The organism is Corynebacterium guangdongense (genome assembly GCF_030408915.1).
Classification (GTDB): domain Bacteria; phylum Actinomycetota; class Actinomycetes; order Mycobacteriales; family Mycobacteriaceae; genus Corynebacterium; species Corynebacterium guangdongense.
Map to the genome: position 1 here is coordinate 507,922 of NZ_CP047654.1, position 451,962 is coordinate 959,883.

Genomic DNA, 451,962 nt, shown 5'->3' on the forward strand with positions numbered 1-451,962 from the left:
CACGGCCGCCAGGAGGAAGGCCAGCCCGAGGGCCACCGCCGCCGCGCCGGCCGCCCCGACCCAGCGGGGGTCCGGCGCCCGGAACACGCCGACGGCGCGCCCGAGCCAGGGCTGCCACCCCTCGGGTCGGAGATAGTGGACGGTCAGCTCCCGGGCGGCGATCAGGGCCACGGTGATCAGCGCCAGCGCCAGGAGCACCGCGAACCACCGGGCCCGGGGAGAGGCGGCTGGGGCGCGCCCGCGGCGCCGCTGCTCAGCGGACACGTCGCCCTCCCTGCCGCGCGGTCGGGGTGAACCGCACGCCGCGCACGTAGACGGGCGTCAGCGGGCGGGGCCGACGCAGGACGATCGGGGGTGCGGGGACGTCGGGAATCGTTACCGGGCGTAGCGGGGCGACGGGCGGCAGCTGCACAGGCCGCAGCGGCGCCGCCAGGGGCGTGCGCACCGGGCGCAGCCGGGGCGTCGGCGGGCGAGCCACCTCCCGCAGCGGGGCGGGGCGGGGCGCAGGGACGGGCGTCAGCGGGCGCGGGGGGCGGGTCTCCGGGACGCGGACCCGGAGGGGGCGCGCCGTGACGGGTGAGACCACCGGGCCGGCCCGCCGGACCTGAACGGGGCGCAGGGCGGGGGAGTCGGGCGCCCGGGCCACCTCCGTGGCGTGGACGCGGCGGCCGGCGTCGACGGCCTGCTCCACGGTGACGTTGACCTGGGTACAGCGCAGGCCGGTGAGGGCGGTGACCCACGAGCTGATGCTGCGCTGCACCCGGGCGGCGACGTCGGTGGCCGGCGAGGGCCAGGCCACCGCGATGAAACTGGAGACCTGGACGACGCCGGCCAGCTGGTCGCTGCGGACCTCGCAGCGCGGGTAGCTGCGGGTGCCGATGTCCGCCCAGGAGCTGGTGACCGTGACCACTCCCGGCACCGAGGAGGCCGCGGCGTTGACCACCTTGGTCAGGGCCTTGTCCGAGAAACGAGTCCGGCCCGTCACCCGCGACCACCGCGCCCGGCCGTGAGGTTCTGGAGCAGGGCGCGCAGGTCAATCAGACCCTCCAACTGCGCGCCGGTCACGCCGCCGATCAGGGTGAAGAAGAGCGCCCACGCGAATCCGGCCAGCCCGCCGAGAATCACGGCGAAGGCGAAAGCCAGGCCGACGGCGACGCCGATGACGGTCATGTTCTTCATGGGGTGCTCCTGGTGGCGGTCACGGCGTCGGCGAGGACGAGCGTGACCGGAAGATTGGTGTGGGCCGCGGCGAGGGCGCGCAGGCGGCGGGAGAACGCGTGCAGGTCGGCGCCCAGCCCCAGCGCCTGCAGATCGAGGACGACGTGGACCTCCAGGCCCAGGGCGTCGTCACGCCCGCGCGCCAGGCGCAGGCCCGGCACCCGCTCGCCCGGGTAGAGCAACGCGACCTGTCCGTGGGCGCCGGCGGCGAGCCCGTCGACGCCGGGGACGGCCGAGACCGCCGCGGCCAGGGCACGCGCCTGCTCGAGGGGGATCGGCTCGGGAAGGGACATGGAAACCCGGCCCTACTGGACCCGGGCGGCCGGGGTCTCCGGCTGATCGTCCGGAAGCGGCGCCTGCTGGCGGGCGAGCGCGTCGTCCTGCTCCTGGTGGAGGTGGATGTCGGTGACGGTGACGTTGACCTCGGTGACCTCCAGGCCCGTCATCCGCTCGATGGAGCGGATGATGTTGGCCCGGATGGCCTCGGCCAGTTCGTGGATGGCGACGCCGTACTCCGCCACGATGGACAGGTCGACGGCGGCCTGCTTCTCGCCGACCTCGACGTTGACGCCCTGCTGCACGTTCTCGGAGCCGACGAAGGTGCCGCGCAGGGACCCCATGACGCGGGCCGCACCGCCGCCGAGGGCGTAGACGCCGGAGACTTCGCGGGCGGCCAGGCCGGCGATCTTGCCGACGACGATGTCCTCAATGACGGTGCGGCCGGCGCCGGTGTCCCGGGTGCCGGAGGGGGTGTCGTTGGGGACTGGGGTCTCGGTGTTCTCGACCACGGCAGGGTTCCTTTCGTCGGCGGTGCTGATGTTTCCAGGTTAATCAAGAAACGGGATGGTGCAGCGGGCGCCCGGAGAAGCTCCTGGCCAGGTGTCCGGAAATCCCCACGCAAATCACATGAATGTGAACATGAATGTGAGCGCACTAGCGCACACCGGGCCAGAAAAAAATTTGCAGTTGGGCGGCGGGGCGTGGTTTAATACGTGGGTTGCTTCAACACAACGTGATCGTCCGCGCGCGGTTAACCCGCAACCAGTCGAGAGCGGTGCTGGTGGAGTAAACATGACACCTTCGCGTGGCTTTAGACGCCCTGCCCTCCAGGTAGGTCGAAAGCTACAGAAGGCTTCGTTGAGATAACGGAGTCTTGGGCGTAAGGCGCATGGCAAATAAACAGCGGCAGTACGGATAAAGACTTCAGTCCGGGATCGTGTCTACACGCCCGCGGACTCTTCCTTCCGAGCTTTGGCACACACGGGTCTTGTACCCCGTCAAGGAGCAATCAGTGCGCGGTTTATCGGCCGTCGCCGGAACTCCCGGATTCGTGTCATGGCAGTCAGTCAACTAAGACACTGGCGTTGTGCACATGGGCTATCGCCTGGACAACGTTATAAGTAATCGAAAAGCGAACCCCACCGCTGACATCAACGTCACGTGGGGAAGCGAGGAAGAGGATAAGCGTGGCGGGACAAAAGATCCGCATTCGGCTGAAGGCCTACGACCACGAGGCAATCGACGCTTCTGCAAAGAAGATCGTTGAGACTGTCACCCGCACGGGTGCTCGTGTTGTCGGCCCGGTGCCGCTGCCCACCGAGAAGAACGTGTACGCCGTTATTCGTTCTCCCCACAAGTACAAGGATTCTCGCGAGCACTTCGAGATGCGCACTCACAAGCGCCTCATCGACATTCTCGACCCGACCCCGAAGACCGTTGACGCCCTCATGCGCATCGATCTGCCGGCCAGCGTCGACGTGAACATCCAGTAATCACGAGCTACTTGCGGAGAACTAATAATGACTAACGAGATCAAGGGCATTCTGGGCACCAAGCTCGGCATGACCCAGGTCTTCGACGAGGACAACCGGGTCATCCCGGTCACCGTCGTCGAGGCTGGGCCGTGCGTGGTCACCCAGATTCGTACCACTGAGACCGATGGCTACAACGCCATCCAGATCGCATTCGGCGAGATTGACCCGCGTAAGGTCAACAAGCCGCAGTCCGGCCACTTCAAGAAGGCCGGCGTCACCCCCCGCCGTCACGTTACCGAGATTCGTATGGACGATGTCTCCGGCTACGAGATCGGCCAGGAACTGACCGTCGACATCTTCGAGGGCGAGTCCTTCGTCGACGTCACCGGCACCACCAAGGGCCACGGCTACGCCGGCGCGATGAAGCGTCACGGCTTCGCCGGCCAGGGCGCCGCCCACGGTAACCAGGCGTCCCACCGACGCGTCGGTTCCATCGGCATGTCCGCCACCCCGGGTCGCGTCTTCAAGGGCACCCGTATGGCGGGCCGCATGGGTGGCACCAAGGTGACCACCCAGAACCTGAAGATTCAGAAGATCGACGCCGACTCCAACATCCTCCTGGTCAAGGGCGCAATCCCGGGTGCCAAGGGTGGAGTCGTCACCGTCAAGACCGCAGTGAAGGGCGGTGCACACGCATGAGCAACCTTAAGCTCGATGTCCTGACCGCCGAGGGCAAGACCAACGGTTCCGTTGATCTGCCGGCGGAAATCTTTGACCGCGAGGCATCTGTCGCACTGATGCACCAGGTTGTCACCGCACAGCTGGCCGGAGCGCGTCAGGGTACCCACAAGACCAAGACCCGTGCAGAGGTCTCCGGCGGCGGCCGCAAGCCGTTCAAGCAGAAGGGCACCGGTCGCGCCCGCCAGGGTTCGATCCGCGCGCCGCACTACACCGGCGGCGGCATCGTCCACGGTCCGCAGCCGCGTGACTACTCGCAGCGCACCCCGAAGAAGATGATCAAGGCCGCCCTGTTCGGCGCCCTGACCGATCGTGCCCGCAACGAGCGCATCCACGTCGTGGAGGAGCTCGTCCCGGGTCAGAACCCGTCCACCAAGTCGGCTCGCAAGTTCATCGAGACCATCACTGACCGCAAGTCCGTGCTGCTCGTCGTTGAGCGCGAGGACCTGAACGCACGTCGCAGCGCCAACAACCTGCCGAACGTTCACATCCTCGAGCCGTCCCAGCTGAACACTTACGACGTCCTCAACTCGGACGACGTCGTGTTCTCCGTGGCGGCCCTGCACACCTTCGTCGGCCGCGCCGGCAACGCTGCACAGGAGAAGGAGGAGAACTAATGGCTCAGAACGCTAACCCGCGCGACATCATCCTCGCACCGGTCGTTTCCGAGAAGTCCTACGGACTCATGGAGCAGGACGTCTACACGTTCCTGGTCTCCCCGGACTCCAACAAGACCCAGATCAAGATCGCCATCGAAGAGATCTTCGGCGTCAAGGTCGCGTCCGTCAACACTGCCAACCGCCAGGGCAAGCGCAAGCGCTCCCGCACCGGTTTCGGCAAGCGTAAGGACACCAAGCGCGCCTACGTCACTCTTCGCGAGGGCAGCGACTCCATCGACATCTTCGGCGGCTCCGCCGTCTAAGGGTCAGTAAGGAACAACTATGGCTATTCGTAAGTACAAGCCGACAACTCCGGGTCGCCGCGCCAGCTCTGTCTCCGAGTTCAGCGAGATCACTCGCTCCACTCCGGAGAAGAGCCTGCTGCGCCCGCTCCCGAAGACCGGTGGTCGCAACACCCACGGTCACATCACCACCCGTCACCGCGGTGGTGGACACAAGCGCCGTTACCGCGTCATCGACTTCCGTCGCAACGACAAGGACGGCATCCTGGCCAAGGTCGCTCACATCGAGTACGACCCGAACCGCACCGCCAACATTGCGCTGCTGCACTACTTCGACGGCGAGAAGCGCTACATCGTGGCGCCGAAGGGCCTGAAGCAGGGCCAGATCCTCGAGTCCGGCGCCGGCGCCGACATCAAGGTCGGCAACAACCTGCCGCTGCGCAACATCCCGACCGGTACCACGATTCACAACGTGGAGCTCAAGCCGGGTGCAGGCGCCAAGCTGGCTCGTTCCGCCGGCGCCTCCATCCAGCTGCTGGGCAAGGAGCACGGTTACGCTGTCCTGCGTATGCCGTCCTCCGAGATCCGTCGCGTCGACATCAACTGCCGCGCCACCGTTGGCGAGGTCGGCAACGCCGACCAGATCAACATCCGCTGGGGCAAGGCCGGCCGTATGCGCTGGAAGGGCTGGCGTCCGACCGTCCGCGGTGTCGTCATGAACCCGGTCGACCACCCGCACGGTGGTGGCGAGGGCAAGACCTCGGGTGGTCGCCACCCGGTGTCGCCGTGGGGCCAGAAGGAAGGCCGCACCCGCAACCCGAACCGCTACTCGAACAAGATGATCGTGCGACGTCGTCGCCCGAACAAGAAGCGCTAAGAGGAGGTAACCCGCTATGCCACGTAGCCTGAAGAAGGGCCCGTTCGTCGATGAGCACCTCCTCAACAAGGTTGATGCTCAGAACGAGGCCGGCACCAAGCAGGTAATCAAGACCTGGTCTCGCCGTTCCACCATTCTCCCCGATTTCATCGGCCACACCTTCGCCGTCCACGACGGTCGCAAGCATGTCCCGGTGTTCATCGACGAGTCCATGGTCGGCCATAAGCTCGGTGAGTTCGCACCCACCAAGACCTTCAAGGGTCACATCAAGGACCAGAAGGGACGTCGATAAGCGATGAGTGAAGCAATCACTTCCGCCCGCGCGACGGCCCGTTTCGTCCGCATCTCCCCGATGAAGGCCCGCCGCGTCATCGACCTCGTCCGCGGCAAGTCCGTCGCCGAGGCCCTGGCCATCCTGAAGTACGCCCCGCAGGGCGCGTCCGAGCAGGTCGCCAAGATCGTCGCGTCCGCAGCCGCCAACGCGGAGAACAACTTCGGCCTGGATCCGCGCACCCTGGTCATCTCCGAGGCTTACGCCAACGAGGGCCCGACCATGCGTCGCTTCCAGCCGCGCGCTCAGGGTCGTGCATTCCAGATCCGCAAGCGTACGAGCCACATCACCGTGGTCGTCGAGAGCCAGCAGGAAGGGGCCAAGTAATGGGCCAGAAGATTCATCCTCACGGCCTCCGTCTGGGCATCACTTCCGACTGGAAGTCCCACTGGTTCGCCGAGAAGAACTACGCAGAGTACGTCGCCGAGGACATCAAGATCCGCGACTTCCTCTCCAAGGGCCTCGACCGCGCCGGCATCGCCGACGTCGTCATCGAGCGCACCCGTGACCGCGTCCGCGTCGACATCCACACCGCCCGCCCGGGCATCGTGATCGGTCGTCGCGGTGCTGAGGCCGACCGCATCCGCCGCGAGCTCGAGAAGCTCACCGGCAAGATGGTCGCCCTCAACATCCTCGAGGTCAAGAACATCGACGCCAACGCGACCCTGGTCGCGCAGTCCGTCGCCGAGCAGCTGGTCAACCGTGTCGCGTTCCGTCGCGCCATGCGTAAGGCCATCCAGTCCGCCATGCGTCAGCCGCAGGTCAAGGGCATCAAGATCGTCACCTCCGGTCGTCTGGGCGGTGCCGACATGGGCCGCGTCGAGCGCTACCACGAGGGTCGCGTTCCCCTGCACACCCTGCGCGCCGAGATCGACTACGGCACCGCTGAGGCTGCCACCACCTTCGGTCGCATCGGCGTCAAGGTCTGGATCTACAAGGGCGACGTCGTCGGCGGCGTCCGCGAGTCCGAGCTGAACGCTCCGTCCGATCGTCGTGGTCGTGGTGACCGCGACCGTCGTCCGCGTCGTGGCGGCCAGCGTCGCCCGCGCGCCGAGAAGAAGGAGGGCTAAGAACTCATGCTTATCCCTAAGCGCGTCAAGTACCGTCGCCAGCACCGTCCGACCCGTTCGGGCATGTCCAAGGGCGGCAACACCATTCAGTACGGTGACTTCGCCATCCAGGCTCTCGAGCCGGCGTACATCACCAACCGTCAGATCGAGGCGTCCCGTATCGCCATCAACCGCCACGTCAAGCGTGGTGGCAAGGTCTGGATCAACATCTTCCCGGATCGTCCGCTGACCCAGAAGCCGCTCGGCGTGCGTATGGGTTCCGGTAAGGGCCCGGTCGAGAAGTGGGTCGCTAACGTCAAGCCGGGCCGCATCCTCTTCGAGATGTCCTACCCGGATGAGGCAACCGCCGTTGAGGCTCTGCGTCGCGCAGCTCAGAAGCTGCCGTGCAAGGTCCGCATCATCAAGAAGGAGGACCAGTACTAATGGCTGCCGGTACCCCCGCATCCGAGTTCCGTGAACTCTCCAACGAGGACCTGAACGCCCGCCTGGCTGACGCCAAGGAAGAGCTGTTCAACCTCCGCTTCCAGCTGGCCACTGGTCAGCTGACCAACAACCGCCGCATCGGCACCGTCAAGCGCGACATCGCCCGTCTGCTCACCGTTCTGCGTGAGCGCGAGCTGGGTCTGTCCGCAGTTCCGGGAGCTGATCAGTAATGAGCGAGGCTAACGTGACTGAGACCAACGCTGACGAGCGTGGCGCACGTAAGGTGCGCACCGGCATCGTCGTGTCCGACAAGATGGACAAGACCATCGTCGTTGAGATCGAGGACCGCAAGCGTCACACGCTGTACGGCAAGATCATGCGCCAGACCACCAAGGTCAAGGCACACGATGAGGAAGGCATCGCCGGCATCGGCGACCGCGTCCGCATCCAGGAGACCCGTCCGCTGTCCAAGGACAAGCACCACGAGCTCGTCGAGATCGTGGAGAAGGCCAAGTAAGCACTAGCTTGCCGCCTCAGGACTTCACCTGAAGAAGCGACCCCACCGGATTAATTCCGGTGGGGTCGCTCCAGTTTCCGATACTTCCTGCCCGAGCTGCTGCTCAACAGCACCGGAACCAAACGCAGCGAGGAGGTGGAGCACTCCCTGGCGGATACGCTGGACCAGATGACCATCGCGGTGGAGGCCGGCCTCGGCTTCGACGCCGCGATGGCGCGCGCGGCCCACAACGGGAAGGGCGCGCTGGCGCAGGAGCTCGCCCGCACCCTGCAGGACATCCAGATCGGCCGCTCGCGTCGACAAGCCTTCGAGGGCCTGGCGCAACGCACGACGGTGGTGGACCTGCGGCGCTTCGTCCGGGCGGTCATTCAGGCGGACCAGTACGGCATCTCCGTCGCGCAGGTGCTGCGCACGCAGGCCAACGAGATGCGGCTCAAGCGCCGGCAGCGGGCCGAGGCCAAGGCACAGCAGCTGCCCGTCAAGGTGCTGGCGCCGGTCATGCTGTGCATCCTGCCGGTGCTGTTCATCGTCATCATGGGGCCGGCCGTGATGAGCATGGTGGAGGTGTTTTCCGAGCTGTGAGCGTCCTCGTCACTGTCCTCGCGGCGGGGCTGGCCGCAGTCGCCGCCGAACTGCTCTCCGGCCAGCTCCGCACGTACATTCCGCAGCCGGCGGGGTGGGTGCGGTCGCGGCCCCACGTGCTGCTCGCGGCCCTGGCGGGCGCCGGCGCCGCCGTACTGGCCGAGGGCTGGGGCGAGCTGATCGCCTTCACCGCGGCCGCGGTGGGTGGTGCGCTGCTGGTCGTCATCGACCTGGCGGTGCACCGGCTGCCGGACCGCATCGTCGGGGCGACCCTGCTGGCGCTCTTGGGTGGACTGCTGGTCGCGGCCGCCGGGGGAGAAACCGGGTGGGAGCAGTGGGGCCGGGCCCTGCTGGCCGGAGCGGCCCTGTTCGGCGGGTACTTCCTGCTCGCCTGGATAGCGCCTGCGGGACTGGGCCTGGGCGACGTGAAATTCGCCGCGGTGATCGGCGTCTTCCTCGGCTGGTTCGGCTGGCAGCAGGTGGCGGCGGGGACGCTGCTCGCCTTCGCCTTCAACGCCGTCGTCGCCGTCGGGGTGCTGGTGAGCAGGCGCGGCGGACGCGGCACGGACATCCCCTTCGGCCCCTGGATGGTCGCCGGGGCCGTGGCCGCGGTCATTCTCCTCGGCAGCTGAGCCACCCGCGGGGGCCCCGGAAAACCCGAGGAGCCCTGGGCGCCATGGCTCCTCGGGGTGGTCCTACGCCCGGCGGCGACGCAGTGCGAGCACCGCGGCGCCGAGGACGGACATCAGGGCCAGGGCCGCCAGGGCGCGCGGGAGGGTGTTGCTGCCGGTCTCGGCGGCCATGCCGCGCTGGGCGACGGCGACGTTCGGCGAGTTCTCCGGGGTGCTCCCGGGAATGGACTCCGTGTCTGCCTGGACCTCAGCGCCTGCCGGTACAACCCCGGCGTCCGCCCCGGCCCCGGCTCCGGCGGACTGCGCCGCGATGGCCTGCTCGGTGACCTCGGCGGCGTTGTTGTTCAGCATCTGCTCGGAGGCGGCCTTCTCCTCCTCGGAGGGGACGGCGCCGGCGCGGGACTGCTCGGTGACGTAGGTCTGGCCGTCCTGGTTGAGGTACCAGGCGGTGCCGCCGATGACCAGGGCCGCGGGCAGCAGGATGCCGGCCACGTCGGAGATGTTCGAGGAACCCGAGCTGCCGTCGGCTCCCTCGGAGCTGCGCAGCCGGTCACTCCGGAGCGAGTCACCCCCGAGCCCCTCGCCGCCGTTGGCCCGGTCCTCCTCGATGATCGCCGCGTTCGAGGCGATCTCCTCCTCGAGCTCGGGGGTGAGCTCGGCCTCGGCGTCGGCCTGCTCGGAGACCCAGCCGCCGGACTGGTGCCGGTAGTAGGTGGTGTCGTCGAGGGTGATGTAGACGTCGGCCGTGGTGCCGGAGGAACCCTCGGCGCCGCTGCTGCGCCCCTGATCCGCGCCGGACTGCTGGACGTTGAGGTTGGTTGGTGCGGCGAGGGCGGCCGGGGCGGTGCCGAGGGCCAGGGCGCCGGAGACGGTCAGGGCGGTGAGGGTCAGGCGGTAACGCGTCATGATGTTCTCCTCGACTCGAAATGTTCGGGGCGTGGCATCTCGTGGGTGTCACGGAGGCAATATTCAACACTCTAATCACTTGAGTAACACTCCACCTGGGAAAACAGGGCGCCTGCGCCGCTTGCCCGCAACGCTTCCTCCTCCCCGGCGCGCCGGCTGCCCACGTTTGTCCAGTACCCCGCGCCGGCGGGTGCAACCAGGGCCCGACCGGGCGCCGCCGGGCCCTCACCCCTGATCGGGGGAGGGCTTAAGCGCCGGGCTCGAAACCCGGATACGGGGGCGGGTAAGCGGGTTCGCCGTCCGCGCCAGCCTCAGCCCCGGCGGGGGATTCCTCGACCACGCCCAGGTACTGCCAGCCGACGACGGCGTTGCGCGCCGCGACGGCCAGGGGGTTGGCGGGCTGGATGCAGCTGATGGTCAGCAGCCGCCCCGGGGTCGCGGAGTCGCCCCACACCTCGGGGTCCTGGGCGAGCCCCTCCTTGGCGGGATCGTGCAGGTCGGTGGCCTCGTAGACCAGCCACCGCGCCCCGGAGGCCTCGGTGCGCAGGTAGAGCCGCTCGCCCAGGCTGACGGTGTGCCGGTCGTTGGCGCCGTCGTAGAGCTCGTCGAAGACGGCGCTGAGGCCGGCCCCGGTGTGCCCGGCGACGACGACGAGATCCGCCGCGTCGGAGGCGGGCAGGGAATAGGGGCGGTCCGCGGCGGTGTAGGTGCAGGCCCGGCTCAGCGAGGCCGGATCGATCGCCCCGTCCCGCACCCGGCAGGGGCCCTCCTCGAAGGCGGCGACCAGCTCGATCGAGGGAATCCACATCTCCACCGCCGGACTGGCGGCGACCTGCGCGGCCGCGTCGACGGCGCTCCGCTCGGGGCGGAGATTCTCCGGCGGGGCGGGGGCGGGCTGCATGCCGAGCAGAATCAGGGCGGTGAGGACGACGCCGATGAGCGCCCGCAGCGGGAGGCTCGTCCAGAGCAGCCGCCCCGCGCGCCCGAACACGGAGGACGCAGGGGGCGACCCGCTGCGCCGCCCCCTGCGCTCTCGCGCCGTGCGTGTGTCCACGAGTGCACTCCCCGGGCCGATGAATCACAGGACTGTCCTCCCAGTATAAGACCCGCTTATCGACGCCCGTAGGCCAGCGAGGCCGCCTCGCGGAACTGTGCGTGGCGCTCGCGGACCTCGAGCAGCGGCCGCTCGACGTGCCGGGCGGACTCCTCGGCGACGTGTCGGCGGACCCCGCGGCGGGTGCGCCGCTTCACGCTGGCCCCGATGAGGCCGCCGAAGACCCCGGTGACCATGCCCAGGACGAGGCCCAGCAGGAGCCCGCCGAGGATGAGCAGCGTCGGGATCGGCCAGCCGTGGGTCTCGGGGATGATGTCGTCGCCGAGCAGGGGGGCGAGCGCGCCCGGCAGGAAGGCGGCGACCAGGTACCAGCCCACGCCGACCAGCGCCCCGAGCAGCGCCAGCCACTGGATCACGGTGACCACGGACCAGGCCCGGGAGGGCTCGGCGGGCAGGGTCGTGCGGGCGACGGCGCGGTCGAGCAGCTCCGGGACCTCGACGGCGACGGCCTCGGCCCGCTCGCTGAGCACCTCGCCCCACGCGGGCGGCAGGTCGGAGCCGAGGCGTTCGGCGTAGGTGCGCACGGCCTTGTTGGCCACGGCGGTGGCCGAGGCGCTGATCGCCGGGCGGGAGGAGTGGTGCACCCCGGTCTCGTCGGCGGCCTCGGTCAGGCCGAGGCGGCGCAGGGGATCGGCGCGGAGCCGGCCGATCCAGGAGGTCAGCAGCCACCCGGTGCGCCGGCCCAGGCGGCGTCGATAGGCGGCGGCGGTGACCTCGGCGACGCCCTCGGCGCCGGCGGCCCGGGCCAGCGCCTCGTCGAGCTGCTTCTTCGCGTCCCTCGGGGCGTCCCGCGTGGCCGGCGCGTCGAGGAGATCCGCGGTGACCGCCTCGATGTCGGCCTCGATGCGGGCCTGCGCGGCCTGTCGGCCGGCGGCGACCTTCGAGATCGCGCCCCGCAGCGCCTCGATCCCGGCGCCGGTGGCAGCTGAGGTCGCCACGACCTTGACCCCGCTCAGCCCGTCGTCGTGGAGCAGCTGGCCGAGGTGATGGGTGACGTCTACGACCTCCTCCGGGGCGAGCCGGTCGGACTTGTTGAGTACGGCCAGCGTGACCGCGGCATGGCGCGCGTGCGGGCGGATGAACTCGTCGTGGATGACGGCGTCAGCGTACTTCTCCGGGTCGGTGACCCACACCAGGACGTCGACCTGGCCGGCGAGCTTTTCCGCGATGACGCGGTTGGCGGCCTCGACGGAGTCGAAGTCGGGCAGGTCGAGCAGGATGAGCGGGCCGGCCTTGGGGGAGAAGTCGCCCTCGCGGGGGCGGCGATCCTCGACGCCGAGCCAGTCCAGCAGGGCGGCGGAACCGTCCGGGTGCCAGACCGCGGCCAGGGGAGAGGAGGTCGTCGGACGCCGGGCGGCGGCCAGACCCAGGTCCTCGCCGACGACGGCGTTGAACAGGGAGGTCTTGCCGGAGCCGGTGGCGCCGAAGAAGCCGACGACGGTGTGGGTGTCGGAGAGCTCGCGGCGCTCGGTGGCGGAGGCGGCTACGCGGCGCAGCTCGGCGAGCCGGTGCCCGGGCAGGATCCCCTCGGCCAGATCGGCGGCGGCGGCCAGGGCCTCGAGGCGTTCGGGGAGGGTGGCTTTGCGCAGTCGCATCACTGGCCCGCCTTCCGGTTGGCATGCTCGAGGGCGGCGGTGGTGGCGTCGCGCAGCTCGACGGAACCGGCGCCGGCGAGGAGCCCGCCGGTGATCTGCTCGTAGCGCTCCGCCTCCCCGGCGAGGAAGGCGTCGAGGCGGACGGACAGGTCTTCGCGGGCGCGGGCGGCCATGCGACGGACGTTGTCCTCGCCGAAGACCGTCTCGAGCAGGCGCTGGGCGATGACCGCCGAGCCGCCGGCGATGGCCAGTTCGCCGCCGGTCAGCCCCGCGGTGGAGGCGAAGACGACGAGCATGAGCGCCACCGTCAGGACGTTGAGGCCCAGGGACATGAGGCGGGCGCGCTGGCGTTTGTCGCCGGCGGTCTCCTGGATGGTGCTCACCAGGTTCGCCTGCCAGGCGCGGATGAGCGCGGCGGCCTCCTCGGAGGCGTGGGCGCCGGCGCGGGCCAGTGAGGGATCAGCGGCCCCGCGCAGGGTGGGGGCCAGGGAGCCGAGGGACTGCCAGGAGCGGGCGGCGGCCGTGTCGGCGGCGTCGACGATGACGGCGTGGAGGCCGGATTCGATCTCCTCCTTGACCTCCTCGGCCGGTTCCGGCCGGCCGCGCAGGGCGTTGCCGATCCGGTCGAGCGTCCGGGAGAACCAACTCTCGATGCTGCGCATGACGTCCGAGGTGCCGACGACGTCCTGCCAGCGCTGCAGGACTTCCGTGCGCAGGAGGTTGCCGTCGCTGGTGGCGTCGATGACGGCCTCGTGGGCGGCGGCGTAGTGCTCGTCCACGGCGGCCTGGATCTGGCCGGCCAGCTCCTCGTCCCGGGCGCGGGCCAACGCCAGGGCGTCGATGCGCGACGTCAGCGTGGTCAGCGCCCCGACCAGGGTGCGCCCAGCCACCTGGCGGCGGGCGGCCGTGTCCCGGGCCAGGTGCTGCAGATGATCGCGCAGCCCGGCGACCATCGCCGGGGGAAGTTCCCCGTCGATGTGTCCGGCGTCGGGGACGAGGAAGAGTTCGGCGTCGGCAAGCCCCTGCTCCGCCATCATGCGGCGCAGGTCCTCGGGGACGGTCGCGGCGGCGTCGTCGTCGACGCGGTTGAGGACGACGACCACGGCCAGGTCGCGGGCGGCGGCGTCCCCGAGGAAATTCCACACCACCTGGTCCGCGTAGCGCGAGGGCGTGGTCACGAACATCCACAGGTCGGCGGCGGCGAGCAGCTGGCTGGAGAGTTCGCGGTTGGCCTCGGCGACGGAATCGAAGTCGGGGGCGTCGAGAAGCGCCAGGCCCGGGGTGAGGTTTTCCGAGGTCGCCAGGCGCAGGGAGCTTGTCGACGTCGGATCCCCGGCCGGGCCCCGCTCCCGGGACAACTCCGGCAGGATGCGGGTGGAGGCGAACCAGGGCAGGTCGTCCGGGTGGGCGACGAGGACCGGCTGGCGGGTGGTCGGGCGGATGACGCCGGGCGTGGTGATCGCCTCGCCGATCAGCGCGTTGACCAGCGTGGACTTACCCGAGCCGGTGGAGCCGCCGGTCACCGCCAGCAGGGGCGCATCGAGGTTGGCGAGCCGGGGGAGGATGTAGTCGTCGAGCTGGCGCACGACGGCGACGCGTTCCCTGGCGGCGACGGCGTCGGTCGGGAACGACAGGTCTGCGACGGTGGTGCGCAGGGTGTCGAGGGGATCGGGAATCGCGACGGTCACCCTCCCCATTGTGGCAGAAGGGCCATGGGCCTGACGACGGTTGGCGTTGAGGTGTCTGTGCGTGAGTTCACAATTGGTTGTGCGGTGGCGGCCCGGCCACTCATTTAGTATGGTAATACCAGAGGTTATTCGGGCGCCGGTCCGTGAACGCGGTAGCGCCTGACGCTGTTCATCGCGATCCCCCGAGAGAAGGAATCTCACCATGACTGACCAGGCGATTCACGCCGGCACCCTCGTCATCGGCTTCGGCATGGTCGGCCACCGCTTCGCACAGGAATACTCCCAGCTGCGCCCGGACACGCCGATCACCGTCATCAACCGGGAAACCGGGGACTACGCCTACGACCGCGTCCAGCTCTCCAGCTACGTCGGCACCTGGAACCGCGCGGATCTCCACCTCGACCGCCTGCCCGCCAACGTCACGGTCGTGCCCGGCCGTGCCGTCTCCGTCAAACCGGAGACGAGGGAGGTCGTCCTCGAGGACGGCCGGGTCTTCTCCTACGACGAACTGGTCATGGCGACCGGCTCGCGCCCCTTCATCCCGCGCCTGCCCGGCAACAAGCTCCCGCAGGTGCACGTCTACCGCACCCTCGACGACATGGACGGCATCCGCTCGGCGATTGAGGGCGTCGTCGCCCGCCACGGCGACGTCACCGCCACCGTCATCGGCGGCGGCCTGCTGGGCCTAGAAGCCGCCAACGCCGTCCAGCACATGGGCGCCAAGACCCACGTCGTCGAGATGGCCCCGCGCCTGATGCCGCTGCAGGTCGACGACGCCGGCGGCGAAGTCCTCTCCGCGGCCATCCGCGAACTCGGCGTCGAGGTCCACGTCGGGGCGGCCTCCCGGGAGATCCGAGAGTCCGACGACCGCGTCGGCGGCGTGGTCCTCGACCTCGGCGAGCAGGGTGAGATCGAGACCGACCTGGTCATCTTCTCCGCCGGTATCCGCCCCCGCGACTCCCTCGGCCCAGACACCGGCCTGGAACTCGGCCCCCGCGGCGGCTTCGCCGTGGATCGCCAGTGCCGCACCTCCATCGACGGCATCTCCGCCATCGGCGAGTGCGCCGCCGTCGACGGCGCCACCTACGGACTGGTCGCGCCGGGCAACACGATGGCCGAGATCGTCGCCCGGCGCCTCGCCGGCGAACCGGGACCGGACTTCGAGGACCCGGATCTGTCCACCAAGCTCAAGCTGATGGGGGTCGACGTCGCCTCCTTCGGCGACGCATTCTCCCAGGAGGAGGGCCGCAAAGAACTGCACATCCAGGACCCGATCTCCGGCGTCTACAAGAAGCTCATCCTCGACGCCGAAGGCAAGCGCCTGCTCGGCGGCATCCTCGTCGGCGAGGCCGGCAACTACTCGATGCTGCGGCCCATGGTCGGCTCCGAACTACCCGGCGACCCGGTCAGCCTCATCGCCCCGGAGTCCGGCGCCGGCGCCTCGGCCATCGGCGTGGACGCCCTGCCGGACCAGGCGCAGATCTGCTCCTGCAACAACGTCTCCAAGGGCGACGTCCGTGCCGCCATCGGCCAGGGCTGCCACTCCGTCGAGACCCTGATGGGCGCCACCCGGGCCGGCACCTCCTGCGGTTCCTGCATCCCGCTGCTCAAGTCCATCCTCGAGGGCGAGGGAATCGAGCAGTCCACGGCCGTCTGCGCCCACTTCTCCCAGTCCCGCGCCGAACTCTTCGAGATCGCCCAGGCCACGGGCATCAACGACTTCCCGGCCTTCATCGGGCGATTCGGCCGCGGCGGAGGTTGCGAGGTGTGCAAGCCGACGCTGGCCTCCATCTTCGCCTCCCTGCACACCGAGGACCACGTCCTCGAGGGCGAGCGCGCCGGGCTCCAGGACACCAACGACCGCATGCTCGGCAACATGCAGAAGAACGGCACCTACTCCGTCATCCCGCGCATGCCCGCCGGCAACGTCACCGGCGAGCAGCTCATCGAGATCGGCCGGATCGCCGAGGACTACGACCTCTACACCAAGGTCACCGGCGCCCAGCGCCTCGCCCTCTTCGGCGCCCGCGTCGAGGACCTGCCCGACATCTGGCGCCGCCTCATCGACGTCGGCATGGAGTCCGGCCAGGCCTACGGCAAGTCCCTGCGCGCGGTGAAGTCCTGCGTCGGCACCGACTGGTGCCGCTACGGCCAGCAGGACTCCGTCGCCATGGCCGTGCGCCTGGAAACGCGCTACCGCGGCCTGCGCTCCCCGCACAAGTTCAAGATGGGCGTGTCCGGCTGCGCCCGCGAATGCGCGGAGGCCCGCGGCAAGGACGTCGGCGTCATCGCCACCGAGAACGGCTGGAACCTCTACGTCGGCGGCAACGGCGGCGCCACCCCGCGCCACGCCGAACTGCTGGTCGGCGACCTCGACGACGAGACCCTCATCCGCTACATCGACCGCTACCTGGGCTTCTACATCCGCACCGCCGACCGCCTCCAGCGCACCGCCGCCTGGCAGGAGTCCGTCGACGGCGGCCTCGACCACATCCGCGACGTCGTCGTCGAGGACTCTCTCGGCATCGGCCGGGACCTCGAGGAGTTCATGGCCCGGCACGTCACCCACTACAGCGACGAGTGGAAGGCCACCCTCGAGGACCCGGAGAAGGTCTCCCGCTTCGTCTCCTTCATCAACGCCCCGGACACCCCGGACCCCACGGTGCAGTTCGAGAAGCACCCGCAGGGCGGGCGACGGGTGCCGCTGATGATGCCGACCGTCAACGCCGCGAAATAGGGAGTCACAAAATGTCTGAGACCACCGTCTGCCGCCTCGACCAGCTCACCCTCAACCTCGGGGTGGCGGCACTGCTGCCCGGCGGCCGCCAGGTCGCGCTCTTCCGCGTCCCCGCCGTGGACGGGGAGACCCTCCACGCCGTGGACAACATCGACCCGTACACCGGCGCCAGCGTCATTTCCCGCGGCATCGTCGGCGAGGTCGACGGCCGCCCCACCATCGCGTCACCGCTGCTCAAGCAGAAGTTCTACCTCGACGACGGCCAATCCCTGCAGGGGGACGAGAAGTCGATCACCGTCTACGACACCCGCGTCGTCGACGGCGAGGTCATCGTGTCGAGCTAGCTTCTCGACGCCGGCGGCGGGATGGCGCCAGGTCTTCTGTATCCCATCCCGCCGGCGACGACCAGTAGCCCGATCGTGCTGATGACCACGAGCAGGCCGGTGACATTGATGACCGGCTCATCGACGCCGTACTGGACGCCCGTCAGCAGCCAGGAGCCCCAGCCGAGGATCCCGATCACGGAGAAGATGACGCCCAGGATGCGCGCACTTGTTCGTACTCCGGCCACGCCGATCAGTGAAAGGACCGCCCCCACCGTCCCGATCCCGCCGATGACTATCCAGGGATTGAAGCTTTCCGGAACGACCGGCGGCAGGACGCCCCACAGGACCCAGAGCACAAACGGCACCAGCTGCAGGATGAGGCCGACCAGGAAGGTTCTCATTGTTGGATCCTAACGTGCCCCGCCCCGGAACCGGCGGAGCGTGATGACCCCGAAGCTGATCACTGACAGCAGCAGGCCCGGGCCAAGGAGGTTGAAGAAGGAGAAGGGATCGATGCGCGCCAGGAGGTCGCTGGCGCCGGAGGCGATCTGCAGCCCCGCCAACGCGCCCACCAACTGAAGCAGTGCGCCCGGCAGCAGCACCCAGCCCCGGGGCAGCAGCAGGCCCGAATAGACCTGCACTGCGGCGGCGACCGCCCACACCAGTAGCAGTAGCGGCGTCAGGACCGGCCACAGGTTCGCCAGCGCCATGACCGCCCCCACCCCGACTGCGAGGGCGACCAGCGCCAGCAGCGCCGCGTCCGCGTCGCGCCGGACGGCCAGCGTGGGGGGCACCGCCTCCACCCCGTCGACGACGGACACCTCGCCGGAACGGGTGCACCGCACCCACTCGGTGGCACTGACGCCACTCAATCGGCCCAGGTCTGCTGCCGCTGACATGGCTCCACCCTCTGGATAAGGTGGGCGGCATGTACAACATTGACAAGGGACAGGAATTCGAGAAGGCCACCTCCACCCCGGAGGGCACCGCCACCTGGAAGAACCAGCTGGACAAGTTCGCCGCCGGCAACCCCTCCGAGTGGGTGACCGGCGCGGTCTTCGGCGGCACCTACGAGCGCGAGGGGCTTGAGCTGCGCGACCGCCAGATGCTCACGATGTCGGCACTGGCCGCGATGGGTGGCGTGGAACCGCAGTTGACCGGACACATCGCCACCGCCTACAAGCACGCCGGCATGTCCAAGGAGGAGATCGCCGAATGCTTCGTCCACCTCATGCCCTACATCGGCGTGCCGAAGACCCTGGCCGCGATGCGCTGCATGGAGGCCGCGCTCGGTGACCTGGACTAGGCTCCGGGACTCCTGAGCCGGGACGGGCTCGCGGGATCCTCGCGGGATTGCCGCACCCCGGCCATTGCCATAAAGGAGTCCACTGAATTCACCCCGGATCGGCGTTCTGTTTTCCTGAAAGGGCGCGCCCTTTCAGGCGACTCCTTTCCAGGATTCTCCCTGGGCGGGTGGTGTGCACCGCCGCCGGCGACGGGGGCGCGGAAATTTGTTCCTGACCTGCCGGCTGTGGTTGAATATTCCCGTCGCTTGTGCTCGGTCGGATCCTTCGGGTGCGTTTCCGAATCCGGAGTCCGAGACCCTTCGACTACGTCGTAGTTCGTCGAGAAGCCCAGGCGAAACAAGCAACTGACCACGTGCGTTCAGGCCGGAAATCTGGCGCACATCAATTCCAGGTCAAGGAGACCAAGAGTGATTCAGCAGGAATCGCGTCTGAAGGTCGCCGACAACACCGGTGCACGAGAGATCCTGTGCATCCGCGTTCTCGGTGGCTCTGTTCGACGCTTCGCTGGCATCGGTGACACCATCGTCGCCTCCGTCAAGGAAGCCGCTCCGGGCGGCAACGTCAAGGAGGGTGAGATCGTCAAGGCGGTCATCGTCCGCACCAAGAAGGAGAACCGTCGTCCGGACGGCTCCTACATCAGCTTCGACGAGAACGCCGCCGTTCTCATCAAGCCGGACGGGGAGCCGCGCGGCACCCGTATTTTCGGCCCGGTCGCTCGTGAGCTTCGCGACAAGAAGTTCATGAAGATCGTTTCTCTCGCACCGGAGGTGATCTAGTCCATGAAGATCCACAAGGGCGATATGGTCCAGGTTATTTCTGGTCCGGACAAGGGCGCACAGGGCAAGGTCATCGAGGCCTACCCGAAGGCCGGCAAGGTCCTCGTTGAGGGCGTCAACCGCATCAAGAAGCACGTCGCCAACTCGGCTGACGAGCGCGGCGCATCCACCGGTGGCATCGTCACCCAGGAGGCTCCGATCCAGGTTTCCAATGTGATGGTCCTGGATTCCGACGGAAACCCGACCCGCATTGGCTACCGTTTCGACGAAAACGGCAAGAAGGTTCGTGTCTCCAAGCGCAACGGGAAGGACATCTAACCATGGCTGAGAACTACACCCCGCGCCTGAAGACTCGCTACCGCGAGGAAATCAAGAAGGCCCTGAACGAAGAGTTCGGCTACGACAACGTCATGCAGATCCCGGGCGTCGAGAAGATCGTCGTCAACATGGGCGTCGGCGAGGCTGCCCGTGACTCCAAGGTCATCAACGGCGCCCTCGAGGACCTGACCCTCATCACCGGTCAGAAGCCGCAGCTGCGTCGTGCAACCAAGTCCATCGCGAACTTCAAGCTCCGCGAGGGCATGCCGATCGGCGCCAAGGTCACCCTCCGCGGCGACCGTATGTGGGAGTTCCTCGACCGTCTGCTGACCGTCGCCCTCCCGCGTATCCGTGACTTCCGCGGTCTGTCCGACCAGCAGTTCGACGGCCACGGCAACTACACCTTCGGCCTCACCGAGCAGACCATGTTCTACGAGATCGACGTCGACAAGATCGACCGTCCGCGTGGTATGGACATCACCGTCGTCACCACCGCGACCAACAACGACGAAGGCCGCGCGCTGCTGCGTGAGCTGGGCTTCCCGTTCAAGAAGTAGTCTCTGCTTCTCGCGTTACGCCGCCCCTGCCGACTCCGGCAGCGGGCGGTGTCGTGTTTTCCGTCGTTTCTGTGTATTGCTTAAGCCGGAGTGGTGCTGCATGGCAGTTTCTTAGGAAGTAGGATCTCACCCAAAGGTTGCCCCCGTTCGAGGTGTGAACGAAGGTGACCGGTCCCCGCTGGTTGGCCATCTGATAATACCTAGGTGTTTAATGGACGCGTCAACAAGCAAGCCTCCTGTGAAAGTGACGGATCCCATGTCCCTGAATGAACTCGCCCACGGGGCGGTCAACAAGAAGGTCCTGCTCATGGACCACGACCACGGACGCTATGTCGTGCGTTCGATTCTGGCCGGCGTCTACCTCACGTTGGGCACCGCCTTCGCGGCCATCGCCGGCAACGTCATGGAGAAGGTCTCCCCCGGAAATGGTCTGGGGGCGTTGACCTTCGGCGTGCTCTTCGGCCTGGGCCTGTTCGCCATCGTCATCCTCAACACGGAGCTGGCCACCGGCACCATGATGTTCGCCTCCTACGGCGCGACGACGGGCCAGATCAGCTGGGGCAAGGCCCTCCAGCTGATGATCGTCTCCACGGTGTGGAACCTGGTCGGCGCGATCCTGATCGCCGCGATCCTGGGCATGTCCGCCAAGTTCAGCGATTTCGACACCAGCCACCTGGTGGCGACGTTGACCACCGGTAAGCTGGAAAAGCCCTGGTACAACTGGTTGTTTGAGGGAATCGCCGCGAACTTCATCGTCAACATGGCGATCATCGGCGCCCTCTTCGCCAAGGACCTCGTGTCGAAGTTCTTCGTCATCCTGCCCATCATCGGCATCTTCGTCAGCCTCGGTCTCGAGCACATCATCGCCAACTTCTCCCTGATGACCATCGCCGGTTTCTCCGGGCTGTTCAACGGCGGCGTGTACCCGGAGGGCTGGAGCCTCGGCATGGTCCTGGCCAACTGGGCCGTCGTCTGGCTCGGCAACGCCATCGGCGGCGGCCTCATCATGGGCGGCGTCTACGCCTGGCTCAACCAGTCCAAGGACGAGGTCTACCGCGACTAGTTCTGCCGTGGAAATAGGCGGTGCCCTCCCGGTTCAACCGGGAGGGCACCGCTTGTATCGGGGCCTGCGGCCGACGGCGGGGCGTCGACAAGCGGCCGGGGGAGGAGCTACGCCGAGGTGTCCACCTTCTTCTTGCTGTCGTTCGGGATGAGGAAGATGATGGAGGCGAGGGCGATCAGAGCCATGATCAGGACCGCGGCCAGACCGAACATGCCGGCCTCACGCACCGCGAGGTTGTCCTGGCGACCGCTCCAGCGCATGACCTCGCCGACGACCTGGGAGCCGGAGACGCTCATGGCGTTGAAGATGGCGGCCGGGATGGCCACGCCGAAGGCGGAGCCGATGGAGGAGGCCATCTTGTAGATGCCGGAACCGGAGCCGGCCTTCTCCTCCGGCAGGGCGGACAGCGCCATGTCGGTGGACGGGGTGGCGTAGAAGGCCAGGCCCAGGCCGAAGAGGGAGTAGGCGATGATGGCCAGGACGACGTAGGTCTCGACGAGGGTGTTGGTGCCCATGAGCAGCAGGACGGCAACGATGACGATGAGGGTGCCCCAGATCATCGGCTTCTTGGCGCCGAAGCGCTGCAGCAGCTTCTCACCGACGCGGATGAACGCGATGATGAACACGGCGTAACCGAGGGTGAGGTAGCCCGAGGTCTGGGCGGACATGCCGCCGGCGCCCTGCAGGACCCAGAGGGAGACCGGGATGAGACCCGCGGTCGCGTTGAGCAGCAGGTTGGAGATGGTGGCGCCGGTGAACTGCGGGATGGCGAACAGGGAGAAGTCGACCAGCGGATCGTCGACCCGGCGCTCGACGACGATGAAGGCCGCCAGGGCGATGAAGAAGACGGCGAGGATTGCCCAGGTGATCGGGTTGGTCCAGCCGATGTTGGAACCCTGGGTGATGAATACCAGCAGGGAGAGCACGGTGACGGCCAGGGAGATGATGCCGCCCCAGTCGGTGCGGCTGGCCCTGCCCGCGGACGGGGCGGACTCCGGGATGCCGCGCATCAGCAGGATGGACAGCAGGGAGACCACGGCGGAGATGATGAAGATGGAGCGCCAGCCCAGGGCGGTTCCGGCCATGAGCCCGCCGAAGATGGCTGCCAGGCCGGAGCCGCCCCAGGAGCCGATCGACCACATGGAGACGGCGCGCTGACGGTCGGCGCCGTGCCAGTAGGTCTTCAGCAGGGCCATCGTGGACGGCATGATGAAGGCGGCGGACAGGCCCTGGAGGGCGCGGCCGACGAGCAGCATCGCGGTGGCGGTGCCGGCGCCACCGAAGGCGAGGGCGATCAGCAGCGAGCCGACGATGCCGAGGACGTTGCCGATCGTGGCGATGCGCACGCGGCCGATCTTGTCGGCCAGGCCGCCGGCGACGACGATGAACATGCCGGAAAAGAGCGCCGACAGGGAGATTGCGATGGTGGTGACGGAGATGTCGACGCCGAGGTCGGCGCCCATCACCGGGCCGATGTTGAGGGTGGTCTGGGCAAAGAGCCAGAAGGTTACGACACCGAGGACGATGCCGAGGAGAGCTTTGTTATCACCTACATAGTTGGTCGCTCGTTCGTTGCCGGGAGCGACGGATGATTTGGTAGCCATAGCGGCGGACCTGCGATTCTTTGTGATCGAGGGTGGATTTAGTTCTTGGGGAACAGCCACGCGCCGGCGGCGACGACGATTGCTTCGACGCCGCGGTCGAGGGTGGGCTGCATGTCCGGAGCGAACGCCGGGTTGTGGTTGCCGATGGCCTCGGACAGGTCGTTGAAACCGCCGAGAGTCCAGAAGACGTAGGGCACGTCCAGGTGGTTCGGGATGATCGAGAAGTCTTCGGAGGCGGGAAGAGGCGGGGAGTCGATGACTTCACCGGCGAAGTTCTCGTCGAAGGCGGCTCGCACGATACCGGTGGCGGTCTCGTCGTTGTCGGTCAGCGGGAAGACGTCGTAGTACTCGAACTCCGGCTCCTTCGGGGAGCGGGAGGCCTGGCACTCGGCGCGGACGATGCGTTCGATCGCCTCGTGGAGCTGCTTCTCGACGTCCGTGTCGTAGGCGCGGGTGTTGAGCAGCAGCTCCGCGCTGTCGCCGATAATGTTGGACTTGGACCCCGCGTGGAAGGCTCCGACGGTCACGACGGCCGGATCCATCGAGGAAATCTCGCGGGAGACGATCGTCTGCAGGCGCATGACGATGGCCGAGCCGAGGACGATCGGGTCCACGCCGAGGTTCGGCATGGAACCGTGGCTGCCGGTGCCGTGGACGGTGACCTTGATGGACTTCGCCGCGGTGAGGATGCCGCCGGGCCGGGTGCCCAGGTGCCCTCCGGGAAGGGTGGCCATGACGTGTTGTCCGAGATAGACGTCAGGTTTCGGCATGACGTCGGCGATGCCGTTGTCCACCATGTCCTGGGCGCCTGCGGCGGTCTCCTCGGCCGGCTGGAACACGCCGATGAAGGTGCCCGACCAGGCGTCGCGGTGGGTGTGGAAAGCCTCCAATGCGCCGAGCAGGCCCATGATGTGGACGTCGTGGCCGCAGGAGTGGGCCACCGGGGTGTCGACGCCGGTGGCCTCGTTGACCTGGGTGGCGGTGGAGGCGTACTCCTTGCCGGAGACCTCCTTCATCGGCAGTCCGTCGATGTCGGCGCGCATGGCGACGATCGGACCCTCGCCGTTGGCGATGGTGGCGACCAGGCCGGTCTTGCCGACCGTCTGCACGTCGATGCCCCGCTTTTCCAGTTCCTCCCGGATGCGCGCCGAGGTCTCGTACTCCTGGAGGGAGAGCTCGGGGTGCTGGTGGAAGTGGATGTAGAGGGCTTCGCGGGCCTCACGGGTGGCGTCGAGATCAGCAAGAACTGTAGCTGCGCTGGAGGAAAGAGACATGGTGACCGGCTCCTGAACTAGTGCGAGTGCACCAGGAATCACCCCGGGGCACGTCCGCGTCTCGGACTGACCTCAAGTTTTCCCCACTCATTGGTCACACGCAAGGTCCGGCCACGTATTCGTTCTCACCGTGGAAACGACCTGCAACCGCTTGGCCAGCAGGCTTGGCTGTTGCATGTGCGGCACGGCTGCCGCCGCGTCACGCCTCGGCCAGCTGCCCTGAATAGAGGTTGAAGCGGTCGTCCCGGGTGAAGCCCACCAGGGAGAGTCCGGCCTCGCGCGCCAGATCCACCGCCAGCGAGGACGGCGCGGAGACGGCGACCAGGGCCGGGAAGCCCGCCATGATCGCCTTCTGCACCAGTTCGTAGGAGGCCCGGGAACTCATCACCAGGATCAGGTCCTTCGCCGGCAGCAGGTCGTTCATGAGCAGATGGCCGATGACCTTGTCGGCGGCGTTGTGCCGGCCGACGTCCTCCCGGATGACGACCGGCTCGCCGGAGAGTGTGAACGCCCCGGCGGCGTGGATGCCGCCGGTGCGGCGGAACTGTTTTTGCTCGGCACGCAGTTTCTCCGGCAGGCCGACGATCATCCGGGGGTCCAGCGTGACCGGTTCGATGGGGTGGTGCGTCCTGCCCATGACTTCGTCGATGGAGGTGGAGCCGCAGACGCCGCAGGCGGAACTGGTCGTCGTCAGCCGGATCGCCTCCAGTCCGGGCGGCGTCACGCCCACCGCGAGGTCGGTCTCGATGAGGTTGTAGGTGTTTTCCCCGTTGGGGCCGGTGGCGCCGGCGCAGTACCGGGCCTCGGCGACCTGGCTGGCCGAGGTGATGTGTCCCTCCCCGTGGAGGAAGCCGTGCACCAGCTCGACGTCGTTGCCGGGGGTGCGCATGGTGGTGGTGATGGTGGTGCCGTTGACGCGCAGCTCCAGCGGCTCCTCGACGGTCACGGTGTCACCGCGGGTGTCCGTCGTCCAGCGGCCGTCCGGCCCTCCGTCGAAGGTCACCTTCGTCACCCGGTAGCTCTGTCCGATGCGCCCCATGAAAATCCTGCTCCCTGAAAAATCCTAGTTGTCCCTGCGTGAATAGCGCTCCAGCAGGTGCTCCACAGCCTCGATCCGCGCCCTGGCGGCCGCGACCTCCTGCTCGGTGGACTCGGTCCCCTCAAGCTGCTTGCCGACGCTCACTCCGACGAGGAACGCAGTCAGCGGGGCGGCCGGGCGGGACGGTCCGTGGGCCACGTGCTTGGTCAGGTCCAACAGGTCCTTGACCAGCGCGCGGATCGTCTCCTGGTTCAGGTCGAACTCGTCGACGACTGCGGCGAGCCAGGCTCGGGCGGAGGCGATCTCCTCCGGGGAACCCTTCGCGGGCTGCTGTGGTGCGATGCTCTCGCTCATCCATGGGCCTTTCTGTCGTGTCGGGGGAATGGCGTACCGCCTGTCCAATTCCTTCCCTTCAGCGTAGTCCAGTGCACCGTGGGCGAACTGTGGCCTACCAGTCATAACCGTGCACGTGGGGGTGCTATTCCACCGGGGGAGCGGACCCGAACGTGGCGCCGGAGGGGATTTTGAATTATAGGGCGAAGGCGGTAGTGTCGTCGGCTGGACTTTGATCCGTTCGAGGTCCACCCAAATTCATATCCCCAACTTTGTTGTAGGCCCCCCGCCAGGCGGTGTGCGAGCGCGCGTGACGCGCTCACACGCCAGACGGACCGGGTGTTGTCAGAGGCGGCGAGCGCGCCGGGTTATTACACCCGGCGAAAGCGTTGAGTAGCCCCGCGTCAGTCACCCGGAAAACGTCGAGGTGGGACGGGAACCGCAACGAGAAAGGCTACGGTCACTCACCATGACCATGACTGATCCTATCGCCGACATGCTGTCGCGTATTCGCAATGCGAACCACGCGCACCACGATGTCGTGACGATGCCCTCCTCCAAGCTGAAGTCTCACATCGCTGAGATTCTCAAGCAGGAGGGCTACATCGCCAACTATTCCGTCGAGGATGCCCGCGTCGGCAAGACGCTCACCCTCGAGCTCAAGTACGGCCCGCAGCGTCAGACCTCGATCGCCGGTCTGAAGCGCATCTCCAAGCCGGGTCTGCGCGTCTACACCAAGTCCACCGAGCTCCCTGAGGTTCTCGGCGGTCTGGGTATCGCGATCATTTCCACGTCCCAGGGTCTCCTGACTGATCGTCAGGCCCGCGAGAAGGGTGTAGGCGGAGAAGTCCTCGCCTACGTCTGGTAAAGGGGGAAGTGAACCATGTCTCGTATTGGTAAGGAACCCATCGTCCTCCCGAAGGGCGTTGACGTCACCATCGACGGCCAGCACGTCTCCGTCAAGGGCCCGAAGGGCACCCTGACTCTCGACGTCCCGGCACCGATCACCGTTGCCCAGGAAGACGACCAGATCGTCGTCTCCCGTCCGGATGACAACCGCGAGAACCGCGGTCTTCACGGTCTGTCCCGCTCGCTCATCAACAACCTGGTTGTCGGTGTCACCGAGGGGTACAAGATCAAGATGGAGATCTTCGGCGTCGGTTACCGTGTCCAGCAGAAGGGCAAGGACCTCGAGTTCTCGCTCGGCTACTCCCACCCGGTCCTGATCGAAGCTCCGGAGAACATCACCTTCGCGGTTGATGGCAACACCAAGCTCTCGATCGAGGGTATTGACAAGCAGCAGGTCGGGCAGATCGCCGCTAACATCCGTCGTCTGCGTAAGGATGACCCGTACAAGGGTAAGGGCATCCGCTACGAGGGTGAGCAGGTCCGCCGCAAGGTCGGAAAGACGGGTAAGTAAGCATGAGCAACACTGCAGAAAACAAGCGCAAGCCGATTGGCAAGGACATCGCGACTCGTCGTCGCGAGGCCCGTGCACGTCGCCAGTTCAGCATCCGCAAGAACCTGCGTGGCACCTCCGAGGTCCCGCGTCTGGTTGTCCACCGCTCTTCTCGTCACATGACCGCTCAGGTCATCGACGATCTCGCGGGCCACACCCTGGCCTCCGCCTCCACCATGGAGGCAGACGTCCGTGGCTTCGAGGGCGACAAGAAGGCCAAGGGCGCGATGGTCGGCGAGCTGATCGCCGAGCGCGCCAAGGCTGCCGGCATCGAGAAGGTCGTCTTCGACCGCGCCGGTTACAAGTACCACGGTCGCGTCGCCGCTCTGGCTGACGCCGCCCGCGAAGGTGGACTGAAGTTCTAATGACCACCATCACCATGAACATCAACGGAAGGAATGCGTAATGCCGGGACGTGAACGGCGTGACGGCGGACGCTCCGCCGAAGACCAGAACAAGAACAACGAGCGCGGCCAGCGCAACGACCGTCGCGACAACCGTCGTGACAACCGTCGCAACGACCGTGACCAGGATCGCGACAAGTACATCGAGAAGGTTGTCGCCATCAACCGTGTCGCCAAGACCGTCAAGGGCGGCCGCAACATGAGCTTCACCGCTCTGGTGGTCGTCGGTGACGGCGAGGGCATGGTCGGCATCGGCTACGGCAAGGCCCGCGAGGTCCCGGCCGCCATCCAGAAGGGCTCCGAAGAGGCTCGTAAGAACTTCTTCCGCGTTCCGATGATCAACGGCACCATCCCGCACCCGGTCCAGGGTGAGGCGGCCGCAGGCGTCGTCCTGCTCAAGCCGGCAGCCCCGGGTACCGGCGTCATCGCCGGCGGCGCTGTCCGTCCGGTCCTGGAGTGCGCGGGCATCGAAGACATCCTTTCCAAGTCCCTCGGCTCGGCCAACCACATCAACGTCGTCCACGCAACCGTGGCCGGCCTGAAGCAGCTGGTTCGTCCTGAGGAGGTCGCTGCCCGTCGCGGTAAGACCGTCGAGGAGATCGCACCGGCTCGTCTGCTGCGCGCACGCGCAGGACAGGAGGCGTAGACCCATGGCACTGAAGATCACACTCAAGCGTGGCTACATCGGTGAGAAGCCGAAGACCCGCGCAAACCTCAAGGCCCTGGGCCTGCGCAAGATCCACCAGACCGTCACCAAGCCGGACAACGACGCCGTTCGCGGCCAGATCCTCGTTGTTCGTCACCTGGTCGAGGTCGAAGAAGTGGCAGGGGAGTAAAAACAATGAGCGAACCCATCAAGCTCCACGACCTGCGTCCCTCCAAGGGCGCGAACAAGCCGAAGCACCGTGTTGGTCGCGGTGAGGCAGGCAAGGGCGGCAAGACCGCCGGCCGCGGCACCAAGGGCACCAAGGCACGCAACAAGGTGCCTGCGTACTTCGAGGGTGGCCAGATGCCGCTCCAGATGCGTCTGCCGAAGCTCAAGGGCTTCAAGAACCCGAACAAGGTTGTCTTCCAGGTCGTCAACGTGGAAGACCTCCAGGAGTTCTTCCCGAACGGTGGCGACGTCACCGTGGCCGACCTCGTCGGCAAGGGCCTGGTCCGCGCCAACGAGCCGGTCAAGGTTCTGGGCAACGGCGACATTGACGTCAAGGTCAACGTCACCGCAACCAAGTTCTCCAAGTCTGCCGTCGACAAGATCGAGGCAGCCGGAGGCTCCGTCACCGAGGCTTAAGCCTCTCCGGTGACATGCTGGAGGCCGTCCTCCCCGCACTGCGGGGAGGACGGCCTTCCGCTTTTCCCGCCCGGGGGCCGGATCGGGCGCCGGATTAGGCCGGGGTCTTTGGCGAGCGCCGCCGGATTGGGCTGGTAGGGTAGGAACGTCAATCGTGTCCACAGCCCCCGCCACGGGGGCAGGAAACTTCAGGAAGCTTTCGGACGGCTTGTTCGCCCGTGAGCCAGGAGGCTTGTGTGTCCGCCATTTTTCAGGCATTCAGGGACGCTGATCTGCGAAAGAAGATTCTGATCACCATCGCGTTGATCATCCTCTATCGTGTCGGCGCCCAGATTCCTTCGCCGGGCGTCGATTACGCCGCAATCAACAGTCGACTGCAGAGTCTCGACCAGGAGGGCGGCGGTGTCTTCACCGTCATCAACCTCTTCTCCGGCGGTGCGCTGCTGCAGCTGTCGATCTTCGCCATCGGCATCATGCCGTACATCACGGCGTCGATCATCGTGCAGCTGCTGACCGTCGTCATCCCCAAGTTCGAGGAGCTGAAGAAGGAGGGGCAGTCCGGCCAGTCCAAGATGACCCAGTACACCAGGTACCTGACCCTGGCTCTGGCGCTGCTGCAGTCCGCGGGCATCGTCGCCCTGGCGGACCGGGAGCAGCTGCTGGGGCAGGGGGTGCCGGTGCTCGTCGAGGACCGCAACCTCTTCGACCTCATCATGATCGTCCTGGTGATGACCTCGGGCGCGCTTCTGGTGATGTGGCTCGGTGAGATCATCACCGAGAAGGGCGTCGGCAACGGCATGTCCCTCCTCATCTTCGCCGGTATCGCCACGCGCATCCCGACCGACGGGGCGACGATTCTCCAGTCCTCCGGCGGCGTCGTCTTCGCGGTCGTCCTCACCGCCGTCATCCTCCTGGTCATCGGCGTGGTCTTCATTGAGCAGGGCCAGCGCCGGATCCCGGTGCAGTACGCCAAGCGCAAGGTGGGCCGGCGCCAGTACGGCGGCTCCTCCACCTACCTGCCGCTGAAGGTCAACCAGGCCGGCGTCATTCCGGTCATCTTCGCCTCCTCCCTGATGTACGTGCCGGTCCTGATCACCCAGATCGTGTACTCCAACCAGCTCACGCCGCCGGACAACTGGTGGCAGCGCACCGTCATGGCCTGGCTGCAGGACCCCTCCTCGTGGCAGTACATCCTGGCCTACTTCATCCTGATCATCTTCTTCAGCTACTTCTATGTATCGGTCCAGTACGACCCGTACGACCAGGCTGAGAACATGAAGAAGTACGGTGGATTCATCCCGGGCATCCGGCCGGGACGTCCGACCGCGCAGTACCTCGGTTACGTCATGAACCGTCTTCTGGCGGTGGGCGCGCTGTACCTCGGTCTGATTGCGGTGCTGCCGAACCTGGCGGTTGATCTCGGCGTCGGCTCCCAGACGGCGATGTCGTCGTTCGGTGGCACGGCCATCCTGATTATGGTTTCGGTAGCCTTGACCACCATCAAGCAGATTGAATCCCAACTTCTGCAAAGCAACTACGAAGGACTCCTGAAGTAATGAAGAAGCGACTCGTTCTCCTCGGCCCTCCGGGCGCCGGCAAGGGCACCCAGGCAGAGCTCCTCGCGGAGAAGCTCGGCGTCCCGCACATCTCCACCGGTGACCTGTTCCGCGCGAACATCGGTCAGGGCACCCCGCTGGGCGTCGAGGCCAAGGGCTACATCGACGCCGGCAACCTGGTCCCGACCGACGTGACCGCCCGCATGGTCAAGTCCCGTCTGGCTGAGGCGGACGCGGCCGAGGGTTTCCTGCTCGACGGGTTCCCGCGCACCACCGAGCAGGCCGAGCTGCTGCAGGAGATGCTGGATGAGGCAGGCGTCGCCCTCGACGGCGTCCTGAACTTCGTCATCGACGAGGACATCGTCGTTGAGCGCATGCTGGCCCGCGGCCGCGAGGACGACAAGGAAGACGTCATCCGCAACCGCCTGGCCGTCTACCACTCGGAGACCAAGCCGCTGATCGACCACTACGGCGCCGAGATCATCAACGTCGACGCCGAGGGCGAGGTCGAGGAGATCAGCCAGCGCGTCCTGGACGCCATCAAGTAGACGCACACGCGCTTGACCCCTGCGGGCCGTCCCTTCCGAATGCCGGAAGGGGCGGCCCGTCGGCGTAGCATGGCCGGCATGGCATTCCGTAAGAAGACGAAAAAAATTCACGCGAAGACCCCGGGTGAACTCGACGCGATGGAGGCGTCCGGCCGCATCGTCGCCCGCGCCCTCCAGACCGTCCGCGCCGAGGCGAAGGAGGGGATGACCACCCTCGACCTGGACAAGATCGCGGAGGAGGTCATCCGCGATGCCGGCGCGATCCCCAGCTTCCTCGGTTACGGGGGATTCCCGGGCTCCATCTGCGCCTCGGTCAACGAGGTCGTCGTCCACGGCATCCCGAGCGAGGATGTCGTACTCCGGCCGGGCGACCTGGTCTCCATCGACTGCGGCGCCACCCTCGACGGCTGGGTCGGCGACTCCGCCTGGTCCTTCGGCATCGGGGAGCTCTCCGAGGACGCCGATAAGCTCAACCGGGCCACCGAGTGGGTGCTCCTGGAGGGCCTCAAGGCCATGGTCCCGGGCAACCGGCTCACCGACGTCTCCCACGCGCTAGAGGTGGCCACCAACGAGGCCGAGCTGAAGTTCGACGTCGACCTGCACATCATCGACGGCTACGGCGGGCACGGCATCGGCCGCGAGATGCACGAGCCGCCCTACCTGGCCAACGAGGGACGTGGCGGGCGCGGCCCGGAGATCCAGGAGGGCTCCGTCCTGGCGATCGAGCCGATGCTGGCGCTGGGGACCGAGGACACCGTCGTCCTCGAGGACGAGTGGACAGTGCTGACCGTGGACGGCTCCTGGGCCGCCCACTGGGAGCACACCGTGGCCGCCACCGCCGCCGGTCCGCGCATCCTCACCCCCAGAACCGCATGAAAATTGCCGTAAAATCAGCTTTTCGGCAGGAAACGCTTATACTTCCAGTATGACTACGTTCCGCCGCCGTGTCGTTGCCGTCCTGACCTCCGCCGCCGTCGTTCTGGGTGTCGCCGTGCCAGCCGGCGCCCAGGAAGTGGGTTCCTCCGCCAATTCCCTGGGAAGCAGCGTCGACGCCGCAGTCGGCGACCTCAACTCCCAGTTCTCCGACCTGAGTTCGCAGATCCAGTCCGACGCCCTCAACTCCCGTGGGCAGGTCGCCGAAACCGTCGAGAACAGCTTCGACGCGGCCGTCGCCGCGCAGATGATCACCGCCTACGACCAGGTCTTCGACCTGGTCTTCCCGGGCCTCATCGCCCGTGACGCCGCCGAAGCCACCCGCGTGGCGCAGCAGCGCGCGGCCGAGGAACGCGCCGCCCGCGAGGCCGTGGCCGCCGCGGAACGTCAGCGCCAGGCCGAGGCCGACCGCCGCAACCCGGCGAACAGCCCGTGCCCGCCGCAGGCCGCCGCCTGCGTCGACGTCGACGGTCGTCGTTCCTGGCTGCAGGACAACGGCCAGGTCACCTACGGGCCGGTGCAGGTCGGTCCGGGCATGCCGGGCTACGACACCCCGCGCGGCACCTTCTACGTCAACCGCAAGGTCAAGGACGAGATCTCCTGGGAGTTCAACAACGCTCCCATGCCCTACGCGACCTACTTCACCTACAACGGCATCGCCTTCCACCAGGGCGACCCGAACATCCTGTCCCACGGCTGCGTCCGCATGTGGCGCGCCGACGCCCAGAAGTACTTCGCTGAACTGCAGATCGGCGACATGGTCTACGTCTACTAGGCCCCGCTGATCCGAACCGCCGACCACGAGTCGGCGGTTCCCGTCTTTTCCCGGCAATTGCCACGAGACTGTCAGACTCCGGGCCTACGGTGGAGGCCACCACACCCCGCCGACGTTCAAGGAAGTGACCCCATGGCCCGCACCTTTGCCCAGCAGCTCGTCCAGTACCTCGAAGATCAGGGTGTCCAGCGCATCTACGGGCTGGTCGGAGACAGCCTCAACCCCATCTCGGACGCCGTCAGCGAGTCCCGCATTGAGTGGGTCCACGTCCGCAACGAGGAGGCCGCCGCCTTCGCCGCCGGGGCGGAGTCGCTGGTCACCGGGGAACTCGCCGTGTGCGCGGGCTCTTGCGGCCCCGGTAACACCCACTTCGTGCAGGGCCTTTTCGACGCCCACCGCAACGGCGCCCGCGTCCTCGCCCTCGCCTCGCACATCCCCTCGCTCCAGATCGGCTCGAGCTTCTTCCAGGAGACGCATCCCGAACTGCTCTTCCGGGAGTGTTCGGGATACCTGGAGATGGTCAATTCCCCGGAGCAGGGCGCCCGCATCCTGCACAATGCGGTGCAGTCCACCATGGCGGGCAAGGGGGTCTCCGTGCTGGTTCTGCCCGGCGACATCTCCGGGAGGGAGGCGGGGGAGGACCGCTTCCTCAACTCCACCATCGCGCGCGGGCGCCCCGTCGCGTACCCGGACGCCCGGGAGGCCGCCGCCCTCGTCGACGCCGTCAACAAGGCCGAGAAGGTGACGCTCTTCTGCGGTGCGGGCGTGAAGGACTCCCGGGAGCAGGTGCTCGCGCTGGCGGAGAAGATCAAAGCCCCGATCGGCCACGCCTTCGGCGGCAAGATGCACATCCAGTACGACAATCCCTTCGACGTCGGCATGTCGGGGCTGCTCGGCTACGGAGCCGCCACCCGGGCGATGGAGGAGGCGGACCTGCTCATCCTCCTGGGCACGGACTTCCCCTACCAGGACTGGCTGCCCAGCGAGAACGTGGCGCAGGTCGACCTCGACGCCTCCCACATCGGGCGACGCACGACGGTGAAGTACCCCGTGGTCGGGGACGTCGGAGCCACCCTCGACAACGTGCTCCCGCACATCGAGGAGAAGAGCGACCGCTCCTTCCTCGATCAGATGCTCACCGAGCACGCCCGACTGCTGGACGGGGTGGTGGGCAGCTACTCCGGCACGGCCGGCAAGCGCACACCCATCCACCCCGAGTACGTCGCCGCGCTCATCGACGAGCTCGCCGACGACGACGCCCTGTTCACCATCGACACCGGCATGTGCAATGTGTGGGCCGCCCGCTACCTCACCCCGAACGGCGCGCGCGGGGACATCGGCTCCTACAAGCACGGAACCATGGCCAACGCGATTCCCCAGGCCATCGGCGCCCAGTTCGCCGACCGCGGGCGTCAGGTGGTCACCTTCTCCGGCGACGGCGGCACCGCCATGCTGCTCTCCGAGCTGCTGACCGTGAAGCTGCACCGGCTGCCGATCAAGATGGTCGTCTTCAACAACTCATCGCTGGGCATGGTGAAGCTGGAGATGATGGTGGCCGGCATGCAGGAGTTCGGGACCGACCACGAGCGGGTCAACTACGCCGACATCGCCGCCGCCATCGGCATCCGCTCCATCCGGGTCGAGGAGCCGAAGAAGCTGGAGAAGGCGCTCGCCGAGGCCTTCGCCCACGACGGGCCCGTGCTCGTCGACGTCGTCACCGATCCGGACGCGCTGTCCATTCCGCCGAACGTCACCTGGGACATGATGATGGGCTTCTCCAAGACCGCCGCCAAGACCGTGCTGGACGGGGGAGTGGGGCGCATGGTCGACCTGGCCCGCAGCAACCTGCGCAACATCGGCGCCGCCGCGTCGGTGAAGAAGGGCCGTCGCACCTAAAAGGGGTGGGTCGTGTTGGACGTCGGAAAGTGTGCGTAGTATACACGGCGTTTTGTTTTGCGCTGGTCAGGGTGTAAAGTGCGTGATTGGTGTGTGTGCCCGATGCATGCATGCTGTTTGACGTAGTGATACTGACAACGAGGGTGTTCAACACTGCCCGTCTGGGCAGCACCAGGAATGTAAAGGGATATGGCTAAAGAAGGCGCAATCGAAGTTGAGGGCAAGGTCATCGAGCCCCTGCCGAACGCATATTTCCGTGTCGAGCTCGACAACGGTCACAAGGTTCTGGCCCACATCAGTGGCAAGATGCGTCAGCACTACATCCGTATCCTGCCCGAGGACCGCGTCGTCGTGGAGCTTTCTCCGTACGACCTGACGCGCGGCCGCATCGTCTACCGCTACAAGTAAATACGGTAAGCCTCCCCTCCTAGGGTGAACCCGCGGGCTCGTTCACGATGAACGGGCTTCGCGCTGACACTATCTGCCTCCGGCTACAGTGGCTGGAGCCCTGTGTAACCACGGCCCATCGTCCGGTCTTCGGCCCGGGCAAAGCGTCGTCTGGCAGGGACGGGTTGGGAGAAAACCACTGCAACAACCCGAAAGGTACCTGCCTTATGGCACGTCTAGCAGGTGTCGATCTGCCGCGTAACAAGCGCATGGAGATCGCACTCACGTACATCTACGGCATCGGTCCGGCCCGCGCAGCTGAGCTGCTCGAGCGCACCGAAATCTCTCCTGACCTTCGCACCGACGACCTGTCTGACGACCAGGTCGCAGCGCTGCGTGACGTTATCGAAGCCACCTGGAAGGTTGAGGGCGACCTCCGCCGCGAGGTCGCCGCCGACATCCGCCGCAAGATCGAGATCGGCTCCTACCAGGGCCTCCGCCACCGTCGCGGTCTCCCGGTCCACGGCCAGCGCACCAAGACCAACGCTCGTACGCGTAAGGGTCCGAAGAAGACGATCGCAGGAAAGAAGAAGTAAGCAATGCCACCGAAGAGTCGTTCCGGCGCGCGCCGTCGCGTCGTCAAGAAGAACGTGGCCCAGGGCCACGCATACATCAAGTCCACCTTCAACAACACCATCGTGTCCATCACGGACCCGTCCGGTGCTGTCATCTCCTGGGCCTCCTCCGGTCACGTGGGTTTCAAGGGCTCCCGTAAGTCCACCCCGTTCGCCGCTCAGATGGCCGCCGAGAACGCTGCCCGCAAGGCAATGGATCACGGCATGAAGAAGGTCGACGTCTTCGTCAAGGGTCCGGGCTCCGGCCGCGAGACCGCAATCCGTTCCCTCCAGGCCGCCGGCCTCGAGGTCAACTCCATCTCTGACGTCACGCCGCAGCCGCACAACGGCTGCCGCCCGCCGAAGCGTCGTCGCGTCTAACCAAGGGAAAGGAAAGGTTTAAAGCACCATGGCTCGTTATACCGGCCCAGCAACCCGTAAGTCCCGCCGTCTGCGCGTCGACCTCGTCGGAGGTGACAAGAACTTCGAGAAGCGTCCGTACCCGCCGGGGCAGGCAGGCCGCGCCCGCATCAAGGAGTCCGAGTACCTCCTCCAGCTGCAGGAGAAGCAGAAGGCCCGCTTCGCCTACGGCATCATGGAGCGTCAGTTCCGTCACTACTACAACGAGGCCAACCGTCTCCCGGGCAAGACCGGCGACAACCTGGTCATCCTGCTCGAGTCCCGTCTCGACAACGTTGTCTACCGTGCCGGCCTGGCCAACACCCGTCGTCAGGCGCGTCAGCTTGTCTCCCACGGTCACTTCACCGTCAACGGCAAGAAGATCAACGTCCCGTCGTTCCAGGTGTCCCAGTACGACATCATCGACGTCCGCGACCGTTCCAAGAAGATGAACTGGTTCGAGGAGGCTCAGACCAACCTGGTCGACGCCGTCGTCCCGGCCTGGCTGCAGGTCGTTCCGTCCACCCTGCGCATCCTCGTGCACCAGCTGCCCGAGCGCGCTCAGATCGACGTTCCGCTGCAGGAGCAGCTCATCGTCGAGTTCTACTCGAAGTAAGCTCCACCCTGACGCTTCTGCCGGGCAACCCCCGGCAGGAACCGTCTCTCGTACCTCACCATCAGGCAGTTTGCTGAATTTCTATGGCGTCAAATAGTGGTCGCCAAAGGAGAAGATCATGCTCATTTCACAGCGCCCCACGCTCACCGAAGAGTTCGTGGACTCCGCCCGTTCCCGCTTCGTCATCGAACCGCTGGAGCCGGGCTTCGGCTACACCCTCGGCAACTCTCTGCGCCGCACCCTGCTGTCGTCCATCCCGGGCGCGGCGGTCACCAGCGTGAAGATCGAGGGCGTGCTGCACGAGTTCACCACCATCTCCGGCGTGAAGGAGGATGTCTCCGAGATCATCCTCAACATCAAGGGTCTGGTCCTGTCGTCGGACTCCGACGATCCGGTCACCATGTACCTGAGCAAGGAGGGCCCGGGAGCCGTCACCGCCGGTGACATCCAGCCCCCGGCCGGCGTGGAGATCCACAACCCGGATCTGCACATCGCGACCTTGAACGAGCAGGCCAAGCTGGACATCGAGCTCGTCGTCGAGCGTGGACGTGGTTACGTCCCGGCCGCCCCGGCCAACGCCTCCGGCGACATCGGCCGTATCCCGGTTGACCAGATCTACTCCCCGGTGCTGAAGGTCAGCTACAAGGTCGAGGCCACCCGTGTCGCCCAGCGCACGGACTTCGACAAGCTGGTCATCGACGTGGAGACCAAGAACTCCATCACCGCCCGCGACGCCATGGCATCCGCCGGTAAGACCCTGGTCGAGCTCTTCGGGCTCGCCCAGGAGCTCAACCTCGCCGCGGAAGGCATCGAGATCGGCCCCTCCCCGCAGGAGTCCGAGTACATCGCCGCCTACGCCACCCCGATCGAGGACCTCAACTTCTCGGTCCGTTCGTACAACTGCCTGAAGCGCCAGGAGATCCACACCGTCGGTGAGCTCGCAGAGTGCACCGAGTCGGACCTGCTGGACATCCGCAACTTCGGTTCCAAGTCCATCAACGAGGTCAAGGTCAAGCTGGCTCAGCTGGGCCTGACCCTCAAGGACGCCCCGGAGGACTTCGACCCGTCGCAGCTCGAGGGCTACGACGCCGAAACCGGTGAGTTCATCGACGTCATCGATGACGAGGACGATTCCGAGTAAAACGCACGCGCGCACCCCAGCGCTCACGCCATCCGTACACGAGGAGATAACTAATGCCCACCCCGAAGAAGGGTGCCCGTTTCGGCAGCTCCGCCCAGCACCAGCGACACATCCTGTCCAACCTGGCTGCGCAGCTGATCCAGCACGGCGCCATCAAGACGACCGACGCAAAGGCCAAGCTGCTGCGTCCTTACGTCGAGAAGCTCATCACCCGCGCCAAGTCGGGCTCCGTCCACGACCGTCGCCAGGTCCTTCGCCACGTCCCCCAGAAGGACGTCGTGAACTACCTGTTCGACGAGCTGGCCCCGAAGTTCGAGAACCGCGCCGGTGGCTACACCCGCATCATCAAGCTGGAGAACCGTCCGGGCGACAACGCCCCGGTGTCCCAGATCTCCCTGGTTCTCGAGGAGACCGTCTCCGCCGAGGCGACCCGCGCCACCCGCGCCGCCGCCTCCAAGCAGGCTGAGGAGACCAAGGCTGAGGAAGCTCAGACCGAGGCTCCCGAGGTCGAGGCTGACGAGGCCACCGACGCCGAGGCTCAGGCCGAGTCCGAGGCCGTCGAGGCTGAGGAGTCCGCCGAGGCTGAGAAGAAGGAGGACGAGGAGAAGTAATTCTCTTCGTGTTCCCGCCGCCCTGCACCCCGGTGCCGGGCGGTTCTTTTCGTTTCCGGGGTCGCCCTGGGCTTCGAAAGGCCTCGTCCCGAAAGGCCTCGTCCCGAAAGGGCGAGCGCTTTCGGGACGAGGGCCGGATCTGCGAGGCCTCTGAGGGGGAGCCCTTTCGAAACGAACACCTGGCGGATCAGCCCCGGCCCCCGGCGCACTAGCCTGGAGGTCATCATGACCGACACCATCCGCCTGCGCCTCGACATCGCCTATGACGGCACCGCCTTCCACGGCTGGGCAGCCCAGAAGGACCCGGACCTGCGTACCGTCCAGGGCACTCTGGAGAACGCGTTGTCCCTCATCCTGCGCACCGACGCCGTGCTCACCGTGGCCGGGCGCACCGACGCCGGCGTCCACGCCTCGGGGCAGGTCGCCCATCTGGACGTCCCGGCGCACTCGCTGCAGCAGCGCTCCATCGACGGCGACCCGCACCGCCTGGTCCGCCGCCTCGGGCGCTTCCTGCCCGACGACGTCCGCGTGTCCGAGATCCGGCGGGTGAGCAGGGATTTCGACGCCCGCTTCTCCGCCCTGCGACGTCACTACGTCTACCGTCTCACCACCCACCAGTCCGGCGCCCTGCCGACCCGCGCGGCCGACACGGCGACCTGGGTACGCCCGGTCGACGTCCGCCTCATGCAGGAGGCCGCCACCGCGCTGATCGGGCTCCACGACTTCGCGGCGTTCTGCAAGGCCCGCCCCAACGCCACCACCATCCGTGACCTCCAGGTCTTCTCCTGGGCGGACGTGAGCACCGTCGCCGAGCCGAACCTCTACGAGGCCACGGTCGTCGCCGACGCCTTCTGCTGGTCCATGGTGCGTTCGCTGGTGGGCGCCTGCCTCGTCATCGGGGAGGGGCGCCGCGACGTCTCACTGATCGACGCGCTGCTGGCCCAGGACTCCCGGTCCTCCCTCATCCCGGTGGCACCGGCGAAGGGGCTCAGCCTGACCGGGGTGGATTACCCGGCCGAGGAGGAGCTTGCGGCCCGCGCCCTGCTGACGCGTGCCACACGGGAACCCGGGCAGTCGAGGGGATAGACTGTCATAGTTTTCTCCCCCGGATCCGGACCGGGGGCCGGCGCGGCAGTTGAAGGAGCATGTGTGGACGCGGTAGACCTCAGCGTTGTCTGGTGGGCGATCGCCGTCAGTACCCTGCCGGGATTCCTGCTCGGCTGGGTCTCTGGGCTGCGCCTGCCCTGGGCGGTGGCCGCCTCCGTGCCGCTGAGCTACAGCGTCTACGGGCTGTCCGGCTGGCTGCTGGGACTCTCCCCGTGGGAGTTCACGCCGCTGTCGGTCGCGCTGTGCTGGCTGATCGCCCTCGCCCTCGCCGCGGCGTGGCGGGCGGTGGTGTTCGCCGTGGGGAGGCGTCGGCGTCGTCAAGCGGGCGAGGCGGCCCCGACCCGGGCCGGACCCCGCCAGTGGCTGCGGGACCTGGGCCCGGGCGTGCTCCCCTTCCTCGGCGTGGCCGGGGCGGCGAGCTGGCTGATCTGGCGGTCGATGACCTGGCTGGCGGCGACCCCCGGCGGGGCGCGCAACATCTTCCAGGGCTGGGACGTGCAGTGGCACGCCAGCGTCGTTCGCTGGATTCTCGAGACCGGCGTGGCCTCGCCGACCCGGGCGGGCGAGCTCCAGCACATCGAGCTTCACGATCCGCTGTACTATCCGGTGGCCTTCCACGCCGGGGCGGCGCTGGTCGCCGAGCTCGGTGACGCGCACCCGATCGCCGCGCTCAACGCGATCAGCATCGTCCTGCCGTCGTTGGGGCTGCCGTTGTCGGTGGCGCTGCTGGCGTGGGTGATGGTCGGCGGCCGGGGATTCGTCGCCCAGATCGGCGCGGGGCTGGCGGCCATCATCGCCGCCGGCGTTCCGGCGCTGTACTGGATCGGCCAGTACGTGGGCGCGTGGCCGTACCTGGCGGCGATCGCCGTCTCCGGCATCGTGGCGGCGGTCTTTCTCCGGGTGCCGGGCCGCCCAGTCTCGGCCTTCGCCGCCGCGTTCGCGCTGACGGGTCTGACCCAGCTGCACCCCTCTGCGGTCACCATCGTCGTCCTCGTCGTGGCGTTGTGGTGGCTGCTGGCGCTGGTGTGGCGACCGGCCCGTCCTGACCTGAACCCGGTGTGGGCACGGGTGCGCGACATCCTCCTCCTCGCCGTCACCGGCGCCGCCGGGCTGCTCCTGCTGCTGCCGCAGGTGCTGGCGGGCCGTGACCAGGCCGAGGAGGTGTCCGACTGGACGACCTCGGACTCCGCGGAGCTGGGGGAGGCCTGGGCCCGGGCCTTCCTGCTGGACACGCGCCACGTCTCCGACTTCTTCCCGGGCTGGGATCCGGTGGTGCTGCTGGTGCTGGCCGGCGTCGGCGCGCTCGTGCTCATGATCTGGCGCCGCAACTTCTGGGCCCCGGTGTTCTACCTGTTGAGCGTCGTGATGACCGCCAACGCCCTGCACGCGCTGGAGTTTCCGGGCGTCGACCTGCTCACGGTGGTCGCCGGGCTGCACTACAACACCGCGCACCGCCTGGTCATGCCGGTGGCGATGATGACGGCGGCCGCGGCGGGCGTCGGTCTGGCCGCGGCGATCCGGCTGCTCACCGGCGGCCCCGTCGCCGCGCTGGTCGACCGCAGGCGCGGCGCCTGGCGCACGGGCAGCGGGATCGCCGCCGTCCTGGCGGCGGTGCTGGCGGGGGCGGCGACACTCTACGTCGTCGACGCGAACACCACCCCGGGCGCCCGTCAGGCGTACCAGACCTCGCGCACCACCACCCGGATGGTCGACGACCACGACCTGCAAGCATGGGACTGGCTCGCGCAGCAGCCGCTGGCCTACGACGGCCTCATCGCCGGCGAACCCGCCGACGGCATGGGCTGGATGTACGCCTACAACGGGCTGCCGTCGCTGCACCGCCACTACCAGTGGCCGGGCACGCCACGGGACTCCGCCACCGACCTGACCTACTGGAACGCCGACCTGCTCGGCGCCGGGCTCGGCGACGACCCGGACGCCCCGAACCCGGTGGACGAGGCCGCCGCGGAGCTGGGCCTGACCTACTACTACCTCTCCCCGGGCAGCTTCTGGTGGTTCCAGAAGCCGCGCTGGGAGCTGCTGCACGGACTGTGGACCTCGGACGCGGTCACCCCGGTCTACCTGGACGGTTCGGTGGTGATCTTCGCCGTCAACGACGCGTTCACCGACGCCGAACTTGAGCGGGTCATCGACTCCGGGCGCCGTCACTCGCCGGACCCCGTCCCAGCGGTTGCCGTTCCCGAGCCCTCGCCCTAGGCTCCCAGCCGGAGCGCGATCGGGGGATTGCGCCCGGCGAGGACTCGGGGGAGATCATGGCGTTGGCGGACAGGGAGAACCGGGACGGCCAGGCCATTCGGCCGACGACGAAGGCGCAGGTGTCCGGGCACCGGTTCCTGCGCAGACGGGTCGAGCACGGGCTTGTCTTCGGCGACATCCGGATGATCCACGACCCGCTGGGCGCGCGTCGGCGGGCCATGCTCTTCGGGGCGGTGGCCACGGCGCTGACCGGCCTGGGCGCCGGGCTCCTGGCCTGGCTGAGCCCGAACCCCGATCCCGGCGACGCGGTCATCCTGCAGGATTCGCGCGGGCAGCTCTACGTTCAGCTGGCGGAGACGGTCCATCCGGTCGGCAACCTCACCTCGGCGCAGCTGATAGCGGGCGGCCCCGATCAGCCGGCGGCCATCGGGGACAAGCAGCTCGGGGAGCGCACCCTTGGCGCCCCCGTCGGGATCCCGGGTGCGCCGAGCCTGGTGGTGGAGCCGGGGCCGCTGGCCTGGATCGTGTGCACCGACCAGGCCGACGGGAGCGTCACGGTGGTGGCGGGGCCGCGGCCCCCTGCCTCCGCCGCGGCCCTGGCCTCGCTGTCGGGCACCGACTGGCTCATCACCGGCGAGGGGCGGCGGGCGCTGCCCGACGAGCACTCCGAGCTGGGCCGGGTGCTGCGCCGCCGGTTGGGCGTGGAGGCCGCGACACCGAGGCTGCAGCTGGCCCCGGAGGTGCTCGGCGTCGTGCCGGAGCTGCCCGGATGGCGCGCGCCGAAGGGCCCGGTCGAGCTGCTGAAGGCGGGGGAGCGCCACCACCTGCTCGTCGACGCCGCGGTCGCGCCTCTGAGCACCCTGCAGGCGGAAATCCTGCTCGACCTCGGGGCAGGCGTCACCGACATCGAGCGCGCGGACCTGGCGGAGTACCCCGACGCCCGCGTGCCCGAGCCGTGGCTGCCGGCGGAGCCGGTGGACCTCGGCGGGGACTCCTGCCTCAGCCCGGCCGGGGTGCACGCCGCCCCGGACACCCCGCCCGTGCCCCTGTCCGGGGCGGGGGTGGCCGACCGTTTCGCCACCACCGCGGGTGGGGCGGTGGCCGTGGACACCGGTGGCGGCCACTTCCTCATCGGCGCCTCCGGCACCCGACACGCGCTCACCCCCGACAGCCTCGCCGCGCTCGGCGTCACGCAGCCGGAGCACGCTGACTGGTCGGTGATCCGACTGCTTCCGGAGGGCCCGCCGCTGGACCGGGAGCAGGCGCTGACCGGGACTTATTGACCAAGGGCATCAGTGCATTCCGGGCGAAAAGCGCGCGGCGCCGTTAGAGTGGCCTTTCATGAGTGTTCGAGACAGCATCGTCAATTCACTGGGCACGCTCTCTGACGGCCTGGGGGCCAGGATGCCCGGGCGCGGCCTTGACTACCGTCCGGTGCAGCCGGTCGGCTGGTACGCGCACGAGCAGGCGGTGACCCGGCTCGTCGAGAGTTTCGCGGCCGTGCCGGCCGGGGAACGCGTGCGGCTGGCGAAGAAGACCTCGAATCTTTTCCGCGGCCGCGGCAAGACCGACGTGCCCGGTCTCGACGTCGCCGGGCTCGGCGGCGTCATCGAGATCGACCCCGTCGCCCGGACCGCCGAGGTGCAGGGCATGTGCACCTATGAGGAGCTTGTCGACGCCACCCTCGCCCACGGGCTGGCGCCGCTGGTCGTCCCGCAGCTCAAGACCATCACCCTCGGCGGGGCGGTGAGCGGCATGGGCGTGGAGGCCACGTCCTTCCGCAACGGGCTGCCCCACGAATCCGTCCTGGAGATGGACGTGCTCACCGGCACCGGCGAGATCATCACCTGCTCCCCGGAGCGCAACGTCGATCTCTTCCGCGGCTTCCCCAACTCCTACGGCTCACTGGGCTACGCCGTGCGCCTGAAGATCGAGCTGGAGGAGGTGTCACGTTACGTCGCCCTGCGTCACGTCCGCTTCCACGACCCCGTCTCCTACGCCGAGGCCATGGGCCGGGTCGCCGAGACCCGCGAGTGGGAGGGCGTCGAGGTGCACGGCCTCGACGGCGTCGCCTTCGGCCCCGGGGAGCTCTACCTCATCCTCGCCACCAAGACCGACGAGGAGGGTCCGGTCAGCGACTACACCCGCGAGCACGTCTACTACCGCTCCATCCAGCATCCCGAGGGCACCATCCACGACCGGCTCACCACCCGCGACTACATCTGGCGCTGGGACGTCGACTGGTTCTGGTGCTCCCGGGCCTTCGGCGCGCAGGACCCGACGATCCGCAAGCTCTGGCCCCGGGACCTGCTGCGATCCTCCTTCTACTGGAAGCTCATCGGCCTCGACCGCAAGTACGACGTCGAGCACAACCTGATCAACAAACCCCGGGGGCTGCCGCACCGCGAGCGGGTGGTGCAGGACATCGAGGTCACCGTCGACAAGCTCCCGGAGTGGCTGGACTGGTTCTTCTCCGCCAGCGACATCCAGCCGATGTGGCTGTGCCCGATCCGCCTGCGCGAGGGCGTCGAGCGTCTGAGCAACACCGGCGAAGTGCTTGCCGACGAGTCCAACCCGTGGCCGCTCTACCCCCTCAAGCCGGGCACGACGTGGATCAACGCCGGCTTCTGGTCGGCGGTGCCGGGCGACCACGTCTCCGCCGACGCCGAACCGGGCGCCTTCAACAAGGTCATCGAGGCCAGGGTCCACGACCTGGGCGGGCACAAGTCGCTCTACTCCGAGGCCTTCTACACACGCGAGCAGTTCGAGTCGCTCTACGGCGGCGACCTGCCCGAGGAACTGAAGAAGATCTACGACCCGCAGGGCCGATTCCCCGGCCTCTACGACAAGACGGTTTCCGGGGCGTGACCCGCCCGTCGCCCTTACAATTGGATTTTCGTCATGCACATCACGATGAACGTCGCCCATGACGCTGAGCCCAGCAGAACAGGATGCACCCACCCATGGCCTTTCAACCGTTGACCGTCGCCGAGATCATCGACACGATGGTCACCCCGCCGAACCCCTACCGCTGGGAAGCCTTCGACGGTTCAGCCACCGGCCCCGAGGACGCGAAGTACACGGTGAAGATCACCAGCCCGGAGGGGCTGTCCTACATGGCGACCTCCCCGGGCGACCTCGGCCTGGCGCGCGCCTGGATGACCGGCGGCATCGTCGTCGAGGGCGAGCACCTGGCCTACCCCTACGGCATCTTCGACTCTCTGCGTGACCTCTACTCCCAGTTCCGCAAGCCGGGCCCCGGCGAGCTGGTCGAGATCTACCGTTCCCTGCGCACCATGGGCGCGCTCAAGGTGCAGCCGGTGCCGGAGATCGAGCGCCAGGGCTGGCTCGAGCGCACGCTTCGCGACGGCCTGACCCGCCACTCCAAACAGCGCGACGCCGACGTCATCTCCTCGCACTACGACGTCGGCAACGACTTCTACGAACTCTTCCTGGGCAAGGAAATGACCTACACCTGCGCCTACTACCCGCACGAGGACGCCTCCCTGGACGAGGCGCAGGACAACAAGTTCCGCCTCGTCTTCGAGAAGCTGCGGCTCAAGGCCGGCGACCGTCACCTCGACCTCGGCTGTGGCTGGGGCGGCATGGTCCGCTACGCCGCCCGGCGCGGCGTGAAGTCCCTCGGCGTGACGCTGTCCAAGCAGCAGGCGGAGTGGGCGCAGGCCAAGATCAAGGAGGAGGGCCTCGAGGACCTGGCGGAGGTGCGGCACTGCGACGTCCGCGACGTCACCGAATCCGGTTTCGACGGGATCTCCGCCATCGGCCTGCTCGAGCACATCGGCGTCGACAACTACGCCGAGTTCTTCACCACCTTCTCCGGCAAGCTGCGCGACGGCGGCCTGCTGCTCAACCACTGCATCACCAACTTCGACAACCACCGGTCGATGAAGGGCGGGTTCGTCGACCGCTACATCTTCCCGGACGGCGAACTCACCGGCTCCGGCACCGTCATCCGCGAGATGCAGGACAACGGCCTGGAGGTCCTCCACGAGGAGAACCTGCGCTTCGACTACGCCCGCACCCTGCGCGACTGGTGCCTCAACCTCCGGGAGAACTGGGAGGAGGCCGTCGAGCTGGTCGGCGAGGACACCGCCAAACTGTGGGGCATGTACATGGCCGGCTCCCAGTGGGGCTTCGAGAACAACGTGGTCCAGCTGCACCAGGTCCTCGGCATGAAGCTCGATGACCGGGGCGGCCGCGCCGGGGTGCCGGAGCGGCGCTGGTGGAACGACTCCCCGTGGGACGAGATCGAGAAGTACCACGCATAGACGTCGTTTCCTCGCCGTTTTCCTCGCCGCCGGGGAACCTTCCGGGCGCCCCGGCCGTTTAGCCTGGTGTGGCACCAACGATGAGACAGATGGTCGCGGAACGCATCGAGCGTTTTGAGCACCGCTGGGAGGAACGCAAGAAGACGACCCGCCTCGGCTTCCTCATCCGCCCGGTCACCATCGTCGTCGGCGTCCTGGTGCTGGCCATCGGTATCATCACCATTCCGCTGCCTGGCCAGGGCTGGCTGACGACCTTCCTCGGCGTCGGCATCCTCTCCCTGGAGGTGGCGTGGGCCCGGGGCCTGCTGTCGTGGGGGGTGGGGGTCTACGACGACTTCTTCGCCTGGTACCGCCGCCAGTCCAGGGTGGTCCGCTGGTCGCTGGTGGTGGCAATGCTCCTCGTCATCTGGCTCATGTTCCTTGTGATGGGCTGGCTGTTCTGGGCGATGGGCGGCCTGACCTGGATCGACTTCTTCTACGGCGACTGGCTGGGGCTGGAGAAATTTAATTAGTTTGATGAATATAAAAATGTTGGAAGACTAAGGCGCGCCTATACGTGGGAGCTGGTCAGTCGCTCAGGCGGAAATGTTGTCCACTGAGTTGGGGCTCTCGGATTAACATTCTGCGAACGAATTGCATATTCTCGAACGTGCGTTTCAAGTGGGATCTTCTCATTTGATTTGAACCTTAATGCAAATTTTAAGCATCTGCCGTCGAAATCTGCGGAAAGGATGCGCTTCGAGCTGAAGCTGATTGAAGGGTGGAATTAGTTCCCAATGGAATCCCATGAAAGCACGGTTGAGGAATTGACTGCTTCAATGTACGAGGTGAGGGATATTAAGCCCTATACCCAAGTATCGTCGATGAGGGATTCATACCGCTTAGCCGAAGTGCATTCTGGAATACTTTTTGACTTGGCAGAAGTCGCTCCGTTGGTCGGAATGTCAACGAGTTTTATAAAAAGGGTTGTTGGTTCCCGCAGGCAGATCGGGTTAAAGGACGTACTCGAACTCTTGGAGCAAGATGCGTTCTCTGAGACGTTTCTTCCTCGCAGTAGGGTTCTTCCGTATCTTGTTGAGCAGAAGAATGTACTGTCAGCGCGATCCGACTTGAATGGTCTCCATGTAGGCGACGCTCTTTTGATGCTGGACAAACTGTCGTTTAACACAGTTCAGACCGTCGTAACTTCTCCTCCGTACTGGGCAATGCGTATTTACGAAGACATGGTTCCGACGAAATGGGCTGATGGGGAGATTTGTCCGTTTGGTTTTGAACAAACCCCTGAAGGCTATCTTCGGCACACCGCCGAAATTCTTTACAAGCTGTTGCCGGTGTTGAAGCCTGAAGCTTCAGTCTGGTGGAACCTCGGAGATACCTATTCTACGAGGACTCAGATTCGCGGTAATGCTGCAGAAGCGCTTCGTGCTATGCAAGGACGTGATGAAAAGAAGTGGCACGATCATAAAGCCCGAAGATACTCTGCTGGACATGCATACTTAAAGGATGGGGAGCAGAGTTTGATTCCGTCGCGCATCGCTGAACGAGCATCGCGACTCGGCTATTTCGTGAAATCAATGATTACTTGGGTTAAGACTGCTTCGATGCCGGAGCCTCAACAGTCTCGGGTGAGTCGGAACATTGAAACTGTGATCCATTTGTCTGTTCAACGCACTCCCAAGTTTCATAAGAATGCGTACCATGATCTGCCTGTCGAACTAGGGGGCAAGACTGCTTCTGAACCTGGGAAGGTTTCTGATTCATGGTTGCTCCCTACCAGTTCTGGACGGGGAGGCCATGGTGCCCAGTTCTCGCTGGCGCTACCAGGACGTTGTATCGGGTTATCAAGTGATGAGGGCGACCTGGTTTTAGATCCCTTCATGGGTTCTGGAACAACAGCAGTCTCTGCCGATAGGCTGAACAGGAGATGGCTGGGGTTTGAAACTTCAGAAACGTACGCCAAGATCGTGGCTAGTCGTTTAAGTGAGAGTCCTATCCCGTTGAGATTTGCCTAAAATCAACGAATTGATCGAGGTTCTCCAAGCGTTGTTCAACCACGTCTAGGTCTGACAATGGAAGCTCAATGACGGTTACCGAAACGGGCCGTCCTCGAGTCGTAAGTGTGGTCTCAGGTTGAGGTGAGAGTGCATCGACTGCCGACAATATGAATGTTTGCTTCATGTTGAATTGTTCTGCATAAACAATTACTTGGTAAAAATCCTCAGCGGTGGGAGATTTATGCTTTATATCTCCCAGGCCTGTCAGTTGATTTCCTTTCGCTACTAGCAGATCGGGTTCTAAAAAAATCTGATTGTTGGTGAACAGACTGGTGGTACCAGGCCTTGCTTTACTGAAGATAAAACCCTGCTTAACAAAAGATTCGGCAAGAATGTTTCGGGCATATGTCTCGAACAAAATGTCGCTATTTACGAGGAAGCCGTCTCCTGTAATGACACTCGCCCCAAGAGTCGTAAGACCGCTCTTGCTGAGGATGAGGATGGCGCTTTCAAGAGCGGATCGGTAGTAGCCTCGAGCTCCATAGTACTTTGCAGATCGTAGCTTTGATTCCACGGCGTGTAGATCCGCAAATGTCTGGGTTCTTCTAAAGAGAGGCAAAGCTGCTGACCATGATCTGAGAAGTGCGAGGTCCTCTTTCTCGAAGTTGTCGAGTGTTATCTGCTCGAGCGCGGCTCGGGAAGCCGCAACCAAAACTCGGTTCTCCGCATTGTTGTAGGAACGATATTGATTAGTTCCGTGGAACGGCATCGGATCTAGAATGGCTGCGCGCATAGCTGCGTCGAACAGCCTGCTAGTTTGCGGACGAAACCGTGAGACGAGATTTCGATCTTGCCATGCGAATTTTCTACCAGTGGTGCTAACTTGGCGCAGACGTTGTATAAACCCACGTACTAACAGCTGGTGGGGCGGAGTAGAGTCTCCAAGGCCAAAGTCGACAAGGTCCTCGACTGAGTAGTCCTGGATTCCGTTCGCGCGCAGGAACATTCGCAGAAAATTCACGTCGCCATACTTAGAGCCGATATTGAGTTGATCTCCGTTAGTCAACTCAACTGTGCCAATCCATCCGTCCACTTGGAGATGAAGCGCGCCGTTGTAGGAAAGCACTCGAATAATCCCGCTAGTGGAGTGAGGTAGCCATTTCGATGAGAACCCGTCTACTCGTGTAGTTGCGCGTTCTTGAATTTCCCACTTTCTACCCATGGATCAGGATTTCGTCAAAGAGGGTGTCGATCTGAGCGAGGGTGTCTGGGGCGAAAGCTTCAAAGTGATTGGCGAGAACTGGACGAATCGCGCTTCGGTAGAAGCTGGCGGGGGCTTCCTCAGGTAGAAGGTCTGCGAAGTAGCCGTGGCCCAGCGGATAATGCTCTTGGACTGCAACGAAGAACTGCTTCCATTTGTTGGCTTGGGCGCTAGAGAATTCGGCTGCGTAGAGAATTTCTGAGAGGTCTTCGATCCTTGGGGGGAAGTAGACACTCCGGACCCGTCCGAACAATGCATCGTCGACATCTTCAGTAGATGCATCCAGAGTGTTCATAGTCAAAAAGATTCTTGTTTCAGGTGAAATGCTCAAAGTCGTGCCGTCCGCAAGTCGAACAGCATGTTCTGTGCCGCGATATTTGTCTTCAAGAAGGGAAAAAACCTCACCGAGCGCTTGAGAAATGCGCGTGCGATTAATCTCCTCGAGAATGATGAATTCATCATTCGAACGCAATGCGTCCAGAAGGGGGCCTGACGTCCACGTGATCTGACCGTTTTCGAGAGTCTGTCCAAGAATTAGGTTCGCGTAGGCCCAGCCATCGTGAATCTGAATCGTTTTAGCCAGATTGCCAGTTGCGTTCTTAATCGCACGAGTTTTTCCCGTCCGAGGCGGGCCGGTGAGAAGCAACGCGCCACGACCAGCCTCTAGAAGGTCATTTAACTGGCTTTCCGGGGGGACATTCAACCAGGAAGGGGCGTTGGAAACTGTCTGATTCATGGCTACTCTCTGTTTGTTTGCCTCAAGTGAGTCACTTATCTCAATTCGTGAGGGCGTTATATTCCAGACTTGTTTTGCGATGAGCTGGAGAGTCTCGTCACTCACCGGACCCGAGGTATCAGTTTCGATAGGTGGAGAGTCTTCGATGAAGACGTTTTCGCTCTCTGCCCGGGTCAAGTTCAATTCCGAAATCATCTGGTCGACTAAGTACTTTCCGGGATCTGCGCGGTCGGGGATTGCACTTTTCCTTCCGTACCAAATGGCCCAAGCCGTAATAGGAATTGCTACTCGAATGCCATCCTTGTTGGCAAAGCCATTCTCGTTGGTGCCCAACCCTTCGGGGTACGAGTGACGCAAACTAACGATGAGCTTCTTGCTTCCAGCGTCTTCTCGTACGTCAAGCAAGTGAGAGAAGTCTTTGGTGCCTGTTCCTTCTTTCCATTGCCTGACATTCGTTTGAATCACAGATCTGGAAGCGTCCGCGGCACGTTCTGAATACCGAGAAGTGTGTGCGATCGGAATGAAGAATTTCTCCGCCCCAATCGAGAACAGTCGCTCGAGATTCGGTGTGCTATTTGAAGTGTCAATTGCGACCGGACTGCCCTGGGAAAGACCCATGTGTTTGAGGGTCAGCCAGATAGGAAGAAAAGGACCAGCTCCGGTCATCACTAAAGATTTGACTGCGTTCCTAATTGTATTGTCGTTTAAATACGTAACCATCTATTTCCTTAAGTTCTCGCTGGACTTTGCGATTCTTCGCTCATCGTTCTGGACGAATATGTGCACAAACTCTTAAGTCGCTTCACCGAAGATGCGCGCTGCTTCAAACATTACTCGTTAGGAGACAGCGGTTTTGTTCTGCGCTGGACAGGGCCTAAACTTGTACCCCTGTGTGTTGGGTCCTGCGACAAGCATGCCCACCAGTCTCCCCGCCGGGTCTCCACCGGCCGCCGTCGGGGCAGCGCACGGCGCAATCTTTCTGGCCGGCATCACCTCTAGACAGACCCTTAAGGAGTCATGCATGTCTACTTACCACCCGAAGAGCGGTGACATTACCCGCAAGTGGTACGTCATCGACGCTACCGACGTGGTGCTCGGCAAGCTGGCTGCCGCTGCAGCCGACCTGCTGCGTGGCAAGCACAAGCCGCAGTTCGCACCGAACGTCGACACCGGTGACCACGTCATCGTCATCAACGCCGACAAGATCCACGTGTCCTCCAACAAGCGCGACCGCGAGATGCGCTACCGTCACTCCGGTTACCCGGGTGGTCTGAGCTCCATGACCCTGGGTCAGGCTCTTGACGCTCGTCCGGAGCGCGTCATCGAGGAAGCTATCACCGGCATGATGCCGCACAACAAGCTCTCCCGTCAGTCCGTCAAGAAGCTGCACGTCTTCGCCGGTGCCGAGCACCCGTACGCAGGCCAGCAGCCGGAGTCCTACGAGATCAAGCAGGTGACCCAGTAATGACTGAGCCGATCAACAACGAGAACCTCGAAGCCACCCAGGCCGAGGAGTCCACCGAGGCCACCGCCGAGGACATCGCTGCTGCTCAGGCTGCGACCGGCGATTTCGGCTACACCATCGGTGACGCCCTGGCCACCGAGTCCGACGAGGAGTTCGAGGAGGCTGCTCCGGTCCACGAGGGCCCGATCCAGACCGTCGGCCGTCGTAAGCGCGCCATCGCCCGCATCGTCCTGAAGCCGGGCTCCGGTGAGATCACCGTCAACGGCCGCTCCCTGGAGGACTATTTCCCGAACAGGCTGCACCAGCAGGACATCAAGCTCCCGCTGACCCTGCTTGAGCGCGACGGCCAGTTCGACATCCAGGCCAACATCGGTGGCGGCGGCCCGACCGGCCAGTCCGGCGCCCTGCGTCTGGCTATCGCCCGCGCCCTGAACATCTACAACCCGGCTGACCGTGCCGCCCTCAAGAAGGCCGGTTACCTCACCCGTGACGCTCGTGCAGTCGAGCGCAAGAAGGCCGGTCTGCACAAGGCACGTCGTGCCCCGCAGTACTCCAAGCGTTAATCACTTTTCGCTTCGCCAGCGCCGTCTGTTCCCCGGAACAGGCGGCGTTCGCCGTTTTCCGGCAAAAATTCTCCGCCCCCAACGTTCAACACGCGCCGGCGTTCGAGACTCGCTGCAGGCGCTGACGGTCTTGATGTGCATAATCGAATGCATGACTCGTCTTTTCGGAACTGACGGTGTCCGAGGCCTCGCCAACGACACCCTGACCGCACCTCTGGCCATGAAGCTCGGCGCCGCCGCCGCGGACGTGCTCACCCGGGACCGCCCGTCCAGCGGCCGACGCCCCACCGCCGTCATCGGCCGCGATCCGCGCGTCTCCGGTGAGATGCTCGCCGCCGCCCTCGCCGCCGGCCTGGCCTCCCGCGGCGTCGACGTCCTGCGCGTCGGTGTGCTTCCGACCCCGGGCGTCGCCTTCATCACCGACGACTACGGCGCCGACATCGGCGTCATGGTCTCCGCCTCCCACAACCCGATGCCCGACAACGGCATCAAGTTCTTCTCCAAGGGCGGCCACAAGCTGCCGGACTCCGTCGAAGACGAGATCGAGAAGGCCATGGACTCTGTCGAATGCCAGGGCCCGACGGGCACCGGCATCGGCCGCATCATCGAGGAGGCCACCGACGCCAAGGATCGTTACCTCAAGCACCTGGCTGAGTCGAACATCCTCGATCTGCGCGGCCTCAAGGTCGTCGTGGACTGCGCGAACGGCGCCGCCCACGAAGTCGCTCCGGAGGCCTATGCCGCCGCCGGCGCCGAGGTCGTCGCGATCTACGACAAGCCGAACGCCTACAACATCAATGATGACTGCGGCTCCACCCACCCGCAGCACCTCCAGAAGGCCGTCGTCGAGCACGGCGCCGACCTGGGGCTGGCCCACGACGGTGACGCGGACCGATGCCTGGCAGTCGACGCGGAGGGCAACATGATCGACGGCGACCAGATCATGGCCGTCCTGGCCATCGCCATGAAGTCCTCGAACACCCTGCGTCTGAACACTCTGGTGGCCACCGTGATGAGCAACCTGGGCCTGAAGATCGCCATGAAGCGCGAGGGCATCGACATCGTCGAGACCGCGGTCGGCGACCGCTACGTGCTTGAGGAGCTCAACGCCTCCGGCTACTCTCTCGGCGGCGAACAGTCCGGCCACATTGTGCTGCCGAAGCACGCCACCACCGGTGACGGCACCCTGACGGGCCTGAAGATCATGAGCGAGATGGCCCGTACCGGCAAGTCCCTGAAGGAGCTGGCCGGCGTCATGACGGTCCTGCCGCAGGTCCTCATCAACGTTCCGGTCGCGGACAAGTCCAGGATCATGCTGGCTCCCGAGGTCGTCGAGGCCCAGGCCACGGCCAAGGAGGAGCTGGGTGATTCGGGTCGGGTTCTGCTGCGTCCCTCCGGCACGGAGCAGCTCTTCCGCGTCATGGTCGAGGCCGCCGACCAGGAGCATGCCCGCAAGGTGGCCGGGCGGATCGCTGCGGTGGTGGCCTCCGCCTGATGTGATGACGACCGGGAACCTTCGCCCCCTCAGAACAGTCCAATGTAGGTGACGGGCCACGCAGGACGGCGGGGCCCTCTGACTGAGGGGGAGAGATGACCGGGAGTTTTCACTTTGACGCCGATGAGGCCGAGGCAGGACTGACCAACGTCATGGGCCGGGCAGCGTCCGAACGGGAGGCCCGGGCCGCCCAGCGTCCTGCCTACGCAGCCGGGGCCGCCGGGCGGGATTTCACGGACGTCGGTCAGCGTATCGCCGATGCCCTGGCACGCGTCCACCGTGAGGGGGACGCGCACCTGACCCGGGTCCACGACGTGGCGGAGCAGGCCCGCCGTCAGGTGAGGGCCACCGTGGAGGGTGACGCCGGCTTCGCCGCGGTTCTGGATCGGGTGCTGCGATGACTGCGGCCGCGATCGACACGTTCTACTCAGCCATCGACGAGTTCGCCCGCAGCTGTCTCAGCGCCGGTGAGGGCTTCGAGGGAGCGTCAATATCCCGCGAAGACATGAGCGCGGCCTGCGAGTCTTTGTCAGGTCTCAACACGGATCTGCTTCTCGACGCCACCATCCAGGCCACCGGTTACGGCTGCGCCAGCGAACTCGGCGACACGCCCTTTCGGGGCGTTGACGTGACGCCCGCGGTCTCCTCCGTGGAGAACGGCTACCGGGAGGAGAGGGTCCGGGCCGCCGCACTGGTGGAGGGGGCCGCGCGCTGCGGCAGCGCCGTGGACGACGTGGTGCGTACCTCGTCGACAAGCATCTCCTCCTGTCTGGACACCGGCAGCGAGCTCTTGACCATGCTCAGCGCGATGATGAGCTCGACGATCGACCGCGCCTTCTCCTCCGCCCTAGTGGAGGCGGGCAGCGAGCTCATTGAGCTGTGCCTCGGCTACTCCGAGACCGAGATCGGGGAGCGGGACGAGTGCGTGTCGGGGGCGTTCGAGCAGTTCGTCAGTGACTGCGAGTGCCACTGCACGACAGATGCCGCACCGGAGCCGGCACCTGCACCTGTACCAGAGCCTGTATCCGTACCGGAGCCGGTACCCGAACCCGTACCGGAGCCCGCCCCGGCACCGGCACCGGAACCGACCCCGCCACCTCCGCCACCGGTGGAACCCGTGGCCATCAAGCCGCCTCCGCCGGAGTTGGCTGAGGTGCCGGAGCCGACGCCTCCGCCGAAGAAAATGCAGGCCCAGGCTGGACCGGACCATGAGGCAGGGCAGTGGTAATGGAGTTTGAGGAGTTCGCGGCGAAATTCCGGGAGCGCACCGCGGCCCGGATGCTGGAGTTCGAGGCGACGTTGGAGCGGATACAGCAGGACGTCGAGAAGAAGGCTGCGTTGGACGAGGAGCGGGAAACGCAGAACGCGGCCCGGGCCGGGCAGAACCAGACCGGGACCGCGCCAGCGAGTCCGCGTGAGGGGGTTACCTCTTCTTCAGCAGCTCAGCGCGTGCATCGCCCAGTGCGTTCAGTCCTTCGGAGAGATTAGCGTCGCCGCCCAGGCCCGCCTTCTTCGCCAGGTTGTCCCGGTCGATGCTGCTCAGTCCCGGCCCGTCAGCCAGAGGATCGGAGAAGTCGGCGTATTTCTTCTCGTCGGCGAGCTGGTGCAGCAGGAATCCGACGAGGAGGCCACGGGCGAGCTCCTGCTGGGCGAACTGGGGCTTGCCGAAGCCCAGGCTCAGCTTGAACAGGGTGTCCTCGGAGAAGCCCTGCTGGTTGCCGAACCGAATCTCCCGGTAGGCGACGTCGCCGCCCCACTCGACGGCGAGACGGGCGGGGTTGCCCGCACCGAAGATTTCCGCGGTGCCGGAACCGATGACCAGGCCCGGTGCGGTGACGCTGTGGGCGGCCGCGGTGGCGGAGGGAGTGGTCTGTGCCGGGTACAGGGCGCCGACGGCCTTGACCTTCGGATTGTTGGCCGCAGTCAGGACGGCTACGCCGGCTCCCATGCCATGGCCGGCGACGCCGAGGCGGCCCGGGTTGACGGTGACGTTGCCCTCCCCGAGCTTGACGCCGGCCAGGATCTGCAGGGCGGTCTCGAGGTCGGCGGCGAAGCCTCGGTGGTTCGGGGCGAATCCGGTCTCCGTGTTCGGCGCGGCCACGGCGATTCCCCAGCTGGCGAGGTGCCGCAGGGTGACGTGGTACTTGTCGACCGACTTGGTCCAGTCGTGACCGAAGGCGACGCCGGGCACGCCGTTGCCCTCTGCCGGGGTGTAGACCTTGCCGTGGATTCCGGCGTACCCGAGATCGCCCACGAGGACGCGGTGCGGGCCACGCTTGGACAGGGTGGACAGGTGCTTCTTCAGATTCGCAGACACGTTCCTCAGGATAGTGGAAAGCCACAGGCGGTTGGCGGAGGAGGGGAAGAACCCGGGAATCACCCCCACGGCCCAGTCGGCGCGTGCCACTGGCAACGGACCCCTGGGGGGTGTATTTTTTCCGCCATGTGCGGAATCGTTGGATATGTAGGAAGTCGTCAGGCCGCGGGCCTGGCAATCGAGGCGCTGCGGCGCATGGAGTACCGGGGGTACGACTCCGCCGGCATCGCCGTGAACACCGGTGATTCCCTCACCATGGTCAAGCGGGCGGGCAAGCTGGCCAACCTGGAGGAAAGGATCGCGCAGGTCGGGGCCCCCGAAGGAAAGGCGGGCATCGGCCACACTCGCTGGGCCACCCATGGTCGTCCGACGGATGAGAACGCCCACCCCCACCTGTCCTTCGACGAGTCGGTCGCGGTCGTCCACAACGGCATCATCGAGAACTTCGCCCCGCTGCGTCAGCAGATGGAGCGTGAGGGCGTGGAGTTCGCCTCCGACACCGACACCGAGGTGGCGGCGCACCTGCTGGCCAGGTACTACAACGAGGGCGAGACCGCGGGTGATTTCCGCGAGTCCGCCCTGCGGGTGCTCAACCGTCTGGAGGGCGCCTTCACCATCCTGTTCATGCACGCCAACCATCCGGACCAGATCATCGCGGCCCGTCGGTCGACCCCGTTGATCATCGGCGTTGGCGAGGGCGAGATGTTCCTCGGTTCGGACGTGGCGGCCTTCATCGAGTTCACCAAGGACGCCGTTGAGCTGGGGCAGGACAACGTCGTGGTCATCACCGCCGACGACTACGAGGTCCTCAACTTTGACGGCACCCCCTCGCAGGGTCGCCCCTTCACCATCGACTGGGATCTCGAGGCCGCCGAGAAAGGCGGCTTCGATTCCTTCATGATGAAGGAGATCTACGAGCAGCCCGCCGCCGTGCGCGACACCCTGGCCGGCCACTGGTCGGAGGGCCGCGTCGTCCTGGACGAGAACAACATCTCCGAGGAGGAGTTGAAGTCCTTCAACCAGGTCTTCGTCGTGGCCTGCGGCTCGGCCTACCACTCCGGCCTGCTGGCCAAGTACGCCATCGAGCACTGGGTCCGCATCCCGGTGCAGATCGAGGTCGCCTCGGAGTTCCGCTACCGCGATCCGGTCCTCGACGAGCGCACCCTGGTGCTGGCGATCTCCCAGTCGGGCGAGACCGCCGACACCCTGGAGGCTGTCCGCCACGCGAAGACCCAGGGCGCGAAGGTCCTGGCCGTGTGCAACACCAACGGCTCCCAGATTCCGCGCGAATCCGATGCGGTGCTCTACACCCACGCGGGCCCGGAGATCGGCGTGGCGTCCACCAAGGCCTTCCTGGCGCAGGTGGCGGCGAACTACATCGTCGGTCTGGCCCTGGCGCAGGCCAAGGGCACGAAGTACCCCGATGAGATCAAGGAAATCTGGGACACCCTCGACCTCATCCCGGGCAAGATCGAGCAGGTCCTGGCCGCCCGCGACACCGTCACGGAGATCTCGGACGAACTCGGCGCGGTGGCGACGATGCTCTTCCTCGGCCGCGGCGTCGGTTTCCCGGTGGCGCTGGAGGGTGCGCTCAAGCTCAAGGAGCTGGCCTACATCCACGCCGAGGGCTTCCCGGCGGGTGAACTCAAGCACGGCCCGATCGCGCTCATCGAGGATGATCTCCCGGTCGTCGTCGTGGTGCCCTCGCCGCGCGGGCTGAAGGTGCTGCATTCGAAGATCGTCTCCAACATCCAGGAAATCCGGGCCCGGGGCGCGAAGACCATCGTCATCGCCGAGGAGGGTGACGAGGCCGTCGAGCCCTACGCCAACTGGTTGATCCGCATCCCGCAGACCTCGACGATCATGCAGCCGCTGCTGGCGACCATTCCGCTGCAGTTCCTGGCCGCCGACATCGCGGTCAACGTGGGCAACGAGGACATCGACAAGCCCCGCAACCTGGCCAAGTCCGTCACCGTGGAGTAGCCCGCTTCTCGACGCGTCCAGCTCGTGCCCTGCCTCGGGGGCTTCCCCGGGGCAGGGCACGAGTCCTATCATCGTGACCACCATGAATACCAACGACAACGGCCCGGGCCGGCAGGCCTCGCGGCTAGTGAACTTCTCGACCGGGAATCTTCCCGTCAGTGACCGCGTCGAGCTCTGGGAGCGACACAACGGACAGGCCCTCATACCGCTGGACATCAGGACGCTGGAGGAGGCGCCGATGATGGCCGCGCAATCAAACCTGATTCTGCCGTCGATGCGGATGGCCAACGTCAACGGCACTTCGCAGATCGTCGAGCGTAACGAGGCCTTCATCCGGGAGCATCCCACCGGGGTGATCGCGATCTTCTTCGCTCTCGGCGGCGAGGCGTTTTTCATGCACCGGGGCGGAATGCTCACGATCAAGCCCGGCCAGGCGGTCATCTACCCCGGGGATCGCCCGTTCACCCGCGGGTTCCCGGGCGGCCTGCGGGAGCTGGTGATGACCATCCCGGAGGCGGATTTTGCCGAGGCCTTCGGGTTCGCCGTCGACAAGCTGCCCTTCGTCTTTGACTTCGGCCCCTCCACCGGCGCCACGGAGCAGGCGCTGCCACGGCTGGTGTCGAACACGCTGCGCTCCGGTCTCGCTGATGCGCCGGCGCTGGCCAAGGCGGAGGAGAACCTGCACGGGCTGCTGCACCGCGCGCTCAACGCGTCAAATTCCTCGTCGGCGGGACTCGTCGCCACGGCCAAGGACGTCATTGAGCGCTCCTTCGCGGATCCCACGCTCACGGTCACCGACATCGCCGCCGCCGTCGGCATCAGTGAACGGCAGTTGAGCCGGGCCTTTGCCGAGCAGGACAGCAGCCTCGCCGGTTACCTGCGGGCCCGCCGGGTTGCCCTGGCGCAGTCCCTGCTTGTCGACGCCCGCCACCGGGACACCTCCATCGCGGAGGTCGCCGCCAGGTGCGGATTCTCCTCCCAGTCGGCTTTCACCCGGGTGTTCAAAGAACTCACCGGCCAGCCGCCGCTGCAGTGGCGTAAGACGCGTCCGGTCCCGTCGTTCTGAGAGGGGGCTACGCCTCGTCGGCGCGGGCCAGCGCGTCCTCCCGGCGGCAGGCGCCGGTGAACAGGCAGGCGACGACGAGTACGTAGGCGGCGATGAAGAGGGCCCAGATCATGGTGTCGCTCCTTGGTGAGGGGGTACTGCCGACACATCCTAGGGCAGGCGCGGGCGCGTGGCTTTCTCTGTATTCATGCGCCGGCGCCGCGCCGGTCTAGGAGGCGGGCACCGTGGCCCCGCCTCGGGCGATCGTGTGGAGCTTCGGAATCGGCGTGCGCATGTTGTAGGCGGCGGCGGCGTTCTCCTCCGGCCAGTACGCGACGAAAGACCGGTCGGTCAGGGAGCCCTTGACGATCTCCGGCTCCAGCCCCCGCGGGATGGGACCGGAGATCTTGACGTTGACGCCCCACTGGTCGGTCCAGAAGTAGTTCTGGAAGTCGAGCTCGGGCGCCTCGTCGCCCCGGAGCAGGGCGGTGGCGGCGGCCTTTCCCTGCTCGACGGCGGCAGTCCAGATGGGGGTGCGCCTGGGTCCGCCGGCGCCACCGATCCAGGCGACGTCACCGCAGGCGACGATGTTCTCGTGGACGCGGCAACGGGTGTCGGTGACCAGGCGCCCGTCGACGAGCAGGCCGGAATCGGCGAGCCAGGAGTCGTTGGGGATGTCACCGGCGGCGGTGATGATGATCTCGGAGGTGAAGGTGCGGCCGTCGGCGAGCGTGGCGAGCATGCCGGCGGCGGTCTCCTCGACGCCGGAGACGAAGCCGTCGACGATAATCAGGCCGGCTTCGCGGGCGGCCTCGGAGAGCCGCGCGGATAAGAACGGGCCGATGTGGGCGGACATTGGGACGCCGGCGTGGATGAGAGTGGTCTCGCAGCCGAGGTTGAGGGCGCCGGAGGCGACTTCCATGCCGAGCGGGCCGCCGCCGATGACGGTGACTTTCGAGGTTTCGGTCAGCCGGCCCTTGAGCCGGACAGCGTCGTCGAGTGAACGCAGGGTGAGTTCATTCGGTGAATCGGTGAAGCGGCGCGCCTGGGCGCCGGTGGCGATGACCAGGCCGTCATAGAGGATGACCGCGCCGTCTGAGGTGGTGAGGGTGGAGTTTGCCACGTCGAGGCCGGTGGCGGTGTGGCCGAGGAGGGCGTCGGCGCCGTGGGTGGGCTCGGGCAGGAAGTTGACGTCCATTTCCGCGCCGGGGGCGAGGGCGGCCTTGGACAGGGCGGGGCGGGAGTAGGTCGTGTGGGTTTCCTCGCCGATGACGGTGAGGCGGCCCTGGTAGCCGAGGCGACGCAGGGTGTCGCCGGCGGTCAGGCCCGCGACGCCGTGGCCGGCGATCACGATGTTGTCGTAGGCCATGGCTAGACCAGCTTCAGCGCGGCAACGGGGCAGACGCGGACGGCGTCACGGGCGGCGTCGAGGTCCTCGTCGCCGACGTCGGGCTGATCGATGACCAGCTCGCCCTCGTCGTCGAGGTGCATGAGCTGCGGGGCGGCTTCCTCGCACAGGCCGTGGCCCTCGCAGCGCGGTCGGTCGAGTTCGATGCGGGTCATGGGGGGTCTCCTTCAATCGGGAGTGAGGTCTGGGAGAATCTGCTGAGCCCAGCGTCGCAGGCCACACGATGATTTGTCTAATGAATAAACAATATGGGTTATATTCTTCTCATGAATGTCCCTCCCGATCGTGACTCGGTCAACCTCGCCGCCACCGACCTCAACCTGCTGGTCAGTCTGCTCGCCCTGTTGGAGGAGCAGTCTGTGACCAGGGCCGCGGATCGGATGGGGCTGTCGCAGCCGGCGATGTCGCACGCCCTGCGCCGTATCCGTCGGCTGCTGGGTGACGACGTTCTGGTCCGGGATGGCAATCGCAGCGTCCTCACCCCGAAAGCGCGGTCGCTGCTCGGGCCGTTGCGAGCGATTCTTTCCCGGACGGCGACGCTGCTGGGCGGGGAGGCGTTCGATCCCGCGACGAGTTCGCGCACGGTGACGGTCGCGGCCTCGGCCTCGATCATCTACGGCATGGGGCCGCTCATCTCCGACGTCCTGGAGCGGCAGGCGCCGCACATGAGACTGCGGATGATCGCGACCAATGACCATTCCGACGCGATTTTCACCGAGGAGCGTGCCGACGTGCTCCTCCTGGCCCAGGGCTACGACACTCCCCATGAACGCGAGCGGGTCTTCGGTGACGACTGGGTCGTCATCGGTGGCACGCCCGAGCTGGGTGATGACACCGTGATCGAGCTGCTCGGGCGCTGGCCGCACGTCGTGCTCGATGGTCCGCAGGTGCCGCGCCCCTATCAGGAGCTGCGCAGCCGGGGCATCGACGTTGACGTCCAGATCCGCCTGAGCGACTACCTGCTCATCCCGCAGTTCGTCTCCGGTCGGGAGCGCCTGGCCCTGCACCGGCGCAGTGTGATGAAGAAGATGGTCATCGGACGTGAGCTGGTGGTGGTGGACTTCCCGTTCCCCATCATTGACCTGGCGGTGGACATGGTGCGCAACCCCTGGCTGGATGACCCGGAGTACTGGGGGTGGCTGCGTGATGTGCTGGTGGAGGCCGGACACATGAATTAGATGAATGGGGGACATTGTCAATATTCATTTGTCTGATGATTCCTGGCCGTGTTCACTGGGGGACAGTTCAGCCATTGTGATTCACCCCACTGAGAGGCATGTGTCATGTCCGCCCCCACCTCAACGCGCGTCGAGTCCGACGTCAACCTCTTCTCCGACCAGACCCTCAACGTCCACGACGACTCCGTCTTTGGTCCGCTGCGCGAGTCGGGCGCCGTCGTCTACCTCACCGAGCACGACGCCTACGCCATCACCCGCTACGACGAGGTCAAGGAAGCCGCCGGCAACCCCGAGGTCTTCTCCTCCGCGCAGGTCGCGTTCAACCCGAAGATGAACGAGATGCTCAAGGGCACCTCGCTGGTCGCGGACCCGCCGAATCACGGCCCGCTGCGTGCCGTGCTCTCGGAGCATCTCTCGCCCCGCTCCCTTCGTAAGCTCAAGGTCACCATCGACGAGAAGGGCGACGCGCTGGTCAAAGAGCTCTTCTCCCGCGAATCCTTCGACGGCATGAAGGACCTGGCCGTCGCCTTCCCCGTCTCCATCGTGCTTGACCTCATTGGCGTCCAGGGAGACATCCGCGACAAGATCCTCGGCTGGGGCGACGCCGCCTTCAACCTGCTCGGCTCCGAGAACGAGCGCATGAAGGCCGCCTTCCCGGCCGCCGGTGAGATGTTCCACTGGACCCACGAGGTCATGAGCGGAGAGCATCTCGCCGAGGGCTCCATCGGCAAGGCCGTCTGGGCAGCCGCCGAGCGCGGCGAGATCGCCCACGAGTCCTTCAACGCCCTGGTCCATCAGATCCTGGCCGCCGGCATGGACACCACCGTCACCACTCTCGGCAACGTCCTCGTCCTCTTCGGCCAGCACCCGGACCAGTGGGAAAAGCTCAAGGCCGACCCGTCACTGGCCTCCTCCGCGCTCACCGAGGTCCTGCGCCTGCGCACCCCTGCTCCGGTCTTCGGCCGCCTCGCCAGGGAGGACATCGAGATCGGCGGCACGGTGATCCCGGCCGGCTCCCAGGTCGCCCTGTGCTACGGCTCCGCCAACATGGACCCGCGCCACTACGAGAACCCGGAGACCTTCGACATCACCCGCAACGCGGCCGACCATGTCAGCTTCGGCTACGGCATCCACGGTTGCGCAGGCCAGGGCCTGGCCCGGCTGGAGATCAACGCCATCATCAACGCGATGCTCAAGTACGTCGACGTCTACTCCATCGGCGAGGTGAAGAACCGCCTCAACAACTTCACCCGCCCCTACGAGTCCGTCGAGGTCAAGGACATCACGCTGGTCTAGCCGGCTTGTCGACGCGCGACGCCCCGCCCTCCATGCCGGAGGGCGGGGCGTCGTTGTGCTCGGCCCAGGTTCCGTCGGCGAAGGGGCCGAGGTTCTCGTCCTCGCTGACGTGGAGCTCCGTCAGGGGAAGCTCGGCGACGCCCAGGGCCTCTGCGGGGTCGAGGCCGACCCGACGGAGGCGATCCCCGTCGAGACCCGCGCGATCCTGGAAAAGCTCGGCGCGAACATCGTCCACCTGGGACACTCGTGGTCGGGCGCCCGCTTCACCGACGACGACGTCTTCGCCCGCTGGTTCGGCACCCATGGCCACACCTACGCGATCATCCGCCCGGACTTCTTCACCGCGGCCACCGCCACCGGCGCTGAGCAACTGTCCGGACACCTGGACTCCCTGCTCGGTTCGCTGAACCTCACCCCGGCGTCCGCCTGAAAGGACCACACATGAGTCTCAAATTCACCCACACCACCCTGGGCCAGCGAGTCCTCTTCGGCAACGGACAGGCCACCGAGAACCTCGCCGCCGAGGTCGCCCGACTGGAGGCGAAGACCGTCATGGTCATCGCCGGCGAGCGGGGGATGGAGCTTGCGACGGCGGTGGCGAAAGACATCGACGTCGCCGTCTGGCACGACGAGGTCGTCATGCACGTGCCCGTCGATGTCGCCGAGCGTGCCCGCACCGTCTCCGCAGACAACGGCGTCGACCTGCTGGTCTCCGTCGGTGGCGGGTCCACCACCGGCCTGGCCAAGGCGATCTCCCTGACCACCGGCATCCCCTCCATCGCCGTGGCCACCACCTACGCCGGCTCCGAGGCCACCGACGTGTGGGGCCTGACCGAAAACGACGTCAAGACCACCGGATCGGACGTCAAGGTCCTGCCGGTCGCTGTCATCTACGACTCCGAGCTGACGCTGTCCCTGCCGGTCGAGCTGTCCATCGCCTCGGGGCTCAACGGGCTGGCGCACTGCGTCGACTCGCTCTGGGCGCCCAACGCCGACCCCATCAATGCCGCGATGGCGGCCGAGGGCATCCGTGCGCTCAACGAGGGGCTGCCGCTGATCGTCGAGGATTCGCAGGACATCCACGGCCGCGACCTCGCCCTGTACGGCGCCTACCTCGCCGCGGTGTCCTTCGCGTCGGCGGGCTCGGGCATGCACCACAAGCTCTGCCACATCCTCGGCGGCACCTTCAACCTCCCGCACGCCCAGACCCACGCGACCGTCCTGCCGTACGTGCTGGCCTTCAACGTCGACCACGCGCCGGAGGCCGCCGCCCGCATGGCCGCCGCCTTCGGCGTAGACGACGCCGTCGGGGGACTCAACCAGCTGCGCGCCCGGGTCAACGCGCCGAAAGCCCTCAAGGACTACGGCTTCACCGCCGAGGGCATTCCCGCCGTCGTCGAGCAGGCCCTGGCCACGATCCCGGACTCCAACCCCCGCCCGGTCACGGAGGAGAACCTCACCCAGCTACTCACCGCCGCCCTCAACGGCGACGACCCCGCCACCCTCCGACGATAGGACACCGACAATGACCACTTCCGACACCCAGCGCCAGGTCGAGGAGACTCTGACCGACGAGGTCCTCGCCTCCTTCGACGGCACCGAGAACCCCCGGCTCAAGGAGATCATGCGCTCCCTGACCACCCATCTCCACGAATTCGTCCGTGAGGTCCGCCTGACCGAGGAGGAGTGGAGCTACGGCATCGACTTCCTCACGAAGGTCGGCCACATCACCGACGAGAACCGCCAGGAGTTCGTGCTGCTCTCCGACACTCTCGGCGTGTCCATGCAGACCATCGCCGTCAACAACGAGGCCTACGAGGACGCGACCGAGGCCACGGTCTTCGGCCCCTTCTTCGTCGAGGACGCCCCGAAGATCGAGAACGGCGGGGACATGGCCTTCGGTGCCAAGGGCCAGCCGGCGTGGATCGAGGGCACCGTCACCGACGCCGAGGGCAACCCGGTCCCGAACGCCCGCATCGAGGTCTGGGAGTGCGACGAGGACGGCCTCTACGACGTCCAGTACGACGACGGCCGCCGTGCCAGCCGCGCCCACCTCTTCAGTGACGGGAACGGCAACTACTCCTTCTGGGGACTGACCCCGGTGCCGTACCCGATCCCGGACGACGGCCCCGTCGGCCAGATGCTGAACGCCGTGGGTCGGAGCCCGCTGCGCGCCGCCCACCTGCACTTCATGGTCTCGGCGGAGAACCTGCGCACGCTGGTCACGCACATCTTCGTCCAGGGGGATCCGCAGATCGAGAAGGGCGACTCCGTCTTCGGCGTCAAGGAATCGCTCATCAAGGAGTTTGAGCAGCAGGCCCCGGGCACCCCGACCCCGAACGGCCGGGAGATCGACGGCTCCTGGGCGAAGTGCCGCTTCGACATCGTCCTGGCCCCCGAGACGGCCTAACCGCGTCCGCGGCGGTCGGGGTGGCAGAATAAGCGGCATGAGCCTGCTTCGCACCCGTATCGACCTCGACGCCATCGCGGACAACGCGCGCCTGCTGAAGGAGCGCGTCGGGTCGGCCCGGCTGATGGCCGTGGTCAAGGCCGACGCCTACAACCACGGCGTCGAGCGCGTGGTCAAGGTTCTCGAGCCGATCGTCGACGCGTTCGGCGTCGCCACCGCCGCGGAGGCCTGCGCGGTGGAGTCGGCGAGCACCCGCCCCGTCCTGTTCTGGATGTGGGTACCGGAACAGGACGCGATCGACGCGCTGGCCGTCGGCGCCCACATCGGCGTTCCCGGCCTGTTCCACGCCCGCGAGCTCGTCGACGCCGAGATCCCCGCCTCGGTCTACGTCATGGTCGAGACGGGGATGCACCGTTCCGGCGTCGATCCGCAGGACTGGGACGAGGTCTTCGTCCTCCTCCGGGACGCCGAGCACATCACGGTGCTCGGCGTGTGCTCGCACCTGGCCAGCGCGGACGACCCGGCCAGTCCGGTGACCGACCGGCAGAAGGCGGAGTTCGAGCGCGCGATCGCCCGCGGCCGGGAACTCGGCCTCGAGCTGCCGGTCAACCACCTGGCCAACAGCCCGGCGACGCTGCTGCGTGAGGACCTCTTCTACGACCAGGTCCGACCGGGCCTGGCCCTGTACGGTGCCAGCCCGGAGAGTTCGGAGCTCAAGCCGGCGATGACCTGGGAGGCGACGATCAGCGTCGTCAAGCCGATCCGGGCGGGCGAGTGCGTCAGCTACGGGCACACCTGGACGGCCGAGCGTGACGGCTGGATCGCCGTCGTCCCCTGCGGCTACGCGGACGGCCTCCCGCGCTCGGCGCAGGGCAGGTTCGAGCTCGGCGTCAACGGCGGGCGTTACCCCCAGGTCGGACGCGTGTGCATGGACCAGATCATCATCGATCTCGGTGACAACACCGCGGGCGTCGCGCCGGGTGACACGGCGGTCATCTTCGGCGAGGGCGGCATGTCCGCGGGTGAATTCGCCGACGCCCTGGGCACGATTCCTTATGAAGTGCTGACCCTGCCGAAGGGCCGTACCGTGCGTGTGTACGAGGAGGAGTAGAACATGAAGGACACTTTCCCGGAGACCGGTTCGGTCCGGCTGGAGACCGCGGAGGAGACCCGGGGCTTCGGCCGTACGCTGGGCGAGGCTTTGGAGGCCGGTGACGTGGTCATCCTGGACGGGCCGCTGGGCGCCGGCAAGACCACCATGACCCAGGGCATCGCCGCCGGGATGGGGGTCCGGGGCCGGGTGACCTCGCCGACCTTCGTCATCGCCCGCGAGCATCGGGGCGGCTCCGGGGGGCCGACGCTGGTGCACGTCGACGCCTACCGGCTTCTCGACGGCGCCGACCCCGAGGGTGCGCTGGACTCCCTGGATCTGGAGACCGAGCTGGGGGACGCCGTCGTCATCGCCGAGTGGGGTGGGGGACTGGTGGAGCAGATCGCCGATCGCTACCTGCTGATCACGCTGGATCGCACCACCGCCGTCGAGGAGGACCCGGACTCGGAGGCGCGCTACGTGTCCTGGGAATCACACGGCGGATAAAGATCACACCTTAATCTTGTCCGGGGTCGCCGGAATGCGGAACAATGGGGGCGAAAGGAGTCTCTCGCGATGCTCGCATTCCTGGCTGACAACAGCCTCTTCACCCTCGTCCTGATTCTGGCCGTGGGACTGGCGCTCGGAAAGGTCAGGATCTTCGGCGTCTCCCTCGGCGCCGCCATGGTGCTTTTCGTGGCGCTGGGCCTGGCCACCGCCAACCCCGAGATCCAGATCCCGCCCCTGCTCTACCAGCTTGGACTGGCGATGTTCGTCTACGCCATCGGCCTGAGCGCCGGCCCCGCCTTCTTCCGGGAGTTCCGCACCCGCGGCTGGAAGGTCACCGTGCTCGGTCTGGCGGCCCTGCTCCTGCTCACCGCCCTGGCGTGGGTGCTGGTGCGGGCCGTCGGCCTGGATCCGGTCACCGGCGCCGGCATGTTCGCCGGCGCGCTGAGCTCGACCCCAGGCATGGCCGCCGTCGTCTCGATGGTCGACCCGGCCGACGCCCAGGCACCCGTCGTCGGCTACTCCCTGGCGTACCCGGGAGCGGTCATCGGCACCATCCTCGTCGCCGCAGTCGGCTCCGCGGTGCTCAAAGTCGACCACGCCCGGGCCGCCCGCGACGCCGGCATGGTCACCGAACCGCTGGTCTGGCGCGGCGTCATCGTGGGCCCGGGCATCCACGGCCGCATCGGCGACCTGCCGGGCATCACCGGCCAGGCCGTCATCGCCACCCGCATCGCCGACGACCCCGGCCACCACCTCCTGGCCGATCCCACCGCGCTGCTGGCGGAGGGGATGCGGCTGGTCATCAACGGCACCGAGGAGGCCGTGGGCACGGCCATCGCCCGCCTCGGCCGGCCCTACGACGCCAAGATCGAGGACTCCGAACTCGTCTACACCCGCATCACCGTCTCCAGCCCGGAGGTCGCGGGCCGCCGCATCCGCGAGCTCGACACCGTCGGCAAGGGTTTCCTCATCGCGCGCCTGCGCTCCGGCGATTCGGAGGTCGTGCCGGGGCCGCACACCGTGCTCAACTATTCGGATCGGGTGCGCGTGGTCGCGTCGCCGAGCAGGCTGCCGGCAATCCGGAGGTTCTTCGGCGACTCCGAGCGCGCGCTCGGCGACGTCGACCTGCTGCCCTTCGCGCTCGGCCTGGCGCTGGGGTTGGCCATCGGCCTCATCCCGATTCCCCTGCCCGGCGGAACCGTGCTCACCCTCGGCTTCGGCGGCGGCCCCATCGTCGCCGGGCTGGTGCTCGGGGCGCTCAACCGTACCGGCCCGGTCACCTGGCAGTTGCCCTTCCACGCCAACCGCACCATGCAGACCCTCGGCCTGGCGGTCTTCCTGGCCGGCGTGGGCACCTCAGCGGGCGCGGGTTTCCGCGGCGCGCTGAGGGATCCTTCCTCGCTGCTCTACATCGGCCTCGGGCTGGTGCTCACCCTCGCCAGCGCCCTGCTCATCGGTCTGTTCGCCTGCCAGGTGCTGCGCATGAGCTGGGACGAGGCGATGGGCATGGCCGCCGGCATGACGACGAATCCGGCGGTGATCAGCTACCTCAACGGCCAGACCGGCACGGAACTGCCCAACCGCGGTTACGCGACGATCTACCCGACGGCGATGATCGGAAAGATCGTCGCCGCCCAGATACTGCTGCTGCTTCTGGTGTAGCCTCACACGAATGAAGTTGAACAGCACCGCCAAGTACGTCATCGCCGTCATCGCCGTCGTCTGGGTCATCCTGCTCGCCGTCATGGTCGCCCTGTCCGCGCAGCGCCCGGGTGAGACGGTCAGCGGGGGCCTGGAAAAGGCCACCGCCGCCTTCGACGACGCGAACCTCTCGGCCTCCATGGTCCGGGCCGGTGACGTCTACGGCGACGACTTCGGCGCGGGCCTCATCGTGTGCCCCGGGGTCACCGAGGCCGAGGTCGGCCAGGGCCTCGGCGTCGACGCCTCCTCCATGGGGCTGGACGGCGGCGCGGTCCCGGAAGGCACCAACTACGTGCTGCTGGTCAGCCAGGACGGCAGCACCCAGGCCGACGCCATCTCCCAGGACAGCGTCAACCTGTGCACCGTGCCGACCAACGCGATCTATCCGGACATGTTCATTCCGCTGACCAAGACCGCTGATGGTGGCTGGGAGCTGCCCGCAGCCTAAAGTGGCGGGTGTGATTGTTCTCGCGATAGACACCGCCACCGCCGACCTGGTGACCGGCCTGGTCAACACTGACACAGGCGAGTCCACCGACAACATCCTGCCGGGCTCGCGCGGGCACAACGAAAACCTCGTGCCCGCGATCCAGGGCCTGCTCGCCGCTGCCGACCTCACCTTCGCCGACCTCGACGCCGTCGTCGTCGGCGTCGGCCCCGGCCCCTTCACCTCCCTGCGCATCGGCATGGCCACCGCCGCCGCCATCGCGCAGGCCCGGGGCATCCCGGTGCACGGGGTGACCACCCACGACGCCATCGCCGCGCGGATCTCCGCCGAGCGCGTCCTCGTCGCCACCGACGCCCGCCGGAAGGAGATCTACTGGGCCACCTACTCCGGCGGCCGCCGCACCGCCGGCCCCGACGTGGTCAAACCGGCCGACCTCACGCTCCCGCACGAGGTCGACGTCGTCAGCGTGCCCGCCCACATCGACCTTGACGTGGCAGGGGAGCGCGTCGACCTCACCCCGCGCGCCACCGAGCTTGTGGCCGCGGCCGACCTGAGCGTCGACCCGGCCCCGCTGACCCCGCTCTACCTGCGCCGCCCCGACGCGAAGGTGCCCGAGCCCGCGCCGAAGTCGCCCGCCATTCCTGATGTGGACCTGACATGAAGATCCGTGAGCTCAGGGCCGCCGACGCGACTCGCTGCGCCGAACTCGAGAGCCAGCTCTTCGCCGGGGACAACCCCTGGCCCCGCGACGTCTTCCTCGTCGAGTTCAACCACCCCTGGACCTTCTACTGGGGGGTCTTCGACGAGGAGCTGCTCGTCGGATACGCGGGCGTGGCCATGCTCGGCCCGCGCGAGGATCCCGAGTTCGAGGTCCACACCATCGGCGTCGACCCGGCCTACCAGGGCCGCGGTCTGGGCCGGGCGCTGATGGATCAGATGGTGCACGCCGCGGACGCCGTCGACGCCCAGATGTTCCTCGAGGTCCGCACCGACAACGGGCCGGCGATCGGGCTCTACGAGAAGTACGGCTTCACCGTGCTGGCCACGCGTAAGAACTACTACCAACCCTCCGGGGCCGACGCCTACACCATGGCGAGAAAATCCCTGAGCGAATCCAGGAGTGAGAAATGATCATCTGCGGAATTGAGTCCTCGTGTGATGAGACCGGCGTGGGCGTCGTCGAGCTCGCCGAGGACGGCACCATGACCGTGCTGGCCAACGAGGTCGCCAGCTCCATGAGCGAGCACGCCCGGTTCGGCGGCGTCGTGCCGGAGGTCGCCTCCCGGGCGCACCTGGAGGCCATGCCCAACGTGATGGCGGCCGCGCTGGCGAAGGCTGGCGTCGACAAGCCCGACGCGGTGGCCGCCACCGTCGGCCCGGGCCTGGCGGGCGCGCTCATGGTCGGCGCCTCCGCGGGCAAGGCCTACGCCGCCGCCTGGGGGGTGCCTTTCTACGGCGTCAACCACCTCGGCGGCCACGTCGCCGTCGCCAACCTCGACGGCGAGGCGCTGCCGCATTCGGTCGCGCTGCTCGTCTCCGGCGGGCATACGCAGATCCTCGAGGTCGACGCCGTCGGCCGGCCCATGCGCGAGCTGGGCACCACGCTCGACGACGCCGCCGGCGAAGCCTACGACAAGGTCGCCCGCCTCCTCGGCCTCGGCTACCCGGGCGGGCCGGTGATCGACAAGGTCGCCCGACGCGGCACCGACTCCATTAAATTCCCGCGCGCCCTGATGAAGGGCGGCGACAACAGGTACAACTTCTCCTTCTCCGGCCTCAAGACCGCCGTCGCACGCTACGTGGAGGCGGCTGAGCGTTCCGGTGAACAGATCGTCGTCGAGGACGTCTGCGCCTCTTTCCAGGAGGCCGTTGCGGACGTGCTGACCCGGAAGGCGGTCCAGGCCTGCCTCGACACCGGGGCCCGGGTGCTGCTGCTGGGCGGGGGAGTGGCGGCCAACTCGCGCCTGCGTGAGCTGGCGCTGGAGCGTTGTGAGGCTGCGGGCATCGAGCTGCGGGTCCCGGCGTTCAACCTCTGCACCGACAACGGGGTGATGGTCGCGGCCCTCGGGGCCCAGCTCATCCACGAGGGCAGTGCGGCGTCGCCGTGGTCGACGGGAACGGATCCGTCGCTGGACGTGGAGATTCCGGTGGTCAACTAGTTCCCCCGGAGAACGGGTGGGGCAGGCCCTCGCGGGCGTAAGCGGCAGTACGGGAGGACAATGGGACGCGACGATGACGGAGACCGCGTTCATACTTCCCCCGAGCCAGCACGGTGACGCCTGCGCTGCTGGGGTAGCGTAAAGATGATCTGTTTCTGGCCCCAAAACTCTGGAGTGTTTTCATGCCCAACGGCCTAGTCGTCAACCCGGACGGGACTCAGCGTCTTATTGACTTTGAACTGCCGAACGCTCGTGAGTTCATCGGTGGCCTGATCAGCACCCACGTGGACGTCTCTTTCAATGAGGCGGGCCGGGACTTCACCCTCATCTACAACCCGGACGCCCGTGACGACGGCGCCGCCCCCAGCCCCGTCGGTTCGCTCGCGCGCATGCACGGGGAGACCGGCAACTCCACGTTCTTCCTCGATCCGGTGCGTGCGGTGTTCGGGCCGGTCATCTTCGTCGGCGCCGACGGGGGGCCGATCGGGGACAAGGACGTGGCGGAGATTCACGGGGCCGTCGAGGCCGCCCGCAACTACTCCCAGGACTACCCGGACGAGTACCGGCTGTGGAACGCGGCGGCGCGCAACATGGGCAATTAACCCGAGGGGGACGTTGGCACTCTCTGAGGTTGAATGCTGGCACTCGTATGGTTAGAGTGCTAGTCAGGTCGTTTCACCCACAGTTGTTCACCCGCGACGACGGCTGTGCTGGAAAACTACCGGCACAACAGATTCAACGAACATTCCCTGAAAGGAATTTTACAGTGGCTAACGTCAACATTCGCCCGCTCGAGGACAAGGTTCTGGTTCAGATCGTCGAAGCTGAGACCACCACCGCTTCCGGCCTGGTCATCCCGGACTCCGCTCAGGAGAAGCCGCAGGAGGCCACCGTCATCGCCGTGGGTCCGGGCCGTCTGGACGACAAGGGTGAGCGCCTGCCGATCGACGTCAAGGAGGGCGATACCGTCGTGTTCTCCAAGTACGGCGGCACCGAGCTGAAGTACGGCGGCGAGGAGTTCCTCCTGCTCTCCGCGCGCGACCTGCTCGCCGTCGTCGAGAAGTAGGGCGATAGTTAATGGCAAAGCTCATTGCATTTGACCAGGAGGCCCGCGAGGGCATCCAGCGAGGTGTGGACACGCTTGCCGACGCCGTGAAGGTCACCCTCGGCCCGAAGGGCCGCAACGTCGTTCTCGACAAGGCATTCGGTGGCCCGCAGGTTACCAACGACGGCGTGACCATCGCCCGCGAGATCGAGCTCGAGGATCCTTTCGAGGATCTCGGTGCTCAGCTGGTGAAGTCCGTCGCCGTCAAGACCAACGACATCGCCGGTGACGGCACCACCACCGCCACCCTGCTGGCCCAGGCGCTCATCCGTGAGGGGCTGCGCAACGTGGCGGCCGGCGCCAACCCGGTCGAGCTGAACCGGGGTATCCTGGCCGGCTCGGAGAAGGCCGCCGAACTGCTCAAGTCCCGTGCGACCCCGGTCAACTCCTCCGCCGACGTCGCCAACGTGGCCACCGTCTCCTCCCGTGACGCGGAGGTGGGCGAGGTCATCGCCGGCGCGATGGACAAGGTCGGTCAGGACGGCGTCCTGACCGTCGAGGAATCCCAGACGATCGACTCCTACGTCGACGTCACCGAGGGCCTGTCCTTCGAAAAGGGCTTCCTGTCCCCGTACTTCATCACCGACCAGGACTCCCAGCAGGCCGTGCTGGAGAACCCGGTGGTGCTGCTGGTGCGCAACAAGATCTCCTCGCTGCCGGACTTCCTGCCGCTGCTGGAGAAGATGGTCTCCGCGTCGAACCCGATCCTCATCATCGCCGAGGACATCGAGGGCGAGCCGCTGCAGACGCTGGTCGTCAACACCATCCGCGGCACCCTCAAGGTCGTCGCCGTGAAGTCCCCGTACTTCGGTGAGCGCCGCAAGGCGTTCATGGACGACCTGGCTGTGGTCACCGCCGCAACCGTCGTGGACCCGGAGGTCGGCATCGACCTGAAGACCGCCGGCCTTGAGGTGCTGGGCTCCGCGCGCCGCGTGACCGTCACCAAGGATGACACCGTCATCGTCGACGGCGCCGGCACCGCCGAGGAGGTGGAGGCGCGTCGCGAGGAAATCCGTCGCGAGATCGCCTCCACCGACTCTACCTGGGACAAGGAGAAGGCCGAGGAGCGTCTGGCCAAGCTGTCCGGCGGCGTCGCCGTCATCAAGGTCGGAGCCGCCACCGAGACCGAGGTCAACGAGCGCAAGCTCCGTGTCGAGGACGCCATCAACGCGGCCCGCGCGGCCGTGGAGGAGGGCATCATCGCCGGCGGTGGTTCCGCACTGGTGCAGATCTCCAAGGAGCTCGAGGCCTACGCCGAGGACTTCACCGGTGACGCGCAGACCGGCATCCTGGCCCTGTCCCGGGCACTGACCAAGCCGGCCTTCTGGATTGCGGAGAACGCGGGCGTCGACGGTTCCGTCGTCGTCGCCAAGGTCCGCGATCTGCCGAACGCCGAGGGCTTCAACGCCGCCACCGGCGAGTACGGCAACCTCATCGAGGCCGGCGTCATCGACCCGGTCAAGGTGACGCTGTCCGCCGTCGTCAACGCCACCTCCGTCGCCCGCATGGTGCTGACGACCGAGGCGTCCGTCGTCGAAAAGCCGGCTGACCCCAATGAGGCCGCCCACGGTGTCCACGGACACCACCACTAGTTAGCTGGGCACGAAAAATCCGCCGGTATCTGCTGATACCGGCGGATTCCTCTTTTTCCGCGTGCCGGCCCGGAGGTCAGGCCTTGACGCGGACTCGCTTGGTGCGGTTGCGCAGGACGGTGGCGCGCTCGGACTCCGACAAGCCGCCCCAGATGCCGTAGGGCTCGGCGACGTTGAGCGCATGGGTACGGCACTGCTCGATCACCGGGCAGGTGTGGCAGATGGCCTTGGCGCGGTTCTCGCGCTGGGCGCGCGCACGGCCGCGCTCGCCGTCCGGGTGGTAGAAGACGTCGGACTCTTCGCCGCGGCACGTGCCGTGCAGCTGCCAGTCCCAGAAATCAGCGTTCGGTCCCGGGAGCAGGTGCGGTTGAGACATTCTCTTATTTCTCCTTCTGAAAGTTTGCGCGCGACCGAATCTGGTGAATCCGTGGCAGGGAGTGCCTTCTCGCCGAGCGCCGCAGGAGGGAGTGTGGTAGATGACAATGAATTTCAGGTGTACGAAAAATGTCCGCATGGTGGCATCTTGAGGTTTCCGGGGAGATGGATGGGCATGAGCTGGCTTTTCGCCGAAGGTTAAAGGTGAGTGAACTTTTATCCACGGCGACGTTGGCCCCTCGTGGAGATGGCCGCCAGCCAAAGAGGGTAAGATCGGGGGTCGGCTTGAGCGCGGTCGTCCATGTCACCCTGTGGGCGGCCTTTATTTTGACGGGTCGCCATCACCAACCGCGGCCGGCAGCGCAGAAACCAGGGATGAGAGGACGGGCGGCACGTGAGCGACTCGATCGACGATGAGCTGGCCGTGCTCGTCCCCGACGCGAAGCGGGGTGACCGCAGGGCGCTCCAGGGAATCATCCGCGTGATCTACCCGCCGGTCCTGCGCTATGCGCGTGCCCGCATCGGCGGGGGCAAGTCCCCGACGCCGGAGGACGTGGCCCAGGAGGTGTGCCTGGCGGTCTCCCAGTCGATCGACAAGTACGTCGACAAGGGCAAGCCCTTCATGGCGTACGTCTACGGAATCGCCTTCAACAAGGTGGCGGACGCCCACCGCGCCATGGCGCGGGATCAGTCGGCGCCCACGGAGGAGGTTCCGGACTCGGTGGACGAGCAGAACACCCCCGAGGAATCCGTGCTGGTCATGGATGGAAGTAACAGAGCGCGCGCACTTCTCGATTCACTCAGTGAGAAGGCCCGCGAAATTCTGATTCTCCGAATCTACGTTGGCCTGTCGGCAGAGGAAACCGCCCGGATGGTCTCGAGCACGCCTGGGGCGGTTCGGGTGGCCCAGCACCGGGCCCTGGCGTCCCTGCGTAAAACCCTGGAGCAACAAGGAGTCGAACAGTGACGGAGCGTAACGCACGCCCAGACAACGACGTGACGCGTCAGCTGGCGCCGCTGGTTGATGATGACGCGTTCATCACCGACCTTTCCCGCGGCATCGATCCGACCGACGGCGAGGACGACCTCGCCGCGCTTCTGCTGGAGCTCCGCGACGACGTCCACGCGAACGTGCCGCCGACCCCGGTGGTGGAGGGCGCGGACGATTCGGAGGCGACCGTCATTCCGATGCGGACGGGCCGTGCACCCCGCCCCTGGCTGCACGGTCTGATCGGCGCGGCGGCGGCGACCGTCGTCATCGCCGGCGCTGGCGCGGTGCTGCTGCCGCCCCTCAACGACGACAGCGACCCCACCGTCGTCGAGCTGGCGAGCACCCTCGACGAGCTGGAGCATCGGGCCGCCGAGGGCGACATGGACGCGACCCGCAACCTCGTCAGCGAGGCCCGTGGCCTGGTCCGTCAGCTGGGGAGCCAGAACGTCGCCCCGGTCCCCGAGAATGCCGCCGCGCCGGCGACGGAAACCGTCACTGTCACGGAGACCACGACCGCGTCCAGCGCGCCGGCGGCCTCTGAGGCGCCGACCGCGACCACCGTCGTCAGCACGTCGGCGGCGCCCGTCACGGTGACCGAGACCCAGACCCAGACCCGGTCCAGCGTCGTCACCCAGACGGCCGTGGTCACCGTGACTGAACCCGCCCCCATCCGCCAGAACCCGCTGACGGACGTTACCTCGGAGGTGCCGAGCGTCGTCGACCAGGCACCCACCGTCGGCGACCTGACGCCGCCGCAGGTCCAGCAGTAGGAAAACGAACGACTCCGCGCAGATCCGGAATCTGCGCGGAGTCTTTCATTTTCCTAGCGGGCCTCCATGCCGTCGAGGTACCCGAGCGCGTAATCCCAGGGAACATAGGCGTGGACGTCGGGCTCGGCGCTGGGCTCATGCACGGCGGCGAGTTTGCCGTCGAGGGTGGCCTGCATGTTGGCGGCCATGATCTCCCAGTCGTAGTAGTGCCACTCGTCGCAGTCCTCGCAGAGGAAGAGGATTCCGCGCATGCCGCGCGGGGTCAGCTTGGCCTGGCATTCGCGGACCAGGCGCAGGTCCTCCACGATGGCGGCGCGCTCGTCGTTCTCGAGCGGGGGAGCCGGCTCCTCCGGATCGAGGAAGGACGCGGGGTCGTTCGGATCGTCCGCGAACGGGTCTCGGGGCATCATCGCGTCGTAGTTCACACTGGTCACCCTATTGTGGAGTGCTGTCCCAGGCAATTCACCCGACGGGGGTGGAAGGACTATGGTAGATGAATCATTGACGTCCCAGGACAGCTCGAGCCACAGCGTTACCCCAGGAGGAAAGACATGACCGCAACCCACAACTTTGGTGGAGACGATCCGAGCAAGGTGGCCCTGCGCGGTCTGACCTTCGACGACGTGCTTCTCCTGCCCGCCGAGTCTCATATCGTCCCGTCCGAGGTGGACACCTCCGGACAGTTCACCCGCAACATCCGCCTGGGCATGCCGATCGCCTCCGCCGCGATGGACACGGTGACCGAGGCCCGCATGGCCGTCGCCATGGCCCGCCTGGGCGGCATCGGCGTTCTCCACCGCAACCTCTCCGCCGAGGAGCAGGCCGGTCAGGTGGAGATCGTCAAGCGCTCCGAGTCCGGCATGGTGGACAACCCGGTCACCGCGACCGCAGACATGACGATCGGCGAGGTCGACGAGCTCTGCGGTCGCTTCCGTATTTCCGGTCTGCCGGTCGTCGACGCCGACGACAAGCTCATCGGCATCATCACCAACCGCGACATGCGCTTCGAGTCCGATCCGACCCGCCTGGTCTCCGACGTCATGACCCCGATGCCGCTGGTCGTCGCGCAGGAGGGCGTCTCCAAGGAGGAGGCCCTCGGTCTGCTGGGCAAGCACAAGATCGAGAAACTGCCGATCGTGGACAACGCCGGCACGCTCAAGGGCCTGATCACCGTCAAGGACTTCGTCAAGACCGAGCAGTACCCGAACTCCTCCAAGGACTCTCACGGTCGTCTGCTCTCCGCCGCCGGCGTCGGCACCGGCGAGGACGCCTACGACCGCGCGGGCCAGCTGGTCGACGCCGGCGTCGACGTCCTGGTCGTCGACTCCGCCCACGCCCACAACAACCGTGTGCTGGAGATGGTCGCCCGCATCAAGAAGGACTTCGGCGACCGCGTCGACGTCATCGGCGGCAACCTGGCCACCCGCGAGGCGGCGGCCGCAATGGTCGAGGCGGGCGCCGACGGCATCAAGGTCGGCATCGGACCGGGCTCCATCTGCACCACGCGCGTCGTGGCCGGCGTCGGCTCCCCGCAGATCACCTCCATCCTCGAGGCCGCTGTCCCGGCCAAGGCCGCCGGCGTCCCGATCATCGCCGATGGCGGCATGCAGCACTCCGGTGACGTCGCCAAGGCCCTGGCCGCCGGCGCCGGCACCGTCATGCTCGGCTCCATGCTCGCCGGCACCGACGCCACCCCGGGTGAGATCGTCGTCGTCGGCGGGCAGCGCTACAAGCGCTACCGCGGCATGGGCTCCATGGGCGCCATGCAGGGCCGTGGCCTGAGCGGCGAGAAGCGCTCCTTCTCCAAGGACCGCTACTTCCAGGCCGACGTCCGCAGCGAGGACAAGCTGGTGCCGGAGGGCATCGAGGGGCGTGTTCCTTACCGCGGTGAGCTGGACAAGCTCACCCACCAGATCATCGGCGGCCTGCGCGCGGCCATGGGCTACACCGGTTCAGCCACCGTCGAGGAGCTGCAGACCAAGCAGTTCGTCGAGATCACCGGTGCGGGCCTGCGCGAGTCCCACCCGCACGACATCACCCAGACCGTCGAGGCACCGAACTACGGCAAGAAGTAGGCGCCGGTCTGCACGTCAGGACCGCTCCCTCGGGGGCGGTCCTTTTGTGATCCTGAAGGTATGGACAATCCGCTGTGCAACGGAGGAAACTGGGAACTACAGGGAGGTGTCCGGTATGACCGCTCGCATGATCTGGGTGAACGTGCTGCTCGCCGTAGGCACCCTCGGTCTCGTGATCGGAACGATTGATCCGCTGGAGGGCTCGGTGCTCATCGTGGCCGGGCTGATCCTCAATACGCTCGCCGCCTGGATCGCCTCCAGTCGGCAGCGGGGCCTGTTCACTTGGGCGCTCGGCGTGGCGGTGCTGAGCGTCGGCGCGCTTTTCGGCGTCAGCTTTCTCGGTGGCGTCGGGGGCGACACCGGCCGTTCCCTGTGGTGGTTGCTGCCCATCGTCGTCCCCTATGTCCTCGGCTGGGGGTTGGGCGTCATCGCCACCGTGCGCCTCTACCGGGAACTGGCTGAAGGCGCGAGGCCGAGCGGGCGTTCCCGCTGGGTCTGGCCCCTGCTGGTGCTCGGCACCGCCGGGCTGGTGCTCGGAGTCCTCGGGCCGCGGCTCGGCCCCTGGGGAGTGGCGTTAGCCGCCCTGGCCGCGTTTCTCTACCGCAGTCGCCACCGGCGGGTGCTGGCGTGGGCCTTGGGTCTCTCCGTGGTGGGGACCCTGCTGGTGCTGATCATCTTCTGGTGGGCGGTGTCCCAGGGCCGTGCCCCCGGCCCGGGGATGGAACCGGTCTTCTGGCGGATCGCCCCGGCGGCGATTCCGTACTACCTGGGCTGGGTCCTGGGGATTATCGGCGCCGTGGGGCTGTACCGGGAGTTGCTCGGCGCCAGGCGTGCGCCGAGCGAGCAGGCGGGGCAGACGGTATGAGCACCCACTCGCTGTTGATCGTCGGCGTCACCCTCCTCGCGCTGGGGGCCGTGGCGCCTGTCACCTGGCCGGCGCTCGCCGTCGTCGGGCTGCTGATCCTCACCGTCGCGGCCTACCGCGTCCGAAGCCGGACCCGGGGGATGTTCGCCGGTTCGCTGGTTCTGGTCGCGACCGGCTCGGCGACGATCGTCGGGCTGAGCCTCCTCGGCGGTGTTCCTGCCGGTCCGTCGTGGTGGCTGCTGCCCGTGGTCGTCCTCCACCTCGTCGGCGGGGTACTGGGAGCTCTCGCGCTCGTGCGCCTCTACCGGGAGCTCGCGCGGACGCAGGACCGTCTGCGGCTGGCCAGACCACTGATGATCGTCGGTACTGTGGGCCTCGTCATCGGCCTGTTCCCGCAGATGCTGCCCTGGGGCGTCGCGTTGATGGCGCTTGCCGCCCACGTTCTCGGTGGTCGGCGTCGGGTCCTGCTGACGTGGGCGCTGGGCGTCTCAGCGGTGGGCGGGATGATGATCATGGTCAACTACTGGCTGGCGATGGCCGGGGTCGGGCGCTTCGGGAGCGAACCGGGGGCGGGGCTCCTGGTGGCGGCACCGTACTACCTGGGCTGGGTGCTGGGCATCGTCGGCACGGTCCTGCTCTACCGGGACGCGGCGGCTGCCGGGCGTGTCCGGACGGTGCGGTAATGTGAAGCACCGACATCACTTGTGAGGATAGGGAGCATCACACCACATGCGCGACTACGTTGAAATCGGGATGGGCCGCGAGGCCCGCAGGACCTGGCAGCTGGACGACGTCTCCATCGTCCCGTCTCGCCGTACCCGCTCCTCCAAGGACGTGGACACCACCTGGAACATCGACGCCTACAGTTTCGATATTCCGGTGGCCAACCATCCGACCGACGCCCTGGCCGGCGTCGAGTTCGTCAAGGAGATGCACGCGCAGGGTGGCCTCGGCGTGATCAACGCCGAGGGCCTCATCGGTCGTCACGAGGACCTGGACGCGGCCGTGCGCAAGGTCATCGAGGCCAAGACCGCCGGCGGCAACGCCACCAAGGTGCTGCAGGAGCTGCACGCGGCGCCGATCGACCTGGGCCTGCTGACCGAGCGTATCCAGGAGATCCGGGACTCCGGCGCCACCGTCGCCGTCCGGGTCTCCCCGCAGCGTGCCCGCGAGCTGGCTCCGGACGTCGTCAAGGCGGGTACCGAGCTGCTGTTCATCCAGGGCACCATCATCTCCGCCGAGCACGTCGCCAGCGACGGCGATCCGATCAACCTCAAGGAGTTCATCGGCTCGCTCGAGGTTCCGGTCATCGCCGGCGGCGTCTCCGACGCCTCCACCGCGATGCACCTGATGCGCACCGGGGCGGCGGGCATCATCATCGGCGGCGGATTCAACTCATCCGGCCCGGCGCTGGGCATCGAGACCCCGATGGCGACCGCCATCGCCGACGCCGCCGCCGTGCGTCGCGAGTACATGGACGAGACGGGCGGCCGCTACGTTCACGTGATCGCCGACGGTGACATCTACACCTCCGGTCACGTCGCCAAGGCCATCGCCTGCGGCGCCGACGCCGTCATGCTCGGCTACCCGCTCGCGGCCGCCGAGGAAGCCGCGGCCGCCGGCTACTACTGGCAGTCCTCCGCCGCCCACCCGCGCTTCCCTCGCGGCGAGGTCGAGCAGCTCTTCGAGGAGAAGGTCAGCCTGGAGGTCCTCCTCAAGGGCCCGGCCACCGACCCCTGGGGCGGCCACAACATCATCGGCGGCCTGAGCCGGGCGATGGCCAAGTGCGGATACACCGACCTGAAGTCCTTCCAGAAGGTCGATCTCACAGTCAACTAATCCACGCCGGTCGATGCCCGCCGGTCCTGGTGGGCCTCTCGGGTAGGGTGGGCCACCGTCCCTGCACCAGACGTTATGGATTCCTTATGGCCCAGTCAGAGATTTCGACCATCATCGAGCGGATGCGTTCCGCCACTGCGCAGCTCGACCACGAGGCCTCGGTGGCCGCCGACGTCGACGCCGAGATGAGCGCCCTCGATGTCGAGGGTCCGGCCCGGACCCTGCTGCTTGCGCCACTGCAGGCCTGGGTTTCCATGCACGGGATCGTCGAGGAGCATATTGATCAGCTGGCGGACCTGCTCGCCGAGCTTGACGACGCCACGCAGCAGGTCGCCGCAGCCACCCCGGAGGAGAAGGACCGGCGCGTCGACAAGCAGCAGTCCCTGTCGCGCCGGGTGGCGCAGAAGGTGACGAGTGTGTCGGCGATCATGGAGGTGCCCCGGCAGCTCATCGACGACTGGCTCACCGAGACCAGCACGGGGCAGATCGGTCCTCTGGTGGACAGGGTCCGTGAGGCGCACGTCTCCGCGACCCGGGCGCTGGCCGAGCTGTCCTCCCTTTCGGGGGCACTGCAGCGCTAGGCCTCCTCGCTCGCTGACCAGCGGAGCAAGGTTATTGGCCGGGGTACTTGATAGGATCACCCTCGTGAGTATTCAACCAGTTCTTGTCGTCGATTTCGGCGCTCAGTACGCCCAGCTCATCGCGCGTCGTGTGCGTGAGGCCAACCTGTATTCGGAAGTCATTCCGCACACCGCGAGCGCTGAAGAGATCAAGGCCAAGAACCCGGCCGCCCTGGTGCTCTCCGGCGGCCCCTCCTCGGTCTACGCCGAGGACGCCCCGAAGCTCGACCCGGCCGTGTTCGAGCTCGGTGTTCCGGTGTTCGGAATCTGCTACGGCTTCCAGACCATGGCCAACGCCCTGGGCGGCACCGTCGAGCCGACCGGCGTCCGTGAGTACGGCCGCACCGAAATGTCGGTGGAAGGTGGCCAGCTGCACGAGGGTGAGACCAACACCGTCTGGATGTCGCACTCCGATTCGGTCACCAAGGCGCCGGAGGGCTTCACCGTCACCGCCTCCAGCCCGGGCGCCCCGGTCGCCGCGTTCGAGAACGTCGGGAAGAAGATGGCCGGCGTGCAGTACCACCCCGAGGTCGGCCATTCCCCGGAGGGGCAGGCCGTCCTGGAGCGCTTCCTGCACGGCGTCGCGGGCCTGCAGCCGACCTGGACCGCCGAGAACATCGCCGAGAAGCTCATCAATGACGTCAAGGAGCAGGTCGGCGACGGCCACGCCATCTGCGGCCTCTCCGGCGGCGTCGATTCTGCGGTGGCCGCGGCCATCGTGCAGCGTGCCATCGGCGACCGTCTGACCTGTGTCTTCGTCGACCATGGTCTGCTGCGCAAGTACGAGCGCGAGCAGGTGGAGAAGGACTTCGTCGAGGCCACCGGCGCCAAGCTCATCACCGTCCACGAGGCCGACGCCTTCCTGTCCAAGCTTGCCGGCGTGACCGAGCCGGAGGCCAAGCGCAAGGCCATCGGCGCCGAGTTCATCCGCTCCTTCGAACGGGCCGTGGCCCAGGCCATGGAGGGCCACGACGTGGAGTTCCTGGTCCAGGGCACCCTGTATCCGGACGTCGTCGAGTCCGGGGAGGGCTCCGGCACCGCCAACATCAAGAGTCACCACAACGTCGGCGGCCTGCCGGACGACGTCGAGTTCAAGCTGGTTGAGCCGCTGCGCCTGCTGTTCAAGGACGAGGTCCGCGCCGTCGGCCGCGAGCTGGGCCTGCCGGAGGTCATCGTCGGCCGCCAGCCGTTCCCGGGCCCCGGTCTGGGCATCCGCATCATCGGCGAGGTCACCGAGGAGCGTCTCGACATCCTGCGCGACGCCGACTACATCGCCCGCGAGGAGCTGACCAGGGCCGGTCTCGACGATGAGATCTGGCAGTGCCCGGTCGTGCTGCTGGCCGACGTCCGCTCCGTCGGCGTCCAGGGCGACGGCCGCACCTACGGCCACCCGATCGTGCTGCGCCCGGTGAGTTCCGAGGACGCGATGACCGCCGACTGGTCCCGCATCCCCTACGACGTGCTGGAGAAGATCTCCACCCGCATCACCAACGAGGTCAAGGAGGTCAACCGAGTCGTCCTCGATGTGACCTCCAAGCCGCCGGGAACTATCGAGTGGGAGTAAGCACCTCGACGTCGCCGATCGAATTCTCAATGTGAAGTGTGAGGGTTCGGCCGGCGGCGTCGTCGTTGTAGGACCCTGGCGTGCAGTTGCTGGTGCCGAGGGCGGTGTCGCACGTCAGCTCCACCGGAACGTCCTCCGGCAGGGTGACGTCGATGTCGCCCAGTGAGGTGGCGACCTTCACGCGGTGGTCCTCCTCGAGCCGGGGAAGATCAGAAAGGTCGAGGTCGATGTTGCCGATGCTGGCCTCGTAGGCGTCGGCGAGCTGGGACTCGTCCTGCACCGTCCTGGTGACGTCACCCATGGCTGCGTCATCGACGTAGACGAGCCCGTTTCTGCCGTCAACCCAGGCGAGGACCGTCGCGCCCAGCATGAGGACCACGGCGAAGCCGCCGATGAGCCAGGGCCAGATGCGCGGCTTCCTTTTCTTCGGGGTTTCGCGCGCCGGCGGATCCGGCAGATCCCAGGCGAAGGGGGCCGTCCCCAGCGGGTCCCAGGACGGCGGAGTCTGCTTCTGCTCGTAGCCCTCCGGGAAAGAGTAGGCGCTCAGATCCACCGGACCCGAGGCCGCGGTCGCGGGCACGTTCTGCGCCACGACGCCCTCCGGTGGGACGGGCAGACGGTGGTGGAGAGCGAACCAGGCCGCCGCGAGCAGCAGGAGCGCGATCAGGGTGGTGGAACCGACGCTGCCCATGGAGAACAGGAAGCCGGAGAAGAAGATGAAGCCGATCATCAGCCACCAGCCGGTGGGGCGTTCCTTCTTTTCCACGGGGTCAAGGTCTTCGGAACGTCTGAAGCAGGCTTCGATGGGGGAGGTCTTCATGCCGTAGCGGGGCATGAACCCCCAGGCGAGCAGGTAGGCCGCGATGCCGCCGCCGACGGACAGGGTGGCGACGACGAAGGCGATACGGACGATGGTCGGGTCGATTTGATAACGAACGCCGATGCCTTCACAGACGCCGGCCACTTTGGCGTTGCCGCCCTGGTTTTCGGGGATGCGGGGAGGGCGGGTGGCCCACATGTCGTTGAGGGTGCTCATGTCTTCATTGTGCGCACTACCTGCGGGAAGAAGTATCGGGATTCCCCCTGATTTCAAAGATCAGGGTCTGCCCGGATGGCGCCTGGGCTTTTCCCTGGGAGACTGACAGGCATGAAGGCTTATCCGGTTTACGCGCGCCCGAAGGACCGTGTCGTGGTCGCGGGCGTGGCGTCTGGTCTCGCCAGTCACCTCCGCGTCGACGTCCTCTACGTGCGCCTCGCGTTCGTTCTGCTCAGCGCCTTGTCCGGGATGGGTTTGCTGGCCTACGCCGCGCTCTGGGTGTTTTCCCGCCCCGGGGAGGTGGACCCGCCCCCGGAGAGGCGGTCGTTGTCGAGGTCGATGAATTATCTCCTGGTCGCTCTGGCGGTGGTCGTCGCCGGCCTGGCGTCGCTCACGCTCTCCGGCGCGCCGGTGGGGCTGTTCATCGCGCTCATCGTCGCCGGCGTCGGCGCCTACCTGGTCTGGCGGGGCTTCGACGCCGGCACCCGCGCCCGTACGTACTCCATCATCGGGGGTGCGGTGCTGGTGATCGTCGGCCTGCTCTCCGGTCTGGCGATCGGTTCCCCGCAGGACTTCTTCGGGTCACTGCTGGCGGTGGGGTTCACCCTGGCCGGCGTGGCGGTGTTCGCGGTGCCGGTGATGGTCCGGGTCCGGGACTCCCTGGCGGAGAAGGCCGCGACGGAGGAACGGGAGCAGATCGCCTCGCGCCTGCATGATTCCGTGCTGCAGACCCTGGCGCTCATCCAGAAGCGTTCCGAGCAGCCGGAGGAGGTCGTCCGTCTGGCCCGTTCCCAGGAGCGGGAGCTGCGCACCTGGTTGTTCGAGCCGAGTGATTCCCTGGATCTGACGGTCTTCGCCGCCATTGAGAAGGCCAGCGGGGAAGTGGAGGACATGTACGGCGTCCGCATTGCGCCGGTGACCGTGGGGACGGATGCCCCGTTGACGGAGGGCACCCAATCGTTGATTTTCGCTGCCCGGGAGGCGATGGTGAATGCGGCGAAACACGCGGGCGTCGACAAGCTGGATGTGTATGCGGAGGCTTTCGACGGCCTGGAGATTTTTGTGCGCGACCGGGGCCGCGGTTTTGACCCGGAGGACATTCCGGAGGATCGGCACGGGATCAGGGACTCGATCGTCGCGCGCGTGGAGAAGGCAGGCGGGACGGTCGCGATCAATTCCACGCCGGGGGAGGGGACAGAGGTTATTCTGAGGACATGGTGACGGTGTTCCTGGTTGACGACCACTCTGTGTTCCGTGCGGGCGTACGCTCCGAGCTCGACGGCCGGGTGAAGGTCGTCGGCGAGGCGGGGAGCGTGGACATGGCCGTGCGCGGCATCGCCGAGACGAACCCCGACGTCGTGCTCCTTGACGTCCACATGCCCGAGGGGGGCGGCCTGGCCGTGATCAAAGCGGTGCCGGAGCAGACCTACCTTGCCCTGAGCGTGTCGGATGCGGCCGAGGACGTCATCGCGATCATCCGGGCCGGCGCCCGCGGTTATGTCACGAAGTCGATCGAGGCAGGGGAGCTGGCGGAGGCCGTCTCACGGGTCAACGACGGCGACGCCTACTTCTCTCCCCGCCTGGCGGGCTTCGTCCTCGACGCCTTCGCCGGTGCGGTGGTGGAGGAGGAGGAAGCCGAGCGGGACCCGGCGGTCGACGCCCTGACCCGGCGTGAGCTGGAGGTGCTGCGGCTGCTGGCGCGCGGCTACACCTACCGGGAGATCGGCGCCCAGCTGTTCATCTCCATCAAGACGGTCGAGACGCACGCCTCGAACATTCTGCGCAAGACGCAGCAGTCCAACCGGCATCAGCTGACCCGTTGGGCGCACCAGCAGGGGTTAGGCGAAGGCTAGTTTCCTCGTCCCGTCCGCGTGCGGGAAAATCCAGTAGGCCACGGCCATGGTGAGCAGGCCCGCGAGCGCGGCGCCCCACCACGGCAGATGGATGACGGGCGTGAGCATGGCCAGCGCCCACCAGATCATCAGCGGAATCAGCTGGGCGACGCCCGGCGTCGTCTCCGCGTACGCCTTCATTTTCCGGCGGTAGGGGTGGGCGAAGACCAGCAGGACGGCGGCCAGCGCCGCGAGAACGCCAAGGCCGAGAGCGGTGAAGAGGCCCAGCGCGGACCAGAAGAACGCGAGGGACAGACCCGCCAGAGCCGACGCGCCGAATCGGACTCCGGGCGGGGTCGGGATGGGGGTGTGGTTCATGCGCATGTTCGCGTAGGCATCCATGCTGGTTAACGCTATCAGTTGACGGGATCTTTCCCGGCGGCCATACTGGAAGACATGGATAGAACGCGTGTTCGAATCACGGCGGGGGTCTCGCGCTCTGAGCACATCGCCGCTCTGCGTGCGCGCATGGAGCAGCTCGAGGGGGCCGCCCCGGCGCTCGAGCACGAGGTTCTCTCCGTCGGTGACCTGGATCGCGTCCTCCCGGCTGGTGGACTGGCGCGGCAGGCGGTCACCGAGGTGTCCGACTGTCCCGCCCTCGTCGTCGAGATCATCCGGGAGGTTAGCGGACGGGGCGGACACGTCGGCGTCGTCGGCTGGCCGGACCTCTCGCTGGCTGACGTCGAGCGTCTCGAGCAGGTCATCGTCGTCCCCGATCCGGGTGGAGATCCGCTCGGCGTCACCTCCGTCCTGGTGGAGGGGCTGGACCTGGTGGTCTGGCATTCACATGTCCCGCTCACCCTCTCCCCGGTGCGGGCGCGTCCGCTGCTCGGCAGGCTCCGGCAGGGGCGGGCCGCGCTGCTCATCGTCAACCTGGCCGTCCAGTCGCCCGCCGCGCGCGTTGACGCCCGTGTCACCACCTACCGCGGCATCGGCCGGGGTACCGGGCGGATCCGGGGCTACGACATCGCCGTGAAGGAGACCACCCGGCGGGCGTCGATGACGCTGAACGTGGGTGAGGCGCCGCGTCTGAGGGCCGTGTGATGCGGGTGGCCGCCCTGTGGTTCCCGGACTGGCCGATCCAGGCCGCGCGCCGGGAGCTCGGTATCGAGGGTCCCCTCGCCATCGTGAGGAACCACCGCATCCGCGTGCATTCGGGAGGCCTCCGGCGCGGGATGAAGGTGCGTCAGGCGCAGGCGCTCATTCCTGCGCTGACCCTGCTCGACGACGCCCCCGACCGCGACGGACGCGTCTTCGCCGAGATTGCCGCCGGCCTCGATGACGTCGCCTCCTCCATCGAGGTGCTGCGCCCCGGGCTGGTCCTCGTCGACGCCTCGGCCGCCGCCCGCTTCCACGGCGGGGAGAACGTCGCCGTCGAGATGCTTCTCGACGCCGCCACCCGCATCAACCTCGACGTCCAGGTGGGCGTGGCCGATGAGATAGCCACCGCAGTGCTGGCCGCGCGCCACAACCGGATCGTCACGGATTCCAGCGATTTCCTGTCCGGCCTGCCCCTCCGGTCCCTGGAGGCGGTGGATTGTGACCGGAGCATCCTGTCCTCGCTGAACATTCTCGGGGTGCGCACCCTGGGCGAACTGGCGGCCCTCCCGGCCGAGTCCGTGGCGACGCGCTTCGGTTCCGCGGGCATGCTTTGTCACCGCATCGCCCGGGCGGAACCTGACCGCCGCGTCGCCCCCGAACCGCAGGCGCCCCCGCTGGCGGTGACGGTGGCGCCGGAGGAACCCATCGAGCGCGTCGATGAGGCGGCCTTCGCCGGCCGCGCCCTGGCCGCGCGGTTGCACGGGAAACTGCGTGACGCCGGGCAGGTGTGCCTGCGTCTGCAGGTCACTGCGGAGGTGGAACAGGGCGTGGTGGAGCGGGTCTGGCGGACGCGGGAGCCCCTCACGGAATCCGCCACCGCTGATCGGGTGCGCTGGCAACTCGACGGCTGGCTCACCGGCGGCAACTCCGGCCGCATTCTCTCCCTGACCCTGACCGCCCTGGACGTCGCCGTCCCCGTCGCCGGTGAGCTCTGGCGGGACGGCGCCTCCGCGGCGGCGGCGCGGCGCGTCGTTGAGCGCGTGCAGTCGACGCTCGGCGTCGACCGCGTGCTGCAACCCCGGCATGCCGGTGGGCGGGGAGTGGCGGAAAGGATTGACTTCATCCCCTTCGGTGAGCGGCCCATCCCCGGGCTGGACGGGTCCTGGCCTGGTCGGATTCCTTCACCGCTGCCCGCGCGGCTCGGCTCCGGCCCGCAGCACCCCGCCGCACGGGTCCGGCTTGTCGACGCGCGCGCCGCCGACGTCTACGTCACCGCGGAAGCGCTGCTCAGCTCCGATCCCTACGCTCTCGGGTGGGGCCGGGCCCGCTACCTGGTCGTCGCCTGGTCCGGGCCGTGGCCGGTGGATCTGGGGTGGTGGCATGGCCGGCGGCGGGTGGCCCGCCTGCAGGTGGTGGGCGTGGACGGCGCGGAGGAACAGAGGGCCTGGCTGCTCATCTGGGTGAAGGGGTGGCGGGTGGAGGCCACCTACGGTTAGTTCTGGACGATGTCCACGACGAGGCGCTTGGGCTCCTCGAGAACCTGCACGGAGTAGGCGGCTTGGCGCTGCAGGCCGATGACGAACTGGGATCGGCCCTCGAAGGTGCCGACACTGATGACCTCGTTCACGTTGCCGGAGCCCGGGATGCGACCCAGCCGGGGATCCTCCATGCCCAGTTCAAACGGGTAGGCCGTGCCGTCAATGTTGACGTTGAGTGCGATGGCGCCTTCGTGGGCCACCGGGGTGCCGGAGCCCTGCTGGGACGGCTTGTTCGTGTAGTCGATGAACCAGCCGGGCTCACCGCTGCCCACGAGGTCGAAGACGACGCGGTCGAAGCCTTCGTGGCTGCCGACGCGGACGTTGACGACCATGAGTTGGGCGGGGGCTTCCGGGCGCTGCGTCTTCACCGTGGTGTTCGCGTTGCCGAGCGGGGTCAGTCCGACGCCGGTTCCGGCGGTGCTGGCGGCGAGGGTGGTGCCGCCTTGGGCAGGGCTGCAGGCGACGAGGCCGACGGCCATGGAGGTCACGAGCAGAGCGAGGCGGGCTGTCGTGCGAAGGTCTGCGCTCATGCCTGCCACCGTAACTAGGGGGTCACAAGGATGAAAATTAAAACGGGGGTCCCCCAGTGATTGTATCCGCATCGTTATAGAGGCCATGCATTCGCCTGTATAAAATGCGGGAAGGTGGCGAACTGGCCCCGAAAGGGGGTGGCGTGTCTGCGGTCTCGGATAGCTTCAATTTCGAACGTATGAGCTAACATATTTTTCGGGGGAAGAGCAGCTGTGACTGACGGAGATGACGGTCCCTACTACGCGCTATGTTCACCACACGATCCGATCGCGCAGGCGGCCCTGGTGGCGCGCCGCGCGGACTACGCCGCCTGGCGGGTCTGCCACTCGCAGGTCGGACCACTGACCGAAGGCAACCGGGACTGGGACGAGCACGCCGCCGAGCTCAGGGCCTCGCCCGGCGGCACCCCACGCTTTATTGAGTCCCACCTGGTTGCGCTCGACGTCCTGGACCGGCTGCCGTCGCTCAGGCGTCTCGTCGAGGACATGATGCATCTCGACATGTACACGCTGGTCCGCATCGCGGAGGTCATCTTCAAGCTCGATCCCGATCTCGACGGGGACGCCGGGGCATGGGCGTTCCTCGATGAGCAGCTCACCGCCTACCTCACTCCGAAGAGGGCCGCGCAGGTGCTGCCGACTCCCGCGGCGATCACCCGGAAGCTCAGGCAGCTGCTTTCGCTGCTCCAGGCCGAGATACCGGACGGGAAGAAGAAGGAGAGGGAACAGAAGAGGGAGCTCGACGACGGGTACCTGCAGTATCCGGATGGTCCCGGCACCGTCGGCACCGCGATCAGCCATGATCAGGCCACCGCCGCCATCATTGACCGGGCACTGCGTGAGCATGCGGCGCAGAAAGGCCTCACCATCGCGGAGGCGCACGCCGACATCGTCCTCAACCAGGTCACCGTCAGTGTGACGATGAACGTCTACAAGGCCAACGACATCCCGGGCGCCCCGACGTTCCTCCCCGACCGGACCCTGCTGACGGAGGAAGCCGAGGAGAAGCTGGATGAGCACGTCGGCCGGGTGCGGGACATGGACGAGGCCGCGCACTCTGAGGTGGAGGGGTACTCGCCCTCCGGAGCGCAGCGCGCCTACCTGGAAGGGCGGGACGGGACCTGCCGATGGCCCGGGTGCGACGCCCCCGCGGAGGGGACGGACAAGGACCATCGCGTCAACCATGCCGACGGCGGGGCGACTTCACCCAGGAACATGGTCTGCCTCTGCCGCCGCCACCACAACCGAAAGACGGAGAAGCTGATCCACTACCTCTTCGACGACGTCACCGGCGACGTCTACTGGCTCTTCGCCAACGGGAAGTGGGTGGTCGATGAAGCGGCCGGGCCACTGGCCCCGGCCAATCGCCGCTGGCTCTCGACCCTGGGTGAGCGTCTGAAGAAACGCCGGGCCCGGCTGTGGGGAACCGCCTGAGCAGGCTCGGGAAATGGGGGAGGAAAATGGAACAACCGCCCGAGAAGCGCGATCCTCGGACGGTCGTCTGACGCCTAGCGTCGCATGATCTTCTTCGACAGCCAGTTGCCGAAGACCTGCGCCAGCTGAACGATGACCACGATGACCAGGACGGCTGCCCAGGTCGCCTCCTGGTCGAAGGCGCGGTAGCCGTAGACGATGGCGAAATCGCCCAGGCCACCGGCGCCGACGTAGCCGGCCATCGCGGACATGTCGACGATGGCGATGAACAGGAAGGTGTAACCGAGGATCAGGGGGCCGAGTGCCTCGGGAATGATCACCGTGCGGATGATGCGCCACGGCGAGGCGCCCATCGCCCGGGCGGCCTCAATCTTGCCCGGGTGGATGGCGACGAGGTTCTGCTCGACGATACGGGCCACCGAGAACGTCGCGGCAATGACCATGACGAATACCGCCGCGTTCCTGCCGATGGTCGTGCCCACCACCTCAATGGTCACCGGCGCCATCATCGCGATGAGGATGATGAACGGGATCGGACGGATGAAGTTCACCAGAAAATTCAGCACCCAGTAGACGGCCTTGTTCTGCAGGATCCCGCCCTGTCGGGTGGTGAACAGGAGGATGCCGACGAGCAGTCCCAGGACACCGGCGGCCACCAGCGTGATGATGACCATGTAGAGGGTGTCCCAGACGGCCTCGGCGAAAGTCGGGCCCAGGCGCTCCCAGTCGGCCGCGAGAAGCGTTGTCGTCATCGGCGAATCTCCTCAATCTCGGTGGTCAGGTTAAGGGAGCGATAAAACTCCTCAATTGCCGCATCCGGTCCGGTGAGACGGACCGTGACCTTGCCGAAGGACTTCTTCTGCAGGGTCGTCACGCCACCGTGGACGACGTCGAGGGAACCGCCGGCGTCGATGAACCTGGCCGACGCGGAGAAGAACCCGCTCTCCTCGGTCAGGGCGATGGTGAACAGTCGCCCGGCGTGGGCCAGCAGATCCTCGGCCTCGACCTCGTCCGGGGTGTTGCGCAGCGAGGTGGCGACAAAGCGTTTCGCCACCGCAGTCTCCGGGTTGGAGAAGACGTCGTAGACCGTCCCGTACTCGACGACGCGCCCCCGCTCCATGACCGCGACCTTGTCGGCGATCGAACGGACCACGTCCATTTCGTGGGTGATCACGACGATGGTGATGCCGAACTCCCGGTTGACCTTGCGCAGGAGATCGAGGACCTCATGCGTGGTCTCCGGATCGAGGGCGGAGGTGGCTTCGTCGGCGAGCAGCAGGCGCGGGTTGGTGGCGAGCGCACGGGCGATGCCGACGCGCTGCTTCTGCCCGCCGGAAAGCTGTTCCGGAAAGCTCTTCGCACGATCGCCCAGGCCCACGAACTCGAGCAGTTCCCGGACCCGGGCCTTGCGGTCCTTGGCACCGATGATCTCCAGCGGATATTCGACGTTGCGGGCCGCGGTGCGGGAGTCCAGCAGGTTGAACTGCTGGAAGATCATGCCGATGTCCTGGCGGATGGTGCGCAGCTGCTTCTCGGACTTGCCGACGACGTCGACGCCGTCGAGGAGAATGCTGCCGCCGGTTGCCGTGTCCAGGCCGTTGATCAGCCGAACCAGGGTGGATTTGCCGGCCCCGGAATAGCCGATGACACCGAGTATCTCGCCGGGCTCGACCGTGAAGCTCACGTTGTCGACGGCGACGATATCGGTGTCGAAGACTTTGGACACGCCTTGAAACTCAATGCGTGTACCTGCCATGTTTAGGAGTTCTCCTCTTCCAGGCGCTGCAGGATCTGCTCGAGGTCCTCGCGCGGACGGTCCACGGCGACGGCGGTGCCGCCGGAGGATTCCTGGACGGCCTCGGCGACGGCCGGGTCCTTCCAGAGCTCGGCGAGCTCGTTGATGCGCTCGTCGTCGGCCTTCTCCGGGGTGGTGGCCCAGATGTTGATGTACGGCTCGGCGCCCTCGGAGTTCGGATCGTCCTCGAGGATGGCGTCGTCCGGGTTCAGGCCTGCACGAAGGACGAAGCTGTTGTTGACGACGGCAGGCTCGCCGGAGTTGTAGGCGATGGTGGTCTGCGCGGCGTCGACCGGGGTGACCTCGACCTTGGAGGCTGCCTGGTCGACGTCTGCCGGGGTCGGGCTCAGCAGGCCCTCCTCCTTGAGGGTGACCAGGCCGTTGGCGGCCAGCAGGTTGATGGCGCGGCCCTGGTTGGTCGGATCGTTCGGGACGGCGACGCGCTGGCCCTCGATGCCGTCCAGGGAGTCGTGGCCGTCCCAGAACAGTGCCAGCGGGTAGATCTCGGTGGAGGAGATCGGGACCAGGTCGGCGCCGGCGCCGACGTTGTACTCCGCGAGGAACGCTAGGTGCTGGAACTTGTTGACGTCGATCTGATCCTGGACCAGGGCGTCGTTCGGGGTGTTGTAGTCCGAGAACGGAACGATCTCCATCTCGATGCCCTTCTCCTCGGCGAGGTCCGCGAAGACCTCCCACTCCGGAAGGTTGTCGTCGGTGGTGCCGACGCGGATGGGCTCATTGCTCTCGGCGGCGGTGTCGGTGCTCTCGGATTCGGAGGAGCACGCCACCAGGCTGGTAGCGGCGAGGGTGGCTGCAGTCAGCGTTGCAATGCGACGGATGTTCATGGTCCGGTCCTTGTCTTGGGGGTACGGAAGTGACTTCCGTAAACTTAGCAAATGCTGTACCGCTTGGTCTATTTAGGGACAATGAGTGGTCCGGAGGCTAGCGGTCGAACCAGCGCTCCTCCTGTTCCAGAATGCGCTGGAGCTCGGCCCGGCCCTTGTCGACCGGCACGGCGGTGCCGCGGGAGGATTCAATGACGGCCTCGTCGACGGCCGGGTCGTGCCAGAGGTCGACGAGTTCATTGAGCCGTTCGTCGTCGACCTTGTCCGGCGTGGTCGCCCACACGTAGGTGTACGGCTCGGAGGCGACGTCGGCGGGGTCGTCGGAGGCGAGCGCGCTGCTGGCGTCGACCCCGGCCAGCGCCAGCCCGGAGCTGGGGATGACGGCGGCGGAACCCTCCTCGAAGGCGGCGACGACCTCCGCCGGGGCGACCGGACGCACGGTGACCTCAGAGTCCGCCGCCAGGATGTCCGCCGGCGTCGGATGTGCGGGGGCGCCTTCGCGCAGCGTGACCAGGCCCGCGTCCCGGAGCAGGTTGATGGCGCGGCCCTGATTGGCGGCGTCCTGGGGGATGGTGACCTCCTCGCCCCTCACCTCCGCGAGGCCGCCCTCGAAGTACAGGCCCAGCGGGTAGACGGCCGTCGAGGCGATCGGGACGAGGTCCTCCTCCGCGCGGACGTTGTAGCCGCCGAGGTAGCTCAGGTGCTGGAAGTTGTTGAGGTCGATCTGGCCGCTGGCGAGTGCGTCGTTGGGCGTCGTGTAATCGCCGTAGGTGACGATCTCGACCTCAAATCCGTGCTCCCGCGCCAGTTCCTGGAACACGTGCCATTCGCGCTGGTTCGCGTCGATGGCGCCGATGCGGATGGTGTCGGAGGGCGCGTCCGTGCAGGCCACTAAAGTGACTGCACTGAACGCGACAAGGGCGAGGCTGCGAAGGCGCACGGGGATCCTTTCAGGATTTCTGGACGGGGTTCAATCTAGCATCCGAACTATTAGAACCTATGTTCGACTGGGGGGGTAGGCTTCGGATCATGAGGTTCAACGCGAAGCCACTGAACTGGTCCCGGATGGAGGCCATCCTGTCCGGGCGCAGTGAGCCGACCCCGGTGCCCGCCTCGGCGGGCGTCGACAAGCCTGTCCCGGGAAAGGATGCGACCCCTTTCGCCGAGCTGCACGCCACCAGCTCCTACGCGTTCCTGGCCGGGGCCGCCGACCCGGACGCCATGGTCGCCCGGGCCGTCGAACTCGGGCTGACGCACCTGGCGCTGCTCGACCGGGACGGCTTCTACGGGGCCGTGCGTTTCGCGGAGGCCGCCCGGGAGGTGGGCCTGGCCACGGTGCACGGCGCCGAAATCTCCCTCGAGCGGCCCCTGACCCTGCTGTGCCGCGGGCCCGAGGGCTACCGTCGCCTCTCCCACCTGATGTCGGACGCGCACATGCGCACGCGGGCGAAGAATGAGGTCGCCTACCTGCAGATCGAGCAGATCGCCGAGGAACTGGGCGGGCACTGCGTCGTGCTCGTCGACCACCCCTGGACGCCGCAGATGGGCAGGCTTGTCGACGCCTTCGGGGAGGACAACCTCGTCCTCGAGTACGCGGTGACCATGAGGCCGGAGGACGCGGACCACCACCGTCTGCTCGACAGGTTCAACAATCTGCGCGGCATCGTCTCCGCCCGGCCAGCGGCGGCGACCCGGCAGGACGGCCGCCTGGCCGCGGCAAAATACTCCCTGGGCATGCGCCGCTCGCTGGCGGGCGCGGAGCGGGATCTGCACCCCATGGGCGCACCGTGGCTGCGCTCGGGGGAGCAGATGCTGCGCATGAGCCGGCGTCCGGACCTGGTGGCGAACGCGGTGACGCTGGCCGAGGAGCTGTCGTTCCCGCTGGCGCTGGTGGCCCCGGAGCTGCCGGACTTCGAGACGCCGGCGGGGCACACGGAAATGAGCTGGCTGGCGGAGCTGACGAGGGAGCGGGCGCGGCTGCGTTACCGCTCGCGGCCCCCGGAGATACAGGCCCGGGCGATGACGCAGATCGATCATGAACTCGGCGTCATCGGGTCCCTGAACTTCCCGGGCTACTTTCTCATCGTCAACGACCTGGTGGACTTCTGCCGGGACAACGACATCCTGTGCCAGGGACGCGGCTCCGCGGCGAACTCCGCGGTGTGTTTCGCGCTGGGCATCACCAACGCGGAGCCGATCTCGGCGGGGCTGCTGTTCGAACGTTTCCTGTCCCCGGAACGCGACGGACCGCCGGACATCGACATCGACATCGAATCCGGCCGACGCGAGGAGGTGATCCAGTACGTCTACGGCAGGTACGGGCGCGACAACGCGGCCCAGGTGGCCAACGTCATCACCTACCGGCGCAAGGGCGCGGTGCGCGACGCGGCGCGGGCGTTGGGTTACCCGCAGGGCGCGGCCGACGGCTGGGTCAAGGGCACGGCCGAGGTGCCGGGCGACGTCGCCGAGCTCGCCGCCGCCTTCCTGGGCCAACCCCGGCACCTGGGCATCCACTCCGGGGGCATGGTCATCTGCGACCGGCCCATCGCCGACGTCGTGCCCGTCGAGTGGGCGCGCATGGAGAACCGCTCCGTGGTCCAGTGGGACAAGGACGACTGTGCCGTGGCAGGGCTGGTCAAGTTCGACCTGCTCGGCCTGGGCATGCTCGAGGCGCTGCACCACATGATCGACCTGGTGCGCCAGCAGTACGGCCGCACCGTCAACCTGTGGGAGCTGGACCTGGCGGACCCGGAGGTCTACGACATGCTCTGCCGGGCCGATGCGGTCGGGGTGTTCCAGGTGGAGTCGCGCGCACAGCTGGCGACGCTGCCCCGGCTCAAGCCCCGGACCTTCTTTGACCTGGTGGTGGAGGTGGCGCTGGTCCGTCCCGGCCCCATTCAGGGAGGTTCGGTGCACCCCTACCTGCGCCGGCGTGACGGGAGGGAGAAAATCGAGTACGACCACCCCGTGCTGGAGAAGTCGCTGGGCAAGACGCTCGGGGTGCCGTTGTTCCAGGAGCAGCTCATGCAGATCGCCGTCGACGCGGCGGGCTTCTCCGGCGGCGAGGCCGACCAGTTGCGCCGGGCGATGGGGTCGAAGAGATCGCCCGAGCGGATGGAGGCGCTACGCGTGCGTTTCCATGAGGGGTTGGAGCGGACCAACGGGATTGTCGGGGAGACCGCGGAGAAGCTGTGGAACAAGATCGTCGCCTTCGCGGCCTACGGCTTCCCGGAATCGCACTCGCAGTCCTTCGCCTCGCTCGTCTACTTCTCGGCCTGGTTCAAACACCACTACCCGGCGGAGTTCTGCGTCGGCCTGCTGCGGGCGCAGCCGATGGGGTTCTATTCGCCGCAGTCGCTGATCCAGGACGCGCGTCGGCACGGCATCGAGATCCTGCCGGTCGACGTCAACGAGTCCGGCGCCCAGGCGAAGGTTACGGACGGCCGCATTCGAGTGGGTCTCAATCTCATTGCCGGGCTGGGGGAGAAGGCGGCGGAGCGCGTCGAGCAGCATGCCCCCTACACCTCCATCGCGGATCTCTCGCGCCGGGCGGACCTCACGGTGGTGCAGACCGAGGCGCTGGCGAAGGCCGGCGCGCTGTCGACGTTCGGGGACCGGCGGCGGACGCTGTGGGAGGCGGGCGTCGCGGCGACGGAACGTGAGGGCATGCTGCCGGGACTCTCGGCGATCACCGCGCCGACCCTGCCGGGGATGAACGCCTTCGAGCTGATGGTCGCGGACATCGTGACCACCGGCGTCACCGCGGACCGACAGCCGATGGCCATGGTGCGGGCGGGGTTGGCGGAGGCGGGGGTGTTGACGGCCGCCGCGCTCCGGACCGCGCGGGACAACTCGCGAGTCCGGGTGGCGGGGATCGTCACGCACCGCCAGCGCCCGCAGACGGCCTCCGGCCTGACGTTTCTGGGCTTGGAGGACGAGACCGGGCTGATCAACGTCATGGTCTCGCCGGGCCTGTGGAAGCGGCAGCGCGTCCTCGCCCGCACGGCCAGGGCGCTGGTCATCCGGGGTATCGTCCAGAACGCCAGCGGCGCGGTCAGCGTCGTCGCCGACCGGCTGGAACCGCTGGAACTGGGGGAGTGGCTGAGTAGGGGGTCGCGGGACTTCCGCTGAGCGCACCAGCCCGGATATACGATGGCCCCATGCAGGAACAGCCCATGAACAGCGTCTCTCCCGCACTCACGCTGGTCCGGTACCTCGGGGAGTTGCCCTGGTGGGTGATTTTCGCGGTGGTGGGCGCCGTCCTGGCGGTCAGGGTCAGCCCCTGGTGGTGGTTCGGCGCGGCGTTCTTCCTCGTCCTCTTCCTGTGGCGGCTCTGGCTCATCCCGGCCCAGGTGCGGCTGCTCGGCTGGCGGGAAACCGAGGACGAACTGCTGCTCACCCGGGGCAGGCTGTGGCACCGCTTCACCGTCGTGCCTTATGGCCGCATCCAGTTCGTCGACGTCACCGCCGGGCCAGTCGAGCGGGCCTTCGGGCTCAAGAAACTCAAGCTGCACACTGCCTCGGCGACGACCGACACCACACTGCCGGGACTGACGGCCGCCGAGGCCGACGCGCTGAGGGAAAGGCTGACGGTCATGGCCCGCGAGAGGATGAGCGGACTGTGAGGCGGGTCCACCGGCTCACCCCGCTGCTGCGCTTCTGGACGGTCATCCTCGCGCTGCTCGCGGTCGTGGTGCTCAACTTTGCCGAGATGATCGCCGAACCCGCGCTGGAGTTCTTCCGCGGCGGCGACGTCGCGCCGCTGGCGGTGGGCCTGGGCGTGTTCGTCCTGGCGTGCGTCTGCGTGTGGGCGGTGTCCTGGTTCTGGTGGAAGGCCACCGGCTACGAGCTGCGCGAGGAGGAACTGGCCCTCCAGCGTGGCGTGCTCTCGCGCCAGCTGCGCACCGCCCGCTACGACCGCATCCAGGCCGTGGACGTGGTCGAGTCGGTGATCGCGCGGATCTTCCGGGTGGCCACGGTGCGGGTGGAGATCGCCGGCGGCGCCTCCTCGGCCATCGAGATCGCCTACCTGGACCGCGGCGTCGCCGAGGAGCTCCGTCGCGAACTGCTCGGCCGGGTCCAGTCGCGGCCGGAGGAGCCGGCGGGGGCGGCGGGGGCGGTCGACCGCGCCGATGAGGGGCTGCGGGTCCCGTTGGCCCGGGCGCTGGCGGGGGCGGGGCTGCAGTGGTCCTTCCTGCTCGGCCTGGCGTTCACGCTCTTCTTCCTCACCTCACCGCTGCCGACAGCCACGGCGCTGGCGGCCGTGGTCGGCATCCTGCCCGGCCTGTGGGCGCAGATCGACGCCAGCTGGAAATTCACGGCCACCCACGACACGGAGCAGGACCTCCTCAACCTCTCCTACGGGCTGGCCGACCGGCGTCGGCAAGCGATTCCCCTGGCGAGGATCCACGGCGTCCGCGCGTACCAGCCGATGCTGTGGCGCCCCTTCGGCTGGTGGCGCGTGACGGTGACGGTGGCCGGGTACGGCGCCGAATCCAACAAAAAGTCGGGCACCTCGCGGATCCTGCCAGTCGGGACGCGGGAGCAGGCCATGGACGTGCTCACGGTGGTCACGGACCTGAGCCGGGAGGAGCTCGAGACCCGCGCCCGCCCAGAAGGCCACGCACGCCCCGACTTCACATCGCCGACACGGGCACGCCTGGTCTCCCCGGTGGATCTGTCCCAGCAGGCCGTGACCATGCTCGGCGACGTCGCGATCACCCACACCGGGAGGCTGTCGCGTTCCGTCGCCATCATCCACACCTCCCACATCCAGGAACTCACGCTCCGCCGCGGCCCGCTCCAGCAGCTGCTGCGGTTGTGCTCGGTGCGCTTCGACCTGGTGGCGGGGCCGGTGCGGATGGCGGGACACGACCTCGACGTCGACGAGGGACACGCGCTGTTGCAACGCCTGCGCACCCGCGAACTGCCGTCGTACCATGGGCCACTATGAGGCGCGTGAAATCCACCAACATCGCCGTCCCGCACGACTGGAACGGGCGGGTGACGGGCATCGACAAGCGTCCGGCGCCGGTGCTGTCGATCAGCGCGCCGGGACCGAACTACGGCGACGGCTCGGGGGTGGCCGGGGACGTCATCGGCGACGAAGAGCACCACGGCGGGGCGCACAAGGCGGTCTACGCCTTCGCCCGCGAGGAGCTCGACTGGTGGGAGGCGGAGCTGGGCCGCGAGCTTGCCGACGGCACCTTCGGCGAGAATCTCACCACCGAGGGAATCGTCCTCACCGATCTGCTCATCAACCAGCGGGTGCGTATCGGCACCGCGCTGCTGGAGGTGTCGGTGGCGCGGACCCCGTGCCGCGCCTTCGCCGAGTGGATGGACGAGGAGGGCTGGCTCGGGCGCTTCATCGCCCGCGGCGACTCCGGCGCCTATTTCCGGGTCATCGAACCCGGCGAGATCCGCGCCGGGGACGGCATTGAGCTCGTCGACGAGCCGGCTCACGGGATCACCATGGGCATGGCCTACCGCGCCAAGCTGGGGGACCCGGAGGTCGGGCCCGTCGTCACGCGCGCCAGGGTCCTGCCGCCGATTCACCAGGAGCCGCTGGAGCGGCGCTTCACACCCCGCCCGTGAAGCCGAGCTGACGCCACGCCTCGAACACGGCGATGGCGGCGGAGTTCGCCAGGTTGAGGGAACGCCGCGCCGGCACCATCGGGATGCGCACCTCCTGCGTGACGCGCGGGTGCGCCAGGTGCTCGGCGGGCAGCCCGGTCGGCTCGGTGCCGAAGAGCAGGGCGTCGCCGGGCCGGAACTCGACGTCGGTGAACCATGTGTCGGCCCGCGTTGTGAAGGCGAAGATGCGCCCCGGCAGCTGCTCGAAGCAGGCGTCGACGTCCGGGTGGATCCGCAGGTCCGCCAGGTCGTGGTAGTCCAGGCCGGCGCGTTTGAGGTTCTTGTCCTCGAAGTTGAACCCGAGCGGTTCGATCAGGTGCAGCGAGGAACCCGTGCACGCGGACAGGCGGATCGCGTTGCCCGTGTTGGAGGGGATCACCGGGTTGTCGAAGACGACGTGTAAGTCACTCACGGTCCATCAGTCTAGGATGGGGTCCGTGACTGCGATCAAACTGGACGGAAACCTGTACCGCGACGAGATCTTCGAGGACCTCAAGGCCCGCGTCGACAAGCTGGAGAAGAAGCCGGGCCTGGCCACGGTTCTCGTCGGCGACGACCCGGCGTCCCACTCCTACGTGAAGATGAAGCACCGCGACTGCGAACAGCTGGGCATCACCTCCATCCGCAAGGACCTGCCCGCGGACATCACCCAGGAGGACCTGCTCGCCGTCATCGACGAGCTCAACGCCGATGACGACGTCACCGGCTACATCGTCCAGCTGCCGCTGCCGAAGCACCTCAACGAGAACGAGGTGCTCGAGCGCATCGACCCGGCCAAGGACGCCGACGGCCTGCACCCGGTCAACCTGGGCAAGCTGGTCCTCAACGAGCCGGCCCCGCTGCCGTGCACCCCCAACGGCGCGATCCACCTGCTGCGCCGCTTCGGCGTCGAGATCAACGGCGCGAAGGTCGTCGTCATCGGCCGCGGCGTCACCGTCGGCCGTCCGATCGGCCTCATGCTCACCCGCCGCTCCGAGAACGCCACCGTCGTCCTGTGCCACACCGGCACGAAGGACCTGGCCAAGGAGACCCTCGACGCCGACATCATCGTCGCCGCCGCGGGCAGGCCGCACATGCTCACCGCCGACATGGTCAAGCCGGGCGCGGCCATCCTCGACGTGGGCGTCTCCCGCCTCGACGGAAAGCTCGCCGGCGACGTGCACCCGGACGTCTGGGAGGTCGCCGGCGCGATCTCTCCGAACCCGGGCGGCGTCGGCCCGCTGACTCGAGCATTCCTGGTGCGCAACGTTGTCGAACGCGCTGAACAGGTCTAACCTCTCGCTCGACAACCCCCATGACCTGGGCAACCGGCCCTCGGCGCTGCCGACGTGGCTGCAGTGGGCCATGGTGGCCGTGTTCCTCGGGATCATGGCGTTGTCGGGGGTGTGGGCGATCACCGAGCACTGGCGCCGCGCGACTTTCGCCCTCGGCGTCGGCGTGATCTGGCTCGGCGCCGTGCGGGCGGTGTGCGATTCGACCATCGTCGGCGTCCTGGCCGTCAGGTCGAAGCGCTTCGACGTCGGCTTCAGCCTCGTCCTCGGCGGGCTGATGGCGTGGCTGTCGGCCTCCGTCGACGCGCTGGGGAGCTGAGCCGCCAAAGGTGACCACCGGCTGAGGATCCGGGTGAAACCCTGACCCCACCCTGCCCAAGAAATTGGGTGGGGTGGATCACTTTCTGCTGCGCGTCGATATTTTCTGGAATTAAGGTTACCCTGCCCTCACTAAGGAGGGCCTAACCTCAATTCGGGAAGGGTTCGCGCCCGTGTTCTTCGCCTCGCTCCTCATCGGCATCCGGGAAGGCCTGGAAGCTGCACTGATCATCAGTATCCTGCTGGCCTACGTACAGAAACAGCAGCGGCCGGACCTGCGCGCACCGATCGGGCGCGGCGTGACCCTGGCTCTGGCCCTGTTAGCCGCCCTCGGTGCCCTCTTCACCTTCGGTCGCTCCTCGCTGACCTTCCGTGCCCAGGAGATCGTCGGCGGCGTCATGTCCCTGCTGGCCGTGGTCATGATCACCGGCATGATCTTCTGGATGTTCAAGCTCGGCGCCACCATGAAGAAGGACCTCGAGGCCAGCGCCAGCACCGCGATCGCCGCCGGCGGCGCCGCCCTCTTCTGGGTCGCCTTCCTCGCCGTGGCCCGCGAAGGCCTCGAAACCACCCTCATGCTCTGGGGCTGGATGACCAGCCCCGCGGCGCTGATCGGCGCACTGGTCGGCCTGGCCGTCGCCGCCGCCCTGGGGTACCTGCTCTACCGGGGCATCCTCAAGATCCGGCTCTCCTCGTTCTTCACCTGGTCCGGGGCCCTGCTCATCGTCGTCGCCGCGGGCATCCTCGCCTACGGCGTTCATGACCTCCAGGAGGCGGCGCTCCTGCCCGGCCCCTTCTCCGGCGCGCCGATCGCCCCCACGCACCCGCGCACCGGGGAAGTGCTCACCGGCTTCGCCACCTACCCGTTCTGGCTGGCGTCCTTCCCCTTCGGCTGGGCCTTCAACATCGAGAACGTCATGGACCCCGCCGGCGTGCTGGCCGCCTTCCTCAAGGGCACCGTCGGCTTTGAGCCGCAGATGTCGTGGCTGCAGATCATCGCCTGGGCCTGCTACCTGCTCGTCGTGGTCCCGGCGTTCGTGCGGAAAGTCCGCGCCACCCGGCGTCCGAAGCCCCGTAGTCCCGGCACCCCCACCACCCAGATCCTCACCGAACGCGTCAAGGAAACCACCGCATGAAGCACCCCGCACTCATCCTCACCCTCTCGGCCGCGACGTTCGCCCTGGCCGCCTGCACCGGGAGCTCCCCCACCGGTGCCGTCGAGGTGGCCTCCACCGCCGAGGCATGCACAGTCTCCACCGATTCCGTGGAGAGCGGAAGCCACACCTTCGCCATCACCAATGAGGGCGAGCAGGTCACCGAGTTCTACATCCTGGGAGCGGACGGACTGCAGATCGTGACCGAACGCGAGAACATCGCCCCGGGCGACACCGTGGAGCTGGCCGTCTCCCTGGCTCCGGGTGACTACTACACCGCCTGTAAGCCGGGGTTGCGAGGGGCAAACGTGGGACAGGCCGCGTTCACCGTCACCGGCGATCCGATTCCCGTCGACACCTCCGAGCAGGAACGTTATGGCCAGGTCGTGACCTCCTACGTCGACTTCGTCCGGGCCGAGGTCGACGCGCTCGTCCCCGAGGTCAACGAGTTCGCCGACGCCTACGCCGCGGGCGACGACGAGGCCGCCCGCGCCCGGTACGCCACCGCAAGAGTGCACTACGAGCGCATCGAACCGCTGGCCGAGGCGCTCGGACCCCTCGATCCGCGCATCGACTTCCGCGAGGTCGACTACCTCGCCGAGGCCGAGCTGCTCAAGCAGGACGATCCCACCTTCGACCAGTGGCTCGGCTTCCACCGCATGGAAAAGGACCTCTGGCCGCCGACTGAGGACGAGCGCAACGCCGACGGCGCTCCCGCCCGCGAGGGCTGGACGGAGTCGACCCCGCAGCAGCGCCAGGTCGTCGCGGAGACGCTCAAGGCGGACGTCGCGGCACTGCGCGAGACCGTCAACGACGAGAAGTTCATCGCCGACCAGGGCATCAACGTCAGCACGGTCTCCAACGGTGCGATCGGCCTGCTCGAGGAGGTCGCCAAATCGAAGGTCACCGGTGAGGAAGACTGGTGGTCGCACACCGACCTCTGGGACTTCCAGGCCAACGTCCAGGGCGCCCGCGCGGCGTTCGATCTGGTGGCGCCTATCGCGCAGGATAAGGGAGCCGAAGGGCAGGAACTCGTCGAGGGCATCACCACCCAGTTCGAGGAGATGCAGACCCTGCTCGACGAGTACGGCAGCCTGGAGGAGGGCTTCGTCCTCTACGACCAGGTCGACGCCGGTCAGCAGGCTGAACTGACCCGACAGCTCGACGCGCTGCGCGAGCCCCTGGCGCGCCTGACCGGCACCGTGCTGGGAATCGAGGCCTAGATGAAGCTCAACCGTCGTCAGTTCTTCGGCGGGGCGGCCGCGGTGGGCGGCGCGGGTCTGATCGGCGGCTGCGCCCGGCCGACGCCGACTCCGGCCGAGCCCGGCGACCTCATGTACCCCTTCGAGGGCGAGCACCAGGCGGGCATCGTCACTCCGGCCCAGGACACCCTCCACTTCGCGGCCTTCGACCTCGACGAGTCCGCCACCGGTGAAGATCTCGCGAAGCTCATGCAACGCTGGAGCGACGCCGCCCGGCGCCTCGTCGTGGGTGGGGAAATGTCTGCCAGGGGCGCCTTCGGCGGCGGACCCAACTTCCCCCCGGACGACTCCGGCGACGCCTTCGATCTCGGCCCCCACGGGCTGACGGTCACCTTCGGCTTCGGACGCTCCCTGTTCGTTGGCGGCGACGGTCGGACCGATCGTTTCGGACTGGCCGGGCGCATGCCCCGGGACTTCGAGGACATGTCCGTCATGGTCAACGACTTCATCGTCCCGGAACGCTCCCACGGGGATCTGTGCATCCAGGCCTGCGCCAACGATCCGCTGGTCAGCACACACGCCATCCGGAACCTCACGCGTCTGGCGGTGCCGGATGCGGTGCTGCGCTGGTCACAACGCGGATTCGGCCGCTCGTCCTCGACGTCGACGAGCCAGCAGACCCCGCGCAACCTCTTCGGGCAGAAGGACGGGACCAACAACCTCAAGGCGGAACAGCCGCAGCTGCTCGACGACCACGTCTGGATCCCCGCCACCGGCAATCCCGCGAGCGACTGGGCCGTCGGCGGCAGCTACCTCACCGCCCGACGCATCGCCATGTCCGTGGAGATCTGGGATTCGCTCCAGCTGAGCGAACAAGAGCGGGTCACCGGCCGTGCGAAGGCGAGCGGCGCCCCGCTGTCCGGCGGGGGTGAGTTCGACGCGCCGGACTTCACGGCCGTCAACGAGCGGGGCCGCCCGCTCATCGACGCTGAATCCCATGTCGCTCGCGTCCACCCCGACCACAACGGCGGCATCCGGATGCTGCGCCGCGGTTACGACTACATCGACGGCAACGATGACCAGGGCCGACTCGACGCCGGGCTGTTCTTCATGGCGTACACGAAGTCGCCGGGCCGGGTGGCGGCGGTGCACCGGAACATGGCGCGCGACGCCATGTTCACCGAATACCTGAAGACGACCAACACTGGCGTCTACCTCATCCCGCCCGGGGTGGGCGGCGAGGGTTTCATCGGGGAGGGTCTGCTCCGGGCCTAGATAATCCAGGCGCCCTCGGGGTCGTGCCCGAAGCCGTCGGTGGGCTCGCGGCCGTCGTTGACCAGGGAGATGAACCGGCGCAGTAAGCGGTCCATCTGGCGGTCCTCGGTGAGGAACGCGTCGTGGCCGACGGGGGAGACCAGCTTGTGCATGCTCAGCACGTTGCCGAGGTTGCGGGAGAGGTGCTCCTGCTGGTGGAAGGGGTAGAGGATGTCGGTGTCGACGCCGATGACCATCGTCGGCACCTTGATCGAGTAGAGCGCCTGGTTCAGGGTGGCCCGGCCGCGGGAGACGTCGTGGCGGTTGAGCGCCTCGGTCAGGGCCACGTAGCTGCCGGCGTCGAAGCGCTCGACGAGCTTGCGGCCCTGGTAATCGAGGTAGGAGTCCACGGCGAAGCGCTGGCTCGGATCGCGGAACTCGCCGAGCGGGTTTTCGCCCTGCTGCGCGGTGGTGCCGAATCTTTCATCGATCTCCATCTCGCCGCGGTAGGTCAGGTGCGCGATGCGCCGTGCCGCGGCCAGCCCGGTGACCGGGCCCTCGCACACGCCGTAGTAGTCGCCGCCGTGCCAGTCCGGGTCGCGGGTGATCGCCGAGATCTGCGCGGACTGGATGCCGATCTGCCAGGCCGAGGCCCGGGCGGAGACCGCGATGACGCACGCCGCGTCCAGGGCATCCGGGTACATCGCGGCCCACTCGAGTGTCCGGGCGCCGCCCATGGATCCGCCGATGACGGCGTGCACGCGGTTGATGCCGATGGCGTCAAGGAACTGCTTCTCGACGCCGACCTGGTCCCGGATGGAGGTGGCCGGGAAGCGGGATCCCCACTTGCCGCCGTCGGGGTGCTCGCTGGCGGGGCCGGTGGTGCCGGAGCAGCCGCCGATGACGTTGGTGCAGATGACGCACCAGCGCTCGGTGTCGAGCGCCTTGCCCGGGCCGATGAGCCCGCCCCACCACTCGGCGGCGTCGGTGTCACCGGTCAGGGCGTGCTCGATGAGGATGACGTTGTTGGTGTCCGCGTCTCCCTGGAACGTGCCCCACCGCTGGTAGGCGATGGTGATGTCGAGGATCGTGCCGCCGGCTTCGGTCTCGTAGTCGCCGATGGGTTGGTAGGCGAGGAGGCCGGGGGTGGCGAGGTCAGGCATGAAGGTCCCCTCCGGGGGCGAGACGCGACGGCCCGGAACCGCCGGGCCGCCGTGTCTGTCGAAAAATGGGTGCTGGTGCTTAGAGCGCGTTGAACGCGCCCTCGAGGTCGGCGATGATGTCGTCGACGTTCTCGATGCCGACGGACAGGCGGATGGTCGCCTGCGAGATGCCGGCGCGGGCCAGGCCGTTCTCGTCGGACTGGGAGTGGGTGGTCGAAGCCGGGTGGACGACCAGGGAGCGCACGTCACCGATGTTGGCGACGTTGGAGTGCAGCTTCAGGGCGTCGATGAACTTCCAGGCCGCGGTGCGGTCGTTCTGGTCGCCCGTGAGGGTGAAGGCCAGGACGGAGCCGGTGTAGTCCAGGCCCAGCTTCTCCTTCGTGGCGTACCACGGGGAGTCCTTGAGGCCGGCGAAGTTGACGGCTTCGACCTTCGGATGGGCGGCCAGGTACTCGGCGACCTTGACGGCGTTCTCGTTGTGGCGCTCCACGCGCAGGGAGAGGGTGTCCAGGCCCTGCAGGACGACCCAGGCGTTGAAGGGGGACAGGGCCGCGCCGGTGTCGCGCAGCCAGCCGACGCGGGCTTTCAGGGCGTAGGCCGGCGCGCCCAGGTCGGCGTACTTGAGGCCGTGGTAGGCCGGGTCCGGGGTCACGAACTGCTCGAAGACGGGTGCGCCGTCGCGCTCGACGGTCCAGTCGAACGTGCCGCCGTCGACGAGCACGCCGCCGATGGAGGAGCCGTTGCCGGTGTAGAACTTGGTCAGCGAGTTGACCACGATGTCGGCGCCGAGCTCGAGCGGGCGGACCAGGGCGGCGGTGGCCATGGTGTTGTCGACGATCAACGGCACCTGGTTGGCGTGCGCGACCTCGGCGATGGTCGGGATGTCGAGGACGTCGGCCTGCGGGTTGCCGAAGGTCTCACCGTAGAAGGCGCGGGTGTTGGGCCGCACCGCGGCCTGCCAGGACGCCGGGTCGTCCGGGTTCTCGACGAAGGTGAAGTCGATGCCCAGTCGCTTGAGGGTGACCTGGAAGAGCGTCTCCGTGCCGCCGTAGAGGCGCGGAGAGGTGACGATGTGGTCGCCGGCGCCGGCCAGGTTGAGGATGGCGGCGGTCTCGGCGGCCTGGCCGGAGGCGAAGGCCAGCGCGGCGACGCCACCCTCCAATGAGGCGATGCGCTCCTCGAGCGCGCCGACGGTCGGGTTGTTCAGGCGGGTGTAGATGAAGCCGCCCTCGGAGAGGTTGAAGCGGTTCGCGGCGTTCTCGGCCGAGTCGAACACGTACGACGTGGTCATGTGGATGGGCTCATTGCGGGAGCCGTGGGCGCCGTCCAGGCCGCTGCCGGCGTGGATGGATCGGGTCTCGAAAGCCCAGTTGGCGGCGTTGGAGTTGTCGTACTTGGCCATGGCTTCAACCTTTCGTGGGGAGCAGACTGCCTCCAGAGTAGAAATAGCGTTCACGTTGCGCAAACAGCTCTGTCTAGTTCACCCAAAACCCCAGGCACCGCGATTGAATAAAAATAGACAGAGCTGTTTCCGGGCAGTGGCAAAGGCCCCGGGAACACCCTGGTCGGCCGGGGCACCCCCCGAAGCTCCGGCCGACGCCCGTGTTCCCGGGGCCTTCACCTACTTAGACCGCCCTCGCCCGCGGAAGGTTCCGGGGAAAAGGGGACGGCCCCGGAGAGTCTCCGGGGCCGGGCCTGTCGCGCCTACTTCAGCGCGGCGAGGATGTCGTTGAACTTCTCGACCGGGCGCATGACTGCGGCGGTCTTCTCGTCGTTGGGTGCGTAGTAGCCGCCCAGGTCGACCTCCGTGCCCTGGACGTCGAGCAGCGCCTGGTTGATCTCCTCGGCGTTGTCGGCCAGTTCCTTGGCGATCTCGGTGAACTTGCCGGCCAGCTCGCTGTCCTCGGTCTGGGCCGCGAGCGCCTCGGCCCAGTAGGTGGCCAGGAAGAAGTGGGAGCCACGGTTGTCGTTCTCGCCGACCTTGCGCGACGGGGACTTGCCCTCGTCGAGCAGCTTCTCGGTGGCGGCGTCGAGGGCGTCGGCGAGCACGCCGGCCTTCTCGTTGCCGTTGGTGTTCTTCTCGTGGCGGAAGGACTCGGCCAGGGCCAGGAACTCACCCAGGGAGTCCCAACGCAGGTGGTTCTCCTCGACGAGCTGCTGGACGTGCTTCGGGGCGGAGCCACCGGCGCCGGTCTCGAACAGGCCGCCGCCGGCCATCAGCGGGACGACGGAGAGCATCTTGGCGGAGGTGCCCAGCTCGAGGATCGGGAAGAGGTCGGTGTTGTAGTCACGCAGGACGTTGCCGGTGACGCCGATGGTGTCCTCGCCGGCGCGCATGCGCTCGACGGTGATCTTGGTGGCCTCGACGGGGGAGAGGATGGAGATGTCCAGGCCCTCGGTGTCGTGGTCCTTGAGGTACTTCTCGACCAGGGTGATCAGCTGGGCGTCGTGGCCGCGCTCCGGGTCCAGCCAGAAGATGGTCTTCATGCCGGACAGGCGGGCGCGGTTGACGGCCAGCTTGACCCAGTCCTGGATCGGGGCGTCCTTGGTCTGGCAGGCGCGCCAGATGTCGCCGGCCTCGACGTCGTGCTCGATGAGCACGTCGCCGGCGGCGTTGCGGACCTGGACCTTGCCGTCGGCGGCGATCTTGAAGGTCTTGTCGTGGGAGCCGTACTCCTCAGCCTTCTGGGCCATCAGGCCGACGTTCGGGACGGTGCCCATGGTGGTCGGGTCGAAGGCGCCGTTGGCGCGGCAGTCGTCGATGACGACCTGGAAGACGCCGGCGTAGGAGGAGTCCGGGATGACGGCCAGGGTGTCCTGGGTCTGGTCGTCCTTGTTCCACATCTTGCCGCCCGCGCGGATCATGGCCGGCATGGAGGCGTCGATGATGACGTCGGAGGGGACGTGCAGGTTGGTGATGCCCTTGGCGGAGTTGACCTGGGCCAGTGCCGGGCCCTCGGCCATGGCCTTGTCGAAGGCGGCGCGGATCTCGGCGCCGTTGTCGAGGGAGTCGAGGCCCTCGTAGATGGCGCCCAGGCCGTTCTCACCGTTGAGGCCGGCGGCCTGGAGCTGCTCGCCGTACTCGGCGAAGACGTCGGCGAAGAAGGCGCGGACGATGTGGCCGAAGATGATCGGGTCGGAGACCTTCATCATGGTGGCCTTCATGTGTGCGGAGAAGAGGATGCCCTCCTCCTTGGCGCGCTTGACCTGGGCCAGGAGGAACTCGTCGAGTGCCTTGGCGGAGATGAAGGTGCCGTCGATGACCTCGCCCTCGAGGACCTTGAGGTCGGACTTCAGGACGTCCTCGGAGCCGTCGGCCTTGACCAGCACGATGGAGAGGTTGTCGGCGGCCGGCAGGACGACGGACTTCTCGTTGTGGCGGAAGTCGTTGGCGTCCATGGTGGCGACGTTGGTCTTGGAGTCGGCGGACCACTCGCCCATGGAGTGCGGGTTCTTCTTGGCGAAGTTCTTAACCGCCTGCGGGGCGCGGCGGTCGGAGTTGCCCTCGCGCAGGACCGGGTTGACGTTGGAGCCGATGCAGGCGGCGTACTTGTCCTTCGCGTCCTCGTACTCCGGCAGGTCGTAGCCCTTGGCCTGGAGTTCCTTGATGGCGGCCTTCAGCTGGACCTGCGATGCCGAGATGTTCGGCAGCTTGATGATGTTGGCCTGCGGGGTCTTGGCCAGCTCACCGAGCTCGGCGAGGGCGTCATCGTGGTGGCCGAACTGGGCGAGGATGCGGGCGGCCAGCGAAATGTCGCGGGTCTCGACGTTGATTCCTGCGACGGAGGCGAAGGCCTCGACGACCGGCTTGAACGAGTAGGTCGCCAGCAGCGGTGCTTCGTCGGTTCGGGTCCAGATGATGGTGCTCATTGTGCTCCCTAATGGGTTATCGGTACTTTCGCCCCCACAATACCCCCAAGGAACAGAACGTACGTACTGTTAAATCTGTGACGTCGGTCTGGTACCCCCGGGAGAGCCGGCCATCGTCGTAGTCCGATTCACCGCCTGCCTGCTTGTCGGCCTTGTCGATGCGGGGTGGTCGGAAAAACCGGACCGGCCCCATCCTCCGAGGAGGCTGGGGCCGGTCAGGCGCTGCGCGTGACTACTTTGCGCGGCAGTAGTTCACGGCGTTGGCGAAGATGTTCTGCTCCTCAATGCCGGGGATGTTGCGCATCAGGCCGTCGCGGAAGCGCTCGGGGTGGCCCATCTTGCCCAGGATGCGGCCGTCCGGCGAGACGACGCCCTCGATGGCGTAGTTGGAGCCGTTCGGGTTGGCCGGGGCGTCCATGGTCGGGGCACCGTCGGCGTCGACGTACTGGAAGGCGACCTGGCCGGCGTCGAAAAGCGTGCGGGCCTCGTCCTCGGTGACCACGAAGCGCCCCTCGCCGTGGGAGACCGGCATGAGGTGCTGCTGGCCGGGCGTGAAGCTGCTCAGCCACGGCGATCCGTTGGCGGTCACGCGGGTCGTCGCGATGCGCGAGACGTGGCGCAGCTGGCGGTTGTGGGCGAGCGTCGGGGAGGTGGCCGTCATCTTGGCGGGGTCGCCGTAGGGCAGGAAGCCGCTCTTGACCAGGGCCTGGAAGCCGTTGCAGATGCCCAGGACCAGTCCGTCGCGGGCGACGAAACCCTTGACGGCCTCGGCCACGTCCGTCGAGCCCAGGAATGCCGCCATGAACTTCGCGGAGCCGTCGGGCTCGTCGCCGAGGGAGAACCCGCCGGAGAAGGCGAGGATGTCGGCCGAATCCAGCTTGGTGATGAACTCTTCCGTGTCGGCGGCCAGCATCTCCGGGGTGAGGTTGCGGATGAGGTGGAACTCGGTGGTGGCGCCGGCGGCCTGGAAAGCCTCGGCCATGTCGTACTCGGAGTTCGTGCCCGGGAAGACCGGCAGCAGCACGTGGACCGCGCCGTCACCGGCGGCCGGCGTCGTCGGCGCCGTCGTCGGCAGTTCCAGGGCGAAGTCCGGGAGCGCCTCGCCCTCGGCGGTGTTGAGAGGGTAGACCTCGCGGTAGTCGCGCTCGAGCACGTCGAGGGCGTCGGTGACGGTGAAGGACTCGTCGCCGAAGGCGATCTCCCCGGTGTCGTTGGTCGTGCCGACGAGTTCGGCGCCCGCCACGGAAACCTCCGTGCCGGTCGGGACCGCGAAGACGAGGCCACCAAGCGCGGCCTCGGCCGGCGTGCCGCCGGCAAAGCCGAGCTCGTTGCCCAGCAGCATGTTGACGATCGTCGCCCCGAGCCCGCCCGCGATGATCGGGGAAGCGGCGGCGAAGGACCCGGCGGCGGCGTGGAAGGCGTCGAAGTTCGCGCGCAGCTGGCCGTAGTCGGCTTCACCGGTCTCCAGCGGGGTGTGCGCCAGGTGGTAGACGTCGTGTCCGCCGGCGGGGATGGCGGCGCTGAGGGCGTTGCGGGCGTCCATGGTGGCGACCGCGAAGGTCACCAGCGTCGGCGGAACGTGCAGGTCGTCGCCGTAGGTTCCGCTCATGGAGTCCTTGCCGCCGATGGCCGCGACCTCGAAAGCGTCCTGCGCCTCCAGCATGCCGAGCAGGGACTGGGTGACCTCGCCCCAGCGTTCCGGCACCTTGTCGAGCCGCTGGAAGTACTCCTGGGCCGACAGCCACGCGCCACGGGCGTCGGCGCCGGTGGCGACGAGACGGCTCAGCGCCTCGACGACGGAGTAGGAGCCCATGAGGAAGGGGTGGTCGTCGGCCAGCTCGGGGCTGTAGCCCCAGGTCATCACCGACGCGGTGTTCGAGCCGCCGGGCACGGGCAGGGTCTGCACCGAGGCGAGCTCGTCGGTCTTCTGGGTGCGGCCGCCGTAGGGCATGAGCACGGTGGAGCGGCCGACGGTCGAGTCGAACTGCTCGACCATGCCCTCCTGGGAGCCGTGGCGGGTCAGCGACTCCAGGACGGTGGCGGGCTGAGCGGGCTTGTCGACGCCTGCCTCATCCTTCATCACCACATCCTGGAAACGATCTGCCCCCTCGGTGTCGAGGAATTCCCGCGACAGGTCAAGCACGAGCTCCTCGCCCAGGTACATGCGCAGGCGACCGGAGTCGGTGACGTCGGCCAGCGCCACGGCCTCGATGTTCTCGGCGGCAGCGGCCTCGATAAAGGCGTCCGCGTCCTCGGGGCGGACGACGACGGCCATGCGCTCCTGGGACTCGGAGAGCGCGATCTCGCGGGCGTTGAGGCCGGCGTACTTCAGCGGCACCCGGTCGAGGTGGATATCGATGCTGTCGGTGAGCTCACCGACGGCCACGGACACGCCGCCGGCGCCGAAGTCGTTGCAGCGCACGATCATCTGCGCGACCTCGGGGCGGCGGAAGAGCCGCTGGATCTTGCGCTCGTTGACGGGGTTGCCCTTCTGGACCTCCGCGCCGGAGCGGGTCAGGGATTCCTCGTCGTGGGCCTTGGACGAGCCGGTGGCGCCACCGACGCCGTCACGGCCGGTGCGGCCGCCGAGGATGATGATGACGTCGCCGGTCTCCGGTTCGAGGCGCTTGACGTTCTCCTGCGGCGCCGCCGCCACGACCGCGCCCAGCTCCATGCGCTTGGCGACGTAGCCCGGGTGGATCAGCTCACGGACACCGGTGGTGGCCAGGCCGATCTGGTTGCCGTAGCTGGAGTAGCCCTGCGCCGCGCGGGTGCTGATGTCAGCCTGGGGCAGCTTGCCCGGCATGGTTTCGCTGCGCGGGGTGTTGATGTCGCCGGCACCGGAGATGCGCATGGCCTGGTAGACCCAGGAACGCCCCGAGAGAGGGTCGCGGATCGCGCCACCGAGACACGTCGAGGCGCCGCCGAAGGGCTCGATCTCGGTGGGGTGGTTGTGGGTCTCGTTCTTGAACATCAGCAGCCACGGCTTGTCGCCCTCCGAGGTGTCGACGTCGACGTAGACCGAGCAGGCGTTGATCTCCTCGCTGACCTCCTGGTCGGTCATCGTGCCGTTGCGGCGCAGCTCACGGCCCATGATGGTGCCCAGGTCCATCAGGGTGCGCGGCTTGTGCGTGCGGCCGTTGAGCTCGCGGATTTCGTCGTAGCGCCCCAGTGCGCGGTCCAGCTGCTCACGGAAGCGATCACTGCTGTTGGTGATCTCGGTCAGCTCGGTGTTGAAGGTGGTGTGGCGGCAGTGGTCGGACCAGTAGGTGTCCAGCACCGCCAGTTCCACCTCGGTGGGGGTGCGCTCTTCCTGGCGGAAGTACTGCTGGATCAGTTCCAGGTCCGCGAGGCTCATGGCCATGCCTTCGTCGGCGAGCAGCGCCTGCAGGCCGTCGGAGTCGAGTTCCAGGAAATCTGGGTGCGCGGTCAGCGGTTCGACCTCGCCCATCGACGGGGCGCGGAGCACGTCGAGGTTCTTCTCGCCGGCCTCGACGGGGTTGATCAGGTAGGAGCGGATCGCGTCGAAGGCCTGGTCAGAGACTTCGCTGAAGACGTACACGACGCCGGTGGTGATGCGTGCGACAGTGTCGGGGTTGAGCAGGCGCAGAGCCTGCTCGGCGGCGTCGGCACGCTGATCGTACTGGCCCGGCAGCGGCTCGACGCCCAGGTGGGCGGGAGCGGTGGCCAGTGCGGAGGCAAACTCGTCGGTGCCGAGCAGGGCGTCGACCTTGGCGTCGCTCACGATCGAGGAGGTCAGGGCCGCGATGTCTTCGTCCGTCGCGTCGAAGACGTCGTAGACGTTGATAATCTGGGCATCGGTGAGCTCAACTCCCTCCAGATTGTTGAGGGAACGCAGCAGCGCGCGCTCCTCGTCACGGAAGTTGGGCAAGCGGCGAACAGCAAGACGCGCATCCATATCAGGGTGTACCTTCTACTCGGGGATCTGCGATGGAAAGTCTATGCGAGCTGAGAAGTAAACACGGCATTGTCTGTTCAGGCGGGCGGCGCTGAGACGGGGCAAGCACAGGTGGGTGGTGTGCCGGGCGGCGGCGGAAAAGTCTCTCACCTTGAGCGCGAGAACTCTCCGGGGCGGGAACGTCTGCCCGGGGTTCCAGGGCGGATGCTTGGGCAGATGGGGTGTGGAGAGCGTGTTCCCGAACGTGGGGAAGTCCCGGGTAGTTTCTCCGGGCTCCCTGACACGGCTTTTACCCTTCTGTGCTGGGGATGCGCTGCTCCGCGTGCCGCCTCTGCGGCGAGGAGCCCTGCCCAGCTGTCCCAAGGACATCCTCGCCACCCGCTGGGGACTGCTTGTCGACGCCACCATCTTCGGCGTTCGCCTCTTGCGTTGGGTACGCTGCGCAATCGTGACTGATCGGATCAATTCTCAGCCCCGCGTGCCCCGACAGACCGAGATCAGCCCGGCACGGCGCAACATTGTCCTCGCCGCGCTCATGCTCGGTTCCTTTGCCATCGGCACCACCGAATTCGTGTCGATGGGTCTGCTGCCGCTGATCTCCGCCGATCTCGGCGTCAGCGAGGACCGCGCCTCAGTCATCATCGCCACCTACGCCCTCGGCGTCGTCGTCGGCGCCCCCGCCATCACCGCGGTGACCGGGCGCATGCCCCGCCGGCGCCTGCTCGTCCTGCTCATGGCGCTGCTGGTGGTGGGCCACGTGCTCTCCGCGTTCGCCTGGAACTTCGAGGTGCTGCTCGTCGCCCGCTTCATCGCGGGCCTGCCGCACGGCGCGTACTTCTCGGTGGCCGGCCTCTCGGCCGCCTCGATGGCCCCGCCGGGCAAGCGGGGCACGGCGATCGCCCTGGTGGGCATGGGCCTGTCGGTGGCCACGATCATCGGCGTGCCGGCCGCCCAGGCGCTGGGGCAGTGGCTCGGCTGGCAGGCGGCCTACGCCCTGGTCGTCGTCATCGGTCTGGCGGCGCTGAGCCTGCTGGTGCTGCTCATGCCGCACATGGTCAACATGAAGCCCACCGACGTCCGCACCGAACTCGGCGCGGTGCGACTGCCCCAGGTGTGGCTGACGATCGCCCTGGCCACCATCGGTTTCACCGGAATGTTCTCCGTGTACACCTACATCACCTGGACGATGACGGAGATGGCCGGGCTCGACGTGCGGTGGATGTGGCTGGTGCTCATGGCCTACGGGGTCGGCAACACCCTCGGCAGCTACGCCGGCGGCCGCCTGGCGGACCGCAACGTCGACCGCGCCATCCTCGTCTCCCTGGTGTCGGTGACCGTGATGCTGGTGGCCTTCTATCTCGCCGCCTCCCACGCGGTGCCGGCCACGCTCATCTTCGGCGCCATCGGTTTCGCGGGGGCGTCGCTGACGGCGCCGGTGCAGCTGCGGCTGATGGACGTAGCCGGGGAGGCCAAGACGCTGGCCGCGGCGATGAGCCAGTCGGCGTTTAACCTCGGCAACGCCGCGGGCGCGGCCATCGGCGGTCTCGTGGTCGGGGCGGGATTCTCCTTTGCGGCGCCGTCGCTGGTGGGGGCGGGCATGACGGTCATCGCCATCCTGCTGTGGTTCCCGATGGTGGGGACGCGGCGCTAACCGCGCATGGCGACGCCGATCTTCCAGTAGCCCATGAACGCGACCCGGGACTTGTCGACGCCCACCGTCGCGACGAGGTGCCTGCGCAGCGTGGTGACCATGCTCGCCTCACCGGCGATCCAGTAGAAGTTGTCCGCGTTCCCGTCCCGGCGCTCCTCGGCACGGATCCACGGCAGCTCAGGGGAGTCGTCGCGGGTGACGGTGACGTTGGCCCCGGCGCTGCCGGCCAGCAGGCTCCCGTGCTCCGCGCCGTCCCGGACCAGCCAGGTCACGCCCACCCCGGCCGGGGCGTCGACGGGCAGGCGGTCGGCCTCGGTCGGCACCTCGAGGAACGCGGACCCGGTGGCGTCGGCGGGCAGGTCCTCGAGGATGCGGCAGGCGGCCGGCACGGCGGTCTCGTCTGCGAAGAGGGCGACGGCCTCCCCGGGGCGGGGCTGGAATTCGATGCCGGCCTCGCTGTCATCCGTGCGGTCGGGCCCGATCACGGTCAGCCCGTCCCCGGGCCGGGCCGACGCCGCAAAACGGCTGGCCGGGCCCGACGCCCCCTCGTCGAGGTGGCGGACCACGTCGACGACCAGACGGGTGCCGTCGGGGTCGCGGCGCAGCTCGCGGACGGAGAAGGTGCGCATGTAGCCGCGTTCCTCCTCCGGCATCGCCCGCCAGTCCTCGTACCAGGAGTCGGTGTCGGCGATGACGGGGCGGTGGCCGTCGTCGGTGGGCAGCATGAGTTTGATGCGCAGATCCCTGACGGGGACGCCCGGCGCGGGGCCGAAGTCGGCCAGGTCGCCGCCGAGGGTGAGACGGATGAAGTTTGGGCTGATGCGGGCGACGTCCTCGACGAGGGCGGAGAAGGGGCGGAAGGTCATTGCGGCTCTGCTTTCGTGGTCGTGGGTTTCGTGGTCGTGGGGGTTCGGCGCCCGATGGGGGCGACCAGGGGGCGGCGGGTCAGGGGATCGGTGAGGATCTGGGCGTCCAGGTCGAAGACCTCGGCCAGGGTGTCGGCGGTGACCACCTCCTCCGGCGTGCCCTCGGCGAGGATCGCGCCCGCGCGCATCGCGACGAGGTGGTCGCTGTAGCGCGCGGCCAGGTTCATGTCGTGGAGCACCATGACGACGGTGGTGCCCAGGCGCCGGTTGAGGTCTCCGAGCAGCTCGAGGATCTCCAGCTGGGTGGTGACGTCCAGGTAGGTGGTGGGTTCGTCGAGCAGGAGCACGTCGGTCTGCTGGGCGAGCACCATCGCGATCCAGGCGCGCTGCCGCTGGCCACCGGAGAGCTCGTTCACCGGCCGCTGGGCCAGCTCCGTCAGCCCGGTCATTTCCAGGGCGTCAGCGACCGCTGCGTAGTCCCCGGCCCGCCAGCGCCCGAAGCGGCCCTGGTGCGGGGACCGTCCCCGCCCGACGAGGTCGGCGACCAGGATCCCCTCGGGGGCGACGGGGGATTGGGGCAGCAGCCCGACGCGGCGGGCGAACTCGCGGGGTCGGAAGGAGGCGGCGTCGGTGGCGTCGACAAGCACCCGCCCGGAGGTCGTGGGCAGCAGCCGGGCCAGGGTCCGGAGCAGGGTGGATTTTCCGCAGCCGTTGGCGCCGATGACGGCGGTGACCCGGCCGTCCGGAAGGTGCAGCGAGAGTTCCTCGATGACGGCCCGGCCCTCGTAGGCCACGCTGATGCGTTCGGCGGTGAGAGTGGTCATGATCGTCCCTTCTGGTGGAGCAGGTAGAGCAGATAGGGGGCGCCGACGGCGCCGGTGAGCACGCCCACCGGATAGGCCACGGGCAGGAGGTGCTGGCCCACGGCGTCCGCACCGGCGACGAGGACGGCACCCACCAGCGCCGACTGCAGCACCGGCGGGGTGGAGACGCCGGCCAGCCGGGCGGCGATGGGGCCCGAGAGGAAGGCGACGAAGGCGATCGGCCCGCCGGCGGCGGTGGCCACCGCGATCAGGCCCACCGCCGTCAGCAGCAGCACCACCCGGGAGAAGCCGACGGGGACGCCCAGACCCCGGGCGAGGTCCTCGCCGAAGCGCAGCACGTCCAGGTGGTGGGTGAAGGCCAGGGCCACGGGCAGCAGCAGGACGACGGCGAGCACGACCGGGGTGACGGTGGTCGGGGAGGCGTCGTTGAGCGAACCGGTCAGCCAGCGGGTGGCGGCGGGCAGGTCGTAGGCGGAGGCGATCGAGATGGTCCAGGTGATGACGGACTGCCCGAAGGCGGCCACCCCGAGCCCCACCAGAATCAGCCGGGTCGCAGAGAAGCCTGAGCGGTGGGCGAGGGCGAACATGCCCGCCGCGGTGACCAGGCTCAGGGCCAGTGCCAGCAACGAGGTCTGCCACTGGCTCAGGCCCAGGACGACGATGCCGACCACGCCCGCGACCGCGGCCGAGGTGCTCACCCCGATGATGTCCGGGGAGGCCAACTGGTTGCGCAGCAGGGTCTGGAAGACACAGCCGGCCGCGCCGAAGGCCAGCCCGGTCGCGGTGGCCAGGGCGACGCGGGGCAGGCGCAGCTGGGCGATGATGAAGTCGCCCTCCCGCAGGCCCGCAAGGATCTCGGCGGGGGAGTAGACGACCCGGCCCAGGGAGAGGTGCAGCCCCCACAGCGCGGCCAGGGCAAGCAGCAGTGCGAGCGTGACGACCGCGCGGTGGCGGCGGCGCCCGGCCCGGGCCTCGGCGAGTTCACCGGCCAGCGTCACAGCGACCTCGTTTTCATCGTGCGCACGACCCAGAGAAAGACGGGGGCGCCGATCAGCGGGGTGACGACGCCGACCGCGATCTCGGCCGGGGGAGCGACCACCCGGCCCAGGGTGTCGGCGAGGACCAGGAAAATGGCCCCGCCCACGGCGGACAGCGGCAGCAGCCAGCGCTGGTCCGGGCCGCTGACCAGCCGGACGGCGTGGGGGACGACCAGTCCGATGAAGGCGATGGGGCCGCACAGGGCGGTGGCGACGCCGGCCAGCGTGGCGGCCACGCCCCAGCCGACGAGACGGGTGCGGGTGACGGCGTAGCCCAGGCCGGCGGCGACGTCGTCGCCGAGGGCCAGGGCGTTGAGGCCGCCGCCGTGACCGAGGACGACGAGGACGCCGACGGCGATGACCGGGGCGGCCAGGGACAGTTCGGACCAGTCCGTGCCGCCGGTGCCGCCGACCATCCACTGCCGGTAGGAGTCCAGGCTCTGGGAGCGGGGCAGGATCAGCGCGGTGGTCAGCGAGGTCAGCGCGGCCGAGGTGGCCGCGCCCGCCAGGGCGAGGGTCAGCGGGGTGGCTCCGGCCCTGCCCGCCGAGCCGATCGCGTAGACGAAGGCGCTGGCCCCGGCCGCCCCGAGCACGGCCGCCGCCGAGATCAGCGCCGGGGACGGGGAACCGGCCACCGTGAGCAGGACGACGACGGCCAGCGCGGATCCGGACAGCACCCCGAACACGCCCGGATCGGCCAGCGGGTTGCGGGTGATCGCCTGCATGGTCGCGCCCGCGACGGCGAGGGCGGCGCCGACGACGACGGCCGCCAGGGTGCGGGGGATGCGCTGGTAGGCGGCGGCCTGGGAGGCGGTGTCGGTGGCCCCGCCCAGCGCCGCGAGGACGTCCGCCGCCGTGATGTCGCGGACCCCGAACGCCACGGAGGCGAGGCAGGCGATCACCAGGAGAACACCCAGGGTCCCGAGGGCAAGGGGCCGGGTGACGCGGCGGACGGGGCTGGCGGGCTTAAGCATCGGAGGTCAGGGCCGTCTCCAGGACGTTGAAGTAGTCGTTGATGCCCCACCCGACCGAAAGCGGGGAGGGGTTGGAGGAGGCGGCCAACGGATCGGAGCCGAGGAAGGCGACGTGTCCGTCACGGATGGCCGGGATCTTGCCCAGCAGCGGATCCGCCTGCATGTCGGTCAGCGTCTTCTCGTTCTCGGCGGGGTCGTCGGAGCCGTAGGAGATGATGAGTTCGACGTCGGCGAAGTCCTCCGGGCGTTCGGCGGAGTGCTCCAGCCAGAACTCGCTGGTGTTCTCGGAGGCGTCACGCACGACCTGCGGCACCCCCATTCCGGCCTCGGCCAGGAAACCGGCGCGGGGATCCTCGAGGGTGTAGAACCCGATCTTCGAAGAGTCGCTGGTGCTGCCGAAGGCGGTGAACAGGACGGTGGTGCCCTCGAGCGCGGGGTGCTCGGCGACGGCGGCGTCGATGTCGGTGTGGACGGCGTCGGCCAGCTCACGGCCCTGATCGCCGAGTCCGAGCGCCTCGGAGTTCAGGGTGATGATCTCGTCGAGCGTGGTGCCCCACGGCACGTCCGGGTACGCGACCACGGGGGCGATCTTGCTCAGGGTGTCGTAGTCCTGCTGGGTCAGTCCCGAGTAGGCGGCGAGGATGACGTCCGGCTGGGTGGCGGCGACGTCCTCGAAGGGGATGCCGTCGGTCTCGTCGAAAAGGACCGGCGTGGTCATGTTCTGCTCGGCCAGCGCGTCCTCCACCCAGGGGAGGACCCCGTCGCCGTCGTCGTCGCCGAAGGCCGCGGCGGACATGCCCACCGGTTCCACGCCCAGGGCGATCGGGACCTCGTTGTTGGCCCAGCCCACCGCCGCGACCCGCGCCGGCTTATCGTCGATGGTGGTTTCCCCGAAGGCGTGGGACATGGTCACGGGGAAGTCGGCGTCGCCCTCGGCGGGCTTGTCGACGCCGGCTGGGTCCTGGCCCTGGCCCTGCTCCTGGTCCGGCGTCGCCGGAGAGCAGGACGCCAGTGCGGCGGTGACCAGGCCGACGGACAGGGCGGCGGAGAGTCGGCGGGAGAGTGCGGTAGTCAAGGGGAACCTTTCCGTGGGCAGGCCGGGATCGATGTTACTAAGGTCTGCCTAACCTAAGTTAGGGGGAGATTACTTGCTCTCTGTTGCTAGGTGAAGGGGCGGGGCCAATATGTGGCCTAGATCACTATTTTGTCGGGGAATCTGCGCGGGCGGGGACCGGGTTCGACAATGGGCCCATGGACCTCGCCACCGCCGTCAGCCTGGCCACCGCCGCCGGGCTCAACGCCTATGTCCCGCTCCTGGTTTTCGGGCTGCTCGCCCGTTTCAGCGACGTCGTTCACCTGCCCGCCGGCTGGGAATGGCTCGCTCACCCGATCCTGCTGGGCGTCGTCGCGGCGCTGCTCGTCATCGAGTTCGTCGCCGACAAGATTCCGGCGGTGGACTCGATCAACGACATCGTCCAGACGCTCATCCGCCCCACCTCCGGCGGCATCGTCTTCGGCTCCGCCACCGCCGTCGACGGCTCCGCCGCGATCAACTGGTGGGCGGTCGCCGCCGGCGTGTTCATTGCGCTGGCGATTCACGTGGGGAGAGCCACGACCCGGCCGGTCATCGACGCGGCCACGGTGGGGACCGGCACCATCGCCGCGTCGGCCGCGGGCGACGCGGCCGCGCTCTCGCTGACCCTGGCGGGAATTTTCGCTCCGCTGCTGGCCATCGCTTTGCTGGTCGGTCTCGCCGGTGTCGTATGGTGGCTCACGTCCAGGATTCGGTCGCGATTAGCATAGGAACCCATGAGTATCACCATTGCGAGTGTCAACGTCAACGGCATCCGCGCCGCCACGAAGCAGCGCCATGAGGACAACCCGGGCATGCTGGCCTGGCTGCGGGAGACCCCCGCCGAAGTGGTGATGCTGCAGGAGGTCCGCGCCACCGTCGAGCAGTCGGTCGAGTCGCTCCAGCCCGCCCTCGACGCCGGCTGGCACTACGTCGGCGCCCCGGCGGCCGCCAAGGGCCGCGCCGGCGTCGGCATCCTCTCCCGGGAGCCGCTCGAGGACGTCGCCGTCGGTTTCGGCTCCTTCGCCGACTCCGGCCGCTGGCTCGAGGGCACCTACCGGGGCATCCGGCTGGCTTCGCTCTACCTGCCCTCCGGCTCCGTCGACTCGGAGAAGCTCGACGAGAAGTACCACTTCCTCGACGAGTTCAGCGACGTCCTGGACGAGCTGGCCGACGCCCACGAGCACGCCCTCATCTGCGGCGACTGGAACATCTGCCACCGCGAGCAGGACCTGAAGAACTCCAGGACCAACCGCAAGAAGTCCGGCCACCTCCCGGACGAGCGGGCCTGGATGGACTCCGTCTTCGGGTCCTTCCCGGACGAGCACGCCCAGGAGAAGGCGGGTCTCGGCGAGTTCTTCGGGGTCGTCGACTACGAGCCGCGCCCGATCCGCACCGCCGCCCCGGACCCGAAGTGGTTCGACGTCGCCCGCCGCCTCCGCCCGGAGGACGCCCCGTACACGTGGTGGACCTACCGCGGCCAGGCCTTCAACAACGACGCGGGCTGGCGCATCGACTATCACGCCGCCACCGAGGCCCTGCTGCAGAGGGCGACCCGCACCTGGGTCGACCGTGCCGAGTCCGTCGAGACCCGCTGGTCCGACCATTCCCCGGTGCTCGTCGAGTACGACGTCTAGGCCACGGGAATGGACACTGCCGCACTGCTGACGACCCTGTGGGTCATCGGCATCTCCGCCGAGTCGGTGACCGCCGCACTGTCGGCCGGACGCCTCAAGTTCGACTGGTTCGGAGTTTCCTCCCTCGCCGCCCTCACCGCCCTGGGCGGCGGCACCATCCGTGACATCATCCTCGACAATTACCCGCTGACCTGGGTCGAGCAGCCGATATACCTGCTGCTGTGCATCGTCGTCGCCCTGGTGACCACGCAGCTGTCATTCCTGCTGCGCTACTTCAACCGGCTGTTTCTCGTCGGCGACGCCATCGGCCTGGCGGCCTTCGCCGTACTCGGCACCCAGGTCGCCCTGTCCCTGGGCCACGGCTTCATCATCGCGGCGGTGGCGGCGGTGCTCACCGGCGTCTCCGGCGGCATCATGCGCGACATCCTTTCCGACCGCATCCCCCTGGTGTTCACCCAGGACCTCTACGCCTCCATCGCGGTGCTGACCACGGCCGTCTACATGGCCGGTCTGTGGCTGGGCATTCCCGAGGACTGGGTCATCATCATCTCCGTGCTGGTCGCCTTCATCACCCGCGTCACGACGATGGACTCCAAGAAGGGCCTGCCCGTCTTCGAGTTCAAGGACGACGCCCCCATGGACCCGCGCCTCAGGTTCTCCGCCCGCTTCGTCCGCCGCTCGGTCAGCGCCGCGCGCCGACGTGCCGCGCGCCTGCGGCAGGAGGCCACCCGGTACTCGTTGCTCAACCGGACCAAACGAAAGATGGACCCCGAACCGGAGCAGCAGTGGCCCCCGAAGGCTCCCGATCCCGATCGCTAACTGTTAACCTTTCTGCTTGAACAGTGAGTTGAACTAGGAAAAGGAACCTCATGCGCGCCCTCATCTACCTCATCCTCGGTGCCATCCTCCTCGCGGTGGGCATCTGGTGGATCCTCTCCGCCGGCTTCTCCGTCATGGCCATCGTCGCCATGCTGCTGACCGCCACGGGCGGCGCCGTCTTCGTCGCGGGCATCGCCGTCGCCCTCGACATGTTCGCTCCCACGAGCAAGAAGATCTAGAACCAGCTTCCGCTGACGCGAGGGGCACCCGACACGGGTGCCCCTCGCGTCGTGTTTTCCGGGGAACCCCGCCCGTGCGCTGGGGCGTGACCGGAGGCTCGTCTCCGCCGACCGCCGTCTAGACTGATCCAGCATGACTGACAAGCAGCGCGTACTCTCCGGCATCCAGCCCACGGCGGACTCCTACCACCTCGGCAACTACCTTGGCGCGATCAAGCAGTGGATTGACCTGCAGAACGACTACGAGGCGTTCTACTTCATTCCGGACATGCACGCGATCACCGTCGACCAGGATCCGGCGGAGCTGCGCGAACGCACCATCGCCGGCGCGGCGCAGCTCATCGCCCTGGGCATCGACCCGGACAAGTCGACCCTGTTCGTCCAGTCCCACGTCCACGAGCACGCCGAGCTGACCTGGGTGTTCAACTGCCTCACCGGCTTCGGCGAGGCCTCGCGCATGACACAGTTCAAGGACAAGTCCGCGAAGCAGGGCTCGGACCGAACCTCCGTGGGCCTGTTCACCTATCCCATCCTCATGGCCACGGACATCCTGCTGTACTCCCCGCAGCTCGTCCCGGTCGGCGAGGATCAGCGCCAGCACCTGGAGCTGACCCGCACCCTGGCCGAGCGCTTCAACTCCCGCTACGGCGAGACCTTCGTCGTGCCCGAGGCGTTCATTCCGGAGGGCTCGGCCAAGATCTACGACCTGCAGGAGCCGACCGCGAAGATGTCGAAATCCGGCGCCAATCCGAAGGGCCTGGTCAACCTCCTCGACGATCCGAAGGTCTCCGCCAAGCGCATCCGCTCCGCCGTCACCGACGACGAGGGCGTCATCCGTTTCGACCGCGCGGAGAAGCCGGGCGTGTCCAACCTCCTGGCCATCCAGTCGGCGCTGACCGGTACCCCGGTCGACGCCCTGGTGGCCGGTTATGAGGGCGCCGGCTACGGCCAGCTCAAGGTCGATACGGCCGAGGCGCTGGAGACCTTCACCACCCCGCTCAAGGCGCGCTACGACGAGCTGATGGCCGACCGGGCCCAGCTGGAGGATCTCCTGGCCCAGGGCGCGGACAAGGCCGCCTCGCTCGCGGCCCCCCTGCTGGCCGACGTCTACGACAAGATCGGCTTCCTGGCCCCCAAGAAGCGCCGCTAGGGGCGTCGTTTAGCGGGTAACGATCCGGTGTCGTCCACCGGACGGTCCTGCGCAATCTTCAGCTTTTGTTTATGTTGGAGTCAGTTGCGAGGACCGTTCGAGGGAGGACCGACATGACAACCCGCACACAACCGAACGAAAAGTACACGGACCAGTACGGAATCGAACGCGCCCACGCGGACGAGCCGGGGGTCGTCGACAAGGTCCGCGACAAGCAGCCGTGGCTGGACCACCTCATGCGGATGCAGGAGCGTTTCGGCTCCCAGGGCGGCAACCAGTACTCGGCGGGGATCACCTATTTTTCGGTGATGTCCATCTTCCCGCTCGCGATGCTGACCTTCGCGGTGCTGGCGATGGTGGTCGCCAACCGCCCCGAGCTGCTCCAGCAGATTCAGGACCAGATCTCGAGCGGTCTGCCGGGTGACGTCGGAGACCTAGTCAACCAGGTCATCGAGATGGCCATCGCCCAGCGCGGCGCCGTCTTCGGTATCGGCGCGCTGACCGCCCTGTGGTCGGGGCTCGGCTGGATGAACAACCTCCGCGCCGGCATCGGCGCGATGTGGGGCCTGGACCCGACCGAGGGCGGCAACTTCATAATGAAGAAGGTCTACGACCTCATCGCCCTGATCGGGCTGCTCGTGGCGCTGATCATCGCCTTCGGCGTGACCGCCATCGGCTCCTCGGGCATCACCCAGTCCGTCCTGGAACGGCTCGGCGTGGCCGGGTTTCCCGGCATGGACTTCCTCATCTTCCTGGCCGGCCTGGTCATCGGCCTGCTGGCCAACTTCCTGGTCATGTACTGGATGATGGCCGCCCTGCCGCGCACCAAGGTCCCGCGCTCCGCGGCGTTCAAGGGAGCCCTCCTCGGCGCGGTCGCCTTCGAGGTGATCAAGCAGCTGTCGACCGTGATCTTCTCCTCCGCCGTGAGCAACCCGGCCGGCGCCATCTTCGGCCCGATCATCGGCCTGATGATCGTCATGTACCTGGTCTGGCGCGTGGTGATGTACGTGGCCGCCTGGACCGCGACCACCGAGGAGGCACTGATGCAGACCCGGACGAAGACGCCGGACCCGGCCGTCATCCACGTGCGCAATGAGGTCCACCGCGGCCCGGACTCCGGCGCCGTGCTGGGCGCCGGCGCCGCCCTGGGCGCGGCCGGTGCGGGTCTGCTGGCGCTGCTGACGCGGCGCCGCCGCTAGCGCCGGTGCCGCCCGGCGCGGTCGCGGCGCCGGGCCATCGAGGCGACCACGGACATCAGCGCGACCAGCGCCACGATCGCAGGAAGCAGGATGCTGAGCATCTGCGCATCCTGCGATCGTTCCGTTTCCGGGTCCGCCGGGGTCGTCGACGGGGTCTGGCCCGGCGTGAGCGTCGCGGTGGTGGGGGCCGCCACCGGCGTCAGGGCGCCGATCGGCTCGCGGGCGTCGGCGTCGTAGGCGGCGTGCAGCAGGCGCTGCGCCTGCTCCCACGCGCGCCCGCCCTCGAGGGTGGTGTCGAGCAGGATGACCATCAGTCGCTCCCCGCCCCGGTCCATCGCCCCGACGAAGGTGTGGTTGGCGTCGTCGGTGTAACCGGTCTTGCCGCCGATGCCGTCCGGGTCATTCATGAACAGGCCGTTGTCGTTGCCGAGTTCGTAGCCCGGGACGTCCCCGTACCCGGGAAAGGGAACCGTCTCAGTGTTCATGATGCGCGCCAGGGCGGGGTCCCGGTAGGCGGCGCGGTAGATCAGGCCGAGGTCATGGGCGGAGGAGGACATCCCCGGCGCGTCCAGTCCGGAGTAGGTGGCCGCGTAGGTGTCCGTGGTGCCGAGGTCCGCGGCCAGCTCGTTGATTTTGCGCAGCGTCGCCTCGTCGCCGCCGAGCTCCTGGGCCAGGGCGTGCGCGGCGTCATTGCCGCTGCCCATGAGCAGGCCCTGGAGCAGCTGCTCGACCGTGTATTCCCCGCCCTCACCGATCCCGACCGACGAGCCCTGCTGGGCGGCGCTCCCGTGGGAGGCCACGATGACCCGGTCCAGGGGCAGCTCCCTGGACGCCACCAGCGCCAGCAGCGCCTTGATGATCGACGCCGGCCGGTAGCGCCCGTGCGGATCCTTCTGCGCGATGATCTCGCCGGTGTCGATGTCGGCCACCAGGAAGGAGGCGGCCATGATCTTCTCCGGCATCACGAAGCCACGTACCGTGGCGACGCCGCAGTTGCCCTCCACCACCACGGGCGGGGGAGTGGGCCCGACCTGCCCGGGCGCCAGCATTTCCGAGGTCGTCGTCGGCTCCGGCGGGGTTAACGCGTTGGGGCAGGAGTCCGTGTCGGGCCACTCGCTTCGCCGCGCGGGCTCGGACTTCGGGGTTTCGGCGTCCTGGGCGAACGCCGAGGCGGTCTCCGGTGCGGGCGTCAGCTCGGGCGGGACGGGGGCGGGGGCCGCCAGGGTGAGGGCTGAGCCCAGGAGAAGCTGTGCGGCGATCGTAGTCATGGCGGGATTCATCATAAGGTCGGGCCTACGATGGTGGGCATGAACGACTCACCGCAGATCAGCCCCGAGCACAAGCACGTCACCCGCCAGACCCTGGCCCAGCTGCCCAAGGTCATCCTCCACGAGCACCTCGGCGCGGCCGGCACCGCCGCCGACGTCGAGGCCCTGGTGCGCACCAACGTCGAGGAGCTCGCCGCGGACGGCGTGGTCTACGCGGAGCTGCGCTTCCACCCCGAGCTCGCCGAGATGGATTTCGGCGAGGCCGTCGACGCCGCGGTGCGCGCCTGTGGCGCGGTCTCCGGAATCGACGCCCGCCTGATCATCACCGCCATGCGCCAGCTGGACAACGTCGACGAGCTCGCCCGCCTCACCGTCGAGAAGAGGGAGGCCACCGACCGCATCGTCGGCTTCGACCTGGCCGGCGACGACACCCGCCTCGACGCCCACGTCGACGCCCTGCGCCACCTGCGCGAAAACTACGTGCCGGTGACACTGCACTGCTCCGGAGACCTGGCCCAGATCACCGAGGCCGTCAACCTCGGTGCGCAGCGCATCGGCCACGGCCTCAGCATCATCGACGACTTCGAGGTCTCCCTCGACGGCATCCGGACGGGACCGGTGTCCACGTGGGTTCGCGACCGCGGCCTCGCCCTCGAGCTCAGCCCCGCGCTGGAGGAGAAGATGGGCCTGATCGAGGACTACGCCGACCACCCGCTGACGCTGCTGCAGCAGATGGGTTTCGCCGTCGTCGTCAGCCCCGGCCAGACCGAGGTCACCTCCACCACCGATGAGTTCCTCCGCCTGGTGGAGACCTTCGACTACGGACTCGACGAGCTCTTCGACCTCACTCGCGCCGCGATCGAGCATTCCTTCGCCCCGGTCGAGCGCCGCCAGGAGCTGCTCCAGCAGGTCCTCGGCCACTACGAGTCACTGGCCGACGAGCAGGATCTCGACGCCGCGGCCCACGAGCACTAGACCGTGCTGCGCGGCATGGTGGCCGCGGCGACGGCCAGCGTCGCCAGCGTGACGCCGGCCAGCAGGGCGAGGTGGAGCCAGGAGTCCGCCGACAGGTCAGGGGAGGTCTGCACCTCGCGGACGACGTCGACCGCCCACGTCATCGGCAGCACCTCGGAGACCCAGCGCAGCACGGCGGGCATGTGCTCCTTCGGGGCGAGCAGCCCGCAGAGGAAGATCTGCGGGCCGATGAACAGCGGCATGAACTGGACCGCCTGGAATTCCGTGCGCGCGAAGGCGCTGGCGAAAAGGCCGAAGGCGACGCCGAAGATGGCGTCGAGAAGCGCGACGAGCAGCAGCGACCAGACCGACCCGGTGATACCCACCCCCATCGGGCCGAGGATGAGGAAGGCGAGCACCCCGGCCTGGATCATCGCGAGGAGGCCGAAGACCAGCGCGTAGGAGGCGATGAAGTTCCACCGCGAGATCGGCGTCGTCATGAGACGCTCGAGCGTGCCGGAGGTGCGTTCGCGCAGCATGACCACCGAGGTCACCACAAACATGAGCATCATCGGCAGGACCGCGAGCATGATCGGCCCGATCCGGTCGAAGGTCGCCTGCCCGCCCGGCGGGACCGGGGCGTCGACGTAGACGAAGTAGAGCAGCGTCAGCAGGATGGAGGGCACGACGACGACCAGCCCGACGGTGCGGGGATCGCTGCGCAGCTGCTGGGCGACGCGCCGGGTGGTGGCGAAGGCCCTCATGCCGGGCTCCCTCCCTCGATGAGCGCGAGGAAAGCGTCCTCGGCGGTGGTCGTGCCCGTCGACCGCTCGATCTCGGCGATGGGGGCGTGGGCGAGCAGCCGGCCGTCGCGCAGCAGCATGACCGCGTCGCAGCGGGCGGCCTCGTCCATGACGTGACTGGAGATCAGCAGCGTGGCGCCGCCCGCGGCGATGGCGTGGAAGGTCTCCCACAGGGCGCGCCGGGTCACCGGGTCCAGGCCCACGGTCGGCTCATCGAGGATGAGGAACTCCGGCGCGCCGACGAGTGCGCACGCCAGCGAGACGCGGCTGGCCTGCCCGCCGGAGAGCGAGTCCACCCGTCGCTGCGCGTACTCCGCCATCTCCACCCGCGCCAGCGCCTGTCGCGCGTCCGCCGCGGATGCCCCGGCGAGAGCGGCGAAGTACTCGACGTTGGCGCGCACCGAGATGTCACGGTAGATCGAGAGGGACTGGCTGGTGTAGGCCACCCGCCGGCGCAGCTCCGGGTGCCCGGCGGGCCGCCCCAGCAGTTCGATGGAGCCCGAGGAGAACTTCTGGACACCGATGATGGCGCGCAGGACGGTGGTCTTGCCCGAGCCGGAGGGACCGAGCAGGCCGGTGATGGATCCGGCGGGGAGGGAGAAGGAGAGGTCGGGGATGATGTGGTTGCCCTGGCGGATGACGTTGAGCCCTTCGACACGCAGCGCGGCGTCTGTCTTCATGGGGAAAGTCTAGGCCCGGGCGGGCGCGAAAAAGCGGCGGGACGGAAATAATTCTCCGCCCCACCGCGTCCGGGATGCGCCGCCTAAAACTTGGAGAAGCGCTTGACGAGCATTTCCTCCAGCTCCCGCCAGCTCTCGGCCTTGTCGGTGTACGGCCGCGACGGCACGTAGCCGGCGGACTCGGAGGAGCCGAGCATGTAACTGAGGTAGTCCTGAAAACGCGGGTTGGCCAGCAGGTACTCGTTGAGAGAGTCGTCACCGGCCCAGTCGGCGGCGTCGGCCATGAGCTCGTAGGCGCGGCTCATCTGATGGGTATCGACCGCCTCCGGGCCCTTCTCGATGTCCTCGGCCAGGCCGGTCAGGGAGTAGGAGTTGTCACGGTGGACGCCGACGATCAGCTCGCCGGAGTTGGCGGCGGTGACCAGGTCCTCCCAGGTGGAGACACGCGCCAGGTCGTGCTCGTCGTTGTCGAGCAGCCAGCGCAGCAGCTGCTTGGTGGTCGGGAAAGTGAAGATCTCGCCGTAGCGGCCCAGGAACACCGGGTCCTTGCCCAGGTAGGTGCGCAGCGTGTAGACGCTCTTGCCCTGCACGGAAATCCGGACCGGGTCGATGCCGGCCGCGGCCCAGGGCGAGGTGTCGTAGGGGTCGGCGGCTTCGACCTCGGCCTGCCGGGCCTTCTCCGCCTCCCGCCGGGCCTCGGCTGCCACGGCGGTGGAGGTCGCGATCCGCACGGAGGCGTCCTCGACGGTGGCCTTGTCCTGCGACTCGACGAGTCGGACGTGGGCGCCGAGGTCCTCGACGACCGTCCTCCAGTTGTTCAGCACCGAGCGGCCGATGGCGGACCACTCCTCCAGGCCCTGGTCGCCGGCGAAGGCGTCGGCGCCGCGGTCGACGTTGCGCAGCACCGAGTGCGACGCGAAGAAGATGACCGCGTCCTCGGCGCCGCCGACGCGGGCCAGCGACTCGGCGACGTCGAGGACGCCGGCCAGCTTCTTGACGTTCTCGTAGGAGGGGCGCTCCGCCAACAGCGCCGGCGCGCCGATGATGTCGTACTCGTCGTCCTTGCCGGGCACGACGCGGTCGGCCACCCCGGCGTCGAAGCGCTTCCACTCCGGATGGTTGAGGAGGTCGTGCGGGCGACCGGATTCGAGGTAGGTCAGCACCTCTGCCGGGGAGTGGAAGACCAGCACGTCCTCGTCGTCGCCGAGGAACGCCTGCCACTCGGCGCCGTGCTCAATCCAGGTCGGGGCCCACAGGGTGTAGAAGTCGCCCTCGGCCAGCGACAGTTTGACGGGAACGATCGCGCGCTTAGTCATGGTGGGAAAGTCTAGCCGAGGTGGCCGTTCCCTCACCCGGTCGGTCGCCAGAAACCCAGAAAGCCCATGCCGATGTTCGACGTCCGGACCGGATTCGTCTGCACCGGGTCCCCGGCCTCCACCATCATTCCGTCCCCGGTGTACATGGCGACGTGCCCGTCCCACACGGCCAGATCACCGGGCCGCAGGTCCTCGTAGTTGACCTGCTGGCCCATGGCCATCTCGGCGGCCGTGCGCGGCAGCTCAATCCCGGCCTGGGCGTAGGACCACTGCACCAGTCCGCTGCAGTCGAAGCCCGCCGGAGTGGTGCCGCCCCAGACATAGGGGGTGCCGACCTGCCCGAGGGCGGCGGCCACCGCCGCCTGCCCGCCCGCCCCGGCCTGCCCGTCCACCGTCGCCTGTCCGCTTGCCGACGCCTGCTGCATCACCGGCATCTCCTGTTCAGCCTGTGCCGCCGGGGACGGGGCGTGGGGCTGGGCCTCCACCGGGGCGGGCAACGGTGGATCCGGTTCGGGGTGGTTCTCGAGCGCGATCCGGTCCAGCCGCGCCGCCAGCGGGGCCAGCTCGTGGGCCAGGGTCACCAGGCGCTGGCCCGCCAGGGTCAGGGTCTCCGTGGCCATCACCCCCAGCTGCGCGGTGGCGGCCGGGCGCAGCAGCGGGAGGGGCAGCTGGGCGGCGACGGGGATCGACCTGCGCAGCAGATCCAGTCCCAGGGCGGTGATGTCGTCGACCGCGAGATCGATCAGCGGCCGGGCCTGCTGCGCGGTGGAGCGCAGCGCGTCGGTGTCGACACCGTGGCGCTCCAGCTGCTCGATGACCGGGCCGGGGTCGACCCCCAGGTTCTGGGCCAGCGGCCCCAGGGCGCTGACCTCCGGGAAGTCCGGAATCTGCGGCGCGAGCAGGCGCGGCGGCAGCTCACCGGCGAGGCGGTGGAGGGTCTCGACGATCACAACGTCACTCCCAGTGTGCGGGCCAGGGCGTCATCGGTGGCGCGGGCCGAGGTCACCGTGGCGTCCGCGTCCGCGGCGATGGCGGCGAGGCGGCGGCGCAGGATTCCGGTGTTGTCGTTGAGGCGCGCCGTGGCGTCGACAAGCGCCCGGAGAAACTCGGCGGTCGAGGGCGCGGTGCCCTGGTCGGCCACGCTGGCCGGCAGGAGGTGGTCGGCGGAGCCGCGGACGTCGGCGGCGAGGGCGAGGGTGTGATCGGGATCGAAATCAAGAGTCATATCTAATTGGACTGCCGAGGCGGGCCCGAGGTTCCCGCGCGGTAGATTGAAGGGCATGGAGATTCACGTCGTAGACCACCCGCTGGCCATCTCGCGGCTGTCGATCATGCGCGATGCGCGCAGCGACAACGCCGCCTTCCGTTCCGCACTGTCCGATCTGGGCGGCATGCTCATCTATGAGGCCGCCCGCGACCTGCCGGTGGAGAAGTACCCGCTGACGACCCCGGTCACCGAGACCGAGGGCACCCGGCTCAAGCAGCCGCCGATCATCGTCCCGGTCATCCGTGCCGGGCTCGGCATGATCGACCCGGCGCTGTCGATGATCAATGATGCGCAGGTCGGCTTCATCGGCCTGGCCCGTGACGAGCAGACCCACGAGCCGGTCCCGTACCTCGAGGCCCTGCCGCAGGACCTCTCCGGCATCCCGGTCTTCATCGTCGACCCGATGCTGGCCACCGGCGGTTCGCTGCTGCACGCGCTGCGTCTGCTCGTCGACCGCGGCGCCACCGACATCACCGCCGTCTGCGTGGTCTCCGCGCAGCCCGGCGTCGACGCGCTGGCCGACTCCGGCTACCCGGTGCGCCTGGTCACCGCGGCCATCGACCCGGAGCTCAACGAGGACGCCTACATCGTGCCGGGCCTCGGCGACGCCGGCGACCGCCTCTACGGCCCGCGCAACATTGATCTGTGAGGTAGGTTGAGGCTCATACCGGCGGTCGTGGGGGTCGCCGGATTCTCGGGGGACGGGGATGGCGTCATGATGCCGATCAGTGCACAGCAATTTCAGAACGAATGGCCCAGGTACGGCTACACCCTTGCGGTCAATCTCCGCGCATTGCGCCTGGCACGGGGGTTGACGCAGGAGAAGCTCGCGCACCTGGCGGGGATGTCGCGCAGCGCGATCTCCAACCTGGAGCGCAACGAATCCAACCAGGCGCGCAGCGCGGATCCGACGATGTCGACGATTTACCGGCTCTCGGCCGCGCTGCAGGTCACCCCGGCGGAGCTGCTGCCGGAGGTCGACGAGGTGGTGCTGGAGTACCGGGCCAGTTGGCCGCTGGCCCGGTCCTAGGTGGGGCCGGTGCTTATTTCCGAACCGCTTGGTCTAGTTGTAGACTCGGGCAATAAACCCGAATGCAGCACCGAGCGAGAGGATGTGCCATGCCCGTCTCCGGACATGTCGACCGTTGGTTGCGTGAACACCGCGAAGACGTCATCGGGTGGCGACGTCACATCCACGCCCACCCGGAGCTGTCCAATGCCGAGGTCGAGACCACCGAGTTCCTGGCGGGGATCCTGCGCGAGCACGGTCTGAGTCCGCAGCTCTTCCCGGGCACCGGCCTCATGGTGGACATCGGGCCCGGGGACGGGCGCATCGCCTTCCGGGCGGATCTCGACGCACTGCCGTTGAGCGAGGCCACCGGCCTCGAGTACAGCTCCACCGTCCCGGGCGTGGCCCACGCCTGCGGCCACGACGTGCACACCACCGTCGTGCTGGCGCTGGCCTGCGCCCTGTCCGAGATCCGCGAGGAACTCGAGCACGGCGTGCGGATGATCTTCCAGCCGGCCGAAGAAGTCATGGTGGGCGGTGCCGCTGACGTCATTTCCTGGGGCGCGCTGACCGACGTGGCGGCGATCTTCGCCCTCCACGTCGAGCCGAAGCTGCGGGTCGGGCGCATCGGCGTCCGCGCCGGGGCGATCACCTCGGCCACCGACGTCGTGGAGATACAGGTCCACGGCCCGGGCGGCCACACCTCCCGCCCCCACCTCTCGGCGGACGTCGTCTACGCCCTCGGCGCGCTGATCACCCAGCTGCCGGGTCTGCTCAGCCGCCGCGTCGATCCGCGCACCGGCACCGTCCTCGTCTTCGGTCAGGTCGGCTCCGGCTACGCCCCGAACGCCATCCCGGAGTCGGGCGTCCTCTCCGGCACGCTGCGCACCGCCGACATCAACGTGTGGCGCCACATCGAACCGCTCGTCGACGAGCTGGTGGGCCAGGTCCTCGCCCCGACCGGTTGCTCCCACACCCTCAACTATAACCGGGGCGTGCCCCCGGTGATGAACGACGACGTCGCCACCGCGCTGCTGGCCAAGGCCGGCCGTCGCAACGACCCGCAGGGCGTGGTGGAGGCGCCGCAGTCCTCCGGCGGCGAGGACTTCTCCTGGTACCTCGAGCACGTGCCGGGTGCGATGGCGCGCCTGGGCAGCTGGTCGGGGGAGGGCGACCGGCAGGATCTCCACCAGGGCGACCTGCTTGTCGACGAGCGCGCGATCGGCGTCGGCGTGCGGCTCTTCGCGGCGACGATCGACGAGTATCTGGCCTCCCCGGCCTCGCCGGAAATCTAGGTTCTGGCGCGTCGCCCCGGATGAACCATGCCGGAAACCCCGGACCCGCTAGGATGGGCGGACGGTACAGCCAGCATCGTTTTCGGAGGAGACACCTTGACTGCACGAATCGTCATCATCGGCGGCGGTCCCGCAGGCTATGAAGCCGCACTGTCGGGACAGAAGTTCGACGCCGAGATCACGCTCATCGAGGACAACGGTGCCGGTGGCTCCTCGGTCCTGCTCGACTGCGTCCCCTCCAAGTCCTTCATCGCCGGCGCGAACATCAAGACCGACCTGCGCCGCGCCGACGCCATGGGCCTGAACGAGGGCATCGGCAAGACCCACCTGTCACTGACGGCCCTCAACGAGCGCGTCCTCGACCTGGCGGCCCGCCAGTCCGGCGACATCCGCCAGCAGCTGGTCGACAGCGGCGTCCGCGTCATCGAGGGGCGCGGCTACTTCGCCGAGGAGCAGTCCGCCACCACCGTGCACAAGGTGCAGGTGGACAAGGCCGACGGCACCACCGAGGTCATCGAGTGCGACATGGTGCTCATCGGCACGGGCGCCACCCCGCGCGTGCTGCCCGCGGCCGCCCCGGACGGGGACCGCATCCTGGACTGGCGCCAGGTCTACGGCCTCAAGGAACTGCCGGAGCATCTCATCGTCGTCGGTTCCGGCGTGACCGGCGCCGAGTTCGTCTCCGCCTTCGCCGAGCTCGGTGTGCAGGTGACGATGGTCGCCTCCCGCGACCGCATCCTTCCGCACGACGACTCGGACGCGGCCGACACCCTCGAGACCGTCCTGGCCGAGCGCGGCGTGAACCTGGTCAAGCACGCGCGCGTCGAGGAGGTCATCAACACCGGCTCGGGCGTCATCGTCCGCACCCAGGACGGTCGCGAGATCGAGGGCTCCCACGCGCTGATGTCGATTGGTTCCGTCCCCAACACGAAGGACCTGGGCCTGGACTGCGTGGGCGTCGAGACCGAGCCCTCCGGACACATCAAGGTCGACCGCGTCTCGCGGACCAACGTCCCCGGCATCTACGCCGCCGGCGACTGCTCGGCGCTCATGCCGCTGGCCTCGGTCGCCGCGATGCAGGGCCGCATCGCCATGTACCACTACCTCGGTGAGGGCGTGTCCCCGCTGCGCCTGAAGACGGTCGCCACCGCGGTGTTCACCCGTCCGGAGATCGCGGCGGTGGGCATCACCGAGAAGCAGATCCTCGACGGCGAGGCCTCCGCCCGCATGATCACGCTGCCGCTGACGTCGAACCCGCGCGCCAAGATGCGCTCGCTCAAGCACGGTTTCGTCAAACTCTTCTGCCGCCAGCACTCCGGCATCATCATCGGCGGCGTGGTGGTCGCCCCGACCGCCTCGGAGCTGATTCTGCCGATCGCGGTGGCGGTGACCAACAACCTCACCGTCGACAACCTGGCCGACACCTTCGCCGTCTACCCCTCGCTGTCGGGTTCGATCACCGAGGCGGCGCGCCGCCTGGTCGCCCACGACGACCTGGAGTAGTCGCGCGGGCGTCGGCAGGCGTCCTACGCCAGGCCGTGACGGGCCTTGAACTCGCGTCGGCGCGCGTGCAGGATCGGCTCGGTGTAGCCCGAGGGCTGCGTCGTGCCCTGCAGGATGAGATCCTTGGCCGCCTGGAAGCCGATGGAGTTGTCGAAGTCGGCGGCCATCGGCAGGTAGTTCGGGTCGTCGGCGTTCTGCTGGTCGACGAGCACGGCCATGCGCTCCAGGGAATCGACGACCTCCTCGGCGGTGACGACGTTGTGGCGAATCCAGTTCGCCAGGATCTGGGAGGAGATGCGCAGTGTCGCCCGGTCCTCCATCAGCTGGGTGTCGTGGATGTCGGGGACGCGGGAGCAGCCGACGCCCTGCTCGATCCAGCGCACGACGTAGCCGAGGATGGACTGACAGTTGTTGTCCATCTCCTCACGCTTGTCCTCCGCGGTGTAGTCGTCCTGCCGGACCGGGACGGTGAGCAGGTCGTGGAAGCGCTCGCGGCGCCCGCGGCTGCGCAGCTCGTCCTGGACGCTGGCGACGTCGACCAGGTGGTAGTGGGTCGCGTGCAGGGTGGCGGCGGTGGGGGAGGGGACCCAGGCGGTGTTGGCGCCCTCGCGCAGCTGACCGATCTTGGTGTCGACCATGCCCCGCATGAGGTCGGTCATCGCCCACATGCCCTTGCCGATCTGCGCCCTGCCCGGCAGCGCGTGCGCGATGCCGGCGTCGACGTTGTTGTCCTCGTAGGCCTGCTTCCAGGCGGCGGTCTGCATGGCGGCCTTGCGCTCCATCGGGCCGGCCTCCATGGAGGAGTGGATCTCGTCGCCGGTGCGGTCGAGGAAGCCGGTGTTGATGAAGGCCAGACGGTCGGCGACGGCCATGATGCAGGCGTCGAGGTTGACGGAGGTGCGGCGCTCCTCGTCCATGACCCCGACCTTCAGGGTGAAGCGCTCGAGGCCGAGCAGATCTTCGACGGCGGCGAAGAGGTCGTTGGTGAAGGCGACCTCCTCCGGGCCGTGCTGCTTCGGCTTGACGATGTAGATCGAGCCGGTGCGGGAGTTGCGCAGCGGGTTGTCGGCCTCCAGCGAGGGCAGCGCCGCCAGGGTGGTGAAGACGGCGTCCATGAGGCCCTCGTAGATCTCCTCCCCGTCAACCATGATCGCCGGGTTGGTCATGAGGTGGCCGACGTTGCGGCACAGCAGCAGGGAACGGCCGTGCAGACGGATGGGGGAGCCGTCGGCGCCGGTGAACTCGAGGTCCTCGTTGAGGCGGCGGGTGAAGGTTGTGCCGCCCTTGCTCATCTCCGCGGTGAGCTCGCCGGTGCACAGGCCGTGCCAGTTGGCGTAGCCGAGGGTCTTGTCGGTGGCGTCGACGGCGGCGACCGAATCCTCGAAGTCGATGATGGTTGAGGTGGCGGACTCCAGTCTGACGTCGTTGACGCCGGCGGCGTCGTCCTTGCCGATCGGGCCGGTGCGGTCGATGTCGATGATCGCGTGCAGGTCGTTGTTGCGCAGCAGGAGGGCGCTCGGGTTGGCGCGATCACCCTGGTAGCCGCGGTAGCGCTCCGGGTTGGCCAGGGTGATCATCGAGCCGTTGACGATGGCGGACAGGCCGCCGCCGGTGATGACGTATTCGGTGACGTCGGCGTGGGAGCCCTGGGACAGCGGGGCGATCTCGTCGAGCAGGGTGCGCGCCCAGGCGATGACCCGTCCGCCGCGGACCGGGTTGTAGCCCCGGCCGACCTCGCCGCCGTGGGCGTCGGAGATGACGTCGGATCCGTAGAGGGCGTCGTAGAGCGAACCCCAGCGGGCGTTGGCGGCGTTGAGCGCGTAACGGCTGTTGAGGACGGGGACGACCAGCTGGGGGCCGGCGATGCGGCCGATTTCCTCGTCGACGTTGGCGGTCCGGATCGGCTCATCGGCCGGGCGCTCGACGAGGTAGCCGATGGAGCGCAGGAACTGCTCGAGCTCGGCCGGATCTGGCTGGCCCGGGTGGGTGCGGTGGTAGTCGTCGAGCTGGCTCTGGAGCTCATCGCGGCGGGCGAGCAGGGCGCGGTTGCGCGGGGTGAACTCGGCGACGATGTCGGCCAGGCCCTGCCACAGGTGCTCCGGGTCGACGCCGGCGCGGGGGCAGAGGACGTCGGTGGCGTAAGCGTGCAGCGAGTCGGCGACGTCGAGGCCGGCGACATTGACGTAGGTGGTGGTCGAGGCGGTCATGGGATCCTCCTGGGTGTCACGGGTAGGTGGTGTGGTGTGGGCAACACTATGGGAGGTGAGTGGCTTGGGAAACGGTCCGGCCGATTTTGCAGCTTCCGCCACCCCCAACAAAGATCATCCCATCTGAGGTTTCGCGTGCTCCGGCGCAAATAAGTGGGTTGGCCTGCACAGAAGCGGGAATCCCCGGAAAGGTGTCTACGTGCGGAAACGGGGAATTGGTGTTCACAAACCGGAGGTGGCCCTTTACACAAGTTTCGCAAATAAGCGGGAATCCCCCCACACCAAACTTCACAGAGAAGATCGTTGACTCGGACGACTGTGGACCGCAGGATGTGAACCACGCCACGAGGAGCCAGCCGCTCCCACCGAACGCGTCCCCCACACTTCCTCACCGCCACACAGAACGAGAGGCCACGCCATGAGCACCACTGGAACCCCCCGCACCGCAGCCGAGATCCAGCAGGACTGGGACACCAACCCCCGCTGGGAGGGCATCACCCGCGACTACACCGCCGAGCAGGTCGCCGAGCTGCAGGGCAACGTCCTGGAGGCCAACACCCTCGCCCGCCGCGGCTCCGAGATCCTCTTCGAGGAGATCACCAGGGGCGACGGCCACTACATCAACTCCCTGGGCGCCCTGACCGGCAACCAGGCCGTCCAGCAGGTCCGCGCCGGCCTCAAGGCCGTCTACCTCTCCGGTTGGCAGGTCGCCGGCGACGCCAACCTCTCCGGCCACACCTACCCGGACCAGTCCCTCTACCCGGCGAACTCCGTCCCCAACGTCGTGCGCCGCATCAACAACGCCCTGCTGCGCGCCGACGAGATCTCCCGCGTCGAGGGCGATGACTCCGTCGACAACTGGCTCGTCCCGATCGTCGCCGACGGCGAGGCCGGCTTCGGTGGCGCCCTCAACGTCTACGAGCTGCAGAAGGCCATGATCACCGCCGGCGCCGCAGGCACCCACTGGGAGGACCAGCTCGCCTCCGAGAAGAAGTGTGGCCACCTGGGCGGCAAGGTCCTCATCCCCACCCAGCAGCACATCCGCACCCTCTCCTCCGCCCGCCTGGCCGCGGACGTCATGGACACCCCGACCGTCATCATCGCCCGCACCGACGCCGAGGCCGCCACCCTCATCACCTCCGACGTCGACGAGCGCGACAAGCCCTTCATCACCGGCGACCGCACCGCCGAGGGCTACTACCAGGTCAAGAACGGCCTCGAGCCGTGCATCGCGCGCGCCAAGTCCTACGCCCCCTACGCCGACATGATCTGGATGGAGACCGGCACCCCGGACCTGGAGCTCGCCAAGAAGTTCGCCGAGGGCGTCAAGGAGGAGTTCCCCGACCAGCTCCTGGCCTACAACTGCTCCCCGTCCTTCAACTGGTCCGCCCACCTCGAGGCCGACGAGATCGCCAAGTTCCAGAAGGAGCTCGGCGCCATGGGCTTCACCTTCCAGTTCATCACCCTGGCCGGCTTCCACTCCCTCAACTACGGCATGTTCGACCTGGCCCACGGTTACGCCCGTGAGGGCATGACCGCCTTCGTCGACCTGCAGAACCGCGAGTTCAAGGCCGCCGAGGAGCGTGGCTTCACCGCCGTCAAGCACCAGCGCGAGGTCGGCGCCGGATACTTCGACCAGATCGCCACCACCGTCGACCCGAACTCCTCCACCACCGCCCTCAAGGGCTCCACCGAGGAAGGTCAGTTCCACGTCGGGACTCCGGCCTCCGCCTCCGCCACCATGTAAAGGAAAGACCCCCATGTGCACCTTCATCCCCACCGCCGACATCGCCGACATCTACGGCAACGACGTCGTCAGCTGCGACACGCAGATGCGCGACTTCGGAGGCAAGACCGACTTCGCGGGCCGCATCGTGACCATCCGTTGTTTTCAGGACAACCAGCTGGTCAAGGAGACGCTGAACAGTCCCGGCGAAGGTAAGGTCCTCGTCGTCGACGCCGGGGGTAACACGCAGACCGCCATGGTCGGCGACAAGATCGCCCAGGCGGCGGTGGACAACGGATGGAGGGGCATCGTGGTCAACGGGGCAATCCGTGACTCGGCGGGCATTGCGCAACTGCCCATCGCGGTCAAGGCCATCGGCACCAACCCCCGCAAATCGGCCAAGGACGGACTCGGGGTGATGGAGGTCCCGCTCACCTTCGGCGGAGTCACCTTCATTCCCGGGCACACGCTCTATGCGGACAGCGACGGCATCATCCTCATGCCGGAGCCGCTGATGAACTGATGCGCCCCGGGTGACCCCCGCCGGCGCCGCTGAACCGGATGGTTCCCGAAGGGGAGGGCATGATTCCGATACGTTATCGGGGTCATGCCCGCTCGTCGTTTCCGGAGCTTCCCGACGCTGACCGTGTCCGTCGACCGGCCCGGGCCTCCTTGCGGGCCGGCGTCCGTGGGTGGGGCTAAACTCCTGACCCGTGCCGCCCGCCCGGTCATTCCGTACTCCGTCCGAGGGTGGAAATGGGCGCGGGAAAAGTTATACTATCTTCTTAGGCATACTTTCCTATCGGATAATTTATCGGCAGGCGCAGAACGAGGGGTGGGCATCAGGTCATGGCGGATCAGCACTCGACTGCGGGGCAGGGCAGCGTCTCCCGCAGCCTCTATGACGTCAATTCCAGCGACCCGCGCAGCGAACTGGTCGACCGCTCCCAGCTGGACCCGGAGGACGTAGGGCAGATCACCCGGCTGATGAACGCGCTGTCGGGCCTGCGTGAGAAGGAAAAGGCGCTTGCCGACGCCTCCGAGAAATACATGAAGTTGAGCTCGCAGGACATGCGTGCCCTTCATTTCCTCATCGTGGCCAATCACCGGAAGGAAGTGGTCACCCCGGGGATGCTCGGCACTCACCTGGGCATGTCGCCGGCCTCCATTACCAAGCTGCTCAATCGGCTGGAGAAGGGCGGCCACATCAGCCGCCGGGTTCATCCGACTGATCGCCGGGCCTTCTCCATCGAGGTGACGGACGAGACCCGGGCCTCCGCGATGCGGACCGTCGGGAAGCAGCATGCGAAGAGGTTTCACGCCGCGGCCCGTCTGACCAGGGAGCAGCGGGACGTGGTCATCAACTTCCTCGAGGACACGGCGCGCGAGATGTCCCTGGACGACGCCGACTGGGCTCAGGAGCGGTGAGGAAATGAGAAACGGCCGCCTGAGGGCGGGCCGTTCTTTGTCTCTAGAGCACGCAGAGCGGAACGACGTCCTTGCGCCCCTCTGCCATGGGCACGGTGAGGAAGGAGCAGGACCACCAGCCGCGGGACTCCACCACGGAGCGGACCTGCGACCATTGTCCGGCGCTCAGGTCCGGGGTGCGCGAGAGGATGAAGCCCGAGTTCCGGTCGGGATCCCCGACGACGGCCAGGGAGTAGTCCTCGTCCAGGTAGGTGATCCGATAGTTGGTGGGGCCCGCCTCGTCCTGGAAGGGCACGCCCGGGAAGTTCACCCGCAGCGAAGCGTCGGAGCGCCGCTGCGCAGTGCCTTCGATGACGGAGGGGCCGAAGAAGGTTCCGCAGGAGTTGCGGACGGAGATCGTCTCCTCGTCGAGCACCGCGTACTCGGCGGTGGTGTCGCTGGCGCACTGCAGAGAGTAGGGCTGGGGCAGGGCGGCGACCTGGTACCACGTGCCGGCGTACTTGTCGAGGTCGACCGGGAATCCCACCTCGCTCAGCTCATTCCCGGGGGCCGAGGAGCTGGTGGGGAGCAGCTGGGATGAACCACCCCCGATTCGTCCACCGTCGAAGATGTCCTGGGCCTGGGCGGCCGGGGTGGCCAGGGTGGCGAGCATGGCCGCCGCCCCAAGGCCGGCGATGAATTTCCTCACGATTTACTCCTTAGGTCAGTTATTTTAAACCAAAGTGTAATACATGGGGGCGGCTCGTGCTGCATTTGTCGTGACGGGTGAGGGCGGGGCCGGGCCGGCAACGGACCGATAAATTTTCGGGAAATCCATTGCGTCCGCCAAAGTATTAACTTAGGGTAAACATTATCCAAAGTTGAACTTCTGAAAGGTTTGATCATGAAGCGAGTACTTGCCGCCACCGGCGCCCTGGGCCTGGCCCTCGCCCTCAGCGCCTGCGCCTCCGAGGACAGCGAGACCACGACCTCAATGACCGAGACCGACACCACTACCGAGGTCACCACCTCCGAGACCACCACCTCCGAGACCACGACAGAAGAGACGGCCACCGAAACGACGACCACCATGGCCGGCGAGGGTGAGGACATCGTCGACACCGCAGTCGCGGCGGGTCAGTTCACCACCCTGACCACCGCTCTTCAGGAGGCTGGCCTGGTGGAGACCCTCAAGGGCGACGGGCCGTTCACGGTCTTCGCGCCCACCGACGAGGCCTTCGCCGCGCTGCCGGAGGGCACCCTGGACACCCTCCTCGCCGACCCCTCCGGCGATCTGACCGAGATTCTCACCTACCACGTCATCCCGGACGAGGTTTTCGCCGCCGACGTCGTGGAACTTGACGGCCAGACCGTCGACACCGTCCAGGGCGGCAGCCTGACCGTCAACGTCGATGGCGAGAATGTCTCGCTGACGGACGAGGCCGGCAACACCGTCAACGTGATCGACACCGACATCGAGGCCTCGAACGGCGTCATCCACGTCATCGACGGTGTCCTCATGCCGACCCTTTAAGCGGCCGGTGCCCGCGCGCTTCTCTGAACCGGGAGGGACGACGGAAGGGCGTGGCTCCGACGCGAGGTCGGGGCCACGCCCTTCCGTCGTTTCCGGGCTATCTGACACCCGGAGAGTTTCACCAGCGTGCGTCGGCGCCCGAAGTCCCGGTTCAGGGGCGGGGAAGGGGACGTCTGCGCGTCACTTCGTCCGGTACGGCTCCTCGTCACCGATGTTGACGTCGACGGTGACGATGCCGCCCTCGAAGGGGAAGGCGCGCTGCGGGCAGTGTTCGCGGGGGCAGGTGATGCAGCCGGGCCCGATCGGGGTGCCGGTCCCGGCCGTCAGATCCAAGCCGTCGGAGTAGACGAGGCGGTGCGCCTGCTCCAGGTCGCAGCCGACGCCGACGGCGAACTCCTTGCGGGTCTTGCTGAAACCCTTGTTCGCCCCGGCGATCTGGCGGGCGACCCAGAGGTAGGTGCGCCCGTCCGGCATCGTCGCGATCTGACGGGTCACCCTGTTCGGCGTCTCGAAGGCGCGATGAATGACCCACAGCGGGCAGGAGCCGCCGGTGCGGGCGAAGTGGAAGGCCGTCGCCGAGGCGCGCTTGGAAATGTTGCCCGCACGATCCGTGCGGACGAAGAAGAAGGGGATGCCACGCGCGCCGGGACGCTGAAGCGTCGACATGCGGTGGGCGGTCGACTCGAAACTGGTGCTGAAACGACTGGCCAGTAGGTCGATGTCGTAGCGGGTGGCCTCGGCGTGCTCGAGGAACTCGGTGTAGGGCATGGTCACCGCGGCGGCGAAGGACTGGGCCAGCCCGCGCCGGGCGATCTCGCGGGCCTGCTTGGTCGACAGGGGAGCGGCCATCATCTCAATTTCCTCGCCGTGGACGAGCAGGGCGTACTGCATGGACAGCTCGAAGGCGAGCTGGGCGTCGGACAGTCCCGTGCGCAGCACCAGCCGTCGTTCAGCGGGCAGGTAGTGGCGGCGAGGGCCGTCGATCTGGCCGCGGAAATCGACGGTGACGCCGGCGTCGGACTCCAGGCGCGCGACCAGGCGCGGCACGCGCAGGCGCATCGGCCCGAGCGCCAGGGAGAGCTCCTCGCCGGTGGTGTCGAGCTTGTGGAAGTAGTTGTTGGTCGCGTAGTAGAAGTCGCGGACCTCCTCGAAGGGGCTGGTGGTCGGTGACTGGTCCTTGACCATCCGCGGCACCAGTTCCGGGTAGCGCGCGACCAGGTCGGCCAGCTGATCCTCGGGCGTGCCGGGAAAGACCTCCTTGAGCTGGGCGATGGCACGCGCGTCCTGGTCGGTGGAGAAGAAGCCCGCCGGGGTGTCGAACGCCTGCGAGAGGCTCATCAGGACCGTGACCGTCAACGGTCGCTGGTCGTTCTCCAGCTGGTTGAGGTAGCTGGTGGAGATGCCGAGACGCTTGGCCATCTCCACCTGCGTCAGCCCCGCCGTGCGGCGCAGCGTATGGATCCGTGCCCCGGCGAAGTGTTTGGTCACGAGTGTTCAACCTCCAAAACCCGGTGGTGCCAGCGATTTCTTCAGGCGCTGGTGTTGTCTGCCTTAACTTAGTCACTGCACAGTGGTCCACGCCACCAGCTTGGGGGTGGCTAGTCCATCACCAGTCCGCCGCCGACGACGAGGTTCTGGCCGGCGACGGAGCGAGACCAGGGGGAGGCGAAGAACAGGACGGCGTCGGCAAGCTCCTCCGGCGTGGTCGCCGAACCCAGCGGGGTGCCCGTGGCGATGGCGTCGAGCACGGCCTGCGGGGTGGCGGCGCTGGCGTCGGTGGTACGCAGCAGGCCGCCGCTGACCATGTTGACGGTGACTCCGCGCGGGCCGAGGTCTTTGGCCAGGCTGCGGGTCAGCGACAGTAGCGCCGCCTTGGCGGCGGTGTAGTCGTGGTAGGGGACGACCGGGTTCTGGAAGAGGTTGGTGCCGATGTTGACGACGCGGCCGTACCCGGCCCGCTCGAAGTCGCCCAGCGCCGCCTGGACGGTGTTGAGCGCGCCCCCGACGGAACCCTCGAACTGCTCCGCGAAGCGCCGGTAGGTGATCTCCCCGGCGGCGGGGCGGGCGTCGCCGTCAAAGGAGAAGTTCACCAGCGCGTTGTTGACGACCGTGGTCACCGGTGCGCCGAAGGCCTCCGCCGCGTCGGCGACGACGCGCTCCATGTCCGCCCGGGAGCGGACGTCGCCCTGCAGGGCCACCGCCCGGCCCGCATGGGCGGCGACCAGTTCCCCGGCGGCGGCCCGGCTGGCGAGGTAGTTGACGGCCACGCGCGCCCCCTCGCGGAGGAAAGCCTGGGAGATGCGTCGGCCCAGGCCGCGCGCGCCCCCGGTGACGAGGACGACCTGGTCGGAAATGCTGTGCTGGTTCATGTGTTCCTTGCGTGGAAAAGGCGCAAGGAAGACAACGGACATTCCCTACGCCAGCGTTGACTGGATCAGGTTCGACGGGTGTGTTCTCAGCCGTGTCCGGCACCCCGTGTCACTGGGATCGAGACTAACAGCGCGTACGTCCGCGTCCCCCCGCGCCGGGTGTGGGCGGCGGGGGAACGTCCGCCTAATGGGCGATGAGCTGGCCGTTCCACGAATGTTGCAGATTCACGGGAAAAGTTCAGCGGAAATCCGCCCCATTCGCCGTGACCTGGGACACGAAACTTGCCCTAGGTTGATGGGCAGCACATCAGAATCCGTTTCACCCGCTGGAGGAAACCCCATGATCGATCACGTCGTCCGCACCCGCCGCTCGGCCGAGGACTTCCCCTACGAAGAGCACCTGGCCTACAAGATCGCCCGCGTCGCCGCGGATCCGGTGGAGGTTCCGGAGGAGACCACCGAGATGATCATCAACCGCATCATCGACAACGCCGCGGTCTCCGCCGCCTCGGTGACCCGCCGCCCGGTGACGGTCGCGCGTCGACAGGCGCAGGCCCACGCGGTCGCTGACGCGACCGCGGGAAGTCGAGGAGCGACCGTCTTCGGCCTGGAGGGCACCTACTCCGCGGAGTGGGCCGCCTGGGCCAACGGCACCGCCGTGCGCGAACTCGATTTCCACGACACCTTCCTGGCGGAGGAGTACTCCCACCCGGGCGACAACATCCCGCCGATCCTGGCCGCCGCCCAGACCGCCGGCAAGACCGGCCGCGACCTCATCCGCGGCCTGGCCACCGGCTACGAGATCCAGGTCGACCTGGTGCGCGGCATGAGCCTGCACAAGCACAAGATCGACCACGTCGCCCACCTCGGCCCCTCGGCGGCCGCCGGCATCGGCACCCTGCTCGGTCTCGACGTCGACACCATCTACCAGGCGATCGGCCAGGCCCTGCACACCACCACCGCCACGCGGCAGTCCCGCAAGGGCGAGATCTCCTCGTGGAAGGCCTTCGCCCCGGCCTTCGCCGGCAAGATGGCCATCGAGGCGATCGACCGCACCATGCGCGGCGAGGGCGCCCCGGCCCCGATCTGGGAGGGCGAGGACGGCGTCATCGCCTGGCTGCTGGGCGGCCCGAACCACGAGTACACCATCCCGCTGCCGGCCGAGGGCGAGGAGAAGCGCGGCATTCTCGACACCTTCACCAAGGAGCACTCCGCCGAGTACCAGGCCCAGGCCCTGATTGACCTGGCCCGCCGCATGAAGTCGACGCTCGCCGAGAAGGGCGTGTCCGCCGCGGACATTGCCTCCATCGTGCTGCACACCTCGCACCACACCCACTACGTCATCGGCACCGGCGCGAACGACCCGCAGAAGATGGACCCGAACTCCTCCCGCGAGACCCTGGACCACTCCATCATGTACATTTTCGCGGTCGCCCTCGAGGACGGGAAGTGGCACCACGAGCACTCCTACGCCCCGGAGCGCGCCAACCGCCCGGAGACCGTCGAGCTGTGGCACAAGATCTCCACCCTTGAGGACCCGGAGTGGACCCGCCGCTACCTGTCCACCGACCCGGTCGAGAAGGCCTTCGGCGCCCGCGCCGTCATCACCCTCAACGACGGCACCGAGATCGTCGACGAGCTCGCGCTTGCCGACGCCCACCCGCTCGGCGCCCGCCCCTTCGCCCGCGCCCAGTACATCCAGAAGTTCCGTGAACTCGCCGAGGGCGTCGTCTCCCCGCAGGAGCAGGATCGCTTCCTCGCCGCCGTCGAGAACCTGGAGAACCTCACCGACCTGAACGAGCTCAACATCGTCCTCGCCGCCGAGGTCCTCGCCAGGGCGCCGCAGACCCCGGAAGGACTGCTCTAAAGATGTCCCTGTACGCACCGTCCACGACGCCCACGCAGCGTCGGCAAGCTCTGCGTGACTCGCTCAACGCCCCGGCCATCACCAAGCTGCCGGGAGCCTTCAACCCCCTGACCGCCCGCCTCATCGAGGACCTCGGACTTTTCGAGGGCGTCTACGTCTCCGGCGCCGTGCTCGCCAACGACCTGGGCCTGCCCGACATCGGGCTGACCACGCTCACCGAGGTCGCCGGGCGCGGGCGCCAGATCGCCCGGGCCACCGACCTGCCCGTGCTCATCGACGCCGACACCGGCTTCGGCGAACCGATGTCCGCCGCCCGCACCGTCTCCGAATTCGAGGACGCCGGCCTGGCCGGCTGCCACTTCGAGGACCAGGTCAACCCGAAGCGCTGCGGCCACCTGGACGGCAAGGAGGTCGTGCCCACCGACGTCATGGTCCGGCGCATCTCCGCGGCCGCCAACGAGCGTCGCGACGACAGCTTCGTCATCTGCGCGCGCACCGACGCCGCCGGCATCGAATCCGTCGACGCCGCCATCGAGCGGGCCAAGGCCTACGCCGCCGCCGGCGCCGACCTCATCTTCACCGAGGCGCTCTACACCGTCGACGACTTCAAGAAATTCCGCGACGCCGTCGACACTCCGCTGCTGGCCAACATGACCGAGTTCGGCAAAACCGAGCTGCTTCCGGCCGGCACCCTGGAGGAGATCGGCTACAACGCCGTCATCTACCCGGTCACCACCCTGCGCATCGCCATGGGCGCCGTGGAGGAGGCGCTGCGCGAGATCGGCGAGACCGGCACCCAGGCCGGCTGGCTCGACCGCATGCAGCACCGCTCCCGCCTCTACGAACTGGTCAAGTACGAGGAGTACAACGCCTTCGACCAGTCCGTCTTCACCTACTCCCGCGACAGCTACTCGACCACCTTCTGACCCGCCTCACAGCACGTCCATCGCACGTCCATCGAAGGAGAAGCATCATGACCACCACCGAAACCCAGCCGGACATCCGTAAGGGCCTGGCAGGCGTCTACGCCGACTACACGGCCATCTCCAAGGTCAATCCGGAGACCAACTCCCTGCTCTACCGCGGCTACCCGGTCCAGGAGCTCGCCGAGAACTGCACCTTTGAGGAGGTCGCCTACCTGCTGCTGCGCGGCGAACTGCCCGACGAGGAGGAGCTCGCCGACTTCAAGCGCGAGTGCTGGAACGGCCGCTCCCTGGACCAGAAGACGATCGACATGGTCATGTCGATGCCCACCGACTGCCACCCGATGGACGTGCTGCGCAGCGCCGTCGCCTTCCTCGGCAGCTACGACGCCGACCACTTCACCCGCAGCGCCAACCACATCCGCTGGGTCGGACGCCAGCTGCTGTCCAAGCTGCCGACCATCGTGGCCCTGGACATCCGCCGCCGCCGCGGCGAGGGTTACATCGAGCCCCGCAAGGACCTCGGCTTCACCGAAAACTTCCTGTGGATGGTCTTCGGCGACGGCCCGGATTCCCCGCTGAACAAGCCGGGCGACGTGGAGTGCTTCGAGAAGTCCATGATTCTCTACGCCGAGCACTCCTTCAACGCCTCGACCTTCACCGCCCGCGTCATCACCTCCACCATGTCCGACCCGTGGTCGGCCATCGCCGGTGCGATCGGCGCCCTCAAGGGGCCGCTGCACGGCGGCGCCAACGAGGCGGTCATGCACAACATGATCGAGATCGGCGACCCGGCCACCGCCGAGCAGTGGTGCAAGGACAAGCTGGCCAACAAGGAGCTCGTCATGGGCTTCGGCCACCGGGTCTACAAGAAGGGCGACTCGCGCGTCCCGACCATGGAGGCGGCGTTCCGGAAGCTGGCCCAGGAGCACGACGGCGAGGAGAGCCGCAAGTGGGTCGAGATGTACGACATCATGGCCGAGACCATGTACGAGAACACCTCGATCAAAATCCGGCCGAACCTGGACTTCCCGGCCGGCCCGGCGTACTACATCATGGGCTTCGACATCCCCTTCTTCACGCCGCTGTTCGTGATGTCGCGCATCACCGGCTGGTCCGCCCACATCCTGGAGCAGTACGAGAACAACTCCCTGATCCGCCCGCTCTCCGCCTACAACGGCCCCGAAGAGCGCCACCTCGGCCGCTAGGTTAGTTTTCACATCAGCAGTCCCATTCCGCTGTGCCCGACTGCCGGGTCAGTAGAATGGGACTGCTCTCACTGGTGGAGATATGTCGAATGATGATACGTTAGGCTATCTTCGTTACCTGATTCACATTTTATATTTCTCGGGAAGGGGATAATCGCGTGACCACCTCCACACTGCCGTCCTTCAACAAGGTGCTCGTCGCCAACCGCGGCGAGATCGCCGTGCGCGCGTTCCGCGCCGCGTACGAGATCGGCGCCAAGACCGTCGCGGTCTACCCGAGGGAGGACCGCAACTCCTTCCACCGCCCGTTCGCCGACGAGGCCGTCCGCATCGGCGAGGAGGGCGCGCCGGTCAAGGCGTACCTCAACATCGATGAGGTCATCCGGGCCGCCAAGGAAACCGGCGCCGACGCCATCTACCCGGGCTACGGCTTCATGTCCGAGAGCGCCGCCTTCGCCCGCGCCTGCGCCGACAACGGCCTCACCTTCATCGGCCCCACCGCCGAGACCCTGGACCTGACCGGCGACAAGTCCGCCGCGGTCACCGCCGCCCAGGAGGCCGGCCTGCCCATCCTCGACGACTCCAAGCCGTCCACCGACATCGACGAGCTCGTCAGCTACGCACAGGACTTCCAGTTCCCGATCTTCGTCAAGGCCGTCGCCGGCGGCGGCGGACGCGGCATGCGCTTCGTGGAGAAGCCCGAGGACCTGCGCGCCCTGGCCGAGGAGGCCTCCCGCGAGGCCGAGGCCGCCTTCGGCGACGCCCACGTCTACCTCGAGACCGCCGTCATCAACCCGCAGCACATCGAGGTCCAGATCCTCGGTGACGACGAGGGCAACATCATCCACCTCTACGAGCGCGACTGCTCCCTGCAGCGTCGTCACCAGAAGGTCGTGGAGATCGCCCCCGCCCAGCACATCGACTCCGACCTGCGCGACCGGATCTGCGCCGACGCCGTGAAGTTCGCCGAGCACATCAACTACCGCGCGGCCGGCACCGTCGAATTCCTCGTCGACGAACGCGGCAACCACTACTTCATCGAGATGAACCCGCGCATCCAGGTCGAGCACACCGTCACCGAGGAGATCACCGGCGTCGACCTGGTCAAGGCCCAGATGCACCTGGCTGCCGGCGCCACCCTCGAGCAGCTCGGCCTCAGCCAGGAATCCATCACCATCACCGGCGCGGCGCTGCAGACCCGCATCACCACCGAGGACCCCCACAACGGCTTCCGGCCCGACTCCGGCACCATCACCTCCTACCGCTCCCCGGGCGGCGCCGGCGTCCGCCTCGACGGCTCCGTGGCCGTCGGCACGGAAATCACCCCGAACTTCGACTCCCTGCTGGTCAAGATGACCTGCCGCGGCGCCGACTTCGAGCAGGTCGTCGCCCGCGCGATGCGCGCCCTCAACGAATTCAAGGTCGGCGGTGTCTCCACCAACATCGGTTTCCTGCGCGCCGTGCTGCGCGAGTCCGATTTCCAGACCAAGCGCATCTCCACCAGCTTCATCGCCGACCACATCCACCTGCTCGAGGCCCCGCCGGCCATCGACGTCAACGACCGGCTCCTGGACTTCGTGGCCAACGTGACCGTCAACCGCCCCAACGGCCCCGCACCCACCCGCCAGCAGCCGTGGCGCAAGCTCATGCACATCCAGCTCGACGAGACCCCGCCACGCGGCTCCCGCAACGACCTCCTCGAACTCGGCCCCAAGGGCTTCGCGGAGAAGATCCGCAACCAGAAGGCGCTCGGCGTCACCGACACCACCTTCCGCGACGCGCACCAGTCACTGCTCGCCACCCGGGTACGCACCGACACCCTCATCCACGCCGCCGTCGCCACCGGCCAGATGACCCCGGAGCTCTTCTCCGTCGAGGCCTGGGGCGGCGCCACCTACGACGTCGCGATGCGCTTCCTCTTCGAGGACCCGTGGGCCCGCCTGGACCAGCTGCGCAAGGCCTTGCCCCACGTCAACATCCAGATGCTGCTGCGCGGCCGCAACACCGTCGGCTACACCCCGTACCCGGAGTCCGTCACCCGCGCCTTCGTGCAGGAGGCGGCCGACTCGGGCATCGACGTCTTCCGCATCTTCGACGCCCTCAACGACGTCTCCCAGATGCGCCCGGCCATCGACGCCGTCCTCGAGACGGGCACCACCGTCGCCGAGGTCGCGATGGCCTACTCCGGCAACCTCGCCGACCCGCGCGAGAACCTCTACACGCTGGACTACTACCTGAAGCTGGCGGAGCAGATCGTCGAGTCCGGCGCCCACGTCCTGGCCATCAAGGACATGGCCGGCCTGCTGCGCCCGGAGGCCGCCCGCAAGCTGGTCACCGCCCTGCGCGCCAACTTCGACCTGCCGATCCACATCCACACCCACGACACCGCCGGCGGCCAGCTGGCGACCTACCTGGCCGCCGCCGAGGCCGGCGCCGACGTCGTCGACGGGGCCTCCGCGCCGCTGGGCGGCACCACCTCCCAGCCCTCGCTGTCCGCCATCATCGCCGCCTTCGCCGACACCGAGCGCGACACCGGCATCTCGCTGCAGGCCGTCTCCGAGCTGGAGCCCTACTGGGAGAGCGTGCGCCAGGTCTACGCACCCTTCGAGTCCGGCATCCCGGGCCCGACCGGCCGCGTCTACCGCCACGAGATCCCGGGCGGTCAGCTGTCCAACCTGCGAACCCAGGCCGTCGCCCTGGGCCTGGGCGACCGCTTCGAGCTCATCGAAGACGCCTACGCCGGGGTCAACGAACTCCTGGGCCGCCCGACCAAGGTGACCCCCTCCTCCAAGGTCGTCGGCGACCTCGCCCTCTCGCTGGTCGGCGCCGGCGTGACCCCGGCGGAATTCGCCCAGAACCCGACCAAGTACGACATTCCGGATTCGGTGATCTCCTTCCTGCGTGGGGAGCTCGGCACCCCTCCGGGGGGCTGGCCGGAGATCACCGCGAAGATCCTCGAGGGCCGCGGCCAGGGTCAGCGCAGCCTGGTCGAGGTACCCGCCGAGGAACTCGACAACCTCGCCTCCGAGGACCACAAGGTCCGCCGCGGTGCGCTCGACCGCCTGCTCTTCCCGAAGCAGGCCGCGGAGCTGGCCGAGCACCGGCGTCTCTACGGCGACACCTCCAGGCTTGAGGACCACGTCTTCTTCTACGGACTGCCGGAGGGCCAGGAAGTCGTCCTGCGCGCCAGCCACGCCGACGACTCGAAGAACCCGCCGATGGTCGCCCGCCTGGATGCCGTGAGCGAACCGGACGAGAAGGGCCTGCGCCGCGTCGTCATCAACGTCAACGGCCAGATCCGTCCGCTGACCGTCCGCGACAACAACGCCGAGTCCACCGTCGCCGAGGTCGAGAAGGCCGACGCCTCGAACAAGGGCCATGTCCCGGCGCCGTTCGCCGGCGTCGTCAAGCCGTCCGTCGCCGCAGGTGACCAGGTCAAGGCCGGCGAGCCGGTGGCAACGATCGAGGCGATGAAGATGGAGGCGACCATCTCCGCCACCATCGACGGCGTCGTCGAGCGCGTCGCCCTGTCCCAGCCCACGAAGGTGGAGGGCGGCGACCTGATCGTCGTGATCAAGCCGGCCCAGTAGGCGGTGGCGTCCGCGCATCCCGTCGACGCTACTACGCGTCCTCGCGCCGGCGGGAGCGCGGCGAGAATCGGTTTTAACAGCTCCGGTTATCCACAGGTTGCCGGCCGGGTTGGTCCGGTGCCCGGCGCCTCCGGCTGGCGGGCCCTAGCGTCGCGGGCATGAACCTATTCGACTCGGTCCTGCGCGCCAGTGCGCTCGACTTCATCGCGGGATTCTCTGAACGGGTCGCCACCGAGGCCGGCGCCGCCCCCGCGCAGATCCGCGCCTGGAAGAACCTCCACCGCGTCTACGTCGCCGCGACCCATTCCCGGCAGAAGCAGCGCCTCGCCGTCGACAAGGCCCGCAGAAACGGCTTCTCCGTCGACCAGCTGGCGATGATCGAGAGACGCCTGAAGCCACTCAAATCCCGCCGCGAGCAATCCCGCCTCCGCCTCCTGCTTCTCGACGCCCCCAGCAGCTACCGCACCCTCGAGCGCCTCGCGAAAAGACTCGTCCCGCCCCGCCCGGCCCCGTCCCCGCGGGCGACCTTCGGCCGTTCCCGTGACGGCCTGCGCACCATGACGCTGACCGCCCCGGAACGCGACCTCGCCGACCTGGAACACGCCGCCGCCCAGGGCCTGGATCCGACGCGGCCGCGGGCTCCGCAGCTGGTGGGGCCCCTGCTCGAACTCATGCGGGGCGGGGGAGTGCCCCGGGCCGTCCCACGCCCGCTCATCCTGGTCCCGCTGGCCGAACTGACAAAAATCCTCCGGCAGCAGGGCGACGAGACGATCCTGGGCCTCAGCGACGGAACCACGACCACCGGGGCGCAGCTGCTCAACGATGTCTTGCCCCACCACGGACTGGAGGCCGCGCTCTTCCACCCGCAGGAAGGCCCGGTCAACCTCTACCGGGCGGAACGTTTGGCCAACCGGAAGCAGCGCGATCTGGCCCGCGCCACCGCGCCCGTCTGTCCGGTGCCCGACTGCACATGCCCGTCCGATGACTGCGAAATCCACCACGTCGAGGCGTGGCGCAGCGGCGGGCAGACGAACATAGACAATCTCGTGGTCCTGTGCCGCTACCACAACCGCATGAACGAGGTCCCCGGCCGTGGGCGCATCATCCTGCGCGGCGGCGCACCGGTGTGGCGCTCGCCCCGGGGTGCGCAGGTGCCCAACGAGCACCACCGCTACGGGGCGATGACGACCCTGTTCAGCGGCCCCGACCCCGGGAACCGGTCACCGGTCGGATCCTGAGGCGCGCCCGGTCACACCGGCTCCGGGCCCTCAGTCGAGCGCCAGCCACGGGCTGACGGCGGCGACGACGGCTTCGGCGCCGGCCTCCAGCGTCGGGTGCAGTTGCGGGAGGAACTGCGGGGAATGGTTGCCCGGCGCCGTCGCTGGATCCGGGAAGCCGCCCAGGACCCAGAAGCAGTAGGGCGTGCCGAAGGCGTTCGGGATGTCGGGGAAATCCTCGGACCCGAGGAACGGGTCAAACTCGCCGACCCGGTCCTCGCCGAGCAGCGCGGTGAAGGACTCGGTGACCCGCTCGGTGACTCGCTCGTCGTTGTTCAGGAGCGGGAATCGGTCCGAGTAGTCGAAGGAGGGCTCCCTGGCCCCGACCGCGAGTGACTGACTGGTGACGATGCGTTCGATGGAGGAGTGAATCCTGTCCTCGACCTCCTGCGAGTAACACCGGGTGTTGAGCTCGAAGACGACCTCCTCCGGGATGACGTTCGACTTGGTGCCGCCGTGAATGGTGCCGACGGAAACGACCGCGGGTTCCAACGCGGAGATTTCGCGGGAGACGATGGTCTGCAGCTGCATGATGATGGACGCGGTCAGCACGATGGGGTCCACGCCCTTCTCCGGCATGGAACCGTGCGAACCGACGCCGCGGACGGTGACCTTGACCGTCGAGGCCTGCGAGAAGCTCGGCCCCGTGCGGGTGGCGACGTGCGCCAGCGGCACCACACCCATGACGTGCTGGCCGAGCATCACGTCGGGGACGGGGACCTTCCCGGTGATGCCGGCGGCGACCATGTCCTTGCCGCCTTCGGCGGTTTCCTCGGCGGGCTGGAAGACGGCCTCGAAGGTGCCCGACCACAGTTCGCGGTGGGTGGCGAGGTACTTCACGACGCTCAGCAGCCAGGTGGTGTGCATGTCGTGGCCGCACATGTGCGCGACCGGGACGTCCTGGCCCGTGCGGTCGGAGACCTGGGTGGCGGTGGAGGCGTAGTCGACACCGGTGTCCTCCCGGACCGGGAGGGCGTCGAAGTCGGCGCGCATCGCCACCGTGGTGCCCTCGCCGTTGCGCAGGAGCGCGACGACGCCCGCGCCGACGTCGACCACGTCCACGTCGGCCACCGCGCTCAGCTCCTCCATGATCCGCGCCTTGGTGCGGGCTTCCTGCATGGATAGCTCGGGGTGCTGGTGAAACCACTTGTACAGCGTCACGCGCTCCTCCCGGGTGGCCTCCAGGTAGGGAGCGAGGGAATCGAACAGCGTCGGCAAGGTAATCACGCTTTCTGGGGGGTCTTGTTCGGGAGCAGGAGGAGGATGGTGGCCAGGGCGACGCCCATGAAGATCGTGTTGACCCACAGTCCGAACTGTCCGCCCGACAGGGCGGTGTCGGGGTCGACACCGTCGTAGATGGCGTTGAACACCGACCCTGACACCGCAACACCGATGGCGCCGCCGAGTGAAGAGGCCATTTTATAGATGCCGGCGCCGGCGCCGGCGATGTCCTCGGGCAGTTCGGACAGCGCCATGTTGATCGAGGGGGTGGCGTACAGGGCCAGGCCGGCGCCGAAGACGCCGAAGGCGATCACCACGGCGACGGTGTAGGTGTTCAGCGGCAGGTGGGTCAGGGAGAGCAGGAGCAGCGCGAAGACCAGGGAGGCGGGGCCCAGCGCCATGGTCCATTTCGGGCCGATCTTGTTGAGGATCTTGACGGAGGCGCCCAGCATGAAGATCAGGACGACCGGGTAGGCCAGGGTGAGGTAGCCGGCGGTGGAGGCGGCCATGCCGTGGCCCTTGTTGAGGGTCCACATGGTCAGGGGAATCATGCCCACGGAGAGGTTGACCAGGAAATTGGAGAGGGTCGCGGCCGAGAAGCGCATGTTCTTGAACACGGCCAGGCGGACGAGGGGCCGGTGCTGCCGGGTCTCCGCCCAGATGAAGGCGATGAAGAAGACGAGGGTGACGGCGACCAGGCTGAGGATGGCCAGGGAAGTCCAGCCCCAGATTGCCCCCTTGGAGATCACCAGCTGTAGGGCCAGCAGCGTGACGGCCAGGGTGATCATGCCGACGTAGTCGAGGTGGAGTTTGGCGTCGTCGCGGGGGGCGCGGGATTCCGGGATGTGGCGGGTGAGGAGGATCGCGCCGACGGCGAAGAGGGCGGAGAGGATGAAGATGGAGCGCCAGCCGAAGATCGAGTTGGCGATGACGCCGCCGACGATGGAGGCCAGTCCGGAGCCGCCGAAGGTGCCGAAGGCCCACATGGAGGAGGCTTTCTGCCGGTCCTCGCCCTCCCAGTAGGCGCCGACGAGAGCCATGGAGGCGGGCATGATCGCGCCGATGGACAGGCCCTGAATCACGCGTCCGGCCAGGAAGAGCGGGCTGGCGAGGGGGCCGGCGGCGGCCACCAGCAGGAGGGAGCCGATGACGGCGAGGACGGCGCCAATGGTGAAGATTCGCAGGCGGCCGAAGTTGTCGGCGAGGCCGCCCCAGGTGACGATGAGCATGCCCGAGAACAGCGCGGAGAGGGAGATGGCCAGCGTCATGGTGGAGGCCGACATTCCGATGTCCTCGGCGACGTCCGGTCCGACGTTGAGCAGGGTTTGGGCGAACAGCCAGAACGTCAGGAGTCCCAGGATGAAGCCGGCGAGGGCCTTGTTGTCGCCTCTGTAGGAGGTGTTCTGGGGTGCGGAGTGCGATATAGCCATGGCGGTGACCTTCGGGTGGGAGGGGATGGCCACAAACTGCCTGCTCGCTTGACGACGCCGGGCGGGCAGTCGTGATCATCAGCTTCTCACCCGAGTATAGGTGCCTGTGGGGCACCTAACACGGGAAGGCATGCGTGACGAAAGTCGCCCCCCGGCCACGAGGTGTGACCGGGGGGCGACGAAAGGGGTGCGTTACTTGATCTCGAAGAGCACGGCGTTCTTGTTGACCCGGGCGCCGGCCTCGATGGACAGGCCGGTGACAGTGCCGGCCTTGTGGGCCTTGACCGGGTTCTCCATCTTCATGGCCTCGAGGACGACCACGACGTCGCCTTCGGCGACCTCCTGACCCTCCTCGACGTTGACCTTGATGACGGTGCCCTGCATCGGAGCCGCCACGGCATCGCCGGAGGCGCCGGCAGCGGCGCCGCCCTTCGCGCGGCGCTTGCGGGCCTTCTTCTTCGGGCCGAAGCCGCCGAAGGTGAGGTTGCCCGGGAGGGCGACCTCGACGCGTCGGCCGGCGACCTCGACGACGAACTTCTGCGCCGGGGTGGACTCGTCCTCCGGGGCGTCGTCTGGGTCGACAAACGGGGTCAGGCCGGCGCCGTCCCACTCCTCCTCGATCCAGCGGGTGTAGATGTCGAAGCCGTTCTCGTCGCCGACGAAGGCCGGGTCCTTGACGATCGCGCGGTCGAAGTTGAGGACGGTCGGCATGCCTTCGACGACGAACTCATCGAGCGCACGCGCGGCGCGCTGCAGGGCCTGCTCGCGGGACTCACCGGTGACGATGAGCTTGGCCAGCATCGAGTCGAACTGGCCGCCGATGGTGGAGCCCTCGACGACGCCGGAGTCGACGCGCACACCCGGTCCGGCCGGCTCGACGTACTTGGTGATGGTGCCCGGGGCCGGCATGAAGTTGTTGCCTGCGTCCTCGCCGTTGATGCGGAACTCGAAGGAGTGGCCGCGCGGGGCCGGATCCTCGGTGAAGCGCAGGACCTCGCCCTCGGCGATGCGGAACTGCTCGCGGACCAGGTCGATACCGGTGGTCTCCTCGGTGATCGGATGCTCGACCTGGAGGCGGGTGTTGACCTCGAGGAAGGAGACCAGGCCGTCGGAACCGACGAGGTACTCGACGGTGCCGGCGCCGTAGTAACCGGCCTCGGTGCAGATGCGCTTGGCGGACTCGTGGATGGAGCTGCGCTGCTCGTCGGTGAGGAACGGGGCCGGGGCCTCCTCAACCAGCTTCTGGAAGCGGCGCTGCAGAGAGCAGTCACGGGTGCCGGCGACGATGACGTTGCCGTGCTGGTCGGCCAGGACCTGGGCCTCGACGTGGCGGGCCTTGTCCAGGTAGCGCTCGACGAAGCATTCGCCGCGGCCGAAGGCGGCGACGGCCTCACGGGTGGCGGACTCGAAGAGTTCCTCGACCTCGTCCATCGTGTAGGCGACCTTCATGCCGCGGCCGCCGCCGCCGAAGGCGGCCTTGATGGCGATGGGCAGGCCGTAGTTCTCGGCGAAGGCCTTGACCTCGGCGGCGTCGGCGACCGGGTCCTTGGTGCCCGGCACCATCGGGGCCTCAGCGCGCTCGGCGATATGGCGGGCGGTGACCTTGTCGCCGAGGTCGGCGATCGCGTGCGGCGGGGGGCCGATCCAGATGAGGCCGGCGTCCATGACGGCCTGCGCGAAGTCGGCGTTCTCGGCGAGGAAGCCGTAGCCCGGGTGGACGGCGTCCGCGCCGGACTTCTTCGCGGCGTCGATGATCTTCTCGATCACCAGGTAGGACTCGGCGGAGGTGGTTCCGCCCAGCGCGAAGGCCTCGTCGGCCATGCGGACGAACGGCGCGTCGGCGTCCGGTTCCGCGTACACGGCCACTGAGGCGATGCCGGCGTCCCTTGCCGCGCGGACGATGCGGACGGCGATTTCGCCGCGGTTTGCCACCAGTACCTTGGTGATCTTCTTGGTCTCGACTGCCACTTGTTAACCCTCCATGGATCGTGGGTGCAGGTAGTGCTCGTGCCTGTATTTCCACGCACAGCGGGGGCGCTGCGGTGGCGGTAGCACTCTAACTTACTACCCCGTACCTAACTATTGTCGTATCGGGGCACCCCCGTGTTACGTCTCCGTAGGTTATTTTCCGGGATGCTGGTCAACGCCCTGCGCAATCGGCATGCGGACCATGTTTCCCCACTCGGCCCAGGAGCCGTCGTAGTTGCGGACGTTGCCGTAGCCGAGGATGTACTTGAGCATGAACCAGGTGTGGGCGGACTGGTCGCCGAGGAGGCAGTAGAGCACCGTGGGGACGGCCGGGTCGAGGCCCTCGTAGACGGCGGCGATCTCCTCGCGGGTGCGGAAGCGGGCGTTGGCGTGGAGGGCGTCGCCCCAGGGGATGTTGACGGCGCCGGGGATGTGGCCGTTGCGCATCGTGGTCGGGGCGTCCTCGATGCTCTCGTAGCCCTCGCCGACGGTGTCGCCCGCGTAGTCGGTCTCGGCGCGGACGTCGATGAGCTGGGGGGCGTCGGCGGTGAGGGCGGCGCGGATTTCGTCGACGAAGACCCGCAGGTCGGCGTCGTTGCGTTCGACGACGGGGTAGTTGGTGGCCGGGTAGTCCGGGACGGCGAAGGAGGTGTCGCGCTCCTCGCCCATCCAGGCGTCGCGGCCGCCGTCGAGGAGTCTGACGTCGGGGTGGCCGAAGAGTTCGAAGACCCACAGGGTGTAGGCGGCCCAGCGGTTGGACTTGTCGCCGTAGATGACGACGGTGTCCTCGCGGGAGATGCCCTTTTCGCGCATGAGGTCGGCGAAGGCCTGGCCGTCGATGAAGTCGCGGGTGACCTGGTCGTTGAGGTCGGAGTGCCAGTCGATGCGCACGGCGCCGGGGATGTGGCCGATGTTGTAGAGCAGCAGGTCTTCGTCGGATTCGACGACCTTCAGGCCCGGGGTGCCCAGGCGGGAGGACAGCCAGGCGGCGGAGACGAATCGCTGCGGGTGGGCGAAGCTCTTGAAGTCTGGGTGCGGATCGAAGTCGATGGCCACAGTCGGTACGCCTTTCGTGGGGCTGAGGGGAGTGGTTCACTTAGGTATAACGATAACCTGTTGGGTTCCAGTTCGTCACTCGCCCGGGGCCCTGTGTTGTTGGTAACAGCCGGCCTGTCTGATAGAGCCGAAGTGTCTGGGCTGCATTATTTTCGTCTCGCGGGCCTGCGATGTGACGCCCGTTTCCTGCTTATGAAAGGGCGAGCATTCATGCATCAGGCCATAGTAATCTTCGAGGTTGAGGGCGGATCCGACAAGGGGCCGGACGGTCACCGGAGGGACACCATGCCCATCGTCGACGCCGTCCGCGCCGCTGGCTGGCACGCCGAGGTCATCTACTACCACCCGGATCGCGCCGCTGAGATCTTCGACACAGTCGTCGGGGGCTTCGACGCGTACATCTCGCGGGTCAACCCGGGGCACATCCCGGGCGGCGAGAAGGGCTACTTCACGCTGCTGACCCAGCTTGCCGACGCCGGCGTCATCGGCATGTCCACCCCAGCGGACATGATGGCCTACGGGGCGAAGGACGCACTGGTGAAGCTGAACCGGACTCCGCTGGTGCCGGCCGACACCGCCGCCTACTACGACGTCGCCGATTTCCACCAGACCTTCCCGACCTCCCTGTCCTACGGCGAGCGTGTGCTCAAGCAGAACCGCGGCTCCACCGGCGAGGGCATCTGGCGCGTGCGCCTGGCGGACCGGGACCTGGCCGCGTCGGTCACCCCGGGCACGGCCCTGCCGCTGGACACGGAGCTCAAGTGCACGGAGGCGGTGGACAACCGCTCGCGCCACACCACGCTCGGCGAGTTCATGGACTTCTGCGACCAGTACATCATCGGCGACAACGGCATGCTCGTGGACATGCGTTTCATGCCCCGCATCGTCGAGGGCGAGATCCGCATCCTGCTGGTGGGCGCGGAGCCGGTGTTCATCGTTCACAAGAAGCCGGCCGAGGGGGAGGACTCCTTCTCCGCGACCCTGTTCTCCGGGGCGAAGTACACCTACAACCGACCGGAGGAGTGGCCGGAGCTGCTGGCCATGTTCGAGCAGGCGCGTCCGGTGATCGCGGCGAAGCTGGGCCAGAACCAGAACGTTCCGCTGATCTGGACGGCGGACTTCATGCTGGACACCGCCGCGGACGGTTCGGACACCTACGTGCTCGGCGAGATCAACAACTCCTGCGTGGGCTTCACCTCGGAGCTGAGCATGGGCATCCAGGAAAAGATCGCGGCGGAGGCCATCCGCCGCGTCGAGACCGCCAACCTGGCGGTCCCGGCCTAGTCCAGCAGCGTCGCGACGCAGTCGGGGTCGGCGTCGGAAAGCATCTGGCGGCAGCGGTCGTACTCGGCGTTCTCGCCGATGGCCTGGGCGGCCAGGGCGAGGGCGGCGATGGCGCGCAGGACCGGCTGGTTCGACTCGTGCGCGTAGGGGACCGGGCCCCAGCCTTTCCACCCGTTGGCGCGGAGGCGGTCCAGGGAGCGGTGGTAGCCCGTGCGCGCGAAGGCGTAGGTGACGAGCCTGTCCTCGTCGCTCGCCGCGTTTTCGTAGGCCTGCTCGGCCTTGGTGGCCCAGACGTTGGGGCTGTCCGGGTGCGCGAGAGCGGTGGCGGGGTCGAGGGGGTCCCTGCCCTGGGCCGGGTCGGCGGGCAAGCGGATCGGGTCGGGGGCGAGCATGTCGTTGAGTTCCATGACCGCCAGCCTAACCAGTCGGCGACCAGCGGGCGTAGAGCCGGGCGTAGCGACCACCCTGCGCGATGAGTTCCGCGTGCGTGCCGTCCTCGACGATGCGCCCGTGGTCCATGACTATGATGCGGTCCGCCGCCACGGCCTGGTCGAGCCGGTGCGCCACCACGAGGCTCGTGCGCCCGCGGGTGACCTGGCCGGCGGCGCGCTCCAGCGCCCGGGCGTCGTCGGAGCCGGCTTCGGCGGTGGCCTCGTCGAGGATCAGGACCGGCGGGTCGCGCAGCCACACCCGGGCCAGGCTGATCTGCTGGGCGATCTCCGGGCCCAGCGCCTCCCCTCCCGCGCCGATCCGGGTGTCGAGCCCCTCGGGGAAGGAGCGCTGCCAGGCGGCGGTGCCGGGGATGAGGCCGACGGTGCGCAGGGCGTCGAGAAGCGTGGTGTCGGAGGCGCCGTTCGCCGCGATCCGGAGGTCCTCGCGCAGGCTGCCGGAGAAGAGGTGAACTTCCTGCGTCATGAGCGTGACGTGGCGGGCCCACCAGAGGTCGGGGGCGGTGCTGGCGGGGACGTCGTCGAGGTAGACCTCCCCGGCGGTGGGCCGCTGCAGGCCGGCGAGGACCGCCGCCAGGGTCGACTTGCCCGCGCCGGTGGTTCCCACCAGCGCGGTGGTCGTGCCGGCGGCGAGCGTGAGGGACAGGTCCGTGATGACGGCGGCGCCGTTGGGGTAGGCGAAGGACAGCTTCTCGACGCGCACCTCCGGAGCCGCCGCCAGGTCCGCCGGCTCCGCGCGGTTCTCCTCGGGGGCGAGTGTCGCCAGGGAGACGGCCCGCCCGAGCTGCACCATCGCAGTCTGCATTTCCCCGGTGAAGGACAGCACGTTGAAGAGGTGGATTTCCAGGCGGCTGGCCAGCACCATCGCGGTGGTTGCGGCACCGAGGGTGACCGCGCCCTGCCCGAGCAGCACCGTCGACCACAGCAGCGCGCCGATGACCAGCAGCGCATAGGCGAAGGAGGCGTAGGCCATTAGCACGTTGAACAGGGGCAGCAGGTTCGCCTGGGTGGTGATGGTGTGCCAGGAGTGGGTACGCATACGTTCCTGCGCCCAGCGTTCCAGGCCGAACGCGCGGATGGTGGGCAGACCCGAGATGGTGTCGAGCAGGACGTTGTTGCGGTAGGCCTCGGCGGCGGCGACGCGGTTGGAGACGTCGGGGAGCTCGCGCAGCACCATACGCACCCCGGGAACGACGGGCAGCAGGGCGAGCAGGAACACGCCCGCGTAGGACCAGTGCACCGCGACCAGCGCGATGAGCGTCGAGGGCAGCATCAGCGCGGTGACGATGACGCGGGTGCCGGAGTGCTGGATGAACGTCACCACCGCGTCGATGTCCTTGGTCAGGCGGGTGATGACGTTGCCGCTGCCCAGTTCCATGACGTCGGGGATCGGCGCCCGCAGCACCGACGCCAGGCCCGCGCGGCGAAGGTCGACCGAGAGGATGCGGGCCCGGGCGGTGACCAGGTAGTTCGCCAGCGCCCGGCCGACGACCTCGAGCAGCATCGCCGCGGCGACGAGCCCGATGAGCGTGCCGAAGAGGGTGGCGTCACCGCCGCCGTCGATGGCGTCGACGAGCGTGCCGACCAGCTGGGACGCCCCGATGATGCCGACCAGCGTCATGGCGAATGTCAGCGTCGCGGCCAGCCACCAGCCCGCGCGCGGGCGCCCGGGCAGCGTGCCGAGGTGGCGGAATGATTCCCGGACTGGGGCGGGCGGGAGCGCGTCGGGCGTCATGACAGCTCCTCCACCCGCTCGGCGGCCGAACGCCACGGCCGCGACGTCGAGACGACCACGGTCGTGCGCCCCGCCCGCAGCGCCGCGACGCGACGGGCCACCTCATCGGCGGTGACCGCGTCCAGCCCGGTGGTCGGTTCATCGAGGATCAGCACCTCCGGGTCGGCGGCCAGCGCGCGGGCAAGGGCCACGCGCTGGCGCTGCCCGCCGGAGAGGTTGAGCCCGGATTCCCCGATGGCGGTGGTGGGCAGGCCCCAGTCGTCGGCGCCCCCGTCGCGCAGGCGAACGAGGATGTCCTCACAGGCGGCTGCGTCCAGGGAGGCGTGCAGGTGCGCGCGGGAGCGGGGGGCACGCGCGGCGACGTTGTCGGCCAGGGTGCCCTCGAAGACGTTGACCCGGTGGGGCGGGGCGAGGACGTCGTCGCCGGCGGCCAGCGCCGCGATCCGTCGTTCGGCCTCGCGCAGTCCGGCGGCGGTGGTGGCGGACCACACGGTGAGGCCGGGCCGCAGCGTCGGCGGGTCACCGGTGGCGGCCTCCGGCGCGATGATGGAGTCGCTGAGGGCCCGGATGCGCCCGGCGGCGGTGAGCCCGCGGGCCCAGAAGTCGGTGACCATGCCCAGCGACTGCCCGAAGGAGATCAGCGCGGGCGGGACGACGACCGTGACGGTGAGAAACTGACCGACGCTGACCCGCCCGGTCATGGCCAGCCAGCCGGCCAGCGCGATGATCGTGGCGGTGGCCAGCGCGGGGACGGTCTGGCGGACGGCGTTGAGCAGGGCGGAGACGCGGGCGTCGCGAAGCATGACGGCGAGCGCGGCGCCCGCGGCGTCGTCGAAGCGGGCGCGGGTGACGTCGGTGGCGCCCAGGCCCTTGATCACGCGCGAGCCCTGGGCGGCGTCGGTGGCGATGGCGATGGAGGCGGACTCGGCCTCGCGGCGCCGGCGCGCGACACGGGCGATGGGCCGGGCGGTGGCGAAGGCGGAGGAGACGGTCAGCAGCGTCGCGGCCAGCACCGACAGTGAGAGCCACGGGGATATCGGCCAGACGACGATGAGCGAGCCGAGGAGGTAGCCGACCATGTACAGCGGCCAGTCCAGCAGATAACGGATCATGCCCAGCTGGGTGGAGTCGGCGTCGACGGTGTTGAGGATTTCCCCGGAGCTGCGCGGGGTGACCCCCGAGACCAGCCGGCCGAGCAGGGTCAGGCGCAGCACGTGGATCGTGCGGCCGGCGGCGACGTCGACGAGTGTCTCGGTGGTCTGCGCGGCGAGCCAGCTGAGGCCGTAGATGAGGGCGAGGGCGACCGCGGGCACGACGGCGTCGCGGAGTGAGCCGTCGGCGAAGACCCAGTCCGCGGACTTGCCGATCGCCCAGCCGGCGAGCACCCCGGTCCCGGCGTCGACGGCCAGGCCGAGCAGGGTGACGAGGAACGCGGCCCGGTAGCCCGTCAGGGCGCGCCAGAGCACCCCCGAATCGGTCCGGGGCAGGTCACGGCCCTTCGTCCCGCGGCGGGTCCTCGGGGACGAACCAGGACCAGGTCGGTAGACGGCGCCGACGTGTTGTCATAGCCCCTCAGAGTACCGAGTGGCCGCCACGGATCTCCAGGGCGGTTCCCGGCCGGGTCACCCCGCCGCCGGGGGATTACGCCCAGAAGTCGGAGACGTTGAGCCCGAAGGAGTAGAGCGCCCGGCGCACGAGCGGCATGGACAGGCCGATGACGCTGGAGGGGTCGCCCTCGATGCGGTCGATGAACCAGCCGCCGAGCGCCTCCAGGGTGAATGCTCCGGCGCACTCGAGCGGTTCCCCGGAGCGCGCGTAGGCCTCGATGTCCGCGTCCGGGACGTCGGCGAAGGTCACGGCGGTGCTGGCGGTGTCCTGCACGGCCCGGTCGCCGAAGATGATGCAGTGCCCGGTCAGCAGGTGCGCCGTCTTACCGGCCTGCGCCTTCCACCGGGCGACGGTGGCGTCGACGGTGTGGGGTTTGCCCTGGAGTTCGCCGTCGAGCAGGAGCATGGAGTCGGCGCCGATGACGACGTCGTCGGGGTGGTCGGCGGCGACTGCCCGGGCCTTGGCGGCGGCGAGGGTGGCGACGGCGGTCGCGGGGGCGTCGGCGAGCCCGGCCAGCAGCGCGTCCTCGTCGACGTGGGCGGGGTGGACGTGGGGCTCGATGCCCCCGGAACGCAGAATTCCCAGCCGCGAGGGCGACTGGGAGGCGAGCACGATGCGCATCAGTAGAAGGTCACCGAGCGGAAGGCGGAGGGGTTGTAGACCGTGTGTCGCTGCAGGCGGTCCGCCGGGCGGCCCCACAGGTTGCGCTCCTTGTCCTCGGCCGGGGCGGCCGCGGCGATGAGCTGGGTGAACACGGCGGTGAGGGCCGCGACCTCGTCGTCGGTCGGGTTGCCCTTGACGACGGTGAACAGCGGGGCCTCAGTGCTGACAGTCATGATGTTCTCCTTGGTTAGAGGGCGATGTTGCCATGCTTGCGGGGGCGGCGGGCGACGACCTTGCGTTCGGTCAGGCCGAGCCCGTCGATGATGAAGGTGCGGGTGTCGGCCGGCTCGATGACGGCGTCGACCAGGCCGCGCTCGGCGGCGCGGTAGGGGTTGAGATGCTCGGCGGCGTACTTCTCCGCGTCGGTGCCCAGGGCGGCGGCGACGTTCTCCGCGGAGTCGACGGCGACCTCGGCGGTCGGCCACGCCCACACGAGGTCGGCGCCGGTGTCCTTGGCGCCGAAGAGGACGTAGCCGGAGCCGTAGGCCCTCCGGGTGATGAGCGTGAGCTTGCCGACGCTGGCCTCGGCGTTGGCGTATGCCAGCTGGGCAGCGGCGCGCAGGCTCTCCTCGTCCCCGGCGGGGAAGCCGTCGGTGTCGACGACCTGGAGGATGGGCAGGTTGAAGGAGTCGGCGGTGCGGATGAAGCGGGCCGCCTTGGTGGCCGACTCCGCGTCCAGCTGCGCGGCCGGGTCGGTGGCGACCACACCCACGGCACGGCCGCCGATGCGGGCGAAGCCGGTGATGACGCCGGCGCCGGCCTGGGCCCGGACCTCGAGGAGCCCGCCGTCGACGAGCTCGCCGAGCAGGGCGCGGACGTCGTAGTCGCCCTCGTCCGGGATGATGGTGTTCAGGTCGATGCCGGCCGGCTTCTCCGGGGTCTCCGTGCGCGGGGCCTCGGCCATGTTGTTGAGCGGGAGGTGGCCGAGGACGGCGCGGGTGACGACCGGGAAGTCGGCCGGCTCGGCGACCAGGTGGGCCCGGGCGTCGGAGGCGATGACGAGGTCGGCGAGGTTGGCCAGCACCGCGTGGAGGCCGGAGGTTTCCCCGTTGATGACGGAGATCTGCGGGACGAGGCCGGAGGCGTCGGCGGCGGCGTTGACGATCTTGGCGAACATCGACAGGGTGACCACGCCCTCCTTCAGGCGCGGGCCGGTGCCGGCGAGGAAGGCCACGATCGGCACACCGCTCTTGGCCGCCAGGTCGTAGAGCTTGAGGATCTTCTCGGCGTAGACCTCGCCCAGGGCGGCCTCGAAGACCGTCTCGTCGATCGCGTAGGCGACGACGCGGCGGCCCTCGACGGTGCCGTAACCGGTGACGACGCCGTCGGTGGCCGGCCGGGTGCGCTCCATCTTGAAGTCGGTGGCGCGGTGGCGGGCCAGGGCGTCGGTTTCAACGAAGGAACCCTCGTCCAGCAGTGCGAGCAGGGTCTCCCGGGCAGTCAGACGTCCCGCGGCGTGGGTGGCCTCAATCGCCTCGGCGCCCATGGGCTGCGCGGCTTCGGTGAGGCGGTTGCGCAGATCCTGCAGCTTGCCGACGGTGGTCTTCAGATCGGGTTTGGCCTGTGTCATGTCTGCTTAGTCTAAGTCCTTGTTGGTGGGTCCGGGAATCCGGGCTGGATCATCTGATCCCTTATCGGATGATCGTCCGGATTCGTTTCATGCGCCCGGAAACCCGCGACTGGCCGGGGCGGCGGTGCCCCGGCCAGCGTCGAGAAGCATCTTAGAGCGGAATGTTGCCGTGCTTGCGGGCCGGGCGGGTGACGTTCTTGTCCTTGTACAGGCGCAGGTTGCGGGCGATCAGGCCGCGGGTCTCCGAGGGGAGGATGACCGCGTCGATGAGCCCGCGCTCGGCGGCGGCGTAGGGGTTGAGCATGTGGTCCTCGTACTCGCGCTCGAAGGAGGCCTGCAGCTCGGCGACGTCGAGGCCCTTCTCCTTGGCCTGGGCCAGGTCCTTGCGGTAGATGAAGCCGACGGCGCCGGAGGCGCCCATGACGGCGATCTGGGCGGTCGGCCACGCCAGGTTGACGTCGGCGCCCAGGCCCTTGGAGCCCATCACGCAGTAGGCGCCGCCGTAGGCCTTGCGCATGGTGACGGTGATCTTCGGGACGGTGGCCTCACCGTAGGCGTAGAGGAGCTTGGCGCCGCGGCGCAGGATGCCGCCGTACTCCTGGGACGCGCCCGGCAGGAAGCCCGGGACGTCGACGAGCATGACGATCGGGACGTTGAAGGCGTCGCAGGTGCGGATGAAGCGGGCGGCCTTCTCGGAGGAGTCGATGTCCAGGCAGCCGGCGAAGACCATCGGCTGGTTGGCGATGAAGCCGACGGACTGGCCCTCGATGCGGCCGAAGGCGATGACGACGTTCTCGGCGCGCTGGGCCTGGATCTCCATGTACTCGCCGTCGTCGGTGAGCGACTCGATGACCTCGCGAACGTCGTAGGGCTGGGTCGGGGAGTCCGGGATGATCTCGTCGAGCTTGAGGTCGTCGGCGGTGAGGTTGTCGCCGACGGAGCCTTCCTCGGCGTCGAAGGGCTCGGCCGGGGCGTAGGTGCGGTTGTTGGAGGGCAGGTAGGCGACCAGGTCGGTGACCCAGTCGAGGGCCTCCTCGTCGGTCTCGGCGACGTAGTGGGCGTTGCCGGCGGTGACCATGTGGGTCATCGCGCCGCCCAGCTCTTCCTGGGTGATCTCCTCGCCGGTGACGGTCTTGATCACGTCGGGGCCGGTGACGAACATCTTGGAGGTCTTGTCGACCATGACGACGAAGTCGGTCAGGGCCGGGGAGTAGGCGTTGCCGCCGGCGGAGGCGCCCATGATCACGGAGATCTGCGGGACGACGCCGGAGGCGTTGATGTTGTGCCAGAAGGTGCGGGCGATCATGTCCAGGGAGACGGCGCCGTCCTGGATGCGGGCGCCGGCGCCCTCGTAGAGGCCGATGAGGGGGCGGCCGGTGGTCACGGCCAGCTCCATGATCTTGATCATCTTCTCGCCGTAGACCTCGCCGAGGGCGCCACCGAAGACGGTGCCGTCCTGGGAGAAGATGCAGACCTCACGGCCGTCGATGGTGCCCCAGCCGGTGACGACGCCGTCGGTGGCCGGACGCTTGGCGCCCATGTTGAAGTCGGTGGTGCGGTGGCGGGCGAGCATGTCGGTCTCGACGAAGGAGCCTTCGTCGAGGAGGTAGTCCAGACGCTCGCGTGCGGTGAGGCGGTTCTGGGAGTGGACCTTCTCCACCGCCTTCTCGCCCATCGGGTAGGTCGCTTCGGCGCGACGCTTCTTGAGGTCGGCGATCTTGTCGGCCGTGGTCGCGGTGTCGGACATGCCGACAGAGGCGGCGTCGGTCAGGTGCGAGGAGTCAGATGAAACCGTCATGGCTGCGTAGCGTAGAGCAAAGTGCGTTTGTTTCCACCACAAAACCTTCGTGTCGTCCATCACAAGTTACGTTTCCGCAGGTTACGGTACCGTAGGTTAGCTACTTTGTGAATATAAATGGGCATCGCAGGCGCGGTTGTACTGTGGTCCGCATGAGCTTCGAGGAACTGTACAGCCGCGTAGTCCGGGTCGACGACACCGGCTCCACCAACGCCGACCTGCTCGCCGACGACTCCGCCCCGCACGGCGCCCTCCTCATCGCCGACCACCAGACCGCCGGCCGCGGCCGCCTCGGCCGCACGTGGACCGCGCCGGCCGGCACCCAGCTGATCTTCTCCACCCTCCTCGTCGTGCCTCAGCACGACCTCGAGCGGCTCGGCACCCTCACCCTGGCCGCCGGCCTCGCCCTGACCGACGTCATCGACACCGCCACCCTCAAATGGCCCAACGACGTCCTCATCGACGGCAGGAAGCTCTGCGGCATCCTAGCCGAGGCCGCCCCCGCCGCCGACGGCTCCTACCGGGTGGTCATCGGCGTCGGCCTCAACCACCTGCTCACCCGCGAGCAGCTGCCCGTCGCCCACGCGACCTCACTCGCCCTGGAGGGCGTCGACCTGGCGCGCGCCGAACTGGAGGAGCAGCTCTTCAGCGCACTGGCCCGGCGCCTGCGCCAGTGGCGGGACAACGACCCGGCCCTGATGGCGGACTACCGCGCGGTGTGCTCCTCCATCGGCCAGCGTGTGCGCCTGCAGGCGCCGACGGGCGACGTCCTCGGTGTCGTCGACACCGTCGCCGACGACGGGCGCATCCTCATCGACGGCGCGGCGTATTCGGCGGGCGACGTCACCCACCTCCGTCTGGCTTGATCTGCCTGGCCTGACGTATCCTCTGTGCCCATGGGAATGATGAGCATGAGCAGGGGAGAGGTCGTCCGCGCGGACTTCAGCGCCCCCGCGCACACCCTGTTCTTCCCGTTCCTGGAACTGCTCCTCATCACCGCCCTGTGCTGGATGGCCGTCGGCTTCATGGACCAGCCCGGCTCCGCGTGGGACGTCAACCTGCGCAACGGCCTCGTCGGCCTGTGGGTGGCGCTGTCCTTCTGGCGCTTCGGGCTGCCGGTGATCCGCGCGCGCCGACGCCGCTTCATCGTCACCAACCAGCGCGTCATCGCCCGCGCCGGCACCCTGCGCCCCCGGGTGGACTCCATCCCCTTCCACCAGATTCACTCGGTGCGCCGCCGACGCGGGGGCATCTCCATCGCCGTGTACGGCTACGACCGGCCGATCTTCTTCGGGAACGTGCCCAAGGCCAGGCGCGTCGAGCAGATGATCGGGAAATCGCTGCACCGGGTGCCCGTGCGCCAGTAAACCGGATGTAACCGTCACCCCCGTGTGCGACGATGAAGGGGTACAGGGGACCCCCGCCTGCCGTCGCGGCAGCCATCCGGCCACAGGAGAATCCAGTCTTGACGACGACCGCCACCAGGAACCGCACCGAAGAACGTCGCGTCCTCGGAGCCACATTGATAGGCACGACGGTGGAGTGGTATGACTTCCTCATCTACGCCAACGCCGCCGCCATCATCTTCGCCGCGCAGTACTTCGGCCCGCTGGGGGAGAACAGCCCCCAGCTGGCGCAGATCCTCTCCTACGCCTCCATCGGCATCTCCTTCTTCTTCCGCCCGCTCGGCGCGATCCTCGCCGGCTGGGTCGGCGACCGCTACGGCCGCCGCATGGTCCTCATGCTCACCCTCGGGCTGATGGGCGTGGCCACCACGCTAATGGGCCTGCTGCCGACCTACAGCTCGATCGGCATCGCCGCCCCCCTCCTCCTGGTGCTGCTGCGGATCCTGCAGGGGCTCTCGGCCGGCGGGGAATGGGGTGGCGCCGCGCTCATGGCCGTCGAACACGCTCCGGCGCATCGCCGCGGACTCTTCGGCTCCTACCCCCAGCTCGGCGTCCCGCTGGGCATGCTGCTGGCCACCGGCGTCCTGCTGGGCGTCTCCTCGGCGCTCAGCGAGGAACAGTTCACCGCCTGGGGCTGGCGCGTTCCCTTCCTGGTCAGCTTCCTGCTCATCTTCATCGGCTTCTACATCCGGCGTCGGGTCGCGGAGTCCCCGGTCTTCACGCAGCTGGAGCAGACCAAGGTCCGTGCCAGCGCCCCGGTCAGCCGGCTGCTGCGGGAGCATCCCGGCGCGGTGGTGCGTGCCGCGGCGCTCTTCGTGGGCAACAACGGCGCCGGCTACATGATCGTCGGCGGCTTCATCCTCGGCTACGGCACCTCGACGCTGGGCCTGGACCGCAGCTTCATGCTGCTGATCGTCTCCGTCGGCGCCCTGTGCTACCTCTTCACCACCCTGCTCGGGGGTTGGCTCTCGGACGTCCTCGGCCGCCGGGCCACCTACCTCATCGGTTACGCCGCGTTGTTCGTCTGGCTGATGCCGACGTTCCTGCTGCTCCAGACCGCCCAGCCGTGGCTCATGGTGCTCTCCGTCGCGGGCCTGTCCGTCGGGCTCGGCCTGACCTACGGTCCGCAGTCCGCGGCCTACTCCGAGATGTTCCCCTCCCACGTCCGCCTGTCGGGCGTGTCCATCGCCTACGCCATCGGCGCGATCCTCGGCGGGGCCTTCGCCCCGATGATCGCCCAGCTGCTGGTCGGCCGGACCGGCTGGATCGGTTCCGTCGGCGTCTACCTCATGGTCCTGGCCGCCATCTCCTTCGTCGCCGCGGTGGGGATGCGCGAGTCCCGCGGCGTGCCGCTGACCCCGGTTGAGGAGGAGGCCGCGCGGCAGGCGACGACCGTGCCGGCGTAGCTGGGCCTGCTCCGCTTGACGACGCTGCGTGTCACCACCGGGAAGAACGCGCCCGCTCAGGTTCACGACCTCGGCGGCATCGCGCGGGCGGTGAATTCCGGAAGACGGTGTGCCCGGGGCAGCCCGATCTCGTCGTGGGGGAGCCATGGCTTCCCTTGTCCCAGCGTCGCCCCGCTATAGTTTGGCCTGTGAATACAGCAGCAGCCCACCCCGCCCACGCGCCCGGCATGGACGTCGTCACCGTCATCGGTGACGGTCAGCTGGCCCGCATGATGCAGACCGCCGCCATCGAACTCGGTCAGTCCATCCGCCTCCTGGCCGGCGCCGAGGACTCCTCCGCCGCGCAGGTCTGCGCGGACGTCCTGATCGGCGACTACACCGACTACGACGATCTCCTCCGCGCCGTCGAGGGCGCCTCCGCCGTCACCTTCGACCACGAGCACGTGCCCAACGAGCACCTGCAGGCGCTCATCGACGCCGGCGTCAACGTCCAGCCCGTGCCCTCCGCCCTGGTGCACGCGCAGGACAAGCTCATCATGCGCACCAGGCTCAAGGAGATCGGCGCCCCGGTCCCGGAGTTCGCGGAAATCACCTCCGTCGACGACGCCGCACGCTTCTACGAGCTCGTCGACGGCGCCGTCTGCCTCAAGGCCCGCCGCGGCGGCTACGACGGCCACGGCGTCTGGTTCCCCAAGTCCGCCGAGGAACTCCAGGAGACCGTCACCGACCTGCTGGCCAAGGACGTCCCGCTGATGGCCGAGCGCAAGCTCGCCTTCGACCGCGAACTCTCCGCCATGGTCGCGCGCACCCCCTCCGGCGAGGTCGCCCCCTGGCCGGTCGTGGAGTCCGTCCAGTCCGACGGGATCTGCGTTGAGACCATCGCCCCCGCGCCGGGCCTGAGCCCGCGCCTGGCCGGCCAGGCCGCCGAGGTCGCCGGACAGATCGCCACCGAACTGGGCGTCACCGGCGACCTCGCCGTCGAGCTCTTCCAGGTCGGCGAGGAGATCTTCGTCAACGAGCTGGCCATGCGCCCGCACAACACCGGCCACTGGACCCAGGACGGCTCGACCACCAGCCAGTTCGAGCAGCACCTGCGCGCCGTCCTCGACTACCCGCTCGGCGCCACCGACATGACCGCCCCGGTCACCGTCATGGCCAACACCCTCGGCGCCGCCACCAACCCGGAGATGCCGGTCATGGACCGCGTCCGGGGTGTGCTGCGCCGCTTCCCGCACGCCAAGATCCACCTCTACGGCAAGGAGTACCGCGCCGGACGCAAGCTCGGCCACGTCAACGTCTCGGGCCGCGACGTGGAGGCGACGCGTCGGGAAGCGCAGTTGGCGGCCCACTACATCACCGACGCCGTCTGGGCCGACGGTTTCATCGAGAGCTAAGGAAGACACATCATGGCAGCACCACTTGTCGGGCTCATCATGGGTTCGGACTCCGACTGGGACACCGTCGAGCCGGCCGCGGAGGTCCTCGCCGAGTTCGAGATTCCCTTCGAGGTGGGCGTGGTCAGCGCGCACCGCACCCCGGAGAAGATGCTCAACTACGCCACCAGCGCCCGTGAGCGCGGCCTCAAGGTGATCATCGCCTGCGCCGGCGGCGCCGCGCACCTGCCGGGCATGGTCGCCGCGGCCACCCCGCTGCCGGTCATCGGCGTCCCGCGCGCCCTGAAGGACCTGGACGGGATGGACTCCCTGCTGTCGATCGTGCAGATGCCGGCCGGCGTGCCCGTCGCGACCGTCTCCATCGGCGGCGCGAAGAACGCGGGCCTGCTGGCCGCGCAGATCCTCGGCACCGGCGACGACGCCCTGATGCAGAAGATGGCCGACTACCAGGCCGACCTGGCGGCGCAGGTGGAGAAGAAGGACCGCGCGCTGCGCCAGCGGCTGCTGGGGGAGTAGGTCCGGAGAGCAGAAGGAAGTCGCTGAACGATTCAATGGGATTGCTCAGCGACTTTCGTGTTTCTATCGGGGGCCTGCCGTCGTCGGGGTGACGGCCACGGCCGTCCGCATGTGCTCCAGCAGCTCTACTGCTCTGTCTCTGCGCAATTCCTCATGGAAGCGCTGGTTATTGAAGGAGCGGAGGCAGGCGTAGCACGACGTGTCCTCTCCGCACTCACAGTCGGAGACGCGTGCCAACGCGGCCTCAAGGACCTCGGGGAAGCGCTCCCACACCTTTCGGCTGATACCCGCGCCACCGGGAACGGTGTCGAAGAGAACCATGGTCGGCTGTCCGTTGTAAGTCGCCATGGTGCCGTTGAGATCGTCCCGGTTGATCTCGAGGATCTCCGACGCCGCCTCAATCAGCGCGTAGAGGGCGGGACGCCAATGAGCGAAGTGCTTCTGCGGATAGGTGGGCGCCGTGATGGTCGAGATGTCCGTCTGATAATTGTGACCGAGAGAGTGTCGTTCCAGCCAGCCCGGGCAGTCCCGCTGGGTGCGGGGAGGGCTGGTCGGACTCGGCCTCGTCGTCCTTCCACTCCTTGACGCGCTGGGTGACGCGTTTGCCGTAGGACTCGCCTTTCGTCTCGTCGGTGGTCAGGTAGTGGTCGCTGATCCACTCCTCGACGTTGATGATCGAATCGTAGGTGGCCATGACGTACTAAACCTCCGGCGTGTGGTGGGCGGGCTGGATGATGGCGAGCGGTCGCAGCAGTTCGCGGTCGGGTTCCAGCGAGTAGGTGAGGTTGCGCTGCTCGTCGAGAAGCCTCGCGGTGTGCTTGACCCCGGCGGTGGCGGTGACGCCGGTGCGCCCGGCCTCCCAGTCCTCGGCGCGCTCGCGCCAGCCGGCGATGCGCTCCTGAGCGTGGTTACCGGCGGCGATCATCATCGGGCGAATCGCTCCGTCGGCCGCCGCGAGGGTGTCGTTGATCAGCTCCTCGCTGTCCGCGGGGGCCTCGGCGTCACCGGGGTTGACGGCCTTCTCGCCCAGGCCGATCTCGTGCAGCCAGCGCACCGGATCCTCGAGCACCTGGGCGTCGAAGCGGTTGGTGGCGGTGACGAAGGTGCGGGAGACCACCTGGCCGCGGCGGTTGGACAGGGTCGCGAGGATCAGCACGGTCGGTGCTGGGACGTCGCCGGTGGCAGCCGGGATCTCGCGCCTGCTCATGGTTGACAGCGCGCGGTCGGCGGCCCACTCGGTGACCGGGTGCAGCGGGCCGAGGAAGTGGGCGGTGGGCCAGGTGGAGCCGTCTCCGCCGGTGCGGGCGGCGTCGAGGCGCTCCTGCCCGCGGGCGAACGAGGTGGCCAGGGTGACCTTCTCCAGCACCTTGCGGTCGGCGAGGTAGTCCTGGGGCAGGAACTTCAGCCGGGCCTGGAGATCCTTCGGCGGCTCGAGCTCGGCGATGTCATTGTCGTGCTTCGTGAATCCCACTCCGCCGCGCTTGGGTGAGGACTCAGCGACCGAGTGGAACCCCTCCGAGAGCGCGTCGGTGAGGTAGTCGATCTCCTTCTCATACAGGCCGCCGGAGGCCGCGGCGACGGCGTCAGGCTGCTGAGTGTCCTCGTCAGTCTCGGCCTTGGCGGCGCTGATCATCGCCAGCAGGCTGTCGATCTCGTCGAGGCCGTCGGCGGAGCCGTCGACCAGATCCTGCGGGTCGGCGACGGTGTCCTCGAAGTCGCGGGCGCCGCGCAGGACGTCGCGGATGGCGTCCTCCTCCAGGGCCGCGGAGTGCTTGCCCATGAGAGAAGAGGCGTCGCCGAGCAGTTTGTTGGCCTCGTGTTCGCGCTCCATGAGGCGGGTGAGCACCTTGATCTCGCCGATTCCCTCGGAGTCGGAGGGTTCCAGCAGCAGGGTGGTGATCTGCGGGTTGTGGCGCTGCCCGTATCGGTCGATGCGCCCGTTGCGCTGCTGGATGCGGATCAGCGACCAGGGGATGTCGTAGTGGACCATGTGGTGGCACAGCGTGTGCAGGTTGACGCCCTCGGAGGCGACGTCGCCGGTGACCAGGATGCGCAGGGGCGAGTCGGTGCGTTTGAAGTCGTCGACGAGCTGCATCTGCTTCTCGTCCGGCAGGCCTCCGTGCATGACCTCGACCGCACCGGCGGGCAGCTTGAGGTTCTTGCTGAGGTTCTCCTTGAGCCAGTGCAGGGTGGCGACGCGCTCGGAGAAGATGACCACGCGGGTGGGCGAGCCCTTCTTCACCCCGATCTCGGTGAGGTAGTTGACCAGCGCGTTGTACTTGTTGGAGTCGTACGGGGTGATCTCGTCGTTGAGTTTGGCGAGGTGTTCCAGGGTACGGCGTTCGGGGGTGTCTGCGCCGCCGATGAGCTTGAGGCGGTTGGCCACCGACTCGCCGAGGGCGGCGGGGGAGGAGAGGAACGCCTTGATCAGCGTCCACGGGAAGAGCGGATTGCCGGACGGGTTCGCTTTGCCCTGGGCGAGCCAGGTGTCGTTGAGTTCGCGTGCGACGGCGTCCTCCTCGTCGGAGGCGTCCACGGGGATGTTGCGCGGTTCGGCGCGCGGGGCCCACTTCTCGCCGACGAAGGAGGCCACCTCCTCGCTGTTGCGGTGTCGGCGGATGATCAGCCGCTGGGCGGCGTCATCATCAATGGTGCCGTCCGGGCGCACCGACGTCGGATCCAGCAGGCGGAGGATCTCCTTGAAGGATTCCGAGTTGCCGTTGTGTGGGGTGGCCGAGGCCAGGATCAGCGCCTCCGTGGTCGGCGCGAGCGTGCGGGCCAGTTCGTTGTTCTGGGTGCCCACGTTGGTGGCGTTGTGGACCTCGTCGATAACCACCGCGTCCCAGCGCACCTTCTCCAGCTGGGCCCGGTACTTCGGCGACTTCAGGGTGTCCATGGACACGATCACGCGCGGGAAGTACGTGAAGGGGTTGCGGCTAGCCGGCAGCTTCTGGCGCACTTGCTGGATCCCGGCGGAGTCCAGGCGCACCAGCGGGATGGCGAAACGGCTCCACATTTCCTGCTGGAACTGCTCCATGATGTGCCGCGGGGTGACCACCAGGATGCGCTCGCCGCGCCCTCGGCGGATCAGCTCCGCCAGGATCATGCCCATCTCCAGGGTCTTGCCCAGGCCCACCGCGTCCGCGATGAGGACGCGTGGGCGCAGGTTCTCCGGGGACAGCGCCTTCCTGACCGCGCTGAGCTGGTAATTGAGCGGGTCCGCCAGCATCTGCGTGGCCACCGACAACTCCTCCTGGTACAGCGGGACCGGTGTCTGGCGCATGGCGGACTCCAGCCACAGGCGGGTGCGCCGGTAGTTGGGCGAGTCGTCCGCCACCACGTCGACGTCCGCCGGGTCGAGCACCGTGATCTCGTCCAGCGCCGTGAAGAACGTGGCCGGCTGATCGCGCACGTAGTCTGACCGCCCACGGACCTTGAGCCGGTACCCGTCCGTCGAGCGGGTCACGTGGGTGATCAGCCACGCCTCGTCGCGGACTTCCAAAGTCAGGCCGGGGGCGAAGTTGTCGAGTGTTTCGGTGGACATGTAACAACACATTAGGCAGCGGCAGGGCACTGCGGGGGCATGCCCCGCTGACGCGTTCTACTCAGACACACGGCCGGGGGACCCTTCGCCCACCCGTGCGAAGGCGAAAGAGGAAACGATGTCGCGGTGATGTCCTAGAGTCAGTGGACATGAGCACCCCAACCCCTGGGCAGGAAGCTGAAACCGCCGCTGTCGCCGCCCCCGTCCCGGATCCGGCGTGGCTGCGCGCCAAACGGAAAGCCATCCACACGGAGGCGGACCTGCGGGAATTCGACGAGGAACTTGGCCGCCTGGTCGACGACCTGCAGGCCAGGCCCGGCACCGGCGTCGGCCTTGCCCTGGCATGGACGGCGGGCGGGATCCTGGTCGCCGTGCTGGTGATGCTCGCCGGGTGGGGGCTGCTGGAACTGGGCTCGTCGATGTGGGGGTGGCTCAATGAGCAGTAACAGGTCCGGCGGCTCCGGTTGCGCCATGATCCTGGTGGGCGTGCTCGTCGTGGGCGCCATCCTCTGGGGCGTCGCCATCGTGCTCAACGTGCTCGGCGTCCTGCTGCTCGTCGCCGCCCCTGTCGCCGGTCTCGTCCTCATCGGCTACGGCTGGAACGGGGTGCGCCGCAGCACGAAGGTGCAGCGGCGGACCGGGGAGCTGCAGGCCCTGGCCGCCGACGCGCGACGCGACCTCAGCGACGTGCAGATCGAGCTGGACTACCTGGTGATGACCAAGGGCATCGGCACCCCGCTGACGGACGCGGAACAGGCCGATCTCCTGCGCCTGCGGGCCAGGGTCCAAGCCACGAAGGAGCTGCTGAATGCGGCCACGACGCCCCACCACGTGCGTGACTCGGTGACGGACGCGGAACGCCTCCGCCTGCAGGCCCGGCGCTTCCTCTCGTGATGGCGGAGAACATTCTCGTCCTCGGCGCCCGCGTGATCGACGGCCGGCCGGAGCCCATTCTCCAGCACCGGCTCCGGCGTGCGCTGACACTGGCCGAGGACCTGGACCGGGCCGGGCGGCGCCCCACGGTGGTGGTCTCCGGACACGGGGAGGCGGAGGCCATGTTCGACTGGCTGGTGCGCCACGGGCTGGACGCCGGCCGAATCCTCATCGAGCCGGACGCCACCAGCACCAACGAAAACCTGGAGAAGGCGCACGCGCTGGTGCCGGGGGCGGGGCGCTGGCTGGTGGTCACCAGCGATTTCCACGCCTGGCGGACCCGGCTGTGGGCGTGGCACCTGGGCATCCCCGTCACCCTCGTCACGGCGCACACGCCCCTGCGGGAGGGGCTGGGTCACTGGGGCCGGGAGCTTCTCGCGACGTCACACTCCCTGCTGCGAGTCGGGTGGCGGAAAATTCTCGGCTGACGGATAATCTGGGCGCACCATGAGTATTCCCGCTGATCAGACCACTCCGCCCCGCACCGACTGGGAGGGGAAGGTCGCCCGCATCCGCCGGCTGCGCGCCAGGCGGGGCGAGGACCCGCAGACCATCGAGCAGCTGACCCGCCTCCACGAGGAGGTCGAGGGACTGCACCCGCACATGCTGCCGACCCGGGGCCAGGCGATCACCGTCTACGTGGTGCTCCTCGTCCTGCTGCTCGTGCCACTGGTGGTGGCGCTGACGCTCGTGGACGGATTGACGGTCTGGATCGTCGCCCTCGCCCTGGGACTACTGGTGATCGTCACGATGTGGTTCGTCAGCAGGCGGGCGAAGGAGTCCGCGCACTACCTCGAGTACCGGGCACAGCTGGCGAGCATGCTCGACGACGCCCTTGCGGAGCTGCCGGTGGAGGGGGAGGGAGGGGCGATCGTCGGCAAGCGGGCGCAGGCGCGTACCGCGGCGAGCCAGGTCGCCCTACTGGCGGAGGCCGAGAGATTCAGGCGCGGGCGCTGACCTTCTCACTGGCCGCGATCTCCTCGAGGCGCTCGGCTGAGGCGACGCCGGCGACGACGACGGCGGACCCGCCCGCGGCCAGCGGCGCGAGGACCGTTGCCTCGAAACTGGCCCGGTCGGACCAGCCGGTGGACAGGAGCCGGTGCTTCTCGCCGGCGTCGACGAGTTCGGGCAGCGCGTGGGACTCTCCGAAGAACTGGTCGCCGTAGAAGCGCACGACCGGGCCGAAATCCAGGGCGCCGACCGGCAGGGTGCCGCCGGACTCCTCGATGCCGCGGCCGAAGGGGTCGGCGGAGACGAGCAGGACGTCGACGCCGCGGTTGGCCCAGGCCTCGAAACGATCGGGGACGGTGAACACCGCCTGCTGCTCGCCCGGCTCCGAAGTGAACTCCACCTCGATCCCGATGGCCAGGGCACCGAAGACGGTGACGGCGGCCTGCCAGCTCACGGGCATGTCGACGGCGATGGTGGAGCCCTCGGTGAGGTCGAGCTCCTGCTCCAGCATGTTGGCGATCTTTGACGTCCAGTTGTCCAGGGTCTGGGCGGAGAAATCCATGCGGGCCCCGGTGGATTCGTCGTAGACGGTCAGGCGCGGGGACGCGGGATCGGCGGAGAGCAGGTGGGCGAAGAATCTCATGACACCCCACTCTAAAGAAAACGCGGAAACTCAGCGGTCCTCGAGCAGCTTCGAGGTGTTCTCCGAGGTCCGGACGGTGGCGATGACGAACTCCAGCAGGATGCGCACGACGATCAGCTGGAAGAGTCCGACGACCGCGACGGGGATCCAGCCCAGCAGCAGGACCGCGAAACCGACCATGATGCCCTCGCTGAATGCGGTCACCGCCGGGATCAGCCACAGGAAGACCAGCGCCAGTCCGATGAGCAGGAGCAGGAGCGTGTAGATGAACTTCGCGTACTTCACCGAGACGAACTGCTCGAAGTTGAGGTCGAGGAGCGCGGAGAAGAACCCCTCCCCGGGCTGGCGCCCGCGCCTGCTCTCCCGGGCGTCCTCCGCGGTCAGGGTGACGGCGGGGTAGGGGCCCTGCAGCGCGGCGCCGCGGGTGTAGGCGTAGCTCGCCCCGGTCGGGGCGGGCCGGGAGGCGGGGGCCTTGGCGTCCGGGGAGTGCCAGCTGGTGCCGTAGGGCGAGTCGGGGGAATTCTGCGGGGCGCCCAGCGAGGGCCCGGAGGCGTAGGGGTTGTCGGCGTCGTTGGTGTCGGTGCCGTAGGGCGGGGTCGTCATGGGGGATCGGGGCCTTTCGCTACGAAGTCGCGGGCGCGGCGGGTTCACCGTCGCCCCCGAGACTAATCACCGGAGCGCTTCCCGGCGACTAGTTGATGCAGCGGGGCCCGGTCCCGCCGGCGTTGATCTTCGGACCGGGGTCGGCGGCGCCGAAGTCCGAGCCCGGGGTGCCGACCGGCTCCTCGGGGGCGGCTTCGGAGGAAGTCTCCAGCGGGACGGTGGACATCGGACCGGCGTAGTCGTCAGCGGTGACGACAATGATCGTGTCGGCGTCGAGACCGGCGTTGGCGGTGACTTCGAGGCCGCCGAGCAGCTCCGCCAGGGCCTGCGCCGCCGCGGAGGACGGATCGGCAGCGACGACCTGGCTGACGTAGTAGACGCCCGGCTGGGCGTTGTTGACCTCCTCGACGGTGACGCCCTCCTCCTCGAGCCACTGGCCGACGTTGCCGGCCAGCCCGCTGGTGGAGGTGGCGTTGAGGACGTGGACGTTGACGCCGTCGAGCGCGGTCGGGGCGTCCGGGGCGGGGGCGCTCTCGGACTCGGTGGTCTCCGCGGCGGCCGCCTCCTCCTCGGTGACGACCATGTCCTCCATGAACTTGTGGACCTGCGCGACGTCGACGGTGACGATGGACTCGCCGTAGTCGCCGACGCCGTCGATGGAGGTCACCGGGATGGTGGTGAACACGACGTTGCCGCCGGCCAGGTTGGCCAGCTGGGTGGCGAAGGACATGACGTCCCAGTCCTCGTCGATGACCACCGACTTCTCGACGGCCTTGGCCATGTCGTTGAGCTTGCCCGGGCTGGTCAGGGTGTCCGAGGAGAGGATCTTGTTGACCAGCGAGGCCATGTACGCCTGCTGGCGCACGATGCGGTCGATGTCGCCGCGGGGCAGGCCGTGACGCTGGCGCACGAACGCCAGGGACTCGAGGCCGTTGAGGGTCTGCTCGCCGGCGGGGAAATTCGCGCCGGAGAAGGGATCGTCGACCGCTTCGTTGAGGCAGACGTCGACGCCGCCGATGGCGTCGGTGAGCAGGACGAAGCCGTGCAGGCCGATCTCGGCGAAGTGGTCGATGTCCACGCCGGTGAGCCGGGCGACTGAGTCCAGCAGACCCTGGCGCCCGGCCTCGGTCGCTTGCTCCTCCAGCTTGCGGATCTCGGCGTCGCTCATCGACTCCTCGGCCTCGTCGGCGTCGGCAAGCAGCTCCGCGCGCCGCTCGGCCTTGTAGGCGGCGAAGACGCCGTTGAGCTTCATGTTGCCGAAGTTCTCGTCGTGGACGTAGGTGTCGCGCGGCAGGGAGACGGCGGTGGCGCGGGAGCCGTCGTTGGGCACGCGCACGACCATCATCGTGTCGGTGTTCTCCTCGCCGTCGGCCTCGCCGGCGTTGAGGCGGGCGAGCTCCTCCTCGGGCAGCGGGTTGCCCTGGGCGTCGGTGCGCGAGTCGGAGCCGACCAGCAGGATGTCGGTGGCCCCGTCGACCGCATCCTCCTCGTCCCGGCCGAGGTTGAGGTTGGACGCGGAGGCGAGCTCGTTGCCGAGCGAACCCACGGTCGCGTAACCGGCGCCGGTGATCAGCAGGATGATCACGGACAGGGTCGCGAGGAAGCCCTTGAGCCAGGCCGGGCCGATCTGGCGGGTGGTCTGACGGGCCACGTGCGGGGCCGGGGCAGCCTGAATGTCGCGCGGGGCGCGGGGACTATCGTTCACGGTTGCTCAGGCTCTCCGGGACTGGTCGGGACAAAAACGGCCGGACTTTCACGCGCCCGGCCGAGATATGGGTGTCTAAAGTGTAGTCCCTCGCATATCCGATGTCCGATCGTCGCCGGCCCGCCGGTGTGGCCGACCGGAACTTCCCAGGCCGGGCGGTAGTGTGTACGACATTGTGAATGCCCAGAATCCTCCCCTCGCGATCGTCACCGTGACGTATTCCCCCGGTGAGCACCTCGCCCATTTCCTCGACTCCATCGGGGCGGCGACCGTCGGGGACACCCGCGTGGTGCTCGCCGACAACGGCTCCACCGACGGCGTCCCGCAGGCCGCGGCGGCGGCCCGCGACGGCGTCGAGTTCCTCGACACCGGCGGCAACGTCGGCTACGGCAGCGGCATGAACGCCGCCGTCCGCCACCTCGCCCCGGCCCGTGCCCGCGGCGAGATCGACCCCGAGCACTTCCTCATCACCAACCCGGACGTGGTCTTCCTGCCCGGCTCCATCGACGCCCTGCTGCGGCGGGCGCGGCAGCTGCCCGGCGCCGCGGCCGTCGGCCCGCGCATCCTGGAACCGGACGGTTCGACCTACCCCTCGGCGCGGGCGGTGCCGACGCTGGCCAACGGCATCGGTCACGCCCTCTTCGGCGCCGTCTGGCCCTCGAACCCGTGGACGGCCCATTACCGACATGGCGCGGCCATGGACGTCGAGCACACCGCGGGCTGGCTGTCCGGATCGTGCCTGCTGGTGCGGTGGGACGCCTTCGAGGCCGTCGGGGGTTTCGACGAGCGCTACTTCATGTACATGGAGGACGTCGATCTCGGCGACCGCTTCACCCGCGCCGGCTACGACAATGTCTACTGCCCGGAGGCCGTGATCACTCACGCCCAGGGCCACTCGACGGAGAGCCACCCCGGGACCATGCTGCCCGCGCACCACGACTCCGCCTACCGTTTCCAGGCCGACCGGCTGACGCGGCCGTGGCAGATCCCGGTGCGGTGGGCGCTGTGGTGGGGGCTTAAACTCCGGGCGCTCGTCGCCGTCGCCGCCGCCCGCGCGCGTTCCGGCGACTAGCCACCACCAACAGCCCACAGCAAAGACAACAGGAAGAAGAAAGGCCGCCACCCATGGTCAATCCCGCACAGACTGATGCCGTCATCCTCGTCGGTGGACGGGGCACCCGCCTGCGCCCGCTGACGAACAACACCCCCAAGCCGATGCTGCCGACGGCGAACTACCCCTTCCTGCAGCACCTGCTGGCCCGTATCAAGGCCGCGGGCATCACCCACGTGGTGCTGGGCACCTCCTTCAAGGCCGAGGTGTTCGAGGAATACTTCGGCGACGGCTCCGAGATGGGTCTCGAAATCGAGTACGTGGTGGAGGAGGAGGCCCTCGGCACGGGCGGCGCCATCCGCAACGTCTACGAGAAGCTGCGTAACGAGACGGTCATGGTCTTCAACGGCGACGTCCTCGGCGACACGGACCTGCTCGCTGTGCTGGGCACCCATCAGGACAAGAACGCGGATCTGACGATGCACCTGGTGCGTGTCCAGGACCCCCGCGCCTTCGGCTGCGTGCCGACCGACGCGGACGGCAAGGTCCTCGATTTCCTGGAGAAGACCGAAGATCCGCCGACCGACCAGATCAACGCGGGCATCTACGTCTTCCGCCGCGAACTCATCGCCGAGATTCCGGCCGGGCGCGTCGTCTCCGTCGAGCGGGAGGTCTTTCCGAGGTTCCTCGAGGACGGCCGCCGTTTCTACGGCCACGTCGACTCCTCCTACTGGCGGGACATGGGGAGGCCGGACGACTTCGTCCACGGTTCCTCGGACCTGGTGCGCGGCATCGCATCCTCACCGCTTCTCGACGGCCGGACCGGCGAAGCGCTCGTCGACGATTCCGCCGGCGTCGCCGCCGGCGTGCTGCTGCTGGGCGGCACTGCGGTCGGCCGCGGCTCGGAGGTGGGCGCCGGCGCGCGCATCGACGGCTCCGTCATCTTTGACGGCGTGACCATCGAACCGGGAGCCCGGGTGAAGGACTCCATCATCGCCTCCGGCGTGCGAATCGGCGCCAACGCGCGCATCGAGAACTGTGTGATCGGTGAGGGCGCGCAGATCGGCGCCCGCTGTGAGCTCATGGGCGGTATGCGTGTCTGGTCGGGCGTATCTATTCCCGATAACGGGGTCCGTTTTTCCTCCGACGCCTGAAGACATGCCGTTTACCTGCGTATTTGTGGTTAATCCCCCTTGCGGGCACTACATGTAGTACCCCCTCGGGCCACCCCTGAACCTGTGGACTTGGGACTGATGTGATTCATGTGACTCATGTGAAAGTCATTCTGGGAAAAGGCTGAATTAGCGCACCTTAGCGCCGACTGAGGTTGACGATTTTCGGGGGCCCCCTGTTTAATCACATTGGTATCAAGAAGCGATCTACGGGGAAGGGAAGGCGTGGGAAATCATGGCTGACAACGTCATTCTCCGTGGCGGGGCTGCGGTAAAAATGTCACTGGACGATCTGTTTACTGCCGTCGAACAGGACTGGCAGGACCAGGCGCTGTGCGCTCAGACGGATCCGGAGGCGTTCTTCCCCGAGAAGGGCGGCTCCACCCGGGAGGCCAAGCGCATCTGCCAGGCCTGCCCGGTACGGGATGAGTGCCTCGAGTTCGCGCTCGAGCATGATGAGCGCTTCGGCATCTGGGGTGGCCTGTCGGATCGCGAGCGACGCCGCCTCAAGCGCCAGATCGGCTGACACGCCCCCCCTCCTCGGACATCACCATCATTGTGACGACCCTGCCCCGGTTCATGGCCCGGCGGTGGGGCTGAGCGTTTTTCCGGGGTGTCCGGCTAGAGGTCGAACTCCGGGTCGATGTCGCGCGGGGAGAGGTTGAGGTAGTTCGCCACCAGCGCGGTGAGGACCGCGGTGAGCACATCCTGCCGATCCTGCGGATCCTCCGCGCGCGTCTCGATCGGCATCCGGAACAGGACCAGCCGGGCGCGGGTCGGCCGGCCCTCCTGATCGGTGCCGGCCGGCAGCACCCGGCCCAGGGGGACGGGGCCGTCGGCGACGATATCGTCGGGCAGCACCGTCATGTCGGTGCGCATCCGCATGCGCGGGACCGTGTCGACCGCGATGTCGAGGCCGATCAACTGCTCGCGGTAGGCCTGTTGGATCGGCGCGTAGGCCTCCAGCACCGCCATGTCGAAGGACTGGCTGCGCGTGCGGAAGCGGGGCGTCTGCGTGGGGAGAAGCGGGCCACGCAGGCCGCGGCCGTGGACATTGCGGAAAGGACGGGTGTGCACGTGTATGACTCTAGGCCGATTCCCCGGCTTTTCCGACGCTCCACGCCGGGCCTACTGTGCAAATCTCAAGTAAGGGTTTAGACTTGGGCTTCGTGAGTAGCCTTCGTCGTTGTTCCCGCCCAGGCTGCGGCAAGAATGCCGTGGCGACCCTGACCTACGCCTACGCGGATTCCACCGCGGTCGTCGGTCCGCTGGCGACGGTTGCCGAACCCCACAGCTGGGACCTCTGCGCGGATCATGCAGAACGCATCACCGTGCCCATCGGCTGGGAGATGCTTCGAGTCGACCAGATCGCCATCGAGGATCTCGATGATCCCGATTCCGCGGCCGCCATCGCGCTGGCCGCGAACGGCATTCAGCTGGAAGGCCTGGACGAGATGGAGGAGCTGACCGCGCTCGCCGAGGCCGTGAGCGAGGCCGGCCGGATCACCAGCGGACTCGTCGACGACGGCGAGCGATCGGGCGATCCCATCGAGTTCCCGCCGTACCGTACCGATCCCTCCAATCCCGTCACCTCCCGCCACCCGATCTACGGGGCGAAGCGACGCGCCGTCGAGAAGCAGTCGCGCCGCTCGCACCTGTCCGTCGTGCCGGATCCCTCCGAGCGGCAGGCCGGGCCGGAGGCCGGGCCCGAGGAACACTACGGCGGCCGTCACCGCCGCGACTAGAGGCTCGGACTCCGCCCCGCGGGGGTGGGGCGTTAGACTCTGACGGGTTCACTGTCCCTCCAGAGATAAGGCCCGAAGCAGATGAGTCGAACTCGCGAGTCCGTTGCAGCCGTCATCAAGGCATATGACATCCGAGGAGTCGTGGGGGAATCCATCGACGCCTCCTTCATGTTCGAGGCGGGCGCAGCCTACGCCGCCATCCTGCGCGGAGAGGGCGAGACCACCCTGGCCATCGGCCACGACATGCGCCCCTCCTCGCCGGAACTCGCCGGGGCCTTCGCCCGGGGCGCCGTCTCCCAGGGCCTCGACGTCGTTGCCCTGGGCCTGACCTCCACCGATGAGCTCTACTTCGCCTCCGGCGAACTCGACGTCGCCGGCGCGATGTTCACCGCCTCCCACAACCCGGCCCAGTACAACGGCATCAAACTCTGCCGCTCCGGCGCCCGCCCGGTCAGCCAGGAGTCCGGCCTCGCCGAGATCACCACGATGCTCGTCGACGGCGTCCCCGACTACGACGGCGCACCGGGGGTGGTCACCGAGCGCGACGTGCTCGGCGACTACGGCGCTCACCTGCGCGGGCTGGTTGATCTCTCCGGCATTCGCCCGCTGGTCGTCGCCGTCGACGCCGCCAACGGGATGGGCGGGCTGACCGTCCCGGCCGTCTTCGAGGGCCTGCCGCTGGACATCCGTCCGCTCTACTTCGAGCTGGACGGCACCTTCCCCAACCACGAGGCCAATCCGCTGGACCCGAAGAACCTCGTGGACCTGCAGAAATTTGTCGTGGAAGAGGGCGCCGACCTCGGCCTGGCCTTCGACGGCGACGCCGACCGCTGCTTTGTCATCGACGAGGCGGGTGAGCCGGTCAGCCCCTCGGCAGTCACTGCCATCGTCGCCGAGCGTTACCTGGCACAGCAGCCCGGTGCGACCGTCATCCACAATCTCATCACCTCCCGGGCGGTCCCGGAGATCATCGAGGAGAACGGCGGCACGCCGGTGCGCACCCGTGTGGGCCACTCCTTCATCAAGGCACGGATGGCCGAGACCGGCGCGGTCTTCGGCGGCGAGCACTCCGCCCACTACTACTTCACCGAATTCTTCAACGCCGACTCCGGCATCCTCGCCGCGATGCACGTCCTGGCGGCGCTGGGCAACCAGGACGCCCCGCTGTCGGCCATGATGGCCGATTACGAACGCTACGTCGCCAGCGGTGAGATCAACTCCACCGTCGAGGACCAGTCCGCGGCCACCGAGGCCGTCCTCCAGGCCTTCGCCGGGCGCACCGAGTCCATCGACCGTCTCGACGGCGTCACGGTCGAGCTCGCCGGCACCAAGGCGTGGTTCAACGTCCGGGCCTCCAACACGGAACCGCTGCTCCGGCTCAACGTCGAGGCGGAGACCGCGGCCGAGGTCGACGCCCTCGTCGCGGAGATTCTGGGTATCATCCGCTCCTGACGGCGCGCTCACCTGCGCCGACGATGGCGCTGCAGGTAATCGCCAGACCTCTCCCAGAGCGCGGGATTATGCTGTCGGGCATGGACGACTACTACGACGGTTCCGGATACGACCGCGAAACGGTCCGTTTCTTCGATGTGGCGCATGAGGGGGCGCAGGTGCGGGCGGTGGCCGGATCGATCGACAGGCTCGTCGGCGTCCGCGAACTCCAGCCGCGCAGCCTGGTCATTCTCGCCAGGGACATGCTTGCGGAGGCATCGGCCAGATTCGTCACCGCCGTGCGTACCCCGCTGCGCCTGCCGGTCGTGGTGACCACGTCGCTGCCCACCTACGTCGGGGCGCTGGACCTGGTCGTCGGCATCGGCGACCGGGGGGACGACCCTGAGCTCGCCCGCGACCTTCTCAGCGCGAACCGTCGCGGCGCGGTGACCGTGCTGATCGGCCCCGCCCAGGGTCCGATCACCGAGGACATCTCGCCCGACACCATCCGCGTCACGCCCCTGCCGACGTCCGTGGGCTCCTCGCCGGCCCGCGCCATCTGCGCCGTGTCCACCGTGCTCGACCTCCTCGAGGAAGACGAGCAGCTCGTCGCCCAGCGCCTGGCGGTCATCGCCGACGAACTCGACGAGGACGCCACCCAGCTGTCTCCGGAACGCGACATCCTGGTCAACCCCGCCCGTCGGCTGCGCACCTTCATCGACGGCTCCCGGCTCCTGCACACCGGCGTCGGCCCCGTCGCGGAGGCCGCCGCCGAGCTCATCGCCGCCATCTTCACCGCCAAGGGACTGTCCTCGGGCTGGGCCTCCGCCGCAGAACTGGGCGACGCGCTGGGCGATCCGGCTCCCGTCGACGACCTCTTCCACGACCCGTTCCTGGATGGGCCGAGCTCCCTGGTAGCCTTGAAAACCATTGTCTGGGGAACATATGCCACGGATATCGCCCATGCGCAGGCCGTCGAATGCCCACCCTCAGCTGCTGGCCCCACCGGCCAGGCGCTACGAATGATCACCCGGGCTTTCGCGGTCACCGCGCTCGACGCGGACGCCGACGGGGGACTATAAGTGGGCCCCGAAGGCCTCTTTGCCTGAGAATTGCATGAACATGAACGAAGATTATTGGAGACAAACCATCACTGACGCAAGGGGAACGGGGGCCGTGCAGAAACTGACCCCCGCGCTGCGCCACTACCCGTGGGGGTCACGAACCCTGCTCGGGGAGCTGCGTGGCCTGCCCACGCCGACCCAGTCGCCCGAGGCCGAGCTCTGGTACGGCGCCCACCCCGCCGCCTCCTCGACCGTCGACGGTCGGGCGCTGACGACGATCATCGCCGAGGACCCGCTCGCCGCGCTGGGCGCCCGGGTGAGCGAAGCCTACGCCGGAAAACTGCCCTTCCTGGTGAAACTGCTGGCCGCGGACGAACCGCTGAGCCTGCAGGCGCACCCCTCCGCGGAGCAGGCCCAGGCCGGCTACGACCGGGAGAACGAGGCCGGCATCGCCCTCGACGCGGGCAACCGGAACTACAAGGACCCGAGCCACAAACCGGAGATCATCGTCGCGCTGACGGACTTCGCCGCCCTCGCAGGCTTCCGCCCCTTCGAACGGACCCGCGAGCTTCTCGACGCCCTCGACTGTTCGGCGCTGGAGCACTACCTCTCGATGCTCTCCGACGACCCGGCCGAGGAGGACAGCAATCTCCGGGTCCTGTTCACCACCTGGATCACCATCCCCGCCTCGGCGAGGGTGGCGCTGGTGCGCGACGTCGTCGAGGCGGCGCAGGCGTGGCTCGACGCGCACCCGGAACCGGGCTGGATGCATGACGCGCTGGCGGCCGTCGTCGATCTCGATGACCGCTACCCGGGTGACGTGGGCGTGCTGGGCGCACTCCTGCTCAACCACATCCGCCTCCAGCCCGGGGACGCCCTGTACCTGTCCGCGGGCCAACTGCACGCCTATCTTTACGGCATGGGAGTGGAAGTCATGGCCAACTCCGACAACGTGCTCCGCGGCGGCCTGACCAGCAAGCACGTCGACGTGCCCGAGCTGGTCCGGGTCCTGCGCTTCGAGTCGCTGGCCGATCCCGGCGTCCGCCGCGACGGCCGGGAGTACGACCTGCCGATCGACGAGTTCCGGCTGGCCGAGTACAGCCCGGTCGTCGACGTCGTGCACCGGCACGACGGACCCGCCATCGCCCTGTGTACGGCGGGCCGGATCCAGGTCGACGGCGACACCATGCTCACCCCGGGAGACTCCCTCTGGTTGCCGGCGTGCGGGGAACCGGTCCACTTCCGGGATGCGGACGAGGAGGGCGCCACCCCGGCGCAGCTGTTCATCGCCCGCACCTAGCGCGGAAACGATCGACGCCCACATGGCTCTGAGCCATGCGGGCGTCGATCGTTTCCCTGGCTCAGGTCACCAGGGGAGCCAGCCGCGGACGGTGCTCCAGGACCAGCCGGATCCGGAACCCTGGTCCGGGGTGGCGCCCTGAAGGTTCTGCTCGGCGGGGGCCGGCGCGGACGCCTCCGGCGTCAGGGACGGCGCCGGCGAGGGGGCCGGGGACGGTGCGACCTGTTCGGAGGGTCCGGTCTGGGCCGTCGTCGGCGCCTGGGTGAGCGAATCCGTGGCGTCCTCGACCGGGTCGACGAACTCCGGCAGTTCCGTCTCGGTGGCCGGGGTCGAGTCGGTCTGGGTCGAGTCGGTCTGGCTGGACTCGGTCGGGGCGGTCGGCTCCGGGGACTCGGTTGAGGTCTCCGGCAGGGCCGACTCGCCCTCGGCCGGGGGAGTGTCGTCGGCGGGCTCGGACGTTGACGGCTGGGGACTCGTGGCGGGCGGGGTGGCTGACCCGGTGATGGCCGGGGCGGCCAGAGTGCTCGGACTGGTGGCGGCGGTGAGCTCCTCGCCGATGTTGTCCGGGCGATAGACGGTGGTCGGTGACACCCGCTCCGGTGCGACGACCACGGCGTGCGGGGCCAGGAAGGGGTCGTCGGCCGCGGGCATCGAGATGTCGGCGCCGGCGGGCGCGGGCGGGAGGTCCTCCGTGTCCGGGGCGCTGACACCGGGGGTGGTGGGGAGCGCGGCGGGGGAGGCGAGGGCGTTCACCGGGTCCGGTGTGCTCGAAAGCTGTGAGGTCGTGGCAGTATCGGTGACGGAAGGATTCGTCGGACTCCCGCTGCGCCAGACGAGCGTCCCGATGACGCCCGCCACCAGTATGCCTACGACGATGAAAACCGCGACCTTGCTTTTGTCTGAGTTCACCTGCCACCAATCCCCTCGAAAACAGGCCGTTTCCGGTCCTGCCGCTGTGTCTTTGTAACTCAAGGTCACATCTTGGTAACAAAACTACCAGACAATGGCGATTCGCGATACGACAAGCCACGGTTACTGACAAGAACTACCCAAAGGAGACCATCATGAGCGCCTGGGATCAGGTGATCTTTTCCGAAGACGTCAACGTTGATTTTCTCGATGAACTCAACGACCTGGATGACGACGACATCGTAGAGGCCGTCCGCGACGCGTGCCTCCTGGCCGTTCGTCAGGCGGACAGCGCCAGCGAGGATGAACGCCGCAACGGACTGGCCGCCGCCACCATCGCGGCCATCTGGGCGGGCGCCCCCTTCACCGCCGGCGACGTGGCCTCCGCCTACCCCTTCATCCGCGGCCTCGCCGGCTCCGGCGACGAGGAACTTAACGCCACCGCTGCGGAGCTGCTCGAGGCCGAGGAGACCGACGAGGACGTCGACCAGTTCATCGAGGCCCTCTCCTAGGCCGCGTCGGGGTGGTACCCGCCCGCTCCGAGGAGCACCGCGTCGGGGTGGCGCGCTACAGTTGTGGGCCGTGGGCCCCCGTCTCCGCATCCGCCGGGGACGGACCCGGATATTCACGAAAAGTCCCTGCCCCGAGCGGTGTCGACACGGCCCGGGCAGTCGCGCTATCGCCACAACTGATCCAAGGAGCACCCTGCACATGTCGCAGACCATCGACTACAAGGTCGCGGACCTTTCCCTCCATGAGGCCGGCCGTCACCAGATCCGTCTCGCCGAGCACGAGATGCCCGGCCTGATGTCCCTGCGCGAGGAGTACGGCGAGGAGCAGCCGCTCAAGGGCGCGCGCATTGCCGGCTCCATCCACATGACCACCCAGACCGCCGTGCTCATCGAGACGCTGGTCGCGCTCGGCGCCGAGGTGCGTTGGGCGTCCTGCAACATTTTCTCCACCGAGGATCCGGCCGCCGCGGCCGTCGTCGTCGGCAAGGAGGGCACCCCGGAGAACCCGCAGGGTGTCCCGGTCTTCGCCTGGAAGGGCGAGACGCTGGACGAGTACTGGTGGTGCCTGAACCAGATCTTCTCCTGGGGCGAGGGCATCCTGCCGAACATGATCCTCGACGACGGCGGCGACGCCACCATGGCGGTCATCAAGGGCCGCGAGTTCGAGCAGGCCGGCGCCGTGCCGGAGCTCGGCGCGGAGGAGTCCGACGAGCAGATCGCCTTCTACAACATGCTGCGTGAGGTCATGGCCTCCGAGCAGGGCAAGTGGGGCGAGATCGCCGAGTCGATCAAGGGCGTCACCGAGGAGACCACCACCGGCGTGCACCGTCTGTACCACTTCGCCAACGAGGGCCAGCTGCCCTTCCCGGCGATGAACGTCAACGACGCGGTCACCAAGTCCAAGTTCGACAACAAGTACGGCACCCGCCACTCGGTCCTCGACGGCATCAACCGTGGCACCGACATGCTCATCGGCGGTAAGAAGGCCCTGGTCTGCGGCTACGGTGACGTGGGCAAGGGCGTCGCGGAGGCGCTCGACGGCCAGGGCGCGATCGTCGCGGTCACCGAGGCCGACCCGATCAACGCGCTGCAGGCCATGATGGACGGCTTCGACGTCGTCCTCACCGAGGACTTCATCGGCCAGGCTGACATCGTCATCACCGCCACCGGCAACAAGGACATCATCACCTTCGAACACATGGAGATGATGAAGGACTACGCCGTCCTGGGCAACATCGGGCACTTCGACAACGAGATCGACATGCACTCGCTGCTGCATCGCGACGACGTCACCCGCACCAACATCAAGCCGCAGGTCGACGAGTTCACCCTCCCCAACGGCAACTCCATCATCGTGCTGTCCGAGGGGCGCCTGCTCAACCTGGGCAACGCCACCGGCCACCCGTCCTTCGTCATGTCCAACTCCTTCGCGGACCAGACCATCGCGCAGATCGAGCTGTTCACCAACGCCGATCAGTACGACAACCAGGTTTACCGTCTGCCGAAGATCCTCGACGAAAAGGTCGCTCGCGTCCACGTCGAGGCCCTCGGCGGCAGGCTCACCGAGCTGACCAAGGAGCAGGCGGAGTACATCGGCGTCGACGTCGCCGGCCCGTACAAGCCGGAGCACTACCGCTACTAAATGATTATCGCGATCGAGGGCATCGACGGTGCCGGCAAGAACACGCTGGTCACCGCGATCAGGAAGGAAATCGGCGCTGACGTCCTGGCGTTTCCGCGTTATGAGACGTCGATTCACGCGCAGCTGGCGCAGGCCGCCCTGCACGGGGAGATGGGTGACCTGACCGAATCCCCCTACGCGATGGCCACGCTCTTCGCCCTTGACCGCCACGGCGCCCGCGAGGACCTCCTGGCGTACGCGGGCGCCGGGGATCGGGTCATCCTGCTGGACCGCTACGTCGCGTCCAACGCCGCCTACTCCCTGGCGCGCACCGGGGACCCGGCCATCGTCGGGTGGGTCCGCGACCTGGAGTTCGGCCGACTCGGCCTGCCGACGCCGGATCTGCAGGTGCTGCTCGACACCCCGCCCGAGGTCGCCGAGGGGCGGGCGAAGCGTCGCGCCCAGCTCGACGCCACCCGCGCCCGGGACGCCTACGAGCGCGACGGCTCGCTCCAGGAGCGCACGTGGCAGGCCTACAATCAGCTCGCTTCCGCCGATTGGGCCGGTGAATGGATGGTAACGTCGGAGGCCGAGGAGATTATCGCGCGCCTGACCCGGTGACCGATGTTCTCCACCTTTCATCCATCGGACAGAAGGGGCCTGACATGTCAGCCACCATCCTCGTCGTCGACGACGACCCAGCGATCTCGGAAATGCTCACCATCGTGCTCGAGGCCGAAGGCTTCAATCCGGTGGCGGTCACCGACGGCAACGAGGCCGTCCCTGCCTTCCAGGAGAGTGAGCCTGACCTGATCCTGCTGGATCTGATGCTTCCGGGGATGAACGGCGTCGACATCTGCAAGGCCATCCGGGCGGAGTCCTCGGTGCCGATCGTCATGCTGACCGCGAAGACCGACACCGTCGACGTGGTCCTGGGCCTGGAATCCGGTGCCGACGACTACATCACCAAGCCCTTCAAGCCGAAGGAACTGGTCGCCCGCATTCGCGCCCGGCTGCGTCGCACCGATGACCGGCCGAACGAGATCCTCGAGGTCGGTGACCTGGTCATCGACGTCCCGGAGCACACCGTCAAGCGTGGCGCCGATCAGATCAACCTCACCCCGCTGGAGTTCGACCTCCTGCTGAAGATGGCGGAGAAACCGGGCCAGGTCTTCTCCCGGGAGGAACTGCTGGAGAGCGTCTGGGGCTACCGGCACGCCTCCGACACCCGTCTGGTCAACGTGCACGTCCAGCGTCTGCGCGCCAAGATAGAGAAGGACCCGGAGGAGCCGCAGATCGTCCTGACGGTCCGTGGCGTGGGCTACAAGACCGTTAAGCCCGGCGAGTTCAGCAACGGGTAAGTTGCGAGGTTTCGTCATCACTAACCAATTGTCCCGGCTGCAGGACCGAGTGTCCGAACAGTGGCGCACCTCCCTCCAGGTCCGCGTCATCGGTTCCATCCTGATCGCTTCCACGGTGGTCATGATGATCCTCGGCTTCGCGCTCGCTTCCCTGGTGACCTCCCGCCTGACCGACGGCAAGATCGAGCAGGCCAGCAACGAGATCGACCGCGCCCGCATCGCCGTCGAGCAGCAGATCACCGCCACCGGTTCGGCCAGTTCGGTGCAGGTACGGCTCCAGTCCGCCCGCGCGGCGCTGTCCCAGCTGTCGTACCAGAGCGGCGAGAGCAGCTCGGTGTATGAACCGGTGCTGGTGGTCAGCAGCCCGGACGGCTCGGTGACGACAGCGCCGGAGAACTACCGGGTGCCCGAGGGGTTGCAGGACTTCGTCTCGGAGGGGCAGGTCTCCTACCAGTTCGCCACCACCACGCGGACCGACGGGCAGACCTACAACGCCCTGTTCATCGGCACCCCGACGAACACGGACATCCCGGGCCTGCAGCTCTACCTCGTTTACCCGATGGACGCGGAGGAGTCCACGGTCGCGCTCATGCAGGGCATCCTCGCCATGGCCGGGGTCGTGGTCGTGGTGCTCCTGGTGGCCATCGCCTGGTTGGCGACGCAGCAGGTGACCGCGCCGGTGCGCAGCGCGTCGAGGATCGCGCAGCGGCTGGCGGCCGGCCACCTGCGCGAGCGGATGGTCGTCGAGGGTGAGGACGAGATGGCCCGGCTGGCCCTGTCCTTCAACGACATGGCCGAGAAACTCTTGCAGCAGATCAAGCAGCTGGAGGAGTACGGCGACCTGCAGCGCCAGTTCACCTCGGACGTCTCCCATGAGCTGCGCACCCCGCTGACCACGGTGCGGATGGCCGCGGACATGATCGCCGACGACGCGGAGGACTTCGAGCCGCACACCAAGCGCGCCACGGAACTGATGATGCGCGAGCTCGATCGCTTCGAGATGCTGCTCAACGACCTGCTGGAGATCTCCCGACACGACGCGGGCGTCGCCGATCTCTCCTCCACGCGCCTGGACGTGCGTTCGCCGGTCCACGCCGCCTGGGAGGCGACGCAGCATCTGGCGGAGAAGCTCAACGTCGAGGTCTCCTTCGACCTGCCCGCCAAACCGGTGTGGATCGTCGGCGACTCGCGGCGCATCGAACGAATCATGCGCAATCTCATCGCCAACGCCATCGACCACAGCGAGGGCAACCCCGTTGAGGTCGCTATGGCCGCCGACGACGACGCCGTGGCCATCACGGTCACTGACAGCGGGATCGGGCTGAAGCCGGGCCAGGAGGAGCTCGTTTTCAACCGCTTCTGGCGCGCCGACGCCTCCCGCAAGCGGCACTCGGGAGGCACCGGCCTCGGCCTGGCGATCGCCCGCGAGGACGCCGAGCTGCACGGCGGAATCCTCGACGCCACCGGCACCGAGGGAGTGGGCTCGCAGTTCCGTCTCGTGCTCCCCCGCGACCAGGAAGGCGATGAGATTGTCGCGGCGGACGCCCCGCTGGCCCTGGAGACCCCGGTCGACGAGCACGAGGTCGCCGGGGCTACCGCCGCCGACGCCGATACCGCCGACCCCGGCCCCGGCGCCGGGACGGGGTTCGGCACCGTCACCGACACCGTTCCCGACGCGCTCGGGGAGAAGCGGTCAGATAAGGGGGAGAGGCGATGAGCCTGGGAAAGTACACCCGCCGCGGCTTTCTCGCGGCCTCGGCCGCGACCACGCTCGGACTGGCCGGCTGCGCCACCCTGCCCAACAACACCGCACCGCAGGCCCTGCGCCGCTTCGAGGACGACGCGGAGGAGTCGGCGGTCACGGGCCCGGAGCCGGGGCGTGAACCTGACCTGCTGCTCCGGGACTTCTACTCGGCCTCGGCAATCCCCGTGAGCGATCACGCCGCCGCCCGCGCCTACCTGGCGCCGGAGACCGCCGAGCAGTGGGACCCCTCGGAGTCCATGCTCATCGTCGACCGCCTGGACGTGACCACCCAGGCCGGCTCCACGGACGAGCAGCGCACCTTCCGCATCGTCGGTTCGGTGATCGGCTCCCTGCTCGAGGGCGGTTCTTACACGCCGGAGAACAGCGTGTACGAGGCGAGCGTTCGAATGGAGCTGGTCCGGGGGGAGTGGCGCATCAGTTCCGTGCCCAACGGCGTGGTCATGGAGCGCATGGAGTTGCGCAACCAGTACGAACCGCACAACCTCTACTTCTTCGACACGACCCACCGCGTCCTGGTCCCGGATCGCCGGTGGCTGTTCGCGGGGGAGGAGCAGCTCGACAGCGTCCTGCTGTCGCTGCTGCTGGCCGGCCCCGCGGAGTACCTGCGCCCCGGGGTGGATCCGGCCCTGACCCCGGATGCGAGCTTCGCCGGGAAGTCGGAGGGAGTCTACCGGTTCAGCGGGGTCTCGGGCCTGGACGAGAAGGAACGCAACCTGCTCGGGGCGCAGTTGACCTGGACCCTGGCGGAGGCGAACATCCCCGCGCCCTATCGCTTCGTCGCCGACGGCGCGCCGTTGGTGGCCTCCCTGGGTGAGGTCGTGCCGGACGACTTCGCCGAGTACAACCCGCGCAGCACCCTGTCGGCGGGGGCGCCGCTGTACGCGTTGACCGACGGACGACTCTTCGAGGTGACCTCCAGCCAGACGAAGGCGCTCGCCAACGGTCTGGGCCAGCTGGACAACCTGGAGTCCGCCGCGCTCACCGTGGCCGGGACCGGCGCCGCGGTGCAGCGGGCCGGCGAGGAATCGGTGCTCCACATCACCACGGCCGAGGGAGGGTCGACGGACATCCTGCGGGCCCGGACCATCTCGCGGCCGACCTTCGAATACGACGCCAACGCCGCCTGGATCGTCGTCGACGGCCGCGACGTCGTTCGCGTGGTGCGTTCCGCGGCCTCCGCCGAGGTCACCCAGTCGGACGTGAACTCCGCCCAGCTGGATGCGCTGGGCGGTGACATCTCGATGCTGCGTCTGTCCCGCACGGGTGTGCGGGTGGCGATGATCATCGACGGCAGGGTCGTTCTCGGCGTGGTCTCCCGTCCGCCGAATGGGCCGAAGGAGATCGTCAGCGTCATCGAGATCGCTCGAGACCTCGGGGGTTCGGCGCTGTCGGTGGAGTGGCAGCCCGACGGCTCGCTCCTGGTGGGCACCGCGACCCCGGAAACTCCGGTCTGGCGGGTGGAACAGGACGGCTCCTCGGTGTTCGCGCTCCCGGCGGCCAACATCACGGCGCCGGTGGTCTCGGTGGCGGCGAACTCGACGACCATGTACGCCACCGACGCCCGGGCGGCCCTGCAGTTGCCCTCCGGCGGCGGGGACAACGCCATCTGGCGTGAGGTGCCGGGCCTGCAGGGCGTGCGAGCCGCCGTGATCGTGGCGTCCTAGCGGCCCGGGTACCCCGATGGAGCTGATTCTGCCGCGGCACTGCGCGGGGTGCGGGCGGGGCGGAGAGCTCCTGTGCGCGGCCTGCCGCGCCGAACTGGCGCGGCCGCCGCAACTGGTAACGACCAGATCGAGCCCGCATGTGCCGGTCTACGCTCTCGCGCCCTACGCCGGTGCGCACCGTTCGCTCATCCTGGCGATGAAGGAAAGACGCAATACCGCGGTGCGTCGGCACGTCGGCGCGGTGCTGGGCGCCGCATTGACCCATCTCGGCGCCCGGGGAGAGCTGCCGCCCACCTTCGTCCTGGTGCCCGCGCCCACGAGGCGGCGCTCGGCGCGGCTGCGCGGGGGAGACCCCGTCGAGCAGATCTGCCGGGCCAGCGGCGTCGCAACGGTGGCGGCCCTCCGACTTGCCCCGCGCGTCGCTGACCAGTCGGAACTGGGTGCGGAGGAGAGACTGCGGAATCTGGCGGGGGCGGTGCGGCTCGTCGACGCCGGCGTCGACGAGCTCCGTTCCCGGCCGGCAGCCCCCGCCGTCCTGGTCGACGACGTGGTCACCACCGGGGCGACGTTGACGACCTCCGCGCAGCGGCTCATCGCCGCGGGTGTGACCGTCGCGGCCGCGGTGGTCATCTGTTCGGCCTGATCACAGCCCTGCCGGGGGTGTGAAGTCGGTCGCCCGGACAAAAGTCCGACCCGGTGTACCCCATTGGTTATGACCAGAGGTAGGGTGGAGGTACAACAGTCCACCGGATTGGAAAGGGAAGAAGCAGATGACCACTGCAGATATCAAGCGTCCTGAGAGCCAGGTGACCATCACTGGCCGCAACGTCGAGGTGCCGGAGCACTTCGCAGACCGCGTCAATTCCAAGCTGGCGAAGATCGAGAAGCTCGATCCCACCCTGACTTTCTTCCACGTGGAACTTCAGCACGAGAACAACCCGGCTCGTGGTGACCGCACCGACCGCATCCAGATCACCGCCACCGGCAAGGGGCACATCGCCCGCGCCGAGGCCAAGGAGGACAGCTTCTACGCCGCGCTCGAGGTCGCGCTGGGCAAGATGGAGCGCTCGCTGCGCAAGGTGAAGGTCCGTCGCGAAAAGGCCAAGTCCGGCCACCGCGCCCCGCTGGGCGTCGGCAAGCTGGCCGCGGAGATTCAGCAGGTCGAGAAGGATCGCGCGGCAGCCGAGGCAGCCAACGAGGAATTCGACGTGGACCCCTACGAGAAGGAGGTCGATGACGCCGTCCCGGGCCAGATCGTGCGCACCAAGGAGCACACCGCCACCCCGATGAGCGTCGATGACGCACTCTCGGAGATGGAGCTCGTCGGACATGACTTCTTCCTTTTCATGGACGAGGAGACCGGGCGCCCGTCCGTCGTCTACCGTCGTCACGCCTTCGACTACGGCCTGATCACGCTGGTCGACGAGGACTAGGGGAGCGCCCGGGGGCGGGCGGACCTGCCCCGGGGATTCCGCGACACCGGGACACCGTGACCCCATGGGTTACGGTGTCCCGTCGTCTGCGGGTGCGTACAATGACGGATTAGCATTCATCCCCATTGTCAATCGCAAAAGGATTCCTCCCTGTGTTTGGACTCTCCAGGCTTCTCCGCGTCGGCGAAGGCCGTACGGTCAACAGGTTCGCCAAGATGGCGGACCAGGTCATCGCGCTCGAGGATGAGTACGAGGCACTGACCGACGACGAGCTCAAGGCCAAGACCCACGAGTTCGTCGCCCGCCTCGCCGAGGGGGAGACGCTCGAGGACATCCTGCTGGAAGCCTTCGCCACCGCCCGCGAGGCCTCCTGGCGCGTGCTCGGGCAGAAGCACTACAAGGTCCAGATCATGGGTGGCGCGGCGCTGCACTTCGGCAACGTGGCCGAGATGAAGACCGGTGAGGGCAAGACCCTGACCTCGGTTCTGCCGGCCTATCTCAACGGACTGTCCGGAAAGGGCGTCCACGTGGTCACGGTCAACGACTACCTGGCCAAGCGTGACGCCGAGATGATGGGCCGCGTGCACCGATGGCTCGGTCTGGAGGTGGGGGTCATCCTCTCCAGCATGCGTCCGGCCCAGCGCAAGAAGGCCTACGACGCGCACGTCACCTACGGCACCAACAACGAGCTGGGCTTCGACTACCTGCGCGACAACATGACCCGCAACCTCGCCGACATCGTGCAGCGCGGCCATAACTTCGCCATCGTCGACGAGGTCGACTCCATCCTCATCGACGAGGCGCGTACCCCGCTGATCATCTCCGGCCCGGTCGACGGGTCCAGCCAGTTCTACTCGGTCTTCGCGCAGCTGGCGCCGCGGATGCGGGAGGGCGTCCACTACGAGGTCGATCACCGCAAGCGCACCGTCGGCGTCACCGAGGAGGGCGTGGACTTCGTCGAGGATCAGCTCGGCATCGACAACCTCTACGCGCCGGAGAATTCCCAGCTCGTCATCTTCCTCAACAACGCGCTCAAGGCCAAGGAGCTCTTCGAGCGGGACAAGGACTACATCGTCCGCGACGGTGAGGTGCAGATCGTCGACGGGTTCACCGGCCGCATCCTGGCCGGGCGCCGCTACAACGAGGGCATGCATCAGGCGATCGAGGCGAAGGAAAACGTCGAGATCAAGAACGAGAACCAGACCCTGGCGACCGTGACCCTGCAGAACTTCTTCCGTCTCTACGACAAGATCTCGGGCATGACCGGCACCGCCGAAACCGAGGCCGCCGAGCTCAACTCCATCTATGGCCTGGACGTCGTGCCGATTCCGACGAACAGGCCGAACCAGCGCATCGACCACCCGGACGTGATCTACAAGACGCAGGAGGCGAAGTTCGCCGCCGTCGTCGACGACATCGCCGAGCACGTCGAGAACGGCCAGCCGGTGCTGGTCGGCACGGTGTCTGTCGAACGCTCCGAGTACCTCTCCGAGATGCTCAAGCGCCGCGGCATCGACCACAAGGTGCTCAATGCGAAGGCCCACGAGCAGGAGGGCAACATCGTCGCGGCGGCCGGCCTGCCGGGCAACGTCACCGTCGCCACCAACATGGCCGGTCGCGGCACCGACATCGTGCTGGGCGGCAACCCGGAGGTGCTTCTCGACGCCCGCCTCAAGGAGCAGGGCCTCGATCCTTTCGACGACGAGGAGCGCTACCAGGCCGCCTGGGACGAGCAGCTGCCGAAGGCGAAGGCCCGCTCGAAGGCGCTGGGCGACCAGGTCCGCGAGGCCGGCGGCCTCTACGTCCTGGGCACCGAGCGCCACGAGTCGCGCCGCATCGACAACCAGCTGCGCGGCCGATCCGGCCGACAGGGCGATCCCGGTGAGACCCGCTTCTACCTCTCCATGCGCGACGATCTCATGGTCCGTTTCGTCGGCCAGTCGATGGAGAACATGATGAACCGCCTCGACATCCCGGACGACGTCCCGATCGAGTCGAAGATGGTCTCCAACTCCATCAAGGGCGCGCAGGCGCAGGTGGAGAACCAGAACTTCGAAATGCGCAAGAACGTCCTCAAGTACGACGAGGTCCTCAACGAGCAGCGCAAGGTCGTCTACGGCGAGCGCCGCGAGATTCTCGAGAACGCCGACCTCAAGACCCATGTGCGCAACATGATCGACCAGACGATCAGCGCCTACGTCGACGGCGCCACCGCCGAGGGCTATGTCGAGGACTGGGACCTGGATGAGCTGTGGAAGGCCCTGGACACCCTCTACGAGCCGAAGGTCCAGTGGAAGGAGCTCGTCGAAGGTTCCGAGTACGGCCGCCCGGGCGAGTTGACCGCCGCCCAGCTCAAGGAGGCCCTGACCGCCGACGCCAACGCCGCCTACGACGAGCTGGAGACCGCAGTCAGCGGCATCGGCGGCGAGGCGCAGATGCGGAACGTCGAGCGCCAGGTCATCCTCCCGATCATCGACGCCAAGTGGCGCGAGCACCTCTACGAGATGGACTACCTCAAGGAGGGCATCGGCCTGCGCGCGATGGCCCAGCGTGACCCGCTGGTCGAGTACCAGAAGGAGGGCGGCGAGATGTTCAACGCCATGAACGACGCCGTCAAGGAGGAGACCGTCCGCCAGCTGCTGCAGCTGCGCAAGCAGTTCGTCCGCAACGATGACGGGCCCACCACGGCCACCGTCTAGGGCTCCGCTTGCCGACGCCGACGCCCCACCCGGGGGTCGGCGTCGTTTTCATGTGAGGTGATGCGGGAACGGTGCGTGGACTAGTTCCTGAAGGCGCCCCGGTGTCCCTTGGCGGTGTAGGAACTGAAGCCGTTGAGCGTGATGAACGCGTCCCAGGTGTGGGGTGACGGTCATCGGCGCGAGAGCAGGCCGGGAGGCAACGGGGCGTCGAGGAGTCTCGGGCGGTAGTCCAGCAGGACGATGCGCCGATCGAAGATGCGGGTTTCCGCCAGGTCCAGTGCGACGTCCGGGTAACCGTCGTAGATGCGGTCGCGGCCGGTTGTCCCGGTGATCACGGGGAAGACGACGACCCGGAAGCGGTCGACGAGACCCGCCGACAGGAGCGCCCGGCACAGGGTGAGGCTGCCGAGCGTGACCAGGGGTCGCTGGCTGGTGGCCTTCAGCTCGCGGACGACCTCGACCGCCTCGGCGTTGATGAGTCGGGTGTTGGCCCAGCTCAGCGGCTCCCGCAGGGTGCTGGAAAAGACGATCTTCGGGGCCGCGTCGAGGGCGGCGGCGCCCTCGATGTCGGATCCGGCCATGGTGGACATGAGCCGGTAGGTGTTCGCCCCCATGAGAATGGTGCGGTCGGCGGCGGTGTCCTGCGCCAGCCAGGCGAGGTACTCGGGGCCCTCGAGTCCCCAGAGCCCGGGCCAGCCCTCGGCCGCTCCGTAGCCGTCGAGTGAGGAGACGAAATCGACCATCAGTTCCATGGCTGCTCCTGCCCCGCCTCCGTCACTGTGACTTTCATCACCATTGTGGCCGTGTCCGTCGGGAAGGTCAAGGCTACAACACCCGGAAGGAGGTGATTCTACGGCCGTCGCTGACCGCGGTGAAGGCCACCAGACGCCGGGCGCCGACGGCGGTGCCGAAGATCTCGCCGCGTTCCCGGGCGTGAACCCTGAGCAGGCGCACCGGGCCCCGGTCGGGGCTGCTGCGCAGGCGGGCGGTGATCTGGGAGCGCACCACCGGTGCGAAGCGGGTCGGCGCCAGGGCCGAGACCTCCCTCATCCCGAACGCCGCCTGGAGCGCCTGGAGAAGAACGGGGCCGAAGGCGGCGGGGTCTTCCCCGGCGGCGGCCGGGAGCGGCGCGGGTTTCGGGGGTGGGGACCAGATCTTGACCTGGCTGAGGCCCGGGACGGGTGAAAGCATGACGAACTCCTCGCGAACTCGAATGACGGAAACTGCCTGAGATTCGGGGGAGTGGGACGGTGTCCGCGTGCGCCGGGAGGCGCGCGGCACGGTCTGGGTATCATTATGGCAGTCTGGTCGGTGGCACGCCTCCCATGTCCACTACGGTGGACAGGCTTGGACCCCGACGGAGTAATCGACACTAGAGCTAATGAAAGAGGCCAGCGAGACATGTTGCGAGGACTGATCATCGACTACGCCGGGGTGCTCGACGGCCCGGAAGAGGAGCTGGAGCGCTGGCGCGCCCTGTTCGCCGCCATCAAGGCCGCGGACGTCTCCATCGCCATCCTGTCCAATGAGCCGGGCGGCCCGGAGGCGGAGCGGATCCGGGAGTGGGAGTACCGCGGCATCGTGGACGCGGTACTGATGTCGGGCGAGATCGGCGTCGAGAAGCCGGAGTTCGGCGCGTTCCAGGCTGCGGCCGATGCCCTCGACCTGGACCTCAACGAGTGCGTCTTCGTCGACGACAACATCCACTACATCCGCGCCGGCGTCGACATCGGGCTGGTCTGCTTCCTGCACACCGCCTTCGACCGCACCGCCGTGCAGCTGAGCAGCGTCTACGACCTGGAGGGGGAGTTCTAGGTGCGCGTCTACCTGCCGGCGACCTTCGCGCTCCTGAACGAGCTCGCGAACGAGGGCGTCATTTCCGCGCGCAACGGCTGGGGCTTCACGGTGACCCCCGCGCTGCGGGAGTTCTACACCAGCGGCGACGAGGAGGAGCTGGAGGCCATCGCCTTCGACGACGCCGCCGAGGCGTCCCTGCGCCTGCTGGCCATCGGCGACGAGGAGAAGTTCCCGCACCGTCGCGTGGTCATTTCCGTCGACGTCGACGACGCGGCCGTGACGCTGGCGGACGACATGGGTGACACGGTCGTCAAGCTCGCGCCGGCGCAGGTCACCGTCGACCAGGTCGCGGCGCTGCACGTCGACGTCGCCGAGGCCGAGCCGGCCACCGCCAAAGCCATCCAGGTCATCGACGCCTCCGACCTGGGGGACGAGGACGCCGAGCTGATCGTGGGCGACGCCCAGGACAACTACATGGCGTTCTACGACGTCTCCGAGCTGGGCGTGCTCATCGACCTGCTCTAGGCGCGGATCCCGGGATCTACATCTCCCATTCGTTGTTGCTGCGCAGCGCCCCGAGTAGTTTGCGCACGGCGACCACCCGGCGGCCCGTCGCGGTCCCGGGGTCGAGCTCGTCCCAGGCGCACTCCGGATCCGCAGGCGGGCCCATGTGGGAGCAGCCGCGCGGGCAGCGTTCGGTCGCCTCGGCCAGATCCTCGAACACGCGGATGACGGCCTCCGGCTCGACGTGGGCCAGACCGAAGGAACGGATGCCCGGGGTGTCGATGATCCAGCCGCCGCCCTCGCCCGGCAGCGGCAGGGCCACCGACTGGGTGGAGGTGTGCCGGCCCTTGCCGACCCCGGAGACGATGCCGGTGGCGCGGTTGGCGTCCGGGACCAGTCGGTTGACCAGCGTCGATTTCCCCACGCCGGAGTGCCCGATCAGGGCGGTGACCTTGCCCTCGATGAGTGCCTCGACCTCATCGAGGGAGTCGTCGATGCCGGCGATGACGACGGTGACGTCGAGGGCCGCGAACTCCTCGGCGAAGGGGGTGGGGTCGGTGAGATCGGACTTCGTCAGGCAGAGGATCGGGTGGATGTTGCCGACGAAGGCGGCCACCAGCGCGCGCTCGACGAAACCGGAGCGCGGCGGCGGGTCGGCCACAGCCGAGACGATGAGCAGCTGGTCCGCGTTTGCGACGACGATGCGCTCGTAGGGGTCGGTGTCGTCGGCGGTGCGGCGCAGCACGCTGGTGCGCTCCGCGAGCTTGACGATGCGCGCCAGGGTGTCCTTCTGACCTGTGGTGTCGCCGACGACGCCGACGCGATCGCCGACCTCGATGGCGGTGCGGCCCAGTTCGCGGGCGCGCATGCACACGATCGGCTTGTCGACGGTGTCGGGGCGGTCGTCGAGGACCACACCCCAGCGGCCGCGGTCCTTGGTGACGACCATGCCGAATTCGGCGTCCGCGTGCGCCGGGCGGTCCTTGGTCCGCGGCCGGGACCCCTTGCCCGGGCGGACGCGGACGTCCGACTCGTCCCAGCGCCGGCCTCCGAAGGTCCCTCTAGCCATGGATCATCCCCGACCACATGCCCGGGAAGTCCGGCATGGTCTTCGAGGTGGAGGCGATGTCGTCGACCTCGACGCCCTCGACCACCAGGCCGATGATGGCGCCGGCGGTGGCCATCCGGTGGTCGGCGTAGGCGTGCCAGAGACCGCCGTGCAGCTCGGCCGGTTGGATCAGCAGGCCGTCCTCGAGCTCGGTGCAGTCGCCGCCGAGGCCGGTGATCTCGGCGGTCAGGGCCGCCAGCCGGTCGGTTTCGTGGCCGCGCAGGTGGGCGACGCCCGTTAGTCGGGAGGGGGTGCTGGCGCAGGCGGCCAGCGCGGCGACGGTCGGGGTGAGCTCACCGACGTCGCCCATGTCCATGTCGACGCCGGTGAGCCTGCCGTCGGCCGGACCGCTGACCTGGAGGTCACCCCCGACGCGCTCGACGGTGCAGCCCATCCGGGTGAGGATGTCGCGGATGGCGTCGCCGGGCTGGGTGGTGGTCTCCGGCCAGTCCTTGACGGTGACTCGACCGCCGGTGACGGCGGCCGCGGCCAGGAACGGGGTGGCGTTGGACAGGTCCGGCTCGATGGCCCAGTCGCGGGCCCTGATCACGCCCGGTTCGACTGTCCAGGACCTGCCGTCCTCGGACCGGGAGCCGGTGACGCCGGCGTCGCGAAGCATCTCGATGGTCATGTCGATGTGCGGGGTCGACGGCAGCGAGTCGCCGGTGTGGCGCACGGTCAGGCCCTTGTCGAAGCGGGCCCCGGCGAGCAGCAGACCGGAGACGAACTGGGAGGAGCCGGAGGCGTCGATCTCCACGGTGCCGCCCTCGATGGCGCCGGCGCCGTGGACGGTGAAGGGCAGGGTGTCGCCGTCGATGTCGGCGCCCAAGTCGCGCAGCGCGTCGAGGATGGTGCTCATCGGGCGCTCGCGGGCGTACTCATCACCGTCGAAGAGAACGTCGCCCTCGGCGAGCACGGCCACGGCCGGGACGAAGCGCATGACGGTGCCGGCCAGACCGCAGTCGACCTCGCCGCCGCGGAAGGCGCCGGGGGTCACCGTGGTGGTGCCGTCGGCCTCGTCGGTGATCTCGACGCCGATGGACTGCAGGGCCCGGCTCATCAGGTCGGTGTCGCGCGAGCGCAGGGTGCCGGTGAGCACGGAGGTGCCGTCGGCGAGCGCTGCCAGGATGTAGGCGCGGTTGGTGATCGACTTCGAACCGGGAATCCGGATCTCGTGGTCAATCGGTGCGGACACATACGGGGCGAGCCAATTCGAGGACATGTGACCATAATAGGGCTTATGTGCGGACGATTCGTATTGTTCACCACCGGCGACGCGCTCCTCGAGCGGGTCGGCTCCCTGCCGGGCGTAACGGAGGTGCTGGCCCCGGAGGGAACGCCGGGCCCGCGCTACAACGTCGCGCCCACCCAGACCGTCCCGATCGTGCGGGTCAAGGAGTCGCTGGCGCAGGTTGATCCCGCCAGGTGGGGGCTCATCCCGCACTGGAAGAAGGACGACAGCGGCCCGCCCCTGTTCAACGCCCGCGGCGAGACCGTGGCGGAGAAGCCCTCCTTCCGCGACGCCTTCAAGCGCCAGCGCAGCCTCATGGTGCTCGACGGCTACTACGAGTGGTTCGTGCCGGAGGAGGAGCGGGGCAAGTCCCGCCCGAAGAAGCAGCCCTACTATGTGCGGCGCACGGACGGCGGGGTGCTCTGGGCCGCCGGGCTATGGTCGACGGGACTCGACCAGCTTTCGACGACCATGGTCACCACGGAGTCCGCCGGGAGGATCGCATGGCTGCACGACCGCCTGCCGCGCTTCCTCGCCGAGGAGGAGATCGAGCAGTGGCTGCACGGCACGCCCGAGGAGGCCGCGGAACTGCTCCACCCGGCGCCGTCCTCGCTGATCGACGCCTTCGAGTGGTCGCCGGCGGATCCGGCGGTCGGCAGCGTCCGCAACGACCACGCCGGGCTGATCGAGAACCCCGGTCTGTTCTAGGCCGGATTGTGTCCGGCGCGTGATCGCGGAATCCCGTCCCGGCGTCGACGGGTGGGCGGCGGTCGACGGCTTTCTGGCCCCGGCACCCGTTGACCTACAATGGGGCAGAGAATTTTCCCCGAACCAGGAGGCACACGGCCAGCATGGTGGACAGAGACGACGCCGCCGACGAGGTGGAGGACACCACCCGCGTCGACGACACCGATCCGGAGGTCCTGGCTGCCCGTTTCGAGGAGGAAGCGCTGCCGCTGCTCGACCAGCTCTACGGCGGTGCGCTGCGGATGACGCGCAACCCGCAGGACGCCGAGGATCTGGTGCAGGAGGCCTACCTCAAGGCCTACCGCTCCTTCCACTCCTTCCGTCCGGGCACCAACCTCAAGGCGTGGTTGTACCGGATCATGACCAACACCTACATCAATTCCTACCGCAAGAAGCAGCGCCAGCCGGTGGAGGCAGCGACGGAGGAGATCACGGACTACCAGCTCTACACGACGTCCTCGCACGACTCGACGGGCCTGGAATCCGCCGAGGTGCTGGCCCTGGGCAACATGCCCGACAGGAACATCACCGACGCGCTCAACCAGCTTTCCGAGGACTACCGCATGGTCGTCTACCTCGCCGACGTCGAGGGGCTGGCCTACAAGGAGATCGCGGAGGTCATGGACACGCCCATCGGCACGGTGATGAGCCGCCTGCACCGGGGAAGAAAACAGCTGCGCACGTTGTTGAAGGATGTAGCCCGGGAGCAAGGCATCGGCCTCGACCACCCGGATATGGCTGAAACCACTGATACCGAGACCCCTGCCACGGCGCGAAAGAGCGACCGCGACACTGCTAAGGAAGGGTGAGAACCGACATGGCTCTGCAGGACCACGACTCCGCCACCGAACCGTGCGGCTGCGAACGAGACAGCATTCACGCCGCGCTCTGTGATCTCTTCGACGGAAGGATCGACGCCGCGCGCGCCGAGGAAATCCGCCGGCAGATCGCGCGGTGCCCGAGCTGTTCGGAGCGGCTGGATTCCGAGGAGACCATCCGCATTCTCATGCGCCGGTGCGCGGAGTCCGACAGCGCGCCGATGACCCTGCGCCAAAGGATCACGACGCAGTTGCGGATCACCCGATTCTGACCGGATGACGCTCAATCGCCTCACGGCCTGGTTGGACACCCACCAGGTCGCTTTGTATCTGGTGGCCATGCTCCTCGGCGCGGGGATCGGCCTGGGCGTCCCCGCCGTCGCCGGGCCCGCCCAAACCCTCATCAACCCCTCGTTGGGGCTGCTGCTCTACGCCACCTTCCTCGGGATCCCCTTCACCCGACTGGTGTCGGCGTTCCGGGACGCCAGATTTCTGCTCGCGGTGCTGGCGGGAAACTTTATGGTCGTGCCCGTGGTGGTCTGGGCGTTGACCCGTCCTCTCGCTGACGACCTCGTGCTGCTGGTCGGTGCCTGCCTGGTGCTGCTGGCGCCGTGCATCGACTACGTCCTCGTCTTCACCGGGCTCGCCGGCGGCGCGAAGGATCGGCTGTTGGCGGCGACGCCGCTGCTCATGTTCGCCCAGATGGCGCTGCTGCCGCTGTACCTCCGCGTGCTTGTCGACGCCTCCCTGCTCGCCACCTTCGACCCGGCGCCGTTCCTGACCGCCCTGGTCGGGCTCATCATTGTGCCGCTGCTGGCGGCGGTGGTCACGCAGGCCCTCTCCGCGCGCCTCGCCGTTGCCCGACGGCTGGGGCGCCTCATGGAGGCGGCGATGGTTCCGCTGATGATGCTGACCCTGGCCGTCGTCATCGCCTCCCAGATCAGCGGGGTGGGACAGGAATGGGCCACCCTGGCCCGGGTGGTGCCCGCCTTTGCAGCCTTTGCCCTCATCATGGCGGGGCTGGGGTGGGTGCTCGCGCGGGCCTTCCGGCTGGACGTGCCCGGTCAGCGGGCGGTCGTTTTTTCCACGGTGACGCGCAATTCGCTGGTCGTCCTGCCCATCGGTCTGGCGATGCCGGCCGGGTTCGCCCTGGTGCCGCTGGTGCTGGTGACGCAGACGCTGGTGGAGCTGATCGTGATGGTGGCGGGCGTTCGCCTCGTGCCCCGACTCATCCGCTAGGCGCCCGCCGGGCAAACGAACGGCCCCCGGCCCGACAGCTGCTGCTGTCTGGCCGGGGGCCGCACCGAGTCACGGTGTGATCAGTGCTTAAGAGTTCGGACGCTTGCCGTGGTTGGCGCCCTTCTTGCGACGGTCCTTACGCTTACGGCCACGCTTGCTCATGGTTACTCCTTGAGTGGATGGAAATGGTGATTGATTCTCCAACCCTAGCGGGCGGGTGCGCCGGGGAGAAAATTGTCCCCCGGCTTCTGACCACCGTGTTAGCGGTGGCCGCTTAAGCGCTGATGCGGGTGCGGCCGCGGCCGCGCTTGTTCGCGCGCTTGAGGGCGCGACGCTCCTCCTCGGAGAGGCCGCCCCAGACGCCGGCGTCCTGACCGGTCTCGAGGGACCAGACGAGGCACTCGGAGGATACCGGGCAGCGGTGGCAGACCATCTTGGCCTGGGCGATCTGGGTGAGTGCGGGACCGGAGTTGCCGACCGGGAAGAAGAGCTCCGGGTCCTCGTCGCGGCAAATTGCTTCGTGGCGCCAATCCATGATTGATGATCTCCTAGAAAAAATAAGACGTGTGGAACGTGCGGTGAATTACGTGCTGTGGCAAGGGTTTCGGACAAATGCACACCAGACGACGGAAACCGGGGTCCTGGTTTCCCAGGCGAGGATCCGCGCAAAGTAGAACTGACACATGGACGGGCGGGGCCGGACTGCCTGCAGCGGTCTCAGCGACTCCGCCTCGGTTCACGTGCTGTTAACCCTGTGGTGGCTCAGAGTTCGGGGCCGATTCATTGGCCATTTGTTTTGCTACCCAGGAATAATGGCATGTAAACAAAACCTTCGCTAGAGGTAAACGCGATAATGTGACGAGATTCACTTCTGTGCCCCGAATTGAATCACCTCTCATTGAGGTCCCGGTTCGCCATTCCCTTGTCCAAAAACCCTTCCGGCCTGGACTTACGCCATTTGTGACGTGGGGCATATTGGGGCCCAAAGGGCAAATCGGGTACGCCCGAGGGCCCCGTGTTCATGGCCATGACCTGGGTGGAAGCCGGCGGGCTAGACTTGCTGCTCGTGACTGTCTCTTCATCCTCCTCTGCCCATCACCCCGTCGTCCCGATTCCCGCCGTGCTGAAGTTCGGCGCCGGAGTCACCATTGTCCAGGCGGTCGTGGCCTTCGTCATCGGCGTGCTCTTCATCCTCGAGGACTTCCGCACCATGGGGGAGGAGGACAGTCTCCTCTCGGACACCGGCGCCACCGACTGGGTCGGCACCGGCACCGCGATCTTCATCTTCATCGTCTTCGGCGCGGCCCTCGCCGGGGCCGTCAGCATGTTGCGCGGCCACACCTGGGGCCGGGGGCCGATCGTCCTGCTGCAGATCCTGCTGCTGTTCGTCGCCTTCTACATGTTCTCCGGCGGCCAGCCCGCGGCCGGCGCGGCGGTGGCGCTCTCGGCGCTCCTCATCCTGGTGGGGGTGCTGCACCCCAAGACGAACGAGTGGTACTCCTCGGTCTACGGGGGCTGAGGCGCTAGGACACGGCCAGCCCGACGAGCGCGTCCGTCCGCTTCTCGACGACGGTCGTCCCGAGCGCGCTCAGCGAGACCGGCCCGGCGTATGCGCCGCGGTCCACCGGGATGACCCGCTCGACTGCGCCGGACTCCCAGTCGGCGACGGCCACGCCTGCCTCGGTGGGGTAGAGCAGGCGCTCGCCGACGGCCACGCCCGTGCCGATGGCGTCCTCGAAGATGTGCTGCACGCCCAGCAGGGTCGGGGCGAACAAGTAGAGCCGCTCGCCGTCGAACCACGTCATGTGGTGCGGCAGGTCGGCGACGGCCGCGGCGTGGACGTCCTCCCCCAGGGGCCGGGCGCTCGCCGCCGCCACCGGCCGCCGGGAGGTCTCGGTGCCGTCCTCGGTGAAGGACAGCATCGTCGGCGCCGGGCCCGGCACGTACACCGCCGCGGCCTCCTGGGCGATGGCCACCAGCCGGGCGTCCGGATCCGGGATGCTCACCTGGCCGGTGATCTCCGGCGCCCGCGAATCCTCCGGGGTCGCCTTCTGGAAACGCAGCCAGGTCACCGAGGGCTCCTCCGGGCACACCTCGGTGACGGCCACCAGCTCGGTCCGCGTCAGCGCTGAGGTAATGCGACACTCCTCGTGCGGCTGCAGATCCGGCTCCTGTTTGGCCTCCACCGCCCCGTATTCGACGGTGCGCACCATGTCCGAGCGCCACAGCTCCAGGCGCTGCGCGCCCACGGTGCCGACGCGATCGTTAGAGCTGATCGCCACCGGATCCGCGGGGGCGTTGGCGCTGCGGGTGCCGGCGTACTCGCCCGTCGAGGCGTCGAGGGCGACGACGTCACCGCAGCCGACGTTGGACCGATAGGTGGCGACCACCTTGTCCCAGGCCGCCCCGAGCGAGCACAGCGGGGCGTCGCCACGCGTGTAGGACCAGACCGCCTCGCCCGCGGGGGAGTGGGCGGTGACGGTGTCGCCGGAACTGGCGATGAGCAGTCCGCCGCTGACGACCGGCGCCGTCACGCCCGGCAGCGCGGCGTCGGGCAGGGAGAAGATCTCCGTGAGATTGTTCGGCGGGGCGAGGGGCAGGCCGGATTCGACGAACTCCGCCTCCGCCCGGTGAAGTTCGACGGAGCGGACGGGGGCGCTGAACCACGCGACGGCCACGAGGAGGGCGACGACCCCGGCGATCGCGGCGGTCGCGATCAGGTCGCTCCGCTCGCGCCGCAACGGTCCGGCATCGGTGGCTTGCTCGGGCCGACTCATCTGGGGCGGCTCCTTCCCCCGAGCACCTTCCGGGCTGGGCCGACGCTGTCCGTCGCGGACTCCGGGATGTCGAGCGCCTCATTCAGTTCGGGCGAGGAGGAGAACCATTGCGGCGGTTCGGGCAGGTCGAGACCGAGTTCGTCGTTGATCAGGCGCCACTTCATCACTTCGTCGTAGCCGACCAGGGTCACCGCGGTGCCGGAATGCCCGGCGCGGCCCGTGCGGCCGATGCGGTGCACGTAGGACATCGGGTCGTCGGGAGTCTGGTAGTTGATCACGTGCGTGACGTCGTCGACGTCGATGCCGCGGGCGGCGACGTCGGTGGCGACGAGAATCTCGATCTCGCCGCGTCGAAAAGCGTCGAGCGAGCGCTGGCGCTCCGGCTGACGCATGTCGCCGTGGACGGCACCGACCGGGAAGCCGAGCTGGCCCAGATCCTCGGCCAGCTCCGCGGCGGTGCGTTTGGTGCGGGTGAAGATGATCGTCCGGCCCCGGTCCCGCGCCTGGAGGATCCGGGTGACCACGGCTTTCTTGTCCATCCGGTGGGACTGGAAGATGACCTGGTCGGTGCTCTCGTGGGTCGCGTTCTCACCCGGGTCCTCGGCGCGGATGTGCACCGGACGGTCCATGAAACTACGGGCAAGGGTGAGGATGGGGCCGGGCATGGTCGCCGAGAAGAGCATCGTCTGGTGCGGGGCGGTCAGGGCCCGGATCAGCGCCTCAATGTCGGGGAGGAACCCGAGGTCGAGCATTTCGTCGGCCTCGTCGAGGACGAGCACCGCCACCTTGTCCAACAGCAGGCTGCCCCGGTTGTGGAGGTCGAGCAGTCGGCCCGGCGTCCCGACCACCACGTCGACGCCCGACTCGAGGGCGTGGATCTGCTCCTCGTAGGGGCGGCCGCCGTAGATGGTGGTCACGGTGATGGGGGTGTTGCGGGCGGCCGCGGCGAGGTCGTCGCCGACCTGGACGGCGAGCTCACGCGTGGGCACCACGACGAGGGCGCGCGGGGTGCCGTCCAGCTCGGGGACGGCGGCGTCGTCGAAGACGCGGTCCAGCAACGGGACGCCGAACCCGTAGGTCTTGCCCATGCCGGTCCGGGCCTGGCCGATGAGGTCGGTGCCGTCCAGCGCCAACGGGAGCGTCAGCTCCTGGATGGCGAAGGTGTGGGTGATGCCCAGCTCGGTGAGGGCGTCGACAATCTCCGCGGCGACACCGAGGTCGGCGAAGGTAGGGGGCGACTGGTTGGTCACGCGATTGACGCCGCGGGTCGCAGAACTGGTGGACGGCCGGGTGTTCGCCGGTAGAGAACTCGGAGCAGACACGTGTTCATCCTATCCGCATCATCCCTATGATGGGAAAGACCTCCAAACAGATGTAAGAAGTAAGGACCACACAATGGACATCAAGATCGGTTTCACCGAGTCCCCCCGCGAACTCGTCATCGGCACCTCCGAGGGTCGCGAGGACCTCGTCGCCCGTATCCGTGAGGCTGTCACCACCAGCTCCGGCATCCTCGAGTTCGATGACGCGAAGGGCCGCACCTACCTCGTCAACGCCGAGGAGATCGCCTACGTCGAGGTCGGCAGCCCCGAGCAGCGTTCGGTGGGCTTCGCGGGCATGTAGCCGCCCTGGTTCGCCCGCCCCGGCTCCGGCCGTGACTTTCCGTCCCGGGCAGGTAACCTAACCAACTATGTCGAGCACGTCATCCACCGGCGATCCGCGCCCAGCTGGGGCACACGATTCCGGACCCCGGGACGGGGAGCAGCCAGATCAGCCTCCCGCCCAGGAGTCTGCGCTGGTCCGCTTCGCCCGGGAGTGGGGGTGGCGTGCTTATGCGATCCCGGTGCTGACCGTGATCACCATCTGGCTGCTCGCCGACGTGATGTTCTTCCCCGCAGCGGAGGACACCGCCGCCGGTGCCCCCGACACGACCGTGACGGCGGCCGGCACCGGGTCCGGGAGAACGGTCGAGGAGCCCACCGCCACCCGGGGCCCGGGTCCGGATCCCGCCACCCACGGCGGCGTCGCCGTCCCGCCCACCGAGCTACCGGCCGGCGGGGCCTTCACCGGGCAGGGCGCCCGAACCTTCCACACCGTCGGCGTGCCCGGCATGGTGGCGGGGGAGGGAACGGAGACCGTGGTCCGCTACGTCCTCGAGGTCGAGGACGGCGTCGACACGTCCCGCTACGGGGGCGGTGACGGCTTCGCCCGGATGGTCGACGCCACGCTCGCCGATCCCCGCGGCTGGACAAACGATCCCCGCTTCCGTTTCGAGCACGTCGCCCCGGATCAGGATCCGAACCTGCGGATCCGGTTGACCAGCGTCGGCACCACCCATGAGCTGTGCGGCAACGACCTCGAGATGGAGACCAGCTGCCGAACGACCATCACTGGCGAGTCGCTGGTCGTGATCAACGAGTCACGCTGGGTCCGGGGCGCGGTCCCCTTCGAGGGCGACCTCGGCTCCTACCGCCAGTACCTCGTCAACCACGAGGTCGGCCACGCGCTCGGTTATCAGGATCACGTCGCCTGCGGGGAGAACGGGGCGCTGGCGCCGATCATGATGCAGCAGACCCTCAGCCTCAACAACGGCGAGCTCAACTCCCACGCGCCGACGGAGATCTACCCGGACAACGACGCGACCTGCCGGTACAACGCGTGGCCCTACCCGGTGCCGGGCACCTCGCCGGAGGACGACAACAACCCGGGCGCCCCCGCCCGCCACCCCGACGACATGGGCCGGTGATTCCATCATGACCTCACCGCTCAACCGCATTCCCGGGCATGTGCTGACGGCCTTCCAGATCGATGCCGCCGCCAGCCCGGTCACCGGCAACCTCAGCCTCGCCTGGGGCCATGGGGTCCGCGTCGGGCAGTACGCGCTGGTGCCCGCCGGCGACCACACACATTTCTCGGTCACCACCAGAGAGTCCGTCACCGTGGACGGCGTCCGCTTCGCCCGGCCGCTGCGCTCCACCGACGGGCGCTCCAACGTCGGTGGCTGGGCGGTCAACGTCCATGACGCCGGCGAGCTGGCCCGACGCGTCGACGAGACCACCGCCGCGGCACTCCGGCTCGCCGACGCCCTCGCCGACCTGCCCATGCCCGACATCGAGGCGGACCCGGGCACTCTGTCCGCGCTCTACCAGCGGGCGGAACGCGAGGCCTGGTCCGAATGCGAGGACCGCCACGGCCCGCTCGAGACCCCTGGCCCGCTCCAGGTCGGCCACATCGACATGCTCGGGACCACCATCTTCCGGGGCGCCGCCGCGCCCATGGTCACCGACCTGGTGCCCACCGCGGCGCCCCGCCCGCACGCCTACACCGCCGCCCTCACCATCGTCGACGGACTGATCTACCAGGCCGTCGGCGCCCCCATCCTCGAGCGTTTCGCCTATCTGCCGGACCTGCTGGGGCTGGCCGCCCGGGCTGTCGCTTTCCGACGCGTGCTCACCGACCTACACCCCGAGGCGACGTCGATCTCGCGTTCGAGGATCGCGGTCGTCGAGGAACTGGTCGTGTCGCGGCTGTCTGCCACAATGGGGGCATGATCCACCCGGCCGATGCTGACCAGCGAAGAACCCGACCCGTCCTGCCCCCGAATCCCGGCGTCAGACTCGTCGAACGCACCTCCCGCAGTGTGGTACGCGAGTGGCCGGGGCCGCTGCCCGGCTCCGGCCGGTGGCGGGTCACCGGTGCCGCCGGTTCGGGCGTGTCCGGTTTTCTGGTGGACACGGTCCTGGCGAAGATCCGGTCCGGGGCCGACCCGGACGGCATTCTCGTCGTCGCCACCTCCAAGGAGGCGGGGGCGCGCCTGCGCCGTGCGCTGGTCGACGGGCTGACCTCGGAGGAACGCGCCTACGTGGCCAAGGCCCCGCTGGTGCGCTCGGTCCACTCACTCGCCTTCGCCCTGCTGCGTACGGCCCACGACGAGCCCATCCGCATGATCACCGGCGCCGACCAGGACTCGGTGATCCAGGAGCTGCTGGCCGGCCACGCGGAGGACGGCCGGGGCGACTGGCCGGAGGACATGCGCCCGGCGCTGACCTACGTGGGCTTCGCCCGTCAGCTGCGCGACCTGCTGCTGCGTTCGGCCGAGCGTGGGCTGACCGGCCCCCGTCTGACGGAGTTGGGCAGGGCGCACCGGCGCCCGTTGTGGGAGGCCGCCGGGCGCTTCCAGACGGAGTACGACCAGATCCTCTCGCTGGCGGATTCTCGCCAGTACTCGGCGTCCGAGCTGGTTGCGGCGGTGCTGGACACGGACGCCCCCGAACGGCACCACTGGCACACCGTCGTCGTGGACGACGCCCAGCACCTGGATCCCAAGTCCGGTGAGCTGATCACCCGCATCATGGGCGCCGGCCCCGGGGACCTCACCGTCGTCGGCGGCGACCCGATGCAGTCGGTGTTCCGCTTCCGCGGTGCGAGCACGGCCTTCCTGGAGGATTTTGAGCCGGACGAGGGCAACGACGTCGACCTGGGGCAGTCCCGGCGGAACCCGCGCCGCCGCGCCGTCGTCGTCGACTCCGATTCCACGCAGCGTGACCTCATCGCCGACGCGGTCCGCCGGGCCCATCTCGAGGAGGGGATCCCGTGGTCGGACGTCGCCGTGATCGTGCGCTCCGCCGGCCAGCTCGGGCCCGTGCGCCGGGCGCTGCTGGCCGCCGGCGTCCCTGTGCACGTGGACCCGACGGACGTGGTCCTCGCCGAACAGCACATCGTCTCCGCCCTGTTGCTGGGGGTCCGAGCCCTGACGGAGCGGGTCAGCCACAGTGAGCTGGAGTCGCTCATCCTCGGACCGGTCGGTGGCGCCGACCCGGTGACGCTGCGACGCCTGCTGCGTGGACTGCGCCGCCACAATCCGGGGCTGCGGGGCATGGAGACCCTCTCCGACCTGCTGGCTCCGGACGTGCCGTTGCCCGACTTCGAGGGCTTCCTCACCGACCGGGAACTTTCCATCCTGCATCGCCTGCGGGAAGTGCTCGACGCCGGCCGCGCCGCCCTCAAGGGCGGGGGTAGCGTGGAGGAAATTCTCTGGGCCCTGTGGGAGGCCACCGACCTGTCTGACCGGCTCATGGCCGCCGCCCTGCGCGGCGGTGCGACGGGTTCCCAGGCCGACCGCGATCTGGACGCGATGATGTCGCTCTTCGACGCCGCGGGCGACTACGCCGAGCGCAACCCCACCGCCACCATCGCGTCCTTCGTCCGTCACATTGAGGACCAGGAGCTGCCGACGGGCGTGCGGGACCGCCGATCGGCGGTGCCGGAGGCGGTGTCCCTGCTGACGGCCCACGGCGCCGTGGGGCAGGAGTACGCCTGCGTCATCGTCACCGGCGTGGAGGAGGGGGTGTGGCCCAGCCTGGGCGAGACCGGCTCGCTCTTCGCGCAGGAGGATCTCATCGACCTGCTCGACGAGGGCATCGCCCCGGACACCCCGGTCTCCCACACGCCGGGCCGCCTCGCCGAGGAGCGGCGCCTCTTCCACGTCGCCGTCACCCGGGCGACCGACCGGCTGTTGGTCACCGCCATCAACAACCTCGGCGGCAACGAGCCGGTCGAGGCATCCCGCTTCGTGAGGGAGTTCGCCGACGCGCACGAGCTGGAGATCGCCGACCATGCCCCGAAGGACGCCGGGGACACCGACTACGAGGAGTTCTCCGTCCGTATCCTCACCCCCTCCTCGCTGATCGCGGAGCTGCGCCGCAGCGTGACCAGCCCGGCGGCCGCCGAGGCCGAGCGCGTCCAGGCCGCCCGCCAGCTGGCGCGCCTGGCGGCGGAGGGGGTCGCCGGGGCGGATCCGGAGGAGTGGTGGTCGACCACGGAGCCCTCGACCAGCGAGCGGCTGCCCGAGGTGAGAGCTCTGTCGCCTTCCCGCATCGAGGGGTTGATGAAGTGCTCGCTGCGGGAGGTCCTGGCGCGCCTCGACGAAGAAGCCGAGACCCCGATCGCCATGTCCCGGGGCACCCTCGCCCACGCGCACTTCGAGGCGCTCGGCCGGGGGGTGGACCCGGAGCTCTCGCGCCGGCTGACGATGGCGGCCTACGCCGACATCCTTGATGAACCCGAGTGGCGGACCGGCCGTGCGAAAGAGGAGTTCGAGCGGATCCTCGTCCGCATCGAGGAATGGCTGGCCGGGTCGGAGCAGGTCAAGCGGCTCATCGGCGTGGAGGTTCCGGTCAACGTCCAGGTCACCGACGCCGTCGGCATCCGCGGGCGCATCGACCGCCTGGAGGAGGACGCCGAGGGCGGGGTCTACATCATCGACCTCAAGACCGGCAAGACCCCGGTGTCCAAGGAGCAGGCGAGCCAGCACCCGCAGCTGGCGGCCTACCAGCTGGCGCTGAGCCGCGGCACCTACCGCGACGGGGCGGTCGTCGACCCGGATCCGGGCGACGAGCTCATCGACGTCGCCCTGGCCAGCCTGGTGTACCCGGCCAACACCAACAAGGCGGTGCCCACCCGTGAGCAGGTCACCCGTTCCCCGCAGGAGCATGAGGAGCTGGCCGCCCGGCTGCCGGAGCTGGCCGAGGAACTGCGCGGCCCGACTCTGACCGCCCGGGTCAACGACACCTGCACCAACTGCCCCGTGCGCGCCATCTGCCCGCTCCAGCCCGAAGGGAAGACGTTGTTCAATGCCTAAGCCACACGCCATCTCCGCCGTTCTGCTCTCCCAGGTCCTCCACGGCGCCGACCGGCTGCCGACCGAGCAGCAGGCCGCCGTGACCTCGGCCGAGCCGGGGCCGATGCTCGTCGTCGCCGGCGCCGGCGCGGGAAAGACGGAGACCATGGCCTCGCGGGTGGTGTGGCTCGTCGCCAACGGCTACGCCACCCCGGACCAGATCCTCGGCCTGACGTTCACCCGGAAGGCCGCCCAGGAGCTGGGGCAGCGCATCCGCCGCCAATTCCGCACCCTGGCGGGCAGCCCCAAGGTCCGCGACCTCGACCCGAGCGGCGAGCTCGCCGAGATGCTCACGGCGCAGGCGCCGACGGTCTCGACCTACGACTCCTACGCCGGTCAGCTCATCCGCGAGTACGGCCTGCTCGTCCCAGTCGAGCCGGACGCCCGCCTCATCACCCAGGCGGAGCTCTACTCCATCGCCCACCGGGTCGTCACCGACTACCGCGGACGGCTCTCCGCCACGCAGACGGTCGGCACCGTCACCGAGAAGCTGCTCAGACTCGTCACCGAGCTGGACAATGGACTCGCCGACGTCGCCGACGTGGCCGCCGACTCTGAGGCGCTGGCCGACGCCATCTTCGACCTGCCCAAGGTGGGACGCCAGGGCAAGGAACCCAACGCGGCGATGAAGAACTGGGCGGACACCCAGCGCCAGCGCGTCGACTACCTGCCCCTGGTGGCGGAGCTCAAGAAGGAACTCAGCCGCCTCGGCGTGGTCACCTTCAACGAGCAGATGTCCGTCGCCGCCCGCCTGGCCCGCGACCACGGCCACGTGCGCGCCGGGCAGCGCGGCCGCTTCCGCGTCGTCATGCTCGACGAGTACCAGGACACCTCCCACTCCCAGCGAGTCCTGCTCTCGAGCCTCTTCGGCACCCCGGACTACCCGGAGACGCCGGAGCCCCAGCCGGACCCGACGCTGACGGTGACCGCCGTCGGCGACCCGATGCAGGCGATCTACGGCTGGCGCGGCGCCACCGTCGAGAACCTCGAGGAGTTCGTCAACGATTTCCCCACCGCCCTGACGCCCGCGCCGAAGAAGGAGTTGACCACCTCCTGGCGCAACCCGGGCACCGTCCTGCAGCTGGCCAACGCCGTCTCCGAGCGCGTCTTCGGCGGCGGGCCGCGTCCCGTCGCCGAGCTCGAACCCCGCGCGGGCGCCGGCCCCGGCGAGGTGGCCCTCGGACTCTTCGCCGAGGCAGAGGACGAGATCGCCTTCGTCGCCGACCGCATGGCCGCTGAGTTCCAGCAGGCCCAGGCCGAGGGGCGGGCCTTCAAGGGCGCGGTCCTGGTGCGCAAGAACCGGCATTCGCAGCCGATCGCCCAGGCCCTGGCCGAGCGCGACATCCCCTACGAGATCGTCGGACTCGGCGGGCTCCTGCTGGTCCCGGAGGTGGCGGACATGGTGGCGCTGGCGACGATGCTCATCCGCCCCGGTGACAACCGGGCGGCGTTGCGCATCCTCTCCGGCCCCATCGTCGGCCTGGGACTCGCGGACCTCATGGCCCTGCAGGCCCGCGCCCGCAATCTCACCGGTACGCAGGAGCGCCCCCGCTACCCCGAGGATCCGGTGGAGCGGCTCAAAGCACAGCTGGCGGAGGTGACCGCCTCGCCGCCGGACCAGGTCGCCGGTCTCACCGACGCCATCGCGGATCTCGGCGAGCGCTCCCGCTACAGCGAGGAGGCCGTCGAACGCCTCGAACTGCTCTCCGCCCGCCTTCGCCACCTGCGCAGCTACTCCTTGAGCAAGACCCTGGCCGACCTCTTCGTTGACATCGACGCCACCTTCGGGATCCGCACCGAGGTGCTCGCGCACAACGGGCCGGGCGGGGCGGTGCACCTCGACCAGTTCCTCGCCACCGTCGGCGCCTATCACGGCGACAGCCTCACCGCGCTGCTGGACTACTTCGACCTGGCCGTCGAGATGGAGGACGGCCTCGAGGCCGGCGAGGTGGTCGTGCGCTCTGACCGCGTCCAGATCCTCACCGGGCACAAGGCCAAGGGCCTGGAATGGGACGTCGTCAGCGTCCTGCACGCCGACGCCGGCACCTACAAGGCGCAGGCGTCGACCTTTCTCACCAACGTCGACAAGCTCCCCGACGCCAGCGAGGCCACCGGCGTCGACACCGAGGGCGCGGGCGACCGCAAGGAACTCGAGGACAACGGCAAGGCCTTCATCGCCAAGGACAGGGCCAACGTCGCGGAGGAGAACGCGCGCCTCTTCTACGTGGCCGTCACCCGTACCGAGCGGGTCCTGACGGTCACCGCCAGCGGGGAACCCTACGAGTATCTGCAGCTGCTGGCGGACACCTCCCCGGCCAGCGTCGTCGTGTGGGAAGGCGGGGAAGAGGAGGAAGACGCTGACCCGGACGCCGGGGGCGTCGACACACTCGCCGCGCAGGTCGAGTCCGCCCAGTTCCCGGCGCTCGAACTCCGGCCCGAGGTGAAGGCCGGCGCCGAGCTGGTGCGCGCGGCCATGACCGGGCTGCCGGCCCAGACCGCCGGCGAGACCTTTGATTTCTGGGAACGTGAGGTCGACGCCCTCATCGAGGAGCAGCGCGCCCTGGCCGCCCCGGAGATTGAGGTGGAACTGCCCGCCGAGCTGACGGCCACCGATCTGGTGATGATCAAGTCCGATCCGGTGCAGTTCGCCCGTCGGCAGCGCCGGCCGGTCCCTTTCAAGCCGAACACCTACGCCAAGCGCGGCACCGCCTTCCACCAGTGGCTGGAGGACAGCTTCGGTCAGCGGGGGCTCCTGGACGAGGAACAGCTGCCCGGGCTGGACGAGGAGGTCGTCGACGCGGCGGACCTGGAGGAGCTGAAGGAGGCGTTCCAGTCCAGTGAGTGGGCGGAGCGCACCCCGGTGCACGTCGAGCAGCCCTTCGAGGTCCGCATCGGAGACACCATCGTCCGGGGCCGGATGGACGCGATCTTCCGCTCCCCGGAGGGCCGGTGGATCGTCGTGGACTGGAAGACCGGCCAGCGTCCCCAGGGCGCACAGCTGCGCGCCGCCGAGATCCAGCTGGCCGTGTACCGCGAGGCCTGGCGACGCATCGTCGGGGTCGACGAGGACGTCGCGGCCGCGTTCTTCTACGTCCGGCAGGGGGACACCTTTGCGCCGAGGACACTTCCGGACGGGGCGGAACTGGCCGCTCTGCTGAACGTGTCCACGGGCAGGAGCGCCGGGGACCGATGATGGCGGCGGCGGGCACTATGCTTGTCGGCGTTCCACATCGCAGCACCGACGCAGAAGAGGAGGGGTCGTATGGCGCCCAGGTTCCGTGAGCGTTTCCGCGGGGACATCGAACTCAGCGACCTGCCCGACCACGCGCTGGTCGACGTCATCGGGATCCCGAACGCCGGCGCGACCAGCCCGTGGGCGCTGATCGCCCGACGCTTCTTCTACGCCGCGGTCATCGTCCTGTTCGTCGCCCTGATCGCCTACTTCGACCAGGAGGGCTACTCCGAGGAGCTGACCTTCCTCGACGCGCTTTATTACGCCTCGGTGTCGGTCTCGACGACCGGCTACGGTGACATCACCCCGGTCACCCAGCAGGCCCGGCTGATCAACATTCTGCTGATCACCCCGGCCCGCCTCGCCTTCGTCATCCTCCTGGTCGGTACGACGCTGAGCGTGCTGACCGAGAACTCCCGAAAGTCCCTGCAAATCCAGCGCTGGAGGAAGACCGTGCGCAACCACACCATCGTCATCGGCTACGGCACCAAGGGCCGCTCGGCGGTCACCGCCCTGCTCGCCGACGGTCTCTCGCCCGCCCAGATCGTCGTCATCGACCCCGACCGCACCGCCCTCAAGCGGGCGGAGCAGCAGGGGCTGGTCACCGTCCACGGCTCGGGAACCAAGGCGGACGTGCTCAAGATCGCCGGCGTTTCCCGGGCCCGCGCCGTGGTCATCGCGCCCTCCAGCGACGACACCGCGGTGCTGCAGACGCTGTCGGTCCGCGAACTCGCCCCCAGCGCGATGATCGTCGCCAGCGTGCGCGAATCCGAGAACCAGCATCTGCTGGAGCAGTCGGGCGCCGATTCGGTGGTCATCTCCTCGGAGACGGCCGGACGGTTGCTCGGCCTGGCCACGGTCACTCCGACCGTCGTGGAGATGATGGAGGATCTGCTCAGCCCGGACGAGGGCTTCTCCATCTCGGAGCGCGCCATCGGCGAAGACGAGGTCGGGGCCAACCCCCGCCACCTGGCGGACATCGCCCTCGGCCTGGTGCGGTCCGGGGAGCTCTACCGCATCGATTCCCCCGAGGCCGAGGCCGTCGAGCCCGGCGACCGGCTGCTCTACATCCGGCGCACCCCGGGTGAGAAGGGGCGGGACTGATCCCGGTGCCGGCCAACCCCACCCGATATTTCCCGGTCGCGCCCGACGGTTTCGTGCTCGTCGACGCCGACGGCCGTCCCGCCTCCGTCGCGCGGGACCAGCTGACCGCCGTCCTGGAGGGACGCCGGCCCGTGAGCGTCGCCCCGGACACCAGCCAAGATCTGGCCGGTGCCCGGGTCAGCCGAGATGAACTGGATCAGCTGGCCGCCGCGGCGGGCCTGCGCGCCGTCGACGGGCGCATCTTCGGCTCGGACCGGGCGGTGTCCCGGCTCATCGCGCTGCTGCGCCACCGCGACCTCTTCGTCCACGACCCGGCGGACGGCAGCCCCCTGACCTTCGACGAACGCGGGGTCGTCGCCAGCGGGGTCGCCACCCGGCAACTCTTCCCGCGCATCGACCCGGCGGTCATCGGGCTGGTGCGCCTGGCCGGCACCGACCGGGTCCTGCTGGCCCGCAACCGGCGGGCACGCTTCTACTCCCTCATCGCCGGCTACGTCGATCCGGGGGAGACCCTCGAGGCCGCCTTCGTCCGCGAGGTGATGGAGGAGACCGGCCGCCGCGCCCAGGACGTCACCTACTGGGGCAGCCAGCCCTGGGCGGTGACCGGCTCACTGATGATCGGCTTCACCGCGGTCACCGAAGACGAGGACGCCGTCGGCCAGCTCGACGGGGAGCTCGCCGACATCCGCTGGGTCACCCGGGAGGACGTCCACCGGTTGTCCCTGCCCGGCCCCGGCTCCATCGCCCACCAGATGCTCACCGAGTGGAGGAACGCTTAAACCCGTGATCGATCTCAACGACCTTGACCCGGACCAGCTCCAGGCCGCCACCGCGCCCCGCGGCCCCGTCTGCATCCTGGCCGGCGCCGGCACCGGCAAGACCCGCACCATCACCTACCGCATCGCGCATCTGATCGAGTCAGGTTTCGTCGCGCCGCAGCGGGTGCTGGCGGTGACCTTCACCCGCCGCGCCGCCGGGGAGATGCGTGACCGCCTGGCCTCGATGGGGGTCGGCGGGGTGCAGGCGCTGACCTTCCACTCCGCCGCGATGCGCCAGCTGCGCTATTTCTGGCCGCAGTACGCCGGGGACCTCCCGTGGCGGATGGTGGACAACCACTTTTCTCTCGTCGGCCGCGCCGTACGCGGGTCCGGACTGGATTCGGGCAAGGAAACCGTGCGCGACCTGCTCGCCGAGATCGACTGGGCGAAATCCTCCCTCGTCAGCCCCGACGGCTATGAGGCGCAGGTCGCCCGCATCAAGCGCACCCCGCCGGTCGACGCCGCCAAGGTCGCCGAAGTGTACCAGCGCTACGAGAGCCTCAAGACCACCCCGGACGGGATGCTGCTGGACTTCTCCGACCTGCTGCTCAACGTCGCCGGGGCGCTGGAGAACTCCACCGCCATCTCGGAGGAGTTCCGCGAGCAGTACCGCAGCTTCGTCGTCGACGAGTACCAGGACGTCAGCCCGCTGCAGCAACGGGTGCTCGAGGCCTGGCTCGGCCAGCGCGACGACCTCACCGTCGTCGGCGACGCGAACCAGACCATCTACTCCTTCAACGGCGCGACCCCTCAGTTCCTGCTGAACTTCTCCCGCACCTACGAGAACGCCGTCACCGTCAAACTGCAGCGCGACTACCGGTCGACCCCGCAGATCACGGAGTTGGCCAACGAGGTCATCGGCAAGGCCACCGGGCGCATCGCCGGCACCCGCCTCAAGCTCGAGGGCATGCGCCCGGACGGGCCGGAGCCGGAATTCCGCGGTTTCGACGACGAACCCGCCGAGGCCCGCGCCGTCGCCGCCCGGATCCGCGAGCTCCTGGACCAGGGGGTGCGCGCCTCCGAGATCGCCGTGCTCTACCGCATCAACGCCCAGTCCCAGGTCTTCGAGCAGGAGCTGGCCGAGGCCGGCATCGTCTACCAGGTCCGCGGCGGCGAGGGCTTCTTCCAGCGCGCCGAGATCCGCCAGGCCATCGGCGAGCTGACGCGTGCGTCGCGCCGCGCCGACCTGCCCGCCGACCCCGTGGCCATCGCCCGGGCGGCCTTCGCCCCGCTGGGCCTGACCGACCGGGAGCCGGACGGAGCCCAGGCACGGGAGCGCTGGCAGTCGCTGCAGGCCCTGGTCGACCTCATCGAGGAGATCGTCTCCCACGAGCAGGGCACCGACCTGGGCGGCGTGCTCGCCTCGCTGCGCCGACGCGCCGACGCCAAACAGCCACCGGTGATGGAGGGCGTCACCCTGGCCACCATCCACGCCGCCAAGGGACTGGAGTGGGACGCGGTGTTCGTGGTGGGCGTCTACGACGGCATGCTCCCGTACAACCAGTCCATCAAGGCCGGCGACCACGCGATCGAGGAGGAGCGCCGCCTCTTTTACGTCGCTGTGACCCGCGCGCGTGAGCACCTCCACGTCTCGTGGGCGGCCGCCCGCCAGGAGGGCGGCCAGGCCCGCCGCAAGCGCACGCGCTTCCTCGACGGCGTCGTCCCCGAGGCGGAGCCTGTCGCCGCGGCCCAGCGAGGGACCCGCGCGACCCGGTGCACCCGCTGCGGGCACCCGCTGGCCACCCCGGCGGAGAAGATCCTCGGCCGCCACGAGACCTGCCCCTCCGACGCCGACGAGGAGGTGTTCGCGGCGCTGCGCGCCTGGCGGGCGGAGGCCTCACGGGTGGAGAACGTGCCCGCCTACATCGTCTTCACCGACGCCGTGCTCATGGCCCTCGCCGAGGCCATGCCGGCCGATCAGCGGGAACTGCTCAACGTGCCCGGCATCGGCCCGGCCAAGCAGGCGAAGTACGGCGACGACCTGCTCGCCATCCTCAACCAGTTCCGTTAGGGGCGGGGGCCGAGGTAGAAGCACACCGGACACCGGGGATGCGGCTCGAGCCGGTAGCTGCGCACCACACCGGTGGCGTCGAGTTCGGTGACCGCGCCAGGTACCGGATCCGCCCGCCGCGCGCCGGGCGGTGCGGGCAGGCCCGCGAGCTGGGCCGTCAGCGTCGCCAGGCAGGCGGCGGTGGCGGCGACGACCGCCGGATCGGGGATCGGGGCCCGGCCGTCGAGCTGGGCGAGCACCGGCCCCCAGGCGGGGTCGGCGTCGGCCCGGTGCAGATCGACGCACATCGGGCAGGGGCCGGCCCCCTTGAGCCGGACGGGCCCGACCATCCCGTGGGAGTCGAGCACCGCCCCCGACAGCCACACCGTCCGCGTCCGGGAGAGCACGGGAGCCAGGCGCCGGGAGGCCGGCAGCCGGTCGACGAGCAGCACCGGCGCGGACCTGTGGGCGGCGGCGATGAAGTGGGCCTCGGATTCGTCGATGACCGGGTGCCGCACCGTCGCCCCGCTGGCCCGCAGGATGTCGGCGGTGGCCCGGGCCAGGGCGGAATCGCCCACCAGGTAGACGGGCGCCTCCGCGACCCGTTGAAGAACGCGGAAGGCGAGCAGGTCGTCGATGAGGTCGCCGGCGACCGTGAACTCCAGGCCCACCGCGTGCAGGGAGACGAGCGTCTCGGTGGCGGGGGTGGGGGTGAGCAGCCGCATGAGCACAGCGGCGACGCGGTCGACGTCGACGGCCGGCTGGGAGGGCAGCTCGAAGACCCCGGTTCGGGTGGCGTCGAGACCGAACTGGATGGCGCCGGCGTCGCGGATGAACACCTGGATGCCGGGGGCGAGGCGGAGGGTGGCGGAGGCGTCGGTGGCGATGCTGGCGGTCATGGCTCGTCTCTTCTCGTGGGAGGCCGTGTCGGGGCCCTTGGCTACTATGACTGCCATGACTGACCCCTCGGTTCCCGGCGAGACCGAAAAGATAGAGATCATCCGCTCCGCCCGGCGCAAGCGCACCACCCAGGCGCGCCTGGAGGGGGACCGGATCGTCGTCCGCGTCCCCGCCGGCCTGAGCCCGAAGGAAGAGTCGGAGGCGGTGGCGTCGGTGGTCACCAGGCTGCGCAGGAAGACCCGTCCGGCGTCCGTCTCCGACGCGGACCTTCAGGAGCGGGCGCATCGCCTGAATCGGGAGGTCCTGGAGGGGAGGGCGACCCCGGGCTCAATCCGGTGGGTCAGCAACCAGAACAAGCGTTGGGGCTCGTGCACGATCTCGACGGGTGACATCCGCATCAGCGACCGGCTGCAGCACGTGCCGGGATACGTCCTGGATTCGGTGATCGTGCACGAGCTGGTGCATACCTTCGTCCCCGACCACAGTCCGCGCTTCCACGCCTGGGCGGATCGAGCGCCGCAGGTGGAGCGGGCCGCCGGCTACCTGGAGGCGTACCAGCGCTGGGGAGGGTTCGGAAACGACGCGACCCCGGCCGGGGAGCCGGGGTCGGTGGACTGAGCGGGGCCTAGAGTTCGGTGCCGTCCTCGGAGCCGTCGTCCACGCCGCGGTCCTTCTTCTCACCGTTGCCGTCCCCGCCACCGTTCTGGCCGTCGGACGTGCCCTCGTTGCGCAGCATCTCCTCGAGCTTGGCGAACTCCTGGTCGAAGGTCGAGTCGTCGGCATCGTCGAGCAGGCCGTCGATGAAGTCGGCCGGGGCGTCCAGGTGCTCGGCGGTGGGCAGGAAATCGGGGTGGTCCCAGACCTGGTCGCGACGCTCGACGCCCACGGCGACGGTGGCGCGGCGCCACAGCTCGACGGCCTCGGCGACCTTGGGGGTCGAGAACTCGATGTTGACCACGCGGGAGAAGGCCTTCTCCGCGGAACCGCCGGTGGCGCGGCGCCGGCGCCAGGCCTCGGTGAGCGCGGCCGTGGAAGGGATCCGCTCGCCAAGGGCCTCGGAGACGACGAACTCCGTCCAGCCCTCGACCAGCGCCAGCAGCGTCTCCAGGCGGGCGGTGGCGGCGGCGTTGCGCGAGGAAATCCGGGGGGAGAGGTCCATGCCCTGCAGGCGCTGCAGCGCGTCCTGGATGGCCTGCGGATCACCGGACTCGAGGTTGAGCTCGCGGGTGGCCTCCTCCAGGTGGGAGGTGTCGATGACCAGGCCCAGCGCGTACTCCTCGACGGAGGAGACCAGACGCTCCACCAGCCAGGGGACGTGCTTGAACAGGCGCTGGCGGGCGGCCTCGCGGGCGGCGATGTAGACCAGCACCTCCTGGCCCGGCATGTCCAGTTCCGCGGCGGCGCCGGTGCAGTTGGCCGGGAGGATGGCGATGGTGCCCTCCGGCGCGACGGGCAGGCCGAAGTCGGAGCCGGTCAGGGACTGCTTCGCCAGATCGCCCAGGGCGTTGCCGACCTGCATGCCGAAGTTCATGCTGGCCATCTGCTGCATCATGCCGGCCATCGGGCCGAGCATCTCGCGGGCCTCCTCCGGCAGGGACTCCAGCTGCGCCCGGTTCATCTGTTCCGCGACGGGGGAGACGAGGCGCTTCCACATCGGCATCGTCTTGTTCACCCAGTGCTCGGGGTTCCACGCCTCGACCCGACCGTTGGAGGCGGGCAGCGCTGAAGCGCCGTCGAGCCACAGCTCCGCCAGACGGACGGATTCCTCGACGGCCTGGGTGTCATTGGTGCGGACGGCCGGGGTGCTGCCGATCTGCTGGCGCGCGATGCGCTCGGCGACGTCGAAGTTGACGGGGCTGTCACCCTCGGCGGAGTTCATGGAACTGCCCATGCCGGAGATCATCTGGCCGAACTGGTTAAGCATGTCGCCGAGGCCACCGCCCGCGCCAGCGGAACCGAAGCCGAAAGCGCCGAACGGGTTCTGGCCGGACTGGTCGCGGTTGCGGTCGTTCTCGTCGTCGCCGTCACCGTTGTCGTTGGGGAAGGAAAAGCCGAATCCGTTGCTCATGGCCACAAACTTACCTGCCGACCATGGCCCGGGCCATGCCCGGCTGCAACGCTGACAGCGAACACCGGTAATCTCTGGGGGCGTGACTCCTGACAGCTCCCATACCCCTCGCCCCGCCGCCGCTGGCCGGCTGCGCACCGTGGCGCTCGGCGCCGTCCCCGTTGTGCTGCTAGGCCTGGCTGTCAGCACCCCGACCATCCCGGGCACCGACATTTCGCTGGCGGTGCCGTACGCGGCCGAGGGACCGGGCCCGACCTTCAACACCCTTGGGGAGGTCGACGGCGAGCAGGTCATCGAGATCACCGGCGCCCGGACGGACGAGACCGAGGGCAACCTCGACATGACCACCGTCAGCGTGCGCACCAACATGACGATGGCGCAGGCGCTGGGCCGCTGGCTGTTCACCGAGGACACGATGGTGCCGATCGACCACATCTTCCCGGCGGACATGGACCCGGAACAGATCAAACAGTCCAACGAGGCCGCCTTCACCGAGAGTGAGTCCGCCGCGACGATTGCCGCGATGAACCACCTCGACCGCCCGACCGAAGTGGTGGTCGCCCGAGTGCTCGACGGAACGGCCGCGACGGGAGTCTTCGCGGAGGAGGACACCATTCTCGCGGTCGACGGGGTGGAGGTGCAGCGTCCGACCGAGGTGGCCGAGCGCGCCCAGGCGAAGAAGCCGGGGGAGGAGATCACCTTCACCGTCGAGCGCGACGGGCGGGAGCAGGAGCTTGACCTGACGCTCGGTGAGCTGGAGCAGAACCCCGGGGTCGGGGCCGTCGGCATCCTCATGACCAGCCAGCCGGGTGACGGCGTCGAGGTCGACTACAACCTCCAGGACGTCGGCGGTCCGAGCGCGGGCATGATGTTCAGCCTCGCGGTGATCGACAAACTCTCCCCGGGGCCGCTCAACGGCGGAAAATTCGTGGCCGGCACCGGCACCATCACCCCGGACGGCGCGGTCGGCCCGATCGGCGGCATCGTGCACAAGGTCGACGCCGCCGAGGCACAGGGCGCGGAGCTCTTCCTCGCCCCGGCGGAGAACTGCGCGGAGGCCGTCAGCCGCGACCACGGCGACATGGTGGTCGCCTCGGTCGCCAACCTGGATGAGGCGATCGCGGCGATGGACACGTTCGCCGCCGGCGGCGAGGTCACGACCTGCCAGCCGCGCTGACTACGCTTGCCGACGCTCGTCGGCGGTGCTGAAGGAGGCCTCGCGGTCCTTCGACGCCGGGGCGGTCGAGCTCGCCGTGGCGGGCGGATCGGCGAGGCCGAGCTCGTAGATCCGCTGCTCCGGGTCCTCCAGGTCCGAGGAGACCAGCTGCTGCGCAACCAGGCCGAGCTCATTGTCCACCACCGTGATCACTGCGGTGGTGCCCAGCGTCGACCAGCCGACGACCTTGCGCCCGGTGTCCTCCACCACCCGGGAGGAGCGCAGCTCGGTCAGCAGCTGGGTCGTCGACGCGGCCTTGGACTGTGAGTCGAAGAACTGGAACTGGCCGACCTTCGGACCCGAGCACTCGAAGGATCCCTCGAGGCCGGTCGCATTGCAGGAGTCGAACTCCGCGAAGAAGCTGCGCGGCGCCAGCGTCGAAAAGCGCTCGGCGACGTCCGCGACCTCCTCGTTTACCTCCTCGCTGGGCGTGGAGGAGGCGTTGCGTGAGGTGCGGGGGCTCTCCTCGGCGGCGTCGCTGCTCGTCGCGGCGGAGGAAGCCGTCGTGCCGGTACCAGGTGCGCCCGTGCTCGTGGTGCTCGGGGTGCTCGTCGCGGACGGGGTGGCCGGCACCGGCGCCTCCGTCTCTTCCTCGGCTCCGGGGCCGGAGCAGGCCGTCAGCGTCAGGGCCGTCAACGCCGCGCCGGCGGCGAGGAGAAGACGGTGGGGGCGTGGCGTCGACATGGCGGCTCCTGATACGGCGGGGGTGTATACCGGGTCAGTCTAGACCAGCTCCTCCGGATCCTGGTCGAGGCCGTAGCGCAGGGCCGCCAGGATGCCCGGAGCGACGTCCGGGCCGCCCCGCAGCTCGATCTGGTCCTCGGCGAAGGCGCCGCCGGCCGCCAGCTCCTCCTCGGTCGGGCGCAGCTGCAGCAGCGTCAGGTCGACGCCCTCAGGACGCAGCACGCCCGAGAACAGGCGCGCCGGGCGGGCCGCGGCGTCGGGACCCTCGCCGGCGTCGCGGAAGCGGATCTCCTGGGCGAGGATGGCGCCGGCGACGCCCTCGGGCCAGGCGATGCGGGAGACGTAGTCGGCCAGGGCCTCGGAACCCGCCGACAGATTGTCCGGGAGGTTGTCCTGGACGATGAGGGTCAGCGGGGCGGCGGTGTCCTCGTCAAGGGCGTCGAGCTCGTCGACCAGCAGACGCGTGGGGACGACGGCGAAGAGCGTCGGCGGGGCGTCCCATCCTTCGGAATGGACGAAGTCGACCGCCTCCAGCATGGCCCGGTTCAGAGCCTGGGGAGAAAATTCGGGGTCTCGGGCGTTAGACATAGTGAATCCTTGTGAGCTCGCTGGTTTTCTGTGGTCAGACTTGGGGTTGAGTCCGTACTTCCTTAGGGTGGAAGACTATAGCGACCGCGTGCTCGCTGGCTGACATTTGTTCCCCCAACCACTTTAAGGAGTAGGTCTTGACGACCGGATTCTCCCAGCAACCCGCGCCCGCGCGGCGACAGTCAAAGGCGGTGGGATGGACGATCGGCGTCATCGGCGCGATCCTCATCCTCCTTCCGATCATCGTCGGTCTCTACACGGACTGGCTGTGGTTCGGTGACCTCGGCTATCGCGGCGTGTTCGTCAACGAATTCATCGCCCGTATCGCACTTTTCCTCATTTACGCCGTCGTCGCCGGACTCATCGTCTGGGCGGCGAGCTACTTCACCTGGCGGGGGCGCCCCCGCGACGACATCAGCGTCGACCTCAACTCGCCGGTCTACCAGTACCGCCAGCAGATCGAGCGCTCCGTCCGCGGACTGCTCATCGCGCTGCCCGTCATCGTCGGCCTGCTGGCCGGCATGATGGGGCAGGGCCAGTGGCGCAACGCCCTGATGATGGTCAACGCGACCGACTTCGGAGCCACGGACCCGCAGTTCGGCCGTGACTACTCCTTCTACGCCTTCAACCTGCCGATGATCTCGGCGATCGTGTCCGCGCTGTCGGTGCTGACCGTCCTGGCCTTCGTCATCGCACTGGCCGGGCACTACATGCTCGGCAGCATTCGCATCGGCAACCAGGTCGCCGGCGCCAAGGGACACATCTCCCGACCGGCCCGCGTCCAGCTGGCAGTGACCGCGGGCGTGTGGATGCTGCTGCAGGCCCTCAGCTACTGGCTCGAGCGCTACGGCCTGCTCTACACCCAACGCCAGGACGGCCTGTTCACCGGCGGCGGCTACACCGACATCAACGCCGCCCTCCCGGCGAAGATCATCCTCATGGTCATCGCCGTGGTCGTCGCGGCCGCCTTCTTCCTCTCGGTGGTCTACAAGGACCTGCGCGTCCCGGCCCTCGCCGTCGTGCTCATGGTCGGTTCCGCCCTCGTCGTCGGCGGCGCCTATCCGCTGATGATCGAGCAGTTCTCCGTCCAGCCCAACCGCCAGGCCAAGGAAAGCGAGTACATCGCCCGCAACATCGAGGCCACCCGCTACGCCTACGGCATCACCGACGACAAGGTGACCTACCTGGAGAACTGGGGCGCCGACTCGGCCAGCGACGAGGACGTCGCCGCCGACGACAACACCATCTCCAACATCCGTCTGCTGGACCCGGACGTGCTGTCCCCGACGTTCACCCAGATGCGGCAGCTGAAGAACTTCTACGGCTTCCCCGACACACTGGCCATGGACCGTTACGAGGTCGACGGGGAACTGCGCGACTTCGTCGTTTCCGTCCGCGAGCTGGACCCGAACTCCCTGCAGGAGAACCAGCGCGACTGGATCAACCGCCACACCGTGTACACCCACGGCAACGGTTTCGTCGCCGCCCAGGCCAACACCGTCGACGAAGCGCCGCAGGAGGCCGGCTCCACCCGCGGCGGCTTCCCGGTCTTCACTGTCTCCGACCTGCAGACCCTCGCCCTCAATGACTCCGACGAGGCCAAGGAGGAGGCGGAGCAGCTCGGCATCGTCGTCGACCAGCCCCGCGTCTACTTCGGCCCGGTCATCGCCTCCGCCACCGACGGCGCGGACTACGCGATCGTCGGCAACGACAACGGCACCGACTTCGAATACGACACCGACACCACCCAGTTCACCTATGACGGTGAGGGCGGCGTCAACATCGGCAACCCGATCAACCGGGCGATGTACGCGTTGAAGTACCAGGAAATCAACCTCGTCCTGTCCGACCGGGTCAACTCCGAGTCGAAGATCCTCTACGATCGTGATCCGCGCGAGCGCGTCGAGGAGGTCGCCCCGTGGCTGACCACCGACTCCACCACCTACCCGGCCGTCATCGACGGCAGCATCAAGTGGATCGTCGACGGCTACACCACCCTGCAGTCCCTGCCGTACTCCCAGCGCACCTCGCTGACCGAGACCACGGCCGACACCCTCAACCCGGACGGCACCAGCCAGCGACTCATCTCCGATGAGGTCGGCTACATCCGCAACTCCGTCAAGGCCGTCGTCGACGCCTACGACGGCACCGTCGATCTCTACGAGTTCGACCAGGAGGACCCGGTCCTCCAGACCTGGATGAAGGCCTTCCCGGGCTCCGTGAAGCCGAACGAGGAGATTTCCGACGAGCTGATGTCCCACATCCGCTACCCGCAGGACCTGTTCAAGGTCCAGCGCGAGATGCTGGCGCGCTACCACGTCGACAACCCGAACGTCTTCTTCAACAACGACGCCTTCTGGTCCGTGCCGGCGGACCCGACCGCCGCCGACGCCGCCAACCCGCAGGCCCGTCCGCTGGCCCAGCCGCCGTACTACATCATGGCCGCCGACCCGGCTAAGCCCGAGGAGTCCAGCTTCCAGCTGATCACCCCGTACCGCGGCCTCAACCGTGAGTTCCTCGCGGCGCACATGACCGTGACCTCGGATCCGGACAACTACGGCCAGATGACCGTCCGGGTGCTGCCGACCAACACCCAGACCCAGGGCCCGCGCCAGGCGCAGGACGCGATGATGTCCTCCGACCAGGTCGCCCGTGACCGCACGCTGTGGGAGGGCACCAACACCCTCTTCAACGGCAACCTGCTGACCCTGCCGGTCGGCGGGGGCGAGATCCTCTACGCCGAGCCGATCTACTCGCAGCGCGCCGGCCAGGAATCCGCGTTCCCGAAGCTGCTGCGCGTGCTGGTCTCCTACAAGGGGCGCGTCGGCTACGCGCCGACCGTCTCTCAGGCGTTGGCTCAGGTCGGCATCGACCCGAAGGCCGCCCAGGAGGTCGCGGGTGAGCCCACCGACGCCGCCCCGGCCGAGGAGGACACCACCGAGGAGGCAGCCGCCGGTGGCGACGCGGCGGAGGAGACCACCCCGCCGGCCCAGCCCGCCACCGCACCGGGTGACGAGGGCGAGGCCATCCAGCGCATCAATGACGCCCTGACCAACCTCGAAAGCGCCCGCGACGGCAGCTTCGAGGACTACGGCAAGGCCCTCGACGAGCTGGACGCCGCGGTCAGCGAGTACCAGTCCCTGACCGGTGAGCCGGCTCCGGCGAACTAGGCGAGACGAATCGGCGGAACCGCTGAAACGTGAAGAGACCAGCTCTCAGGCGAATATGCCTGGGAGCTGGTCTTTTCCCCTCCCAGAACTCTGAGTTGGCGGGCGATTTGGTGTTCTCGGGGCTACTGCGTATAGTTACTCATCGTTGCAAGGAACACGGAATGAACATCCGGTGAACGGCAACGGTGAATTGAAGAAGATCACCCGACGCGGGGTGGAGCAGCTCGGTAGCTCGCTGGGCTCATAACCCAGAGGTCGTAGGTTCGAATCCTGCCCCCGCTACCAACTTCTTCCCCCCACCAGCAGAAATGCTGGTGGGGGTTTTTTCTTTCTCTGGGCAAAATTGCCAAGTGGACGCAAGAGTGGACTTAAGCGCCTTATGCTCGAGGAAGTCGGAGCAGGGAAGCGGCGCCGGGGGCATGTGCGGCAATCCGAATCTTGGAGATTGTCGGTGTGCGTCTTCAGCTGATGCAGCGAGCCGCCCGCCCTCGCCTGCGGGCCGCATTGCCTAATCGCGGCCAACCATCCCCACTCAGGGCGGCGAACGGCCGGCGGGACGTCCCCTACAGGCTGTGAGGGACACTCTCGCCACTCATGCCGCCTCCAGTGGCACCATTGACCGCTTGTGCGGCTTCTCCTGGGGCGAGGATCTCTGATCGCGGCCCTTCTGGCAGATTCTGCGATCCACGTGTGCGCGTACGCGATTGAGGGCAGCGAGCATGCTGTCTGTGGGCTTGAGCCATATCCGGGCTTGGACCACGTAAGCGAGGTCAGCGCGTGACGATGAGTGTTTACGCTAATCTCGGTGCGGGGTCGTACGGCTGCCCCCTGCGGAACAGGCGTCAGGCGGCGTGCTGGGCCATGGTTTCCATTTGTTCAATGACCAATTTGATGGCTTCAGGCTGCTTGTCTGGCGGATAGCCGTTGAGAATAAGTAGTCGCTTGACGGAGGAACGCAGCTTGGCTCGGACGTCCTCACGAACCGTCCAGTCGGTGCGCACATCACGGCGCATCACGCCGACCAGCTGGCGAGCGATCTCAGCGAGCATCCCCGGTCCCTGCTCCTGGACCGCGGATTCATTGAGTGCCACAGCATCGTAGAAGGCGAGCTCGTCGTCGTTGAGCGGGGGGCTGAACTGCTGACCACGGTTGGCCTCGAGGGCGACTTCTCTGGCCAGGGCCACCAGTTCGGCGATGACCTCCGCCGAGGTCAGCTGCTGGTTGGTGTACTTGTTCATCAGCTCGGTGATCCGTTCGGAAAACGCCCGCTGGCGGATGACGTTGTTGCGAGTGGTGCGCTGGGTTTCCTCCGAGATCAACGCCCGCAGTGCCTCGATCGCCAGCTGAGGGTTGCGTGCCTTCTGAGTCTTGGCGATGAACGCCGGGGTCAGGTCATCCAGGGAGGGTTTGGGCATACCGGCAGCATCGTAGATATCCAGTACCTCACCGGTGGCATCAGTGGCGGTGGCTATCAGCTGTCCGAGCATGCGTTGGACGTCCTCGGGGACGGGTTCGCCGCGGCTGGCGCGGTCCTGGGCGTCGTATTTGCCCATCCACACCCGGATCTCCTCGTACATCTGGATCTCCGGGCGCAGCTCCTCCAACTGCCCCGACCCGGTACACAACGCCCACGCACGAGCCAGCTGGCCAGCGGTGGATCGGTAGCGGGCAGCGAGAGTCTCCGAGTCGTCCTCCGCGGTGGCATTGCCCGGGGTGGCGGGATCACGCAGGTAATTCACTGCCCCGGTCACCGCGTTGAGGAAGGCCTTCGGCCCGGACCGGCTGAGCACACTCCGCCAGTCGTAACCCTCGAGCAATTCCCGGATCCGGCCGACAAGGACGGTGACCAGTGCCGCAGCTTCCTCGATGTTCTTGCCGACGGGCTTGTTCTTCTGGTCCGTATGCGAGTATTCAGCCAGAGCGGTGGCGAGGTTATCGGCCAGGGGAGCGTAGGCGACGAGCAGACCATCGGTTTTGCCGCGGAAGGTGCGGTTGACTCGGGCCAGGGTCTGCATTAACAGCGCACCCTTGAGCGGGCGGTCAAGGTACAGGGTGTGCAGGGGAGGGGAATCAAAACCGGTGAGCATCATGTCCTTGACAATGACCAGCTCAAGTTCATCGTCCGGGTTTTTGAGGCGTTCCTTGATGGTGTTGTTCGCTGACGGGCGGCGCACGTGGTCGGACACCGGGGGAGTGTCCGATGCGGAGCCGGAGTAGACGACCTTGATCTTGCCCTTGTCGATCTCCTCAGAGTGCCAGTCCGGGCGCAGGTCAGTGATCGCGTCGTAGAGGTTGGCACAGATCTCCCGGGTCGCACCGACAATCAGTGCTTTGCCGAAGGTAGGGGCACCGTCAGGATCGGCGATAAACGGGGCGACGGCCGCACGGCGCTGCTCCCAGTGGGCGACCAGGTCCTTGGCGAGGGTTGCCAGGCGATCAGGTGCCCCGTAGACGGCGTTGACCACCGCAACGGACTGCTCGATCCTGGCCCGGTCCTCACCCTCGAGGCCCGTGGTGGCTTCATCGGCGGCGGTATCGAGATCATTCTCGGTGACTCCGTCGGCCAGCTGTACCTTGATCAGACGAGGTTCGAAGTACACGGGCACGGTCGCCCCGTCGTCGACGGCCCGGGAGAGGTCGTAGATGTCGATGTAGTCGCCGAACACATCGCGGGTGTTGCGGTCCTCAAAGGAAATCGGCGTGCCGGTAAACGCGATGAGGGTGGCGTTGGGCAGGGCGTCGCGTAGGTGGCGGGCGTAGCCGTCGAGGTCGTCGTAGTGGCTGCGGTGGGCTTCATCGACGATGACGATGATGTTCTTGCGGTCACTGAGCAGTGGGTGCTCGGTGCCGGAGTCCTTCTCGTCTTTGGTGAGACCGAATTTCTGCAGGGTGGTGAAGTAGATCCCCCCGGTACCCCGACCGGTGAGCTCCTCGCGCAGCTGCGTGCGGGTGCTGATCTGCTGCGGGGTATCCGGTAGCAGCTGGGAGCGGGCGAAACCGGAGTAGAGCTGGCCGTCGAGTTCAGTGCGGTCGGTGACCAGCACAACGGTGGGGTTTTTCAACACCGGGTGGCGCATGACTGCGGCGGTGTAGAGCTCCATTTCCATGGATTTTCCCGAGCCTTGGGTGTGCCAGACGACGCCAGCTTTGCCGTTCGTGCGTACCGCATCGATCGTCGAACCCACGGCCTTGGTGACCGCGAAGTACTGGTGGGGTTTGGCGATGCGTTTGACCAGGCCCTCGGCCCCGGCGTCGAACGCGGTGTAGGAGCGCAGGAGCTGCAAGAATCGGGTGGGGTTGTACAGCCCAGCAATCGCGGTCTCGATCGGCAAAACGGCCTGGCCGCCGATGGTGTGGCCGGGCGAGACGGGGGCGCCGTCGTCGTCGACGTTCCAGGGGGAGAAGTGGTTGAGCGGGGTAAACGGGGTGCCGTACTTCGCGTCCAACCCGTCGGAGGCAAAGGTGAACACGCAGAACCGGAATGCCAGGGGGAATTCGCGGAGGTAGGTTTGCAGCTGGGCATGTGCTGCGGCGACATCAGCCGTGGGGGAGCCGGCTTTTTTCAACTCCATGATGCTCACCGGCATGCCGTTGCAGTAGAGCACGATATCGAAGCGGCGTCGGTAGTCCCCGTGGACGACGGTGACCTGGTTGACGGCGAGGAAGTCGTTGTCGAACTCTTCTGTCCCGATGATCCGCAGGGTGGGGTTGTGTTCGGTGCCGTCAACATCGAGGTAGGTCAGGCGGTAGCCGTCGACGAACATTGTGTGGATGCGGTGGTTCTCGGTGATCGCATCCTGCGACGACGGTGCGATGATCTCAGCGCAGGCCTGCTGCAGGTACTGAGCCGGCACACCCGGGTTGAGCCGGCGCAGGGCAGCAAGCAGGCGGGGGCGGATGAGCAGCTCATCCCAGGAGTCGCGCTCACCGGTCCCAGGAGCGATGGCATCCCCATGGACAGGTAGCCAGCTGTTCTCCCCGAGCTGGTCAAGGACCAGAGCTTCCCAGTCGGCCTCGGAGAAACTGGTCTGTATACCCATCACACGCTCCTGTTTTGTCTATTTATGTTCTATGACCTCAATCTAACCAGCGCCAACTGCAGCTCAGGTCATAGGACAGCCATGCTCTGGGCCACGAGGTGGGTCAGTCAGAGAGCACTCTCGAGAACCTTCTCTGCCTCCTTGACGCGCAGCTTGCCTGACATCAGCTGGGGCAAAAGGGCATCACGAGTGGCAGCGAGAGTCTGATTTTCAGCCATCAATCCTACGACGTACCCGCGAATATCCTGGATGCTCTCACTAAAAGCGGTGGCTACTAAATCACCTGGCCACGGGATAGTCACCTGAGACAGGTCTTTCCAGTTAGTGCGAGGCATTCTGGTTCCAGCGCTTAAAGCAGTAACAGCCTGGATGACGTCGTCATGGGTCAGCGACGCCAAAACATACCCGGAAAAGATCTCTTCTTTTGAAGCCAGTACGAGGATGTCAGTTGAGCAAATTCCTGAGGTAGGGGCCGTGACCACCTTGTGGAAGTAAGGACGTAGCTTTCCGAAGAGGATGTCGCCGGTATGAAAGTAACTCTTGTTGCTGGTCACTTCCTCGGAAGAACCGTGATTGTCTAGCCACATTAACCGTCGCGGTATGTGCTCGAGACCCACATAGGGGGTAGGGGTTTCAAGTGAGACTGGGTCTATTGCTTGTCGTCGATGAGACACAAGGTCTCCGATGATCCGCTCTTCGCTGCTTTGGCGATTTATCAGGTCATATTCTGCCCGTACCCATTGATCGGCAGTAGATGCCAGTTTGGTGTTGGCGGCGATCTTGTCGTCAAGAGCCCCAAGAACCTCCACGATTGCTTTCTGTTCATGCAATTCCGGGATCATCAATTGGATTGAATCCATTGCTGCCCGAGTCAATTTAGGCTGTGTGGATCCAGTTAGATACCCAGATACATCAGTAATAGCAAGGATATAGGACAGGAAACGCGTATCAGAAAGGTGGTTTCCTTTTACTACATGCGCATGATTGTTCACCCAGAATTTTCCAGTAGCCATGAACGCAATAGGAGTGGACCGGGATCTAAGATTTTCCCCGTCTTCAGCGATTAGTAGGTAGTCGCCATTAAAAATGAAGTTATCGACATAGTCGACAATTCCAGAAGCTCCGTAATAGGGAAACTCGCCCGCTACGCGTTCCGTTCCCTTTACGGGACGCCTTAAGGAATCGTAATTATCGGTAACTTCTCCCAGTCGGACCCGTCGAAGATACATCAGTTGATTCTCCTCAATTGCCCCTGGACAACCGCGGCCAGTCGTTCCGATTCTTCAAACTGTGCGAAGAGTTCCTTCTTCAGGCGGGTGATCTTCTCCTCGATCGGCTCGCCGTCATCTTCAATTTCAGCTGTACCGACGTAGCGGCCGGGTGTCAGGGCGTAGTCGGCGTCCTTGATTTCGTTGAGGGTGGCGGAGTAGCAGAAACCGGCTTCATCCTCGTAGGTCTTGCCCTGGGCAGAGGGGGTGCCGCGCCATGCGTGGAAGGTGTCGGCGATCTTGGCGATGTCCTCATCGCTCAGGGCGCGTTCGGCGCGGTCGATCATGTGGCCGAGGTTGCGGGCGTCGATGAACAGCACCTGACCCGTGCGGTCGATGGACCCCTGCCTGCCAGCGGTTTTATCTTTGGCGAAAAACCACACGCATACCGGGATGCCGGTGGACCTGAACAACTGGGTGGGAAGTGCCACCATGCAGGAGACGAGATCGGCTTCGATCAGCTCGGCACGGATCTTTCCTTCGCCGCCAGTATTTGAGGACATGGAGCCGTTGGCCATGACCACACCAGCAGACCCGCCGGGAGCGAGCTTGGAGATGATGTGCTGGATCCAGGCGTAGTTGGCGTTGTTCTTCGGGGGCACGCCGTAGCGCCAGCGGGGGTCTTCTTCGTTGCGGGCCCAGTCCTTGATGTTGAACGGGGGGTTGGCCATGATGTAGTCGGCCTGCATGTCCGGGTGCTGGTCGCGGGCGAAGGTATCTCCCCAGCGAGGGGCGAGGTTGGCGTTAAGGCCATGGATAGCCAAGTTCATCTTGGCCATCCGCCAGGTACGTTCGTTGAGTTCCTGACCGTAGACGGAGATCGCGGTGCGGTCTTCATTGTGGGCGTCGAGGAACTTTTCGGTCTGGACGAACATGCCACCCGAGCCGCAGCAGGGGTCGTAGACCCGTCCGCTGATTGGCTCGAGGACTTCCACGAGGACACGGACGACGCCGGCCGGGGTGTAGAACTCGCCGCCACGCTTGCCTTCTGCCCGGGCGAATTTCTCCAGGAAGTACTCGTAGACCTCGCCGAGGAGATCTCGGGCTCGGCCCTGTCCTTGGCCGGTGAACTGGGTGGTGTTGAACAGGTCAATCAGCTCACCAAGGCGGCGCTGATCGATGTTGTCGCGGTTGAAGATACGTGGCAGCGTGCCCGCCAGCGTGGGATTGGCAGCCATGACCTCGTCCATGGCGTCGTCGATGAGCTCACCGATACTCTTCGGGGCTCCACCACCCATGGCGGGCAGACCCTTGGCGTTGGTGGCCAGGTACTCCCAGCGGGCGTTCTCCGGAACCCAGAAGACGCCGTGGCCGGTGTACTCGTCGACGTCGTCAATGAGCATGCCGATCTGTTCCTCGGTCATGCCGCCAGCGGTGAGTTCCTCGTGGATCTGGGTGCGGCGTTCGGTGAAGGCATCGGAGACATACTTGAGGAACACCAGTCCGAGGATGACGTCCTTGTATTGGGAGGCGTCCATGGAGCCGCGGAGTTTGTCGGCGGCCTTCCAGAGTGTGTCCTTCAGTTCCTTCATGGTCGAGGGCGTGGCCTCGACCTTGGTTTTCGTTGTCACAGTGTTTTCCTTTATCAAGATGGTCCTTTTAGCTTAGGGGTGACGGTCGACATGGGCATCGTCGCCTCCATGGCATTATCGAATGCCCGTGCGTAGGGGCAGCGTCGCGAGGTTCCGTGGATTTGGGTAGGTAATGCCCCCGCCGTGGCGGACAACGTCCATTGCTGCGTTGGAGACTGCTTCCGCTTGCCGATGCAGCTCGTTGGCCTGGTCAGCCAGCTCTTGGAGGCGACCAAGGGTGTCAATCTGGAGGTGCAGCGAGTGCCAATTTCCCGAGTTAAAGAAAATTGTCGGTTTAGTGGATAAAGATTCTTCGCCATGGTGGGAACCTTCCGCTTGAGGCCGCAGTCTAAGTAGGTGGGCGCCTCTTCCTCCCCCCGGAGAGACGCCTGGCCGCCCGCACCCCCACGGGCGCACACCCTGGTGGCCGCCACAATGGTGGCCACCAGGGCGATAGTCGGCTCATCAAGGGCTCTTCTCCAGGGCCGGTCTTGCGTGGAACGGCTGGCACCCGGATCTTCGCCGCTGTTGCTCGGGCATCATTCGGTCTGAATCCCAGCAGACGCGGGGGCATTTCCTGACAGACGCCGCCCGGAGAGGGCAGCACCCGTCCTAGCCACCCGCCATATGAAGGGGTGGGAGCGGGGCCTACAAGGCTAAAAGAGCGCCGTAGTCACGTGCGCCGGGTACACGGCGGGGTAATATTTGAGCTCTATCGAGACGGAGTGGGGCAGTATGAAGAAGATCCTTACCGCACTGACCAGCGTGGCTCTAGTGCTGGGACTGTCCGGATGCGGCGCGAATGACACCTCGGCGCCTCCAGCTAGTAGCAGTGAGCGCATTACCACCACTACTACTACGACAACCTTGGAGGAGACCACGACTCCCACCAGTAGCGCGACTTCGACTGCCAGCAGTGAAGGCACCACGCAGCCCGCTGCGGAGGAACCGGTCCTCGAGCAGGCCTACACGGCCCCGGCTCCTGTCGTCGAGGAGACCTATGTTGCGCCACCCATCCCGCCCTTTATGGACCCTGAAGACTACGACCCCTACGGGCCTCCCACGTTCGTTCAGTGCTGGGAGCCGAATGCGGCGGTCATGTCGGATGGCTCGATTGTCACCGACACCGTTAACTGTCCCAATACTGACCCTGCCTGGGGCATTCCCCCAGTCTCGGCCGAGGACTACGGAGAGCCGCCACGCGCAGACGGGTGCGTTGGTCCTGCTGCCGTGTGTGGCTACTACGACGAGTACGGCAACCCGATCTGGTTCGACAAGATGACAGGTGAAACCTCCCCGCGCTACTACGACGAGTACGGCAACCCCACTATGGAGGCCTACTAGGTCATATCGCGTTCTGCTGTTGGTGTGGCGGAACGGGTTGGGAGGGCGATCACCGCCGGTGGGCATCCCCTGGACGTCTATCTTTCATCAAAGCGCACTTCCGCTGCGGCCACATGTTTCCTCGCCGAGACGCTGCGGTCACGAAAGTCAACCGGGGTCCCGCAGGCAGTCAGCGCCGACAGGGCGCCTTCCCCGGCGAGGGCGATCCGTTTCCCTACCAGGGGTAGGTTTTCTGCGCCTGAGCTTCCCAGTCAAGGGGGGCGAGCAAACCGCCGCTGTCAGCGGCGATGGCTGTTCGGAGTCGTTGCTGGTAGTCCCGGTACTGGTCACGCTCCAGCTGTGACCACGGGACTTTTCCGGATGGGCCGGATGGGCGGGAAACGCCGATGAACGCGGCCAAGTGTGAGCGTTCGGTGTAGGCCGCCGCGACGTGGAGGTACCGATGGACACCGACTACGGCGGGGTGGCCGAGAGTATCAAGGCCCTTCAGCGTCATGTTGATCCACATCTGTGCGTGCCCATAGGTCAAGGCGAAACCCGAAGAGCTTCTGAATGCCGAAATCCTGTTCAGGCACCACGTGTCGTGACGGGTGTCGAAATTGGCCTGGGCGATACCGGCATCTTGGATGACAAGGGGATCGGTCTTGAGGTCGGTGACGAAATCATAGAGGGAATTCGCAGTGTCCTTCACAAGCAGGGACTTGTTTCCTTTGGGACCGAAGCCGTGCATCGTTCTGCCGACGAACTTGCCGTAGACTTTATTCGCCACGTCTGTGATCGCCTCTCGGGAGGTGGGGGCAGTGGCGGCTGGGGCACCGAATTCCTGCACCATGAGGCTGGAAAGCCGTGTTCTCTCGTCCATCCTCACTACGATAATATTCCAGCTTTAAGAAGTATGATTCGCCCTTCCTACCAGGGAGTGGGCGGGCTGAGCTCTTCGTGAGGATTAACGCTGGGGGCGTGAGGCACAACCGGGCTGACTTCATCCTCACAATCATGAACATGTGCTGGAAGGCGTCTGCTCAGCTCTGTTCGGAGAGGGCTCGGTAGACGGTGGCGCGGCTGACCCCCAGGTCCCGGGCGATGGCGACCTTGGACTCACCGGCCTCGGCCCGATGGCGGGCCTGCTCCACCTTCTCCGGGGTCAGAGCACGTTTACGCCCCTTGTACTTGCCGGCCTTCTTCGCCAGGGCAATGCCCTCGGCCTGGCGCTCGCGGATGATGGCCCGCTCAAACTCCGCGAACGAGCCGAGGATCCCGAGCATGAGCGTGGCCCGCGGATCGGTGGAGTCCTTGGAGAAGGCCAGGTTCTCCTTGACGAAATGCACGGAAGCCCCCTTGGCGGTGATCTTGTCGATGATCGAGCGCAGGTCCACCAGCGACCGGGCGAGCCGGTCAATGGACGCCACGATCAGCTCATCATGATCGCGCAGGTAATCGAGGCAGCGCTCCAGGCCCGGGCGCTCAGCGCGGGAGCGGGCGGACAGTTTGTCGAGGAACTCCTTGTCCACGGGGCCGATCATCTCGCGTTGACGGGCCAGATTCTGGTCTGCACTCGAGACGCGGATATAGGAGAAGCGCTGGCCCACGGGATGTGCGGCCGAGGGCATGGGGGTGGCCGGGTCCGCGGTTGAAGGCGCGGGAGCAGAAGCTGCTTCTCGTGTCTCGGGGTCCTGCTGCTGGTTGTGCTCGCTGTCGGCAGGGGAAGATTTATGCCAGGTAGGGAGCATCCAGCCGGCGCTGGCGCCGCCGTCGAAGAGGATGGAGGTGGTCGCCACGTCCTGTACCGGTGTCCACTTGTTGTCCCCGATATAGACCTTCGCCTTGGTGACCCTCGCATAGACCCGCTGGATGCGCAGCCGGGCGGCCGGCTCGCCGAAGATGTTGACGTGGGTGGCGTGTGCGGGGTTGGCGGAGTGCTGGTCAAAGCGCTGGCCGTCATCGGCGAGAACCCGGTCGCTGGGTACCTGCTCGCTCTCGCTGGCCCACGATCGCCCGTAGTCGGTGGAGCGGGCGATCCGGGTGTTGCTCTTGCCCCGGCGAACGATCTGGACTTTGTCCTCGGGACGGCCGAGCTCATCGATCAGTGTGCCGACTTTGACCATGACCGCCCCTACTGTCTCAGTGAACTCATTAGCTTCAAGGAGAAGTGTATCAGAAATTGGGATTAGGGCTTAGTAATACAGCGGGAACGCTCCGGGTCGTGATGTCCCATTAGGGTTACCCTGGGTTGCCAAAAGTTCGAATCGGTAAACCCCGCGTCACCCCTGTTCCTAAACTGCATGCAGGCATTCGCCGCGAGAGGCGCCCGAGCAGATCAAGCAAGAAGGAGGGGCAACGAACATGGTCCCAGATACTGTCTGGCATTACACGAGGTACTCCGCATTTCAGAGCATTCTGACGTCACAACGCCTATGGGCGACCTCGGTATTCAAAATGGAGGATAAGACTGAAATTCACTATGGCGCTTCTCTAGTCAAAGAAGCTTTGTCGGAACTAGACGCCACTGGGGAGTTACCCAAATCGAAGTCCCTATGGTTTAGAAACACTAAATTCGTTACGTCACATATCGACAATACTTTCGCACTTTCGACAAGCCCGCGAGTGGATTCCGATCATCAGTGGAAAAACTATGCAGACAGGGGACAAGGGGTTGCGTTCTCTCTGTCTACCCGCTCCCGGCTGCACGACGCCTCGCCCGAGAATGGAGTACGTTTCCATCGTTCAGGCCCAATGGCACCGGGCTGGTACCCCATTGAATACGGCTGGCGTAACCAGGTGAACATGGTTAAGCGCGCCATCCTAGATGGCCCTTCGTTCGCTGCCCAAGGTGGAAAATCGGCTCGAGCCATCAACATCCTACTTCCGTTAAGGACTACCCTGGCCCTGCTTAAGCACCCTTACTACAGCTCGGAGGAGGAAGTCCGCTTCCTCTATTCGATGGACCCCTCGGTGGCGGACGTGCTTAAACGTTCGGATACGGGGGCCCCCTTTGTTCCCCTGGTGTCAGTAAAAAATGAGTTTCCCTGGTCTCCTCAGCCACTGGCAATCTCAGAGGTGCGGCTGGGGGAGGATTTTAGAGGCTCAAAAGATGAGGTGCGCGCTCTCTTGAAGAAAGCCGGACTCGACAACTGCACAATTTCCCGTGCGGGTTGACCCGGGGGGGTACCCGCTGGTCCCAGTGGCCGGACGTGAATGCGGTTACCCGTTCCTGTACGGGTTTTGAAGTTGACCAAACCTGCGGGCATCGGCAAAAAGCTCGGACGCAGGGGGTTCTCGTCGCTACATGGATGTTCCGAATCGAAACGGATCTTGAGTTTGGCGGCATTCGGATTTAGGATTACGCCCGTAGCCCCGCCCCCGTTGAGGGGAACACCAGAACCAGCGACAACTGGCATTGGCACTAACCTCGGGTGCTACGGAGTCAGATTGTTGACCCTCCCCATTAACTTAAAAGGTCTTCAATCCACTTTGCTATACGGATTAGGCTCGCAACCGTCCGTATCAATTCGCAAGCCCGTCCGAAGGTTGTATTCGGGCGGGTTTTCTTACTTTGGTGTCTGCTGGCCGAGGTTGTCAGCTCCACGCACCCCCTCCTGGTTGATGTGGTGTGACTCCGGTTGCAGCCACAGGTGAAACCCTATAAGGAGGAGGTGGAAATTGGATTGTCGCAAAGTGAACCTTACGACCGATGGGAACGTGGCAGGAGGAGGTACCCCCTGTCTTCCCTAGCCCCCATAATGACTCGTCGTTGACCAAGTTTCTTGAACGTGTGAGTGTCATGGCGCCGCTCTGTCCAAAAATGATGACCCTCTGGATACGATTAGTTCTTAGACCGAACTAAAGGAGTAGCCGTGAGCCAAACAACTGTCCCGATCACCCATACTTAATAAGAGCATCAAGGCGTCGGGTTATCTTTAATGTCCTGCTCGTCAAGCAATATTGCTCCCGCGAAGAAGTCTTGAGGCTCAGAGTCGTCAGTGAGGGTAGGGCATGTGGGGAACTGCGTTCCTTTAAATTTGGGCAGCTGGGTGAACTGTGATGGCCCGTCAAAGGACGGGCTCTTCTCGAACTTCGCTCCCTTGCTCTTGGTATTCGTTGTTTGACGACCTTCATGAGTTTGTCGAGCGCGGAATTGATCTTCCGTCTCCCCGAAGACGACATAGTCAGAGAATCTTGCCCCCGTGAAGTCGGCTCTGTCGCCGAAGGTCACTCCCGTGAAGTCGGCTCTGTCGCCGAAGGTCACTCCCTGGAAGTCGGTTCTGCCGCCGAAGGTCGCGCCCCAGAAGTCGGTGTCGCCGGTGAAACTCACCCGTCGGAAGTCGGTGGTACCGGTGAACCTCGCGTCCCAGAAGTAGGTTTTACCTGCGAACTTCGCGCCCCGGAAGTCGGTATCGCCCCCGGTGAACTTCGCGCCCCGGAAATCGATGAAGCTATCGAAAGTCGTGTTCTGGAAGTAGGTGCCCCTGGTGAACTCTACGCCCTGAAAGTTAACGGCGTAAGTGAACTTTGCGTCCTGGAAATCGGCGAAGCTAGTGAACTTCGCTCTCTCAAAGGTGGCCCAGCCGATGGGTTGCGTCCTTTAGCGTGGTGTATCTGTAACTGCCGGTGACGACCCTCATGAATGCATGAGGCGACCACCGCAGTACCTTTCGACTCAACTCTCACGGGGGTGTCCCCCGGGCTCTCTCGCGATTGCCATTACCTCCCGCTCGGGGTAAGGACTCTGCCCGATTGCATGGACGCTTGGGTTAGTCGGGTTGGAAAGGGCGCATTGTCATTGGCATAGACTGAAAACTGAAGCAAACATATCCCGCATTGTTTTAGCTTTTACCAGGTCTGGAAGGGGCTTGTGAAATGCTCGGTAAGAATATCCCGATCATCGAGGTCCGAGGGGTTAGATCGTGGACCGATCCCCCTGTGTGGCTTCATCTTTTTGTTGACAAACGCTCTGTGCCGCTCCACGCCGTCCTCCTTGATCGGCGAGCGAACGCTACAACAACCGTGCTCAGTGAGGAAAACTGGCGGAACCAGTTTGAGACTGTCGAAGTATGGTCTTTTGGGAATAGGGAGACCGCGGCCGATTTTGCTGTTCGGTATGAGGAAGTAGCAACAGGAATTTCTGATATCTGGCACGCGCGCGAAGATCATAAGCGAAGGGAAGAGGACTGGAAAACCATCCTGAAGAGCAAATACGGTGAGCCTGACAGAGACGAGCAGAAAATCCTCAGATATCTACTTCCTGCTGCATACGAGTCCGCGGAAGCAATGGGCGAGGTGGCTGAACTTGCAGCTTCACTTTCCGAACTCGTCCGCCAGTTCGAGGTCTTGACGGGGCATCCAACCGAATGGATCAATAAAAGACTTGGAAGAGACCTACCTCCTTTGAAAACTGGATCTGAGTCCAGTTCATCTGACGGCACTGAAGACTGGGAGATGATTGACCGTGGTCACTTTGGGACGGGCTATGGTCCAAAGTTCTACGATTATCACTTCAGTACCGCCCGGGAAAAAGTAGAAGATCTACATTATTTCATCAGTCAGGCCAAGGAAGCGTTTGGACGGTTGAGCTTGCAAACGTCCTCTGAGATTAAATCTTGGGCGATAAAAGAGAAAGAGTCGCACGAAGGCTCGGATGTGGAGTGGCTTCGGTACGAAGACCATCCCTTACTCGCACTGGAATACGCGAAAGAACTGCTTCACGAAATCGAGGAAAACACGCCGACGTTTTTCGTGCACTTTGAAGCGGCCGTAGAGCGTGAACATCAGATTGACCTCATAACTAAATATCATTTGCCAAAACCGCCCCACAATTTCATAATCCCCAGCCGTTTCGGCTCCTCGCCGTCGTGGGTTTATCGAGCATACGGCCCTAAACACGACCTCTTATACGTCGGATTGACCGATAATCCCAACGATCGATTTCGTACGCACGCGGGAATTAGCAGAGTACCTCCCACCCAACCGAGAACCGAGGCGGAGCGCGCAAGCCGTCGTATGTACTTCCAATCGGTATGGTTTAACGAGTTGGCCACGGTCACGTTCACGCCGTACCGGACACGGAAAGAAGCAACGAAGGCAGAAATCAGGGCGATTAAGGATGAAGGCCCGAAGTATAACCACATGCATGGGACATACAGGCACTGAATTTCTTGGACAACTAGTAGTGCTTTGTTGGGTTTGGGAGCTGCCCGTCTTGCGGCCGCGCCCCAACCCAATTAAGCACTACTGGATGCCTGAAGAGCATCCAGTAGTGCTGTTGCAAATAGCGAATTTCGGCTACACACATGCGGAAAACCGCAGTGCACAGCAGTCGGAAGATTCGCGAAATGGGCTCAAAACGCGAGTTTGCAACAGCACCCCGTAGCGGCAGTACCACCGCACCGCCCACAGAATGACCTCGCGGGAAAATGACGACCCGAGAAGATGCCCATGGCCCTGATTATTTCACGCCGGTCTTCCTACTGCCCCAACTTTGCAACAGCACCAGCCGACGTGGCCACGTCCGCACTATCCCAGCCAAACTGGCCTAGCATGTGCGGTGCGTGGCTCGGTGGGGCCGCCTCTCGGATGGGGTGCTTCACCGCCGATCGGGCGATAGTCTGAAGTGAACATTCATCGTCATGAACGGAGGCCGTCGCCACTATGCACATCAACGACTCGGCGGCCCGGCGAGCGCGACGCCGGGGAGTCGACACCATGGAGATCACCCCGCGACGCCTGGCCACGGCACGGCGACTGGGCAACACTCCAGCCAAGGTCATCCGGGAGAGCTGGGAGACGGTGTTGCAGGCGATCGACGACTCCGCCCAAACGCTGCGCAGGTAGCCGCGCTCAAAGAGTCACAGCCCTGCAACCGGGCCATGAGGGTGACCGGATACAGGGCATTCTGTATGCCTGGCGAGCAGGTTCGTGTAATTCGACCGAAAGCTCACGTTTCACCCACCGTGCAAGACACGACGAAGCCCCGGGAATGCGCGACCTCAGTGTCGGAGATATGGTCACTGACGTATCCCCGCCCTCGTAGCAATCCCCCCGAACGCTGCGCCTGTGGCGGGGATGCGTGTATTCCCACCCCGCCACACCGCCGTGGGGCCTCCTGCTGCTTACCCGCCGAACTGGGGTCCCGTGCCCTTCCCCTTGCTCAGGCCGTGGCTGGGACCGCGCCCAGTGGCAGGGCTGGTTGTCATGAGCCGGCGCACCTGCTCGGGATCGGTGACCGGGGCATCGGCTGTCTGCCGGGTTTTCGCCTCAATCCGCTGCTGGGTGGGGCGTACCGGCGTACCGATCGTCAGGGTGGCCTCTGCCTGACGGCGCAGCTTGCTCATCACCTGCGTGCGGGCCTGGTCGATGCGGTCCTGACTCCCACCCGACAGGGCCCTGATCAGTTCCACGGTGATGCGCTTCTCGCCGCCATCACGGGTGAGCAGATCGGCCACGGACTCGTTGAACTTGCCCTGGCCCTGCCGGAATCCCTGTGTGAAACCGTCGGTGTGGGCAGTTGCCTTGTCCCTCTCGGCCTCCTGGCGCATGATTGCCGCCTCCTCGGCCGCGGCGGTGAGCTTCTGCTCGGCCTCCGCCAGGGCGTCCTGGGCCCGGGCTCGGTAGGCGGCGGCGTCAGCCACCGCCTGGTCGGCCTGTGCGCGTTTCTCCGCGGCCGCGGCCTCAGCGTCGTGGCGAACCCGCTGGGCGGCCTCAGCGGCCTGCTGCGCCACCCGCTGGGCGTCGGTGGCCGCCTGGGCCTTGATCTTGGCCGCGGCCTCTTGGACGGCCTCCTGGGCGGCCTGCAGGCCTTCAGACTTGCCGGCGGCATGTCCTTCCTCACGGGCTTTACGCTTCAGCTCCGGCAGTGAGGCTTCTTTGGCCTCCACGGCCCTCTCCCGGGTCTCCACGGTCTCTTCACGAGCGGTTACAGCGTTTTGGCGGTCGTCGAGCTCTTCCTTCACCTCATCCAACTTGTCGGAGAAGGCGAGAACGTTGGTCATGTCGACGTCCACCTCCTCCCTGGCGACCCGGAGTTTCTCAATGTCAGCCTTGAACAGGGCGACATCGCTGTCGAAGTTCCGCTGTGCCATACCCAACACCGTGGCATCAGCCGTGTACTTCTCACGGTCGGCCGCCAGTGCCTGCTGGTCGGCTTCCAACGCCCGTCGGGCGTTGTCCTCGGCGGCGTAGCGGTCCTTGTCCAGGCTCTCGTGGGCACGCTCCGAGACCTCAAGCTCCACCTCGTAGCCCAGCGAGCGCATGTACTCGCGCAGCCCCTGCTGGTACATCCGCATCTTCTGGGGGCCACCCATCTGCTGGCCGGCCTGGGGATGGTCCTCGGGGTAGCGCACGTCCCGGTGCGACCCCCAGGCCTGCGACGCCTCGACCCGCAGCACCCCCGGCTTCTCGGGATGCTCGGCGAAGGTGTCGGCCATGATCTGCACGTGCGGGGTGGATTCGTCGTGCTGCACGTTGAACCCGTGGACGGCCTCACGCCCGCCGGGCAGCACGTTGTCGGCGAGCCACTCCGTGGCGGCGATCAGATAGCGGGTCGCCTCGGCCCGGTCACGGGCCACCCACCGCGACCGGCGCAGCTCGTTGCCGTCCTTGTCGAGTTTGATCTGACCGTCCTCGTCGTGGACGGGGTAGTAGCCCGGCACCTCCGTGCAGAGGGTCCGCGGCAGGTGCACCACCAGTGTCGTGGTTTCGAACGATGTGGCGCCGATCTTGCGACCCACCTGTGCCGCCCGGTCATCGCCGTAGGCGACGACCTCGTCGACGGACTCCGGAGTCCTCCAGCCGCCGGTGTCCGGATCGAACATGAAGCTCTCGTTGAGGTGGGTCTCGTCCAAGACGATGTTCGGGTTCTTCGTTGCGTGGTGTTTCGCCCACTTCTCTTCAAGCTCGCGCATCATCTCCTCCAGCAACCGCTGTCGGTCGCCGGTGGTGCCGGACGTGCCTTTGGCGTGTCCGGTCCCGTGGCGGAGGTGGCGCGCGTTGAATGCTGCCCGGCCTTTGTCTGTCATGTCTCGTTCCTTCCGCCGGCTGTCCGGGGCGGTGGCGTCGTGATCGTCAGACACGGCTCCGGTTCGTGCCTCACCTTCGCACGGTCTGAGCGATCAGCTCTTCCCCCGCCCCGGAGACAATCACGGTCCCGGGTCCCCTCGGATGTGTGTGGAGCCTCTGCTTCGCCCCTCCTCACACATCCTACCCCGGAATCGTGATTGTCTTTAGCGCCCTAAAGACAAATCCTCGTTCCTCGGTTTGTCGGGCGCCCTGCCGGGGGCTGGCCCGGACCGGCACAAGCCCTCGCTCGCTCGGTTTGTGCCGGTCCGGGCAGATGGTGACCCCGTCGTTGCTGCGGCTCTCGCACCGCCGGGGTCACCCTCATCGCCACCGTCCCGGTGGCATGTCCGCGGCCATGACAACGGCCCCCTGCAGATGATCTGCAGAGGGCCGTCACCGCGTGGCCGCGGGGGCCGCGCTGACTGGTTTACTGGGTCAGTTCCGACCCGGTTTCCGGTCCAGAACTAACCCAGTTCCGACCTGGATTCTCGGCCTCAGACACCATCGTCGCGAGCTTCCTCGCGGCCTTAATGTCAGCCTTGAGGCGGGTCACATCGTGGCGGATCTGGGCCAGTTCCAAGGCCTCGACCTCGTCGGCGGGCAGGGTGCCTGCGTGGGCGGTGATCAACTCGGTCAACTCGTCGTGTTCAGCGCCGAGCTTCTTCTGTTCCAGCTCGGCCAGACGACGGGCGTGGGCCTGCTTCTCGGCGTCGATCTGGGCCTGAATTTCGGTGGGGGTGGTCATGGTGGTTGGTGTCCTTCCGGGGTTGTTGCGGGTTGTATTCCTGGGCAGGTGGCGTGCAGTCCACCGGTGGGGAGCGGGGCCACGAAAGCGGAGGGACAGGGGTCATGTCAGCCACACCGACTGCCACGAATCACCTCGGCCAGGGCGTCGTCGTCGGGCCTTCCACCGCTCCCCAACAGACGTAATGCAAGATCCCGCTTCGACGGTTCCCGCAATAACGACGGAGGGAGAGATGTACTCGGCGGCGGAGGACTAGCCTGGCCGCTCTCGGCAACGGCGGCAAGGTAGGGGGCCAGGCCAATGACCAAGGGATTCCAGTTGTTTGCAGCGATGCGGATGTCCTTGAGTGCCATGTCGGTACGTTTGATTGGCGATGCCTGAACTGCCTCCCAGGTGATGCGTCGAATCAACCCTGGAGCCCGTTGCGGGCGGGTGTAGTGTCGGCCAGAAACCTGACCCTGCCCGTATCGCCACGCGACCAGAACCTCAGGGCCGTAGTACATGGTTCGTCGGTTGTCGTCGGAGCCGATTACCTCCTTGGAGACGTATGTCTCGAGCAACCGGGCATCCCCAGGGTCCGAGCCGTGAACGTCCAGAAACCACGCGTCGACCACGTACCTCTTACGCTCCCGCTTGCGGTCGTCCTGCCGGAGATCAAGCCATTCCTCCCCGGCAAGGGAAGCCAGCTTGTCCTTCCATTCTGACGTGAGGTTCTCTGGGCGACTGGACTGTCGATGGGCCTTCAGCCACGCCTTGTACAGCTCATGGGCGACCTCGAAGGGGATGAAGTCCCCCCGGAATTCTTCACCCGTTTCCGCCCACCACGCGACGGTGTTGTCGGTAGCTTCACGCAAGTCTTCAGAGGCCGCGGTAATGCTCTCCGTGACCGGCAACCGGTAGTAGGTCGGCATCTTCACCGTGACGTAGTAGGCAATCCATTCCAGCACCTCAGGGCGCTGGAGATAGTCGTCCTTGATCTCTGGCATCTTCATGCCGTCGTCGGTGAAACGCTGGTTAAACGGTACCCGGTAGAGCCGGTCGTAAAGAGCCGTTGACTTGTCCTTGAACACCGGGAACTTGTTCAGTGAGAAGACCAGGAAAATCCTCGGCTTGTACATGATGGGGGACTGATACTTCCGCTCGATCTGTACGGGATCCAGCGAGGTGACCTGCTTGAAATTCGCCGAACGCTTCAAGAACTCCCCGGTATCGGACTCGTCCGAGAGATTGACCTGCTTTCCGACCAGATCTTCCAGCCCGAAGCGCGACCCGAAGGCACCCATGTCAACGCTGGACGCGTTCGCCACGCCCACCAGGTTCCGGATCAGATCGATGACCGTACCCTTGCCGTTTTGTCCTTCGCCTTCCATGATCACAGCTTTGCGCCAGAGCACACCAGGACGAAGAGCGGCACCAATCACGTGCCACATGACGGTCGCGAGTTCCTCGGACCCCATCGTCTCGTGCATCCACGAGACCGGGTCCCACACGCAGCAACCGTAAGTCTCACAGGTCTCGGGGGACGTGCAGCCGAGACGCTGCCGGCCATGTCGGATAACCGGCAACGCCGGCTCGGACTCCGGCAATGCCGTCGCCATACGCGATAGAAAAACCGTGTCGGGGGAGTACTCACCGCGCTGACCGGTCTCGTAGTCGTAGATGCAGTTGGCGAAGTACATCTCATCGCAGTTTGACTCAGGCCGCTGCAGCGGCACGATGTCGCGAACCACGGCCACGGTCTCCTTGATCCACTTTTCGCTGGCCAGATAGTGGAGGTCACGCAACCACCGGGTGAGTCGGGAGGAGGTGCCCGATACTGACAGCCACCGGCGATCGTCCTCGTCGTACATCACCATCAGGGCGGTATCGCGGCCGGAGCGCTCCGCACCCTCCACCAGGACCAGATGGTGATAGACGCACGCCAGCTCGGCGCCTTGGCGTGGCGTGATTTCGGACAGTTTATTGAAGGTTGCGTGTTGAGAGGACCTCCGCGCCTCCTTGATGGACGCATTGAAGCGGACGAGTAGCTCAGTAGCGGCCTGAGCGGGCGCCGGCCGATCCGCGGGGGCTAGCGCGCGCAGTTTGTCGAGGTAAGCCGTCGTGATCGAGCGCACCAACTCGCCCTGGGTGAGCTCGGATTTTGCGCCACAACCCACGGCAGGCGGCTCGTCGTCGGTTATCCAGTCCGGCAGGCCCTCATCAACGAAACTTCCCCCATTGGGGTAGTCAATCCGCCAGTCATCGTCACCATCCAGCCAGTCAGCATCGTCGATTGCTTCTGCTACGATGGAAGCCGAAGCAGCTTCATCTTCAGCCCCGTCGTGGTCCATCACGGCGGGGTTTACCTTTTCCGTCATGTTTACCGGCCACCGCCGATGACCTGGGCGTCCACGTAGGCCTCGAGGTCCTTCACGCGGTAGCGGGGTGATGAACCCTCCAGGAGGGCGACACGGGGACCACGGCCCTGAGACTTCCAGTTTCGCAAAGTCTTCGGACTGAGTCCGAGATATTCTGCGGCGGCGATGGTGTCGAGTACGTACGGGTGGGCAGGTGGAAAATTGGCAGGCATGGCCTGCTCCTTTCAAGGAGCTAAGTCACCTGCACTTTTCGCGTGGTCCCTGCCGGGGGTCGCCCACCTGCTATCCCCGTCTTGTTTCCTCACAGGTCATGGCGGCGGGGACACGCTACCTGTGAGTTCAGACATCTCGGCTCAACCGGGACGGGTGTCTACTCCGCGATTCCGGTCGGGTGATCTGAACATCGTCATTCAGATGTCCCTAGTGTACCAAGAATGTCTCGCTGTCGCCTTTCAAATTCCGCCGGGCTAACTAGGCGTCCTTGTCACCGGGTCGCAGGCGTGTCCCGGGAACGCGCGACCGCACACAGTGCTTCACCCGCGGTGGGAGACGGAGGGCGGCCGGCGGACGCGCCGATGAGAACTGCCGACTTGCCGATAGCACGCAGGGTTGTCGGCCGATCAGTCGGCGAGATTATTGACGCAGGTAGAGGTGGGTTTCCGGCCTTGATTCCACTCGACCTGCCGACATGTCGGTATGGGCCAGAAAGTTTTCATAGAAGGGTTACCCTCCACGTCGGGGATGAGGTGGGGTGGAAGCGTCCGCGTGTTATTTTCTTCTTTTTATATCGACATATCGACAGGACAACACACTTACCTGCTTTGACCTGTGGAAATGGATCTGCCGACAACCTGCCGACGACTGTGATCGTGTCGGCGGGACAGCGGCAGGGGGAGTGAAAGGCGTCTCTGACCTGAGTGAACAGACGTGTCGATAGGGTCTGTCGCCTCCCCTCGTGGGCCTATGATTGAACCAAGCCCCGCGCGCGCTGCAGTGGGGCCCTCCGCTGCCGACCGCGGCGCCGCATGGCCTCGCGCCATTGCGGCAATCCATGACCTTTTAAGATCGTACCTTTCCGGCCGGTGTCGACGGTCCGCCGGTGGGCCAGCTCCTTCCTGGTGTGGGGTGATCCCCCAACGCATTTCACCTGCACTACTGCGTGGGGCGGCTATATTTGTACCTATACGCAAAGTGGACTTAAGGAGATCGCCATGACCCGAGCGGCTGCGGCCCGAACGCGCCTCGAGCCCGGTGAATCATCCATTCAGCGTGTCAGTGACACGATGGAGCGGGGCGACGACGGCCGCTACCGTGCCGCCTTCCGTGTGCGTTTGTGGGACGGAAGAATCAAGAAGGCGACGATCACAGCAGCCACCAAGGGGGAGTGGCGGGCTAAGGCGCAGCGACGTGTTGATGAGCTCTTGGCGTCCGGTCAGACCGCGTGGCGACGTGGAGATGACATCACGGCCTATATCGACGGGGTGAGTGCCCCGGCTATTGCTGCCGCTAATCTCCGTGACAATTCGCGTACGCGCTACACCGACGTGCTGGCTCACCTTAGGTCGCGGTTGGTCGGCTACACCATTGCTGACGGGATACGCTTCCGGGTGCTCGAAGCCACGCTGAAGTCCGTGGCCGCGGACCATGGCAGGGAGACCGGACACCAGGCACGCACGGTTCTCAGCAAGTACGTGATCGATCAGTTGATCCGGGATGAGCTTGTCGACCACAACCCCCTCCGCGGGGTCCATATCGACCTGGGGTCGGTAAAGAAGACGACGAAGCCGTCTGGTGCTGTTGCCCTCAGTCGCGGTAATTACGACAGCATTGTCGATCATCTACTGGAGCGTGATCTTGAGCAGCCTTTGCCGCCGGGTAAGGATCTGCGGGCGGCATCCATTGCCAAGCATGAGCGCGTAGTCGCGCTCACTCTGCTCCAGGCGGGCACTGGTTTGCGTATTTCCGAGGCGCTCTCGGCCACGTGGGGAGATGTCGCTCTTACCGATGGCGAGGTGAGCCTGCATGTTTCCCCGGATCGGTCGAAGACCGGCCGCGCCAGGACGGTGCCTGTCCTTGATCCCCGTGTGGAGGCGTGGCTGCGGGGCCGTCATGCCGCTTTCGGCGCTCCTTCTCGTTATGTGATCGGTGGGCCCACCGGTATGGAGAAGCTTTGGCGGACGGACAATGCCGTGAAGGCCGTGGCTGACTTATACAAGGACATGGCCGTGAAGGTCCATATCCCTGAGCTGAAGACCGTGCGCTCGCATGTGTGGCGTACGACCCTGAACAACTTGACGGCAGGTCGTGTGCCCGAAGTGGTTAGAGCTGCCTTTTTCGGTCATGACGCCCAGGTCAACAGGTCGTCCTACACTGATCTGACGGACGTTTCCCTTATGCGCGGTGCTCTCGGCGCGATGGACTAAGTGGACTTAAGAATGGACTCAAGGGGCGGGATAGCGGGTTATCTGGCGGGAAGTTAGGGGTACAGTTATCGCCCTAAACTGCCACTTTAGCTGGGGTAACGGCAGGTAGCGACTGATAGTGCGCCAGACCCCAGAGGTCGTAGGTTCGAATCCTGCCCCCGCTACCAACTTCTTCAGTGAAGGCCCCTCTCCGGAGGGGCCTTCATTCGTTTCCTGCTCCGCTCGGGACGGCGCCGGGTGGCGCCAGCGTGTCCGCCGGGACCGGGCGGGGGATTCTTCCTGGCCCGCTACTTCAGGCGCCGCTGCAAAATGTAAGGAATTTCACTAAGATGATGGGCAAGACATCAGAATGGGCTGGGAACTTCTGGTAGCTCGCGGCCCCGACATTCGAGGGCCGCCCGATTTTCGGGTCGGCCTCGGGAAGGAAGCAATCATGTCCGGTTCACGCAGAGTCCTTGTCGCCCTTGCCGCCATCGCTGTTCTGCTCGGCATCTTCGCCGCCGCCAACAACTTCATCGAGGATCAGGTCGGCTGGAACACCACCTTCACTGTTCTGCAGACCATCCTCGTCGCCGCTCTGATGGTCATCGTCGCGCGCGACGGTACCGAGGAGCCGGACGCCGTCAAGGTGAGGGGCGAAGAGGTCAGGGTCTAGGCGAGAGGTTCCGCGGCGGGGCAGGATAGCCGGTGCACTGGCCGGCCATGGTCGGCGATGCCCCATCCTCACGCGGAACCGCCTCGGAAGAAGGGAAACACGGGCCCGTCGACGCATTGTCGGCGGGCCCGTCTTTGCCCCTCCGTACGGGTCCCTGGAGGGGATTGGTGGCCGAGGCACCCCCCCAACAAGCGTCAATCTCGTCGCTTTCGGCACGTTGCGTCACACAAACACTGGGGCAGTGGCATGATTCTAGGGTTGGCGGCGCGTGTTCATTGCGGGGTCCGCCTCAGTGTTTGATGACATTCGACGACGATGTGAAAGCGATGTGCCACGTCTGATGGTTTCTCTTCGACGGCTCCGGAAGTATCTGGTGGGCGGTGTCTTCCTCGCGGCGGTTTCCCTGGGCGGCGCCGCCACCGCCAACGCTCAGGAAGCGACGGGGGAGAGCGCGGAAGCGTCCTCGACCGGGATCGACGCCGCCACCGAGATCCATGAGCAGGCCCGGCACCAGGCCGACCAGCTGCTCGACGGTGTCCTGTCGACGGCGCCGGCTCTCCCCGAAATCGATTCCGCCGCCTTCATCGACGATGCGCGTTCCCAGCTGGCGGTGGCGGGGGTGCAGGTCCCGGGGGTCGATGAGTCGCTGACCGACTCGATCGACCGGGCGCTCGTCGACGCCGTGCCGGTGCTGACGACCCCGGAGCAGGCCGTCCCCGAGGCGCCGGCGGCCGAGCTGCCGGCCCCGGCGCCGGAGACCGAGCGTGCCCTCGCCTCGGACCCGAACTACCGCTGGCGCGACGACCTCGCGTCCAAGGCGCTGGCGGGCAAGCCGACCGCGGATCACGTCCTGCACCGGGTACCGGGATCGCAGTTCGACGCGCCGCGCATCCCGGACGAGTCCAACTTCGCGGCCTCCCGCGGAAACTCCCTGTACGGGCCGGGCACGCCCCTCTACGTCGGTGAGGACACCATGTGCACGCTGGCCGTCGCAGGCACCGACGCCGCCGGCCGCAAGGTCGGCATCACGGCCGGGCACTGCGGGGTGCCCGGCGAGCCCGTCTACTCCGCCGATTCCTGGCAGGTCGGCCCCTCGGGCACGGTCGTGGAGACCAACGGCTACTACGACTATGCGCTCATCGAACTCGGCTCCAACGCTGAGCTGACCCGCTCCTACAACGGGGTCACCGTCGACGAGCTCGGTGGGGGAGTGCGCCAGGGTGAGACCGTGTGCAAGCAGGGCGTGGCCACCGGCGCCGACTGTGCGGTGACCTGGGCCAGCAACCCGGAGGTGCAGATCACCCAGCTGTGCGCCATGAACGGCGACTCGGGCGCCCCGGTGTTCACGGGCACCCGGCTCGTCGGCTTCGTCTCCGGCGGCGCCATCCCGATCCCGGGGGCGCAGTTCCTCTCCTGCCGCACCCCGCTGCAGGGCCCGGTCCACGCGCCGACGACGTCCATCGACATCGGCGCAGTGCTCGCGGACCTCGATGCCCGCGGCGGCGTCGGGGCGGGCTTCACCCTCCCGCCGGCCCGTCCCGTCGATGACAACTCCGGCCGCTAGGAAAACGACGAACGTCCCGCAGGAGCACCTGCGGGACGTTCGTGGTTTCCGGGGACTACTTCAGGGCGGCCAGGACGGCGTCGTGAAGCTTGCCGTTGGTGGCGATCGCATCGCCGCCGGCGGGGCCGGGCTCACCGGCCAGGGAGGTGAAGGTGCCGCCGGCCTCGGTGACCAGGCAGGCCACGGCGGCCAGATCCCACAGGGAGACCTCCGGCTCGGCGGCGACGTCGACCGCGCCCTCGGCGACGAGGCAGTAGGAGAAGAAGTCGCCGAAGCCGCGCTGGCGCCAGGCGGATTCGAGCAGGCCGGTGAACTTCTCTCCCAGGCCGCGCTCAATCCACCCGGTGAGGGAGGAGAAGGAGATGGAGGAGTCGGCGACCTCGGAGACCTCGGAGACGCTCAGGCGCTTCGGGGAGCCGCCCGCGACGGTGCGCCAGGCGCCGGACTCCTTGGCGGCGTACCAGCGGCGGCCGAGCGCCGGGGCGGAGACGACGCCGACGACGGGCTCGCCGTCATCGAGCAGGGCGATGAGCGTGGCCCACACCGGCACGCCGCGGACGAAGTTCTTGGTGCCGTCGATCGGGTCGACGATCCACTGGCGGCCCTGGGTGACGGCGGTGCCGCCGAACTCCTCGCCGAGGATGGAATCACCCGGCCGGGCCTTGTCGAGGTGCTCACGCACGAGTTGCTCGGCCGCGGTGTCGGCGTCGGAGACGGGGGTCATGTCCGGCTTGGATTCGACGGACAGGTCGGTTGCCTCGAAGCGGTCCAGGGTGATCTGGTCGGCGGCCTCGGCGATCTCGAGGGCCAGAGCTAGGTCATCGGCGTAATTACTCATGTGGCTCATCCTATTGTGTTTGTCCGGCGTATCACCGCTGACCCATGAACCCGGCGATTTCCTCGACGACGGCGGCGTTGCCGGCCACGCACCAGACCACGCCGCCGGACTCGACCTTGCGGGTGACGCCGCCGACGCCCTCGACGAGCGCCTTGCCCGGCAGCCAGTCCCAGTCGGCCACGGAGTGCTGGGTCCAGGCACCCAGCTGACCGGCGGCCACGCCGGCCAGATCGACCGAGCCGGCGCCGAACATCCGCACCGCGGCGAAGCGGCTGGCGGTGTTGTGCCAGGCGGTGCGCACGGCCTCGTCGAGCATCCACTGCGGGTGCAGGTAGGTGCCGATCGAGACCTCGGCGGCGGTCGCCTCATCCAGACGCGGCAACGGCCGACCGTTGACCGTGGACGCGATCTCGGGGCCGCCGAACCAGGTGTGGCCGGGCACCGGGCGGTGGACGGCACCGAAAACCAGCCGCGTCGGGTCCTGCGGCTCGCCCTCGACCAGGGCGAGCGCGGAGCACCAGTAGTCCGAACCCGCGGTGAAGTTGTAGGTGCCGTCGACCGGGTCGATGACCCAGGTCTGGCCGCTTGTCGACGCCCGCTGCGCCCCCTCCTCGCCCAGCACACCGTCGGTGGGGCGCAGGGCCTGGAGAACGTCTGCGACGAAGGCCTCCGCGGCCCGGTCGGCGTCGGTGACGACGTCGGAGACGGAGGTCTTGAAGTCGGTGGCCACACCCGCGGCGCGCATCCGGGCCGCCAGGCCGCCGGCCTCGGTGACGAGCGCCTGCCCCAGGGTGGCGTCGTCGGAGTGGGCGTGGGCGCGGGTGAAATCCTCGACAAGGTGGGTCACATCAGTCATGGGCACCATTGTGCCCCACCGGTGCGGGTCCCACGTGGCGGGGCGGGTAGCATCGGGTGCCATGCGACCGGAAATCACTGCTGACATTGAGAGCCTGGACACCACCCTCACGACCGTGGAGAAGGTCCTGGATCTCGACGAGCTCGACTCCCGCGCCCGGGAACTCGAGCAGCAGGCGGCGGACCCGGGACTGTGGGACAATCCGGATCACGCCCAGCAGGTCACCACGGCCTTGTCGACCGTTCAGGCGAAGCTGCGCAAGGTCCGCGACCTGCGCACCCGCCTCGACGATCTGCCGGTGATGTACGAGCTGGCCGAGGAGGAGGGCGACGCCTCCATCGCCGACGATGAGCTGGCCCAGCTGCGCACCGCCATCGAATCCCTCGAGGTCACCACCATGCTCTCGGGTCCCTACGACGAGCGCGAGGCCGTCATCAACGTCCGTTCCGGCGCCGGCGGCGTCGACGCCGCGGACTGGGCCGAGATGCTCGTGCGAATGTACACCCGCTGGGCGGAGAAGCACGGCCACCGGGTCGACATGTTCGACACCTCCTACGCCGAGGAGGCGGGCATCAAGTCCGCCACCTTCGCCATCCGTGGCGAGTACATGTACGGCACCCTCTCGGTCGAGCAGGGCGCGCACCGCCTCGTGCGTATCTCTCCCTTCGACAACCAGAACCGTCGCCAGACCTCCTTCGCCGAGGTCGAGGTGCTGCCCGTCGTCGAGACCACCGACCACATCGACGTGCCTGACAGCGACATCCGCGTCGACGTCTACCGATCCTCAGGGCCCGGCGGCCAGTCCGTCAACACCACCGACTCCGCGGTGCGCATCACGCACCTGCCGACCGGCATCGTCGTGACCTGCCAGAACGAGAAGTCCCAGATCCAGAACAAGGCATCGGCCATGGCCGTGCTCCAGTCGAAGCTGCTGGAGAAGAAGCACCAGGAGGAGCGCGCCGAGATGGACGCCCTGGGCGCCGGCGGCAACGCCTCCTGGGGCAACCAGATGCGCAACTACGTCCTGCACCCGTACCAGATGGTCAAGGACCTGCGCACCGGTTATGAAGTCAACGACCCGAGCAAGGTCCTCGACGGCGACATCGACGCCTTCCTCGAGGCCGGTATCCGCTGGCGCATGAGCCAGGAGGGCGCCGAGGGGTAGTGGGCTCCTGCCAAGTGGGCTGGGCGCGTCGTAAAGCTTGCTGAACTCCCGTCACGTGGTTCACGGCTGTCCCAGGGAGGCGCTATTGTGTCAGCGGTGATCACCTTTGAGAACGTCACCAAGCTGTATAAGACCTCGACGAGGCCCGCGCTGGACGACGTCACCCTGACGATCGGCAAGGGGGAATTCGTCTTCCTCATCGGCCAGTCCGGCTCCGGCAAGTCGACCTTTCTGGAACTGCTGATCAGGGAGGAGAACGTCACCAACGGCGACATCCACTTCGACCAGTTCCACGTCAACGCGCTCAAGGGCGGGCAGGTGGCGAAGATGCGCCAGCGCATCGGCTACGTCTTCCAGGACTTCCGCCTCCTGCCCAAGCTCAATGTCTACGACAACGTCGCCTTCGCACTCCGGGTCATCGGCAAGAACAAACAGCAGATCGACAAGCTCGTGCCCGACGCCCTCGACATGGTCGGCCTGGACGCCAAGGCCAACCGCATGCCCGGTGAACTCTCCGGCGGCGAGCAGCAGCGCGTCGCCATCGCGCGGGCCTTCGTCAACCGCCCCCTGCTCCTGCTCGCCGACGAGCCGACCGGCAACCTCGATCCCGAGACGTCGGAGGACATCATGAACCTGCTCGGGCGCATCAACCGCATCGGCACCACCGTGGTCATGTCCACCCACAACTCCGCGGTGGTCGACGCCATGCGTACCCGCGTCATCGAACTACAGCTCGGCAAGGTCGTGCGCGACGACGCCCACGGCGTCTACGGCTCGGTCACCCGCTAAGGACAAGGAGGAGAAGACATGAACAACATCAGCTACGTCCTCCGCGAGGGATTCGCCGGGCTCGGACGCAACATCACCATGACCGTCGCCCTGATCATCACCACGGCGATCTCGCTCGCGCTGCTCGGCACGGGTGTGCTGGTGAGCAAGATGACCGCGGACACCAAGGACATCTACCTCGACCGTGTCGAGGTCATGGTCCAGCTCAACGAGGAGATCTCCGCCGGCGACGCGGACTGCTCGCAACCGGCCTGCCTCGAGGTCCGCGACACCCTGCAGGCGCAGGAGGGCGTGGAGTCGGTGACCTTCCGCTCCCGGGAGCAGTCCTACCAGCGTTTCGTCGAGGTCTTCGGGGAGACCGACCCGCTGCTGGTCCAGGAGACCAGCCCGGACGCCCTGCCGGCCGCCCTCCATGTTCGCCTCGAGGACCCGACGGATCCCTCCCCGCTGCAGGCGGTCGCCGACCTGCCGCAGGTCGACCGAATCATCGACCAGACCGAGGACGTGCGCGGCGCGACCAGCAACCTGGACGCCATTCGCAACGCCACGTTCATCCTCGCCGTCATCCAGGCGGTCGCGGCGATCTTCCTCATCGTCAACATGGTTCAGATCTCTGCCTTCCAACGCCGCGACCAGGTCTCGCTCATGCGTCTGGTCGGCGCCTCACGCTGGTTCACCCAGGCCCCCTTCGTCATCGAGGCGACGGTGGCCACACTCATCGGCGCGGTCGTCGCCGTGGGCGGGATGCTGCTGGGCAAGAACTACGTCATCGACCCGGCCCTGGCGGGGCTGGTCCGTTCGCAGCTGATCGCGCCGATCACCGGCGCTGACATCTGGGCGGTGATGCCGCGGATCGGCCTCGGCGGAGTGCTGTTCGCCGGACTCGCCGCCTATGTCACGCTGCGTGCGTACGTGCGCAAGTAGTCGCCCCGGCCCGCTTCCCCTCCGCTCCCGGCCTGCCCGTGCAGGCAGGGAGCGACTTTTCCTGCTCCCGGGTGTGACGTGCCCCTCGCCAGTGGCGGTGGAGAAAGCCCGGCCACTTCGGGCATAATTGAGATGATCATTTGAGTCGGTTGTCAGAGAGGACCCTTCCCCATGCTGCTCGAGAACAAGGTCGCGATCATCACCGGCGCCGGGTCCGGTTTCGGCCGCGCCACCGCCGAACTCTTCGCCAGGGAGGGCGCCCGGGTCGTGGTGGTCGACATCGACGGTGACGCCGCGCAGGCGACCGTCGCCGCCGTCGAGGCAGCCGGCGGGCAGGCCACGGCCGTGACCGCCGACGTCGCGGACGAAGACGCCGTGAAGGGCTTCGTCGACACCGCGGTCGATACGTACGGCAAGCTCGACGTCCTGTTCAACAACGCCGGCACCTACGCGCCGGGCAACGTCGAAGAGACCGACCTGGACAGCTGGAACCGCTCCGTCGCCGTCAACCTCACCTCCGCCTTCCTCGGCATGAAGTACGCGATGCCCCACCTGAAGGAGACGAAGGGTTCGGTAATCTCCACCGCCTCGGCCGGCGGCCTCATCGGCTTCCCGGGTGCGATCGGCTACGCCGCGACCAAGGGCGGGGTGATCTCCCTGACCCGCGGCGCCGCCGTGGACTACGCCAGGGACGGTGTCCGCGTCAACGCCATCTGCCCGGGCACCGGCATGACCGAGGGACTGCTGGAGAACCCCGACATCGAGGCCGGTTTCCTGGCCCCGATCCCGATGGGACGTCTGGGCCGGCCGAATGACGTCGCCAGCGCGGCGGTCTACCTCGCCTCCGACCTGTCCAGCTACATCACCGGCCACGCACTACCGGTCGACGGTGGCTGGACCATGAGTTAGCGGGCGGAGCGGGCGGCCGCGGCCTAGTGCAGGGAGCTGGTGACGGGGGAGAGATACCTGTTCACCAGCTTCTTTCGTCGGTCCGGGGTCAGCCGCTTGACCTTGAAGTAGGCGTGCAGGCCGCCCTCGTTGTACGCGGTGCCGGTCGGCGCCCAGGCGGTCAGGGCGTCATCGACGTTGCGCACCAGGGCGAAGCCGCCCGCGCCGAGCTCCCGGAGGATGATCGTCTGGAGGACTTCCAGGCTGAGGGGGTCGACGTCGGACTCTGCGGGGGACAGGGGATCGATGAACATCGTGATGCCCGCGCCGAAACTCTCCACCCGGGTGACCTCGGTGCAGCCGCCCGGGGTCAGCTGAGCACGGACCACGTCGCCCGGCATGAGCGGCAGGACCCGGCCGACGCCGTGAATCTGGAAGCGGGAACTGTCTTTGTCCGGCAGCAGCTCGGCGGAGGTGAGTTTCTCGGCGGACAGGCCCGCCCGCGGGTGGTCGAAGGGGACGCAGAGCAGGGTGTGGTCGTCGGCGAAGGAGATCTCGTCAGGAGCTGAGTTCAATGTCATGCCCCGGACGATAGGAAGGACGACGTCGGGGCGTCGGCAAGCGGGCGGGCGGTTGTGGATGGCGGCGACAATTCACAGGGCGGGGCACGTCGCCGGAACTCGGCGCGCGTGAGGGTGCCTGGTGTGCTAGTTGACCAGCCGGGTAGCATGATTGCCACTATGGGCAAGAAAAAGAAGAAGCTGACGTCCAACGTCATCGCGACGAATCGCAAAGCCCGCCACGACTACAAGATTCTTGACACGTACGAGGCGGGCGTCGTTCTCGTCGGCACGGAGATCAAGTCGCTGCGCGAGGGCAAGGCCAGCCTGGTCGAGGCCTTCGCCACCATCGACAACGGTGAAGTCTGGCTGCGTAACCTGCACATCCCGGAGTACTCGATGGGATCGTGGACGAACCACTCGCCCCGCCGCACCCGCAAGCTGTTGATGCACCGCCGCGAGATCGACTCCCTCGAGGGCAAGGTCCGCGACGGCAACCGCACGCTCGTCCCACTGAGCCTCTATCTCAAGGACGGGCGCGTCAAGGTCGAGCTGGCGCTCGCCCAGGGCAAGCAGGACTGGGACAAGCGCGAATCCATCAAGCGCCGCACCCAGGACAAGGAGATCGTCCGCGAGATCGGCCGCAAGATCAAGGGCATCAACGCCTGACCTCGCCTCCGGTTAGCCTGGGGCCATGAGCATCTACCTCGCGAACGTCCATGACCTTCTCGACGGCGACGCCACCGCCCAGGGCACGACCGTGCTGATCGACCGCCTCTGGCCCCGCGGCGTGAAGAAGGACGACCTCGGCCACGACGAGTGGCTCAAGGAGGCCGCCCCGAGCGACGAACTCCGGAAATGGTTCGGCCACGATCCGGACAAGTTCGACGAGTTCGCCTCGCGCTACCGTGGGGAGTTGGCGGAGGGCGCCGAGGACATCGACAAGCTCAGGAAGCTCGCCGACGCCGGCGACGTCACCCTCCTCTACAACGCCCACGACCGCGACCACAACCAGGCCGTCGTGCTCAAGGCCTGGCTGGAAGGAAAATAGATGACCAGGACAGCTCTCATCACCGGCGCCTCCCGCGGCATCGGCCGCGCCATCGCCGAGGAACTCTCCCGCGACCACCGCATCCTGGTGGGTGCGACCACGCTCGACAACGCCCGGGCGGCGGCGGACTCCCTGCCCGACGCCGAGCCTTTCGTCGCCGACCTCGCCGAGCCGGACGCGCTGGCCGCGGCCGTCGACAAGGCGGGACTGTCGACGCTCGACGTCCTCGTCCATTCCGCCGGCATGCTGAAAAACCCGCGCGTCGAGGACGCCCGCTGGTCAGACTGGGAAGACAGCTTCCGGCTCAACGTGTTCGCCCCGGCGGAACTGACCCGGCTGCTGCTGCCGGCCCTGCGCGCCGCCCGCGGCAACGTCATCGCCATCAACTCCGGCTCCGGCCTGCATTCGGGCGCCACCAACTCGATCTACTCCGGCACCAAATACGCGCTGCGCGCCTTCGCCGATGCGCTGCGGGCGGAGGAGCTCGGCAACATTCGCGTGACCAGCGTGTACCCGGGACGCGTCGACACCGACATGCAGCGCCAGCTGCGCGCTTCGGAAGGCGTCGCCGACTATGACGGTCAGCGCTGGGTGCGCCCGGCCAACGTCGCCAAGGCGGTGCGTACCGCCATAGAGGTCTCGCCGGAGACCGCCATCGACGATGTGTCGGTCCGTCCCTCAGGTTTGAACGGTTAGGGGTCTTGACCGGGGGTGCTTTTCCGGGTTAAGATGAGCCACTCCCTGGGAGATGCAGCAACGCACCCGCCCGGGGCAGTGAACGAGGGGCTGATTTTGGTTTCGACTTCGGACACTGAGCCAGGGGAAGCGTGCCGGTGCAGGCTGGAGACCACCGTGAGCGTCGCAGCAACATGATAAGCGCCGAGAAGAACTCTCAGCGTGACTACGCCCTCGCTGCCTAAGTAGCGACCTGCGTGTCCGTCAGACCTGGTATGTCACTGATCAGGATCCTGGCGTCGACTTAAGTGACTTGCTTGCCGGCCGCGTCAGCGGGACCGGCAGGGACTTCCACCGCTGACTGGGCCCATCATCCGGAACGTGTTCGTCCGAGCCGGAGGGTCGAGTAGAGATCGTGTGCGGACTGCGCACGGAGAAGCCCTGGCAAGGTGCCGGAGGACCCGGGTTCAATCCCCGGCAGCTCCACCGAGGGAAATCCCCCTCATCTGTTATCGCAGGTGAGGGGGATTTCTCGTCGCTACAGGTACTTCATGGACGTCATCATGCCCGCCTCCATGTGATAGGCGTTGTGGCAGTGGAACGCCCATTCGCCGGGGTTGTTTGCGATGAGGTCGGCGACGACGGTCTCGTGCGGGCGCAGCAGGATGGTGTCCTTGCGCAGCCCGCCGCTTCGGGGCAGCGCCCAGGTGTGGCCGTGGATATGCATGGGGTGGACCATCATGCTGCGGTTGCGCATCACCATCCGCAGGGTCTCGCCCTGCTCGACGGTCGCGGGGGAGGAGCCTCCATCGGTGAGGATGGTCCACTGGTAGGGCATCATCTGCCCGCCCAGGTCGACGCTGGTCTGGCGGTCCGGCTCGCCGGTGTCCAGGATCGCGCGCTCGGCGGCGGTCAAGGACGACAGGAACAGTCCCGTGCCAGATAATTCAGGAAAGGACACGTCGGGTGCCGGGGCTTCGCCTCCACCGGTGCGGATGACCGCGAATGCGCGGTCGTCTTTTCCAGCGGCCAGCGCCACCAGCGGGAAGGCCCCGTTGCCGAGCGTGACCTCCACATCGACGCGTTCACCCATGGAGATGTAGAAGGATCCGGTCGCCGTCGGCTCGACGGGGAATCCGTCGGTGTGGGTGACGGTCATGCGGTGCCCGCCCATCGCCACCTTGAAGACGGTGTCGCCGCCCGCGTTGATGAAGCGAAGCCGGGCCTTGTCGCCCGGCTTCGCCTCGAAGGTCCGGGCGGCTCCGGGGATGCGGCCGTTGATCAGGTAATGGGGGTAGAGCACGTCGCCGACGTCGCCGCCGAGGGCCGGGTCCGTGGCCCCGCGCATCATTCCGCCGGAGCCGTGCATCCCCATCATGCCGCCCCCGCCCCCGGTGCCGGCGAGCTTCCGGAACTCGTTCTCCGGGGTGCCGGTGACGCCGTCGAGCCAGTCGTCGAGCACGACCGTCCATTCGACGTCGTGGTTCTCGGGGTCCTCCGGATCGCGGATGATCAGGGGAGCGTGCAGGCCCCGCTCGAGCTGCAGGCCGGTGTGGGGGTGGTAGAAGTATGTGCCGCCGTGGGGCACCTCGAAGGTGTATGTGTAGGTCTCGCCGGGCGCGATCGGATCCTGCGTCATGCCGGGGACGCCGTCGGCCTCATTGTGCAGGGCGATGCCGTGCCAGTGGACCGAGGTGTCCTCCGGCAGCTCGTTGACGACGTCGATCTGCAGCACGTCACCGACGGTGGCCTCGATGGTAGGGTCACCGCCGTCGATGAGGTAGCCCCACGTCTTCGCCTCAATCCCGCCGATGTCCATGGACACTGGCTTGGCGGTCAGCGTCCTGCGGAGGGTCGGCGCGCCCCTCGGGGCGGAGGGGAAGGAGCTCGCTCCGGTAGCGCGGGGGGAAGAGGTCGCGCCGGGCTCGCGTCCGCATGCGGCCAGCGCACCGGCGCCGGCCAGCAGTAGTCCGCCGAGGAGAAACTGGCGACGGGGCAGCCCACGGGTCATGGCAGTGTCCTTGGTCGAGAAAGTATGAATCTGAAGTGGGGAAAGTGGGGCATCACTCAAGGCAGCGCTTGACGACGCCTCCACTTCCGTCCCCTCCACTCGAGCCTAAGCCTCCGGGCGTGGAAAAAGGGGTCGAGTAGTGTGAATATTCCATGAAGATTTTGCAGGTCGCGCCAATTTTATTAATGGTCGGCGACAGCGGTGGCCGGGGGCCGTGAGGCGGACCAGGCGGTGATCGGGAGGGCGAAGGGCTGGCGCAGCCCCGGGTGGCGGGGTCTCCCGGGAGACGTCGGCCGGACGGAAACGTCTCCGACATGAGACCCGCGAACTATTGATTGAGCAGGGTATTACCTGTCACACTGTTGTCAATACAACTTGGTGCTCGACTTGATTGTTGCCGGTGTCCTTATCACCCTTTCATTCTGTCGCGCACCTCAAGCGTATTCACCGGTGAGCGACCCACCCCACAGGAGTTCCCACCATGAAAACCACCTACCGAGTCCTCGCCTGGGTCATCGCGGCCCTCGTCGTAGCTCAGGCCGCCTCCGAAGCATGGTTCGCCTCGGGAGTCGGCAAGTTCCTCCGCGAAGGCGGCACGCTCAACCTTGAGGACACCTCAGGGCCAGTCCCGTTCGTCGAGATCTACGGAGTCATCTGGCACGGGATGGCGGGCATGTACCTCATCCCCGTTGTCTCGCTGGTCTTCCTCATCGTCGGTTTCCTCTCCAGGAATCGGCGCGCCCGGACGTTCTCCCTCGTCGTGGCGGTGCTTGTCTTCCTGCAGGTGACGATGGGCATCCTCGCCTCGGACATGACCATTCTCGCCCTCTTCCATGGCATGAACGCGCTCCTGATCTTCGGAACGGCCCTGGCCGCGGCCCTCCTGGTGCCACGGACGACCGTGGACGAAGCGGGACGCACCCGGAGCGAGACCAGGCGCCACTTCCGGCGCAGCACACCCTTTGAGGAGCCCCGTCCCACCGTAGGAAGCAGTGGTGTCTAACACGCATCTTCTCGCCGAAGGTGTCCCCACCCGCCGCAGCTGGACGGTGATCGCCCGAAGGGTGGTCGCCGTCCTCGCCGTCGCACTGGTCGCCTGGGTGGCCTGGCTGTGGTGGGACAGTCGATTTCCGGCGATCTACTCGACCGTCCCGGAGTCGGCCGCCGTCCTCGGGCACGGCGGCCACTCCCGTTCCAGCGATGAACTCACCGGGGATCATCCCACCCGCTCCATCGCTGACCTGGGCGTCGACCCTGCGCTGCCGCCCGACGTCCGGGTCACGCTCGAGGCGCGCTCGGCCGATCTGAGCAATGCAACGGGCGGCGTGTTTTCGGGGTACACGTTGAACGGCTCCACCCCGGGACCGGAAATCCGGGCGCGCCAGGGGGACCTGGTGGAGGTGGAGCTCATCAACGTCAACATTGCCGACGGAACCACCTTGCACTGGCACGGGGTCGATGTGCCTGGAGCGATGGACGGCGTCGCCGGGGTAACCCAGGACGCGGTGATGCCCGGGGAGAGCTTCACCTACCGATTTCTGGCTGAGGATTCGGGAACGTACTGGTACCACGCTCATCAGGTGTCCCACCAACAGGTGATGGGTGGGCTGCTCGGACCCCTGGTGGTGGAACCGACGGGGGAGGACACCGCCGACATCGTCATGCTCCTGCACACCTACCCGGGAGGCTCGCGGACCCTCGCCGGGGTACCCGGGCAAACCCGGCAGGAGTTCGCGCCGGGTTCGATCGTCCGGGTGCGGGTGATCAACACGGACAACGGCACGTCCTTCGTCTGGGTGCCGGGCGCGCCCGTCCGGGTGCTGGCGATCGACGGCACCGACCTGCACGGGCCGGGACCGGTCCAGCAGACGAAGATCCGGCTGGCCGCCGGTGGCCGGGCGGATCTGGAGGTCACGGTGCCGCCAGACGGGGGAGTCCGTGTTCAGACAGCGGGCGCCTCGCTGATTCTCGGGCCGGGGGAGGCGGGGGCGCCCGAAACGCCGGCGCCGGCCGCGGAGCTCGACCTGCTGGCCTACGGCACCCCGGCGGCAACGCCGCTCGCCCATGCTGAGGTCGACAAAAGCTACGAGTACATCGTCGGCCAGCGCCCCGGCTTCCTCGACGGCCGGCCGGGTTACTGGTGGACGATCAACGGCAAAATGGGAAAGCACGTGCCGTCCTTCAGCGTGCGCGAGGGGGATGTGGTGGCCATGACCGTCACGAACAAGTCGTCGGAGGTGCACCCCATGCACCTGCACGGGCACCATCTGCTGGTGCTGGCGCGGGATGGGGTGACGTCGTCAAGCGCGCCCTGGTGGACGGATTCCCTGGACGTGGCTCCCGGCGAGTCCTATGACGTCGTCTTCCTCGCCGACAACCCGGGCGTGTGGATGGATCACTGCCACAACCTGCCGCACGCGGTGGAGGGGCTGATGACCCACGTCGTCTACGAGGGGGTGACGACGCCCTACCTGCTGGGGCGGGACTCGGGGAACGAACCGGAGTAGCCGCCGACCTACAATCGCAGCCATGCCTGAACACCTCATCCGTCGAACCACCACGTCCTGCGGGGACGTCGCCACGCTGAAGTCGGTCGCTGAACGCGCATTCGTCGGCGCCTTTGCGGGGCATATCCCCGACGCGGACATGAGGCGCTACTTCGACACGGCCTACTCGCCGGAGACGCTGACCCGGGAGGTGGCGGACCCGGACGCCGACGTCTTCTTCCTGGAAGCCGGGGGAGAGACGCTCGGTTACATCAAGGTCAACGTCGGCGACGCCCAGACCGAACCGATGGGGGACGAGTGTGCGGAACTCCAGCGCATCTACCTCCTCCCGGAGGCGGTCGGCGGCGGCTACGGTTCGGCGCTCATGGCCAAAGCGGTGGACGTCGCACGGGCATGGGGTAGGTCGAGGATGTGGCTGGGGGTGTGGGATCGCAACGAGACCGCGCTGAGGTTCTACCGGGCGAAGGGCTTCGAAAGGGTCGGGGAGCACTGGTTCAGCACCGGTTTCTCGCGACAACTGGACTGGATTCTCGCGCGCGACATCTGACGCGTGGGCTCGGGCTGACCGGTCCTCTGGGGTGCAGGGACGACAATTTAACTTGTCCGGATCTGTGGGAAATATGGCGCTGATTACCCCGGCACTTAAACGTGTTGTGTAGCACATTGGGGGCTGTCGTCCTATTTCCGATTCCCAGCAGGAGAACACCATGAATGAGCGCATCAGCCACGTCGGGCTTCGTGACAAGGTTCGGACCGCCGAGGAGGCGGCGGAACTGATCCACCACGGTGACGTCGTCGGATTCTCCGGTTTCACCGGTGCCGCCTACCCGAAGGCGCTGCCCACCGCGATCGCGGAGCGGGCCAAGGCGGCCCACGCCCGCGGCGATGACTTCGCCATCGACCTGTACACCGGCGCCTCGACGGCGCCGGACTGTGACGGGGTCCTCGCCGAGGCCGACGCGATTCGCTTCCGTATGCCGTACCAGTCGGACCCGACGATGCGCAGCAAGATCAACGGCGGCTCCCTGCTGTACGCGGACGTTCATCTGTCCCACTCCGCCCGTCAGATCGCCACCGGCGTCTACGGCGACATTGACGTCGCCGTCGTCGAGGTCACGCGCATCACCGAGGACGGCCACCTCATCCCGTCCTCCGGCGTCGGCAACAACGTCGAGATCCTCGACAAGGCCAAGAAGATCATCGTCGAGGTCAACGCCTGGCAGTCGCTGGAGCTGGAGGGCATGGCCGACATCTACCGCGTGCGCTCGAAGGTCCCGATCCCGATCACCGACACCGGTGACCGCATCGGCGCCACCTACATCGACATCGACGTCAATAAGGTCGTGGCCGTCGTCGAGACCGACGCGCCCGACCGCAACTCGCCCTTCACCCCGATTGACGAGTGCTCCCAGCAGATCGCCTCGAACTTCCTCGGCTTCCTCGAGGGTGAGGTGGAGGCGGGCCGGCTGGCCTACGACCAGTTCTGCATGCAGTCCGGCGTCGGCAACGTCCCCAACGCCGTCATGGCCGGCCTGCTGGACTCAAAATTCGAGAACATCAAGGCCTACACCGAGGTCATCCAGGACGGCATGCTCGACCTGATCGACGCCGGCAAGATGACGGTCGCATCGGCGACCTCCTTCTCCCTTTCCCCGGACGCGGCCGAGGTGATGAACGAGAAGGCAGCGCACTACCGCAAGTACATCATCACCCGCCCGCTGCACGTCTCGAACCACCCCGAGGTCATCCGCCGCATGGACCTCATCTCCTCCAACGGCATGATCGAGGCCGACATCTACGGAAACATCAACTCCACCAACGTGACCGGTACGCGGGTCATGAACGGCATCGGTGGCTCGGGCGATTTCACCCGGAACGCGATCGCCTCCACCTTCATCTCCCCGTCGACGGCCAAGGGCGGCGCCATTTCGGCCATCGTCCCCTTCGCCTCCCACATCGACCACACCGAGCATGACGCGATGGTCATCATCACCGAGTACGGCATCGCCGACCTGCGTGGCCTCGCGCCGGCGGAACGTGCCAAGCGGGTGATCAAGGTCGCTCACCCGGAGTACCGTCCGCTGCTGGAGGAGTACGTCGAGCGCGCGCTCAAGGGCAAGAACGTCCACACCCCGCACGACCTGTCCACCGCGCTGTCCTTCCACCAGCGCTTCGAGGAGACCGGCTCGATGAAGCCCTAGGCCGTCGGGTCAGGAGCCGCGGCGCTGTTCGCGGTACTCCGTCGGCGTGAGATCGAGGTGCTTCCGGAACACCCGGCGCATGGTCTCGTCACTGCCGAAGCCACTGAGCTCGGCGGCGTCGGCGACGCCGTAGTTCGCCGACAGCAGCCGGCAGGCGGCGTCGAGACGCACCTGCTCAATCCAGCGCGCCGGGGTGGTTCCCGTCTCCGCCTGGATGAGCCTGGTGAGATGGCGGGTACTCAGGTGCGCGGCCCTGGCCAGGCTCTGCAGCGTGTGTTTGCCCGCCGGCCGGTCGATCACCTCGGCCATCGCCCGCCGCAGCGATTCGTGGTGGACGGACGACAGGTTCAGCGCGTCGGAGAACTGGGACTGGTCGCCGGCCCGCTGCATGAAGACGATCATGTCCCGGGCGACGTTCCGGGACCGTTCTGCGCCGTGATCGTCCTCCACCAGCGCCAGTGACAGGTCGATGCCCGTGGTGATTCCCCCTGACGTGAAGAAGCGGCCGTCGCGGACGAAGACAACGTCCTCCTCGACCTCCACCCGCGGATACCGTCGCGCCAGGGTGGCGGTCTCGCGCCAGTGGGTGGTGGCCTTCCGGCCGTCGAGAAGCCCCAGCGCCGCCAGGATGAAGGAGCCGGTGCACACGCTGGCCACCCGCCGCGCGGTTCCGACCAGCCGGAGCAGGTCCGCGCGGTGGCGCTCGACGTCGAAGAGATGCTCCAGGTCGTTGGCGCCCGCGACGATGAGCGTGTCCACCGGACCCGCCGCGCGCAGCGGGAGGGTGTCCGCGATCGCGATGCCCGCGGAGCTGCGGACCGTGCCCCCCGCGGGGGAGAGGTAGTGCAGCCCGTAGCCGCCCGCGCGGGAGAAGACCTCGGCGGGACCGGCGACGTCGAGCATGGTCACTCCGGGGAAGGCGAGGATACCGACGTCCTTTTCTGTGGGGGACCCGTCAGTGGAGCGCATGGGAAAAGTCTACGTCAGCCGATCAGACTGGGCAGTGACCATAGTGACAGAACAAGGACAAGGAGAGAGTCATGACGCTCAACGGCATCACCATCCCGGACTCGGGCATCGCTAAGGAGGCGACCGAACTGGTCCGCGACGTCGCCACCGAATTCGTCTTCGATCACAGTTCCCGCGTCTATTTCTTCGCGGCGCTACGCGGCGACAAGGAGGGACTCAGCTACGACCCGGAGATTCTCTACGTCTCGGCGATGTTCCACGACCTCGGGCTGACGGACAAATACATGAGCGACGACCAGCGCTTCGAGGTCGACGCCGCCGACGTCGCCCACGAATTCCTCACCTCCCACGGACTCCCGGAGGCAAAGGCCAGGACCGCCTGGCTCGCCATTGCGCTGCACACCACCCCGGGAATCCCGCTGCACATGGAGCCGGAGGTCGCGTTGACCACCCGGGGCGTCGAGATGGACGTCATGGGCCTCGACTTCGACGCCTACAGCCCGGCTGAACGCGACGCCGTCACCGCCCTGCATCCCCGGGTGAACTTCAAGGAGGCAGTCATCGACTCCTTCTACCAGGGGCTCAAGCACCGCCCGGCCACCGTCTTCGGCAACATCAAGTCCGACGTGCTCGCCGACAGGGACCCCAGCTTCGAGCGCGAGAACTTTGTGGACAAGATCCGGAACTCGGCCTGGCCGGAGTAGCTCGGTATTGTCGTCGGGAGCACCGCCCGTCTACGCCTGAAGGACTCCACCATGACCCAGACTCCGCCCGCCAACGACGTGGCGATGGGAACCATCCTGCTCTCGAGCCACCGCGACGCGGAGTCCCTGCTGGAGCTCGTGCGCCGGTTCGCGCCCGGGGCGTGCGTCGGCGCCGAGGGCGAAACCGGCTCGGCGATCATCCAGTACAGCGACGGCGGCGTCGAACTTTTCCTCACCCCGATCGACGCCTCCCACGCCGGTCAGGAAGTCGTGGACTACATCCACCCCATCCTCACCGAGGAGGAGGAGATCCCGCACATCATCAACCACAGCGCCCAACTTCTGGTCGTCGCCGCCCGACTGGGCGGGGGCAATCCCGGGCGCGCCCGCGAAGAAAGGCGGGAGGTGCGCCAGGCCCACGCACGGGCGATCCGCGGCCTGATCGACATGGAGGAGGCCGTCGGCTACGTCCGCCCCGGCACGACGATGGGGCTGCGGGCGCTGCGCGGCCAGCTTGCCGACGCCACCCAGCCGCCGGTCTATCTCCACGCGCCGGTCTGGCTGTGGGCCGGCGACGACGGACTGACCGCCTACACGTTCGGGCTGGCGGACCTCGGCCACCCCGAACTGCAGGTCGTGGCCTCGGCGGCGGAGCCCGCGGAGATCTTCACCCTCCTGTGCGACCTGGTGGCCTACGTGGCGGAGAAGGGGGCGACGCTGAGCGACGGCGACACCTTCGGCCGCACCGGGGGCGAGCGCATCCCGCTGACCGGTGCCCGGTGGCTGGTAGACGCGGAGCAGGACGCCCTCCGTCTGGAGATCTGACTGCAGGGTTGCTGTGAGACTGCCCCGGTTCGTTGCGCGGGTCCCGGTTCGGGCCTATCCTGAAAAGGAGACACGACAACAATCGACTTACCGCAAGGGGACACACCATGTCTGTAATCGCCACCGCTGCTCTGCGCATTATCCCGGGCCTGTTCATCGCAAACTCCGGCATCGGCAAGATCGGAATGCCGGCCGAGATGTCCACGGGCATCCAGGAGGCGGCCGCGTCCGGCATTCCGGCGCTGAAGAACCTGCCGGCCGAGAAGTTCGGCACCTACCTGGGTTACGCGGAGACCGCTCTGGGTGCGGCGCTGCTGGCGCCGGTCGTCCCCAACTGGGTCGCCGGCGCCGGCCTGACCGCCTTCGGTTCCGGTCTGCTGACGATGTATTTCAGCAACCCGGAGAACACCGAGGAGGACGGCATCCGTCCGTCCTATGAGGGAATCTCCCTGGCCAAGGACTCCTGGCTCGTGGCCATGGGCGTGGCGCTGCTGGCCGACGGCCTGGCCGACAAGTCCGCCAAGGAAGCGAAGAAGGAAGCCAAGCAGGCCCAGAAGGAAGCCAAGAAGCTGATTCGCCAGAACAGCTAGTCCGGAACGAGCATTGCCGGGCGGCCGCCACCTCCGAATTGGGGGTGGCGGCCGCCACCCTTTTCCGGTCGCGGCCGGCGTGGGATGTGAACTGGCCCACATAAGCCGGTGGCGGGATGCGGGGTCACTGGCCCCCAGCTGGGAAAACGTTCGAGGGGCGATGGGGGCGACGGAAAAAGTATTTAGGAAACACTTGCGTTCGCTAATCCCTGGGCCGTAGGGTTCCAGGTCGAAGGTAACCCTTACCTAACTAAGGCTTGTTAAGACCCGAAAGAGGAAAATCATGTCCCGTTTCCGTCGCTCCGCGATCGCACTCGTCGCCTCCGCCGGCCTCATCCTGACCGGCTGCTCGGCCACCGAGGGCTCCTCCTCCGCCGAGTCCTCCCCGGCCGCTGGTTCGGAAGCCGCGGAGTCCGCCGACACCGTCACCGTCGAGGACAACTATGGCACCCAGGAAGTGCCGGTGGATCCGGAGACCGTCGTCGCGCTGGACAACCGCACCTTCGAGGTCCTCCACGACTGGGACGTCGACCTCGCCGCCGCCCCGCTCGACCTGCTGCCCAAGGGGGCCGACTGGTACTCCGAGGAGGACGGCACCCTCAACATCGGCAACCACCGCGAGCCGAACCTCGAGATCATCACCGCGACCCAGCCGGATCTCATCGTCTCCGGTCAGCGCTTCGCCACCCACGACGAGGACATCAAGAAGCTGAACCCGGACACCCCGCTGGTGGACTTCGAGCCCCGAGAGGGCCAGGCCTGGGACCAGGAGCTCATCCGCCAGGTCACCGAGCTGGGCAAGATCTTCGACAAGGAGGAGGAGTCCCAGGAGCTGGTCGACGAGTTCAACGCCGCGCTTGAGCGTGCCCGCGAGGCCTACGACCCGGCAAAGAAGGTCATGGCCGTCAACGTCTCCGGCGGCGAGATCGGCTACATCGCCCCGGGCGTCGGCCGCACCTACGGCTTCCTCTTCGACCTGGTCGGCATGACCCCGGCCCTCGAGGTGGCGGGCTCCTCCTCCAACCACGAGGGCGACGACATCTCCGTCGAGGCCATCGCCCAGTCCAACCCGGACATTCTCCTGGTCCTCGACCGTGACGCGGCCGTCCAGTCGACCGACCCGGCCACCTACACCGCGGCCGAGAACGTCATCCGTGACAACCCGGCCCTGCAGAACGTGACCGCCGTCCAGGACGACGCCATCTACCTGGCGCCGGGCGACACCTACACGAACGAGTCGATCATCACCTACACCGAAATCCTCAACGGCATGGCGGACCTCTTCGAGTCGCAGAAGTAGGCCCGACCTATCCCGAAGGCAGTGTGGACCTGATCAGCGTGGCTGAATTAGGCCACACTTTTCTTCGCTAAAGGGTGCCCCCACTCTTGTTCGTCGAGAGATGCTGTGAGTAAGGTGGACCTAAGTTGCTGGGCCGTCGCCGGTTCAGCGCTTAACTATGTACGGACCTGAGAGACAGAAAAGCCTTCATGACACAGACAACGCAGCGGCCCACCGGGCGGGTGGCGCGTACCCGTCAGCGGTTGGTGGACTGGAAACTCCTCGTCGCCACCCTCGCGGTCGTCGCACTGCTGGTCGTCTCGCTGATGGTGGGGGAGTACGGGGTCTTCAGCCAGGCCGACGGCCGGCAGATGTTCTTCACCACGCGAGTGCCACGCACCGTCGCCCTGGTTCTGTCCGGCGCCGCCATGGCGATGTGCGGGCTGGTCATGCAGCTGCTGACGCAGAACCGCTTCGTCGAACCGACCACCACCGGCACTACCGAGTGGGCCGGTCTCGGCCTGCTGGTGACCATTTATCTGGTGCCGACCGCCTCCGTCCTCGACCGCATGATCGTCTCCGTGATCTTCGCGTTCATCGGAACGATGGTCTTCTTCCTGTTCCTGCGCCGGGTCTCGCTGAAGTCTTCGCTGGTCGTCCCGATCATCGGCATCATGCTCGGCGCCGTGGTCAGCGCGATCTCCACCTTCTTCGCGCTGAAGACGGACATGCTGCAGCAGTTGGGAATCTGGTTCGCCGGCTCCTTCACCTCCGTGTACTCCGGCCAGTACGAGGTGCTCTGGATCGTCGTCTTCGTGGTCCTCGCCGTGTTCGCTTTCGCCGACCGGCTCACCGTGGCAGGCCTGGGCAAGGACGTCGCGACCAACGTCGGCATCAACTACAACATGATGATCCTGCTCGGCACCTCGCTCGTGGCGGTCGCCACCGGCGTGGTCACCGTCGTCGTCGGCGCGCTGCCGTTCCTCGGGCTCATCGTGCCCAACGTCGTGTCCATGATGCGCGGCGACGACCTCCGCTCGAACCTGCCGTGGGTGTGCCTGGCCGGCGTCGCCGTGGTCACCGTCTGTGACCTCATCGGCCGAACCATCATTTCGCCGTTCGAGATGCCGGTCTCCGTCATCCTCGGCATCGTGGGCGCCGTCGTCTTCGTCGTCCTGATTCTTCGCACGACGAGGAAGGCATAGGAGGCAGAGCCATGACAACCACCATCGCCGCGCAGGACCGCCACGTCGGCGCTTTCACCACCGCCCGCGGCCGCCGGAAGTACTGGGTGCTGCTGCTGTCCATGCTCGCGCTGGCGAGCCTGTCGGCCCTCGGCCTCCTCGCCTACAACAACCCCATGGAGTTCGGGACCCCTGGATTCTGGCTGATCGCCCAGCGTCGCCTGGACTCGGTGATCGCCATGGCGGTCGTCGCGATCTGCCAGGGCATGGCGACGGTCGCCTTCCACACCGTCACCAACAACCGCATCGTCACCCCGTCGATCATGGGCTTCGAGTCGCTGTACCGCGTGATCCACACGGGCACCGTGTTCTTCTTCGGCGCCGTCGGCCTGGTCAACGCGAACAACCTGGGCATGTTCGTCGTCCAGATCCTGCTCATGGTCGGACTCTCGCTGGTGCTCTACTCCTGGCTGCTGACCTCAAGCACGACCAACATCCACGCGATGCTGCTGATCGGCGTCGTCATCGGCGGCGGCCTCGGCTCGATCGCCACCTTCATGCAGCGGCTGCTGACCCCGAGTGAGTTCGACGTGCTCACCGCGCGCCTGTTCGGCTCGGTCAACAACGCGGACTCCTCCTACTATCCGATCGCCATTCCGCTGTGCCTGATCGGTGCGGGACTGCTCTACGTCAACTCCCGTCGGCTCAACGTCATCGCCCTCGGCCGGGACACCGCCATGAACCTGGGCGTGAACTTCAAGACCAACGCCGTCTACACGCTGGTCCTCGTCGCCGTCCTCATGGCCGTCTCCACCGCTCTGGTGGGGCCGATGACCTTCCTCGGCTTCCTCGTCGCGACCCTGGCCTATCAGTTCTCCGACACCTACGACCACCGCTTCATCTTCCCGATGGCCACCGTCATCGGCTTCGTCGTCCTGACGACCGCCTACTTCGTGATGAACCACATCTTCTACGCCCAGGGCGTGGTCTCCATCCTCATCGAGATCGTCGGTGGCACGGTCTTCCTCCTCGTCATCATGAGAAAGGGACGCCTGTGATTACCCTCAGCAATGTCCAGAAGGCGTATAACTCCGACGTCGCCATCGGCCCGGTCAACCTCGAGATCCCGGCCGGCGGCATCACCGCGTTGGTCGGGCCCAACGGCGCCGGCAAGTCGACGCTGCTGACCATGATCGGCCGCCTGCTGACCATGGACGCCGGCGACATCACCGTCGCCCAGCACGACATCTCCAAGACGAAGTCGAAGGACCTGGCGAAGATCATCTCGATCCTGCGCCAGGAGAACCATTTCGTCACCAAGCTGACCGTCCGTCAGCTCGTCGGTTTCGGCCGCTTCCCCTACTCGGGTGGCCGGCTCACCGAGGAGGACGAGAAGATCGTCTCGCGCTACATCGACTTCCTCAACCTCACCGATCTGGAGGGTCGCTACCTTGATCAGCTCTCCGGTGGCCAGCGTCAGCGCGCCTACGTCGCCATGGTGCTGTGCCAGGAAACCGATTACGTGCTCCTCGACGAGCCCCTCAACAACCTGGACATCGCCCACTCGGTGCAGATGATGCGGCATCTGCAGGACGCGGCCCGCGAATTCGGCCGGACGATCATCGTCGTCCTCCACGACATCAATTTCGCCGCCCGCTACGGCGACTACATCTGCGCGGTCAAGGACGGGCAGATCGTCGCTTTCGGTTCGCCGGCCGCGATCATGCAGGATGAGCTGCTAACCGACATCTTCAACACCCCGATCAAGGTCATCGACGGACCCGACGGGTTGTTGGCCTGCTACCACTGAGCACGCTTGTCGACGCTCGGCTGTAGACGCGGCATTGCCCGGACACGGTGGTGCCGCGTCGCCTTTTTCCCGCAAGGGCGGCGGAGGAGGGGCGGCGCCCCTAACATGACGGGCGGGCGGAAATCTCCGGTTTCCAGCGAAAACAGGAAGAAAAACCGGGAAATTTGGGTTTGGCGGGACACTCTGGCTACTATCAAACGAGTCGCCAACGAAACGGGGCCGAGAGGTTCCCTGCGGATGACGACAAAGAGATTTAATCCCGAGTTTGACTCAGTTCAAACGAGAGAATAACATCGAACAAGTTGCTTAAAGCCGGAGCGAGCTTCGGTAGAGAGTATACGGTTGTTGTGTGAGAACTCAATAGTGTGCCAATGTACTTTTGTTTATACATGATCGTGTGATCGTGTGTGGCGTGGGTGTTCTGGCTGGTCTGGTCCCGGTTTGTGGGTCGGTCCGGTCGGGTGGCGTACCTGGGGTGGTGTCCTTCCATATGGGCCCGCCTGAGATGCACGGGATCCGGGTCTTGATGGCCTGTGGTTCCTAGTGTGGTGCGGCATTGCTCATGGTATGCGCGGTCGTGTCCCCTGTTGGGGGGCACGGTTGTGGTTGCGTCGGCCCCGTTCCACCTCGTCGGTGGGGGTCGGCGGTATGAGTTTTATGTTGTGGTTTTTGGACGATGGCAAACATCAGTGATTTTTGTCAGTTGTTCTTTTTTGCCTGGTGTCAGGCTTTTCGCCTGCATTTTTGCAGTTTTTGTGGAGAGTTTGATCCTGGCTCAGGATGAACGCTGGCGGCGTGCTTAACACATGCAAGTCGAACGGAAAGGCCCCCAGCTTGCTGGGGGTGCTCGAGTGGCGAACGGGTGAGTAACACGTGGGTGATCTGCCCCGCACTTCGGGATAAGCCTGGGAAACTGGGTCTAATACCGGATAGGACCATCCTTCGGTGGGTGGTGGAAAGATTTATCGGTGTGGGATGAGCCTGCGGCCTATCAGCTTGTTGGTGGGGTAATGGCCTACCAAGGCGTCGACGGGTATCCGGCCTGAGAGGGTGTACGGACACATTGGGACTGAGATACGGCCCAGACTCCTACGGGAGGCAGCAGTGGGGAATATTGCACAATGGGCGCAAGCCTGATGCAGCGACGCCGCGTGGGGGATGACGGCCTTCGGGTTGTAAACTCCTTTCGACAGGGACGAAGAGGAATTGACGGTACCTGTAGAAGAAGCACCGGCTAACTACGTGCCAGCAGCCGCGGTAATACGTAGGGTGCGAGCGTTGTCCGGAATTACTGGGCGTAAAGAGCTCGTAGGTGGTTTGTCACGTCACTTGTGGAAAACCGGGGCTTAACTCCGGTCGGGCAGGTGATACGGGCTTACTTGAGTGCTGTAGGGGAGACTGGAATTCCTGGTGTAGCGGTGAAATGCGCAGATATCAGGAGGAACACCAATGGCGAAGGCAGGTCTCTGGGCAGTTACTGACGCTGAGGAGCGAAAGCATGGGTATCGAACAGGATTAGATACCCTGGTAGTCCATGCTGTAAACGGTGGGCGCTAGGTGTAGGGACCTTCCACGGTTTCTGTGCCGTAGCTAACGCATTAAGCGCCCCGCCTGGGGAGTACGGCCGCAAGGCTAAAACTCAAAGGAATTGACGGGGGCCCGCACAAGCGGCGGAGCATGTGGATTAATTCGATGCAACGCGAAGAACCTTACCTGGGCTTGACATACACCGGACCGGGCCAGAGATGGTCCTTCCCTTTGTGGCTGGTGTACAGGTGGTGCATGGTTGTCGTCAGCTCGTGTCGTGAGATGTTGGGTTAAGTCCCGCAACGAGCGCAACCCTTGTCTTATGTTGCCAGCACGTGATGGTGGGGACTCATGAGAGACTGCCGGGGTTAACTCGGAGGAAGGTGGGGATGACGTCAAATCATCATGCCCCTTATGTCCAGGGCTTCACACATGCTACAATGGTCGGTACAACGGGTCGCGATACTGTGAAGTGGAGCTAATCCCCTAAAGCCGGCCTTAGTTCGGATTGGGGTCTGCAACTCGACCCCATGAAGTCGGAGTCGCTAGTAATCGTAGATCAGCAACGCTGCGGTGAATACGTTCCGGGGCCTTGTACACACCGCCCGTCACGTCATGAAAGTTGGTAACACCCGAAGCCAGCGGCCCAACCCTTGTGGAGGGAGCTGTCGAAGGTGGGATCGGCGATTGGGACGAAGTCGTAACAAGGTAGCCGTACCGGAAGGTGCGGCTGGATCACCTCCTTTCTAAGGAGATTTTTTGTCAGTCACGCCGGAGGCAGGAATGCCCGGTGTGCGTGCCCGCAGTTGCGGGTGTTGTGGTTGAGTCACCGGTTGTGTGGCTGCCACGTATCTGTTGGGGTGGATGCGCCAGTGCCCCCGGACGTCGATGTCCGGTGGATGCGCGCGCCGCGGCATGGTCGCATGGTGTATGAACGGTTTGGTATGTTGGCGCACTGTTGGGTGTCTGGGGCAACACTGGTTGTTCTGTGACCTTCCCGTGCATGACTGTCTGGATGCTGAAGTCCCGGTGGTTGTGGTGGGTGGGTGTGTTGTGTGAGAACTGTATAGTGGACGCGAGCATCTTTATTTGAAATGGGCGCAGGTCACCTTCGGGTGGTGTGTGTCCGTGTGTGTTTTGTTTGTTCGCCGGCCCGTCACTGTGGTGGTGGGTTGGTGATCGTTCTTAGTGTTGTTTTGTTAAGGGCGTATGGTGGATGCCTTGGCATGCTGAGCCGATGAAGGACGTGTGAGTCTGCGTTAAGCCTCGGGGAGTTGACAACTGAGCGTTGATCCGAGGATGTCCGAATGGGGAAACCCGGCCGTCGTTATGGGCGGTCACCATCATGTGAATTCATAGTGTGGTGGGGGTGACGCGGGGAAGTGAAACATCTCAGTACCCGCAGGAAGAGAAAATAATAATGATTCCGCTAGTAGTGGCGAGCGAACGTGGATCAGGCTAAACCGTGTGTGTGTGATACCTGGCAGGGGTTGTGCATGCGGTGTTGTGGGATGCGATGTGACCAGGCTGCCGGCTGGTCGCGTGCGGCGTGTGGTTAGTGGAACTGGTTTGGGATGACCGACCGTAGTGGGTGAGAGTCCCGTACATGAAGACCAGGCGTCGGGCGTTGTCGTATTCCCGAGTAGCAACGGGCTCGTGGAATCTGTTGTGAATCTGCCGGGACCACCCGGTAAGCCTAAATACTCAGTGTGACCGATAGCGGATAGTACCGTGAGGGAATGGTGAAAAGTACCCCGGGAGGGGAGTGAAATAGTTCCTGAAACCATGCGCTTACAATCCGTCAGAGCACCTCTTGTGTGTGATGGCGTGCCTTTTGAAGAATGAGCCTGCGAGTCAGCGGCATGTCGCGAGGTTAACCCGTGTGGGGTAGCCGTAGCGAAAGCGAATACTAACTAGTGTGTTTAGTGGCATGTTCTGGACCCGAAGCGGGGTGATCTACCCATGGCCAGTGTGAAGCAGCTGTAAGAGGTTGTGGAGGCGCGAACCCACTTAGGTTGAAAACTGAGGGGATGAGTTGTGGGTAGGGGTGAAAGGCCAATCAAACTCCGTGATAGCTGGTTCTCCCCGAAATGCATTTAGGTGCAGCGCCGCGTGTTTCTTGCCGGAGGTAGAGCTACTGGTTGGTTGAGCGGGACTACAATCTTAGTGACGTCAGCCAAACTCCGAATGCCGGTCAAGTTTAGCGTGGTAGTGAGACTGTGGGGGATAAGCTTCATAGTCGAGAGGGAAACAGCCCAGATCGCCGGTTAAGGCCCCTAAGTGTGTACTAAGTGGAAAAGGATGTGCGATCGCGAAGACAGCCAGGAGGTTGGCTTAGAAGCAGCCACCCTTGAAAGAGTGCGTAATAGCTCACTGGTCGAGTGGTTGTGCGCCGACAATGTAGTGGGGCTCAAGTACACCGCCGAAGCCGCGGCATGAGATTTTGTCTCATGGGTAGGGGAGCGTCGTGCATGGGGTGAAGCAGTACCGTGAGGGGCTGTGGACTGTGTGCGAGTGAGAATGCAGGCATGAGTAACGAGAGTAAGGTGAGAATCCTTACCGCTGGATGACTAAGGGTTCCTGGGTCAAGTTCGTCTTCCCAGGGTGAGTCGGGGCCTAAGGCGAGGCCGACAGGCGTAGTCGATGGATAACGGGTTGATATTCCCGTACCCGTGTATGTGCGCCCATGGTGAATCAGTGATACTAACCACCCACAATCGCCGACGTCCGCCTTCGGGTGGTGTTGGTGTGCGTGCGTGGGGCCTGAACTGGTAGTAGCTAAGTGATGGGGTGACGCAGTGGGGTAGCCGTGCCACTTATTGGATTGTGGTGTAAGCGTGTAGGCCGGGGCATAGGTAAATCCGTGTCCCGTGATGGCTGAGACGTGATGCGTAGGACGTGGTCCGATGTCGGTGATCCCGTGCTGTCGAGAAAAGCCTCTAGCGAGTGCATACATGGCCCGTACCCTAAACCGACACAGGTAGTCAGGTAGAGAATACTAAGGCGGTCGGGTGAACTGTGGTTAAGGAACTCGGCAAAATGCCCCCGTAACTTCGGGAGAAGGGGGGCCCGTGCTGGTGACCGGATTTTCTCCGTGAGCTGGTGTGGGTCGCAGAGAATAGAGGGAAGCGACTGTTTATCAAAAACACAGGTCCGTGCGAAAACGTGAAGTTGATGTATACGGACTGACGCCTGCCCGGTGCTGGAAGGTTAAGAGGACCGGTTAGCGACGTTTACGTCGCGAAGCTGAGAATTTAAGCCCCAGTAAACGGCGGTGGTAACTATAACCATCCTAAGGTAGCGAAATTCCTTGTCGGGTAAGTTCCGACCTGCACGAATGGCGTAACGACTTCCCTGCTGTCTCAACCACAGACCCGGTGAAATTGCAGTACGAGTAAAGATGCTCGTTTCGCGCGGCAGGACGAAAAGACCCCGGGACCTTCACTATAGCTTGGTATTGGTGTTCGGTTCGGTTTGTGTAGGATAGGTGGGAGACTGTGAGGCCGTCACGCCAGTGGCGGTGGAGTCGTTGTTGAAATACCACTCTGACCGGATTGGATACCTGAACCTTGGCCCATGATCTGGGTTGGGGACAGTGCCTGGTGGGTAGTTTAACTGGGGCGGTTGCCTCCTAAAATGTAACGGAGGCGCCCAAAGGTTCCCTCAGCCTGGTTGGTAATCAGGTGGTGAGTGTAAGTGCACAAGGGAGCTTGACTGTGAGAGTGACAGCTCGAGCAGGGACGAAAGTCGGGACTAGTGATCCGGCACCTACTTGTGGATGTGGTGTCGCTCAACGGATAAAAGGTACCCCGGGGATAACAGGCTGATCTTCCCCAAGAGTCCATATCGACGGGATGGTTTGGCACCTCGATGTCGGCTCGTCGCATCCTGGGGCTGGAGTAGGTCCCAAGGGTTGGGCTGTTCGCCCATTAAAGCGGCACGCGAGCTGGGTTCAGAACGTCGTGAGACAGTTCGGTCTCTATCCGCCGCGCGCGTTGAAACTTGAAGAAGGCTGACCCTAGTACGAGAGGACCGGGTTGGACGTACCTCTGGTGTGCCAGTTGTTCCGCCAGGAGCAGGGCTGGTTGGCTACGTACGGGAGGGATAACCGCTGAAAGCATCTAAGCGGGAAGCCTGTTTTGAGATGAGGTTTCTGTTGAGGTCCCCCAGAGACGATGGGGTTGATAGGCCAGATCTGGAAGGTGGGTAACCATCGGAGGTGACTGGTACTAATGCACCGACTAAACAACACTATTGTTGTTAACGCAAGCGAAACACAGAGCAGATGAAGTTTGCTCGCGTCCACTATGCAGTGTTTGACACAGCACACCCGTGTCACAGGTCCCCGCCGTAGCCGGCTGGGGTGCCTCTGTGGGTGTGTCGGTGGTTGATAGCGGTAGGGAAACGCCCGGTCCCATTCCGAACCCGGAAGCTAAGCCTACCCGCGCTGATGGTACTGCACCTGGGAGGGTGTGGGAGAGTAAGACACCGCCGACATTCAACATAAACACAACTGAATACCAGCGACGGCCCCGGTCACCACCTGATGGTGGTGACCGGGGCCGCTCGCCGTTTCCCACCCCAGGCCGCACGGATAAGATTGGCATGCTGGTGTGCTGACAATGGTGGGGTCATGCCCGTAGCTCCGGATTCCGACGCCGACCAGGACGGTCCAGTCGGGAACGACAGGTGAGCCACCGCCAGGAGCGCCGACGAAGCGCCTCGTCGATGTCCGCCACCGCCGTAGTGGGCGCAAGCTGGCCCAGAGCCCCCGAGGGAGGGCAAAGGCCCCGATGCACAGCTGGCTTGGTGGCTGTGGGTGGTTTCCGGCGGCACTTGGCTGAGACGAGCATGATGTCGGTCCCGGTTCACCAACGAAACAAGTTTGGGGGAGTCGTCGCGATTCTGTCCGAGTGTCCGGGGCCAGTCATCCAGCGCCGAGGCCCCGAGCTGTTAAGTTGACCGCTCCCGCCGATCCGCGAGCTGTGTCTCCGCCGGCTCCTGCGCACCCTGGTCAAGACGCAACGGCGGGTACTCGTCACGCAGCAGAAGTGCATAGGTGTTGACCCGGTACACCCACCGGTTGATGCCCAACGCAAAGTCGGCCATTCCCCGGTGATGGCGGCCGGTGACCAGCAGAACGACGGCGATGAACAGCACCAGCAGACCCAGGACCGAGACGGAGGCGGACATCCTGCCCATGCCTGCGGGGGCGGCGTAGCTCCAGGCGACCATCGTCCCGCCGGTGAACAGTCCGACGATGAGGTAATGGGGAATAGCCAGCAGCCACCATTTGACCAGGACAAGGCCGCGGGAAAGCCGCTCCGGATAATCGACGCGGAAATCCGCCGGGTAGTCCGTCGACGCCAGCGTGAACGGGGGATAGCGATCGGTGGCCAGCGCTGAGTAGGAGTAGAACCCCACCCGCCAGGACCAGCGCAGCACGCCGACGGTGAAGAAGAACCAGGACTTCGGGTACCGCCCGGTGAAGAGAATTCCGACGCCGGCCGCGATGGTGGTGAAGAGGACGCTTACGCCGAGTAACGCGAGCACGAAAAAGTGGGGGATGGCCAGCAGCCACTTCACCAGCCACAGCCATCGTGAGGGCGCCTGCGACAGGTCAGCGTCGAGACGGGCGGGGTAGGGGCCGCGCCTGACCGGAGGTGCGGTGGCGGCGGCGAGGTTGCGGCCCAGGCCGGTCGCCCCGATCAGCAGCAGCAGGACTCCCAGCGCGAGCGAGACCAGGCCGGCGAGGAGCAGGCCGGTTCCGAGGGGGCCGAGGTCGCGGGCGGCCAGGTCGGAGCGGACGCCGACGCTGCCCTCCACCCAGACGGGCCGGGTGGCGTCGGCATTCATGATCACCAGCAGCCAGTCACCCGACGCCAGATCCCACGAAATTTCCTGGGTGCCGCTGCCGGAGGCGGAAACCTCCCAGAAGTCCTGGTCAGCGGGAGTGGCCGGAGTGGCGTGTCCGTCAGGGAAGCGGTCGACCGCGTCGACGTTCCAGGCGCGGGACCCCGGCCACTGGCGGGCCCCGCCGTAGGCGACGTCCCGGACCTCGGAATGGGGGACGCCCGCCAGGTACTCGGAGACCCGGGAGCTCTCGCCGATGCCGATGAACACCTCCTGGTCCGGGAGCATGGACGTCGCTTCAATCCGGAAGCTGGCCAGGTCGGCGACGGCCGGAACTCCGGGGCCGGACATGCCGGAGAGATTGACGTTGAAGGGAGGCCCGACGATGGCGTGACCGGTGCTTTGCACCGTGCTCAGGTCGGTGCTGGCGTACTCGCCGTCGCGTTGGTAGTTCTGGAAGGCGAGCGCGGAGGCGCCGAAAGCGACCAGGGACAGTCCCAGCACGGCGAGGATGACGCCGATGATCAGGGCCACCCAGTAGCCGGGTCGGGAAGGGGGGAACGGGGAGTGGGGGGCGGTAACGGGGGAATCGGAGGGGGACATTCGAGTGGACACGCTCTGTTCCTCTCGGGGCGTGGCAGGAAATTCGCCGTCCCCGCGCAGACTGACTGGCGGACCTGCAGTGTCGCGGAGCTGGCGTCGGGGTGAGACCTACAGCCGTGCCACCATCCTCGGGTGCTTCGCCGTGGACTCGCTGATCGAGGGCATCAGGCGGGTGGGTCCACCCGTCTGCACTCCAGCAGGGCTGGACATCCCGGCGGCCTGCGTGCCGGGGTTGACGTCCCTGGGCATCCGGGCAGGTCCCCGGACCCTGGTACCCCACAGCCTAACAAGGTGGGTGGCGCACGTCCGGGTAATTCCCGTCAGCCCACGGAAGTCACGAGCGACCCTGCCCTCTAGACTTCCCGGAGCCGACGCCCCGCCTCCCGGATGTTCTCCTCCGACTTGCAGAACGTGAAGCGAACCTTCGAACGCCACGGACCTCTGTCGTCCGTGAAGACCTCCACCGGGATGGCGGCGACGCCCTTGTCGGTGATGAGGTCCGTGCACCACTGCTCGCCGTCCTCGGCGCCGGTGTCGGCGAGGAGGAAATAGGTGCCGAAGCTGGGGTGGGCGGTCAGTCCGGCGTCGGCAAGCAGGGCGCTGAGCAGATCCCGGCGCTCCTGCAGCGAGGCGACCATCCCGCGCACCCACTCGCGTTCGTGGAGCAGGCCATGGGCGACGGCCGGCTGCACGGGGGTGACGCCCACGTAGCTGAGGTACTGCTTGGCGGCGGTGACGGCGTCGATGAGAGGGGCGGGAGCCATCGCCCACCCGGTCTTCCAGCCGGTGACGTTGAAGGACTTCGCCGCCGAGGCCACGGTGACGGTGCGCTCGCGCATGCTCTCGAAGGAGGCGACGGGCAGGTGGGTGCGGCCGTCGTAGACGAGGTACTCGTAGGCCTCGTCGGAAAGGACGAGCAGGTCGTGCTTGACGCAGACGCGGGCGAACTCGCCCAGGTCGAGGACGGAGCCGGTGGGGTTGTGCGGGTTGTTGATGATGACCAGCGCGGTGCGCTCGGTGATGGCGGCCTCGAAGGCGTCGGCGTCGATGGTCCAGGTGTCTCCGTCGGCGGCGAGCGGCACGGCGACACGTCGCGCCCCGGCGAGGGCGATGGCGGCTGCGTAGGCGTCGTAATAGGGCTCGAAGACGATGACCTCCTCTCCGGGCTCCACCAACCCGAGGACGGTGGCGGCGATTCCCTCGGTGGCGCCCACGGTGACGAGAATCTCGGTGTCCGGGTCGAAGGTGAGGCCGTAGTCGCGGTCGCGCTGGACGCTGACGGCGTCACGCAGGACGGCCATGCCCCGGCCGGGGGCATACTGGTTGTTGCCGGCGGCGATCTCCTCCCGGGCGATCTCGAGCATCCGGGGCGGGCCGGAGGCGTCGGGGAACCCCTGGCCGAGGTTGACTGCGCCATGCTCGGTGGCGAGCCTGGACACGGTGGCAAAAATGGTGTCGCCGAATGCGGAGAGTCGGGCGACACCGGGGTCGTCGAGGCGGCGGTTCATACCGCCAGAGTCTAGAGCAGCAGCAGGTTGTCGGGGGTGGCCTTGACCTGGTCGAGCTTCTTCCGGCCGCGCTCCAGCTTGGCCCACTGATCCTGGGGGATCGCCTTGCGGGCCATGGTGATCAGGTCCTCGTCCGGGGTACCCCAGGCGATGGGCATGACGTCGACGGACTGCCAGTGGTCCTTGTCCCGGGTGGTGCGCCCGCCGAAGACGGCGACGGCCGGGAGCTGATTGCCGACCTTGGCCGGATCCAGGTTCGGAATCCTCTTGACCTGGGTGTACGTCCAGGCGTAGCGCGGGGGCACGTCCGGGTTGACGTTGGTGTTGACCAGCGCCAGCAGCCCCAGGTGGCGGCCGTCATTCTCGGCGACGACGGCGGGGATGAGCGGGTAGCGGTCATACATGTCCTGGGCGCTGCCGGTCTTGCGCCCCGCGGTGACGCCGGCGGCCGCGAAGGCGCCACCGAGGGCGATGAGCACGAGCATCAGGATCAGCGCCCACACCGCCCGGCCACCGGGTCCGAGATAGACGAAAACCCCCACGACGGCGGTGAGGACGCCAAGGAGGATGCCGCTGGCGCGGAAGTAGCGGGAGTTGGTGAGAAACTCGTTGTGCTCGCGTGCGTGCTTCTCATCGACCTGGAATTTAAAGACCTTCATGATGCCCCAACTGTACTAAAACTGCAGCGAATCGATGTCGGCGGCGTCGAGGATCCGGTACGCGTAGCCCTGCTCCGCGAGGAAGCGCTGGCGGTGCGCGGCGTACTCGGAATCCAGTGAGTCGCGGGCGACGATCGTGTAGAAGTGGGCCTCACCGCCGTCCGCCTTCGGACGCAGCAGTCGGCCCAGGCGCTGCGCCTCCTCCTGGCGGGAGCCGAAGGTCCCGGAGACCTGGACCGCGACCGCCGCTTCCGGCAGGTCGATGGAGAAGTTGGCGACCTTGGACACGACCAGCGTGGACAGTTCGCCGGCGCGGAAGGCGTCGAAAAGCTCTTCGCGCTTCCTGGTGCTGGTCTTGCCGTCGATGAGCGGGGCGCCGATGCGGGCGGCGATCTCCTCGAGCTGGTCGATGTAGGCGCCGATGATGAGCGCCGGCTGCCCGGCGTGCTTGTCCAGCAGCTTTTCGACGACCCGCTGCTTGCCGACGCTGCCCGCCGCCAGCCGGTAGCGGTCCCGGGTCTCGGCGGTGGCGTAGACCATGCGCTCGGCGTCGGTCATGGTGGTGCGGACCTCGACGCACTCGGCGGTGGCGATGTAGCCGGCCATCTCGAGCTCCTTCCAGGGCGCGTCGTAGCGTTTGGGGCCGATGAGGCTGAAGACGTCGTCCTCGCGGCCGTCCTCACGCACCAGCGTCGCGGTCAGGCCAAGGCGGCGGCGCGACTGCAGGTCGCTGGTCATCCGGAAGACCGGGGCGGGCAGGAGGTGCACCTCGTCGTAGATGATCAGCCCCCAGTCCCGCTGGTCGAAGAGCTCGAGGGCCCTGTATTCGCCCTTGGTCTTGCGGGTGACGACCTGGTAGGTGGCGATGGTGACCGGACGGATCTCCTTGCGTTCGCCGGAGTACTCGCCGATCTCCTCCGGGGTGAGCGTGGTGCGCTTGAGCAGCTCGTCGCGCCACTGGCGCCCGGCGACGGTGTTGGTGACCAGGATGAGCGTCGTCGTTTGTGCCTTGGCCATCGAGGCCGCGCCGACGATGGTCTTGCCGGCGCCGCAGGGCAGCACGACCACGCCCGAGCCGCCCTCCCAGAAGGAGTCGGTGGCGTAGCGCTGGTAGTCGCGCAGATTCCAGTCGGTGTTCTGCGTCGACAGGGCGATCGGGTGCGCCTCCCCGTCGACGTAGCCCGCGAGGTCCTCGACCGGCCAGGACACCTTCGTCAGCTCCTGCTTGAGCCGGCCACGCTCGGAGGGGTGGACGATGACGCTTTCCTGGTCGATGCGCGTGCCCAGCAGCGGTCTGATCTTCTTGTGGCGCAGGAGCTCCTCGAGGATTGCCGGTTCCTTCGTCTCCAGGATGAGACCGTGGGCCGGGTGCTTGTGCAGACGCAGGCGACCGTAGCGTGACATGGTCTCGGCGACGTCGACGAGCAGCGGTTGCGGCACGGGGAAGCGCGAGAACTTCTCGAGCGCGTCGACCACCTGCTCGGCGTCGTGCCCGGCGGCGCGGGCGTTCCACAGCGCCAGCGGCGTGATGCGGTAGGTGTGGACGTGTTCCGGGGCGCGCTCGAGTTCGGCGAAGGGGGCGAGCGCCGCACGCGCCTCGCCCGCCCGGGGGTGCTCGATCTCCAGCAGGACGGTCTTGTCCGACTGCACGATCAACGGTCCGTCACCGAATGCCACAGAGAAGCTCCTAGGGGGGTTAAGAGGTGGAGGTACAACCCCTCAAGTATGGCACCAGCGTCAAGCCCGCCTAGTGCAGCGGAATCACCAGGCCATGCTCATCGTCCCCGCGGACGCCGAAGATGCGGCGCTCGGATTCGTTGATCGCCACGTCGTTGATGCTCGCTTCGCGACGGGCCATCAGACCGTTGTCGGCGAACTCCCAGTTCTCGTTGCCGTAGGAGCGGTACCACTGCCCGTGATCGTCGTGCCATTCATACTGGAAGCGCACCGCGATCCGGTTGCCGCTGACCGCCCACAGGCTCTTGCGCAGGGCGTAGTCGAGTTCACGCTCCCACTTGGCCTCAAGGAAGCTCTCGATCTCCGCGCGACCGGTGATGAACTGGTCGCGGTTGCGCCACACGGAATCCTCCGTGTAAGCCTGCGCGACCTTCCGCGGATCGCGGGTGTTCCAGGCGTCCTCGGCGGCCTGGACCTTCTGCGCGGCGGTGTCGGCGGTGAACGGGGGAAGCGGGGGTTTGGATACCTGGGCGTCAGTCATGTGGCCCAGGTTACAGACATCGCGTCAGTCGAGGATGACCTGCGTGATCCGGTGCAGCGGGAAGCGCTGGACGCGCCCGGTGGCGGGGTCGACGGCGTCGACCTGGCCGCCGGTCACGGTCATCGGCCGGACACTGACCTGGGTGGATTGCCCGTGCTTGTCGACCACGCCGATGCGCACGGTGCGTCCGCCCCGGGCTGCGGCCTGCAGGACGCTGAGGGACTCGGAACCGGTGAACACCTCCTGGCCGGCGGTCCCGGCGCCGGCGCGCTCGGATTCCCCGCGTCGGATGGCCTTGACGGCGGCGTCGATGCGGGCCGGATCGGTGAGCTGGGGCTCGGGCAGCCGGATTTTCTCGGCCGGCAGGACCGGCGGTTCCGGACGGATGTCCACGGCGGCCCCGTGCTCGTCCTCCGCGGCGGCATGGATCCCGGCCTCCCGGAGCAGCTCGAGCACCTCCGCGAGACGCCGGGTGGAGACCGCGACGGTGGGGGCGAGGCGGCGCAGGCCGGCCGTCTCGGCGGCGGGGGCGGCGAAGACGGCATCGAGGAGCGCGGGTTCCTCGCTGCGCAGGTAGCTCAGGGCGGCGCCGCCGCGCAGGTGGCCGTGGCGGCGGCCGAGGTCCTCGAGCAGGTAGCTCAGGGACTGCGGGATTTCCCCGAGAGCGTGCCCTGCCAACCAGGAGCCAATCTCCCCGGCACTGCGCCCGGCGTCCAGGGCCCGGCGCAGGGTCGTCTCCGAGACGCGGTACACGCTGGCCAGGCCGGCCGATTCGAGGTCGGCGAGCAGCTCCATCTCGCTCTGCATCGCCGCTGGCAGGGGCCCGGGGGCCAGCACCGTCAGATCCGCCTGGATGATGATACGGTCCACCTCGGCCGGGGTGATCTCCGCCGCGTCGGATTCGAGCTCCGTCAGCAGCGTCGAGGTCTCGGTGGCCGCGTGGAGGGTGCGCAGCCAGGTCGTCGCGACGCCGCCGGCGGTGACACCCATCCACTCCGCCTCGGCCAGGAGCCGGTCGGCCTCGCCCGCCGGGGCCGTGGACGCCGCCAACGGGGAAGTGAAGCGGAAGTCGCTCATTGCTTCCGCCCGTGTGAGCGCGATGCCCTCGGCGGGACGGACGTACGGTTGGGTCACCAACCGGCGACGGTGAGGCAGATGGTCATTGCGGGAAGCGTCATCGAACATCCGGATCGTCGCGCCGTTGTCGTCCTTCTCACCGACGCGCCAGTATTGCCAGGGGCTCGCCCACCAGCCGGCGATGACACGGGCGAACTGCGTGGACAGCGGCGCCTCGAGCCACTCGACGGCGTAACGGGTGGGGGCGAGGTGGCTCGACTCCTCATGCCCCGGCAGTTCACCGCGGCCGATGAGCCGGGCGGCGGTGGCTACGGCGATGAGACGATGCACCTCGGGGCGTTCGACGTCGAGCGCCCTGGCGATCTGGCCGGTGGCGCGCACCCCCAGCGTCGAGTCCTTGTTCAGGGCGAGCGGGTGGTCGCCGACGTATTCGACGAGACGCCGCACCGTGCGCGTGGCTTCCAGCCCCTGGGCGGCACCGGATTCGTCCGCCCGGCGCTGGGCGTCGGGGTCGGGTCCGCCGCCGCCGGTGACCCGTTCTGAGGGGACGAGCGGGTAGTCGCCGGTCTCGGTGCCGCGCAGGACCTGGGATACGTGCCGGGGCAGGCGAACATGGTTGGCGTCGACCCGGGTGAGCAGGCCCGCCTCGATGAGCTGGGGGATTGGTCGGGAGGGATCGGCATCGATGGCGGCGTCCCGGGTGGTCCCCAGACCGCCCCCGGCAACCAGGGTGTCGAGGACCTTGCGCTGGCCGGGCTCGAGGCCGGCGATCCGCTCTGCGGTGTCCGGCCCGCCTCCCGGCGACTCCTCGCCGAGCAGCCGCCAGGACGCGGGGAGCATGCTCATCGTCTCCCGGACGAGGAGAAGCCGATCCGCTTCGCCGAAGAGAAGCGCGTGGGTGACCAGGGTGTCGACCGCGCCTTCGGCCAGGGCCGGATCCACCGGGGTCGGCGCCCGAGAGACGAGGGCTTCGGCGACGTCAGCCCGGGACACGGGGGAGAACTCGGCGCCGAGGTCGGCGGCGGCCTCCAGGGCGGCCAGCTCCAGCGTCGACAGGCCCCGCAACGCCCGGGCGACCGAGGCGCGCAGCTGGAGTCTGCCCGCTAAGGGGGTGATCGAAGGGGGGATGGGGTGAATCACATCCGGGCGGGCCCGCAGCAGTGCGGTGAGTTCGACGTCCCCCAGGTTCGCCAGCCACGTGCGGAAATCCGGCGTGTCGGGGGAGGGGGCGGTGGTCGGGGGAAAATCGCTGGCCATGGTCCGTCCCAGTGTAATCCCGGCGCCGGTTACTTTTTGCTCCGACGTTTGACAGAATGATCGGTATGGCAAACGTAGAGAAGAAGAAGTTCGTTGATCCGGGCTGGCCGGAGAACACCCCTGACGGTCACCACGCCGTCACCGAAATGATCTCTCCGCTGGCTGGTGGTTTCAGCCCGTACGGTGACGAGCTCGTCCTCCCGCTCCCCTCGGAGCACATCGGCTACGTTCACCCGTACACCCGCGTCAACCGCTAGGGCGTCGGGGACCCCGTCCCGCGCCGGTGCCCCGGACATTGTCCGGGGCACCGGCGTTCTTTCTGCTTTTCCTTGTCCTGGTGCGGATCGGCCGGAAATCGAGGGAGCCCGGGGCCACCGCGATTGGTGACCACCGGGCTCGCCGGACTGTCCGGGCGTGTTAGCGGACGGTGTTGAGGAAGGACTGCAGGTTCGGGTCGATGGTGCCGGCCCCTGCCAGCGCCGGTGCGGCGAAGGTGGCGGTGCCGGCGTAGAAGGCGTTGAAATCGTGGCGGTTGGCGTTGTAGTACTCGGTGACCGGGGCCGGGACGGTGGCGCCGTAGGAGGCCAGCGTGTCGGCGATCAGGTTGTACAGGGCATCGACGGCCAGTTCCTCGGAGGACGTCTCGGCGGAGGTGGCGGCCGAGGTCTGGGCGGAGGCGTCGGCGGACGTGTTCGCGGAGGCCGCGGACGTGGCCGAGGCGGTCGAGGCCCCCGGGTACGCGCGGTCCAGGTTCGGCGCGGAGGTCAGGCCAAGCTTGGCGGAGCAGGCCGGCCAGGCGCCCCAGCCCTGGGCGGCGAGGGTCTTCTCGGCAATGAAGATCTGCTGCTCGCGGGTGGCCTGGTTGGCGGTCGAGGCGAACTCTCCGCCGCCGAAGGCCTGCCAGGTGGAGGCCGAGAACTGCAGGCCGCCGTAGTAGCCGTTGCCGGTGTTGATGGCCCAGTTGCCACCGGACTCGCACTGTGCGAGGCGGTCCCAGTCGGAATTCGGGGCGGCGGAGGCGGCCGGCGCGAAGAGGGCGGCGGAGGCGGCGACGGCGGCGGTGGACGCGGCGAACTTGGTCAGTGCGGAGCGGGTCATGCTTGTGTTCCTCTCGTATGCGCCTGCGAGGTGAGCTGTCGGGTTCGGGAGGGAGGTACGTCGTGTGCCCGGCCGGTGGCATCCGTGGCCCGGATGTCACCGGCTTCACCCCGAGGACTCGCGATGTGCGAATCCGGTGCGCGGCTGCGCGGTGGGTTCCCCGCCCCTGTCCTGGTCATGTGAAGTTGAAGTAGGTTCCTGTCGTCATCTGTCACCGTCCCGGACAGGGTTTGGCGAAGGACGATTGCGACGACCGGCGGTTGAGCCTGGGGAGAAGAGTAACTTTTTGTAACGAATGAGTCACGCCCTGAGCACGGATTGATGTCGGTTTTCTCTCGGAAGGGAAATGGCGCCGTACTGACCTGCGTGAACGAGTCCAAAACGTTATTGTGACATTAATCACTCATCTGCTGCCAGGCTGAATGATTGGGGCCTCTGTGGTTAGTGGGAACCCTGTCCCCGAGGTATAGTTGGACATTTATTACGAGGGGCGACGGCGAAATGGCAGTGTCGTCCGCTGTCAACCCTGCCGAAAACCCCGTCCCCCGAGAAGGAAAGAGGTGATTGTTCGTGCCCGTAGGAAAAGTCAGGTGGTACGACGCGTCAAAGGGCTACGGCTTCGTCTCCAACCCGGGCGGCGAAGACGTTTTCGTCGGTAAGAACGTGCTTCCGGACGGCGTCGAGGAACTCGTCGCCGGTCAGCGTCTCGAGTTCGACTTCGCCGCCGGTCGGCGTGGCCCGCAGGCCCTGCGCGTCAAGGTGCTGGACGCTCCGCGTCGCCGCACCGTCAACCGGCGCAAGCCCGAGGAGCTGGGCAGCCTGCTCTCCGACGTCATGACCGTCATCGAGACGCAGATTCAGCCGGCGCTGAGCGCCGGCCGCTACCCGGATCGCAAGGAAGGCCGACAGGTCGCGGAGATTCTCCGGGCCGTCGCCAAGGAGCTCGACTCCTAGCACCCCGCGCAGCACTCAGCTCCGGACGCCCCGAGGGTGTCCGGAGCTGAGTGCTTTCCGCCGGGGCTACCGGCCGGTCGGGGACTGGGTGGCCACCGACCACACCGTCGCGTAGACGGTCTCGTTGCCCTCGTCGTCGGTGCCCAGCATCGCTGAGTTGACCTCGACGACCACCAACTGCGGTTCCTCCTCGGAGCCTGCGGGCGGCGCCGCGCTCACCGGGACCTCGGCGGAGGTGGCGTCGTGCGGGCCGTGCAGCTGCTGGTCGTTGGCGCCCGGGTTGTCGTAGATCGACAGCAGCGACCAGTCGTGGTCGTAGATCGACTCGTCCAGCTCGATGGTCAGGGTGTCGCCCGGGGCGGCGTCGATGACGGGAATCTCCCCGCCCTCGCCGCACTCGGTGCCCAGCTCGCACACCTGATACGGGAAGATCTCGATGGACTCCTCGCCGTTGGAGACCGTGATCGCCACCTCGGAGGGATGCGGTGCCGGCCGGTTGTTGAACCAGGTCACCCCCAGCACGATGACGGCGACGATGATCGTCGTGACGACGGCGAGAGCGGAAACCTGGAGAACGGCGCGGTGACGTGCCTCTTTGCGGGTGGCCATGGCGCCTCATTCTAGCGCCGTGACACCGGCGTCAGGACACCGGGACGAAGCGCACCTCGTAGAGGTCCGGCCAGCGCTTCCCGGAGAGGTAGAAGTGGTCCGACCCCGGAATCGCCGCGATGCCGTTGAGGACGTTGTCCGGGTCCGGGGCGGCGTTGTTGGGGATGGTCGAGCCGTCGATCACCCCGGTGGTCCGGCCGGTGGCCGCGTCGATGCGCAGGATGTCGGTGTCGGTGAAGACGTTGGCGTACACCTCCGGGCCCTCGGGCCCGTTCACGCACTCCAGTTCGTTGAGGCCGGTCACGGGCGCACCGTCCAGCGTCACGCTGACCCGTTCCACCTCCCGGAAGGTCGCGGGCTCGAGGCGGCGCAGCTGGGAGGTGCCGTCGGACATGAGCAACTCATCCTGGAAGGAACACAATCCCCAGCCCTCGCCCGGGTAGCGGACCCGACCGACTTCCTCGAGAGTGTCCGCGTCGCGCCGGTAGGCCACCCCGGACTGCCAGGTCAGCTGCCAGACTGTGTCACGGTGGCGCGTGACCCCCTCTCCGAAGTGCTCCCCGTCGATGTCGCGGGAGAGCACCTCCCGGCCGTCGAGGGTGCGCCGGTACACTCGTGATTCGCCCCACTGGCCCGTGCCGACCAGGAGAGTGCCCTCCGGCTCAACCTCCAGGCCCTGGGTGAAGCTGGATTCGTCGAAGGGGTGGGTGTCCACGATCTCGACGCCTAGGCGCTCCACGTCTGTCGTCTCCGGGCCGGGGTCCGAGGAGAGCGCGGCGGACGAGCTGCCCGCACAGGCGGCCAGCGCGGACGCCGCGAGTGGAACCATGAGCAGGACGGGGATTCGGGATGCCATGCCACTATCTTGCACCACATGGCCCATAATGGCTGGTGTGTCATCCTCACGCCGAAACTCCACGCCATCCTCCCGGGGCTCCGGGGCCAAGAACAATCCACTGCTGAGCTCGCGGGCCGTCGGCATCGCCCGCGCGGCCCTGGAGGAGCTGGGGGAGGGCGAGGTCGGTGAGCACATCGGCGTCGCCGGCATGAGCCGAAACGTCGCGACCCACCGTTTCGCCGCCGACCTCCCCGGGTACCCGGGCTGGGAGTGGAACGCAGTCCTCGCCTGCGCCTCCGGCTCCACCTGGATCACGGTCAATGAAGTGGCGCTCGTGCCGGCGCCCAACGGCGAAGCGCTGCAAGCGCCGGAGTGGGTCCCCTACGCGGACCGGGTCCGCCCCGGTGACCTCGGCCCGGGCGATCTCATGCCCCCGGCCCCCGATGACGTTCGCCTCACCGACGATCCCTCCGATCCCCGCGCTGTCGAGCTGGTCGCGGGCGCGGATCTGAGCAAGCGGACCAACTACCTGACCACGACGGGGCTGCGCGAGGCCGTCGACCGCTGGCGCACCGGCGACTACGGACCGACCTCCGAATTCGCGGAGAAGGCCCGGCTGCACTGCCGAACCTGTGCATTCTTCCTGCCCGTCGACAAGCCCATCGGCCCGACCTTCGGCGTATGCGCCAACGAGTTTTCCGCGGACGGCATCCTTGTTCACGCCACCTACGGGTGCGGGGCCCATTCACAGACACAGGTCCAGGAGACCGATGACACCGGCGCGGCTCAGGTCGCCGACGTCGTCTACGACGACGAGCGGCCCATCTTCTAGATTTCCTCGGCCCGTGCCCACCGGGCGGCCTCGGCGGCTTCAGCGGTGGGAATGAGGCCGCGTTCGCCGTCGACGAGCAGCGTCGCCGGGCGTTTGGTGCGGTACTCCATCCAGTGGTCGATGCGGCGGATGCCGAACACTGAGTTCAATGTCCAGGTTTCGCCGCTGAAGATCTCCTTGAGGCTGAACCCCTCGTCTTTGCGGCGGGCGGTGATCCCGAGGCCGCGGAGCCAGTCGAGCGTCGCCTCCAGCGTCACTGAGGGGGTCGTCTTCGGGTGCCCGGAATACAGGACCGTGTTGGGCTCCTCCCGGGGGAAGACGAGCAACGCCGAACGCAGGGAGGAGACGATCGCCCCGTCGTCGGTCTGCAGCAGACTGTCGTGGGCGCCGGCGCTCCGGGCCAGGAGCACCTGCTGGTTCTGCCATCCCATGTCCGGTCCTTTCACCAGCGGGCGGCGCCGCTCGTCGCGGACCGGGATGGCCGCGACGATGTTGCCCTGGTGTGCGTTCAACGGACGACGGATGACGGTCGCCTGTCCCTCGGAACCGGTGATGACGGCGCGGTAGTCGTCGCCGCCCAGTCGGCCCAGCTCCTCCCGGATCTGCGCCATGCGGTGTGGAGAGACGGAGGCGCCGTCGCTGATGCGGGCGAGGTGCGCGCCCAGGTTCGGGGTGCGGCCCCCCTCAACGGCGAAGGTGGTGACGTGCTCGGACATCGTGCTCCATTTCTGCAGGACTGCGGGCGCCTCCCGGAGGCCTCAGGGCTGCGTTGCCCCGGCGACGCGCGGCGGTCAACTTACCTTCACCATATTGCCTGACGCTGGCATTACACGAACGCTTGGGGATCTTTTGTGGAAACTGTTCCGGAGTGGCACCCTGTTTTCGTACAATTTCATTAATGTCACCTTGAGGGAAGCCCTGGCCTTGTGCCTGAGCTCCTCAGTGGCCAGGCGACTACGATTCAGGAGCCCACCCCCATGACCGAAAAACAGAACGGCACCACCGCATCCGCGGGGGCCGCGGACACTTCGGAGACGCCCTCCGGCGCCACCGCGACGCACCCGCGCACCCCGAGGAACGGACTCGACCGTTTCTTCCACATCACGGAGCGGGGGTCCACCGTCGGCACGGAAGTGCGCGCCGGCGTGGTCACGTTCTTCGCGATGGCCTACATCATCATCCTCAACCCGCTGATCCTGGGCACCGGGGCCGACGCCGACGGTACCGTCCTCGGCGTCAACCGTGTCGCCGCGGCGACCGCCCTGGTGGCCGGTGTGATGACCATCCTCTTCGGCGTCATCGCCAAGTACCCCTTCGGCATCGCCGCCGGCCTGGGTCTGAACACCCTGGTCGCGGTCACCCTCGTCGGTGGCCACGGACTGACCTGGCCGGAGGCCATGGGACTGGTGGTCATCGAGGGCGTCATCATCGTCCTGCTGGCCATCTCCGGCTTCCGCCAGGCGGTCTTCACCGCCATCCCGCAGTCCATGAAGGCCGCGATGAGCGTCGGCATCGGTGCCTTCATCGCCATGATCGGCATGGTCAACGGCGGCCTGGTCACCCGTGTGCCGGACGCCGCCATGACCACCGTCCCTGTCGGGCTCGGCGTCAACGGCTCCATCTCCACCTGGCCGACCGTCGTTTTCATCCTCGGCCTGATCCTCTGTGCCGTCGCCGTCATCCGTAACATTCCGGGCGGACTTTTCCTGGCGATCGTCGTCACCACCGTGATCGCCGTCATCGTCGAGGCCGTCGTCGGGCTCGGCTCCTCCGCCGAGAACCCGGGCGGCTGGGGCCTGGCGGTCCCGGGCATGCCGGACTCGCTGGGCGGCGCCCCCGACCTGTCGATCGTCGGCCAGGTCGACCTCATCGGCGCCTTCACGCGCATCGGTGTGCTGGCCACTTCGCTGCTGGTCTTCACCCTGCTGCTGGCCAACTTCTTCGACGCCATGGGCACCATGACCGGCTTGGGCAAGCAGGCCGGCCTCAGCGACAAGGACGGCAACCTGCCGGGCATGCGTAACGCCCTGGTCATCGAGGGCCTCGGCGCCGCCGCCGGCGGCCTCGGCTCCGCCTCCTCGGCCACCGTCTACGCGGACTCCTCCGCCGGCATCGCCGACGGCGCCCGTACCGGCCTGGCCAACGTCGTCACCGGCGTCCTGTTCCTCCTGGCCATGTTCTTCACCCCGCTCTACGAGATCGTCCCGATCGAGGCGGCAGCCCCGGTCCTGGTCATCGTCGGTGCGATGATGATGGCCGGCGTCGTCGACGTCGACTGGACGAAGTTCTACATCGCGCTGCCGGCGTTCCTGACCATCGTCGCCATGCCGTTCACCTACTCCATCGCCAACGGCATCGGCATCGGCTTCATCGCCTTCACCGTCTGCTACGTCATCGCCGGCAAGGCCAAGGACGTGCACTGGATCATGTGGCTGGTCTCCCTGCTGTTCGTGGTCTTCTTCGCCATCGACCCGATCACCACGGCGCTGGGCCTCTAGCCCCGACTGCGCACCACGCCCCGTCGACAAGCGGTCTTGTCGGCGGGGCGTTTCGCGTCCGCGATAAACTTGCGCGCATGCAGCGCACCCAGATCACCGACCCCGCGGATCCCCGGCTGGACGACGTCCGCGACCTCAACCACTCCGACAACCGCCCCGACCTTCCCGGCGGCAGGGGACTGGTCGTCGCGGAGGGGCCGCTGGTGGTCTCCCGCCTGTTGGAGTCGCGTTTCCCGGCCCGCGCGCTGGTCGGCTTCCCGGCCAAGCTGGACTCCTTCCTCGCCGAGCACGGTGATCTCGTGCCCGGGGACCTGCCGGTCTACGAGGTCTCGCGCGAACTGCTTGCCGAGGTCGCCGGCTTCGACATGCACCGCGGCCTCCTCGCCACCGCCGACCGCGTCCCCGAACTCGGCGTCGCTGAGGCCATCGCCGGAGCCCGTACGGTCTGCGTGCTCGAGGGGGTGGGCGACCATGAGAACATCGGCGCGATCTTCCGCAACGCCGCCGGCCTGAGCGTCGACGCCATCCTCTTCGGCAGCGGCGCCGCCGACCCGTTGTACCGGCGCAGCGTCCGGGTCTCCATGGGCCATGTGCTGCGCACGCCCTTCGCCCACCTCGAGGGCACGTACACCACCTGGCAGCGCTCCCTGCAGGAGCTTCGCGACGCGGGCTTCCGCCTCGTGTCCATGACCCCCTCCGGGGATCAGAGCCTGGCGCAGGCGCTTGTCGACGCCGAGGGCCGTCCCTGGGACAAGGTCGCGCTCCTGGTAGGGGCGGAGGGCCCGGGTCTTACCGAGCATGCGATGAGGGCCACGGACGCCCGCGCGGTCATCCCCATGGCGCCGGGCACCGATTCACTCAACGTCGCCACCAGCGCCGCCATCGGCTTCTACGAAAGGCTGCGGGCGCTCAACTAATCGTCCAGCTCCCGCGGCCGGCGGGGCTGACGGTCCGTGTAGCGCAGCTTCCTCGCCGCCCGGCCCAGTCCCTGGCCGGACGAGCGCAGCCGTCTGCGCAGGGCTCGGCCGACCCGCTTGAGTGCGGCGCCGGTGGCCTGCGCCCATTCCCGGAATTCCTCGCCCTCGTCCGCCACCCCCTCGGCGTAGTCATCGTAGTCGCCGCGGGCCACGCCCAGCCCTAGTTTGGCCGCGGCATGCTCGCTCAGCTCCGGCACCGGCCCGGACCGGCGGCCGCCCCGCTCGAGCACCTTCGGCTCCGGGCGCCCGTCCACCGCGAAACCAACGACCTCGATGTCGGGGCCCTCCGGACTGACGTCCACGCCGAGCCAGGCGCGCTCGGCGCCCCGGACGATGTCCGCCGGGATGAAGGGCAGGTAGAGACCGCCCCGCTGCACGCTCTTCTCGCCGGCCCAGTAGTCGGCCTCGAAATACTCCGGCAGACCGACGTCCTCGATGATCCACTGCGACACCGCGCAGAGGGAACGCTTGAGCACGCCGTCCTCCCAGCGGGCGAAACCGCCGAATTCGTGCTTCTCGTTGCGGGCGAAGGCGAAGAGCCGATCCCAGGGCAGCGAGGACAGTAGTTCTTCGCTGAGGTCCGTCAGACGATCCACCCCATCGACCCAGGTCTGGACCACGGCGACGCCGGGAAAGCCGCCGATGTAGAACTCGGCGACGTCGGCGGGCTCAGAACGGTTGAGGGGGAAGGTGCCGATCGGGGTGACCGGCCACGTGGGATTGAGCTGGGCCAGATACTTACGCCCGAAGCCGCGGTCCGCGTGCGGCTCGGCCGCCAGGACCGGGGCGGGGTCGTCGACCGTGACAAACCACAGGGTGACGTTCATGCCGTCCACGGGGGACTGGTCAATGGAAGACATCGCTGCGGATCCTCTCTGAGCTCTGCGTGGGCCTAGCTGCGCGGGCGCTTGGTGTTGGAGCGCACGCCCAGCAGAACGTCCTCCCAATGGGGGGTGACGGACTTGCGGCGGCGCTTGGCCGGCTGGGTCTGACCCGCTGGTTCCTCCCTCGGCTCGCCGTCCCCCGTGACCTCGGTTGCAGAGTCGGCTGCCGCGGAGTCGGGCACCGCTTCCAGCTCACCGGCCCCCTGCCCGTCGGCGTCGTTGTTGCCCGTCCGCGGGGCCTCGTCCTCGTCGTTGAAGCTGGCGGCATCGCCGACCACCACCTCGAGGTCGTGGTCCTCCCCGCTGTCGTAGCGCTCACCTCTGCTGATCGGGGAGAGGGCTCGCACCGGTTGCATGAAGTTCGGATCGGTCAGATCGGCGGCCACCGCGTCGCGTGCCTCCGCGGTGGGGGAGGATGAGTGGTGGTTGCGCAGTACCCACTCGGCGTAATTGTCGCTGAGCCCGGCCCGCCAGCTGATCCGCACGACCCAGGCATTGCCGGGCTCCTTGTAGGAATCCCACGTCGCGTCAGCCAGGCTGTGCCCGCGGGTGCCGAACGCGGCGGCGAGGACTTCCCAGAGGGTGAGCTTTGCCGGACCGTCTTCGCGCACCGGATGCGCCTGCTTGGCGATCGTCGCCATCCGCTCACGTTCCAGCATCACCGGATGCGCATAGGGCTCGACGCGGGAGAAGGCCACCTGCATCTCGTCGGCCAGTTCCTGGGTGCTGGCGCCGGCGCGGATGCGCTCCTGGATGTCGCGAGGTCGCATGGTCAACGGGTTGGAAAACAACGGATCCGGCTTCGGTAGTCCGCGCTCGCGCTCCTGGCCACCGCTCGCCGCCCCCCACCGTGGTCGGGTGGGGGAGGAGCCCCCGGACGCTCCCTCGGCCTCGGCGCCCGAATCCGCCGCGGCCGGGGCGGCCTGTTCCGGCTCGCCGGACTCCTCGGACGGCCCCGGTGTCTCGGGAGTCTCAGGCACGTCCGGGACGGGCGTGAGCACGCTGACCGGGGTGAGCGAGACCGTCTCGTCGACGGTGCGGTCAGTGAACGGAGCATCGTCGGCGGCGGGGGCCACCGCGGCGGACTCAACGGGATCGGCGCCAGCGGAGTCGACGCCACGAGCGATCAGCGCGCGGAGCCCGTCGGTGACCGGCAGCCGGTACTCGTGACCGTCCTGGTCACGCAGAAACAGCGACTCTGCGGTCGAGCTCTCGACATCGACACTCAGCTCGCGCATCCAGACGTCCTTTCTTGATGGGGCGGTTGACACCTGCCGCCGTTCCCGTTCTCGGCGGAGCGGGGGTCCGCCTCGCCAGTCACGGCAGTGATGGATGCCAGCCTATCGCAGAAAGACCGAGGACCCGGTGAGCAGGAGCACAGCGTGTGATCCTGATGACCGGGTCTTCAACGGAAAAGGCGGGGGCTACTTGCGGCCGACGCCCTCAGCGAGCAGGTGATCGATGGCCCTGGTCAGCTTTTCGACGTCCGCAGTCTCGATGGCCGGGAACATGCCGATGCGCAACTGGTTGCGGCCCAGCTTGCGGTACGGCTCGGTGTCCAGGATTCCATTGGCGCGCAGGGCCTTGGCCAGCTCCGCGGCGTCGACGGACTCGTCGAAGTCGATGGTGCCGACGACCAAGGAGCGGGCGTCCTTGTCGGTGACGAAGGGGGAGGTGACCTCGTTGGCCTCGGCCCAGTTGTAGAGGGCGTCGGAGTTGGCGGTGGTCCGCTCGACCATGCCGGCCAGGCCACCGTTGCCGTTCATCCACTTGACCTGGTCCGCCAGCATCAGCAGGGTCGCGACGGCCGGGGTGTTGTAGGTCTGGTTCTTGCGGGAGTTGTCGACCGCGGTCTGCAGATCCAGGAAGGCCGGGATGAAGCGGCCGGACTCCTTGATCTTGGCGATGCGCTCGATGGCCGCCGGGCTCATCGCGGCCAGCCACAGGCCACCGTCGGATGCGAAGGACTTCTGCGGGGAGAAGTAGTACACGTCGGACTCGGCGATATCGACCGGAAGGCCGCCGGCGCCGGAAGTGGCGTCGATGACGACCAGGGCGTCGGTGTTCGGGCGGGTGACCGGGACCATGGCGCCGGTGGAGGTCTCGTTGTGGGCCCAGCCGACAACATCGGCGTCGACGCCGTCGAGCTGGCTCGGGGCCGGCGCGGTGCCGACTTCGCCCTCGACGACGGTCGGCTCATCCAGCCACGGAGCCATCTTGGCGGCCTTGGCGAACTTGGAGGAGAACTCACCGTAGGAGAGGTGGGCGGACTTCTTCTCGATCAGGCCGAAGGTCGCCGCATCCCAGAACGCGGTCGCGCCACCGAGGGAAAGGACGATCTCGTACCCCTCCGGGAGGGAGAACAGCTCGGACAGGCCCTCGCGAACCTCGCCGACAACGTTCTTGACCGCCGGCTGACGGTGGGACGTGCCGATGACGGACTGGGCGCCGTCGACCACTGCCTGAACCTGCTCCGGGCGGACCTTGGACGGGCCGCAGCCGAAACGTCCGTCAGACGGAAGCAGCTCAGCCGGGAGGGTGGGGTAGGTCGATTCGCTCATCAGGGGATGCACCTTTCGGGCCGATTAGAAAAATACAGAGACCGATCCGGCCACCCGCCGTCAAGTTCTCGACGTGATATTGGCCACGTGACCGGGCAGAAGGTGGTCGATCGTTCATAAAGGCTACTCGGTGCACCCGCCACCCGCGTAGGCGACGGAGAACGGGTAACCCACAACGGGGTAATACCAAGGAAGCGCTACGAAACGGTCGTCCGATCGGGGGTAGGTGGGGTGGAGTCCCGCGTGTCGTCAGCGTCACACGGTTGCTAGGCTGACTGGTGCTCCGCCCGGCCAAGGCGAACCCTTGTTCGGGCCGGTGGAAAACTACACACACCTGCTGAAACCTGTCGGGTGGAGTGGGTTCACGCTCGCGTGGGCCCCCCCATCTGGAGGGGGAGGGTCAGGGACGCAAACGGATTCGCCGTCAGGGTGGCCGTAGCGAAACCGGACACCTCCACGTTAGCGTTGAGGTGCATTAAAGGACCGGTGGCCAAGGGTCACCGCGAGGTCACGTCGCCTGGCGCTCCTGCGCACCCAGGCGGACGGGCGATGACAACCGAGATCGAAAGGTTAACTGTGGCAACTGACAACAAGGACAAGGCAGTACTCCACTACCCCGGTGGCGAGTACGAGATGGACATCATGCGCGCTACCGAGGGCAACGATGGTGTTGTCCTGGGCAAGATGCTGGGTGAGACCGGCCTGATCACCTTCGACCCGGGTTATGTCTCCACCGGCTCCACCGAGTCGAAGATCACCTACATCGACGGTGACGCCGGCATCCTGCGCTACCGCGGCTACGACATCGCCGAGCTGGCCGAGAACGCAACCTTCAACGAGGTCGCCTACCTGCTCATTCGTGGCGAGCTGCCGACTGTTGATGAGCTGCACACCTTCAACAACGAGATTCGTCACCACACCCTGCTGGACGAGGACTTCAAGTCCCAGTTCAACGTGTTCCCGCGCGATGCCCACCCGATGACCGTCCTGGCCTCCTCGGTCAACATCCTCTCCACCTACTACCAGGACCAGCTCAACCCGCTGGACGAGGAGATGCTGGACAAGGCGACCGTTCGCCTCATGGCCAAGGTGCCGATGCTTGCGGCCTACGCCTACCGCGCCTCCAAGGGCTCCCCGTACATGTACCCGGACAACTCGCTCAACGCCCGCGAGAACTTCCTGCGCATGATGTTCGGCTACCCGACCGAGCCGTACGAGATCGATCCGGTCCTGGTCAAGGCCCTGGACAAGCTGCTCATCCTGCACGCCGACCACGAGCAGAACTGCTCCACCTCCACGGTCCGCATGATCGGCTCCGCCCAGGCCAACATGTTCGTCTCCATCGCCGGCGGCATCAACGCCCTGTCCGGCCCGCTGCATGGCGGCGCCAACCAGGCTGTTCTGGAGATGCTCGAGGACATCCAGAACAACCACGGCGGCGACGCCACCGAGTTCATGGACAAGGTGAAGAACAAGGTGGACGGCGTCCGCCTCATGGGCTTCGGTCACCGGGTCTACAAGAACTACGACCCGCGCGCCGCCCTGGTCAAGGAGCTCGCACACGAGGTCCTCGAGCACCTGGGCGTCAACGACGAGCTGCTCGAGCTGGCCATGAAGCTCGAGGAGATCGCACTCCAGGACGATTACTTCGTCTCCCGCAAGCTCTACCCGAACGTCGACTTCTACACCGGCCTGATCTACCGCGCCATGGGCTTCCCGACGGACTTCTTCACCGTCCTGTTCGCCATCGGCCGTCTGCCGGGCTGGATCGCCCACTACCGTGAGCAGCTCGAGATGAACACCAAGATCAACCGCCCGCGTCAGATCTACACCGGCGAAACCCTGCGCACCTTCGTGCCGCGCGAGGAGCGCTAGGCGCGACCGCGCCGTGCCCGGATAAAACCAGGCGCACCGTGCCCAGCCTCCACGGCCGGACCCGCTGTCGACCTATACTTGGTCGAAACGGGTCCGGCCGTCGGGTTTTCCTCAGAGCGTGCACCTTATTCGATGCACGTTGGCGACCATGCTGGCCGGACCCACCGTGCACCCCATGCGCTAGGAGAACCACATGGAAAAGCCCCAGATCGATCAGATTGACGGTCCCGCCCCGTCCGAGCTCGTGTCCACCGACCTCGTCGTCGGCGACGGCAACGAGGCCGTCGCCGGCGGAATGGTCGAGGTCCATTATGTGGGCGTCGACTTCGAGACCGGCCAGGAATTCGACTCCTCGTGGGATCGGGGACAGTCGATGGAGTTCCCGCTCAACGGCCTGATCGCCGGCTGGCAGGAAGGCATCCCCGGGATGCGGGTCGGCGGCCGCCGACAGCTGGTCATCCCGCCGGAGAAGGCCTATGGCCCCGCCGGGGGCGGACACCCCCTGTCCGGCCGCACCCTCGTGTTCGTTATCGACCTGATCAACGCGAACTAGACCAGCTGCGAACCGCCTGAGAAAGGGTCTGCCATGACCGCACGAGAAGTTCCCTCCGTCACGCTCAACGACGGCAGGGAGATGCCGCTGATCGGGTTCGGCACCTACAAGATCGTCGGCGCGGACGCGGAGAGGGCCGTCCGCGAGGCGATCGACGCAGGGTACCGCCACTTCGACACGGCCTCCCTCTACCAGAACGAGGAGGAGCTGGGCAAGGCGCTGCGCGCCGCAATCTCGGCGGGGGACGTCACCCGCGAGGAACTTTTCGTGACCACCAAGGTCTGGCAGGACGGGCAGGGCGCCGTGCGGCTTCCGCAGGCGTTCCACGCCTCGCTGAGGCGGCTGGGGCTGGACTTCGTGGACTGCTACCTCATCCACTGGCCGTGGCCGCAGGGGGGCCTGTACAACGAGACCTTCGAGGCGATGGCGCGGATTCAGGGGTTCGGCCACATCCAGAACATCGGCGTCGCAAACTTCAACGAACGGCTGCTGACGGACCTGATCGAGACCACGGGGATCGTCCCGGTCCTCAACCAGGTCGAATGCCACGTCGGTTTCACCCAGCAGCCGCTGCGGGAGCTGCACAAGAAGCACGGCGTCGTCACCGAGGCGTGGGCGCCGCTGGGGCGGGGTCGGCCGTTGACGGATCCCGACCTCAAGGCGATCGCCGCGCGCCGGGAGAAAAGCGAGGCCCAGGTCGCGCTGCGCTTCCTCCACCAGCTCGGGATCTCCGTCGTGCCCAAGACCTCCTCCGCCGCCCGCATGGAGGAGAACATGGGCATGCTGGATTTCCGTCTCAACCGCGACGACATGGAGGTTCTCCTGTCGAAGGACGGCGCCGACGGCTATGGGCGTTATTCCAACGACCCGGAGGAATTCCCGGGTGAAATAGGTTACTAATACCTGGTGGCCGACTGATCGTCGGCTGTTATTAACCACGGCCCATCTGCGGATTTACTGCAGATGGGCCGTGAATATATATCCGGGGTCACTACGTAACGGTCTTTCTGCAGGTAACCGGATTCATGGGGGTGAAACTTTCGGATAATGCAGTCGCGCATATCGACAGAAGTGTCCGGATCGCGTTGAATCCGTCACATGCTTCGATGTGACCTGAACTACTGATTTGGTCATCCTCGAGGCCGCGCCACCGACGTGGCGTGACCAGACACACCGCCTGGTGTGGCATTTCCGTACCACTGTTCTATAGAAAGGTAGGGGGACAGATGACCGATCATTCCTCCCACTCCGTACACGCAGCGGATGCTGCGGGTCCGGGGGGCGCTCCGGTTGCGCCGTACGTGCGCCGTGAGCCCACCGCAGAAGAATTCTCTGCGATGCAGCGCAGCCCTGAGTTCCGGGACCTCAAGAAGACCTACCGTCAGTTCACCTTCCCGATGTCTGTGGCCTTCTTCATCTGGTACGTCCTCTACGTGCTCGTGGCGACCTACGCCTCCGAGTGGATGGCGACCCCGATGTGGGGGATGAACATCGGTATTTGGTTCGGTCTGGCCCAGTTCCTCACGACCTTCCTCATCACCGCCCTCTACGTCGTCTACGCGAACCGAAACATCGGTCCGAAGGCCGCCGCCATCCGTGAAGCAATGGAGGATTAAGAACAATGAACACGATCATCCTTGCTCAGGAGGCGACCCCGGAGGGGACCGGTAACCCGATCCTGAACATCGCCGTCTTCGTCGCCTTCATCGTGGTGACCCTGACCATCGTCTCCCGCGTGGCCAACAAGCCCTCCAAGAACGCGGGCGACTTCTACACCGGCGGCGCCAGCTTCTCCGGCACCCAGAACGGTCTGGCCATCGCCGGCGACTACCTGTCCGCGGCTTCCTTCCTCGGCATCGTCGGCTCCATCGCCATCTACGGCTACGACGGCTTCCTCTACTCGGTCGGCTTCTTCGTCGCCTGGCTGGTGGCCCTGCTGCTCGTCGCGGAGCCGCTGCGTAACGTCGGCAAGTTCACCATGGCCGACGTGCTCTCCTTCCGCCTGAAGCAGAAGCCGGTCCGCGTGGCCGCCGCCCTGGGCACCCTCTTCGTGTCCCTGTTCTACCTGATCGCCCAGATGGCCGGCGCCGGCTCCCTGGTTTCGGTCCTGCTGAACATCCACTCCTTCTGGGCTCAGGCCGCCGTCGTCGCGGTCGTGGGCATCATCATGATCGCCTACGTCCTCATCGGCGGCATGAAGGGAACCACCTACGTCCAGATGATCAAGGCCGTCCTGCTCGTCGGCGGCGTCGGCATCATGACCGTCCTGGTCTTCGTGGCCATCAGGGGCGGCATGGGCGAGCTGCTCGACCGTGCGATGGAAATGCACGCCAGCTCCGACCGCATCGTCGAGGAGGGTTACCAGCCGGAGGATCTCCTGGCTCCGGGCCTGCAGTACGGCGCCACCTGGGCCAAGCAGCTCTCCTTCGTCTCCCTGGGCCTGTCGCTGGTCCTGGGCACCGCCGGTCTGCCGCACGTCCTCATGCGCTTCTACACGGTTCCGACCGCCAAGGAAGCCCGCAAGTCCGTCGTCTGGGCCATCATCCTCATCGGTGCCTTCTACCTGATGACGCTGGTCCTCGGCTACGCCGCCGGCGCCCTGGTCGGTCCGGACCGCATTCTCGCCGCCCCGGGTGGCGCCAACGCCGCGGCCCCGCTGCTCGCCTTCGAGCTCGGCGGCTCCCTGTTTATGGCGCTGATCTCTGCCGTCGCCTTCGCCACGGTCCTGGCCGTCGTCGCCGGCCTGGCGATCACCGCCTCCGCGTCCCTGGCGCACGACATCTACAACGCCGTCCTGCGCAACGGCCAGGCCACCGAGGAGGAGCAGGTTCGCGTCTCCCGCGCCACCGTCGTGGTCATCGGCATCCTGTCCATCATCCTGGGCATCCTGGCAATGCAGCAGAACGTCGCCTTCCTGGTCTCCCTGGCCTTCGCCATCGCGGCGTCCGCCAACCTGCCGACCATCCTGTTCTCCCTGTACTGGCGTCGTTTCAACACCGCGGGCGCCCTGGCGTCGATGTACACCGGCCTGATTCTCTCCCTGGTGCTCATCTTCTTCTCCCCGTCGGTCTCCGGCACCCCGACCTCCATGGTTCCGGGCGCTGACTGGGCGTTCTTCCCGCTCACCAGCCCGGGTCTGGTCGCCATCCCGCTGGCCTTCCTGGCCGGCATCGTCGGCACCTTCCTGGGCAAGCCGGACAACCTCGACCACCTCGCGGACGAGATGGAGGTCCGCTCGCTGACCGGCGTCGGCGTCGAGGCTCCGGTCGACCACTAGTCGCTCGCACTGCGCCTCTGGCGCTAGCATTAACTCCCGTGTCACATGTTGAACGCGGGAGTCGGCGAGGCTCCACCAAGGCCATCGTCGCGATACTGCTTCTCATCGCAGTCGCGGCGGTGGCCCTTGTCGTGGCCGTCGACAAGGGCCAGCGCACGCCTTCCGTGGTGCTGGCGGACGCCGCCCCGGCTCAGGCGGGCAGGCCCGCCACGGGCGGCTTCTCGACGCCCACCACCACCGTCAGGGCCACACCGACGTCGACGGCTCCCGACCGGCCCGTGATCGCCTCCCAGGCGACCTTCTACGACCTGACGCGGGACCGCGTCACCGGCACCGCCAACCAGCACGAGCCCTGGCCGGCGCTGAGTCTGGTCAAGCTCTACATCGCCGATCACGTCCTCGCCCACGGCAGCATCGAGGACGGCTACCTGGCGTTGGAGATGGTCGCCACCTCCGACGACGGTATCGCCGAGAGGCTGTACCGGAAGTACCCGGATTCGGTGCGCAAGGTGGCCACGTACTACGGCCTCGAGGACACCGTCGACGCTGGGTACTGGGGGCAGTCCTGGACCTCGATGTACGACGTGGTCAGCTTCCTCGGCCAGTTGCAGGAGCGGGATCCGCACAACCCGATCTTCACCGCCATGAGCTTGTCGACGCCCGCGGCCGCCGACGGCTACGCCCAGGACTTCGGCACGGCCACCCTGCCCGGGGCCTACGGCACGAAGTGGGGATGGTCCAACGACCGTTCGCTGCATTCCTCCGTCACCGTCGGACAGGGGTGGATAGCCGCGGCCGCCGTCGACGGGGGAGCACGAAAACTCACCGACTTCGCGAGCGCCCAGTTCGGGCGGCTGGCCGGTGACGCCGTCGACCGGGTGCGGGAGCAGTCCTGACGCACGCGTCGACAAGCAGAAGAACCCTGCCACCTCGCGGTGCAGGGTTCGTGCTGTCAGTGACGGGGATCAGGGGAGCAGGCGCAGGACGTCCTGGGTGAGGTCACTGAAGCGCTGCAGGTCCGCGGAGCTGACGGAGGAGCCGTTGACGTTCAGCTCCGGGATGGTGGAGCCGGTGGCCGGTACGCCGGGGATGGACGGCGCGGACGGGGAGGAAGGCAGCGGGGCGCCGGACTGCCCCGGCTTCCACTGGCCCCAGTCCTGGGCGTAGACGTTGTTGATGTCGATGCCGATGCCGTCGATCTTGTCCTTGTCGATGCGGATCTGGTGGAGGGTGACGCGGGGGTGGATCATGCCGTTGGAACCCCAGTTGTGCTGCCAGAAGAAGGAACCCAGGCCGTCGGCGATGGCCCAGTCGATGGTGTTGTAGTTGCCGTAGATGCCCATCGAGTAGCCGGCGGCGGTCAGGGCGACGCTGAAGGCCTGCAGGTACGGGCGGATCTGGTTGTCGTACTGCCAGCGGGTCGGGTTGTCGTCGATGGCGACGTAGATCGGGCGGCCGGTCGGGCCGCCGGCGGCCTTGTGCAGGGAGATGGCCTGGGGCGCGTGGACGGCGGCGCCGGCGGCGCCCTGCTTCCAGTCGGCGGTCTCGGCCTTGCCGAACTGGTAGACCGAGGCGACCGACAGGCCGTGGTTGGCGAAGTCCTGGGTCTCGGGGAGCTTGACCGGCTTGCCGATCATCCACTCCGCGCCCGGGCGGGGGTAGGAGACGTAGCGCACGGCGCCGAGGTGACCGGCGGCCTTCACGGACGCGGCGGAGGGTACGCCCGCCGAGTAGTCGATGACGGTTCCCAGGATCCGTCCCTGCGCGTCGGCCTGCGGGGCGGTCCGGGCGGTGGCCAGGCCGACGGAGCCGGCGGCGATGGCGACGGCGGCCGCCTTGAGCAGGCCGCGGCGGGACAAGGACTCGGAGAGGGATTCGGTGGTCACAGGTTCCTCCTGCTTCGGGCACGGCGCTCGCTGAGCACAGGCCAGTAGTTGACTACGGTAACTGGGGTAACTCTAGTCACTCTAGTGGCCGGCCCGGCAGGTGGCTAGGGTTCAGACCCGGGCTCGGACTCGTAGCGCAGGAAGAGCGTGGAGTCCTCCAGCATCGCGTGCTTGAGCTCGAATGCGGTGATGCCCGCGCCCTCCGGGGTGACGGAGAGAGGGAAGCGATCGCCGCCCATCATCGGCGAGACCGTCACGCACAGCTCGTCGAGACGATCGGCCGCGACGATCTCACCAAGCCATGTCGGACCGCCTTCGCAGAGGACGACGCGGTGCCCGCGCTGTGCCAGGAGACGGAGGGCGATGGCCGGGTCGACCTCGTCCTCGCCGGCGACGATGACGTCGGCGACCCTTTCGGCGTCGGCAAGCCTGCCTGGGTCCGCGACGGCGTTGGTGATGATCAGCGTCGGCGCGTGCTCCGGCGCCTCAGTGAAGACCGGCAGCGACCAGTCGAACTCGAGACTGCGGCTGACGATCGCGATGGAGGGGGTCTCCGGCCTGCCCGCTTCCCGCCGCTGCGCACGCGCCTCGGCCGACAGTGCCACCGGGTGGTACCCCTCGCGCCGCACGGTCTCGGCACCGACGAGCACGACGTCGGCGATCTGCCGGAGCCGCACGAACAACTTCTGGTCCGGGCGGGTGGACAACGGGCCGACGCGCCCGCCGACGGCGGAGGTGCCGTCGAGCCCGGCCACCATGTGCCCGGTGACCCAGCACTCGTGCCGGGGCTGGGAACGGTCGACCGCCAGGTACGGGGCGAGCGGGTCAGGGACGTCAGCGCCTAGTTCGAGGTTCCTCATACTCCTACGCTACGCGCTTCGGAGCGGGGGAGGGGAGGGTTCCGGATGGCCCTTTCGTCAGGGGTGACGAGTCCCGCGGGGAGGGGTCGCCGCAGGCCCATGGCGGACGCCCGAACGCTGAAAGTCGGGCGTTGACCCGGAAAATAGAAAATCCCACGGCACCGGACGGAACGATGTCGTGAGACTTCACAACGCGCCCCAGAGAGGAATCGAACCTCCGACACCGGCTTTAGGAGAGCCGTGCTCTATCCACTGAGCTACTGGGGCAGTCAGGAAATGAGGGTACCCGACCATGGCTCACAGGTGGAATTGGCCTATGGTTGACGCTGTTCACTTAGTCCGCCAAAACGAAAGGGCTGGCGCCATGCCGGAGCAGCACCCCGTCGAAAAGCACGTCCCCACCTTCATCGATGTCCAGCGGCGCGTGGTTTTCGCCGACATGGTGACCAAGGACGGCGTCCCGGTCCTTTCCGTGGAGAAGGAGGTGCCGGGCGGTTCCTCCAAGCGCATTCTGCTGCTGAACAAGGTCGACGCCCAGGCCGCCATCCGTGCGCTGGAGAACTACCTCAAGCACGTCTACTCCCAGGAACTGGCCGGCGTCCAGGCATCTCTGAGCCCGGCCGACATGGTCGAGCTCTTCGGGCTGGACGAGGAGGACGAGGACTAGCGCTGGCTGGTCAATTCCCCGTAGCGGTCGCGGACCTTCACCGCCGGGGGATTCGTCTGATAGGTGCCGTCGGAGTAGAGCACGGTCGGCACCACGCGGTTGCCGCCGTTGACGGACTTGACCCACTCGCCTGCCTCGGGGTTCTCGTCCACGTCGACGACGTTGTAGGGGGTGTCCGTGGCGTCGAGTCCGGCCCTGAGGCGGTGGCAGTAGCCGCAGGTGGTGGTCGCGAAGATCGTCACCGGGGCAGAAGTGGTGGGGAGATCAGTCATTGCTGGTCCTCTCAAAACGCAGGAATTTGTAGCGGACGGGCCCTTCGGGGGCGCCGTCGACGATGAAACGGCCCTTCTCGCTGGTCCGCCACTCGCTTTCGGAGACCAGGCGCAGGTCGGCGGGAAGTTCGGGGGCGCGCACGGCGCGGTCCCCGAGCAGGTGGCCGATCTCGGCGTCGACAAGCGTCAGCTCCACGACGTCGACGACACCGATGGCTCCAGCGTAGAGCCCTGCACCGCCCATGATCCAGGCGTCGTCGTGGCCGAGTTCCGCGGGGGAGGTGACGGTGGTGGCGCCGGCGCACCAGGCGCCCGGCTCGGTGGTGCACACGATGGTGTTCTCGCGCCCGGGCAGCGGGCGGACCTTCTCGGGCAGCGACAGCCACGTGTGGCGGCCCATGATCACCGGGAAGCCCATCGTCGTGGCCTTGAAGTGGGCCAGATCCTCGGGGATGTGCCAGGGCATGGCCTCGCCGTCGCCGATGACCCGGTCGAGGGACTGGGCCCAGATCGCGCCGAGCACTAGACCGACACCCGCGCCTTGATCGCCGGGTGCGGGTCATAGCCGAGGACCTCGACGTCGTCGAAGGTGTAGTCGAAGATCGAGGCGGCCTTGTTCAGCTTGAGCTGCGGGTAGGGGCGCGGTTCGCGGGAGAGCTGCTCCGTGACCTGCTCGACGTGGTCGTTGTAGATGTGGCAGTCGCCGCCTGTCCAGATCAGCTCGCCGACCTCGAGACCGGCCTGCTGGGCGAACATGTGCGCCAGCAGGGCGTAGGAGGCGATGTTGAAGGGCACGCCCAGGAACATGTCGGCCGAGCGCTGGTAGACCTGCAGGCTCAGCTTCCCGTCGACCACGTAGAGCTGGAAGAGCAGGTGGCAGGGCAGCAGCGCCATCTTGTCCAGTTCACTGACGTTCCACGCGGAGACGAGGTTGCGGCGGGAGTCCGGGTTGTTGACCAGCGTGTCCAGGGCGCCCTGGATCTGGTCGACGTGGCTTCCGTCCGGGGTCGGCCAGGAACGCCACTGCACGCCGTAGACCGGGCCGAGTTCCCCGTCCTCGTCGGCCCACTCGTTCCAGATGCGGATGTCGTTGTCCTGGAGCCACTTGACGTTGGAATCGCCCTGCAGGAACCACAGCAGCTCGCCGACGACGCCCTTGAGGTAGACCTTTTTGGTGGTCAGCAGGGGGAAAGAATCCGAGAGATCGTAGCGCAGCTGACGGCCGAAGACGCTGCGGGTGCCGGTGCCGGTTCGGTCGCCCTTGGCGGCGCCGTTGTCCAGAATGTCGCGGAGGAGGTCCTCGTAGGGGGTGTTGATCGAGCTCGCAGTCATGGGCCCTACCTTAGGCGGTTAAAAACCGCCCAAGCAATAAAGCCGAAGAGGAACCTAGACCGTGAACGACCCGTGCTCGTCAAGGTAGTCCGAGGCGTGGGAGAGCAGCTCGTCGGCGAGCTCCGGGCGGCAGATCAGCAGATCCGGGATGTAGGTGTCCGCGTTGTTGTAGGTCAGCTTCTCGCCGGTGAGGCGGGAGGCGTGCAGACCCGAGGCGAGGGCGACGCCGACCGGGGCGGCCTGGTCCCATTCGTACTGGCCGCCCGCGTGGATGTAGGCGTCATGGTCGCCGAGGAGCACGTGCATGGCCTTCGCGCCGGCGGAGCCGACGCCGTCGATCTCGTAGCCCATGCGCTCGGCGATGAACTGGCCGACCTTCGGCGCCCGGTTGCGGGAGAGGACGAGCTTGTTGGAGTACGGGCCCTCGACGTGCTGGGAGCTGGAGGTGGAGAAGACCACGCCCAGGTCCGGCAGCCCCACGGAGGCGTGCACCGGTTCGCCGTCGATGACCAGGGCGATGTGCACCGCCCAGTCCTGGCGGCCGGTCGCGAATTCCTTGGTGCCGTCCAGGGGGTCGATGATCCAGACGCGGTCCTTGTTGAGTCGCTCGGGGTTGTCGGCCATCTCCTCGGAGAGGAAACCGTCCTCCGGACGGTGCTGCGCCAGGACCCGGGCAATCCAGTTCTGGGCGAGGTCGTCACCGGCGTCACCGAGGTTGCGCCCCTGCAGGACGCCGACCCCGCGGATGCCCTTGAGAATCTCGCCGGTTCCCTGGGCGATGAGGTCGGTCAATCGTGCGTCGGACAGCTGTGTGCTCATGTGGTCAAGAGTAGCCCGAGCGCTACGCTTGACGCATGGTCAACGACATTCTCTCCCGTTTCCGACCCCAGGTAGCCACCTGGTTCCGGGAGGTGTTCGCCGCGCCGACCGCCGTGCAGGAGCAGGCGTGGCGCGCGATCTCCGAGGACGAGCACGCCCTGGTCGTCGCCCCGACCGGTTCGGGAAAGACGCTGGCGGCCTTCTTCTGGGCGCTGGATTCGCTGGTGGCCCGCGCCGAGGAGGGGCAGACCTCCCTGGCGCTGGACCCGCTGCCGGGCGCGGGCCCCGACACGGTGGCGCGGGAGGGCGTCAAGGTCCTCTACATCTCCCCGCTCAAGGCCCTGGGCGTCGACGTGGAGAACAATCTGCGGGCCCCGCTGGCGGGCATCGCGCGGGTCGCCCAGCGGCAGGGGCTGCCGGTCCCGGACGTCACGGTGGGCGTGCGCTCGGGTGACACCCCGCAGGCCGAGCGCACCCGCCAGGTCCGGCGTCCCCCCGACATCCTCATCACCACCCCGGAGTCGCTGTACCTCATGCTGACCAGCAAGGCGGCAAGCATCCTGTCGAGCGTGGACACGGTCATCATCGACGAGATTCACGCGCTGGCCGGTTCCAAGCGCGGCGTTCACCTGGCGCTGTCGCTGGAGCGGCTGGCGAAGCTGGCCGGCGATCCGCAGCGCATCGGCCTGTCCGCCACGGTCCGGCCGCTGGAGACGGTCGCGCACTATCTCGGTGGCGACCGACCGGTCGAGATCGTCGCGCCGCCGGGGGAGAAGCGCTGGCAGCTCGACGTCCACGTCCCGGTCGAGGACATGAGCGACCTGCCGATCCCGGAGGAGGGCTCGACCATCGGGGAGGCGGTCGTCGACGATCCGCTCGGCCTGAGCGGGCCCGCCCTGACCGAGGAGTCCGCCCTCCCGCAGCAGAAGTCGATCTGGCCCTTCATCGAGACCGAGCTCTACGACGAGATCATGGCGCACCGCTCCACGCTGGTCTTCGTCAATTCCCGGCGTACCGCGGAACGGCTGACCAGCCGGCTCAACGAGATCTGGGCCGAGCGCAACGATCCGGAGCAGCTCTCGGCCCCGCTGCGCCGCGACCCCGCGCAGCTGATGAAGTCGACCGACGTCGCGGGCACCGCGGCCCCGGTGATCGCGCGCGCCCACCACGGCTCGGTGTCCAAGGACGAGCGGGCCCAGACCGAGACCATGCTCAAGCAGGGGCAGCTGCGTGCGGTCGTCGCCACCAGTTCGCTGGAGCTGGGCATCGACATGGGCGCCATCGAGCTGGTCGTGCAGGTCGAGTCTCCGCCGAGCGTGGCCAGCGGCCTGCAGCGCGTCGGCCGCGCCGGGCACACCGTCGGCGCGGTGTCGGAGGGCTCCTTCTACCCGAAGCACCGATCCGACCTGGGCCAGACCGCCGTCGTCGTCCAGCGCATGACCCGGGGAGCGATCGAGGAGCTGCACGTCCCGGACAACCCGCTCGACGTGCTCACCCAGCAGATCGTCGCCGCCGTCGCGGTGGCCGACTGGGACGTCGACGACCTCTACGCGGTGGTGCGCCGCGCCTGGCCCTACCGCGACCTCGACCGGGATGTCTTCGACTCGGTCGTCGACATGGTCAGCGGCTCCTACCCCTCGACCGATTTCGCGGAGCTGCGGCCGCGTGTCGTCTACGACCGCGTGACGGGCGCCCTCTCCGCCCGGCCCGGCGCGCAGCGGGTGGCGGTCACCAACGCCGGCACCATCCCCGACCGCGGCATGTTCGGGGTTTTCCTGGTCGGCTCCTCCTCCCCGGGCTCCGGTGACGGAGGAACCGGAGCCCCACGGCGCGTCGGCGAGCTCGACGAGGAGATGGTCTACGAGTCGCGCGTCGGCGACGTCTTCACCCTCGGCGCCTCCTCGTGGCGCATCGAGAACATCACCCGCGACCAGGTGCAGGTCACCCCGGCGCCGGGTCACACCGGCCGCCTGCCCTTCTGGTCGGGCGACGGCCTGGGCCGGCCCTATGAGCTGGGCCGGGCGCTGGGCGCTTTTCGACGCGAGGTCCACGCCGATCCCGCCCGGGCGGACAACCTCGGGCTCGACGAGAAGGCCCGCGGAAACCTCCTGGCCTACCTGGCCGAGCAGCACGAGTCGACCGGTGTCGTCCCCGACGAGAAGACCCTTGTGCTGGAGCGTTTCCGCGATGAGCTGGGGGACTGGCGCGTCGTCCTGCACACGCCCTTCGGCAAGGGCGTCAACGCCGCCTGGGCGCTGGCGGTGGGCGCGCAGGTCGCCGAGCACACCGGCATGGACGCCCAGGCGGTGGCCGGCGACGACGGCATCGTCCTGCGACTGCCCGAGGCCGACGCTGAGCCGGACGCCTCACTCTTTCTCGTCGATCCCGACGACATCGAGGCCATCGTCACCGAGCAGGTCGGCGGCTCGGCGCTCTTCGCCTCCCGCTTCCGTGAGTGCGCCGCCCGCGCGCTGCTGCTGCCGAGGCGCAACCCCGGCAAGCGCGCCCCGCTGTGGCAGCAGCGGCAACGCGCCGAGCAGCTGCTCGACGTCGCCCGCAAGTACCCCTCCTTCCCGATCATCCTGGAGACGGTCCGGGAGTGCCTGCGTGACGTCTACGACCTGCCGGCGCTGGTGGAGGTGCTGACCGACCTGCGCACCCGCCGGACCCGCATCGCCGAGGTCACCACCGACCAGCCCAGTCCCTTTTCCTCGAGCCTGCTGTTCAACTACACCGGCGCCTTCATGTACGAGGGCGACAGCCCGCTCGCCGAGAAGCGGGCAGCGGCCCTGGCCCTGGACCCGGAGCTGCTGGCCAAGCTGCTCGGCACCGTGGAATTGCGCGATCTCCTGGACCCCGAGATCATCGCCGAGGTCCATGCCCAGCTGCGCCGCACCGGTGACCGGGCCGCGCGCACCAGCGAAGAACTGGCCGACGTGCTGCGAATGATCGGCCCGGTGCCCGTCGATGAACTGCCCGAGCACGTGACTTTCGCGGATCCGCTGGCCGTCGCGCTGGCCAACCTCGACGGCCGCGTGATGCAGGTCCGCATCGGCGGCGCCCCGCACCTGGCGCAGATCCAGGACGCCCCGCTCCTGCGCGACGGCCTCGGCGTTCCCGTCCCGCCCGGGGTGCCCGCGCAGGTGGAGACCGTCACCGACGCCCTCGAGCAGCTCGCCGGGCGGTGGACGCGCACCCGCGGCCCGTTCACCGCCTCCGCGCTGGCCGGCGCCTTCGGGCTCGGCGCGGGCGCGGCGCACAGCCTGCTGCGCACCCTGGTCGAGCAGGGCCGGGTGGTCGAGGGACGCTACCGGCAGGGCGTCGAGGAGACGGAGTACGTCGCCGGTGAGGTCCTCAAGATCATCCGCTCCCGTTCCCTCGCCGCCGCCCGCGCCCAGGCGCGCCCGGTCTCGCAGACCGCCTACGCCCGCTTCCTGCCGGACTGGCAGCAGGTGGCTGCGGTCGGGGAGCGGGGCGTGCTGCGCGGCGTCGACGGCACCTTCGCCGCCATCGAGCAGCTCGCCGGGGTGCGCCTGCCGGCCAGCGCGTGGGAGTCGATGGTCCTGCCCGCGCGCGTCGGCGACTACAGCCCGGTCCACCTCGACGAGCTGACCGCCACCGGTGAGGTCACCATCGTCGGGGCGGGCAAGGCCGCCGCCAACGACCCGTGGATTACGCTGCTGCCGGCCGATTACGCCCCCGACCTGCTCGACGACCCCGAACGCGAGGGACTCACGATGACGCAGGAGTCCGTCCTCGCCGTCCTGGAGCGCGGGGGCGGCTTCCTGGCCACCGGGCTTCTCGACGTCGGCGTGCCCGCCACCCCGGATGAGCTGCGCGAGGCCCTGTGGGGCCTGGTCGAGGCGGGGCTGGTCTCCCCGGACGGCTACCAGGCGGTGCGCGCCCGGTTGGCGGGCGGCTCCGGGGCCCACAAGGTCAAGCGCCGGCCGCAGCGTTCCCGCCTGCGAATGGGGCGCGCCGGAATCCCGCACCAGCAGACCGCCCCCGACCTCACCGGCCGGTGGGCCCTGACCCCGCGGGCCTCGAGCGACGCCACCCGGCGATCGCTGATCCGCGGCGAGACCTGGCTCGACCGCTACGGTGTGCTGACCCGGGGCAGCGTCGTCGCCGAGGACGTCGTCGGCGGCTTCGCCCTGGCCTACAAGGTGCTCAGCGGCTTCGAGGCGTCCGGCCGGGCCATGCGCGGTTACTTCATCGAGTCCCTCGGTGCCGCGCAGTTCTCCACCTCCGCGGTCATCGACCGGTTGCGCACCCACGCCGATTCCCCCGACGTCCAGGGCTGGCCCTCGGGCACCAGGGAACCGGCCACCTACGTCCTGGCGGCCGCGGATCCGGCCAACCCCTACGGCGCCGCGCTGGCCTGGCCGGAGCAGGGTCCCTCCCGCGCTGCGGGTGCCCTGGTCGTGCTCGTCGACGGCCTGCTGCTCGCTCACAGCACCCGCGGCGGGCGGCGCCTGAGTACCTTCTTCGACTCCCTGCCCGGGGGCGTGGAAGAGGACGCCGACCAGCTGCTGGGCCGGGTCGTCGAGGCCCTCACCCGGGTGGTGGCCTCGGGAGCGATGAAGCCCATGACCGTCGAGAAGATCAACGGCGAGAGCGTTTTCGACTCCGGCCTGGTCGAGGCCCTGCGCGAGGCCGGGGCGGCGCTGACCCCGAAGGGGGTGCGGATCGGTGGACGGGCGGCGTCGGCAAGCGGCGCTGCGCGCCGGGCCCAGGACGCGCCGCGGCGCGGGCGCAGCGTCAGTGAGGCGCTGGAAGAGCTCAGTTTCGACGACTGATAAGTGTCTGCCGTCACGGATCTTGTGGAATGTGACCGCAGTGCGCTAGGGTCATCTTCAGCACAACTTCAGGGTTGTTACTCCCACGGCGAACGCCGGAGGTGAGGCAAGACCTGGAGGGCACCGATCACGCCCATGCCCACGCATGGCCCGGTACCCTCCGGGTCTTTTCGCATTTCCGGCCCGCCGACGGGTGTGGCAGCCACCCCATCACCGCACAGGAAGGAGGGCGGGTCATGGCCCCCATCACGCATGATCAGACCTCTCAGGCCATCCTCGACAATCTGGGTGGTCCCGACAACGTCACCTCACTGACCCACTGCGCGACCCGGCTGCGCACCGAGGTCGCCAACCCCGACCTCGTCAATGACCAGGCCATCGAGTCGCTGCCCGGCGTCATGGGCGTCATGCGCCAGGGCGGCAACCGCGTCCAGGTCATCATCGGCGGTGGCGTGGAATCCACCTACAACGCCATCACCAACCTCCCGGACTGGCGCAACCGCTCCGATGCGCGCGGCCAGAGCGACCAGGACGTCAAGGACGCCGTCCGGGCCCGGGCCAAGGGCAGGTACTCCTGGGTCGACAACTTCTTCGAGTACCTCTCCGACTCCTTCCGCCCGATCCTCGGCGTGCTGCTCGGCGCATCGCTGATCATCGCCTTCTCCGCCATCCTCGACGCCTTCGGCGTCGTCGACTTCCGCGCCGAGGACAAGTCCGCCAGCTGGGTCTTCGTCGACGCGATGTGGCGAAGCGTCTTCTACTTCCTGCCGATCATGGTCGCCTACAACGCCGCCAAGAAGCTGCGCGTCGACCCCTGGCTCGGCGCCGCCGTCATGGGCGCGCTCATGACCCCGGAGTTCATGAGCCTGTCGGACACCGAGCGCTTCGCCGAGGCCGTGTGCACCGTCAACGAGACCCTCGGCACCGAGTCCTGCGCCACCACCGTCTTCGGCGTGCCGATGCAGCTCAACGACTACTCCGGACAGGTGTTCGTGCCGCTGATCATGGTCGCCGTCCTCGCGCTGCTCTATCACGCGCTGAAGAAGGTCTTCCCGGCGAACGTCCAGATGGTCTTCGTTCCCTTCGTCTCCCTGCTGGTCATGATCCCGCTCACCGCCTTCCTCATCGGCCCGCTCGGCGTGTGGCTGGGCAACGGCATCGGCGACGGACTGGCCTGGATGAACTCCAACGCGCCGTTCATCTTCGCGCTGCTCATCCCGATGCTCTACCCCTTCCTCGTCCCGCTGGGCCTGCACTGGCCGCTCAACGCCCTGATGCTCATCAACATCCAGACCCTGGGCTACGACTTCATCCAGGGCCCGATGGGCGCCTGGAACGCCGCCTGCTTCGGCGCCACCGCTGCTGTCCTGCTCATCTCCCTGCGGGAGAAGGACCTCATCATGCGCCAGACCTCCTCCGGCGCCCTGGCGGCGGGCCTGCTGGGCGGCATCTCCGAGCCCTCGCTCTACGGCATCCACCTGCGCTTCAAGCGCATTTACCCGCGCATGCTCGTCGGCTGCTTCACCGGCGGCCTGGCCATCGCCATCCTGGGCACCCCCTACGAGGGCGTCAAGACCTCCGCCTTCGTGTTCTCCTCCATCTTCACCATCCCGGTCTTCGACCCGATGTGGGTCTACGCCCTGGCCTACCTCATCGCCTTCACCACCGCCCTGGCCGCGGTCTACTTCTCCGACTACCGCACCGCCGAGCAGCGGGCCGAGGCCGCCGCGCTGCGTGAGCTCGCCGATGAGCGGGTCATCGAGGCCGCCGAGTCCGGCGCCACCGCCGTCCCGGCCGCCCATCCGGAGCCCGTCACCCCGGCGGCCCCGACGGCGGGCGCCGCAACCTCGGCCAGCGCCGCCGGCACCGCCACCGCCGTCCTGGAGGCCCCGACGACCCGGGTGCTCGCACCCGTCGACGGGCACGTGGTCGACCTGTCCGAGGTCGACGACAAGGTCTTCTCCGGTGGCACGCTGGGCAGGGGAGTGGGCATCGTGCCCACCGCCGCGGCCGGCACCGTCACCGTCGCGGCCCCCGTCAGCGGCGTGCTGCGTACCGTCGCCGACACCGGCCACGCCTACGGCATCAAGACCGACGACGGCGTCGAGGTCCTCGTCCACATCGGCATCGACACTGTCGGCCTCGAGGGACGCGGTTTCGAGTCGAAGGTGAGCAAGAAGCAGCGCGTCAGCGCCGGCGACCCCCTGGCCACCGTCGACTTCAGCGTCATCCGCGAGGCCGGGCTCGACGCCACCACGATGCTCACCGTCACCAACACCAGGTCCCTGACCTCGGTGGAACCGGTGACCGGCGGGGACGTCATCGCGGGCGAGGCGGTGATCCACGTAGAAAAGTAGGTACCGGAAGCACCACTGACCAACACCGAAACCAGAAGGGAGGCCGGCGATGAGCGGCACACAGATACTCCGGGTGTTCAACAACAACGTCGTCCTGGCCCAGGACCGCCGCGGCGAGGTCATCCTCACCGGGCGCGGCCTCGGATTCCAGGCCCGGCCGGGGGACGCCGTCGACGAGTCGAAGGTGGTGCGCACCTTCGTGCCCACCGACGGCCGCGACCCGGACCACCTGGCCGAGCTCATCGCCGGTATCCCGATCGAATACGTCGAACTGGTCACCAACGCGGTGGCCCGGGCCGGCCTCGGCGCCACCGCCCTGTCCAGCCCCACGCTGATCATGGCGCTGGCCGACCACGTCCACTTCGCCGTCCAGCGCGCCGGCCGCGACGAGCACATCGAATACCCCCTGCTCGCCGAAGTCCGCACCCTCTACACCGACGAGTATCTGCAGGCGCAGGTGATGCTCGAGTACATCAACAGCCGCCTCGTCGCCAACGCCCACGAGGTCCTCCCGGACCATGAGGCGGTGGCCCTGACGCTGCACCTGGTCAACGCCGGCTTCTCCAGCGGGGACCTCTCCTTCACCTACACCATGACCGGCGTACTCCATCAGCTGATCAGCACCGTGGAGGCCGACTTCGGCGTCACCCTCGACCCCTCGGGCGTCAGCGTCGGGCGATTCATCACCCACCTGCGCTACCTCTTCGTCCGCATTCGCCAGCACGAGCAGCTCGAGGACGGCCACTCCGAGATCGGCGCCGCCATCCGCCGGGCGCACCCGGAGGCCTTCCGCACCGCCCGCCGCCTGGCCGCCGTGCTCGAGCTGCGCCTGGGGGCGACCCTCAACGACGACGAAGTCTCCTACCTGACCCTCCACGTCGGACGCATCGTCTCGGCCGCCCGCGCGGTCCAGACGTCACCGACCCCGGAAAACACCGACACCCCCTCCCGAAAGGACACCACCATGATTTCCCGCACCGCCACCATCGGCTCCTCCGTCGGCCTGCACGCCCGCCCGGCCTCCCTCTTCGTTCAGGCGGTCGAGGACACCGGCCTCGAGATTCTCCTCAGCTTCGGCGACGAGGAGGTCGACGCCGACTCCGTCCTCGAGGTCATGACCCTGGGCGCCAAGCACGGTGATGTCGTCACCCTCTCCTGCGAGGACGATTCCGCGGCTGCCGCCCTCGACGAGCTCGCCGCCATGCTCGAGCGCGACCTGGACAAGGAGTAAGGCATTCATGTCCATCCATGAGGAACTGACCGGCATCGGCGTCTCCGTCGGCGTGGCCACCGCCCCGGTCGCCCGCATCCAGGCCGCCCCGGGCGTCGACCCCACCGAACCGAAGTCAACCGACCCGGTCGCCGACGCCGAGCGGGTGCGCGCGGCCATGCAGGCCGTCTCCGACGATCTGCTCGCCCGCGCCGCCGAGGCCAACGACACCGGCCGCCAGGTGCTCGAGGCCACCGCACAGATGGCCAAGGACAAGGGCCTGCTCAAGACCGTCACCAAGAAACTCAAGACGGGCAGCGGCGTCACCCAGGCCGTCCACGACGCGGCCGAGCAGTACGCCGGCCTGCTGGCGGGCCTCGGCGGCTACATGGCCGAGCGCGTCACCGACCTCTACGACGTGCGCGACCGCACCATCAGCCAGCTGCGCGGACTACCCATGCCGGGTGTGCCGCGGCTCGAGGAACCGACCATCATCGTCGCCGCCGACCTCGCCCCGGCCGAGACCGCCCAGCTGGACCCGGCCAAGGTCGCCGGCATCGTCACCTCCGCCGGCGGGGCCACCAGCCACACCGCGATTCTCGCCGCCCAGCTCGGCATTCCCGCCGTCGTCCGCGTCCAGGGCGCGCTCGGCATCGCCCCGGGCACCCGCGTCGCCATCGACGGCGGCGCGGGACGGGTCATCATCAACCCGGTCGATGCCGATATCGAGCAGCTGGTGGAGCGCCAGCGCCGCCGCGACGAGGTCATCGCCCGGGCCACCGGCCGGGGCGCGACCGCCGACGGACGTCACGTCCAGCTGCTGGTCAACATCGGTTCCGCTGAGGACGCCGCCCACGCGGCCACCACCGACGCCGAGGGCACGGGTCTGTTCCGCACCGAGTTCGTCTTCCTGGACACGATCACCGCCCCGACCGTCGAGGAGCAGACCCGCATCTACTCCCGGGTCCTGGACAGCTTCGGCGCCGGCAAGGTCGTCGTGCGCACCCTCGACGCCGGCGCCGACAAGCAGCTGCCCTTCGCCCAGCACCACGACGAGGACAACCCCGCCCTCGGCATCCGCGGCCTGCGCCTGACCATGGAACGCCAGGAGCTCATGGACAGCCAGCTCGACGCCCTCGCTGCCGCGTGGGAGGCCACCGGGCGCCGGGCCGACCTGCAGGTCATGGCCCCCATGGTCGCCACCGTCGAGGAGGCCCGCTGGTTCGCCGGGCAGGTCCGCGCCCGCGGGCTGCCGAAGGTCGGCGTCATGGTCGAGGTTCCGGCCGCGGCCCTGCGCGCCGACCGCGTTCTGCGGGAGGTCGACTTCGCCTCCATCGGCACCAACGACCTGGCCCAGTACACGATGGCCGCCGACCGCATGCAGGGGGCGCTGGCCCCACTTCTCGACGCCTGGCAGCCGGCCCTGCTCGAACTGGTCCGGGCCACCTGCCGCGGCGGCGCGGCCACCGACGCCCCGGTCGGAGTCTGCGGTGAGGCCGGCGGCGACCCGCTGCTGGCCCTGGTCCTGGTCGGTCTGGGCGTGCATTCCCTGTCGATGGCCGCGGGCAAGATCCCGGCCGTGCGCGCGGCGCTGAGCCTGCATGACCTGGCCACCTGCCAGGCGATGGCGGCCGCGGCCCTCGACGCCGACACCGCCGCCGAAGCCAGGGAGGCGGTGCTGGCGCTGGCGGATCCCTCGGTGCAGGACCTGCTGTAGTCAGAAAATTGACGGCGCCCGGTTACACTCGCTCTCTATGACTGCTACCGCCGGGCGTTGTCTCATCCACTGGGTCGTCGCGGGTACGAGCCGGGTGGCCGGCCCCGTCGTTCGCGTGCGCCCCGCACCACGGACGGAGACCGCCAGGCGGCCCGCGACGCCGCCGACCGGGTCATCCGCGAACTGGACCGACGCCCATGCCCGAAGGTGATTCCGTCCTGCAGCTGGCCAACCGGCTCCAGTTCATGACCGGCCGCGAGGTCCTGCACACCTCTCTGCGGGTGCCGAGCGTGGCGACGGTGCGTTTCGACGGCGCCGTCTGCGAAGCCGTGTGGCCCTACGGCAAGCACCTGTTCATGCAGTTCGGTGACGCCGTCCTCCACACGCACCTGAAGATGGAGGGCACCTGGGCGATGCACCTGGCGGGTGACCGCTGGCGCAAACCCGGCCACACCGCCCGAGTCGTCCTGCGGCTGGAGGGGGCGCCGCACCCGCGTCCCATCGAGGTCGTCGGCCACGAGCTCGGACTCGTCGAGGTTTTCCGGGCCCGGGAGTACCAGGAGAGGATCGGCTATCTCGGCCCGGACATTCTCGCCGGGGACTGGGAGACCGCGGGTCGCGCGGAGGCCAGGAGCCGGATCCTCGCCCGGCCCGACCGGGAGATCGGCCGCGCCCTGCTGGACCAGAAGAACCTCGCCGGCGTCGGCAACGAGTATCGAGCCGAGATCTGCTTCCTCGCCGGCGTCCACCCGGCGCGGCCGGTGCGTGACACCGACGTCGACGAGATTCTGGCCATCTCCCGGCGCATCATGTGGGCCAACCGGAACTCGCCCATCCGCGTGACCACCGGGGTGCGTCGGGCCGGTGAGAACGCCTATGTCTTCGGACGCAACCGCCGCCCGTGCCGACGCTGCGGGACGCTGATCGAGAAGGACTTTCTCGGCGGCGGCGAGGACCTGGAACGGGTCATCTGGTGGTGCCCGCACTGCCAGCCGGCCTAAGCGGAAACGCAACGGGCCCCGCACAGCTGTGCGGGGCCCGGGTGCTTCAGGAGGTTAACGGTAGGGCTTCTCCTCGATGACGGTCGTGGTGCCCTGGTCGGCGGCCGCCCGGGCCCGCTTGTTGGTGATCTCACGGCGGATCAGCCAGCCGAAGACGAGGACGAGGATGAGCGCGAGGAGGATGTAGACCACCGTGGAGTACTGGTCGACGTAGACGGCGACCTGGTCCCAGGCGTCGCCGAGCCACATGCCCAGACCGATGAGGATGGCGTTCCAGATACCGGATCCCAGCAGGGTCCACGCCGAGAACTTCACGACGTTCATGCGGTCGATGCCCGCCGGGATGGAGATCAGCGAACGCACGCCGGGGACGAGGCGGCCGAAGAACACGGAGGCCGGGCCGTACTTGTCGAACCAGCTCAGCGCCCGGTCCACATCCTCACCCTCGACCAGCCACATCCAGTCGGCGATGCGGCGCAGTCGCGCGGCACCGACCGCCGCACCGACCCAGTAGAGCAGCAGCGCGCCGACCCAGGCGCCGATCGTTGCCCAGATGTAGGTGGGCCAGAAGCTCAGGCTGCCCTGGGTGATGGTGAAGCCCGCCAGGGGCAGGACGACCTCGGAGGGGATGGGCGGGAAGAGGTTCTCCAGCAGGATCGCGATGCCGACGCCGGGCGCTCCCATCAATTCCATCAGGGAGACGACCCAATTGACAATGGCATCCATGCGACGAACCTTTCGATCTTTCCGGGGACGGGTGCCCTGTCCCGAGGGGAGGGGAGGACCCGTGAAGTCTGGGGGACATTTTGCCGTACTTTCCCACCCGGGGCCTATTCGACAGGCGTGGAATCCACTGCCAGTTGACTGGGCGTTGTTATCCCCGGCAACCGGGGCAGCCGGGCGCGACGGGATTGTCCGTTAATCTCGGGGCCATGAATCTCCTCCTCAACGTCATTTGGGTCGTGTTCGGCGGCTGGCTTCTGGCGATCGGCTATTTCCTCTTTGGGCTCCTCGCCTGCCTGCTTGTCGTCACCATCCCCGCCGGGGTCGCCAGCTTCCGCATGGCCAGCTTCGCCTTCTGGCCCTTCGGCCGCTCCGTCGTCCAGCCGGTCGGCGGCACCGGCGGGTTCTCGGTGGTCGGCAATGTCATCTGGTTTCTCGTCGCCGGACTGTGGCTGGCCATCGGTCACGTCACCACCGCCGCCGCCCAGGCAGTCACCGTCGTCGGCATCCCGCTGGCCCTCGCCAACATCCGCATGATCCCGGTAACCTGCTTCCCCTTCGGCCGGCGCATCGTCGCCACCGGCCGCGTCCCCGCCGGGTGGGAGCCGATGGTCAGGATGTAGCAGCCGACGTCGGCGAGCGGGATATCAGCCCTCGGCCTTTGACAGCACAGAACTGTTCGCCCGTGGCCTGGGACCCGACGCCTTCGACGGGTGTCGGCCGGGCACGCGAAAGCCCCGCGACCCGGAGGAGGTCACGGGGCGCTCGGCGTGCTTAGCGGTGGGCGCGGTACCAGCCGATGAGCTCGTCGGTGGAGGAGTCACCGGTGTCGGCCGGGGCCTCGCCGGAGACGGCGGCGGCCAGATCGTTGGCCTGCTGCTTGCCCAGCTCCACGCCCCACTGGTCGAAGGAGTTGACGTCCCAGATGACGCCCTCGGTGAAGACGATGTGCTCGTAGAGGGCGATCAGCGCGCCGAGCGCGTGCGGGGTCAGCTCCTTTGCCAGGATGGTGGTGGTCGGGCGGTTGCCGGGCATGACCTTGTGCGGGGCGAGCTCCTCGGAGACGCCTTCGGCGGTGATCTCCTCGAGGGTCTTGCCGAAGGCCAGGACCTTGGTCTGCGCGAAGAAGTTGCCCATCAGCAGGTCGTGCATGGAGCCCTCCCCGGAGGCGGTCGGCAGGTCCTGCTTGGGGGCGGCGAAACCGATGAAGTCGGCGGGCACCATCTTCGTGCCCTGGTGCATCAACTGGTAGAAGGCGTGCTGGCCGTTGGTGCCCGGCTCGCCCCAGTAGATCTGGCCCGTGTCGTAGGTGACCTGCGAGCCGTCGTGGCGCACGGACTTGCCGTTGGATTCCATGGTCAGCTGCTGCAGGTAGGCCGGGAAGCGGCCCAGATCCTGGGAGTAGGGGAGCACGGCGTGGGTCTGGGCACCGTGGAAATTGTTGTACCAGACGTTGAGCAGCGCCATCAGGACCGGGACGTTCTCGTGGAGGTCGGCGGTGCGGAAGTGGACGTCCATCTCGTGGAAGCCCTGGAGGAAACGCATGAAGTCCTGCGGGCCGATGACCGACATCAGCGAGAGCCCGACTGCGGCGTCGACGGAGTAGCGGCCGCCGACCCACTCCCAGAACCCGAACATGTTCTTGGTGTCGATACCGAACTCGGCGACCTTCTCCGCGTTGGTGGACACCGCGACGAAGTGCTTGGCCACGGCGGCCTCGTCGCCGCCGAACTTCTCCAGCAGCCAGCGCTTGGCGGCGTGGGCGTTGGAGAGGGTCTCCTGGGTGGTGAAGGTCTTGGAGGAGACGATGAACAGGGTCGACTCCGGGTTGAGCGTGTCGAGGACGGCGGTCATGTCGGCCGGGTCGACGTTGGAGACGAACTCCGCGGTGATACCGGCGGTGGCGTAGGTGCGCAGGGCGCGGGTGGCCATGGCCGGGCCGAGGTCGGAGCCGCCGATGCCGATGTTGACGACCTTCTTGATGGTGCGGCCGGAGTGTCCCAGCCACTCGCCGGAGCGCAGCGCGGAGGCGAAGTCGCGCATGCGGCCGAGGACCTCGTGCACGTCGGCGGCGACGTCCTGGCCGTCGACGACGAGATCGTCCTCGACCGGCAGGCGCAGCGCGGTGTGGAGGACCGCGCGGTCCTCGGTGTTGTTGATGTGCCCGCCGGTGAACATCGCCTCGGTGGCCTCGTCCAGGCCGGCCTTCTCGGCCAGGGCCACGAGGGCGTCGACGATCTCGTCGTCCACCAGGTTCTTGGAGAGGTCGACGTGCAGGCCGGCGGCGTCGAAGGTGTAGCTGGAGGCGCGGCAGGAGTCGTCAGCGAAGAGCTGGCGCAGAGAGACGTCCTTCTTGGCCGCGAAGAGGTCCGAGAGTGTCTTCCATTCCTGGGTGGCGGTGATGTCCGGCATTGGCTGTGGCTCCTTGTGACAGGGGAACGTTCCGTAATTGAGATCACCAACGGTAATCCTCTGATTACAAATGTAGTAAAAACCGCGTCATCGTGTGCCGTGTCACGCTGGAGATTTCGCCCTCCCCGCGTCACTTCTGGCTAGGCTGGCCGGCATGAGCATCGTCAAGATCAACGCCATCACCGTTCCCGAGGGCGCCGGCACCACCCTGGAGGAGCGCTTCCAGGCCCGCAAGCACGCCATCGACGCCCAGCCCGGTTTCGAGGGCTTCCAGCTGCTGCGCCCGGTCAAGGGCGAGGAGCGCTACTTCGTCGTCACCCGCTGGGCCGACCAGGAGTCCTACGACGCCTGGTGGCAGGGTCAGGGTCAGGGCGCCCACGCCCAGAAGGACGGCGACGCCCCGCGCAAGCCGGTCTCGGACAAGGCGGAGCTGATGGAGTTCGAGGTCGTCCTGGACTCCACCGAGCAGTAGCACCCGCCCGGGTCGGTGGCTTTTCCGCCCGCCCGGACGGCAATGCGCACACGTGTGCGCGATTCGGGCAGGAATCCGGGATGCTAGGTCAGACGCTCGGCGGTGAAGACCGCCGGGCGTTCGTCAGTTCCACTCAGCGTCAGCGGCGCGCCCGCATGCTTGACGACGCTGGCCTGCCGCAGCCGCCGCCGGCCCAGCGGATAATCCACGTGGCGCGAGGCGCCCTCGAGCAGCAGCTCCGACTGGCGCAGCACCATCGGCCCGAAAACCTGCGTGAAGACGGAGTCACGCGGATCGACCTCGGAGATCTCCCCGTAGTGGAGCACCCGGAGGTTCTTCGTCAACGCCTCCACCTCCGTCGCCGGGTCCGCGTCCTGTGACACCAGCGCATAGGTGGTCACCAGCCAGGTGCCCTCGGTCAGGGTCGGCGGGAGCTGCTCCTCGACGTCGGCCGGGATGGGATCCAGCGAGGCCCACACTTCCGAGGCGGGCACCCGCTCGAGGTTGGCGGGGAAGGGGTCGGCCTCGTCGGCCTCGGCGAAAAGCATCCGCTCCATGAGGGCGTCGTCCTGCTCGTCGCCCAGGGCGGGGTCGACCTCGAGTATGCAGCTGATCTGGAACAGCTCCAGATCCCGGACCCGCTCGATCTCCTCGTAGACGGCGACGTCACGCAGCTCCCAGAGGGTGAAGGCGTCGTCACTGGGCTGGGCGCGGCGGTCGACGTGCACCACCCGGGCCAGGGCCGGGTCAATGCGTGCGATCCGCTCGGCGTACAGCGCCTCGGCGTCGGCGAGCTTTTCCGGATGAGCGACGAACTTGGTGATGTACTGCTCCACGGCGCTACCCCAGACGCCCGCGACCCAGGCGAAGCAGCACGTTGGCCAGGGTCGGACCCTCGTCGCCGAGCTCGTCGCGGAACTGGTTGATGATGGCGACCTCGCGGGTGTGCACCAGACGGGTGCCGCCCGAGCCCATGCGGGTTTTGCCGATGGCCTGGGACACCGTCGTGCGGCGCTTCACCGCGTCAAGGATGATGCGGTCCAGACGGTCGATCTCCTGGCGGTACTCCTGGATCTCGGCGTCGGAGAGGGGATCATCGGTGCCGGTCGGCGTGCGGACCTCAAACGCGTCCACGACGCGGGGTTCCCTTGGGTCTGCTTCCTCGTGGACGTCGCGGATGGTGTTGGGGTTCTGCTCGGCGTCGGTCATGCGGTCCATTCTGCCACGCCCCGCGACCGCGGGGCTGCCGTGGTGTCGGGGGCGGGTAGTAGGTTGGTAGCCATCATGGATTACTCTTCCCCCTTCTCCTCCGGTGCCGGGCGCCCCGCGGCACCTTCGTTGACTGACGGACTCAACGAGGCGCAGGCCGCCGCCGTAGAGCACATCGGGTCCCCGCTGCTGATCGTCGCCGGCGCCGGTTCCGGCAAGACCGCCGTCCTCACCCGCCGCATTGCCTTCCTCATGCAGGAACGCGGCGTCGCGCCCTGGCAGATACTGGCCATCACCTTCACCAACAAGGCCGCCGCTGAAATGAAGGAGCGCATCACCGGGCTCATTGGGCCGGTCGCCGAGCGCATGTGGGTGGCCACCTTCCACTCCATCTGCGTGCGGATCCTGCGCCAGCAGGCGCAGCTGGTGCCGGGGCTGAACACGAACTTCACCATCTACGACGGGGACGATCAGCGGCGGTTGCTGACGATGATCGGCAAGGACATGAGCCTCGACATGAAGAAGTTCACCGCCCGGGTCCTGGCCAACAACATCTCCAACCACAAGAATGAGCTCATCGGCCCCGAGCAGGCGCTGGCGGAGGCGCACCAGACCAGGAACCCCTTCGAGACGACCATCGCCGAGGTCTACGCCGAGTACCAGAGGCGTCTGCGCGCCGCCAACGCCGTGGACTTCGACGACCTCATCGGCGAGGTCGTGCGCATTTTCCAGCAGCACCCGCAGGTCGTCGACCACTACCGCCGCCGTTTCCGCCACGTGCTCATCGATGAGTACCAGGACACCAACCACGCCCAGTACATGCTGGTCGCTTCCCTGGTCGGCGACGGGCCGGACGCCCCGGAGCTGGCCGTGGTGGGTGACTCGGACCAGTCGATCTACGCCTTCCGCGGGGCGACCATCCGCAACATCCAGGAGTTCGAGCGCGATTACCCGCAGGCCCGCACCATCCTGCTGGAGCAGAACTACCGCTCCACCCAGAACATCCTGTCGGCGGCCAACGCCGTCATCGCCCAGAACGAGGGCCGCCGCGAGAAGAACCTGTGGACCGACCACGGCACCGGGGAGCCGATCATCGGCTACGTCGCCGACAACGAGCACGACGAGGCCCGCTTCATCGCCGCAGAGATCGACGCGCTGACGGACAAGGGCCGCCACTACTCCGACATTGCCGTGATGTACCGCACCAACAACGCCTCCCGCCCGCTGGAGGAGGTGTTCATGCGCTCCGGCATCCCCTACAAGGTCGTCGGCGGCACCCGCTTCTACGAACGCAAGGAAATCCGTGACGTCATCGCCTACCTGCGCGTGCTGGCGAACCCGGATGACACCGTCAGCCTGCGCCGCATCATCAACACCCCGCGCCGCGCCATCGGGGACAAGGCCCAGGGCGCGGTCGCGCTGCACGCCGACAACAACGGCGTCAGCTACGGCAAGGCGCTGGTCGACGCCGCCGACGGCCGGGTCGACATGCTCGCCACCCGCGCCGCCAACGCCATCCGCGGCTTCGTCACCATGATGGATGAGCTGCGCGAGCTGGCCGAGGGCATCCGCAACGAGGTCACCGGCCAACCCGACCTCGGCGAACTCATCTCCCGGGTCCTCGACGTCACCGGTTACAAGGCGGAGCTGGAGAACTCCAACGACCCGCAGGACGGCGCCCGTCTGGACAACCTCAATGAGCTGGTCTCCGTCGCCCGGGAATTCTCCTCCGAGGCCGCCAACCAGATCGCGTACGCGGAGATGGACGGCGGCGAATTCGAGCTCGCCGACGGTGAAGCCGCGCCGGGTTCGCTGGAGGCCTTCCTTGAGCGCGTCTCGCTGGTGGCCGACGCCGACCAGATCCCCGACAACGAGTCCGGCGTGGTCACGCTGATGACCCTGCACACCGCCAAGGGGCTGGAGTTCCCGGTCGTCTTCGTCACCGGGTGGGAGGACGGGCAGTTCCCGCACCTGCGTGCGCTGGGGGATCCGGACGAGTTGTCCGAGGAACGCCGGCTGGCCTACGTCGGCATCACCCGCGCCCGCGAACAGCTCTACCTCACCCGCGCGATGCTGCGCTCCTCCTGGGGCAACCCGGTCACCAACCCGGCCTCCCGCTTCCTCGGCGAGATCCCGGAGGATCTCCTCGACTGGCGCCGCGAGGAGCCCACCGCCTCCTACGGCGGAGGCTGGGGCTCCGCCGGCGGTTCCGGGGCGTGGGGCTCGGGGGCGACACCCCGCAACCGTGCCGTGGGATCCCAGCGCACCAGCTCCCCGCAGCGGCGGGACCGCCAGATGCCCCGGGCCGCCGCCAAGAACAGCGACCTGCAGCTGGCCGTCGGCGACCGCGTCAACCACGCCAAGTACGGGCTGGGCAAGGTCGTCGCCTCCGACGGCAGCGGTGCACGCGCCACCGTCACCATCGACTTCGGTTCCTCCGGCACGGTCCGGCTGATGCTTATCGGTGGCGTGCCGATGGAGAAGCTCTAGTCATCACGCTGGGCGACGTTCTCCGCCCGGCCGCTGCGCAGGTGCAGGAGGGCGAAGAACGCGCCGGCGAGCAGGGGAACGACCAGCAACAGCGCCACGACTTCCGCCCATTCCACCCGGAGGTAGACGAAATCGCCGCGCAGGACGAGATCGCCGTTGACGGTCGACACCGGGGTCCGCAGCATCGCCACCGCGGCCAGGTGGCCGGCGAGCAGCCCGGTGCCGGCGCCGACGAAGGCCAGCAACCAGGCGGAGGCCGCAGCGATCCTCGCCGCCGTTCCCGGGGCCGCGCCCAGGGCGGCCAGCTGGTCGTAACGTCGCCGATCCCGGACGGATCCCAGGGCGGATATCAACGAGACGATCGCGAAGGCGCCGAGCGCCAGGATCCCCGCGACCTGCCAGTAGAAGGCCCGCGGCGCGGAGGACTGGGTGTTGAAGAACAGCGAGTAGTTCGGGTCGCCGACGCTCACCGCCCGCTGCGCCCTGTCACGTTCGGCGGAGCTCGGGGTCTCGGTGGTCAGGGCCGCGAAGCCCGAGAGCCGGGTCTGCGCCCCGAACTGCGCCACCAGCGGGGCAGTGATCAGCATCGGGCCGTTGTAGCCCTCCGGGAGGGCCGGGACCACGGCGACGTCGGTGAGCAGCGTCGTCTCCTCCTCCGGCCCCTCGCTACTTTCTCCGACAGAGCGGACCACCTTCAGCGGCCGAGGCGAGCCGAGACTTTCGTGATCCCTGCTGACGATGACCGCCGGGCGATTGAGGGCCGCCACCGCCAGGGCGTGGGCTCGGGGATCCGACCACGTGAATAGGTCGAGCAGCCTCTCCGAGGCCACCAGGGGGCCGCCGCTCATCGCGAGCGGGGAGTGCGCCGTGTACGAGCGCAGGTAGGCCAGGCACGTGGCGGAGAGCTCGGGATCGTCGAGGAGCCTGCGGGTGCTGTCGCCGCCTGGGCCCGGGTACCGGTCCCGGCAGACGCTCTGGTCCTCGAAGTACGCCCCCTGTCCGTAACCGGGTGCGACGTCGCCGGCGGTGGCCGGCTCGCCGAACACGACCTCCTCGATGGCCACGACCGTCGACGTGGGCACGCTAGACGCGAGGGAGTCCATCGCCCTGTTCAGCCCCGCCTCCGTCGCCACGCTCGGCTTCCCGTCGTAGGGGCGGCCCATGGGGAGGTGCTGGACGGTGACGAGATTGAGGGGGTGGACGCTCTCCGCCTCCGCCCGTGTGCGCGCCTCCATGGTGCGCAAGGTCACCAGACTCGCGCTGGCGAGGAAGACTACGACGACGATCGCCGCGATCGCCGCCGTCGACGTCAACGCCCGCCGCCGGGCGTCCCGCCCCGCCATCCGCCAGGCCAGGCCGGCACGGTCGGTCAGCCGGGACACCAGCAGCAGGACCGCGGGCACGCTCGCGGCCAATGCCACGACGATGATCAGGACAAGCACCGGATACGCGGGATTGAAGAAAGGGAAATAGATGAGGCGGTCGTCGCTGCCGACAACGGCGCGCGCGACCACCCGCGCCACCAGCCAGCCCACCGCCACCGTCACCAGCACCACCGGACCGGTGGCCATCGTCTTCCGCCACCCGGTGATCCGGTCGGTCTCCGCCCCCGACATGCCGGCTGCGGCGGTGGACCGCTCGACCCGGTCGGCGGGCAGCGACGCGGACAGGACGGAGATTCCGACGGTGACCACCCACAGCATCGCCAGCGTGGCCCACAGAACAGTGAAGGGCCACCCGGTGAAGACGACCCGCCAGGTGATCGCCGCGGCGCCGGCCCCGAGCACGACGCCGGTGGTGGCCCCGAGCACCCCGGCGATGGCCCCGTAGGCGAGGACCGCCCACCAGATGTGCTTCGGGGCCGCGCCCTGCGCCCGCATCAGCGCGTAATTGCGGGTCTGGCGGGCGGCCGCGATGGTGAACACCGGGGACATGATCAGCACCAGGATGAACAGCCCGATCAGGAGGACGGACACCCGCCCGGCGGTGAAGGAGAGCAGCTGACCAGGGGACATGGACCCCAGGTAGGACGGGTCCGGGGAACGCCGGCCCGGCAGCTGCGCCGACTGGACGGTGAACCCGGCCTCCTCCAATCGGCGGGCGTCCTCCTCAGTCAGCGGGCGGGGTCCGGAGATCTGCCACTGCATGATCCCGCCCACGACGGCGGGGTCCTCCTCCGGAGCCACCAGCGTCGTTCCGGTCGCCAGCGCCGTCTCACCGGGGGTGAAACCGCTGACGGTGAGCTCGATCGGCTCCTGGCCGAGCATGATCCTCACCGGGTCCCCGACAGTCACCCCGTATTCGCGCCGCAGCCGGGTCGGCACCATCACTTCGCCTGGGCCCGGCGCGTGCCCGACCGGCGGGGAGAAATCCTCCGGCAGCGCCTCGGTCGGCAGTTGGACGGCGCTCACGTCGGCGGTGAAGTTTCGGCCGCTGACCATCCCGTAGAGGTGGTCGACGAAGAAATGGGACTCGAACTGCGACGGCAGGGCCGCCGCAACGTCCTCCCCGCTGGGGCAGTCGACCGGTCGGCGGAAGGCCCCGCCGGGTCTTTCCGGCTCGACACAGGCCGCGTAGTCGACGCTGACGGTGGCCTGGGAGCCGGGGACCCGGGTGGAGAACTGAGCGGAATCGGTCCACAGCCACTGGAAGGACAGCACGGCGACAGGCAGCGCGATGAGCAGAACGGCCACCAGGATGCGCTGCGGGTGGCGGATGGCGTCGCGCCGGGTGGGGCGAACGGCGGCGGCCAGGGAGCTCATCGCCGCGACTCCTCCTCTCCGGTGAGCCGGCCGTCGCGGACGAACACGACCCGGTCCGCCCAGCCCGCGAAACGCGGTTCATGGGTGACCAGCAGCGCCGAGGCGCCGGCGTCGACGCGGGAACGCAAGAGCCGGAGGATTTCGTCACCAGTCGTGGTGTCCAGTGCACCGGTGGGCTCATCGGCGAGCAGCAGTCTGCGCTCGCCGACCAGCGCCCGGGCGATCGCGACGCGCTGCGCCTGGCCGCCCGAAATCTCCTCGGGGAAGCGCTCACCCACGCCGTCGAGGCCAACCTCGGCGAGGGCCCGCGCGGCGGCGGCACGGCACTGGACTCGGGAGGCACCGTCGAGCTCCAGCGGCAGTGCGACGTTCTCCGCGACGGTGAGGGTGTCGATGAGGTTGAAGCGCTGGAAGACGATGCCGATGTGGCGTCGGCGGAGCTCAGCGGCGGCGGCTCGGGAGAACCCCGAGGCACTCCGGCCGTCGACGAGCACGCGGCCCGAGGAGGGGCGCTGCAGCAGTCCGGCGACGTTGAGCAGGGTCGACTTACCGGAACCGGAGGGACCCATGACGGCGACGAGCTCACCCGGGCGCAGCGCCAGGCTCACCCCGTCGAGTGCCGTGACCTGGCGGGCGCCGACGCCGAAGACGCAGGTGACCCCCTCCAGTTGCAGTGGAAGTCGCGCGCTCACGGACTGCGCTCTTCTCGATGGAGGGCCTCCACCCTGTCGAGGAAGCGGATCTCGGCCTCCAGGTCGAGGATCCGTCGCTCGGACTGCAGCCGACTGACGGCGGGGAAGGCGGGGAGACGCCGGGAGAGGTGGGTGACCGCGCGCAGTCGTTCCAGGGCGGCGTGGCGTTGGGCGTCGAGAAGCGCGGTGAGGTCGAACCCGCCGGCGGTGGAAAGGGAAATCTTCATGACGAGCTCATCGTGCTCGTCGAGGCGGCGAACGACGGCCGTGCTGAACCAGCGGTCCGTGTCCGCGCGGCCGGCGGCGGTCGGCCGGTAGCGGACGGCGTCACGACCTGCCCCGCCCGCGGTCTCGATGAGACCGTCGCGCTCGAGGCGGGAGAGGGCCCGGGCGATCTGCTCGGCGCTGAGGGGCCAGACGCCCTCGGTGAGTTCGGTGAAACGGGTCCGCAGCCCATCGGCTGAGTTGGGGGCCTCGCCCAGCAGCGCCAGCAACGAGTGTTTCACTGGCATGGCATCAGCGCCTCCGGCTCTGGCCCGGGATTCCCGGGGCGGGTGAGTGACTTACCTGCCAAGGTACTCCGGAAATTCCCGCCAAACCAGGGAAAATGACTGACGACCAGCCGAGACGTCTTCCCCAAGCCGCCTCGACCGGCCGTCAGTGCGCCACGCCCGCTCAGAGGGCGTGGAGAGTGTGGGTTATTGGCGCGCCGCGTGGACGGAGATGCCCTGGTCGGCGAACCACCTGACCGGGTCCACGGGGGTGGAACCGTCCGGCCAGATCTCGAAGTGCAGGTGCGGTCCGGTGGATCGGCCCTCGTTGCCCATCAGCGCGATGGTCTCGCCCGCCGAGACCCGTTGGCCGACGCCGACGAAGTAGGTGGCCATGTGGCCGTAGACCGACTTCTCGCCGTTGTCGTGCTCGACGACGACCCAGTTCCCGTAGCCCTGGGCGGGGCCCGCGTTGACGACGGTGCCGTCCATGGCGGCCTTGATCGGCGTGCCGATGGGGTTGGCGACGTCGATACCGTTGTGGATAGCGTTGCCACGCTGGCCGTAGCCGGAGGTGAAGCTGCCCTTGGTCGGGAACACCACGGTGCGCCCGTCGGCGGTCTCACCGACGTCGGCGGGCTTGTCCAGTGCCTCGAGGATCGGCTCCTGGCCGGTGAACTCGGTGCCGAACGGCTCGTCGCCGAGCGTGCGGGGGTCGTACACGATGAAAGTGATGTTGCCGTTCTCGTCGGCCGGGGTGGTGGCGCCGATCGGGGTGGTGTCACTCTGGGCGTCCTCCAGGGAGATCTCGGCGCCGTAACCGGTGATGGCGCTGGCGGCCGAGTTCGCCGCCTGCAGGCTGCTGACGATCTCCGTCGCCGAGGCGGCCAGGGACGCCGGGTCCGAATTCAGCGAGAACTGCGCTCCGTTGACGTCGAACTGCAGCGCCCCGGCCGGGGCCGCCAGCACGGACGTGGCGCCCAGGGAGAGGGAGACCATGGTCGTGATCAGTGCGGTGCGCAGCGGGCGGCGGAATCGGCGTGAGGTGGAGTGCATGTCCTCGTTCTTTCGTCGGCCGCGTCGGCCAGGGGCTGACACGGGAGCGGTCCCTGGGGAGTCGCGCGTACGGAGTCCTCGCGTAGTAACAGAAGTGTCACAAGTGGCGAACGAGTCACAATGTACCTTCTGGGGCAGGAGCGGGCAATGTGAAAACGACGGGTGACGTGCCCGGATAGGGCGCACGCCTGTTCGATGTCCGCCGTGTCGGCGCAGGTGCGGTGACCGCGGCCTGAATCGCCCGGCGAATCGGGCAACCGTTTCCTGGCGGGTGTAGGGGGCGGGGGTGGTTCGATGCGGGGACGTGTCCGACACGCGGGCCCGGGCGACTTCTGGGCCAGCGCCGGGCGGGCGGGTCCGGAAAACGGCGAAACGGCCCCCGCGGACAAGTCCGCGGGGGCCGACGTGAGAAGAGGGCGGCTTAGGAGATGGCGACCCCGCGCTCGGCGAACCAGGCGACCGGGTCGACCGCGCCCATGCCGGCCGGGTGAATCTCGAAGTGCAGGTGGGAACCGGTGGAGAAGCCCTCGTTGCCCATGCCGGCGATGTTCTGGCCGGCGTGGACGCGCTCGCCGACGCCGACGTTGAGGGAGACCATGTGTCCGTAGACGGAGATGGAGCCGTCGTCGTGCTGGATGCGGATCCAGTTGCCGTAGCCGGAGGCCGGGCCGGAGTTGATGACGGTGCCGTCCATGATCGCCAGGATCGGGGTGCCGACGGCGTTGGCGATGTCGATGCCGGCGTGCAGGCTTCCCCACCGCATGCCGAAGCCGGAGGTGAAGACGCCCTCGGCCGGGCGGGCCACGGACGGGGCGCGGGCGGCGATGTCGGCGGCGGCGCGCTCCTCGGCGGCCTTGATGGCCTTGTCGAGCTGGGTCTCCAGACCGGTGACGGGCTTGTACTCGGCGATCGGGAGGATCTGCGGGGAGAGCTCCCCGAGGGCGGAGGAGCCGACGGCGGGAGCCTCCTCGACGGGGGGGATGGCGACGGCATTGGCGGCAAAGGCGTACTCGGCGACCGGGGCGGCGGTTTCCTCGGCGTTGTCGGCCTGCAGCTGGGCGGCGGTGGCGCCTCCGACGCTGGCGGAGGAGGCGGCGCCGGCGGCGATCGCGACGAGGGCTACGCGCCCCTTGGAGGTCTGCGAGGTGGTTACCTTGCGGTGCTTCCCTCCACGGGACCGCTGAGCGTTCTGTCGCACTTGTATTCTTCTTTCGTTTCTCTGCCTGAGGTCGTGATTGCCGGAGCAATCTTGCCAGTCTGCTGTCAGACTTTTGTGACCATCCCGTGATCTACGAAAAGTCACAATAGCGTCTCAATTCCGGTGGAGCAACCGAACGGTCGGAGGGTGATTATCGATTCCCGTACCCGAATCGTTACGTCCCAGCGTGTGGGCATGTTTCCCCGCTTTAAAAATGTGACGTATCCCTGCCCCCGACGTGCCGTCCCCGCGGACTCACACCGGCGTGGCACAGTGTTAGGCGATGAGTAAGAAGACCAGCCCCCAGTCGCGCCCCGCCCGGAATTCGCGGTCCCGGGGCCCCTCGACGGCGCGTGCGACCTCGGCGTCACGGCTCACCGGCCGGGGTGCGACGGCACCACGGACGGCCCGGGCCGGGAAGGGCGCCGCCGACCCGCGGGAAGGGGCGGTGCGGCCGACCAGCCTGGCCGGCCGCCTCCGCCGCTTCGCCCCGGTCGTCGGAATTCCCGAGGCCGTCATCGTGCTGACCATTCTCGTGCTGGCCCTCGGCGGGCTGATGCTGAGCGCCACCCCTCTGGCCTACTTCCCGCTCGCCGTGGGCGAGATGTGGCTGGTGGTGACGCTCGCCCCCGTGGTCATCGAGGGCGTGACCGTATCGTTCCTGCCGATGCTGCCCGCCATCGGGTTGATCGGTCTCCTCAGCTACCGGATCCGGCGGGCCATCCGCGCGCGGGTGAGCATGATCGACCTCGCGGTCCTGCTGCTGTGCGTCATCCTCATCCCGTCGCTGATCACCGGCGCGGCCTGGCTCATGGTGTGGGACGCCGCCAAGGTCTACCCCGTTGAGGCCCCGCCGCTGTGGGAAGCGCTACTGCGCACCGTGGTCGTCCATGTGACCGCGCTGGTCATCGGCATGGGGCAGCGACTGTGGCGGGCGGTGGCGCGCCACTACTCCGTCCCGCCCGCGCTTGTCGACGGTGCGCGCGACGCCTGGCGCTTCTTCTTCCGGCTGTCGGTGGCGGCGCTGCTGCTCCTTCTTGCCCTGCTCGCCTTCGGCTGGTCGCGGCAGGCGGGTCTGCTCGCGGAATTCCCGGACCTGTCGACCTCGGGGATGGCCGCCCTCGTCGCCCTCAGCCTCGCCTATCTTCCGAACGCGATCATCGCGGCGGGGGCGGTCCTGCTGGGTTCGGAATTCCACATCGGTGACGCCAGCGCCTCCCTGTTCAGCATTCATCTGGTGCCGCTGCCGCCGCTGCCGATCGCGGCGGCTATCCCGGGCGGGGTCGCCCCCTGGGCGCCGGTCCTGCTGCTCATCACCGCCGGCGTCGCCTCCTGGGTCATGGTCACGGCCCGGCCGGACGTCACCCGCGCGCTCGGCGCCGCCGGGGGCGCGGCGCTGATCGCGGCGACCGCGACCTTCCTTGGCGGGGGGGAACTCGGCTGGTACGGCGCCACCGGCGCCTCCCTTCCACTGACGACGGTGCTGGCCGCCGTGTGGCTCGGCGCCATCGGAGTCGCGACCGCCGGCGCTCTTGCGCTGACGGCTCGGCGGAGCCGACGCGCGGAGCAGGCGGAGGCAGGGGAGGGGACGGCCGACGACGCCCCGGAGGAGGACGTCGAGCCGGGCGACACCGAACCGGCGGACGGGGCGCCGGACGAGACTGCGGCGGCAGGGAACGTGGACTCGGACCCGGAGCCGGAGGAGTCCGCGCCGCCTGCAGAAGCCGCGGGCGACGTCACCGCCGATGTCGCCGAAGAAAAGACAGGACAAGAATCCGAGGAGGTGCCCGCGGAAGAACCGGGGCCGACGGAGGCCGACGCCGAGGCGCCGCAGCCGGAGGAAGGGGAGAAGGCCGGCGTCGACAAGCGGGCGGACCCGCCCGAAGAGGACCCGGCGGCGGCCGACGGGGCGCCGACCAAGGACGCCTAGCCTGTGCCCCGGCCGGCGGCGGATTAGGACGGGGTGTGCGAAGGACTACACTTGCGGGCGTGACTTCCACCGCACCGACAAGCCAGCCCCTCGCGGTCACCGTACTCGTCTCCGGGACGGGTACCCTGCTGCAGTCCATTCTGGATAACCAGGATTCGTCCTATCGCGTCGTCCGGGTGATCTCCGACGTGGAGTGCGCGGCACTCGAGCGGGCGCGGGCGAACGGCATCGGCACAGATGTCGTGGCGCTGGGCCCGGACCGCGACGCCTGGAACGTCACGCTAGCTGACACGGTCGCGGCCTCGGAGCCGGACCTCGTCGTTTCCGCGGGATTCATGAAGATCCTCGGTTCCGCGTTCCTCGAACGATTCGGTGGACGCACCATCAACACCCATCCGGCGCTGCTGCCGGCTTTTCCCGGGGCCCACGCGGTGCGGGATGCCCTCGACTACGGCGTGAAGGTCACCGGCTCGACAGTCCACTACATCGACGCCGGCGTTGACACCGGTGAGATCATCGCGCAGAAGGCCATCGACGTCCTGCCGGACGACACCGAGGACACGCTGCACGAACGCATCAAACAGGTGGAACGAGCACTGATCGTGTCCGTCCTGCGCACCGCCCGCCCCGACACCACCAACTCCTCTGCGACAGGGAAGGTTCAATTCATCCATGAGTGACGACCGCAAGACCATCAAGCGCGCGCTGATCAGCGTGTACGACAAGACCGGCCTGGACGAGCTGGCGAAGGCGCTCGGCGAGGCCGGCGTGGAGATCGTCTCCACCGGTTCCACCGCACAGAAGATCGCCGACGCCGGCGTCGCCGTGACCCAGGTCGAGGAGCTCACGGGCTTCCCGGAGTGCCTCGAGGGGCGCGTCAAGACCCTCCACCCGAAGGTCCACGCCGGCATCCTGGCCGACACCCGCAAGGATGATCACCTCGCCCAGCTCGATGAGCTCGGCGTCGAGCCGTTCCAGCTGGTCGTCGTGAACCTCTACCCGTTCTCCGAGACGGTCGCCTCGGGCGCCTCCTTCGACGAGTGCGTCGAGCAGATCGACATCGGCGGCCCGTCGATGGTGCGTGCCGCCGCCAAGAACCACCCCTCCGTGGCCATCGTCACCTCCCCGGAGCGTTATGGCGACGTCGCCGAGGCGCTCAAGAACGACGGCTTCACCCGCGCACAGCGCACCGAGCTCGCCCTCGAGGCCTTCCGCCACACCGCCTCCTACGACGTCGCCGTCGCCACCTGGCTCGGCGAGCAGGCATCGGCCGGCGCCGGTGCCGACTTCCCGGAGTGGATCGGTGAGACCCACCAGCTCAAGAACACCCTGCGCTACGGCGAGAACCCGCACCAGGCCGCCGCGCTCTACGCCGATGCGGGCGTGCCGGGACTGGCCAATGCGGTCCAGCACCACGGCAAGGAGATGAGCTACAACAACTACCAGGACGCCGACGCCGCCTGGCGCGCCGCCTGGGACCACGAGCGCCCGGCCGTGGCCATCATCAAGCACGCCAACCCCTGCGGTATCGCCGTCTCCGACGAGTCCATCGCCGAGGCCCACGCGCTGGCCCACGCCTGCGACCCGTTGTCCGCCTACGGCGGCGTCATCGCCGCCAACCGCGAGGTCACCCTCGGGATGGCCGAGACGGTCAAGGACATCTTCACCGAGGTCATCATCGCGCCCTCCTTCGCCGATGACGCCCTGGAGCTCCTCAAGACCAAGAAGAACCTGCGCATCCTCACCGCCGAGGCGCCGATCCGCGACGGTTACGAGTACCGCAAGATCTCCGGCGGCGTCCTCGTCCAGGAGAACGACGCCCTGCAGGCCGAGGGCGACGACGCCGCCAACTGGACTCTCGCCGCCGGCGAGGCCGTGTCCAAGGAGGTCCTCGCCGACCTCCAGTTCGCCTGGAATGCCATCCGCTGCGTCAAGTCCAACGCCATCCTCATCGCCGACAAGGGCGCCACCGTCGGCGTCGGCATGGGCCAGGTCAACCGCGTCGACTCCGCGAAGCTCGCCGTCGAGCGCGCCAACACCCTGGCGGAGGGCGCCAACCGCACCCAGGGCGCCGTCGCCGCCTCCGACGCCTTCTTCCCCTTCGCCGACGGGTTCCAGGTGCTTGCCGACGCCGGGATCACCGCCGTCGTCCAGCCGGGTGGCTCCATCCGCGATGACGAGGTCATCGAGGCCGCCAACGCCGCAGGCGTGACCATGTACCTCACCGGCGCCCGTCACTTCGCCCACTAACTCCCCGATCGCAACCGGGAACCAACCCGCCCGCGCCGCCGGTCGACGGCGCGGGCGGGTTCGTATGTTCCCGGGGGGACTCGTCGACTAAGCTACCGGCTTGTCAAATAGATCGCACTTTTTTATGGGATGGTTGCCGCGGAGGGTAGGAGCATGGAAATGCAGTCGGTATGGGAAAACGGCGGGGGCACCGTCCTCCTCGACGACCGGGGCGGGCAGGAAATGCTGCTCTCGCCCGCTCACCGTCAGGCGACGATCGGGCGCCTCGCAGACTTCGTCATCGGTGAATCCGACACCCACGTGCACCGCCACTTCCTCACGGTACTGAACACCGGGGCCGGCTGGGCCCTCAAGAATGAGGGCCGGTTCCTCTCGGCCTCCGTCTCCAAGGACAAGACCGGGGGGCTGGAGCTCAATCCCGGCGACTGCATCCTGCTCGTCCCGGGCGACACCGCGGTGCATTTCGCCACGCCGAAGGACACCTACGAGTTCTATATCCGGCTGCGGCGGACGGCCTGACCCGGCCCCGGGGCGGAGTCTGTCCCTGGCGCGGCCTACGCCCCGAGTTCGACGGGCGCGGACGGATCCGTGCCCTGGACCAGTGCCAGCATCATTTCCGTGCGCTGCTTGGGCAGCGGCGCCTGCAGGACGTTGAGCACCGCGTCCGCGAGCATGACCGCGGTCGAGGGCAGCGCGTCGTCGACGATGGGGGCGGGAACGGTCCCGTCGTTGGCCCGCATCTCCACTGCGGTCAGCGCGATGTGGAAAGGCAGCTCCGTCCGCGGATCGTCGGGGCCCACGACCTCGACGGCCAGCTTGTGGAAATATCCCTCCAGCTTCCGGCGGGCCCGGTGGTAGTCGGCGAATTCCTCGGAGTTGGCCACCGGCAGCTGGTAGAGCCGGCCCACGTTCCAGCGGGTCGACAGCAACAGGCGGGCCTCGGCGGCCACCAGCGCCCACAGTTTTTCGGAGGGCTCGGCGGCGGAGGCGTCGAGGTGCTCGGCCAACCGCAGCGAAGGCTCCACGGTGGATTTCAGGAGGGTGAGGAAGATTTCCGCCTTGGAGGGGAAGTGGTAGTACAGGGAGGCCTGGCGGATGCCGACCGCGTCCGCGATCTGGTGGGTGGACGTCTGCCCGAAGCCGTTGGTGGTGAAAAGCTCGGCGGACGCGTCGAGAATCTCCTCGCGGGCCGTCGCGCCTGATCGGCGCGGGCTCTGCTTTCGTGGGCGCCCCACATTTCCAGCCATACAAGTCCCTCCTCAAATAACGGTCCAGCCGATGTTACTCCCCGCGGGCGCTGAAAACTATTAGTCGATTGACAGACGGGGGATACCCGCGGGTGCGGGAAAAGACCACTGCCCGCTTCCACATCAGTGGGGAAGCGGGCAGTGGCGGGACTCGTAGTCTCTCAGCCGTTCGTGCCTCACACGCGTGCGGCATCGAGGCGCTGTTGGCGTCCGTGCAACCGACTTAGCGGGCAGTGAACGGCAGGAGAGCCATTTCGCGAGCGTTCTTCACGGCAGTGGCGACCTGGCGCTGCTGCTGCGGCGTCAGACCGGTGACGCGACGGGAGCGAATCTTGTGACGGTCGGAGATGAACAGACGAAGGGTCTTGACGTCCTTGTAGTCCACCTTCTCAATGCCCTCGGCCTTGAGCGGGTTCTTCTTCGGGCGACGGGTCTGATCGATCCGCGGCTTGCGGTGGTTGGTGCGCTTCATGTGATGCAGACTCCTTACCAGCTGGACTTACGAACGCCAGGCAGCTCACCACGGTGAGCCATCTCGCGCATACGGACACGGGACAGACCGAACTTGCGGAGGTAACCGCGGGGACGGCCGTCATGGGCGTCACGGTTACGGACGCGGACGGCGGAGGCGTCGCGCGGCTGACGGTTCAGCTCGAACTGTGCGTCCAGACGGTCCTCGTCAGAGGTGTTCGGGTTCTTGATGATTGCCTTGAGCTCGGCGCGACGCTCCGCGTAACGGGCGACGATCTCCTTGCGCTGCTCGTTCTTGGCGATCTTTGACTTCTTAGCCATAGATTATCGCTCCTCGCGGAATTCGACGTGCTTACGGACAACCGGGTCGTACTTCATCATGGAGATGCGGTCCGGGTTGTTGCGCTTGTTCTTGCGGGTGACATAGGTGTAGCCGGTGCCAGCCGTAGACTTCAGCTTGATGATGGGACGAATATCGTTACGTGCCATGGTTAGATCTTCTCCCCACGTGCGCGGATCTTGGCCACGACGGACTCGATGCCGTCGCGGTCGATGACCTTCATGCCCTTGACGGACACGTTCAGGGTGATGGTGCGGCCCTCAGAGGGCAGGTAGTACCGCTTGCGCTGAATGTTGGGGTTCCAACGGCGCGAGTGGCGGCGGTGCGAGTGCGAGACGGTCTTGCCGAATTCCGGCTTGCGTCCCGTGACCTGGCAAATAGCCGACATGGGTGCTTCTTTCTCCTTGCCGCCCAGTAAACGCGGCTATGAGGAGGTGTTGAGAGGACACCAGGGCAACGCCACTCCGAACGATTAGTGTGAGGTGAGATGTTCGGGGCGCTGCCGAATAGCCGGCTGACGGGGCGTAAACGAATACTTTCGACAACAGCAAGGGACAACCCTACAAGCCGGGGCGCGGAAAACCTAATCGCGAAACCGCCTCCGGGCCCCTGGCCGTGACCTCCGTGGGCGGGAAAGGTGCGATCCGGGAATTTCGTGATCTGTCAGGCGGGCTGTATGCTTATCGCGGTTATGGATGCGTCCCAATGTGGCGTTTCCGTGGCGGCGGCTGACTTTTGTCGCTGACGAAGCGCAGTCCGCAGTTGACAGTACATCGAACCCAACTCAGGCACGATCCGGGCCGGACAATTCTCGTCCAGCTCGCCCGGAAGCGACCTGATGTTCCATCCTGAGGGAAACGATTAATAATGAGAAGTGACATCCATCCGGATTACCACCCGGTGGTTTTCCAGGACGCCGGCACCGGCTTCCAGTTCCTGACCCGTTCCACCGCCACCTCTGACCGCACGGTCGAGTTCGAGGGTGCAGAGTACCCGCTGATCGTCGTCGACGTCACCAGCGAGTCCCACCCGTTCTGGACTGGCGCTCAGCGCGTCATGGACACCGCAGGCCGCGTCGAGAAGTTCAACAAGCGCTTCGGTGCGATGGCCCGTCGCAAGAAGAAGACCGAAAACAACTAGGTAAGGAGGGAAAACACCATGGCAACTCCCAAGTTCAAGATGTCTCGTGCGAACACCCGCATGCGTCGCTCCCAGTGGAAGGCCGACAACGTCGCCCTCCAGGAGGTCACCATCGACGGTCAGACGGTGCGCATCCCGCGTCGTCTGGTCAAGGCCGCCAAGCTCGGTCTCGTCGACGTCGAGCAGTTCTAGGATCTTTTCCCAGGACCAGCTTAACGGGTAGACACCCCGTCATTCGCCACCGTTGAGAAATCTCGGTGGCGAATGACATTTTCCCGGGACAACATTCTCAGGCCGCCCAAGCGGGTGGCGGTAGGGAAGATCCTTAACTGATGGGACATAATGAGGTTTATGAAAATTCTTGTCGTCGATGATGAGCAGGCGGTGCGGGAATCTCTGCGCCGCTCGCTGGCCTTCAACGGGTACGACGTGTCGCTCGCCGAAGATGGGGCCGAAGGCCTGGAGAAGATCCAGAGGGAACAGCCCGACCTGGTCATCCTCGACGTGATGATGCCCCAGATGGACGGCCTCGAGGTGTGCCGCACCCTGCGCAGCACAGGCTACGACCGGCCGGTCCTCATGCTGACCGCTCGTGACGGCGTCGCCGATCGCGTCGCCGGGCTGGACGCCGGTGCGGACGATTACCTGCCGAAGCCTTTCGCCCTGGAGGAGCTGCTCGCCCGCGTCCGCTCCCTCCTGCGCCGGGCGGCGCAGGAGGCGACGACCTCCCCCGTGGAGCCCACGGAGCTGGTCTTCGAGGACCTGACGATGAATCCGCAGACGCGCGACGTGCGCCGGGGCGAGCGATCGATCTCGCTGACCCGCACGGAGTTCGCCCTGCTGCAGCTGCTCATGCAGAACCCGCGGGTGGTGCTGGCTCGCCAGACCATCCTCGAGGAAGTCTGGGGCTACGACTTCCCGACCTCCGGCAACGCTCTCGAGGTCTACATCGGCTACCTGCGCCGCAAGACCGAGGCCGGCGGTGAGCCCAGGCTCATCCACACGGTCCGCGGCGTCGGATACGTCCTGCGGGAGACCGCCCCCTAATGCTTCGCAAGCCAATCCCGCACCCGGAGATTCCCGGGGGCAGCAGCGAGCCGGTGGCCGCCGGCGCTGAGGGGGCGGCTCTCGACGACGGGACGCAGGGTTCATCCGCGGCCTCCGCCGGCGCCCAAGCCCCACTGCGGTGGCGCCTGGCAATGCTGACGGCGATGGTCGTGGCCGTGGCGGTGGGGGCGATGACCGTCGTGACCTACTGGACCATTTCGGCTTCGGTGACCGCCGCCGTCGACCACAACCTCGACGTCAAGGCGGACCCGTTCATCGAGCGCGCCGCCGATCCCGAGTTCTTCCTGTCGGTGGACGAGGAGATCGCCAACTTCAAGCGCTACAACCCGGACATCCGCGTGTCGATCGCCACCCCGCAGAACGCCTACGTCGCGGGGGACAACATTCCCGCGGGAGACGTCGCCGAGGGCGGTGGTGCGGAGGCTGCCCAGGGCACCGACGGTGCCGAGGGGGCTGAGGGCGGCGCCCAGACGTCGGCCCGCACGGTGGGGCACGAGCGCATTCTGACGCAGCGCGCGGAAGGGGTCACGGTCGTGCTGGCGCAGAACATGGACGCCACGCACCAGTTGATCGCGGCTCTCGGCGCCGTCCTGCTGGTGATCACGGCCTTGGGCGTCCTGCTGTCGATCGCGGCCGGCATGGTCGTCGCCACCGCGGGACTGCGGCCGTTGTCGCGGGTGCAGCGGGCCGTCGAGTACGTGACCCGGACGGATGACCTCCGTCCGATTCAGGTGGTCGGCAACGACGAGCTGGCCCAGCTGACGAGGTCCTTCAACGCGATGCTGGCCGCGCTCCAGGATTCCCGAAACCGCCAGACGCAGCTCGTCGCCGACGCGGGCCACGAGCTCAAGACCCCGCTGACCTCCATCCGGACGAACATCGACCTGCTGATCATGCTGAACCACTCGGGGGAGCAGCACCGGCTCTCGGAGTCGGACATGCGCGACCTGGAGAATGACGTGCGGGCCCAGCTCGACGAGATGTCCCGCCTGATCGGCGATCTGGTGGATCTGGCTCGGGAGGAGACCCCCATTCAGCAGGTCAGCGAGACTGACGTGGAGGAGGTGCTCTTCCAGTCCATCAACCGGGTGCAGCGCCGTCGCCCGGACGTCACCTTCGACGTGGAGTCCGTTCCGTGGCTGGTCATGGCCGATCCTGCGTCGCTGGGCCGCGTCATGGTCAATCTGCTCGACAACGCCGGTAAGTGGTCCCCCAAGCAGGGCACCGTCCGGGTCGCGCTGACCCGGATCGGCCCGGACACCGCTGAGCTCAGCGTCGCGGACTCCGGTCCCGGCATCGCCGAGCAGGAACGTGAGGCGGTGTTCGAACGCTTCTACCGTTCCACGGAGTCCCGCTCCATGCCGGGTTCAGGTCTGGGCCTGGCGATCGTCAAGCAGGTCGTGGATCGGCTCGGTGGCACCATCGTCGCGGAGGAATCCGCGGACGGCGGCACGCTGATGCGGGCCACGCTGCCCGGGCACGCACCACTCGACGATGAGGAAGGCGACAGCGCACGCACCACCCTCGCACCGGATTCCGAGGAGCGTGGCGTGGCCTTCACAGAACGATGGTTCACGGGCTGGCAGACCTAGATGAATTCCGGCAGGTCACCACATGCAGGGATTCCACAGGAACTGTGCCTCGTCGGAGCAGGGGAGCAGCAGCGCCCTGACAGTTGAATCTTTAAGATGGTGACTCATGACGAACATCCCCGGAGATCCCCCCTCGTCCCCTCACGGTCCCGGTGCTGACCCCGGACCCGTGGAGGGTCCGCATTATCAGAACGTCTCCTCGCCCTACGGCCAGACTCCCCGCCAGGACGCGCCCCGGCAGGTCTATGGTCCCGGGCTGGACCCCGGGCTAGACGATGCCGACCGCCCCGCCCCGTCCGGTCCCGCCACCGCCGGCGGCCGGAAGGTGGGCCTCAGCACCGCGCTGGGCCTCATGCTCGCCGGGGCGGTCGCTGCGGGCTCCGTCACCGGCGTTGCCGTCAGCAGCCTGGGCTCCGACTCCGGGGGCGAGGCGGACGCACCCGCCGCGGCGAATGACGGGCCCTCCAATTCACTGGAGGCGCCGTCCGCGGACGCCCCGCCGGCGGAGGAGGGCAGCGTCGAGCACGTCGCCTCCACCGTCCTGCCCGCGGTGGTGTCCATTCAGGTCGTCACCCCAGGCAGCGCCGGTGAGGGGTCGGGTTCGATCATCTCCCAGGACGGTTATGTCCTGACCAACCACCACGTGGTGGGCGCCGCCGGCGAGAACGGGACCATCCAGGTCACGCTCCACGACGGACGCCAGATTCCAGCCGATCTCGTCGCCTCTGATCCGGCCACCGACATCGGCGTCATCAAGATCCGCGACCAGCAGGGCCTGCCGACCATCCAGTTCGGCGACTCCTCGCAGCTCAACGTGGGCCAGGAGGTCGTCGCGGTCGGCGCCCCGCTGGGGCTGTCAGGGACCGTGACCAGCGGAATCGTCTCGGCCCTCAACCGTCCGGTCCGGGCGACCCAGGACGGTGGCGAGTCCTCGCTCATCGACGGCATCCAGACCGACGCCGCCATCAACCCCGGCAACTCGGGCGGCCCGCTGGTGGACATGAACGGCCACATCATCGGCATGAACTCGGTGATCGCCACCGCCAGCCAGACCTCGGGCTCCATCGGCCTGGGCTTCGCCATCCCGTCGAATTTCGCCCAGCGCGTCGCCCAGCAGCTGATCGAGGACGGCAGGGCGGTGCAGCCGATGCTGGGCGTGACCGTCGACATCCGCAGTCAGGCTCGCGGGGCCCAGGTCAACGAGGTCATGCCGGACGGCCCGGCCGCACAGGCCGGGATTGAGCCGGGGGAAGTCATCCGGCGCATCGACGACCGCGCGATCGATACCGCCGACGCATTGATCGCCGCCGTGCGCTCGCAGGACTTCGGCGAGACGGTGACCCTGGAGGTCTACAACCCCGAGCGGGACGAAACCCGGTCCGTCGATGTAACGTTGAGCGAAGAATAGCGGTGCCAGGAGTATCGAAGCCCCCGGTCACACCCCCGAACACCGCATACGAAGCAGCAGGAGCCACCCATGAACCGCCCGCTTGAGGAGACCGTCGTCCCCGAGAACCGCAACACCGATCTCCTTGATCTCGTTGAACCCGATGATGATCTCCTTCTCGCCGCCGAACGCGAGGCGGACGTGGCGCCGGCCCGGCGTCGCGCGCTTCTCGTCCTGGTCCGGGACCACGTCCCCGACGGCGATGACATCGACCGGGTCGCCACGGAACTACTGGTGGCGGCCGGTTTCCAGGTGGACGCCTGCGTCACCGTGAAGAACAAGAAGAACCAGATCCGGAAGGCCATCGAGACCGCCGTCGTCGGCGGCGTGGACCTGCTGCTGACCGTCGGCGGCACCGGAGTGCGCCCCCGGGACAAGACCCCCGAGGCCACCGCCGTGGTGCTGGACCAGGAACTTCCGGGCATCGCCCAGGCACTGCGGGCCTCCGCCCGGGAGGCGGGGGCGATCGACGCGATGGTCTCCCGTGGCGTTGCGGGGCTGTCCGGGTCCACGGTCGTCGTCAATCTGGCGGGCTCCCGGGAGGCCATCGAGGACGGCTTGTCGACGCTTCCCCCGCTGGTGATGTACCTCATCGACCAGCTCAACACGCACTCGGTGGACGAGTTCTGATGTCGGGCAAGGAGCAGCGCTCCCGGCGCCGGCGCGTGGTGCGGCACAGCGATGCCGAGCACATCGACCGCACCATGGACAGCCCCCACCACGAATTCGGTGAGGCGGAGTCGCGCGACGGGGAAAGACACGTCGAGCTCGACGGCGAACCCGACGCCGAAGACGCGGCCGAGCAGTCGGCGGAGGAGTTCCTCGCAGAGCAGCGCCCGCCCCACCACGGCGGTTAGCGCCCGCCGAGAGAACGACGTCCCCGCCCCCTTCCAGAAGGAGGGGGCGGGGACGTCGTTCGTCGGGGGTTAGAGCTTGGTGCTGCCGTCGTTCGGAGCGGCCGTGGCCTGGGAGCTCATCAGATCGCGGATCTCGGCGAGCAGCTCGACCTCGGTCGGATCCACCTCCTCCGGGTCGATGCCTTTGCGGCGCTTCTGCGCCTCATCCAGCTTGTTCATCGGCAGCACGAGCGCGAAGTACACGACCGCGGCGATGATCAGGAAATTGATGATGGCCGAGATGACGGCGCCGAAGTCCATGAAGGTGGCCTCGTTGCCCTCGACCAGCTGGATACCGAAGCCGTTGATCTCGGAGCCGCCGAAGACCGCGACGAGGGGATTGATGAGTGCATTGGTGAAGGCGGTGACGATGCCGGTGAACGCAGCGCCGATGACAACGCCGACGGCCAGATCGATGACATTGCCACGCATGATGAATTCTTTGAATCCCTGCAGCATGAAGACAACTCCTATGACGTATGGGGGACAAGGCGGGGGAGGAACTTGGCCTGTCTCGAGGTCCGGTAGCGAATTTACCCAAGAACACTGGGCGTGGCCATATGAATCTTTAAGGAAGCGGTGCCCTGGTCAACACCACGGCCAGCGGATGGGACAGGGAGGCGGCGGCGACCACGAGCCCGGACTCCGCATCGAGCGCCACCAGAACGGTGTCGGGGCTGCCCGTCGACTGTTCCCCGGCGGCGACGACGCGGGCGCCCTCCGCGACCACCCGGGGTCCGCTGGCGCCCGGATCATCCGAGACCGTGACGATTGAGACGGTGTCCCCGTGGGTGAGCAGCGCGGTGACTTCGGAGTCAGCCAGCGTCACCGGGACCAGGGTGGCATCCGGGCCGGCGAGCGCCTCGACCAGGCGGGCGTCGAGAAGCCGGGCGCCGGTGACGGGCTCTCCCGCGGTGGCTGCGGCAGTGATGGCCAGGCCCACGGCCTCGTCCGCGGCGGACAGTGCCGCCGACGGGGCCAGGGCCTCCGGGAACGTGACGGTATCCAGGTGCTCCGGCCCGAGGATCTGGCCGGCCTCAAGGTCCTCGGCGAAGACGAGCACGCTCGGGCCCCGGTCGCGGGCCCCGGTGACCGCGACTAGCAGCGCGGCGGCGAGCAGCGCCAGGGATGCGGCCCGGCGCAGGGCCACGGAGCGGTGGTGGCCAGGACCGGCCGGGCGCGTCCAGACGGGCAGAACCGACGACCCGGGGCCGCGGCGCAGGAAAGTGAGGGTCATACCTAGTTGGACTGGGCCGGGCGCCGCCGGGTTCCCGCTCAGCCGTCGTTTCTCGGCGCGGTGATCCCCGCGTCGGTGATGATGAGGTCGACGGGCATGTCGTGGGCCTCGGCCGGAATGTCCGCGCGGATTTCACCGTCGAAGAGCAGCACCGCCACCCGGGGGCGCTCCGCGCGGGTGTAGAGATGGGCGAGCGCGCGGTCGTAGTAGCCGGCGCCCTTGCCGATGCGCACCCCCGCCGGGTTCACCCCGAGCGCCGGCACCAGCACCAGGTCGCATTCGGTCAGCGCGTGCCAGTTATACCGTTGCCCGGTCGGTTCACGCACGCCGAGCTGCCCGGCGGCGGTGTCCTCGTCGCCCGCGTCGACGGCCCACAGCAGTTCATTGTCGGGACCGGAAATCGGCAGCCAGATGGTGTCGGCGACGGTGCGCAGCGCCTCGAGAAGCGTGCCGACGCCGGGTTCGGTGCCCAGCGGGTGGTAGGCGGCGACGGTGCTGCCGGGGGTGACGACCCGGAGGACGTTGGCGGTCAGGGCCGCGGACCGGGCGGCGAGTTCCTCGGCGCTGAGGGAGGTGCGGGCGTCGACGAGCGTACGACGCAGGCCACGCTTGATTTCCGGGAGGTCACGGTGGGATTCGGAGGTCATGGGGACAGCATAGATCGGGACCCGGGGCATGTGACGCCTGTCGCCACCGGCAGGCCCCTGCGGTCTTTGTCGGAGCCGTCAAGGTAGGGTGCTGTCTATGGTTGACTCGAATGCCGTTTCCCCGAACGGGGTAAAGACTGTCGTTGTCCCGGCTGCGGGGATGGGTACCCGGTTCCTGCCGGCGACGAAGACGGTCCCGAAGGAATTGCTGCCGGTCGTCGATACCCCGGGTATCGAGCTGATCGCCGAGGAGGCCTCCGCGCTCGGGGCCACCCGGCTGGCGGTGATCACCGCCCCGAACAAGCAGGAGGTGATGGCCCACTTCGGCGAGTACCCGGAGCTGGTGGAGATGCTGGCCTCGCGGGGCAAGGACGAGCAGGTCGCGAAGGTCCAGCGCGCGGCCGGGCTGATTCACCCGGTGGCGGTGGAGCAGGACAAGCCGCTGGGCCTGGGCCATGCCGTGGGGCTGGCGGAGTCGGTGCTGGATGCGGAGGAGGACTGCTTCGCGGTCATGCTGCCGGATGATCTGGTGCTGCAGAACCCGGGTGAGTTGTCGATCCTGGCGAAGATGGCGAAGGTGCGCGCCGAGCTCGGTGGTTCGGTGCTGTGCGCCTTCCAGGTGCAGCCGGATGAGGTGTGCAATTACGGGGTCTTCGACGTCGAGGAGATCGCCGAGACCCCGGGGCTGCCGGGGGACCGAGTCAAGCGTGTGCGGGGCATGGTGGAGAAGCCGGAGCAGGAGGACGCTCCCTCGACGCTGGCCGCGGCGGGACGCTACCTGCTGGATCGGGCCGTGTTTGACGCGCTGCGCCGGATCACGCCGGGCAAGGGCGGGGAGCTGCAGCTGACCGACGCGATCGAGCTGATGATCCGGGAGGGTCACCCGGTGCATGTGGTGGTGCATCAGGGGGCGCGTCATGATCTGGGTAACCCGGCCGGTTATATTCCGGCGAACGTGGATTTTGGTCTGCAGCACCCGAAGTACGGGCCGTCGGTCTACCGGGCGGTCAAGAGCATCCTCGCCGACTACGAGGCCGAGCAGGGGCTGGACGCGGAGTAGGTCTTCGCCGCTGGCGGCCCGCCGCACGCCTCTCACGCGGTAGGCTCGTCCCAGCAACCCCACACGTCCCACATTTTCCGGGTGGCCGGCCACTCACGCGTGCTCCGGCCACGCAGTCATTCAGGAGGCTGACCACGTGCGTTCCGTCGAAGAGCAGTTGGCGATCGTCACCGACGCGGCGATGACCCCTGAGCCGGTGCGGATTTCGATCACCGACGCCCTCGGCCTCATGAGCGCCGAAGAGGTCAAGGCGGAGCGCGCCCTGCCGGGCTTCCCCCAGGCGGCCATCGACGGATACGCGGTGCGAGCCGTGGACGTCGGCGGCGAGCGGGCCCTCTCCGCCCGTGTGCACGACCCGGAGAACCCAGAGAACGTGCCGCCGGTCCCGCAGTCAGCCTCCTCGCTGCCCGTCGTCGGCGAGGTTCCGGCCGGCTCCCGCCAGCCGCTGCGTCTCCAGCCCAAGCAGGCCGTCCGCGTCCACACCGGCGCACCGCTGCCCGCGCTCGCCGACGCCGTCCTTCCCCTCGACTGGTCCGACCGCGGACGCAAACGGGTCACCGCCCGCCGCCCGGTCCGATCCGGTGACTTCGTCCGCCGGGAGGGCGACGACATCCAGCCGGGCGATGTGGCCGTCTCCGCCGGCAGCGTGCTCGGCCCCGCCCAGATCGGCCTGCTCGCGGCCTCCGGCCGGTCCAAGGTGCTGGTCTACCCGCGCCCGCGCGTGTCCGTGTTCAGCTTCGGCGCCCAGCTCGTCGACGTCGACCGGGAGCCGGGACTCGGCCAGGTCATCGACGTCACCTCCTACGCCCTGGCGGCGGCCGCGAAGGAGGCCGGAGCCGACGCCACCCGGGTCGGCATCGTCACCGGGGAACCGCGCCGCCTGCGCGAGCAGATCGAAACCCAGCTCCAGCGCAGCGAGGTGATCATCATCTCCGGGGCCGTCGGCGGCTCCGGCTCGGACCCGATCCGGGAGGTCCTTGAGGAAGTCGGCCAGATCGACACGACCCGCGTCGCCATGCACCCCGGCTCCGTCCAGGGGTTCGGGCTACTCGGGGACGAGCGCGTCCCGGTCTTCCTCCTGCCGAGCAACCCGGTGTCCGCGCTGGTGGCCTTCGAGGTGTTCGTCCGCCCGCTCATCCGCCTGTCCCTGGGCAAGCGCAACGTCAACCGCCGCGTCGTCAGGGCGCGCTCCCTCAACCACGTCGCCTCCGTCCCCGGGCGCCGGGGTTATGTCCGCGCCCGCCTCATGCGTGACGCGGAGACCCAGGACTATCTGGTCGAGGGGCTCGGGGGCGCCACCGGTGCGCCCGCGCACCTGCTGGCGGGACTCGCCGAGGCCAACGCCATGATCCGCATCCCCGAGGACGTCACGGACCTGCGCCCCGGCGACGTCGTCGACGTCCTCTTCCTGGCCCAGCGGTCCTGACCGATGCTGGACCCCTTCGGGCTGGCCTGGAAGAGCTTTGAGACCCCCGCTTCCGGCCCACGGCACCCCGAACACCCCGGCTGGGCGGAATCGACTCCCACGGTCGTGCTGCGCGACGGTTCCCGCCTCCGCCTGCGCCCGCTGACCAGCCGGGACGGCGAGGACTGGCGGCAGATGAGGCTGCTCGACGAATCCTGGCTCCGCCCCGTCGAGCCCACCCCCTGGGACACCTGGGAGGCCTCCCACGACGAGGCGTCCTGGCGTTCCTACTTCGCCCACCTGCGGACCCAGGCCAATGCCGGCGCCGTCGTGCCGCTGGTCATCGAGGTCGACGGGAAATTCGCCGGCCAGGTCACCATCGGCAACATCCAGCATGGCCGGGTCTCGGAGGCGTGGATCGGCTACTGGGTCTTCTCCGCCCACATGGGCCGCGGCGTGGCCACGGCCGCGTGCGCGCTGGGCACCGACCACGCCTTCTCCCGCATCGGGCTGCACCGGGTGACGGCGACCTACCTTCCCCGCAATCCGGCGTCCGGGAAGGTGCTCACCGCCACCGGCTACCGCGAGGAGGGGTACCTGCGCCGAAACCTGCACATCGACGGACATTGGCAGGATCACCACTTCGTCGCGCAGAACGTCGAGGATTTCCGCGAGTCCTGCGTCCTCCGGCTCCGCCGGGACGGTCGAATCAAATAGCCATTCGGCGGGGGTCGCGGTGTTTCTGCCTCCACGGGCGGGCCGGGCTGGGTAGGCTGGCCACCGAACGCCCGGTGGATCGTGTGAAAGCGCAGGGCCAGCGCGCACCGTCCAGATGTGATGCGCCAGCAACGGCCGCAAAGTAGTGGCCGGAGAACAGGCCAGAGAAAGGAAGACAAGCGGATGTCCGGTGGATTGATGATTCTGCTCATCATCGTGGTGTGGCTGTTCGTGCTCGCCCCGCTGCTGCTGCGTGGACAAAAGCCCATGAGCAAGGCGGGGGAGGCCTTCGAGGACACCCGGGTCGTCTACTCGGGCGACTCCGGCGAGGTCCCGGCCCGCCCGCAGCCCCGGCTCCGGGCGGGGGACGTCCGCCGCCGACGGGCGGAGGATGACGCGGACTACGAGATCGTCGCCGCGGAGGAGGGCCCGGAGGAGAACGAACGCGAGGACGACCTCCTCATCGACGAGCCTCGACCGGCCCGGGAGACCGTCGTCGACGGTGATGTGGTGGCGGGCGAGCTCACCGAGGGATCCGCCCGGGGAATCCTCGCCGCCGACTCGGCAGGATCCACCGCCGCCAGCGTGCTCATGGCCACCCGGGACGACGCTGGGGCGGAGATCGTTGAATTCAGCGCCGCCGGCGCCCGGGCGGACGACGCCGAGGACGCCTACGACGTGGACGACGCCTACCTCGCCCCGGAGGATCTCCTCTACCGCGGGACGCCGAGCCTGGCCGTCGTCGGGGAGGACGAGGCCGACGAAGCCGACGAGGACGGACGGGCCGCGGGCTCCGGTCGCCGGTCCGGCCGCAGCCCCGCCGGCGATGCCGGGGAGTCAAGTGTCAGGGAGTCGACCGAGTCCGAACTGACCGAGGAGGAGATCGCCTGGGCGAAGAGCCGTTCCGGCCGCGGCGGCTGGGACCCGGAGCGCGACCGCACCTACTCGACGACCCGCTACCAGCGCCGCCAGCGCACCCTCCTGGGCCTGGCGATCGCCGTGGTCCTGGCCGTGGCCCTCGGCATCGTCGTCGGTGGGTGGAGTTGGCTGCTGGCTGCGTTGGCCGGCGGTCTCACCGTGCTCTACCTTTTCGCGCTGCGCCAGCAGGTCCGAGAGGAGCAGGCGCTGCGGGCCCGTCGTATCCGCCACTTGCGCCGCGCCCGGCTGGGCGTGCGCTCGACCGCCGCCGAGGAGCTCCATATTCCGCAGCAGCTGCGCCGCCCCGGCGCGGTGGTCATGGAACTCGACGACGAGTCCCCGGACTTCGACTATCTGCCGACGGTCGAGGATTATGACCGTCCCCTCAACCCGCAGCCACGCACCACCGGCAAGGGCTCCCTGCGGGTCAGCTAGCAGGCGTTTTTACTGGGGGCGCATCCGGGAGTAGCCTGTGCTCAGGCGGGGTCATGCACCGCCTCCCGGGGCATTAGCTCAGTTGGTAGAGCGTCGCGTTCGCAATGCGAAGGTCAGGGGTTCGATTCCCCTATGCTCCACAGATTCGATTGGCCACGGCATAACCGTTCAGTTATGCCGTGGCCCATCGGCGTTCCCCTCCGGGGCCGGGGTATCGTGGCACCCCGTGACCGCACTTCGCCGCCTCCTCCTGCTCATTGCGGGGTTGAACTTCGCGTACTTCCTCGTCGAGGCCGTCGTCGCCGGCGTCATCGGCTCGGTGTCGCTGTTCGCCGACAGCGTGGACTTCCTCGAGGACACCCTCATCAATCTGCTGGTCGTCATCGCCATAGGCTGGAGCGCCCGTCGGCGCGGCTGGGTCGGCCGGGTTTTGGCCGTCATCATCCTCATTCCGGGCGTCGCCGCGGCCTGGACGGTGGTGCTGAAGATTCTCGACCCCGTCGCACCCGACGGCAATGTTCTCACCCTCACGGCGATCGGCTCACTGCTGGTCAATCTCCTGTGCGCCGTGCTGCTGGCGCGGCGGCACCGGGGACATGGCAACCTGGTTCGAGCCGCGTGGCTCAGCGCTCGCAACGACTCCGTCGCCTCACTGCTGATCATCCTCACCGGCCTGGCCACCCTGGTTTGGGCGAGCCCGTGGTTCGACATCGTGGTCGGGCTTATCCTGATCTTCATCAATGTCAGTGCCGCCAAAGAGGTCTGGGAGGCCGCCCACGGTGAGACCGATGAGGGCCTGGAGGACATGATCGCCGAGGAGGACGCGGAAATCGCCGCGTCCCGGGAGAAGAAGGAAACGGAGACCCGATGAACCCGATCAATGACGCCCACCCCGAGCTCCCCGAGGACGACCCCTACACCCCGGCGATGGCTTCCCTGACCCAGCAGATTCTGCGGACCAACGCCAACGAGTTTCTCATTCCCTATGACGAGCACACGGTCACGGAGTGCGTCCGTCTGCTCACCGGCGCCCGGGCGCGGGGGTTGCTCCCGCCGGTCGTGCTCATCGACGACGCCGACCCGGTGACCATCGACTTCCACTGGGCCGACGCCGCCGGCACCCGTGCACTGTGCGCGGTCTACAACGGCGGGCGGATGGAGCTGCAGCGCACCGGGGCGGGGGAGGAGCACCCCTCGCCACTGGTCCACGTCGACGACTGGCAGTCCGCCGTCGACGCCCTCGGGGACTGGCTGCAGGCGGAGAACACCTAGGCCCACACCCCGGAGGATCCGCGCCGCCAGGAGCCGACCAGGTGGTCGTCGACCATGCCGATCGCCTGCATCAGCGCGTACATGGTCGTCGGCCCCACGAAGACGAAACCCTCCTTCTTCAGCGCCTTGGCCAGCGCGACCGACTCCGGGGACGTGGAGCGGATGTCCGCCCAGGTTTCGGGGGCCGGCGTCGTCTCCGGCTGGAAGGCCCAGATGAAGTCGGCCAACCCGCCCTTCCCACGCAGCTCGACCGTGGCCCGGGCGTTGGTGATTGCCGCGGCGATCTTGCGGCGGTTGCGGATGATCGTGGCGTCGTCGAGCAGCCGGGCCACATCCGTTTCGGCGAAGCGGGCTACGCGGTCGGGATCGAAGTCGTGGAAGGCGCGTCGAAAGGCCTCCCGTTTCCGCAGCACGGTCTCCCAGCTCAGGCCCGACTGGAAGGCCTCCAGCGTCAGGCGCTCATATAGCCCGGTTTCATCGCGCACCGGCATGCCCCACTCGGTGTCGTAGTACTCGCGCAGCAGCGGGCTTGTCGACGCCCACGCGGGCCGGGCGCGCCCGTCCTCGCCGAGGATCAGTCCGTTCTCCGTCATCGTCTGTGTCATACCCACTTAGACTTCCGCGGGCTCGTCGAAGTTCCCGGCCTCAAAGTTGAGCAGCCAGGCCTTGGCCCGTTCACCGCCCCGGTAGTTGCCCCAGGTGCCGTCGGTGCGGATGACGCGGTGGCAGGCCCAGACGATGGGCAGGGGATTGCGGGCGCAGGCGCTGCCGGCGGCCCGGACCGCCAGGGAGTTGCCGGCCATCTCCGCCAGTTCCACGTAGGTGACGGTCGTGCCGAAGGGGATCTCACCCAGCGCGCGTTGTGCCCGGCGGGTGAAGGTCTCCCCCGTGACGGCGAGGGGCAGGTCGAAGCGGGTGCGGGCGCCGGCGAAGAATTCGCTGAGCTGGCGGGCGGCCTCGGGGGAGGAGGCGGGATCCTCGACGGCGGCCTCGCGAAGCCGGGAATGCTCGGCGCCCTGATCGCCCTCGAAGGCGATATGGACCAGGCCCTCGTCGGTGCTGAAGAGGGTGAGTCCGCCGATCGGGGTGTCGAGTCGGCGGGAACGGAGACTTTCCATGGGGCGGCCTTCCGGTGTCGTGGTGGATGCCCGAACGGCGCCGGGATCGTGTTGTAGTCTAATCGGCATGGATAGACCCGTGGTTCGCGATGCGACGCTGTTGCTGCTGCGCCTGGCGCTCGGAGTGGTGTTCATCGCCCACGGATACGACCGGCTGTTCATCGCGGGCATGGACGACACCATCGGCCAGTTCTCCGCGTGGGAGGTCCCGCAGGCCAAGCTGTCGGCGTGGATCACCGTGATCGTGGAGATCCTCGGCGGGGCCATGCTGGCCATCGGCCTGCTGACGACGGCCGTGGCGGCCGTGCTGCTCCTCCTCGTGCTCGCGGCCCTCTACTTCGTCCACCTCGATCACGGCTTCTTCGTCGCGGACGGCGGCATCGAGCTGACGCTGCTGCTGGCGGTGGCGCTGCTGGTGGTCATCGTCTTCGGCTCCGGCCGGGCCAGCCTGGACGGGGTGCTGCAGAATGGTTGATCACGAGGAGGTCCAGGCGGCGCTCTCGGCGCGCCTGGACGGCGAGCCGGCTGACGTCGACGATGACGTCATCGACGCCCACGTCGCCGGGTGCGGGGAGTGCCGGGCGTTCTGGGAGAAGTCGGTGACGCTGTCGCGGCGACTGTCGGTGGTCGACAGCCCCCGCCACGGGATGAGCCCGCCCGCCGACCTCTCCGAGGTCATCATCGCGGGGGTGGAACCGGAATGGCGTCGGCGGGCCGCCGGACGCATGGCGTCGCTGGCGCTGTCGCGGACCCTGCTCGGCGTCCTCGGCGTCGTCATGGTGGTCTGGGCCGCCCTCATCGTCTCGGACGCCGGTGGCATGGTTCCGGTCTCCTCGGACGGCATGGTGCTGGACCCCACCGCGCAACCGGAGACGGCGGCGCTGATGATCGAGACGGCGGCGCTGCGCCTGGCCGTCGGCGTGGGCCTGTTCTTCGCGGCGTGGCGCCCGCAGCTGGTCGCGGGGACGCTGCCCATCGTGGCGACACTGTGGACCTTCCTCACCGGCTTCACCATGCGCGACATCCTGCTGGGCGGGGCGGAGACGGAGCAGATCCTCTGGCTGCTGAGCCTGCTGCTGGCCGTCGTCGCGCTGCTGTGGGCCTGGTTGGCCGGGCGCGGTGCGGACCTGCGCGCCGCCTGGCGGGCGCTCACCGCGGACCCGAACTGATTCCCCACCCCGAAACCGGGGAGCGGAGACGGCCGGGGGCCGTAGGATCGGGGGCATCGGACTCCTACTCCTGAAACGGGGCGCCCAGATGGCGAAGACAGCGAAAATCCTGGGAGGACTGCTGGCGGCGGTCCTCGTGTTCGTCCTGGTGGCGGCCGGCGCGGTCTACTTCTGGCCGCACACCAGCGCGCACCGCCAGACCGGCGTCGTGGATTCGGTGACCTACGACGCGGCGCTCGAACGCGTCGAGGACAAGATCGGCGAGGACCAGGCCAACAACGTCACCGAGGAGTGCCGCAGCACGCTGCTGACCCACGGGGAGCGCACCGCGCACACGGTGGTCTTTCTGCACGGCGTACGCCAGTGCCCCCACCAGTTCGAGGACATCACCCGCTACTTCTACGAGCAGGGCTACAACGTCTACGCCCCGGTTGCTCCCGCCCACGGCACCGCCGACCCGCTGTACCACGCCAACGTCACCGCCGACGGCCTGGTGGACTTCGTCAACGACGCCGTCACCACCGCCACCGGTCTGGGCGAGGAGGTCGGCGTCGTCGGGCTCTCCGGCGGGGGCATGCTCAGCACCTGGGCCGCGGAGTACCGCCCCGAGGTCGAACACGCGCTGCTGCTCTCCCCCTTCTACGAGCCGGCCCCCAGCCAGTCCCCGAAGTGGCAGCTGCCGCTGCTCAAGACGCTGCACGGCAACCACCTCATCGGGGATGAGTTCAGCAACGGGGTCGAGGCCGAGAACCCGGGCTTCTCCTACCGTGCGCTGGCGCAGTACCTCATCGTCGGTGACAACCTCAAGAAGGAGCCGACGAACCTGGGGCTGGAGTCCATCGCCGTGGTCGTGGCCGAGGATGACGAGCTCATCGACCACGAGCTGGCCCACGACATTCCCGCGGAGATCGCCCGCGACAACGGGCTGGAGCTGCTGTCGGCCGAGATTCCGGCGCAGTGGGAAATCGGCCACGAGATCACCGGCATGAACGTCGAGGGCTACCAGGAGCACCGCGACGTGCTTTTCGACCTGTATGTCAATCTCTACGAGGGCCGACCCGTGGAACTGGTGGGCGCGCGGTAGGTACGGACGTACGGCCGTGAGTCACGTCCAGCTCGGCAGCCACATCATCTGGTGGTATACGCCGTCCGGAATGAGGTAGCCGTAGAAGAGCGGGGAGAAGTAGAGGAACATCGCCAGCACCAGCGCGAGGTAGGCGGTGACGGCGAGGGTCCCCCAGCGGATGTCCCCGCGGGCGACGGATCGCAGCCAGGGCTGCCGTACCCGGGGTCCGCGGCCGGTGAGCTGTCCCAGCGCCAGCGCGAGCAGGACGATGGTGAAGGGCACCAGGGCGGTGGCGTAGAAGAAGTACATCTGCCGGTCGTACGCGGCCAGCCAGGGCAGGAAGCCGGCGGCGAAGCCGACCAGCGGGATGACCCAGCGGCGGTCGCGGCGGATGAGTACGCACCACAGCCCCCAGAGCAGGACCGGGACGGTCAGCCACCAGATGGCCGGGGTGCCGAAGAGGTAGATCATGGAGCGGCACGTGCCGGTGGCGCACTCGATGTCGGTGGAGGAGTAGTAGAGGATCGGGCGCGCCGCGACCAGCCAGGACCAGGGTTTGGAGTCCCAGGGGTGGGAATGGCCGTTGGAGGTGGTCAGCTCGCCGTGGAATGCCAGCACGGAGAAGTGGTAGTGGAACCAGCCGGCCCAGGCGTCAGGAAGCAGCTGCAGCGGCGAGTCGGCGGCGAGGGTGCCGTCGGTGGCGGCGTGGCGGTAGACCGAGGTCTCGGAGGCGAACCAGGCGCGCCAGGACCAGATGTAGAGCAGCGCCGGAACCAGCACCAGGGAGGCGAGCGCCGCGAGGGTGTCACGCACCAGGGTGCCCACGACGTAGCGGCGCACCCCGTAGCGTTTGCGCAGCGCGAGGTCCATGAGCACGCTCATCAGGCCGAAAAAGGCGATGTAGTACAGGCCGGACCACTTCACCGACAGGGCGGCGCCGAGGAAGACGCCGGCGGCCAGGCGCCACCAGCGGAAGCCGAAGCGGGGGCCGAAGGCGCTGGCGCCGAGGCGGCCGGTGGCCCAGGCGTCGTGCAGCCGCTCGCGCATCTGCTGGTGGTCGCGGGCCAGGGCCCAGGCGGCGGCGACGACGAAGAAGACCTGGAACATGTCGAGCATGCCGAACTTGGCGGAGACCAGCAGCACCCCGTCAAGCACGGCGAGGAGTCCGGCGTATACACCGATCTGCCAGGAGTGGGAGACGCGCCGGGCCAGCGCCATCGTCAGCAGCACCGTGCCGACGCCGAAGAGGGCGACCATGACCCGCCAGCCCAGCGGGGTGTAGCCGAAGAGCAGCTCACCGAGGGCGAGCAGCTGCTTGCCCAGCGGCGGGTGCACGACCAGGCCGTAGCCGGGGTTGGCCTCGATGCCGCCTAGGACGGGGTTGAACCAGGAGCGGACCATGTCCCAGCCCTGGGGGACGTAGTGTTTTTCGTCGAAGACCGGGGTGCCCTGCACCTCCGGGCCGGTCAGGCCGATGAAACGGGTGAAGAACGCCAGGCCCGCGATGATCAGGGTGGTCCAGGTGTCGCGCGGGGACCAGCGGTAGCGGCGCGGTGCGGGCGGGTTGACCGGCGCCGGGGGAGCCTGGTGGGCGGGTGCGGATCGGGTGCGCTCGCTGATGCTGGTACTCACCCGCCACAGTCTAGGACACGTGCTGGTCAGCCGGGCGTCACGGCCGTGGCGGTCGATGTGGTTTGCTGGAGACATGAGCACCTCAGTTCCCCGCCTGCCCGTCGGCGTCATCATTGCCGCCACGCCCCTCGGCAACATCCATGACGCGTCGGAGCGGCTGCGCCACGCGCTGGCGACCGCGGACGTCGTCGCGGCGGAGGACACCCGCCGTGTCCGTACCCTTGCCCAGGCACTCGACGTCGAGATCCGTGGGCAGGTGGTCAGCAACTTCGACCACAACGAGGCCGGCCGTGTCAGCCAGCTGCTGGCCTCCGCGCGTGCCGGGTCCGTGCTCGTCGTCAGCGACGCCGGCATGCCGTTGGTCTCCGACCCGGGGCATGCGCTGGTCGACGCCGCCCACGACGCCGGCGTCCCCGTCACCTGCATTCCGGGGCCCTCCGCCGTGCCGACGGCGTTGGCCCTGTCGGGTCTCAACGTCGGGCATTTCATCTTCGACGGTTTCGTCCCGCGGAAGCAGGGCGCGCGCCGGACGTGGCTGGAGTCGCTGGTCAATGAGGAGCGGGCCGTCTGTTTCTTCGAGTCGCCGCACCGGCTTGCCGAGACGCTGGCGGACGCCGCCGAGATTCTCGGGTCCTCCCGCCGGGCGGCGGTGTGCCGTGAGCTGACCAAGACCTACGAGGAGGTCAGGCGGGGGACGCTGCCGGAGCTGGCGGCCTGGGCGGCCGAGGGCGTGAAGGGGGAGATCACCGTTGTCGTCGAGGGCGGCTCCGCCGAGGCGGTGAGCGTGGAGGCGTTGGTGGATGCCGTCGAGAAGGAGGTCGCCGAGGGCGTCCGGCTCAAGGACGCGACCAAGGCGCTGGCGGCCCGCTACGGGGTGTCGAACCGCGAACTGTATGAGGCGGTGCTGGACTCCCGGAAGAGGTAGAGGGTCCGTCTCCCTGGAAAAATGCACCTCAACGCCATGTTGTTATCTTATTGTGATGTTTTGTGGTCAAAATGGGCCATTGTGCTGGAGTTTCTTAAGGTAACAAAATGATAAAGGCCCAGTTGAGGTCGTATCACGATTTCCGCTTTTTCCTGCTTTTTAGTTGTCATCCCAGGTAAAGGCCAGGAATCTTAAGGGTATGTCTGAAAATGTCAAGGATGAAGCGCTCCACCACGCTGAAGCGGACGGCGTGCAACGAGACAACCCCGACTACCATTCCGTCGCCGACGAACTCGCCGGCGCCAGCGCCACGGAACAGCTGGCGGCTCTCCTCAACGACGATGACCGGCTGACGGTCGCCGACTACCCGGAGGACCACGTCACCCTCCAGTCCGAGGACGAGAACGCCCGGATCGACTGGGTCGTCGTCGTGCCCGCGATGCTCCTCGTGATCAGCATCGTCTCCTGGGGGCTGCTCGGCGGCGAGAGCTTCGCCACCTTCGCCAACGGGGCCTTCACCTGGGTCCTCGACAACGTCGGCTGGGCCTTCACCCTCTTCGGCACCATCTTCGTGGTGTTTGTCCTGGTGGTGGCGCTGAGCAGGTTCGGTTCCATCCGTCTCGGCGGCAGCGACGAGGAACCCGAGTTCCGCACCATCTCCTGGATCGCCATGATGTTCGCCGCCGGCATGGGCATCGGCCTGATGTTCTACGGCGCCTCCGAGCCGCTGGCGCACTACCTCTCCCCGGTACCCGGACGCGAGGCGAACGAGGTGGGTACCGCCATGGCGACCGCCATGTACCACTGGACGCTGCACCCGTGGGCGCTCTACGCCATCGTCGGCCTGGCCATCGGCTACTCCACCTTCCGCCTGGGCCGCAAGCAGCTGCTTTCCTCGGCGTTCATTCCGCTCATCGGCCGCAAGGCCGCCGAAGGCTGGGTGGGCAAGCTCATCGACATCCTGTCCATCTTCGCCACCGTCTTCGGCACCGCCTGCTCCCTCGGGCTGGGCACCCTGCAGATCCGCTCCGGCCTGCAGGCCTCCGGCTTCATGGATGATCCGGGCCAGGGCGTCATCATCGGCATCGTGCTGGTGCTGACCCTGGCCTTCATCCTCTCCGCGATCTCCGGCGTCGGCAAGGGCATCCAGTACCTGTCGAACTTCAACATCATCCTCGCCGCGATCCTGGCGATCTTCGTGTTCGTCTTCGGCCCGACCGTCACCCAGCTCAACATCCTGCCGACCTCCATCGGCGCCTACTTCAGCAAGTTCTTCGAGATGGCGTCGTGGACGGGGGTCTCCGCCGACGGCACCGCCGGCGAGTGGCTCGGCGGCTGGACCATCTTCTACTGGGCCTGGTGGGTGTCCTGGTCCCCGTTCGTCGGCATGTTCCTGGCCCGCATCTCCCGCGGCCGCACCATCCGCGAGTTCTGTCTCGGCGTCCTGATCGTGCCCTCCGTCCTGTCCACCGTCTGGTTCTCCGTCTTCGGCGGCACCGCCATTTGGATGGAGAACAACGACCAGTCCATCGTCGGCGGCGGCACCACCGAGGAGCAGCTGTTCAACCTGCTGCACTCCCTGCCGGGCGGCATGATCGCCGGCGTGGTCGCCGTCATCCTGCTGGGCACCTTCTTCATCACCTCCGCGGATTCCGCCTCCACGGTGATGGGGTCCATGTCCCAGAACGGCAAGTCCGACGCGAACCGCTGGGTCACCGCGGCCTGGGGCATCATGGCCGCCCTCGTCGGCCTGACGCTGCTGGTCGTCGGCGGCGATGACGCGCTCAACGCGCTGCAGTCCGTGACCATCGTGGCCGCCACGCCGTTCCTCTTCATCATCTTCCTGCTGATGTTCGCCATCGTGAAGGATCTGATGAATGACGTCATCTACCTCGACGCCCGGGAGCAGCAGCGCTTCGCCCGCCAGCTGGCCATCGAGCGCCGACTGCACCGCGAGAAGGCCTACCGCGACGCCCAGAAGGAGCGCCGCCGCAGCGTCCTGGCACGCAAGGCCCCGAAGGTCTAGCGCCCAGGGAAAGCTTGTCGACGCCCGTCCACCGGCCGGTGGACGGGCGTCCGCTTTTCCGGCCGACCACGCGCCGGGCACCACGCGCCGGCCGTCGCCCCCGCCGCAGCGCCCGAGGACAGCTGGGCGGGCGCGGGAAAGTATGCTGTTGGCCATGAGTGAGACCAACAACGTTCTTGTCTGCGTGGCCTGGCCCTACGCCAACGGCCCCCGCCACATCGGCCACGTCGCCGGTTTCGGCGTGCCCTCCGACGTCTTCGCCCGTTACCAGCGAATGCAGGGCAGGAACGTCCTGATGGTCTCCGGCACCGACGAGCACGGCACCCCGCTGCAGGTCCAGGCCGACAAGGAAGGCGTGCCGGTCAAGGAGATGGCGGACCGCTACAACCGCCAGATCGTCCAGGACCTCGCCGGCCTCGGCCTGTCCTACGACCTGTTCACCCGCACCACCACCTCCAACCATTACGCGGTGGTGCAGGAGCTGTTCACGGGCCTGTACGATAACGGCTACATGATCAAGGAGACCACCCTCGGCGCGATCAGCCCCTCGACCGGGCGCACCCTGCCGGACCGCTACATCGAGGGCACCTGCCCGATCTGCGGGGCCACCGACGCCCGCGGCGACCAGTGCGACAACTGCGGCAACCAGCTCGATCCGCACGAGCTGATCAACCCGCGCTCCAAGATCAACGGCGAGACCCCGGACTTCATCGAGACGGAGCACTTCCTGCTCGACCTGCCCTCGCTTCACGACGCCCTGAAGACGTGGCTGGAGGGCCGCGAGGACTGGCGCCCCAACGTCATCAAGTTCTCCCTCAACCTGCTCGAGGACATGCGCCCGCGCGCCATGACCCGCGACATTGACTGGGGCGTGCCGGTCCCGGTCGAGGGCTGGCAGGACAACAACGCCAAGAAGCTCTACGTCTGGTTCGACGCCGTCATCGGCTACCTCTCCGCCTCCATCGAGTGGGCGCACCGCACCGGCGACGACGACGCCTGGAAGGCCTTCTGGCAGGACCCGTCCGTCCCCGGCTATTACTTCATGGGCAAGGACAACATCACCTTCCACTCCCAGATCTGGCCCGCCGAGCTCCTCGGCTACGCGGGCAAGGGCGCCAAGGGCGGGGCAGCGCACGCCTTCGGTGAGCTCAACCTGCCGACCGAGATCGTCTCCTCGGAGTTCCTGACCATGTCCGGATCCAAGTTCTCCTCCTCCAAGGGCGTGGTCATCTACGTCAAGGACTTCCTCGCCGAGTTCGGCCCGGACGCCCTGCGCTACTTCATCTCGGTGGCCGGCCCGGAGAACACCGACACCGACTTCACCTGGGACGAGTTCGTCCGCCGCACCAACAATGAGCTGGCCAACGGCTGGGGCAACCTCGTCAACCGCACCGTGTCCATGGCGCACAAGAACTTCGGCGAGGTCCCGACCCCGGGTGAGCTCACCGAGACCGACCAGAAGCTGCTCGACCTGGCCGCCGAGGCCTTCGACGTCGTGGGCCGGAACCTCGGCGACGCCAAGTTCAAGAACGGCATCAGCCATGTCATGCACGTGGTCGGTGAGGCCAACGCCTACATCGCCGAGACCGAGCCGTGGGTCCTGGCCAAGGAGGAGGGGGCCAAGGAGCCGGGCTCGCGCCTGTCGACCGTCCTGTGGACCGCGCTGCAGGTCGTCTCCGACTGCAACACCATGCTCACCCCGTACCTGCCGCACCTGTCCCAGCGGATCCACGAGACCCTGGGCCGGGAGGGCGTCTGGGCCGCCGAGCCGGAGATCCGGGAGGTCACCGACTCCTCGCCCGCGGCCCCCATCGGCGTCGGCACCCCGGACCCGGCGCAGACCTACCCTGTCATCACCGGCGACTACACCGCCCAGCAGGCCCGATGGGCGCGGATCGACGTGGTCCCGGGCACCGCCCTGGCCAAGCCGGCCCCGCTGGTGGCCAAACTGGACCCGGAGCTGGCGGAGACCGGCCCGGAGTGGGCGCCGGTGCAGAAGTAGCCCCCATGGACACCCCGAGAAACGCCACGTCGGCGACCAGCGGCTCCGCCATCGGCCTGGTCTTCACCCTCGTGGCGATTTTCGTCGCCGCGCTGAATCTGCGTGCCGGCATCACCTCCGTCGGGCCCGTCCTGTCCGACATCCTCGGCTGGTACGACGCCTCCCCGGCCGTCGCCGGTCTGATCACGGCCATGCCGGGCGCCTTCTTCGCGGTCATGGGCCTGTGCGCCGTGCCCCTGGCAGAACGCATCGGCATGAGCCGCACCCTGCTCATCGGCATGAGCTTCACCCTGACCGGACTGGCGGTGCGCCCGTGGACGGGCAGCGTCTGGCTCTTCCTGCTGTTCACCGCGTTCGTGGTGGTCGGCATCGCCCTGTCCAACGTCCTGCTGCCCGCGTGGATCAAGCTGCACGGCGGCCGCAACATCGTCACCCTGATGACGGTGAACACCACCGTGCTGGGCATCTCCGGTGCCCTGGGCCCACTGTCGGCCGGTCTCGCCGAGCGTGAGGGCGGCTGGCGCGACGCCCTCTTCGTCTGGGTCTCCGCGGGCCTGGCCCAGGTCCTGGTGTGGCTTTTCGTCGCGGTGCGCAACGGCTACGACTTCCCGCGGTACCGGGTCGCCGCCACCGAGACGCCGGGGACGCCGGGGACGCCGGGGGCGCCGGGGGCGCCGGGGACGCCGGGGACGCCGGGGGCGCTGCCCTCGCTGTGGACCTCTCCGTCCGCGGTCTTCCTCATGGCCTACTTCGGGCTGCAGTCCATGCACGCCTACATCCAGATGGGATACCTCTCGCAGATCCTGCTGGACTCCGGGGTCTCGCGGACCGTGGCCTCGCTCGGCCTGTCCATCAACGCCGGCTGGGGCATCCTCGGCGGGCTCGTCATCCCCACGGTCATCGCCCGGCTCCCGCGGGTGGAGGTGCTCCCGTTGCTCTTCGGCGCACTGACCTTCTCGGGCTACCTGGGGCTGCTGCTGGCCCCCGCGGCCGCGCCCCTGCTGTGGTCCTCACTGCTCGGGGTCGGCGGCTGGGCCTTCGTCCTCGCGCTCAACCTCATCGTCGTCAAGGCCCGGCACCCGCTGGTGGCCGCGCGGCTCTCCGGCTTCGTGCAGCCCTTCGGCTACGTCATCGCCGCCCTGGGCCCGCTGGTCATCGGCCTGGTCTACCGCCCGGAGGTCGGGTGGACCGGAATCCTACTGGCCCTGCTCGTCCTCGCCCTGGTTAAGGGGGTCGTCGGCTTCCTCGCGGCACGCCCCGGATTCGTCGATGACGACCTCGGTCTGAGCGAGCCCCGCATCGTGGAGAACTAGCGTGTCGGGGTCGACTGTTAGGTTGGTCGGCATGACGAGCCAGACATCTGTGACCGCTACCCGTGATGACGCCCAGCGCCTGCTCGAGGGAATCGCCGGACCCGAGGCGCGCCTGCGCGACGACCAGTGGGTCGCCATCGACGCGCTGGTCAACGCCCGTCGGCGCATGCTGGTGGTCCAGCGCACCGGCTGGGGCAAATCCGCCGTCTACTTCATCGCCGCCAAGCTGCTGCGCCGGGCCGGCCACGGGCCGAGCATCATCATCAGCCCGCTGCTGGCGCTGATGCGCAACCAGGTGCAGGCGGCCTCCGGGGCAGGCATCGTCGCCGCCACCCTCAACTCGGCCAACATGACCGAGTGGGCCGCCATCGAACAGTCCGTCACCGGCGGGGGAGTCGACGTCCTGCTCATCTCCCCGGAACGTCTCAACAACCCGGATTTCCGGACGAACATCCTCCCGCAGCTGGCGGAAAGCACCGGCATGGTCGTCGTCGATGAGGCGCACTGCATCTCAGACTGGGGCCATGACTTCCGCCCCGACTACCGCCGCATCAAGGATCTGCTGGCCGGACTGCGTCCGGGCGTGCCGGTCCTGGCGACGACGGCGACGGCCAACGACCGCGTCGTCGCCGACGTCCAGGCGCAGCTCGGCCCGGACACCGGTGTGCTGCGCGGGGGCCTGGACCGGGAGTCGTTGCACCTCAACGTCGTCCATCTCCCGGACACAACGCAGCGCCCGGCGTGGCTGGCGTCGAACCTGGCCGCGCTCCCGGGTTCCGGCATCGTCTACTGCCTGACCGTCTCCGCCGCGGAGGATCTGGCGGAGGCCCTGACGGCGGTCGGCTGGAACGTCGCGGCCTACACCGGGCGCACGGAGGCGGGGGAGCGCGAACGCCTCGAGCAGGCGCTCATCGCCAACGAGCTCAAGGCGCTCATCGCCACCAGCGCCCTGGGCATGGGCTTCGACAAACGCGACCTCGGTTTCGTCGTGCACCTGGGTGCGCCGAGCTCCCCGATCAGCTACTACCAGCAGATCGGCCGCGCCGGCCGCGGCACCGACCGCGCGGAGGTCATCCTCCTGCCGGGGGCGGAGGATCGGCAGATCTGGGACTACTTCGCCTCCGTCTCGTTTCCGGAGGAGGAGACGGTCCGGACGCTGCTGGGTGCGCTGGAGGAGGCCGACGGCGCCGCCCTGTCCACTATCAGGCTCGAGACCGCGGTGGATCTCTCGCGCACCCGGATCGAGCAGACCCTCAAAGTCCTCGACGTCGACGGCGCCGTCCAGCGCGTCCGCGGCGGCTGGGTGGCCACCGGCCGGCCCTGGTCCTATGACGCCGCCCGCTACCGCGGCATCGACGAGGCCCGCACCCGCGAACAGGACGCCATGCTCGAGTACCAGCGCACCGGACAGTGCCGCCTGGTCTTCCTGCGCAGCCAGCTCGACGATCCGACCCTCGACGGATCCGTCTGCGGCCGCTGCGACAACTGCACCGGCAACCACCTGGATCCGGCCGTGGACGCGGCGATGGCGGACAGGGTCACCGCGAAGATGCGTGCGCCGGGGGTCCTGCTGACCCAGCGCCGCCAGTGGCCGAGCGGCCTGTCCCGGGTGAAGGGGAAGATCACCGGGGTCGGGCCTGGCCGGGCCCTGGGCCGGCTCAACGACGTCGCCCGCGGCCCCGCGCTGCGGGAGCTGGTCGGCGAACGCGCCTGGGTGCCCGGCACGGACTGGAAGTCCGATCCGTGGCTGTCCCGCATCGTCGCGGTGCTGGCGGACTGGGACTGGACGCGGCGCCCGACCACGGTGGTGGCGCTGGGCGCCAGCGACGAGCAGACCACCGCGTTCCTCGCGCGCGTGGCGCAGGCGATCGCGGCGGTCGGCCGGATGGATTTCGGCGGCGTGCTGCCGGTGGCCGCCGGTGCGGGGGAAGTGACGGCGCAAAACTCGGCCTACCGGGTGCTGGGCCTGCTGGACCACTACGACGTGCGTGCGCTGGCCGGGGAATTGTCCGGCGAGGCCCCGATACTCCTGCTCACCGACGTCGTCGACACCGGCTGGTCGGTCACCGTGGCCGGTGCGGCGCTTCACACGGCGACGGGGCGGGAGGTCCTGCCCTTCGCGCTGGCCGCCCGGGGCTGACCTGTCCTACACGTGCGGGTTGGCGGCGTCGCCGGCGTAGAGGACCGAACCCGTGTCGTCGACGTCCGGGTCGTGGGGGACCATGTCGATCATCAGCTGCATGAGGTAAATCCCCAGCCACTGGCCATGCTTCCGGCCCACCTCCGGGAAGAAGCCGGCCTCGGTGAAGCCGAACTTCTTGTGCAGCGCGAGCGAGCCCCTGTTGTCGCTGACGATGTTGGCCAGCATGACGTGCACGTCGCCGTGCTTCTTCGCCTGGTGAATCAATTCCCCGAGCAGCCTGGAGCCGACCCCCTTGCCGTGCGCGTCGGGGGAGACGTAGATCGAGTTCTCCATGGTGTGGCGGTAGCCGGGCATGTCCAGCCACTGCATGTAACTGGCGTAGCCCAGGACGCCGGTCTCGTCCTCGGCGACGAGCACGGGAAATCCTTCCTCGATGTGCTCGTCCAGCCATTCCGTGCGTTCCTCGGCGTCCAGATCGTAGAAACGGAACGACGCGGTCGTATTCCGGATCGCCCAGTTCTGGATCTCAACGATCGCCGACAGGTCCTCATGTGTTGCGAGACGGATCTCCATGGCGGAGAGTCTAGGCACCTCGGCGATCTCCGACCACCCGAGGGCTGGGCGATAGAGTGGGGGACCATGTCGAAGAAGAAGCCTCGCCCCACGCCCGTCCCGGCCGCGAAGATCGACGGGCTGGTGGACGCCCACACCCACCTCGCGTCCGCGCGGGCCCGGACGCAGGAGGAGGTCGACGCCATCGTCGCCCGAGCCCTCGAGGCGGGCGTCGAACGCATCTGCACCGTGGGCGACGGGCTGGCCGAGGCGGAGCTGGCGCTCGAGGCCGCGCACCTGAACCCGCGCGTGTGGGCGGCGTGCGCGCTCCACCCCACCCGGGCGCACCAGCTCGACGACGCGGCCCGTGCCCGCCTCAGCGAGATGGCCTCCGATCCGCGCTGCGTGGCGGTGGGGGAGACCGGCATCGACACCTACTGGCTCCGGCACGATCCCGAGCGCACCGCTGCGCTGGACGTGCAGGAGGAGGCGCTGCGCTGGCACATCGACCTGGCCAACTCCTCGGGCAAGGCGCTGATGATCCACAACCGCGAGGGCGATGAGGACCTCATGCGCATCCTCGCCGACGCTCCCACGCCTGAGACCGTCATCCTGCACTGTTTCTCCTCCCCGCTGGCGGTGGCGAAGGAGGCGCTGGATCGGGGCTACGTGCTCAGCTTCGCCGGTAACGTCACGTTCAAGCGCAACGATGAACTGCGCCGGGCTGCCCAGCTGGCCCCGGCCGGCCAGCTGCTCATCGAGACGGACGCGCCGTACATGACTCCGGAACCCTTCCGCGGCAGCCGCAACGAGCCCGCCCTCATCGGCCATACCGCGCTGGTGGTGGCCGAGGCTCGTGGCATGCATGTTCGCGACCTCGCCGAGGAGGTCACCCAGACCTTTGATCGGGTGTATGGCCTCGGGTAGGGCCCGGTCCGCCCCGAAAAACCGCTGTGTGTGCATTGTCACAGCGTTATCTTTCCGTTGCAATCACCGCACGTGAGAGGGGGATCCTGGTGCCGCGCGCTGTGGCGCGCGGGGGTGCCCTGTCTGGCTTTCCCCGATTCGTTATCTTATTGTGACTGACAGTTCACAGCGGGCCCCATGCCCGCGCAGCACACCGAAGCACAGGGGCCGGACCATCTACCCGGGTGGCCGGCCGTTCGAATCGAAGAGACGAGCTAGTTGACCGTCATGGCACCTGACAAGCAGATCAACCGAATCAACGCATCCACCTCCACCCCGATGCGCATCGTCGCCGGCGGTGCGCTGGGAGCCCTGGCCATCGGCGGCGTCGCCGTCATCGGCGCCCAGAAGGACGTCATCATCGACGTCAACGGTGAGCAGCTGGCGCTGTCGACCTACTCCGGCGACGTCGAGGGCGCCCTGGCGAAGGCCGGGGTCGCGGTCGGTGCGGAGGACCTGGTCTACCCGGCCCCGGGCGAGTCCCTCGCCGATAACGACACCATCACCGTGCGTACCGCCAAGCCGGTCGCCGTGATCATCGACGGCCAGGAGCACACCGTCAGCTCCACCGCCGCCACCGTCGCCGACCTGGTCGATGAGATCGGCGCCGTCACGCCGGGTTCCGAGGCCAACGTCGACGCCGACGAGCCGGTCACCGAGGGCATGCAGGTGGAGGTCACCTCCCCGAAGATCATCGCCATCAACGACGGCGGCTCGGTCACCTACACCTCCATGGCGAAGAAGACCGTCGCCGACGTCCTCAGCTCCCGGGGCGTGACCGTCGACTCCGACGACCGCGTCTCCCCGGCCCTCGACGCCGTCGTCGAGGCGGGCACCACGATCACCATCGACCGTGTCACCGTCTCCCAGCACACCGACGTCCAGACCGTCGAACCGGCCGTCAACTACGTCGAGGACCCGGAGGCCGAAGTCGGCACCGAGCACGTCGTCGAGCAGGGTGAGGCCGGCGAGCGCCGCGTGACCACCCGCGTCACCACCGTCAACGGCGTCCAGGAATCCACCGAGGTCCTCGAGTCCGACGAACTCAAGCCGGCGCGAGCCACCGTCGTCGCCCGCGGCACCAAGCAGCCGGCCCCGACGGTGACCGCCGCCGCGACCACGCCCGCCAGCGCCCCGCAGCCGGCTCCGGCCGCCTCCTCCGCCCCGGCCGTCGCCGGCGGTTCCGTCTGGGATTCCATCGCGCAGTGCGAATCCGGCGGCAACTGGTCCATCAACACCGGCAACGGCTACCAGGGCGGCCTGCAGTTCTCCCAGTCCACCTGGGCCGCCTACGGCGGAACCGCCTACGCCCCGACCGCCGACCAGGCGAGCCGCGAGCAGCAGATCGCCATCGCCGAGAAGACCCAGGCCTCCCAGGGCTGGGGAGCCTGGCCGGCCTGCACCGCCAAGCTCGGTCTGCGCTAGGCCGCGCCCGCCGTCGACCCGCCCCTGCCTGGGGCGGGTTCTTCCGTGTTTTCCGGACCAAGACACCTCTACGACGACGTCCACCCAACGTTCAGGCTGCGTGGCTAGCGTGGGTGACGCCCGAACACCAGAGAACACAGAGAATGGAGCATCCCGACATGGCAACTCTCAGCGGTAAAAGGATCGCCGTCATTTCCACCAACGGTTTCGAGGACTCCGAGCTGACCAAGCCCGTCGAGGCGGTCAGGGAGGCCGGGGCGGAGGTCACGGTGATCTCCACCGAGGCCGGCCAGCCCATCGAGGGCAAGAACGGCACCAGGGTCGACGTCGATCTGGCCTCGGCCGACGCGGATCCGGCCGAGTTTGACGCGCTCATCCTGCCGGGCGGGACCGGCAACGCCGACAAGATCCGCATGGACGCCGACGCGGTGGATTTCGTCGTCAAGCACGTGCAGGCGGACAAGCCGCTCGGCGTCATCTGCCACGGCGGCTGGATTCTCACCGACGCGGACGTGCTCAAGGGTCGCACGCTGACCTCCTTCCCGTCCATCAAGACCGACCTGCGCAACGCCGGTGCGACCTGGGTCGACGAGGAGGTCCACGTAGATAATCGCTGGGTGTCCTCGCGCACCCCGGACGATCTGCCGGCCTTCAACAAGGCGATTGTCGAGGAGTTCGCCAAGTAGGAGACCGGGCCGGGTAAGTTAGGGGGTCATGAACGCCCCAGACAACCCGGCCCCCGCAGTCGAGCTGCTCGGTCCCGCAGAAATCCGCCAGCTGGCCGACAAGCTCGGGGTGACGCCGACGAAGAAGCTCGGACAGAACTTCGTCCACGACCCCAACACCGTCCGCCGCATCATCGGCGCCGCCGACATCGGCGCCGAGGACCATGTGGTCGAGATCGGCCCGGGACTGGGCTCGCTCACGCTCGGCCTGCTTGAGGCCGCGCACAAGGTCACCGTCGTCGAGATCGACGAGCGTCTGGCCGGCGAGCTGCCGCGGACCGTCGCCTGGCGCGCGCCCGCCGCCGCCGACCGGCTCACCGTCATCACACAGGACGCCCTGCAGACCCGCCCGGAGCAGATCGAGGCACCCACCGCCCTGGTGGCGAACCTGCCCTATAACGTGTCTGTGCCGGTCCTGCTGCATTTCCTGGCGATCTTCCCGACCATCACCCGCGTGCTCGTCATGGTCCAGGCCGAGGTCGCCGACCGCCTGGCCGCCGAACCGGGGTCCAAGATCTACGGGGTGCCCAGCGTCAAGGCCTCCTTCTACGGCGACGTCCGCCGCGCCGGATCCATCGGTCGCCACGTCTTCTGGCCGGAGCCCAACATCGAGTCCGGCCTCGTGCGTATCGACCGCCACCGCGACGCCGAGTGGAACCTCGGCGACCGTGACCGCGTCTTCCCGCTCGTCGATGCCGCCTTCGCCCAGCGACGCAAGACCCTGCGTGCCGCGTTGGCCGGCCACTACGGCTCGGCCCAGGCCGCGGAGGAGGCGCTGACAGCCGCCGGCATCGATCCGAAGCTGCGCGGTGAGAAGCTGGGCGTGGCCGATTTCGTCCGCCTGGCCACGGTCTCCGCCGATTCCGCGCCGGAGTACCGCCGATGACCGGGCCCGCCGCCGTCCCCTTGGCCACGGCCCGCGCCCACGCCAAGGTCAACCTGCACCTCGGCGTCGGCCCCGCCCGCGAGGACGGCTACCACGAACTCTCCACGGTCTTCCAGTCCGTCTCCGTCTCCGACGTGGTCACGCTGCACGCCGACGACGCCCCGGCGCCCGGCGGCCCGGGCGTGGTGACGGGCCTGCGGCTGAGCAGCGGCGCCAACCCCGAGGTCCCGCTCGACGCCGGCAACCTCGCCTGGCGGGCCGTTGAGGCGGTCGTGTCCGAGTACCGGCGTGAGCACGGGCCGCGTGAGCTGCCGGGCGTGCTCCTTGACCTGCACAAGTCCATTCCGGTGGCCGGGGGCATGGCGGGCGGCTCGGCCGACGCGGCCGCCGCGCTCGTCGCCGCCGACGCCTGGCTGGCCGAGGAATACGGGGTGGCGCCGCGCGGCGTCGACAAGCTGCTCGGGCTCGGCGCCGGGCTCGGCGCGGACGTGCCTTTCACGCTCAAGGGCGGCAGCGCCCTGGGCACCGACCGCGGTGACCGGCTGACGACGATGATGTCGCGCGGTCCCTTCCACTGGGCGATGATCACCAACGCCCGGGGCTTGTCGACGGGCGCGGTCTTCGCCAAGCTCGACGAGATGCGCGCCGCCGACCCGGCGAAGGAGACTCTCCAGCCGCACCTGGACACCGGCGCCGTCTCCCACGCAATGATCTCCGGGGACCCGTACCAGCTGGGCCCGGCGCTGCACAACGATCTGCAGCCGGCGACGCTGACGCTGCGCCCGGACCTGCGCAAGATCCACGACGCGGGGATGAACGCCGGCGCCATCAACGGCATCATCTCGGGGTCGGGGCCGACGTGGGCATTCCTCTGCGAGGACGAGGCCGCGGCCCAGGAGGTCGTCGACCAGGTCAGCGCCGACATCGCCCCGGCCTCGGGCATGGTCGTGCGCAGCCCGGACGCCGGCGCGCACCTGCTCTACTAGGCGCCCTCGGGCCGGGCGCCCCCAGACCCGGCCAGCAGGGTGCCCAACCAGACCCCGAGGACGAGCTCGTCGAGCTGGCCGAACAAGGTCTGGCGCACCTTCCCGTCGCGGTCGACGAGCATGGTGGTGGGCGTGCCCTGCAGGTTCCAGCGCCGCATCGTCGCTGGGACGGGCAGGCCCTGGCGGGGCCGGTCGACGGCGACAGGGAAGTCCACCCGGAACTCGGAGAGGAAGACCTTCAGCGCCTCCGGGGTCATCGCCTGGTGGTGCTCGAAGACGCTGTGGATGCCCAGCACCTGCAGCGCGTCCCCCTGCACCGTGCGGTGAACCTTCTGCGCCTGGGGGATGGCGTGGTTGACGCAGCCCGGGCACAGCATCTGGAAGAACTCCACCAGCACCACCTTCCCGCGCAGGTCGGTGGGCGTGAGTGGCGCCGAATTGAACCATTCGCTGACGTCGAACTCGAAATCCTCTGCCTCGGCGGCGGCGACCATGGATGCTCCTCCCTGTGGTTGTGTGGTGGCTCACATCCTACGTCGGGGCCCCGGGCCGTGGGGCGGGGAAACCGGTGGCGGGCCGCCGGTGATCTAAGATCTAGGCATCATGGCGAACCTGATCAACCTCGAAAACGTCAGCAAGTCCTACGGGCTCAAGACGCTGCTGGACTCCGTGTCCCTGGGCGTCCAGACCGGCGACCGCATCGGCATCGTCGGCGTCAACGGCGGCGGCAAGACCACCCTGCTGGAGGTGCTCACCGGCCTGGTGCCGCCGGACGCCGGCCGCGTCTCCCACACCTCCGGCCTGCGCATGGCCGTGGTCACCCAGCGCTTCGAGCTTGACGACGCCCTCACCATCGGCCAGGCCGTCGTCGAACCCCTGGGGCTGCAGACCTTTGAATGGGCCTCCAACGCCCGGGTCCGCGAGGCCCTCGGTGGCCTGGGCATCGTCGACCTCGGGCTGGACACGCCCGTCGGGGATCTTTCTGGCGGCGAGCGGCGCCGCGTCAACCTGGCCGCCGCGCTGGTCCAGGACCTCGACCTCATCGTGCTCGACGAGCCGACCAACCACCTCGACGTCGAGGGCGTGCAGTGGCTCGCCGAGCACCTGCTCTCGCGCCGGATGGCCATCGTCGTGGTCACCCACGACCGCTGGTTCCTCGACACGATCGCCACCCTGACCTGGGAGGTCCACGACGGCGTCGTCGACGCCTACGAGGGCGGCTACAACGACTGGACCTTCGCGCGCGCCGAACGCGCCCGCCAGGCCGACGCCATCGAGCAGCGCCGCCAGAACCTGGCCCGCAAGGAGCTGGCCTGGTTGCGCCGCGGCGCCCCGGCCCGCACCTCCAAGCCGCGCTACCGCATCGAGGCCGCCGAGGCCCTCATCGCTGACGTGCCCGCCCCGCGCGACAAGGTCGAGCTCATGGCCTTCTCCCGCCAGCGCCAGGGGCGTGTGGTCATCGAGCTCGAGGACGCGCGCATCGACGCCCCGGACGGGCGGACCCTGGTCGACCACCTCACCTGGCGCCTGGCCCCGGGCGAGCGGATCGGTCTCGTCGGTGTCAACGGCTCCGGCAAGACCACGCTGCTGCGGGCGCTGGCGGGGGAGTACCCGCTGACCGCGGGTCGGCGCGTCGAGGGGCAGACGGTGCGTCTGGGCTGGCTGCGTCAGGAGCTCGACGACCTGGACGGGGACCGCCGCCTCATCGACGCGGTCGAGGACGTCGCCAGCTACATCGAGCTCGGCGGCCGGGACGTCTCCGCCTCCCAGCTCGCGGAGCGTCTCGGCTTCAGCCCGAAGCGCCAGCGTGACTACATCCGTGACCTTTCCGGCGGTGAGCGCCGCCGGTTGCAGCTGACGCGCGTGCTCATGAGCGAGCCCAACGTCCTGCTTCTCGACGAGCCCACCAACGACCTCGACATCGACACCCTCCAGGAGCTGGAGTCCCTGCTCGACAACTGGGCCGGCACCCTGGTGGTCATCTCCCACGACCGTTACCTCGTCGAGCGGATTGCCGACCACACCTACGCCCTCTTCGGCGACGGCCGGCTCACCAACCTCCCCGGCGGGATCGGGGAGTACCTCGAGCGTCGACAGGCGATGGAGGCGGCCCGGGGCGGGGGAGTCCTCGACCTCGGGGAGGCCGGCGACGGCGCGGACAGGCCCGCCCCGAAAAACGGGCTGTCCTCCCAGGAGGAGCGCGAGCTCAAGAAGAAGATGAACGCGGCCGAGCGCAAGATGGCCAAGGCCGCCGAGCGCATCGCCACCTTCGAGCAGGAGCTCGCGGAGATCGCCGGCTCAGCGGACCCGGACCTGGGCAAGCTCGCCGACGCCGACCGCGAGCTCAAGGCCGCCCAGGCCGAGCACGAGGAACTGGAAATGGAGTGGCTGGACCTGGCGGAGCGGCTGGAGGGTTAGCTGCAGCCCGCCAAACGTTGCCGAATCGTGACGCGTCCTTCGCCGAATCGACACCGGGTTCATGGTTGGGTGGTGGCATGAGCCGACGCAACCTCCTGACCCGAGTCACCGCCGCCGTGGCGTCCATCGCGACCGCCCTGGCCCTCATGCCCGCCGCCCAGGCGCAGAGCCTGCCCGTGCCGACGCCGGTTGCGGAGCTCTCCGCCCAGGCGCAGAGCGTTCCCGTGCCCACGCCGGTGGCCGAGCTCTCCGCGCAGACGCCGTTCCAGGCGGTGGCGGCCGCGCCCGCCCCGGCGGCCCCGGCCGCATGGACCGCCGACTCCGTCGAAGGACGTCTCCTCTCCGCGACCGAGCGCAATCTCAGCGACATGGGCCACCGCGCCGACCCGCAGGCCTGGGACATCGCCGCGCAGTGGGCGGGCCAGGCGCTGGCCGGCCAGGTCGAGTTCCTGGCCGGCGTCGGCCGTGGCGTCACGCACACCGACGTCGGCGACGGCAACATCTACCGTCTCAGCGTCGCCGAGGCCGAGGCCCGCATCCAGTGGCTCAACCGCGAGGCCAACACCTCGCAGCAGTCCTACCGATTCGGCGTCGCCTCCGCCCGCCAGGGTGACACCGTCTATCTCGTGGAGTATTTCCTCCACTAGGGACTAGGGTTGGTCGCATGATTCTCATCAACGTCAAATTCCGCCCGCTCGAGGAGTACCAGGACAACTTCATGGAGAAGGTGGCCGAGTTCACCGAGGCCTCCCGCGCCGAGGAGGGCTGCCTCTTCTTCGACTGGTACCGCTCCACCGAGGACGAGGGCCTGTACATCCTCATCGAGGCATTCCAGGACGACGCCGCCGAGGCGCACGTGAACTCCCAGCACTTCAAGGACTCGCAGGAGCTGTTCCCGACCCTGCTCAAGGAGACCCCGGAGATCATCAACACCCTCATCCCGGGCAAGACCGGGTGGGACGAGATGGCCGAGTTCCAGGTGAAGTAGGCCTCCGCCTGCCGACGCGCGCACCCCACCAACCTGCGGGGGCGCGCCTTCGTCGTTTCCGGCGTCGTTTCCGGGCCGCTACGCTGGGGGCATGGCAAAGAAGCTGGCGAAGAAGGCGTACGAGAAGGAACTGAAGAGGCTGCAGTCCGACCTGGTGGACATGCAGCAGTGGGTGGTGGAGACCGGCCAGCGGCTGGTCATCGTCATGGAGGGGCGGGACGCGGCGGGCAAGGGCTCGGCGATCAAGCGCATCACCCAGTACCTCAACCCGCGTACTTGCCGCATCGAGGCGCTGCCCAAGCCCAGCGACGCCGAACGCGGCCAGTGGTACTTCCAGCGGTACATCGACAAGCTGCCCACCAGGGGCGAGATCGTCATCTTCGACCGCTCCTGGTACAACCGCGGCGGCGTGGAAAGGGTCATGGGCTACTGCACCACCCAGGAGTACCGCCGCTTCCTCTCGCAGGCCCCGACGGTGGAGCGGCTGCTCGTCGAGGACGGCATCCACCTGCGCAAGTACTGGTTCTCCGTGTCCCAGGAGGAGCAGCTGCGCCGCTTCCACGACCGCATCGAGGATCCCCTGCGCCGCTGGAAGCTCTCCCCGGTGGACCTGGAGTCCATCACCCGCTGGGACGACTACTCGCGCGCCAAGGACGAGATGTTCATCCACACCGACACCGCCTCGGCACCGTGGCACATCGTCGAGAGCGAGGACAAGAAGCGCTCCCGCATCAACGTCATCAGCCACATCCTCGAGTCCGTGCCCTACGAGGTGCGCGGCTACGAGGCGCCGAAGCTGCCGAAGAAAATCGTCGAGAGCACCTACGACCGGCCCTCGCGGGGGGAATTCCGCTACGTTCCGGACTACGCCAAGAAGCTGGAGCAGCAGAAGAAAAAGAAGTAGTCAGAGCCCGAGCAGGTCGCGCAGCACGACGGCCACGCCGTGCTCGGTGTTGGCCGGGGCGATGTGGTCGGCGATCTCCTTGAGGTCGGGGTGCGCGTTGTCCATGGCCCAGGCGGTGCCGGCGGCCTCGAGCAGCGCGTAGTCGTTGAGGTAGTCGCCGAAGGCGGCGGTCTCGTGCGGTTTGACCGCCAGCGCCCGGGCGAGGGCGCGCAGGGCGACGCCCTTGTCGACGGCGGGGTCCATCGCGTCGACCCAGTTCGCGCCGGAGACGACGACGTTGAGTCCGGGCGCGGCCGCGCGCAGCACCGGGTAGATCTCGGCCTCGGCCACGGCCTCCCGGTAGACGGCGACCTTGACGACCTCCCCGTCGACGATGGCGTGCAGGTCATCCTCCGCGCTGGTCGCATGGTAGTACTTGTCGATCTCCGCGGTCGAGGCCGCGTCCAGGTCGGCGGGCACGTGCGCCATCAGGGGGCGGCAGACCACCGGCACGAACCCCCTCGCCAGCGCCGCGTCGATGATGGCGTGCACCGGTCCGGTCGGCATGGGGGAGGTGGAGACGATCTCGCCCTCGTGCGCCACGACCGCGCCGTTCTCGGCGATGAAACCGTCCGGGCTGCCGTGCAGGCCGTCGAACATGTCCACCAGCGTGCCCAGCTGGCGCCCCGAGGCCGGGGCGAGCACCACGCCCTGCTCGTGGGCGGCGCGCAGGATCTCGTCGAAGCCGGGCGGGAACTTCCCCTCCCCGTCGAGCAGGGTGCCGTCCATGTCCAGGGCGATGAGGCGATAAGTCATACCACTCACCCTAGCTGGCGTCGACCTCCACCTCCTCGCCGGAGGGCAGCCGCAGCCGGTCTCCCTCGACGCGCATGCCCCGGAAGCGGGCGTAGGCCGCCACGGCCCGCCGACGGTCGCTGACGCCTTCGTCGCGCGTGAGCACCGCCTGTGCGGTGGCGGCGGTCACCGCCGGCAGCCGCAGCTGCGGGGCGTCCAGAGCCAGTGACACGTCGACGCCCGTCGCCAGCGGGATGATCGCGTGCGTCCACAGCCCGAGGACCGGCTTGGCGGCGTCGAGAAGCTTGTCGACGCGCACCTGCTCCCAGTCCTGGCGCGGCACCGTGAAGGAGGGAATCCCCGCCTCCAGGCCGAAGTCGCGCAGGCGGAGGGCGGCACTGCCCGGCGGCAACACCCCCGCCGCGGGCCAGGCCCACGCCCAGTGGAACACCCCCTCGGAGACGACGCCGGTCACCTCCGCGCTGACGGTCACTTCCGCGCCGTCCCCGGTGCGGATCGTCGCGGTCGGCGCGCCCGGCGCCCAGTGGATCTCGCGGTCGGGGTAGCGGCCGTCGAGAAGCAGCTGGTGCTCGACGGAGGTGAACCAGGCGTCGTCGCGGACCTGGGCCAGGCTCGGACCCGGGGCGATGTCGGTGGCTCGGCCGTCGGCGAGCGTGACGACGGTGCCGTCGGAGAAACCGAGCCGGTCGCCGCTCTCCTGGACGCCCAGGCCGCGGGCGGCGGCGAAGGCGACCAGGGCGCGACGGGCGTCTTGCCCGGAGGCCAGGCGTGAGATTCCGGTGGTGATGGCGGTGCGCGGGGTGCTGACGGGCAGGTCCGACGTCACCGCGATGACCGAGCTGGTTCCAGCGTCGTCGTGGTGCGGGGCCAGCAGTACCGGTTCGTTGCCGAAGAGCGTGCGCGCCGCGGCCACCAGCTCCTCCGAGGCCGGCACCGTCCCGCGCAGCTCGTCGACGTCGAAGGCCTCGCCGCGGGCGCTGAGCCACGTCCACTCGCCGCCCACGACCCGGGCCACGCGCACGCCGGACATGTCCAGCAGCCGGCCGCCGCGGATGTGGACGCGGACCTTGACGGGGGCGTCGGGGGTGTCCTCCTGAGGCTGGGGGGTGGTGAACTCCACTCCCGTGACCCCTCCCAGGGTGGCCGCGAAGGCCGCGTCGACGTCGGCCTGGGCGATGGCGCCGTCGACGATGACGTCGTGAAGCGAGCGGGGCTGGGGTAATTCCATGGTGACGTCCGGAGTCCTTTCCGATGGGCTGTGGTCGACCCCACTCTACCTGGTCAAATGTCCTCACCCGACTACCCCCGTAAACTAACAGTACGAGCGTTTCGCTACTAGGTTTGAGGGGTGTCACCAGGCCGTCTCCGGCAGCACCCCCGGCCGGGTACGAGGCCTCCTCGACCATCGAACACACCCAAGGAAGTGGCACGTGAATTCCCACCAGCAGGACTGGACCCACCGACTCAACCTCGCCCAGGAGATGCTGCCGCTGATCAGCCGCCTGCACCGCGAGCACAACGTGGTCACCTCGATCTTCGGCCGCCTGCTCATCGGCGTCACCGACATCGACATCGTCAAGGCCCACCGCTACGCCCGCCGCATCGTCGACCGCGAACTGCCGCTGGAGACCACCCTGCCCATCCTGCGCGAACTGGTCGAGATGGACCTGGGCTCCGCCTCCCTCGACCTCGGCGCCCTGGCCACCCTCTGGGCCGCGACCGAGGCCGAGAACCCGGACGCGGACCTGCGCGAATTCCTCGGCTCCGAGCTGGCCCAGGCCCTGGGCGCCAGCACCGACCGCGAACCGCGCGACGTCGTCCTCTACGGCTTCGGCCGCATCGGCCGCCTGCTCGCCCGCATCCTCATCGCCCGCGAGGCCACCTACGGCGGCGTCCGCCTGCGCGCCGTGGTCGTGCGCTCCAAGGGCGAGGACGACATCGTCAAGCGCGCCTCCCTGCTGCGCCGCGACTCCATCCACGGCCCCTTCGACGGCACCATCCACGTCGACGAGGACGCCAAGGTCATCTACGCCAACGGCACCGCCATCCAGTTCATCTACGCCGACGACCCGGCCGCGATCGACTACACCGCCTACGGCATCACCGACGCCATCATCGTCGACAACACCGGCCGCTGGCGCGACCGCGAGGGGCTGGGCCAGCACCTCGCCGCCGCGGGCGCGACCCAGGCGCTGCTGACCGCCCCGGGCAAGGGCGACGTCAAGAACATCGTCTACGGCATCAACCAGTCCGACATCGAGGACAGCGACACCATTCTGTCCGCGGCCTCCTGCACCACCAACGCCATCACCCCGGTGCTCAAGGTGCTCAACGACCGCTACGGCATCCGCAACGGCCACGTCGAGACGGTCCACTCCTACACCAACGACCAGAACCTGGCCGACAACATCCACAAGGGCCCGCGCCGCGGCCGCGCCGCCGCCCTGAACATGGTCCTCACCGAGACGGGCGCCGCCAAGGCCGTGGCCAAGGCCGTGCCCGAGATGGAGGGCAAGCTCACCGGCAACGCCATCCGCGTCCCCACCCCGGACGTGTCCATGGCCGTGCTCAACCTCAGCCTGGACACCGAGGTCTCCCGCGACGAGGTCAACGAGTTCCTGCGCCGGGTGGCCCTGCACTCCTCCCTGCGCCAGCAGATCGACTACATCAACTCCCCGGACGTGGTCTCCACCGACTTCGTCGGCTCCACCCACGCCGGCGTCGTCGACGGGCTGGCCACCATCGCCAACGGCACTCACCTCGTGCTCTACGTCTGGTACGACAACGAGTTCGGCTACTCCAACCAGGTCGTGCGCATCGTCGAGCACCTCGCCGGCGCCCGCCCGACCGTCCTGCCCGAGCGCATCGATCCGGCCGACCTGCCCGCGCCGAACGAGAACGGGCGCCTGCGCGCCTTCCCCTCCATCGCGACGAAGGCGTAGGTGAATCCCTTACTCGACGACGGCTAGACTGTGCTGAATGTTCTCAGCTGTCGCCTTCGGTTTCGCGGATTCCGTCAATGCCCTGCTGATCGCCGTGATCGTGGCGATCGGCATCATGCTGCCCCGCGGCCGGTACCGGAAGGTAGCGCCCCTGCTCATCCTCGGCGACTGGCTGGGCGTCTACCTGCTGGCCCTAGCCGTCATGGCGCTGTTCAACGGGCTGCAGGACTGGGTCCAGACGGCGTTGGCGAGCCCGTGGTTCGGCATCATCCTCATCGCCGTCGGCGCGCTGACCGTCGTCCTGACCTGGCGGGCCCGGCCCGAGGAGGACAACCGGATCGTCGACATGATGCTGAAATTCCTCCGCGAACCCTCCCCCTGGACGGTGGCGGCGGGCTTCGTCCTCGGCTTCCTCCAGTCGCTGACCTCGGTGCCCTTCTACTCGGGCATCGCGGTGCTCTCGGTCGGTGACTACTCGCCACTGGTCAAGTATGGGGGCATGTTCTTCTACGCCTGCATCGCGCTGAGCCTGCCGACGCTGGTGGCGGCGCTCGTCGCCCTCGTCCGCCGCTACCCGTTGTCCCCGCCGGGGCGCGGATTCCAGTGGGCGCGGGAGAACCCGCAGACGGTGTCCAAGGGTGGCGGTTATCTCGTCGCGCTCTTTCTCATCGTGCTGGGTGTGCTCCACCTGTAGCCTGGGGGAACGTGAGCACCTTCTACAGCGGAGACCTCGGCCCCTCCTACGCCCCGGGCGGCACCACCCTGACGCTCTACGCCCCCGACGCCGCGGCGGTGACGCTGCTGCTGGTGGAGGGGGAGCGCCCCATGCGCCGCCACGAGGCCGGCACCTGGCGCATCTTCCTCGACGGGGACCGCCACGGCACCCACTACCGCTACCTGATCACCCGGGCCGACGGCACGCGGGCCGAGTCGACCGACCCCTGGGCCCACGGGGTCGCCGCCAACGGGGTGGCCTCGGTCATCGTCGACTTCTCCCGCGCCGGCGGCCCCGTGCCGCGGATGCCCGCCTTCGGCGCCTACACCGACGCAGTCATCTACGAGGCGCACGTGCGGGACATGACGATCGGCCGCGATGCGGGCGTCGTCAAGCCGGGCACCTTCGTCGGGCTGGCCCAGCCGGGGACGCGGACCCCGGAGGGCAGCCCCACCGGCCTGGACTACCTCAGCGGGCTGGGCGTGACGCACGTGCAGTTCCTGCCGATCTACGACTTCGGCTCCGTCGACGAGCTCGGCAACCTGCGCATGGGCCACCAGTACAACTGGGGCTACGACCCGGACCACCACAACGCCGTGGAGGGCTCCTACGCCACCGACCCCGCCGACCCGCTCTCGCGCATCCGCGAACTCAAGCAGATGGTCACCGCGCTGCACGACCGCGGCCTGCGCGTGATCATGGACGTAGTCTACAACCACGTCTACGACGTCCGCACCAGCCCGCTGGCGCTGACCGCCCCCGACGTCTACTTCCGGCGCACCCCCGAGGGCGAATTCCTCGACGCCACCTGGTGCGGCTCCGAGACCGCCTCCGAACACCCCATGACCCGCCGCTACATCGTCGACTCGGTGGCCTGGTGGGCCGAGGAATTCGGCCTCGACGGCTTCCGCTTCGACCTCATGGGAATCCACGACACCGACACGCTGGCGGCCGTGCGCGCCCGCCTCGACGACATCGATCCCTCCATCATCGTCATCGGTGAGGGCTGGGAGATGGGCAACCATCCGCACGGCGTCACCCCGGCCAACTTCCACCACGCCGACACCCTGCCCGGGGTCGGCTTCTTCAACGACGTCTTCCGCGACACCGTCCGTGGCCCCGTCTTCCGGCCGACGCACCCCGGCGCCATCTCCGGCGCGCAGTCCACCGAGGTCAGCCGCCGCCTCTTCGACGTGCTCACCGGCTCCCGCGGCGAACGCCGCTTCCTCTCGGCGGCGCAGTCCGTCAACTTCGTCGAAGTGCACGACAACCACACGCTTCGCGACGCCCTCAAGTTCGCCCGCCCGCACGCCGACGAGGCCGAGATCGCCCGCCGGCACATGCTCGCCACCGAACTGGTCATGCTCGCCGCCGGCGTACCCTTCCTCCACGCCGGCCAGGAGATGATGCGTTCGAAGGAGGGCGACGGCAACTCCTACCGCTCCTCCGACCACGTCAACGCCTTCGACTACCCGCGCGGGCTGCGCGAGCCCTACGCCACCGTCGGGCGGCACGTGCGCGAGCTCATCGCCTGGCGACGCCGCTCCGACTGGCTGCGGGTCCACTCCCTCGACGAGATCACCGCCACCCGCCACCTGGAAATCGCCGAGCCCGGACGCCTGCAGTACCTGGTGACGGGCCCCAGCCACCACCGGGTGTTCGTCAACACCGGCGATCAGGACTGGCACGCCGAGGCCGGCGAGCACGTCGTCGAGCTCGCCGACCACCGGATCCAGTCCACCCCCGGCAGCGGCCGGGTCACCGTCGCACCATGCTCGGTGACGGTGGTCACCTACCCCTAGGGTGCGCCTCGACGGCGCGGTCGTAGTAGCTCACCAGCGTCTCCGTCGCCTCCCGCCAGGACCAGCGCTCGGCCTCCGCGCGGGCGGCCAGCGACATGGCGCGGTGCCGGTCGGCGTCGGTGAGCAGAGCGGCGATGCGCCCGGCCCAGCCCGCGACGTCCTCCGGCTCGACGAGGAACCCGGTCTCACCGTCGTCGATGACGAACGGGATCCCGCCGGCCCGCGCCCCGACCACCGGCACCCCGGAGGCGAAGGACTCCAGCGCCACCAGGCCGAGGGTCTCCGTCGTCGAGGGGAACGCGAAGACGTCGCCGGCGGCGAAGGCCCCCGCCAGGTCCGCGCCCGACATGTAGCCGGTGAAGGTGGTGTAGGCCGGATCCATGAGCCTCTTCAGCTCGTCGATCGCGGGGCCGGAACCGACCATCGCCAGCCGCGCGTGCGGCACCGTCTCCCGCACCCTGCGCATGATCGGCGCCAGGCGGTCGAGGTTCTTCTCCAGCGACATGCGCCCGACGTAGACCACCAGCGGGTCATCCGGGCGCCCGCCGGAGAGCAGGCTGCGGGAGTGCTCGTTGTTCTTCGCCGGGTGGTAGCCGACGGTGTCGACCGCCTTCGGCCACAGTTCCACGTTGCGGATGCCGCCGGCGACGGCCTTGTCGATCATCGGCCCCGAGGTGCACAGGTTCACCGCGGCGCGGTTGTGCAGCATCCGGATCCAGCTGGCCGCCGGCTGGCGCAGCCACCCGATGCGCAGGGACTCGACGTATTCCGGCACATCGGTGTGGAAGCTGGCCACCAGCGGCAGGTTCCTCCGCTTCGCGATGCCCACCCCGTAGGCCGCCAGCCACACCGGGTTCACCGCGTGGATGACGTCGGGCTGGAACTCCTTGATCTTCTTCGCGATCCTCGAGTTCGGCCGCGCCACCGTGATCTCCGGGTAGACCGGCTTGAAGGAGACTCCCGGCACGCCGACGACCTCGAAGCCCGCGTACTCGGCGGGCGGGTCGCCGGGGGCGAAGAGCTGGACCTCGTGGCCCATCTCCGCCAGCTGCTCGAGCGTGCGCGTCACCCGGGTGACCACGCCGTCGATTTTCGGGAGGAAGACCTCCGTGAACATCGAGATCCGCATGAGACCGCGTTACTTCGCGTCGGCCGTGACAGCGGGCACGCCGGCCTCGTTGCTCTTCGTCCACAGGGAACGCGCCGGAATCTTCGACATGTCCGCGCGGTCGGCGTACTTGCGGGCGACCTCCTCGACCTCGTGCAGCAGGCCGTCGGCAAGCTTCGTCGGCTTCAGGCCGAGGTCCAGGAAGGTCTCGTTGACGACGTGCAGCTCGTTCTCGGCGGACTCCTTGCGCGGGTTCGGGACGTTGGCGACCTCGGCGCCGGAAATCTCGGCGAGCAGGTTCGCCAGGTCGCGGACGCGGTGGGTCTCGGTCATCTGGTTGAAGATCTTGACGCGCTCGCCGCGGGCCGGCGGGTTCTGCAGCGCGATCTCGATGCAGCGGACCATGTCACGGATGTGGATGAACGCGCGGGTCTGGCCGCCGGTGCCGTGGACGGTCAGCGGGTAGTCGACCGCGGCCTGCATGAGGAAGCGGTTGAGCACCGTGCCGTAATCGCCGTCGTAGTCGAAGCGGTTGATGAGGCGCTCGTCCTTGGCGGTCTGCTCCGTGGTGGTGCCCCAGATGATGCCCTGGTGCAGGTCGGTGATGCGCAGTTCGTCGTTCTTGGCGTAGAACGCGAACAGCGTCTGATCCAGCACCTTGGTCATGTGGTAGATCGAGCCCGGGTTGCTCGGGTAGAGGATCTCCATCTCGATCGGGTGCGGCTCGACCTTGTTGCCCGCCTCGTCCTCGTCGGACATGACCTGGATCTCCAGGTAGCCCTCCGGGATCTTCATGCCGGCGGTGCCGTAGCCGTAGACGCCCATGGTACCCAGGTGGACGACATGGATGTCCAGGTCGGCCTCGACGATGGCGGCCAGCAGGTTGTTGGTCGCGTTGGTGTTGTTGTCGACCGTGTAGCGCTTGTTCTTCGAGTTCTTCATCGAGTACGGCGCGGCCCGCTGCTCGGCGAAGTGGACCACGGCGTCCGGCTGCTCGGTCCTCAGGAAGTCCAGCAGGGTGTCGTAGTCCTCCGCGACGTTGAAGTTGTGGAAGGCGATCTCCTTGCCGGTGACTTCCTTCCAGGCCGCGACGCGCTCCTCCGGGGTGGCGATCGGGGTGAGGGACTCGGCGCCGAGTTCCTCGTCGATGGCGCGACGGGACAGGTTGTCGACGATGATCACGTCGTGGCCCTGGTCCGAGAGGTAGAGCGAGGCGGGCCAACCGCAGAAGCCGTCGCCGCCAAGAATCGCAACCTTCACTGTGAACTCCAATGATCGTGGATGAAAAAGGACTGAATCGTGAGTTTAGCGAACCGCGCCACGGCCCGTGGGACCGCGGGGGTCGGAGTCACCTCCCCGTGAAACGGGCGGTGACCACGAGATGAAGATCAGGAAAACAGGGGAGGGTCACCCCCGTCCGCGTCGCGGCGGCGGCTCGGGCGGCGGAGGGTCACCGGCCGCCACGGTCATTCCACCACCACGGCCAGCCACTCGGTGATCTCGTAGTCGCCGGGCTCGGCGGCGACGTCGGCCACCCCGTCCACCAGCGGAATGATCCAGCCCAGCCGCGGATCCAGCACCGGGCGGGTCGGCGTGCTCACCGGCACGAACGTCACCGGGCGCGCCTGCCCGGAGGTGAGTCGCAGCGGCCGGGCGGTGCGGGCGGCGTCGGCAAGCGGGCCGGCGGCGGCGGGGGAGACGGTGACGATGAGCAGGTCCTGGGCCAGGCGGACCGCCAGCCGCGCAAGCTCGAGGGTGGGGATGTCGCCGACGGGCACTTTCGCCAACTCCGGCGAGGGCGTCCGCCCGAAGAGGCGATCGAAGAATTTCATGACCACCAGGATGCCACGTCCGCGCGCGGGCGAGGCGGCGCATTCTCCCGTACCGGGGCGCGCCGGGCGCGAGGCGGCCGCCGGGAGCGACTTTTCTGTGGACAACACGGGTTATCCCCAGGGCGGTTGTCGCGCCGTTGCGGGGGCCCGCCGGTGCCGTAGCGTGCGGGGCATGAACCACCTGGACGCACTCGAGACGCTGCTGCGCGGCGGCGTCGCACTGCTGGCCGCCGCCGCCGGGAAGACGCCCCGGCAGCTGGCCTCCCTGGGCCTGCCGCTGCACCAGGCGCGCTCGATGCTCACGCTGGCGGGGGTCTACTTCGGCCCGACGAAGTCCACGGCCCGCCAGCGCCGCTGCGCCGCCGCCGCCCGCGCCAACGGCCACTCCCTGCCGACCCTGGAGATGATCGAGAAGCACGCGGGAAGGGTGCCCTCCCCGTGGGCGCTGCGTGAGGAACTCTGCGCCATGACCGGCAGCTACGAGGAAATCCGCGCCCACGCCAAGGCCCGCGTCGAGGAACTCACCGCCGACCGGCCGCCCAACCCCCGCCGCGGCCTGCGCGTCACCCACGACGTCCAGGCGATGGCGGCGACCATCCACTACACCGCGCCGGAACACGAGGTCGCCGCGCTCCTGGCGGAGGTCAGGACTCCGGAGGGCTTCAGGGCGCTGCTTGCCGACGGCGCGCCCACCACCGTCATCCGCACCCACGCCTTCCTCCACGTCGACGAGGAAATGGCCATTGAGTCCGGAGAGGGAGACGACATTCTCTTCGCCCTGAGCAACGGCGCCCGCATGACCGGGGCCGAACTGCTCGCCGCGAAGTACCGCGAACGCGGCGAGGACGTCCTCGTCCACCCCATGCACGGGGCGGTCAACGCCTACCGCACCAGCCGCTTCGCCAACGAGAAACAGCGTCTGCTGGCCGCCGCCGAGAACCCGGTCTGTGGTTGGGACGGATGCGGCAGTCCCGCCGACAAGTCCCAGGTCCACCACCTGAGGGCCTGGGAGCACGGCGGTCCCACCAACGCGGAGAACCACGCCACCTGCTGCGGCTACCACAACGGCGTCAACGACGACGACCCGAACGCCCCGCCCCGACGCGGCCGGCTGGAACGGCGCAACGGGGAGATCGTGTACGTCTCGCCCGGCGGTTCGGTGACGCGCAACGGGCATCCGACGGCACGGCTGGGAGTGATGCGTCGGAAAGCGGGAACGCCCGCCTGAAAAGGTTCAGGCGGGCGGGGTGCGGTGCTTAGCCGAGCCTGGCGAGCACGTCCCTCTCGAACTCCTCGAGCCGGGAGTCCATCAGCTGGTAGCCCTCGCAACCGTCGGCGGGGGTCTGGAAATTGTGGGAGAGCTCGCGCAACTGCGCCAGCTCCGCCTTGACCTCGACGGGGTCGGCGGCGTCGAGGGAGTCGTAGCGGGCGTTGAGCCGGGCGAAGGTCTTTCTGACGTCGGCCAGGTGCGGGTGGTTGTCGCCGTGGACCGTGGTGACGGTGTCGACGATCCTGACGAGATCCGGGTGTGCGGTGGTCATGCTGACAAGTCCTTTCGTTGACTGACCGTCACGTTATGAGGCTTCGCGGACGCCTTCCTTGATCCGGATCAACCAGGACGCGAGAGCGTCAGGATCTGTGTCACAGAGCCAGTTCCATGAAGACCGCGTCGGCGGCGGGGTTGTCGTTGTAGGCCCCGACGCGGTAGAAGCCGTGGCGCTCGTACAGTCCGATCGCCGCGGTCATGTGCGGTGCAGTGTCCAGGCGCAACCGACGGTAGCCGAGGTCGCGGGCGCCGGTGATCGCGGTCTCTAGCAGCAGGGAACCGAGGCCGTGGCCGCGCCCGGCGGGGCGGACGTAGAGGCGCTTGAGCTCACCGTGGACGTCGTTGTTGCGTTTGACGGCGACGCAGCCGACGGGCGCCCCGTCGTGCAGCGCCAGCCACAGCCCGCCGGTGGGCGCGGCGTAGACGGAGTCGAGGTCGGAGAGCTCGGCCTCCGGGTTCTGGGTGGCCAGGACGGCGGCGAGGCCGGCGTCGACAAGCGTGGCGAAGTACTCCGCGAAGAGGATCAGAACGTCCTCGCGGCGGGTTTGGCCGGCGACAATCTCGAACATGGAAAACAGTCTAGGATGGCGACATGGGTATCAGCGTCGTCGACCTGTTCAGCATCGGCATCGGCCCCTCGTCCTCGCACACGGTGGGGCCGATGCGCGCGGCCGCGGAGTACGTGGGCGAGCACGGGCTCCCGGGCTCCGCGCACATCACGCTGCGCGGCTCGCTCGCGCTCACCGGCCGAGGCCACGGCACCGACCGTGCCGTGCTGCTGGGCCTGGTGGGCTGGACGCCCACCACGGTGAGCGCCGACGTCGCCCCCGTGCTCGGGGAGCGGATCCCGACCAGCGGCACCATCTCCGGCCCCGCCGGCACCATCGACTACGAGCTCGTCTTCGACCCGGAGCCCGCGCCCGAGCACCCCAACTGCCTGACGATCAACGGCGTCGACTACTTCTCCATCGGCGGTGGCTTCATCCTCGACCGCGCCGGGATGTCCTCCCGCACCCACGCCGCCGAGGCCGACGCGCCCGGGGCCTACCCCTTCGACTCCTGGGCGGAGCTCGAGGCCTACGGGCGGGACGTGGAGGAGATCATGCGCGCCAATGAACCGGCTGACGTCGACAAGCATCTCGACGCGGTGTGGGCCACCATGCAGGACTGCGTCAGGGCGGGCTTGTCGACGCCGGGCACCCTCCCCGGCGGCCTCAACGTCGCCCGCCGCGCCCCGGCGATGTATGAACGTCTCTCGGCGGAGACCAGCAAGCTCGACCCGATGAACGCAATGGACTGGGTCAACCTCTACGCCCTGGCCGTCAACGAGGAGAACGCCGCCGGTGGGCGCGTCGTCACCGCCCCCACCAACGGCGCGGCCGGCATCATCCCCGCCGTGATGCACTACGCGAAGGACTTCCTGCCCAGCCTGGACCACCGGCGTTTCCTGCTGGCGGCCGGGGCGGTGGGCATCGTCGTGAAGAAGAACGCCTCGATCTCCGGCGCCGAGGTCGGCTGCCAGGGTGAGGTCGGCTCCGCGGCGGCGATGGCAGCGGCGGGCCTGGCGGCGACGATGGGCTGCTCGACGACCCAGATCGGCAACGCCGCCGAGATCGCGCTTGAGCACAACCTCGGCCTGACCTGCGACCCGGTCGGCGGGCTGGTGCAGATCCCGTGCATCGAGCGCAACGCCATCGGCGCGGTCAAGGCGATCAACGCCGCCCGGCTGGCGCAGTTCAGTGACGACACCCAGCGCGTCAGCCTCGACGTGGCGGTGGAGACCATGGCCCAAACCGGCCGGGACATGATGTCGAAGTACAAGGAGACCTCGATGGGCGGCCTGGCGGTGGCGCTGGGGATGCCCGTCAGCCTGCCCGAGTGCTGAGTCGGGGCGCCCGGGCCTAGTCGGCGACCATCGGCTCGATGGTCAGGCCCGGGTGCTCCTTCTCGATGAACGCGAGCTTCCACTTGTCGCCGAAGAGGGCCACCAGGGCGCCGTCACCGCGGGTGAAGATCTCCACGCCGCGCTGCCGGCCCAGCTCGGGCGCGGAGGCCTCGTCGGTGAGGCGGGCGACGGTGTAGGGGATGGGTTCGGTGACGGTCTCGACGTTGTACTCGTTGGCCATGCGGCCCTGCATGACCTCGAACTGCATGGGGCCGACGGCGGCCATGACGGGGTTGGCGTCGCCGCGGGCGTCGTTGCGCAGGATCTGCACGACCCCCTCGGCCTCGAGCTGGTCGAGGGCCTTGCGGAACTGCTTGTACTTGCCCAGGGACTTGGCGCGCAGGATGCGGAAGTGCTCAGGGGCGAACTGCGGCATCGGCGGGTACTGCACCTTGCGCCCGGCGTAGATGGTGTCGCCGGGGGCCAGGGAACCGGCGTTGACGAGGCCGACGATGTCGCCCGGGTAGGCGGTCTCGACGGTTTCGCGGGTGCGGCCGAAGACGGTCAGCGCGTACTTGGAGGAGAAGCTGCGCCCGGACTGGGCGTGGGTGACCTGCATGCCGCGGTCGAACTCGCCGGAGACGACGCGCATGAAGGCGAGGGTGTCACGGTGGTTCTTGTCCATGCCGGCCTGCACCTTGAACACGACGCCGGAGAAATCGTCCTCGATCTCGCGGAATTCGTCGACTGCGCTTGTCGACGCCTCAATCGCCGCCGGGTCGGAGGCCCGGCCGGCGGGCGACGGGGCAATGGCGCAGAGCGTGTCGAGGATCTGGTGGACGCCGAAGTTGAGCATCGCGGAGGCGAAGATCAGCGGCGAGGTGACGCACTGCTCGAAGAGCTCCTGGTCGTGGATGGCGCCGTCACCGGCGAGCAGCTCGGCCTCGGCGACGGCGGTCTCCCAGGCATCCTCCTCCTGCTCGGCGGCGGCGTCCGGGGCGAAGAAGGTCTCCGGGGCGATGGTGGCGCCGCCGGCGGTGCGGTCGAAGTGGACGTACTCGTCGACCTCGCCGTCGGCGTTGACGTGGGCCAGGCCGCGGAAGTCGCCCGCCTCGCCGACCGGCCAGTACAGCGGGGTGGGCTGGAGGTCGATCTCGGTGACGATCTCCTCGACCAGCTCCAGCGGCTCCTGGCCGATGCGGTCCCACTTGTTGATCACCGTGATGATCGGCAGGCCGCGGGCCTTGCAGACGCGGAAGAGCTTGAGGGTCTGGGGCTCGAGGCCCTTGGCGGCGTCGATGAGCATGACGGCGGCGTCGACGGCGGACAGCACACGGTAGGTGTCCTCGGAGAAGTCCGCGTGGCCCGGGGTGTCGACCAGGTTGATCATGTAGTCGGTGCCTTCGTGGGCGTACTCGAACTGCAGCGCGGAGGAGGCGATGGAGATGCCGCGGTCCTTCTCCATCTCCATCCAGTCGGAGACGGTGGCCTTGCGGTTGCCCTTGCCGTGGGTGGCGCCGGCCTCGGTGATGATGTGCGCGTGCAGGGCCAGCGCCTCGGTCAGCGTCGACTTACCCGCGTCCGGGTGGGCGATGACGGCGAATGTGCGACGGCGGGCGGCTTCGGCGGTGGTGCTCATAGGCGATAACACTACTGCGTCGGGGCATGGGGGGATAATGACGCTACACTGGTTTTTTGAAATTTCGAGTAAACGAAAGGGTTTTCGCCATGTCCACCATCGGCATCATCATCGGCTCCATCCGCGAGGGCCGCTCCGGCGCCTCCGTCGCGGAGTGGATCAAGGCGCAGGCCGACGCGCGCACCTCCGACGTCGCCTACGAGCTCGTCGACCTCAAGGAGTTCAACGTCCCCCTGCTCGACTCCGCGGTCGTTCCGGGCGCGGCCAACAAGCGGTACGACAACGAGGCCGTGCAGAACTGGTCCGACAAGATCGACTCCCTCGACGGTTACATCTTCGTCACCCCGGAGTACAACCACTCCGTGCCGGGCGCGCTGAAGAACGCCTTCGACGCCCTGGGCGCCGAGTGGGCCGCCAAGCCCATCGCCTTCGTCGGCTACGGCGCCGCCGGCGGCGTCCGCGCGGTGGAGCACTGGCGCACCATCGTCGCCAACTTCTCGATGATCGACATCCGCACCCAGCTGGATCTGAGCCTGTTCACCGAGTTCACCGAGAACGGTTTCGCCCCGAACGAGCGTCGCGCGGGCGAGCTGGAGGCCATCTTCACCGAGCTCGAGGACTGGGCGCAGAAGCTCGCCTAACGACGCGAGTGGATCTCGTTCTGCGCCCGCGCCAGCCCCTCGGTGACCAGCAGCCGGGCCGCGTCGGCCGCGGCGGCGATGGCCTCGTCGAGGCCCGCCCCGGCGTCGACGGGGCCCAGGACGTGCTCGGGGACCGGCGTGCCCGTGGGGGGACGGCCGATGCCGATGCGCACCCGCAGGTAGTCCCGCGTGCCGAGCGTCTCGGTGATCGACTTCAGCCCGTTGTGGCCGTTCTCGTTGCCCCCCTTCTTCAGCCGCACCTGGTGGGCGGGCAGGTCGAGTTCGTCGTGGAGGACGATGACGCGTTCGGCGGGCACGTCCAGCCCGGCCAGCGCCTGGCCGCTGTGGTTCATGTAGGTGCGTGAGCGCATCAGCAGCACCTTCTGGCCGCCCCAGGTCACCGGGCACACCAGGGCTTTGCCGTGCGGGGTGAGCACGTCGCCGGCGTCGGCGAGCAGGTCGTCGAGGGCCATGTAGCCGACGTTGTGGCGGGTGGCGGCGTACTCCTCGCCGGGATTGCCGAGACCGACGACGAGCCAGTCGGTGACCAGCCGGGGGCGGGGACGAAAGATTCTTGACCAGAGAGACACGCCGACCAGTCTAGGGTGGGCCCCATGAGAATCATCGTCGCCCCCATGGCCGGTGGGCCGTCCACCCCGGCGCTGGTGCGCGCCGCCGCCGAGGCCGGCGCCTTCGGCTTCCTGGCCACCGGCGCCCTGAGCCCGGCGCAGGCCGAGGCCGAGATGTCCGCCTGCGACGACGTCCGCTACGGCGTCAACCTCTTCGCCCGCCAGGAGCCGCTGGCCTCGCTCGCCGAGGTGCGGGCAGTGGCCGGTGAACTCGGCGTCGAGGTGCCCGCCGTCGACTACAGCAACGGCTGGGAGGAGAAGTTCGCGGCGGTGCTGCGCCACCGCCCGGCGGTTGCCTCCTCGATTTTCGGGCCCTTCAGCGCGGGGGAGATCGCCCAGCTCCACGACCGCGGCATCGAGGCGTGGATCACCGTCACCACCCCCGCCGACGCCCGCGCTGCCGACGCCCTGGGCGCTGACGCGCTCGTCGTCCAGGGCCCGGAGGCCGGCGGGCACCGCGCCACCTGGACCGTCGACGAGGAACCGGACGCCCGCCCGCTGCCGGAGCTTCTCGACGCCTGCCGCGCCGTGACCGGCCTGCCGCTCATCGCGGCCGGAGGTGTACGCACCCCGGCCGATGTCCGGGCGCTTCGGGCCGACGCGGTCGCCTGCGGCTCCGCCTTCCTGCTGGCTGAGGAGGCGGGCACCAGCCCGGCCAACCGGGAGCTGCTGCGCCGGGGCGGGGAGACGGTGTCCACCCGGGCCTTCTCGGGACGCTGGGCCCGGGGGCTGCCCAACGGCCATGACCTCGATGCGGCGATCTACCCCTATCTGCGGCCGATGATGAAGCAGATCGGGGCGCCGTACTGCCTGGTGGGGACGGGCGTCGACAAGCTGCGGGCGGGCACCGCGGCGGAGATTCTCGCCTGGCTGGAAAACTGAGAAACCGCCCCCGGAGGGGCGGTGAATCAGCGGCCTAGAGCCAGCGCGGCGGCTGCGGGGCGTCGGCGTTGACGCCGTGGGCGCCACGGCCGGTGGCCCAGCGGGCCAGGCCGGTCTTCGTGCCGACGACCTCGGTGGTCTCGGCGCCCGGGGTGACCGGGAAGCGCTCGCCCGACTCGGAGTCGACGAGCACCAGACCTTCGCCGGCGCCGGTGTTGGACCACTTGCCGACGATCTCCGGGACCAGCGTGTCCAGCACGACCCGGGGGATGTCCGAGAAGGTCGCCGTCTGGTTCAGATCGACGGCGTGGATCCAGACCTCGCGGGTGCGCATCCACAGCGTCTCCACCATCGGGACCGTCCGGCCCTGGGCGGTCTTGACCTCGTTGTCCCACGCCTGCTCGGAGGAGTCGCGCCAGGCGACGTCCAGGCGGACGAGCGTGTGGTCGTGGAGGTTGCGCAGGGCGTCCGGGATGAGCGTCGCGCCGTAGGCGATCTGCTCGGCACGGGCGTCCGGGCTCGGGTACATCGGCGTCTCGACGCCGGTGTTGGCCCAGTCCACCAGATTGACCAGCGCACTCGCGTTGTACGCGGTGTGCGCCACCAGGGTGGCGATGTCCCAGCCCGCCAGGCGCGACGGGGACCGGAAATCGGCGTTGTCGATCAGCGCCAGCTGGTTCGAGTAGTGCGACGTGCCACGACGAGCAATGCTGAGGCGTTCCTCGCGCGGCAGATCGTGGAAGGACTGCGTCATTACTCGAACACCGTCTTGTTGGCGACCTCACCCAGGCCGTCGATCGAGACGGTGACGGTCTGGCCGTCACCGATGTAGCGCTTCGGGTCGCGGGCGTGGCCGACGCCGCCCGGGGTACCGGTGACGATGACGTCGCCGGCGTCCAGCGGGTAGATGTGGGAGATGTACTCGATCAGCGCCTCCGGGCCGAAGACCAGGTCATCGGTCGGGGTCGTCTGCATCTTCTCGCCCTCGAGGTAGGTGGCCAGCTCGCCGCCGAACTCGAAGGAGTCCTTGGTGGTCAGCCACGGACCGAAACCGGCGGACTTCTCGAAGGACTTGCCCTGGTGCCACTGGAGGGTGCGGTACTGGTAGTCACGCATGGTGTAGTCGTTCATGACGGCGTAACCGGCGATGTAGTCCTGGGCGTCGGCGGCCTTGACGCGGCGGGCGCGCTTGCCGATGACGACGACCAGCTCGCCCTCCCAGTCCAGCTCGGAGTTGGCGTACTCCGGCACCAGCACGTCGTCGTACGGGCCGGTCAAGGCGTCCGGGTACTTGACGAACAGCGTCGGGTGGGTCGGCAGGTTACGGCCCATCTCCTTGATGTGGTTGGCGTAGTTCAGGCCGACACACACGATCTTGTTCGGGGCCGGGATGACGGCCTCGAGGTCGGTCTTCTCGAAGGAGACCGCGTCACCGGCGGCCTGCTCGGCGAGCTGCTCCCAGTTGTCCTCCTTCAGCAGGTCGCCGACGTTGGCGAAGCCCTCGATCTTGACGGCGGTGGTGTCGGTCTCGACGCGGGCGGCGAAAGTGGTGCCGTTGGAACGGATGGTTGCAAGACGCATGTGTCTTAGACTCCTTCAGGGGTGTAGGTACGGGCCAGATCCAGCTTCTCGAAGATCGGGAAGTCGGAGAAGTTGAACAGGTCGACGCCGTCGGCGCCGGCCTCGATGTGCCACTTCTTCCAGGACGGGACGTTGACGACGTCGCCGTGGTTGAGCTCAAAGGTCTCGTCGCCGACGTATGCGGTGGCCGAGCCCTCAAAGACCTGGAAGACGCGGTTGCCGACCTCGTGGACCGGCGTGGTGGACGCACCGGGGCGCATGCGGTGGAACTCGGCACGGATGGTGGACATCACGTCGCCGCCGGTGGTCGGGTTAGTGTAGCGAACCGCCGCGTGGCCCGGGCCGACGACGCCCGGGAAGCCGGCGTCCTCCAGAGCCAACTGCTCGTTGAGGGCCTTGTCGGTGTGCTCCCAGGCGTAGCGGCCGATGGTGGACTGGGTGGTCCGGCCCGGGAAGGCGACCGGGCGCAGGCCCGGGTTGGCCCACAGGCGCTCGGAACGGGAGTAGTCCGGGGTGGACTCGTCGGTGAGCTTCTCGGTCCCGTACTCGAAGAAGCCGGTGTCCATCTGGTGGGCGAACGGGATGTCCAGGCCGTCCAGCCAGGCCATCGGCTCGGTCGCGATGTTGTGGTGGCCGTGGAAGTTCCAGCCCGGGGTGAGCAGGAAATCGCCGCGCTTCATCGGGACCGCGTCACCGTTGACGACGGTCCAGACGCCTTCGCCCTCGATGACGAAGCGGAAGGCGTTCTGGGAGTGGCGGTGCTCCGGGGCGTTCTCGCCCGGGGCCAGGTACTGGATGGCCGCCCACAGGGTGGGGGAGATGTACGGGTTCCCGCCGAGGCCGGGGTTGCACAGGCCGATGGCGCGACGCTCGCCGCCGCGGCCGACCGGGACCAGCTCGCCGGAGCGCTGGGCCAGCTTGTACAGCTCCTCCCAGTCCCACTTGTGGGCGACGGCCTGCGACTCCGGGGAGTTCGGCATCAGGGAACCGATGGTGCGCCACAGCGGCTTGAGGTGGATCTCGTCCATGCGCTTGTACATGTCATCGAGCTCAGCCTGCTCTTCCGGCGTGGCCTCGGGGGCCACGTACTCGACATGCTTGTTTGAGTAGTCGTGTTCGCTCATTGTTCAAACCTCCTGGGGGTCTGGTCCCCGTCCTGTCCTCGATCCGGCGGACGCCGGGGGCGATGGTGGTTCAGGGCGGGGACTGGTGGTTGTGACTCCGAACCTATGAGCAAAAGGGGTGTGGCTCAAAGAAATTCCGCAAAGTGGAAAAACGGGGCGGGGGTACTTTCCCGTACCCCTTATCGTCCCAAATCCCGACTGTCCACCGTCGTCAGTGTCCGGTTCAGGTCCCTGACGTGCACCGTCAGCACTTCCGCGCAGCGGCGGTAGATCTGGCGGAAGCGCTGGGTGGGCACGCTGACGGTGATGGCCCCCAGGACGTCGCCGAGGTCATTGCGCAGGCAGGCGCCCACGGCGGAGACGTCGGGTTCGTAGAGGCCGTGGTTGATGGCGAAGCCGCGGTCACGGGAGCGGCGCAGGGTGCGGCGCAGGTCGTCGAAGGTGACGTCTGGCATGGAGGGGTAGAGTCCGCGCAGTTCGCTGGCGGACTGTTCGGCGAGCATGGCCAGGCCGCCGGCGTTCTGCTCGGCGGGGATGATCTGGCCGCGACGGGTGCTGATGTGGCCGTCGGTGGTGCCTTCGGCGGAGGTGATGACGTTGCATTTGTTGCCGGTCAGGATCATCAGCTGGGTGGTTTCGCCGGTGGCGCGGGTGATGGCGTCGAGGTAGCCGCGGGTGAGCCGGGCCAGGCCGGCGCCGACGCCGGGGGCGAGGCTGGAGGAGCTGAGTGCGGGGCCCGCGACGTAGTCACGCCCTTCGCCACGTAGGGCAAAACCACGGTAGACGAGCATGGACAGGGAGCGGTGCACGGTGGAGGAGGCGACGTCGAGGTCGGCGGCGGCGGTGGAGATGGTCAGCGAGCCGGCGTCGCGGAGCATGAGGATGAGCACAAGGGCGAGATCCACGGACTGGAGATAGTCGCGCGGGGGAGCGCCGTGGGTGGGGCCAACCTGAATCATAGTAATACCTTCCGCTATGTGGAATGTCTTTGATTGTAACCCTGCTCACCAAGATGATGAAGCTATGACAGAACACTCCGCCCACGCATCAGGGGGTTCCCATCCCACGGTGCCAACCTCCCCGCCACCAGGCCTCGACGGGGCCGGGTTCACGGTGCTCGGCATCTCCGGGCGTCGTCTCGCAGCCGTGCTGATCGGCTGGTTCTTCGTCGTCTTCGACGGTTACGACCTCATCGTCTACGGCACCGTCCAGGCAGAGCTCATGGAGGAGTGGAACCTCTCCGCGGGCCAGGCCGGCACCGTGGGTTCCATGGCCTTCGTCGGCATGGTCATCGGCGCGGTCGCCATCGGCCGTCTCTCGGACCGGGTCGGACGCAAGACCGCGGTCATCGGCTCCGTCGTGGTCCTGTCGGTGTTCACGATTCTGTGCGGCCTGGCCCCGAGCGTCTGGCTCTTCGGCGCTTTCCGTCTGCTGGCCGGGATCGGCCTGGGCGGTCTGGTCCCGTCGGTCAACGCGATGACCGCCGACCTGGTCCCGCCGAGCCGGATGTCCGCCTGGTCCACCGTCATGATGTCCGGCGTCCCGCTGGGCGGCTCCGTTGCCGCGCTGCTGGCGCAGGTCATCGTCCCGATCGACGAGAACTGGGGCTGGCGCGCGATGTTCCTGCTGGCCATGGTGCCGCTGATCATCGGGATCCCACTGGCCGCAAAGGTCATCCCCTCGGACCAGGAGATTGAGGCCGACCACCGCGCCCGGGGGCTGCTCGCCGGCACGGAGACCGAGGCGTCTCAGAAGGCGCCGGGTTACGGCGCGCTGTTCTCCCCGGAGTACCGTGCGGTCACCGTCTGGTTCGCGCTCGCGACCTTTGTCACCCTGCTGGCGTGGTATGGCCTGGGCACGTGGCTGCCGAAGCTCATGCAGGAGGAGGGCTACGATTTCGGCGCCTCCCTCAACTTCACCCTGGCATTGAACCTGGGCGCCATCATCGGCTCCGTCGTCACGGCCTGGGCCGGTGACCGCTTCGGGCCGGTGCGCTCGGGCGTGGTCGCCGCGGGCGTGGCGGGAGTGGCGCTGCTCGGTCTGCTCAGCGGGCCCCCCATACTCGCTGTATACGCCATCCTGGTGCTCGCCGGCGTCGGCACGCACGGCACCCAGATCCTGATCATCGCCGCCGTCACGCACTTCTACCCCCATCTGCTGCGTGGCACGGCCCTGGGGTGGGCGCTGGGCGTGGGCCGGCTGGGCGCGGTCGCCGCGCCGCAGTTGGCGGGCCTGCTGCTGGGCTGGGGCCTGGGCCCCGAGTCGAACTACCTGATGTTCGCCATCGCCGCCCTGCTCTCCGCGCTGTCGCTGTTCATCCTCGACAGGTTGCAGCGCAGGGACCGGGGCCAGGGTGGCGAGACGACCACCGTCGTGCAGGCTGCCCCGACCCCCCGTTAACCCCTGGATTCACAGACCTACCGTTCCCCGAAAGGAAGAGGAAGACCGATATGACTACAGCTATTCCGAACAAGGACCTCGCCGGCCAGAGGATCATCATCGTCGGCGGCGGCATCGGTGGCGCCTCCGGCGCCCTCGCCCTCGCGCTGCGCGGCGCCGAGGTGGAGCTCTACGAGCAGCACTTCGAGTTCAAGGAGGTCGGAGCCGGCCTGCAGATCGGCCCGCACGGCGTGAAGATGCTGGAGCGTTGGGGTCTCAAGGAGAAGGCCATCGCCGGCGGCTACCTCCCGGACAACATGGTGTTCAAGGACGCCGTGACCGCGGAGACCATCCTCGACATGGACTTCGGCGAGGAGTTCCGGGAGCGCTACGGCGCCCCGTACCTCGTCATCCACCGTTCGGATCTGTTGAACCTGCTGCTCGCCGAGGCCGAGAAGCACGGCGCCAAGCTCATGACCGGCTACTTCGCCACCGGCGCCGAGGAAGACGAGGAGGGCGTCACCCTCACCCTGAAGAACCTCAACGACGGCGAGCAGCTCGTCGAGGTCCGCGGCGACGTCCTCATCGGCTTCGACGGCACCCACTCCATCTTCCGTCAGGAGATCGTCCAGGACGCCCCGGTCCCGTCCGCCTACGTCGCCTACCGCGGCACGTCCAACATGGAGAACGAGACCGAGGACGCGAAGAAGATCAACTCCGTCGTCGGCTACATCGGCCCGCGCTGCCACTTCATCCAGTACCCGCTGCGGCAGGGCGAGATGCTCAACCAGGTGGCCGTCTTCCAGTCCCCGCGCTACCTCGACGCGCTGATCGACGGCAGCGAGGTGCCGGAGGACTGGGGCAACAACGAGGAGTTCAAGGACGCCTTCTCCCACACCAACGAGTACATCCAGTCCCGCCTGGGCAACATGTGGCTCAACAACTGGTGGCAGATGGCCGACCGCGAGCCGCTCGAGGACTGGGTGGTCAACGACCGCATCATAGTCATGGGCGACGCGGCGCATCCGCCGCTGCAGTACATCGCCTCCGGCGCCATCATGGCGATGGAGGACTCCGAGGTCTTCGCCGTCTTCGCCGCCGAGGCCGCCGCGCAGGGCGAGCTGAACTGGGGCACGGTGCTGCGCGAGGTGTCCGACGAGCGGGCGCCGCGCTGCAACCGTATCCAGACCACCTCCCGTTTCTGGGGCGAGATGTGGCACGTCGACGGCGTCGCGCGCCACGTCCGCAACGAGGCCTTCCGCCAGGCCGAGCGCACCGGCTGGTACCGCTACGCCGACTGGCTGTGGGACTACGACCCCTCGGCGCGCGCGTACATCGAGAACCCGGAGCTGGGCAAGCTGCCGCCGGCGCTGCGTGACTGGGAGTACCTGCTGCACAAGATCGACCGCCAGCGCGAGGAGGGCAAGGAGGGCGCGGAGATCACTCTGTAGCCGACGCCGCCGGTGGACCCTCAGGGTCCGCCGGCGCCTGTGCTTTCAGGGCGCCGAGCGCGACGGCGGGAGCGATGATCTGGGCGGCGCCCGTCACCCCGTAGAGCAGGTGCAGGAGGACGAAGGAATCCAGCACGAGCGCCTCCCCGAAAATCCAGCCGAGCATGACGGCGCCGGCCAGCAGGTGTGCGGCCCATCGCCAGTGCGGGGCCCGCTTGTCGACGCCGATCGCCGCCCACTGGAACCCGCCCACCACGATGCCGAGGAGCGCGCCCCCGAGGAGGGTCTGGCCCTCGAACGAGGTGCCCTCCAGGGCGGGGGAGACCAGGGAGGGCCGAAACCACAGCATGGCCAGCCCGATGAGCGTCGATACTGCGTTGAACCAGGCGAGGAGGCGGGCGAGGAGCGTCATGGCCCCTAGCGTAGGGCGGTGAGGACCTCGTCGGCGGCGTCGGCAAGCATGATCGCGACGTCGGCGGCCTCGGCGGCGGGGAAGGGCTTGAGCACGTAGGCGGCCGGGTCCATGCGTCCGGGCGGGCGGCCGATGCCGAGGGCGAGGCGCCGGTAGTCCCTCGTGCCGAGGGAGCGGGTGATGGACTTGAGTCCGTTGTGGCCGTGGTCGCCGCCGCCGGTGCGCAGACGCACGGCGCCGAAGTCGAGTTCCAGTTCATCGTGGGCGATGATGACGTCGGCAGGGGCCACGGAGAAGTAAGTGGCCAGCGCCTTGACCGGACCGCCGGAGACGTTCATGTAGGAGCGCAGCCGGGCCAGGACCACCTGCGAGGAGCCGAGGCGGCCGGCGGGCAGCTCGGCGATCTCGGTGTTGGTGCGCTTGTGCACGCTCAGGGTGGCGGGCATGGGGCTGACGCGGGAGCACAGCTCGTCGATGAGCATGGCCCCGACGTTGTGGCGGGTGCCCTTGTACTTGGGGCCCGGGTTGCCGAGGCCGACGATGAGAACGGTCATGACTGCGCAGTGTACGGCGGAAAAGGGGAACGCACCCCATCGCGTCGATGGGGTGCGTCGGGGCGGCGGCGGATTACTCCGCGGACTCGGCCTCGCCCTCGGCTGCGGCCTCCTCGCCGTCCTCCGGGATCTCGGCGACCTCTTCGGCGACGATGTTGAGGACCAGCTTGTCGGCCTCGTCGACGAGGGTGACGCCCTCCGGCAGGGTGATGTCGCCGGCCAGGACCTGGTTGCCGGCCTCGACGCCAGCGACGGAGACGGTGAGCTCTTCCGGAATGGACAGGGCCGACGCCTCGACGAGGATGGTCTCCTCCTCCTGGATGAGCATGGCGCCGGAGAAGACCTCACCCTCGGCGATGACCGGGACGGAGACCTCGACCTTCTCGCCGCGCTTGATGGCCTGCAGGTCCAGGTGGTCGATGTCCAGGGTCAGGATGTTCTGGTCGATGACCTTGACCATGGACAGGAACTGCTCGCCGTCGAGCTCGAGCTCGAAGACGGCGTTGACGCCCTCGCGGCGGACGAGGGCCTGGGTCTCGATGCGGTCGACGTGGAAGTGGACCGGCTCCTGGTGGGAGGCGTAGAGGACGCCCGGGATGCGGCCGTCGCGACGCAGGCGGCGGGACGCACCCTTGCCGAACTCCTTGCGGTACTCGCCCTTGAGGATGGTGGTGTCAGCCATGCTGTTCTCCTTGTATGTGTGGGGCCGGAAACGCAGAACGCCTGCGTCCGACTCTTCGGGATATCGTGTCCTCGCCGAGTCGCCGCAGGCCATACAAGCTTGAGACGGTTGCAATCGCGTCGATAACGGCCCATGAAGAGCCCTCGCCGAGACGGGTCAATCCTATACCCCGCCCGGGCCAGGCCAAAATCACCGCAGGTGCTTGAGGGCCCTCCGGCGGAAGAGCGTCGGGAGCGCATGTCCGCACCCGGCCGGGGTCGGCCCGGACGCGCGTCGTGTCCGCGTCGGCGACGCGCCCGTCGGGCCGGGAAACATGTCCACGGTGTCCCGCCGGCTCGTGGCGGTGCCGGGTCCGGGCAACCGGGGCAGGTCGGCACGGGTGAGGTGATCCCCGGTGCCGTACCGGAACTCGCGCTCCGGTTGGGGCCACAGTCCCCGGACGAACGGCCAGTCGGGGGCGCGCGTACGTCCTCGATCAGCGAATCTCCGGTGGGGGCCGGACCGCGTCACGAGCACTAATAGTTTTGTCGGGGTAATAGTTGCGGAATAAATTGTCGTTGACCATGGGTGTAAGCCATGTCACACTGGGGGTACCTTACGCCTGGAAGGACCCCGACATGACACTTCTCGACCCGACCCTGGACTTCCTCGGCGTGTTCGCCGACGTGGGCGAGGCCGACCGCGCCGTCTGGCGGCGCGCCCACTCCTACGCCGACGACGTCCTGCCCGTCATCAACGACCACTGGGAGCAGGCGCGCTACCCGCTCGAGCTGGTCCGGCGCCTCGGCGAGCTCGACCTGCTCACCGACGGCGTCGAGGTGGAGGGGCACGAGAAGCTCTCCCCGCTCGGGGCGGGCCTGGCGTGCATGGAGGTCTCGCGCATCGACGGCTCGATGGCCGTCGTCATCGGCGTCCAGGCCGCCCTGTGCCTGCGCTCCATCGCCTTCCACGGCTCCCCGGAGCAGCGGGGGCGGTGGCTCGGCCCGCTGGCGGCCGGGGAGGAGCTCGGCGCCTTCGCCCTGACCGAACCCACCCACGGCTCCGACGCCGTCGCCCTGGAGACCACCGCGGTGCTCGACGGTGACGAGTACGTGCTCAACGGCGAGAAGCGCTGGATCGGCAACGGCGCGGGCGGCGACGTCACCGTCGTCTGGGCACGCATGGAGGACGGCCAGGTCGGCGGCTTCATCGTCGAGCAGGACACTCCCGGTTACGACGCGGAGGTCATCACGGGCAAGGTCTCGCTGCGCGCCATCCACCAGGCCCACATCCGCCTGCGCGACTGCCGCATCCCCCGGGCCAACAAGCTGCCGGGCGCCAACACCTTCAAGGACACCTCCCGGGTGCTCGAGGCCTCCCGCGCCGGGGTGGCGTGGTCAGCCTTCGGCCACGGCCTGGCCGCCTACGAGATCGCCCTGGGTCACGCCCGGGAGCGTTCCCAGTTCGGCCGCCCGCTGGCGAAGAACCAGATCATCCAGCAGCGCCTGGCGGACATGCTCACCGACGTCACCAACATGGCCCTGCAGTGCCGCCAGCTCGCCCGTCTCGAGGGCAGCGGCGAACTGCTCGGCCCGCAGGCCGCGATGGCGAAGGTCCACAACACCCGGGCGGCCCGACGCGTGGTCGCCGACGCCCGCGACCTGCTCGGCGGCTCCGGCATTCTGCTGGAGAACCACGTCGTGCGCCACTTCGCCGACATGGAGGCCCTGCACACCTTCGAGGGCACCGACACCATCCAGTCACTGATCATCGGCCGGGCCCTGACCGGCACTAGCGCCTTCACCTGAGGAGACCAGCATGACCCGCACATTCGCCGTCATCGGCGCCGGATCCATGGGCTCGGGCATCGCCGCCCACATGGCCAACGCCGGCCACCGCGTCATTCTGCTGGACCAAAGCGAGGAGATCGCGCGCACCGGCGTCGAACGCCAGGTGGCGCACGGGGGCTTTTACGACCCGGCCTTCGCGGAGCGGATCACGACGGGCTCCATTGACGCCGACCTGCCCCTGCTTGCCGACGCCGAGTGGATCGTCGAGGCCATCGTCGAGAACCTCGACGCCAAACGCGGGCTCTACGCCCAGATCGCCCCGCACCGCCAACCGGGTGCGCTGGTCACCTCGAACACCTCCACCATTCCGCTGGCCGCCCTGACCGAGGGGCTGGACGAGGATTTCCGCGCCCACTTCGGCATCACCCACTTCTTCAACCCGCCGCGCCTGATGCGCCTGGTCGAGGTCGTCGGCCCGGCCGGCACCGCGCTGGCCAGCGTCCTGCGCGAGGAGCTGGGCAAGCATGTCCTGCCCTGCCGAGACACCCCCGGCTTCATCGCCAACCGCATCGGCAGCTTCTGGATGTCCGCCGGCGCGAGCATCGCCCTGGACCGCGGCCTGGACATCGAACTCGCCGACGCCGCCTTCGCCAAGCCCGTCGGCGTTCCGCGAACCGGAATCTTCGGGCTCTTCGACTACATCGGCCTCCAGGTCGTGCCCGGCATCTGGGACAGCCTGCTCGGCGCGCTCGACGACGGGGACGCCTTCCACCGCTACGAGGGGCTGGTCACCTCGCCGCCGCTGAGCTGGCTGCTCGAGCAGGGCTATACCGGCCGCACCGGAGCGTCGGGATTCTGGCGCGGGCGCGGGGAGGTGCTCGACCCCGCCGCCCTGGACTACCGCCCAGTTCGCCCCGTCGCGGACCCGGTGACGGAGGTCCGCGGCATCGCCCGGGCCATCGACGTCGACTCCGCGGGCGGGCGCTACGTGTGGGAGGTCTTCGCGACCACCCTGGCCTACTGCTGCCAGGTCGCCCCGGAGATCGCGGACACCGTCGCCGACATCGACGCGGCCATGGAGCTGGGCTACTCCTGGAAGCAGGGGCCGTTCCGCATGGCGGACGAGGTCGGCCTGGACCGCCTCCGGGAGCGCTTCACCGCCGAGGGCCGCCCGATCCCGCCGCTGCTCGCCGACGCCGCGGTGTTCTACCCGGCGCCCGGCCACGCCCTGGGCACCGACGGCACCGTCCGGGAGCTGCCGGCCGGGCCGCCGAGCTTCGCGGAACTGACCCGCGAGGCGGAGGTCGTCTTCCGCAACGACGGTGCGGTGGTCCACCGCCTCGCCGACGGCGTGGGGGTGTTCTCGATGACCACCCCGATGAATTCCTGCACGGAGGACGTCATCGCGGCGCTGCGCGGCGTCGGTGACCTGGGGTTGAAAGCTCTGGTCATCGGCAACGACCAGCGCACCATCTTCTCCGCCGGGGCGAATCTGCCGCAGCTGGCCGAGGCCGCCCAAAGCGGTGATGTGGCGGTGGCGCGGCGGGTGATCCGCGCGGGCTCCGACGTGATGCGCGCCCTGCGGCGACTGCCGATTCCCGTCGTCGCCGCTGCCCGCGGCGCCGCCCTGGGTGGGGGAGCGGAGCTGCTCCTTCATTGCGACCGCGTCGTCGCGCACACCGAGCTGCGCGTCGGTTTCCCGGAACGTCTCGTCGGGCTCATTCCGGCCTGGAACGGCAGCGTCCGGGTCCTGCAGCTGATGGTGGAACGGGGCGTCGACAATCCGCACCAGGCAGCCTTCGACCTGATCATGGCCGCCACCCCCACCGACAACGCCGTCGAGGCCAGAAACCGCGGGCTTCTCGACGCCCGCGACGTCCTGCTCATGAACCCGGACGCGGTGCCCGAGCGGGCCCTGGCCCTGGCGCGGGAGCTGGTGGACGGCTACCGCGCGCCCGTCGACCCGCCGCTCCCGCTGACCAGGCACGCGCTGGATTCCGCCTGGCGGGGGGAGGACGTCGCCGAGGCGGACCGCGACATCGCCGCCGGACTGGCCGGGGTCTACGCCGGCGAGGGCGAGATCAGCGTCGACGAGTTGGCCGCACGGGAGGGCGAGACCGGAGCCCGGCTGATCATCCGGCCGAAAAACGCCGCCCGCGCCGCCCACATGGCCGCCCACCGCCGGCCTCTGAAGGACTCGTAGGGACGCGGCACGCGGAGTCCGGTGAGCGGGACCGTGAGATCCATGACGCGCTCCGCCACCGGCCGCTCCTCGCGCAGACCGCGGACGGCGAGGAGATGTCCGCGGCCGTGTCCGCCAGGCGGTTCTGTGCGGTGAAGCCCCGGGGGATGGTCAGACCGGCGCCGAGGATGCGTCCATCGCCGCGGGCCCCGTCGCGCGACCCCGTACCGCCCGGGGCCGCCGAACTGAGCCGCCCGATGGCCGCCGTAGCTGCGCCCGTCGTGGCAGTTCAGCGGCTTTCCCGGCGTGATCTCGCCGACCGGGAAGAGGAACCTGAGATCGCTGGCGCCGAAACCCGCGGGGTTGTCGGTGTCCGGGCGCCCGGGCGCCATTGCCGTCCACTAGACGACACTGCCCTGGTGGGCGCCCGCCTGGTCTGCGCTGACGCGGACGGACAGCTCGTCCCGATTGATCTCGAGTAGCTGGCTGTCGCGCCAGGTCAGGGTCAGCGGAGTGGCCCTGGAAAAAAGCTGCGCCAGCCGGACCGATGAGGCTGGCCGGGCTGGCGTAGTCGCGGGGGAGGGGGTTAAGCCTCGCCCTCGAAGAGGGTGGTGACGGAGCCGTTCTCGAAGATCTCGTGAATGGTCTTCGCCAGCAGCGGGGCGATGGAGAGCACGGTCTTGTTCTCCCAGCCCTCGGTCTCCTGGGGCAGGGTGTCGGTGGTGATGATCTCCTCGGCGCCGCACTCGTTGAGGCGCTCGCGGGCCGGGTCGGAGAAGACGCCGTGCGTGCAGGCGATGACGACGCGCTTGGCGCCGGCCTCCTTGAGCACGCGGACGGCGCCGGCGATGGTGCCGCCGGTGTCGATCATGTCATCGAGCAGCACGCAGTTCTTGCCGGCGACGTCGCCAACCACGCGGTTGGAGACGACCTTGTTGGCCTCCTCCGTGGAACGGGTCTTGTGTACGAAGGCCATCGGGGCGTCGCCCAGGCGGTTGGCCCACTTCTCGGCGGTCTTCACGCGGCCGGCGTCCGGGGAGACGACGACGAGATCGTTGACGTCGTAGTGCTCGGCGATGTAATCGGTGAGGATCGGCATCGCGTGCATGTGGTCGACCGGCCCGTCGAAGAAGCCCTGGACCTGGTCGGTGTGCAGGTCGACCGAGACGATGCGGTCGGCGCCGGCGGCGGTGAGCAGGTCCGCGATGAGGCGGGCGGAAATCGGCTCACGGCCGCGGTGCTTCTTGTCCTGGCGCGCGTAGGGGTAGAACGGCAGGATGGCGGTGATGCGCTTGGCGGATCCACGCTTGAGGGCGTCGATCATGATCAGCTGTTCCATGACCAGCTTGTTCAGCGGCTGTGCGTGCGACTGCAGCACGAAGCAGTCGGCGCCACGGACCGATTCCTCGAATCGCACGAAGATCTCGCCGTTGGCGAAATCACGGGTGGTCGTCGGCGTCAGCCCGATGCCGAGTTCCTGGGCGACAGCCTCACCGAGCGCCGGGTTGCCGCGTCCGTTGAAAACCATCATGTTCTTGTGGCTTTCGGACCACTGTCCAGTCATGGGGTTCTAGCCTTCCTGGTTGTCTTCGTTTGTGGCGCGCTCGCGGGCGGCTCTGGCGGCTTCGGCGGCCGGGGTGCCGGGGCGCTTCTCCTCGACCCAGCCCTCGATGTTGCGCTGGCGGCCCTCCTTGATGGCCAGAGCCCCCGCGGGAACGTCCTTCGTGATCACTGTACCTGCACCGGAGTACGCGCCATCACCCACGGTCACCGGAGCGACGAACATGGTGTCGGAGCCGGTTCGGACGTGGTCGCCGATGGTGGTGTGGTGCTTCTTTACGCCGTCGTAGTTGACGAAGACGGAGGAGGCGCCGATGTTGGACTCCACGCCGACGGTCGCGTCGCCGATGTAGGTAAGGTGCGGGACCTTGGAGCCGGCCCCGATGGTGGCGTTCTTGGCCTCCACGAAGCCGCCGAGCTTGCCCCGGTTGCCCAGGACGGTGTTCGGGCGGATGTAAGTGAAGGGGCCGACGGTGGCGTCCGCGCCGATGGCGGAACGCTCACCCTGGGTCCGGATGACCGAGGCCCGCTCGCCGACGCTCATGTCCGTCAGGGTGGTGTCCGGGCCGATGACCGCGCCGTCGGCGATGGTGGTCGCGCCCCACAGCTGGGTGTTCGGGTGGATGGTGACGTCCTGGCCGATACGGACGTTGACGCCGATCCAGACGGTGTCCGGATCGATGATCGTCGCGCCGCCGAGCATGGCCTGCTCAACGAGACGGCGGTTGAGCTCTTTGCCGGCCTCGGCCAGCTGCACGCGGTTGTTGACGCCGGCCAGCTCACGCGGATCGGCGGCGACGTGGGCACTTACGGTGTGACCGTCGGCGCGGGCGACGCCGAGGACGTCGGTGAGGTAGAGCTCGCCCTGGGCGTTGTCGGTGTCGATTCGGGTCAGGGCGTCGCGCAGGACGGCGCCGTCGAAAGCGAAGACGCCGGAGTTGACCTCGTCGACGGCGAGCTGCTCGGTCGTGGCGTCCTTCTGCTCGACGATGGCGGTGACCTCGTCGTCCGCGTCCCGGATGATGCGGCCGTACCCGGTCGGGTCGGTCAGTTTCATGGTCAGGACGGTGACCGCGGCCTGCGCGTCGACGTGGGCGCGGTAGAGGCCCTCGATGGTCTCAGCGGTCAGCAGCGGGACGTCACCGTTGGTGACGATGACGGTGCCCTCGTACTCGCCGAGCGGCGCCAGGCCGCAGGCCACGGCGTGGCCGGTGCCGTTCTGCTCCTCCTGCACGGCCTGGACCACCTCGCGGCCCAGTTCCGCGGCCACCTTCTCCACCTCCGGACCGACCTGGTCACGCTGGTGACCGACGACGGCGACGATGTGCTCCGGCCCCAGGCCGTCGGCCGCGTGCAGCGCGTGGCTGAGCAGCGTGCGCCCCCCAATGGCGTGCAGCGTCTTCTGGGTCGCGGACTTCATGCGGGTGCCGGCGCCGGCGGCGAGCACGACGACGGCGCAGGGAGTGCTGGGGCTCTGGGCCACGGGGATCTCCTTGGAGGAATCGGGTCGGGATTGACTTCCCCAGCATATCGGTGGGGGTGGCCTGGCGCTGTCAGTTCGCCAGCAGCGTGGCGACGGCCGGGTCCCGCTGCATCGCCGCCACAATCAGCGCGCACGCCCGCGCGTCCGAATCCGCGCGGTGGTGCTCGAGCACGAAACCCGGCGCGTAGTGCGCCGTCACGGTCGGCAGGCGGTGGTTGACCAGTCCCGGCGCGCTTTTCCTGCTCAGGCGCACGGTGCAGTAGAACTCCGCGGGGTGGGTCCGCAGCCCGAAGTGCTCGTCGAGCCCGCGCCACACCCCCGAGTCGAAGCCGGCGTTGTGCGCCCACACGGGACGGTCACCGACGAACTCCGCGATCTCCGCGCCGACCTCCGACCATGTCGGCGCGTCCGCCACGTCCGGCCAGGAGATGCCGTGCAGGTCGGTGAACTCGAAGCGCTGGTACCCGGCGGGCGGGCGCAGGTAGGTGACGTACTCTTCGGCGAGTTCACCGTCGCGCACCCGGGTCAGCGCGATCTGGCAGGCGGAGACGGCGCCGCGGCGGTTGGCGGTCTCGAAGTCGACGGCGACGAACTCGGCCGCGGCCAGCCGTTCCGGTGACGGCAGGAAAGGCTGGGCGGGTGCCGGGGCGGACTTGTGGGCGTCGACAAGCAGGCGCCACTGCGCCCGGAACGGCGTGGGGTCCTCGCCGTGCGCCTTCGCGCGCAGCTCCCTCGCCTTGGCCAGCCGCTTCTCGACGTCGAGCAGGTCACGCTGGCCGCCGCGCAGCCGGCCGGGGGAGCGGAAGTGTTCGAGGACGGCGATCTCGTCGTCGACAAGCCCGAGGCGGTGCTGGAGGACGGTGACCTGGGTGACGAAGCGCAGGCTCGCCGGCCCGTTTCTGGTCAGGGCGCGCAGGCAGCCCAGTGCCAGGTCCAGCGCCTCCTCGTCCTGGCCCGCGCGCTTAAGCCGGGAGATTTCGCGCGACCAGTCCGCGACGTCGTACCCGTTGAATTTCACGCCTGTTCTCATTGCCATGGTGACTCAGGAGTCTAGGACGGGGAGGGGCGCCGGGAGAAACACGGTTGCCCGGGGCTCAGCCGTCCGCGGCCCCCGTGCGCACCCGTCGGCCGAGCTCCTCGCCCCAGGCGGTGGCCCTATCCAGTTCCCCGGGCAGGACGGGGCCCTCGTAACCGTCGACGAAGAAGCTCTCCGGCTCGGCCAGCAACCGGCAGCCCAGCGCGGTGAGCGCCTTCGCCGCCTTTCGGCTGGCGTGGCCGGGCAGGTTGGGGTGGCGGACATGGGTGTCGAAGGTGGCCACCGGCAGGGACACCGGGGCGGAGACGAGCCACTCGCGCACCCCTGAGGGGATCAGCCCGCCCCCGCGGCGGCGGGCGTCTTCGGGCGTGGACGGTCGGCTGAGCCCGAAGGCGTGGGTGGGGGCGCCGACGATGAGCAGATCCACCTGCAGATCGGCCAGCGGCGGGGCGAGGTGCACCGGCGTCGCCTCGGCGCTCAGGTGACGGCCCAGCCCGGCGCGGATGGCCTCGGCCACAGCTCTGGTGTTGCCCCAGGCGGACTCGTAGACGATCAGTGCGGTCACCGGTGCACGCCCCGTTCCTGGAGCTGCGGGAAGGGCAGGGGGTCCCGGCGCAGCAGGATGGCCAGCAGGGGTCCGGCGATGAGCAGGGTCAGCCAGACGACGGTGATGACGGCGATCTCGAAATCGTCCCCGCGGTCCATTCCCTGCATCAGGGACACCACCACGAGTGCCGCCAGCACCGCGAAAAAGTTCAGGACCAGCGTCGCCCGCAACACCGCGGTCACCGCGCCCCCGCCGCCAAACAACGGGGCAAGGGAGAGGAGGGCGAGGCTCATGAGCAGGTACCCGAGCTCCTCCAGTGCGATGAAGACGCCGTTGGGGTTGTACTGGGTCCACAGCGCCCAGCCGTCCAGCTGGTTCTTCTCCAGGTTCAGCTGCATGACGGTGAACTGGAGGAAATAGTCGATCAGCAGCACCGTGGCCGCCATGATCGCGAGGGACAGGGCCACCAGGCTGAAGACCCGGCGGCCGGGGTGGGCGAGGTCATGGAGCGCTGCGACCAGGACCACGAAGGACAGCAGCAGAAGCATCGCCGGGATCATCCACAGGTAGTCGCCTGGCCACTGGCTGACGATGGTCTCCGTGGCGAAGGGGTAGGGCTCCTCGTTGGGCAGCGCGGTCAGCGCCAGGGCGAAGGTGATGAAGGTCAAGACGGTGGTGGCGACGGCGGCGCCGAAGCCGAGCCGCAGGGCGGGGGAGCGGGGGCGGTCGGGCATGACGAACCTGCTTTCGTCGGCGTATTTCCCTGTCCACCACATTCTAGTTTCCCGGGTCGCTCCCCGGGTGGGGATCCGGGGAGGGCACGGGCTAGGCCGAGACGTCCGCCAGCGAACGGGTCATGAGCACGCCGAGGACACCGATGACCGCGAGGAAGAGCAGGGCGGCGACGGAGCCGAACTGAGCGACCGCACCGGAGACGACGCCGACGAGGAGCAGGATGACGCCCATCAGCGTGTTGGCGGCGGCGGTGTAGCGGGTGCGCTGGTCACCCTCGGCCATGTCGACGATGTAGGTCTTGCGGCCCACCCGCACGCAGGTGTGCGCCAGCTGGATGAGGAAGAAACCGACGGGCAGCGCCACCGGGGCGAGGGTCTGCGGGGAGAGCCAGGCGGCCAGGACAACGAGGACGATCACGACGGAGGCGGTGGCCGAACCCGCGGCCATGACATTGCGGGAGGAGACGTCGGCCAGCCGTCCGGAGATCGGGCCGCCCAGCAGGGACGCCAGGGCCGAAGCGATGACGAACATGCCCAGCCCGCTGATGTCGTGGCCGACCTCCTGGGAGAGGGTGACGACGAAGGTCGTGGACAACGCGCTGACCAGCAGCAGGGAGCGCACGATGACGAAGCGGCGAAACCTGGCGTCCCCGGTGAACAGCGACCAGGTGTCGGCCCACCAGGACTCCGACGGTGGGCCGGGTTCTTCGTCGGGCGCCGGTTCCCGGATGCCGGTGAATACGAGCGTGGCCAGGAGCCAGCCGAGCGCGCCAAGCCCGATGAGCCCGGCGAGCAGCCAGGCGGGCAGCTCGCCGGTGAGCGTCGACAGGGCAAGGCCGATGAGGAGTGAGACGCCGCCGCCGACCGCGGTGGAGCGCCCGGTGATCAGGCCACGACGCCCCTTGGAGATCGTGCGGCCCTGGACGTCCTTGCCCGAGATGGAGCACAGCGCGCGGAACAGCGCGAGGACCCCCAGCAGCACGACGACGCTCAGACCCAGCGCCCAGCCCTCCAGCAGGAGGGCGGCCAGGGCGATGAGCCCCGCGGCGACGGCCTGGCCGGTGGAACCGACCATGAAGACCCGGGCGCGCGAGCGCCGGGATGTCACCCACGGCGTCAGCGCGGCCTGCGGGAGCATCGACCCCGACTCGCGGATCGGCACCAGCAACGCGGTGAAGAACCCGGGCACGCCCGCGGCCTGGAACAGCCAGGGCAGGACGGTCTTGCCGCTGACCAGTTGATCCCCAACACCCTGGGCACCGTTGGCGAGGACGAAGAGGCGGGCGTTGCGTTTCTCCAGTGAGGCGTCGAACTCGCTCATGCGGGCGCGGACCGTCCTTTCCGTTCGGGGCTGAAAAACCCCACCTTATCCAGCGGGAGCGCGGGTAGGGTCGGTCAGGATTGTTCTGAGCATGTCCGGAGGCCCCTTCATGACCGTCATCAGCCGCAGAGTGTTTTTCCGGGGCATGGTCGGGGTGTTCGCCGCCTCCGCCCTGGCGGCGTGCTCCACCCAGACCCCGCCCCGCGGCTACGACGGAGACACCCGCCCCCTGCCCGTCCCGGAGCTCTACGAGAGCACGCTTGACGACGCCGGAACGCGGCACTTCACCCTCAAGGCACAGCCCGGCTCCGCCGAGATTCTTCCCGACGTCCGGACCGAGACCTGGGGCTTCAACGGCGGCTTCCTCGGCCCGACGCTGCGCGCCCACCGTGGCGATCACGTGCGCGTCGACATCGCCAACGAACTCGACACGATGACCACCGTCCACTGGCACGGTATGAAGCTGCCGGCCTGGGCCGACGGCGGGCCGCACTCGCCGATCGAACCGGGCGGGGCCTGGTCGCCGGAGTGGGAGATCATTCAGCCGGCCGCGACCTTGTGGTACCACCCGCATCCGCACGGGGAGACCGGACTGCACTGTTACCGCGGCCTGGCGGGCATGATCATCCTCGACGACGAGGTCTCGGAGTCGGTGGCGCTGCCCTCCGAGTACGGCGTCGACGACGTCCCGCTGGTGATCCTCGACGCGAAGTTCACCGGGGACGGCCAGCTCGACGAGAGCATCGATCCCGACCTCGGGCTCATCGGCGACACCCCGGTCGTCAACGGCATCACCAACGCGCACTTCGACGCCGCGACGCGCCGGGTACGTTTCCGTGTCCTCGACGGTGCGACCATGCGCTTCTACAACCTGGCCTTCTCCGACCACCGCCCTTTCCACGTCGTCGGCACCGACCAGGGGCTGCTGGAGACCCCGGTCCAGGTGGAGTACGTGCTCATGGGCCCGGGCGAACGCGTCGAGATCGTCGTCGACCTCGAACCCGGCGAGGACGTGCGGCTGCAGTCGCAGCCGCTGGACGGCAACTTCGGGCTGCCGGAGGACAACCCCGTCGACTTCGGTTTCCAGGACGCCTTCGACCTGCTGACCATCCACGGCCCCTCCGACGATGCGCCCGCTCCGGGGCCGCTGCCACAGGAGCTGGACCCGGCGGCGGCCGCGGTCCCGGAGCGGGCCAACGCCGTGGAGCGAGAGTTCGTCCTCAACACCTTCCAGATCAACGGCCGGTCCATGGACATGTCCCGCGTCGACGTCACCGTCGACCGCGACCGCCCCGAGATCTGGCGCGTGACCAACGAGAACGCCGACTGGCCGCACAACTTCCACATCCACGACTGTCGCTTCAAGGTTCTGGAGTTCGACAACAACCACGTCGCCCAGGTCGCCACCTACGGCTGGAAGGACACCGTCGCCATCCCGCCTCGCGGCGCCGTGACCCTGGGCGTGGAGTTCGGCTGGTACCCCGACCCGAGCGTGCCGTACATGTTCCACTGCCACATGCTCTTCCACGAGGACTCGGGGATGATGGGCCAGTTCGTCATCGTCGAGCAGGGGCAGGAGGCGGACCTGAAGCCGATGAGCGGCGGCGGATCAATCCACGACCACGCCTAGCTCCGGCGGAACTCGTGCTCCAGGGCATCGAGTTCCGCGCCGCCGCCGGCCATCTGCAGGGCTAGTTCCTCGGTGGTGACCTCCCCGCGCTCGGCGGCCAGGGACACCCGGCCGTTGGCCAGCACCAGGAAGCGGTCGCCGACGAGCATGGCGTGGCGGGGGTTGTGGGTGATGAAGACGACGGCGGTGCCCTTGGCGCGGGCGGCGTCGATGAAGCGCAGCACCATGCCGGACTGCTTGACGCCGAGGGCGGCGGTCGGCTCGTCGAGGATGACCACGCGCGCGCCGAAATGGATTGCGCGGGCGATGGCGACGACCTGGCGCTGGCCGCCGGAGAGGCGGCCGGCGTCCATGTCGACGTCGGCCAGGTCGATGCCCATCTCGGTCAGGGCGGCGCGCGTGATCTCGCGCATCCGGTCGATCCTGAGCATGCCGAAGCGGCCGGTCAGCTCCTGGCCGAGGAAGAAGTTGCGCCACACCGACATCTCGTCGACGATCGCCAGGTCCTGGAAGACGGTGGCGATGCCGCGTTTGAGGGCGTCGGCGGGGGAGCGCAGGCGCGCCGGGCGGGCGTCGATGAGCATCTCCCCGGAGCTGGGCTCGTGCAGGCCCGCGAGGATCTTGATCAGCGTCGACTTGCCGGCGCCGTTGTCGCCGAGGACGCACAGCACCCTGGCCTCCTCGACGCCGAGCGAGACGCCGCGCAGGGCGGTGAAGGAGCCGTAGGTCTTGGCGACGTCGCGCAGCTCGATGATCATGTCAGTGCCTCTCGTTGTGGCGGGCGACCGCCAGGTTGACCAGGACGGCGGCCAGCAGCATCGCGCCGAGGAAGAACATGAACCAGTCCGGGTTCCAGCCCGCGTACACGATTCCCTGGTAGACCATGCCGAAGATCAGCGCGCCGATGGCCGTGCCGAAGGCGGTGCCGCGCCCGCCGGTCATCGACACGCCGCCGATGACCGCGGCGATGATGTAGATGAACTCGTTGCCCACGCCCTGACCGGCCTGGATGGAGTCGAAGGCGAAGAGGTTGTGCATGCCGACGAACCACGCCGCCAACGAGACGAACATGAACAGGCCGATCTTGACCGCCCGCACCGGCACTCCGACCGCGCGCGCCGCCTGCGGGTCGCCGCCCACCGCGAAGATCCAGTTGCCGACCCGGGTGCGCATGAGCACCCAGGAGGCCACCGCGACCAGCCCGAGCCACCAGAACACCGTGACGCGCACGGGCACGCCGAACACGTTGACGTTGGAGGCGAAGACCATGTTGGCCCAGTAGAAGCCCTCCATGTCCGAGATGATCGGCGTGGCGACCTGCCCGGTCACCAGCTTCGTCACCGCGAGGTTGAGCCCCTGCAGCATGAGGAAGGAGGCCAGCGTGATGAGGAAGGAGGAGATGCCGGTACGCGTGACCAGGTAGCCGTTGAACAGCCCGATGGCGAGAGCGACGCCGAGCGAGAGGAGCGCGCCGACCCAGGAGTTCAGGTGGAGGTTGTAATTGAGCATGGTGGCGGCGAGCGCGGCCGTGGTCACGGCGACGCCGCTGGACAGGTCGAACTCCGCGGCGATCATCAGCAGGCCGACCGCGACGGCGATGATGCCGATGGTGGAGGCGGCGTAGAGCACCGTGGCGAAGGCGTTCGGGCTGCGGAACGCCGGGGCGACGATGAAGAAGAAGACGTAGACGGCGACGGCGCCGAGGAGGCTGGCGAGCTCGGGGCGTCCCAGGAGCCGGCTCATCGCAGGCCCGCCCGGGCGGCGTCGGCGATGACGTCGACGTTGCGCTTGTCGACGATCGCCGGTCCCGTATACACCGGCTGTCCGCCACCCATCGTGGACCCGTTGCGCATGGCCAGCCACAGCGCATCCACCGCGAGGTAGCCCTGCAGGTAGGGCTGCTGGTCGACGGCGAAGGCGATTTCTTCCTGGGCGATCGCGTCCACCAGCTGGGCGTTGGTGTCGAAGGTGGCGATGCGGGCGGCCGAGTTCGCCGCGTCGACGGAACTGCGCGCCGTCAGCGCCACTGGGGCCACCAGGCCCATGATCCAGTCGATCCCCGGATCCTGCGCCAGCTTCGCCGTGAGCGTGGCCTGCACGTTGGTCAAGTCCATGCCGTTGACGTAGAGGATCTCCACCCCCGAGCCGCCCATGCCCTCCTCGACGCCCGCGCAGCGCGCCTCCTGTGAGGAGTTGCCCTGCTCGTGAATCACGCAGAGCACGTCGGTCGCGCCCTCCTCCTGCAGCCGCCTGCCGGCCATTTCCCCGGCGACGGCCTCGTCCTGGCCGAAGAAGCCCTGGATGCCGAAGCGGTCGTACTCCGTCATGCCGGCGTTGAGGGCGACGACGGGGATCTCCGCCTCGGCGGCCTTGCGGGCGGTGGGGCCGATCGCGTCGGCGTTCGGCAGGGTCACGGCGATGCCGTCGACCTGCGCGTCGATGGCCGACTGCACCAGGTTGGCCTGGTTCGGCGCCTGTGGATCGGAGGAGTAGCGCAGCTCGATGTTGCTCTTGGCGGCCGCGTCCTCGGCGCCCTGGCGCACGAGATCCCAGAAGGTGTCGCCGGGGGCGCCGTGGCTGACCATCGCGACGACCGCACGTTCGGTGTCGGCCTGCCCGGCGTTGAGGCCGCCGTCGGTGCGCTGGGCGGGGGCGTCCTCGGCCGGGCGGGGCGCGCCGCCGGTCGAGGAACATCCCGCCAGGGTGAGGGCGACGAGGGCGGTGGCGGCGACCGCGCGGGCCGCCCGCCGGCTGAGAGTATGCATGTCTGACCATTCTTCGGAGCTTCACCGGAACGGTCAATTCGGCCCACCCCGTTTTCCCAGCTTCCGGGAATTTACTGAATCGGTACAGAGGCGATGAGGTGGGGCAAGGCCGTCGGGCGGGGCGGGGCGGGGGCAGGCCCGGCCGGGCTCCGGTAGGGCCGGGAAAATGAAAAAGCTTCCCCACCAGGACTCGAACCTGGAATGACGGTACCAAAAACCGTAGTGTTGCCATTACACCATGGGGAAACACGCACGAGAGTGCGCCTGAGAGAGCTTACCCGAAGGACTCTGGACAGCCGAAACAGACTCCTGTCGGCAGGGCGCGATACCCTGAGGAACATGGTTAGACAGCGGATGACCGGGCGTGAGCGCCGTGAACAGCTCATCTCCATCGGCAGGGCCACCTTCGCCGAGCGGGGATTCGACGGCACCTCGGTGGAGGAGATCGCCAGCCGGGCGGGCGTGTCCAAGCCCGTTGTCTACGAGCATTTCGGCGGCAAGGAAGGCCTCTACGCGGTCATCATCGACCGGGAGATGCTGGCCCTGGAGGCGGCTCTCATGGAGGCCATCCAGGAGGGGCGATGGCTGGAACGCATCGAGAAGGTCGTCATGGCGGCGCTGACCTACGTCGAGGAGGAGACCGACGGCTTCATCATCCTCGTGCGCGACCAGGCGCCCGGGGAGGAGCGTGGTTACGCGACCCTGATGAACTCCGTGGTCAACCGGGTGGCTCATTTCCTCGGGAAGGCCTTCGAGCACCGCGGGTTGGACTCGGAGCCGGCGATCCTCTACGCCCAGGCGCTGACGGGCATGGTCTCCAACACCGCGCAGTGGTGGCTGGACAAGCGCGAGCCCTCGAAGGAGGTCGTCGCGGCCCACCTGGTCAACATGTGTTGGAATGGTCTGTCCGGAATGCAGGCGAAGCCGAAGCTGACGCCTCACCCGCCGGAGGGAACGGAATCCGTGCCTCGCGATGAGGAAAAGAAGACAGCAGAGAACGAGGAGGGGGCGTAGCCGATGGGGGAGTCCAGGAAAGGCACCACACAGGCGCCGGCGATGCTGGCGGGGCTGCTCAAGGTGGCGGCCAGCGATCCGAAACTCAGGGGGCTGGTCGGCAACGTCGGGGCCAGCCGTCTCCACGTCGAGGCCATCGACCAGGCCCGCCCGTGGGCGATCGGCGCCCTGGCGCATCATGCGCCGGTGATGGTGGTGACCGCGACCGGTCGCGAAGCCGAGGATCTGGCCGCCGAGCTGCGCGCCATGCTCGGCGACACCGTCGCGCTCTTCCCCTCGTGGGAGACGCTGCCGCACGAGCGGCTGTCCCCGGGCGCGGACATCATCGGGCGCCAGGCCCAGGTGCTGGCGCACATGGCCGAGCACCGGGTCGTGGTCACCGCCGCGCGCGGCTTCTGCCAGCCGCTGCTGAGGGAGGCCGAGGGGCGGGAGCCGATCCGCCTGGCCGAGGGCGAGGAGCACGATCTCAGCGAGATCACCGAGCAGCTGGTCTTCCGCGGCTACAGCCATGTCGATCTCGTCGCCAAGCGGGGGGAGTTCGCCGTGCGCGGCGGCATCCTCGACGTCTTCCCGACCACCCTCGACTACCCGGTCCGCGTGGAGTTCTGGGGCGACGAGATCTCCGACGTCCGGCAGTTCTCCGTCGCCGACCAGCGCACGTTGACCGAGGTTGAGGTCGGCCGGGTGGAGATCTACCCGGCCCGCGCCCTCCCGGTCACCGACGCCGTCGCCCGGCGGGCGGCGGAACTGGCCGTCAAACACCCGGGAAACCCCACGCTGGTGGAGCTGCTGAGCAAGCTCTCCGACGGCATCCCCGCCGACGGCATGGAGGCGCTCATCCCGGCGCTGACGGACAAGCCGATGGTCCCGTTGGCCAGCTTCCTGCCGGAGAACTCCCACCTGCTGCTCATCGCGCCGGAGAAGATCCGCACCCGCATCGCCGACCTGGAAGCCACCGACACCGAGTTCATGGAGGCCGGCTGGGAGGCCGCCGCCATGGGCGCGGCCGGGCCCGTCGCCGCCGAGGGCCTCGATCTGACGGCCTCGTCCTACCTCTCCTTCGAGGAGCTGGAGGAACGCGCGCACCGGGCGGGGCTCCCGTGGTGGACCTTCGCCCCGCCGGGCATGTTCGCCTCCGACGACGCTGTCACCCTGCCGCTCGAGTACGAGCCGGGGCCGACTCCGCGCGGTGATGCCGCCGAGATCCAGCAGATGATGAACCTGCTGCTGGCGCACACCCGGGACGGCGGCCGCGCCGCCTTCATCGCCCCGGCAGAGGGGGCGATCAAGCGCATGGTCGAAAGATTCCGGGAGCAGGGCATCCCCACCAACGTGGCGACCCCTGGCTGGCAGCCCAGCCCCGGGGAGGTGACCCTCTACCAGGCGCTCAGCCACGCAGGCCTGGTTTTCCCGCAGGTGCGCATGTCCTCCCCGGAGGTCGGCGGGTCCGATCTCCCGTTGGTCGTCATCACCGAGACCGACCTGACCGGCAACCGCGTCGGCGACATCGCCGGCGCCAAGCGTCGCCCCGCCAAGCGCCGCAACAAGGTCGACCCGCTGGCGCTGAAAACCGGCGACTACGTCGTCCACGAGACCCACGGCATCGGACGCTTCCTCAAGATGGCGGAGCGTTCCACCAACACCGGCGACGAGACCTCCCGGCGCGAGTACATCGTCCTCGAGTACGCGGCGAGCAAGCGCGGCCAGCCCGCCGACCAGCTCTGGGTGCCGATGGAATCGCTGGACCTGCTGAGCAAGTACACCGGCGGCGAGTCCCCGACCCTGTCGAAGATGGGCGGTTCCGACTGGAAGAACACCAAGAAGAAGGCCCGCGCCGCGGTGCGCGAGATCGCCGGGGAACTGGTCGAACTCTACGCCAAGCGCCAGTCCGCCCCGGGGCACGCCTTCTCCCCGGACACCCCGTGGCAGGCGGAGATGGAGGACAACTTCCCCTTCGTCGAGACCGAGGACCAGATGACCGCCATCGAGGCGGTCAAGCACGACATGGAGCAGACTACGCCGATGGACCGCGTCATCGTCGGCGACGTCGGCTACGGCAAGACCGAGGTCGCCGTGCGCGCCGCCTTCAAGGCGGTCCAGGACGGCCGCCAGGTCGCCGTGCTCGTGCCGACCACGCTGCTGGCGCAGCAGCACTACAAGACCTTCGCCGAGCGCATGGACGGTTTCCCGGTCACCATCAGGGAACTCTCGCGCTTCACCTCGCCGAAGGAGTCCAAGGAGATCCTCGCCGGGCTTGCCGACGGCACCGTGGACATCGTCGTCGGCACCCACCGCCTGATTCAGACCGGCGTGAACTGGAAGAACCTCGGCCTCATCGTCGTTGACGAGGAGCAGCGTTTCGGCGTGGAGCACAAGGAGCACATCAAGGCGCTGCGCAGCCACGTCGACGTGCTCACCATGTCCGCGACCCCGATTCCGCGCACCCTGGAGATGTCGATGACCGGCATCCGCGAGATGACCACCATGCTCACCCCGCCGGAGGACCGCCACCCGGTGCTGACCTACGTCGGCGCCTACGAGGACAAGCAGGTCGCGGCCGCGCTGCGGCGCGAGCTGCTGCGCGACGGCCAGGTCTTCTTCATCCACAACAAGGTCAGCGACATCGAGAAGAAGGCCAGCCAGCTGCGCGACCTCGTGCCCGAGGCCCGCATCGTCGTCGCCCACGGCCAGATGGGCGAGGAGCTGCTGGAGAAGACGGTCCAGGGTTTCTGGGACCGTGAGTACGACGTGCTGGTGTGCACCACCATCGTCGAGACCGGTCTGGACATCTCCAACGCCAACACCCTCATCGTCGAGAACGCCCATCACATGGGCCTGTCCCAGCTGCACCAGCTGCGCGGTCGCGTCGGTCGCTCCCGCGAACGCGGCTATGCCTACTTCCTGTACCCGAAGGGCGCGACCCTGACGGAGACCTCCTATGACCGCCTGGCCACCATCGCCCAGAACAACGACCTGGGCGCGGGCATAGCCGTGGCGATGAAGGATCTGGAGATGCGCGGCGCCGGTAACGTGCTCGGCGCCGAGCAGTCCGGTCACATCGCGGGCGTCGGCTTCGATCTCTACGTCCGCCTGGTCGGCGAGGCGGTCGAGGCCTACAAGGCGCTGGCCGACGGTCAGCCCGTCGACGCCACGGACCAGGGCCCCAAGGAGATCCGCATCGACCTGCCCGTCGACGCCCACATCCCGGAGGCCTACATCAACTCCGAGCGCCTGCGCCTGGAGATCTACCGCAAGATCGCCTCCTCGCGGGACAACAAGGACCTGCAGCTCATCGTCGAGGAAATGGAGGACCGCTACGGGCCGGTGCCGGAGGAGGTGCGCCGACTGCTCTCAGTCGCGCGCCTGCGCCACCAGGCCCGGCGGGCCGGCGTCTCCGACATCGGCGTGCAGGGCACCCGCATCAAGGTCCACCCGGTGGAGCTGCCGGACTCCAAGCAGGTACGCCTCAAGCGCCTCTACCCGGGCTCGACCTACCGCGCCGCGGCGAAGGCGATTCAGCTGTCCTTCCCCAAGGCCGGGCGTAACGTCGGCGACCCCAAGCTGCGCGACGAGCCCCTGCTGCAGTGGGTGGCGGATTTCTTCTCGCAAATGTTCGACATCGAGAAGACGGACGTGACCGGCAGCCCGGGCCAGAACCGCACGAAGAAGGTCATCTCGGTCGGGGACTGACCCGCTCCGGGGCGCACCCCCTAGGATGAACGCCATGACAGTTCTGATTCTCGATGACCGGTGGCCGACCCTGATCCCGCTCGAGGCTCATGGACGTATCGAGAACCCGGTGACTTTCACCGGTGAGGTGCCGATCTCGGTGCGCTGGAATTTCGACTCCCTCATCAGCGGCGAGGACGTCACCGGGCGCGGCACCCTGGTCACCACCGATCCCGACGACCCGGAGGTGCTCGCGCGCGCCGGGCGGGGTGAGCACGTGATTGAGGCGCAGTCTCGGCGGGATCCGGTCCGCCGTTCCGTGGAGGTGATGCGCCGTGCGGTCAGCCTGGGGGAGTGGGAGGCCGGCCAGACGCACGAGTCACTGCTGCCGTATCTCGAGGAGGAGGCCGCGGAGTTCGCGGAGGCGGTGCGCTCCGGGGCCGGGGACACCGAGCTGCGCAGGGAACTCGGCGACGTCTACCTGCAGATCCTCTTCCACGCCGAAATCGCTTCCCGACGCGGCGCCTTCGACTTCGCCGACGTCGCGCAGTCCTTCGTGGACAAGCTCCGCTCGCGGGCGCCCTACCTGTTCGACGGCACGACCCTGCCGGTCGGCGTCGACGAGCAGAACCGGCTGTGGGCGGAGGGCAAACAGGCGGAAAAGAACGCCATCACCGGGCGCTAGGGCCGCGGTGGTGGCGTCGTGAAGCCGGGTTCTACTTGGCGGAGGACATCTCCACCAGGACCGGCAGGAAGGCCTCGACGCCGACGTTGCCGCCGGCGGAGGAGTTGAGCAGGGCGCTGAGTGCGTCCTCCTTCGGGTCCTCCTGGACGATCTCGCACTCCAGCGCACGGTCGGCGATGGCGTTGACCGAGGTGCTGGCCACGAACTTGAGCATCACGTCGTCACCGATGTAGGCGTTGATGTTGGAGACGAGCTCGGCGCGGGTGGTGTCCTCGTCGACGAGGTCGAGATTGGTCAGGGCGGTCTCGACGAGACCGCAGTCTGCGGTGCCGACCTCGCCGTTGACCAGGGCGAGGAGCTCGAGGGAGGCGGTCTGCGCACCGGCGACCGGGGCGAGGGCGAGGGAGGCGGCGACGGCGGCAGCGGTGGCAGCGGTGGTGAGGGAGAGGCGGCGCATGGGGAGAACCTTTCGGGGGAGGGGACCTCGGGGGCCGTGGTCCAGCAGGGAAGTCGAGTCGGAATCGATGACCGCCCACAGCATATGTGAAATATGTGACTCAAGTGACCGAAGGTGCCCCTGTGTAGGGGAGGTGGCCCGCATGTGCGGCCGTTCCGGCGCCGAGTTACCTCTTGCGGGCTGAAACTCGGTAGCATTCACCGCCATGGATGAGGGACAACCGCCGTTTCGCCGCGCCGCCGGATGCGGCTGCGGCTCCATCCTCGCCGTCGTCCTCATCGTGGCCCTGGTGGGCTGGATGCTGTCGACGTCGTCGAAGCCGACCGTGCCCCGCTCGCTGGAGCCGATCCCCGAGGACGTTCCCCCGGCCGCAGGTGCGGAGGTGCCCATGATCGACGTGCACGGGCAGGGGCGGACCTCCGACAAGCTCTCCTACTGGGCCGAGCCCCTGGCCGGGCAGACCGGGATTCCCGAGCCGGCGCTGCGGGCCTACGGCAACGCCGAGCTCATCGCCGCCGACGCCTGGCCGCAGTGCCGGCTGGAGTGGAACACCCTCGCCGGAATCGGCTGGGTGGAGACCCGGCACGGCACCTACTCCGGCAAGCTCTTCGGCGGCTCCGAGATCGACGAGAACGGCTACGCCCAGCCGCCGATCGTCGGCATTCCGCTGGACGGCACCTCCGGCACGGCGAAGATTCCGGACACGGACGGGGGAGAGTGGGACGGTGATGCTGAACACGATCGTGCCATCGGTCCGATGCAGTTCATCCCCGAGTCGTGGCGCCGCTACGGGCTCGATGCCAACGGCGACGGCGAGGCGAACCCCCACCAGATCGACGACGCGGCGCTTGCCGCGGCCAATCATCTGTGCAGGCCGGGGCATGATCTGTCGACCCCCGAGGGGTGGACGGCGGCCATCCTGGGGTACAACCAGTCGCGCCAGTACCTGATCGACGTCCGTGACGCGGCGGCCTCCTACGCCCTGCGGCAACCCGCACCTTAATGATATTATCAATTTCGGTCGGAGTTTATCCCGCAAAAGAAAGTTTTCTGCCACAATAGATGACGGCGCGCACGCCGGTGTCCTAATCGTGACCGTCCACCCCTGCGGGTGGACGGCCGGCTCATGCGGGTGCGACGACTAAAACGATCACGTACTCATCTACGGCTCAAGGAGGCCCAAGTGGCTGACATCATTCACGTTTTCGCTCGAGAGATCATGGATTCCCGCGGTAACCCGACCGTCGAGGCCGAGGTGTTCCTCGACGACGGCGCGCACGGCGTCGCAGGCGTCCCCTCCGGTGCCTCCACCGGCGTCCACGAGGCTCACGAGCTTCGTGATGGTGGCGACCGTTACCTGGGCAAGGGCGTCCTCAAGGCCGTGGAGAACGTCAACGAGGCCATCGTCGACGAGCTGGCGGGCATGGAGGCCGACGACCAGCGCCTCATCGACCAGGTCATGATCGAGCTGGACGGCACCGAGAACAAGTCCAAGCTCGGCGCCAACGCCATCCTCGGCGTCTCCATGGCCGTGGCCAAGGCCGCCGCCGACTCCGCCGGCCTGCCGCTCTACCGCTACATCGGCGGCCCGAACGCCCACGTTCTGCCCGTCCCGATGATGAACATCATCAACGGCGGCGCCCACGCCGACTCCGGCGTCGACGTCCAGGAGTTCATGATCGCCCCGATCGGCGCGGAGTCCTTCTCCGAGGCCCTGCGCAACGGCGCCGAGGTCTACCACGCGCTGAAGAAGGTCATCGGCGAGAAGGGCCTGTCCACCGGCCTGGGCGACGAGGGCGGCTTCGCCCCGTCCGTCGAATCCACCCGCGCCGCCCTCGACCTCATCGTCGAGGCCATCAAGGCCGCCGGATTCGAGCCGGGCAAGGACATCGCCCTGGCCCTGGACGTCGCCTCCTCCGAGTTCTTCAAGGACGGCAAGTACCACTTCGAGGGTGGCGAGCACACCGCCGAGGAGATGACCAAGGTCTATGAGGAACTCGTCGCCGAGTACCCGATCGTCTCCATCGAGGACCCGCTGCAGGAGGACGACTGGGAGGGCTACGAGGCCCTGACCGCCTCCCTCGGTGACAAGGTGCAGATCGTCGGCGACGACCTCTTCGTCACCAACCCGAAGCGCCTGCAGGAGGGCATCGACCGCAAGGCCGGCAACGCCATCCTGGTCAAGGTCAACCAGATCGGCACCCTCACCGAGACCTTCGACGCCGTTGAGCTGGCCCACCGCTCCGGCTTCAAGTCCATGATGTCCCACCGCTCCGGCGAGACCGAGGACACCACCATCGCCGACCTGGCCGTCGCGCTGAACTGCGGCCAGATCAAGACCGGCGCCCCGGCCCGCTCCGACCGGGTGGCCAAGTACAACCAGCTGCTGCGCATCGAGCAGGAGCTGGGGGCCGCCGCTGTCTACGCCGGACGCTCCGCCTTCCCGCGCTTCCAGGCATAACAACCTGGCCTTGCCGGGGGTGACCCCGTCTCCACCGCCCACGTGTGACCTGTGTCAACGTGGTGGGGGAGACGGGGTTTCCTCATGGGTGCCGCTATGCTTGCGGACATCATGGCTAACTCCCGCATCTCCCGTCGCACCACCGTCCCGGTCGCCTCGCGCGAGCGTGCCGAGAAGCGACCGAAGAAGCGGCTGCCCCAGGTCCGGAACATCTCCCTGGGCGGCGTGGCCATCATCGTCGGTGCGGTCCTGCTCGTCCTCGTCGCCATCGCCGTCCCGCTGCGCAACTACTACGAGGGCCGCACGGAGATCGCGCGTCTGACCGAATCCATCGCCGCCAAGGAAGCGGAGAAGGAACGGCTGCTCGCCGACATCGCCCGCTACCAGGACGAGGACTTCATCCGCCAGGAGGCCCGTCGGCGGCTCGGCGTCGTCGACGAGGGGGAGGTCGCCTGGCGGATCCTGGATCCGCGCATGAGCGCCAACGGTGCAGTGACCACGCCCCACGACGCCACCGGCGCCGACGTCGCGTGGTACGAGGTGCTGTGGGACTCGGTGGCGGAACCCCCGCTCGAGCCCCTCAACCCGACTCCTCCGCCCGTCGAGGAGCCCCTCGAGGAGCCCGCGACACCTGCAGAATGACGGGGGTGTGAGATAATACCGCCCATGACTGTCTCGCAAGCCGATCTGGATTCCATCGCCGAGCAGCTCGGGCGCATGCCCCGTGGCGTGCTCGACATCGCCTACCGCACCCCGGATGGCGCCCCGGCAGTGGTCACAACCGCCCCCAGGCTCGAGGACGGGACCCCGTTCCCCACGCTCTACTACCTGACCGAACCGCGCCTGACCGCCGAGGCCTCCCGACTGGAGGTCGCGCAGGTGATGAAGTGGATGGAGAAGCGTCTGGGCGAGGACGAGGACCTCGCCGCCGACTACCGGGCCGCCCACGAGCATTTCCTGGCCACGCGCAACCAGATCGAGGACCTGGGCACCGACTTCTCCGGGGGCGGCATGCCCGACCGGGTCAAGTGCCTGCACGTGCTCATCGCCTACGCGCTCGCCGAGGGGCCGGGACACTTCCGCCTGGGAACCGAGGCGGTGGCCCTGGCAGCCGAGCACGGTGATCTGCGCGGCACCGCCATCCCCACCGACTGGCCCACCACCGCGGAGCTGGGCATCACGGTCGACGCCGACGGAACCGCGGGATTCATGACCGACCCCCAGGAGGACTAGCGCCATGACCCGAGTAGCAGCGATCGACTGCGGCACCAACTCCATCCGCCTGCTCGTCTCCGACGTCAGGGACGGCGAGATCCATGAAGTCACCCGCCTCAACGAGATCGTCAGGCTCGGGCAGGGCGTGGACGCCACCGGTCGGCTGGCTCCCGAGGCCATCGAGCGCACCCGGGAGGCACTCACCACCTACGTCCAGATCATGAAGGCTGAGGGGGTCACCGACGTCCGGATGGTCGCGACCTCCGCGACCCGTGACGCCGTCAACCGGGACGAGTTCTTCGGCATGACCGCCCGTCTCCTCGGCGAGATCCGGCCCGGCGCCGTCGCCGAGGTCATCTCGGGCGAGGAGGAGGCGGCGCTGTCCTTCCGGGGCGCGGTCGCCGACCTGGATCCCAGCCGGGAGCCCTTCTGCGTCATCGACCTCGGCGGCGGTTCCACCGAATTCATCGTCGGCACGGCGGCGGGCGATATCCTCGGCGCGAGCAGCGTGGACATGGGGTGCGTGCGCCTGACCGAGCGGATCATGGTCTCCGATCCCGCCACCGAGGCGGAGATCGCCGAAGCCGAGGACTACGTCGCGGAGCTGACGGAGCGGGTGGCCGAGCAGCTGCCGCTGGCCCAGGCCCGCACCTTCGTCGGTGTGGCCGGCACCTTCACCACCCTTTCGGCCCTGGCCCAGGGGCTGGAGACCTACGACCGGACCGAAATCCACAATTCCGAGTTGAGCTTTGAGGCGCTGCAGGTGATCACCGACAACCTCATCGCGGAGCCGGCGGCGCTGCGCGCGGCTCATCCGGTGATCCACCCGGGACGCGCCGACGTCATCGGCGGCGGCAGCGTGGTGGTCAACGGAATCATCGACATGATCAGCCGCCACTCCGACGTCCACAGCTTCGTGATCTCGGAAAAGGACATCCTCGACGGTATCGTCGCCGGGCTGGTTGACAGGCTCGCGGAGGCGGCAGGGTAAACTACCCGCATCCCGTATTCGGCGCGTCCGGCCGGGAGGAACGCCCCCATAGCCCAATTGGCAGAGGCGGCAGACTTAAAATCTGCACAGTGTCGGTTCGAGCCCGACTGGGGGTACCACGACGTAGCCGGGGAGCGGTCGCGGGGGCGCTCCCGGCATGATATTTTTCTGCGGCCGGGAACTATTTCCGGTGACGCGAACGTTGTACATAGTGGTGTGTGAGGGAGGGCTTCTTCCTCGTCGGCACCTAGAACACATAGAACTGATCGGCCCTGCCTGCATTCCGGGTCAAGACCGGGTGGGTGGGGATACTAGAAAGGAACGGGAGACTCGTGCGCAGCAACAACCCCGTACTGACGAACCTGCCCAAGGCCACCGCCGGGAGCTACCGCCAGCAGCAGGGGTACCAGGATCCCTACGCCGGCTACCAGCCCGCCCAGACCACCGGTGCTTCCGACCGCCCGATGACCGTCGACGACGTCGTCACCAAGACGGGCCTGACCCTGGCCGTCATCGTCGCCTTCGCGCTGGTGACCTTCGGCGTCAGCTTCGTCGACATGGGCCTGGCCCTGATCCTCACGGTCGTCGGCGCCATCGGCGGTTTCATCACCGTCCTGGTGCAGGCCTTCCGCAAGTCCTACGGCTCCGCGGGCGCGACCCTGCTCTACGCCGCGTTCGAGGGTCTTTTCCTCGGCGGATTCTCGATGATCCTGTCCGGCTGGACCGTGGGCGACGCCGACGCCGGCGCCCTCATCGGCCAGGCCATCCTGGGCACCGTCGGCGTCTTCGTCGGCATGCTCGTGGTCTACAAGACCGGCGCCATCCGCATGACCCCGCGGGTGTCACGCTTCATCACTGCGGCGATCATCGGCGTCGCCGTCCTGGCCGTCGGCAACCTGCTGCTGGCCCTGTTCACCGGCATGAGCCCGCTGCGGGACGGCGGCACCCTGGCCATCGTCTTCTCCCTGGTCTGCATCGGCCTGGCGGCGATGAGCTTCCTGCAGGACTTCGACGTCGCCGACCAGCTCATCCGTCAGGGGGCTCCGTCCAAGATGGCCTGGGGCGTCGCCCTCGGCCTGGCCGTGACCCTGGTCTGGCTCTACACCGAGATTTTGCGTCTGCTGTCCTACTTCCAGAACCGCTGACGCCGGCCTGTTTGTCGACGCCGGGCCGCGCCCCACAGGGGGCGCGGCCCGGTTTCTGGTTTCCCGCCTGGGCGGCGAGGCCGGGCGGCGGAAAGCGCTGACGGGGCCGAGCCCCGCCCGCGTGAGCGGAGGGTCGGCCCCGTCAGCGGGGGAATGCGTTACTGGGTGACGGCGACGCCGTCGACCTCGATGGCGGTGTAGACCTCGCCCTCGGCGGTCGTGGACGCGTCGGACAGCGTGACGACGGCCGGCAGACCGGTGGTCTGGTTGGTGCCGTTGCCCTGCGCCTCATCCGAGCCCCAGGTGGACCACTGGATGTTGACGACGGCGTCCGCGGGGTTGGCGCAGTCCAGGGTGACCCGGTCCGGCTCCTGGGCCGGCTCGGCGACGCAGTCGACGAAGGAGATGTCCTCGGCGCCGGCGGCTGCGGTGGCGGTGCCGGTGGTGGAGGACTCGGCGGAGGCTTCGCCGGTGGTCCAGGAGCTGCCCTCAGTGACAGAGGCGGCGTCCTGCTCCTTGGCGGTCTCGACCTTCAGCTCGGAGTCATTCTGGTTCGGCGGGCTGCAGGCCGCGAGGCCGACGGCGACGAGACCGGTAAGGGCGGTGGCGATGAAGCGCTTGTTCATGGTTGAAGTCCTTCCAGAAACGAAAAAGTTAGTTGGACGCGCGCGGGGTGGCGGCCTTCTCGGAATCGTACGGTGCGGCCGAGACGATCGTGACCGTAATGGTGTTGCCGTTGGGCGCGGTGTACTCGCGGGTGTCGCCCTCCTGCGCGCCCAGAACGGCCGCGCCGAGCGGGGACTGCTCGGAGTAGGTTTCCAGGTCCTTGTTGCCGGTGGCCGCGGCACGGGTGCCGATCAGGAAGGTTTCCTTGTCGTTCTCGTCGCCGTTGTAGTAGACGTGGACGACCGAACCGGTGTGGGCGACGCCCTCGGCGAGTTCACCGCGCTCCGTGGTGGAGTTCGCGAGCACCTCGGAGATCTGCTTGATGCGGGCCTCTGCCTGGTCCTGCTGCTCACGCGCGGCGTCGTAGCCGGCGTTCTCCTTGAGGTCGCCTTCCTCGCGGCGCTCGTTGATCTCCGCGGCGATGACCGGACGGTTGTCGATCAGCGCCTGCAGCTCACCCTCGAGCTTCGCCTTCATCTCCGGAGTGATGTACTGCTTCTGAGTCTCTGCCATGGGCTTCGTTCGCTTTCCTTCGGAGGCCACACCCGCGGCGTCGCAGCCGTGGCCGGTGTCGGTCGTCATTGACCCGCCGACGGCGAACATTGGCGCCACCAGCAGGTTTATTCTGCACGAAATGCTAGCACAGCGCCCGGACCCGGGTTCCCATCCATCCGTCGCAATCGGGCGCGTGGCCGGGGGAGGAGGCTAACGGGCGGTGTAGGTCGGGTCCTCGAGGTTCATGTAGGCGGGGATGTTGACCGAGCAGCCGTAGACGCCGCCGGAGACCGGCAGATCACGGGTCGGCAGGTCCACCTGCATACGGGTCTGAGTCTCGCCGCCGGCCGGCATGATGACCTCGCGGCGACCGACCTCGGCCATGGCGTAGTTCAATGCGGTCACGATGCAGTAGGAGGGCTGGGAGGGATCCTCGCGGGAGATGTCCACCCACAGGCGCATGGTCTCCTCGTCGAGGCGCTCGTAGGTCACCAGGGACGCCGACACCGGAACGGATTCACGCTCCTGCAGGTAACGGGCGGCGAAGAGAATGGTGCCGATGATCAGGAGGGTGAACGCCACCGCCACCACCTTGCCGGCGATCCCCGACGGCTTCCTCGGCGTGTTGTCGCGGCCGTACCGGGAGGCGGGTCGGGTGACTGGGGTGGAGCTCATGGATACGAACCTCGGCATCAGCGTCTGGGAGGGAATGTCGACATCATCCTAACGGTTGACGGGAGGGAGGGCGCCATCGAGGCTCTTCCCACGTCCGTCGCTGCGCCCGTCCTCGCGGAGTGCGGAATCGGACGGGGAAAAGATTAGGCTGTGTCAACGAACCCGATTGCCGGGTCTCCTGTGTCCAGCGTTCATTCATCTCTGTGAGGAAGAAGCAACTGTGAGCGGCTACCGCCTGATGTCCATTCACGCACACCCTGACGACGAAGCGTCGAAGGGCGCGGCGACGACCGCCCGCTACGCCGCCGAGGGCAACGACGTGCTGGTCGTCACCTGCACCGGCGGTGAGCGCGGCAGCATCCTCAACCCGGCGATGGATCGCCCGGAGATCATCGAGAACCTCATGGCCGTGCGCCGCGACGAGATGGCCGCCGCCGCAGAGGCGCTCGGCGTCGAGCACGTGTGGCTCGGCTACGTCGATTCCGGCCTCCCGGAAGGCGAGCCCCTGCCGCCGCTGCCGGAGGGCTGTTTTGCGGTGCAGGACGACGAGGACGTGGCTCACGACCTGATCAAGCTCATCCGGGAGCAGCGCCCGCACGTCATCCTCACTTATGACGAGAACGGCGGCTACCCGCACCCGGACCACATCAAGGTCCACGTCACCTCGATGATCGCCTGGGACAGGGCCGGCGACCCCGAGTACGCCCCGGAGCTGGGGGAGCCCTGGGCGCCGCTGAAGCTGTACTACAGCCACGGGTTCATCTACCAGCGCATCCTCAAGATGCACCGTTGGCTGGTCGACGGCGGCCACGAGAGCCCCTTCGAGCGCATGCTCGAGCGCTGGGGTGAGCAGGACGCCGACATCATGGCCCGTGTCTCCACCCAGGTCGAGGCGGCCGAGTTCTTCCCGCACCGCGACGCCGCCCTGCGCGCCCACGCCACCCAGATCGACCCGGCCGGCGCCTTCCTGGCCGTGCCCACCGAGGTGCAGCAGACGATGTGGACCACCGAGGAATTCGAGCTGGCCCGCACCCGCGTGTCGACGGACCTGCCGGAAACGGACCTCTTCGCCGGGATCGGCGACCCGTCGGAGGCGGACAGTTCGAACCATGAGCTGCACCGCAAGTAGACTCGGGCGTCAGTAGCACCTCCACCATCTTCTTGTAGGGAAGCGTTCGTTGATGACCATCTCCACCACTGTGCATGCCGCTGCGCTCAACGCCGCGACGACTGTCGACCTCCTGCTGGCCCAGGGACCTTCCGACGGCCCCGTCGGCCCCGAGTTCGGCAAGGCCTCTCCGATCGGCCTGTTCATCCTGGTCGTGCTCGGCGTCGCCGTGCTGGCCCTGGGCTGGGCCTTCTACCGCCGCTTCACGCGCTTCCGCCGCCGGGCGATGTTCGCCGAGGCCCACGGCATCGACCTCTTCGATGAGGCTGCCGTCGACAAGGCGATGGAGGAGGCGGGGGTGTTCGACCGCCGCCGGAAGCCATTCCTCTAGACCATATGCTTGTGTCCGGCGTGTCCAGCGTGTACGGTGTGGGGCATGTTCGTTCAGCGATTTTATTTTGGTGAGGCTCCGGGTGCCCATTCCCGCCGCCTCGCCGTTTCGCGTGTCTGACGACTGAAACGACGAACACCCGGAGCCAGCAGCACCTCACCCCAACGCAGGGTGACGGGGCTGCTTTTTGCTTTCCCGCCCGTTGCCCTCAACAACCCAGATTGATTACCTGAAAAGAGACCTCGCCATGAGTCACCCGGTATCCCTCGCCAACGCAGCCTCGACCGCCAACCGTCGGGTCCGCGCGTTCCACGACCTGCCCAGCCCCGCCCAGGTGCAGGCGCGATACCCGCTCACCGAGTCCCAGGCCGCCAAGGTCGAGCGCGATCGCCAGGAGATCGCCGACATCTTCGCGGGTGAGGACGATCGACTCACGGTCGTCGTCGGCCCGTGCTCCATCCACGATCCGGTCGCCGCGCTCGACTACGCCAACCGCCTTGCCCCGCTGGCCAAGCGCCTCAACGACGACCTGAAGATCGTCATGCGCGTCTACTTCGAGAAGCCGCGCACCACGGTCGGCTGGAAGGGCCTGATCAACGACCCGCACCTCAACGAGACCTACGACATCGACGCCGGTCTGGCGCTGGCGCGCAAGGTGCTCATGGACGTGGTCAACCTGGATCTGCCGACCGCCACCGAGTTCCTCGAGCCGAACTCGCCGCAGTACTACGCCGACGCCGTGGCCTGGGGAGCGATCGGCGCGCGCACCACCGAATCGCAGGTCCACCGACAGCTGGCCAGCGGCATGTCCATGCCGATCGGCTTCAAGAACGGCACCGACGGCAATATCCAGGTCGCCCTCGACGCGGTCGTCGCCGCCTCCCAGCCGCAGTTCTTCTTCGGCACCTCCGACGAGGGCCACCCCTCCGTCGTGGAGACGGCGGGCAACCCGCACTGTCACATCATTCTCCGCGGCGGCACCTCCGGGCCGAACTACGACGTCGACTCCGTTGCCGCCTCGGTCGGAAAGATCGGCCCCGACGCCCGCCTCATGATCGACGCCTCCCACGCCAACTCGGGCAAGGACCACGTCCGCCAGGCCGAGGTCACCCAGGACATCGCCTCGGCGATCGCCGCCGGCAACGAGCACATCGCCGGCGTCATGCTGGAGTCCTTCCTCGTCGCCGGCGCGCAGTCCCTGGACCCCGCGAAATTGAAGATCAACGGAGGGGAGGGCCTGGTCTACGGCCAATCCGTCACCGACAAATGCATGGACGTCGACACCACCGTCGACCTGCTCGCCGAGCTGGCGGCGGCGGTGCGCACGCGTCGGCAGGTCCACGCCTCGGGCACGTCGCGGGATCACTGATCACGAACGCTAGACTCAGGGGGGTGAGCATCCTGTCCCGACTGCTGTACCCCCTGTACGAGGCTCGTCTCCAGCGAGAGCTGAGGGGAGTGTCGCAGCCCAAGCACATCGCCGTCATCGTCGACGGCAACCGCCGCTGGGCGCGTGAGGCGGGGTTCACCGACGTAAGCCACGGCCACCGCGTGGGCGCGAAGAAGGTCGCTGAGCTGGTGGACTGGTGCGCCGACACCGACGTCGAGGTGGTGACCGTCTATCTGCTGTCGACGGAGAACCTCTCCCGGTCCTCGGACGAGATCGACACCCTCTACGAGATCATCTCCGGCGTCATCAGCGAGCTTGCCGACACCGACGCGAACTGCCGGGTCCGTCTCGTCGGACACCTGCGGCTGCTTCCCGAGGAGGTGTCCCGCCGGATGCAGGAGACGGCGGCCACCACCACGGAGCACACGGGCGTGGCCGTCAACATCGCGGTCGGTTACGGCGGTCGTCAGGAGATCGTCGACGCGGTGCGCACGCTCATCGACGAGCAGGCGGCGGCGGGCACGCCGGCCGGGGAGATCTCGGAGCACGTGACCATCGAGTCCGTCACCGATCATCTCTACACCTCGGGCCAGCCGGACCCGGACCTGGTCATCCGCACCTCCGGGGAGCAGCGGCTGTCCGGCTTCCTCCTGTGGCAGGCCGCCTACTCGGAGATCTGGTTCACCGACACCCACTGGCCGGCGTTTCGCAAGATCGACTTCCTGCGGGCGCTGCGCGACTACTCCCAGCGTTCGCGGCGTTTCGGGAAATAGGGGATTGTGGCGGATGTGACAGGCGATCCTCAGGGACGCTAGCCTCGGACAACGGTACAAATCCGTTCCCGAGAAGCCGAAGGAAGGCACTGTCGCAATGCCCGACAAGACCCCGCGCGATCAGGACCACCATGACGACACCGTCGTCCTGCGCCGAAGAAGTCGCGTCAACCAGGTCAACAGCGAACGAATCCGAAAGGCTGTCACCGGACAGAAGTCCATTCACCCCGCCCTTGTTCCCGGCATCAGCGTCGAGGACACCGCAATCCGCTACCCGACCAACAAGGTCGTGTTCAGCGTGGCCTTCGTCGTCAGCATGGCGGTCGTGGTCTGGGCGTTCATCGCCCCGGCCAACCTCAACTCCGTCGGCGTGGCGATGCAGACGTGGGTGGTGGGCAACATGGGCTGGTTGTTCACGCTGGTCATGCTCGGCATCACGATCTTCATGCTGGCCGTCGGCTATTCCCCGACCGGCCGAATCCGGCTGGGCGCCGATGACGCCGAACCAGAGTTCTCCACCACGACGTGGATTTCCATGCTCTTCGCCGCGGGCCTGGGCATCGGGCTGATCTTCTACGGCCCGATGGAGCCACTGATCCATTTCCAGAGCGTTCCGCCGGCCTTTGACGGGCTGGGCATCGAAGACGGCACCGGCGCCGCGGCCGCACCCGGCGTGGCACAGTCCATCCTCCATCAGGCGTCCTTTCCCTGGGTGACCTACTCCTTCGTGGGTGGCGCCATCGCCTACACGGCTTATCGACGCGGCCGCCTGCCGCTGATTTCGGCGATCTTTGAGCCGGTCTTCCCGAACTCGCCGAACCATCCTGTCGGCAAGCTCATCGACATCTTCGCCGTCCTGGTCACTCTCTTCGGCACCGCGATGTCCCTGGGCATCGGTGCACTGCAGATTCAGACAGGCACCTCGATCCTCACCGGCCAGGATCTCACCGGAAACGGCTGGGTGGTGGCGATTCTCACGATCATGACCACCCTGTTCACGTTCTCGGCGGTCTCCGGCGTCAAGACCGGAATCCGTATCCTGTCCAACGCGAACATGGGGCTGGTGCTGTTCATGGGGGCGTTCGTGCTCCTGCTGGGGCCGACCGTCTATCTGCTGGACCTGCTGCCGTCCTCGGTGCTGACTTTCTTTAAGACCGTCCCCGACTTTTTCTCCGTCAACGCCTCCGAGGGGCCGCGGGAGGCGGAGTTCGTCGGCGCCTGGACCACGATGTACTGGGCCTGGTGGATCTCCTGGTCGCCGTTCGTGGGCATGTTCTTCGCCAAGATCTCCAAGGGACGCACCCTGCGTGAGTACGTCACCGTCACCATCTTCGCGCCCGCAGCCATCTCGGTGCTCTGGTAGGTCGTCTTCGGCGGCACCGCCATCTGGCAGACCCTGCAGGGGTTGGACCTGCCGATCATCGGCGCCGGGGAGAACGTCATGTTCGATCTGTTCGCCAACCTGCCGCTTTCGCTGTTCATGCAGGTGGTCACGCTGGTGGCCATCCTCATCTTCTTCATCACCGCAGGGGACTCGACCACCAACGTGCTCGGCTCCATGTCCCAGAACGGCAGGCCCCTCCCGTCGACTCCGGTGACGGTGCTCTGGGGGGCGTCGCTGGGTCTGATCGCGCTGGCCCTGCTGTTGGTCGGCGGTCAGGACGCGCTGTCCGGGCTCCAGGCGATGATGGTGAGCATGTCGCTGCCGTTCGTGATCATCATGGTCGGCATGGGCGTCGCCTGGGCCCGCGAACTGGTCAACGACCCCCTCATCATCCGCCGCCGCTACGGCCTGGAAGCCGTGCGTCGCGGCGTGGTCAAGGGCATCACCGAGCACGGCGACGACTTCGTGTTCGGGGCGGCGAAGGTCCGGACCGAGGAGGGGGCGGGCGCAAACTTCGATTCCGGGGATGAGTCGCTGACGGAGTGGTACACCGAACACTCCGATGAAGTCCTTACCAACGCGCCCCGCGAGCGGGCCGCGGATGTCCCGGCCCGGGGCGACGACTGAGGGTCATCACCACCCGCATGATGTAGACCATAGCCGGGCAAACGCCGCCCGGAGAGCGCTAGACTCCGGGTATGGCCCATATTTTATTCGAATCCCAGTACGGCTCGACGCAACAGTACGCTGAAGAGCTGGCGCAGCGGCTGAGCACCAGCGCAGAGCCGCTGCGTGGCGCCGAGGTCCCCTCCGGCACCGATCCGATCATCGTCATGAGCTACGTGCACGGCCCGACGCTGCCGGCGGCCGCCTGGATCGCCGAGCACGCCAAAGAGCTGAACCTGGGTTCTCGACCGGTGGCGGTGGCCGCGGTCGGCATGTCGCTGAGCGATTACGCCCGCGAGCGCGACCAGGTGGGCCACATGCTCGGCTCCCGGGCGGATCACGTCAAGCGCTTCTACCTGCCCGGCCGCCTGAACTACTCGCAGCTCAGCGGCACCCACGGGAAGGTGATGACGGGCATCATCACCGCCATCCGCCTCAAACCGGGCAAGAGCGACAACGATCGCGCGATGATCTCCTCGTACAACCAGGACGTCGACTGGGTCGACGTCGACGAGCTGGGCCCGATCGTCGCGTGGGCGAAGCGCGCGGGCTAGATCTTGCGCATGCGGATGCGCTCGACCAGGTGATCGCGTCCCTTGGACAGCACCAGTGAGGCCCGGACCCGGGTCGGGAGGATGTTCTCGACCAGGTTCGGCAGGTTGATCGACTGCCAGATCTCCCGGGCGATGGTGACCGCCTGATCGTCGTCGGTGTCGGCGTACTTCGCGAAGTGTGCCCCCGGGCGTCGAAAAGCGGTCGAGCGCAGCTCCAGGAAGCGGTCGATGTACCACTGCTCGATGTCGCCGGTACGGGCGTCGACGTAGACGGAGAAGTCGAAGAGATCCGAGACCATCAGGGTCGGACCCGTCTGCAGGACGTTGAGCCCCTCGATGATGAGGATGTCGGGGCGGCGCACCTCCTGGACCGCCCCGGGCACGATGTCGTAGGTGGTGTGGGAGTACACCGGCGCGGAGACCAGGGGGGCGCCGGACTTGACGTCGGTGACGAAACGCAGCAGGGCGCGGCGGTCGTAGGACTCCGGGAACCCCTTGCGGCTCATCAGCTGGCGGCGTTCCAGTTCCTCGGTCGGCAGCAGGAAGCCGTCGGTGGTGACGAGATCCACCCGCGGGTGGGAATCCCAGCGCTGCAGCAGCACCTGGAGCAGGCGGGCGGTCGTGGACTTGCCCACCGCCACGGAGCCGGCGACGCCGATGATGAAGGGGACGTGCCCGGGGTCGTCGCCGAGGAAGGTCTCCGTGGCGCGCGTCAGCTCCTGGCGGGCGGTGACCTGGAGATGGATCAGACGCGACAGCGGGAGATAGACGTCGGAGACCTCCGCCAGGTCGAGATTCTCGCCCAGACCGCGCAGCTCGACGACCTCGTCCTCGGTCAGCACCTGCGGCATGGAGTTGCGCAGTTCCCGCCATGATTCGCGGTCGAAATCCAGGTACGGGCTGACGTCGGAGGTTCTGGCCATGGTCCCCATTGTGACATGCCCGGGGGATACGCCCTGATTATCGCCTGGGTTAAACAGAGGCAGGGGGGTAATATTCCGAGACATCGGGGTGACGTGACGTGCCCCGGCGTTGTGAAGTTGTACGTAGAAGCCCCGTCCCTGAAAGGCGCCCGGTCCGACATGACTGATAACCCGTTGCTCAACACCGAGCTCGCTGACCTCGATCCCACCGTTGCCTCCGCCATCGCCGGTGAGCTGAACCGTCAGCGCACCACCCTCGAAATGATCGCGTCGGAGAACTTCGTGTCCCGCGCGGTGCTGCAGGCCCAGGGCTCGGTCCTGACCAACAAGTACGCCGAGGGCTACCCGGGCCGCCGCTACTACGGTGGCTGCGAACAGGTCGACATCGTCGAGAACCTGGCCATCGAGCGCGCCAAGGAGCTCTTCGGCGCCGAGTACGCCAACGTCCAGCCGCACTCCGGTGCGCAGGCCAACGCCGCCGTCCTGCATGCGCTGATCAAGCCGGGCGACAAGATCATGGGTCTGTCCCTGGCACACGGCGGTCACCTGACCCACGGCATGAAGATCAACTTCTCGGGCCGTCTCTACGAGGTCGTCGCCTACGAGGTCGAGCCGGACACCATGCGCATCGACATGGACAAGGTCCGCGAGACCGCGCTGCGCGAGAAGCCGCAGGTCATCATCGCCGGCTGGTCCGCCTACCCGCGTCAGCTGGACTTCGCCAAGTTCCGCGAGATCGCCGACGAGGTCGGCGCCTACCTGTGGGTCGACATGGCCCACTTCGCCGGCCTGGTCGCCGCCGGCCTGCACCCCTCGCCGGTCCCGCACGCGCACGTCGTCTCCACAACCATCCACAAGACCCTCGGTGGCCCGCGCTCCGGCATGATCCTGGCCAAGGAGGAGTTCGCCAAGAAGCTCAACTCCGCCGTCTTCCCGGGCCAGCAGGGTGGCCCGCTGATGCACGTCGTCGCCGCCAAGGCCATCGCCCTCAAGGTCGCCGGCACGGAGGAGTTCAAGGACCGCCAGCAGCGCACCATTGAGGGAGCGCAGATCCTGGCCGAGCGCCTGATGCAGGACGACGCCCGGAACGCCGGCGTCGACGTCCTGACCGGCGGCACCGACGTCCACCTGGTGCTGGCTGACCTGCGCAACTCCGACATGGACGGCCAGCAGGCCGAGGACCTCCTGCACGAGGCCGGCATCACCGTCAACCGCAACGCCGTGCCCTTCGACACCCGCCCGCCGGCGGTCACCTCCGGTCTGCGCATCGGCACCTCCGCCCTGGCCACCCGTGGCTTCCAGGCCGAGGACTTCCGCGAGACCGCCGACGTCATCGCCACCGCCCTGGCCCAGGGCAAGGACGCCGACATCCAGGCTCTGCGCGCCCGCGTCGACGCCCTGGCCGCGAAGTACCCGCTCTACGAGGGCCTCGAGGAGTGGAAGATGTTCTAGGCGCCCTCTCCGGGCGACGGGCTCCGGCCGGTAATCCTGCGCAGCGGCGCGGGCTTACCGGCCGTTTTTCATTGCACCGGAGGGGCGTGGGTCAGCGACGGATCGAGGCCGCGCCGGCGCAGTTCGTCGGCGGCCCGGTCCAGGCCACCGTGCTCCAGCGCCGCCAGGTCGGTGCGTCCGGTCCAGACATGCGTGCCGAAGCGGGTCACCGTCACCCTCATCGTGCCGGCGAGGTGTTCCAGATCGCCCGCCACGTTCCGGTGCTCACTGGGCAGGGGGACCGGCAACACGAACGCGCTATCCAGCGGGGCGGTGGCCTCGATCTTGACGTCCCAGCCGAATCCCCGGCCCGAAATGCTCCAGCTTTCGTCGCTGGTGCGGGTGCGCACCGGACTGATCAGCGGGTCGCCCAGACGCAGGACCCGGCCGCCCGGGAGCGCGACCGCCAGCCCGGTGACCTCCGTCGTCATGGGGCCGCTGGTCACGACGCCACCGGCGAAGGCCACGCAGGCGTCGGGTTCGGCGAAACCCTGGGCCTGCCCCCACCACCAGGCCTCGGGGAAGCCCTCCCGGCCCCAGTTTTTCTCCGCGTACACCTGCGCGTCGGTAAATTCCCCAGGTCTCCTCGCCGACGACGGCGGTTCCGGACGCCTTCCCACCGAGCAGCCAGGGGTGCCAGTACTGGTTGAGGGCGGGCACGGACTGGAAGAGGCTGGAGCCGCCCAGGAAGTGACGCGGCCACGGGGCGAGGTCGTGAAAAGTCAGGTCGAGTCGGGCGTCCTCGCCCAGATTCACCCGCAACCGGCGCCTGGTGCCCTCAAAGGCGGGTGGCGCCCCGGCGCCCTTAACGACGCCGCCCTCCACCCCCAGCGAGTCCGGGTCCGCCCAGGCGCCATCGAGGGAACCCGTGCGGATGAAGCCGGTGGGCCACGCGGCGTAGCCGACGGTGGCCCATGGCCCGGCGGGGCCCTGGTTGACGCCGCAGAGCGCGATGATCACGCGGCCGGACCCGGGGTCGGTGATGCGCCAGAAGTACCCTTCCATCGCCACCCCCTCATGGGCGCGGAGGAGGTTGCCGAAGGGGAGGTCGGCGCCCGTGGAGCGGTAGCGCCTCAGCAGGTTCATGGTTCCAGTACAGCACAGTGCCGGTGGCCCGGGCCAGGGTCTGCCGGTGGCTTCTGCGCGGGTGTGTCGCTGCCGAGGCGACGGTTGCGCCCAACGGTCATGCGGATGCGACAATAGGGCGATGACCGCAACCCTCGTGGCCCGTGACCTGGCGGGCGGCCACGGCCACCGCACGCTGTTCCATTCGCTGGACTTCACCGTCGCCCCCGGAGACGTGATCGGCGTCGTCGGCGCGAACGGGGCCGGAAAATCCACCCTGCTGCGCCTGCTCGCGGGCGTGGATTCTCCCCAGTCGGGGACGGTCGCCTTGTCGCCCGCGGACGCCTTCGTCGGCTGGCTGCCCCAGGAACACGAACGTGTCCCCGGCGAGACGATCGCCGACTACGTCGCCCGCCGCACCGGTTGCGCACAGGCCACCCGGGACATGGACGCCGCCGCCGAGGCCCTCGGTGACGGCGGGGAGAAATCCGCCGAGGTCTACGCCGCCGCCCTCGACCGGTGGCTGGCCAGCGGCGCCGCCGACCTTCACGAGCGGCTCCCCGCCGTCCTCGCCGACCTGGGCTTCGACGTGGGCCCCGAAGGGGTCGACGCCCAGCTGATGACCTCGTTGTCGGGTGGTCAGGCCGCCCGCGTGGGGCTGGCGGCCCTGCTGCTGTCGCGTTTTGACGTCGTCCTGCTGGACGAGCCGACCAATGATCTCGACCTTGACGGGCTGGCGCGCCTGGAGAGCTTCGTGACGGGGCTGCGCGGGGGAGTGGTGCTGGTCAGCCACGACCGTGAGTTCCTCTCCCGCTGCGTCACCCAGGTCCTCGAACTCGATCCGGCGCAGGACACTCACCGGGTCTACGGCGGCGGGTACGACTCCTATCTTGAGGAGCGCGCGACCGTGCGCCGTCAACGGCGGGAGAAGTACGAGGAATTCGCCGAGAAGAAATCCGACCTCGTCGCGCGCGCCCGCACCCAGCGGGAATGGTCCAGCCACGGGGTACGCAACGCCATCAGGAAAGCCCCGGACAACGACAAGCTCCGGCGCAAGGCGGCGTCCGAGTCGAGTGAGAAGCAGGCCCAGAAAGTCCGTCAGATGGAGAGCCGGATCGCGCGCCTGGAGGAGGTGGAGGAACCCCGCAAGGAGTGGAAGCTGGAGTTCACCATCGCCACGGCGACCCGTTCCGGTTCGGTGGTGGCCACGCTCAACGAGGCGGTCTACCGCCAGGGAGAATTCACCCTCGGGCCGGTGTCTTTGCAGGTCAACGCCCGGGAACGGATCGGAATCACCGGCCCGAACGGAGCGGGCAAATCGACCCTGCTGCGTGCCCTGCTCGGCCGCCAGCGCCCGGATCAGGGGTCGGCCTCGCTCGGCTCCGGCGTCGAGATCGGGGAGATTGATCAGGCCCGTTCCCTCCTGAGGGGACCCGGGCCGCTGGTGGACGTCTTCGGGGCCGCGGTCCCGGACATGACCGCGAGCGAGGTGCGTACCCTGCTGGCCAAGTTCGGGCTGACCGCCGACCACGTCAACCGTCCCGTTGAGGGTCTCTCCCCGGGGGAGCGTACCCGTGCCGGGATGGCGTTGCTTCAGGCTCGGGGAGTCAACCTCCTGGTGCTCGACGAGCCGACCAACCACCTGGATCTGCCCGCGATAGAGCAGCTGGAGGAGGCGCTCGAATCCTATGACGGCACTCTGCTGCTGGTCACGCATGACCGCCGGATGCTGCGGGCCGTCCGCACTGACCGGCACTGGCGGGTGGATGCCGGCCAGGTCACGGAGCTGTGAGGGCTACGTGGCTTTAAGGGGCATCGACCCCGGGCATCGGCGGACCCGGGCCGGTTCAGCCGCCGACCCGCCAGTCGCCGAGCGCTCCTTCCATCGCTCCCAGCGTGGCCTCGATCAGGGGGCGGCGCTGGTCGGCGGGGAAGCCGTCGCGTGACCACAGTCCGGCCGCGCGGTGCAGAAAACCGATGATGCCCGTCACCGCCCAGCGGTGGCGGGCTGTCGCGTCTCCGACGCCGATCAGGTCGGAGAGTTCCTGGGCGAACGCAGTCTCCGCTTCTCGACGCACCAGCAGCGTCGACTCCGGCTCCGTCGCCCCGGGAAGCAGGAGCGGCTCCTCGGCGATGGCGTCCAGGTGGGCGAGGAAGAGTGTCTCCACCCGGTAGTGGAGGGGCTGGCCGTCCTCGAGGGCGGCCAATGCCTCGGCCCGGCGCCGGTGCTGGGACTCCAGGGCGTGGGCGACGGTGGCCGTATGCAGGCCGGGCTTCGAGCGGAAGTAGTGGTAGATCAGCGACTGGGAACTGCCCGCGTCATCGGCGATCGCCGGGACGGACACCTCGGCGAAGGGGGAGCGGCGAAAATGCTCCCGGGCGGCGGTGAGGATGTCGTGGCGACGCTCGGCGGTGCTCAGTCGTCTGCGGGTGTTCATGGTTGACACGTTAGCAGCTACTGAGTTAGGTTCAATAGCGTTGTTGAACCAAGCTCAATAAGGAGCGACATGGCACTTCTCGATCACGCCGTCATCTGGCACCTGTATCCCTTGGGGGCCACCGGCGCGGGCATCCGTCAGACCGGCACACCGGGCCGCGGCATCGACACCGGCGCGGAGTGGCTCGATTACGCCATCGAGCTGGGCTGCGACACCATCCTGCTCGGTCCCGTCTTCGAGTCGGTGAGCCACGGTTATGACACCCTCGACCACTACCGGATCGACGCACGTCTCGGCGGTGACGAGGCGTTCGACGCCTTCCTGGCGCAGTGCCGCCAGCGGGGCATCTCCGTCCTGCTGGACGGCGTCTTCAATCACGTCGCCGCCGGGCACCCCTGGGCCCGCGCCGGGCTGACCACCGGGCGAGGCTGGGAGGGGCACGACGACCTGGTGGAGCTCAACCACGCCGATGCCCGGGTTGCCGACGAAGTCGTCGCGGTGATGGAGCACTGGCTGGGCAGGGGCGTCGCCGGCTGGCGCCTCGACGTCGCCTACGCCGTGCCGGGGGAGTTCTGGGCCGAGGTCACCGGGCGGGTCCGGCAGAATCATCCGGACGCGGTGTTCCTGGGCGAGGTCATCCATGGCGACTACGCGGAGATTCTCCGGGCCGGGCACCTCGACGCCGTCACCCAGTACGAACTGTGGAAGGCGATCTGGAGCTCGCTCAAGGACCACAACTTCCATGAGCTGGCCCATGCGCTGGAACGCCACAACGGGTTCCTGGACGCCGGCCACATGCAGACCTTCGTGGGC

General features: G+C 67.8%; 428 protein-coding genes, 4 tRNA genes, 3 rRNA genes, 1 other RNA gene, 4 pseudogenes and 2 riboswitches (2 of these 442 cut by a window edge). Of the genes and pseudogenes, 270 read left to right on the plus strand and 170 right to left on the minus strand.

Annotated elements, in window-relative coordinates:
* The 5 genes in view from CGUA_RS02415 to CGUA_RS02435 are tightly spaced (at most 12 nt apart) and all read right to left on the minus strand, a layout consistent with a single transcriptional unit that may run on beyond the window.
* A protein-coding gene (locus CGUA_RS02415) for a DUF6286 domain-containing protein (protein ID WP_290197342.1) crosses the window boundary here: on the minus strand, nt 1-264 show its 5' end (the start). It extends 321 nt beyond the left edge of the window; only the first 264 of its 585 coding nucleotides appear in the window; it begins with the start codon at nt 262-264; its stop codon lies beyond the left edge, outside the window.
* Complete coding sequence (locus tag CGUA_RS02420; protein WP_290197344.1) at nt 254-985, minus strand: Asp23/Gls24 family envelope stress response protein; 732 nt, start codon at nt 983-985, stop codon at nt 254-256. Before CGUA_RS02420 ends, CGUA_RS02415 begins: the two co-directional genes overlap by 11 nt.
* Nucleotides 982-1,179: a hypothetical protein gene (locus CGUA_RS02425; RefSeq protein WP_290197346.1), complete on the minus strand. Its 198-nt coding sequence runs from the start codon at nt 1,177-1,179 to the stop codon at nt 982-984. The genes CGUA_RS02420 and CGUA_RS02425 overlap by 4 nt, the downstream gene beginning before the upstream one ends.
* The gene (locus CGUA_RS02430) at nt 1,176-1,511 is read right to left on the minus strand and encodes a hypothetical protein (protein WP_290197348.1); all 336 of its coding nucleotides are present in this window, start codon (nt 1,509-1,511) and stop codon (nt 1,176-1,178) included. The genes CGUA_RS02425 and CGUA_RS02430 overlap by 4 nt, the downstream gene beginning before the upstream one ends.
* Before the next feature lie 12 nt (nt 1,512-1,523).
* Nucleotides 1,524-2,006, minus strand: a complete 483-nt coding sequence (locus CGUA_RS02435) for an Asp23/Gls24 family envelope stress response protein (protein ID WP_290197350.1) — start codon at nt 2,004-2,006, stop codon at nt 1,524-1,526.
* Nucleotides 2,007-2,684: 678 nt separating this feature from the next.
* Between CGUA_RS02435 and rpsJ the strand changes: the two genes are divergently transcribed.
* The 13 genes from rpsJ to CGUA_RS02500 all read left to right on the plus strand — a co-directional run bounded on the left by rpsJ (nt 2,685) and on the right by CGUA_RS02500 (nt 9,043).
* Nucleotides 2,685-2,990, plus strand: a complete 306-nt coding sequence (rpsJ, locus tag CGUA_RS02440) for a 30S ribosomal protein S10 (RefSeq protein ID WP_003848085.1) — start codon at nt 2,685-2,687, stop codon at nt 2,988-2,990.
* A 24-nt stretch (nt 2,991-3,014) separates the two neighbouring features.
* Nucleotides 3,015-3,671 (plus strand): 50S ribosomal protein L3, encoded by a 657-nt coding sequence (gene rplC / locus CGUA_RS02445; RefSeq protein WP_290198296.1) that lies wholly within the window; start codon nt 3,015-3,017, stop codon nt 3,669-3,671.
* Complete coding sequence (gene rplD / locus CGUA_RS02450; protein WP_290197352.1) at nt 3,668-4,327, plus strand: 50S ribosomal protein L4; 660 nt, start codon at nt 3,668-3,670, stop codon at nt 4,325-4,327. The genes rplC and rplD overlap by 4 nt, the downstream gene beginning before the upstream one ends.
* The gene (rplW, locus tag CGUA_RS02455) at nt 4,327-4,632 is read left to right on the plus strand and encodes a 50S ribosomal protein L23 (RefSeq protein WP_290197354.1); all 306 of its coding nucleotides are present in this window, start codon (nt 4,327-4,329) and stop codon (nt 4,630-4,632) included. The genes rplD and rplW overlap by 1 nt, the downstream gene beginning before the upstream one ends.
* 19 nt (nt 4,633-4,651) lie before the next feature.
* Nucleotides 4,652-5,488, plus strand: coding sequence for a 50S ribosomal protein L2 (rplB, locus tag CGUA_RS02460; RefSeq protein WP_290197356.1), 837 nt, complete (start codon nt 4,652-4,654; stop codon nt 5,486-5,488).
* A 16-nt stretch (nt 5,489-5,504) separates the two neighbouring features.
* Nucleotides 5,505-5,780: a 30S ribosomal protein S19 gene (gene rpsS / locus CGUA_RS02465; protein WP_290197358.1), complete on the plus strand. Its 276-nt coding sequence runs from the start codon at nt 5,505-5,507 to the stop codon at nt 5,778-5,780.
* A 3-nt stretch (nt 5,781-5,783) separates the two neighbouring features.
* Nucleotides 5,784-6,146 (plus strand): 50S ribosomal protein L22, encoded by a 363-nt coding sequence (gene rplV, locus CGUA_RS02470; protein WP_290197360.1) that lies wholly within the window; start codon nt 5,784-5,786, stop codon nt 6,144-6,146.
* On the plus strand, nt 6,146-6,889 hold the full coding sequence (rpsC, locus tag CGUA_RS02475) for a 30S ribosomal protein S3 (RefSeq protein ID WP_290197362.1): 744 nt from the start codon (nt 6,146-6,148) through the stop codon (nt 6,887-6,889). The genes rplV and rpsC overlap by 1 nt, the downstream gene beginning before the upstream one ends.
* Nucleotides 6,890-6,895: 6 nt before the next feature.
* The gene (gene rplP / locus CGUA_RS02480) at nt 6,896-7,312 is read left to right on the plus strand and encodes a 50S ribosomal protein L16 (protein WP_290197364.1); all 417 of its coding nucleotides are present in this window, start codon (nt 6,896-6,898) and stop codon (nt 7,310-7,312) included.
* A complete protein-coding gene (gene rpmC / locus CGUA_RS02485) occupies nt 7,312-7,542 on the plus strand; it encodes a 50S ribosomal protein L29 (RefSeq protein ID WP_290197366.1) in 231 nt (76 codons plus the stop codon). The genes rplP and rpmC overlap by 1 nt, the downstream gene beginning before the upstream one ends.
* Nucleotides 7,542-7,829, plus strand: a complete 288-nt coding sequence (gene rpsQ / locus CGUA_RS02490) for a 30S ribosomal protein S17 (RefSeq protein WP_290197368.1) — start codon at nt 7,542-7,544, stop codon at nt 7,827-7,829. Before rpmC ends, rpsQ begins: the two co-directional genes overlap by 1 nt.
* A 168-nt stretch (nt 7,830-7,997) precedes the next feature.
* Nucleotides 7,998-8,411, plus strand: a complete 414-nt coding sequence (locus CGUA_RS02495) for a type II secretion system F family protein (RefSeq protein ID WP_290197370.1) — start codon at nt 7,998-8,000, stop codon at nt 8,409-8,411.
* Nucleotides 8,408-9,043 (plus strand): prepilin peptidase, encoded by a 636-nt coding sequence (locus tag CGUA_RS02500; RefSeq protein WP_290197372.1) that lies wholly within the window; start codon nt 8,408-8,410, stop codon nt 9,041-9,043. Before CGUA_RS02495 ends, CGUA_RS02500 begins: the two co-directional genes overlap by 4 nt.
* A 63-nt stretch (nt 9,044-9,106) precedes the next feature.
* Here CGUA_RS02500 and CGUA_RS02505 read toward each other — a convergent pair whose 3' ends face one another.
* From CGUA_RS02505 to CGUA_RS02520, 4 genes are all read right to left on the minus strand, one after another.
* Complete coding sequence (locus CGUA_RS02505) at nt 9,107-9,949, minus strand: hypothetical protein (protein WP_290197374.1); 843 nt, start codon at nt 9,947-9,949, stop codon at nt 9,107-9,109.
* A gap of 247 nt (nt 9,950-10,196) precedes the next feature.
* Nucleotides 10,197-11,003 (minus strand): hypothetical protein, encoded by an 807-nt coding sequence (locus tag CGUA_RS02510; protein ID WP_290197376.1) that lies wholly within the window; start codon nt 11,001-11,003, stop codon nt 10,197-10,199.
* A gap of 56 nt (nt 11,004-11,059) precedes the next feature.
* On the minus strand, nt 11,060-12,658 hold the full coding sequence (locus CGUA_RS02515) for a GTPase (RefSeq protein WP_290197378.1): 1,599 nt from the start codon (nt 12,656-12,658) through the stop codon (nt 11,060-11,062).
* Nucleotides 12,658-14,355: a GTPase family protein gene (locus CGUA_RS02520; RefSeq protein WP_374725018.1), complete on the minus strand. Its 1,698-nt coding sequence runs from the start codon at nt 14,353-14,355 to the stop codon at nt 12,658-12,660. The genes CGUA_RS02515 and CGUA_RS02520 overlap by 1 nt, the downstream gene beginning before the upstream one ends.
* A gap of 193 nt (nt 14,356-14,548) precedes the next feature.
* On the opposite strand from CGUA_RS02520, the gene nirB reads away from it, so the two are divergent.
* Both nirB and nirD read left to right on the plus strand, forming a co-directional pair.
* Nucleotides 14,549-17,083, plus strand: coding sequence for a nitrite reductase large subunit NirB (gene nirB / locus CGUA_RS02525; RefSeq protein WP_290197382.1), 2,535 nt, complete (start codon nt 14,549-14,551; stop codon nt 17,081-17,083).
* A gap of 11 nt (nt 17,084-17,094) precedes the next feature.
* Nucleotides 17,095-17,427 carry a nitrite reductase small subunit NirD gene (gene nirD / locus CGUA_RS02530; protein WP_290197384.1) on the plus strand — a complete coding sequence of 111 codons (333 nt, stop codon included), beginning with the start codon at nt 17,095-17,097 and terminating at the stop codon, nt 17,425-17,427.
* Here nirD and CGUA_RS02535 read toward each other — a convergent pair.
* Entirely contained in the window at nt 17,424-17,810 is a 387-nt protein-coding gene (locus CGUA_RS02535; protein ID WP_290197386.1) for a hypothetical protein, read from the minus strand. The two genes, nirD and CGUA_RS02535, sit on opposite strands and share 4 nt — an antisense overlap.
* 9 nt (nt 17,811-17,819) lie before the next feature.
* On the minus strand, nt 17,820-18,308 hold the full coding sequence (locus CGUA_RS02540) for a hypothetical protein (RefSeq protein ID WP_290197388.1): 489 nt from the start codon (nt 18,306-18,308) through the stop codon (nt 17,820-17,822).
* Between the two features lie 29 nt (nt 18,309-18,337).
* On the opposite strand from CGUA_RS02540, the gene CGUA_RS02545 reads away from it, so the two are divergent.
* The 5 genes from CGUA_RS02545 to CGUA_RS02565 all read left to right on the plus strand — a co-directional run bounded on the left by CGUA_RS02545 (nt 18,338) and on the right by CGUA_RS02565 (nt 21,430).
* Nucleotides 18,338-18,715, plus strand: coding sequence for a carboxymuconolactone decarboxylase family protein (locus tag CGUA_RS02545; RefSeq protein WP_290197390.1), 378 nt, complete (start codon nt 18,338-18,340; stop codon nt 18,713-18,715).
* A gap of 408 nt (nt 18,716-19,123) precedes the next feature.
* The gene (rplN, locus tag CGUA_RS02550; protein WP_290197392.1) at nt 19,124-19,492 is read left to right on the plus strand and encodes a 50S ribosomal protein L14; all 369 of its coding nucleotides are present in this window, start codon (nt 19,124-19,126) and stop codon (nt 19,490-19,492) included.
* Nucleotides 19,493-19,495: 3 nt separating this feature from the next.
* A complete protein-coding gene (gene rplX / locus CGUA_RS02555; RefSeq protein WP_290197395.1) occupies nt 19,496-19,810 on the plus strand; it encodes a 50S ribosomal protein L24 in 315 nt (104 codons plus the stop codon).
* A gap of 2 nt (nt 19,811-19,812) precedes the next feature.
* Nucleotides 19,813-20,367 (plus strand): 50S ribosomal protein L5, encoded by a 555-nt coding sequence (gene rplE, locus CGUA_RS02560; protein WP_290197398.1) that lies wholly within the window; start codon nt 19,813-19,815, stop codon nt 20,365-20,367.
* 256 nt (nt 20,368-20,623) lie between these two features.
* Complete coding sequence (locus CGUA_RS02565) at nt 20,624-21,430, plus strand: formate/nitrite transporter family protein (RefSeq protein ID WP_290197399.1); 807 nt, start codon at nt 20,624-20,626, stop codon at nt 21,428-21,430.
* Between the two features lie 107 nt (nt 21,431-21,537).
* On the opposite strand, the gene CGUA_RS02570 is transcribed toward CGUA_RS02565, so the two are convergent.
* The 4 genes from CGUA_RS02570 to CGUA_RS02585 form a co-directional block, all read right to left on the minus strand.
* Nucleotides 21,538-23,034, minus strand: a complete 1,497-nt coding sequence (locus tag CGUA_RS02570) for an MFS transporter (RefSeq protein WP_290197401.1) — start codon at nt 23,032-23,034, stop codon at nt 21,538-21,540.
* Between the two features lie 38 nt (nt 23,035-23,072).
* Nucleotides 23,073-24,308, minus strand: a complete 1,236-nt coding sequence (locus tag CGUA_RS02575; RefSeq protein ID WP_290197403.1) for an amidohydrolase — start codon at nt 24,306-24,308, stop codon at nt 23,073-23,075.
* A gap of 199 nt (nt 24,309-24,507) precedes the next feature.
* Complete coding sequence (gene fdhD / locus CGUA_RS02580) at nt 24,508-25,347, minus strand: formate dehydrogenase accessory sulfurtransferase FdhD (protein WP_290197405.1); 840 nt, start codon at nt 25,345-25,347, stop codon at nt 24,508-24,510.
* Nucleotides 25,348-25,371: 24 nt separating this feature from the next.
* Entirely contained in the window at nt 25,372-25,701 is a 330-nt protein-coding gene (locus tag CGUA_RS02585; protein ID WP_290197407.1) for a DUF6457 domain-containing protein, read from the minus strand.
* Between the two features lie 448 nt (nt 25,702-26,149).
* On the opposite strand from CGUA_RS02585, the gene rpsH reads away from it, so the two are divergent.
* The 24 genes from rpsH (at nt 26,150) to CGUA_RS02705 (ending at nt 47,935) form a co-directional block, all read left to right on the plus strand.
* On the plus strand, nt 26,150-26,548 hold the full coding sequence (rpsH, locus tag CGUA_RS02590; RefSeq protein WP_290197409.1) for a 30S ribosomal protein S8: 399 nt from the start codon (nt 26,150-26,152) through the stop codon (nt 26,546-26,548).
* Between the two features lie 15 nt (nt 26,549-26,563).
* Nucleotides 26,564-27,100: a 50S ribosomal protein L6 gene (gene rplF / locus CGUA_RS02595; protein WP_290197411.1), complete on the plus strand. Its 537-nt coding sequence runs from the start codon at nt 26,564-26,566 to the stop codon at nt 27,098-27,100.
* A gap of 2 nt (nt 27,101-27,102) precedes the next feature.
* Nucleotides 27,103-27,504, plus strand: a complete 402-nt coding sequence (gene rplR / locus CGUA_RS02600) for a 50S ribosomal protein L18 (RefSeq protein ID WP_290197413.1) — start codon at nt 27,103-27,105, stop codon at nt 27,502-27,504.
* 40 nt (nt 27,505-27,544) lie between these two features.
* Nucleotides 27,545-28,189, plus strand: a complete 645-nt coding sequence (rpsE, locus tag CGUA_RS02605; RefSeq protein WP_290197415.1) for a 30S ribosomal protein S5 — start codon at nt 27,545-27,547, stop codon at nt 28,187-28,189.
* Between the two features lie 4 nt (nt 28,190-28,193).
* Nucleotides 28,194-28,379, plus strand: a complete 186-nt coding sequence (gene rpmD / locus CGUA_RS02610) for a 50S ribosomal protein L30 (protein WP_290197418.1) — start codon at nt 28,194-28,196, stop codon at nt 28,377-28,379.
* A 5-nt stretch (nt 28,380-28,384) separates the two neighbouring features.
* Nucleotides 28,385-28,834: a 50S ribosomal protein L15 gene (gene rplO, locus CGUA_RS02615; protein ID WP_290197420.1), complete on the plus strand. Its 450-nt coding sequence runs from the start codon at nt 28,385-28,387 to the stop codon at nt 28,832-28,834.
* 236 nt (nt 28,835-29,070) lie between these two features.
* On the plus strand, nt 29,071-30,390 hold the full coding sequence (gene secY / locus CGUA_RS02620) for a preprotein translocase subunit SecY (protein WP_290197423.1): 1,320 nt from the start codon (nt 29,071-29,073) through the stop codon (nt 30,388-30,390).
* Nucleotides 30,390-30,938 carry an adenylate kinase gene (locus tag CGUA_RS02625; RefSeq protein WP_290197424.1) on the plus strand — a complete coding sequence of 183 codons (549 nt, stop codon included), beginning with the start codon at nt 30,390-30,392 and terminating at the stop codon, nt 30,936-30,938. The genes secY and CGUA_RS02625 overlap by 1 nt, the downstream gene beginning before the upstream one ends.
* Before the next feature lie 78 nt (nt 30,939-31,016).
* Nucleotides 31,017-31,814 carry a type I methionyl aminopeptidase gene (map, locus tag CGUA_RS02630; RefSeq protein WP_290197426.1) on the plus strand — a complete coding sequence of 266 codons (798 nt, stop codon included), beginning with the start codon at nt 31,017-31,019 and terminating at the stop codon, nt 31,812-31,814.
* Nucleotides 31,815-31,863: 49 nt separating this feature from the next.
* A complete protein-coding gene (locus tag CGUA_RS02635; RefSeq protein ID WP_290197428.1) occupies nt 31,864-32,646 on the plus strand; it encodes a L,D-transpeptidase in 783 nt (260 codons plus the stop codon).
* Between the two features lie 132 nt (nt 32,647-32,778).
* Nucleotides 32,779-34,542 (plus strand): pyruvate dehydrogenase, encoded by a 1,764-nt coding sequence (locus CGUA_RS02640; protein ID WP_290197430.1) that lies wholly within the window; start codon nt 32,779-32,781, stop codon nt 34,540-34,542.
* 189 nt (nt 34,543-34,731) lie between these two features.
* Nucleotides 34,732-34,950, plus strand: a complete 219-nt coding sequence (gene infA, locus CGUA_RS02645) for a translation initiation factor IF-1 (RefSeq protein ID WP_290197432.1) — start codon at nt 34,732-34,734, stop codon at nt 34,948-34,950.
* Nucleotides 34,951-35,156: 206 nt separating this feature from the next.
* A complete protein-coding gene (gene rpsM, locus CGUA_RS02650) occupies nt 35,157-35,525 on the plus strand; it encodes a 30S ribosomal protein S13 (RefSeq protein WP_290197435.1) in 369 nt (122 codons plus the stop codon).
* 3 nt (nt 35,526-35,528) lie between these two features.
* Nucleotides 35,529-35,924 (plus strand): 30S ribosomal protein S11, encoded by a 396-nt coding sequence (rpsK, locus tag CGUA_RS02655; RefSeq protein ID WP_290197436.1) that lies wholly within the window; start codon nt 35,529-35,531, stop codon nt 35,922-35,924.
* Nucleotides 35,925-35,952: 28 nt separating this feature from the next.
* Nucleotides 35,953-36,558: a 30S ribosomal protein S4 gene (rpsD, locus tag CGUA_RS02660; RefSeq protein ID WP_290197438.1), complete on the plus strand. Its 606-nt coding sequence runs from the start codon at nt 35,953-35,955 to the stop codon at nt 36,556-36,558.
* Nucleotides 36,559-36,676: 118 nt separating this feature from the next.
* The gene (locus CGUA_RS02665; RefSeq protein WP_290197440.1) at nt 36,677-37,699 is read left to right on the plus strand and encodes a DNA-directed RNA polymerase subunit alpha; all 1,023 of its coding nucleotides are present in this window, start codon (nt 36,677-36,679) and stop codon (nt 37,697-37,699) included.
* A gap of 53 nt (nt 37,700-37,752) precedes the next feature.
* Nucleotides 37,753-38,310 (plus strand): 50S ribosomal protein L17, encoded by a 558-nt coding sequence (rplQ, locus tag CGUA_RS02670; RefSeq protein WP_290197442.1) that lies wholly within the window; start codon nt 37,753-37,755, stop codon nt 38,308-38,310.
* A gap of 225 nt (nt 38,311-38,535) precedes the next feature.
* Nucleotides 38,536-39,396, plus strand: a complete 861-nt coding sequence (truA, locus tag CGUA_RS02675) for a tRNA pseudouridine(38-40) synthase TruA (protein ID WP_374725019.1) — start codon at nt 38,536-38,538, stop codon at nt 39,394-39,396.
* A gap of 63 nt (nt 39,397-39,459) precedes the next feature.
* Nucleotides 39,460-41,634, plus strand: coding sequence for a DUF6541 family protein (locus CGUA_RS02680; RefSeq protein WP_290197443.1), 2,175 nt, complete (start codon nt 39,460-39,462; stop codon nt 41,632-41,634).
* Between the two features lie 56 nt (nt 41,635-41,690).
* A complete protein-coding gene (gene eccB / locus CGUA_RS02685; RefSeq protein WP_290197444.1) occupies nt 41,691-42,917 on the plus strand; it encodes a type VII secretion protein EccB in 1,227 nt (408 codons plus the stop codon).
* Between the two features lie 58 nt (nt 42,918-42,975).
* Nucleotides 42,976-44,502, plus strand: a complete 1,527-nt coding sequence (locus tag CGUA_RS02690; protein ID WP_290197446.1) for an FAD-binding oxidoreductase — start codon at nt 42,976-42,978, stop codon at nt 44,500-44,502.
* Nucleotides 44,503-44,597: 95 nt separating this feature from the next.
* Entirely contained in the window at nt 44,598-45,923 is a 1,326-nt protein-coding gene (locus CGUA_RS02695; protein WP_290197448.1) for a class I SAM-dependent methyltransferase, read from the plus strand.
* Nucleotides 45,924-46,003: 80 nt separating this feature from the next.
* Nucleotides 46,004-46,435: a TIGR02611 family protein gene (locus CGUA_RS02700; protein WP_290197450.1), complete on the plus strand. Its 432-nt coding sequence runs from the start codon at nt 46,004-46,006 to the stop codon at nt 46,433-46,435.
* 264 nt (nt 46,436-46,699) lie between these two features.
* Nucleotides 46,700-47,935: a DNA-methyltransferase gene (locus CGUA_RS02705; RefSeq protein WP_290197452.1), complete on the plus strand. Its 1,236-nt coding sequence runs from the start codon at nt 46,700-46,702 to the stop codon at nt 47,933-47,935.
* Here CGUA_RS02705 and CGUA_RS02710 read toward each other — a convergent pair.
* Nucleotides 47,913-49,043, minus strand: coding sequence for a 5-methylcytosine restriction system specificity protein McrC (locus tag CGUA_RS02710; RefSeq protein WP_290197472.1), 1,131 nt, complete (start codon nt 49,041-49,043; stop codon nt 47,913-47,915). The genes CGUA_RS02705 and CGUA_RS02710 overlap by 23 nt on opposite strands.
* Before the next feature lie 88 nt (nt 49,044-49,131).
* Nucleotides 49,132-50,532 carry an AAA family ATPase gene (locus CGUA_RS02715; RefSeq protein WP_290197474.1) on the minus strand — a complete coding sequence of 467 codons (1,401 nt, stop codon included), beginning with the start codon at nt 50,530-50,532 and terminating at the stop codon, nt 49,132-49,134.
* Between the two features lie 403 nt (nt 50,533-50,935).
* Here CGUA_RS02715 and rplM point away from each other — a divergent pair, with 403 nt between their 5' ends.
* From rplM to CGUA_RS02740, 5 genes are all read left to right on the plus strand, one after another.
* On the plus strand, nt 50,936-51,379 hold the full coding sequence (gene rplM / locus CGUA_RS02720) for a 50S ribosomal protein L13 (protein WP_290197476.1): 444 nt from the start codon (nt 50,936-50,938) through the stop codon (nt 51,377-51,379).
* Nucleotides 51,379-51,942: a 30S ribosomal protein S9 gene (rpsI, locus tag CGUA_RS02725; RefSeq protein ID WP_290197478.1), complete on the plus strand. Its 564-nt coding sequence runs from the start codon at nt 51,379-51,381 to the stop codon at nt 51,940-51,942. The genes rplM and rpsI overlap by 1 nt, the downstream gene beginning before the upstream one ends.
* A 151-nt stretch (nt 51,943-52,093) precedes the next feature.
* Nucleotides 52,094-53,437 carry a phosphoglucosamine mutase gene (gene glmM / locus CGUA_RS02730; protein WP_290197481.1) on the plus strand — a complete coding sequence of 448 codons (1,344 nt, stop codon included), beginning with the start codon at nt 52,094-52,096 and terminating at the stop codon, nt 53,435-53,437.
* Between the two features lie 95 nt (nt 53,438-53,532).
* Nucleotides 53,533-53,838 (plus strand): hypothetical protein, encoded by a 306-nt coding sequence (locus tag CGUA_RS02735; protein WP_290197482.1) that lies wholly within the window; start codon nt 53,533-53,535, stop codon nt 53,836-53,838.
* Nucleotides 53,835-54,665: a hypothetical protein gene (locus CGUA_RS02740; RefSeq protein ID WP_290197484.1), complete on the plus strand. Its 831-nt coding sequence runs from the start codon at nt 53,835-53,837 to the stop codon at nt 54,663-54,665. The genes CGUA_RS02735 and CGUA_RS02740 overlap by 4 nt, the downstream gene beginning before the upstream one ends.
* Before the next feature lie 195 nt (nt 54,666-54,860).
* Here the strand turns inward: CGUA_RS02740 and CGUA_RS02745 are convergent, their stop codons facing one another.
* Nucleotides 54,861-55,754 (minus strand): dienelactone hydrolase family protein, encoded by an 894-nt coding sequence (locus tag CGUA_RS02745; protein WP_290197487.1) that lies wholly within the window; start codon nt 55,752-55,754, stop codon nt 54,861-54,863.
* A 126-nt stretch (nt 55,755-55,880) separates the two neighbouring features.
* Here CGUA_RS02745 and glmS point away from each other — a divergent pair, with 126 nt between their 5' ends.
* Together glmS and CGUA_RS02755 are read left to right on the plus strand one after the other, a co-directional pair.
* Nucleotides 55,881-57,737 (plus strand): glutamine--fructose-6-phosphate transaminase (isomerizing), encoded by a 1,857-nt coding sequence (gene glmS, locus CGUA_RS02750; protein WP_290197488.1) that lies wholly within the window; start codon nt 55,881-55,883, stop codon nt 57,735-57,737.
* Nucleotides 57,738-57,819: 82 nt separating this feature from the next.
* The gene (locus tag CGUA_RS02755; protein ID WP_290197491.1) at nt 57,820-58,803 is read left to right on the plus strand and encodes a helix-turn-helix transcriptional regulator; all 984 of its coding nucleotides are present in this window, start codon (nt 57,820-57,822) and stop codon (nt 58,801-58,803) included.
* A 208-nt stretch (nt 58,804-59,011) separates the two neighbouring features.
* On the opposite strand, the gene CGUA_RS02760 is transcribed toward CGUA_RS02755, so the two are convergent.
* Nucleotides 59,012-60,151, minus strand: a complete 1,140-nt coding sequence (locus tag CGUA_RS02760; RefSeq protein WP_290197493.1) for an NAD(P)/FAD-dependent oxidoreductase — start codon at nt 60,149-60,151, stop codon at nt 59,012-59,014.
* A gap of 2 nt (nt 60,152-60,153) precedes the next feature.
* Entirely contained in the window at nt 60,154-60,345 is a 192-nt protein-coding gene (locus tag CGUA_RS02765) for a ferredoxin (protein WP_290197495.1), read from the minus strand.
* 111 nt (nt 60,346-60,456) lie between these two features.
* Here CGUA_RS02765 and CGUA_RS02770 point away from each other — a divergent pair, with 111 nt between their 5' ends.
* The 15 genes from CGUA_RS02770 (at nt 60,457) to groL (ending at nt 73,679) form a co-directional block, all read left to right on the plus strand.
* Nucleotides 60,457-61,368: a LysR family transcriptional regulator gene (locus CGUA_RS02770; RefSeq protein ID WP_290197497.1), complete on the plus strand. Its 912-nt coding sequence runs from the start codon at nt 60,457-60,459 to the stop codon at nt 61,366-61,368.
* 105 nt (nt 61,369-61,473) lie between these two features.
* A complete protein-coding gene (locus CGUA_RS02775; RefSeq protein ID WP_290197499.1) occupies nt 61,474-62,664 on the plus strand; it encodes a cytochrome P450 in 1,191 nt (396 codons plus the stop codon).
* A 55-nt stretch (nt 62,665-62,719) separates the two neighbouring features.
* On the plus strand, nt 62,720-63,094 hold the full coding sequence (locus CGUA_RS02780) for a hypothetical protein (protein ID WP_290197502.1): 375 nt from the start codon (nt 62,720-62,722) through the stop codon (nt 63,092-63,094).
* A gap of 11 nt (nt 63,095-63,105) precedes the next feature.
* Entirely contained in the window at nt 63,106-64,179 is a 1,074-nt protein-coding gene (locus CGUA_RS02785; RefSeq protein WP_290197504.1) for a maleylacetate reductase, read from the plus strand.
* Nucleotides 64,180-64,189: 10 nt separating this feature from the next.
* A complete protein-coding gene (locus CGUA_RS02790) occupies nt 64,190-65,074 on the plus strand; it encodes a dioxygenase family protein (RefSeq protein ID WP_290197507.1) in 885 nt (294 codons plus the stop codon).
* 37 nt (nt 65,075-65,111) lie between these two features.
* Nucleotides 65,112-66,185: an alanine racemase gene (gene alr / locus CGUA_RS02795; protein ID WP_290197508.1), complete on the plus strand. Its 1,074-nt coding sequence runs from the start codon at nt 65,112-65,114 to the stop codon at nt 66,183-66,185.
* Between the two features lie 3 nt (nt 66,186-66,188).
* Nucleotides 66,189-66,671: a tRNA (adenosine(37)-N6)-threonylcarbamoyltransferase complex ATPase subunit type 1 TsaE gene (tsaE, locus tag CGUA_RS02800; protein ID WP_290197510.1), complete on the plus strand. Its 483-nt coding sequence runs from the start codon at nt 66,189-66,191 to the stop codon at nt 66,669-66,671.
* 69 nt (nt 66,672-66,740) lie between these two features.
* The gene (locus CGUA_RS02805; RefSeq protein WP_290197512.1) at nt 66,741-68,336 is read left to right on the plus strand and encodes an aspartate:alanine exchanger family transporter; all 1,596 of its coding nucleotides are present in this window, start codon (nt 66,741-66,743) and stop codon (nt 68,334-68,336) included.
* Between the two features lie 10 nt (nt 68,337-68,346).
* On the plus strand, nt 68,347-68,823 hold the full coding sequence (locus tag CGUA_RS02810) for a hypothetical protein (protein ID WP_290197514.1): 477 nt from the start codon (nt 68,347-68,349) through the stop codon (nt 68,821-68,823).
* Between the two features lie 10 nt (nt 68,824-68,833).
* A complete protein-coding gene (gene tsaB / locus CGUA_RS02815; RefSeq protein WP_290197516.1) occupies nt 68,834-69,484 on the plus strand; it encodes a tRNA (adenosine(37)-N6)-threonylcarbamoyltransferase complex dimerization subunit type 1 TsaB in 651 nt (216 codons plus the stop codon).
* A complete protein-coding gene (gene rimI / locus CGUA_RS02820) occupies nt 69,481-69,954 on the plus strand; it encodes a ribosomal protein S18-alanine N-acetyltransferase (RefSeq protein WP_290197517.1) in 474 nt (157 codons plus the stop codon). The genes tsaB and rimI overlap by 4 nt, the downstream gene beginning before the upstream one ends.
* Nucleotides 69,951-70,982, plus strand: a complete 1,032-nt coding sequence (gene tsaD / locus CGUA_RS02825; protein WP_290197518.1) for a tRNA (adenosine(37)-N6)-threonylcarbamoyltransferase complex transferase subunit TsaD — start codon at nt 69,951-69,953, stop codon at nt 70,980-70,982. Before rimI ends, tsaD begins: the two co-directional genes overlap by 4 nt.
* Nucleotides 70,983-71,164: 182 nt before the next feature.
* A complete protein-coding gene (locus CGUA_RS02830; RefSeq protein ID WP_290197520.1) occupies nt 71,165-71,584 on the plus strand; it encodes a hypothetical protein in 420 nt (139 codons plus the stop codon).
* A gap of 164 nt (nt 71,585-71,748) precedes the next feature.
* Nucleotides 71,749-72,048, plus strand: coding sequence for a co-chaperone GroES (groES, locus tag CGUA_RS02835; protein WP_290197521.1), 300 nt, complete (start codon nt 71,749-71,751; stop codon nt 72,046-72,048).
* Between the two features lie 11 nt (nt 72,049-72,059).
* Complete coding sequence (gene groL / locus CGUA_RS02840; RefSeq protein ID WP_290197523.1) at nt 72,060-73,679, plus strand: chaperonin GroEL; 1,620 nt, start codon at nt 72,060-72,062, stop codon at nt 73,677-73,679.
* A 76-nt stretch (nt 73,680-73,755) separates the two neighbouring features.
* Here the strand turns inward: groL and CGUA_RS02845 are convergent, their stop codons facing one another.
* Nucleotides 73,756-74,055, minus strand: a complete 300-nt coding sequence (locus CGUA_RS02845; protein ID WP_290197525.1) for a WhiB family transcriptional regulator — start codon at nt 74,053-74,055, stop codon at nt 73,756-73,758.
* A 393-nt stretch (nt 74,056-74,448) separates the two neighbouring features.
* Between CGUA_RS02845 and CGUA_RS02850 the strand changes: the two genes are divergently transcribed.
* The gene (locus CGUA_RS02850; RefSeq protein ID WP_290197527.1) at nt 74,449-75,021 is read left to right on the plus strand and encodes a sigma-70 family RNA polymerase sigma factor; all 573 of its coding nucleotides are present in this window, start codon (nt 74,449-74,451) and stop codon (nt 75,019-75,021) included.
* Nucleotides 75,018-75,815 carry a hypothetical protein gene (locus CGUA_RS02855; protein ID WP_290197529.1) on the plus strand — a complete coding sequence of 266 codons (798 nt, stop codon included), beginning with the start codon at nt 75,018-75,020 and terminating at the stop codon, nt 75,813-75,815. Before CGUA_RS02850 ends, CGUA_RS02855 begins: the two co-directional genes overlap by 4 nt.
* A gap of 53 nt (nt 75,816-75,868) precedes the next feature.
* Here the strand turns inward: CGUA_RS02855 and CGUA_RS02860 are convergent, their stop codons facing one another.
* Nucleotides 75,869-76,240: a DUF5319 domain-containing protein gene (locus tag CGUA_RS02860; protein ID WP_290197531.1), complete on the minus strand. Its 372-nt coding sequence runs from the start codon at nt 76,238-76,240 to the stop codon at nt 75,869-75,871.
* 126 nt (nt 76,241-76,366) lie between these two features.
* Between CGUA_RS02860 and guaB the strand changes: the two genes are divergently transcribed.
* The 6 genes from guaB (at nt 76,367) to guaA (ending at nt 82,778) form a co-directional block, all read left to right on the plus strand.
* The gene (guaB, locus tag CGUA_RS02865) at nt 76,367-77,890 is read left to right on the plus strand and encodes an IMP dehydrogenase (RefSeq protein WP_290197533.1); all 1,524 of its coding nucleotides are present in this window, start codon (nt 76,367-76,369) and stop codon (nt 77,888-77,890) included.
* 115 nt (nt 77,891-78,005) lie between these two features.
* The gene (locus CGUA_RS02870; RefSeq protein WP_290197536.1) at nt 78,006-78,755 is read left to right on the plus strand and encodes a DUF2339 domain-containing protein; all 750 of its coding nucleotides are present in this window, start codon (nt 78,006-78,008) and stop codon (nt 78,753-78,755) included.
* Nucleotides 78,752-79,438, plus strand: coding sequence for a hypothetical protein (locus tag CGUA_RS02875; RefSeq protein WP_290197538.1), 687 nt, complete (start codon nt 78,752-78,754; stop codon nt 79,436-79,438). The genes CGUA_RS02870 and CGUA_RS02875 overlap by 4 nt, the downstream gene beginning before the upstream one ends.
* Nucleotides 79,439-79,484: 46 nt before the next feature.
* On the plus strand, nt 79,485-80,594 hold the full coding sequence (locus tag CGUA_RS02880) for a GuaB3 family IMP dehydrogenase-related protein (protein WP_290197541.1): 1,110 nt from the start codon (nt 79,485-79,487) through the stop codon (nt 80,592-80,594).
* A gap of 86 nt (nt 80,595-80,680) precedes the next feature.
* Nucleotides 80,681-81,175, plus strand: coding sequence for a hypothetical protein (locus tag CGUA_RS02885; protein WP_290197543.1), 495 nt, complete (start codon nt 80,681-80,683; stop codon nt 81,173-81,175).
* 64 nt (nt 81,176-81,239) lie between these two features.
* On the plus strand, nt 81,240-82,778 hold the full coding sequence (gene guaA, locus CGUA_RS02890; RefSeq protein WP_374725020.1) for a glutamine-hydrolyzing GMP synthase: 1,539 nt from the start codon (nt 81,240-81,242) through the stop codon (nt 82,776-82,778).
* On the opposite strand, the gene CGUA_RS02895 is transcribed toward guaA, so the two are convergent.
* Nucleotides 82,762-83,814 (minus strand): PspC domain-containing protein, encoded by a 1,053-nt coding sequence (locus CGUA_RS02895; RefSeq protein ID WP_290197545.1) that lies wholly within the window; start codon nt 83,812-83,814, stop codon nt 82,762-82,764. The two genes, guaA and CGUA_RS02895, sit on opposite strands and share 17 nt — an antisense overlap.
* Nucleotides 83,815-83,925: 111 nt before the next feature.
* Between CGUA_RS02895 and CGUA_RS02900 the strand changes: the two genes are divergently transcribed.
* Both CGUA_RS02900 and CGUA_RS02905 read left to right on the plus strand, forming a co-directional pair.
* Nucleotides 83,926-85,035 carry an ATP-binding protein gene (locus CGUA_RS02900; RefSeq protein ID WP_290197547.1) on the plus strand — a complete coding sequence of 370 codons (1,110 nt, stop codon included), beginning with the start codon at nt 83,926-83,928 and terminating at the stop codon, nt 85,033-85,035.
* Nucleotides 85,029-85,667, plus strand: coding sequence for a response regulator (locus tag CGUA_RS02905; protein ID WP_290197549.1), 639 nt, complete (start codon nt 85,029-85,031; stop codon nt 85,665-85,667). The genes CGUA_RS02900 and CGUA_RS02905 overlap by 7 nt, the downstream gene beginning before the upstream one ends.
* Here CGUA_RS02905 and CGUA_RS02910 read toward each other — a convergent pair.
* On the minus strand, nt 85,653-86,048 hold the full coding sequence (locus tag CGUA_RS02910) for a hypothetical protein (RefSeq protein WP_290197551.1): 396 nt from the start codon (nt 86,046-86,048) through the stop codon (nt 85,653-85,655). The two genes, CGUA_RS02905 and CGUA_RS02910, sit on opposite strands and share 15 nt — an antisense overlap.
* Before the next feature lie 54 nt (nt 86,049-86,102).
* On the opposite strand from CGUA_RS02910, the gene imuA' reads away from it, so the two are divergent.
* Together imuA' and CGUA_RS02920 are read left to right on the plus strand one after the other, a co-directional pair.
* The gene (gene imuA' / locus CGUA_RS02915) at nt 86,103-86,750 is read left to right on the plus strand and encodes a DnaE2-dependent mutagenesis accessory factor ImuA' (protein ID WP_290197553.1); all 648 of its coding nucleotides are present in this window, start codon (nt 86,103-86,105) and stop codon (nt 86,748-86,750) included.
* Nucleotides 86,750-88,243 (plus strand): Y-family DNA polymerase, encoded by a 1,494-nt coding sequence (locus CGUA_RS02920; protein WP_290197555.1) that lies wholly within the window; start codon nt 86,750-86,752, stop codon nt 88,241-88,243. The genes imuA' and CGUA_RS02920 overlap by 1 nt, the downstream gene beginning before the upstream one ends.
* On the opposite strand, the gene CGUA_RS02925 is transcribed toward CGUA_RS02920, so the two are convergent.
* Nucleotides 88,240-88,815, minus strand: coding sequence for an AMIN-like domain-containing (lipo)protein (locus CGUA_RS02925; protein WP_290197557.1), 576 nt, complete (start codon nt 88,813-88,815; stop codon nt 88,240-88,242). The genes CGUA_RS02920 and CGUA_RS02925 overlap by 4 nt on opposite strands.
* Nucleotides 88,816-89,028: 213 nt before the next feature.
* Here CGUA_RS02925 and CGUA_RS02930 point away from each other — a divergent pair, with 213 nt between their 5' ends.
* Nucleotides 89,029-90,249 (plus strand): HNH endonuclease signature motif containing protein, encoded by a 1,221-nt coding sequence (locus CGUA_RS02930; RefSeq protein ID WP_290197559.1) that lies wholly within the window; start codon nt 89,029-89,031, stop codon nt 90,247-90,249.
* 74 nt (nt 90,250-90,323) lie between these two features.
* On the opposite strand, the gene CGUA_RS02935 is transcribed toward CGUA_RS02930, so the two are convergent.
* From CGUA_RS02935 to CGUA_RS02950, 4 genes are all read right to left on the minus strand, one after another.
* Nucleotides 90,324-91,001 (minus strand): methionine ABC transporter permease, encoded by a 678-nt coding sequence (locus CGUA_RS02935; protein WP_290197562.1) that lies wholly within the window; start codon nt 90,999-91,001, stop codon nt 90,324-90,326.
* On the minus strand, nt 90,998-92,005 hold the full coding sequence (locus CGUA_RS02940) for a methionine ABC transporter ATP-binding protein (protein WP_290197565.1): 1,008 nt from the start codon (nt 92,003-92,005) through the stop codon (nt 90,998-91,000). Before CGUA_RS02940 ends, CGUA_RS02935 begins: the two co-directional genes overlap by 4 nt.
* A gap of 2 nt (nt 92,006-92,007) precedes the next feature.
* Nucleotides 92,008-92,889: a MetQ/NlpA family ABC transporter substrate-binding protein gene (locus tag CGUA_RS02945; protein WP_290197567.1), complete on the minus strand. Its 882-nt coding sequence runs from the start codon at nt 92,887-92,889 to the stop codon at nt 92,008-92,010.
* A gap of 97 nt (nt 92,890-92,986) precedes the next feature.
* Complete coding sequence (locus CGUA_RS02950; RefSeq protein ID WP_290197569.1) at nt 92,987-93,781, minus strand: MetQ/NlpA family ABC transporter substrate-binding protein; 795 nt, start codon at nt 93,779-93,781, stop codon at nt 92,987-92,989.
* Between the two features lie 137 nt (nt 93,782-93,918).
* On the opposite strand from CGUA_RS02950, the gene CGUA_RS02955 reads away from it, so the two are divergent.
* From CGUA_RS02955 to CGUA_RS02970, 4 genes are read left to right on the plus strand one after another with little or no spacing between them, the layout of a single operon-like run.
* Nucleotides 93,919-97,020: an error-prone DNA polymerase gene (locus CGUA_RS02955; protein ID WP_290197571.1), complete on the plus strand. Its 3,102-nt coding sequence runs from the start codon at nt 93,919-93,921 to the stop codon at nt 97,018-97,020.
* A gap of 44 nt (nt 97,021-97,064) precedes the next feature.
* A complete protein-coding gene (locus CGUA_RS02960) occupies nt 97,065-97,514 on the plus strand; it encodes a PH domain-containing protein (RefSeq protein ID WP_290197573.1) in 450 nt (149 codons plus the stop codon).
* Complete coding sequence (locus CGUA_RS02965) at nt 97,511-98,842, plus strand: PH domain-containing protein (protein WP_290197575.1); 1,332 nt, start codon at nt 97,511-97,513, stop codon at nt 98,840-98,842. Before CGUA_RS02960 ends, CGUA_RS02965 begins: the two co-directional genes overlap by 4 nt.
* Entirely contained in the window at nt 98,839-99,483 is a 645-nt protein-coding gene (locus CGUA_RS02970) for an MOSC domain-containing protein (RefSeq protein ID WP_290197577.1), read from the plus strand. The genes CGUA_RS02965 and CGUA_RS02970 overlap by 4 nt, the downstream gene beginning before the upstream one ends.
* On the opposite strand, the gene CGUA_RS02975 is transcribed toward CGUA_RS02970, so the two are convergent.
* Nucleotides 99,467-99,934, minus strand: coding sequence for a tRNA (cytidine(34)-2'-O)-methyltransferase (locus CGUA_RS02975; protein ID WP_290197579.1), 468 nt, complete (start codon nt 99,932-99,934; stop codon nt 99,467-99,469). The two genes, CGUA_RS02970 and CGUA_RS02975, sit on opposite strands and share 17 nt — an antisense overlap.
* A gap of 25 nt (nt 99,935-99,959) precedes the next feature.
* Here CGUA_RS02975 and CGUA_RS02980 point away from each other — a divergent pair, with 25 nt between their 5' ends.
* The 5 genes from CGUA_RS02980 to CGUA_RS03000 all read left to right on the plus strand — a co-directional run bounded on the left by CGUA_RS02980 (nt 99,960) and on the right by CGUA_RS03000 (nt 104,742).
* Nucleotides 99,960-100,796, plus strand: a complete 837-nt coding sequence (locus tag CGUA_RS02980) for a bifunctional methylenetetrahydrofolate dehydrogenase/methenyltetrahydrofolate cyclohydrolase (protein WP_290197582.1) — start codon at nt 99,960-99,962, stop codon at nt 100,794-100,796.
* On the plus strand, nt 100,771-101,112 hold the full coding sequence (locus tag CGUA_RS02985) for a DUF3017 domain-containing protein (RefSeq protein WP_290197584.1): 342 nt from the start codon (nt 100,771-100,773) through the stop codon (nt 101,110-101,112). The genes CGUA_RS02980 and CGUA_RS02985 overlap by 26 nt, the downstream gene beginning before the upstream one ends.
* A 172-nt stretch (nt 101,113-101,284) precedes the next feature.
* Nucleotides 101,285-102,247, plus strand: coding sequence for an iron uptake transporter permease EfeU (gene efeU, locus CGUA_RS02990; protein WP_290197586.1), 963 nt, complete (start codon nt 101,285-101,287; stop codon nt 102,245-102,247).
* On the plus strand, nt 102,244-103,488 hold the full coding sequence (efeO, locus tag CGUA_RS02995) for an iron uptake system protein EfeO (RefSeq protein ID WP_290197588.1): 1,245 nt from the start codon (nt 102,244-102,246) through the stop codon (nt 103,486-103,488). The genes efeU and efeO overlap by 4 nt, the downstream gene beginning before the upstream one ends.
* The gene (locus CGUA_RS03000; RefSeq protein ID WP_290197590.1) at nt 103,489-104,742 is read left to right on the plus strand and encodes a Dyp-type peroxidase; all 1,254 of its coding nucleotides are present in this window, start codon (nt 103,489-103,491) and stop codon (nt 104,740-104,742) included.
* On the opposite strand, the gene metX is transcribed toward CGUA_RS03000, so the two are convergent.
* From metX to CGUA_RS03020, 4 genes are all read right to left on the minus strand, one after another.
* Complete coding sequence (gene metX, locus CGUA_RS03005) at nt 104,739-105,884, minus strand: homoserine O-acetyltransferase MetX (RefSeq protein WP_290197592.1); 1,146 nt, start codon at nt 105,882-105,884, stop codon at nt 104,739-104,741. The genes CGUA_RS03000 and metX overlap by 4 nt on opposite strands.
* Before the next feature lie 79 nt (nt 105,885-105,963).
* Nucleotides 105,964-107,286 (minus strand): O-acetylhomoserine/O-acetylserine sulfhydrylase, encoded by a 1,323-nt coding sequence (locus CGUA_RS03010; RefSeq protein ID WP_290197594.1) that lies wholly within the window; start codon nt 107,284-107,286, stop codon nt 105,964-105,966.
* Between the two features lie 302 nt (nt 107,287-107,588).
* Nucleotides 107,589-109,754, minus strand: a complete 2,166-nt coding sequence (locus CGUA_RS03015) for an NADP-dependent isocitrate dehydrogenase (RefSeq protein WP_290197595.1) — start codon at nt 109,752-109,754, stop codon at nt 107,589-107,591.
* Between the two features lie 232 nt (nt 109,755-109,986).
* Nucleotides 109,987-113,673, minus strand: coding sequence for a phosphoribosylformylglycinamidine synthase (locus CGUA_RS03020; protein WP_290197597.1), 3,687 nt, complete (start codon nt 113,671-113,673; stop codon nt 109,987-109,989).
* A gap of 448 nt (nt 113,674-114,121) precedes the next feature.
* On the opposite strand from CGUA_RS03020, the gene CGUA_RS03025 reads away from it, so the two are divergent.
* Nucleotides 114,122-115,324: an MFS transporter gene (locus CGUA_RS03025; RefSeq protein ID WP_290197599.1), complete on the plus strand. Its 1,203-nt coding sequence runs from the start codon at nt 114,122-114,124 to the stop codon at nt 115,322-115,324.
* On the opposite strand, the gene CGUA_RS03030 is transcribed toward CGUA_RS03025, so the two are convergent.
* From CGUA_RS03030 to CGUA_RS03050, 5 genes are read right to left on the minus strand one after another with little or no spacing between them, the layout of a single operon-like run.
* Nucleotides 115,321-116,190, minus strand: coding sequence for a siderophore-interacting protein (locus CGUA_RS03030; RefSeq protein ID WP_290197602.1), 870 nt, complete (start codon nt 116,188-116,190; stop codon nt 115,321-115,323). The two genes, CGUA_RS03025 and CGUA_RS03030, sit on opposite strands and share 4 nt — an antisense overlap.
* Entirely contained in the window at nt 116,187-117,014 is an 828-nt protein-coding gene (locus CGUA_RS03035) for an ABC transporter ATP-binding protein (protein WP_290197604.1), read from the minus strand. The genes CGUA_RS03030 and CGUA_RS03035 overlap by 4 nt, the downstream gene beginning before the upstream one ends.
* Nucleotides 117,011-118,012: a FecCD family ABC transporter permease gene (locus CGUA_RS03040; RefSeq protein ID WP_290197605.1), complete on the minus strand. Its 1,002-nt coding sequence runs from the start codon at nt 118,010-118,012 to the stop codon at nt 117,011-117,013. The genes CGUA_RS03035 and CGUA_RS03040 overlap by 4 nt, the downstream gene beginning before the upstream one ends.
* On the minus strand, nt 118,009-119,025 hold the full coding sequence (locus CGUA_RS03045; RefSeq protein ID WP_290197607.1) for a FecCD family ABC transporter permease: 1,017 nt from the start codon (nt 119,023-119,025) through the stop codon (nt 118,009-118,011). Before CGUA_RS03045 ends, CGUA_RS03040 begins: the two co-directional genes overlap by 4 nt.
* On the minus strand, nt 119,018-120,100 hold the full coding sequence (locus CGUA_RS03050; protein ID WP_290197610.1) for an ABC transporter substrate-binding protein: 1,083 nt from the start codon (nt 120,098-120,100) through the stop codon (nt 119,018-119,020). The genes CGUA_RS03045 and CGUA_RS03050 overlap by 8 nt, the downstream gene beginning before the upstream one ends.
* A gap of 176 nt (nt 120,101-120,276) precedes the next feature.
* Here CGUA_RS03050 and CGUA_RS03055 point away from each other — a divergent pair, with 176 nt between their 5' ends.
* The 6 genes from CGUA_RS03055 (at nt 120,277) to CGUA_RS03080 (ending at nt 125,141) form a co-directional block, all read left to right on the plus strand.
* Complete coding sequence (locus CGUA_RS03055) at nt 120,277-120,828, plus strand: DUF4126 domain-containing protein (protein WP_290197612.1); 552 nt, start codon at nt 120,277-120,279, stop codon at nt 120,826-120,828.
* Nucleotides 120,829-120,834: 6 nt separating this feature from the next.
* Entirely contained in the window at nt 120,835-121,734 is a 900-nt protein-coding gene (locus tag CGUA_RS03060; RefSeq protein WP_290197614.1) for an exodeoxyribonuclease III, read from the plus strand.
* Nucleotides 121,735-121,743: 9 nt separating this feature from the next.
* Entirely contained in the window at nt 121,744-122,553 is an 810-nt protein-coding gene (locus CGUA_RS03065) for a trimeric intracellular cation channel family protein (RefSeq protein WP_290197616.1), read from the plus strand.
* Between the two features lie 50 nt (nt 122,554-122,603).
* A complete protein-coding gene (locus CGUA_RS03070) occupies nt 122,604-122,792 on the plus strand; it encodes a hypothetical protein (protein ID WP_290197618.1) in 189 nt (62 codons plus the stop codon).
* A gap of 133 nt (nt 122,793-122,925) precedes the next feature.
* Complete coding sequence (gene trpS / locus CGUA_RS03075) at nt 122,926-123,942, plus strand: tryptophan--tRNA ligase (RefSeq protein WP_290197620.1); 1,017 nt, start codon at nt 122,926-122,928, stop codon at nt 123,940-123,942.
* Nucleotides 123,943-124,055: 113 nt separating this feature from the next.
* Nucleotides 124,056-125,141 (plus strand): YhjD/YihY/BrkB family envelope integrity protein, encoded by a 1,086-nt coding sequence (locus CGUA_RS03080; protein ID WP_290197622.1) that lies wholly within the window; start codon nt 124,056-124,058, stop codon nt 125,139-125,141.
* On the opposite strand, the gene CGUA_RS03085 is transcribed toward CGUA_RS03080, so the two are convergent.
* On the minus strand, nt 125,138-126,409 hold the full coding sequence (locus CGUA_RS03085) for a D-alanyl-D-alanine carboxypeptidase family protein (RefSeq protein WP_290197624.1): 1,272 nt from the start codon (nt 126,407-126,409) through the stop codon (nt 125,138-125,140). The genes CGUA_RS03080 and CGUA_RS03085 overlap by 4 nt on opposite strands.
* A gap of 39 nt (nt 126,410-126,448) precedes the next feature.
* Between CGUA_RS03085 and CGUA_RS03090 the strand changes: the two genes are divergently transcribed.
* Entirely contained in the window at nt 126,449-127,384 is a 936-nt protein-coding gene (locus CGUA_RS03090) for an adenosine deaminase family protein (protein WP_290197627.1), read from the plus strand.
* Here the strand turns inward: CGUA_RS03090 and CGUA_RS03095 are convergent.
* From CGUA_RS03095 to CGUA_RS03115, 5 genes are all read right to left on the minus strand, one after another.
* On the minus strand, nt 127,381-128,127 hold the full coding sequence (locus CGUA_RS03095) for an ABC transporter permease (protein WP_290197629.1): 747 nt from the start codon (nt 128,125-128,127) through the stop codon (nt 127,381-127,383). The genes CGUA_RS03090 and CGUA_RS03095 overlap by 4 nt on opposite strands.
* Nucleotides 128,124-128,846 carry an ABC transporter ATP-binding protein gene (locus CGUA_RS03100; RefSeq protein WP_290197630.1) on the minus strand — a complete coding sequence of 241 codons (723 nt, stop codon included), beginning with the start codon at nt 128,844-128,846 and terminating at the stop codon, nt 128,124-128,126. The genes CGUA_RS03095 and CGUA_RS03100 overlap by 4 nt, the downstream gene beginning before the upstream one ends.
* 83 nt (nt 128,847-128,929) lie before the next feature.
* A complete protein-coding gene (locus CGUA_RS03105; protein WP_290197632.1) occupies nt 128,930-130,162 on the minus strand; it encodes a SatS C-terminal domain-containing protein in 1,233 nt (410 codons plus the stop codon).
* A 32-nt stretch (nt 130,163-130,194) separates the two neighbouring features.
* Complete coding sequence (locus CGUA_RS03110) at nt 130,195-131,112, minus strand: C40 family peptidase (RefSeq protein WP_290197634.1); 918 nt, start codon at nt 131,110-131,112, stop codon at nt 130,195-130,197.
* Complete coding sequence (locus CGUA_RS03115; protein ID WP_290197636.1) at nt 131,109-131,387, minus strand: hypothetical protein; 279 nt, start codon at nt 131,385-131,387, stop codon at nt 131,109-131,111. Before CGUA_RS03115 ends, CGUA_RS03110 begins: the two co-directional genes overlap by 4 nt.
* 55 nt (nt 131,388-131,442) lie before the next feature.
* Here CGUA_RS03115 and upp point away from each other — a divergent pair, with 55 nt between their 5' ends.
* The 4 genes from upp (at nt 131,443) to CGUA_RS03135 (ending at nt 135,236) form a co-directional block, all read left to right on the plus strand.
* Nucleotides 131,443-132,078, plus strand: coding sequence for a uracil phosphoribosyltransferase (upp, locus tag CGUA_RS03120; RefSeq protein ID WP_290197638.1), 636 nt, complete (start codon nt 131,443-131,445; stop codon nt 132,076-132,078).
* 66 nt (nt 132,079-132,144) lie between these two features.
* On the plus strand, nt 132,145-132,459 hold the full coding sequence (locus tag CGUA_RS03125) for a helix-turn-helix domain-containing protein (protein WP_290197640.1): 315 nt from the start codon (nt 132,145-132,147) through the stop codon (nt 132,457-132,459).
* A gap of 89 nt (nt 132,460-132,548) precedes the next feature.
* Entirely contained in the window at nt 132,549-133,733 is a 1,185-nt protein-coding gene (locus CGUA_RS03130; protein ID WP_290197642.1) for a M20 family metallopeptidase, read from the plus strand.
* Between the two features lie 96 nt (nt 133,734-133,829).
* Entirely contained in the window at nt 133,830-135,236 is a 1,407-nt protein-coding gene (locus CGUA_RS03135) for an NAD(P)H-quinone dehydrogenase (RefSeq protein WP_290197644.1), read from the plus strand.
* A gap of 23 nt (nt 135,237-135,259) precedes the next feature.
* On the opposite strand, the gene CGUA_RS03140 is transcribed toward CGUA_RS03135, so the two are convergent.
* Nucleotides 135,260-137,443, minus strand: a complete 2,184-nt coding sequence (locus CGUA_RS03140; protein ID WP_290197645.1) for a malate synthase G — start codon at nt 137,441-137,443, stop codon at nt 135,260-135,262.
* Between the two features lie 418 nt (nt 137,444-137,861).
* Between CGUA_RS03140 and aceA the strand changes: the two genes are divergently transcribed.
* From aceA to CGUA_RS03155, 3 genes are all read left to right on the plus strand, one after another.
* On the plus strand, nt 137,862-139,190 hold the full coding sequence (gene aceA, locus CGUA_RS03145) for an isocitrate lyase (protein WP_290197647.1): 1,329 nt from the start codon (nt 137,862-137,864) through the stop codon (nt 139,188-139,190).
* Between the two features lie 13 nt (nt 139,191-139,203).
* The gene (rraA, locus tag CGUA_RS03150; RefSeq protein WP_290197649.1) at nt 139,204-139,692 is read left to right on the plus strand and encodes a ribonuclease E activity regulator RraA; all 489 of its coding nucleotides are present in this window, start codon (nt 139,204-139,206) and stop codon (nt 139,690-139,692) included.
* Between the two features lie 326 nt (nt 139,693-140,018).
* On the plus strand, nt 140,019-140,597 hold the full coding sequence (locus CGUA_RS03155; RefSeq protein WP_290197652.1) for a MarR family winged helix-turn-helix transcriptional regulator: 579 nt from the start codon (nt 140,019-140,021) through the stop codon (nt 140,595-140,597).
* Between the two features lie 43 nt (nt 140,598-140,640).
* Here the strand turns inward: CGUA_RS03155 and CGUA_RS03160 are convergent, their stop codons facing one another.
* A complete protein-coding gene (locus CGUA_RS03160; protein ID WP_290198299.1) occupies nt 140,641-141,249 on the minus strand; it encodes a lipocalin family protein in 609 nt (202 codons plus the stop codon).
* A gap of 231 nt (nt 141,250-141,480) precedes the next feature.
* On the opposite strand from CGUA_RS03160, the gene CGUA_RS03165 reads away from it, so the two are divergent.
* Nucleotides 141,481-142,110, plus strand: coding sequence for a fasciclin domain-containing protein (locus tag CGUA_RS03165; RefSeq protein ID WP_290197655.1), 630 nt, complete (start codon nt 141,481-141,483; stop codon nt 142,108-142,110).
* 180 nt (nt 142,111-142,290) lie between these two features.
* On the opposite strand, the gene CGUA_RS03170 is transcribed toward CGUA_RS03165, so the two are convergent.
* Together CGUA_RS03170 and CGUA_RS03175 are read right to left on the minus strand one after the other, a co-directional pair.
* Nucleotides 142,291-143,598 carry a short-chain fatty acyl-CoA regulator family protein gene (locus CGUA_RS03170; protein ID WP_290197657.1) on the minus strand — a complete coding sequence of 436 codons (1,308 nt, stop codon included), beginning with the start codon at nt 143,596-143,598 and terminating at the stop codon, nt 142,291-142,293.
* Nucleotides 143,599-143,708: 110 nt separating this feature from the next.
* Nucleotides 143,709-144,479, minus strand: coding sequence for a 3-oxoacyl-ACP reductase (locus tag CGUA_RS03175; RefSeq protein WP_290197658.1), 771 nt, complete (start codon nt 144,477-144,479; stop codon nt 143,709-143,711).
* Nucleotides 144,480-144,503: 24 nt separating this feature from the next.
* Nucleotides 144,504-144,596, minus strand: a riboswitch (TPP riboswitch).
* Nucleotides 144,597-144,819: 223 nt separating this feature from the next.
* On the opposite strand from CGUA_RS03175, the gene prpD reads away from it, so the two are divergent.
* The 5 genes from prpD (at nt 144,820) to CGUA_RS03200 (ending at nt 153,305) form a co-directional block, all read left to right on the plus strand.
* Entirely contained in the window at nt 144,820-146,346 is a 1,527-nt protein-coding gene (gene prpD, locus CGUA_RS03180; protein ID WP_290197659.1) for a 2-methylcitrate dehydratase PrpD, read from the plus strand.
* A 2-nt stretch (nt 146,347-146,348) separates the two neighbouring features.
* Nucleotides 146,349-147,272, plus strand: a complete 924-nt coding sequence (prpB, locus tag CGUA_RS03185; RefSeq protein ID WP_290197660.1) for a methylisocitrate lyase — start codon at nt 146,349-146,351, stop codon at nt 147,270-147,272.
* Between the two features lie 47 nt (nt 147,273-147,319).
* The gene (locus CGUA_RS03190; RefSeq protein WP_290197661.1) at nt 147,320-148,477 is read left to right on the plus strand and encodes a bifunctional 2-methylcitrate synthase/citrate synthase; all 1,158 of its coding nucleotides are present in this window, start codon (nt 147,320-147,322) and stop codon (nt 148,475-148,477) included.
* 158 nt (nt 148,478-148,635) lie between these two features.
* Entirely contained in the window at nt 148,636-152,067 is a 3,432-nt protein-coding gene (locus CGUA_RS03195) for a pyruvate carboxylase (RefSeq protein ID WP_290197662.1), read from the plus strand.
* A 158-nt stretch (nt 152,068-152,225) separates the two neighbouring features.
* On the plus strand, nt 152,226-153,305 hold the full coding sequence (locus tag CGUA_RS03200) for an HNH endonuclease signature motif containing protein (RefSeq protein WP_290197663.1): 1,080 nt from the start codon (nt 152,226-152,228) through the stop codon (nt 153,303-153,305).
* 30 nt (nt 153,306-153,335) lie between these two features.
* Here the strand turns inward: CGUA_RS03200 and CGUA_RS03205 are convergent, their stop codons facing one another.
* The 4 genes from CGUA_RS03205 to CGUA_RS03220 form a co-directional block, all read right to left on the minus strand.
* Nucleotides 153,336-154,571, minus strand: a complete 1,236-nt coding sequence (locus CGUA_RS03205; RefSeq protein ID WP_310169009.1) for an amidohydrolase — start codon at nt 154,569-154,571, stop codon at nt 153,336-153,338.
* The gene (locus CGUA_RS03210) at nt 154,568-155,995 is read right to left on the minus strand and encodes an MFS transporter (protein ID WP_290197664.1); all 1,428 of its coding nucleotides are present in this window, start codon (nt 155,993-155,995) and stop codon (nt 154,568-154,570) included. Before CGUA_RS03210 ends, CGUA_RS03205 begins: the two co-directional genes overlap by 4 nt.
* 192 nt (nt 155,996-156,187) lie before the next feature.
* Nucleotides 156,188-157,963 (minus strand): acetyl/propionyl/methylcrotonyl-CoA carboxylase subunit alpha, encoded by a 1,776-nt coding sequence (locus tag CGUA_RS03215; protein ID WP_290197665.1) that lies wholly within the window; start codon nt 157,961-157,963, stop codon nt 156,188-156,190.
* 153 nt (nt 157,964-158,116) lie between these two features.
* Nucleotides 158,117-159,019, minus strand: a complete 903-nt coding sequence (locus CGUA_RS03220) for a sulfurtransferase (RefSeq protein WP_290197666.1) — start codon at nt 159,017-159,019, stop codon at nt 158,117-158,119.
* Nucleotides 159,020-159,229: 210 nt separating this feature from the next.
* Here CGUA_RS03220 and CGUA_RS03225 point away from each other — a divergent pair, with 210 nt between their 5' ends.
* The gene (locus CGUA_RS03225; RefSeq protein ID WP_290197667.1) at nt 159,230-160,303 is read left to right on the plus strand and encodes a Cj0069 family protein; all 1,074 of its coding nucleotides are present in this window, start codon (nt 159,230-159,232) and stop codon (nt 160,301-160,303) included.
* Here CGUA_RS03225 and CGUA_RS03230 read toward each other — a convergent pair.
* The 7 genes from CGUA_RS03230 to CGUA_RS03265 form a co-directional block, all read right to left on the minus strand.
* Nucleotides 160,300-160,710, minus strand: coding sequence for a DUF3151 domain-containing protein (locus CGUA_RS03230; protein WP_290197668.1), 411 nt, complete (start codon nt 160,708-160,710; stop codon nt 160,300-160,302). The two genes, CGUA_RS03225 and CGUA_RS03230, sit on opposite strands and share 4 nt — an antisense overlap.
* 10 nt (nt 160,711-160,720) lie before the next feature.
* Nucleotides 160,721-162,487, minus strand: a complete 1,767-nt coding sequence (locus CGUA_RS13220; RefSeq protein WP_374725021.1) for an ABC transporter ATP-binding protein — start codon at nt 162,485-162,487, stop codon at nt 160,721-160,723.
* Entirely contained in the window at nt 162,484-163,953 is a 1,470-nt protein-coding gene (locus CGUA_RS03245; RefSeq protein ID WP_290197669.1) for an ABC transporter transmembrane domain-containing protein, read from the minus strand. Before CGUA_RS03245 ends, CGUA_RS13220 begins: the two co-directional genes overlap by 4 nt.
* 175 nt (nt 163,954-164,128) lie before the next feature.
* Nucleotides 164,129-164,716 carry a Maf family protein gene (locus CGUA_RS03250; protein WP_290197670.1) on the minus strand — a complete coding sequence of 196 codons (588 nt, stop codon included), beginning with the start codon at nt 164,714-164,716 and terminating at the stop codon, nt 164,129-164,131.
* The gene (locus CGUA_RS03255; protein WP_290197671.1) at nt 164,716-164,931 is read right to left on the minus strand and encodes an acyl-CoA carboxylase subunit epsilon; all 216 of its coding nucleotides are present in this window, start codon (nt 164,929-164,931) and stop codon (nt 164,716-164,718) included. The genes CGUA_RS03250 and CGUA_RS03255 overlap by 1 nt, the downstream gene beginning before the upstream one ends.
* 14 nt (nt 164,932-164,945) lie before the next feature.
* Nucleotides 164,946-166,328 (minus strand): acyl-CoA carboxylase subunit beta, encoded by a 1,383-nt coding sequence (locus CGUA_RS03260; RefSeq protein ID WP_290197672.1) that lies wholly within the window; start codon nt 166,326-166,328, stop codon nt 164,946-164,948.
* Between the two features lie 151 nt (nt 166,329-166,479).
* Nucleotides 166,480-168,075, minus strand: coding sequence for an acyl-CoA carboxylase subunit beta (locus CGUA_RS03265; RefSeq protein WP_374725061.1), 1,596 nt, complete (start codon nt 168,073-168,075; stop codon nt 166,480-166,482).
* Nucleotides 168,076-168,278: 203 nt separating this feature from the next.
* Here CGUA_RS03265 and CGUA_RS03270 point away from each other — a divergent pair, with 203 nt between their 5' ends.
* The 5 genes from CGUA_RS03270 (at nt 168,279) to purE (ending at nt 172,848) form a co-directional block, all read left to right on the plus strand.
* On the plus strand, nt 168,279-168,992 hold the full coding sequence (locus CGUA_RS03270) for a biotin--[acetyl-CoA-carboxylase] ligase (RefSeq protein ID WP_290197674.1): 714 nt from the start codon (nt 168,279-168,281) through the stop codon (nt 168,990-168,992).
* Between the two features lie 30 nt (nt 168,993-169,022).
* Nucleotides 169,023-169,493: a PH domain-containing protein gene (locus CGUA_RS03275; protein ID WP_290197675.1), complete on the plus strand. Its 471-nt coding sequence runs from the start codon at nt 169,023-169,025 to the stop codon at nt 169,491-169,493.
* 98 nt (nt 169,494-169,591) lie between these two features.
* Complete coding sequence (locus CGUA_RS03280; protein WP_290197676.1) at nt 169,592-170,938, plus strand: MFS transporter; 1,347 nt, start codon at nt 169,592-169,594, stop codon at nt 170,936-170,938.
* 188 nt (nt 170,939-171,126) lie between these two features.
* The gene (locus CGUA_RS03285) at nt 171,127-172,332 is read left to right on the plus strand and encodes a 5-(carboxyamino)imidazole ribonucleotide synthase (protein WP_290197677.1); all 1,206 of its coding nucleotides are present in this window, start codon (nt 171,127-171,129) and stop codon (nt 172,330-172,332) included.
* 12 nt (nt 172,333-172,344) lie between these two features.
* Nucleotides 172,345-172,848: a 5-(carboxyamino)imidazole ribonucleotide mutase gene (gene purE / locus CGUA_RS03290; protein WP_290197678.1), complete on the plus strand. Its 504-nt coding sequence runs from the start codon at nt 172,345-172,347 to the stop codon at nt 172,846-172,848.
* Between the two features lie 63 nt (nt 172,849-172,911).
* Here the strand turns inward: purE and CGUA_RS03295 are convergent, their stop codons facing one another.
* The 3 genes from CGUA_RS03295 to CGUA_RS03305 are packed head-to-tail and all read right to left on the minus strand — an operon-like array spanning nt 172,912 to nt 176,392.
* Nucleotides 172,912-173,361 (minus strand): DUF1998 domain-containing protein, encoded by a 450-nt coding sequence (locus CGUA_RS03295; protein WP_310169413.1) that lies wholly within the window; start codon nt 173,359-173,361, stop codon nt 172,912-172,914.
* Complete coding sequence (locus CGUA_RS03300) at nt 173,246-173,542, minus strand: hypothetical protein (RefSeq protein ID WP_290197679.1); 297 nt, start codon at nt 173,540-173,542, stop codon at nt 173,246-173,248. Before CGUA_RS03300 ends, CGUA_RS03295 begins: the two co-directional genes overlap by 116 nt.
* 6 nt (nt 173,543-173,548) lie before the next feature.
* Entirely contained in the window at nt 173,549-176,392 is a 2,844-nt protein-coding gene (locus tag CGUA_RS03305; protein ID WP_290197680.1) for a DEAD/DEAH box helicase, read from the minus strand.
* Nucleotides 176,393-176,541: 149 nt separating this feature from the next.
* On the opposite strand from CGUA_RS03305, the gene CGUA_RS03310 reads away from it, so the two are divergent.
* Genes CGUA_RS03310 through CGUA_RS03325 form a run of 4 tightly spaced genes read left to right on the plus strand, consistent with a single transcriptional unit; the run spans nt 176,542 to nt 178,282 of the window.
* Nucleotides 176,542-176,838, plus strand: coding sequence for a hypothetical protein (locus CGUA_RS03310; RefSeq protein WP_290197681.1), 297 nt, complete (start codon nt 176,542-176,544; stop codon nt 176,836-176,838).
* A complete protein-coding gene (locus CGUA_RS03315) occupies nt 176,828-177,286 on the plus strand; it encodes a hypothetical protein (RefSeq protein WP_290197682.1) in 459 nt (152 codons plus the stop codon). Before CGUA_RS03310 ends, CGUA_RS03315 begins: the two co-directional genes overlap by 11 nt.
* Entirely contained in the window at nt 177,286-177,753 is a 468-nt protein-coding gene (locus CGUA_RS03320) for a YdcF family protein (protein ID WP_290197683.1), read from the plus strand. The genes CGUA_RS03315 and CGUA_RS03320 overlap by 1 nt, the downstream gene beginning before the upstream one ends.
* 19 nt (nt 177,754-177,772) lie before the next feature.
* Nucleotides 177,773-178,282 carry a hypothetical protein gene (locus tag CGUA_RS03325; protein WP_290197684.1) on the plus strand — a complete coding sequence of 170 codons (510 nt, stop codon included), beginning with the start codon at nt 177,773-177,775 and terminating at the stop codon, nt 178,280-178,282.
* Here CGUA_RS03325 and CGUA_RS03330 read toward each other — a convergent pair.
* The 3 genes from CGUA_RS03330 to CGUA_RS03340 all read right to left on the minus strand — a co-directional run bounded on the left by CGUA_RS03330 (nt 178,266) and on the right by CGUA_RS03340 (nt 181,227).
* Nucleotides 178,266-178,919, minus strand: coding sequence for a TIGR03089 family protein (locus CGUA_RS03330; RefSeq protein ID WP_290197685.1), 654 nt, complete (start codon nt 178,917-178,919; stop codon nt 178,266-178,268). The two genes, CGUA_RS03325 and CGUA_RS03330, sit on opposite strands and share 17 nt — an antisense overlap.
* A gap of 30 nt (nt 178,920-178,949) precedes the next feature.
* Nucleotides 178,950-179,522, minus strand: a complete 573-nt coding sequence (locus CGUA_RS03335; RefSeq protein ID WP_290197686.1) for a DUF4282 domain-containing protein — start codon at nt 179,520-179,522, stop codon at nt 178,950-178,952.
* 88 nt (nt 179,523-179,610) lie between these two features.
* Nucleotides 179,611-181,227 carry an LCP family protein gene (locus CGUA_RS03340; protein ID WP_290197687.1) on the minus strand — a complete coding sequence of 539 codons (1,617 nt, stop codon included), beginning with the start codon at nt 181,225-181,227 and terminating at the stop codon, nt 179,611-179,613.
* A gap of 175 nt (nt 181,228-181,402) precedes the next feature.
* Between CGUA_RS03340 and CGUA_RS03345 the strand changes: the two genes are divergently transcribed.
* From CGUA_RS03345 to CGUA_RS03355, 3 genes are all read left to right on the plus strand, one after another.
* Nucleotides 181,403-182,299: a glycosyltransferase family 2 protein gene (locus CGUA_RS03345; protein WP_290197688.1), complete on the plus strand. Its 897-nt coding sequence runs from the start codon at nt 181,403-181,405 to the stop codon at nt 182,297-182,299.
* Nucleotides 182,300-182,352: 53 nt separating this feature from the next.
* Nucleotides 182,353-183,432 carry a mannose-1-phosphate guanylyltransferase gene (gene manB / locus CGUA_RS03350; protein WP_290197689.1) on the plus strand — a complete coding sequence of 360 codons (1,080 nt, stop codon included), beginning with the start codon at nt 182,353-182,355 and terminating at the stop codon, nt 183,430-183,432.
* A 295-nt stretch (nt 183,433-183,727) separates the two neighbouring features.
* Nucleotides 183,728-183,976, plus strand: coding sequence for a WhiB family transcriptional regulator (locus CGUA_RS03355; RefSeq protein WP_290198302.1), 249 nt, complete (start codon nt 183,728-183,730; stop codon nt 183,974-183,976).
* A 95-nt stretch (nt 183,977-184,071) separates the two neighbouring features.
* Here the strand turns inward: CGUA_RS03355 and CGUA_RS03360 are convergent, their stop codons facing one another.
* Entirely contained in the window at nt 184,072-184,527 is a 456-nt protein-coding gene (locus CGUA_RS03360) for a metallopeptidase family protein (RefSeq protein ID WP_290197690.1), read from the minus strand.
* Between the two features lie 92 nt (nt 184,528-184,619).
* Between CGUA_RS03360 and CGUA_RS03365 the strand changes: the two genes are divergently transcribed.
* The 4 genes from CGUA_RS03365 to manA all read left to right on the plus strand — a co-directional run bounded on the left by CGUA_RS03365 (nt 184,620) and on the right by manA (nt 188,990).
* Complete coding sequence (locus tag CGUA_RS03365; protein ID WP_290197691.1) at nt 184,620-185,195, plus strand: DUF3499 domain-containing protein; 576 nt, start codon at nt 184,620-184,622, stop codon at nt 185,193-185,195.
* A gap of 81 nt (nt 185,196-185,276) precedes the next feature.
* A complete protein-coding gene (locus tag CGUA_RS03370; RefSeq protein ID WP_290197692.1) occupies nt 185,277-186,647 on the plus strand; it encodes a phosphomannomutase/phosphoglucomutase in 1,371 nt (456 codons plus the stop codon).
* Nucleotides 186,648-186,727: 80 nt separating this feature from the next.
* Nucleotides 186,728-187,708 carry a hypothetical protein gene (locus tag CGUA_RS03375; RefSeq protein WP_290197693.1) on the plus strand — a complete coding sequence of 327 codons (981 nt, stop codon included), beginning with the start codon at nt 186,728-186,730 and terminating at the stop codon, nt 187,706-187,708.
* A 94-nt stretch (nt 187,709-187,802) separates the two neighbouring features.
* Entirely contained in the window at nt 187,803-188,990 is a 1,188-nt protein-coding gene (gene manA / locus CGUA_RS03380; RefSeq protein WP_290197694.1) for a mannose-6-phosphate isomerase, class I, read from the plus strand.
* A gap of 66 nt (nt 188,991-189,056) precedes the next feature.
* Here manA and CGUA_RS03385 read toward each other — a convergent pair whose 3' ends face one another.
* Nucleotides 189,057-189,899, minus strand: a complete 843-nt coding sequence (locus CGUA_RS03385) for a hypothetical protein (protein ID WP_290197695.1) — start codon at nt 189,897-189,899, stop codon at nt 189,057-189,059.
* 155 nt (nt 189,900-190,054) lie between these two features.
* On the opposite strand from CGUA_RS03385, the gene CGUA_RS03390 reads away from it, so the two are divergent.
* From CGUA_RS03390 to secA, 9 genes are all read left to right on the plus strand, one after another.
* On the plus strand, nt 190,055-190,411 hold the full coding sequence (locus CGUA_RS03390; protein WP_290197696.1) for a DUF4259 domain-containing protein: 357 nt from the start codon (nt 190,055-190,057) through the stop codon (nt 190,409-190,411).
* 199 nt (nt 190,412-190,610) lie between these two features.
* A complete protein-coding gene (gene ahcY, locus CGUA_RS03395; protein ID WP_290197697.1) occupies nt 190,611-192,053 on the plus strand; it encodes an adenosylhomocysteinase in 1,443 nt (480 codons plus the stop codon).
* Entirely contained in the window at nt 192,054-192,653 is a 600-nt protein-coding gene (locus tag CGUA_RS03400) for a dTMP kinase (protein ID WP_290197698.1), read from the plus strand.
* 44 nt (nt 192,654-192,697) lie between these two features.
* Nucleotides 192,698-193,393, plus strand: coding sequence for an MtrAB system response regulator MtrA (gene mtrA / locus CGUA_RS03405; protein ID WP_290197699.1), 696 nt, complete (start codon nt 192,698-192,700; stop codon nt 193,391-193,393).
* A gap of 37 nt (nt 193,394-193,430) precedes the next feature.
* The gene (mtrB, locus tag CGUA_RS03410) at nt 193,431-195,110 is read left to right on the plus strand and encodes an MtrAB system histidine kinase MtrB (protein ID WP_435383692.1); all 1,680 of its coding nucleotides are present in this window, start codon (nt 193,431-193,433) and stop codon (nt 195,108-195,110) included.
* On the plus strand, nt 195,107-196,822 hold the full coding sequence (gene lpqB, locus CGUA_RS03415) for an MtrAB system accessory lipoprotein LpqB (RefSeq protein WP_290197701.1): 1,716 nt from the start codon (nt 195,107-195,109) through the stop codon (nt 196,820-196,822). Before mtrB ends, lpqB begins: the two co-directional genes overlap by 4 nt.
* 139 nt (nt 196,823-196,961) lie before the next feature.
* Complete coding sequence (locus CGUA_RS03420; protein WP_290197702.1) at nt 196,962-197,465, plus strand: ComF family protein; 504 nt, start codon at nt 196,962-196,964, stop codon at nt 197,463-197,465.
* Nucleotides 197,466-197,592: 127 nt separating this feature from the next.
* Entirely contained in the window at nt 197,593-198,255 is a 663-nt protein-coding gene (hpf, locus tag CGUA_RS03425; protein ID WP_290197703.1) for a ribosome hibernation-promoting factor, HPF/YfiA family, read from the plus strand.
* 152 nt (nt 198,256-198,407) lie between these two features.
* The gene (secA, locus tag CGUA_RS03430) at nt 198,408-200,954 is read left to right on the plus strand and encodes a preprotein translocase subunit SecA (protein ID WP_290197704.1); all 2,547 of its coding nucleotides are present in this window, start codon (nt 198,408-198,410) and stop codon (nt 200,952-200,954) included.
* A gap of 170 nt (nt 200,955-201,124) precedes the next feature.
* Here secA and CGUA_RS03435 read toward each other — a convergent pair whose 3' ends face one another.
* Both CGUA_RS03435 and CGUA_RS03440 read right to left on the minus strand, forming a co-directional pair.
* Complete coding sequence (locus tag CGUA_RS03435) at nt 201,125-201,706, minus strand: dihydrofolate reductase family protein (RefSeq protein ID WP_290197705.1); 582 nt, start codon at nt 201,704-201,706, stop codon at nt 201,125-201,127.
* A 73-nt stretch (nt 201,707-201,779) separates the two neighbouring features.
* A complete protein-coding gene (locus CGUA_RS03440) occupies nt 201,780-202,145 on the minus strand; it encodes a hypothetical protein (protein WP_290197706.1) in 366 nt (121 codons plus the stop codon).
* A gap of 105 nt (nt 202,146-202,250) precedes the next feature.
* Between CGUA_RS03440 and CGUA_RS03445 the strand changes: the two genes are divergently transcribed.
* Complete coding sequence (locus CGUA_RS03445; RefSeq protein WP_353959859.1) at nt 202,251-202,769, plus strand: HAD-IA family hydrolase; 519 nt, start codon at nt 202,251-202,253, stop codon at nt 202,767-202,769.
* Complete coding sequence (locus CGUA_RS03450; protein ID WP_290197707.1) at nt 202,770-203,276, plus strand: DUF6912 family protein; 507 nt, start codon at nt 202,770-202,772, stop codon at nt 203,274-203,276.
* Nucleotides 203,277-203,292: 16 nt separating this feature from the next.
* Here the strand turns inward: CGUA_RS03450 and rsgA are convergent, their stop codons facing one another.
* Together rsgA and aroA are read right to left on the minus strand one after the other, a co-directional pair.
* On the minus strand, nt 203,293-204,324 hold the full coding sequence (rsgA, locus tag CGUA_RS03455) for a ribosome small subunit-dependent GTPase A (RefSeq protein ID WP_290197708.1): 1,032 nt from the start codon (nt 204,322-204,324) through the stop codon (nt 203,293-203,295).
* Entirely contained in the window at nt 204,317-205,585 is a 1,269-nt protein-coding gene (aroA, locus tag CGUA_RS03460) for a 3-phosphoshikimate 1-carboxyvinyltransferase (RefSeq protein WP_290197709.1), read from the minus strand. The genes rsgA and aroA overlap by 8 nt, the downstream gene beginning before the upstream one ends.
* An 18-nt stretch (nt 205,586-205,603) precedes the next feature.
* Between aroA and CGUA_RS03465 the strand changes: the two genes are divergently transcribed.
* The 4 genes from CGUA_RS03465 (at nt 205,604) to CGUA_RS03480 (ending at nt 208,398) form a co-directional block, all read left to right on the plus strand.
* Nucleotides 205,604-206,302, plus strand: a complete 699-nt coding sequence (locus tag CGUA_RS03465) for an SOS response-associated peptidase (protein WP_290197710.1) — start codon at nt 205,604-205,606, stop codon at nt 206,300-206,302.
* Nucleotides 206,303-206,445: 143 nt separating this feature from the next.
* Nucleotides 206,446-207,150: a sigma-70 family RNA polymerase sigma factor gene (locus CGUA_RS03470; RefSeq protein ID WP_290197711.1), complete on the plus strand. Its 705-nt coding sequence runs from the start codon at nt 206,446-206,448 to the stop codon at nt 207,148-207,150.
* An 8-nt stretch (nt 207,151-207,158) separates the two neighbouring features.
* The gene (locus tag CGUA_RS03475) at nt 207,159-207,431 is read left to right on the plus strand and encodes an anti-sigma factor (protein WP_290197712.1); all 273 of its coding nucleotides are present in this window, start codon (nt 207,159-207,161) and stop codon (nt 207,429-207,431) included.
* Between the two features lie 4 nt (nt 207,432-207,435).
* The gene (locus CGUA_RS03480; RefSeq protein ID WP_290197713.1) at nt 207,436-208,398 is read left to right on the plus strand and encodes an arsenic resistance protein; all 963 of its coding nucleotides are present in this window, start codon (nt 207,436-207,438) and stop codon (nt 208,396-208,398) included.
* Between the two features lie 87 nt (nt 208,399-208,485).
* On the opposite strand, the gene CGUA_RS13225 is transcribed toward CGUA_RS03480, so the two are convergent.
* Nucleotides 208,486-208,560, minus strand: coding sequence for a 50S ribosomal protein bL37 (locus tag CGUA_RS13225; RefSeq protein ID WP_096877815.1), 75 nt, complete (start codon nt 208,558-208,560; stop codon nt 208,486-208,488).
* A gap of 112 nt (nt 208,561-208,672) precedes the next feature.
* Complete coding sequence (locus CGUA_RS03485; RefSeq protein ID WP_290197714.1) at nt 208,673-208,933, minus strand: WhiB family transcriptional regulator; 261 nt, start codon at nt 208,931-208,933, stop codon at nt 208,673-208,675.
* Between the two features lie 531 nt (nt 208,934-209,464).
* Here CGUA_RS03485 and CGUA_RS03490 point away from each other — a divergent pair.
* Nucleotides 209,465-209,917, plus strand: a complete 453-nt coding sequence (locus CGUA_RS03490) for a hypothetical protein (protein WP_290197715.1) — start codon at nt 209,465-209,467, stop codon at nt 209,915-209,917.
* Between the two features lie 4 nt (nt 209,918-209,921).
* On the opposite strand, the gene CGUA_RS03495 is transcribed toward CGUA_RS03490, so the two are convergent.
* Nucleotides 209,922-211,175, minus strand: coding sequence for an Rv3212 family protein (locus tag CGUA_RS03495; RefSeq protein ID WP_290197716.1), 1,254 nt, complete (start codon nt 211,173-211,175; stop codon nt 209,922-209,924).
* Nucleotides 211,172-212,425: a DEAD/DEAH box helicase gene (locus tag CGUA_RS03500; RefSeq protein WP_290197717.1), complete on the minus strand. Its 1,254-nt coding sequence runs from the start codon at nt 212,423-212,425 to the stop codon at nt 211,172-211,174. Before CGUA_RS03500 ends, CGUA_RS03495 begins: the two co-directional genes overlap by 4 nt.
* Nucleotides 212,426-212,570: 145 nt before the next feature.
* Here CGUA_RS03500 and CGUA_RS03505 point away from each other — a divergent pair, with 145 nt between their 5' ends.
* From CGUA_RS03505 to CGUA_RS03540, 8 genes are all read left to right on the plus strand, one after another.
* A complete protein-coding gene (locus CGUA_RS03505) occupies nt 212,571-212,798 on the plus strand; it encodes a DUF3107 domain-containing protein (RefSeq protein ID WP_290197718.1) in 228 nt (75 codons plus the stop codon).
* A gap of 172 nt (nt 212,799-212,970) precedes the next feature.
* Nucleotides 212,971-213,921 (plus strand): DUF3152 domain-containing protein, encoded by a 951-nt coding sequence (locus CGUA_RS03510; RefSeq protein WP_290198304.1) that lies wholly within the window; start codon nt 212,971-212,973, stop codon nt 213,919-213,921.
* 7 nt (nt 213,922-213,928) lie between these two features.
* On the plus strand, nt 213,929-214,726 hold the full coding sequence (locus tag CGUA_RS03515; protein WP_290197719.1) for a hypothetical protein: 798 nt from the start codon (nt 213,929-213,931) through the stop codon (nt 214,724-214,726).
* On the plus strand, nt 214,723-217,815 hold the full coding sequence (locus tag CGUA_RS03520) for an ATP-dependent helicase (protein WP_290197720.1): 3,093 nt from the start codon (nt 214,723-214,725) through the stop codon (nt 217,813-217,815). The genes CGUA_RS03515 and CGUA_RS03520 overlap by 4 nt, the downstream gene beginning before the upstream one ends.
* Nucleotides 217,808-221,047 carry an ATP-dependent helicase gene (locus CGUA_RS03525; RefSeq protein WP_290197721.1) on the plus strand — a complete coding sequence of 1,080 codons (3,240 nt, stop codon included), beginning with the start codon at nt 217,808-217,810 and terminating at the stop codon, nt 221,045-221,047. The genes CGUA_RS03520 and CGUA_RS03525 overlap by 8 nt, the downstream gene beginning before the upstream one ends.
* A gap of 69 nt (nt 221,048-221,116) precedes the next feature.
* On the plus strand, nt 221,117-222,190 hold the full coding sequence (locus tag CGUA_RS03530; RefSeq protein WP_290197722.1) for a potassium channel family protein: 1,074 nt from the start codon (nt 221,117-221,119) through the stop codon (nt 222,188-222,190).
* Between the two features lie 5 nt (nt 222,191-222,195).
* The gene (locus CGUA_RS03535) at nt 222,196-222,969 is read left to right on the plus strand and encodes an NAD(+) diphosphatase (protein WP_290197723.1); all 774 of its coding nucleotides are present in this window, start codon (nt 222,196-222,198) and stop codon (nt 222,967-222,969) included.
* A gap of 4 nt (nt 222,970-222,973) precedes the next feature.
* Nucleotides 222,974-225,019: an ATP-dependent helicase gene (locus CGUA_RS03540; protein ID WP_290197724.1), complete on the plus strand. Its 2,046-nt coding sequence runs from the start codon at nt 222,974-222,976 to the stop codon at nt 225,017-225,019.
* Here CGUA_RS03540 and CGUA_RS03545 read toward each other — a convergent pair.
* A complete protein-coding gene (locus CGUA_RS03545; RefSeq protein ID WP_290197725.1) occupies nt 225,016-225,954 on the minus strand; it encodes a TOMM precursor leader peptide-binding protein in 939 nt (312 codons plus the stop codon). The genes CGUA_RS03540 and CGUA_RS03545 overlap by 4 nt on opposite strands.
* Here CGUA_RS03545 and CGUA_RS03550 point away from each other — a divergent pair.
* The gene (locus CGUA_RS03550; protein ID WP_290197726.1) at nt 225,953-226,516 is read left to right on the plus strand and encodes a SprT-like domain-containing protein; all 564 of its coding nucleotides are present in this window, start codon (nt 225,953-225,955) and stop codon (nt 226,514-226,516) included. The genes CGUA_RS03545 and CGUA_RS03550 overlap by 2 nt on opposite strands.
* A gap of 7 nt (nt 226,517-226,523) precedes the next feature.
* On the opposite strand, the gene CGUA_RS03555 is transcribed toward CGUA_RS03550, so the two are convergent.
* Complete coding sequence (locus CGUA_RS03555; RefSeq protein WP_290197727.1) at nt 226,524-227,966, minus strand: zinc-dependent metalloprotease; 1,443 nt, start codon at nt 227,964-227,966, stop codon at nt 226,524-226,526.
* Between the two features lie 82 nt (nt 227,967-228,048).
* On the opposite strand from CGUA_RS03555, the gene CGUA_RS03560 reads away from it, so the two are divergent.
* The gene (locus tag CGUA_RS03560) at nt 228,049-229,143 is read left to right on the plus strand and encodes a YlbL family protein (protein ID WP_290197728.1); all 1,095 of its coding nucleotides are present in this window, start codon (nt 228,049-228,051) and stop codon (nt 229,141-229,143) included.
* Here the strand turns inward: CGUA_RS03560 and CGUA_RS03565 are convergent, their stop codons facing one another.
* On the minus strand, nt 229,144-229,866 hold the full coding sequence (locus CGUA_RS03565) for a hypothetical protein (protein WP_290197729.1): 723 nt from the start codon (nt 229,864-229,866) through the stop codon (nt 229,144-229,146).
* Nucleotides 229,867-229,905: 39 nt separating this feature from the next.
* Nucleotides 229,906-230,454 carry a PPA1309 family protein gene (locus tag CGUA_RS03570; protein ID WP_290197730.1) on the minus strand — a complete coding sequence of 183 codons (549 nt, stop codon included), beginning with the start codon at nt 230,452-230,454 and terminating at the stop codon, nt 229,906-229,908.
* Nucleotides 230,455-230,591: 137 nt separating this feature from the next.
* Here CGUA_RS03570 and CGUA_RS03575 point away from each other — a divergent pair, with 137 nt between their 5' ends.
* Nucleotides 230,592-233,624: a UPF0182 family protein gene (locus tag CGUA_RS03575; protein WP_290197731.1), complete on the plus strand. Its 3,033-nt coding sequence runs from the start codon at nt 230,592-230,594 to the stop codon at nt 233,622-233,624.
* 208 nt (nt 233,625-233,832) lie between these two features.
* Nucleotides 233,833-233,909 (plus strand) — tRNA-Met (locus CGUA_RS03580).
* Nucleotides 233,910-234,466: 557 nt separating this feature from the next.
* On the opposite strand, the gene CGUA_RS03585 is transcribed toward CGUA_RS03580, so the two are convergent.
* The 3 genes from CGUA_RS03585 to CGUA_RS03595 form a co-directional block, all read right to left on the minus strand.
* Entirely contained in the window at nt 234,467-237,664 is a 3,198-nt protein-coding gene (locus tag CGUA_RS03585) for a type I restriction endonuclease subunit R (protein ID WP_290197732.1), read from the minus strand.
* Between the two features lie 107 nt (nt 237,665-237,771).
* On the minus strand, nt 237,772-238,893 hold the full coding sequence (locus tag CGUA_RS03590) for a restriction endonuclease subunit S (protein ID WP_290197733.1): 1,122 nt from the start codon (nt 238,891-238,893) through the stop codon (nt 237,772-237,774).
* Nucleotides 238,893-240,464 (minus strand): class I SAM-dependent DNA methyltransferase, encoded by a 1,572-nt coding sequence (locus tag CGUA_RS03595; RefSeq protein WP_290198305.1) that lies wholly within the window; start codon nt 240,462-240,464, stop codon nt 238,893-238,895. Before CGUA_RS03595 ends, CGUA_RS03590 begins: the two co-directional genes overlap by 1 nt.
* Before the next feature lie 774 nt (nt 240,465-241,238).
* Here CGUA_RS03595 and CGUA_RS03600 point away from each other — a divergent pair.
* Nucleotides 241,239-241,847, plus strand: a complete 609-nt coding sequence (locus CGUA_RS03600; protein WP_290197734.1) for a hypothetical protein — start codon at nt 241,239-241,241, stop codon at nt 241,845-241,847.
* Nucleotides 241,848-241,889: 42 nt separating this feature from the next.
* A pseudogene (locus CGUA_RS03605) lies at nt 241,890-242,054 on the plus strand (IS6 family transposase); the annotation flags it as partial.
* Nucleotides 242,055-242,061: 7 nt separating this feature from the next.
* On the opposite strand, the gene CGUA_RS03610 reads toward CGUA_RS03605, so the two are convergent.
* Together CGUA_RS03610 and CGUA_RS03615 are read right to left on the minus strand one after the other, a co-directional pair.
* Nucleotides 242,062-242,709: a hypothetical protein gene (locus tag CGUA_RS03610; RefSeq protein WP_290198410.1), complete on the minus strand. Its 648-nt coding sequence runs from the start codon at nt 242,707-242,709 to the stop codon at nt 242,062-242,064.
* 160 nt (nt 242,710-242,869) lie between these two features.
* Nucleotides 242,870-243,952 carry a recombinase family protein gene (locus tag CGUA_RS03615; RefSeq protein ID WP_290197735.1) on the minus strand — a complete coding sequence of 361 codons (1,083 nt, stop codon included), beginning with the start codon at nt 243,950-243,952 and terminating at the stop codon, nt 242,870-242,872.
* Nucleotides 243,953-244,190: 238 nt separating this feature from the next.
* Here CGUA_RS03615 and CGUA_RS03620 point away from each other — a divergent pair, with 238 nt between their 5' ends.
* On the plus strand, nt 244,191-245,003 hold the full coding sequence (locus tag CGUA_RS03620) for a DUF2971 domain-containing protein (RefSeq protein ID WP_290197736.1): 813 nt from the start codon (nt 244,191-244,193) through the stop codon (nt 245,001-245,003).
* A 742-nt stretch (nt 245,004-245,745) separates the two neighbouring features.
* Here CGUA_RS03620 and CGUA_RS03625 read toward each other — a convergent pair.
* On the minus strand, nt 245,746-246,417 hold the full coding sequence (locus tag CGUA_RS03625) for a pentapeptide repeat-containing protein (protein ID WP_310169415.1): 672 nt from the start codon (nt 246,415-246,417) through the stop codon (nt 245,746-245,748).
* Between the two features lie 287 nt (nt 246,418-246,704).
* Here CGUA_RS03625 and CGUA_RS03630 point away from each other — a divergent pair, with 287 nt between their 5' ends.
* Nucleotides 246,705-247,994 carry a GIY-YIG nuclease family protein gene (locus CGUA_RS03630; RefSeq protein WP_290197737.1) on the plus strand — a complete coding sequence of 430 codons (1,290 nt, stop codon included), beginning with the start codon at nt 246,705-246,707 and terminating at the stop codon, nt 247,992-247,994.
* Nucleotides 247,995-248,204: 210 nt separating this feature from the next.
* Here CGUA_RS03630 and CGUA_RS03635 read toward each other — a convergent pair.
* A pseudogene (locus tag CGUA_RS03635) lies at nt 248,205-248,281 on the minus strand (IS6 family transposase); the annotation flags it as partial.
* 211 nt (nt 248,282-248,492) lie between these two features.
* Between CGUA_RS03635 and CGUA_RS03640 the strand changes: the two are divergent.
* Nucleotides 248,493-248,675 (plus strand): hypothetical protein, encoded by a 183-nt coding sequence (locus tag CGUA_RS03640; protein ID WP_290197738.1) that lies wholly within the window; start codon nt 248,493-248,495, stop codon nt 248,673-248,675.
* A gap of 278 nt (nt 248,676-248,953) precedes the next feature.
* Here CGUA_RS03640 and CGUA_RS03645 read toward each other — a convergent pair whose 3' ends face one another.
* From CGUA_RS03645 to CGUA_RS03660, 4 genes are all read right to left on the minus strand, one after another.
* Nucleotides 248,954-250,858 carry a plasmid recombination protein gene (locus CGUA_RS03645; protein WP_290197739.1) on the minus strand — a complete coding sequence of 635 codons (1,905 nt, stop codon included), beginning with the start codon at nt 250,856-250,858 and terminating at the stop codon, nt 248,954-248,956.
* Between the two features lie 467 nt (nt 250,859-251,325).
* On the minus strand, nt 251,326-251,643 hold the full coding sequence (locus CGUA_RS03650; RefSeq protein ID WP_290197740.1) for a hypothetical protein: 318 nt from the start codon (nt 251,641-251,643) through the stop codon (nt 251,326-251,328).
* A gap of 107 nt (nt 251,644-251,750) precedes the next feature.
* A complete protein-coding gene (locus CGUA_RS03655; protein WP_290198307.1) occupies nt 251,751-253,973 on the minus strand; it encodes a DNA primase family protein in 2,223 nt (740 codons plus the stop codon).
* A 29-nt stretch (nt 253,974-254,002) separates the two neighbouring features.
* Nucleotides 254,003-254,212 carry a helix-turn-helix transcriptional regulator gene (locus CGUA_RS03660; RefSeq protein WP_290197741.1) on the minus strand — a complete coding sequence of 70 codons (210 nt, stop codon included), beginning with the start codon at nt 254,210-254,212 and terminating at the stop codon, nt 254,003-254,005.
* 999 nt (nt 254,213-255,211) lie between these two features.
* Here CGUA_RS03660 and CGUA_RS03665 point away from each other — a divergent pair.
* From CGUA_RS03665 to CGUA_RS03675, 3 genes are all read left to right on the plus strand, one after another.
* Nucleotides 255,212-256,423, plus strand: coding sequence for a tyrosine-type recombinase/integrase (locus tag CGUA_RS03665; RefSeq protein ID WP_290197742.1), 1,212 nt, complete (start codon nt 255,212-255,214; stop codon nt 256,421-256,423).
* Nucleotides 256,424-256,856: 433 nt separating this feature from the next.
* Entirely contained in the window at nt 256,857-257,078 is a 222-nt protein-coding gene (locus CGUA_RS03670; protein ID WP_290197743.1) for a hypothetical protein, read from the plus strand.
* 340 nt (nt 257,079-257,418) lie between these two features.
* Nucleotides 257,419-258,642, plus strand: a complete 1,224-nt coding sequence (locus CGUA_RS03675; RefSeq protein WP_290197744.1) for a S1 family peptidase — start codon at nt 257,419-257,421, stop codon at nt 258,640-258,642.
* 55 nt (nt 258,643-258,697) lie between these two features.
* On the opposite strand, the gene hisN is transcribed toward CGUA_RS03675, so the two are convergent.
* Nucleotides 258,698-259,480, minus strand: a complete 783-nt coding sequence (gene hisN / locus CGUA_RS03680; protein WP_290197745.1) for a histidinol-phosphatase — start codon at nt 259,478-259,480, stop codon at nt 258,698-258,700.
* A 31-nt stretch (nt 259,481-259,511) separates the two neighbouring features.
* Nucleotides 259,512-260,336, minus strand: coding sequence for an inositol monophosphatase family protein (locus CGUA_RS03685; protein WP_290197746.1), 825 nt, complete (start codon nt 260,334-260,336; stop codon nt 259,512-259,514).
* Nucleotides 260,337-260,397: 61 nt separating this feature from the next.
* Between CGUA_RS03685 and prfB the strand changes: the two genes are divergently transcribed.
* The 4 genes from prfB (at nt 260,398) to CGUA_RS03705 (ending at nt 264,123) form a co-directional block, all read left to right on the plus strand.
* Nucleotides 260,398-261,501, plus strand: a complete 1,104-nt coding sequence (gene prfB, locus CGUA_RS03690; protein ID WP_290197747.1) for a peptide chain release factor 2 — start codon at nt 260,398-260,400, stop codon at nt 261,499-261,501.
* A gap of 96 nt (nt 261,502-261,597) precedes the next feature.
* Nucleotides 261,598-262,290, plus strand: coding sequence for a cell division ATP-binding protein FtsE (ftsE, locus tag CGUA_RS03695; RefSeq protein ID WP_290197748.1), 693 nt, complete (start codon nt 261,598-261,600; stop codon nt 262,288-262,290).
* A gap of 18 nt (nt 262,291-262,308) precedes the next feature.
* Nucleotides 262,309-263,214 carry a permease-like cell division protein FtsX gene (ftsX, locus tag CGUA_RS03700; protein WP_290197749.1) on the plus strand — a complete coding sequence of 302 codons (906 nt, stop codon included), beginning with the start codon at nt 262,309-262,311 and terminating at the stop codon, nt 263,212-263,214.
* A 171-nt stretch (nt 263,215-263,385) separates the two neighbouring features.
* Nucleotides 263,386-264,123 carry an SDR family NAD(P)-dependent oxidoreductase gene (locus CGUA_RS03705; protein WP_290197750.1) on the plus strand — a complete coding sequence of 246 codons (738 nt, stop codon included), beginning with the start codon at nt 263,386-263,388 and terminating at the stop codon, nt 264,121-264,123.
* A 23-nt stretch (nt 264,124-264,146) separates the two neighbouring features.
* Here CGUA_RS03705 and CGUA_RS03710 read toward each other — a convergent pair whose 3' ends face one another.
* Nucleotides 264,147-264,683, minus strand: a complete 537-nt coding sequence (locus CGUA_RS03710; protein ID WP_290197751.1) for a hypothetical protein — start codon at nt 264,681-264,683, stop codon at nt 264,147-264,149.
* A 159-nt stretch (nt 264,684-264,842) separates the two neighbouring features.
* On the opposite strand from CGUA_RS03710, the gene smpB reads away from it, so the two are divergent.
* From smpB to ssrA, 4 genes are all read left to right on the plus strand, one after another.
* Nucleotides 264,843-265,331 (plus strand): SsrA-binding protein SmpB, encoded by a 489-nt coding sequence (gene smpB / locus CGUA_RS03715; protein ID WP_290197752.1) that lies wholly within the window; start codon nt 264,843-264,845, stop codon nt 265,329-265,331.
* Nucleotides 265,332-265,356: 25 nt separating this feature from the next.
* On the plus strand, nt 265,357-265,713 hold the full coding sequence (locus tag CGUA_RS03720; RefSeq protein ID WP_290197753.1) for a DUF488 domain-containing protein: 357 nt from the start codon (nt 265,357-265,359) through the stop codon (nt 265,711-265,713).
* On the plus strand, nt 265,714-266,409 hold the full coding sequence (locus CGUA_RS03725) for an SDR family oxidoreductase (RefSeq protein WP_290197754.1): 696 nt from the start codon (nt 265,714-265,716) through the stop codon (nt 266,407-266,409).
* 86 nt (nt 266,410-266,495) lie between these two features.
* Nucleotides 266,496-266,877: a transfer-messenger RNA gene (gene ssrA / locus CGUA_RS03730) on the plus strand.
* A gap of 49 nt (nt 266,878-266,926) precedes the next feature.
* On the opposite strand, the gene CGUA_RS03735 is transcribed toward ssrA, so the two are convergent.
* Nucleotides 266,927-268,399, minus strand: coding sequence for a multicopper oxidase family protein (locus CGUA_RS03735; RefSeq protein WP_290197755.1), 1,473 nt, complete (start codon nt 268,397-268,399; stop codon nt 266,927-266,929).
* Nucleotides 268,400-268,880: 481 nt separating this feature from the next.
* Here CGUA_RS03735 and CGUA_RS03740 point away from each other — a divergent pair, with 481 nt between their 5' ends.
* From CGUA_RS03740 to scpC, 4 genes are all read left to right on the plus strand, one after another.
* On the plus strand, nt 268,881-269,402 hold the full coding sequence (locus tag CGUA_RS03740; protein ID WP_290197756.1) for a COX15/CtaA family protein: 522 nt from the start codon (nt 268,881-268,883) through the stop codon (nt 269,400-269,402).
* Nucleotides 269,395-270,906, plus strand: a complete 1,512-nt coding sequence (locus tag CGUA_RS03745) for a multicopper oxidase family protein (RefSeq protein ID WP_290197757.1) — start codon at nt 269,395-269,397, stop codon at nt 270,904-270,906. Before CGUA_RS03740 ends, CGUA_RS03745 begins: the two co-directional genes overlap by 8 nt.
* A gap of 22 nt (nt 270,907-270,928) precedes the next feature.
* Nucleotides 270,929-271,453 carry a GNAT family N-acetyltransferase gene (locus tag CGUA_RS03750; protein ID WP_290197758.1) on the plus strand — a complete coding sequence of 175 codons (525 nt, stop codon included), beginning with the start codon at nt 270,929-270,931 and terminating at the stop codon, nt 271,451-271,453.
* A gap of 160 nt (nt 271,454-271,613) precedes the next feature.
* Entirely contained in the window at nt 271,614-273,107 is a 1,494-nt protein-coding gene (gene scpC, locus CGUA_RS03755; protein ID WP_290197759.1) for a succinyl-CoA:acetate CoA-transferase ScpC, read from the plus strand.
* A gap of 9 nt (nt 273,108-273,116) precedes the next feature.
* Here the strand turns inward: scpC and CGUA_RS03760 are convergent, their stop codons facing one another.
* On the minus strand, nt 273,117-274,076 hold the full coding sequence (locus tag CGUA_RS03760; protein WP_290197760.1) for a GlxA family transcriptional regulator: 960 nt from the start codon (nt 274,074-274,076) through the stop codon (nt 273,117-273,119).
* A gap of 71 nt (nt 274,077-274,147) precedes the next feature.
* On the opposite strand from CGUA_RS03760, the gene CGUA_RS03765 reads away from it, so the two are divergent.
* The 10 genes from CGUA_RS03765 (at nt 274,148) to rrf (ending at nt 286,492) form a co-directional block, all read left to right on the plus strand.
* Entirely contained in the window at nt 274,148-274,780 is a 633-nt protein-coding gene (locus tag CGUA_RS03765; protein ID WP_290197761.1) for an HD domain-containing protein, read from the plus strand.
* A gap of 51 nt (nt 274,781-274,831) precedes the next feature.
* Complete coding sequence (locus tag CGUA_RS03770; RefSeq protein ID WP_290197762.1) at nt 274,832-275,605, plus strand: DUF4261 domain-containing protein; 774 nt, start codon at nt 274,832-274,834, stop codon at nt 275,603-275,605.
* Between the two features lie 107 nt (nt 275,606-275,712).
* Nucleotides 275,713-276,195 carry a hypothetical protein gene (locus CGUA_RS03775; RefSeq protein ID WP_290197763.1) on the plus strand — a complete coding sequence of 161 codons (483 nt, stop codon included), beginning with the start codon at nt 275,713-275,715 and terminating at the stop codon, nt 276,193-276,195.
* 283 nt (nt 276,196-276,478) lie between these two features.
* Nucleotides 276,479-277,495 (plus strand): siderophore ABC transporter substrate-binding protein, encoded by a 1,017-nt coding sequence (locus CGUA_RS03780; protein WP_290197764.1) that lies wholly within the window; start codon nt 276,479-276,481, stop codon nt 277,493-277,495.
* 188 nt (nt 277,496-277,683) lie between these two features.
* Entirely contained in the window at nt 277,684-278,679 is a 996-nt protein-coding gene (locus CGUA_RS03785) for an ABC transporter permease (RefSeq protein ID WP_290197765.1), read from the plus strand.
* An 11-nt stretch (nt 278,680-278,690) separates the two neighbouring features.
* Nucleotides 278,691-279,716, plus strand: coding sequence for an iron chelate uptake ABC transporter family permease subunit (locus tag CGUA_RS03790; protein WP_290197766.1), 1,026 nt, complete (start codon nt 278,691-278,693; stop codon nt 279,714-279,716).
* Nucleotides 279,713-280,468 (plus strand): iron ABC transporter ATP-binding protein, encoded by a 756-nt coding sequence (locus CGUA_RS03795; protein ID WP_290197767.1) that lies wholly within the window; start codon nt 279,713-279,715, stop codon nt 280,466-280,468. The genes CGUA_RS03790 and CGUA_RS03795 overlap by 4 nt, the downstream gene beginning before the upstream one ends.
* A gap of 752 nt (nt 280,469-281,220) precedes the next feature.
* Nucleotides 281,221-282,741: ribosomal RNA gene (locus tag CGUA_RS03800) — 16S ribosomal RNA — on the plus strand.
* Nucleotides 282,742-283,184: 443 nt separating this feature from the next.
* Nucleotides 283,185-286,248 (plus strand): 23S ribosomal RNA (locus CGUA_RS03805).
* Nucleotides 286,249-286,374: 126 nt separating this feature from the next.
* A 5S ribosomal RNA gene (gene rrf / locus CGUA_RS03810) occupies nt 286,375-286,492 on the plus strand.
* Together the 16S, 23S and 5S rRNA genes form the textbook arrangement of a ribosomal RNA operon.
* A 456-nt stretch (nt 286,493-286,948) precedes the next feature.
* On the opposite strand, the gene CGUA_RS03815 is transcribed toward rrf, so the two are convergent.
* The 6 genes from CGUA_RS03815 to CGUA_RS03840 form a co-directional block, all read right to left on the minus strand.
* Complete coding sequence (locus CGUA_RS03815) at nt 286,949-288,463, minus strand: DUF4389 domain-containing protein (RefSeq protein ID WP_290197768.1); 1,515 nt, start codon at nt 288,461-288,463, stop codon at nt 286,949-286,951.
* A gap of 341 nt (nt 288,464-288,804) precedes the next feature.
* A complete protein-coding gene (locus CGUA_RS03820; protein WP_290197769.1) occupies nt 288,805-289,959 on the minus strand; it encodes a pyridoxal phosphate-dependent aminotransferase in 1,155 nt (384 codons plus the stop codon).
* An 11-nt stretch (nt 289,960-289,970) separates the two neighbouring features.
* Nucleotides 289,971-290,618 carry a DUF3239 domain-containing protein gene (locus CGUA_RS03825; RefSeq protein ID WP_290197770.1) on the minus strand — a complete coding sequence of 216 codons (648 nt, stop codon included), beginning with the start codon at nt 290,616-290,618 and terminating at the stop codon, nt 289,971-289,973.
* 15 nt (nt 290,619-290,633) lie between these two features.
* Nucleotides 290,634-292,295, minus strand: a complete 1,662-nt coding sequence (locus CGUA_RS03830; protein ID WP_290197771.1) for a DNA repair helicase XPB — start codon at nt 292,293-292,295, stop codon at nt 290,634-290,636.
* Between the two features lie 70 nt (nt 292,296-292,365).
* Nucleotides 292,366-292,836: a nuclear transport factor 2 family protein gene (locus CGUA_RS03835; RefSeq protein ID WP_290197772.1), complete on the minus strand. Its 471-nt coding sequence runs from the start codon at nt 292,834-292,836 to the stop codon at nt 292,366-292,368.
* A 24-nt stretch (nt 292,837-292,860) separates the two neighbouring features.
* A complete protein-coding gene (locus CGUA_RS03840) occupies nt 292,861-295,170 on the minus strand; it encodes a helicase-associated domain-containing protein (RefSeq protein WP_290197773.1) in 2,310 nt (769 codons plus the stop codon).
* Nucleotides 295,171-295,235: 65 nt separating this feature from the next.
* Between CGUA_RS03840 and CGUA_RS03845 the strand changes: the two genes are divergently transcribed.
* Nucleotides 295,236-295,427: a hypothetical protein gene (locus CGUA_RS03845; protein WP_290197774.1), complete on the plus strand. Its 192-nt coding sequence runs from the start codon at nt 295,236-295,238 to the stop codon at nt 295,425-295,427.
* A gap of 160 nt (nt 295,428-295,587) precedes the next feature.
* On the opposite strand, the gene CGUA_RS03850 is transcribed toward CGUA_RS03845, so the two are convergent.
* On the minus strand, nt 295,588-296,268 hold the full coding sequence (locus CGUA_RS03850) for a resuscitation-promoting factor Rpf1 domain-containing protein (protein WP_290197775.1): 681 nt from the start codon (nt 296,266-296,268) through the stop codon (nt 295,588-295,590).
* Nucleotides 296,269-296,273: 5 nt separating this feature from the next.
* Nucleotides 296,274-296,460: riboswitch (cyclic di-AMP (ydaO/yuaA leader) on the minus strand.
* A 378-nt stretch (nt 296,461-296,838) separates the two neighbouring features.
* On the opposite strand from CGUA_RS03850, the gene CGUA_RS03855 reads away from it, so the two are divergent.
* Nucleotides 296,839-297,222, plus strand: a complete 384-nt coding sequence (locus CGUA_RS03855; protein ID WP_290197776.1) for a cold-shock protein — start codon at nt 296,839-296,841, stop codon at nt 297,220-297,222.
* A gap of 66 nt (nt 297,223-297,288) precedes the next feature.
* Here CGUA_RS03855 and CGUA_RS03860 read toward each other — a convergent pair whose 3' ends face one another.
* On the minus strand, nt 297,289-297,831 hold the full coding sequence (locus tag CGUA_RS03860) for a DUF2771 domain-containing protein (RefSeq protein WP_290197777.1): 543 nt from the start codon (nt 297,829-297,831) through the stop codon (nt 297,289-297,291).
* A gap of 31 nt (nt 297,832-297,862) precedes the next feature.
* The gene (locus tag CGUA_RS03865) at nt 297,863-298,687 is read right to left on the minus strand and encodes a glutaminyl-peptide cyclotransferase (protein WP_290197778.1); all 825 of its coding nucleotides are present in this window, start codon (nt 298,685-298,687) and stop codon (nt 297,863-297,865) included.
* Between the two features lie 28 nt (nt 298,688-298,715).
* On the opposite strand from CGUA_RS03865, the gene CGUA_RS03870 reads away from it, so the two are divergent.
* Nucleotides 298,716-299,501: a DUF3027 domain-containing protein gene (locus tag CGUA_RS03870; RefSeq protein WP_290197779.1), complete on the plus strand. Its 786-nt coding sequence runs from the start codon at nt 298,716-298,718 to the stop codon at nt 299,499-299,501.
* Here CGUA_RS03870 and CGUA_RS03875 read toward each other — a convergent pair.
* Nucleotides 299,498-300,217 (minus strand): aminotransferase class IV, encoded by a 720-nt coding sequence (locus tag CGUA_RS03875; RefSeq protein WP_290197780.1) that lies wholly within the window; start codon nt 300,215-300,217, stop codon nt 299,498-299,500. The genes CGUA_RS03870 and CGUA_RS03875 overlap by 4 nt on opposite strands.
* Nucleotides 300,218-300,478: 261 nt before the next feature.
* Here CGUA_RS03875 and CGUA_RS03880 point away from each other — a divergent pair, with 261 nt between their 5' ends.
* Nucleotides 300,479-301,999, plus strand: coding sequence for an NCS2 family permease (locus CGUA_RS03880; protein WP_290197781.1), 1,521 nt, complete (start codon nt 300,479-300,481; stop codon nt 301,997-301,999).
* Between the two features lie 77 nt (nt 302,000-302,076).
* Entirely contained in the window at nt 302,077-302,916 is an 840-nt protein-coding gene (locus tag CGUA_RS03885) for a TrmH family RNA methyltransferase (RefSeq protein WP_290197782.1), read from the plus strand.
* On the opposite strand, the gene CGUA_RS03890 is transcribed toward CGUA_RS03885, so the two are convergent.
* The 3 genes from CGUA_RS03890 to serC all read right to left on the minus strand — a co-directional run bounded on the left by CGUA_RS03890 (nt 302,913) and on the right by serC (nt 306,421).
* A complete protein-coding gene (locus CGUA_RS03890) occupies nt 302,913-303,836 on the minus strand; it encodes a DUF6928 family protein (RefSeq protein WP_290197783.1) in 924 nt (307 codons plus the stop codon). The genes CGUA_RS03885 and CGUA_RS03890 overlap by 4 nt on opposite strands.
* 32 nt (nt 303,837-303,868) lie before the next feature.
* Nucleotides 303,869-305,098, minus strand: a complete 1,230-nt coding sequence (sepH, locus tag CGUA_RS03895) for a septation protein SepH (protein WP_290197784.1) — start codon at nt 305,096-305,098, stop codon at nt 303,869-303,871.
* 186 nt (nt 305,099-305,284) lie between these two features.
* The gene (gene serC, locus CGUA_RS03900; RefSeq protein WP_290197785.1) at nt 305,285-306,421 is read right to left on the minus strand and encodes a phosphoserine transaminase; all 1,137 of its coding nucleotides are present in this window, start codon (nt 306,419-306,421) and stop codon (nt 305,285-305,287) included.
* 549 nt (nt 306,422-306,970) lie between these two features.
* Between serC and CGUA_RS03905 the strand changes: the two genes are divergently transcribed.
* The 6 genes from CGUA_RS03905 to CGUA_RS03930 all read left to right on the plus strand — a co-directional run bounded on the left by CGUA_RS03905 (nt 306,971) and on the right by CGUA_RS03930 (nt 313,022).
* Nucleotides 306,971-308,296, plus strand: coding sequence for a citrate synthase (locus tag CGUA_RS03905; protein ID WP_290197786.1), 1,326 nt, complete (start codon nt 306,971-306,973; stop codon nt 308,294-308,296).
* Between the two features lie 193 nt (nt 308,297-308,489).
* Nucleotides 308,490-308,849, plus strand: coding sequence for an FKBP-type peptidyl-prolyl cis-trans isomerase (locus tag CGUA_RS03910; RefSeq protein ID WP_290197787.1), 360 nt, complete (start codon nt 308,490-308,492; stop codon nt 308,847-308,849).
* 33 nt (nt 308,850-308,882) lie between these two features.
* On the plus strand, nt 308,883-309,749 hold the full coding sequence (locus tag CGUA_RS03915; protein WP_290197788.1) for an aldo/keto reductase: 867 nt from the start codon (nt 308,883-308,885) through the stop codon (nt 309,747-309,749).
* 437 nt (nt 309,750-310,186) lie between these two features.
* Nucleotides 310,187-310,465 carry a DUF485 domain-containing protein gene (locus tag CGUA_RS03920; RefSeq protein WP_290197789.1) on the plus strand — a complete coding sequence of 93 codons (279 nt, stop codon included), beginning with the start codon at nt 310,187-310,189 and terminating at the stop codon, nt 310,463-310,465.
* Between the two features lie 5 nt (nt 310,466-310,470).
* Nucleotides 310,471-312,126, plus strand: a complete 1,656-nt coding sequence (locus tag CGUA_RS03925; protein WP_290197790.1) for a monocarboxylic acid transporter — start codon at nt 310,471-310,473, stop codon at nt 312,124-312,126.
* 38 nt (nt 312,127-312,164) lie between these two features.
* The gene (locus tag CGUA_RS03930) at nt 312,165-313,022 is read left to right on the plus strand and encodes a hypothetical protein (protein WP_290197791.1); all 858 of its coding nucleotides are present in this window, start codon (nt 312,165-312,167) and stop codon (nt 313,020-313,022) included.
* A 69-nt stretch (nt 313,023-313,091) separates the two neighbouring features.
* Here the strand turns inward: CGUA_RS03930 and CGUA_RS03935 are convergent, their stop codons facing one another.
* The 3 genes from CGUA_RS03935 to CGUA_RS03945 form a co-directional block, all read right to left on the minus strand.
* The gene (locus tag CGUA_RS03935; protein ID WP_290197792.1) at nt 313,092-314,012 is read right to left on the minus strand and encodes a DUF1906 domain-containing protein; all 921 of its coding nucleotides are present in this window, start codon (nt 314,010-314,012) and stop codon (nt 313,092-313,094) included.
* Nucleotides 314,013-314,116: 104 nt separating this feature from the next.
* Nucleotides 314,117-314,872, minus strand: coding sequence for a pyrimidine reductase family protein (locus CGUA_RS03940; RefSeq protein WP_290197793.1), 756 nt, complete (start codon nt 314,870-314,872; stop codon nt 314,117-314,119).
* 194 nt (nt 314,873-315,066) lie between these two features.
* Nucleotides 315,067-315,139 (minus strand) — tRNA-Arg (locus CGUA_RS03945).
* A gap of 97 nt (nt 315,140-315,236) precedes the next feature.
* Between CGUA_RS03945 and CGUA_RS03950 the strand changes: the two genes are divergently transcribed.
* A complete protein-coding gene (locus CGUA_RS03950) occupies nt 315,237-315,539 on the plus strand; it encodes a cg0963 family protein (protein WP_290197794.1) in 303 nt (100 codons plus the stop codon).
* Here CGUA_RS03950 and CGUA_RS03955 read toward each other — a convergent pair.
* From CGUA_RS03955 to CGUA_RS03970, 4 genes are read right to left on the minus strand one after another with little or no spacing between them, the layout of a single operon-like run.
* Entirely contained in the window at nt 315,536-315,811 is a 276-nt protein-coding gene (locus tag CGUA_RS03955) for a mycoredoxin (RefSeq protein WP_290197795.1), read from the minus strand. The two genes, CGUA_RS03950 and CGUA_RS03955, sit on opposite strands and share 4 nt — an antisense overlap.
* Nucleotides 315,804-316,334, minus strand: coding sequence for a dihydrofolate reductase (locus tag CGUA_RS03960; RefSeq protein ID WP_290197796.1), 531 nt, complete (start codon nt 316,332-316,334; stop codon nt 315,804-315,806). Before CGUA_RS03960 ends, CGUA_RS03955 begins: the two co-directional genes overlap by 8 nt.
* Nucleotides 316,334-317,143, minus strand: a complete 810-nt coding sequence (locus CGUA_RS03965; RefSeq protein ID WP_290197797.1) for a thymidylate synthase — start codon at nt 317,141-317,143, stop codon at nt 316,334-316,336. The genes CGUA_RS03960 and CGUA_RS03965 overlap by 1 nt, the downstream gene beginning before the upstream one ends.
* A gap of 54 nt (nt 317,144-317,197) precedes the next feature.
* The gene (locus CGUA_RS03970; protein WP_290197798.1) at nt 317,198-317,962 is read right to left on the minus strand and encodes a 3'(2'),5'-bisphosphate nucleotidase CysQ; all 765 of its coding nucleotides are present in this window, start codon (nt 317,960-317,962) and stop codon (nt 317,198-317,200) included.
* A 35-nt stretch (nt 317,963-317,997) separates the two neighbouring features.
* Here CGUA_RS03970 and CGUA_RS03975 point away from each other — a divergent pair, with 35 nt between their 5' ends.
* The 5 genes from CGUA_RS03975 (at nt 317,998) to CGUA_RS04000 (ending at nt 329,046) form a co-directional block, all read left to right on the plus strand.
* Nucleotides 317,998-322,761 carry an ATP-dependent helicase gene (locus CGUA_RS03975; protein WP_290197799.1) on the plus strand — a complete coding sequence of 1,588 codons (4,764 nt, stop codon included), beginning with the start codon at nt 317,998-318,000 and terminating at the stop codon, nt 322,759-322,761.
* A gap of 236 nt (nt 322,762-322,997) precedes the next feature.
* Complete coding sequence (locus CGUA_RS03980) at nt 322,998-325,118, plus strand: glucose PTS transporter subunit IIA (RefSeq protein WP_290197800.1); 2,121 nt, start codon at nt 322,998-323,000, stop codon at nt 325,116-325,118.
* 49 nt (nt 325,119-325,167) lie between these two features.
* Nucleotides 325,168-326,349: an HPr family phosphocarrier protein gene (locus CGUA_RS03985; protein WP_435383689.1), complete on the plus strand. Its 1,182-nt coding sequence runs from the start codon at nt 325,168-325,170 to the stop codon at nt 326,347-326,349.
* Nucleotides 326,350-326,356: 7 nt separating this feature from the next.
* A complete protein-coding gene (gene ptsP, locus CGUA_RS03995) occupies nt 326,357-328,045 on the plus strand; it encodes a phosphoenolpyruvate--protein phosphotransferase (protein WP_290197801.1) in 1,689 nt (562 codons plus the stop codon).
* A gap of 197 nt (nt 328,046-328,242) precedes the next feature.
* A complete protein-coding gene (locus CGUA_RS04000; RefSeq protein ID WP_290197802.1) occupies nt 328,243-329,046 on the plus strand; it encodes a DNA-formamidopyrimidine glycosylase family protein in 804 nt (267 codons plus the stop codon).
* Between the two features lie 54 nt (nt 329,047-329,100).
* Here the strand turns inward: CGUA_RS04000 and CGUA_RS04005 are convergent, their stop codons facing one another.
* On the minus strand, nt 329,101-329,772 hold the full coding sequence (locus CGUA_RS04005; RefSeq protein WP_290197803.1) for a DedA family protein: 672 nt from the start codon (nt 329,770-329,772) through the stop codon (nt 329,101-329,103).
* 206 nt (nt 329,773-329,978) lie between these two features.
* On the opposite strand from CGUA_RS04005, the gene CGUA_RS04010 reads away from it, so the two are divergent.
* The gene (locus CGUA_RS04010; protein WP_290197804.1) at nt 329,979-330,392 is read left to right on the plus strand and encodes a YccF domain-containing protein; all 414 of its coding nucleotides are present in this window, start codon (nt 329,979-329,981) and stop codon (nt 330,390-330,392) included.
* Nucleotides 330,393-330,543: 151 nt separating this feature from the next.
* Here CGUA_RS04010 and pgi read toward each other — a convergent pair whose 3' ends face one another.
* Nucleotides 330,544-332,181: a glucose-6-phosphate isomerase gene (pgi, locus tag CGUA_RS04015; RefSeq protein WP_290197805.1), complete on the minus strand. Its 1,638-nt coding sequence runs from the start codon at nt 332,179-332,181 to the stop codon at nt 330,544-330,546.
* 154 nt (nt 332,182-332,335) lie between these two features.
* Here pgi and CGUA_RS04020 point away from each other — a divergent pair, with 154 nt between their 5' ends.
* A complete protein-coding gene (locus tag CGUA_RS04020) occupies nt 332,336-332,653 on the plus strand; it encodes an antibiotic biosynthesis monooxygenase family protein (RefSeq protein ID WP_290197806.1) in 318 nt (105 codons plus the stop codon).
* 83 nt (nt 332,654-332,736) lie between these two features.
* On the opposite strand, the gene CGUA_RS04025 is transcribed toward CGUA_RS04020, so the two are convergent.
* A complete protein-coding gene (locus CGUA_RS04025; protein ID WP_290197807.1) occupies nt 332,737-333,489 on the minus strand; it encodes a hypothetical protein in 753 nt (250 codons plus the stop codon).
* Between the two features lie 4 nt (nt 333,490-333,493).
* Nucleotides 333,494-333,787: a chorismate mutase gene (locus tag CGUA_RS04030; protein ID WP_290198309.1), complete on the minus strand. Its 294-nt coding sequence runs from the start codon at nt 333,785-333,787 to the stop codon at nt 333,494-333,496.
* Nucleotides 333,788-333,937: 150 nt separating this feature from the next.
* Here CGUA_RS04030 and pcrA point away from each other — a divergent pair, with 150 nt between their 5' ends.
* The gene (gene pcrA / locus CGUA_RS04035; protein ID WP_290197808.1) at nt 333,938-336,352 is read left to right on the plus strand and encodes a DNA helicase PcrA; all 2,415 of its coding nucleotides are present in this window, start codon (nt 333,938-333,940) and stop codon (nt 336,350-336,352) included.
* Here the strand turns inward: pcrA and CGUA_RS04040 are convergent.
* The 5 genes from CGUA_RS04040 to CGUA_RS04060 all read right to left on the minus strand — a co-directional run bounded on the left by CGUA_RS04040 (nt 336,349) and on the right by CGUA_RS04060 (nt 342,551).
* On the minus strand, nt 336,349-339,114 hold the full coding sequence (locus CGUA_RS04040; protein ID WP_290197809.1) for an ABC transporter permease: 2,766 nt from the start codon (nt 339,112-339,114) through the stop codon (nt 336,349-336,351). The two genes, pcrA and CGUA_RS04040, sit on opposite strands and share 4 nt — an antisense overlap.
* Entirely contained in the window at nt 339,111-339,806 is a 696-nt protein-coding gene (locus tag CGUA_RS04045) for an ABC transporter ATP-binding protein (protein ID WP_290197810.1), read from the minus strand. The genes CGUA_RS04040 and CGUA_RS04045 overlap by 4 nt, the downstream gene beginning before the upstream one ends.
* Entirely contained in the window at nt 339,803-340,318 is a 516-nt protein-coding gene (locus CGUA_RS04050) for a PadR family transcriptional regulator (protein ID WP_290197811.1), read from the minus strand. The genes CGUA_RS04045 and CGUA_RS04050 overlap by 4 nt, the downstream gene beginning before the upstream one ends.
* A 186-nt stretch (nt 340,319-340,504) precedes the next feature.
* A complete protein-coding gene (locus tag CGUA_RS04055; RefSeq protein WP_290197812.1) occupies nt 340,505-341,353 on the minus strand; it encodes a M23 family metallopeptidase in 849 nt (282 codons plus the stop codon).
* Nucleotides 341,354-341,774: 421 nt separating this feature from the next.
* Nucleotides 341,775-342,551 carry a M23 family metallopeptidase gene (locus tag CGUA_RS04060; RefSeq protein ID WP_290197813.1) on the minus strand — a complete coding sequence of 259 codons (777 nt, stop codon included), beginning with the start codon at nt 342,549-342,551 and terminating at the stop codon, nt 341,775-341,777.
* A 283-nt stretch (nt 342,552-342,834) separates the two neighbouring features.
* On the opposite strand from CGUA_RS04060, the gene CGUA_RS04065 reads away from it, so the two are divergent.
* The 4 genes from CGUA_RS04065 to CGUA_RS04080 all read left to right on the plus strand — a co-directional run bounded on the left by CGUA_RS04065 (nt 342,835) and on the right by CGUA_RS04080 (nt 347,250).
* Nucleotides 342,835-344,481, plus strand: coding sequence for a cell division protein PerM (locus CGUA_RS04065; RefSeq protein WP_290197814.1), 1,647 nt, complete (start codon nt 342,835-342,837; stop codon nt 344,479-344,481).
* A gap of 59 nt (nt 344,482-344,540) precedes the next feature.
* On the plus strand, nt 344,541-345,161 hold the full coding sequence (gene purN / locus CGUA_RS04070; RefSeq protein WP_290197815.1) for a phosphoribosylglycinamide formyltransferase: 621 nt from the start codon (nt 344,541-344,543) through the stop codon (nt 345,159-345,161).
* Complete coding sequence (gene purH / locus CGUA_RS04075; protein ID WP_290197816.1) at nt 345,154-346,731, plus strand: bifunctional phosphoribosylaminoimidazolecarboxamide formyltransferase/IMP cyclohydrolase; 1,578 nt, start codon at nt 345,154-345,156, stop codon at nt 346,729-346,731. The genes purN and purH overlap by 8 nt, the downstream gene beginning before the upstream one ends.
* Before the next feature lie 153 nt (nt 346,732-346,884).
* A complete protein-coding gene (locus tag CGUA_RS04080) occupies nt 346,885-347,250 on the plus strand; it encodes a hypothetical protein (protein ID WP_290197817.1) in 366 nt (121 codons plus the stop codon).
* Nucleotides 347,251-347,285: 35 nt separating this feature from the next.
* Here the strand turns inward: CGUA_RS04080 and CGUA_RS04085 are convergent, their stop codons facing one another.
* The 5 genes from CGUA_RS04085 to rpmB all read right to left on the minus strand — a co-directional run bounded on the left by CGUA_RS04085 (nt 347,286) and on the right by rpmB (nt 349,177).
* Nucleotides 347,286-347,978, minus strand: coding sequence for a TetR/AcrR family transcriptional regulator (locus CGUA_RS04085; RefSeq protein WP_290197818.1), 693 nt, complete (start codon nt 347,976-347,978; stop codon nt 347,286-347,288).
* Nucleotides 347,979-348,201: 223 nt separating this feature from the next.
* Nucleotides 348,202-348,450, minus strand: a complete 249-nt coding sequence (gene rpsR / locus CGUA_RS04090; RefSeq protein WP_290197819.1) for a 30S ribosomal protein S18 — start codon at nt 348,448-348,450, stop codon at nt 348,202-348,204.
* Between the two features lie 14 nt (nt 348,451-348,464).
* Nucleotides 348,465-348,770 carry a 30S ribosomal protein S14 gene (rpsN, locus tag CGUA_RS04095; protein ID WP_290197820.1) on the minus strand — a complete coding sequence of 102 codons (306 nt, stop codon included), beginning with the start codon at nt 348,768-348,770 and terminating at the stop codon, nt 348,465-348,467.
* Between the two features lie 3 nt (nt 348,771-348,773).
* Entirely contained in the window at nt 348,774-348,938 is a 165-nt protein-coding gene (gene rpmG / locus CGUA_RS04100) for a 50S ribosomal protein L33 (protein ID WP_290197821.1), read from the minus strand.
* A 2-nt stretch (nt 348,939-348,940) separates the two neighbouring features.
* Nucleotides 348,941-349,177, minus strand: coding sequence for a 50S ribosomal protein L28 (rpmB, locus tag CGUA_RS04105; RefSeq protein WP_290197822.1), 237 nt, complete (start codon nt 349,175-349,177; stop codon nt 348,941-348,943).
* 479 nt (nt 349,178-349,656) lie between these two features.
* Here rpmB and CGUA_RS04110 point away from each other — a divergent pair, with 479 nt between their 5' ends.
* The 7 genes from CGUA_RS04110 to CGUA_RS04140 all read left to right on the plus strand — a co-directional run bounded on the left by CGUA_RS04110 (nt 349,657) and on the right by CGUA_RS04140 (nt 354,893).
* Nucleotides 349,657-349,929, plus strand: coding sequence for a type B 50S ribosomal protein L31 (locus tag CGUA_RS04110; RefSeq protein ID WP_290197823.1), 273 nt, complete (start codon nt 349,657-349,659; stop codon nt 349,927-349,929).
* 18 nt (nt 349,930-349,947) lie between these two features.
* Nucleotides 349,948-350,121 (plus strand): 50S ribosomal protein L32, encoded by a 174-nt coding sequence (gene rpmF / locus CGUA_RS04115; RefSeq protein ID WP_290197824.1) that lies wholly within the window; start codon nt 349,948-349,950, stop codon nt 350,119-350,121.
* Between the two features lie 159 nt (nt 350,122-350,280).
* Entirely contained in the window at nt 350,281-350,976 is a 696-nt protein-coding gene (locus tag CGUA_RS04120; RefSeq protein WP_290197825.1) for a response regulator transcription factor, read from the plus strand.
* Nucleotides 350,976-352,589 carry a HAMP domain-containing sensor histidine kinase gene (locus CGUA_RS04125; protein WP_290197826.1) on the plus strand — a complete coding sequence of 538 codons (1,614 nt, stop codon included), beginning with the start codon at nt 350,976-350,978 and terminating at the stop codon, nt 352,587-352,589. The genes CGUA_RS04120 and CGUA_RS04125 overlap by 1 nt, the downstream gene beginning before the upstream one ends.
* Before the next feature lie 106 nt (nt 352,590-352,695).
* On the plus strand, nt 352,696-353,997 hold the full coding sequence (locus CGUA_RS04130; RefSeq protein ID WP_374725022.1) for a S1C family serine protease: 1,302 nt from the start codon (nt 352,696-352,698) through the stop codon (nt 353,995-353,997).
* Between the two features lie 69 nt (nt 353,998-354,066).
* Nucleotides 354,067-354,666, plus strand: a complete 600-nt coding sequence (locus CGUA_RS04135; RefSeq protein ID WP_290197827.1) for a MogA/MoaB family molybdenum cofactor biosynthesis protein — start codon at nt 354,067-354,069, stop codon at nt 354,664-354,666.
* Nucleotides 354,666-354,893 (plus strand): hypothetical protein, encoded by a 228-nt coding sequence (locus tag CGUA_RS04140; protein ID WP_290197828.1) that lies wholly within the window; start codon nt 354,666-354,668, stop codon nt 354,891-354,893. The genes CGUA_RS04135 and CGUA_RS04140 overlap by 1 nt, the downstream gene beginning before the upstream one ends.
* 69 nt (nt 354,894-354,962) lie before the next feature.
* Here the strand turns inward: CGUA_RS04140 and mscL are convergent, their stop codons facing one another.
* The 3 genes from mscL to CGUA_RS04155 form a co-directional block, all read right to left on the minus strand.
* Complete coding sequence (gene mscL / locus CGUA_RS04145) at nt 354,963-355,391, minus strand: large-conductance mechanosensitive channel protein MscL (RefSeq protein ID WP_290197829.1); 429 nt, start codon at nt 355,389-355,391, stop codon at nt 354,963-354,965.
* Between the two features lie 109 nt (nt 355,392-355,500).
* The gene (locus CGUA_RS04150; protein ID WP_290197830.1) at nt 355,501-356,169 is read right to left on the minus strand and encodes an SAF domain-containing protein; all 669 of its coding nucleotides are present in this window, start codon (nt 356,167-356,169) and stop codon (nt 355,501-355,503) included.
* 38 nt (nt 356,170-356,207) lie between these two features.
* Nucleotides 356,208-356,816, minus strand: a complete 609-nt coding sequence (locus tag CGUA_RS04155) for a 5-formyltetrahydrofolate cyclo-ligase (RefSeq protein WP_290197831.1) — start codon at nt 356,814-356,816, stop codon at nt 356,208-356,210.
* A 97-nt stretch (nt 356,817-356,913) separates the two neighbouring features.
* Between CGUA_RS04155 and CGUA_RS04160 the strand changes: the two genes are divergently transcribed.
* From CGUA_RS04160 to CGUA_RS04190, 7 genes are all read left to right on the plus strand, one after another.
* The gene (locus tag CGUA_RS04160) at nt 356,914-357,876 is read left to right on the plus strand and encodes a UTP--glucose-1-phosphate uridylyltransferase (RefSeq protein WP_290197832.1); all 963 of its coding nucleotides are present in this window, start codon (nt 356,914-356,916) and stop codon (nt 357,874-357,876) included.
* 136 nt (nt 357,877-358,012) lie between these two features.
* Nucleotides 358,013-359,302, plus strand: a complete 1,290-nt coding sequence (gene glp / locus CGUA_RS04165; protein ID WP_290197833.1) for a molybdotransferase-like divisome protein Glp — start codon at nt 358,013-358,015, stop codon at nt 359,300-359,302.
* Nucleotides 359,303-359,305: 3 nt separating this feature from the next.
* Complete coding sequence (locus tag CGUA_RS04170) at nt 359,306-359,998, plus strand: GNAT family N-acetyltransferase (protein ID WP_290197834.1); 693 nt, start codon at nt 359,306-359,308, stop codon at nt 359,996-359,998.
* A gap of 183 nt (nt 359,999-360,181) precedes the next feature.
* Nucleotides 360,182-361,351, plus strand: a complete 1,170-nt coding sequence (sepX, locus tag CGUA_RS04175; protein ID WP_290197835.1) for a divisome protein SepX/GlpR — start codon at nt 360,182-360,184, stop codon at nt 361,349-361,351.
* A 67-nt stretch (nt 361,352-361,418) separates the two neighbouring features.
* Nucleotides 361,419-361,491: transfer RNA gene (locus CGUA_RS04180), tRNA-Ala, on the plus strand.
* Between the two features lie 86 nt (nt 361,492-361,577).
* Nucleotides 361,578-362,222 carry a cation efflux transmembrane domain-containing protein gene (locus CGUA_RS04185; RefSeq protein ID WP_290197836.1) on the plus strand — a complete coding sequence of 215 codons (645 nt, stop codon included), beginning with the start codon at nt 361,578-361,580 and terminating at the stop codon, nt 362,220-362,222.
* Nucleotides 362,219-362,623, plus strand: a complete 405-nt coding sequence (locus CGUA_RS04190; RefSeq protein ID WP_290197837.1) for a hypothetical protein — start codon at nt 362,219-362,221, stop codon at nt 362,621-362,623. Before CGUA_RS04185 ends, CGUA_RS04190 begins: the two co-directional genes overlap by 4 nt.
* Here the strand turns inward: CGUA_RS04190 and CGUA_RS04195 are convergent.
* Nucleotides 362,620-363,228, minus strand: a complete 609-nt coding sequence (locus CGUA_RS04195; protein WP_290197838.1) for a DNA-3-methyladenine glycosylase I — start codon at nt 363,226-363,228, stop codon at nt 362,620-362,622. The two genes, CGUA_RS04190 and CGUA_RS04195, sit on opposite strands and share 4 nt — an antisense overlap.
* Before the next feature lie 6 nt (nt 363,229-363,234).
* A complete protein-coding gene (locus tag CGUA_RS04200; RefSeq protein ID WP_290197839.1) occupies nt 363,235-363,741 on the minus strand; it encodes a methylated-DNA--[protein]-cysteine S-methyltransferase in 507 nt (168 codons plus the stop codon).
* Between the two features lie 67 nt (nt 363,742-363,808).
* On the opposite strand from CGUA_RS04200, the gene CGUA_RS04205 reads away from it, so the two are divergent.
* The 3 genes from CGUA_RS04205 (at nt 363,809) to CGUA_RS04215 (ending at nt 365,994) form a co-directional block, all read left to right on the plus strand.
* Entirely contained in the window at nt 363,809-364,216 is a 408-nt protein-coding gene (locus CGUA_RS04205; RefSeq protein ID WP_290197840.1) for a DoxX family protein, read from the plus strand.
* Nucleotides 364,209-364,910 (plus strand): zf-HC2 domain-containing protein, encoded by a 702-nt coding sequence (locus tag CGUA_RS04210; RefSeq protein ID WP_290197841.1) that lies wholly within the window; start codon nt 364,209-364,211, stop codon nt 364,908-364,910. The genes CGUA_RS04205 and CGUA_RS04210 overlap by 8 nt, the downstream gene beginning before the upstream one ends.
* A gap of 88 nt (nt 364,911-364,998) precedes the next feature.
* The gene (locus CGUA_RS04215) at nt 364,999-365,994 is read left to right on the plus strand and encodes an alpha/beta fold hydrolase (RefSeq protein WP_290197842.1); all 996 of its coding nucleotides are present in this window, start codon (nt 364,999-365,001) and stop codon (nt 365,992-365,994) included.
* Between the two features lie 21 nt (nt 365,995-366,015).
* On the opposite strand, the gene pmt is transcribed toward CGUA_RS04215, so the two are convergent.
* Entirely contained in the window at nt 366,016-367,683 is a 1,668-nt protein-coding gene (gene pmt, locus CGUA_RS04220; RefSeq protein WP_290197843.1) for a protein O-mannosyltransferase, read from the minus strand.
* Between pmt and rsmI the strand changes: the two genes are divergently transcribed.
* From rsmI to CGUA_RS04245, 5 genes are all read left to right on the plus strand, one after another.
* Nucleotides 367,682-368,533: a 16S rRNA (cytidine(1402)-2'-O)-methyltransferase gene (gene rsmI / locus CGUA_RS04225; RefSeq protein ID WP_290197844.1), complete on the plus strand. Its 852-nt coding sequence runs from the start codon at nt 367,682-367,684 to the stop codon at nt 368,531-368,533. The two genes, pmt and rsmI, sit on opposite strands and share 2 nt — an antisense overlap.
* A gap of 199 nt (nt 368,534-368,732) precedes the next feature.
* The gene (locus CGUA_RS04230) at nt 368,733-370,559 is read left to right on the plus strand and encodes a BCCT family transporter (protein WP_290197845.1); all 1,827 of its coding nucleotides are present in this window, start codon (nt 368,733-368,735) and stop codon (nt 370,557-370,559) included.
* A 154-nt stretch (nt 370,560-370,713) separates the two neighbouring features.
* On the plus strand, nt 370,714-372,561 hold the full coding sequence (metG, locus tag CGUA_RS04235; RefSeq protein WP_290197846.1) for a methionine--tRNA ligase: 1,848 nt from the start codon (nt 370,714-370,716) through the stop codon (nt 372,559-372,561).
* A gap of 5 nt (nt 372,562-372,566) precedes the next feature.
* Entirely contained in the window at nt 372,567-373,874 is a 1,308-nt protein-coding gene (locus tag CGUA_RS04240; RefSeq protein ID WP_290197847.1) for an MFS transporter, read from the plus strand.
* Between the two features lie 49 nt (nt 373,875-373,923).
* Nucleotides 373,924-376,014: a RecQ family ATP-dependent DNA helicase gene (locus CGUA_RS04245; RefSeq protein ID WP_290198311.1), complete on the plus strand. Its 2,091-nt coding sequence runs from the start codon at nt 373,924-373,926 to the stop codon at nt 376,012-376,014.
* A gap of 6 nt (nt 376,015-376,020) precedes the next feature.
* On the opposite strand, the gene CGUA_RS04250 is transcribed toward CGUA_RS04245, so the two are convergent.
* Nucleotides 376,021-376,590 (minus strand): GNAT family N-acetyltransferase, encoded by a 570-nt coding sequence (locus CGUA_RS04250; RefSeq protein WP_290197848.1) that lies wholly within the window; start codon nt 376,588-376,590, stop codon nt 376,021-376,023.
* A gap of 66 nt (nt 376,591-376,656) precedes the next feature.
* Between CGUA_RS04250 and CGUA_RS04255 the strand changes: the two genes are divergently transcribed.
* From CGUA_RS04255 to CGUA_RS04275, 5 genes are all read left to right on the plus strand, one after another.
* The gene (locus CGUA_RS04255; RefSeq protein WP_290197849.1) at nt 376,657-377,496 is read left to right on the plus strand and encodes a TatD family hydrolase; all 840 of its coding nucleotides are present in this window, start codon (nt 376,657-376,659) and stop codon (nt 377,494-377,496) included.
* A 267-nt stretch (nt 377,497-377,763) separates the two neighbouring features.
* Nucleotides 377,764-378,960 (plus strand): resuscitation-promoting factor, encoded by a 1,197-nt coding sequence (locus CGUA_RS04260; RefSeq protein ID WP_290197850.1) that lies wholly within the window; start codon nt 377,764-377,766, stop codon nt 378,958-378,960.
* Nucleotides 378,961-379,118: 158 nt separating this feature from the next.
* Nucleotides 379,119-379,646 carry a type 1 glutamine amidotransferase domain-containing protein gene (locus CGUA_RS04265; protein ID WP_290197851.1) on the plus strand — a complete coding sequence of 176 codons (528 nt, stop codon included), beginning with the start codon at nt 379,119-379,121 and terminating at the stop codon, nt 379,644-379,646.
* A 28-nt stretch (nt 379,647-379,674) separates the two neighbouring features.
* On the plus strand, nt 379,675-380,571 hold the full coding sequence (gene rsmA / locus CGUA_RS04270) for a 16S rRNA (adenine(1518)-N(6)/adenine(1519)-N(6))-dimethyltransferase RsmA (protein ID WP_290197852.1): 897 nt from the start codon (nt 379,675-379,677) through the stop codon (nt 380,569-380,571).
* The gene (locus tag CGUA_RS04275; protein ID WP_290197853.1) at nt 380,568-381,557 is read left to right on the plus strand and encodes a 4-(cytidine 5'-diphospho)-2-C-methyl-D-erythritol kinase; all 990 of its coding nucleotides are present in this window, start codon (nt 380,568-380,570) and stop codon (nt 381,555-381,557) included. The genes rsmA and CGUA_RS04275 overlap by 4 nt, the downstream gene beginning before the upstream one ends.
* Here the strand turns inward: CGUA_RS04275 and CGUA_RS04280 are convergent.
* Entirely contained in the window at nt 381,554-382,051 is a 498-nt protein-coding gene (locus CGUA_RS04280) for a TlpA disulfide reductase family protein (protein ID WP_290197854.1), read from the minus strand. The genes CGUA_RS04275 and CGUA_RS04280 overlap by 4 nt on opposite strands.
* Nucleotides 382,052-382,160: 109 nt before the next feature.
* On the opposite strand from CGUA_RS04280, the gene CGUA_RS04285 reads away from it, so the two are divergent.
* The 4 genes from CGUA_RS04285 to ppk2 all read left to right on the plus strand — a co-directional run bounded on the left by CGUA_RS04285 (nt 382,161) and on the right by ppk2 (nt 385,867).
* The gene (locus CGUA_RS04285) at nt 382,161-383,975 is read left to right on the plus strand and encodes an ABC-F family ATP-binding cassette domain-containing protein (RefSeq protein WP_290197855.1); all 1,815 of its coding nucleotides are present in this window, start codon (nt 382,161-382,163) and stop codon (nt 383,973-383,975) included.
* A 77-nt stretch (nt 383,976-384,052) separates the two neighbouring features.
* Nucleotides 384,053-384,622, plus strand: a complete 570-nt coding sequence (locus tag CGUA_RS04290; protein WP_290197856.1) for a hypothetical protein — start codon at nt 384,053-384,055, stop codon at nt 384,620-384,622.
* 17 nt (nt 384,623-384,639) lie between these two features.
* On the plus strand, nt 384,640-384,963 hold the full coding sequence (locus CGUA_RS04295; protein WP_290197857.1) for a putative quinol monooxygenase: 324 nt from the start codon (nt 384,640-384,642) through the stop codon (nt 384,961-384,963).
* 91 nt (nt 384,964-385,054) lie between these two features.
* Nucleotides 385,055-385,867 (plus strand): polyphosphate kinase 2, encoded by an 813-nt coding sequence (ppk2, locus tag CGUA_RS04300; RefSeq protein WP_290197858.1) that lies wholly within the window; start codon nt 385,055-385,057, stop codon nt 385,865-385,867.
* On the opposite strand, the gene CGUA_RS04305 is transcribed toward ppk2, so the two are convergent.
* Both CGUA_RS04305 and CGUA_RS04310 read right to left on the minus strand, forming a co-directional pair.
* Nucleotides 385,868-386,662, minus strand: coding sequence for an HAD family hydrolase (locus tag CGUA_RS04305; protein ID WP_290197859.1), 795 nt, complete (start codon nt 386,660-386,662; stop codon nt 385,868-385,870). It lies immediately after the preceding gene.
* A gap of 10 nt (nt 386,663-386,672) precedes the next feature.
* Nucleotides 386,673-387,890, minus strand: coding sequence for a DUF6882 domain-containing protein (locus CGUA_RS04310; RefSeq protein ID WP_290197860.1), 1,218 nt, complete (start codon nt 387,888-387,890; stop codon nt 386,673-386,675).
* 253 nt (nt 387,891-388,143) lie between these two features.
* Between CGUA_RS04310 and CGUA_RS04315 the strand changes: the two genes are divergently transcribed.
* The 3 genes from CGUA_RS04315 to pulA are packed head-to-tail and all read left to right on the plus strand — an operon-like array spanning nt 388,144 to nt 392,121.
* On the plus strand, nt 388,144-389,604 hold the full coding sequence (locus CGUA_RS04315) for a glyceraldehyde-3-phosphate dehydrogenase (RefSeq protein WP_374725062.1): 1,461 nt from the start codon (nt 388,144-388,146) through the stop codon (nt 389,602-389,604).
* Between the two features lie 37 nt (nt 389,605-389,641).
* Nucleotides 389,642-390,298 (plus strand): hypothetical protein, encoded by a 657-nt coding sequence (locus CGUA_RS04320; protein ID WP_290197862.1) that lies wholly within the window; start codon nt 389,642-389,644, stop codon nt 390,296-390,298.
* Between the two features lie 11 nt (nt 390,299-390,309).
* Nucleotides 390,310-392,121 carry a type I pullulanase gene (pulA, locus tag CGUA_RS04325; RefSeq protein ID WP_290197863.1) on the plus strand — a complete coding sequence of 604 codons (1,812 nt, stop codon included), beginning with the start codon at nt 390,310-390,312 and terminating at the stop codon, nt 392,119-392,121.
* On the opposite strand, the gene CGUA_RS04330 is transcribed toward pulA, so the two are convergent.
* The 3 genes from CGUA_RS04330 to CGUA_RS04340 all read right to left on the minus strand — a co-directional run bounded on the left by CGUA_RS04330 (nt 392,108) and on the right by CGUA_RS04340 (nt 395,061).
* Nucleotides 392,108-393,250, minus strand: coding sequence for a glycosyltransferase family 4 protein (locus tag CGUA_RS04330; protein ID WP_290197864.1), 1,143 nt, complete (start codon nt 393,248-393,250; stop codon nt 392,108-392,110). The two genes, pulA and CGUA_RS04330, sit on opposite strands and share 14 nt — an antisense overlap.
* A 9-nt stretch (nt 393,251-393,259) precedes the next feature.
* Nucleotides 393,260-394,489, minus strand: a complete 1,230-nt coding sequence (locus tag CGUA_RS04335) for an NAD-dependent epimerase/dehydratase family protein (RefSeq protein ID WP_290197865.1) — start codon at nt 394,487-394,489, stop codon at nt 393,260-393,262.
* Between the two features lie 206 nt (nt 394,490-394,695).
* Nucleotides 394,696-395,061, minus strand: a complete 366-nt coding sequence (locus tag CGUA_RS04340; protein ID WP_290197866.1) for a hypothetical protein — start codon at nt 395,059-395,061, stop codon at nt 394,696-394,698.
* Nucleotides 395,062-395,233: 172 nt separating this feature from the next.
* Here CGUA_RS04340 and CGUA_RS04345 point away from each other — a divergent pair, with 172 nt between their 5' ends.
* A complete protein-coding gene (locus CGUA_RS04345) occupies nt 395,234-396,289 on the plus strand; it encodes an HNH endonuclease signature motif containing protein (protein WP_290197867.1) in 1,056 nt (351 codons plus the stop codon).
* Nucleotides 396,290-396,317: 28 nt separating this feature from the next.
* On the opposite strand, the gene CGUA_RS04350 is transcribed toward CGUA_RS04345, so the two are convergent.
* Together CGUA_RS04350 and CGUA_RS04355 are read right to left on the minus strand one after the other, a co-directional pair.
* Entirely contained in the window at nt 396,318-396,602 is a 285-nt protein-coding gene (locus CGUA_RS04350; protein WP_290197868.1) for a hypothetical protein, read from the minus strand.
* Between the two features lie 100 nt (nt 396,603-396,702).
* Nucleotides 396,703-397,176 (minus strand): GNAT family N-acetyltransferase, encoded by a 474-nt coding sequence (locus CGUA_RS04355; protein WP_290197869.1) that lies wholly within the window; start codon nt 397,174-397,176, stop codon nt 396,703-396,705.
* Between the two features lie 23 nt (nt 397,177-397,199).
* On the opposite strand from CGUA_RS04355, the gene CGUA_RS04360 reads away from it, so the two are divergent.
* Nucleotides 397,200-398,492: an L-serine ammonia-lyase gene (locus tag CGUA_RS04360; protein ID WP_290197870.1), complete on the plus strand. Its 1,293-nt coding sequence runs from the start codon at nt 397,200-397,202 to the stop codon at nt 398,490-398,492.
* Nucleotides 398,493-398,508: 16 nt separating this feature from the next.
* Here CGUA_RS04360 and CGUA_RS04365 read toward each other — a convergent pair whose 3' ends face one another.
* Nucleotides 398,509-400,131, minus strand: a complete 1,623-nt coding sequence (locus CGUA_RS04365) for a peptide chain release factor 3 (RefSeq protein ID WP_290197871.1) — start codon at nt 400,129-400,131, stop codon at nt 398,509-398,511.
* 89 nt (nt 400,132-400,220) lie between these two features.
* Here CGUA_RS04365 and CGUA_RS04370 point away from each other — a divergent pair, with 89 nt between their 5' ends.
* Nucleotides 400,221-400,772: an NADPH-dependent FMN reductase gene (locus tag CGUA_RS04370; protein WP_290197872.1), complete on the plus strand. Its 552-nt coding sequence runs from the start codon at nt 400,221-400,223 to the stop codon at nt 400,770-400,772.
* On the opposite strand, the gene pth (CGUA_RS04375) is transcribed toward CGUA_RS04370, so the two are convergent.
* Complete coding sequence (gene pth / locus CGUA_RS04375; protein WP_374725063.1) at nt 400,769-401,371, minus strand: aminoacyl-tRNA hydrolase; 603 nt, start codon at nt 401,369-401,371, stop codon at nt 400,769-400,771. The two genes, CGUA_RS04370 and pth (CGUA_RS04375), sit on opposite strands and share 4 nt — an antisense overlap.
* 15 nt (nt 401,372-401,386) lie before the next feature.
* Between pth (CGUA_RS04375) and CGUA_RS04380 the strand changes: the two genes are divergently transcribed.
* Entirely contained in the window at nt 401,387-402,283 is an 897-nt protein-coding gene (locus tag CGUA_RS04380) for a nitronate monooxygenase (RefSeq protein WP_290197874.1), read from the plus strand.
* A gap of 34 nt (nt 402,284-402,317) precedes the next feature.
* On the opposite strand, the gene CGUA_RS04385 is transcribed toward CGUA_RS04380, so the two are convergent.
* From CGUA_RS04385 to CGUA_RS04400, 4 genes are all read right to left on the minus strand, one after another.
* Nucleotides 402,318-403,037, minus strand: coding sequence for a maleylpyruvate isomerase family mycothiol-dependent enzyme (locus CGUA_RS04385; RefSeq protein ID WP_290197875.1), 720 nt, complete (start codon nt 403,035-403,037; stop codon nt 402,318-402,320).
* Nucleotides 403,037-403,864: a fumarylacetoacetate hydrolase family protein gene (locus CGUA_RS04390; protein WP_290197876.1), complete on the minus strand. Its 828-nt coding sequence runs from the start codon at nt 403,862-403,864 to the stop codon at nt 403,037-403,039. Before CGUA_RS04390 ends, CGUA_RS04385 begins: the two co-directional genes overlap by 1 nt.
* 5 nt (nt 403,865-403,869) lie before the next feature.
* Nucleotides 403,870-404,988 (minus strand): cupin domain-containing protein, encoded by a 1,119-nt coding sequence (locus CGUA_RS04395; protein ID WP_290197877.1) that lies wholly within the window; start codon nt 404,986-404,988, stop codon nt 403,870-403,872.
* A gap of 179 nt (nt 404,989-405,167) precedes the next feature.
* Nucleotides 405,168-405,947, minus strand: coding sequence for an IclR family transcriptional regulator (locus CGUA_RS04400; protein WP_290197878.1), 780 nt, complete (start codon nt 405,945-405,947; stop codon nt 405,168-405,170).
* A gap of 64 nt (nt 405,948-406,011) precedes the next feature.
* Between CGUA_RS04400 and CGUA_RS04405 the strand changes: the two genes are divergently transcribed.
* Together CGUA_RS04405 and CGUA_RS04410 are read left to right on the plus strand one after the other, a co-directional pair.
* Nucleotides 406,012-407,388, plus strand: a complete 1,377-nt coding sequence (locus CGUA_RS04405) for an MFS transporter (protein ID WP_290197879.1) — start codon at nt 406,012-406,014, stop codon at nt 407,386-407,388.
* 50 nt (nt 407,389-407,438) lie between these two features.
* A complete protein-coding gene (locus tag CGUA_RS04410) occupies nt 407,439-408,818 on the plus strand; it encodes an FAD-dependent monooxygenase (protein WP_290197880.1) in 1,380 nt (459 codons plus the stop codon).
* On the opposite strand, the gene CGUA_RS04415 is transcribed toward CGUA_RS04410, so the two are convergent.
* The 3 genes from CGUA_RS04415 to CGUA_RS04425 all read right to left on the minus strand — a co-directional run bounded on the left by CGUA_RS04415 (nt 408,808) and on the right by CGUA_RS04425 (nt 410,466).
* On the minus strand, nt 408,808-409,230 hold the full coding sequence (locus tag CGUA_RS04415) for a hypothetical protein (protein WP_290197881.1): 423 nt from the start codon (nt 409,228-409,230) through the stop codon (nt 408,808-408,810). The genes CGUA_RS04410 and CGUA_RS04415 overlap by 11 nt on opposite strands.
* Before the next feature lie 5 nt (nt 409,231-409,235).
* A complete protein-coding gene (pth, locus tag CGUA_RS04420) occupies nt 409,236-409,784 on the minus strand; it encodes an aminoacyl-tRNA hydrolase (protein WP_290197882.1) in 549 nt (182 codons plus the stop codon).
* Between the two features lie 73 nt (nt 409,785-409,857).
* Complete coding sequence (locus CGUA_RS04425; RefSeq protein WP_290197883.1) at nt 409,858-410,466, minus strand: 50S ribosomal protein L25/general stress protein Ctc; 609 nt, start codon at nt 410,464-410,466, stop codon at nt 409,858-409,860.
* A 617-nt stretch (nt 410,467-411,083) separates the two neighbouring features.
* Between CGUA_RS04425 and CGUA_RS04430 the strand changes: the two genes are divergently transcribed.
* Together CGUA_RS04430 and CGUA_RS04435 are read left to right on the plus strand one after the other, a co-directional pair.
* On the plus strand, nt 411,084-412,253 hold the full coding sequence (locus tag CGUA_RS04430; protein WP_290197884.1) for an acyl-CoA dehydrogenase family protein: 1,170 nt from the start codon (nt 411,084-411,086) through the stop codon (nt 412,251-412,253).
* A gap of 10 nt (nt 412,254-412,263) precedes the next feature.
* Complete coding sequence (locus tag CGUA_RS04435) at nt 412,264-414,438, plus strand: 3-hydroxyacyl-CoA dehydrogenase/enoyl-CoA hydratase family protein (RefSeq protein WP_290197885.1); 2,175 nt, start codon at nt 412,264-412,266, stop codon at nt 414,436-414,438.
* Nucleotides 414,439-415,003: 565 nt separating this feature from the next.
* On the opposite strand, the gene CGUA_RS04440 is transcribed toward CGUA_RS04435, so the two are convergent.
* From CGUA_RS04440 to CGUA_RS04465, 6 genes are all read right to left on the minus strand, one after another.
* The gene (locus CGUA_RS04440) at nt 415,004-415,981 is read right to left on the minus strand and encodes a ribose-phosphate diphosphokinase (protein WP_290197886.1); all 978 of its coding nucleotides are present in this window, start codon (nt 415,979-415,981) and stop codon (nt 415,004-415,006) included.
* Nucleotides 415,982-415,987: 6 nt separating this feature from the next.
* A complete protein-coding gene (gene glmU / locus CGUA_RS04445) occupies nt 415,988-417,460 on the minus strand; it encodes a bifunctional UDP-N-acetylglucosamine diphosphorylase/glucosamine-1-phosphate N-acetyltransferase GlmU (RefSeq protein ID WP_290197887.1) in 1,473 nt (490 codons plus the stop codon).
* 70 nt (nt 417,461-417,530) lie between these two features.
* Nucleotides 417,531-418,496, minus strand: coding sequence for a 3'-5' exonuclease (locus CGUA_RS04450; protein ID WP_290197888.1), 966 nt, complete (start codon nt 418,494-418,496; stop codon nt 417,531-417,533).
* Nucleotides 418,497-418,554: 58 nt separating this feature from the next.
* Nucleotides 418,555-419,061, minus strand: a complete 507-nt coding sequence (locus CGUA_RS04455) for a flavodoxin family protein (RefSeq protein WP_290197889.1) — start codon at nt 419,059-419,061, stop codon at nt 418,555-418,557.
* A complete protein-coding gene (locus CGUA_RS04460; protein WP_290197890.1) occupies nt 419,058-419,777 on the minus strand; it encodes a hypothetical protein in 720 nt (239 codons plus the stop codon). The genes CGUA_RS04455 and CGUA_RS04460 overlap by 4 nt, the downstream gene beginning before the upstream one ends.
* A gap of 91 nt (nt 419,778-419,868) precedes the next feature.
* On the minus strand, nt 419,869-421,098 hold the full coding sequence (locus CGUA_RS04465; RefSeq protein ID WP_290197891.1) for an MFS transporter: 1,230 nt from the start codon (nt 421,096-421,098) through the stop codon (nt 419,869-419,871).
* Nucleotides 421,099-421,207: 109 nt separating this feature from the next.
* On the opposite strand from CGUA_RS04465, the gene CGUA_RS04470 reads away from it, so the two are divergent.
* Nucleotides 421,208-422,728 carry a multicopper oxidase family protein gene (locus CGUA_RS04470; protein ID WP_290197892.1) on the plus strand — a complete coding sequence of 507 codons (1,521 nt, stop codon included), beginning with the start codon at nt 421,208-421,210 and terminating at the stop codon, nt 422,726-422,728.
* Here CGUA_RS04470 and CGUA_RS04475 read toward each other — a convergent pair.
* Genes CGUA_RS04475 through CGUA_RS04485 form a run of 3 tightly spaced genes read right to left on the minus strand, consistent with a single transcriptional unit; the run spans nt 422,725 to nt 425,493 of the window.
* Nucleotides 422,725-423,486 carry an ATP-binding cassette domain-containing protein gene (locus tag CGUA_RS04475; protein WP_290197893.1) on the minus strand — a complete coding sequence of 254 codons (762 nt, stop codon included), beginning with the start codon at nt 423,484-423,486 and terminating at the stop codon, nt 422,725-422,727. The genes CGUA_RS04470 and CGUA_RS04475 overlap by 4 nt on opposite strands.
* A 1-nt stretch (nt 423,487) precedes the next feature.
* Nucleotides 423,488-424,471 (minus strand): ABC transporter permease, encoded by a 984-nt coding sequence (locus CGUA_RS04480; protein WP_290197894.1) that lies wholly within the window; start codon nt 424,469-424,471, stop codon nt 423,488-423,490.
* Nucleotides 424,468-425,493, minus strand: a complete 1,026-nt coding sequence (locus tag CGUA_RS04485; protein ID WP_290197895.1) for a substrate-binding domain-containing protein — start codon at nt 425,491-425,493, stop codon at nt 424,468-424,470. Before CGUA_RS04485 ends, CGUA_RS04480 begins: the two co-directional genes overlap by 4 nt.
* 339 nt (nt 425,494-425,832) lie before the next feature.
* On the opposite strand from CGUA_RS04485, the gene CGUA_RS04490 reads away from it, so the two are divergent.
* From CGUA_RS04490 to CGUA_RS04500, 3 genes are read left to right on the plus strand one after another with little or no spacing between them, the layout of a single operon-like run.
* On the plus strand, nt 425,833-426,507 hold the full coding sequence (locus CGUA_RS04490; protein ID WP_290197896.1) for a TetR/AcrR family transcriptional regulator: 675 nt from the start codon (nt 425,833-425,835) through the stop codon (nt 426,505-426,507).
* A gap of 3 nt (nt 426,508-426,510) precedes the next feature.
* Nucleotides 426,511-430,197 (plus strand): transcription-repair coupling factor, encoded by a 3,687-nt coding sequence (mfd, locus tag CGUA_RS04495; RefSeq protein ID WP_290197897.1) that lies wholly within the window; start codon nt 426,511-426,513, stop codon nt 430,195-430,197.
* 34 nt (nt 430,198-430,231) lie between these two features.
* Nucleotides 430,232-430,861: a MazG nucleotide pyrophosphohydrolase domain-containing protein gene (locus CGUA_RS04500; RefSeq protein ID WP_290197898.1), complete on the plus strand. Its 630-nt coding sequence runs from the start codon at nt 430,232-430,234 to the stop codon at nt 430,859-430,861.
* Between the two features lie 31 nt (nt 430,862-430,892).
* On the opposite strand, the gene CGUA_RS04505 is transcribed toward CGUA_RS04500, so the two are convergent.
* Nucleotides 430,893-431,318, minus strand: a complete 426-nt coding sequence (locus CGUA_RS04505; protein ID WP_290197899.1) for a hypothetical protein — start codon at nt 431,316-431,318, stop codon at nt 430,893-430,895.
* A 205-nt stretch (nt 431,319-431,523) separates the two neighbouring features.
* Between CGUA_RS04505 and CGUA_RS04510 the strand changes: the two genes are divergently transcribed.
* The 7 genes from CGUA_RS04510 to CGUA_RS04540 all read left to right on the plus strand — a co-directional run bounded on the left by CGUA_RS04510 (nt 431,524) and on the right by CGUA_RS04540 (nt 437,130).
* On the plus strand, nt 431,524-432,321 hold the full coding sequence (locus CGUA_RS04510; RefSeq protein WP_290197900.1) for a lytic transglycosylase domain-containing protein: 798 nt from the start codon (nt 431,524-431,526) through the stop codon (nt 432,319-432,321).
* Between the two features lie 180 nt (nt 432,322-432,501).
* Nucleotides 432,502-433,779, plus strand: a complete 1,278-nt coding sequence (gene eno, locus CGUA_RS04515; RefSeq protein ID WP_290197901.1) for a phosphopyruvate hydratase — start codon at nt 432,502-432,504, stop codon at nt 433,777-433,779.
* Between the two features lie 111 nt (nt 433,780-433,890).
* On the plus strand, nt 433,891-434,421 hold the full coding sequence (locus tag CGUA_RS04520) for an FtsB family cell division protein (RefSeq protein WP_290197902.1): 531 nt from the start codon (nt 433,891-433,893) through the stop codon (nt 434,419-434,421).
* A 24-nt stretch (nt 434,422-434,445) separates the two neighbouring features.
* Nucleotides 434,446-435,012 (plus strand): DUF501 domain-containing protein, encoded by a 567-nt coding sequence (locus CGUA_RS04525; protein WP_290197903.1) that lies wholly within the window; start codon nt 434,446-434,448, stop codon nt 435,010-435,012.
* A gap of 4 nt (nt 435,013-435,016) precedes the next feature.
* The gene (locus CGUA_RS04530; RefSeq protein WP_290197904.1) at nt 435,017-435,985 is read left to right on the plus strand and encodes a Ppx/GppA phosphatase family protein; all 969 of its coding nucleotides are present in this window, start codon (nt 435,017-435,019) and stop codon (nt 435,983-435,985) included.
* A 42-nt stretch (nt 435,986-436,027) separates the two neighbouring features.
* A tRNA-Leu gene (locus tag CGUA_RS04535) sits at nt 436,028-436,104 on the plus strand.
* 213 nt (nt 436,105-436,317) lie between these two features.
* On the plus strand, nt 436,318-437,130 hold the full coding sequence (locus CGUA_RS04540) for a Bax inhibitor-1/YccA family protein (protein WP_290197905.1): 813 nt from the start codon (nt 436,318-436,320) through the stop codon (nt 437,128-437,130).
* 158 nt (nt 437,131-437,288) lie between these two features.
* Here the strand turns inward: CGUA_RS04540 and CGUA_RS04545 are convergent, their stop codons facing one another.
* The 3 genes from CGUA_RS04545 to CGUA_RS04555 form a co-directional block, all read right to left on the minus strand.
* Complete coding sequence (locus tag CGUA_RS04545; protein WP_290197906.1) at nt 437,289-437,756, minus strand: hypothetical protein; 468 nt, start codon at nt 437,754-437,756, stop codon at nt 437,289-437,291.
* A 28-nt stretch (nt 437,757-437,784) separates the two neighbouring features.
* Complete coding sequence (greA, locus tag CGUA_RS04550; RefSeq protein ID WP_290197907.1) at nt 437,785-438,309, minus strand: transcription elongation factor GreA; 525 nt, start codon at nt 438,307-438,309, stop codon at nt 437,785-437,787.
* A gap of 192 nt (nt 438,310-438,501) precedes the next feature.
* Nucleotides 438,502-438,966 carry a DUF4307 domain-containing protein gene (locus CGUA_RS04555; protein WP_290197908.1) on the minus strand — a complete coding sequence of 155 codons (465 nt, stop codon included), beginning with the start codon at nt 438,964-438,966 and terminating at the stop codon, nt 438,502-438,504.
* Between the two features lie 220 nt (nt 438,967-439,186).
* On the opposite strand from CGUA_RS04555, the gene mca reads away from it, so the two are divergent.
* The 6 genes and pseudogenes from mca (at nt 439,187) to CGUA_RS04585 (ending at nt 445,232) form a co-directional block, all read left to right on the plus strand.
* Nucleotides 439,187-440,095: a mycothiol conjugate amidase Mca gene (mca, locus tag CGUA_RS04560; protein WP_290197909.1), complete on the plus strand. Its 909-nt coding sequence runs from the start codon at nt 439,187-439,189 to the stop codon at nt 440,093-440,095.
* 52 nt (nt 440,096-440,147) lie between these two features.
* Nucleotides 440,148-440,465 (plus strand): hypothetical protein, encoded by a 318-nt coding sequence (locus tag CGUA_RS04565; RefSeq protein WP_290197910.1) that lies wholly within the window; start codon nt 440,148-440,150, stop codon nt 440,463-440,465.
* A gap of 247 nt (nt 440,466-440,712) precedes the next feature.
* Nucleotides 440,713-441,834: a 3-deoxy-7-phosphoheptulonate synthase gene (locus CGUA_RS04570; protein WP_290197911.1), complete on the plus strand. Its 1,122-nt coding sequence runs from the start codon at nt 440,713-440,715 to the stop codon at nt 441,832-441,834.
* A 23-nt stretch (nt 441,835-441,857) separates the two neighbouring features.
* Nucleotides 441,858-442,628, plus strand: coding sequence for an isoprenyl transferase (locus CGUA_RS04575; protein ID WP_290197912.1), 771 nt, complete (start codon nt 441,858-441,860; stop codon nt 442,626-442,628).
* 97 nt (nt 442,629-442,725) lie between these two features.
* A pseudogene (locus CGUA_RS04580) lies at nt 442,726-444,639 on the plus strand (BCCT family transporter).
* A gap of 71 nt (nt 444,640-444,710) precedes the next feature.
* Complete coding sequence (locus tag CGUA_RS04585; protein WP_290197913.1) at nt 444,711-445,232, plus strand: flavodoxin domain-containing protein; 522 nt, start codon at nt 444,711-444,713, stop codon at nt 445,230-445,232.
* Here the strand turns inward: CGUA_RS04585 and coaA are convergent.
* On the minus strand, nt 445,229-446,155 hold the full coding sequence (coaA, locus tag CGUA_RS04590) for a type I pantothenate kinase (protein ID WP_290197914.1): 927 nt from the start codon (nt 446,153-446,155) through the stop codon (nt 445,229-445,231). The genes CGUA_RS04585 and coaA overlap by 4 nt on opposite strands.
* Before the next feature lie 159 nt (nt 446,156-446,314).
* Between coaA and glyA the strand changes: the two genes are divergently transcribed.
* Entirely contained in the window at nt 446,315-447,607 is a 1,293-nt protein-coding gene (glyA, locus tag CGUA_RS04595) for a serine hydroxymethyltransferase (RefSeq protein WP_290197915.1), read from the plus strand.
* A gap of 68 nt (nt 447,608-447,675) precedes the next feature.
* Here the strand turns inward: glyA and CGUA_RS04600 are convergent.
* Nucleotides 447,676-448,732, minus strand: a pseudogene (locus CGUA_RS04600) (tocopherol cyclase family protein).
* Between the two features lie 121 nt (nt 448,733-448,853).
* Here CGUA_RS04600 and CGUA_RS04605 point away from each other — a divergent pair.
* Entirely contained in the window at nt 448,854-450,503 is a 1,650-nt protein-coding gene (locus tag CGUA_RS04605; RefSeq protein WP_290197916.1) for an ABC-F family ATP-binding cassette domain-containing protein, read from the plus strand.
* Between the two features lie 55 nt (nt 450,504-450,558).
* On the opposite strand, the gene CGUA_RS04610 is transcribed toward CGUA_RS04605, so the two are convergent.
* Nucleotides 450,559-451,149, minus strand: coding sequence for a TetR/AcrR family transcriptional regulator (locus tag CGUA_RS04610; protein ID WP_290197917.1), 591 nt, complete (start codon nt 451,147-451,149; stop codon nt 450,559-450,561).
* A gap of 69 nt (nt 451,150-451,218) precedes the next feature.
* Between CGUA_RS04610 and CGUA_RS04615 the strand changes: the two genes are divergently transcribed.
* Nucleotides 451,219-451,962, plus strand: the 5' portion of a protein-coding gene (locus tag CGUA_RS04615) for an alpha-amylase family glycosyl hydrolase (RefSeq protein ID WP_290197918.1). It continues 426 nt past the right edge of the window; 744 of the gene's 1,170 nt are visible here — the first part of the coding sequence; the start codon lies at nt 451,219-451,221; its stop codon lies off the right edge, out of view.

Bases quoted from the DNA above. Each gene is read 5' to 3' on its own strand.
- CGUA_RS02425 (WP_290197346.1), bottom strand. From the start codon at position 1,179: ATGAAGAACATGACCGTCATCGGCGTCGCCGTCGGCCTGGCTTTCGCC.
- CGUA_RS02430 (WP_290197348.1), bottom strand. From the start codon at position 1,511: ATGTCCCTTCCCGAGCCGATCCCCCTCGAGCAGGCGCGTGCCCTGGCC.
- rplD (WP_290197352.1), top strand. From the start codon at position 3,668: ATGAGCAACCTTAAGCTCGATGTCCTGACCGCCGAGGGCAAGACCAAC.
- rplW (WP_290197354.1), top strand. From the start codon at position 4,327: ATGGCTCAGAACGCTAACCCGCGCGACATCATCCTCGCACCGGTCGTT.
- rplB (WP_290197356.1), top strand. From the start codon at position 4,652: ATGGCTATTCGTAAGTACAAGCCGACAACTCCGGGTCGCCGCGCCAGC.
- rpsS (WP_290197358.1), top strand. From the start codon at position 5,505: ATGCCACGTAGCCTGAAGAAGGGCCCGTTCGTCGATGAGCACCTCCTC.
- rplV (WP_290197360.1), top strand. From the start codon at position 5,784: ATGAGTGAAGCAATCACTTCCGCCCGCGCGACGGCCCGTTTCGTCCGC.
- rpsC (WP_290197362.1), top strand. From the start codon at position 6,146: ATGGGCCAGAAGATTCATCCTCACGGCCTCCGTCTGGGCATCACTTCC.
- rplP (WP_290197364.1), top strand. From the start codon at position 6,896: ATGCTTATCCCTAAGCGCGTCAAGTACCGTCGCCAGCACCGTCCGACC.
- rpmC (WP_290197366.1), top strand. From the start codon at position 7,312: ATGGCTGCCGGTACCCCCGCATCCGAGTTCCGTGAACTCTCCAACGAG.
- rpsQ (WP_290197368.1), top strand. From the start codon at position 7,542: ATGAGCGAGGCTAACGTGACTGAGACCAACGCTGACGAGCGTGGCGCA.
- CGUA_RS02495 (WP_290197370.1), top strand. From the start codon at position 7,998: ATGACCATCGCGGTGGAGGCCGGCCTCGGCTTCGACGCCGCGATGGCG.
- CGUA_RS02505 (WP_290197374.1), bottom strand. From the start codon at position 9,949: ATGACGCGTTACCGCCTGACCCTCACCGCCCTGACCGTCTCCGGCGCC.
- CGUA_RS02515 (WP_290197378.1), bottom strand. From the start codon at position 12,658: ATGCGACTGCGCAAAGCCACCCTCCCCGAACGCCTCGAGGCCCTGGCC.
- CGUA_RS02520 (WP_374725018.1), bottom strand. From the start codon at position 14,355: ATGGGGAGGGTGACCGTCGCGATTCCCGATCCCCTCGACACCCTGCGC.
- nirB (WP_290197382.1), top strand. From the start codon at position 14,549: ATGACTGACCAGGCGATTCACGCCGGCACCCTCGTCATCGGCTTCGGC.
- nirD (WP_290197384.1), top strand. From the start codon at position 17,095: ATGTCTGAGACCACCGTCTGCCGCCTCGACCAGCTCACCCTCAACCTC.
- CGUA_RS02535 (WP_290197386.1), bottom strand. From the start codon at position 17,810: ATGAGAACCTTCCTGGTCGGCCTCATCCTGCAGCTGGTGCCGTTTGTG.
- CGUA_RS02540 (WP_290197388.1), bottom strand. From the start codon at position 18,308: ATGTCAGCGGCAGCAGACCTGGGCCGATTGAGTGGCGTCAGTGCCACC.
- CGUA_RS02545 (WP_290197390.1), top strand. From the start codon at position 18,338: ATGTACAACATTGACAAGGGACAGGAATTCGAGAAGGCCACCTCCACC.
- rplX (WP_290197395.1), top strand. From the start codon at position 19,496: ATGAAGATCCACAAGGGCGATATGGTCCAGGTTATTTCTGGTCCGGAC.
- rplE (WP_290197398.1), top strand. From the start codon at position 19,813: ATGGCTGAGAACTACACCCCGCGCCTGAAGACTCGCTACCGCGAGGAA.
- CGUA_RS02565 (WP_290197399.1), top strand. From the start codon at position 20,624: ATGTCCCTGAATGAACTCGCCCACGGGGCGGTCAACAAGAAGGTCCTG.
- CGUA_RS02570 (WP_290197401.1), bottom strand. From the start codon at position 23,034: ATGGCTACCAAATCATCCGTCGCTCCCGGCAACGAACGAGCGACCAAC.
- CGUA_RS02575 (WP_290197403.1), bottom strand. From the start codon at position 24,308: ATGTCTCTTTCCTCCAGCGCAGCTACAGTTCTTGCTGATCTCGACGCC.
- fdhD (WP_290197405.1), bottom strand. From the start codon at position 25,347: ATGGGGCGCATCGGACAGAGCTACCGGGTGACGAAGGTGACCTTCGAC.
- CGUA_RS02585 (WP_290197407.1), bottom strand. From the start codon at position 25,701: ATGAGCGAGAGCATCGCACCACAGCAGCCCGCGAAGGGTTCCCCGGAG.
- rpsH (WP_290197409.1), top strand. From the start codon at position 26,150: ATGACCATGACTGATCCTATCGCCGACATGCTGTCGCGTATTCGCAAT.
- rplF (WP_290197411.1), top strand. From the start codon at position 26,564: ATGTCTCGTATTGGTAAGGAACCCATCGTCCTCCCGAAGGGCGTTGAC.
- rplR (WP_290197413.1), top strand. From the start codon at position 27,103: ATGAGCAACACTGCAGAAAACAAGCGCAAGCCGATTGGCAAGGACATC.
- rpsE (WP_290197415.1), top strand. From the start codon at position 27,545: ATGCCGGGACGTGAACGGCGTGACGGCGGACGCTCCGCCGAAGACCAG.
- rpmD (WP_290197418.1), top strand. From the start codon at position 28,194: ATGGCACTGAAGATCACACTCAAGCGTGGCTACATCGGTGAGAAGCCG.
- rplO (WP_290197420.1), top strand. From the start codon at position 28,385: ATGAGCGAACCCATCAAGCTCCACGACCTGCGTCCCTCCAAGGGCGCG.
- CGUA_RS02625 (WP_290197424.1), top strand. From the start codon at position 30,390: ATGAAGAAGCGACTCGTTCTCCTCGGCCCTCCGGGCGCCGGCAAGGGC.
- map (WP_290197426.1), top strand. From the start codon at position 31,017: ATGGCATTCCGTAAGAAGACGAAAAAAATTCACGCGAAGACCCCGGGT.
- CGUA_RS02635 (WP_290197428.1), top strand. From the start codon at position 31,864: ATGACTACGTTCCGCCGCCGTGTCGTTGCCGTCCTGACCTCCGCCGCC.
- CGUA_RS02640 (WP_290197430.1), top strand. From the start codon at position 32,779: ATGGCCCGCACCTTTGCCCAGCAGCTCGTCCAGTACCTCGAAGATCAG.
- infA (WP_290197432.1), top strand. From the start codon at position 34,732: ATGGCTAAAGAAGGCGCAATCGAAGTTGAGGGCAAGGTCATCGAGCCC.
- rpsM (WP_290197435.1), top strand. From the start codon at position 35,157: ATGGCACGTCTAGCAGGTGTCGATCTGCCGCGTAACAAGCGCATGGAG.
- rpsK (WP_290197436.1), top strand. From the start codon at position 35,529: ATGCCACCGAAGAGTCGTTCCGGCGCGCGCCGTCGCGTCGTCAAGAAG.
- rpsD (WP_290197438.1), top strand. From the start codon at position 35,953: ATGGCTCGTTATACCGGCCCAGCAACCCGTAAGTCCCGCCGTCTGCGC.
- CGUA_RS02665 (WP_290197440.1), top strand. From the start codon at position 36,677: ATGCTCATTTCACAGCGCCCCACGCTCACCGAAGAGTTCGTGGACTCC.
- rplQ (WP_290197442.1), top strand. From the start codon at position 37,753: ATGCCCACCCCGAAGAAGGGTGCCCGTTTCGGCAGCTCCGCCCAGCAC.
- truA (WP_374725019.1), top strand. From the start codon at position 38,536: ATGACCGACACCATCCGCCTGCGCCTCGACATCGCCTATGACGGCACC.
- eccB (WP_290197444.1), top strand. From the start codon at position 41,691: ATGGCGTTGGCGGACAGGGAGAACCGGGACGGCCAGGCCATTCGGCCG.
- CGUA_RS02690 (WP_290197446.1), top strand. From the start codon at position 42,976: ATGAGTGTTCGAGACAGCATCGTCAATTCACTGGGCACGCTCTCTGAC.
- CGUA_RS02695 (WP_290197448.1), top strand. From the start codon at position 44,598: ATGGCCTTTCAACCGTTGACCGTCGCCGAGATCATCGACACGATGGTC.
- CGUA_RS02700 (WP_290197450.1), top strand. From the start codon at position 46,004: ATGAGACAGATGGTCGCGGAACGCATCGAGCGTTTTGAGCACCGCTGG.
- CGUA_RS02705 (WP_290197452.1), top strand. From the start codon at position 46,700: ATGGAATCCCATGAAAGCACGGTTGAGGAATTGACTGCTTCAATGTAC.
- CGUA_RS02715 (WP_290197474.1), bottom strand. From the start codon at position 50,532: ATGGGTCTTTCCCAGGGCAGTCCGGTCGCAATTGACACTTCAAATAGC.
- rplM (WP_290197476.1), top strand. From the start codon at position 50,936: ATGTCTACTTACCACCCGAAGAGCGGTGACATTACCCGCAAGTGGTAC.
- rpsI (WP_290197478.1), top strand. From the start codon at position 51,379: ATGACTGAGCCGATCAACAACGAGAACCTCGAAGCCACCCAGGCCGAG.
- glmM (WP_290197481.1), top strand. From the start codon at position 52,094: ATGACTCGTCTTTTCGGAACTGACGGTGTCCGAGGCCTCGCCAACGAC.
- CGUA_RS02735 (WP_290197482.1), top strand. From the start codon at position 53,533: ATGACCGGGAGTTTTCACTTTGACGCCGATGAGGCCGAGGCAGGACTG.
- CGUA_RS02740 (WP_290197484.1), top strand. From the start codon at position 53,835: ATGACTGCGGCCGCGATCGACACGTTCTACTCAGCCATCGACGAGTTC.
- glmS (WP_290197488.1), top strand. From the start codon at position 55,881: ATGTGCGGAATCGTTGGATATGTAGGAAGTCGTCAGGCCGCGGGCCTG.
- CGUA_RS02755 (WP_290197491.1), top strand. From the start codon at position 57,820: ATGAATACCAACGACAACGGCCCGGGCCGGCAGGCCTCGCGGCTAGTG.
- CGUA_RS02760 (WP_290197493.1), bottom strand. From the start codon at position 60,151: ATGGCCTACGACAACATCGTGATCGCCGGCCACGGCGTCGCGGGCCTG.
- CGUA_RS02765 (WP_290197495.1), bottom strand. From the start codon at position 60,345: ATGACCCGCATCGAACTCGACCGACCGCGCTGCGAGGGCCACGGCCTG.
- CGUA_RS02770 (WP_290197497.1), top strand. From the start codon at position 60,457: ATGAATGTCCCTCCCGATCGTGACTCGGTCAACCTCGCCGCCACCGAC.
- CGUA_RS02775 (WP_290197499.1), top strand. From the start codon at position 61,474: ATGTCCGCCCCCACCTCAACGCGCGTCGAGTCCGACGTCAACCTCTTC.
- CGUA_RS02785 (WP_290197504.1), top strand. From the start codon at position 63,106: ATGAGTCTCAAATTCACCCACACCACCCTGGGCCAGCGAGTCCTCTTC.
- CGUA_RS02790 (WP_290197507.1), top strand. From the start codon at position 64,190: ATGACCACTTCCGACACCCAGCGCCAGGTCGAGGAGACTCTGACCGAC.
- alr (WP_290197508.1), top strand. From the start codon at position 65,112: ATGAGCCTGCTTCGCACCCGTATCGACCTCGACGCCATCGCGGACAAC.
- tsaE (WP_290197510.1), top strand. From the start codon at position 66,189: ATGAAGGACACTTTCCCGGAGACCGGTTCGGTCCGGCTGGAGACCGCG.
- CGUA_RS02805 (WP_290197512.1), top strand. From the start codon at position 66,741: ATGCTCGCATTCCTGGCTGACAACAGCCTCTTCACCCTCGTCCTGATT.
- CGUA_RS02810 (WP_290197514.1), top strand. From the start codon at position 68,347: ATGAAGTTGAACAGCACCGCCAAGTACGTCATCGCCGTCATCGCCGTC.
- rimI (WP_290197517.1), top strand. From the start codon at position 69,481: ATGAAGATCCGTGAGCTCAGGGCCGCCGACGCGACTCGCTGCGCCGAA.
- tsaD (WP_290197518.1), top strand. From the start codon at position 69,951: ATGATCATCTGCGGAATTGAGTCCTCGTGTGATGAGACCGGCGTGGGC.
- CGUA_RS02830 (WP_290197520.1), top strand. From the start codon at position 71,165: ATGCCCAACGGCCTAGTCGTCAACCCGGACGGGACTCAGCGTCTTATT.
- groL (WP_290197523.1), top strand. From the start codon at position 72,060: ATGGCAAAGCTCATTGCATTTGACCAGGAGGCCCGCGAGGGCATCCAG.
- CGUA_RS02845 (WP_290197525.1), bottom strand. From the start codon at position 74,055: ATGTCTCAACCGCACCTGCTCCCGGGACCGAACGCTGATTTCTGGGAC.
- guaB (WP_290197533.1), top strand. From the start codon at position 76,367: ATGACCGCAACCCACAACTTTGGTGGAGACGATCCGAGCAAGGTGGCC.
- CGUA_RS02870 (WP_290197536.1), top strand. From the start codon at position 78,006: ATGACCGCTCGCATGATCTGGGTGAACGTGCTGCTCGCCGTAGGCACC.
- CGUA_RS02875 (WP_290197538.1), top strand. From the start codon at position 78,752: ATGAGCACCCACTCGCTGTTGATCGTCGGCGTCACCCTCCTCGCGCTG.
- CGUA_RS02880 (WP_290197541.1), top strand. From the start codon at position 79,485: ATGCGCGACTACGTTGAAATCGGGATGGGCCGCGAGGCCCGCAGGACC.
- CGUA_RS02885 (WP_290197543.1), top strand. From the start codon at position 80,681: ATGGCCCAGTCAGAGATTTCGACCATCATCGAGCGGATGCGTTCCGCC.
- CGUA_RS02895 (WP_290197545.1), bottom strand. From the start codon at position 83,814: ATGAGCACCCTCAACGACATGTGGGCCACCCGCCCTCCCCGCATCCCC.
- CGUA_RS02900 (WP_290197547.1), top strand. From the start codon at position 83,926: ATGAAGGCTTATCCGGTTTACGCGCGCCCGAAGGACCGTGTCGTGGTC.
- CGUA_RS02905 (WP_290197549.1), top strand. From the start codon at position 85,029: ATGGTGACGGTGTTCCTGGTTGACGACCACTCTGTGTTCCGTGCGGGC.
- CGUA_RS02910 (WP_290197551.1), bottom strand. From the start codon at position 86,048: ATGGATGCCTACGCGAACATGCGCATGAACCACACCCCCATCCCGACC.
- imuA' (WP_290197553.1), top strand. From the start codon at position 86,103: ATGGATAGAACGCGTGTTCGAATCACGGCGGGGGTCTCGCGCTCTGAG.
- CGUA_RS02920 (WP_290197555.1), top strand. From the start codon at position 86,750: ATGCGGGTGGCCGCCCTGTGGTTCCCGGACTGGCCGATCCAGGCCGCG.
- CGUA_RS02925 (WP_290197557.1), bottom strand. From the start codon at position 88,815: ATGAGCGCAGACCTTCGCACGACAGCCCGCCTCGCTCTGCTCGTGACC.
- CGUA_RS02935 (WP_290197562.1), bottom strand. From the start codon at position 91,001: ATGACGACAACGCTTCTCGCGGCCGACTGGGAGCGCCTGGGCCCGACT.
- CGUA_RS02940 (WP_290197565.1), bottom strand. From the start codon at position 92,005: ATGGCAGGTACACGCATTGAGTTTCAAGGCGTGTCCAAAGTCTTCGAC.
- CGUA_RS02945 (WP_290197567.1), bottom strand. From the start codon at position 92,889: ATGAACATCCGTCGCATTGCAACGCTGACTGCAGCCACCCTCGCCGCT.
- CGUA_RS02955 (WP_290197571.1), top strand. From the start codon at position 93,919: ATGAGGTTCAACGCGAAGCCACTGAACTGGTCCCGGATGGAGGCCATC.
- CGUA_RS02960 (WP_290197573.1), top strand. From the start codon at position 97,065: ATGAACAGCGTCTCTCCCGCACTCACGCTGGTCCGGTACCTCGGGGAG.
- CGUA_RS02970 (WP_290197577.1), top strand. From the start codon at position 98,839: ATGAGGCGCGTGAAATCCACCAACATCGCCGTCCCGCACGACTGGAAC.
- efeO (WP_290197588.1), top strand. From the start codon at position 102,244: ATGAAGCACCCCGCACTCATCCTCACCCTCTCGGCCGCGACGTTCGCC.
- CGUA_RS03000 (WP_290197590.1), top strand. From the start codon at position 103,489: ATGAAGCTCAACCGTCGTCAGTTCTTCGGCGGGGCGGCCGCGGTGGGC.
- metX (WP_290197592.1), bottom strand. From the start codon at position 105,884: ATGCCTGACCTCGCCACCCCCGGCCTCCTCGCCTACCAACCCATCGGC.
- CGUA_RS03010 (WP_290197594.1), bottom strand. From the start codon at position 107,286: ATGGCCAAGTACGACAACTCCAACGCCGCCAACTGGGCTTTCGAGACC.
- CGUA_RS03015 (WP_290197595.1), bottom strand. From the start codon at position 109,754: ATGAGCACCATCATCTGGACCCGAACCGACGAAGCACCGCTGCTGGCG.
- CGUA_RS03020 (WP_290197597.1), bottom strand. From the start codon at position 113,673: ATGGATGCGCGTCTTGCTGTTCGCCGCTTGCCCAACTTCCGTGACGAG.
- CGUA_RS03030 (WP_290197602.1), bottom strand. From the start codon at position 116,190: ATGACCTTCCGCCCCTTCTCCGCCCTCGTCGAGGACGTCGCCCGCATC.
- CGUA_RS03035 (WP_290197604.1), bottom strand. From the start codon at position 117,014: ATGACCACTCTCACCGCCGAACGCATCAGCGTGGCCTACGAGGGCCGG.
- CGUA_RS03045 (WP_290197607.1), bottom strand. From the start codon at position 119,025: ATGCTTAAGCCCGCCAGCCCCGTCCGCCGCGTCACCCGGCCCCTTGCC.
- CGUA_RS03055 (WP_290197612.1), top strand. From the start codon at position 120,277: ATGGACCTCGCCACCGCCGTCAGCCTGGCCACCGCCGCCGGGCTCAAC.
- CGUA_RS03060 (WP_290197614.1), top strand. From the start codon at position 120,835: ATGAGTATCACCATTGCGAGTGTCAACGTCAACGGCATCCGCGCCGCC.
- CGUA_RS03065 (WP_290197616.1), top strand. From the start codon at position 121,744: ATGGACACTGCCGCACTGCTGACGACCCTGTGGGTCATCGGCATCTCC.
- CGUA_RS03070 (WP_290197618.1), top strand. From the start codon at position 122,604: ATGCGCGCCCTCATCTACCTCATCCTCGGTGCCATCCTCCTCGCGGTG.
- trpS (WP_290197620.1), top strand. From the start codon at position 122,926: ATGACTGACAAGCAGCGCGTACTCTCCGGCATCCAGCCCACGGCGGAC.
- CGUA_RS03080 (WP_290197622.1), top strand. From the start codon at position 124,056: ATGACAACCCGCACACAACCGAACGAAAAGTACACGGACCAGTACGGA.
- CGUA_RS03085 (WP_290197624.1), bottom strand. From the start codon at position 126,409: ATGACTACGATCGCCGCACAGCTTCTCCTGGGCTCAGCCCTCACCCTG.
- CGUA_RS03090 (WP_290197627.1), top strand. From the start codon at position 126,449: ATGAACGACTCACCGCAGATCAGCCCCGAGCACAAGCACGTCACCCGC.
- CGUA_RS03095 (WP_290197629.1), bottom strand. From the start codon at position 128,127: ATGAGGGCCTTCGCCACCACCCGGCGCGTCGCCCAGCAGCTGCGCAGC.
- CGUA_RS03100 (WP_290197630.1), bottom strand. From the start codon at position 128,846: ATGAAGACAGACGCCGCGCTGCGTGTCGAAGGGCTCAACGTCATCCGC.
- CGUA_RS03105 (WP_290197632.1), bottom strand. From the start codon at position 130,162: ATGACTAAGCGCGCGATCGTTCCCGTCAAACTGTCGCTGGCCGAGGGC.
- CGUA_RS03115 (WP_290197636.1), bottom strand. From the start codon at position 131,387: ATGACTCTTGATTTCGATCCCGATCACACCCTCGCCCTCGCCGCCGAC.
- upp (WP_290197638.1), top strand. From the start codon at position 131,443: ATGGAGATTCACGTCGTAGACCACCCGCTGGCCATCTCGCGGCTGTCG.
- CGUA_RS03125 (WP_290197640.1), top strand. From the start codon at position 132,145: ATGATGCCGATCAGTGCACAGCAATTTCAGAACGAATGGCCCAGGTAC.
- CGUA_RS03130 (WP_290197642.1), top strand. From the start codon at position 132,549: ATGCCCGTCTCCGGACATGTCGACCGTTGGTTGCGTGAACACCGCGAA.
- CGUA_RS03140 (WP_290197645.1), bottom strand. From the start codon at position 137,443: ATGACCGCCTCGACCACCACCTACGTCAATGTCGCCGGCCTCGACGTC.
- aceA (WP_290197647.1), top strand. From the start codon at position 137,862: ATGAGCACCACTGGAACCCCCCGCACCGCAGCCGAGATCCAGCAGGAC.
- rraA (WP_290197649.1), top strand. From the start codon at position 139,204: ATGTGCACCTTCATCCCCACCGCCGACATCGCCGACATCTACGGCAAC.
- CGUA_RS03155 (WP_290197652.1), top strand. From the start codon at position 140,019: ATGGCGGATCAGCACTCGACTGCGGGGCAGGGCAGCGTCTCCCGCAGC.
- CGUA_RS03160 (WP_290198299.1), bottom strand. From the start codon at position 141,249: ATGCTCGCCACCCTGGCCACCCCGGCCGCCCAGGCCCAGGACATCTTC.
- CGUA_RS03165 (WP_290197655.1), top strand. From the start codon at position 141,481: ATGAAGCGAGTACTTGCCGCCACCGGCGCCCTGGGCCTGGCCCTCGCC.
- CGUA_RS03175 (WP_290197658.1), bottom strand. From the start codon at position 144,479: ATGAACCAGCACAGCATTTCCGACCAGGTCGTCCTCGTCACCGGGGGC.
- prpD (WP_290197659.1), top strand. From the start codon at position 144,820: ATGATCGATCACGTCGTCCGCACCCGCCGCTCGGCCGAGGACTTCCCC.
- prpB (WP_290197660.1), top strand. From the start codon at position 146,349: ATGTCCCTGTACGCACCGTCCACGACGCCCACGCAGCGTCGGCAAGCT.
- CGUA_RS03190 (WP_290197661.1), top strand. From the start codon at position 147,320: ATGACCACCACCGAAACCCAGCCGGACATCCGTAAGGGCCTGGCAGGC.
- CGUA_RS03200 (WP_290197663.1), top strand. From the start codon at position 152,226: ATGAACCTATTCGACTCGGTCCTGCGCGCCAGTGCGCTCGACTTCATC.
- CGUA_RS03210 (WP_290197664.1), bottom strand. From the start codon at position 155,995: ATGGCTATATCGCACTCCGCACCCCAGAACACCTCCTACAGAGGCGAC.
- CGUA_RS03225 (WP_290197667.1), top strand. From the start codon at position 159,230: ATGCATCAGGCCATAGTAATCTTCGAGGTTGAGGGCGGATCCGACAAG.
- CGUA_RS03230 (WP_290197668.1), bottom strand. From the start codon at position 160,710: ATGGAACTCAACGACATGCTCGCCCCCGACCCGATCCGCTTGCCCGCC.
- CGUA_RS13220 (WP_374725021.1), bottom strand. From the start codon at position 162,487: ATGACGCCCGACGCGCTCCCGCCCGCCCCAGTCCGGGAATCATTCCGC.
- CGUA_RS03250 (WP_290197670.1), bottom strand. From the start codon at position 164,716: ATGCGCATCGTGCTCGCCTCCCAGTCGCCCTCGCGGCTGGGAATTCTG.
- CGUA_RS03255 (WP_290197671.1), bottom strand. From the start codon at position 164,931: ATGACTGTCAGCACTGAGGCCCCGCTGTTCACCGTCGTCAAGGGCAAC.
- CGUA_RS03260 (WP_290197672.1), bottom strand. From the start codon at position 166,328: ATGACACAGGCCAAACCCGATCTGAAGACCACCGTCGGCAAGCTGCAG.
- CGUA_RS03265 (WP_374725061.1), bottom strand. From the start codon at position 168,075: ATGTCCGACACCGCGACCACGGCCGACAAGATCGCCGACCTCAAGAAG.
- CGUA_RS03270 (WP_290197674.1), top strand. From the start codon at position 168,279: ATGAGCTTCGAGGAACTGTACAGCCGCGTAGTCCGGGTCGACGACACC.
- CGUA_RS03275 (WP_290197675.1), top strand. From the start codon at position 169,023: ATGGGAATGATGAGCATGAGCAGGGGAGAGGTCGTCCGCGCGGACTTC.
- purE (WP_290197678.1), top strand. From the start codon at position 172,345: ATGGCAGCACCACTTGTCGGGCTCATCATGGGTTCGGACTCCGACTGG.
- CGUA_RS03300 (WP_290197679.1), bottom strand. From the start codon at position 173,542: ATGGCCACCTACGATTCGATCATCAACGTCGAGGAGTGGATCAGCGAC.
- CGUA_RS03305 (WP_290197680.1), bottom strand. From the start codon at position 176,392: ATGTCCACCGAAACACTCGACAACTTCGCCCCCGGCCTGACTTTGGAA.
- CGUA_RS03310 (WP_290197681.1), top strand. From the start codon at position 176,542: ATGAGCACCCCAACCCCTGGGCAGGAAGCTGAAACCGCCGCTGTCGCC.
- CGUA_RS03315 (WP_290197682.1), top strand. From the start codon at position 176,828: ATGAGCAGTAACAGGTCCGGCGGCTCCGGTTGCGCCATGATCCTGGTG.
- CGUA_RS03320 (WP_290197683.1), top strand. From the start codon at position 177,286: ATGGCGGAGAACATTCTCGTCCTCGGCGCCCGCGTGATCGACGGCCGG.
- CGUA_RS03325 (WP_290197684.1), top strand. From the start codon at position 177,773: ATGAGTATTCCCGCTGATCAGACCACTCCGCCCCGCACCGACTGGGAG.
- CGUA_RS03330 (WP_290197685.1), bottom strand. From the start codon at position 178,919: ATGAGATTCTTCGCCCACCTGCTCTCCGCCGATCCCGCGTCCCCGCGC.
- CGUA_RS03335 (WP_290197686.1), bottom strand. From the start codon at position 179,522: ATGACGACCCCGCCCTACGGCACCGACACCAACGACGCCGACAACCCC.
- manB (WP_290197689.1), top strand. From the start codon at position 182,353: ATGGTCAATCCCGCACAGACTGATGCCGTCATCCTCGTCGGTGGACGG.
- CGUA_RS03355 (WP_290198302.1), top strand. From the start codon at position 183,728: ATGTCACTGGACGATCTGTTTACTGCCGTCGAACAGGACTGGCAGGAC.
- CGUA_RS03370 (WP_290197692.1), top strand. From the start codon at position 185,277: ATGAGTCGAACTCGCGAGTCCGTTGCAGCCGTCATCAAGGCATATGAC.
- CGUA_RS03375 (WP_290197693.1), top strand. From the start codon at position 186,728: ATGGACGACTACTACGACGGTTCCGGATACGACCGCGAAACGGTCCGT.
- CGUA_RS03390 (WP_290197696.1), top strand. From the start codon at position 190,055: ATGAGCGCCTGGGATCAGGTGATCTTTTCCGAAGACGTCAACGTTGAT.
- ahcY (WP_290197697.1), top strand. From the start codon at position 190,611: ATGTCGCAGACCATCGACTACAAGGTCGCGGACCTTTCCCTCCATGAG.
- CGUA_RS03400 (WP_290197698.1), top strand. From the start codon at position 192,054: ATGATTATCGCGATCGAGGGCATCGACGGTGCCGGCAAGAACACGCTG.
- mtrA (WP_290197699.1), top strand. From the start codon at position 192,698: ATGTCAGCCACCATCCTCGTCGTCGACGACGACCCAGCGATCTCGGAA.
- lpqB (WP_290197701.1), top strand. From the start codon at position 195,107: ATGAGCCTGGGAAAGTACACCCGCCGCGGCTTTCTCGCGGCCTCGGCC.
- hpf (WP_290197703.1), top strand. From the start codon at position 197,593: ATGACCACTGCAGATATCAAGCGTCCTGAGAGCCAGGTGACCATCACT.
- CGUA_RS03435 (WP_290197705.1), bottom strand. From the start codon at position 201,706: ATGGAACTGATGGTCGATTTCGTCTCCTCACTCGACGGCTACGGAGCG.
- CGUA_RS03440 (WP_290197706.1), bottom strand. From the start codon at position 202,145: ATGCTTTCACCCGTCCCGGGCCTCAGCCAGGTCAAGATCTGGTCCCCA.
- CGUA_RS03445 (WP_353959859.1), top strand. From the start codon at position 202,251: ATGGCAGTCTGGTCGGTGGCACGCCTCCCATGTCCACTACGGTGGACA.
- rsgA (WP_290197708.1), bottom strand. From the start codon at position 204,324: ATGGCTAGAGGGACCTTCGGAGGCCGGCGCTGGGACGAGTCGGACGTC.
- aroA (WP_290197709.1), bottom strand. From the start codon at position 205,585: ATGTCCTCGAATTGGCTCGCCCCGTATGTGTCCGCACCGATTGACCAC.
- CGUA_RS03465 (WP_290197710.1), top strand. From the start codon at position 205,604: ATGTGCGGACGATTCGTATTGTTCACCACCGGCGACGCGCTCCTCGAG.
- CGUA_RS03470 (WP_290197711.1), top strand. From the start codon at position 206,446: ATGGTGGACAGAGACGACGCCGCCGACGAGGTGGAGGACACCACCCGC.
- CGUA_RS03475 (WP_290197712.1), top strand. From the start codon at position 207,159: ATGGCTCTGCAGGACCACGACTCCGCCACCGAACCGTGCGGCTGCGAA.
- CGUA_RS03480 (WP_290197713.1), top strand. From the start codon at position 207,436: ATGACGCTCAATCGCCTCACGGCCTGGTTGGACACCCACCAGGTCGCT.
- CGUA_RS03485 (WP_290197714.1), bottom strand. From the start codon at position 208,933: ATGGATTGGCGCCACGAAGCAATTTGCCGCGACGAGGACCCGGAGCTC.
- CGUA_RS03495 (WP_290197716.1), bottom strand. From the start codon at position 211,175: ATGAGTCGGCCCGAGCAAGCCACCGATGCCGGACCGTTGCGGCGCGAG.
- CGUA_RS03505 (WP_290197718.1), top strand. From the start codon at position 212,571: ATGGACATCAAGATCGGTTTCACCGAGTCCCCCCGCGAACTCGTCATC.
- CGUA_RS03515 (WP_290197719.1), top strand. From the start codon at position 213,929: ATGACCTCACCGCTCAACCGCATTCCCGGGCATGTGCTGACGGCCTTC.
- CGUA_RS03520 (WP_290197720.1), top strand. From the start codon at position 214,723: ATGATCCACCCGGCCGATGCTGACCAGCGAAGAACCCGACCCGTCCTG.
- CGUA_RS03525 (WP_290197721.1), top strand. From the start codon at position 217,808: ATGCCTAAGCCACACGCCATCTCCGCCGTTCTGCTCTCCCAGGTCCTC.
- CGUA_RS03530 (WP_290197722.1), top strand. From the start codon at position 221,117: ATGGCGCCCAGGTTCCGTGAGCGTTTCCGCGGGGACATCGAACTCAGC.
- CGUA_RS03550 (WP_290197726.1), top strand. From the start codon at position 225,953: ATGACTGACCCCTCGGTTCCCGGCGAGACCGAAAAGATAGAGATCATC.
- CGUA_RS03545 (WP_290197725.1), bottom strand. From the start codon at position 225,954: ATGGCAGTCATAGTAGCCAAGGGCCCCGACACGGCCTCCCACGAGAAG.
- CGUA_RS03555 (WP_290197727.1), bottom strand. From the start codon at position 227,966: ATGAGCAACGGATTCGGCTTTTCCTTCCCCAACGACAACGGTGACGGC.
- CGUA_RS03565 (WP_290197729.1), bottom strand. From the start codon at position 229,866: ATGTCGACGCCACGCCCCCACCGTCTTCTCCTCGCCGCCGGCGCGGCG.
- CGUA_RS03570 (WP_290197730.1), bottom strand. From the start codon at position 230,454: ATGTCTAACGCCCGAGACCCCGAATTTTCTCCCCAGGCTCTGAACCGG.
- CGUA_RS03585 (WP_290197732.1), bottom strand. From the start codon at position 237,664: ATGGGTATACAGACCAGTTTCTCCGAGGCCGACTGGGAAGCTCTGGTC.
- CGUA_RS03590 (WP_290197733.1), bottom strand. From the start codon at position 238,893: ATGTATCTTCGACGGGTCCGACTGGGAGAAGTTACCGATAATTACGAT.
- CGUA_RS03595 (WP_290198305.1), bottom strand. From the start codon at position 240,464: ATGAAGGAACTGAAGGACACACTCTGGAAGGCCGCCGACAAACTCCGC.
- CGUA_RS03600 (WP_290197734.1), top strand. From the start codon at position 241,239: ATGAAGAAGATCCTTACCGCACTGACCAGCGTGGCTCTAGTGCTGGGA.
- CGUA_RS03610 (WP_290198410.1), bottom strand. From the start codon at position 242,709: ATGGACGAGAGAACACGGCTTTCCAGCCTCATGGTGCAGGAATTCGGT.
- CGUA_RS03615 (WP_290197735.1), bottom strand. From the start codon at position 243,952: ATGGTCAAAGTCGGCACACTGATCGATGAGCTCGGCCGTCCCGAGGAC.
- CGUA_RS03620 (WP_290197736.1), top strand. From the start codon at position 244,191: ATGGTCCCAGATACTGTCTGGCATTACACGAGGTACTCCGCATTTCAG.
- CGUA_RS03630 (WP_290197737.1), top strand. From the start codon at position 246,705: ATGCTCGGTAAGAATATCCCGATCATCGAGGTCCGAGGGGTTAGATCG.
- CGUA_RS03640 (WP_290197738.1), top strand. From the start codon at position 248,493: ATGCACATCAACGACTCGGCGGCCCGGCGAGCGCGACGCCGGGGAGTC.
- CGUA_RS03645 (WP_290197739.1), bottom strand. From the start codon at position 250,858: ATGACAGACAAAGGCCGGGCAGCATTCAACGCGCGCCACCTCCGCCAC.
- CGUA_RS03650 (WP_290197740.1), bottom strand. From the start codon at position 251,643: ATGACCACCCCCACCGAAATTCAGGCCCAGATCGACGCCGAGAAGCAG.
- CGUA_RS03655 (WP_290198307.1), bottom strand. From the start codon at position 253,973: ATGGACCACGACGGGGCTGAAGATGAAGCTGCTTCGGCTTCCATCGTA.
- CGUA_RS03660 (WP_290197741.1), bottom strand. From the start codon at position 254,212: ATGCCTGCCAATTTTCCACCTGCCCACCCGTACGTACTCGACACCATC.
- CGUA_RS03665 (WP_290197742.1), top strand. From the start codon at position 255,212: ATGACCCGAGCGGCTGCGGCCCGAACGCGCCTCGAGCCCGGTGAATCA.
- CGUA_RS03670 (WP_290197743.1), top strand. From the start codon at position 256,857: ATGTCCGGTTCACGCAGAGTCCTTGTCGCCCTTGCCGCCATCGCTGTT.
- CGUA_RS03675 (WP_290197744.1), top strand. From the start codon at position 257,419: ATGGTTTCTCTTCGACGGCTCCGGAAGTATCTGGTGGGCGGTGTCTTC.
- hisN (WP_290197745.1), bottom strand. From the start codon at position 259,480: ATGAGTAATTACGCCGATGACCTAGCTCTGGCCCTCGAGATCGCCGAG.
- CGUA_RS03685 (WP_290197746.1), bottom strand. From the start codon at position 260,336: ATGACTGATGTGACCCACCTTGTCGAGGATTTCACCCGCGCCCACGCC.
- prfB (WP_290197747.1), top strand. From the start codon at position 260,398: ATGCGACCGGAAATCACTGCTGACATTGAGAGCCTGGACACCACCCTC.
- ftsX (WP_290197749.1), top strand. From the start codon at position 262,309: ATGAACAACATCAGCTACGTCCTCCGCGAGGGATTCGCCGGGCTCGGA.
- CGUA_RS03705 (WP_290197750.1), top strand. From the start codon at position 263,386: ATGCTGCTCGAGAACAAGGTCGCGATCATCACCGGCGCCGGGTCCGGT.
- CGUA_RS03710 (WP_290197751.1), bottom strand. From the start codon at position 264,683: ATGACATTGAACTCAGCTCCTGACGAGATCTCCTTCGCCGACGACCAC.
- smpB (WP_290197752.1), top strand. From the start codon at position 264,843: ATGGGCAAGAAAAAGAAGAAGCTGACGTCCAACGTCATCGCGACGAAT.
- CGUA_RS03720 (WP_290197753.1), top strand. From the start codon at position 265,357: ATGAGCATCTACCTCGCGAACGTCCATGACCTTCTCGACGGCGACGCC.
- CGUA_RS03725 (WP_290197754.1), top strand. From the start codon at position 265,714: ATGACCAGGACAGCTCTCATCACCGGCGCCTCCCGCGGCATCGGCCGC.
- CGUA_RS03735 (WP_290197755.1), bottom strand. From the start codon at position 268,399: ATGACCCGTGGGCTGCCCCGTCGCCAGTTTCTCCTCGGCGGACTACTG.
- CGUA_RS03740 (WP_290197756.1), top strand. From the start codon at position 268,881: ATGAAAACCACCTACCGAGTCCTCGCCTGGGTCATCGCGGCCCTCGTC.
- CGUA_RS03750 (WP_290197758.1), top strand. From the start codon at position 270,929: ATGCCTGAACACCTCATCCGTCGAACCACCACGTCCTGCGGGGACGTC.
- scpC (WP_290197759.1), top strand. From the start codon at position 271,614: ATGAATGAGCGCATCAGCCACGTCGGGCTTCGTGACAAGGTTCGGACC.
- CGUA_RS03760 (WP_290197760.1), bottom strand. From the start codon at position 274,076: ATGCGCTCCACTGACGGGTCCCCCACAGAAAAGGACGTCGGTATCCTC.
- CGUA_RS03765 (WP_290197761.1), top strand. From the start codon at position 274,148: ATGACGCTCAACGGCATCACCATCCCGGACTCGGGCATCGCTAAGGAG.
- CGUA_RS03770 (WP_290197762.1), top strand. From the start codon at position 274,832: ATGACCCAGACTCCGCCCGCCAACGACGTGGCGATGGGAACCATCCTG.
- CGUA_RS03775 (WP_290197763.1), top strand. From the start codon at position 275,713: ATGTCTGTAATCGCCACCGCTGCTCTGCGCATTATCCCGGGCCTGTTC.
- CGUA_RS03780 (WP_290197764.1), top strand. From the start codon at position 276,479: ATGTCCCGTTTCCGTCGCTCCGCGATCGCACTCGTCGCCTCCGCCGGC.
- CGUA_RS03785 (WP_290197765.1), top strand. From the start codon at position 277,684: ATGACACAGACAACGCAGCGGCCCACCGGGCGGGTGGCGCGTACCCGT.
- CGUA_RS03790 (WP_290197766.1), top strand. From the start codon at position 278,691: ATGACAACCACCATCGCCGCGCAGGACCGCCACGTCGGCGCTTTCACC.
- CGUA_RS03820 (WP_290197769.1), bottom strand. From the start codon at position 289,959: ATGAACCGCCGCCTCGACGACCCCGGTGTCGCCCGACTCTCCGCATTC.
- CGUA_RS03825 (WP_290197770.1), bottom strand. From the start codon at position 290,618: ATGAAGGTCTTTAAATTCCAGGTCGATGAGAAGCACGCACGCGAGCAC.
- CGUA_RS03835 (WP_290197772.1), bottom strand. From the start codon at position 292,836: ATGACTGACGCCCAGGTATCCAAACCCCCGCTTCCCCCGTTCACCGCC.
- CGUA_RS03840 (WP_290197773.1), bottom strand. From the start codon at position 295,170: ATGGCCAGCGATTTTCCCCCGACCACCGCCCCCTCCCCCGACACGCCG.
- CGUA_RS03845 (WP_290197774.1), top strand. From the start codon at position 295,236: ATGGCAAACGTAGAGAAGAAGAAGTTCGTTGATCCGGGCTGGCCGGAG.
- CGUA_RS03850 (WP_290197775.1), bottom strand. From the start codon at position 296,268: ATGACCCGCTCCGCACTGACCAAGTTCGCCGCGTCCACCGCCGCCGTC.
- CGUA_RS03860 (WP_290197777.1), bottom strand. From the start codon at position 297,831: ATGGCCACCCGCAAAGAGGCACGTCACCGCGCCGTTCTCCAGGTTTCC.
- CGUA_RS03865 (WP_290197778.1), bottom strand. From the start codon at position 298,687: ATGGCATCCCGAATCCCCGTCCTGCTCATGGTTCCACTCGCGGCGTCC.
- CGUA_RS03870 (WP_290197779.1), top strand. From the start codon at position 298,716: ATGGCTGGTGTGTCATCCTCACGCCGAAACTCCACGCCATCCTCCCGG.
- CGUA_RS03875 (WP_290197780.1), bottom strand. From the start codon at position 300,217: ATGTCCGAGCACGTCACCACCTTCGCCGTTGAGGGGGGCCGCACCCCG.
- CGUA_RS03880 (WP_290197781.1), top strand. From the start codon at position 300,479: ATGACCGAAAAACAGAACGGCACCACCGCATCCGCGGGGGCCGCGGAC.
- CGUA_RS03885 (WP_290197782.1), top strand. From the start codon at position 302,077: ATGCAGCGCACCCAGATCACCGACCCCGCGGATCCCCGGCTGGACGAC.
- CGUA_RS03890 (WP_290197783.1), bottom strand. From the start codon at position 303,836: ATGTCTTCCATTGACCAGTCCCCCGTGGACGGCATGAACGTCACCCTG.
- sepH (WP_290197784.1), bottom strand. From the start codon at position 305,098: ATGCGCGAGCTGAGTGTCGATGTCGAGAGCTCGACCGCAGAGTCGCTG.
- serC (WP_290197785.1), bottom strand. From the start codon at position 306,421: ATGAGCGAATCGACCTACCCCACCCTCCCGGCTGAGCTGCTTCCGTCT.
- CGUA_RS03905 (WP_290197786.1), top strand. From the start codon at position 306,971: ATGACAACCGAGATCGAAAGGTTAACTGTGGCAACTGACAACAAGGAC.
- CGUA_RS03910 (WP_290197787.1), top strand. From the start codon at position 308,490: ATGGAAAAGCCCCAGATCGATCAGATTGACGGTCCCGCCCCGTCCGAG.
- CGUA_RS03915 (WP_290197788.1), top strand. From the start codon at position 308,883: ATGACCGCACGAGAAGTTCCCTCCGTCACGCTCAACGACGGCAGGGAG.
- CGUA_RS03920 (WP_290197789.1), top strand. From the start codon at position 310,187: ATGCAGCGCAGCCCTGAGTTCCGGGACCTCAAGAAGACCTACCGTCAG.
- CGUA_RS03925 (WP_290197790.1), top strand. From the start codon at position 310,471: ATGAACACGATCATCCTTGCTCAGGAGGCGACCCCGGAGGGGACCGGT.
- CGUA_RS03940 (WP_290197793.1), bottom strand. From the start codon at position 314,872: ATGAGGAACCTCGAACTAGGCGCTGACGTCCCTGACCCGCTCGCCCCG.
- CGUA_RS03950 (WP_290197794.1), top strand. From the start codon at position 315,237: ATGCCGGAGCAGCACCCCGTCGAAAAGCACGTCCCCACCTTCATCGAT.
- CGUA_RS03955 (WP_290197795.1), bottom strand. From the start codon at position 315,811: ATGACTGATCTCCCCACCACTTCTGCCCCGGTGACGATCTTCGCGACC.
- CGUA_RS03965 (WP_290197797.1), bottom strand. From the start codon at position 317,143: ATGACTGCGAGCTCGATCAACACCCCCTACGAGGACCTCCTCCGCGAC.
- CGUA_RS03970 (WP_290197798.1), bottom strand. From the start codon at position 317,962: ATGAGCACACAGCTGTCCGACGCACGATTGACCGACCTCATCGCCCAG.
- CGUA_RS03975 (WP_290197799.1), top strand. From the start codon at position 317,998: ATGGTCAACGACATTCTCTCCCGTTTCCGACCCCAGGTAGCCACCTGG.
- CGUA_RS03980 (WP_290197800.1), top strand. From the start codon at position 322,998: ATGGCCCCCATCACGCATGATCAGACCTCTCAGGCCATCCTCGACAAT.
- CGUA_RS03985 (WP_435383689.1), top strand. From the start codon at position 325,168: ATGAGCGGCACACAGATACTCCGGGTGTTCAACAACAACGTCGTCCTG.
- ptsP (WP_290197801.1), top strand. From the start codon at position 326,357: ATGTCCATCCATGAGGAACTGACCGGCATCGGCGTCTCCGTCGGCGTG.
- CGUA_RS04000 (WP_290197802.1), top strand. From the start codon at position 328,243: ATGCCCGAAGGTGATTCCGTCCTGCAGCTGGCCAACCGGCTCCAGTTC.
- CGUA_RS04005 (WP_290197803.1), bottom strand. From the start codon at position 329,772: ATGGATGCCATTGTCAATTGGGTCGTCTCCCTGATGGAATTGATGGGA.
- CGUA_RS04010 (WP_290197804.1), top strand. From the start codon at position 329,979: ATGAATCTCCTCCTCAACGTCATTTGGGTCGTGTTCGGCGGCTGGCTT.
- pgi (WP_290197805.1), bottom strand. From the start codon at position 332,181: ATGCCGGACATCACCGCCACCCAGGAATGGAAGACACTCTCGGACCTC.
- CGUA_RS04020 (WP_290197806.1), top strand. From the start codon at position 332,336: ATGAGCATCGTCAAGATCAACGCCATCACCGTTCCCGAGGGCGCCGGC.
- pcrA (WP_290197808.1), top strand. From the start codon at position 333,938: ATGGATTACTCTTCCCCCTTCTCCTCCGGTGCCGGGCGCCCCGCGGCA.
- CGUA_RS04040 (WP_290197809.1), bottom strand. From the start codon at position 339,114: ATGAGCTCCCTGGCCGCCGCCGTTCGCCCCACCCGGCGCGACGCCATC.
- CGUA_RS04050 (WP_290197811.1), bottom strand. From the start codon at position 340,318: ATGCCAGTGAAACACTCGTTGCTGGCGCTGCTGGGCGAGGCCCCCAAC.
- CGUA_RS04055 (WP_290197812.1), bottom strand. From the start codon at position 341,353: ATGCACTCCACCTCACGCCGATTCCGCCGCCCGCTGCGCACCGCACTG.
- CGUA_RS04065 (WP_290197814.1), top strand. From the start codon at position 342,835: ATGAGTAAGAAGACCAGCCCCCAGTCGCGCCCCGCCCGGAATTCGCGG.
- purH (WP_290197816.1), top strand. From the start codon at position 345,154: ATGAGTGACGACCGCAAGACCATCAAGCGCGCGCTGATCAGCGTGTAC.
- CGUA_RS04080 (WP_290197817.1), top strand. From the start codon at position 346,885: ATGGAAATGCAGTCGGTATGGGAAAACGGCGGGGGCACCGTCCTCCTC.
- CGUA_RS04085 (WP_290197818.1), bottom strand. From the start codon at position 347,978: ATGGCTGGAAATGTGGGGCGCCCACGAAAGCAGAGCCCGCGCCGATCA.
- rpsR (WP_290197819.1), bottom strand. From the start codon at position 348,450: ATGAAGCGCACCAACCACCGCAAGCCGCGGATCGATCAGACCCGTCGC.
- rpsN (WP_290197820.1), bottom strand. From the start codon at position 348,770: ATGGCTAAGAAGTCAAAGATCGCCAAGAACGAGCAGCGCAAGGAGATC.
- rpmG (WP_290197821.1), bottom strand. From the start codon at position 348,938: ATGGCACGTAACGATATTCGTCCCATCATCAAGCTGAAGTCTACGGCT.
- rpmB (WP_290197822.1), bottom strand. From the start codon at position 349,177: ATGTCGGCTATTTGCCAGGTCACGGGACGCAAGCCGGAATTCGGCAAG.
- CGUA_RS04110 (WP_290197823.1), top strand. From the start codon at position 349,657: ATGAGAAGTGACATCCATCCGGATTACCACCCGGTGGTTTTCCAGGAC.
- rpmF (WP_290197824.1), top strand. From the start codon at position 349,948: ATGGCAACTCCCAAGTTCAAGATGTCTCGTGCGAACACCCGCATGCGT.
- CGUA_RS04120 (WP_290197825.1), top strand. From the start codon at position 350,281: ATGAAAATTCTTGTCGTCGATGATGAGCAGGCGGTGCGGGAATCTCTG.
- CGUA_RS04125 (WP_290197826.1), top strand. From the start codon at position 350,976: ATGCTTCGCAAGCCAATCCCGCACCCGGAGATTCCCGGGGGCAGCAGC.
- CGUA_RS04130 (WP_374725022.1), top strand. From the start codon at position 352,696: ATGACGAACATCCCCGGAGATCCCCCCTCGTCCCCTCACGGTCCCGGT.
- CGUA_RS04135 (WP_290197827.1), top strand. From the start codon at position 354,067: ATGAACCGCCCGCTTGAGGAGACCGTCGTCCCCGAGAACCGCAACACC.
- CGUA_RS04140 (WP_290197828.1), top strand. From the start codon at position 354,666: ATGTCGGGCAAGGAGCAGCGCTCCCGGCGCCGGCGCGTGGTGCGGCAC.
- mscL (WP_290197829.1), bottom strand. From the start codon at position 355,391: ATGCTGCAGGGATTCAAAGAATTCATCATGCGTGGCAATGTCATCGAT.
- CGUA_RS04150 (WP_290197830.1), bottom strand. From the start codon at position 356,169: ATGACCCTCACTTTCCTGCGCCGCGGCCCCGGGTCGTCGGTTCTGCCC.
- CGUA_RS04155 (WP_290197831.1), bottom strand. From the start codon at position 356,816: ATGACCTCCGAATCCCACCGTGACCTCCCGGAAATCAAGCGTGGCCTG.
- CGUA_RS04160 (WP_290197832.1), top strand. From the start codon at position 356,914: ATGGTTGACTCGAATGCCGTTTCCCCGAACGGGGTAAAGACTGTCGTT.
- CGUA_RS04170 (WP_290197834.1), top strand. From the start codon at position 359,306: ATGCTGGACCCCTTCGGGCTGGCCTGGAAGAGCTTTGAGACCCCCGCT.
- sepX (WP_290197835.1), top strand. From the start codon at position 360,182: ATGTCCGGTGGATTGATGATTCTGCTCATCATCGTGGTGTGGCTGTTC.
- CGUA_RS04190 (WP_290197837.1), top strand. From the start codon at position 362,219: ATGAACCCGATCAATGACGCCCACCCCGAGCTCCCCGAGGACGACCCC.
- CGUA_RS04195 (WP_290197838.1), bottom strand. From the start codon at position 363,228: ATGACACAGACGATGACGGAGAACGGACTGATCCTCGGCGAGGACGGG.
- CGUA_RS04200 (WP_290197839.1), bottom strand. From the start codon at position 363,741: ATGGAAAGTCTCCGTTCCCGCCGACTCGACACCCCGATCGGCGGACTC.
- CGUA_RS04205 (WP_290197840.1), top strand. From the start codon at position 363,809: ATGGATAGACCCGTGGTTCGCGATGCGACGCTGTTGCTGCTGCGCCTG.
- CGUA_RS04210 (WP_290197841.1), top strand. From the start codon at position 364,209: ATGGTTGATCACGAGGAGGTCCAGGCGGCGCTCTCGGCGCGCCTGGAC.
- CGUA_RS04215 (WP_290197842.1), top strand. From the start codon at position 364,999: ATGGCGAAGACAGCGAAAATCCTGGGAGGACTGCTGGCGGCGGTCCTC.
- rsmI (WP_290197844.1), top strand. From the start codon at position 367,682: ATGAGCACCTCAGTTCCCCGCCTGCCCGTCGGCGTCATCATTGCCGCC.
- pmt (WP_290197843.1), bottom strand. From the start codon at position 367,683: ATGTCTCCAGCAAACCACATCGACCGCCACGGCCGTGACGCCCGGCTG.
- CGUA_RS04230 (WP_290197845.1), top strand. From the start codon at position 368,733: ATGTCTGAAAATGTCAAGGATGAAGCGCTCCACCACGCTGAAGCGGAC.
- metG (WP_290197846.1), top strand. From the start codon at position 370,714: ATGAGTGAGACCAACAACGTTCTTGTCTGCGTGGCCTGGCCCTACGCC.
- CGUA_RS04240 (WP_290197847.1), top strand. From the start codon at position 372,567: ATGGACACCCCGAGAAACGCCACGTCGGCGACCAGCGGCTCCGCCATC.
- CGUA_RS04250 (WP_290197848.1), bottom strand. From the start codon at position 376,590: ATGGAGATCCGTCTCGCAACACATGAGGACCTGTCGGCGATCGTTGAG.
- CGUA_RS04255 (WP_290197849.1), top strand. From the start codon at position 376,657: ATGTCGAAGAAGAAGCCTCGCCCCACGCCCGTCCCGGCCGCGAAGATC.
- CGUA_RS04260 (WP_290197850.1), top strand. From the start codon at position 377,764: ATGGCACCTGACAAGCAGATCAACCGAATCAACGCATCCACCTCCACC.
- CGUA_RS04265 (WP_290197851.1), top strand. From the start codon at position 379,119: ATGGCAACTCTCAGCGGTAAAAGGATCGCCGTCATTTCCACCAACGGT.
- rsmA (WP_290197852.1), top strand. From the start codon at position 379,675: ATGAACGCCCCAGACAACCCGGCCCCCGCAGTCGAGCTGCTCGGTCCC.
- CGUA_RS04275 (WP_290197853.1), top strand. From the start codon at position 380,568: ATGACCGGGCCCGCCGCCGTCCCCTTGGCCACGGCCCGCGCCCACGCC.
- CGUA_RS04280 (WP_290197854.1), bottom strand. From the start codon at position 382,051: ATGGTCGCCGCCGCCGAGGCAGAGGATTTCGAGTTCGACGTCAGCGAA.
- CGUA_RS04285 (WP_290197855.1), top strand. From the start codon at position 382,161: ATGGCGAACCTGATCAACCTCGAAAACGTCAGCAAGTCCTACGGGCTC.
- CGUA_RS04290 (WP_290197856.1), top strand. From the start codon at position 384,053: ATGAGCCGACGCAACCTCCTGACCCGAGTCACCGCCGCCGTGGCGTCC.
- CGUA_RS04295 (WP_290197857.1), top strand. From the start codon at position 384,640: ATGATTCTCATCAACGTCAAATTCCGCCCGCTCGAGGAGTACCAGGAC.
- ppk2 (WP_290197858.1), top strand. From the start codon at position 385,055: ATGGCAAAGAAGCTGGCGAAGAAGGCGTACGAGAAGGAACTGAAGAGG.
- CGUA_RS04305 (WP_290197859.1), bottom strand. From the start codon at position 386,662: ATGACTTATCGCCTCATCGCCCTGGACATGGACGGCACCCTGCTCGAC.
- CGUA_RS04310 (WP_290197860.1), bottom strand. From the start codon at position 387,890: ATGGAATTACCCCAGCCCCGCTCGCTTCACGACGTCATCGTCGACGGC.
- CGUA_RS04315 (WP_374725062.1), top strand. From the start codon at position 388,144: ATGCTGCCGCTGATCAGCCGCCTGCACCGCGAGCACAACGTGGTCACC.
- CGUA_RS04320 (WP_290197862.1), top strand. From the start codon at position 389,642: ATGTTCTCAGCTGTCGCCTTCGGTTTCGCGGATTCCGTCAATGCCCTG.
- CGUA_RS04330 (WP_290197864.1), bottom strand. From the start codon at position 393,250: ATGCGGATCTCGATGTTCACGGAGGTCTTCCTCCCGAAAATCGACGGC.
- CGUA_RS04340 (WP_290197866.1), bottom strand. From the start codon at position 395,061: ATGAAATTCTTCGATCGCCTCTTCGGGCGGACGCCCTCGCCGGAGTTG.
- CGUA_RS04345 (WP_290197867.1), top strand. From the start codon at position 395,234: ATGAACCACCTGGACGCACTCGAGACGCTGCTGCGCGGCGGCGTCGCA.
- CGUA_RS04350 (WP_290197868.1), bottom strand. From the start codon at position 396,602: ATGACCACCGCACACCCGGATCTCGTCAGGATCGTCGACACCGTCACC.
- CGUA_RS04355 (WP_290197869.1), bottom strand. From the start codon at position 397,176: ATGTTCGAGATTGTCGCCGGCCAAACCCGCCGCGAGGACGTTCTGATC.
- CGUA_RS04360 (WP_290197870.1), top strand. From the start codon at position 397,200: ATGGGTATCAGCGTCGTCGACCTGTTCAGCATCGGCATCGGCCCCTCG.
- CGUA_RS04365 (WP_290197871.1), bottom strand. From the start codon at position 400,131: ATGAGCACCACCGCCGAAGCCGCCCGCCGTCGCACATTCGCCGTCATC.
- CGUA_RS04370 (WP_290197872.1), top strand. From the start codon at position 400,221: ATGTCCACCATCGGCATCATCATCGGCTCCATCCGCGAGGGCCGCTCC.
- CGUA_RS04380 (WP_290197874.1), top strand. From the start codon at position 401,387: ATGAGAATCATCGTCGCCCCCATGGCCGGTGGGCCGTCCACCCCGGCG.
- CGUA_RS04385 (WP_290197875.1), bottom strand. From the start codon at position 403,037: ATGACGCAGTCCTTCCACGATCTGCCGCGCGAGGAACGCCTCAGCATT.
- CGUA_RS04390 (WP_290197876.1), bottom strand. From the start codon at position 403,864: ATGCGTCTTGCAACCATCCGTTCCAACGGCACCACTTTCGCCGCCCGC.
- CGUA_RS04395 (WP_290197877.1), bottom strand. From the start codon at position 404,988: ATGAGCGAACACGACTACTCAAACAAGCATGTCGAGTACGTGGCCCCC.
- CGUA_RS04400 (WP_290197878.1), bottom strand. From the start codon at position 405,947: ATGATTCAGGTTGGCCCCACCCACGGCGCTCCCCCGCGCGACTATCTC.
- CGUA_RS04405 (WP_290197879.1), top strand. From the start codon at position 406,012: ATGACAGAACACTCCGCCCACGCATCAGGGGGTTCCCATCCCACGGTG.
- CGUA_RS04410 (WP_290197880.1), top strand. From the start codon at position 407,439: ATGACTACAGCTATTCCGAACAAGGACCTCGCCGGCCAGAGGATCATC.
- CGUA_RS04415 (WP_290197881.1), bottom strand. From the start codon at position 409,230: ATGACGCTCCTCGCCCGCCTCCTCGCCTGGTTCAACGCAGTATCGACG.
- pth (WP_290197882.1), bottom strand. From the start codon at position 409,784: ATGACCGTTCTCATCGTCGGCCTCGGCAACCCGGGCCCCAAGTACAAG.
- CGUA_RS04425 (WP_290197883.1), bottom strand. From the start codon at position 410,466: ATGGCTGACACCACCATCCTCAAGGGCGAGTACCGCAAGGAGTTCGGC.
- CGUA_RS04430 (WP_290197884.1), top strand. From the start codon at position 411,084: ATGACACTTCTCGACCCGACCCTGGACTTCCTCGGCGTGTTCGCCGAC.
- CGUA_RS04435 (WP_290197885.1), top strand. From the start codon at position 412,264: ATGACCCGCACATTCGCCGTCATCGGCGCCGGATCCATGGGCTCGGGC.
- CGUA_RS04440 (WP_290197886.1), bottom strand. From the start codon at position 415,981: ATGACTGGACAGTGGTCCGAAAGCCACAAGAACATGATGGTTTTCAAC.
- CGUA_RS04450 (WP_290197888.1), bottom strand. From the start codon at position 418,496: ATGGCAATGAGAACAGGCGTGAAATTCAACGGGTACGACGTCGCGGAC.
- CGUA_RS04460 (WP_290197890.1), bottom strand. From the start codon at position 419,777: ATGCCCGACCGCCCCCGCTCCCCCGCCCTGCGGCTCGGCTTCGGCGCC.
- CGUA_RS04465 (WP_290197891.1), bottom strand. From the start codon at position 421,098: ATGAGCGAGTTCGACGCCTCACTGGAGAAACGCAACGCCCGCCTCTTC.
- CGUA_RS04470 (WP_290197892.1), top strand. From the start codon at position 421,208: ATGACCGTCATCAGCCGCAGAGTGTTTTTCCGGGGCATGGTCGGGGTG.
- CGUA_RS04475 (WP_290197893.1), bottom strand. From the start codon at position 423,486: ATGATCATCGAGCTGCGCGACGTCGCCAAGACCTACGGCTCCTTCACC.
- CGUA_RS04480 (WP_290197894.1), bottom strand. From the start codon at position 424,471: ATGAGCCGGCTCCTGGGACGCCCCGAGCTCGCCAGCCTCCTCGGCGCC.
- CGUA_RS04485 (WP_290197895.1), bottom strand. From the start codon at position 425,493: ATGCATACTCTCAGCCGGCGGGCGGCCCGCGCGGTCGCCGCCACCGCC.
- CGUA_RS04490 (WP_290197896.1), top strand. From the start codon at position 425,833: ATGGTTAGACAGCGGATGACCGGGCGTGAGCGCCGTGAACAGCTCATC.
- mfd (WP_290197897.1), top strand. From the start codon at position 426,511: ATGGGGGAGTCCAGGAAAGGCACCACACAGGCGCCGGCGATGCTGGCG.
- CGUA_RS04500 (WP_290197898.1), top strand. From the start codon at position 430,232: ATGACAGTTCTGATTCTCGATGACCGGTGGCCGACCCTGATCCCGCTC.
- CGUA_RS04505 (WP_290197899.1), bottom strand. From the start codon at position 431,318: ATGCGCCGCCTCTCCCTCACCACCGCTGCCACCGCTGCCGCCGTCGCC.
- CGUA_RS04510 (WP_290197900.1), top strand. From the start codon at position 431,524: ATGGATGAGGGACAACCGCCGTTTCGCCGCGCCGCCGGATGCGGCTGC.
- CGUA_RS04520 (WP_290197902.1), top strand. From the start codon at position 433,891: ATGGCTAACTCCCGCATCTCCCGTCGCACCACCGTCCCGGTCGCCTCG.
- CGUA_RS04525 (WP_290197903.1), top strand. From the start codon at position 434,446: ATGACTGTCTCGCAAGCCGATCTGGATTCCATCGCCGAGCAGCTCGGG.
- CGUA_RS04530 (WP_290197904.1), top strand. From the start codon at position 435,017: ATGACCCGAGTAGCAGCGATCGACTGCGGCACCAACTCCATCCGCCTG.
- CGUA_RS04545 (WP_290197906.1), bottom strand. From the start codon at position 437,756: ATGAACAAGCGCTTCATCGCCACCGCCCTTACCGGTCTCGTCGCCGTC.
- greA (WP_290197907.1), bottom strand. From the start codon at position 438,309: ATGGCAGAGACTCAGAAGCAGTACATCACTCCGGAGATGAAGGCGAAG.
- CGUA_RS04555 (WP_290197908.1), bottom strand. From the start codon at position 438,966: ATGAGCTCCACCCCAGTCACCCGACCCGCCTCCCGGTACGGCCGCGAC.
- CGUA_RS04565 (WP_290197910.1), top strand. From the start codon at position 440,148: ATGACCATCTCCACCACTGTGCATGCCGCTGCGCTCAACGCCGCGACG.
- CGUA_RS04570 (WP_290197911.1), top strand. From the start codon at position 440,713: ATGAGTCACCCGGTATCCCTCGCCAACGCAGCCTCGACCGCCAACCGT.
- CGUA_RS04585 (WP_290197913.1), top strand. From the start codon at position 444,711: ATGGCCCATATTTTATTCGAATCCCAGTACGGCTCGACGCAACAGTAC.
- coaA (WP_290197914.1), bottom strand. From the start codon at position 446,155: ATGGCCAGAACCTCCGACGTCAGCCCGTACCTGGATTTCGACCGCGAA.
- glyA (WP_290197915.1), top strand. From the start codon at position 446,315: ATGACTGATAACCCGTTGCTCAACACCGAGCTCGCTGACCTCGATCCC.
- CGUA_RS04605 (WP_290197916.1), top strand. From the start codon at position 448,854: ATGACCGCAACCCTCGTGGCCCGTGACCTGGCGGGCGGCCACGGCCAC.
- CGUA_RS04610 (WP_290197917.1), bottom strand. From the start codon at position 451,149: ATGAACACCCGCAGACGACTGAGCACCGCCGAGCGTCGCCACGACATC.